This is a genomic window from Bacteroides congonensis (assembly GCF_900130125.1).
In the GTDB taxonomy this organism is placed as follows: domain Bacteria; phylum Bacteroidota; class Bacteroidia; order Bacteroidales; family Bacteroidaceae; genus Bacteroides; species Bacteroides congonensis.
Window position 1 is genome coordinate 634,385 of the sequence record NZ_FQXY01000011.1, and the last position, 461,373, is coordinate 1,095,757.

Below are 461,373 nucleotides of genomic sequence, written 5' to 3' on the forward strand. Positions count from 1 at the left end.
TGTTGCATTGCCTATTACACGAACTTATTCGTTCTCGGTAAGTCTTAATTTTTAATTCTTAAAAATCTTTTGTAGATTATGAATAGTAAATATATATTGATATTATTCTCTATATACATAATGTGTATATGTTCCTCTTGCAGTGATTTTCTGAAAGAAGTTTCGCAAGATGAGTTTGAACCGAAAACAGCTTCTGCTTTTCAAGAATTGTTGAATGGAGAGGGATATTCAACTACCATTTGTTTCGATCCTATTACAGATATATTGACTGATGATGTAGAAGGAGCCCAGGGACAATCTTATAATTACACAGATGAAAACCTGGCTCATCGCGCAGTCTATACGTGGCAATCTAATATGTATTTGTTGTTGAGTGATTACAATATGACTAATCTCTTACACACATATCAGAATCTCTATAAATGCATTATGGCTTGTAATCTGGTTATAGACGGGCTGACGACTGCGGACGGAACAGAAGATGAAAAAACGCAGACAAGAGGTGAGGCATTGTCACTACGCGCTTATTATTATTTCTTATTGGTGAATTTATATGCTATGCCCTATAATTGTGCAGGAACTACTCCGGAGAGTCTTTTGGGAGTACCTCTAGTTATTAAACCGGAAATTAGGGATGAGGGAATTGCACGTAATACAGTTGCAGAAGTGTATACTCAAATATGTAAGGATATTGAAGAAGCCTGTAGTTTGCTGGATGGAAAAACAGGTAACACGATCGGATTGTTCCGTATTAATAATGTAGCAGCTCATCTTTTAGCTTCACGAATTTATTTATATATGGAAAATTGGGATAAGGTGATAGAACATGCTGATGCAGCTTTGACTGGTGCTCCGGCATTAGTTGATCTGACTACATATCAACTGAGTAATGCAGCTTCACCGCAGTATGCCACTAATAATATTATTTCCAGGAATTTTCCGGAAGTTGTATTTATTGGAGGTATGGCCAGACATATAAAAACAGAAGGTACGTTGATCAGGGTGTCTGACAGCGGTTCGAATGCTTTATTGAGACTATATGATTCTTCGGATGCCCGTCGAAATATATTTTTTAGTGATATGAGTTTTTTGTATTATAAATATTGGATGGCTAAACGTGGAACTCAGGAACAGGGGTTTGTATGGCGTACTGCAGAACTTTATTTAAATCGTGCGGAAGCTTATGCAGCTAAATATATGGCAGGAGATAACTCTTGTGGACAAAAGGCTGTCGATGACCTGGATGCTCTTCGCAGTAAACGTTTGTCGAATTTTGTGGCTTATACGTTAACCACGCCTGCAGCTCTGATGGAATTTTGTCATGAAGAACGTCGCCGTGAACTTTGTTTTGAATCACATCGCTGGTTTGATCTCCGTCGTTATGGTATGCCTTCTATTGAACATACATGGTATGATGCATCAGGAAACCGTACCGTATATACATTGAAGGAGAAAGATTTGGGTTATGTATTACCTATTCCGCAAGATGCAATGGATACAAATTCAGCTTTAAAACAAAATGAATTGGCTCCGGAGCGTGTAGGCGAGGTAAATTAAATAGTAAATATGGAACAATAAAATAGAATAGTAATATGAAGAAGTTTATATATTTAATATCCTGTTTGCTCTTGGTTGGAGTATGCTCATGTGGGGAAGATGCTTTGACACCTTCCGAACCGATGAGTTTCGGAGAGTTTCCTCAAGGAAATGCTTCATATGACCGTGAAATAGTTGAATTCTATAATACATATGGGGTGCAGGTACTGTATAGGTTTGCCGAGGCTGATTTCCGTTGGAATATTACAGAATATATACCTTACCATGCAGTAGCAGCCGAAACCTCCTCTATAGGTAAAGGATGGAACTTCCTGAAAGAGAATTGTTTGTCTATCTGGAGTGACGATTTTCTGAGAAAATATATGCCATATAGAATCCTGTTAGCTTCCGAAATTTATAGTTTAAAGGATACGTATCAGTATGATGATGAGGGAAATAAAATCTATCAAAAGATTCCTAAAGAAGCGATGTATGGTCTTAACCATCTGACTTTTGGTGCAGTGAATAGTAGCTTGTCTTCCCTTTCTGTTGCGGAAAAAAAGGAACTGATTGGCGAGGTTGCTTTTGCTATTACCGGTTATGCTACTTCAAAAGGTAAGATGGAAGTTCCTGAAAAGTTTCAGACATACCATGACGAGTATATAGATCATAGTGGAGGTGATTATGAAGGTGAATGGGGATATAATGGCGGAGGTTGTCTGGAGTATCGTGATGGTGGAATGGATTATTATTATGATTTTGGATTATTCGTAAAATACTTGGTTATGATGAGTAAGGAAGAATTTGAGAATAAGTTTTTGACCGAAGAATTTGATTGCGGAATCCAGTATGATGCTTCTTGGAATCCTATAAAGGGTTATCCGATACGTAATAAATATGAAGCAGTGATAGAGTATTTTAAAAATACTTTAGGTATTGATCTTCATGAGATTGGCGCCAGGATTTCTCAATTACAATAATTGAAATGTAGAAGAATAAGATATAAAACTAAATGAAGAAATTATTTATATTGTTTGTTTTCTGTGCGTACTTTATAAGCACTTATGCACAGTCTCGTTTGTCCGGTATTGAAAAGCCACAGGCAGGTTCTTTGATCTCATTTAATTATCAGGCATCAGGAGGACCATTGGAAAACCGGGATACATTATCTTGTACGATCTATCTCTATGAGGATTATTTATGGAGGATGGACGATGTGATTTTAATCCGTAGTGAAAAGAATCAGTGGAAAGGAAATTATCAGTTGGCTGATAATTGTGCCTTGTTCGCTTTGTCATTTTTAGCTGGTGAAGCATGGAATCGTACGATAGATAATAATGACGAGAACGGAGGATATGTGTTTACGACATTAGATGCACAGGGGAAAATGTTACCCGGTGGTTATTTGGGATGGGGGACATTCCGCAAACCTTCTTGTTTCCATATTGGAAGTTACTTCCAAAAGTTTGATATTCAGGATGAGGCGGTAGAGATGTGGACAACTAAGGAGATGGAGCATTATGCTGCAAATTTGCCGAAGTTCGTAAATGTTTATATGAATATGGTAGCTTTACGTATGGGAGAAAAGAATCGGAAAGCTGTTGATTTCTTCTTTCAGAAAATCAATAAAGAGTTTGCTATGACCGAGTTCATCTACTCTACGTTTGAGAATATTTATCGTTTCAAGTTACAGGATCAGGCGAAGGCAGACTCGATAAAGAGTATTATGTTAAAACAATATCCTCACGGGTTCTCTGCTCGTGCACAAATGTTTCACCAGGTGGAGGCTATGCAGGTAGGCGAAGAACGGATAAGTAAGACTGAAGAATTTTTTAGAATGTATCCATATGACAAATGTATAGAAGATCCGTTCTCCCGTAAACAAGCTTATATGTATTATAATCTGACCCGCCCCTATGCTTCTTTTCTGTTTGACGGAAAACAGTATGACAAACTTATTGCTGCCTTGCCGTCAATGAACTTTGTGACTTTGAGTGAAGTGTTCCGGTGGAATATATTCCGTGCCTATAAATTGCGGTTGGCAAAGAATGACGCAGTCTATCCGGTGGCGAAAGCCTTGATGGAACAAATGGTGCAAAAACGGAATGACCTTTCTAATAATATGGAAGAATTAAGATACACTCCGAAAGAAGCACAGGAATTACTTGATATTCAGTTTTACGAACGTTTGGGAATTTATCTGCAATTATTAAAGGATTTGAATAAGAATGACGAGGCTTTGACATGGTTTTCTTATTATAAGGATGATGTATTGTCTTATGCGGATGCTACAGTCAACCAGGCACGTTATGAGATTTTGTCAGCTGCCGGAAAGAAAGAACAAGCATTGGAGCTTTTGAAAAAATCGGTGAAATATAATACGATTACCACTGATATGATGACTGCTCTGCGTGAGGAAGTGAAACCTGCATCTGATGCCGAGTTCAAAGTCTATCTTGATAAATTGAAAGGTGCGGCACTGAAAGAGGCGTTATATGAGGAAGTGAAATCTCATATGACAGATGTCGAAATCCCTACTTTCGAATTGCTGGATATGGACGGGAATGTTGTGAGCAGTGACAGTTTCAAAGATAAGATTGTAGTGATTGATTTTTGGGCAAACTGGTGCGCGCCTTGTAAACGTGCGTTTGAGGGAATGAAACTTGCCGTAGACGCATATGCGAACGATCCGGAGGTTATTTTCTATTTCGTAAATACCATGGATTTCGGAATTAAGGGAAAACCGGCAGTCGAGAAGTATTTGAATAATAATGGATACTCACATTTTAAAGTATTGTTCGATACTTTAAAGGAAGGAACCAAAGGGTATAACAAGGCTTTCAGTATTTTCTCCCGTCAATTCAATTCATCCGGTATTCCTCGTAAAGTAATTTTAAAGAACGGTAGGATGCTTTATACGGCTGAAGGATATTCCGGAAGTCCCTCACAATTGGCTGATGAGATTAGTTATGCAGTCGAATTAATTCGGAAGAAATAAATGAAGAAATATGTTTATTTGACATTGCTTCTCCTGCTGGGTGCAGAGGGAGCATTTTCTCAGAAACGTCCGATGAAACTGGACGACTGTAAGTTGTGGCGTTCGGTAGATCAGATACAATTATCGGCAGACGGGAAATGGGTTGTTTACAACTATCGTGCCTTGTACCGTCAGGACCTTGATACAACTTATATATATAATGTACAGACGGGAGAAACGACTTGTAAAGCCGGGCTTTCTAACTTTTCGTTTATGGCTAACGGCAAGTTGCTGAAATATGAAAAGAAGGAAGAAGGAGATAATTCGGGACGCCCATCTGTTTATACATTAAATTTGCTTACGCAGCAAGAGAAACAATGGGCTAAGAATATCTTTTTAGTTCCTATAGCAGGAACAGACATGGCTTATTATGTACAATATAAGCCAACCGGAAAGACAGACTTTACTTTTGTAAATTTGCTGACGGGAGAGGAACAGTACATTGCGGATATCAATAACTTCGGGCAGGTAGAGGCAGGCAGGTTGCTTTATAGTGTGGCGGACAGTTTGAAATCGACTTTGTATCTGTGGGAGAAAGGGAGAAAAACGCAAATAGGAGAAGTTCCCGGTTATATTGCAAGTATCGCTAATCCGGATGCCAAAGGACGTGGAACTTTATCATGTGCTTCTACTTATGATACTCGTTTTGATGTAACCTCTATCTATACATATGATTTGAATAAACGTATTTGTTCGAAACTGTTGTCCTATCGGGATATAACAGGTCTGCCTGAGGGGACGAAAGTTTCTTCTATGTCTCGATTGATAAATAATAAGACTCAGTTGTTGATTGATTTGGAACCGGTAGCTTATCCGCAGGTGAAAAGGGAAACAGATCAGGTAAACTTGGAACTATGGGTGTGGGACGAGAACATTTCTCCTCGCCGGTCTTTCAAACGCTCAGGTTTTGATGCGTCTCAGTATGACAAGTATGTCTATGATATTGCTGCCGGGAAGTGTTTTACTTTGCCTACAAAAGGTTTGTCTTCCTTGGCTTTTCCGCAGGGAGAAGAGGTCAAAGGATGTATTGCCTTCGACGCTACTCCCTGGTATAAGGAATCCGACTGGACGATGTCTCCCAATGACGATATTTATTATATCGGAATGAATGGCGAGAAGAAGAAGCTGGCAAGTCATGGAAAATATGGCTTAAGTTGGAGTCCCGATGGAACCAAAGCTTTGTTATACGATCCTGCCCTGAAAGCATGGCGGCTGATTGATATGGCTACGGGGAGTGACCGTGACTTGACTACGGGAAAAATGCCTTATCCGGTATATGAAGAAGATCATGACTATTCTTTTGATGCTGCACCTTATGGAGTGGCACATTGGAATCCGGACAATTACACTGTGGTCATATACGACCGATATGATTTGTGGAGTCTGGATTTGAAAGGCGGGAAAGCTCCTGTTTGTCTGACACAAGGAAAGGGTAGAGAAGAGCGGATAACATTCCGCAAGGCTGAGCATCCGGTTTCTTCAAGAGATAAATTGTATCTCGAAGGATTTGATGAGAAAAGTAAAACGAAAGGATTGTACCTGCTGGCGGGTAAGAACCTGCGTGACATGGCTGTTGATTCTCAATCGAATCTGGTTGTAAAAGCTAATACGGACAATGGTAAAGTAGTACTTTGGACAAAGGAAAATTACGGAGAAAGAGATTTTTGGGTTTCTGATCTGACTCTGCGAAATCCGAAGCGGGTGACGGACTCCAATCCTCAGGTGAAAGATATTAACTGGGGAACTACCCGGCTTTATACTTGGACGAATCTGGAAGGCAAGAAAAATGAAGGAATTCTGTTTTTGCCGGAGAATTACCGGGAAGGTCAAAGTTATCCTGTCATCGTACTATTCTATGAGAAGATGTCACAGGGGCTTAATAGTTATCGTTTACCGGAGTATAGTAGCGCGACGATTGATATTCCATGGTTCGTAAGTAATGGATATATCATTTTCTGTCCGGATATCAGCTATCGTATCGGTGCTCCTTACGAGAGTTGTTATAATGCGGTGATAAGTGGTGTGGAACAGCTAGTTAAAGATGGAATTGCCGATAAGGAACGCATCGGAATCAATGGTCATAGCTGGGGCGGTTCGCAGACTGCCTGGTTGGTGACGCGTACTGATATATTCAAATGTGCTTCTCCTTGTTCTGCGGTTACGGATCAGGTGGCAGATTATCTGATGCTTCGCGGAACCGGTCAGCCTAATATGTATTTTGAAGAGGATGCACAAGGCCGTTTGGGCAAAACACTTTGGGAAGACCGGGAACTTTATCTTGAGAATTCTCCGGTTATGCATGCTGATAAGATTCATACTCCTTTGTTGATATTCCATGGTGAGAAAGACACAAGTGTACGCATATATCAAGGCATGGCTCTCTATTTTGCAATGCGTCGGTTGGGACGTCCTGCCTGGTTGCTGAATTATCGGGATGTAGGACATCAGACGGGCGGAGATGTTGAGTGCCGTGATTTTATGCAGCGGTTAATCGGCTTTTTTGATTACTATCTGAAAGATGCGCCTATGCCGGAATGGATGAAAGGGGATAATAATAAGTAGGATAATAAAGTATGAGAGCAATATTGTTTGGAATACTGTTGGGGGGAGTTTGCTGTAACCTGAAGGCACAGTCTACCCCAGAGGAGAAGCTGATGCAGACATTGTATGCGATTACCAATCTTTATGTAGATTCTATTCCGAAAGAGGCGTATATCAACCATACCATTGCGGAAATGGTGGGAAAACTGGATCCCTTTTCTGAATATTTGCCTCCTGTGGAGTTAAAAGGTAATGAGCAGGCATTGGGTGGTATGGCAGCTTTTGCGGGAGTCGGAATGGAAGGGGCCTGGAAAGACGGGCATTTTTATGTGTCTTTTGTGGAAAAGAAGGGAAGTGCTTGGGGGCAAGGTATCCGTGCCGGAGATGAAATCCTGTCAGTAGATGGGAAAGCAGTGGAACAATTGCAGGACGGACAGATTTTCCGTTTATTGAATGGTGAAGAGGGGAGTGTGGTCAATTTGCAAATCAAGCGTGGAAAAAAGCCGCCTTTTGAACGGAAGATAGTTCGTACTTATATACCATCTTCCGGTGTGAAGTCTGCTTATATGATAGACAGTGCAACTGGCTATCTTTCAATCTCAGTCTTTTCGAAGAATGTAGCGGAAGATTTTCGTAAACAGCTTCAGAACTTACTTCGGCGGGGAATGAAAAATCTGATTCTGGATATCCGGAAGAACGAAGGTGGTCTTTTTGATGAGGCAGTAGCGATAGCAGACGAATTATTAGACGGTAACAAACCGATAGTTTATGCGGATGGCATCCATATGGAAAGGATGACGTTTCAGGCATCTGTCAAAGGACTGTTTGAACAAGGTCGTCTGGTGGTATTGGTAAACGGGCAGACAAAGTCGGCAGCGGAGATTTTGGCGGGTGCGTTGCAAGATTGGGACCGCGGTGTGCTGGTAGGAAGTTCTACTTTTGGAAAAGGAATGATTCAGGACACCTTTCCTTTTGAAGATGGCTCGGCACTTAGGTTGACGGTGGCGCGTTATTTCACACCAAGCGGACGGTCTATTCAAAAGCCTTATGGGAGTGGGCAGTTGTCTGCTCAATCCGGCAAGGCCTATGAGTCTTTGCGTACTCATCGTGTTTTGAAGAGTGAGGGAGGAATTGTGCCGGATATTTTTGTATCTGCCGATACAGTACATTTTACGAGATGGTATAATATGTTGGTGTATAGTGGTGTACAAAAGCAGGTAACACGCGACTATGTTGTAGGTTGCCGGTCGGAGTTGCTGAAAAAGTATAAAACATTCGAAGCTTTTCGGAAAAACTTTGATGGCGGTGCACTGTTGCAGGAAATATGTCGGGTAGCGGAAGAAGCGAATATTGTTTTTTCTGAAGAAGAATATGAAAGGTCTAAAAACTTTTTGCAGGTACAAGTGAAAGCCTTGGTTGCGCGCGAATTGTTCAATGAAAATGAATATTACTATCGCATATTGAACTTTGCGGACCCGTTTGTGCAAAAAGCGTGTGAAATAATGAATACTTCAGAAGATTATCGGATGATTTTAAAAGAGAATAATTGATATGAAATGTATAGTAATGAATATTCTTATGGTATGTGCTTGTCTGTCCTCATGCGGACAGTCTTCAATTTTTAAATTGGAGGCGGATGTGCATACGAATGAGTATGACGGGTTGTATATTTATCTCACTCATACAGATGTCGTTTCGAGAGAGGATGACCTGAAAGTGGATAGTGCGTTGATACGTGATGGTCATTTTAGCTTTGAATATCACGTTACCGGTGAACCATTTGTGGCAACATTGGCACTTCCACTCAAGGATGATCATTTTATGTATGGTTTGCCGGATTGTTATTGTATCGTGGAGGAAGGGAATGTGAAACTGGACTATACTCCTTTGGGGACACAATTGAAAGGGGGAGTCCTGAATCAGCAATATGATAACCGGATATTGGCCAAGACTCGGGAAATCAAGAAAAGGAATAATAACATTGTGGCCGAAAGAGATTCTTTGGGTAAACTACGTACTTTGAGTATAGAGGAAATGGATACCTATAATCAACGTATCGGTGCGTTGTATAAAGAGTTGCAACCGGCTCATATCTGTTTTGTTTCTGATTATATCGGGACTGAAGTGGGAGCTTTCTTTTTCTTTTATTATCCGGAGAATTATTACCCGGCGGAGATATATGCGAAACTATTAGCATCGGTAGATGAGGGTTATCGCCACAAATCGGAATTGAAGAAAGAAAAGGAAAAAGAGGCTGCTGCACATTGGAAGGAATCTGTGAAAATAACAGAGGTCGGCTATCCTTATCGCGACTTTGCCTGCATGGATATAGAGGGGAAGGATGTGAACCTTTCGGATTATATTCACCCGGGTCGTGTGACTTTGGTTGATTTTTGGGCATCCTGGTGTGTGCCATGTGTACAGGAACTTCCTTTCCTGAAATCTCTGTACCAAACTTATCATGAGGAGGGATTGGATATTGTGAGTGTTTCTTTGGATACCAAGAAAAGTGCATGGGAAGCTGCTGTGAAAAAACATCAGATCCCTTGGCCGCAAATCTCCGATTTAAAAGGCTGGAAGGGTACGATAACCAAAGATTATGCTATAAGTGCGATTCCTTTTATCCTTGTTATTGATCGGAAAGGTAAGATTGCGGTCCGTAATTTGCATGATTATAAGTTGGAGAATGCCATAAAAGAGATATTGTCCACAAAGAATTAGTCTGAATTTATGTATTTATAGATAGAAAACTATATTTTGCAGTCGATTATTCCGGTATGAGTGGAACAGGATTCCATTGATACCGGATTTATTTTAAGATATGGTTTGTTCTTCTTGTATAATTTCCTTTTCTTCTTTCAAGATTTCAGATTCTTCTTCTTTCTCGTCTTCTTCCTGTTCATCCGCAAAAGGTTCCGGTCGTTGCGGCCCGTGGTTTATGAAAGTAAAAGCACAGAGCGTACCCATGATTCCGCCGCTTAGATGCCCTTCCCATGACATATTCGCAGGCGAGAAGTAGGGAAACATATGCCATATAATTCCACCATATAAAAAGGTGACAAGTAGGGAAATGGCAATAAGCGGGACATATTTACGGAGAATACCACTGAAAAAGAGAAAAAAGGCAAGTCCGTAGACAAGTCCGCTGGCACCGATGTGCCATCCCGGTTTTCCGATAAGGAAAGTAAGCATGCCGCTGCCAAGCCATATCAGAATAAAAATCTTACCAGCTATTCCCCGGTAAAAGTAAAAAAGACACCAGGAAAGAAAGAATAAAGGAAGTGTATTTGCCAGTAAATGACTGAATCCGCTGTGTATCAACGGATGAGTTAAAATGCCGGTTAAACCTCGCTTCTCCATAGGGTATACCCCCGCGTGAGAGAAGTTCCAGCCCATCCCGACTTCCAGGAACTTGAGTATATATAAGATAAAAATTAGGAACAAGGGCTTTGCGGCAGCCACCATGATACGCTGAATATCTTGCTTCATGACATTCTTTTCTTTAGATATTTTACGCAATACTACGAATATTTGCACAAAAACTGAAAATAAAAAGCCTTTTTATTTTTGTTTTTATCTATAATTTGTACATTTGGGCGTTATACCTGTTATGTATGGTGCTACAGCTATTCGGTATACAATGTGGCGATAAATACAGGTGCGATATAATGACCAATAATTAACCTTTAAATAATGCACAACTATGAGTTATTTACGATTTGACAAGACCCTCATGACGAATCTGGAAGAATCTCTTCAGAGAGAAATTCTCCGGACGAACAAGGCAGGAGCTTATCATTGTACAACGATTGTTGATTGTAACACACGCAAATATCACGGACTGTTGGTAATTCCGGTTCCCAATCTCGACGATGAAAATCATGTGCTGCTATCTTCTCTTGATGAAACGGTAATTCAACACGGTGCAGAGTTTAACCTGGGATTGCATAAATATCAAGGAAACAACTTTAGTCCGAATGGGCACAAGTATATCCGTGAGTTTGATTGTGAGCATATCCCGGCGACAACTTACCGTGTTGGAGGTGTGGTTCTCCGCAAAGAAAAAATCTTTGTACATCATGAAAACAGAATCCTGATTCGTTATACTTTACTTGACGCGCATTCGGCAACGACTTTGCGCTTCCGTCCGTTCCTCGCTTTCAGAAGCGTACGCGAGTATACCCACGAGAATGCACAGGCAAGCCGTGAGTATCAACTTGTGGAAAATGGTATAAAGACTTGCATGTATCCCGGCTATCCGGAACTTTATATGCAGTTGAACAAAAAGTGTGAGTTCCACTTTCAGCCCGACTGGTATCGTGGCATTGAATACCCGAAGGAACAGGAACGCGGGTACGACTTCAATGAGGACCTGTACGTTCCGGGATATTTCGAGGTGGATATAAAGAAAGGGGAGAGTATTGTATTCTCTGCCGGAATTTCAGAAACAACTCCCCGCAGGCTGAAGCAGACCTTTGAAGCGGAAGTGGCTGACCGTACGCCGCGTGACAGTTTCTACCACTGTCTGAAGAACTCTGCCCATCAATTCCATAACAAACAGGAAGGTGAGCATTATATTCTTGCCGGTTATCCCTGGTTCAAATGTCGTGCACGCGATATGTTTATCGCTTTGCCGGGACTGACACTCGCTCTTGATGAGGTCGATGAGTTTGAAGACGTGATGAAAACGGCGGAAAAGGCAATCCGTAACTTCATTAACGAAGAGCCTGTCGGGTACAAGATTTATGAAATGGAGCATCCTGATGTGTTGCTTTGGGCAGTCTGGGCTTTGCAGCAATATGCCAAGGAGACTTCCCGCGAGCAATGCCGTCAGAAATACGGAGAACTCCTGAAAGATATCATGGAATTTATCCGTCAACGGAAACATGATAATCTTTTTTTGCATGAAAACGGATTGCTTTATGCAAATGGTACTGAGAAAGCAATTACATGGATGAACTCTACAGTGAATGGACATCCGGTGATTCCGCGTACAGGATATATTGTTGAATTTAATGCTTTGTGGTATAATGCACTGCGTTTTGTGGCCGATTTGGTACGTGAAGGTGGTGATGTATATCTGGCAGACGCGCTTGATGCGCAGGCAGAAGTGACAGGAAAGTCATTTGTCGATGTATTCCGTAACGAATACGGATATCTGCTCGACTATGTGGATGGTAATATGATGGATTGGAGTGTACGCCCCAATATGATATTTGCCGCAGCATTTGATTACTCTCCGTTAGACCGGGCGCAAAAGAAACAAGTGCTTGATATTGTGACTAAAGAATTGCTGACTCCTAAAGGAATCCGTTCTTTGAGTCCGAAGAGCGGGGGATATAATCCGAATTATGTAGGCCCGCAGGTACAGCGTGACTATGCATATCATCAGGGAACGGCATGGCCTTGGCTGATGGGATTCTATCTGGAAGCTTATCTTCGGATTTATAAGATGAGTGGACTGTCATTTGTCGAACGCCAGTTGATTGGTTATGATGATGAGATGACGAGCCATTGTATTGGTTCCATAGCCGAACTGTTTGACGGGAATCCACCTTTCAGGGGACGTGGCGCTGTGTCATTTGCGATGAATACGGCAGAAATCCTGCGTGTTTTGAAGCTGCTGTCTAAATATTATTAAAGAAAGGAGGAACGAAGATGAAAGTTTTAATGTTTGGTTGGGAATTCCCCCCAAAAATATATGGTGGTCTTGCAGTTGCTTCTTACGGAATAACTAAAGGATTGAGTTTGCAAGGTGATATGGAAACAATTTTCTGTATGCCCAAGCCTTGTGGAGAAGAAGAAAAGTTCTTGAAAATCATCGGTATGAATCAAGTGCCTATCGTGTGGCGTGATGTCAATTATGACTACTTGAAATCCCGTTTGCTGGAGATGTCGCCAGAAGAGTATTACTCTTTCCGTGATCATATCTATGCCGATTTTTCTTATATGCATGTCAATGATTTGGGATGTATGGAGTTTGCCGGTGGTTACCCCGGAAACTTGCATGAAGAAATCAACAACTTCTCCATAATAGCCGGAGTAGTTGCCCGCCAGCAGGAATTTGATATTATTCATGCACATGACTGGCTGACTTATCCTGCCGGTGTACATGCCAAGATGGTAAGCGGCAAACCGCTTTGTATCCATGTGCATGCAACAGATTTCGACCGTTCCCGCGGTAAAGTCAATCCTACTGTTTATTCGATAGAGAAGAATGGTATGGATCATGCCGATTGTATTATGTGTGTGTCCGAATTGACTCGCCGCACGGTTATTAACGAGTATCATCAAGACCCGAGAAAGGTATTTGCCATGCACAATGCCGTTTATCCATTGTCACAGGAACTTTTGGATATTCCGCGTCCCGATCATTCTAAAGAGAAAGTGGTTACTTTCCTCGGACGTATCACCATGCAGAAGGGGCCGGAGTACTTTGTGGAAGCTGCCGCACTTGTATTGAAACGCACCCGTAACATCCGTTTTGTGATGGCAGGTTCGGGCGATATGTTGAATGCCATGATTAATTTGGTGGCAGAGCGGGGTATTGCCGATCGTTTCCACTTCCCGGGCTTTATGAAAGGTAAGCAAGTATATGAGGTATATAAGAATAGTGATGTATTTGTCATGCCTTCTGTCTCGGAGCCTTTCGGTATCGCTCCGTTGGAAGCTATGCAATGTGGAACGCCTTCCATCATTTCAAAGCAATCGGGTTGTGGTGAAATTCTCGATAAGGTGATCAAGACCGATTACTGGGACATTCATGCGATGGCAGACGCTATCTATTCCATTTGTACCAATCCGTCTCTTTTCCAATATCTTCAGGAAGAAGGGAAGAGAGAGGTTGACGGAATTACGTGGGAAAAAGTCGGCTTGAGGATCCGTGCTCTTTACGAGGATGTGTTAAGAAACTATGGTAAATAACGAAACAATATACAAAAATGAGAACTATCTGTCTTTATTTTGAGATACATCAAATTATACATTTGAAACGCTATCGTTTCTTCGATATTGGTAATGATCATTATTATTATGATGATTATGCGAACGAAATGAGTATGAATGAAGTTGCCGAGCGTTCATATATTCCTGCCCTCAGTACACTGATTGAAATGGTGAAGAATTCGGGCGGTGCTTTCAAAGTTGCGCTTTCTATTTCAGGCGTAGCGTTGGAGCAACTGGAAATTCATGCTCCGGCAGTGATCGACTTGTTGCATCAACTGAATGATACCGGCTGTTGTGAATTCCTTTGCGAGCCTTATTCGCATGGTCTGTCTTCACTTGCTAATGAAGATTGCTTCCGTGAAGAAGTGATTCGTCAGCGTGATAAGATGAAGCAGATGTTTGGCAAGGAACCGAAAGTGTTCCGTAACTCCAGTTTGATTTATTCAGATGAAATCGGTGGTTTGGTAGCTTCTTTGGGATTCAAGGGAATGTTGACGGAAGGTGCCAAGCATGTATTGGGTTGGAAGAGCCCGCACTATGTATATCATTGCAATCAAGCTCCGAGCCTTAAACTTTTGTTGCGGGACTTCAAATTGTCGGATGATATAGGTTTGCGTTTCTCTAATTCGGATTGGGCGGAATATCCTTTGTTTGCAGACAAATATATCAGTTGGATTGATGCACTTCCACAGGAAGAACAAGTTATCAATATCTTTATGGAATTGAGTGCGCTTGGTATGGCTCAACCTTTGTCTTCCAATATTCTCGAATTCCTGAAAGCTCTGCCGGAATGTGCGAAAGCGAAAGGTATAACTTTCTCTACACCGACTGAAATCGTAACGAAGTTGAAATCCGTATCCCAACTTGATGTCGCTTATCCGATGTCATGGGTAGATGAGGAGAGAGATACTAGCTGCTGGTTGGGTAATGTTATGCAGCGTGAAGCTTTCAATAAGTTGTATAGTGTGGCAGAACGTGTTCACTTGAGTGACGACCGTCGTATCAAGCAGGACTGGGATTATTTGCAGGCTAGCAACAACTTCCGTTTCATGACTACGAAAAATACCGGTATTTGGCTGAACCGTGGTATTTATGATTCTCCTTATGATGCTTTCACTAACTATATGAATATTCTCGCTGACTTCATCAAACGGGTGGATTCATTATATCCTTCGGATGTGGATAGCGAAGAACTTAATTCTTTGTTGACTACGATTAAGAATCAGGGTGATGAAATAACCGAATTACAGAAAGAAGTTGAGAAATTGCAAGCAAAGGTTGCAAAGGAAGTTGCCGCAAAAAAGACTGTTGCAAAGAAGGCAACCGCGGTTGCTGCTGAACCTGTAGTAAAAGAGTCTGTTGCTAAAGCTGATAAACCTGCCGCCAAGAAAGCTACCGCTAAAAAGGCTGCTGAACCAAAGAAACCGGCTGCAAAAGCTAAGAAAACTACAGCAAAGAAAGAAGGATAAGATAAGTCGCTCTTAATATAAAAAGCCGTGAATCTGATGAAGGTCAAGTTCACGGCTTTTTCATTATATCATTGTCTTTTGAATATTTCTATAAAATAATAGCGCGAATTACATTCAAGTAATCCGCGCTGATATTTTATAGATGTGTCTCTATTTATTTCTTATTTCGATTTTGTTCCAAAGTTTGTAGAAACAACTTCAAGTTTTAATACATTATTTGGATCCGGCTTACCATCAGCACCTTTTTTACTACCGCCTTTCAAGCGTACATATCCCGGTTTTAGGTCATGTTGTATGCTTATTATATTGGAAGAAGTACCATAATAACTATTACTTGAAGAAGAATCTTTGGTAACAAGTACGGGGATAAGTACGAACTTATTCCACTCACTATATTCTTCCCATTTTTCGATAGTCGTTGCTGTTTTTGTTTCTTCAACATTAGTTTCCGGATTAATGACTTTAAATGTCATCGGCAATGCATTCTTCGCTGCTTCCCTATCTGCCAAACAATTATTTATCATTTGAGTGATATTGTTGAATGTATATTGGGTAAAGCTAAGTGAATTATCTGCATAGTTGAACAAAGATGAAGTTGTGCCATCACTAAGTTGATTCTTTTCAAAGAAAGTATCTTTATACTTTTTGCGTATCAATAAGACACTTCTCGGTTTGGTCATTCCAAATTTCTTCTCACTTGTTTCGTTATAAATAGGAATTCCCAGTTTTACAGCATTCAGAGTGTCTCCTTGTAGCTTTTCCGCTATTTCACTAACAGGAATAGTTACTTGAGTGAAAATACCTGCAGGGCTTTTTATATAAGTCAAATCCGGATTGCTGATGCAGTTCTCCATAGCAGTTTGGTCATTATCCAAACTGTTTGCTTGAATAACTTCGCGGGTGGAGTTAAACATGCGATATCCATAATATGTGGAGTCTTTGCTTTCCCCTTCTTCTACTGCTGCCTTTTTGGGTAATATTTTGCCACTGATAGAGTCTATAGCATAGCATTTATATACTACGTTCATTTGAACCTGATCTATATAGAGTATTGTACCGTCACCATAATCGCTTTTTACGTAGATCCCTTCAAAAGCCTCTTTAAGTGCTTTTCTATCAAAGTTGGCTCCTGATTCATAGGCTTTTCTTATAATCTTTGCACCTATTTCTTTTGCGGCTTCTTCTTTGAAAGATACATGTACACTAGGAACATACGAACTAAGATTGCGAATAGAATCTTTAACCGACAGGTCAACCGCTGTGTAAGCTTTAGTTCCTAACAGGTTTTTGGGATTGTAAAATTCTTCAGGCTTAATATTAGTATAATACGCATTACCCTCATCTAACTCTTTTGCCGCGTCACCTAATTTGTAAACACTTAAACGGGAAGCGGTCAATGAATCTCCGAAATAACTGTCGTACCATAAATAAAGTTCAATTGTGTGGATATTACCTATTATATTACCTTTTTTATCCGTAACAAAAGTAATATCCTTTTTATCCGCTTCATTTCCGCCCGGCCCTACCATCGTTAGAGTAGGTTTGTTTTTGTTGTCGAAAGATGTATTCTTTTCATAATTATATGCTCCGGGAAATGTCGTTCCTTCCACGCAATTCAACTCAGCTAAAAAACCGGCCTGATAAGTACCAAACAGCTCATCAGTAAACTTTCCTACATAGCCGATGTTACTTTTCGCATAAATCTGACCTGCAGGAACGGATTCCGTTGTAACATCATATGTCGTCAGTTGTCCATTAATGTTCTGGTCGCTTCCCGGAAACATTCCCAGTCCCAATCCTGCTGTGTTATCATCACAACCGAAAAAAGTGATTGCCAGTAAAGCGATTAAGGCGTATTTTGCTTTCATGATCGTCGTATCTTGATTTTTTATTCTTCTTCGTTGTTGTTGGAAGTGGCTTCCCATACCTGATCGTAGAACTCATTGCAGGCTTCTGCATAGTTTTCCGGATCTTGGTAGTCAAGCACCAATTTGCCTGATTGGCGGGCGTATTCAATGATGGATTCATCTACTTTTTCACTGTTCTGAATTATTCCGTCGGAATAATCAACAGCAAGTTTGCAAAGAGCAGCGTAATCTACCGGTTCTTTCAAGTCGCCCAAGTCTTTCTTTGAAATACCTTTCAGCATCAACTTTGTTGCAAAGTCGTCGCTAAGCGTATTCTTGAAGTCGTCTTCATAAACAGAGAAAACTACCTTGGCATCACGGAAAGAAGGTTCATCCTTGTAGGCCTTCTTAATATAAAGAGGAGCCAAAGCCGTCATCCAACCATGGCAATGGATAACATCCGGACACCAGCGAAGCTTCTTCACTGTTTCCAGTACGCCACGTGCATAGAAAATGGCACGACTGTCATTATCGTCGTATTCCACGCCATTTTCGTCCGCTGTCTGCATACGGTTTTGGAAATAATCATCGTTGTCGATGAAATATACCTGCATGCGTGCGGATTGGATAGAAGCGACTTTTATAATCAGTGGGTGGTCAGTATCGTCGATAATCAGGTTCATACCGGAGAGGCGAATCACTTCGTGCAGTTGGTTTCTGCGCTCGTTGATGTTTCCCCATTTGGGCATAAATGTTCTGATTTCACGGCCTTTTTCTTGTATCGCCTGTGGAAGGTTTCTACCTATATTGGCCATTTCGGATTCTGAAACGTAAGGTGTAATCTCTTGAGTAATAAATAAAACTTTATTCGCCTTTGTCATAATAACGATAGTTCACTATAATATTCTGCAAAGATACGAAAAAAAAGACACATTAAATAAGATATTCTTTCTTTATGTGGCAAATATTAGTTTATTTTGCAGAGTTTTTGCAAACGAGTAAAACATAAACCAATTGACGAAAATGAAAATAGTGCACACTATCAAGGACTTACAGGCGGAATTGACTGCTCTGAGAGCCCAAGGTGAAACGGTGGGACTGGTTCCTACAATGGGTGCTTTACATGCGGGACATGCATCTCTGGTAAAGCGCAGCGTAAGTGAGAATGGTGTAACTGTAGTGAGTGTTTTTGTAAATCCCACACAGTTTAACGATAAGAACGACTTAGAGAAATATCCGCGTACGTTGGATGCTGATTGCAGCTTATTGGAAGAATGTGGGGCTGCATTTGTATTTGCTCCTTCCGTAAGTGAAATGTATCCCGAACCGGATACCCGCCAATTCAGCTATGCTCCGTTGGATACGGTAATGGAAGGTGCGTTTCGTCCGGGACATTTCAACGGTGTTTGCCAGATTGTCAGCAAGTTGTTTGATGCTGTGCAGCCGGACAAGGCTTACTTCGGAGAAAAAGATTTCCAGCAACTGGCGATTATTCGTGAGATGGTGCGCCAACTGGGATATAAGTTGGAAATCGTAGGCTGTCCGATTGTACGCGAAGAGGACGGACTGGCATTGAGCAGCCGGAATAAGCGTTTATCTGCGCAAGAACGTGAAAATGCTTTAAATATTTCACGCACATTATTTAAAAGTCGTAACTTTGCAGCCACTCACACAGTGAGCGAAACGCTGAAGATGGTGGAAGATGCGATTGAAGCCGCTCCGGGTTTGCGTTTGGAGTATTTTGAAATCGTAGACGGAAATACATTGCAGAAAATAGATAGTTGGGAAGACACTTCTTATGCAGTAGGATGCATCACGGTATTCTGCGGCGAAGTCCGGCTGATTGATAACATTAAATATAAAGAATAACTAAAAAGACGAAACCTTATGATGATTGAAGTGTTGAAGTCGAAAATTCATTGCGCACGTGTCACGGAAGCGAATCTGAACTACATGGGTAGCATCACGATTGATGAAGACTTGCTGGATGCTGCGAACATGATTCCGGGAGAAAAAGTGTATATCGCTGATAATAATAATGGCGAACGCTTTGAAACCTACATTATCAAAGGTGAACGCGGTTCGGGCAAGATTTGCCTGAATGGTGCTGCTGCCCGCAAGGTGCAACCGGATGATATTGTCATCATCATGTCTTACGCATTGATGGATTTTGAGGAAGCCAAGTCGTTTAAGCCGGCTGTTATCTTTCCGGATCCTGCGACGAACAAAGTGGTGAAATAAGAAAGTATCTCTGATATTTTAATAATAAGAAAATCCCCGTTTACTCGATGTAGACGGGGATTTTCTTATTTGTTTTTGGACTGAATTTCAGCCCGTGTATTGCTTTACTTCGCTTGTAATTGCTCGTTCATGGCAGCAGCAGCCTTGCGGCCGTCTCCCATAGCAAGAATCACAGTAGCTCCACCGCGAACAATGTCGCCACCCGCGTAAATCATAGGAATGGAAGATTCCATATTTTCATTAACGGCAATCGTCCCTTTTCGTCCCAATTCCAGTCCCTTGATGGAACTTGGAACAATCGGGTTGGGAGATACGCCGACACTTACGATAGCCAAATCAATGTCAATCGTTTCCGTCGCGCCGGGAATAGCCACGGGGCTACGACGTCCGGAAGCATCCGGTTCGCCCAATTCCATCTTTTGCAGGACTACCTGCTTCACGCAACCCTGCTCGTCAGCAATATATTCGATAGGGTTGTGCAGTGTCAGGAATTCCACTCCTTCTTCCTTGGCATGTTTCACCTCTTCGATACGTGCGGGCATTTCTTCTTCCGAACGGCGATAAATAATCATGGCACGTTCAGCTCCCAGACGTTTCGCTGTACGGACGGAGTCCATAGCGGTATTACCGCCACCAATCACAGCTACGTTCTTACCGAAAGCTACCGGAGTGTCAGAGTCTTCGCTGGCAGCATCCATCAAGTTGACGCGGGTCAGATATTCATTGGAAGACATGATATTGATAGAGTTTTCTCCGGGGATATTCATAAAGTTGGGCAGACCGGCGCCGGAAGCCACGAATATACCTTTGAAACCTTCTTCTTTCAGGTCTTCTACACTGATAGTCTTTCCTACGATGCAGTCTTTAACGAAGTTGACCCCCATCTTGGAAAGGTTGTCAATCTCCACATCTACAATCTTGTTAGGCAAACGGAATTCAGGGATACCATATTTCAATACACCGCCAATTTCGTGCAGCGCTTCGAATACGGTTACGTCATATCCGAACTTTGCCATATCACCGGCAAATGCCAATCCGGCAGGCCCCGAACCGATAACAGCTATTTTGATGCCATTCTTATCTGCGATAACAGGAACGGAAATCTGTCCGCTTTCCCGTTCGTAATCGGCTGCAAAGCGTTCGAGGTAACCGATAGCTACCGGCTTTTCGTTCATCTTCAGATGGATACATTTGGATTCACACTGTTTTTCCTGCGGACAAACACGACCGCAAACAGCCGGAAGAGCGCTTGTCTCTTTCAGTGTCCTGGCAGCTTCGAGGAATTCTCCACGTTCAATGTTCTTGATGAAACGGGGGATGTCTATGCCTACCGGGCAACCTTCCATACATCCCGGATTGGCGCAGTCAAGGCAACGTTTAGCTTCTGTAACCGCTTGCTCTGCTGTCAAGCCTTGGTTTACTTCCTCTTTGCGGCTATGTGAGCGGTATTCCGCGTCAAGTTCGTTCATCTCGACACGGGGAATAGCCGTGCGTTCCTTTGCTTTCATTGATTTACGCAATTCCTGTCTCCAGGCAGCGTTGCGGCTCTTTTCGTCGATTTCTTTGGTAGCTTCACATTCGGGCTGTAACTTGTTCATTTCTTCGCGTTCGATTTTCTTGAACGCACCCATGCGTTTCAGCATTTCGTCGAAATCCACCTGGTGACCGTCAAATTCAGGGCCGTCTACACAAACGAATCTAGTCTTTCCGCCTACGGTGATACGGCAGGCACCGCACATACCTGTTCCGTCTACCATGATGGTATTTAACGAAACATCAGTCGGAATCTCATATTTTTTAGTTAGCAAACAAACGAATTTCATCATGATGGCAGGGCCGATGGCGAAACATTTATCAACCTTCTCGCGTTTGATAACTTCTTCCACGCCTTCCGTCACCAAGCCTTTGCGACCGTATGAACCGTCATCTGTCATAATGATAACTTCGTCAGAGCTTTCGCGCATTTCTTTCTCCAGGATGATAAGGTCTTTGTTGCGTCCTGCCAGTACGGTAATCACACGGTTGCCGGCAGCCTTCAAAGCCTGTACGATAGGGAGCATCGGAGCTACCCCTACACCACCACCGGCGCAGACTACTGTCCCGAACTTCTCAATGTGTGTAGCTTGTCCGAGCGGGCCTACTACGTCAGTAATATAGTCACCCTCGTTCAGTTCACAAAGACGGGTAGAGGACAGCCCGACTTCCTGTATAACCAAAGTGATAGTGCCCTTCTTTACATCGGAACCAGCGATAGTCAAAGGCATACGTTCTCCCTTTTCGCCTACACGTACGATGACGAAGTGTCCGGCCTTGCGGGATTTAGCAATTAGAGGAGCTTCAATTTCAAATTTGAATACTTTCTCCGAAAAACGTTCTTTGCTAATGATTTTGTTCATTATCTAATTAATTTGTTGGTTTTATTACGTAACTGCTAGCAGAATGTTATAAATTTCGGCAAAGATACGGCTTATTTACGAAAAACAAAAAGAAAAGCCACTCTTTTGATGAGTGGCTCTCCATATATGAGTAGATATTCTTGTTTATTTCGTTCTGATCTTGTATCCGGCTACTCCGTAATATAGGATAAACAGGAAGCAGGGGAGACACAGCCAGTATGCCTGTTGCGGAGTGGCTACGTCTTTCAGCCAACCGTAAAGGGTGGGGATAACAGCGCCACCGAACATGGCCATAATCAGTAATGACGAACCTGCTTTGGTAAACTTGCCAAGGTCTGCCATGGCTAGCGGCCACAAAGCCGGCCACATTAATGAGCATCCCAAAGCCATGAATGAAATGAAATAGATAGATATGTGGCTCGGGGTGAGTACTACTAGCAGTGAACCGATAATAGCCAGAATGGAGCAAATTTTCAGGGCTGCCGCCTGACTAAGATATTTCGGGATAAAGATAATACCGCAGATATAACCGATAACAATACCGATAGGAGCAATCCATGCATAATTGGCAGCACCTTCAAGACCGAGTTCTTTAGCGTAATCGACCAGTGTGCCGAGTGAAACTGTCTCAACGCCTACATAAAGGAACAAAGCAAGGCAACCCAACAGCAAGTGCGGGAACTGGAAAACGGAAGTTTTACTTGCAGCATATGGACAGGCTTCGGCTTCGTCCTCGCTTTCATCTTCTCCGGCAGCTTTTACTTCGGGCAGCGGTGCGAAGAATGCCATAACACCCAAAGCGACGAAAGCGCAAATGATGATGATAAACGGCTTGCTCAAGTCTTCAATGCCAATCAGGCTGACATCTTTGCCCAGTAACCATACAATGAAGATGGCAGGAATAGGCCACGCCAATTTGTTGCAAATACCCATAATACTGATACGTTTTGCGGCACTGTCCAATGGTCCCAGAATGGTGATATAAGGGTTTACGGATGCTTGCAGATACGCATTGGCGGCTCCGCTAATGAAAGACGCCAACAGGAATAAGGTGAAGCTTTCCTGTGATGCCGATAGGATAAACAGGTAAAATGCCACAGCAAAAATGAAGAAAGACAGTGACATGGTACGTTTGTAACCAATCGCCTTGATAGTAAGCCCGGCAGGATAACCGAATACCAGAAATGGGATAAAGGTTGCAGCGATAATAAGGTAAGATGCCGTGTTCGAGATTCCCAGAGATTTTTGGAGTACGGGAACTAACAATGAATTAATACCTAGTGCGAAACCAATCGCGAAGAACATGATGCCGATGAATGTCAAAGGCAATACAAAACTTTTTGTGTTTTTTGTCATGGGGGTAAATGTGTTAAAAGGTTATGTAAATAATGTTTTCACCACAGATTGCACTGGTTCTCACAAATTTTTCAATAAACACTTGCACGATGCCTTTTTAATTCATCTGTGAAAATCCGTGTAATCTGTGGTGAAAGTTTAGTCTATGATGTCGAAACCGCAGTACGGAACCAATGCTTTCGGAATTCTGATGCCTTCCGGAGTCTGGTTGTTTTCAAGTAAAGCGGCAACGATACGCGGCAATGCCAGTGCCGAACCGTTCAATGTGTGGCAGAGTTCGGTTTTCTTGTCCGCATTGCGGTAACGGCATTTCAAGCGGTTCGCCTGATAAGTATCGAAATTGGAAACGGAACTTACTTCCAGCCAACGTTTCTGTGCTTCGGAATATACTTCGAAGTCAAAGCAGAGCGCAGCGGTAAAGCTCATGTCACCACCACAAAGGCGAAGAATACGATATGGAAGTTCCAGTTTCTGCAACAGTCCTTCTACGTGATTCAGCATTTCCTGATGAGACTGCTTAGAATGTTCCGGCTTGTCGATACGAACTAATTCTACTTTAGAAAATTCGTGCAGACGATTCAGCCCACGTACATCCTTACCATAAGAACCGGCTTCGCGACGGAAACATTGCGTGTATGCACAGTTCATAATCGGCAATTGTTTTTCTTCCAGGATTACATCACGATAGATGTTGGTAACAGGAACTTCTGCCGTAGGAATCAGATATAAATCATCCACTTCGCAATGGTACATTTGTCCTTCCTTGTCGGGAAGCTGTCCTGTTCCATAACCGGAAGCGGCGTTGACCACTGTCGGTGGCATGATTTCAGTATATCCTGACTTGCGCGCTTCGTCCAGGAAGAAATTGATAAGTGCACGTTGAAGTTGCGCGCCTTTACCTTTATATACGGGGAAACCTGCACCTGTGATTTTAACTCCCAGATCAAAGTCGATTAAGTCATATTTCTTGGCCAGTTCCCAATGAGGGAGTGCGTCTTTGGGAAGTTCGGTTTCCATGCCACCCATTTTTTCTACAACGTTATCTTCAGCGCCTACACCTTCGGGCACTTCATCATAAGGAACGTTAGGGATGGTATAGAGTATATTCTGCATATCAGTTGCAGCCTGTGTCATGACGGCATCCAGTTCCTTGTTGCCTTCTTTCAGTTCGGCAACACGTGCGCGTGCAGATTCAGCCTCTTCTTTCTTGCCTTCTTTCATGAATTGACCGATAGTGCGCGAAAGCGAGTTAACCTCTGCTAGGTTTTTATCTAATAGGTTTTGTGTGCTACGTCTCTTGTCGTTTAGAGCGATCACTTGATCGATTGTTTCTTTTGCATTCTTGAAATGCTTCTTTTCCAGTCCGCGGAGTACCGCCTCTGTGTTTTCTGTAATTTGTTTAATGGTAAGCATATCTATACTTTTTATGAACTTTCTTATTTAAGGCTACAAAGATAAAGAAAAAACGAATAATCGAGCAAGTATATGTGTATTATCTGATACAATGAAGTGAATTTGGTATAAAAAGAAAAGAGATGCAATCCTTTGGATTACATCTCCTTCTCTTAAATATTTTCGGTTGTGCAATTATGCTTCAGTTGCAGGAATGATAGAAACAGATCTTTTGTCTCCTTTGCCTACTTTGAAGTTAACTGTACCATCTACTAAAGCGAAAAGAGTGTGGTCTTTGCCCATTCCCATGTTTTCACCCGGGTGGAATTCAGTACCTCTTTGACGAACGATGATGTTACCTGCTTTGCAAGTTTCGCCACCAAATATCTTAACGCCTAATCTCTTACTTTGTGATTCGCGGCCGTTCTTAGAACTACCGACACCTTTCTTATGTGCCATTTCTTCTTACTTTTTAAAATGATTAAGCTACTACTTCTGTAATTGTTAATTCAGTAAACTGTTGACGGTGACCGTTCAGTTTTCTGTAACCTTTTCTTCTTTTCTTGTGGAAAACAAGAACTTTGTCGCCTTTAACCAAGTTTGATACAACCTGGCAAACAACTTTTGCGCCTTCTACAGTAGGAGCACCTACAGTTACGTTTCCGTCTTTGTCTACCAAAAGAACTTTTTCAAATTCTACTGTTGAACCGTTTTCTGCACCTTCAATGTGGTGAACGAACAATTTCTGACCAGCTTCTGCTTTAAACTGCTGACCGTTAATTTCTACAATTGCGTACATCTTATATATAATGTATAAGTTAGCTCCGGCGGGTGGTCTTTAATCACTTAAAGAGCTCTTTATCGAACCCGTTGCGGAATAATCGGGCACAAAAGTACTGTTTTTATTCAATCCAAACAAATGTTTTCGCTCTTTTTTTAATTGTTTTGGGATACTTCTCCCTCTTTCCCATAGTAAAAAATGCATTTTCTCTTTCAACCTATCACCTGATGTTACAAATCATTCATTTATAATGCTTTGCCTGGTGATAGGTTGTGTTTATAACCTATCACCGCATCTATCACCTATCACCCGTTTTTTTGCCATCGCGGAGATGCTTATGCCATTCCCCATGTTTCTATTGGCCGATTTACTATGGCTTTCTACTTCTGTCTGGCTAGGTGTCGAATGTTTCAAACGTTGGAACAAAGTGTTTCATGCCTTGAAACTGTTAGTTCCAAGTAATGAAACTTTTAGTTTCAAGGCTTTGAAACTCTAGTTTCAAGCGTTAGAAACTAAAGTTTCCAGATGGAGAAACAAGAGTTTCAAGTGTATGAAACTAAAGTTTCAAGCTGATGAAACTGGAGTTTCAGGGTAGGAAACTATAACTCAACTGTAGCCTTACGACTTTTCTTAGTACACGGGAGATTGATTGTCCTATAGCTAAGTCAAGAAAAAGGCAAAGTTTTATTCTTATACAATGTGATTGTTTTAAAAAAGATAGTATATTTGCAATACCTAACATTCTACCTCGCAAGCGGTGAACCTGCTTCAGATTCGGTAGCGGGCATTTTTATGCCTGCTGCTGTTTGATGATATGCGGTTTCGTCCCCCGTGGGGAGCATTAATGTGCCCCCAGCTTGCGAGAGTGTTAGGTAACGGGTCAGGCGGAACCGCTCTTTTTTTCTGCCTATTTAATACCTTATTATTATGGATACAGAACACACTATGTGTCCCGAAGTCACTCCGGCAGATACTGTCGTCGACCAATCTGCAGAATCTCTTTTGACGGATTCTATTTCAGCAGAAGAAATGACCGCTCTAAAGGCCTATTTTGAACGTTTTGCTCAAGAAGTGCTTTCCTCTTCCCGATGTAAACTTAACCCGGGAGATGATTTACCCCACTATCTTTTCCGTAAACTGGAAAAATCAAAAGCATTATTTTCCAGTTTGGAGCTTCCGTGGGAACGTTATATTCCGATACTTTATCAGGCTTTTTCGCTCTATTTCATTCATATGAACGAACCGAATACCCGCCTGAAAGCACTGAAACTTACTTCAGAACTGATGTCTGCCGTGGTTCTTCTATCACAATCCGGTCGGTTGATAAGCCAATTAACTACTTTTTGCCATGAAGAGTCCGGAATGTTGAAGAAGTGGATGGATGAAAATAAAAAGTAATCCATCTAATCTACTTTTTGGGTATTGCTATATCATTTATTGGATGTAAATAGGTCATTTATCAGCTATTAATACTTGACTTCTCAGCTATTACTAGTTGGGATGTCAAGTATTAATAGCTGAGATGATAACTGTTAACATCCTGTGAATCAAGCATTATTGTTTGGAGTTGCAGTCGGGAAGAGTCGGTGATGTATGAGAGTAACTTTTACCCTCATAGTTACCCTCATAGTTGCTCTCATAGCTGAAATGTCGATGAATAAAGGGATTCAGACGAACTATGAGAGTATGAGGGCAAAATCGCTATTAAACTTTTTCTGGTAGAATATGCTGAAGTGTTCATATCCTAAAATCAACGATAGTGGCAACGTCAAAAGAATGGACTATCAACCGATAGAAAGTGAACCTAATTTTTTACCTATGTCCTGTATTGCAGAATTTAATATGTCAAGTTCTGATTCTTTAAGACAGTAGATTTTGCCTCTTACGGGGCTTCCATTAATGCGTTGACTGAGCCATGATGCACTTTTTCCGAAATAGTTTTTTGCAATATATTTCAATGAAACTATCTCACTGATTTCTTTGACCTGTGCTTTAATTGATAACATGCGCTCAAGTTTTGCATCAACTATTTTAATTTCGTTTTCAATGCAGTCTAATTCACCATTCATATATTTAATAATGAATTCTCTTTCTTCAGGGCTATTATACTTAGCTCTAATTTCTCTAGCTTTCTTCAAACTGGCATCGTCTTTCAATGCACTCATTTCTTGCAATTCTTTCAATAGTTCTTCCATATGATTCCTAATTTATCCCTTTCTATGAGGGAGAATTTATTTAATATTTCTGTAACTGATCTCTCTTTTTTATTAATTCTGTAAGCTGTTCGAGCAGCTCGTCTGTTCTTGGATTGGGGTTAATACCTAAAATCTCGCATCTTTCTCTATATTGTTTAATGGCATACTTAATTCTAAAAATCTGGAAATTGATTTCCTCAAGTTCGCCTTTTGGGTTTTCCATCTTTCATGTTTTTAATGATACTCTTGTTCCTTTTTGACCTTACAAATATATGCATAAACTTTTCTTTATGCAAGTCGATGCATGAATTATTATTAATGTAATAACTCTTTTTAAAAGTTCTTATGTTAGAAATAAGCTAAACTAACTCTCCAAGATTTTTCATTATCATCCGATGCGGATACGCTTGAAGTTCTTCTGCGGTAGTCATCCCGTTGAGCACCGCTGCAAAATCCACTCCTGCATTCCGGGCAGTTTCCGCGTCTACGGTGCTGTCTCCGATATACAATGTCTCTTTTGGGCTACTTCCCAAATGTTCCAATGCAAACAGAACTCCTTTGGGCGAAGGCTTTGCGGCTTTTACATCTTCTCCGCCTACTATAATATCAAGGAAATCTTTTGGCAGATATTCTTCGAGGAAGCTCAATATGCGGAAATGACATTGCTTCCTTTGTATCATGTAAAAAAATATAAATAAGAGTTGCTGTATTGTGAGATTGAAAAAAAAATAGTATATTGTGAAATAATTTTTAAAATATTAGTTATGAGAATCATTTATTTTCTGGCGTTAGCTACAGTTGTTTTATCTTGTACGAACAAACAGGATGAAATGCCTTCATTCGAACCGCCGGTTCAGAATGAATTAGTGATTACTCTTCAACACTTTAATGACAGCATTATTTCTACAAAGCCAGTTACTAGAAGTAGATGGCTTCGTTTTTTGGCTGTTGCTACTGCTGATATTAGCGGAGGTTTTGAAATGGGAAAAATAGGCGCTACTCTTGGATCTAGTTTTCCGGGATATGGAACAGTTGTTGGAGGTGCAATAGGGGCTGCTATTGGTGCTGCTGGAGCTTCATATATGGCTGATTTAGCAACAAGAATCTCAATATCGTCATCAGATATTACAAGTTCTAAAGCATCAATACAGCAAGCATATTGTTATGTAAAAGAAAATAATTTAATTGACGAGTATTCTACGGAGACAATTGATATAATTTTACCGCCTGAGTATGAGACTTCAATAGAGGTAGGCATTGCACATAATGCAATTCTAAAAACTATGGCATCTCCACCGGGTGATGACAATTGGGGAACAACTCAAACTTTCACATCCGTAGAAAATGCTGTTTTGAATTCGGAAGATTATATTGAAAATTATGAAGCTGTCTTATCTAAGGTAATAAATCGTGATGCTGATAAACCTTCTTATGTCTCTGGAACTGGGGTGGATTCAGAGATTATGAATCTTTTTATTGAAGTCTTTCATCAATATTCTGAAGATATTGATGATGTGAACTTTATAGTTAATAAATATATTGAGAAAATAGAGGCTAGCGGTATTCTGACTGAATTAGAAAAGAAGAATGTATACGATGCTCTTACTGTTGCAGTGTTCAGTTTTTATCATTGGAGCAGTCTGGAGGAAGAAACAGAAAGTCAATATGAACAAGGAATCAATTAATAATTTTATTTCTTATTTGAATAAGGATAAAATATCCAATGTTGTGGGTTGGGGTTGGATGGTTGGTATGGCTTTTGCCATACTAGATGTATTTTGTTTACAATCTAGATTTAAACTATTTACAACTTATTTCTTCTATTATATAACTCCGATAGTTGCGATAATAATAATTGCACGGATGATTATATTGCTCCGGAAGTTTAAGAACATGGTATGAGCGGGATATGTTAATTAGGGATAATCTATAAAAATGTAAGGCAACTAATTAATTTTTAGTTAGTTGCCTTTTTGATATTCAATCATTCGTGTTTGCTGCAAAAATATGATTTGACATTCCAAATGAAAGTAATTAACGGGCTTGAACCAACTCTCCAAGATTTTTCATTATCATCCGATGCGGATACGCTTGAAATTCTTCTTCGGTAGTCATCCCGTTGAGCACCGCTGCAAAATCCACTCCTGCATTCCGGGCAGTTTCTGCATCTACAGTGCTGTCTCCGATATACAATGTCTCTTGTGGCGTACTTCCCAAATGTTCCAAAGCGAACCGTACCCCTTCTGGTGAAGGTTTCGCAGCTTTTACATCTTCTCCGCCTACTATAATATCAAGGAAATCTTTCGGAAGATATTCTTCGAGGAAGCTCAATATCCGAAAGCGATATTTGGTAGAGATGATTCCAATGCGGGCACCCCGTTGCTTCAACTCTTTCAGGGTAGATAACGTGTCGGGGAAGAGACGTGTGTTTACATTCATATGAACATCGGCTTCCTTTCTGTATTCCTGTCGGAAAGCTTCAAGCTGTGCCGGGTCGGTAACTCCGGTCAGGATACTGAAAGATTCTTCCAGTGTTTTGCCAATAGTGCGTTTGATGGCTTCATCGGTGACGGTTAAATACTGGTGGCGGGTGAGCACAATTCTGAAACACTTGACGATACCACGTGACGAATCGGCTAGTGTGTAGTCGAAATCGAATAAATAGGTTTTGTAATTCATTGGGGAAAACTTTTCCGCAAAAGTACTAAATACTTTTCTTATTTCGCAGGTTCTACTCTTATTTCGCAGGTCTACTTTTATTTCACAGGTTCTATCGTATATCCTTGCTTTTTTAGTAGGTTTAGCAATCCTTTCTCACCGGGAAGGTGCAGGGCGCCAACAGCGACAAAAGTCGGAGCAGCTTTCATGATAGCCGGTAGCTTTTCCGCCCAGGCCTTGTTGCGGTTATAAATTAGGGCATCTTCTTCACCGGGAGTTGGGTCGCATTGGTTGCCTTTGCGTTCTTCGCTGAGTCGAAGCATTTCATTCAAATCCTGTTTCATGTAGGCGTTGGTGAGTTTCTTCAGGTTTTCCACTTCAGAGTCGATGTTGTTAAGCGTACACATCAACAGTTGTGCCTGACGTTGTAGTGAATAGCCGTTGAACAGTAAGTCGAATTGAAACTCCGCGGTCTCCAGACCGTCTACTTTCTTACCGTTCTGCGTGGCTTGAGACTGGAAGAAGGTGTCGAGTTGTTCCTGTGGGTTGAATTTGCCGATATGTTTCACGTAAGCTACCACTACTACATTATTCAACAGGAAGGCAGGTTTTAGTTTTGGGGCTGCACTTAAATCTATCATCAGGTTCTCTTTACAGAATTTGTTGGCAGTTGCGAAGTCTTCGGGCGACAGGAGTGAAGATAGCGTGCTGTCATTGGCAATCATCATGGCCTGCTGCATCTTCTGCATGGTAGCCGGCGATTGCATTTCGGACATTTTTATCTCTCCATATACCTGTTGGGTTTCATTCAGTGCTTTTTTGAGTCCGGCAATGCTGTCCATGATGCTGAACGGAGCCAGGTGATGTGTACCTATGATATAAGATGGTTGTTCCATCCCGTTGCCGGATACTTTCCACAGAAGTTGCGCATTTGCGCTGAATGCCACGCAGATAAATATGACTGCTCCGATAAATGACTTCATAATGATATATTATTTAGAGTTGATGATTAACGTATTCTGCCACCGCATATCCAATGCCTGCTATAATAATCTTCGCCCAACCTGCTGACGATTACTCCCCGGCTCGTACTGGAATGGATGAACTTCCCGTTCTTCAGATAGATGCCTACATGGGCTACTTTCTTTTTGGAACGGTTGCTGCTGAAGAATACCAAATCACCTTCTTTGAGGTTACGCTTGGCTATTTTATTGCTTTTGTCTTTCAGTTCTTCCGAGTTTCGCGGCACTTGGATACGGTACACTTTCCGGTATATTTGATAGACCATGCCTGAACAGTCAGTTCCTCTTTTCGAGTCTCCGCCACCGCGATAAGGAGTGCCTATCCAGTCGGCTGCTTCCAGATAGAGTTTGTGGTTGTCCTCAAGATTAATATCTACGCCTAACAGGATAGAAGCCCGTGCCAATGCCTGGTAATCCAAACGAGGGGCGGACGTGCGGCAGGAACTAAGAATGGCGGTCAGTCCTACCAGTAAGAATATTAGTTTGAATTTTACTTTCATCATCTGTACTTAACTTATAAACAGCAAAAGTAACTCATAAATAGTCAATCGTAACTTGTAAATAGTAAATCCCCTTACTCTTCCACGTTGAAATAAGCTTCGAGCTCTTTCTCTGCTGAATTGTCCTCATTGATAATGTCACGGATGATAATCCCGTATTCCAACAAAGCAATTCGCGGACATACATCTACTGTATGATTCAGGTTATGACTGGAAATGATAACCGTTGCCTGGTGTTCTTCATTATACTTTTTGAGCAGATGCTTGATGATGGATTGCGAACTTGGGTCGAGGAAATTGAAAGGTTCGTCCAATATCAATAATTGCGGATAATGAAGCATGGCGGAGATGATGCCGATTTTTTGCTTGTTGCCCGCAGAGTAGTTGCGGATTAACTTCTTGTTTCCTATTACTTCCCCGTTCATGAAACGTTCGAAAGGAACGAGCCGTTCGTCCACTTCTTCTTTCTTCAATCCGTACATCTTTCCGATGAAATAGAAATATTCTTCCGGAGTGAGATAGTCTATCAGAAAACCATCGTCGATAAAAGCACCGGTAAAGGCTTTCCAGTCTTCACTTTGGCTTACGTCGATGTCGTTTATAACCACTTTTCCATCGTCCGCTTTCAGCAAGTCCAGCATCAACCGGAAGAGAGTCGTTTTACCTGCACCGTTGTTTCCTACCAATCCGAGCATATCGCCTTGATTGATTTCGTAGTGTTCTATGTCTACGGCAACCTTCTCACCGAAATTCTTTTTAAGTTTGTCAATGGTAATCATGATTTTCTATGTTTATATAGTTAATGCCCATGCGCCTATTGGCGGCTGTCTCTGAAACCTTCCATGTTTTCATACCGGCGTTTCATAAAGCGGCGATATACATTCTTTATCCATAAAGGAGACGTCAGGGTAAATCCAAGGCCGATAGCCAACAGGATAATATAAGTAACCGTTTCACCTAAAAGTGCATTTAATATACTGTACAAGATAAGCGGCACGCCGAAGGCTCCAAAGTTAACCAACATTTGTATGGCGCTGTTGGTTTGGCGGCTGGTCACTTTCTCGTTCAGCGTTACTGTCTGTTTATTGTAAACCGCCAGTTGGAAGAAACAGAAATAGATGAAGCCGATGGTATAGAAAAACCAGGCGAAAGCGCCTAGTAGCGTCAGCTTATTCATGACAATAGCGGGAATCATTAATATAAAAGGAATGATTTCGGCGATACTGTATGTGTAATATTTAGCTTTCAGCAGGCTCATTATAGATTCTTTGCGGGACATCAAGCCGTCAATGTAGTTCCCTTCGAACGACATAATCTGCGAAAGGATAATCATGCCGAACACGGCGAAGTTATAAACGCAGATAAAAGAAGTCATGAAATTTCCGTCGTAGACGCTGGAGAAACTAAGTGCGACGGAGAAGGCTACGACTACAATACCGACGCTGCGTAGCGAACCTTTGCATCGGCGGTTACGTAAAAGCATTTTCAGTTCCAGTCTCATGTATTCGCCAACTTCTCCGTAGCGTTCGAAGAATTTGTATTCGGATACATGTTTGATTTGACTGTCATCTACTTTTGCTAACTCTGCATAGATAAGCCCGGACATAATCTTGCGGTTAATCAGCCATAAAATGACGATGACAAGTATAGTGCCGAGGAAATAAAGGATATTTCCCTGGATATATCCGTCGCCCAAGTCCATAAAGAAATAGAAGAGCGGGCTATCTTTGGGAATAAAAAGAAGGCAGCCTATTCCACCGTAGAAAGCGATGGGCAATAGAAGCCACCAAATACGTTCGTTGATAAGTGTGCGGCACAATAGGTACCAGTAATTGTTAGCAAGAATCAGCAGCAAGATACCGATAAGGTAGGTGATGACACCGAAGACACCAAAGTACTTGGTAATGGTAATGAAGGAAAAAGGGACAAAGAGAAACAACCAGAACAGGTTGAACAGGCTAAGTCCGGAGCGGATAAGAAGGAAGTCGATGACACGGTTTCGTTTAACCGGCAGCAAGAGGTAAGGTTTTACCTCTTGCGTCGGTGTTTTTTGAAACGGAACACGCATCAGGAAGTCGAGTGCCAGGATGAATATCAGGACGACAGCGTTCATTACATGATATGGTTCCCGGTTGGGAACCATATCTGAAAATCCGAACGCGAACGTCGTACCGAAGAATATCAGGTAACCGGCCCAGAACGCGCCCATGACATAACCGAGTATTTTAGCTACTTTGTTCTTTTCATACATCGGATGCCGTTTGGCGGCGAGCCTTCCATGTTTGCGTAGTTCGTTGAGTATCATCATTCTGTTGATATGCTAGAGAATATTATTTGCTTTCTTCCGGCATAGTCATAACGACTTGGATTTCGTTGTTCTGTTTCAGCAGCTTGGCAAGGAAATCCTGAACTTCTTTTGCTGTGATGCTGTTGACCAACTTTTCATAGTCTTTCGTATTGTCGATGCCGGTGTAGAAGAATTCGTCCAGATTATTGAGCCAGTAGCCGTTTTCTTTCTGAGCATCCTTGTACTTCTTCAACATATATTCCTTAATCTTCTGCATGTGTTCGGCAGACGGGCCTTCTTTAGCCATCTTGTTCAACTGTTCTACAACAACGGCAGACAGTTTTTCTGTCTTGGCAGGGTCAGTCTGGAATACAATCTGAAGAACTAGTTCCTCTTTCGGATATTTGCTGAGGCTTCCGCTACAGTTCACGCCGTATGTGCCGCCTTCTTTTTCACGGATTTCCGCAGTGTAAACCATATCCAAAGCCTGGTCGAGGAAGCTGAGCAGGATGTTGTTGCGCAAGTCATATTTGCAAGTGCCGCTGTAAAGGAACATGATGGTAGCCATCGGAGTTTCCTGTTTCTTGGCAAATTCATTCTTATATTGTCCCTTGCGGATATCCATCTTGTTATCCTTGAAAGTCTCTTTACGGTTGATGGAAGGCAGGCTTCCCAAGTACTTGGCGATTGCCGGTTTCATGGATTCCAAATCTACATTTCCTACCAGGTAGAAAGTGAAGTCGCTTGCATCCTTGAAACGGTCTTTGTACATTTCAATGATACGGTCATAGTCGATTTGGTCTACCATGCTTTCTCTCATCTTGATGGCACGCGGGTGGTTACCGTATAAAGCACGTGTCACTGTATCGCTGAATGCTGTCATCGGGTTGGCGTCCGCATTCTGGAGTTGCGCTTTCAGGCGGTTCTTGTAAGATTCGAATGCTTCGTTGTCTTTGCGTGGAGAAGTGAATGTGAGGTAAGTGAGCTGCATCATTGTCTCGAAATCCTTCGGAGAGCAGCTACCGGAAATAGTCTCGGTCGTATTGCCGATACCTGAACCTACAGACGCACGTTTGCCGGCAAGAGCCTTGCCAAGGTCTACTTTGCTGAAGTTACCGATTCCACCTACCAGGGCTACGCCGTTCAACTGTGAAATATTGATGATTTCTTCGTTCGGGAATACGCTTGTACCACCGAAACTTACACCTTTCATCATTATCTGGTCTGCCTTGAAATCAGTCGGTTTCACATATACCGTCACACCGTTGGAAAGTACGAGTTTCGTACTGCCGTATATATCTCCGGCTTTTTCAGATACGATTTTTCCGCCTTTGATATCTTCGGAGATTAGCGGTTCGTTGGAAACCTTGTCTTCGTAGGGCTTCAAGTCGAAAGACTTCATCTCTTTCAGCAGGGCTGCGATTTCTTCCTTGGCAGGATATTTCACGCCTTCTTTTTCGGGGCCGGCAAGCAGAACCACTTGATTGTTGTCCGTGATAAGCTGTTGCATAAGTTTGTTGATTGCATCTACCGGAATGTTCGGAGCCATCTGATTGACAAGCATATATTCAAATTCGATGCCCGGAATCGGTTCTTTATCGAGGAAGTTGCTCACGTATTCGTCAACGTATGCACCGCTCTTTGTCTTTTCACGTTCGTTGTAAGCGGATTCTACGGCTTGCATATAGTTGGCGCGTGCACGTTCATATTCTGTAGCCGTGAATCCGAAGCGGCGTGCGCGTTCGGCTTCTTCCAGTACAGTCTTCATTGCTAGGTCGATACCGTCTATTTTGCTGCTTGCGCTCAGGCTGAATGCTTCTTTCGTTTTGGCAAGGAAGAATTCACCGTATCCTGCTCCTGCACTGGTGAAAGGCGGGTTGGCTGTCTGGGCAAGTTCATTCAGGCGGTTGTTCAGCATATTCATCGCCATGCTAAGCATATATTGGGTAGCGTAATAGGCGATGGTATTCTTCATGGAATCAGGAGTAGCGTCCTGTTTGAAGAAGATATTTACAGAAGGATTCTTCACTTCCTTGTCAGTTCCGATGTAGATAAGCGGTTCCTGATTGTCCGCTACCGGATAGTAGATACGTTCGGCAGGATTTACAGGAGCTTTCACGTCGGCGAAAACCTTTTTCAGTTTCGCTTCGATCTCGTCTACGTTGATGTCGCCGACGATGATAATTCCCTGTAAGTCTGTGCGGTACCATTTCGCGTAGTAATCGCGGATATCCTGATAAGGGAAGTTGTTGATAACGTCTATGCTTCCGATAGGCATACAGTCAGCGTATTTGGAATCGGGGTACAAGGTGGGCTGCGCGTCTGTCATGATGCGGAGCATACCGCTGTTGCGGCTTCTCCATTCTTCACGGATGACACCACGTTCTTTGTCGATTTCCTTGTCGGCAAGGTTGATGGCATTAGACCAGTCGTGCAGGATAAGCAGGCAGGAGTCAATGACATTGACATTCTCTGTCGGCACATTGCTGATGTTATATACAGTCTGCTCGACACCGGTGTATGCGTTCAGGTTTGTTCCGAACTTGATACCTTTGGTTTCGCACCAGGGCACGATACCCAGTCCGGTTTCGTCACCCGGGAAATGTTTGGTTCCGTTGAAAGCCATGTGCTCCAGGAAGTGAGCCAGACCGCGTTGTTGCGGTTCTTCGAGAATAGAACCTACTTTCTGGGCGATGTAGAATTCTACCCGTTTCTCGGGGAGTGCGTTGTGCCGGATGTAATAAGTAAGTCCGTTGTCCAACTTGCCGATACGGACATTCTTGTCCACGGGCAGTTGTTGCATGGGTTGTGCAAGTACGGGCTGAAAATTGCAGCATATAATAAGGACTGCAATGAATAATCCACGTAATAAATGTTTCATGTTCTATTTAATTTAAATAAATGTTTCTGAGTAATTTGTCGTTGTATTAGGTTACAAATCACAAATAGACAGGAAAAAACGTTATTTTATAGCTTCACGTATGCGTACCAACTTGGTAAGCAGGTCTTCCAACAAGTCTAATTTGAGCATATTGGCACCATCGCTCTTGGCTACGGCAGGATTTTCATGTGTCTCGATGAAGATTCCGTCAACGCCTACGGCTACACCTGCCTTGGCGACGGTTTCTATTAGTTGAGGCATTCCGCCGGTCACTCCGCTGGTTTGGTTGGGCTGTTGCAATGAATGGGTGACATCCAGAATGACGGGGTAACCGAATGTCTGCATTTCGGGGATGCCGCGATAGTCGACTACTAAATCCTGATAACCGAAAGTTGTTCCGCGTTCGGTCAGCATGACGTTCTTATTTCCGGCTTCCACCACTTTATCGGCGGCAAACTGCATAGCCAACGGGGAGAGGAATTGTCCTTTCTTGATGTTAATCGTCTTTCCGGTCTTGGCGGCTGCAACCAGCAAATCTGTCTGGCGGCAAAGGAAAGCCGGAATCTGAAGGATATCCACATATTCGGCTGCCATTTCAGCTTCTTCCGCGCTGTGAATGTCTGTCACGGTAGGGACTCCGAAGGTATCGCGTACCTTTTGCAGTACTTTCAGCGCTTTCTCGTCACCGATACCTGTAAACGAATCCAGACGCGAACGGTTTGCTTTGCGGTAAGATCCTTTGAATACATAAGAAATCTGCAATGCTTCGGTGATTTTTACCACTCGTTCGGCAATACGCATTGCCATCTCTTCGCCTTCTATTACACATGGGCCGGCCAACAGAAAGAAGTTGCCGGCAGGATTGTTTTTAAGTTCTATCATTTTCTTACTATTATTATCAGTTTGGAATAATAAGTGTTGTCTTTTCAGGAAGTATGCCCACTTCCAAGGGGAAATGCTTCGGCAATATGCGTCCGTCCAAATCCACAGAAGCATTTTGTGCCCGAAGTACTTTCACTTTCTTCGTCCGGTAGCTTTTCACTACTTTATGGTTCAGGATTCTTCCCTGAATCAGCATCCACAGACCGGAGATGATTTGAAGAAATTCAGGACGGTAGATTACGGAAACATCCAGCCATCCGTTATAAGGAACGGCACTCGGAGTCTGTCCCCAGCCCCAAGCACTGCCCACGCATACCGTCATGATACGTCCGCGGATATGTTCGTCGTTGATTCGCAAGTGCATCCTGTATAGTTTCCGTTCAAATATCAGTGAGAACAGGGCGGCGACATACGACAGGAATTTCACTCCCCAGAAACGTTTCGTCTGGTCAGTGATTTTCACGATTCGCGCACCCAGTCCGATATTGACGGCATTGAGGAAGTAACGGCGCTGATGCTCTTTTCCATCATAGAAATTGCAGTATCCTACGTCTATTTTCTTCAACCGGTGATTGATAATGCAGTCTACCGCAGGTTTATATTCAGTACTGAGTCCCCAATACCTGGCGAAGTCGTTTCCGATACCGTTCGGGATAAAACCGAGAGCGATATCATTTTTGTCTTCGGCATCGGATAGCATAATACCGTTGATGGCATCGTTCAAAGCCCCATCACCGCCCACAACGACAATCGTTCGATAGCCATTGTTCGCTAAAATCTTGGCAAGACGTTCTACTGAACCGAAACCCTCGGATTGCACATAGTCATAGTCAACACCTTTGCTGTCCATGTACTCCTTGATTTCTTTCCAGCGCTTCTTTACCTTTCGGGTACCGGCTTTCGGGTTATAAATCACACCCCATTTCTTCGGTTCTACACTCATATCCGTATTTCTATCCTACTGTATTAAAAATCTCATTATAAACAACTGCCAAAGATACTAATTCCCTTCCAGTTTTTCTTTTACAAAGGCTATCTTTTCTTCCATCGGCAGTCCGGCACTCACCCAATGGATGGTAAATCCTCTTCTTTCCATACCGCGAAACCACGTCATCTGCCGTTTGGCAAACTGATGGATGGCTATTTCCAAACCGCTGAACATCTCTTCATAAGTCAGTTTGCCTATGACATAGAGAGTCAGGTATTTGTATTCCAGCCCATAGTATATCAAATCATCCGGCGCGATACCTTGTTCAATCAACCGCCGTACTTCATCCACCATGCCTTCATCCAGGCGTTGCTTCAGCCGTCGGGTTATCTTTTCACGACGCAGCTCCCGGTCGATATCTACACCGATAATAAGGCTGTTCAACTCTGGAAATTCCCGTTCGGGCACCGGATGGACGGCATAATATTCCTCAATCTCTATGGCACGGATAGCCCGTTTCACAGTATCTACGTCAGTAGAGTTGTGTAAGGCTTTATATTGACTTAATATTTCCGTCAATTCTTCAAGCGAATGATTCGCCAAACGAGCCCGTAATTCCGGATTCTCCGGTACAGGCATGAGCTTGTATCCTTTCAGTACGGATTCAATATACATGCCTGTCCCTCCACATAAAACGGGGAGACAACCTTTTTGTTTGATTGATTCGTAAGAAATCAGGAAATCGCGTTGATATTCAAATACATTGTATTTATATCCGGGCTCGGCAATATCAATCAGGTGATAGGGGATAGCACGTCCGTTTACCGTATAGTCGGCGAGGTCTTTTCCTGTGCCAAGGTCCATTCCCCTGTATATCTGACGGGAATCGGCACTGATAATTTCCGTGTTGAGTTCATAGGCCAAAGCAGCGGCAAAAGGTGTTTTACCCGAGGCTGTAGGTCCGAGTATGGCGATTAAATCATAGTCCGGCATAGCTTCATTCTTTTATATCCGCAAAAATACGAAATATTTTTTACCCGCTTGACATTCAAATGCTTTTTTATCAAGATTAGAGGGCTGGAAATTTGCAGAACTATGTTATATTTTAAACAGCTATTTGTTTATCGTCTGTACTATCCGGCATGCCTTGCCGTTCTTATCTACCCCCTCTATGGTTATATCTTCCGGTGCAGTGCTGTCCGGAGTATAATATTCGATGGTTGCTTTTCCTTCTGCGTTTAGTTGTAGTGACGGATTCCAATAGATAGTGCTTCGTAAGTCCGTGCGCTGTGCGTCCTTCTTTTCGGGAGTATCGTAAGCAGGTGCATAGAATTCAACCGAATCACTGTATCCCAGTGGCGTGCACGTAATGATACCTTGTGCGGGTTTTGCGGGAAGGTCTTTTCCATCTTTTAATGTAATGACGATGGCACCGGCCGAACCGCGCGAACCTAATATTGCCGCATCTGCCCCGCGAAGAAGGCTCAAACTTGACATATCGCTGGTTTGTATCATAGTCAATATATCGTTGTCGTCTTCATAGACAACATCGTCAATGACAATGACAGGTTGTTCGGGGTTATTGCGGATGTGAATCTCGTTTCCGTTGGTCACGCTGACTCCCGGCAGTCTGCTGACTGCATCGAAAGCTGTCTGTGCCCCGTAGTTTTCGAGTTTGTCTCCCTCGATAGTGTAGGTGTTGATTCCACCGGTATAAATACTTTCCGAACGGGGCTTGGCGCGATTTCCTGTGATAAGCACTTCTTTCAGATTATACACTCTCATTCCGCCTTCCATATAATACTGGTCGCGGGTGTTGAGTAAATAGTCTTCCATAAAGGTTGCCGTTCCGTCACGGAAAGGGGATTTATGCGAGGTCACAGGATATTGGGGAGTGTCGATTTCTATATCTACTCCGGCAAATCCTCTTTTCGTACGTGCCTGAACAAGGAAAGTTGTACTGTCTCTGAAAGATGTGTTCACGATGAATTCTCCTTTCTCGTCCGTAGTAGTGGTGGCAATGATATTCTGCTTGGGAGCTAACACGCAGATAGGCCCTTTCTTTACATTACTTCCGAAGAAACCTTTGATTCGTCCGCTGATGGTTTGTCCCTTTTCCATATAATTGGTGAGATTCAGTGAAGGGGCGGCCAGTACGTTATTGATGTGATGTCTGCGCCATCCGTGAGTCATCATCAGGAAGTCAAGTGTTCGTAGTGTTCTGGGGTCTTGATGAAGAAAATAATGTCCGGGGTCTTCTATATATCCTTTCAAATCGGAAGTCAGCAGCAGATTTGATATGATATTATCTGCGAGAGAATCCGGTTGGATGCTTCTCCTGTCGGTGATGCTGATGGAGAAATTGCCTTCTATGGGGTTACCGTTAGTATCTTTTGCTGAAATTTGCAGGGATACTTTTTCTCTTTTCCCGTATGTCGGTTTATCGGGTTGGATTTGCCATTGATGGGGATTCCGGTCGGGCACAAAGACCAAGCGTTCGCTGAGTGCGTTTCCTTGTTGGTCGATGAGCATAAAATGGGTAATGCCTGCGGTGAACAAGCTGTCATTCATTTTTCCGAAAGTCCTGCCGGTATTGATTGGTTGGAGAATTGCCAGTTTCCCACGGGTATGTGCGAGCAAAAATAATTTTTGCGGCCATTCGGTAGTCTCCGTTTTCTGAATTTCATAGCGTATTTCCTTCTTGTAATGTGACATGGAAAGCCCGATTCCTCTTTGTTCTACAGCAGGCAGGTCAAACCGCTTGCTGATGCCGTCATTGGTTTTGGCCATCACATAGTAGGAATTTCCGCTGATTGGATTTAAGGTGAAAACTCCCATACCGTCGTGTTCTGAACGGAAAGCGGTTAACGTGTCTCCTTTGGCGTCGAACAGGAATCCTTCTATTTCTTTCGAGAATCCGTCTGTCCCCTGAGCTTTGAAAGCTATGTTTTGATGGGCGACAGCCAATAAGGCACCACCTTCCGGGAAGAATTGGACGTTGAAGTCTTTGTTGAATGAAGGCAGATAAAAGGTTTTCTTATATATATACTGCGGATCGTCGAATTCGACCTCGATATGGCGCGTTGCTGTGGGCTTTAAGTCCGGTAAGGAGATGGAAATCAGTCCGTTTTCGTCTGTCTTTCTTTTGCCTTTGTCTTTTACTTTGCCATTCTCGATGTAACGGTAGCGGACGGTCGTATTTTTGAAGGCTTCTTGTGTATTGCTTGTGAATTTTACTTTTGAGGTATAATGCGTTTCGTCTTCCTGTTGGTATTCAATGTTTGAAATGATGGTATTATCAATGGAATTACCGATTTTCAGGTTATGTGAATAAAAGAATTCCGGTTCCTGGTTGAGCATCCAGTTGCTGTATGCCCGCAGATAATAATCACCGGCAGGAAGGGTGGGCGGGAGAGTAAAGGCATTGTGAAAGCCTAAGGAATCTCTGCGAATCTTTTTCCGTTCTACGATAGAGTCGGAACGGTTGATGAGTTCTGTAATGATGAAATTACTCTGTGTGTTATCCTGGTGCGTGACCGCATTTACCAAATATCCTTTGAACCATAGTTTTTCTCCGGCTCCATAGTATGGCTTGTCCAGGTGCAGGTACAACTTTTCCTGAGGTACATTTTTCAGGAGATTGAAATACGCGATGATGGTATCCTGCATATTTTGCGCGGATGCAGATAACGAAAACAGGCTTGAAAGTATTCCGGCAAAGAAAACCCTCAAACCTTTATCTATAAGGAACGTAGTTTTACTTTTCATATCATATATTGCCTTTGTGAAAACTGCGTAAAAGTACCACTTATTTCGAGAATGCAAAAAGGATTTATCGAAACAATACTGAATGTGTATGATATTACAAACTTTTGCAATATTATTACATCTATGCCTTGTGCATCCAGATGGAGAGAACCTTTCTCTTGACTGCCAATATGTTGATAACCGATACAACGATGAATAGCAGGATTCCCATGCTGATAGCAGCCCATAACGTTCCTGTTTCCAGTTGCGGGAAAAGTAATCGGATACTGTCTATGTAATAACCGCGTAGCCAGCAGACTAAGCCGATGGACAGGACGAGTACGATAACATTTAGTCCAACTGTGAGTATCTGATAAGGCAATGCTACTCTGTTGGGGCTGTATCCTATTAGTAGCAGGCTTTCCAACTTGGTCGTATTTTTTTGCAGCAGCAGGAAAATGCTGAGCATCAGGATATAGAATGAAAGGATACTGATAAATAGACCGACTCCCAATACGATGCCCACGATGAGGCGGAGAAAATAAGTCGTTTTTCCGGCATCCAGTTTTCCGTCTTCCGTTTCGTATCCTTTCTTTTGGAAATAGCTGGCGATGGAAGAATCGGCCGGATTACTGACTTCGATAATCAACCGGGCAGGCTGTGCTTCTGCGTTCGGAGCAAAGTTTTCATTGGCCCATTTCATAAAAGATTGAGGAACAAGAATCGTATTCAGACGATTGGAGAAACCGACAATGTTCCCTTTGTACTGTTCCACCCGTCCGTTACCGCGCATCATGATGTCCATTTGGATAAGTCCCATCAATCCTTCCGATAGCTTCGGCAGGCTGCGGCTTTGGGCAAAACCGAAATTATAAAGATTCAGATAGTTGCGCGGGATGATAATGGGGATGGTATGAGTTTCTTCGTCAAAGTGCCATTTGTCGAGTTTGATGTCAACGAATTCGTCGGGAACGGACTCGAAAAACATATCGGTGGAAAGATGAATGCCTGCCTCTCTCATTCCCAGCCCTGCTGATACTTTGAATTGGGAAGGGGTAAAAGCTCCGATGGTTTTGGTGAATGGTTGCTTTTTCAGATCGGCGATGTCTTCGGCGGTAAACGTGTTGTTCTTTCCTGCAAAAGAACCGAGTGTGCTAATTTTCTTCGTAGCTATGATGAAATCCTTTTTCATAAAGCTGTCCCCTTCGGTGAATACCGGAATGACATCTTTATAAAACTGCACACTAAGCAGTACAATCATCATGCCGAATAGATTGGCCAAAAAGAAACCGATCAGTTGACCGATACTGATATGTTGACGGAGAAGTTTCCAGACAAGGGTATTCATTGTTTTATACTTGATTATTTTGATATGGAAGATTTTGGCACGGATTACACGGATTACGCTGTTTTCCTATAAATCTTAAACCGTGAAATCCGTGTAATCCGTGCCTAGTCTCTTTATGATAATACATAGTCATTTCTGTTATAATTTGAAAATATAATGATAAGGCAGGTCTATATGCTTGCCGATGGAAGTCGCGATAACTCCGGCTCCCTGCTTTTCGGCTTCGGCAATGACGAGTTCTCCCATGATGTGGCTGTTATCATCGTCCAGATGGCTGACAGGCTCATCCAAGAAAAGGAAATCGAACGGTTGGCAAAGTGCGCGGATGAAGGCGACACGCTGTTGCTGTCCGAAAGAGAGTTTGCCGGCTTTGACGTTTATCTTATCCGCGATACCCAGTTGTTCGAAGAATGTCAGAATCTCCTTTTTCTTCTTGCAGCCGGTAAGGTTATTCTTCAGTTGCACATTCTCGAGAGCGGTAAGCTCGGTGAAGATGCGTAAATCTTGAAAAAGCATACTCAATGAATGTTTTCTCAGGTCGACCCACTGCTTCACGGAGTATGCTTTGATATTGGTTTCATCGAAATTGATAATCCCCTGATAGTCGTTGCGGTAGCCATAGATATAGCTGCACAAAGACGATTTTCCGGTGCCGGAAGCGGCTTTAATCAGATACATTTCTCCTTTCCGGAAGAAAAGGTCTTGATGCCATACATCTGAAGTCACCGAATTACGGTCAGCAAACACTTGGGGAAGTGTTTGCTGTAGGTGAATACTATTCATACCGTTTGTTTACAGATTATTACATGCCGGCAAATTGCCTGGCAAAGTCTACAATTTGTTTGAGGGCATTCACGTCTTTGTCTTTCAGGCAGAGGTCGAATTCACTGACTTCTCCTTCGGTACTCATAGACAGGTAGGATACTTTATTGGCCAGTTCAAGATAGGTCTTTACTTCCTGACCGCCGAAACCTGCCAGCATTTTGACAACAGGAAGTTCGAGAATTGCTTCTGCATTGATAGCATAGAATACCGTTTTACCCTTCATCGCTGATGCATAAGGAGCTTCCTTGATAGACTTGTCTGCTGCTTTACCTATGTTTTTATAAAGTAACTCGTCGTTGGTAGCATACATCTGTTTATCTTTGATGCCATAAAATATATTCATACCTCTGGTTTTGTAGACATATTCGTCTTTTCCAAGTTCCAGAATATCTTCCCCTCTTTTCAAGTCTAGTGATTGTTTGTTCTTGTAAAGAGCTTCGAGTGCGTTTCCGTTCTTTACGTCTGCGTATAGCATGAATGTCGGAGCGCTGTTCATGGTAACGTTAATCAATCCCGCAGAAATATCACCGTTGAACGAACTGAACAATTCTTTTACTTCATCAGCCTTGGCGATGGATATTGTGTTTCGGAATTCCTTGTTTTCACTTAGCAGGTTATAAAGTCCTTCTCCTTTTACGCCTACGTTAAGAAACATCAGTGTAGAAGCCGGGAAGTATTTGACAAAAGTACTGTTGGTTTTGCCAAACGATTCCATCTGTTTTTTCAGTAACGCCTTAACAGCTTCGTTTTCTGTGTAGTTTTCACTCTTGAGGACAATCTTTCCTTTTTCAAAATTCAGTCCACCTACGAAAGTGATATCTTCCGGCTTCACTTCGGCAGGTAAGCCCATACTTACCTGGTTGCGGTAGGTTGATGGAATAGCATCCATTGAAGCGAAGAAGTTAACATCACTTTTCTGTTTTTCCATTTTCTGGAAAGCGCCGGATTTCACGATACTGTTGTCGGCAGTCTGTTTCATCAGGGCGGTGATGCCTTCTTTAGCTTTATCCGTTTGTGAAGTACCGTTTACGGTGACAATTATCACAGTAGAGTTGTTGAAAGCAAGCAGGCTGCCGTTCATGGTTGTGAAGCTGTAACCGTCAGCTTCGCTGACCGGCTGGCAGATTTGTTCTTTAGCCATCACATCCAGTGAAGCATGCAGGTTATCCTCGTTGCTCACTTTACCTACGACGGCAGGATATGGGAAAGAAGATGAAGAGAAAGCATAGAACGGGGATTCTACATCAATACCCGATTCGCCGGGGTTATTCATGACCTTCTCCAATTGTTGGAAAGTGGCGGCATTCATTCCGCTTTTCAGCGCTTCCAATACCTTTTGTTTGGCAGCTTCATTCTCTTTATCGTTCAGCCCTGCTTTGGCGGCAAGAGATTTGAGGTTGATAGAAGCGACTACCGAGGCATCAGCCGGTATCACGTTAGTGTACTCTGATGTCTTGGAACATGCTGCCAGAAAAACAATCAGTACTGCCAGTACCGAAAGTCGTGAAATCATTTTCTTTGCCATACTTATGTTATTTAAAAGTTGTATAATCATTGATTCAGTCGGTTTCTACGGTTATTGGTTTTGCAGATTCAGCGTATGACAGGCTACCAGTGCCGCTGTTTCTGTGCGAAGCCGTGACTTGCCCAGGCTAATGGGAACGAATCCCTGCCCGATGGCTTTCTTCACTTCCTCTTCACTGAAGTCCCCTTCGGGGCCTATCAGTACGAGTGCGTCTTCTCCGGGTTTCAGGATATTCTTCAACATCGGTTTCTCGCCTTCATAACAATGGGCGATAAACTTCTGTCCCTTAAAATTCCGGGTGATAAACTTATCGAAATCTGTCATCTCATTCAGCTTGGGCAATCGGGCTTTGAGTGATTGCTTGATTGCTGAAATGAGAATTTTCTCTATCCGTTCGGTCTTGATGACTTTGCGTTCCGAGAAACGGCAGTTGAGGAAAGTCAATTCGTCAAACCCTATTTCGGTGGCTTTCTCTGCAAACCATTCGTTACGATCCATATTCTTGGTCGGTGCCATGGCGATATGGAGATGGCAGGGCCAAAGCGGTTCCTGAAATATCGTTTTCTTGATGGCCACCTGGCAACGTTTGTTGGTTGCAGCCGTAATTTCTGCTTTATAGAAATTGCCCTTACCGTCGGTGAGGGTGATTTCATCTCCGATACTTGACCGCAGGACACGGATGCAATGCTGCGCTTCCTCTTCGGGAAGTTCCTTGCTCTTTTGTATATCAGGAGTATAAAATACGTGCATAATACTAGTTACTGATTTTTATTTCTTGAATTGATTTGATCCCGTATCTGTGCGGCCAATTCGTAATTCTCATCTTTGATAGCCTGTTGCAATGCCTCTTCGAGAGAGAGGGAAGTAGGGGCGGAAGAACTATGCTCTTCTTCGGATTCTTCGTCATCCTCTGTTTCTTCGGAGCGGTTTCTTTTTTCGGCAGACATCCGCAGGCATTCCTGTTCAAGGAGGGATTCATAGATCAGAATCGGGCAGTCGGCACGTACTGCCAGTGCCACTGCATCTGAGGTGCGTGCGTCGATACGTATGATTTCCTCATCTTTTTTAAGGTAAATATAGGAATAGAAAATACCATCTTTAGCTTTGTAAATTAGCACACGTATCAAGCTCGCTCCCAATACTGTGAGGCTTGTGGTGAACAGGTCGTGTGTCAACGGACGGGGTGTCTTGACTCCTTTCAGATACAAAGCGGTAGCCTGGGCTTCCGCCGGCCCGATGATAATCGGCAATTGCCGTTCACCGTCCACTTCGCCTAATAGCATGGCAAATGCGCCTATCTGCGCCTGGCTGTTTGTGATATTTATAACTTGTAATTCTACCTTTTTGTCCATTGTTTTTCTTACTTAATTTGTTTGACTCTCCCGCTGGTGCTTGTACTTGAATACCAAGGCAAACAGAACACCGATGACGAGTGCATATGCTGCAAATATCAGCCATATTTCTGTCCATTCACGACTTACCAGTTTGCCGTCGGCATATACGGAGAATGCATCCACTACAGCACCACTGGCATATCCGCCGATGATTGCCCCCAATCCGTTGGTCATCATAAAGAATAACCCCTGCGCACTGGCGCGAATGGAAGAATTGGTTTCCTGTTCAACAAACAACGAACCGGAAATGTTGAAGAAATCAAAGGCCATGCCGTAAACGATCATGGAAAGGATAAGCATCCACAGTCCGGAACCCGGATCTCCGAAACCGAACAGGGCGAAGCGGAATACCCATGCGAACATACTGATTAACATGACTTGCTTGATACCGAAATGTCTCAGGAAGAATGGTATAGCGAGGATAAACAGTGTTTCGGACATTTGTGAAATGGACAAGAGTATCACCGAATGTTTCACCCCAAAAGATTCCGCAAATTCCGGAATGCTGGCAAAGCTACCCAAAAAGAGATCGCCGTACGTATTGGTAATCTGTAACGCTGCCCCCAAAAGCATGGAGAAAAGGAAGAAAATAGCCATTTTCTTTCTTTTGAACAGTACCAATGCATCCAACCCGAAAGCGGAAAGCAAGGATTTGTTTTCTGACTTGGCAGGCCGGCAAGCCGGAAGGGTGAAAGAATAAATCCCGAGTAGTAATGCAGATACGGCACCTACATAAAGCTGCGCGCTCGAATTCTTGAATCCGGTAAGGTCTACCGCCCACATGGCACAGATGAAACCGATTGTTCCCCATACACGGATAGGCGGGAAATCTTTGATAAGGTCGCACTTATATTGTTCAAGGGAGTTGTATGATACAGTGTTGGCCAGTGATAAGGTTGGCATATATACCAGCAGGTTGAGCAGCATAGCCCAATACATCTGATCGTAAGTGGTTGCCGTAGAAGCATAAAAGAGACAGGCTGCTCCCGCAATATGGCAAAGTCCGTATAGACGTTCCGCATTAAACCATTTATCGGCAATGATACCGATAATACCGGGCATCACCAATGAAGCGATACCCATAGTGGCAAAAATGGCTCCGATCTGCCCACCTTCAAAGTGGAGTTCTCTGCCCATATAACCACCTAGAGATATTAACCATGACCCCCATACGAAGAATTGCAGGAAGTTCATAATAATCAAACGAACTTTTATACTCATGACTTTTTTAATTTGTGTTTCTCTTTTATTGATAATAGATGCAAATATAATATTTTCATTGGATAGGTGGACTAGTTATTTGATAAAAAGGCGATAAAAAAGGGATAAATGCGAAGAATCCGGAAGACTTACAAGAGAAAAAGCTAAAGGAAGGGGTATAAAAAAAGAAGGCTATCTATCCCAGACAGCCAATCTTTGTTAACCTTAAATCTAATACCATGAAAAACACAGTGCAAAGATAAGAGGTTTTATGTTATACAACATAATGTTTTACTGTAAATCTTTTGTTTGTTAACTCTAATTAACTTTGATGCTTCTAAATTTCTGCTAATACGCTCCATCTGACCGCAACAAAGTGTTTTTATTGATCCATCCGAATGGAAACCCGGCTCCAGCGCCTCGCTGGTCGTTGGTTATTCTACGTAGAGTACCAAACCTTTCAGGTATTCTCCTTCAGGGTGGTAGATGTTTACCGGGTGATCGGCGGGTTGAGTTAACTGGTGCAGGATACGTACACTGCGCCCTGACATGGCGGCTGCGGTAAATACAGCAGTGCGGAAATTATCCTTGGTCACTACTTGCGAACAAGAGAAAGTGAACAGGATGCCGCCCGGCTTGATTTTCTCGAATGCCTTGGCATTCAGTTTCCGGTAACCTTGCAGTGCATTTCGCAACGCATCTTTATGTTTCGCGAACGCAGGCGGGTCAAGGATGATTAAGTCATACTGGTCTCCCATGCGGTCAAGGTATTTGAAAGCATCTTCGGCAAAAGCCTCGTGGCGAGGATCGCCGGGGAAGTTCAGTTCCACATTCTTGTTCGTTAAATCAATAGCTTTGGCGGAACTGTCAACAGAGTGAACGAGTTTTGCACCACCGCGCATGGCATAGAATGAGAATCCGCCGGTGTAGCAGAACATATTCAATACCGAACGGTCTTTTGCATAACGCTCCAGTAAAGAACGGTTTTCTCGCTGGTCTACAAAGAATCCCGTTTTCTGTCCTTTCAGCCAGTCCACATGAAACTTCAGGCCATACTCTTGTGCGATATTGTCATTACTTCCGCCTTTCAGAAAACCGTTTTCGGGGAAAAGGTCGGCTTTAAAGGGAAGCGTTGTTTCTGATTTATAATAGATATTTTCAATCTTGTCACCCATCACTTCGGACAAGGCTTCGGCGATTGCCATGCGGTCTACATGCATTCCTGCCGAATGTGCCTGCATGACAGCGGTCTTGGCATAAACGTCAATTACCAGTCCCGGGAGATTATCCCCTTCACCATGTACAAGGCGATACGTGTTGTTGATCGGGTTCGTGGCAATACCGATGCTTCGGCGCATGTCATACGCTATTTCCAGTTTACGTTTCCAGAAATCGTGGCCGATAGGTTCCTGACGGAAAGAAAGCACACGTATGGCAATACTTCCGATTTGGAAATGCCCTGCGGCGATAAATTCTTTTTTCGAGGTGTATACTTCTACTACTTCACCTTCTTCGGGTTCTCCGTCGAAACGGGAGATTGCACCGGAGAAAATCCAGGGGTGAAATCTTTTGAGAGACTCTTCTTTGCCGGGTTTGAGGTATACTTTATGCATGTTGGTAGTAATTGGTTTTTTAGTGATAAGTGATTAATCATTTGGTGGAAACCTGCTCAGGACATTCCTTTTTTTCTTCGGGAGCTATTTCATAATTACCCGTTTGTTTCAGTTCCTGCAACAGGTTGTAGATGTTGAGACAAGCCCAGGCGTCGGTAGCTGCATATTGCTTTTGTCCGTCGCTTAACACATCGGCTTCCCAGTTGGACAGGCGCTGTGATTTGGAAATCTTTTCCTTGAACAGGATTGCGTAAATCTTTTGCAGGCTTTTGTCCTGAATGCCGAACTGGCGTACATAATCTTGCAATTCGATGCAACTCTGCTGGTTGAAAGGCGCACGCTTGTGCAACATCATAAAGTCGTCTTTTAGTGAAAGCCCGACTTTAATCACACCCGGATTTTCCAACAAGTCAACTAGCGGCTGCGTTAATCCGGTCATGTTGAGGCGGAACAAAAAACAACATTCCTCGGACGAAACCTGAAGGAGCGCTACTTTATGCGATTGGCCTTTGGTGAAGGAAGGGCGTGTCTCGCTATCGATACCTATCACAGGTCTGGATTGCAGATAAGCTACCGCCTTTTCCGTTTCCGTCTCCGATTGGATAACATGGATTCGTCCCGGAAAAACAGTTTTCGGGAGTTCCTTTAATTCATCTTTATCTATGGTTCTTCTTACAATCATTTTTGTTTATTCATCGTGGTGACAATGGCAGCCGTCTTCGTGACAGTGGCAATCGTCATCGTGGCAATGACAACCGTCTTCTTCACAACAATTGTCGGCATTGCCTGGTTCGTAAAATCCTTCTTCATTGTCCTCTTCCTCTTCTTCCTGCTGCTGGTTATACTTCACATCGTGGAGTGCGCGTAGCGTATTTACCAGCTTCTGCCCCCATAACATTCCGAAGTTCTCCTGGCAAAGGGCCAATGAATCGTTCATCGTTTCGTTCAATCCCAGTTGGAAAACGAAGATAAAATCCTTGATATCCTGATAGATATCCGCCAAATCTTCCGAAATGGACTTCTTGATAGGCTGGTCGCTATAAACCATGTCCTGCACGAATACGTCCAGATAATCATCCTTGTCGCCCATCAGTTCCGCAAGGTTAATGCGCAGAATCTCGTAGATTTCCTCTGTTACATACGTTTCGAGTACTTCGTCCCCGATGGTCTCGCATTTCGGGAGCATGGATGCTTTGAGATAGAGTAGGGGAAGTATTTTCAGGGATGTATCAACGAAGTCGTTACGCTTCATGCGTTCGGCACGTTCGAGGAATGCGCAAAATTCGGCGGCTACCGTTACGAACTCAATTACATTCTTATCAAATATCGTTTGGCTTTCTTTTTCCATAATCAGCATTGATTTGAAACGCAAAGGTAAGAAAAAGGATTGAATGAGCGTAGCGCTCGTTATTTTTTTATTATTTTTGCAGCTTAGATTGTGATTCCAATTTTATAAATGAATAAAAGACTCATGGCAAAGAAGAAATTAGATAAGGAGACAGAACGCACTCCCGCTTCCCCAAGTAAATTTGTTGCAATATTCAAGAACGAAACCGTTCATTTTGTCATCGGACTGATGTTGGTCATCTTTTCCGTTTATTTATTGCTGGCCTTTTCCTCGTTCTTTTTCACGGGGGCAGCCGATCAAAGTATTATCGACAGTGGAAACCCGGCTGACCTGTCAGTCGTCGATAATCATGTGAAAAACTATGCAGGTTCACGCGGGGCGCAGTTGGCAAGTTATCTGATTAATGACTGTTTCGGTATCTCTTCTTTCTTTATCCTCGTCTTTTTGGCGGTGGCGGGATTGAAGCTGATGCGTGTGCGTATCGTTCGCCTGTGGAAATGGTTTATCGGATGTACCTTACTGCTGGTTTGGTTCTCCGTATTCTTCGGATTTGCTTTTATGGATCATTATCAGGATTCTTTCATCTATTTGGGTGGTATGCACGGATATAATGTCAGTCGTTGGTTGATTTCGCAGGTAGGTGTGCCCGGAGTATGGATGATTCTGCTGATAACGGCTGTCTGCTTCTTTATATATATCAGTGCGCGCACGGTTATCTGGTTGCGCAAACTCTTTGCGTTAAGTTTCCTGAAACGTAAGAAGAAAGAGGAAACGGAAACCGCTCCGGCCGGAGATGATAATCCGGAATTTACAACTTCTCAACCGCAGGAAGTCGAATTTAATCTGAAACGGACTTATAAACAGACACCACCGGTATCTGTGATGGATATACAAGCTGAAGAACCCGAAGAAGAAGATTATCCGGTGAGCCAATTGGAAACGGAAGAACCTTCTTCCCCATCTGATGAAAACGAAGGAGTAACCATGGTGTTTGAACCGACTGCTTCCAATTCAGCTCCATCAATGCCGAAAGAAGTTGCCGGGGAAGAAGAACCCGGCTTTCAAGTGGAACCGGCAGCTACGGAAGAAGAATATCAAGGGCCGGAAATGGAACCTTACAATCCGACCAAGGACTTGGAAAACTACCGTTTTCCTACCATCGACCTGATGAAACATTTCGAGAATGACGACCCGACGATTGATATGGATGAGCAGAATGCGAATAAAGACCGTATCATCAATACATTGCGTAGCTTCGGAATTGAAATCAGTACGATTAAAGCGACCGTCGGCCCTACGGTAACTCTGTATGAGATTACGCCGGAACAGGGGGTGCGTATCTCCAAGATTCGCGGATTGGAAGACGATATCGCATTAAGCCTTTCTGCCGATGGTATCCGTATCATCGCTCCAATACCGGGTAAGGGAACTATCGGTATTGAAGTACCGAACAAAAATCCGAAAATTGTTTCCGGCCAGAGTGTTATTGGAAGTAAGAAATTCCAGGAATCGAAATATGACTTGCCTATCGTATTGGGTAAGACGATTACAAATGAGGTCTTTATGTTCGACCTTTGCAAGATGCCGCATGTATTGGTGGCAGGTGCGACCGGTCAGGGTAAGTCTGTCGGGTTGAACGCGATTATTACCTCCTTATTATATAAGAAGCATCCGGCTGAACTGAAGTTCGTGTTGGTCGACCCGAAAAAAGTTGAATTCAGTATCTACTCGGTAATCGAGAATCATTTTCTCGCCAAGCTGCCCGACGGTGGCGAACCGATTATCACGGATGTAACCAAAGTGGTGCAAACCCTGAATTCGGTTTGTGTGGAGATGGATACCCGTTATGACCTCTTGAAGATGGCACATGTGCGTAATGTCAAGGAGTATAACGAGAAATTTGTCAACCGCCGCTTGAACCCCGAAAAAGGACATAAGTTTATGCCGTATATCGTAGTCGTTATCGACGAGTTCGGTGATTTGATTATGACGGCAGGTAAAGAAGTGGAACTTCCGATTGCCCGTATCGCCCAGTTGGCGCGTGCGGTCGGTATTCATATGATTATCGCTACGCAGCGTCCGACTACGAATATCATCACGGGTACGATTAAAGCTAACTTCCCGGCGCGTATCGCCTTCCGTGTATCTGCCATGATGGACTCCCGTACTATCCTCGACCGTCCGGGTGCGAACCGGTTGATTGGTAAGGGGGATATGCTTTTCTTGCAGGGAGCTGATCCGGTGCGTGTGCAGTGTGCCTTTATCGACACGCCGGAAGTGGAGGAGATTACGAAATTTATTGCCCGTCAACAGGGTTATCCTACTCCGTTCTTCTTGCCCGAATATGTGAGCGAAGATAGTAGCAGTGAGGTAGGGGATATTGATATGGGACGCCTTGATCCGCTGTTTGAAGATGCTGCGCGTTTGGTGGTTATTCATCAGCAAGGTTCCACTTCATTGATTCAACGTAAATTTGCTATCGGCTACAATCGTGCCGGTCGTATTATGGATCAATTGGAAAAGGCCGGTATCGTAGGCCCTACGCAGGGTAGCAAGGCACGTGACGTTTTGTGTATCGACGATAATGACCTTGAAATGCGTTTGAACAATTTGCAGTAACCGTACGTTTATTAATCAAATGAGAAAGTACATTTTTAGTGTTTTAATAGCTTTACTGTCATTGCCTGTGATTGCTCAACAACAGCAGTCGCAGGCTAAAGCTGTTCTTGATAGGACAGCGGATGCCTTTCGGAAAGCAGGCGGTGTGAAAGCGGATTTTGTTGTAAAGGCGGTGACGAACGGTCTTGCGGAAGGAGCAGAGAACGGAACTATCCAACTGAAAGGGGGGAAGTTCGTGTTGAAAACTTCCGATGTGGTCACATGGTTTGACGGGAAAACGCAGTGGAGCTATGTAGCAAAGAATGATGAGGTGAATGTCAGTAGCCCGACTCAGGAAGAATTGCAGCAGATTAATCCCTATACATTTCTTTATATGTATCAGAAAGGATTCTCTTACAAGCTGGGAACGACAAAAACATTTCGTGGAAAAGCAGTTTGGGAAGTGATTCTGACGGCTAAGGATAAGAAACAGGAATTGGAACGCATCACTCTTTTTGTGACGAAAGATACTTATGAACCTCTGTATATTCTGCTTCAACAACGTGGTCAGCAGGCACGTAATGAAATCACCGTTACGAGTTATCAGACCCGGCAGAATTATGCGGATAGTGTTTTCGCTTTTGACAGGAAGCAGTATCCGGGTGCGGAGATTATAGATTTGAGATAAGATGTTATTGAATAACAAAACAATAAAGGTATAATAAAATGGCAGAAATAGAAAAAGTTAAGTGCCTGATTATAGGATCAGGGCCTGCCGGATACACGGCAGCGATTTATGCAGGACGTGCCAACTTATGTCCGGTGCTTTATGAAGGGTTACAGCCCGGTGGTCAGTTGACAACGACTACGGATGTGGAGAATTTTCCCGGTTATCCGGAAGGTATCAGCGGCCCGCAGTTGATGGAAGATTTGCGTGCCCAGGCCAGTCGTTTCGGAACGGACGTCCGTTTCGGGATTGCGACGGCAGCGGATTTGAGCAAAGCTCCTTATAAAATTACGATTGACGGCGAAAAAGAAATTGAAACGGAAGCGCTGATTATTGCTACCGGAGCTACCGCCAAATACTTGGGTCTGGAAGACGAAAAGAAATATGCCGGTATGGGTGTAAGCGCTTGCGCTACTTGTGATGGTTTCTTTTATCGTAAGAAAGTCGTAGCTGTTGTCGGTGGTGGTGATACAGCTTGTGAGGAAGCGATTTATCTTGCCGGCCTGGCTTCAAAAGTGTATCTGATTGTCCGTAAGCCTTTCCTGCGTGCATCGAAGATTATGCAGGAGCGTGTGATGAAGCATGAGAAGATTGAAGTTCTTTTCGAACACAACGCTGTCGGTTTGTATGGTGATAATGGAGTGGAAGGTGTAAATCTGGTGAAACGTTGGGGTGAACCTGACGAAGAACGTTATAGCTTGCCTATCGACGGTTTCTTCCTCGCTATCGGTCATAAGCCGAATGCCGATATATTCAAAGATTATATTGATACGGACGAAGTGGGTTATATTATTACGGATGGCGATAGCCCGCGTACAAAAGTTCCCGGAGTCTTTGCGGCAGGTGATGTTGCTGATCCGCATTATCGTCAAGCTATTACTGCTGCGGGAAGTGGTTGTAAGGCTGCTATTGAAGCTGAACGTTACCTTTCCGCGAAAGGAATTATTTAAAAAGAAATCATCATCGGATAGTTTTTCCGGTTATTATCAAATAGGAGAAGAATTAATTCTGAGTGTCTTCTCCTTATAGAATCGCTTAAATCTTACCCTAAGGAATGTGCTAAGGCTCATAAACCTGGGGAGGATTTAGGCGATTTTATTGTTATGTCTTCGCTATACCGTTATCGTCTTATATGTGTTTTTTTGTTGACCGCAGGTTGTATATTGGGAAATATGGGGTTAGCATTCATGAATATTATTCTTATCCTACATCATTTTTACAAGTAGATAGAACTTTAATGAAAAGATTGGCGTGTCTAATCTGCTATTTATTAGTTTGTTTTGACTTATTTATGGTTCGTTTGTTATATATGTCTCATATTAATATTGTAATTTGTATTTATAAATTATCTGCTATTATCTTGGCGTCTTCTTTCAATTTTAACATATAATTTATTGCATATTTGCTTATAGTGTGTATATTTGTGGCGTTAAGCCTTGAATAATGGGTGTAAAACGAAAACTTTAATCAAATTTCGAATTTGTTGTTGATGCTGTTATTATTTACAGTGTTTTGATTTTTGCGCGATAATGAGTTCTTGTATGTAAATATAGTAGAATATTATTTGTTTATAACTTTTAATTTTAAATTTATTACTGAATGAAAACAAATCTGAATCGCAAAGGTTTCTGTCTGCTTTTTAGCTTTTTGTTACTTGCAAGTGGTGGGAGTGCATATGCATCCGACTCTCATACTGTCAGTCAAGTACAAGACAATGTAATCAGTGTTTCTGGTACTGTAAAAGATACCAAGGGAGAAGCTCTGATTGGTGTAAGTGTACTGGTGAAAGGTACTACTAATGGTACGGTAACTGACCTGGATGGAAAATTCTCTTTGAAAGTTTCCATGGGTGATGTTCTTGAATTCTCGTATATTGGCTATGCCAGTCAGTCTGTGACGGTAGCTAATGCTAATCCTTTAAACATTGTGTTGGATGAAGATACCGAAGTGCTGGAAGAAGTTGTGGTGACAGCTTTGGGTATCAAGCGTGCTGAAAAGGCGTTGACGTATAACGTTCAGCAGGTGAAAGGCGATGAACTGACTGCCGTAAAGAGCTCCAACTTCATGAGTTCATTGGCCGGTAAGGCTGCCGGTGTGCAGATTAACAACAGTTCATCCGGTCCCGGTAGTGGCGTAAAAGTTGTGATGCGTGGTGCTAAGTCTATCAGTCAGAATAACAATGCGTTGTATGTGATCGATGGTATTCCGATGTACAACGTCAATACATCAAGTAGTGGTGATTCAATGAACTCACGTGGTAGTACGGAGTCCATTGCCGACATTAATCCGGATGATATTGAAAGTATGTCATTGTTGACCGGACCTTCCGCAGCCGCCCTTTATGGCTACGAAGGTGCTAACGGAGTGGTGCTTATCACAACCAAAAAAGGACGTAGTGGTAAGACTAGCCTGAGCTACAGCTTGAGCGCTACATTCAGTAACCCTCTGATGATGCCCGAATTTCAGAACAGATATGGCAACATGACGGGTGAGTCGGATAGTTGGGGCAATCCTACGGATTATCGTTACGATCCTTCCGGCTTTTTCAACACAGGAACGAACATCACTAATTCTGTTGCTCTTTCTACCGGTACTGACAAGAGCCAGAGTTATTTCTCTGTAGCTGCCACCAACGCTACAGGTATTTTGCCTAATAACGATTACGACCGTTACAACTTTACGTTCCGCAATACGGTTAACTTCTTGAATGACAAGTTTACCCTGGATACCAGTGCCAACTATATCATTCAAAATGACAAGAATATGATTTCCCAAGGTTCTTATATGTCTCCATTCCCGGCTCTTTATCTGTTCCCGCGTGGTGAAAGTTTCGAAGACGTTGCCACTTACGAACATTTCGATCCGTTGACAGGTGCCACAACACAGTTCTGGCCTTACGGTCAAATGGGACTCGACCAGCAGAATCCTTACTGGACGATGAATCGCATGAACCGTGAGACGGAAAGAAGACGTTATAAACTGGCTGCCAGTCTGCAATATAACATTATGGAAGGACTGAACGTGCAGGGACGTGTCAGCATTGACAACACTGAAAACATCTTTACGGAAAAGTTCTATGCCGGAACATTGGCTACGTTTTCCGGCCCGAAGGGACACTATAAGGAAGACGTCCGCCTCGACCGTCAAACTTATGCCGATGTAATGGCAAACTTCAATAAGACATTCGGCGATTTCAATATAGTTGCCAACGTCGGTGCCTCTATCAAGGATACTCGTATGAAATCCAGCGTGATAACCGGAAACTTGGAATTGGTGACTAATCATTTCACGATTGAGAATCTGTCCCGTACCAATAACTATAAGGTAGAAGCTGACGGTTTGAAACGCCAGACACAGTCTGTTTTTGCTAATGCGGAAATCGGTTGGAGAAGTTTCCTTTACCTAAGTCTCACGGGACGTTCGGACTGGGATTCTGCGTTTGCGTTCTCCGACAGAGGAACAAAGGCTTTCTTCTATCCTTCTATAGGTCTTTCCGGTATCTTGAGTGAAGTCATCAAATTGCCTGACTGGTTCACATTCCTGAAAGCCCGTGTATCCTATACTTCCGTAGGTAACTCTTATGATCCGTATATGACCAAAGTGCGTTATGAATACGATCCGCAGAACCATGCTTACAAAGTTATGTCTCACTATCCGAACTCTGACTTGAAACCGGAAAAGACCAACTCTTTCGAAGCAGGTTTGAATATGCGTTTCTTCGACAACTCATTGAACCTTGATATCACTTATTATACCTCTGACACCAAGAACCAGACGTTCTACGCACCGCTTCCTGCAAGTTCAGGTTTCAAAGATGTAGCGATTCAGGCAGGTAGTGTACAGAACCAAGGTATTGAGATGGCATTGGGTTATAACAATGAGTGGAGAGATTTCGGTTGGAGCTCCAACCTGACATTTACTTATAACAAGAATAAAATCAAGTCACTGGCAAATGGCGTACAGAATCCTTATACGGGTGAGTTGATTCAAATGGACTTTGTTGAAAAGGCTCGTTTGGGTAGCGGAAATGCTCCGACACTGCGTCTGGTAGAAGGTGGCTCTATGGGTGATATCTACACTAACCGTGACTTCAAGCGTGACAATAACGGTTATATTAGTCAGGATCCCAAGACCGGACTACCTACTATGATTGAAACAGAACACAGAAAGATTGGTTCCGTGTTGCCTAAAGTCAATATGGGTTGGAGAAACTCGTTTACTTACAAGGGCTTCCGCCTGAATGTATTATTGAGCGGACGTTTCGGCGGTAACGTGGTTTCCGGCACACAGGCGTTCATGGATCGTTTCGGTGTATCAGAATATAGTGCGAAGTTGCGTGATGCCGGTGGTGTAGTGATTAACGGACGAACGATTACTGCCAAGGATTATCTGGGCATTGTGGCAGCCGGTTCCGGTGAAAGTGACTTCTATGTGTACGATGCTACCAACATTCGTTTGCAGGAAGTAAGTTTAGAATATACTATTTCCAGAAAGAAACTGCGCAACATTGCCGATGTAACATTGGGCTTGATTGGAAACAATCTTGCCATGATTTACTGCAAGGCTCCGTTCGACCCCGAACAGGTGGCGTCGTCTACCAGCACGTTCTACACAGGTGTGGATTATTTCATGCAGCCTAGCTTGAGAAACATGGGTTTCAGTGTAAAAGTACAATTCTAAAAAAATGGAACGAATTATGAGAAAAATCAATATGATTAAGACTGTAAGCGCAGTAACTTTTGCATCATCGTTGTTACTCGCTTCATGTACAGGAAACTTTGAAGATTTAAATACACATCCCACGGATGTTTATGATGACCAGATGACTGAGATTGAGAAGGTCGGCTCGGTATTTCCCGTGATGACTTATCTGCTCAATCCGCAACAGGAAAACAATAGCCAGATGACTGAACAAATGGTGGGATCACAGTATGGTGGTTATTTTACGTGTACTAACAAATGGAACGGTACCAATTTTAGCTCGTTCAATCCGCAACTTAACTGGGTGGATACTCCTTTCAAGGATCTGTTTACGGATTTCTATCCTAACTTTCTGAAGGTGAAAGACCAGACCGGAGGTGTCGGAACGATTTATGCCTGGGCTTCCATTATCCGCGTAGGCGTAATGCTTCGTGTAGCTGACACGTATGGTCCTATTCCTTATTCTCAGATGGGGCAGGGTGAATTTGCCGTAGCTTATGATGATGTTAAGGATCTGTATCACAACATGATTACTGATCTGACGAAGAGCATTGAAGTACTGTCAGGTGTTAGTGGAACTTCGACTGCGTATGCAGACTATGATGTGATGTATCAGGGTGATTTCAGTAAATGGGTGAAATATGCCAATTCGTTGAAGTTACGTATGGCTGTGCGTATTGCAGCTGTGGATACGGAATATGCCAAACAAGTGATGGCGGAAGCTATTCAGAGTGGTGTGATTGAGTCCAATAGTGATAATGCTTACCTGAAGACCTCTAATAATCCATTCCGTCTGGCTTCACAAGACTGGGGTGACTTGGCTGTTAATGCTACGATTTCTGCCTATATGAATGGTTATAATGACCCTCGTATTGGTAAATACATGACGGAGTCTAAACAGAATTATTGTGGAGCACGCATGGGTAACAACAGTGATAATTTTAAGAATAATTACGGACAACCGGGCGTTTATGGATCAAGCGCAAACTATTCGAAACCGGCATTTGAAAGAAACTCATCGATGCCTGTATTTTATGCCGCCGAAACTTATTTCCTGAAAGCGGAAGCTGCTCTTCAAGGCTGGATTGACGGTGGAGAGGTTGCTGCCAAAGGATATTATGAACAAGGTATCCAAACTTCTATGGAACAATATGGAGTGAGTGCTGGTAATTATTTGTCAAGCACAACAAAACCGGCAGGTTTTACGGATGCCATAAATGCTAGCGATAGTTATACGTTTGCAACTGCAGCAGCTTCTGTAGCTTGGGAAGATGGTGATAACAAGCTTCAGAAGATTATTACCCAAAAGTGGATTGCTAATTATCCGATCGGTTTTGAGGCTTGGAATGACTTCCGCCGTACAGGCTACCCAGAAATGGTTCCTCCCAAAAACAACTTAAGTTCAGCCGGATATATCGGAGATATTACTGATGGTCGCATGGTACGCCGTCTTCCTTATCCTTCTACGGAAAAGGACAGCAACTCTGCTAATTTGGAAGCTGCAATTTCTATGCTAGGCGGTCCGGATACAGGTAACACAGACTTGTGGTGGGCTAAAAAGAACTAATCTTTAAATTATTTCAAGAATATGAAAATGAAAAATATCAAGACTATAGGATTCTCGTTTGCGGTTGCGCTGTTTGCGGCAAGCTGTACGGATGTAGAATCTATCAATAACGTTGACTTGAACGGAACCGTCAAGACGGATGAATACTATGCCGCTTTGCGTGAGTGGAAACAGACACCGGGATTGCCACAGGTGTTCGTATGGTTTGACAGTTGGACCGGTATTACGCCTACGGGTGAAACTAGTCTGCGTGGTTTGCCGGATTCGGTAACGATTGCTTCCAACTGGGGAGGTCATCCGAAATTCGAATTGACTCCCGAAAGAAGAGCTGATATGGAATATGTACAGAAAGTGAAAGGGACGAAAGTAGTAGTAACACTGTTCTCGCAGAACATCGGGGATGACCTGCCGGACAAGGAAATTTATCATACAGCAGGAACCAGTCGGGATCCGGAAGTGGTACGTCCTGCCATCAAGGCTTATGCGGAAGACCTTTACAGAGCTTGCCTAGAATGTGGCTATGATGGCTATGACTGGGACTATGAACCCGGTGGTGGAATGGGAGCCGGTCAGCTTTGGGCTAATAAAGTACAAAGGACCATTTTCGTGGAAGAACTTTCTTATTGGTTCGGACATGGCGCAATGGATCCCGAACGTGATCGCGGTGACCGCCCCATGCCGGAAAAGCGTCTTCTTTTTCTGATTGACGGTGAGATTGGAGTCCGTACTGGTATGGATAAAGAATGGCTCTCTTACTATGTGGACTATTTTGTGCTGCAAGCTTATGGCGGAATGTCTGATTGGAGAATAGAAGGAGTGTTCCGTGATATGGATGACTGGATTCAGCAGGGAATCATAACGCCTGAAGAAATTGTCCGCAGAACTATTACAACCGAAAATTTTGAGTCTTATGCCAGCACCGGTGGAGGATTTTTGTCCACAATGGCCAACTATATTTATAAAGGAACATATAACGTGAAAGGAGAAACGGTTAATATTGACCAGCAGATTGGCGGTTGTGGCCTTTATCGTTGTGGTTTCGACTATAATCAGGGCAAGGGAGACTATGACGGTTCTCCGGAATATTATTTCTTGCGCCAAGGTATTACGACTCTTTACAGTATCTATTATGATCGTCTGAATGGCACATCCAATGGCGATGAATAAGAATAAATAACGGTTAAATGAATCTTATAAGCATAAAAGTTATGAAATATATCTATTTATCAAGTCTTGTAATTGCACTGTCGGCATTCCTGTTTATGGGATGCGATAATGCAGACTACAAAGCGCAGGGAAATAGTCTGTATATTGCAGACGCTGCCGGAACAGCCAAAGCTGCAACAATCACTATGGATGGTGGTGCGGATATCAATGTTACAGTGCGTCTGGCGCAGAAGCTCGCGGAAGATGTAGAAGTGGAAATCGGATTTGCTCCGGAAATAATTGCAGGTTATAATGAAAATAATGGTACAGAGTATGAAGCATTGCCGGCGGAACAACTGCCACAGGATGCTACGGTGACTATTCCTGCCGGTGAAATTAGTGCCAATTTCCAGTTGCACATTGACGACTTTGCTACGAATGGTATTACTTATGCCGTTCCCTTGGCATTGGGTAATGTCTTGAAAGGTAATGTGACAAAGTCTGCTGCACAAGGTCGGTTTATTTATGTATTGTCCAAGCCGTTGAATGTATCTGTTCCGGTGATGAAGCCTCGTGGTTCAGAAAATGTGCAGACAGATCCGGAAACAGACTGGGGTGTTTCTGTAGAAACTTACACGTTGGAAACATGGGTGCGCATGAGTAACTTGAATAAAAATAATCAGGCTATCTTCAATGTTCGTGCCAATAATGAGGTCTATGTTCGATTTGGTGATGCCAATCGTCCTTACAACTATTTGCAAGTTAAGGCTCATGGTGACGGTGGAACAGAGACTGCAAGAGACTGGAATACCAACCAATGGTATCATTTGGCTATTGTTTATAACGGAAGTGAACTTATTATTTATCGTGACGGAGTGCGTGTGGCAGGAAAGCAGGTTCCCGCTCCGAAAGGTGGAATGGTAATCAATGGCTTGCAGATGATTTCCAGTAGTTCCACATATTTCCCGGCTGAATGTGGAATGAGCCAGGTACGTTTCTGGAGCTACGCCCGTTCGGAAGCAGAAATTCAGAATAACATGTTCTTTGAAGTAAATCCGAAGAACCCGAATTTGATTGGTCTATGGCCATTGGATGAGGGTGAAGGCAACACATTCAGAGACGCTACCGGACAAAATCGTGATATGACTGCGGGTGACGGTCTTATCAGACGTTGGGAACATAATGTCCGCTTCGATAAAAAATAAAAGACTTTTTTACATAATAATGTGAAATAGGTATTGGTAATACACAAGGGAAGCCCCGGTTTATTCGAGTATCTGTGAGAATACGAGGTAATGCTGGGGCTATTTTTGTGTTCTTCAAAGTGATGGGTTTTACCTACGTCACCAAAATATTTATTACCATGATAGATAACAGTAACCAAGTAGAAGAAATATTTTCAGTGTTTTATTATGCGAACTTTTCGAAAATAAGAAAATACGCGTACAGATTGTTGAAATCAGAGTGTGATGCAGAAGATGTGGCACAGGAAGTGTTTATCAAACTTTGGGAACAACAGGAAATCTGGTTGAACAATGAGCGGAAATTAGACTCCTATCTTTTGGTTATGACTAAAAATATAGCTTTAAACATTCTCAAGCATCAACGGATAAAACTGGAATATAGAGAGCGTTTTATACAGGAGTTTCCATCCTATGAACAGGCAAATAGTGATAATTTCTGGGCGGACATATACCGTCGGGAAATACTGCAAAACATATTTATAATGTTGGAAACTGTTCCTGAACGTAGAAGAAGCATATTTAAACTCAGCCGTTTTAAAGGCAAAAGCCATAGAGAGATAGCCAACAAACTGAATATATCTGTCCATACGGTAGAACGGCAAATATATTTAACGCAGCTAAAGTTAAGGGAAGTGTTCTTGCTCATTTAGCGGCAAGGGCTCTGAATCCTATCATGGAGTATTTATTTTTTCTATACAAACAAAAAACGAGACTGTCTAAATTACGGTAAGACAGTCTCATTTTTATTTATCAATCAGCTATGCTTAATAAGCTTCAATTTCATCAATCCACAACTCGGCAGGAATAATCTCCGGCCCATTGTTCTTTTCAAAATCAATGCCGTTACGCAACTTGCCACCACTCTGTATTTTCACTTTCAGGAAGGTAGCCTGAGCCGGTTCGAATTCGATAGAATCAGTGAAAGCGATTCTTCCGGTTTGCGGATAATCATGCTTCAGCTCTTTCTGTGCTATCTGCGTATATTGTTTTCCGTCAGCCGAGACCTCTACGGCAACTCCGCCGGCAGGAAGCATCCTCATGGCAGGATTAAATAAAGAGCCAAAAACAACTTTGCTTACCTGGGTCGGTCGGTTCAAATTAACAATGAACTCCAAGTCTTTCCCCTCAGTGATAGCGAAACTGCTCCATGGATTATATGAAGCATTGTTTCCCCGTTTGCCATTCGTTAATCCGAAGGTAGTCTTGTCAGCTCCCATTACATCGTTCTCGTCGAAAATGTCGCCCGTCCATCCCATTTTGTAATTGACAGTAAACGGTTTTCCTGCCAGTAAATTGCCATATAATGGCTTGTGGGTAACCTTGTCCAGCATCTTACCGTCCTTGAAGGCAGCAGCCTTCAGGTCAATATTCCCTTCGAGTACGAAAGGCTGCTCATACAGAGTAGAAGTTGAGGTAGGTTCACTGCCGTCCGTTGTATATCGGATTTCCGCATTCGGATAGAAAGATTCCAAAAGTACCATTAAAGGGCCGTTTTCATCAGCATGCGTATTTACATTTACGTTGAAAAAATTGCGGCAAGGTTTCGTATTCATTATTTCCAGACGCTCGAACACCGTGACCATACGTTCGCAGAAATTTTTCCAGTCCTTGTTGGCATCCAGTGTCCAGCCTGTTTCTGCGATAGCCATCGCACGAGGGAAAGCCTGATAATCTGTACGGTCGGAAGTTTTCATATATTCTCTCCAGAGATTCCCCTGCATGCCAATCACGTGTTTCTTTACCAACTCGTCGGCATCGTCCGGGACAGGATTATAGCTATATGTCTTTTTCAGAGTCGTATATCCGCCGATGGTAGTCGGAGCAATAGCCGGATCTTCCTGATAAAAATCCAGATAAGCATATGGCATCGGAGTCATAATGGCATTATGCCCTGCTTTGGCAGCGTTCAGCCCGCCTTCTACACCACGCCATGACATGACGGTGGCATTCGGTGCCAGTCCGCCTTCCAAAATTTCATCCCAACCGATGATGTTACGTCCTTTGCCGTTCAGGTATTTCTCCATACGAGTCACGAAATAACTCTGCAATTTATCTTCTTTGCTATGCTTCACGCCATCCACTTTGCTCGGAGTCACATCGTCCTTCAAGCCTAGCTGACGGATTAACTGCTGACAGAAAGCACTGTTCTTCCAGGCAGTCTTGGGACATTCGTCACCGCCGATATGAATGTATTCGCTGGGGAAGAGTTCCACTACCTCATCCATTACCCCTTCAAAGAATTTGAAAGTCGTTTCGCTCGGGCAGAATACCTGTTCGAATACGCCCCATGTAGGAGATACCTTATACGTCTGCGTAGAATCACAAGACAGCTCCGGATAGGAAGCGAGGGCAGCCAACGCATGTCCCGGCATTTCTATTTCGGGGATAACATTGATATACTTGCTTGCGGCATAAGCTACTACATCTTTGATTTGTTCCTGCGTGTAATATCCGCCATGCTCTTCTCCGTCAAATACTTGCGGATAGTTTACATAATAATAATCTACCAACGTCTTTTCACGCTTGGAACCGATTTCCGTTAGTTTCGGATATTTCTTTATTTCGATTCTCCAACCCTGATCGTCTGTCAGATGCCAGTGGAAAGTGTTCATCTTATTCATGGCCAGTTGGTCGATGAACTTATAAATATAGTCTATCGGTACATAATGGCGGCAAACGTCCAGCATCAGTCCGCGATAAACAAAACGGGGAGCATCTTCTATTTCTACGGCAGGAACTGACCAGTCCGCTTTTTTATCCAGTTGTTTTCCGTAGATGGCAGTAGGGAGAAGTTGGAAAAGGGTTTGCACTCCATAGAAAAATCCATTCGGCTGAGAGGCAGTCACTGTGATGAGGTTGGAAGTGACGGAAAGTTTATACCCCTCTTTCGGCATACCTTTCTCCATGACGAAACAGATAGCCTGTTTGCCGTCTGCGCTATCAGCTTCTTTTAAAGTAATTCCTGCTGTCAGTTTCAACCGTCCGGCCAGACTGTCGGCAATGTCTTTCACTTCGGGAGCATCGGGCGGAACAACCAGCCTGACTTTGTTGCTTAACTCGAAACGCCCTTCCCTCGGGATAATTTGATTGGGTTTGGGAACGATGTTGTACTCGTTCGCCGCCTCTTTTGGCTTTTGACAACTGGGGGTAATCATCAGCAAAGACAAAAGAAGAAGAGAAATACTTTTCTTCATGGTCAATAATGTGTGTTAAGTTATAAATAAATTTGACAGGACAAATGTACTTGTTTAAATGATAAGTTCCAATTATATGGAAATAAAAAAAGCCGGGATTGATTCCGGCTTTTAGTTAAAGTTTTAGATTAACATAGTTATGTAATTTAAGAGAGATGTTTATTTCAAGAGTTGTTCTTCAATAATCTGTACATACTTTTCCGGAGTAGCTCCGACCTCGACGATAGGCTTGCCACCCACCGGAATAAAGAAAAGAGTCGGCAATGCCTGTATTCCGAAATGTTTGCACAAGTCTTTCTCTTTATCCGCATTCACTTTGTAGAACATGACTTTGCCCTTATACTTTTCAGCCAGTTCTTCCATTTTCGGAAGCAGTCTCATGCAAGGACCGCACCAAGTTGCCCAAAAGTCGATGACCACGGGCTTGTCTCCATTATAAACGAAATCATTGCCTGTCCGGTAATCAAAAATATGTTCCAGAAAGAATTGGCGGGTAATCGGGTTCATCTTGCCGTTTTCTATTTTGACTTCCGTTACTTTTGCTTCCGATTCGGGGATAGGAGTCAGGTCAAATGGTTGGAAATATATTTTCTGGTGAATATAGTCTATAGACAGAAGCCCATACTCCAGTAGCTTCTTTCCTAGAACAGAATGTTTCAGAGACGGATTTTTTACGGCAAAGGTGTTTTCTATTTTTGTTTTTACAAACGTCGTTTCAGGTAGATTCAGACTTTCCTCTTCCTGTGTTGCTTCCTTATATCCGATTGAAACTTTCTGTGGAGTTCCTTTCGGATAGAGTATACTCCACTCGTTGAAGTCTTTTTCAGCGAGGTTAATCAATCCGTCGCTCCATGTATCTAAAATAGTGGAAATTGTTTTATTTTGAATCGATATCGAACATACGATACCTAACCCCGTTACCAATTCAAAATTTTCTCTATAATTTAGTCTCATGTATGATGGTCGGTATGGCTGAGTTATAGTAATTGTTTTTCGTTGCATATCAATCGTCAATACGGAAGTTCGGAACACTGCAGAATTCAATATTCCCATTACTCCCAGTTTGCGTAGATAAGGTTCATCTTCTAATATGAATGTTGGCAGATTATTGCTGAATATGTTGTTCCCAATAGTTAGGGTTCCTATCTCATAGACTTTTTTTACAGGAACCTGTTTGAATTTGAAATCTTGATAACTTCCAAAACTGCTGGTATTCTCCGTGTTAATTCTCAGTTTATTGACGGCTTCCGGAAGTAATGCATTATGTCCTGCCAAATCGAGTACGAAATTTGCTGTTTCACCATTTACGTTGGCTTCTATGATAATCTTTCCATCGATTGTTTTAAATGGAATGATTTCCGTCATACTGTTCTGTGTTTGCGCTTTGATACCTGAAATTAAACAAAAAGCAATCAAACATATATATATTTTCATTATCATATTTCTTAAATTCATTTTGTTTTAAAGCCTATCTTTCCTTTTTGATTTCTATTTTTTTCTCCTGATTGTCCTTTTTGACAATAATATATCCTGTATTTCCGGGAATAGCGTTCATTATCTCTTCTACAGCAATCTGGCTCATCGGACAGTTTTTTAGTGAGGTTCCGTTAATGTTGACTATTTGGTCACCGAAAGATACCTGATTTTTCATACTATCCCATATCGTCGTGATTTCAAATCGCTCGTTGCGTGGTAATATACTCACATTCCAAAGGACAGGTCCTCCGTCCATATCGGTTTTTTCTTTATCAAACGGGAGAAAGAAGAAACGTTTACGCATATAGTCTATAATCACTTTCCCGTATTTTAGTAAATCTATTCCTAAAATTGTTTCGTTCATTACACTTGTCGTACAGCCTACGTTTGTGAATTCCTTATCCATAATACGGATAGAAGGTATATTCAGTTTTATGATTTCTACAGGACTTCCCAATCCGGTTAATCCGGCAGATACAATGCCATGTGCATGATTAATTTCTTTAATACCAGTTATACTGTTATAGTCTTTCATTGAATATAACAGAAAACCTTCGGCACCGGTATCAAACAAGACTTTAAGTGTCTGTTCTCCTTGATTGACTGTGATAAATGAATGATATTCCGTTTCGTCTAAGAGAGGGATTCCATCTGTAATTTTCAATCTCTCCGGACGATAGGGATAGTTGATGACTATGATACTATTACGTGAATCGAATGTTATTACAGATTGTGCGAATGCATCTCCGCCGAGAATCCCGGCAACTCCTAAATCGGTGAAAAAAGGGTCTTTAGGCAGTACCATTGTTTTTAATTGCTTGATGTGGTAGCTGTTGCCTATGGATACGTTGGGAACATAAGCTTCTTGATAGTTTTGTCCCTGTCCGTTCACGTCAGAAACACGCATATATCCTGCGGCTGTGGCCTGCATCTCAAGGGCTATATCGTAGGTAGTTCCTGTTCTTCCGCCGGTGTCGACAATATATTTCGTTTTAACGCCATTAACTGTGACAGGAATAATAATTTTATCATGTACCAATTCATAAGGAATAGTGTCGCAAACCTTATTTGGGATTTGCGACATACATTCCTTACTATAGGTTAGGAATAATAGCAGCCACAAACCGGTGAGTATCTCCGCTCTCTTCATATCATTTTTTTGTAATTTACATTTTTTCTGCTTCCAGAATAGCTTGATAGGCATTGACGATACCTCCCGAGATACATAAGTCATCAAAAAGAAATAAGTCTTGTGAGGGTCTGTCGTCTACTCGGATTCCTTTTTCAACTTCTATTCCTTTACGTGAAGTAACACTTTTTATCAGGATATCACGGATTTGCGAGCCGGTAAGCTTAGGGAAGTAAGACTTTATGAGGGCGGCTACTCCGGCTACGGTAACTGCTGCCAGCTCGTCTCCTGTTCCTTTCCTGTAGGTGTCTCCCGTGTATGTAGAATATATATCTGTTCCCGGAGCATAGATATCCAGTGCGTTTGCCCCATAATTTGTATTCATAACCGGATTTCCTTTCTTGTCGGAAGAAGCGACTACCATAAGGTTGGTGAGTTCTTTGTCTTTGCTCATTTTCCGATTCGGAAAAAATTCTACTTTGTCCATATCGACGGAAGTGTTCCATGCAGGAACTATCACTATGGCTCCTTTATTTTCCGCTTCTTTTAATTCACTCACTATCCATTGTTTCTGTTCTTCAGGATATAGTATATTCTGTTCAGGTAATACAATTACGTCTGCTCCGTGGCTGACAGCATAACGGATGGCCAATGCCATATCTTTCAGATAGGGTTCCCCTTCTCCAGTGCAGATACGCAGCGTCATGATTTCTGCATGATCGGCAATACCATTGCTCCCCTTTCCGTTGTCACGCTTGGCGGCGATAATTCCTGCTTTCATAACGTTGGTAGCAGCATCAGATGTAAGTAATATGTTGTTTCCGTAATGATTATCATTAATGTCCAAAGGATTATCACCTATAACTGCTTGTCGATTGTCTGTGCCATATTGTGCCAGTGCTTTTTCATAATTGGCTTTGGCTGTCTCTACACTTCTTTTGCCCATATTCTGGTATACAGGCTCCCATTTATCAGTATTATATAGGCTGAAGTAGTAAGCCGTACAAACAAAGGCGACTTCAGAAAGGCTGTCCCTTTCGGCTTTAGGGTCGTAGCAACTTTGAAACTCTTCCACTGTTAGTTCTTTTCCCGGAAAGCGCTGTTTCATGTCCCTGTTAAATTTTTCAACGTATTCTTCGATGACATAAGATAGTTGAAGTCCTCCGTAAGCACCCCCGATTCTGGATTCTGGTATTACTTTGTATCGATAGTAATTATATTCCTCCATATTTTCCGGTGCAGGAACTTCCTGACGTTTTCCATTGATGACTTTATAATACTTTTTTCCATCAAAGATATAGTCGCCATACGTATCTTTTAGGCGGAAGAATTCGCGTTCTCCTTCTCTAGTCAAGGATTCCACTACCTGTCCATCTTTGCCTCCAATAAAGTTCCAGCCATTGATGTCATCAGTCAATCCATTTTTATCATCATCTTTTTGATTTAATTTTTCTTTGGGGTTAACCCATATAGCTTGTTTCAGGTCTTCGTGCTCCACGTCCATTCCGGTGCCGATTAATGCGACGATGGGTCTTTTCTTGGGTTTCTTTTTGTTGGTGTTCAAGTATTCATAGGCTTTGTTAACTTCAGCGCCATATACACTGTCTCTGTCAAAAGAACAGTTGTACCAGTCCAGTTCGGATTGTTTCTTTTGTTTTTCAATTTTTTGTTTTACTAACTGAGCTGATACGGTACCACAAATAAGGCAGTATGAGATAAAAAATATAAGTTTCTTCATTGTAAGATAAGTTGATATTTATATACTTGGATTAATTTCTGGCTTTTAATATGGCTTTGCGTACTTGTTCCCCGCGGACGTTACGTGCTATTAGTTTTCCCTCTTTATCAATGACTACAAGGAAAGGAATGGCATAAAAACCATAGGCAGTCTGAATGGCACTTGGAGTTTTTTCACTTTTAGGAAACCCCGTTTTGTCCCACAGCATTACCCAGGGAAGTTTTTCTTCGTCCAGCATCTTTTTCCACTTAGTTTGGCTATCATCTAGTGATACACTGATGAACTCCAAATCGTCTGCTTTCAGCTCATTATATATTTTCAGCATACTCCGCATTTCCTTACGACAAGGACCACACCAGGATGCACAGAAATCCAAAACGACAATTTTGCCGCGAAAGTCTTTTAAACTGACCTTCTGGTCATTGATATTTGTGAAAGTAAAGTCTGGACATTCTGCACCAACAATTTGATGGGAGAGGATTTTAACTCTTTCTATTAGCCAACCGGCAGATAAAGAATTTCGTTCATCATTGGGAATCATATCCAATAATTTCTTATTGGAGTAATAGTCATTTACATTGGCCAGATAAGCGAGCGCGGCTATCATACCGGATGACAGTTGTGCGTTGACCGGAAGGGAGACGGTTGCTTTGTCTGGGTCTTTCTCTGTGGGCAAATATTCTTGCAGAGTGAGGAAGGCGTCAATGCCTTTAAATGACAGGGAGCTTTGCTCGGGATTTGTCTCATCATAGTAGCCGTTGATACACACTTCGTGGTTCTCGAAATATATTTTTTCTTCCGTTTTTCCAATCCGCAACGTGTAGACATCAGGTTGAATCAGCTTCTGTTCTGTGGCAAACTCTTTATTGGGTTGGAGAGAACAACTCAGAATAAGTGTTCCGTTCAGGTCTTCCACTTGCAAAGTAGTAGGTTTTAGTATTCTTAACTTACCTTTAATTTGTAGTCCATCTTTGCACCACGAATTTGCCGTGGTACATAAGATGGATGAGAAGAATAAAATGAAAAGTTTCTTGGTTGATATCATAGAAATATATTTAAATAATAATCGCACAGTAGAAGGGTTACCAATCGAATCCCGCCCAAGGATCGTCATCGTCTCCGCTATCGTTTCCCGGTATCTCAGGATGAGGCTGAATATCCCAGTCATCCGGACCTTTAGCCATGGCTTCCAAATCAATTCCGTAATTGTCTTTCATATAGTTGCGTACGAAGGCGAATTTTTCGATAATAAGTGGGAATTGACTGTATTTTTCGTTACTTTCGGACACTGTATAAAGCAAAGATAGTAAGGCATATCCGGCAAATGTCGCTTCCCGGGTCGGGTTACTGCCGTCATATTCTTCATTCAGCATGAATTTAGTTGTGTTTACAGTACCCGGAAATCCTCTGTTTAAGTGGAAATTAGGACTGTCTGTTTCCCAAAAATTGAATGATATGGGGGACACATAATCCAAGCCGCGGTTGAATTCATCGGGAATGGAAATAAGTCTTTTCTCTACAGCAGCCTTGATGATATTACCGAGAATCATTTTCCGACGTTGGCTGAACGTTGTTTGGGCGTCTGGTATAATATATTTGTCGGTCATTTCTGCCTGGGGTCCGAACAAACAAGTGCTCCAATAATCCAAACCATTAGTGATTTCGTGCATGGCGTTATTTTGTTTAATGACAATTGTTCCCCAAGGGATTTCCAGTGCTATATGCACATTATAAGCCATATACCAATATAACGGTAGTAGCTTATTTGTGACCTTTTTGCATTTTTTGTTATTGAGGTAAGCGAATACATGTTTCTTCATGAATTCCGTATAGAATTTCGCCATTTCATCGCTGATACACCCTTCTCCTTTATAGTTTGTGGATGCACCTCCCGTCCAGCTACGGTTGAAATCTTCGTCTTGCAAGTCTTTATAAATCAGATAAACACCGAAATCTTTTTGTATTTGTGCGATGTCGTTATCCCAGCTATTTGTTCCTTGGGGAACTTTAAAACGCAATTCGATGCCTCCTTCTGTGGGAGTAAGTGCATCTTCTTCATAGCATGAAGTGAATGCAATACAAGTGAGTAGTCCCCATAATAAATATATATTTCTCATATTTGTTTCTTTTTAAAATTACTGAATTTATTAGCGTTAGTTTTCCCGTTTGGGAGCCAAAGGATTTTGTTCCAGTCTTTTATTTTTAATCAATACTTCATCCGGAATCGGTAGGGTATAAGAAAGATCGTTGTCTCTTAACGTATATGTTTTACCTTCCCATTCGTGTGTGATTTGCGGCATTCCATAACGTCTCAGGTCAAACCAGCGTTGTCCTTCGAAACAGAGTTCTTTTCTTCTTTCTGCCTTAATGAAATCTTTCAATGTCTCACCGGTCAATCCGGCAGGGATAACCAACTTCTCGGGTTCGTAACGGTTTTCCAATAATGTTCTCATGGCTGAAAGTGCCTTGTTTTCTTCATTATTGTGGGCAGCAGCTTCTGCGAGATTAAGATATGCCTCACTTAATCTGAAAGAGAGTGCAAAATTCTCTGAACCATTAGGTTCTCCCATTGCAGATAGTTGGTATTTTCCGAAAGAACTGTAGTAGTTTGGATAAAAGCTGCTATTTGTTCTGTTATATTCTTTAGCAATGTATTTCTCTTTTCTTAAGTCTCCGTCTTTAAAGCTTTCCAACAGATTGTCGGAAGCTGTGAAGGCTTTCCGATAGTAGGTAATATTTATTCCCCAACCGGGAAAATCGGGATCTTCCTCTTCACGGGATACCGTTTCGTTGTTAAATTCAGTGAGGTCAGATACATTTCCATATAGCCAGATTACTTCTGACGACTTTAAAGAAGTGAAATTGTAGTAGGGCTCCGCTGTTGACGTAGAAGGCAGATTGTTCAAATTGATTAAAGAGAAAGACCATTCATTGATTACCTTGTCGGCATATATCGCTGCCTCCTTCCAATTTTCCATGTAAAGTAAAACACGGGATTTCAATAATTGTATCATGGGAAGGCTGATTAAATAGTTTGGCTCGTATTGCTTATCTTTCGGTAAAGTGAGAAACAACCGTTCTGCCTCGGTCAAATCTTCTATAATTTGGTTATAAACTTCTTCTACACTATTACGTGTCATTAATAACTCTTCTTCGGGCAACAGATTACTTGTTAATTTGAGTGGTACGCCTGCTGCTTGCTTGTTATAATTATAGGGTGCACCGAAATGATTGACCAACATGAAGTAATAGAATGCTCGCAAACCCAGGGCTTGGGCAATCACATAATTCTTTTCTACTTCCGTTCCGTTTACATCACCAATATAATCAAGTGCGGCATTTGCCCCTAAAATAAATTTATAGTAACCTTCCCAGATATTGTAGACAACGGAACTGTTTTTTTCCATAATGAAGAACATGTCCGGTTGCCATGTGAACACAGCCTTCTTGGATTCTACATATCCTAATGAGTTGGAGTCAAACTCATATCCGGTTTTGTGGAACTGGACGTCATCATCAAGGAAAGTCAAAAATCCCAGTAAATTGTTGCCTGACTTATGTTGGGGGTAAGCACTGCCGATTAGCATCTCTTGCAGGGCGTTAGCGTCTTTAGGAACATATTCGCTTTGGGATTTCGGTTCCAGAAAGTCGGAGCAGGAAGACAGTGTTAATAAAACGATTCCTATAATTGTATATATAAACTTTTTCATCTTTTATTTTTTTAGAAACCAATGTTGATACCTAGTGAATAATTGCGTGGAAGTACACTATTGCTGACTTCCGGGTCGAACCCGTTGAAACGCTTGCTGGCGATGACGAAAATATTATCCATGTTGAAATTGAGTGACAAGTTCTTCATATATATCTTTTCGCACCATTCGCGTTTCATTTGCCAGGATAAACCAATATTACGGCAGCGTAAGAATGAACCGCTTACAACCATAGCATCGGACTGTTCCCATACCGGGATTTTGAAAGTACTTTCTCCATTAGGCAATTGTACGAGAGTTATATTGCCCTTAGGCAGTGAAGGTATGATCGTGTGTGCTTCATCTCCCGGCTCTTTCCAACGGTTTAATAAATCGCGGTTTATATTCGTATATGGGTCCGGCATATAGTAAGAACTGCTAAACTGCGAATAGGGCGAAGGCAGACGTTTTTTGTTACCAAGTAAGAGTGAGAAACTGGTGTTCAGAGTCAGTGATTTATACCGGAAACTTAGACTTAACCCACCTGTAAAATAGGGGTCTCTTTGTCCTGAATAAACCAGATAGGTGGTAGGATCTATCAACCGGCTTCGTTGGTCTTCCGGAATATCCAGAAGGTTGAATTGAGGTTCACCGGTTTGTCCGTTCAGACCGGCAAATGAGTATGACCAGAAACTGCTAAGGGGATAACCCTGTTTGAGTATGATGTCCGAGCGTCCGTTCAGAAAATCACTTGCCTTAACTTCAATATCCGTATGTCCTCCTTCGTTCCAGTTTTTAGATGCATTCAGGCTGACGCTTAATGCATAATCACGTTTTTGTATCGGAGTAAAGGTCAATGTATATTCGATACCTCTGTTGTGGATAATACCTCCGTTACGTTTCATGGAAGAAACTCCATATTCATAAGGCAGGTCTAATTCGACAATTGCGTTAGAGCGTCTTGTGTAATATTCCAAATTCATGTTGAATAGATTGAATAATTCCAGATCGATACCGAAATTCCATGATTTGGTACGTTCCCAAGATAGTGTCGGATTCGGAATTTGGGAAATAGTAGATTGGTATCTGTTATAGAGATCCGCTACTGTTCCTTGATTCAAAATTAAATCCGGGCTGAGGCGTGTGAGTGCATTTCCCTGAATACCGTATGTGCCGCGGAAGTTTAAGTTAGTTATCCAACCCACATATTTTTTCATGAACCTTTCTTCGGAAGCTCTCCACGAAAAACCGAATGAGTAGGTCGGATCAATACGATGATTGGTATCTTGTCCGAAACGATTGGATGCATCATTACGTACATTGGCATTTATCACATAGCGATTCTTGAAAGAATAGGCTAGAGTTGCAAATACAGAGAAGAAATTATCCGTAGTATTAACTTTTCTCCAACCGCCATCATAAATCCTCTGCAGAATACCCCAACCGCTGCTTTGAGATCCGGTGATAGGTTCGAAAGCTTGTAAGGTGGTCGGGCTTGTGATGACTTCTCCTCTGTCGGGGACATATCCCCATACCGTATTATTGATTCCTTTGTTAGTAGTAGAGCGCAATTCCATACCTACTAGTGCGTTCAATCGGTTTTCATCATTGAAAGCCTTGCTGAATTGTAACTTGTTCTGTATGTTGTAAGAGTATTGATGTGCGTTGTTAGTGAATAATTCACCGCCAAAAGGTAGTAAGGCGGCTTTAAATTCTTTACTGGTTGGTGAAACCGAGTTGAAGTCATATCCTCGATAATTCTCGGCAATGTAAAATGTTCGTTCTGACTCCCATGCCTCGTTCGTACTGTTATTGTCCGAATATCCTCCGGTGAATTGATAAGTCAGCCAGTCCAGAATATTCCATTTTAAATCAAGCGAGGCTGACAGATAACTGGATGCTGATTTTGAACCGCTGTTCTCGCGTTCATTAATGAAATTGTATGATAATGATTTTACTCCTTCATTATACGGATAGGAGGCTTTCATCTGATAATAGGCATCAGGGGCTATTGAACGGTTAGTGGTAGTGGCGTATCCCAAAGGATTGACTCCACCTGCAAATCCTTTATTGGTACTTACACTTCCGTTGATAGTTGCATTTATGGTTAGTTTCTGTATCGGACGTAGAGTGATAGCGAGACGGCCGGTCATACGTTCACTGTCGTTTCCTATTTCCTGTCCTTCGCTTTTGGAGTATCCCATAGAAGCCGAATAACTATATTTGTTTGTTCCACCGGAAACACTTAGATTGTGGTTATGGCTGAAAGTACGGCGGGTTAATAGTTTGAACCAATCCGTATTCTGTGTTTCCAGAACATTTCTTTGGGCGATAAACTCTTCAGAAGTTATATCATGTGACAAATACATGTTCAATAATCCTTCATACGTGTATATTTGTTTGATGGGTTCAGCACTATAGGGAGTTCCCCAGTTGAAAGCTTCTTGTGAGAACAGCACCCTTTCTTTTGAATTCATGTAATTAAACTGATCGTAGTTAGGGCGTGTTCCTATAATGAAATTGGATGTGTAGTTGACGCTTAAACGATCGGTGGTATTCTTTTTGGTGGTAATTTCAATGACGCCGTTAGATGCCTTTGAACCGTAAATAGCAGTTGCAGAAGCGTCTTTTAGAATACTGATGCTTTCAATATCGGCAGGGTTCAGCCAGGATATCTGGTTGCCGATGATATTTTTTAAGTCATTGGTCATCAAAGAGGTTGCATCCAATTCTAATGGGTCCTCCTGAATAATACCATCCACTACCCATAACGGATCCTGATTACCTAACAGTGTGCTTGTACCACGAATCTGAATTTTGGGAGCAGTACCTACACGGCTGCTGGTATTGGTCACTACCATACCTGCCACACGTCCTTGCAGCATCTGATCAATAGTAGTATATGAAGGCATTATGATATCCTTGGCTTTGACGGTAGTGATCGAACCTACCAGGTCGCGCCGCTGGATGTTCTGATAACCGGTTACTACTACTTCATCTATTTCTGTATTTGAAGAATTGTTTAGAGTGACGTTGATTGTTCTCTTTCCTGTATATCTGACCGTTTTCTTTTCCATTCCGATGAACGAATAAGTCAATATTAGCCCTTCTTGCGCCGGAATGTTAAAGGTGTAACGCCCGTCCAATCCGGCAATAGCTCCATGCTTTGATCCCCGGATGTTAACAGTCGCTCCCGGAAGTGCTTCACCGCTTGCGTCGCGTATCCAACCGCTAATAGTGATTTTATCAGTTTTTCTTTTCTTGATAACAATAGCACTGCCTGAGATTTCGTATGTAAGATTTGTTCCTTCCAGACATTCGTCCAGAATTTCGGTAATCGTTTTGTTTTTTGCTCTTACACTTATATCGGTAACGTTGGCAATATCTTCTGTTGCATACATAAAGATAAACTTCGTTCTGTTTTGCAGATACCAGAGTGCTGATTCTAAAGTTTCTCCTCTAAGATCAACCGAGATTCTTTGGTTATCTTGTGCCTGGATCATAAGTGAAGATAGAGAGAATACGCATAAAAGACAGAACTTGATGATATTTCTGCTCGTACGCGATATTCCTCTGAGTAAGGAATGTGCTCGTCTTTTCATAAGCGTTAGTTATAATGTATTAGTAATTATTTGTAAGAGATATGCAGAACGCCTTCTCTTTGTTTTATATCTACTAGGTTAAGTTCTTTTATCATATCAATAATCGGATTCATATTTGCATATCGATTAAGATAAGCACCGATTTTTACTTGTTTGACAGCATCATCTTCAAATGTATATTTGAATCCATACCATTTGGAAAGATATGACATGACATTCTCGAGAGGAATATTTTTGAATATGAATGAACCGGATTCCCAGGATGTGTATAATTCCGTATTAACATTGGTAACAATACTTTTTCCGGAATCCTTGTTGAGGGAGAAATGCTGGTTGGGACTTAATTCAAAACTACTATTTTCATTTTGTATTTTTACTCCTCCATTGATGAGTGTAGTACTTTCGAACCTCTCGTCCGGATAAGCTCTGATATTAAAGGTTGTTCCAGTTACCCTGACAGAAGTATATGGGGTTTGTACGATGAATGGATGGTTGCTATCGGGAGCAACGTCGAAATAGGCTTCTCCTTCGATTTGGACAATGCGCTCTTTCTTGCTGAAACATACAGGATACGTTAGCTTGGATTCTGCGTTCAGGTGTACCTTTGTTCCGTCTGACAAGGTGATATGACATTCCATCCCATGCAATGTCTGGAGCGTGTTCTTTATTTCTTTTATCTGGGGTTTGTTAGCAGGCATTTGATAGTTGATTCCTTCCGGAGCGATGACAAACACTTCGGTTACCCCTTCCGGTAAAGCTCCTTCCGTGATTTTGAATGTATTGCCGTTACTTAACGTTATTTCTCCGCCGTGTGTGCCGGGAATAATTTCACTAATCGGTTCTTCCGACATTCGGTTATATATAAAATAAGAAGCGGGTATCACGAGTAGCAGGATAAGGGCTGCATATTTCATGATCCTTTTCCATGGAGAAAAGGCAGATATTTGTCCTCCTAGTTGCGGGTAAATCTTCTCCCATGCTTTTTGTGAGGAGAAACTTTTTATCAGCAGTGAGTGTTTTTCATACGTTTTCTGATTTAATATATGGTTGGCTATCTTTTGGTGTTCCGGCTTTTCGTTAATCCATTTCTGATAGCTTTCATCCTCATTTGGTGTTGCAGAATGAGTAAATATGGAAGCCAGTACTTTAGCGATCTTAAGTTTTTCTTTAAAGGAATTCATCGTTTTTTCAATTTGTTTTAATATAAAACAATCCAAATGAAAAAACGGGGTAATCAAAAAGTCACTTTATCTACTTAGAAAAAGAAATAAGATGTAATTTATGCCTTTTAAACTTTCCCTAAGTTTGCGATAGGCGATTTTCTTTAACGTATGGACAGTTCCTTCTGAAATTTGCAATTTGTCAGCAATTTCGTGGTTTTTTAAGCCTTTCATTGAGTATAAGATGATATTTCGCATTTGGGTAGGTAATTCTTCTACCGCTTTGCGGACTATACGGAATGTTTCTTGTTCGATAATCTCAGCTTCGAATCCATTATCAAATTCTTCTTGCCCGGTAAAATCAGGAATATCTATCAGTTCATGTTTGAGGTAGTTCAAACATTTATTGCGGGTGACTGTATAGAGGAAACTTTTTACTTTCAACAGATCATCGAAATTCTCTTTCCGCTCCCAATAAGATAAAAATGACTCCTGTACAATGTCTTTGCAAACTTCTTTGTCTTCAACATAGTGAAATGAAAATACACAAAGAATAGGAAAGTAGTCGTCAAATAGCTTTTTAAAAGCATTTTTGTTACCACGTTTAATATCTGCGATAATATTTCCTTTGTATATATTCACAATTTAAAGCTGGGTTGTACAAAAATGGTTTTATCCAATCTTGCTTATTTTCTTCAGCTTCTCTTCTTCGATAATTTTGATTTTTCTTCCGTCGATGGTAATCAGTCGTTCAGTAGCAAACTGGGACAGCGTGCGGATAGCGTTCGAAGTAGTCATATTCGAAAGATTTGCTAAATCTTCGCGTGATAGGTAAATACTCAGGGTTGAGCCATCTTCTTCCAACCCATAACTTTCTTTGAGGAAAATCAGGGATTCGGCGAGACGTCCGCGGATATGTTTTTGAGTCAGGTTGACAGTACGTTCATCAGAGATGCCGAGGTCGATGGACAGCTGGCGGATAAAGAACATTGCCAGGTCGTTGTTTTGAGCAACTAAAGTAGTAATGGCACTCATCGGTATGAGACAGACTACGGAAGGTTCGAAAGCAGCGGCGGCAGTCACAAAATCCTGTTTGGCAAAATAGGCGCGATAGGCAAAGTATTCGCGTGGTTTAATCATGCGGATAATCTGACTTCTACCTCCTACGCCATCTTTGAAGATTTTAACTTTACCACTGATAAGACACATCAAGTGGGATGGTGTTTCTCCTTCGCAATAGATGGTTTCATTCTTTTTGTAGGTCTGTATCGTATAATTGTTCATCAGAAACTCCTTTTGCTCATTATTCAAAGGAGCTATCATATCGGATAACGGTTCCGAAATATCGATGTCTGACATGTTCATTTTTACCATGGGTGCTACAAAACTGTGTTATACAGCACAAAAGTAGAAATAAAAAATGAAAAAATGCACGAATCTATAAAAAGATTGCACAAAAGTGGGAGCTTTCGTGCAATCTTGCAGACATTTTATTTGGTAAACAACAGTTCCCTGTATTTAGGCAACGGCCATATTTCGTCGTCCACTTCCATTTCCAGATGGTCGATATGGTCACGGATTTGGTCGAGATACGGGCGCACTTTTTCTTCATAGGCAAATGCCCTTTCCTTGTAGTTTTCCATGTGGTTCGCCACCTTCCGGGCTTCAGTCATTTCGCGAACCAGTACTTTGATGGAAGTCACCCGGTGCGAAATCTCACGGATCAGTTCCTTGCGGTCGGCACTCAATACTTCATATTCTTCGGCAGGGAATATTTCTTTCAATCCGCGGAGATTTTCGAGCAGCCGGTTCTGATAGGCAACGGCAGTAGGCACGATGTGGTTGATGGCGAGGTCGCCCAGTACGCGTCCTTCAATCTGGACTTTCATGGTGAATTTCTCCAGTTCCACTTCCAGGCGGCTGTTCAACTCCGTTTCGTTGAAAATACGTTCGCCGATAAGTACGGCTTTGGATTGGTTGTCAACGTAGTGCATCAGTGCTTCCGGGACATGGCAGATGTTAGTCAGTCCACGGCGTGCAGCTTCCTGTTTCCATTCTTCCGAATAACCGTCACCTTCGAAACGGATAGGTTCGGAAACGATGATTGTCTCTTTCAGCAACCGGAAGATAGCTTCGTCTTTTCCCACTCCTTCTTCCATCAGTTTTTCTATGGACGCACGGAACTCGTTCAACTGGTTTGCCATGGCAGCATTGATGGCTATCATTGCGGCGGCACAGTTGGAAGAAGAGCCTGCGGCACGGAACTCAAAACGGTTTCCGGTGAAAGCAAAAGGAGAGGTACGGTTACGGTCGGTCGTATCGAGCAGGATTTCGGGGATACGTCCGATACCCAGTTTTAATGTAGTCTTTTCTTCCGGTGTCATCTTCTCGTTTCCTACCTGGCGGACAATTTCGTCAAGAGTTGCCGAAAGTTGTGAACCCAGGAAGCAGGAAAGAATGGCCGGGGGAGCTTCGTTGGCTCCTAGGCGGTGGCTGTTGCTGGCACTCATAATGGAAGCGCGCAGCAGATTCTGATTTTTATAAACCATCATCAATACGTTGACCAGGAAAGTAAGGAATAGCATGTTTCCTTTCGGATTCTTTCCCGGGGCAAACAGATTGATACCCGTATCGGTACAAAGCGACCAGTTGTTGTGCTTGCCCGAACCGTTCACACCGCTATAAGGTTTTTCGTGCAGAAGCACGTTGAAGTGATGCTTGCGGGCAATACGTTTCATCAGATCCATGACAAGCTGGTTGTGGTCGTTTGCCAGGTTACAGTTTTCGAAGATAGGAGCCAGCTCGAACTGGTTGGGGGCTACTTCGTTGTGACGGGTCTTGGCAGGAATACCCAGCTTGTGGCATTCTATTTCCAGTTCCTTCATAAATGCGGTGACGCGTGGAGGGATAGAGCCGAAATAGTGGTCTTCCAACTGTTGGTCTTTGGCGGAAGAGTGTCCCATCAGTGTCCGTCCTGTCAGGCAGAGGTCGGGGCGTGCATTATATAAGGAAGAGTCGACAAGGAAATATTCCTGTTCCCATCCCAGGTTTGTATATACGCGTGTCACGTTCTTATCGAACAACTGGCAAACTTCCGTAGCCGCTTTATCCACGGCAGCGAGTGCTTTCAATAGCGGAGTTTTGTAGTCCAGTGCTTCGCCTGTATAAGAAATAAAGATAGTAGGGATACAAAGAGTCGTATCTACTACAAATGCCGGTGAAGAAACATCCCATGCCGTATAGCCGCGTGCTTCGAAAGTGTTGCGGATACCGCCGTTCGGGAAAGAAGAAGCATCCGGTTCCTGCTGGATAAGTAATTTCCCGGAGAAGCGTTCGATAACTCCACCATCTTCGCCGAACTCGATAAAGCCGTCATGTTTTTCGGCTGTTCCGTCTGTCAAGGGCTGAAACCAATGTGTGTAGTGAGTGACGTTGAGTGACTTTGCCCAGCTTTTCATGCCGTTGGCAATCAAGTCTGCCACTTCGCGGTTGATAGGCGTACCTTTTTCGATAGCATCGGTCACAGCCTTATAGGCTTCTTTGGGAAGATACTCCTGCATCTTCTTGCGGTCAAACACGTGGCTACCATAATAATCAGAGAGTTTGTTGGAAGGAGCAGTTACTTCCAAAGGTTTCCGGTTGGAAAGCTCTTGTAATGCAAAAAATCTCATTTTAGACATAAATGGTCTGTTTTTTATCGGTTGATGGCGCAAAATTATATGTTTTTTCTGAAAGTACCCCTATTTTTTAGGGGGTAATTTGAAAAATAAGATGTTTTTTTTGAATATGCCCCCTTCGGACTTAAGGGGGAAGGCTGAACTTTATGGTCTTGACGTAAAAAACACTGGTAAACATATAAGTTTTGTACAGGTCACATCAGTAAGGCATTTAGATAACTTGGAAAATTCTCTGTGACATTTTTGTTTGTATTCTAAGTATTATACGGGGAAAAACAAAAATGTCGCAGAGCTTATTATCAATGCCTTATCTTTAAAAATAGCCTGATTTTAAGATAAGTTTGCAAAAATCAATAGGGAGTTTTTATCTTTTTCGGAATAAAAACTGCATTTTTCTTTTAATTATTTGAATTTCAGTATTTTGATTGTTCTGGTTTCATGATTTCTATAATTTTCCACCTCTGCATATTGTTCCAGTTCTTTAGTCGTGATACCTCGTCCGGTGTTCAGTCCCATTTTCTTATATACTTGCTTGAGCATACTTTTTACTTCCTGAACCGACAATTCAGTCCCTATGGGGAAAGTTCGTTGGATACGGGTTTTCATCTGTCCCGACTTCTTGATGGATTGTTCGCTGCTGACATTTAATGCTGTACGCAACTTATTTTCATTATAGTCGGATTCACGGATAAATTCACCACCAAACCGGCAAAAGCAATCGTATATATATCTGTCAGCAGTAGAAGTTATGAGATTTCCCAACATGCGTTGATAGCGTTTTTGTAGTTTCTTATCGGTAGTTCTGCTCATCTTTTCCATCTCTTCCAGTTTGCGGACGATAAGCTCCGCTCGCTTTTTCTTAGCCAGACGATGTTGGATAGCCATGCGCTCATTATCTGAAACCGGCATAAGGCGTTCTTCGTGTGAGAATTCAAAATAGCTGGTTTGCTGATAGGCATTACACAATAAATCAGCAGAGGTATATAGCCGTTTCACTTGTTCCTTCTCATAGAAGTTGGCTATCAGAAACGGGTCGGGTTTTCCGTTCTCGTCCAGATAAGGAAGATAGGAATTTTCTCCGATAGCTTCCTGCAATAATGTCCGTTCTCCTATATTCGATGTCCGTGCCAGTTGCACCTTCCATCCGTTGAAGACGGTGGATGCTCCCTGAATCCAGTGGTCAATTTCCGGTGCAGACATACATTCCAGTTCCGGGCGGATAGAAGCAATATGTGTCACACTGTTTACTCCGCCGCGGAAACGTCCGATGATTTGGATAGCTTCGGTAGCCGGGTCGATGACGGATTGTGCGGCACCGTATAAATCGCTGATGAAAATCACGTGCGGGGGATTCTTGCACACGATATCTACTGCCGAATAGAAACGTGAAGTGAAGAAGTTGTAACGTTCCAGTTCGGTAATCATCATTGATTTCTTGCGTCGGTTGCCTTTCCATAGTTTGTACTGTCCGTCCTCGCTGCAAAAAGTACAGGCGTTACTCAATTCGGGTATCAACCTGTAAAAGCTGTCTATCGAGTCGATGCTGTTGCAGAAGATACAGACTGTTCCTCGCTTCGCATCAATCACTTCCTGCAATGTTTCCAGTACATTATTCGTAGTGATAAGTTTCAGTTTTTGACGGTAAGCATAGTCTGGCTGAATCAATACCCGCATAAAGCCATCGAAACGATTGTCCTTTTCGGGTATGATAGGAGTGGCGGAAATCAATGCCTTGTTTTGAAAACGGAAGAAATCGTTCATCGGTTCGCGGATGGAATCACGGTAATGCACGTCTTGCACTAACTTTTCACATTCATCAAACAAGATAAAGCATTCTGTGTACATATCTATCTCTACAGCTTGCATCGCTTCCTTGATTTTCGTGAAACCTTCGGGAGTGGTTAACAGCTTGTAATGTTTATCACGATTCTCTTCCAGAAAATCAGCCACTTTCCGGATAGTTACACCTTTATATACAGCCAACGCATTCTTGTGTTTCTTCGCTTTCGACTCGATAACAGGCACATTAGGCTCGATAATGATAGATTTCCGCGGTGCTGTCAGTTCACAATGCGTAGCCCCCAGTCCGGGCAGTAACTTGTTGATGATGCAATTGGTCGGGATAAAGTCTTTACCGGCGCGTTTCAGTGCATCCGCGAAGTATTCACCTTTTCGGATGGAGTAAGTTCTGTCGTATTCCATGTCGTTCTAGTACTTTCGTTTGTTATGTCTTTCAGGGTTATACTTCTCAAATCCTGCCGCGGCTATCCGTTTCTTCAAGTGCTTTTCAGCCTTGAACACAACGTTCTTCACCTCTATGGATTCCGCCCGATGGTTTTCACCGGGTTCCTTGTCTTCGCAGAAACTGCCGTTAAGGGAGAAACTGCCGAAATCATCCAAATTGAGAATATTGCCATTTTTCAGAATAGCCTCTATGCCTTCCAATACCATGCTGAGATTTTTGTATGCATCTCCTTTGGAAATGTTGTTCTTGAAAGCCAGATATTCTACAAAGGCTTTGGTATTCAGCGTATCCCATGATAATAGCTGCACCCGTACATTTGTTTCTTTGTCACCACTGAAAGTATCCGCAAAGCGGGTTGTCTTGTAAAGTATGCTCATAATAATTCCTTTTAGATTATCACTATTTGTTTGCAGTTGGGCATTCACCGGAATGGACAAGTGTAACTAGACTGTTACACAAGTGTATCCGAACGGTTGCCCAAGTGCAACAGATTAATTCAAGCGGATGAAATTGCTAAAGGATAAGGGGGAATTATTAATTGATGCAGTCGAAGTGATTAATTCTTCCTTATGAATTGGTAAAAACATCTTGTCGTTTATAATATTGCAAAGGTAGAAAAAAGATATTGTGCGGCAAAGGAAAGAGAGTTTTTCTGAAAAAAAATAGTAAAAAGTTTGATTATATGTAAAGAAGTACGTTACTTTGCAATATCATTCACAGATTAAAAACAGACAATATGAAGACAGTTTTATTTTTCTTACTAGTATTATCATTTTTATATGGATGCAATAGTATCAATGAAGATAACAGTAAACCATCTCTGAATGTCTCCACTATCATATTGAAAATAAATTTTTCTCATTGTTAACAATCTCTTTGTTTATTGTCTAATGTATATATAACAAAATGCGATAATCTTATTTCTTTTTGAGATTTTGCTACTAAAGCACAAACGATATAGTAAACTAAATATTTATATAAGATGAAAAAGAATTTATATTTTGTGTTAATTCTGTTATTTACAATCCTATTGGGTTTGGGTGGTTGCTCTTCTTCTGATGATGACTGGATTGATTTAAACTCTGAAGAAATAATAGGAACATGGTCTACAGGTACGGAAAGTGTTCATAAATACCTGAAATTCGAGAATGATGGAACTGGATATTACGCACTTCTCAACGGAGCTGATTTTGCAACCAATTATTTATTTACCTATAAAATATCAGCTAACAATATTAATATTGTAATCACTTATTCTGATGGTGGAAACAAACTTAACGGGCAGGAAAGGGTATGGGAATGTTTATTCTCAAAAGATGTCCTGAAAATAACCAATGGTCAGGAAAGTGGAACTTATAAGAGAATAGAATGATTTTTCTATATAAGTTAATTTATTATTTAATGAATTTCTAAATATTAAAGGTATGATTATGAATAAAATTTTTCTTTTTCTTTTGACTGTTTTGCCTATTAGTTTATGTGTGCAGAGTTCTTGAAGATAAAGATAATGGAGTAATACAAGTTAAAACGGAAAAAGAATTTTCCATTAGCGTGGGGATGGGACTGAAATGTATATATAAGTATGAGTATTTGACAAAGTTTAGGTTTAAAGATAACAAATATAAAATAGAAATATACGATATTAATTGTGTTTCAGCCGAACAAACTGGTGCTGGTAAGGTGTATAGCGTGCCTTTAATTCCATATTTTACAGGAGATAATGTTCCTGATACTAAAAAAATGGGGCGTGGAATTTCTAAGAAAAAGGCGATTGAAATGATGGATGAATTGCGGGCTGAGTTCAATACAATATTAACTCAATATAATAAGTTTATTTCAATAGAAGATGATTTTTGATTAAAGGGCTGGAAAAGTGCTATTTGAGGTATCTATAGACAATAATATCAATATATAGTTATGAAAAAGATATTTATTCTGTTTTTTGTTCTATTTATAGCGAATAATATTTATTCTCAGGATTCTCATATTGAATTTAAGGGAATAACTTTAGAAGGGAGTTTGTCTTCTTTTGTGGAGAAAATGGAGAAAAATGGTTTTTCTCTAAAAAAATATCCAAGAGATCATGTAGCTTTAATGAAAGGCTTGTTTACAGGCAAATGGGTAGAAGTATTAATCCTCTCTTCTCCTAAAACGAAGACTGTATGGAAGGTTAGTGTGTACTATTCAGAACAGGAATCATGGACGTCTTTGAAAAGTGATTATAATGAGATGGTGGAACTTTTTAAAAAGAAGTATGGAGAGCCTAAAGATCATTTTGAGTTTTTCTCTTCACCATATTATGAAGGTGATGGATATGAATTGCAAGCTTTACGTAAAGAAAAATGTAATTATATAAGCTTTTGGACACTTGACAAAGGAGGGATTATAGTACATATTAATCAGTATGGACAGATTCAGATTAGATATGAAGATAAAATAAATGTGAAGATAAAGGAGAAAGAAGATGATGAAAATTCTTTGAATGATATTTAATTTACTGTCTTTTATTTCCTGTAGTAGGTATGGTAATGTATGCGGGAGAGGGATTATCTGTAATGTCGGATACTCCCTTTTCTTTTTATAACAGGATTTCCTTAATAACTCTTTTTAGTACCCCAATCCCCTTGCTTTTCGATATTCTTTTTTATATTTGCCTACGTTAATGAAGGAGATACGACGATTGAGAGATAAAATACTGATAGGATGCATACTATGTCTGTTCTCTTTTTCTTTAAAGGGAGCAGCCAGTAACTATATAATGAATCCTTATACGCATAAAAGTATTTCTGCCGATTCCATCATTGAACGTGTCATGACCTTCGCGCCTTTATATGAAACGATAGTCAGTGATTATCGTGCCAACCTGTATATAAAGGGTAAAATGGATATTCAGAAAAAGAACTTTATCCTTCGTTATGTACCTTCCATGTTCCGTTTGCAAAAGGGGGTGCGCGAGTATCTGCTCGAAACTTACAGTGACCTTCATTATACCGCTCCCAATATCTATGACCAAAAAGTAAAAGCATCGCAAGGAACTGTAAGGGGAAACCGGGGACTGCCGGGTTTGCTCGAATACTTTAATGTGAACATTTACTCCTCTTCCCTGCTGAATGACGAACGGTTGCTGTCACCACTAGCCAAGAACGGGCAGAAATACTATAAATACCGGATAGACAGTGTGATGGGAGATCCGAATAATCTTGATTATCGGGTACGTTTTATTCCACGGACAAAGAGTGACCAACTTGTAGGCGGATATATGATTGTCAGCAGTAATGTCTGGAGTGTCCGTGAAATACGTTTTTCGGGACGGTCGGAACTGATAACTTTCACCTGCTGGATTAAGATGGGAGACGTAGGCAAGAAAAATGAATTTCTGCCTGTACGTTATGATGTGGAAGCTCTTTTTAAATTTCTCGGAAATAAGGTTGATGGCAACTATACTGCTTCTTTGGATTATAAATCCATTGAACTGAAAGAAAAGAAAGTGCGTAAGAAAGAGAAGACGAATTATAATCTCTCGGAATCTTTCTCTTTGCAATGCGACACGAATGCCTATAAAACAGATGCTTCAACCTTCGCCATCATGCGCCCTATCCCTTTGAATGAAAGTGAGAAGAAATTGTACCATGATTATCGGCTGAGACGTGATACGGCTACTATACAGAAGCCATCCAAGAGCCAGGCTTTTTGGGGAACAATGGGCGACCTGATGGTGGAAGATTATAAGTTCAATCTTTCTAATATCGGAAGTGTCCGTTTCTCTCCGTTCATCAATCCGCTTCTGTTCAGTTATAGTGGAAGCAACGGTTTGTCTTATCGGCAGGATTTTCGTTACAACCGTCTTTTTAGGGGGGACAAACTGCTTCGCGTTGTACCTAAACTCGGATATAATTTCACTCGTAAGGAATTCTACTGGTCATTGAATGCCGATTTTGAGTATTGGCCGCAGAAGCGTGGATTCTTCCGTCTGAATGTGGGTAACGGTAACCGCATTTATAGCAGTAAGGTGTTGGATGAGTTGAAAGCCATGCCGGACAGCATCTTCAATTTCGATTTGATTCATCTTGATTATTTCAAAGACTTGTATTTTAATTTTCGCCATACCGTAGAGGTAGTCAATGGTTTGGATATAAGTCTGGGTTTCTCCGCCCATAAGAGAACGGCCGTAGAGCCTTCCCGCTTCGTGATAACCGGTGACTATCCGATGCCACCCCCTGAATTTATGGAGAAATTCAAGAATACCTATATCAGTTTCGCTCCCCGTATCCGGGTGGAATGGACGCCGGGACTTTACTATTATATGAATGGAAAACGAAAAATAAATCTCCGTTCCTTATATCCTACTTTCTCGGTCGATTACGAGCGAGGCATCAAAGGAGTATTCAAAAGCACAGGCGAATATGAAAGGATAGAGTTCGACCTTCAACATCAAATCCGGTTGGGACTGATGCGCAATATCTATTATCGTTTTGGATTTGGCGCGTTCACCAATCAGGATGAATTGTATTTCGTGGATTTCGCCAACTTCTCCCGTCGCAATCTTCCTGTGGGGTGGAACGATGAAATCGGCGGAGTGTTTCAAGTGCTCGACGGACGTTGGTATAACTCTTCCCGCCGTTATGTACGCGGGCATTTCACTTATGAGGCGCCATTTCTGATATTAAAGCATCTGATGAAATATACACGTTATGTACAGAATGAACGTATTTACGTAAGCGCCCTCTGCATGCCCCATCTTCAACCTTACATGGAAGTAGGGTATGGCATCGGCACACATATTTTTGATGTCGGAGTTTTTGTGAGCAGTGAGAATTGGAATTTCGGCGGAATAGGCTGCAAATTTACATTTGAGTTGTTCAACCGATAGTTTTTGACATTCTTTTTGCATAAATCGAAAGAATTTTCTATCTTTGTATAGAAGAGGATGAGGGCAAAATTTAGCACAAAAGAGGTGTAGTCGCCTCATAAGCACAGGTATTTTCCTAGAAAATAAATTCTTAGGTATAAATACCTTAAATTTATTTTAGTAAATAACTCATCCTCTTCTCTCTTTCTTTATATACATGATACAAAATGGACGGTATTTTAATAACAATACTTATAATCACCGGTTTCCTGATTTATAAGATGATTTCTTCGAGCAGGAAACAGGAGGGGTATAAAAGGTGGAAAGCGACAGCTAGTGGTGGGAAGGAAGAAAGTGCTTCCAAGTCTGAATCCGGGCATGGCGCTTGGCTTCGACGAGCTTTAGGGGTTACCGCTCCGCAATCTCCGTATGTTCCTAAGTTTGATGATGAATCGGTCGTTTGGTGCGCCAGCCTGTTGGGTGTGGAAGCAAACAAACTGAAAGAAATACTTGAAAATATCCCTACCCATTACCATGAGTTTTGGGTGAGGAAAAGAAGGGGTGGATATCGTATGATTTCTGCTCCGCTCAAAGAACTCCAATCTATCCAAACAACTATTAACTCCCGAATCTTATCATCGGTGACTACCATCCATCCGGCAGCAGTCGGATTCCGATGCGGACGCTCGGTAGTTGACAATGCCAGTCCTCATTTGGGAAAGCGGTATGTGTTGAAAATGGATATTCATGATTTTTTCTTTTCTATACGAAGCCCGAGGGTGAAGGCGACATTCGAGAAGATGGGTTATCCGGCAAATGTGGCGAAAGTCTTTAGAACATTATGTTGCCTGCATAATAGTTTACCGCAGGGAGCTCCTACGAGTCCTGCATTGAGTAATATTGTCGGCTATGAGATGGATAAGAAATTGGCGGCGTTGGCAGCAGAGTACGGGTTGACATATACCCGCTATGCCGATGACCTGACTTTCTCGGGCGACGTGTTCCCGAAAGAACAGATAATCCCTCGGATTAAACAGATAATCCGTGACGAGAAGTTTGAACCGAATCATAAAAAGACCCGTTTCCTGCATGAGTATGACAGGAAGATTATCACAGGCGTATCTGTCAGCTCCGGTGTAAAGCTGACGATTCCTAAAACAAGAAAGCGGGAGATTCGGAAGAATGTCTATTTCATCCTGACAAAAGGATTGGTGGAACATCAACGTAGAATCGGTTCAAACGACCCTGCCTATCTGAAACGGCTGATCGGGGAACTTTGTTATTGGCGGTCGATAGAACCGGATAATACTTATGTATCCGATTCTATTATCGCCCTGAAGCGTCTGGAGAAACATTATTAATCAGTCTTGAACGGTATTAATTGGCAAACGGTATTAATTGGCAATCGTTACCCGTCCATTTTCCATTTTTGCATAATTTCTTTTCACTGCTTCGCGGATACCTCTCCGCATGGCGGCATCTATGGTCGAACCCATACGGGGGAAACCGAAAGTCTGTGCGCATGCTTTTATCAAATCTGCCATAGGCAGGCTGATGGAGTCGGTGAGTATCTGCTGGATGGCGTTGGCTATTTCTTCAGGAGATATATCAGTCACATCCCGGTCGGAATCCGGTCGGTAAGCTAGATATGAACTGCACTGTTCTTTGTCTTTCCAACAATAAACATATCCGTCGTGTTCTGTATTATATGTATTCAGTGCCTTAAACACAGTTTCTATATGTGCTTCTATCCGTGGCCCCAAACGGCTGATTCCCCATTCGGACAGAATCTTTTTGCAAAGCAGGGATTTGCTGACCGGAGCTTCGTTTTCTATTATTTTCTGTATTTGGGAAGTAAGGACTGGATAACTTTCCGGGAGAAAGAAATCTTCGGGCAGATATTTATCCGGAGTGACTTTGGTGGACTCATAATCCTGTAGTCTACTTGGGGCAACCAATGTGGAAACTGTTTGCTTTTCAGTAGCAGTCGGTGACGTTTTGAGAAGTAATGAGACTTCATTAGTACTCCTTTTGGGGGTTGAAGCAGGCTTCTCGTTTTGTTTTTCTTCCGTTATGGTTGCCGGAGTGGTATTTGTCTGCGCAGTATCAGTCTCCGCGTTTGCTTCGGATTCTTTCTTTCGAGAGATTGCCTGCTGTATGGATGCAATTACTTCATCCGGTTTTTCCCACCAGTCCATTGTCCATATACGACAGATAGTCCAGCCGAGTGCTTTCAGGACATTGTTTTGAACAATCTCCCGGTCGCGTGCAGTCTTGGTACGCTGATAATTCTTTCCGTCACAGATAATGCCAAGTTGATAATTAGACCCGTTTTGAGTATCTACTATTCCTATGTCTATCTTATAACCGGAGCATCCGATGTCGGTATGTACAGTATATCCCAGTGAACGCAATTTGTCAGCTATGATATTCTCGATAGAAGCTGATGTGTCCGATAGCGGATTAGCGGCACTGTTGACTATATTTCTTGTCCCTTTTTCCGCATACTCAAGGAAGCGTTTCAGTCCGGCTACACCAATGGAAGAAGTCCGGTTCAAGTCTATCATGTCCGACCTTAAGGTAGAATAAATAATCATTTCATACCGGGCGCGGGAAACAGCCACATTCAGCCTTCTTTCTCCACCTGTCCGGTTTAGCGGGCCGAAGTTCATGCTGACACGTCCTGTGGCGTCCGGGCCGTAACCCACGGAAAAGAGAATCACATCCCGTTCATCTCCCTGCACATTCTCCAGGTTCTTGATAAATAGCGGTTCTTCACATTCCAAAGCCAGAGTTTCCAGTTCGGGGTGGAAGATAAAGAGGTCGGATAATAAATCTTCTATTAAGGCTTGCTGAACAATACTGAAAGTAACAACGCCAATACTCTTCTTTCTTAATTCCTCGCTTCTCAACCTTCTTTCTATTTCATCGACCACCGCTTGCGCTTCGGCTTGATTCTGACGGGATTTACCTTTGTCATAATACCCGTTGATAGACACCAGCCTTACCTTGGATTCAATATTATCGGGCGACGGGAAAGTCATCAGTTTATTGTCGTAGTACTCGGAGTTACTGAAAGCGATAAGACTCTCGTGCTTGCTTCGATAATGCCACAATAAATACTTCGATGGAATAGACAAAGCAAGACAGTCATCAAGAATACTTTCCAAATCTTCCATCTCGATATTATCTTCGTCAACGGTATTGACAGAGAAAAAGTTGGTAGGCGGCATCTGTTTCGGGTCGCCTACAATAATCACATTGTTACCCCGGGCAATGGCGCCTACGGCTTCATAAGTCGGCATCTGCGATGCTTCGTCAAAGACTATCAGGTCAAATTTATCCGCGTCCGTATCAATGAACTGAGCTACGGAAAGCGGACTCATCAACATACACGGACACATACGCGACAGCAAAGTCGGAATTTGGTCGAACAACTTACGGATGGATATGCCACGGGCATTGTTCCGGATGTTCTTTCGGAGTATGCCGACTTCGGAGCTTTGAATGGCTTCGTGAGTAAAAGATGGAATGTTGGAAGCCAACCTGGCAAATAATTCCTTCTTGGTGGTTTCTTCGAATTGAGTCGATATTTGTTTGTACTTCGCTATTATATCATTGAATATCTTGCCGTTGAACAACTCCAGGGTTGGCTCCTTGGGAATGATATACTGAATAGCGCTCTGGTAAAAACTTCTATAAAAGCTGTCAGCAAGTTGGGAAGTAGGAATATTCTTCTCCTTATATTCCGTTGCGATAAATCCGATGTTAAGTTTATCCAGCGTCCGGTAGGTTTGCAGCCATTGATACCAGTCCTTGAGTTTATCCAGATTTTCTTTCCACGTTTGAGCTTTTGATATGCCTGTATGAATCCAGTCAGCCGAATTGATATAGAGTTCCGCTATGGATATGCCCAACGTTTCGGAAAGCCTGTGCTCTATATTCGCGAGTGTATCCGAATACTGATAGATTTCATTGAGAGACTGGGCATGAATATCTCTGAATGTCTGTATGCCTTCAGCCAGTTGTGTAGACAGATTCTGTTTGATTTGTGAAACTTTGGCTATGTCTTTCGAATAGTTCAGCAGATGCGAATGTAAGGAAATCATGTCATTGATAATCTGCTCAATGGTCTTCCAGTCTTCATTCTTTCCGAATCGTCCGAACAGGGACGGCAGTTGGCTTGCATATTTCTGAACGGCTTTGTTCTCTTCCTGATATTGAATAATCTGATGAAGTAAAGGTTGGATAGCATCCGGTTCAATGGCTTTCAGGGCATAGATATGGAGAGCCTTCTTTATTTTTCTCTGTCCGAAATATCTCGGAAGAAACCATTGGGCGGATATCCGGTTCCATTCGGCTAACATGTTCCCGGCATCCACTTGCAGGATTTCTTTTGTAAATCCAGTTTCGATAGCTTTTCTTGATTCGTCACGTTTACGACCATGATTCACTACTTCACGATATTCATCAAGAGTTTCATTCAACAATGGCAGAGTCAATAAACCGGGAGTAAGTTCGGGAATATCGAGTATTCTTCGGATAATATTCGCAATCGTCTGAAAGTCTGTACGTGTGGGATGCATCTCCGTATCTTTCAGAAGCGCGGATAATGTAACCAGTTTCTGTTGGATAGCCTTCAGCAAGTCGATAAATTCGGTGAGCGTTCGGGCGGCTTCGTCTTTTACGGCAGATGAATATTCTGTAATGAAGATACCCGTCAACGGGTGTTGATGCGGATGCCCGCACGCATTGGCCGTTCTTACCAAAGATTCAACGGCATCTTCCCATTGCGAAAACGTATCTTTATCCAATTTCTCCAGATAGCCTTGAGGAATATTGAAACAAGGCTCGGCATCCAACGATTGATAATGAATAATCGCATCGTATAATGAAACTCCGAACGGGTACTCTTTATGCAGAGCTTCGATATATTTATTCAATTCCGCCCGCAGGTTCAACAAGCGTTCCGCTTCCTTCTTGAATTCTTCGGGTGGCGTTTTCCTGATAATTTCAGTCGTCTCTTTCAGTTGTGAGATGACTGCGGATTTCTTTGTCTTATTGGAATGAATTTCCAGGCAGAACGGAGCAAGACCAATGGCAGCCAGTCTGTTTTGGACAACGGAAAGGGCAGCCATCTTTTCCGCTACAAACAATACCCGTTTTCCTTTATAAAGAGCATTGGCGATAATATTGGTAATCGTTTGCGACTTTCCTGTTCCCGGTGGGCCGTGCAGGATAAATGTCTTGTCGTGTACCGCTTCGTATATGGCTTCCAGTTGCGAAGAATCGGCGATGATAGGCAGTACAATATCGGCAGGAGACAGTTGCTTGTCCATGTAGGTAGCATCTATTTCTTCCGTGGTGGCTTCCCATTCAATCTTTCCGTTGATGAGGCTCGATACGATTTTATTCTGAACCAGTTTGTGGGCATTATTATGAATGTCATTCCACATGATAAACTTATTGAAAGAAAAGATGCCAAGGATAGCTTGTTCTTCAACGTCCCATTTGCGCTGGTTCTTGATGCTGTTTCGGATGATAGAGTAGATTAATTTCACGTTTACGCCACTTTCATCGGAAGGCAATGGGTCTAATCCGGGCACGCTGATTCCAAAGTTTTGGCGGAGCATCTCCAGTAAAGTAATATTCATCATTGTCTCCTCTTCACGGGAACGGATTACATATCCCTTAGCTGCTGATTTGCGGATGATTTCGACCGGTAGTAATAGTATTGGCGCATAGCGGGGACGTTCGCTGGAAGGAGTCTCATACCATTTCAGCAATCCAAGGGCAAGATACAGCGTATTAGCTCCATTCTCCTCGATAGATGTACGCGAAGAACGGTAGAGATGAGTCAATGCTTTGCCTAAATCATTCTCGGACAAGTAAAAACGTAACCTTTTCTGTGAAAGTTCCGAATTGACGAAATCGACTATCGGATTGGATTCGGGAACGGATGAATAGATACCGAACTCCATAGCCGGACTTTCCCAACCGACAGGGTGGTGAAGGATACGGAACTCTTCTCCTTCGGCCAAAGCATCTTCCAGACAGGCGAGATTTGCCGGAATAAGTTGGAGTGTATTTTTAGTAATACGGATGTTCAGCAGATTATTGCGCAGGCTTAAATCGAGCAAACGTCTTTCCCACAATAGCTGTTTGGTAATGACAGTCTGCGTTTCGGTGCCCGATAAATCATAAGGATTAATACTTTGCGGGGTGACATGTACTGTATTCTTTGGGACAACAGGTTCATTCTCTTCTATTTCCCATGTCTGTCCATGCAATATGCGTTGAGGGATGGGACGAATCCCCGAATGTCTTGCTCTCTTCACATCTATCGCAAGCATGAAATAACTTCCGTCCGTCAGCTTGCCGTTCGCTTTCTTCACGGCATTGTCGAAGTCGGACTGGTGTCCCATGTTCATGCAGGTCGTCTCCACCAAAGTGATGTCGTAGATTCCTTCGGCCGTTCTTTTGGTTAATAAAGAAACGTCGTCCACGGTGGGATCGGGAAACGTTTCCGGCACTAGCCACGCTCCTGCGAAAGCGTGCCCTTGAGTGATGATGATAAGCGGGTTCAGCCCGATAGCTTCCAGGCACGAAGCATAGAGCAGGGACATATCGAGACAAGTTCCCAATTTCTGAGCCATCACGGAGTCAGCCAGCCGGACACGTTGCCCGTATTCTTCGAAGCTAGCGGGAATGGTACTGTATATAATCTGCTGTTCGGAGATGGCGGTATAAATGGCAGCCATCTGCTTTCTCACCCTGTCCGGGTTGCGGCTCTGATATTCGTCGAGAGACGGGCTGTCTGTCCATTGCCCCAAAATAGCGGCTGCCCTTTTTATAATAGGTAAGATGGCGGTGTGATTGGGAGTGATAAAGGCAGCCAGCATTTCAGGAAGCACATTGAGGCCGCCCCATTGGTCATAAGCCAAAATGTCGATAGGGTAGGTCTGCGTAAATATCAGCGATGCTTCGGAAGTGATTTCTATCTTCAGGTTGCCGGACAAACGCTCGGTTAGTTGCGTGAAGTAATTGGCCGATAACGTGAGAGAAAGGGGCTGCAAAGATACCGTGCCATGTGCCGGAATCAGCTCGATAACTGTCGGGACAGCATTGCCGAAAGCGGGTTCAGCCGTGATTTGTACTTGTATGTCCTTTAGCGGGGCAGATGTTGCGTTCTCTATAGAAAGCTGATGAATGACCGGTGCACTGTTTTGTTGTATCGCAAAATTAATGAGCGGCAAATAGCTGAACTGTACCTTGACTTTGTCCAATCTCTCGTCCATGGCAAAAACTGTATATATTAAGACTTGCAATATTACAAAAAATACGGATACAAGCATCTTTTATTCAGCCATTCTTTTGTCAATCAAGAAAATATTTCTACCTTTGCGCCCGATTTAGAGATAATATAATGTCTTATTTAATTAAAGTATTAAACAATTTATTTATTAATGGAAAACTTAAAGAACGTAGCTCCTATTGAAGACTTCAACTGGGATGCTTATGAAAACGGCGAAGCGGTAACAAGCGCAAGCCACGAAGAATTAGAAAAAGCTTACGACGGTACGCTTAACAAAGTTAACGACCGTGAGGTTGTTGACGGAACCGTAATCGCAATGAACAAGCGTGAAGTAGTTGTGAACATCGGTTACAAATCAGACGGTATCATCCCTTTGAATGAATTCCGTTACAATCCTGACCTGAAAGTAGGTGATACAGTAGAAGTGTATATCGAAAATCAGGAAGACAAAAAAGGACAACTCGTTCTGTCACACAGAAAAGCCCGCGCTACTCGTTCTTGGGATCGCGTGAATGCTGCTCTGGAAAATGAAGAAATTATCAAGGGTTACATCAAGTGCCGCACTAAGGGTGGTATGATCGTTGACGTATTCGGAATCGAAGCATTCTTGCCGGGTTCTCAGATTGACGTTAAACCGATCCGCGACTATGATGTATTCGTTGGCAAAACTATGGAATTCAAAGTGGTTAAAATCAACCAGGAATTCAAAAACGTTGTTGTATCTCACAAAGCTCTTATCGAAGCTGAACTGGAACAACAGAAGAAAGAAATTATCGGTAAACTTGAAAAAGGACAAGTTCTCGAAGGAACTGTTAAAAATATCACATCTTACGGTGTATTCATCGACCTTGGTGGCGTAGACGGTTTGATTCACATCACTGACCTTTCTTGGGGACGCGTTAGCGATCCGAAAGAAGTTGTTGAGCTGGATCAGAAACTTAACGTTGTTATCCTTGACTTCGATGACGAAAAGAAACGTATCGCTCTTGGTCTGAAACAACTGACTCCGCACCCATGGGATGCTCTTGATACAGAGTTGAAGGTTGGTGACAAAGTAAACGGTAAAGTTGTCGTTATGGCTGACTACGGTGCATTCATCGAAATCGCTGCCGGCGTAGAAGGTTTGATCCACGTTTCAGAAATGTCTTGGAGCCAGCACCTGCGTTCTGCACAGGATTTCATGAAGGTAGGCGACGAAGTGGAAGCTGTTGTTCTTACACTTGACCGCGAAGAACGTAAAATGTCTTTGGGTATCAAGCAACTGAAACAAGACCCATGGGAAACTATCGAAGAGAAGTATCCTGTAGGTTCCAAGCATACTGCAAAAGTTCGTAACTTCACTAACTTCGGTGTATTCGTAGAAATCGAAGAAGGTGTAGACGGTTTGATCCACATCTCTGACCTTTCTTGGACTAAGAAGGTGAAACACCCGTCAGAATTTACTCAGATTGGTGCTGACATCGAAGTTCAGGTACTCGAAATCGACAAAGAAAACCGTCGTTTGAGCCTTGGTCACAAACAACTCGAAGAAAATCCTTGGGATGTATTCGAAACTGTATTTACAGTAGGTTCTGTACACGAAGGTACTATCATCGAAATGTTGGATAAGGGTGCTGTTGTAGCTCTTCCTTACGGTGTAGAAGGTTTCGCAACTCCGAAACACCTTGTAAAAGAAGACGGTTCACAAGCTCAGTTGGATGAAAAACTTGAATTCAAAGTGATCGAGTTCAACAAGGACGCTAAGAGAATCATCCTGTCTCACAGCCGTATTTTCGAAGATGTTGCTAAAGCTGAAGAAAGAGCTGAAAAGAAAGCTGCTTCCGGTGCTAAGAAGACATCTGGTAAGAGAGAAGATTCTCCGATGATTCAAAACCAGGCTGCTTCAACTACGCTGGGCGACATCGACGCTCTTGCTGCATTGAAAGAACAGTTGGAAGGAAAGAAATAATCTGAACAGAATATTTCCAGTAAAGGCGCTCCCGTTTGGGGGCGTCTTTTTTTGTGTTCGGTTACGGTTATAAATGGGAATTTAATTTAGACATAAGAACAAAAGAACATAAAGGCTGCGCTTGGAAAATTATTTCTGCTGGTCATTAAACTACTACTGTTTCATCTTTTGTTCTTATGTTCTTCTGTCTAAAAAGAAATTATCATTTTATTATGATATCATTTAGTTCTATTGTCAATCTGTATTAATCAGTGTAATCCGTGGTGAAATATTTCCTATTCTTTTGCCGGATTAAATTTGAAATGCTTTATCTTTGCATACCATGGAAAAATTCGAGTTACATATATTAGGGTGCGGCTCTGCTTTGCCTACTACACGACATTTTGCGACTTCACAAGTCGTCAACCTGCGTGAAAAACTATTTATGATTGATTGTGGGGAAGGCGCGCAGATGCAATTGCGTCGTTCCCGACTGAAGTTTTCCCGACTGAACCATATCTTTATCTCTCATTTGCATGGTGACCATTGTTTCGGCTTGACGGGCTTAATCTCTACATTCGGCTTGTTGGGCAGAACGGCTGATTTGCATATTCACTCCCCGAAAGGGTTGGAAGAACTGTTTGCTCCACTGCTTGCTTTCTTCTGCAAGACGCTGACCTATAAAGTATTCTTCCATGAATTTGAAACGAAGGAACCTGTTGTCATTTATGACGACCGTTCGGTGACTGTAACTACGATTCCTTTGAAGCACCGTATACCTTGCTGTGGTTTTCTTTTTGAAGAAAAACAGCGGCCTAATCATATTATCAGAGACATGGTAGATTTTTATAAAGTTCCGCTCTATGAACTGAACCGCATCAAGAACGGAGCGGATTTTATGACTCCCGAAGGAGAAGTAATCCCTAATTCCCGATTGACCCGCCCTTCGGCTCCGGCACGCAAATACGCTTATTGTTCCGATACGATTTATCGTCCGGCGATTGCGGAACAAATCAGGAATGTAGATTTGCTTTTCCATGAAGCGACCTTTGCGCAGGGAGAGCAGGCACGGGCTAAAGAAACTTATCATACAACGGCTGCACAAGCAGCGCAACTTGCGTTGGATGCCAATGTGAAACAGTTGGTGATCGGACATTTTTCCGCCCGCTATGAAGATGAATCTATTTTATTCAACGAAGCATCCGCCATCTTCCCGCAAACGATTTTGGCGAAAGAAAACTTATGTATCGACGTTGACGGAGGGACTGCATATGAAAAGTAAGCGGCTGCTTTGGGGAATGATAATCGTATGTATAGCTTGCCTGGCAGCTTGCAAAAAGGAGAAACCTTTGTCTCCGATACCGGATTCTTTGGCAAGTCTTCAGGAATTGTTTAATCCTACCTGGCAGATTAGTACGGATAGTATCCATCAGATGATTCATTCTTATTTGAATGAAAATAAGCAGGAGACTCCCTGGGATTCGGCATTGGCAGCCCACTATCGGGAGAAAGATGAATTTTTCTGGCTGAATGATTCGTTGATTTCAGATAAGCCTGCTGTACAAGTGGCAGACTCCATGCTGTATTGGCTGGAAAATATCTCGCGGCATGGCATTAATCCGCATCTTTATCCTACGGATAGCATTCGCAAGGAATTGCATCAGGTACGTACACTGCAATTGCAGGAAGGAAAGACTATGAACCGCCTGTTGGCGGATATTGAATATCAGTTGACGTCTGCCTATCTTTCATATGTATGTCAGTTGAAGTTCGGTTTTCTTCCTTCAAAAGACAGATGGAACGACTCCATCAGCCGGATACCTCTTAAAGATTATGATAAGGATTTCGCAATGGCTGCTTTGGATTCTCTCCGGACAAATGCCAATACAGCCTTTCATAAAGCGCAACCTTCTTCTCGGCTTTACTTGAAAATGCAGGAAGAACTGGAACGTGTGAATGCCTGGGGTGAGACGGATACTACGGATTATTACCGCGACCGTTTGTTGGTGAATATGGAACGCGCACGCTGGCAGTATGCCTTGGATAAAGGAAAGAAATATGTAGTAGCCAATGTAGCGGCATTTATGCTACAAGCTATCAATGAGGAGACAGACTCTATCCTGGAAATGCGTATCTGCGTGGGAAGCGTGAAGAATAAGACGCCTTTGTTGTCGAGCAGAATCTACTATATGGAACTGAATCCGTATTGGAACGTCCCTCAAAGTATTATCAGGAAAGAGATTATTCCTACCTATCGCAGGGATACGACTTATTTTACCCGCAACCGCATGAAGGTATATGATAATAAGACCGGCCTGCAAGTAGACCCGCACAGCATCAAATGGGCTAAGTATGCAGGAAAGGGCGTACCCTATACGGTGAAGCAGGACAATAAGACGGGAAACTCATTGGGACGCATCATCTTCCGTTTTCCCAATCCTCATTCCGTTTATCTGCACGATACTCCTTCCCGTTGGGCTTTCACACGAAAGAACCGGGCGGTAAGTCATGGCTGCGTACGCCTTCAGAAAGCGCTTGATTTCTCCTTCTTCCTGTTGAATAAGCAGGATTCATTGCTTGAAGACCGTATCCGTATCGCAATGGACATCAAACCGGTGACTGAAGAAGGAAAAAAGCTGCCTGTCAGCGCGTCTTACCGTGAACTGAAGCATTATAGTTTAGAGAAATATATACCTTTATTTATAGATTATCAGACAGTTTACTTGTCTGCCGACAATAATCTGAGATATTGTGAGGACATTTACAAATATGATCCGTCTATATTAAAGGTTATGAACGACCTGAATTTGAAACCATAAATAAACATACAGATAACAAGAGAGTATGACCCCTTATAACGAACGCGAAGTTCTGAAACTCCTTCAGGAGGAGAGTACCCAGCGGCAAGGATTTGAAATGATTGTGGCGCAGTATAGCGAACAATTGTATTGGCAGATCCGCCGGATGGTACTGTCGCATGAGGATGCGAACGATCTCCTGCAAAACACTTTTATCAAGGCATGGACGAATATCGACTATTTTCGTGCCGAGGCGAAGCTGTCTACCTGGCTCTATCGCATCGCGCTGAATGAATGTCTTACCTTTCTGAACAAACAGCGTGCCATGACTACCGTAGCCATTGACGACCCGGAAGCAATGGTTGTGCAGAAACTGGAAAGCGACTCCTATTTTTCGGGCGACCAAGTGCAGATGTGCTTACAGAAAGCATTGCTGACACTGCCGGAGAAACAACGCATGGTGTTCAACCTGAAGTATTATCAGGAAATGAAGTACGAAGAGATGTCGGAAGTGTTCGGTACGTCGGTCGGCGCATTGAAAGCATCTTATCATCATGCGGTGAAGAAAATAGAGAAGTTTTTAGAAGAAATTGATTAAACCTTTTAGACCGGACAACGTCTAAGGAAAAGAGAGGAGAAAAACGTATGAAAGAAGAAGATACCCTATTGAAGAAGCTTGGGATGGAAAATTCCTTCAAAGTTCCCGATGGTTACTTTGAAAACCTGACTTCAGAGGTGATGAATAAGCTTCCTGAAAAAGCGAAAGTCGCTTTCAAGGAAGAACCTGTCAGCACATGGACAAGACTCAAACCATTGCTTTATATGGCAGCTATGTTCGTAGGTGCCGCCTTGATTATCCGGGTAGCATCGACAGATCATAAACCTGTTACGGTAGATGAGGTGGCAGTGACAGAGGTGGATACGGAAGTAATATCCGATGAAATGATAGATGTGGCACTGGATCGTGCCATGTTGGATGATTATTCGTTATATGTTTATTTGAGTGACGCAAGTGTAGAATGATTTATTAAAACCGATTGAATACAGAAAATGAGAAAAGTAATCGCATTAGTCGTTTTGTTGTGTGGCTTTATGCCTGTTCTTTGGGCTGCTGACGGGTGTGACCAACATTTGTCCCGCGAAGAGTTCAGGGCAAAACAAAAGGCGTATATTATCGAACAGGCAGGATTGACAAAAGAAGAAGCTGCCAAGTTCTTCCCCGTTTATTTTGAACTTCAGGACAAAAAGAAAAAGCTGAATGATGAGTCATGGGATTTGATGCGCAAAGGCAAGGATGATAAGACTACGGAAGCCCAATATGAAGAAATCAACGAGAAAGTAGCCAATAACCGTATCGCTGCCGACCAACTGGATAAAACTTATTTGGGCAGGTTCAAAAAGATTCTTTCCAGCAAGAAGATATTTCTCGTTCAGCGGGCGGAAATGCGTTTCCACAGGGAGATGATAAAAGGAATGCATCGCAAGGGAGACAGTAAAGATTCAAAGAAAAAATAAGATAATAAATCAGACGCTCTGTTGAGTATAAACAGACGTTCTGTTTGGGTAAAATAAAGGCTCCGTTTCAGCGAAACGGAGCCTTTGTTTTTTCTCTTTGTTGTGGTCTGTAAGAATCGGGTATTATTGCAGTCTACAATCCTTTTTTCTTTGCTTCATTCCAAATGGCATCCATCTCTTCAAGAGTCATGTCTTTCAGGTTCTTTCCCTCTTTGATGGTATGTTCTTCCAGATAATTAAAGCGGCGGATAAATTTCTGATTAGTACGTTCCAGTGCATTATCGGGATTAATCTTATAGAGACGTGCCGCATTGATAAGGCTGAACATGACATCTCCGAATTCGGCTTCCGCCTTATCCTTATCCATGTTGGCTACCTCTTCCTGAAACTCTCCGATTTCTTCCTTCACCTTGTCCCAAACCTGTTCGCGCTCTTCCCAGTCGAAGCCTACGTTACGGGCTTTGTCCTGCATACGATACGCCTTGATAAGTGAGGGTAGGGCAGCGGGAACACCGCTTAACACGCTCTTATTACCATCTTTTTCTTTTAACTTCAACTGTTCCCAGTTTTCGGATACCTGTCCTGCTGTTTCCGCCTTTACTTCTCCGAATACGTGGGGATGACGGAAAATCAGTTTGTCACACAGCTTGTCGCAAACATCTTTGATATCGAAATCCCCTGTTTCCGAACCTATCTTGGCGTAGAAAGCAACGTGCAGCAATACGTCTCCCAATTCTTTGCAAATATCCTTTTTGTCATCTCTCATCAGAGCATCACAAAGTTCATAAGTCTCTTCTATGGTATTGGGACGTAGGCTTTCATTTGTCTGTTTACGATCCCAGGGACATTTGACACGCAGTTCGTCAAGGATATCCAGAAAGCGTCCGAAGGCTTCCATTTGTTCTTGTCTAGTATGTGACATAAATCTATCTTTTATTAAAGTTTTCGTATAATCTGTCCATGGTTAGCATCTATTTATATGCAAATATACGTCAATTGCACCATAAAAGTGCAGAAAACTATGATTTTCTGCACTTTTATGGTGCAATTGGTGAGGCTAATCAAATTGAGAATATCTTCCCTATGGATGATTTATTGAGATTAACCTTTAATCAATCATTTAGCCCTACTCCGAACTTGGATTGCTGTTCGCCTACTTCCTTGGCGCGATACTCATTTAGCAGTTGGCGCAGGCGTTCGTTCTCTTTTTCCAATTCTGATTTGGATGCTGCGTTACGAACCGCTACTTCCGTTTTACTGTTGCTGATGTTCAAAAGTTTGCTTTCGTTCTCTGAATACAGTTCTTGCTTGGAATTGGCGATTGTCTCAAATTCCAGTTCGCCGGACAACGGAAGAACCGTTCCTTTATATTTCATCGAAGCGATGACATGCACTTTCCCTGGTTTCAGCGTTGATTGCACTAGAATGGGAGCTGTTCCCCAACATAATGAGGCGGTGGTCTCGCCAATCAGTCGTCCTTCTCCATCAATGCTGAAATTCACCTCAAAATTGTTCAACCGTCTGACCACTCCGTTTTTGTCTATCAATTCGGCAATCACCGTCACCACGTCCGAGCCGTCGGCGACCGTAGCCGTGCCATTGTTGTCCAACCGTAATCGGAGTTTTTCCGGGCGTTGGGCAGGATAGCGTTTGTGTCTTGCCACCACTTTACCGTCTATCAATCCTTCTGCCAACATATAATATTCATCTTGCTTCTTGGCTCGTGCCAATCCTTTGGTATCCATAAAATCATACACATCCTTGAAGAAAAAGTGGGGTGAAGGCAATTCTGCTGTTTTCTGCTTCTTCTGCGTATATACCTTTCCGTTCTTATAGACTGTAAGGCGCACCTCATCACAATTGGAATAGACCGTCACATCACTGGGTGAGAACGGAGTCATCTCATGAGCAATGTAAATCATGGGACCACTTTCCGCATTGAAGTTATATTTGGTAGCGGGACGTTGCGACATATACATATAGTAGGAGGTTTTGGGTTGACGATACGCATCCATGATACCCCCATAGAAGGGTTCGGGGTGATATCCACGGTTATGGTCGAACGGATGCCACATACAACCGCCTACCACCTGCGATGATGAAGAGCAGACCCACCGGTACACATCTTCGTAATGGGCTGCCTGCACCAACATTGGGGTCTCTCCCCAAGAACGGGATACACGACTGTCCGAATTCTGTGCTATCCAGTCGTCTACATTATCGCCCCATTCACGAATCAGATAGGTCTTCTCCGGCTTCAGATTCTTGGTCGGACGCAATAGGACGGAAAAATACTCATCGCCCAAGGCGGCATCGTCGCAAGAGGCTTGAACCTCGGGACATTCTTCCTTGCAGATGGCTGCTGCATTCTTAGCAAAACTGGCAGGATAGTTAGTCTCATTCAGAATAGGTTCCCATAAAAATACACTGGGGCGGTTTCGGTTCTGGCGAATCATATTGCGGATATCAGAATAAATACGTTCGCCAAAACAAGGAGCCTCGTTCCAGAATTGCCAGCCGGGAGTCGCCACCATTACAAAAAGTCCCAACTCATCGCAAGCATCCATAAACGCAGGGTCGAGCACATAATGTGCACTACGTACAATCCTGGCACCGGCATCTTTTAGCTTACGGGCATCGCGCCATTGCAGGTTGTTGGGGACAGCATTCCCCAAAACGGCAAATTCCTGATGACGATTGACGCCTACCACTTTTCCGTATGGTTTGCCGTTAATCCGGAGTCCTTCCTGTTGCTTAAACTCAATACTACGGATTCCCACACGCTGGCGCATACCGTCTACCACCAGCCCTTTATCATCCTTCACATAAATGTCCAGATTATAGAGATAAGGAGTTTCGGGCGACCAAAGTTTGGGCGTTTCCACAACTAACCGACTGCCTGCGTACCCGGCTTTTCCCTTTTTGACATTGATTTTACACGCTGCCTGCGCCACAACCTTGCCATCGGTCTGTCGCAATTCATACACAACGGTGGCAGCAGAGTTGCGGTTGCCTTCATTGCGTACATGCGTTTGAATGTTTACTTCCGCCTTCGCTTCAGACACATTGTTGAAAGAGAGGTACACTCCGCCACCTGCCACCTCGTTTTCATAGTTGGGGTCGGTGATATGCAGCTCGTTGTGGGCAATCAGCCAACAGTCACGGTAGATGCCTCCAAAGTAGCAGAAGTCCAACATCTCTTGAGGTTTGCCTGCCGGATAGGTCGGGTCGTTCGAATTGTCTGCCATGACGGTGATGATATTATCCTTATTCCAGTCCAGTTCATTGCTGATGTCGGCAATCACCGGCAGAAATCCTCCGAAATGCTCTGTCATCAGTTTGCCGTTAACCCACACTTTACATTTACCCATGACAGCCTCGAAGTGAAGAAAGAGCTTTTTCCCTTTCAGACCCTCTTCCGGAGTGAAGTGTTTGCGATACCACACCACACCTTGATAATTGATGCAACCGCTCGCTTCCGCCGGCAGATACTCAATGCCGTGAGGCAAGGAGACACATTCCCATTGCGAGTCGTCGAATGAGACGCTGTAATCCCCTCCTTCGATGTCTCCTTTATGGAAACGCCAAGCTATATTCATGGAGTAGACATCCCGACCTGTGTCCGGTAGTCTGTAGAAACCGGCAGTTGAGAATTTCGGTTGTTCAAATCCTTGTACAAACGCTATGGGGAGTAGCAGCCCGATAAGGATGAAAATTAGTTTTCTGTTTTGCATATCAGTCAGTGCCTATTTTATTTATTTACAAGTATTTATTTTATTCATTTACAATTGTACGGCAAAGCGTTGAGTTGCTCCCTGCATACAGTTCGGTCCCACTAGCAATTCAAATTCTCCTGCTTCCACCTCCGGTTGCAGGCGTTCGTTTAGGAAGGAAAGTGCTGAGTAGGGTAGTGTAAACGAAACGGTTTTCGTTTGTCCGGCAGGAACATGCATCCGTTGGAAAGCTTTGAGCTGCTTCTCCGATTGGGTAATCCGACAATATAAATCAGTCAGGTAGACTTGCACTGTTTCATCGCCATCCATGTTCCCCGTATTGGTGATATCTATGGAGAAACGGATCTCCTCATCTTTCGTCAGCTTGTCTTTCGCCAAGCGCAGGTTTTTATATTCGTAAGTGGTGTATGACAAACCGTAGCCGAAGGGATACAGCGGAAAGTAGCGGCTTGCAGGCATAGCGTTCTGTCCGTATTCCACCACGTTGCCTTCACGACCGTAAGGACGGTGGAGCAGGCACATCGGCAAGTCGCCTACCGTGCGTGGATAAGAAACCGTTAATTTTCCCGAAGGATTGACCTTTCCGCTCAGGATTTCCGCTAAGGCATTTCCGCCTTCCTCGCCGGCAAAGAACATCATGACAATGGCATCAGCCTTATCCATCCAACGGGTCATTGTCACCGGGCGTCCTTCCACCAACACCACTATCAGCGGTTTGCCTGTCTTGCTGATTTCAAGAATCAGTTCCTCCTGCACTCCCATCAAGTCTAAGCTGTTGCGGTCTCTCGTCTCGCCTCCGGTAGTCCAGTTGGCACCACCCATCACCATGACGCAGGCATCGGCATCCTGCACGCACTTCACCGCATCCGCAAAGCCGGACGTATCATTGCCGGTCAGACCACAACCTTTAGCGTATGAAACCTCCACTTGCTTTCCAAAGATGTTTTTAATTCCTTCGAGCGGGCTGACACCTTTTACGCCCTTGGCAGAATAGCCGCCCAACTGTGCCACAGTGGCATTGGGACCTACCACTGCCAACTTGTGTACACCGTTCAGCGGAAGCTGGTTCTTTTCGTTTTTCAGCAATACGATGCTTTGTCGTGCGGCTTCGCGTGCCAAGTTGCGGAATTGCGGAGCGTCACACAACTTTTCCGCCAACTTCTCATCCACGTAGGGATGCTCGAATAGTCCCATCTGGAACTTCACGCGCAGGATGTGGCGTACGTTGGTGTTGATATCCTCTTCCGTGATTTTCCCTTCCTTTATCATGTCGGTCAGTTTGGCGTACCATTTCAGACGAGGCAACTCGACGTCCATGCCTGCCTTTGCACACAAGGCGGCAGTCTCCAAGGGTGTCGGGGCAATCCTTAAATGGGCATGGGCATGGTTGACGGCGCTCCAGTCGGATACCACAAAGCCGTCGAATCCCCATTCGCCCCGCAGCACGTCGGTCAGCAACCAGCGGTTGGCGGAGCAGGGCACACCATCCACCGAGTTGTAGGCAGCCATCAGCGATTTCACTCCCGCTTCCTCTACGGCTGCGCGGAAAGGCGGCATGTGTATCTCGCGCAACTCTCGCTCGCTCATTCCCGCATTGCCCGAGTCGCGTCCGCCGTCGTTCACGAAGTTGGCAAGGAAATGCTTGGGGCTACAGATGACTCCATGCTTCTGCACTCCCTTGATGAACTCCACACCCATGCGCGAAGCCAAAAAAGGATCTTCGCCATAACACTCCTCCATACGTCCGTGGCGCGGGTCGCGTGCTAAGTCCAGTGTGGGTGATAATACTTGGTTGATGCCGCGGCTGTAGGTCTCTTGTCCAATGGCGTCGGCTATCTGTGCCATCAGGTCTACGTTCCAGGTGCACGACAGCGCTATGGATTGGGGATAGGAGGTGGCACCTGTGGCACGGCAACCGTGCAAGGCCTCTGCGTCAATGATGACGGGTATTCCCAAGCGAGTCTCCTCTATGGCAATCTTCTGTATTTGGTTTCCTGTGACGACAGCGTTCCGGGCAGTCATGTCCGTAGTGGGGCAGCTCAGGTAGCCCACTACGTGTTTTCCGAATTTTCGACGTATGTCGTCCATGGAATAGTTGCCGCTTGTCTCGAATATCTCGTCGCCTTCTCCCAAACGCAGTGCTGACATCTGGTAGACTTTCTCTTCCAATGTCATTCGCTTGATTAAATCCTCCACCCGTTCATCAACCGATAATTTGGGATTTTGATAAGGCAATGGTTTCTTGCCTGTTGGATGGGCAAACAAACTTCCCGATGTGATGAATAGCGATGCTGCTAATAAATGTTTGTATTTCATGATAATCGTATTATTTATAACTGATTAAGTCTTTAAGAATTTTCTCCTTATACCACGGGTCGTCGATAGCCTTCAACTGGCGTCCCAACTCCTTGCCGAGTTCTTTCACAATCTTCTCGTTGCCTTTTAGTGGCAGGCAATTGAGCTGATAGGGGTCTTTTTCATCATCAAAAAAGAACATTTTGTTGATTTTATTCTCCTTTGTGACGGTAAAGGCCAAGGTGTATTTGGCAGTCTTTATCCCTCGTGCTACCACAGAATATCCTAAATTCTCACCCTTTTGGTTTTTCTTTCCAAATCCGTTTTTCATATACAGCGCTCCTGTCGGGCGTTTCATCAACGAGTTGGCATCGAAAAACAGTTCTGCGTAGTTCTTGCCCTGCACATCCGACGGAACGAATTTCTCCACTCCTGCCAGTCCGGACAGCGTAGGCATGATGTCGGGAGTGGAAAGCAGCAAGGGGTCTACCCGGTGGGCTATCTTTCCGGGATAGCGCACGATGAACGGGATATTCATCGCCTCGGCATACGGCATGTTTTTCGCCTCGCTGGGTAGCTCGTGGCTGCACATCAGCTCGCCGTGGTCAGAGGCAAACACAACGATGGTGTTCTCTTCCAATCCCAACTCTTTCAAGGCATCCAGAATCATGCCAAAGGCACGGTCCACTCCTGTCACGTTGGCAAAATAGTAGGGCGTGGATTTTACTTTGGGCAGATTTTTGTTTGTCACGTTCGGACGTATAAGGGCATCCATCGGCATGTCTTTGTACAAGTTATAGTCTTCTTCCATGCAGTCCTTGAATGAAGTGTACGGACTGTGGGGCGGATTCATGCCCACCATGATGAGGAATGGTTTTTTCGGGTCGCGCACGTTGTTCGTGTTCTTCATATACTCGATGGTCTTTTTCGCTTCATACACCGGCGAGTATTCGTGTGGTTCATGCTTGTGCCCTTCGTTATCCCAATAGTGCGGGTTCTTATGTTCATCGAAAGTCCCGTAAGAATACCAGTAGTTGAAGCCGTGCCGACGTTCTTTAGGGGTATAGGCGTCCCATACCGGCATCTTTGCATTGACATAGTGTCCCGGATTATTGGGGTCGTTGGGCGTGGGTGCATCCAGATGATACTTGCCGATATAGGCACAATCGTAACCTGCCTGGCTGAACACATCGCCTATGGTGATAGCCTCAGGGTTCAGACTGCTGTTGGGAGAGCCGGTGTTGCAATTGACGGGCACTCCGTTCTTTTCTGCCGAATACATGCCTGTCATCAACATGGCGCGGTGCGGGCTGCTTACCGGATTATTGCTTTGCGCGGAAGTCAGCACCAATGATTCTCTCGCAAATTTGTCTAAGTTGGGAGTAATGGTAGGATCGCCTTCTGCCTTTCTATACTTTTTAAAATCCTCTTGCTTCCAGAATCCGCATGCATCGTTGCGGAATTGGTCGGGAAATACATAGATTACATTGGGGTACGTTTGCTGTTGTTGGGATTGTGCATAAGCTCCTGTGGCAACTAATGACAATCCACCTAAAAACAGATTCAGATGTTTCATATTTGATGGGGTTATAATGAATTATAGAAACAAATGTAGCCGAAAAAAGCAAATACGACCCGACATTCTGTACAAAAAAGGGGATAAGAATATACGCAACAAGATTATTGCAAATATGTACAAAACAATACCATTTGTTGTACTTAAAAGTATGTTAATCATTAAATGCTTATGCCTACTCTTGCTTTTCACCGATTAATTTTGTATCTTTATAGTTTTTGTCTCTTCATACATAGATAGTCATCTTATGCGGTGACAAATATCATTTTATAAGGTGACATTTATCCTGTTACAAGGTGACCATTGTCACCTTGTAACAGGATAACTACCTGGGTACATAAACTATTATAGTTTACTGCACTCAAAATTCTTATTCGCTGCATTGAAAATTCTTATATATAGCACTTCTTCCTAATTTGTACATTTTGAGTTTTTTAGTAGTTAATTATAGCCATACTGTAACAGGTGCTCCTGTCCGTTCGCCTTGCGGCATGGGGCATTTCACGCTCTTGCCGTTCAACGTCACACGGATTTCCTTGCACTTCTTGTCCATGCAGGCGTCGGTTACGGTAATTTGCGTCTTTTCTCCTTGCTTTTCCACCAATACCGTGCAGGGGGCGGAAACCGACAGCGTGGTACGCGATGCCTTCAGCGTCTCACCGGTGGTGTAGAACACAGCCTCTGTTACCTTCTTGTCAGAGCTTTCCACAGCCTGTACGAGGGTGTCGTTGCGCAACACCTTGAAGGGGTAGCCCTCTTTCGGCTCGCCTTTGCCGGCATATACCACGTAGCCATAGCTGTCGTTCACCGGCTTTTGTCCGTGGTCTATCCAGATGCGGAAGATGTCTGCCGTTTGTGGCAGGTCCTTCTTGTTGCGGTTCGATACGTTCATCTTGAACCAGTCGGCTTTCTTCTGTTCGCACACATAGTGCATTCTATTCTGATATTCGGGCAACACAGAGTAGGCAAATTTCCCTTGCTGCACAATCCATTTCGTGCCTTTCACCTTGTGGGTATACACCTCGCCGGTGTGTGCCGTCTGGTCGATAGTGGTGAGGATGGTTCCCGGCTGGTTGGGGTCGAGATTGGTGATGCCTGCTCCGAGTGCCACCATGTAGTCGCCCAGCATGAAGTAGGACTTGTAGGCCTTCACCCCGTAGAGCACTGCGTTCATCCCTTCGCTGTCTCCCTTGTCGTTCACGCCCTCTCTTTCCGAGCCGTTCATCTTCTCGAAGATGTAGCCTGCCACGGCATTCTCTCCTCCCGCTGTCGCTGCGGCGGCGAAGTTGTGCTTACTGGTATATCCGCGCCAGTTGGTCACGGGCGTCAGCCGTTCCATTCCCTCGCGGGCGGTACATCCCGGCATGGCGGTCACGTCGAAACCTCCCAACACTGACTTATATTCGTTGCCCGTCTTTTCAAAGAAGGTGGTTCCGTCGGTGGTGTAGAAGTTGTAGGCATCGGCAAAGGTGTGCGCGCTCTCTATGCCGTCGCAACGCACGGACGCCATGTTCACCATGATATAATAGTCGTCGTTCTTCTTCACCAAGTCGTCGTTGTTGAAGAAATAGCGCGTTCCGTTGTAAGCGTCGTAGGCTTCCATTCGTATATCTTTGTTCTCCACCTCTTTTTGTAGCAGTTCCAGCTCTTTCACCTCCTCATCGGTGAAGGATTCTCTCCAGGTGGACAGCAGCATGCCCAGCAGTCCGCGGTAGGGGATGGTGCGCGATTCGGGGGCGTATGCCATCGAGTTGCGGTCTAAGCAGGGTGTGGTGTATCCTTTATAATAGTAGAAGTTTCCTCCACGGAAATAGTTCATCAGTGCTTCCACGTTTCCACGGGTCAATTTAGTCTTCCACGGAGAGTCTTTCAGCATCCCCAGCATCTCCAGTGCTCCGGACGTGCCATGGATGGGATATCCCCAGATGAGGCACTGCACTCCGTGTCCCCAGCCGGCACCGTCGGCGGTGAAGCCTTCGTTCCAGAACGAGGTGTGGTAGGTGGCTTGCGAAGTGGTGGCGATGCTTCGTTGGCACACTTCCGCCAGCAGGTCGAGCATCGGGATGGAGCGGTAGATGAAAGCTGCCTGATATACGGCACGATAGCCGCTCGTTCCCAATCCGTTGCCGCCTACCCACCACACGTGGTTGCGGAAACGCTCCACCTGCACCACGTTGAGGTCGGTGTCATCGTTGCGCACAGGCTGTGTCCACGATTGCAGGGAGATGATTTTCAGCATGTCGGCTGCTGCCACCAAGTCTTTGTCTTCCGCTCCCCCCGCTTCAGCGATATCCATCTGCTGCAAGAGGCAGAAGTAGATGCCCGAAGCCGATTTGGGAAGTGCGAAACAGGAAGCGTGGAAACGCGCCCAGTTGTTGGGACGGGAGATTTCGAGGTTGCCATAGTGTACGATGGATTTCAGCAGCGCTTTCCATGTACGGCTGTCTTTTTCTTGCGAAAGCTTGTTCTCCTTAAATGCGTTTGCTAGGAACCAAAGACGCTGGTAGGCTTCGGTGATGACGCCTCCGCTGTTTGCCTGGTTTCCGTCCTTGCCCGGACCGATTTGGTTGTCGTCCAAGTCGGAGAATTTACCGTCGGGTTGCATCAATTGGATTAGCTTGTTCAGTTCATGCTTGTCCATATTGCCTTTTCTGTTGAAATAAAGATTCTCTTGTTGCAGTTTCAACCGGAACTCTTTGATGAATTTTTCTTTCTCCGGTGAGCTTATTTTTCTTGCTTCTCCGTAATAGCGGTGATAGTTGTCTATTGACCACTGTGCCTCTTTGTTCTGTGCTCTCAATGCAGTGCATATACAGCAAAGAGAAAATACCCAAAAATAAATGCAACGATGTTTCATGATATACTTTTTAAAGAAATTATAGTTGTTTATCACCACAAAGATATAACGGACGAGAGAGACAAATAGGGCTGTTATGTACACAACTACCGCCCGAATGTGTCAGTTTTGTACATAAATGTATGGGAGGGTATGAAAATGAAAAATAAATATCTATTTTTGTCGCGTTGTTTAGCAATGACTGATGTTGATTTGTGGCTGTTAACTTTAAAATAAATCTTATTTATGAGAATATATTTATGTGTACTAATGTTGTGTGCGATTTGTTTCGTAGGTAAAGCCCAGGGAATCTCTTTTAGGCATTTGACTGTCGACCATGGACTTTCCAACAATTCCGTCACATCCATCTATCAGGATAAGAAGGGAATAATATGGTTGGGGACGAAGAATGGGCTGAACCTGTATGATGGCAATCGCGTTCGGACATATTATCAGCAAATGGACAATCTGAACAGTTTGTCCGGCAATACGGTTAGTCAGATTGTGGACGATATCGATTCCGATACCGTGTATGTTAAAACCCAAAACGGTGTTTCTGCCGTGCATATAGCGACAGAGACATTTACAACCCTATCGACACGTAAGTTTTCTTTTATCTTTTATAATAAAAAATTGTATGCAGCTTGTGGTAATGAACTTTTGGAATACGACGGACAGCGGTTTCACTCTCTCTACCGGCTTACCGATAAAGCAAGCATTGACTGTTTTTATGTGGATAATGATTCCATTTTAATGGGAACAGACTTCGGCTTGTATCTGCTTACAGATAGGCAAACGGTGAAAAAACTGATCCCCGGCACATATATTTCCGATATTTTCAAGGATAGCCGGGGCGACTATTGGTGTTGCAGCATGCGTGGTGGTAAAGGGCTTTATCGCATAAGCAAAGGGGAGATTGTGAATTACCGCAATACACCGGGCAACACTGTGCTGACTTCCAATTTCACCCATCATTGCGTTGAGGACAAGCAGGGCGATATCTGGATTGGCACGTTCGAAGGAATCACGCAGTACCGCCGGAGCGATAACTGCTTTATACAATATAAAAAGAAAGAGACTGCCAACAGCCTCACCCACTCTTCCGTTTGGGGGCTGTGTTGCGACAGACAGGGTAACATTTGGGCGGGGACCTATTATGGAGGTGTCAACTATTTCCATCCGCAGAAACAGATATATAGGGAATATCTGCCCTCTTTGATAGAAAAAGACGGACTTAGCTCCGGCATCATCAGCAGAATGGTGAAAGATGAGAATGGTAATCTGTGGATAGGGACCGAAGGCGGAGGACTGAACAAATATTCCCCCAAGCAACAGGACTTTAAGCGATATATGGCAGGCGGTACGGGAAAATCAATCTCTCACAACAATGTGAAGGCTGTATACTATGATGAAAAGGAAGAGGTACTGTGGATCGGGACGCACATGGGTGGACTCAACAAGCTGGATTTAAAGACGGAACAGTTTACCCATTACCGTCATCAGCAGTCGGATCCGAACTCTCTTCCTTCTGATATTATTCTGGATATTCTTTCCTATAAGGACAAGTTGGTGCTGGCCACTCACAATGGCATTGTGCTTTTCAATCCTGCTGATGCTCGATGTACCCGTCTTTTGCAAGATGAGAAGGAGCATAGTTTTTGCCAGTATGCCATCAATTTGTGGATAGACCGGCGGGGAACATTGTGGATTGTCAATCTGAATAATGGAGTGTGCTCCTATAAGTTTGCAACCGACCAATTTAAACTATATAAACGTAATCGTGTACTGCCGAATAGTATTAGCAGCAATAACATAAATGCCGTATATGAGGACAGCGAGGGCAAGTTGTGGTTCTGTACAAGCGACAATGGCATTGATAGCTATCATCCGGAAACGGACAGTTTTGAGAATTTCAATCAAAAGCAGAATGGGTTGATAAGCAATCGGGTGTACAATGTGTGTGAGATTCCTCAGAACCGTCTGCTACTCACTACGGATAAAGGCATTTCGGTGTTCGACTGTCGGACACATACGTGTGTAAACTACGACAATTTGCCGCAAGTTTCTCTTAAGGAGAATGCGCTCTATCAGTCGGCTGACGGTGAAGTTTTTGTCGGAGGACTAAACGGTCTCTTTGCATTCGATGCCGAGAGCATACGGCATTTGGCGCGTGACTATACCTTGACGCCCAGCAGCTTCATGGTGAATGGCGAAGAACTCCCCGACAGCGTTTTTTCTTGTCGGTTGCCGATGGTAGACCAACTGGTTCTGTATCCGGGACAGAATATGTTTAGTATTGGATATGCGCTTTCCGACTATCTGCCTTTCAATAGCGACCGGCTGTTCTATTATCTGGAAGGCTTCTCTACAGAATGGACGGAGATGAACGAACAGCATTTGGTCTCTTATACCAACTTAAGTCCCGGCAAATATGTCCTGAAAGCTAAAGCTGTCAGGCGGAATGGAGAGCTGGTGTCGGAGAGCAAGATAGACATTCAGGTGCTTCCGCCTTTCTACCGGACAACATGGGCTTATCTACTTTATTGGCTGTTGGGGCTTACGCTTTTGTATAGCATTGTGAAAAGCTATAAGCGGCGCATCAAGCTACAAGCGGCGCTCAAGTATGAAGAGAAGTATATCGAGGACCTTCAGGAGATGAATCAGGCGAAACTGCGTTTCTTTACGAACATCTCCCATGAGTTCCGCACTCCGTTGACGTTGATTATCGGGCAGGTAGAGATGCTGTTACGCCTCCATTCCTTTGCGACACCGATACACAGCCGTCTGTCGGGAATCTACAGGAACTGTATTCAGATGCGTGAGCTTATTAGTGAATTGCTCGATTTCCGTAAGCAAGAGCAAGGCTACATGACTATTAAGGTGGACAGATACAACATGGTTGATTTCCTGCACGAGATTTATTCGTCGTTTCAGGAGTATGCTGAGCAGCAGTATATCCGCCTCAGGTTCGAGAAGTCGGACGATGACATCCAAGTCTGGTATGACGCCCGGCAGATGCGGAAGGTGATGAACAATCTGATTTCAAACGCTTTCAAGTACACTCCGAAGGAGGGTACCATTTCTATCTCCATACGCAACCGCATCGAGGAGGTGGTGATAGAGGTGACTGATACTGGAAGAGGAATTTCCGCCGAGGATATAAGGAAGATATTCGAACGTTTTTATCAGACGAAACAGGGACTCTCCACAGGGACGGGGATAGGGCTTTCTTTTGCCAAAGGAATCATCGAACTGCATCACGGTAGCATCGAAGTGCTGAGTAAGGTGGACGAGGGAACAACTTTCTCCATTCATCTGAAGAAGGGCAACAGTCACTTTACGGAAGAAGAGCTTCAGGCAGGTGAAGAAAGGGTGATGGAACCGGCTGTAGGGGAAAAGCAATGTCCCATTCTGTCCGATTCGGCTTTTACGGAAGAGGCGAAAGAATCGGTTGCGCAACCGGAGCAGAAGTACAAATTACTGATTGTGGAGGACAATGAAGCATTGAGGAAAATGCTGACAGAGATTTTCAAGACATTCTATCAGATAGAGACGGCTTCCGACGGAAAAGAGGGATTGGACAAAGTACGCACCGTTCAGCCCGATCTTATCCTCAGCGATGTGCTGATGCCCGGGATGTCGGGTATAGAGCTATGTCAGGCAGTGAAGAAAGATATGGAGCTTTGTCATATACCTGTTATATTATTGACTGCGCGCACGGCACCGGAACATACCATCGAGGGATTGAAAACAGGAGCAGACGATTATGTTACGAAGCCGTTTAATATCGATATTCTTTTGTCGCGTTGTAACAATTTGATAAACAACCGCCTTCTGTTGCAGGAGAAATTCACGCGCCAGCCGCAGGCATCGCCGCAGATTCTGGCAACGAACGACATGGACAAAAAGTTTGTCGACAGCGTGATGAAGGTGATCGAAGAGCACATGGACGATGTAGAATTTAGCGTTGATGCATTGGCGTGCGAGTTGGGGATGGCGCGCACCAAGCTATTCTCCAAGATGAAGGCCGTCACCGGACAGACACCTTTGGAATTTATCCTGACTATCCGTCTGAAACGTGCTGCCGTGATGTTGCTGAACAACAAGGAATGTAGTATCTCGGAGATTGCCGACCGTCTTGGCTTCGGATCTCCTCGCCATTTCACCCGATGTTTTAAAGAGAAATATACCATTACGCCTCAGGAGTACCGTCGGCAGAAGAGAGGGGATAGGTAAATATCAACGTACTGTTTTGTATGCGTTGAGGTACTATTTCGTACATCTGCCGATTGAATACGTTTTTGTATAATAGGTCGGATTATTTGTATATAACACGCGGTTCTGTTTGTCATATCCATCCTACATTTGAGTAGTTTTTTAAAATAGGATATGATATGAATATGTGTTTCAACAAAAAAACAATCATTAGTTTCATCCTTTCCGGATTAGTGTTGTCCGGACTGTCGGGATGTGCGAGTTTTTCTAATGAACAGGAAGAACTGGTAGCCGATAATGTGGTCAACGCAGCTTCGCAATATACGTTGATGGTAAAAGCGGCAGATGAGAATGGAGGCAAGCTTCCCGGCTACACCAATGCCAAGGGAGAAGTGGTGTATATCAATCCCGCCGATTGGCGGAGCGGCTTCTTTCCCGGTTCTTTGTGGTATCTGTATAAATTGAGCAACGATGAAAAGTGGAAGTCTCTTGCTGAAAAGTACACAGGAAAGTTGGAGGAAATCCAATACCTCACCAATCATCATGATGTAGGTTTCATGATAGGTTGCAGCTACCTCAACGGATTGCGTTTTGCGGGAATCAAGGAGTATGCACCTGTCATTGTTCAGACAGCCAAGTCGCTTAGTACCCGTTTCCGCCCGAATGCCGGGGTCATTCAGTCGTGGGATGTGATCGGCGGATGGCAAAGCAAGCGCGGCTGGGAGTGTCCGGTCATCATCGACAATATGATGAACTTGGAGCTGCTTTTCGAGGCCACTGCACTTTCGGGCGACTCTACCTATTATAATATAGCGGTGAGCCATGCCGACCGGACGTTGGAGAACCACTTCCGCAACGACAACAGTTGCTATCATGTGGTGGACTATGATTTGGAAAACGGAACGGTGCGCAGTAGACAGACCGCCCAGGGCTATGCCGACGAATCGGCTTGGGCGCGCGGGCAGGCCTGGGCTATTTATGGATATACGATGTGTTACCGTTACACCCATAATTCCGAATACTTGAAACAAGCTTGCAACGTCTACGAGTTTATCTTCACACATAAGAATCTTCCGCAGGACTTGATTCCGTATTGGGATTTCGACGCACTCAACATCCCCAAGGAGCCTCGCGATGTGTCGGCGGCATCCGTTATCGCTTCTGCCCTGTACGAACTGTATACCTACGCACCTGAACAGAAATACAAGGAGACAGCCGACCGGATTGTGCAGACATTGAGTACACCCGCCTATCGTGCCGAAGTGGGGACAAACGGCAACTTCATCCTGATGCATTCGGTAGGAAGCATACCGCACAATGCCGAGATAGATGTGCCGCTCAATTATGCCGACTATTATTTCTTAGAAGCCTTGGCACGTAAAAGCGAAAAATAATAGTGCAGTTTGTATAAAACAGACACTTCATTTGTATAAAGTGTCGTGTCTGTTGTGTTTGCCGGATTTATTTTTGGGCAGTTTTCAAGAGGTAGTTTTTTTTAGGGTATCAAGATTGTTTTCAGTTTTTTTTATTAATCACACTGTTTTTATGTGTATAAATCTAATTAATTATGAACATGACTAAAAGGCAAAGCAAGTACAAGTCGAGAAAAATAAGTGTACTGTTGTTGATGCTGTTTTCTGCTGTTCTTTCATACGGACAGCAAATGTCTGTTACTGGTAAAGTAATAGATACGACCAACGAGCCGGTCATTGGAGCAACCATTCAAGTGAAAGGTGTTGCTACTGGAACCGTGACGGATGTGGATGGAAACTTTAGAATTACGGTGGCTGACGCCGCCAAAGTCCGTTTGGTGGTTTCGTACATCGGATATGAAACCCAGGAGGTGCCTTTGCAAGGTAAGAAAAGTGTTAAAATCGTCTTGCAAGAGACGTTTAACGAGTTGGAAGAAGTGACGGTGGTGGCCTACGGTGTGCAGAAGAAAGAGACGCTGACCGGTGCTATCTCCTCGGTGAAGACAGACGCCCTGTTACAGTCGCCCAACTCCAGTGTGGCCAACTCGTTGGCTGGTAAGATTACCGGTCTGTCGTCAGTGCAGAGTAGTGGACAACCGGGAGCCGAAGACCCGAAAATCTTTGTGCGCGGTGTGGGTTCGTTGACCGAAGATGGCGGTACCCCGCTGATCTTGGTGGACGGTGTGGAGCGCAGCTTCTTCCAGATGGATCCCAATGAAATTGAAAACATCACGGTGCTGAAGGATGCTTCCGCCACAGCCGTGTTCGGTGTGCGCGGTGCCAACGGTGTTATATTGGTCACCACCCGTCGCGGTGAAGAGGGCAAGACCAAAATCTCTGTAACTTCTTCCGTAGGTATCCAGACGCCTACCCGCACATTGGAGACAGCAGACAGCTACACCTACGCCATGATGTTCAACCAACAGGAACGGAACGACGGTCGTGATGAAGTGTTCGATGAGTATGCGCTTGAACGTTTCCGCTTGGGCGATTCTCCGATAATGTATCCGAATGTGAAGTGGCGTGAGTATATGACGAACAAGGTAGCAGTGCAGACCCAGCACAACCTGAATATGTCGGGCGGAACAAAGAAAGTGCGCTATTTCGTTTCTTTGGGCTATATGTTTCAGGACGGTTTGTTTAAAGACTTCAGACAAGATAATATGGGCTACAAATACAGCCGTTACAATTATCGTGCCAACTTGGATATGGACATTACCAATACCACTACCCTGAAGTTGGGCATCGGTGGCGTAGTGGGCGATAAAAACGAGCCTTCCAGTAGTGAGGTTTGGAAATCAATCAACTGGGCGCAGCCGTTCAGTAGCCCGGGATTTGTGGACGGGCATCACGTAATCAGCCAAGGCAACAGATACAGGGACATCAAGATAGGGGAACCGTTGAGCAAATATATGGAGGGATATAAGAAGAATGTGAAGAACACGATGAACCTCGACTTGCACCTTGTCCAGAAATTGGATTTCCTCACCAAAGGACTTTCTGCCGAGGTGAAAGCCGCCTACAACACAGACTATTCGTTCATTAAAATCAGAAAGAAAAAACATGAGACCTACATACCCTATTTCCAGTCGGAATTGGAAAATCCCGGTATGCTGGTCGATGAACCCGATTTTAACAATGACATCATCTATCTGATAGAAGGTACAAATAGCAAATATAGCTATGAAGAGAAAATAGAGCGTGCGCGCGACTGGTATATGGAGGCAAGCTTGCGCTACAACCGCAAGTTTGGCGACCACAATGTGACCGGATTGCTGCTCTACAACCAAAGCAAGAAATACTATCCCAAGCAATTCGGATTTATCCCTACAGCCTACGTAGGCTTGGTGGGACGTGCCACGTATGACTACAAATCGCGCTACATGGCGGAGTTCAACATCGGTTACAACGGTTCCGAAAACTTCTCGCCCGACAAGCGTTTCGGTACCTTCCCTGCTGTGTCGTTGGGTTACATCATCTCGGAAGAGAAGTTTATGAAGAACCAAAAGGTCTTCGACTTCTTGAAGCTGCGTGCCTCTGTCGGTTTGGTGGGTAACGACAACATGAACAACAGTCGCTTCCTTTACCTGCCGGACAGCTACAGCGTGGACAAGTTGGGCGATCCGATAAGCGACTGGAAAGGCTACAAATGGGGCTATAGTTTCGGTAAGGACATTTCAACCCCGTTGAAGGGTGCCGTGGAAAACCGTTTGGGTAATCCGGGCGTGACGTGGGAAACCTCATTGAAGCAGAACTATGGTGTGGATATGCACTTCTTGAAAAGCCGCTTGAAATTGAGCGTCAACGTGTTCCGCGAAGACCGTAAGGACATCTTGATTGCCCGTAAGACCATTCCGGGAATGACCTCGCTGACCAAGGATTTGCTGCCGGTGGTGAACATGGGTAAAGTGAAAAACAAGGGATACGAAATCGAAGTGAACTGGAATGACCACGTGGGCGAACATTTCAGCTATTATATAAATGGAAACATGTCCTATGCCAAAAATGAAATTATTTTCCAAGACGAGGTAGAGCCCAACGAACCTTACCTGTGGCGCACAGGCCAGCAGGTGGGCGCTGTATTCGGTTATGTGGCAGACGGATTCTATTCGGAAGACGACTTTATCGACCCCGACAAAGGTACGTTGAAGGAAGAACTTGCCAAGCCGCAAGCGGTTGTGCATCCGGGTGATGTGAAATATCTGGACTTGAACAAAGATGGAAAAATCAATGATGACGACCAGCAGAACATCGGTTACCCCACCCGTCCGAACTATGTGTTCGGTCTGAATATGGGCGCCAACTACAAAGGTTTCTTTTTCTCCATGAACTGGACAGGAGCGGCAGAACGTTCGTTGGTGTTGTCCGAAGAGTTCTGCAAACCGTTCAACATCGAGGGACGTGGATTGATGATGTATCAGGTAGATGGCTGTTGGACCAAAGAGACTGCTGCCAACGCCAAACTTCCGCGTTTGTCTGTGAATAGTGCGAGCCACAACTACAAACAGTCTACTATGACAGTGAAGAACGGTAATTATTTGAAACTGAAGAACCTGACGTTCGGTTACAACTTCACGGGTTATCCTGCATTGAAGAAACTCGGTATCCAGCAGCTTGGCTTGAAGTTCACGGCCTATAACCTGTTGACTTTCGACAAGTTTGACATTATGGATCCCGAATCGAACCCCAACCAATATCACGACACCTATCCGGTAGTGAAGATTTATAACCTTGGTGTAAACTTAACTTTCTAACCTAAAGACCATTATGTATAAACAAATCAAAAATATAGCAATCTTGTCATTACTCCTTGTTGGATGTGATGACTTGAAATTCGGAAACGACTTTTTGGAGAAACCGCTAAGCAATGAGATGAACATCGATAGCGTGTATGCCAAAAAGGTATATGCCGAACAAGCTCTGAATCAGGTGTACCACTCGTTACCGGACTATCAGCCACACAACAATCGGTTAGGCTGGTGTGCTTTGGAATCGATTACCGACTTGGCGGACGCGATTAAATCGGGTGGAACCCAATACCATAAAGGAAGCTTGACTGCAAGTGTCGCCAATGCTTCTGCCTACAGCTTGTCCTACAACGAGGAGCACGGCGAGTTCTCTGCCACCTACGGCATCCGTCAGGCATACATCTTCTTGGAAAACATTGACCGTGTGCCCGACATGACGGAGGCGGAGAAGAACGTGCGCAAAGGCGAGGCGATGATGATCATAGCCTATCATTATATGAACATGTTGCGTAACTTGGGTGGTATGCCTTGGATTGACCATGCCTACAAGCCTGTTGACGATATGCGGATGACCCGTATGACGGTGGAAGAAAGCGTACAGAAAATATGCAAACTGATAGACGATGCCGCTTTCCTGCTACCGTGGGAAGTCTCTTCGGCTGACGACGGACGCATGCACAAGGCAGGAGCCTATGCACTGAAATCTCGCCTGCTGACCTTCGTGGCAAGTCCGTTGTTCAACAGTGACAAACCTTACAAAGAGGGTGAAGCAGCCGACAAACACTATGTGTGGTATGGCAATTATGATCAGTCGCGTTGGCAGGATGCCTTGGATGCAGGCCTGGCGTTTATCCGCGAGAACAATAACCGCTATAAATTGGTGAACACCGGCAATCCGCGTCAAGACTTCTGTTCCGGATATTTCGACCGCTACAATGGCGAAGTGCTGATTTCCAGCCACCGCTGGATTAAGTGGGACCACAATTCAAAGGCTGTTGCACAGATTCGTTTTGGAGTATGCAATCCGATGTTGAACTATGCGGATATGTTCCAGATGAAAGACGGAGGCGAGTTCAGCTGGGACAACCCTGCTCACCGCGAGCATCCCTTCTTCGATGCCAATGGCAATGAAGTACGCGACCCCCGTCTCTATGAGACATTGATTGTGACCGGGGACAAGTTCAGAGGACGTAAGGCTGAAATTTATGAAGGCGGACGCGAAGTGGCACAAGACATGGGTGGCACCGGACCGGATGGTTGGGGCAACTTAGGATATTTCGGTGTGGCACAACGCAAGTTTATACAAGATATCAGAAGCGAATTGAGCGGCAAATTCTATCAATGTCCGTTGATGCGCTTGCCTGAAATCTATCTGAACATTGCTGAGGCGATGAACGAATTGGGCAAAGCAAAAGAGAAAGACGAATTTGGCAATAACGCTTATGACTATATCAACATGGTGCGTAAACGTGTGGACATGTGGGAACTGACTCCCGAAGCTGTTGCTCCCGGCGAGCCGTTGCGCGAAGCCATCTTGAAAGAACGTGCCTTGGAGTTTGGCTACGAAGAGGTACGCCACTACGACATTGCCCGTTGGAAACACAGTGACTACCTTACCAACCTGAAGCGCAAAAGATTGAAATCATGGCTGAAGGATGGCGAGAAAAAGGAGGATGTGAAAGACCCGAAAACGCATGTGTTCCGCTATGAAATCAAGGAAGAGGCCATCAACCAGCGTGTGTGGACAGCCCAATGGGACAATCGTTATTATCTCTGCCCCATAGACTTGAATGAGATTAATAAGAAATACGGTTTGATTCAGAATCCGGGTTGGGAATAATTGAATACTAATTTTTATTGCGAATAAAATGAAAAAGAAATATATTTCGATTTTAAGTATCGCCTGCATGTTCTCCCTCTCGGCTATGGGACAACACACCCTGACAGGTACGATCAAGAATCAGCAACAACAGCCGGTGCTGGGAGCATCGGTCTCTTTGGTGGGCGACCCTTCCAAGAAGACAATCACGGACGAGAACGGGTTGTTCTCCATTGAGGCAAAAAAAGGAGACTACATCGAGGTGGTCTATGCCGACGGCCAATCCAAAAGAGTATGGGTGACTGGAGAAACCATGGTGATTTCGTTAGGCGATTTTGATATCCGGAGTAACAGCCAGGGCATCCTGCGGACAGACGTGAGCCGCACACAGGCAATCTCCACCCTCTCGGGAGAGATGTTAGAGAAGAACTCGGTAAAGAACATCAGCGATGCGCTCTACGGCTTGATTCCGGGACTCATTGTGAAGCAGAACACCGGATGGCTTGATACAGCGGAACTGATGGTGCGTGGCGGAGGTTCGCTCACGAGCCGCAGCCCGCTAATTGTGGTGGACGGCATTCCTCGCACCATGAAATACATTAATCTAAACGATGTGGAGAGCATATCTGTGTTGAAGGATGGTGCCGCCACAGCCTTGTGGGGTACACGCGGAGCCAATGGTGTGATTGTTGTCACCACCAAGCGCGGCGTACACGAGAAAGTGGACATCGACATCAACTATACGCATGGCATCGGGTTTCCCGTCAACCAACCCGACTTTGTGGACGGCTACACTTACGCCATGATGAAGAACGAGGCGCTCCGTTACGACGGGCTGCCTTTGCAGTATGACCAGGCAGCGCTCGACGCTTTCAAATATGGAACCAACCGCGACCTCTTTGCCAACACCGACTGGCAGAAGGAGGCGCTACGCAACCACAGCGTCAACAACCAGCTGAACGTCGCCTTCCGTGGAGGCGGCAAGCGCATGCGCTATTATAGCTCCATCAACTATAAGAACGACTATGGAATCTTGGACAAGGGCCTGACCGACTATTCGGAACGCTACAACTCGCAGATGAAGAAGTATGACCTCAATGCCCGCATCAACTTGGATGTGGACGTCACTCCCTACACCAAGGCTGCTGTGTCGCTGTTCGGCTTGCTGCGTGAGGAGAACCGCCCGAATAAGTCGGAAGAGGACATCTTCTCTGCACTCTATCATGTGCCTTCGGCAGCGTTCCCCGTGCGCACCAGCACCGGTATGTGGGGAGGTGACTATCTGTTCAAGAAGAACCCCATCGCCCAGATTGCCGACGTGGGTTATTACCGGACCGACCGCCGTATGCTTCAGGCGGACATGCGTATCCTCCAAGACCTCTCGTTGCTGACGAAGGGACTGCGTGCCGAAGTGGGCGTGGCGTATGACAACGATGCGGTGTACAGAGATATAGGCAGCAAGAACTATGCGTATGAGGTGAACACTCCACTCTATCTTCCGGCCATGGGCGAATATGAGACACAAAGTGCCAAGTTTGGCGACGACAGCGCCCTCTCTATCGACAACGGTTGGCTCGACAGTCAGTTTATCCGTGCGGTGCTGGATGCCAAGGTGGGCTATGACCGTGCATTCGGTCTGCATGCCGTGAACGGCACGTTGCAGTACAGCCAGGAGTCGTACACACCGATGGGACGCAACAACACCCGCAAGCGCCAGTCGTTCATCTTCACCGGCGGCTACAACTACAACGATCGCTATATGGTGGACGTGGTGGTGAATCACAGCGGTACCAGCGTATTGAGCAACGGTGACAAGTTCCGTACCTATCCTGCGGTATCGGCAGCTTGGGTATTGTCGAATGAGAAATTCATGAAGAATGTTAAGTTCGTCGACTTCCTGAAGCTCCGCGCCTCTTGGGGACGTTCGGGCAATGACAACATCGATTACGACCTCGACGAGCGGTATTGGGAAAATTGCGGTGGATTCCAAGTGAAGAATCCGCCGATAAATCCGGGTGGTGGAGGCGGATTGCATCCCGGTGCGTTGCCCATCAACAACCTAACCATCGAGTTAGCGGACAAGTATAACGTAGGTTTGGATGCACAGTTCTTCAACCAACGCTTGGCGTTGACGTTCGACGGCTTCTATGACAAGCGCAAGGACATGCTGACCAACAGCGACAAACTGTTCTCTTCTGTCATCGGAACCGGCATCCCGCAGCAGAACATCGGCCGCATGAACTCCAAAGGGTTCGACATGTCAGCTATGTGGAAAGATAAGGCAGGGAAAGATTTCAACTACTATGTAGGAGGCAACTTCTCGTTCCTGAAAACAGAAATTGAGGAGAACGGTGAGGGGTATCAGCCTTACGACTATCTGTATAAAAAAGGCGATGCCTACAGCCAGTGCTACGGACTGGAGGCCATCGGCTATTTTCGCGACGAGAGAGACATCAAGAACAGTCCGAAGCAGATGTTCTCCGAGGTTCGCCCGGGCGACATCAAGTATAAGGACCAGAACGGCGACGGACGCATCGATGACTATGACGTGGTGAAAATCGGTTACTCCAGCGTGCTGCCCCGCATCTATTATGGTATTAACCTTGGATTCGAGTACAAGGGATTCGGTGTCGACGCCTTCTTCCAGGGAACAGGAAAAATCAGCAAGATGCTGAATGTGAAGAGCGTCTATTGGCCACTGCGCAACAACGAAAGCAACCTCTCCACCTGGTACCTGAAAGATAAGATCCGTTGGAGAGAGGGAACGGAAGACATTGCCAATGTGCCTCGCCTGACCACGCTTAGCAATGCCAACAACTTCCGCAACAGTACACAATGGTTGGAAAACGGCTCCTACTTCAAGCTGCGCAACCTGAATGTGTACTACAACCTGCCGAAGAAATGGGCAAACGCCATGAAGATGGACAACTTTCAGATCTATGCGCGTGCCAACAACCTGTTCTCTTTGGATCACATCAGTTACATGAACTGTGAGGATTTCTCTATCAACTATCCGGACATGACCTCAATCTATTTCGGAGTAAATATTAATTTCTAAAGAAGATGACAATGAAACTAAAGAAGATTTATACGATATTGTTTGCTTCCCTCGCATTGACAGGATGTGATTTCCTCGACTTCGATGAGTCGTCGGGCATGGACAAAGAGGAGGCATACGCCTATTTCGACAATGTCACCCGCATGGTGAGCGGTGTCTACCGCGCGGTGCCTTCCGATTGGGGAAAAATCAGCGACGCGCTGAGAGAGTCCGCCACGGACAATGCGGTATACACTTGGACCAACAATGCGGTGTGGGACATCTATTCCAACGCCTGGAGCCCCATTAACCTGGTGGACGACCGCTGGAGTGAGTTCTATCAGGTGATTCACGACGCCAACTCGCTGATGGAGAATTTCTCGGAAGAGAACCTCAAGCGCTATGAGTGGGACAAGAACTATGCCGATAACATAAAAAAGGTGCGTGCCTATATGAAAGAGGTGGAGGTGCTGCGTGCCTACTACCACTTTGAGTTGGCAAAGCGCTATGGAGATGTGCCTCTGATGACCCGCACGTATGCGCTGGATGAGATTAACCATGTGGAGAAGACTTCGTTCGACGACATCATCGCGTTTGTGAACAGTGAAATCGAGCGCCTGCTGCCCGACTTGGTGAAAGATCAGAACGAACTGTTCGGTGAGACCGGACACATCAACAAAGGCATCGCGCTCTCCATCCGCTCACGCGCGTTGCTCTATGCGGCAAGCCCCTTGTTTGCCGGTGAAGGCGATGCTGCCAAATGGGAAGCTGCCGCCAAAGCTGCTTACGACGTGATTGCCCTGAACAAATATTCGATGCCGAAAATCACTGAAGACCCGCTGTATAACAAAGATGGCGGAAACGGGGTGCTCAACTCCAAGCAGTTGATTTGGGAAGTGAGAGGTGGAGAGAACAATACTTTCGAGGCACGTAACTTGCCGATGGGATTTGAAGGTGCCAAGGGTGGAAATACCCCGACACAGAACTTGGTGGACGAGTTTGACTTCCTCACCGGTGAGTCGTTCGACTGGAACAACCCGCAGCATGTGGCGGAGATGTATTACGATAAAAAAGGGAAGCCGACCCGCGACCCGCGTCTCTATCTGAATGTCATCTGCGACGGCATGAGGTATATGGAACAGGTGGTGGAACCGCTGGAAGGCGGCAAGAACGGCTTGCCCATCGAGGGAGCCACTACCACAGGCTATTACTTGAAGAAGCTGATGAACGAGACCGTTTCGCTCGACCCGGTGAAACCGGTGAAGAAGTATCACCACTATCCTGTGTTCCGCTATGCGGAGATTCTGCTCAACTACGCGGAAGCGCTGAACGAATGGAAAGACCCGATGTACACCGACTACTATTGCAAGATGTCGGCGTTGGATGCCTTGAACGAGGTGCGCGTGGCGGCAGGTATGCCGAAATATACGGAAACGGACAAAGACAAGTTCAGAAAGTTGGTGAAGAAAGAGCGCCGTATCGAGTTAGCGTTTGAAGATCATCGTTTCTGGGACATCCGCCGCTGGAAGGAAGGCAATCTTGTGGAGAAGATCTATGGGGTGAAAAAGCAGAACGGCACTTATCAGAAAGAGCTTATCCAGAACCGCGTATGGGAGGACAAGATGTATCTCTATCCCATTCCTCAAAAGGAGAACTTTGTCAATGACAATTTGACTCAGAATCCGGGTTGGTAAGAGAATTTATAGAGTTATTTATATTAGTTATAGACTATGAAACTAAATACAATGATAATGGCATGCTCCCTGATATTGGGAGCATGCACCGATGAAATCACGGTGAACTGCCCTACGCATACGCTGGATCGCACTGTACAGTATGACGGTTACGAACTAGCATGGGCGGAAGAGTTTGAAAAAGACGGCCTGCCCGACGACAAGGTGTGGGGCTACGAAGAGGGCTATCGGCGTAACAATGAACTTCAGGACTACAAGAAGGCGGATCTGAACCACTCGTGGGTGGAAGATGGAAAGCTGATTCTACAGGCGTTCAAAGATCCGCACGAGGGTACAAACCACTGGACAGGCGAACCCTATCATTTTGAATTCTCTTCGGCTTCGGTGAAATCGCAGAAGAAAAAAGACTTCATGTACGGACGCATCGACATTGCCGCCAAAATCCCCACGGGACGCGGTGTATGGCCTGCCTTGTGGCTGATGCCTACGGAGAACATATACGAAGACGGATATGGCGAGATTGACATTATGGAGTATGTCTGGGGAAACGGAGACGGACACAACTCGGTGTATCAGACCATCCATACACAAAATACACAAGACAAAGTGGACGAACGTCCGGCTTCTTGGTGCAGCTCCAATACGCTGGACTCCAAATTTCACCTCTATTCTGTGGTGTGGGAGAAGAATAACATCGAAATTTTGTTCGACAACAAAGTCATCCTGACTTATCAGCGAGATAAGGATTTGAACTCCTACAAGCAGTGGCCTTTCGACCAGCCGTATTATCTGATTATGAACATCGCTGTAGGTGGCGGATGGGGAGGTACATGGGGCATTGACGAATCCATCTTTCCCACCCGTATGGAAGTGGAATACGTGCGCTATTATGCGAAGGTTAACAATGGAGATGACGAGGAAGACAAGGACGAGGATAAGGAAGAAGAGCCTGTCAATCTGATAGAGAACGGTGATTTTGAGACGGTTTATACAGATGATGAGAAACCGATGATTGCGGAAGATTATCAGATAGCAAACGATGGAATACTGAAGTATTTGAACCATTGGACAGTCAGAAAAGCAGTTGGAACGGAGTTTTTTGTGGATGACGCAAACGGAGCCAACGGTACTAAGCATTCGTTGAGCTTTAAGAGTCCGAAAATTCCTAACTGGTGGAGCACAGATTTAGGATTGGCATTTGAAGGCGTTGCAGCCGGCAAACATACATTGAGCTTCTATGGCAAGAGCGATAAGGCATCATCATTCGTGTTAAGTTTCACTTTGGTTGATACTTCGATTAAAGATTATAGAAGTTACAAGGCCTTGGCAATTGAGAATGGCAAAACGGTTATCAGACAGAACACTTCAAATTCTCTCTATCCAACCATGTTGGAATATGTGGGAGGTACATGGCAGAAGTATTCCATCACATTGGATATTCCTGAGAATGATTTAAAAGACGGATTGGTGAAACTGGTGATTAAACCTCACACTATAGGCGAATTTGGATCAACTAGTTGCAAATTGGTATCATCCGATCCGGTTCAATTTTGGTTTGACGAATTTGTATTGGAAAAAGCAAATTAAATCTTAAAAAACAACGTAGAATGAAAACTATATTCAAATATGTAGCGATGGCAGCTTTCTTGCTGCCATTCGCCTCGTGCGATGACGATGACAAGTCGGGCGAGACAATCAAGTTTGAGATAGAGGCAGAAGGTATGTACGAAGTGGCTGCCGAGCTCACCGAACAGTATCCCATCACCTTCACGGTGAAGAGTCCTATGAACAGCTCCGTGAAGAGCAACCGCGACTGGTGTAAAGTGGAGACGGAGAAAGAAGAAGGCGTCCTCCGTGTGAAAGTGTCGGTGGACGATAACCATACGGGCGAAAACCGTATGGCGAAGATTGGTGTGCATTCTCCTTCTATTCTGAACAACCACATCATCGAGGTGCATCAAAAGTCGTATGCGTTCAACGTGAAAGGCTTGACCGCTGACTTTGCGCCTGAAGGTGGAGAACATACGCTCCGGGTGGCAACAACCGAACCATGGGTGCTGACCACCGATGCGGATTGGATTACGTTCGACGAGGAGAGCGGAAACGCAAGCGAGGAAGAGATAGAGGTGAAAGCCACTATCCAGCCGAATGAAACGGGTATTGTCCGGATGGGCACCATCACGCTGAAAAGCACGTCGGAAAAAGAAAAAGTCAAGACCTATCATGTGTCACAGTGCGAACCGTGGGAGACGGAAGTGCGTGTGGGCGACCCGGGCGTGACGTTCGACATGAGTCGCGTGGATCCCGTCTATCAAGACAAGATAACGGAATGGATGAAGGCGGGAGTAACCGGTGGTATTCCTGCGTTGGAGACCATCATGAACGACGGACGCGAAATCAAAGAGTTTGAAGGTGGTACTTCCGTGGACGATATTATTGCATACACTAACGAAGGCAACAAGTATCGTAAACGGGTTATTTACTTGAAAAACGGAGAATATGTCTTCAACAAGAGTGTGCGTATATATTCAGGTTGCACCTTAGTGGGTGAAAGTCGCGACGGAGTGATTATCAAGATAAGGGACAACGGCAATCTTTCACTATATAATGCAAATGCCGGCGGTGTCCGCAATCTGACGCTGAGAGGAGACTGGATGGCCGAAGACCCCGACCCCACCTTGATGAAAGAGACCTTGGCAGGCAAGGGCGGACATAAGATGATTGATATGACCGGTAATGCTCAAGGAGGATATATACGCAACTCATACGTAGACAATGTGAAGATTATCAACAGTGCCTCCCATCCGATTTGGATGAGCGGATACAACAACACTGTCCGCGATGTCGAGATGGACGGTGCTTACAATAAAGATGGAGGTGCTCAGGGCTACTTCTTCATCGATGGCGACCATCAGCTAATCACCGGTTGCAAGGTGACCCATCTCCGCCACGTTACGATGCAGAATCCGGCATCCAAGCAGAATGTGTTCTATAAGAACGACATCCGTCAGGAGTTTTCGTTCCACGTCAACGACGGTGGCGACAACCTGATAGAACACAACCGCATCACAGTGCCGACAACGTTGAGTACCTCTTATACAGCTATCATGGGTCCGTGGTCTTCCCAGCACCAAGTGGGCGGCAAGAACTTCATCTACCGCAACCGTTGCGTGGAAGAAAACAGAGGTAACAACACGCCTTGGTCGGACAACGAACTCTATATCGGTCCGTGGGAAAACGGCTACAATGACGAGCAGAAATACAATAATTTTAGAATCGTGGAAGACTATCCGAACCCCACAGGCAGTACACTTTATCCCGTGGTGCTTAAAAAGTAAGATGGGCATGATTTAAATATTTCAGGGGAGTTAAGATTTTTTTGACTAAAGTGTTTTAGCTCCCCCTTTCTTTATTTCCTAATATAGAAATTTATAATTAAAAACAATTTCACTATGAATAAAAAATTGATATTCTTCTTTCTATTAGTATTGAATATCAACATAGTCGGTGCACAATCTACTAAAATCTATCCTCCCAAGAATAAAATCTACCACAAAGGTTGGATAGATTTCAATAAGAACGGAAAGAAAGATGTGTACGAAGACCCGACACAGCCGGTGGAGAAACGCATCGCCGACCTGTTGGGACAGATGACCATGGAAGAGAAGTCGAACCAACTGGCCACTTACTATGGTTACAAGAAGTGCCTGAAAGACAGCCTGCCCACAGCCGAGTGGATGAACATGGTGCTGAAAGACGGCATCTGCAATCTCGACGAGTTTATCTCCCACGAAAAGATTGAGGAGAACAAGACCCCATACGACATGGCTAAAACCATCCGCGAAACCCAACGCTTCTTTGTGGAATATACCCGCCTGGGCATTCCTGTCGATTTCACCAACGAAGGAATCAGAGGGCTGGCCGCCCGTCACGCCACCAGTTTCCCGTCGATGAACGCCTTGGGATGCACCTGGGACAAGGAGCTGGCTTATCAGCAAGGTACCGTGCAGGGGAAAGAGGCGCGCGCGTTGGGATATACCAATGTATATGCACCCATCTTGGACGTGGTGCGCGACCAACGCTGGGGACGCTTTGAGGGTAGCATCGGCGAAGACCCCTATCTGGTGGCACGTTTGGGCGTGGGTATGGCAAAGGGAATTCAAGAGCAGCGCGTGGTTTCCTCGCCCAAGCACTTTGTGGGCTATGGCGACTGCAAGGGAGCACGGCAGAACTTCTCCCGCACCGACCCGCACGTCACCCCCTCAGAGATGTATTACATCCATGAATATCCATTTCGTAAAGTCTTTGCGGAAGCCGGGGCGTTAGGAGTGATGTGTGCGTTGAACGACTACAACGGCGACCCCATGGCGGGAAGCTATGAGTTCCTCACCAACAAGCTGCGCAAGGAGATGGGCTTCAAGGGCTATGTGGTGTCCGACAGCTACGCCATCGAGCGTCTGTCCAACTTCTACTATGTAAGTGAAGACCTCGAAGAGGCTACCTTAAAGGCGTTGGAAGCCGGACTGAACGTGCGTACCCGCTTCGATGCTCCCGACATATACATCAACCATATCCGCACATTGGTGAGAGAGGGGCGTCTTCCGATGGAGAAACTGGATGAGTTGGTATCTCAGGTGCTGTATGTGAAGTTTTGGATCGGGCTTTTCGACAATCCCTATACCGGAGATGCGGAGAAGGCTCAGCAGATGTTGAAATGCGACGAACATCTCCAGACCGCATTGCGTGCTTCAAGAGAGTGCCTGGTGTTGCTGAAGAACAACGACAAAACTCTGCCGCTTACCGACAATGTACGGAAAATCGCACTGATTGGTCCGAACGCCAATACCTGCAATTATGTGCCCACCCACTATGGTCCTGCAGATTACAAGTTTGTCAGCGTATATGACGGATTGAAAGAGTTGGGAGCGCGCAAGGGCATCGAGGTGAACTACGCCTTAGGCGTGGATTTGGTCAATGAGGGATGGCCCAAGACGGAAATTTTTCCCGAACCCATTTCGGTATCTGAACAGAAAGGCATCGACGAGGCGGTGGCCTTGGTCAACCGGAACGATGTGGCGGTGCTGGTGTTGGGAGATGGAATCTCCACATCGGGGGAGAGCCGTACACGTAGCAGCTTGGATTTGCCGGGACGCCAGGAGGAGTTGCTGAAAGCAGTGATAGCCACCGGCAAACCGGTGGTTGTGGTCTTGATTTGGGGACGCCCCGCCACCATCAACTATGCCGACCGGTATGCTTCCGCCATCCTTGCAGCCCCCTATCCCGGAGCACAAGGCGGTATGGCGATTGCCGAAGCCTTGCTGGGTGAATACAATCCGGGCGGCAAGCTTAACAGCACTTGGCCGCGCTCCGTAGGACAATTGCCCATAAATATCCCCTGTAAGCCGGGAGCCAACGACGAGCCAGCCAACGGTGCGGGAGTCGCGGGATTGCTCTATTGCTTCGGTCACGGTCTCTCGTACACCACATTTGCATACAGTGACATGAAGATGGACAGTGTGTATACAAAGACCGGAAATGTGCATGTTTCTTGCCGTGTGACAAATACTGGAAACGTGGCAGGCGACGAGGTGGTGCAACTCTACATCAATGATGTCATCAGCTCCACCACAGCGTATGAGAAGGTGCTCCGTGGCTTCGAGCGTGTGCACCTGCAGCCGGGCGAATCTAAAATCGTCAATTTCAGTATTGTGCCGGACGACTTGATACTTGTCAACCAAAAGAACGAGAAAGTGGTGGAACCTGGGGAGTTCAGCGTGATGATAGGTGCGTCTATCGAGGATATCAAGCTGGTGGATAGCTTCTTTGTCACCGGTTCGGGGAACAAGACATACGTCAAAAAGGAGAAAACAGTGCCCCAAGACACGTATAAGCTGATGATGCACGACCCCGACAAACGGAAGAAATGGAAAAAATAAAGAGAAGGAAAAGCATGAAAACAATATTCAATATATTATTTATTGCGGTGATAAGTTTGGGATGCTCCACGCAGGCCCATATCCCATCCGACTTTGAATCCATTCACAAGAGGATGTTTGCCGCCTATTCGCACAATCCGACAGCGAAAAGTGTGGAAAATGTATTGAAGAAGCTCTCGGACGACGGGAGCTTTAACGACATTGATTACTATTCGACGGAAGGCGCTCCCAGACAGCACCTCAAAAACATGACTTGCCTGGCAGCCGCATATACGCATCCGGAGAATGAATACTATCATAGCGCAGTTCTGAAGTCGAAGTATTGGAAAGCCCTCTCGTTCTGGATAGAGAAAAATCATCGGGCTAAAAACTGGTGGTTCCGTTCCATTGCCTATCCCAAGGAGCTGTCGGCCAGCGTGGTGCTGATGGCGGACGAGATCAAGAAAGATTCGTCCATACAAAAGAAGGTGACGGATTACCTCTACGATGACTACAAGTTCGGAGAAAGAAAGCATTTGGGCAAAGAGGGAGCCAACGGAGCCGACATTGTGATGGGAGCGTTTACCGCTGCTGTCTTGAATGGAGACGAGAAGGAGATGCTTGAATTTAAGGACATCATGTCCGAACTGCTGACCATCCAGTCGCGAAACGGCATCTTGGCCGACTATCTGTTCGACCAGCATAGCGGCTCGGGAAGACAACTCTATTTTGCCAATTACGGGAAAGAGTTCGTCAACTCCGTGATGTATTATCTGGAGTTTTGCAATGGCACGAAATATCAGGCTTCCGGCGCCAAACTGATAGAAGAGTTGTTTATAAACGGGGTACAATGGATATTCTTCAGTCAGCATCACGACCCCAACCATACCGGTCGTTTCGTCTCTTCGACAAGAGGGGTAAAGGACGTGGAGAACCAGGCGGAACGGCTAACCCGATTGAGCAACGCCTCTCCCGAAACACGCCTTGTAGCCAAACGCATTCATGGCGAGAACAGCCTGGAAGGCAACCGGATGTTTTGGCGGTTTGACTATATGGTACATCGCAGAACGGGATATATGACCTCTTCGCGAATGACTTCCACCCGCACTGTAGGTAATGAGGCGGGAAACGGAGACGGTGAGTTGAACTATTGCAGTAGTAATGGAGTGAACTATCTCTTTGTCACAGGTAAGGAGTATGACGGAGACTTCTTCAAGAAGATGAACGTCCGCCAATTTCCGGGCATTACCGCTGAGCAGGACGACAAGCCCCTGCCCGTCCCTCTTTGGGGCGAGAATGGGGGAAACACGCACGCCTATGCCGGTGGTGCCAGCAACGGGACGTATGGCGCAAGCGGAATGATATTGGAACGTCGCGGAGTGAAGGCACACAAAGCATGGTTCTACTTTGATGACGAATACGTGTGCCTCGGAAGCGGCATCAACGCAGAAGAAAGGGAGGCTCCGATTTACACCACGCTAAGTCAGACCAACATGGACGGCAAGGTGATGTATGGAGCGGAAGGCAAAAGCCATGCTGTGGAAAAAGAGGTTCAGCCCGCCAACGTGGACTGGGTTATGCACGGAGGGGTGGCCTATTTCAACCTGAAGCCGCAAGCGAAGTTCCGGATAGGATGCAGGGACGGGCTGTTCAGCCTCAACATCGACCACGGAGCAAGACCCGTCAGTGAACAGTATGCCTACATTGTAAGACCGGGACTCACCTCCTCAAAAGAGGCGGACAGCTATGCTGGTCGGTGTCCCGTCGCGATTCTTTCGAACACGGAGAAGCTACAGGCTGTGCGCAACTGCAATTCGGGTATCACGGAAGCCGTGTTCTATCAGCCGGGAGTGTTGGTGATAGACACCGGCCGTTCGATAGCTGTCGATGCGCCCAGTGTGGTGGTATGGAACGAGGAGGAAGGTACGGTAGCTGTTGCCAATCCTCAATGTGAGTCGGTGGATCTGAAAGAGATTAACGTCACGCTGACACACAAGGGTGGCAGGACTGTGGCAAGCTTTGCCTTGCCGCAAGGTGAGATGGCAGGCGGTTCTGTCGTGAAGAATACCACCTTCTTCTCCTGTATTTCAAAATAGGTTACATTGAATCGTTTTTTTTAATATTTTCCTATATTGTGAAAAATGTCAAATAGATGTATTATAATATTTCTTTATACACAATTTGTTGTGTCAACTTTGCTTGCTGGTCAATGTAGTCATACTCCTGTAGAATATGTACGTCCGCAAGTAGATACGCATAAATCACGCTGGTTTTATTTTGCTTCAGCATCTCGTCCGTTTGGTATGGTGAGTCTTAGTCCGGATACACAAACGAAAGGAAGTTGGAACTCCCAATAAATTGTGGGGATATGATGAGGATATAATGTTGTTTTTATAAATATAAAGGTAATAAATGAAAGATTTTGTTTCTATTAGCAGGCGGGAATTCTTGAAAAGTCTGGGTATCACAAGTGTTGGTACTCTTCTTGCAGCGAGTCCTTGGCTATCTGCTTTTTCGGAGGTGGTGAACACCTCAAACGAGAAGTGTCGTCTGGCAATTATAGGATCCGGTTCCCGAGGACGGTTTTTAATGGGGTTTCTGACGAAAAATCCCAAAGTCGATATTGTTGCATTATGTGACATTTATAAACCGTCTATTGAAGAAGCACTGAAACTTGCTCGCAATGCCAAAGTGTATGGTGACTATCGGGAAATGTTGGAAAACGAGTCGATAGATGCTGTGCTTGTTGCTACTCCTCTTAACACACACTGTAAAATCGTAATGGACTCCTTGGATGCAGGCAAGCATGTGTTCTGTGAAAAGACTATAGGTTTCACGATGGAAGAGTGTTACCGTATGTATCAGAAGCATCGCAGTACGGGAAAGATTTTCTTTACAGGGCAACAGCGCCTGTTCGATCCCCGTTATATCAGAGCAATGGAGATGATCCATGCAGGTACCTTTGGCGAAATAAATGCCATTCGTACTTTCTGGAACCGGAACGGGGACTGGAGACGTCCCGTGCCTTCACCCAATCTGGAACGCCTCATCAACTGGCGCCTTTACAAGGAGTTCTCGAAGGGACTGATGACGGAACTCGCTTGCCACCAGCTTCAGATCGGAAGCTGGGCTTTGCGTAAGATACCCGAAAAGGTAATGGGACACGGAGCTATCACTTATTGGAAAGACGGCAGGGAGGTTTACGACAATGTGAGTTGTGTATATGTGTTTGATAACGGGGTGAAAATGACATTTGATTCCGTTATTTCCAATAAATTCTATGGACTGGAAGAACAGATCATGGGCAATCTCGGCACGGTAGAACCAGAAAAGGGAAAATATTACTTTGAGAATGTGGCCCCCGCACCAGCCTTCCTGCAAATGGTGAATGATTGGGAAAACAAGGTGTTCGATTCCCTGCCTTTTGCCGGAACAAGCTGGGCACCGGAAACCGCTAACGGAAACAAAGGAGAATTCATCATCGGAGAACGTCCCAGGAGCGACGGTACTTCCTTGTTGCTCGAGGCTTTCGTTGAAGCCGTCATCACACAGAGACAACCTGAAAACATAGCGGAAGAAGGATATTATGCAAGTATGCTCTGCTTGTTGGGGCATCAGGCATTGGAAGAAGAGCGGACGCTTTATTTCCCTGATGAGTATAAAATAGACTATCTGAATCATCAATCTGTAAAAACATCCGAAACGATATGAAAGACACGATTGTAACCGTACGACGTAAGAAAATAGAGTTAATAACTTTACTCGTTTGTTTCGTAGTATCCAATTTGCTGCATCTTTATGCAATTATTGCTTATCATGCACCGTTTACGGAGATGATAACGTCTATATTTTATATAATAATATTTACTTTTGTGCTTTATGCCTGCTGGGGGATTCTGCGTCTCTTGTTTTACGGGCTACGGGCACTGTTTACTCGTTCACGAACTTAATCAATATCAATGAAAATAAATAATTTATGGTAACACGAAGAGATTTTTTGAAAACAATGTCGATGGCCTCGGCCGGGTTGGCATTGGGAACCGGTGACTTGCTGCATGCACAGAACGCTGCACCTAAAAAAGGAACCGGTGACAAAGTGAAGATTGCCTATATCGGCATCGGTAACCGTGGAGAGCAGATCATTGGAGATTTTGAACGGACAGGCATGGTGGAAGTAACAGCTTTATGTGACGTGGACATGGGTGCCAAGCATACACAAAAGGTCATGGCCAAGTATCCGAAAGCAAAGCAGTTCAGGGATTTCCGCCAGATGTTTGATAAGGCGGGCAACGACTTTGACGCTGTAGCGATTGCTACCCCCGACCACTCCCACTTCCCGATCAGCATGCTGGCTTTGGCCTCCGGAAAGCACGTATATGTGGAGAAACCGCTGGCACGCACCTTCTACGAGGCGGAACTGTTGATGCAAGCCGCGCGTAAACGTCCGAACCTGGTGACGCAAGTAGGAAACCAAGGTCACTCCGAAGCCAACTATTTCCAGTTCAAGGCTTGGATGGATGCAGGTATCATCAAGGACGTTACTGCCATCACCGCCCACATGAACAACCCGCGCCGTTGGCATAAGTGGGATACGAATATCTATAAGCTTCCTTCGGGACAACAACTTCCGAAAGACCTGGACTGGGACACCTGGCTCGGAGCCGTCCCCTACCACGAGTACAACAAAGACTATCACTTGGGGCAATGGCGTTGCTGGTACGATTTTGGTATGGGTGCATTGGGCGATTGGGGAGCGCACATCCTTGATACCGCCCACGAATTCCTGGAACTGGGATTGCCCTACGAAATCACCATGCAATATGCCAAAGGGCATAACGACTATTTCTTCCCGTATTCTTCCACGATTCTTTTCCGCTTCCCGCAGCGCAAGGGGATGCCACCGGTAGATGTCACCTGGTATGACGGTCTGGACAATCTTCCTCCGATTCCTGCCGGTTATGGAGTCTCAGGACTGGATCCGAATATTCCGGCCACCAATCAGGGCAATACTCCGAAAGCCAAATTAAATCCGGGAAAGATTATCTATACGAAAGATTTGATATTCAAAGGTGGCAGCCACGGCAGCACGCTGTCCATCATCCCCGAAGAGAAAGCCACAGAGATGGCAGGCAAGTTGCCCGAAGTGCCGAAAAGCCCGTCCAACCACTTCAAGAACTTCCTGCTGGCATGTCAAGGCATTGAAAAGACGCGCTCGCCGTTTGAGATTAACGGTGTGCTGAGCCAAGTCTTCTCACTGGGTGTGATGGCTCAACGACTGAACACACAGTTGTTCTTCGATCCCCGCACGAAGCAGATCACGAACAACAGTTTCGCCAATGCCATGCTGACGGGAGTTCCGCCGCGCAAAGGCTGGGATGAATTCTATAAATTATAAATAGAAAACAGTCTTTTCATTCTCCTCCTTCAGGAAGGAGGAGAGGAAACTATGCAGGCGAAGTTATATCGAATTCACATTAAAAATAAAATGATTATGAAGAAAAATATAGTATTGACTTTACTTTTATGTTGTGCAGCCTCATTAGGCGCACAGAACTGGGAACCTCTTTTCAATGGCAAGAACCTGAAAGGATGGAAGAAACTGAACGGCAAAGCTGAGTATAAGATTGAAAATGGTGCCATTATAGGCATTTCCAGGACTAACACTCCCAATACTTTCCTGGCAACCACCAGGAACTACGGCGACTTTATCCTCGAATTTGAATTCAAGGTAGACGACAACCTGAATTCCGGCGTACAGTTCCGCAGCGAAAGCAAGAAAGAGTATCGCAAAGGACGCGTACACGGGTATCAGTTTGAAATCGATCCTTCCAAGCGTGCTTGGTCGGGCGGTATCTATGACGAAGCACGCCGGGGCTGGCTCTATCCCCTGACGCTGAACCCGTCGGCACAGACCGCTTTTAAGAACAACGCATGGAATAAAGCTCGTATCGAAGCAATCGGTAACTCTATCCGCACTTGGATAAACGGAATTCCTTGTGCCAATATCTGGGACGACTTGACTCCGGAAGGTTTCATTGCGCTGCAAGTGCATTCTATCGGCAATGATAAGAAGAAGGAAGGAAAAACAATCGGTTGGAAAAACATCCGTATCTGCACAAAGGACGTAGAACGTTATCAGACACCGGAAACGCCGGAGGTACCGGAGGTGAATCTGATTGCCAACACCCTCTCTCCGCGCGAAGCAAAAGAGGGTTGGGCGCTCCTGTGGGACGGTAAGACGACCGAAGGCTGGCGCGGCGCCAAGATTTCTTCATTCCCTGCCAACGGATGGAAGATAGAGAACGGACTATTAAAGGTAGTAAAGAGTGACGGTGCAGAATCTGCCAACGGCGGCGACATTGTGACGACCCGCAAATACAAGAACTTCATCCTGAAAGTAGACTTTAAGATTACTGAAGGTGCCAATAGCGGAATCAAATATTTCGTAAATCCGGATCTGAATAAAGGTGAAGGTTCTGCCGTCGGATGTGAGTTTCAAATACTTGATGACCAAAAGCATCCTGATGCCAAATTAGGTGTGAAAGGCAACAGAAAACTGGGTTCGTTGTACGATCTCATCCCGGCTCCGAAAGACAAACCTTTCAAGATGAAAGAGTTCAATACGGCTACCATCATCGTAAAAGGCAATCACGTGGAACACTGGCTGAACGGCGTGAAGCTGATTGAATACGACCGCAACAACGATATGTGGAATGCATTGGTGGCATACAGTAAGTATAAGGACTGGTCTGACTTCGGCAATGCAGAGGAAGGAAATATCCTTCTGCAAGACCATGGAGACGAGGTATGGTTCAAGAATGTGAAGATTAAAGAGCTGAAATAAGAGAATGCTATTATTGTGAGGGTGGACGAACTCCACCCTCTATTAATTATTTATAAATAAGTATTACCTTATTCTATGATGCAGACTGCTATTCAATATTTGTACAGATCGTCACATGATGGTGATGTATTGCTCTATGCTTGGTTTGTTTCCATGCATACACGGGTGGACATTGTCTTGTATAGTCGGAAAACCGAAAGAGAATTACTGTCTGTGATTAATTGTATTTATGATGCATTGTGCCGACTGGAAAAAACGGCAAACTTTTATGCATCAGATAGTGAACTGTCTTTGCTCAATCAGAGAGCTTCCGTTGCTCCGGTTGTTCTTAGTGAAGAACTTTATTCGATGATTGCTGTATGTTTGGAGTACAACCGTAAAACTTTGGGGTGTTTCGATGTCACAACTCATTCGGAGAATTATAATCAAACTACCATTCATTGCGTTCATTTGTCAGCCAAAGATCGTAGTGTCTATTTCTCACAACAAGGAGTTGTCATTAATTTGTCCGGTTTCCTCAAAGGATATGCTTTAGATATCATTAGAGGCATATTGAATGAAGCTATGATAAAAAATGCATTGATAAATATGGGTAACAGTTCTGTTCTTGCTTTAGGAAACCATCCGGCAGGGTTGGGATGGAAAATTAATGATATACTGCTTTATAATGAATGCCTTACTACTTCCGGTAATGACTCTCCCTGTCGTCGGCATATAGTTTCTCCTCAGGATGGAAAATTGGTGGAAGGTGTTGGACAGGTAGCTGTAGTGACAGATAATGGAGCAATTGGAGAAATTTTGTCTACTGCTTTATTCGCTGCAAACAATGGATTACGTAAGATTCTGCAAGGGGTATATTCGCAGTATCGTTTATATATATAGTAGTTCGTTAAGTTTTGAATTGTTTGCTTTGGAATGCAGTTTGGAACTTGGAGTTTTGATGCGATTGTCTTAATCTCCTATCTGAAATTTTATAATTAAAAATAATTTCACAATGAAGGGAAATGCCCTGATAACATGGGGCAAAATGAATTCTTATCTAGAACTTGCGTTAAAATCATCTTTTTCCGCTTGATTTTATCTGATTATTGCTACTTTTGTACATAACGCTTTGAAAGGCTATTAAGGCATTTCAAAGAGAGGTACATATATTGGTTATACGAAGGGCTGGATTGGCATTTCAAACTATAAAAAAGGAAAAAACATGGGAACGGAAGGAATACAGGATAAATATGTGAATCCATATACCGATTTCGGATTCAAGTTGCTTTTTGGTACAGTAATGAATAAGGAATTGTTGATTAGTTTTTTAAATGCACTCTTATTCAAAGAGGAGGTAATCAAGGATGTCACTTATCTTAATGCGGAACATCTTGGAACGCAGGAATATGACCGTCGGGCCGTATTTGATGTATATTGTGAAAATGAGAAGGGTGAGAAGTTCTTGGTTGAGATGCAGCGTGGCGAGCAGCAGTTCTTTAAGGACCGCAGTGTCTTTTATTCCACTTTCCCTATTCGTGAACAGGCTAAACGTGGGGAATGGGATTATGAGTTGAAAGCTGTCTATGTGGTAGGTATCCTGAATTTCTCCTTTGACAATTCTGATGAGGAGTATTTCCATCATGAGGTGAAGCTTGTAGACCTTTATACACACAAGGTTTTCTATGACAAACTTACCTTTGTTTATCTTGAGATGCCCAAATTCAATAAGACCGAGGATGAGTTGGAGAGCATGTTTGACAAGTGGTTGTTTGTTCTGCGTAATCTTGCCTCTTTGCTTGAACGTCCGAGAGCATTGCAGAACAGAGTTTTTGACCGCCTTTTTGAAACTGCAGAAATTGCAAAGTTTACCAAGACTGAACTGAGTGAGTACTGGGACAGTTTGAAAAATTTCCGTGACTGGTATAGTGTCATATCTACGGCGGAAAAGAAAGGTAGGGAAGAAGGAATGGAGAAAGGGCGGGAGAAAGGAAGAGAAGAAGGAGAGAAAAAGAAAGCCATAGAAGTAGCCCGTTACTTAAAGTCATCAGGAACTTCAATAGAGTTAATTATCGGAGCAACCGGCTTATCTAAAGAGGAAATAGAAATTCTATAGTGTAAATCTTGAATATGTTATTTTTGAAGGGAATATACGTATGATTGCTTTATCGGTGGTCTGACAATTCCGAACATCTTCTCCGCAATAAGGGTCTTTTTTCATAGTATCTTATTTTTTTGAAGTGAAGAAATTGTATATAAAACATTTTTTTCTCATTGACAAAGAATGCAACTTTCACGCTAAACGTTTCTTTTCCTTCATTATTATGGAATTGATAGGTGAAGTTGGTTCCATCTATTCTTTGAATGGTGTATTCCCCGATTAATGGATTGTTATCAGCACATAATTGTTCTAGATATCTTTTCCTTTGTTTCTTTCCGTTGCTCTTGGCTATAGACAATCTTTTCGGCGGACAGCGATGATATCCGTGTCTTTTCAAAGAATGCTTTGGCTTCAAAGGAGATGACCAAAAGATATTGCAAGGCTTTCACCTTGTTATAACTCTTTTCTGAAAATATACAAATAAACGGTATCCCGTTTGTTCCATTCGGAATTTTGCTTATTTTTGCAAAAGTAAGCAAGTGAAAGGATAACAATTATGGATAATCTGATCCCCAAAGATGCAACGACCGACCGTGCCAAAATGGCCACCATTCTGCGCAAAGAATCAAAGGCACCCCAAAAAAATGCTGAAGAACTTCTCGGCGAATTCTTGAAGAAAAAGGAAATCCGCTTGGAAGAAATCGTTATCGAAAAGCTTCGCAAGCTACACAACGCCAAGAATGAAGTAACTCAAGTTATTTCGAGACAACTCAATGTTAATATCCGTAAGCTGATTAATGAAATCGGTGACGGCAGTTTTGAAGGAATGATGCAATTGTGGGTATATGATGTGGGTAACGTAAAGACAATTTGTAACAATCTGAAAAAACAGAATATCAAGCAGGTAAGCCGGGTAGAAGAATAAGATGAGAAAACAAATGGAAAAAGACTACGAAACTTTATTCAAAACGTATTATAAGCAACTCTTCTACTACGCGCTTCGGTACATAAATGATACAGAATGTGCCGCCGACATTACTAATGATGTGTTTTGCTACCTTTGGGAGAAATACGACCAATTGACCTGGGACGATTCTCCCCTTCCCTTTTTGTATACTCTAACACGGAACTTTTGTGTAAACTATCTACGCAAAAAAGAAGCTGAGCAAAAAAAGTTCAATCTTCTCCTACCATCCGACATATATACTGATTCGATAGTGGAGACAATCAGGCAAGAACAGAAAATCGAACAGATTATGGAAAACATACAGCATCTTCCTCCGCAAACGCATCATATTTTCAACGAGTGCTTTATAAAAGGAAGGACTTACAAAGAAGTAGCTGATGAAAACCAAATAAGTATCAACACTGTAAAAACGCATATTAAAAGAGCCTTGGCGTTGTTACGTAAAAAAAACAACGAATAAGTATTAATAATATTCAAAAAAGAACTAACTATATCACCCTTTGAGTACTAAAAAAACGATTTATAATAAAAAAAGACAGCCAGCATATGAATCCAATAGAGAACATACCGGACTTTGTAGTCTACGCATTATCAACCCCCGAAGTTCAGCCATCGGAAGAGTTAAAGCAATGGCTGGCTCAAAGCCAGGCCAATAGAGACTTGTTTGATGAACTGCTCGCATATCGCGAAGCGGAACGCCGTCTTCTTCTTCCGGCAAACATTCCGGACATAGATCTTCAATGGGAACGGGTAAAACGGAAAAATAGGCAAAAACGAATCAGATACTATTGGACGTTCGTGGGAGTCGCAGCATCTTTACTGCTTGTTCTGTCCGTCGGCCTATATCAGATGAAAAAAAAATCTAAACTAGAATCGCAAGACATTGAAACCCAAATATCTTTGGCCGATGTCATCGACCAACCGAAAACAACCATAATCACCTACTCGGAAAACAAGTCACGTCCTATTATCCTGTCTACCCAAAAAGGGAAAACGACAGCTATCCATACTCATGTTCTTGACTATACACAGACTTCACACACACAGGCTACAGAATTACTCACTCTCACTACCCCACGCGGTAAAAGCATCCAAGTAATACTCGACGATAGCACAAAAGTATGGTTGAACGCCGAGAGCCGTTTAAGCTATCCCTCACAATTTACCGATTCTACGCGTACTGTACATTTGGAAGGTGAAGCTTATTTCAAAGTAGCTGCCAACGCCAAATGTCCCTTCATCGTAAAACATCATGCCAACACTACGCGCGCACTGGGAACCGAGTTTAACATCCGTTCTTACACCGACGAAAAAAAACATGTTACTTTAATCGAAGGGAAAGTACTTCTGACAGATACGCTGTCTCTTCAAAAAGAGATTCTTCTGCCCGGTCAGGACGCCGAATATGACTCTGACTCCAAAATGACTATTAAAAAAGTGAACCCTTATGAATTTACAGCCTGGAAAGAAGATTTGTTTTATTTCGAACAGACCGACTTGCTAAGTCTCATGAAAGTTTTAGGAAGATGGTACAACACTACAATCGTTTTCAAAGACGAAGACATCAAACAATATCGATTCACTTTCTGGGCCAAACGTTCGGACAACTTGAAAACAACCTTATCGATGCTCAACCAAATGGGGACTGTGCAGATCCGTATAAACTCACAGGAAAACACTGTCTTGGTGAGTAAACGATAAAATAGAACCTTCTTGAAGAAAATAAAACAGGTTCTTACATGGTTGTTTCACGTTGTCTGAAATGGCTCCTTATTATATTCTTTCCAAATGAGATTGCCTGGAATTAGTTAAAAATGCCAACATCCGCATCGGAATGTAGGCTCCTCTTTCGTCTTCCTATTTTGCATTAACAGTTTACATCTTACAAGAAATATATAAAGTTGCGGAATGAAGGTAAAAATGCGATTTTAAAACAAAAAGCACCTAAAAAGTAACTTTTCTTTTTCTAGTTGTCACCCATCGGTGTTGATTTTACGATATACATATAGAATATTAAAGATTTTCTATAATACGTTAAATCAATAAAAGTTATGAAAAAGATGAAGTTCGCTTTGATGTTCATGCTGCTATTATGTACGCTACAGCAGATATGGGCACAGGACAAGAAAATCTCCTTTGATTTTCAGAATGAACCCATGCCTTCTGCTCTAAAAAAGATAGCGCAGACCTACAATCAGAAGATCAGTTTTAGCCACGAAGACATATCGCCTTACAAAGCGAACGCTTCCGTGCGTGCAAAGGATGTACAAGATGCCTTGCGGCAGACTCTCGAAGGCACTCCTCTGCTTTTCAAAGAAAGAGGTGAATTCATAACCATATTTTTAGACCCTACGTCAACCGAAGCCCGTAAGAGGAAAAACCTCTGTGCCATCACCGGAAGTGTACACGATGAACTGGATGACCCTTTGCCCGGTGCAACGGTGACCGTCACTCACGAGTCACAGCAATGGGGAAGTTCGACTGATATAGATGGAAACTTCACTGTTTACGTTCCCCGTCCCATTATTGAAAAGGAGAAATGCTTCATCCAGGCAAGTTTTATCGGATTCAAGAAAGAACGTTTGGCGATAAATCCCCAGAAACTGAACATCAAGTTAGTGCTGCAAGCCTCATCCAACGAAATCAATGAAGTGGTAATCACCGGATACGGTAACATCGATGCACGCAAAAATACGAGTGCCATTACATCATTGAAGATGGATGATATCCTGATGCCTGGTATGACTTCGATCGAACAAGCACTTGAAGGACGAGTACCTGACATGATATTCATGGCAAACTCGGGTGAAGTAGGTGCTACAGCCCGTATGCGTATCCGCGGGACATCAACTTTGGTGGGTAACCGCGAACCGCTGTGGGTATTAGATGGAATTCCTCTTACGGATCCGGTAGACGTGACTACAGAACAACTCAACGATCCCGACTACATTAACTATATCGGTAATGCCATTTCGGGAATCAACCCGCAGGACATTGAACGTATTGATGTTCTGAAAGATGCCGCTGCCACCGCCCTGTATGGTACAAGAGCTGCCAATGGAGTCATTGTCATCACCACTAAAAAAGGACATATCGGAGCACCCAGCATCAATTATTCGGCAGAATTGAAGATCATTGCACGCCCCCGCTACACCGACCACAACATCAACCTGATGAACTCGCAAGAACGCATACAGTTCGGCAAGGATTTGTGCGACCTTCACTATGCATTCCCTTCCAACATGAGCATGGTGGGTTATGAAGGTGCCTACTATGACTACATCAAAGGAAATACCACCTTCGACGAATTTCAAAACCAGGTGCGCTGGTTTGAGAATGTCAATACCGACTGGTTCAAAATTCTGGCACATGATGCATTGACCCACAATCACACTTTAAGCGTATCAGGCGGTAACAAAAGTACACGATACTACGCCTCTTTGGGATACACTAGCGAAGATGCCGTGGTACGCACCCAATATAACGACCGCTACACAGGAACGTTGAATCTGCAAAGCACCATCAACAAGTCATTCCAAGTCAACTTCCGCATGAACGGAAACATCGCGAAGAAGAACTATCTGCCCAGCGAAATCGATGCCTTGGGATATGCCTACAACACCACTCGTGCACTACCTTGCTACAACCCCGACGGTTCACTCTACTATTACAAGCGTCATGCCTACAACATGGATCGTAAGGAAGACTCCTCCTATAAATACAATTACAACATCATCAACGAGATGAACAATATGTCGCAGACGTACGATTCCAACCAGCTCATTACAGCACTGGACTTGCAATACCGTTACGAACAGATTTTGGACGCAACCATGACCATGTCCTATCAACGCAGCGCAAGTACCACGGAGACATGGTATGGCGAAAAGACAAACTACGTGGCACATCTGAAGAACGGGGAATTGGAAGACACTCCGCTGAAAGGTGACGACGGTAAGTGTGCCTTGCCATACGGAGGAGTCTTGAATACAAGTAACAACATCACCGATAACATCACATTCCGCGCACAAGCTAATTATCACCAAGGAGTGGGAGCCAACCAAAAACATCTGTTGAGTGCCAGCTTGGGATACGAAGTCAGTACATACAAAAACAAAGGCTTCACCGATCAGACACGCGGATACTTTAAAGACAGAGGTATGAAATATCTTGAAGAAATGACGTTGGAAGAAATACTTCAATACCCCGATTATGCTCAATGGACTATACAACCCCATCGCACCGTACAATCAACGAAGACAAACAAGATAAGCGGATACCTTACAATGACATATAGCTACGACAACTATTTCACCGTCAACATGAACGGACGTTTCGACGCCTCCAACAAATTCGGAAGTCGCAGCAACGAAAAGTTCCTTCCGATTTGGTCTGTTTCAGGGATGTTCAATATTAAAGAGACTTTGTGCAAGGAGTTTGAAGCAGCCGATGAAATGCGTCTCCGCTTCTCATATGGTAAAACAGGTAATATGGTAGACGGACAAACACCGAACTTGCTTCTCCGACAAGGAAGTACGAACTACTATTTCGGTGAGAACTATGCAAAGGTTTACGCATATCCAAATCCCAACCTACGCTGGGAACAAACCGACGAGTACAACTTGGGATTCGACCTGTCATTCTTCCAAAACCGCTTGACAATAGGCTCTGACATCTATTACAAGAAGACTAAGGACGCATTTACTACTGTGCCGGTGTCTACCGTCAACGGTCTGTCCGCATATGTCATGAACGGTGGAAACATCACTAACAAGGGATTCAGTATTTACCTCTCCGGTTATCCCATCCGCAATGAGGATTGGCAGTGGTACCTGTCGACAAACTATTCTCTGCGTAAGAACACAGTAAACAACGACGTTATCAACAATTATAAAATAGACGACTATCTGAACGGAACGGCCATTGTGGGCGGTGAATCCATTGGCACATTTTATTCTTACGAGTTCCTCGGATTGAACCCTATTAATGGTGTGCCGGTGTTCGACGATTATAGTGACCGCCGCCACCTGTTGGAAAACAAGAGCTTGGAAGACATCGTAAAAACAGTACTTGTAAAGAGTGGAACACGTGAACCGAAATTCAACGGTTCACTATATAGCACGCTGACGTGGAAGCAACTTTCGCTCAGTACCAACTTTACCTACAACTTGGGAAACAAGATTCGCAAGTTCGCCCTTTATTCGGACATCATGAAGGGAGTCTCTTCTGAAAACAACGTACGCAAAGAGTTTATCAACAGATGGCGCGTCCCGGGCGACGAGTACAAAACAGTCTATCCGTCACTGATTAGTCCGTCCGATCCCCAATATTCCAATTATATCAACCATTACAGTGCGCAAGGAGGAAGTCTCTCGAACATCCCCAAGTATGCCAATAACCTTTGGAGTATGTACGACTACTCGAACATCCGGGTGGTATCAGGCAGCTATTTCAGACTTTCGTCACTGACATTACGCTACCGCTTTACACCGAAGATGTTACAGAAGACTCCGTTCAAGACGGCCAGCATCAATTTCTCTACCAACAACGTATTTACCATCTGTTCGAAAGAGCTGGACGGACAAGACCCGAGCCAGAGTGGATTCTCTGCCACAACCGCTCTTTCCATACGTCCGTCATACACCATGGGAGTACAGGTATCATTCTAATCATTAAAAAAGAAGAACAATCATGAAACTGAAACAAAAAGCAGCAAATATCATAAAGGCCTGTCTATTGACGGCTACTTTCTGCGGATGCAGCGATTTTCTCAGCGAGTATTCGCAAGACATGGTAATCCCTAAAAACGTGCAGCAACTGGACGAACTCCTGATTGGAGACGTCTATATGCAGAGCAACAAAATGGAATATGGTATGAACAACCAGTCATGCCAGTTTTTCAACCTGCTGGATGACGATATCAACACCGTAGGGACGAGCCTTACAGGCAGAATAGGTCACCCTTATTATAACTATGCAGTCAACTCAATGTATGGATACTATGCGTGGCAACAAGACGTACGATACAACTATCAGGCCAAAAACTATAGCAACGACAATGCTACATGGAACGACATGTATCGCCGAATCAGCATCGTCAACATCATTTTGGATGAAATAGAGTCGTTGCCTCACAAAACGGATCAAGACTATGCTGACTACCTACGGGTGAAAGGAGAGGCCTTCTTCCTTCGCGGACAATTCTATTTTGTCCTTGCCAATCTGTATGGAGATGCATACAGCCCGTCAACCTGCGCATCCAAGTTGTGCGTGCCCTTGAAGCTCAGTGCCCACGTGGAATACGACAAGGATGCCGATCGGCAATTTGAGCGCGAAAGCGTGAAACGCATTTATGAACAAATCGTTTCCGACTTGAAAGAGTCTACCCGCCTGTTGACGGAAAGTCCGCAGAAAAACCATCACCTACTGCATCGTGCCAGTTGGGAGGCTGCTTCGCTACTGCTGAGCCGTGTCTATCTTTTTATGCAAGACTGGCCGAATGCAGAAATTGAAGCCGAAAAGGTGATGAATAGTCGACTTTTCTCCTTAGCACCGACTTCCAACTTCAGTAATGAAACTCCCTTTTTGACCACTACTAATCCTGAGATCATCTTCTCGCAAGGTTCCAATCCGATCTGTTGCCGCTCCGATTGGTCGGTGACAGGACAATACGGTGACTATTGCGTGACAAACGAGCTCTATTCCATGTTCGACGACAACGACGTGCGTAAAACGACCTTCTTTGCGAAAAGACGAAATACTGTGGAGCCTCAAAACGACAGTATCGGGCTCTACAAGAAATATGAAAGGGGAATAGAGTACAGCCATATATCGGATGCCCTCATGTTGCGTATGGCCGAGGCGTATCTGAATTACGCGGAAGCCTGTGCCATGCAACCCACCAAGGCAGACAAAGCCAATTCAACACTGAACACATTACGTTCTCAGCGTATCACATCGTATGCACCCCAGACATACAGTGGTGAACAATTGGTACAGGAAATACGCAATGAACGTCGGAAAGAGCTCTGCTTTGAAGGAAAACGCTGGTTCGACCTGCGCAGGTATGCCGTATGCGAACAGTATCCTTATTCGCGCAACATCATTCATGCGTATGCAGTTTACAACGATAACTTCTCTTTCGCTACAACCGAATACTACCTGCTTCCGGCAGGAGACCCGGCGTACACCTTCAGCCTCCCACGGAAAGTGATAGAATTTGATAAGGTGCCCATGCCCGACAATCCGCGCAACAAACGGGAACCGCTCGAAAATGAAGATGAAGATAAAAAAACTGAGTAAGAATAAAGTATCATTATATTAAATGACAAAAGATATGAAACACGTTATTATTTTATTAATCGCCCTTGTTTGTGTGACATCTTGCTCGAAGGAAGATGCAATAGACAAACAGACCGTTTTGGAAAACGTGTACACTATTGAGGATGACCCCAATGACCCCGTACAGCATAAACGGTATCAGATATATCAAACATACCAAGTACCTGTATATTTCAATGACACCATCAGCGTCAAGGAAATCGGTACAGACTGGTACGGAAATCCGGTGAAACGATACGAAACGCTTGATCTGAATTGGGGGTTCGACTCGTATACCACTTCTATAAAGTATAAATATGATTACCTTCAAACTGAAGAAGACAAACTGAATGCATTGAATTTTGCTGAGCAGTATCTTCAACTGTGCAGCAGGTCGATGCGTCCCTTCAGTATCATACTTGCCGATAACCTGACATCCACATCAACCTCGCTGGTTATACCGGACAATTATTATGTGGGGTTACGTACACTTGTTTTGTTCGGTATTGCAGATATCACCGACCCCGATGAAATCATGAATACTTCACAAGCCGTCATAGGTAATATGCTTATACAGAAAATATCCGGAAACGAAACAATAGTAGATCAATTTGGAGCGGTATCCGGAAAGCTACAAGCGTATTATAAGATTTGGGGAACGGAGCTCGATTGTACAGATGTTATGAGTTGTACTAGAAAATACGGTATGAATGTAAACAACTTGTACGAGGAAGCTCCTTATGTACTATTTTATAACAAGTGGGATAAGAAGGAATACACATTCATGGAATACGTCGAGAAGTACAATCTGGCAACTAAGGAAGAAGTAGATGCCGATCGTAAACTATACTTGCAAGATATCGGACGCTATGGTTTCATCCGCGGATGGAGTGGCGGTGGGGTGATGTCTCCTCAGAATGCGAAGGAAGACTTGGGATATTTTGTTTTGGCCATTGTGGCTTTGGGTAAAGATAGATTCGCCGAACGATACGGAGCCTCTCCACTCGTCATGACGAAATTCAACATACTCTACGACTATATCACCATCGACCTGAATGTAGAACTTTAAAAAGAAGTAAAACGATGAAGAAATTACTATTTATATTGTTATCATGTACCCTGTTCGGCATAGCTATGTCATGTAGTGACGATGATGAACAACCCATCGTAAAGTTCGATAGTAGCTTAGTTACTCCTGTCGAAGATTTTACAGATCCGCGTGACCAAAAGGTGTATCCGTGTGTCCGGATTGGCAATCAAATATGGATGACTCGAAATCTGTGTTATCAAGTACCGTGCAACTCATTCAAAGGATGCTTTACTTGGGGCGAAGCACATCCGGATTTGGATAGAATTAAAGTCGAACCTGAAGTGACGCCTACCGACGAGCAGTTTATTACAATTGTTACGGAGGTCGCCAACGATCCGCAACACAACGGTTGGTCGGGTGCAGGTGGATTATTTGTCCAATATATCCCTATGTTTATAACATATTATGGTATGGGACAAAGCGATATTATCGGTATGTTGAAGGCCGGTGCTCTCGGAGTGAACCCGGAAGTAGAGCCTCTTTTTGCCCAGGCGGTCGAAAGAAAAGTAGGAGACTTCAAAGAAACCGAAGAGGAAAGAATAAAGAATACATTTGAATTCCAATTTGAGTATGGTCAACAACTCTTCCAAGAAACCGAAGAGGAAAACGACCGTTACTCGGAGAAATACGGAATGCTTTATTCCTACGATGCTGCCTTGGTGGCTGTGCCCGAAGGTTGGCGACTGCCCAGCGACGAAGACTGGCTGAAGCTGGAAATGACATTGGGCATGAATCCTGCCGAAGCAGAACAATTTGACGCATGGCGAGGAAAAGGAGTGGCAACACTGATGAACGAAAACGGAGAGAGCGGGCTCAACCTGCAAAGAGGAGGAGCCAATGTATACGTCGAATTCAACGAAGAGAAGTACCTCAACAAAGGAGAAAACGGATACTATTGGTCGTCAACCAAATATCAGGAGAACGACTCTACCGAGATAGCCGTATTCCGTATGTCGGCATTTTACTCCGACAAGATATGGAGAGGCAGCAGCCGGATTAGTACAGGAATGCGCGATGTGCTGTACAGTGTGCGTTGCGTGAAAGATGTTCAATAAGGAAGCATCTTTGTCTTTAATTATCAATAAATTAAATTTTAAATATCAATAGATTAAAAATAGTCACTTATGAAACTGAATTTCGGAAATATTTTTATGGCTGTCATCCTTCTGATGATATGCCCTTTTAACAACAGCCGTGCACAACAAGCCGAAAGCGTATATGGCGATGCTGTCAAGGCGGACGTTAAGATGAACTATGTATACACCATGGAGGAAGCTTTCAAAAAAGCGCGTGAATTGAATAAGCCTATATTCTTCAACTGTTTTGCCGACTGGGCGATGCCTTGTCATCTGATGAACAAAGCGGTGTTTTCTGACCGTGAGTTCTGCGATTATATGGACAAACACTTTGTCAACCTATTTATCGATGTCACGCAGGGAGAGAACACGGATATTGCCAAGAAATACGGTGTACAGTATTTTGCCCATTTTCTGGTTCTCGACTCCGAGGGCAACGTACTTCTCCGCATCGTGGGAGGAAGAGAGAAGGAGGAGATGAAAGCGGCTGTGTCGCTGGCTCTGAATCCGAAGACTACGCTGCCGGGAGCCGAAAAAATCTATCAAAGCGGAAAACGGGGAAAGAAAGAGATGCTTAATTACCTCACCGTGCTCGAATTGGCCAACGAGAACAAGAAATTCATGGAAATCAACAAGGAATACATCCTTATGCTGAAGCCGAGGGAGTATTCCCGCAAGGAGAACTGGGTGGCTTTCAGCTCTACTATCAGCAGTAGAGAGAGTGAGAACTTCGCCTATCTGATTGCTCATAAAGAAGAATTTGTTAAAGCCAACGGAGCGAAGAAAGTCAACTCACTTATCGAAGGCCTATACTATTGGGATGTCATGAACTATGCAATGGGAAAAACTCCTTATGATAAAATGAAGGTAATCGAACTGAATAATGACATTCAGAAAGCAGGTCTTTCGGATACCTGCAACGTTTGCCGGGTTTACCCTATCATCCATCTGCGTGGAGAACGGAAATATGATGAAATGCTGGATTACCTTACCAAAAATGCCAGCCAATTAGGAGTCAGCAAACTGTATATCGACACGTCGCTGGAATTACCCGATATGTCGGGCGAAACCAAAGGAAAGATAATCAACTATCTGAACGCCTGCATAGAAGCACAGAAAGATGACTCGGGAATCGTGAAGCAATTGAAAGCATTCATCTACAAATTGGAACATCCTAATGGAATCATTTTCGAGAAAGGTAGCTTCGCAGAAGCAATGGCGAAGGCCAAGAAAGAAGGTAAACTCCTGTTTGTCGACTGCTACACTATTTGGTGCGGCCCGTGCAAGAGAATGTCCAACCAGGTGTTTGTACAGGAAGCTGTAGGGGCTGTCTATAACAAGAACTTCATCAACGTGAAACTGGACATGGAACAAAAAGACGGCATAGAGTTTAATAAAAAGCATCCGGTGGCCTCTTATCCCACTTTGCTGTTCATGGATGGCGACGGAAACATTGTCAAGAAAATCGCAGGTGCACAAAATGCAGACAATTTATTGAAGATTGCTTCGGAAGTGATTAAACAGTAACCCGTATTGTATACGACAAAATATAGAAAACACTAAAGAACTTTAGTTATGAAGAGTTTCCTGATAGCATTTATAGGAGAGCTGGCATTATTTGCCCAGCTCTCTCTCTTTGCACAATATCGTGTGACGCTCCCTTATGTGATGGAAAATGGGAAAATAACAATCAACGCAGAGGTGAATGGGCATCAAGGTCGTTTCCTTGTTGATACGGGTGCCCCGTGTTCTCTTACTTATTCTTTTATGCAACGTGCCGGGATTGTTCCTTTCGACTCAGTACAGGTGCAAGATTCTAACGGCCATTTACTGACTACCCGTGTGGCAGAATTGGAATCGCTGAAGTTGAACGGATTTACTTTCAGTCGTCTGCAAGCTATCTGTCTCGAAAAAGGCAATATGGTAGAGAACTTTAAGATAGACGGAATTATAGGATATAATCTCATGAAGATGGGAATCGTCAAGCTGGACGGAAGCAATCACACCTTTACTTTGACTAGCTCGGAGAAGGGATTGGGAATAGATTCTCTTTACGCCATTCCATTGGTGAAAGACCCTTATCTTGTACGTATCCCCGTACGCTTTGCCGACAATGAGCAAGACACTGTCATGTTCGACAGCGGTGCGTCTTCCTTCTATGCCATGTCGGCCACAAGCCATCGGCGTCTGAGCGAAAAAAAAACGAATTCGTTCGAGCAACTGGGAAAAGGTGTGGGAATACTGTCGTTGGGAGTATCCGGAGTCGAGAAGGCTTCCGTCAAATATCGCCTGAAAATACCTCACTTTTCAATAGGAAATCATTCTTTTCGAAATGTCACTACCATTACTACCTATGCGATGGATTCCCGAATCGGTTCCGGATTGTTAAATCATGGCGACATCGTTATCAATTATCGCAAAGGGATGTTTTATTACATACCATCGGTTTCGGGTGAGATACCGGACATGTATCAGAAAGAATGGGATGCAGTCATCACTGTCATAGATAATTATCTGACTGTAGGAATGGTGTGGAATACCGAAGAGTCTCCTCTGAAAGGAGGTGAGCGGATTGTTGAGATTGAAGGCAAGAAATATGACAAAGTGGATTTATACAAGGCGACGACAACCAATCTGTTGCAATTGCCCGACAAAGAAGCACACATTAAATATATAGACAAAGAGACGGGTGAGATAAAATCCGCTGTCATCAGGCGAAAGTGAGAAAACAAGATCTTATCGACCAGTCTGTACCGTCAGGCAAGAGTGCTCGGAAAGGCACAATCTAAATTTATTTGTTTTTCCATTCTCGATAAGAAATCAGCAGCCCCACTACTTCCGAATAGTTCTGCCGACCGCTCTCTATCTTATTTCCTTTCAGATAAAGATCATATATCCAATCCTGTACAGCTCCCACCACCGGACTGTATTTGGCTGCCCAATACGCTTGATTCTCTTTTGCCAGTTCAATGATTTCCGGTCGGATACGGCTGAAAAGTTGTGTGTATTCTTCTTCTGAAAGCAGGCTTTGCGCATTCCGTAGTACATGGCCGAGCACCGAGAAATAACCGGAGAAACGAATCCTCATCGCTTTGGAACGGGTACAGACTTGATAAGCATAGAAATTGGCTTCCGCTTCACTTGTGATACCCAACAGATGCGCCAGTTCGTGAGCATAAGTAGCCGGATAATTGGGAGGAAGTAAATCCCCGTTTAAAGTAAACTCACAGAAGAAAGGCCCCATGCTACCGGTCACGCCCACCATTGAGATAAACGGGGTAAACAGCATGGTCTTAACTTTGGGGAATTCGTGTGGCGGGCGGTGCACACCGAGACTGTCGCTCAACTGATTATAGATTCGTACGGTTTCTTCACACACTAAATCCTGATTGATGCTGTTGACCGGAGTGTAGGAACGATTGAGTTGCGTGATATAATCATTCACGAACCCTTTGAAATTCTCCGGTGTATAGGCCGTATAAGGAATTTCAGTCCGCTGATAAAAGTTCTTTTGAGAATAATTGAGTCCCCAGGCAAGATAGAACCACACATAGACCCATAACAGGTATTCTCCGTCGTGTAATAAAACTCTCTTCCAAGGCAATATCTTACGGAAACGACCGTAAAAAGGATAAACAATAACCCCTGTGATACTAACGAAAATAAAAAGATCTCCTACCGCAAAAGGGAATAAATTGGAGATGCCCGATAATGCATAAGAAATAAGGGGATAGACCGTACGGGAATATACGGTTGCCAAAGCGGGAATCAACTGTGTCATCCACACTAAAAGCAGCAATACTCCCAATACTATATGTCTGTTTTTCAACCGCCGTTTCATCATTCATTCGGATTTTGGTCAACAAAAATATGCATTTAATAGACGTTACGCGAAAAAATACCTCTATATTTGCAAAAAATCTGTTAATACAGACTTTATAATCAATCTGATAGAGAAAATTATTCAGCATAAACCGGATAAAAGATGGCTACAACAGAAGAAATTGAAAAATATTGCCGGAATTGCCTGTCGCGCGATTTCGTGAATGAAAAGGGATTAGTTTGTAATCGGACTAGGGAACTTCCCGATTTTGAAGAAGAATGCGAGAACTTCGAAAACGACGAAGAACTGGAAAAGTGGGCTCCCCCAAAGCCGGAAGATTTTCCGGTATATATGACAAGAGAAGAGCTGCTTGCCGAAGAGAATCTGCCTAAAGGTTTGATGTGCGGAGTTGCTGCGGCTCTTATAGGGGCAGTGGCATGGGGATTGATATCGGTATCTACCGGTTATCAAATTGGATATATGGCCATCGCTATCGGATTCTTTGTGGGTTTTGCCATGCGCCAGGGAAAGGGGATACGTCCAATCTTTGGAATCTTGGGTGCTGCATTGGCTCTGATTAGTTGTGTGCTGGGAGATTTCTTCTCTATTATCGGGTATATTTCCAGGGATTATGAAGTGTCATTTTGGGAAGCCTTGACAGGAGTGGATTATGGCGAGATATTTACTATCATGCTGGAAAATGTGGCATCTATGACAGCATTATTCTACGGATTCGCCGTTTACGAAGGATATAAATTCTCTTTCCGCGCACAGAATCAGCCGGAGGGTGGCAAGATTTGAATTAAAATTATTAATTTTGCACCCGTTATTTTTGAATATACAATCTATCATATATAAAACAATATGGAATTAGCAAGTAAGTACAATCCCGCTGACGTGGAGGGAAAGTGGTACCAGTATTGGCTGGACAATCATTTATTCAGTTCGAAACCCGATGGTCGTGAACCTTACACCATCGTCATTCCGCCCCCGAACGTCACTGGTGTGTTGCACATGGGACACATGCTTAATAATACCATCCAGGATATTTTGGTTCGCCGTGCCCGTATGGAAGGCAAGAATGCCTGCTGGGTGCCGGGGACTGACCATGCTTCCATCGCCACTGAAGCGAAAGTCGTAAATAAACTTGCTGCCCAAGGCATCAAGAAGACCGACCTGACCCGCGACGAATTTCTGAAACATGCCTGGGACTGGACGGACGAGCACGGTGGCATCATTCTGAAGCAACTCCGCAAACTCGGTGCATCCTGCGACTGGGATCGTACAGCATTCACTATGGACGAGAAACGTAGTGAAAGTGTACTCAAAGTATTTGTAGACCTGTTCAATAAAGGATTGATCTATCGCGGTGTCCGCATGGTGAACTGGGATCCGAAAGCATTGACCGCTCTTTCTGACGAAGAAGTAATCTACAAGGAAGAGCACGGAAAACTGTATTATCTCCGTTACAAAGTGGAAGGTGATGCGGAAGGCCGATATGCAGTAGTGGCAACCACCCGTCCCGAAACAATCATGGGTGACACGGCAATGTGTATCAACCCGAACGACCCGAAGAATGCATGGCTGAAAGGAAAGAAAGTAATCGTTCCGTTGGTAAACCGCGCAATACCTGTGATTGAAGATGATTATGTAGATATTGAGTTTGGTACAGGTTGCCTGAAAGTGACTCCGGCTCATGATGTAAACGACTATATGTTGGGCGAAAAGTACAATCTGCCTAGTATCGACATCTTCAATGATAACGGTACATTGAGCGAAGCTGCCGGCATGTATATCGGAATGGATCGTTTCGATGTCCGCAAGCAAATCGAAAAAGATCTTGAAGCTGCTGGCTTGTTGGAAAAGACGGAAGCCTATACAAACAAGGTAGGATATTCGGAACGTACGAATGTAGTGATCGAACCGAAACTGTCCATGCAGTGGTTCCTCAAAATGGAGCATTTTGCAGATATGGCACTGCCGCCTGTAATGAACGACGAACTGAAGTTCTATCCGGCAAAATATAAGAATACTTACCGTCACTGGATGGAGAACATCAAAGACTGGTGTATCAGCCGCCAGTTGTGGTGGGGACATCGTATTCCCGCTTACTTCCTGCCCGAAGGCGGTTATGTAGTAGCTGTAACTCCCGAAGAGGCTTTGGAGAAAGCGAAAGAAAAGACAGGTAACGCAGCTTTGACAATGGACGATCTCCGTCAGGATGAAGACTGTCTGGATACCTGGTTCTCTTCCTGGCTGTGGCCTATCTCCCTGTTCGACGGAATAAACAACCCGGGCAACGAAGAAATAAAATACTATTATCCGACAAGCGACCTTGTGACAGGCCCGGATATTATCTTCTTCTGGGTAGCCCGCATGATTATGGCAGGTTATGAATACGAAGGACAGATGCCGTTTAAGAACGTTTACTTTACAGGTATCGTTCGCGACAAGCAGGGACGCAAGATGTCCAAGTCGCTCGGTAACTCTCCCGACCCGTTGGAACTGATTGAGAAATACGGTGCCGATGGTGTGCGTATGGGTATGATGCTTTCGGCTCCTGCCGGAAACGATATCCTTTTCGACGATGCGCTTTGCGAGCAGGGACGTAATTTCTGCAACAAGATATGGAATGCTTTCCGTCTGATTAAAGGATGGACGAATGCCGGCGGTACTATTGAGATTCCTGCCGATGCTCATTTGGCTGTCCAATGGTTCGACCAACGACTGGACGCGGCTTCGGTTGAAGTAGCCGACTTGTTCTCAAAATATCGTTTGAGTGAAGCGTTGATGTTGGTCTACAAACTGTTCTGGGACGAATTCTCTTCCTGGTTGCTGGAGATTGTGAAACCGGCATATGGTCAGCCTGTCAACGGATTTATTTATATGATGGTTCTTGATTGCTTTGAACGTCTGCTTGAATTGCTGCACCCTTTCATGCCGTTTATCACGGAAGAACTGTGGCAACAACTACGTGAGCGCGAACCGGGTGCAAGTCTGATGGTTACTCAGATGAGTGAGACGTGCGACGTAAATGAGAAATTCCTGCAGGAATTTGAAGTTGCCAAAGAAATTATCAGTAATGTCCGCAGCATCCGTTTGCAGAAAAATATCGCAATGAAGGAGCAGCTTGAGTTGCAGGTAGTAGGCAGTCATCCGGTAGAGAAGATGAATCCGGTTATCATCAAGATGTGTAACCTCTCTTCTGTTGAAGTGGTTGAAAACAAAGCAGAAGGAGCCGCTTCTTTCATGGTCGGCACCACTGAGTTTGCTGTGCCTCTGGGCAATATGATTGATGTAGAAGCAGAAATCGCCCGTATGGAAGCCGAGCTGAAACACAAGGAAGGTTTCCTGCAAGGCGTATTGAAGAAACTCAGCAATGAGAAGTTTGTAAACAATGCCCCGGCAGCCGTTCTTGAGATGGAGCGTAAGAAACAGGCGGACGCTGAAAGTATCATCAACTCTTTGAAGGAAAGCATTGCTGTTTTGAAGAAAGCATAATTCTCTGATACGTAATTTTATGTAATATAGGGCATCTCAATTAGATTTGGGATGCCTTTCTTTTTGAAAAAAGAAATTAATGTTATCTTTGCTTCCACTATTATATTATAGAGCATCACAAATGAAACAAGCGTTGCGGATTATCTCATTTCTCGGATTATTCCTTATTATCGAAGGAATCTTATCGCCCGTGTCGGCTCGGGGCGAAAGTTCAAATAAAGAAGTACTGGTACTGAACTCCATTAATTTTAATCTTCCCTGGGCTAAAAACTTTTATTGGTATGTGCACGATGCCCTTCAGAAAAAAGGCATCTCTGCCAAAGCTGAGTCACTTTGTGTACCTGCTTTAGCGAACGAGATGGAAGCAAAGGCCGTAGTCGACCATTTGCGCCGGAAATATCCTGTGCCGCCTACTGCCGTTGTACTGATTGGAGATCCGGGATGGATTGTATGCCGCGAACTGTTTGATGATGTTTGGAAAGATGTCCCGGTGATTGTGACAAATGCCCGCGACCATTTGCCTGCATCTCTGAATATTCTGTTGTCTCATGCCCCACTGACGGAAACGAACAGCGTCCCCGGTGAAGAATGGAGACGGGGATATAACATGACGATTTTAAAGCAGCATTATTATGCCAAGGAAACAATTGAACTGATTTACCAACTGATACCTGATATGGAACGGGTGGCATTTATCTCTGACGATAGATATATTAGTGAGGAAACCCGCAGAGACGTAAAAGAAGCGGTAGAGGAAAACTTCCCTGACGTGCAATTGGATCTTCTTTCCACCACCCACTTGTCGACAGAAATGTTACTGGATACTTTACGCAGTTATAAACCGAATACGGGAATCATCTATTATTCATGGTTTGAATCGCACAACGAAAACGATAACAACTACCTTTTCGACCATATCCAGGAGATTATCACCAATTTCACTCCGTCTCCCCTGTTCCTGCTTTCTCCCGAAGATCTGTCGAACAATACTTATGCCGGTGGCTATTATGTATCAACAGAATCTTTTTGTGATGCCTTGTTAGAAACCCTTGAGCGCATCTTGAATGGAGAACAGGCGCGGAATATCCCGGGTAGAGTGGGCGGGGAGGGAAGCGCATATCTCTGTTATCCGGTATTGAAGTCCTACAATATCCCTTCATCACGCTATCCGAACGATGCCGTCTACGTTAACGAACCTAAGACTTTTTTCCAGCAATACCGTGTGGAAATTCTTTCCGGTGCCATATTCCTTTTTATCCTGGTTGTCGCTATAGCCCATTATATCCGTCTTCTCCGGAAAGCATACAGCCGCCTGCATGAGGCAATGGAGAAGGCAGAGCAGGCCAATCAGCTGAAATCGGCTTTCCTTGCAAATATGAGTCACGAAATACGTACTCCGTTAAATGCGATTGTCGGCTTCTCAAATATGCTTCCTGAAATAGAAGACCGTACGGAAATGCGTGAATACGCAGATATTATCGAGACCAATACAGACCTGTTGCTTCAACTGATTAATGATATTCTGGACATGTCGAAGATTGAAGCCGGAACGTTTGATTTCTGCCCTTCATTAATTGACGTGAACCAGACGCTGACAGAAATCGAGCAGAGCATGCAGTTGCGTCTGAAAAGCGATACTGTAACTTTCACGTTTACCGAACGACTGCCGGAATGTGCCTTTTACATAGATAAGAACCGGCTTATGCAATTGCTTTCCAACTTTGCAATCAACGCGATAAAATTCACCGGGGAGGGAAGCATCTGTATGGGATATCGTATGATGGATAACGGAATGATTTATTTTTATGTGTCGGACACAGGCTGCGGAATGTCGCATGAACAGTGCGTTCATGTGTTCGAACGGTTTGTGAAATACAATCCTTTCATACAAGGCACGGGACTGGGACTTTCCATCTGCCATACGATTGTTGAGCGCTTGGGTGGGGAAATAGGAGTGGACTCCGAAGAAGGCAAAGGTTCTACTTTTTGGTTTACCCTGCCTTACCGGAAAGAATAAAATCAGCAAGTTTGTTTATCTCATAAGTGTCTGGCAAGTGAAATCATGGCATTCCACTTGCCAGATACCCTTTACTTTCCCATAAGCTATTAATAGATAAGTTATTGTCTCCCTGATGCAAACTTCTTTTCCTTTAATGGCAAAGTTGTTTTTGCTTTATCCCAAACTATAATTGCAAGCTTTGTTTTTATAAATGCAACTTGCGTTTATAAAAACAAAACTTGCAATTATATAATCAGAAGTTGCATTTATAGTTTGCGTTAGGTCAAGATGAAGTTTGGTATTAAGGGAAAGCAAGTTTACCCTTAATACAATGAAGGTTATTCATTAATACTTTTAGAGACAGGTAGTAGTAGACAAGACAATGTCCGGCAGAAACTTATATAATCAGCCTGCTTCAAGGAAATAAGAGTGGTAGTAGTAACGGAAGATAATCCTTTAAATCTGTACGCAGTTGTCTTAACGCCTGCTGGATACGGTAATCTATTGTTTTGGGAGATACCCCTAGTGTTGCCGCAATTTCCTTGTAACTCATATCCCGGAATCGGTGCATCACGAAAGCTTCCCGATAACTTTCGGGAAGTGCGGCGACAGCTTCCTCAATCCGTCTGGTGAGCTCTTCAACCTGATAGTAGTCTGTATCTTGCAGCATTTCCTGCATTTCTTCGTAGAAGCGTGTATCGGCTCGTTGGGTGGCGTCGATATGTGCAAGTTTGTTTAACGCCCTGCGGTACACCATCTTGAAGAGATAGGAATTAAGAGAAGACTCGATAACCAGTGTTTCCCGGTTTTCCCAAATCCATAAAAGAGAATCTTCCACGATTTCTTCTGCATCTTCCAACTCAACAAACCGATGGCCATAAGCGCACAGCATCGGATAATATCTCCGAAACAGTGTATCGAACGCTTTCTGATCTCCGCGTTGAACGGCTGATAATAGAAAATCATTGTCTGATTGATAGGTTTCTTTCATGTATTAGTCCTGTATTTCAACTGCAAATATAGCTTTTTTATGAGAAAACAAAGATTTTCTGAAAAAAAATGGTTTTTAGTTTAGGAGTCTTCCGCTTCTCCCTTGTCTTATAATAAAAGGCAATAAAAACAGCATATGGATAATATTGATAAAAATAAGATAGGAGAACTGCTTCCCCGTTATTGTGAAGGACAAGTGACGGAAGCAGAACGTCTGCTGGTCGAAACTTGGATAGATGAATCGGAAGAGAATCGACGGACGGCAAAACAGATTCATGCGCTTTATCTGGCTACGGACACCATTCATGTAATGAAGAAAGTTGATACGGAGAAGGCATTGTCAAGGGTAAAAAGCAGGATGACAGGTAAGAAGAAAACGATGTGGTGGGAATGGGCACAACGTGCGGCAGCAGTTCTGTTCATTCCACTCCTCGTTACTTTGATGGTGCAGCATTGGGGAGATGATGAGCAAGAGCTGGCACAAATGATGGAGATAAAGACCAATCCCGGAATGATGACCTCATTGACATTACCCGACGGCACACTCGTTTTCCTGAATTCAGAATCTACATTAAGTTATCCTTCACGCTTCGACGGAGATACGCGAAACGTAAATTTGCAGGGTGAAGCTTATTTTGAAGTAGCCAAGGATCCGGAGAAGAAATTCATTGTTTCCACTTCCCATCAGTCGCAAATAGAAGTACTGGGAACTCACTTCAATGTAGAAGCTTACGAAAAAGAAAATAGAGTTTCAGCTACATTGGTAGAAGGGAAAATCGGTTTTATCTACAAATGCGATAATGCTTCGAAGAAAGTACTAATGGATCCCGGCCAAAAACTGGTCTATGATTCGAAAGATAGTAAGGTACAACTTTATGCCACTTCCGGCGAATCGGAAATAGCCTGGAAAGAAGGGAAGATTATCTTCAGAAACACCCCTCTCGAAGAAGGACTGCGAATGTTGGAGAAACGGTATAACGTAGAATTTATCATTAAAAACAACAGGCTGAAAGGAGACTCCTTTACAGGTACATTCACCAACCAACGCCTGGAACGCATCCTTGAATACTTCCAGCTTTCTTCTCAAATCCGTTGGCGTTATCTTGATTCCCCGGATATAACAGATGAAAAGAGCAAGATAGAAATATATTGATTGAATAACCTTAATACAAAAATGCAATGAAAGACAGACCCCCTTAAACAAAAACATACGGGATGATATTGGCGTATCTTCCCGTATGGAAATCGGTAAATCATTTTGAGCTTGTTTGGCGACAAGCCTAGATAAACTTTTTATTAACTTTAAGTCATTACAAATTTATGCAAAATTATTTTAGCATCCAATTTTTATGGGTGGTAAAGTCGCTTTGGCTAACCTCAAAAAAAATCCCATTATCTATGAGACTATTAGTTTTGTTCTTAGTATGTTCTATCGGGCTGGGTTATGCGGCTGATAGTTACGCTCAGAAAGCTATGATTAGTATCGATGCCCGCAACCAGCGTGTAGAGGATATTCTGAAAGAGATTGAAGAACAGTCGGACTTTGACTTTTTCTTTAACAACAAACATGTGGATTTGAACCGCCGTGTATCAGTCTCGGCTGATAAAAGTAATATCTTCAGTGTACTGAAAGAAATCTTTGCCGGTACGGATGTGAAATATTCAGTATTGGACAAGAAGATTATATTGTCTGTTGAGGCACAGTCGCCACAACAAGAAAAGACGGTTACAGTATCGGGTACAGTGTTGGATCTTAAAGGAGAGCCGATCATTGGAGCCAGTGTATTGGAAAAAGGAGTGAAAGGTAACGGAACGATAACCGATGTTGACGGTCGTTTTAAACTTTCAGTTTCTTCTTCAAAAGCACAACTGGATATTACTTATATTGGTTATCAGCCACAAACGGTTATTGTGCAGGCAGGAAAAGAACTTAATATAACGTTGTTGGAAGATGCTAAGCAGTTGGATGAAGTTGTCGTTGTGGGATATGGTACGCAGAATAAGAAAACGTTGACTGGTGCTGTATCTGTCATGGATATGAAAGATATAGAAACTTCTACGGTATCTACTGTTGCACATGCGCTGGCTGGTAAGGCGGCAGGTTTGCGTGTCAATCAGGTGTCAGCCCAACCGGGCGGTGGTTCCAAGTTCCGTATTCGTGGTGAGGCTTCTACGGGAGCGGGCAATGAGCCGCTTTTCGTAATTGACGGATTTCCGGTGAGTTCATCCAATACGCTCGACTCAGGAAATATCTACGAAGCGGGCACTACGGATAATGTTTTGGAATCATTGAGTCCTGATGATATTGAATCGATCACAGTTTTGAAAGATGCGGCATCCACAGCCATTTATGGTTCCAGAGCCGGCCACGGTGTTATTCTTATCACTACTAAACGTGGTAAATCCGGTAAACCGAGAATTTCTTATTCAGGTTCGGGGTCTGTGCAGAAGATTCGCGCCCAATATCAAATGCTGGATGTGAAATCATTCATGCTTGAACGTAATGAACAAGACTATGAAAACTATCTGGCAAGTAACGGATTGGGCATTTACGAAGGATACGTCAGCAAACCGGAGAAAATCGGAACATTTACTCCTACCTACTCTTACGATAAAATTAACCAAGCGAAAGGTACTGACTGGTTGGACGAGGTGACACGTACGGGATATATGCAGCAACATAATCTTTCTATCAATGGTGGAACAGAAAGTACACGTTATTTGGTTTCTGTGAACTATATGCATCAGGACGGTGTGGTGAAGAATAATGCCGCCACCCGTCTGTCTGCCCGCGTTAATTTGGATCAGGATATAAATAAGATGTTGACTGTCGGATTAAGTGCTTCCTACGCGCAGAATAAATATGACAATGTTCCTTTGGGTGATAAAGTCGACCAAAATGCCGGAGTGTTGACAGCTGCTATTCAAGCCAATCCGTCTACGCCGGTCTACGATGAAAATGGTGATTATTATATTGATCCGGCTCGCTCTTCCATTCCTAACGCGGTATCATTGCTGGAAATAAAAGACAATACTGTAAAAGACAGAATTATGGCTTCTGCCTATGCATTGTTCAAACCTTTGGAAGGGTTGGAACTGAAAGCGCAGTTGGGAGCCGACCGCCGTAGTCAGAAGAGAAATAGTTACGTGCCGAAGAGTACACTGTTCGGAGCAAATGAAAACGGTATAGCCAATATAGCCCAAGAGTCTTCAACTGATTATTTGATGGACTTGACAGCGACTTACAGCAAGGCGCTGGGTGAACATAATTTAAAGGCGTTGGTGGGATATTCATATCAACGGTTTACGGGCAATTCGGTTAGAGCGGGCAATTCGGATTTTATTATTGACGGATTTGAATATAATAACCTGTCGGCCGGGGCTAATCCCAAACCGACGGTAGGTTCGGGCGCTTGGCTGAATTGTTTAGGTTCTTATTTTGCACGTGTGAACTATTCGTGGAAAGGTCGCTATCTGTTGGAAGGCTCATTACGTATAGATGGTGCTTCGAACTTTGAACCGGAACACCGTTGGGGATATTTTCCGTCGGTATCGGCCGGATGGTTGATTAGTGAAGAGAAGTTTATGAAAAAATTGTCATGGCTTCCTTATGCCAAGTTGAGAGCATCTTACGGTCAGACTGGTAATTCGAATGTCGGAAACCGGGTGAATACTTACTATTCGGTAGGACACGGATATGTGCTGGGTGATTTACTGAACACTGGTGTATATACTTCAGAGTTGGGTAATCCTGCTATAACTTGGGAGACAACCACAGAATATAATGTCGGTTTGGATCTTGGCTTCTTTAATAACCGCTTGCGTGTAACGGCTGAATATTTTAATCGTACTATTTCTGATTTGCTGGTCACTTCCAAACCTATTCCTTCTTATAATGAAGTGACTACGATCGCAGGAAATATCGGTTCTACGCAGAGTAAGGGGTACGAGTTGACTTTGAATACAGTAAACTTCGATCGGAAGGATTTCTCATGGACTACTACATTGACACTTTCTCATTATGAAGACCGTTGGAAAGAACGTGACCCGAACTGGAAGCCTGCTGCTTACCAAAGCAAGAATGACCCGATACGTGCCTGGTGGGATTACCATGCAATCGGTATTATGCAGGTAGGCGAAAAGGCTCCCGCTGCTCAGGCAGACTTGTTGCCGGGTATGGTAAAACTGGCTGATTTGGATGGAAACGGTGTTTTGGATGAACGCGACATGGTTTATCAAGGTAATGGAGATCCTAAAATCATTTATGGTATGAATAATGCTTTTACTTACAAGAATTTTGATTTCTCCATCTATTTTTATGGTGAAGCCGGCAGGAAAGTGGGAGCCAGCTATCTGAAAAAGTGGAATCGTATCAGTACCGGACAAAATGTTTCGGTAAAAGCCGTTGAGTCTTTTGATAGTCGCAATACCACTGCTACACACCCTACTTATATTTTGGGTAGTGGTAACAACTGGGGAGATTATTATAATAAGTCCATTTATTATGTGCGTTGTGGGAGTATCAGCCTGGGATATAAGATTCCCGTAAAAGAGAAATATGCCAAGAATCTTCGTGTTTTTGCCGAAGTGAGCAACCCGTTTGTGATAACCAATTGGGATGGATTGGATCCGGAAACAGATAACGGTAATTTCTCTTACCCTAATGTTACTTCTTATAGCTTTGGCCTTAATGTTACATTCTAAAAAAGTTATTATGAAAATGAAGAAAATATATTTATTGTCATTATTGATGCTCGGATTGGCCGGATGCGAGCTGGAGACGGAAGTTTATGATAAGATCAATCCTACTGTATTTCCTAAAAATGCGGCGGATGCGAAGGCTTTGGTAACAGCCAGTGCGTACAATGTATTTAATCCGCAGGATTATGATGCATTGGATAAGAACAAGAGCAATCCGGGCATTTTCAATGTAGCTTGGGGATATACATTGACTTCCGATATGTCTACCGACCATGTGGAATGTAGTTGGGAGTGGACTACTGTGTACAATTCTTATGAAGCGGACGACTGGCATATATCCGGTGATACGCGGGCTATTTATACATTTAACAATTATTTGTCATCCATGTGCCTTGCCAAGGATCGTATCAAAGATGTGAATATGAGCCAGGACTTGAAAGAACGTTATAATGCGGAACTGGATTGCGGTATGGGATTTTTGGCATTCTTGCTGTATGACCTTTATGGCCCGATTCCTGTAGCCGATTTGGAGACTTTGAAAGAGCCGGGAGCCGAAAAGATTCTTCCACGGCTGACTGAGGAACAGATGCGCGAGTATATTGAAAGTCATTTATTGGCTGCCCGGAATGTCTTGCCATATAAATATGATGAAAGTGAGTACGGGAGATTTACGAAAGGGCTGGCGAATACATTGCTGCTGAAGTTCTATATGAAGACAGGTGAGTGGGCAAAGGCTGAAGAAGTGGGACGCGAACTGCAAAAAGCGGAGTATGGATATAAGCTGGTAGATGATTATAACTCCATATTCACGCTTGCGGGAGAAAGAAATACGGAAACTATTTTTGCAGTAATAGCCAAGCGGGGATATATGGAGACACAGTGGTTTGCACACGTGCTACCTGCAGATTTTCCGACTTCGGAAGATATTCAGAAATGGGGCGGTTATAAAGTTTCCTGGCCTTTTTATCAGAGTTATGATAAGGATGATAAGCGCCTGCAACGTTTATATGGCGAATATACGGCGGCAGACGGAACGGTACATAATTACGAAAAAGACCGCGTAAACGGTAAATCCACTTCTATTCTATATTATGGTGCGGTTCCGATGAAGTACAAGGTAGAAGGTGTGGTAGGATATAACTGCGAAATAGATATGCCGATCTACCGATATGCCGATGTATTGACATTATTGGCGGAAGCTATCGTGCGTAATGGAAATAAGCTGACGCAGGAAGCTGTCAACCTGTTGAATGACGTACGTACAAGAAGCCTTCCGGGCAAAGGGTATCAATTGAGTGACTTTCCTGATGTAGAGACATTCCTGGATAAGTTGTTGGAAGAACGCGGGCATGAATTCTATATGGAGGGCGTGCGTCGTCAGGATTTGATCCGTCATGGCAAGTTTATCGAATATGCAATAAAGAAAGCTGAATTTGCAGGCAAACCGACAGGTAAGATTGCTACTCAGGTAAACGGGCATTATAAATACGAACGGTTCCCTCTTCCACCGAAGGTTATTAATGAGGGGATGGGACTGATCGAACAAAATCCGGGATATTAATCAGATGTTTTACTAATACATTAAAACATAGAAGATGAAAAATTTGAAAACTATTATAGGATTGGGGCTTTGCCTCATTTTGGGTGCTTGTGTTGAAAAGACAGAGGTGAAAGTCGATATACCGATGTCCGGGGTTAATCTATCGGTACCTTCCAATCAAGCCTCTTTTGATTTGAATGATGTGGCGGATACATATCGTTTTTCATGGAGTGATGCGGGGCATGACTCATACACAATACTTTTCAGCCCTAACAGTGTGTTTGAACCCTACTATGCGGTGGAGGCTGGTAGTACGACGCAAATAGAACTTTCACCGGATCAATTGGATATAGCCATGTCTGCCTTGAACATGAGTGGTGAAGATATGCATACCATTTACTGGAGTGTGAAACCGACAGGAAAACTTGAGGTGGCGGCATCTGATATCCGTACAATCTCAATGAAACGTATGCATAACTTCCTGACTAAGCCGGAAGATGCCGGACGTTATGTCTTGAATGCGGATGCGCAGGACACGAAAGTGCAGTTCGAATGGGAAGAAAGGGGGGCTGCCGGACAAGGTTACGAATTATTGTTCTCAACGGATATGAACTTTGAAGACCCGTTGGTCATTGCGGCAGGTACGGAAAATAAGACAGAAGTGACACATGCGCAATTGCAGGCAGTGATTGAGGATTTGCATTTGAAGCTTTTCACTGCTTCGAAAGTTTATTGGAATGTCCGTAATAAGGCGACCGGTGAAAATGTATCCCGTATGTGTAAAAGTCTTGATTTGACAGGTATGATGATATTCAATGACAAACGGGGAGATGAAGTCGAAAGCTATCCTGTAAGAAGGATTGAATTTAGGGACGGTTCATCTCAGATTTGGTTGTGTGAGAATCTAAGGACAAAGAAGTATCCCGATGGTACGGATATAGAAGGGGAGAATATTATACCTGCGTATAGGGGAGATAATGTTCCTCAGCCAACGGAAGAGATGGTGAGGTTATTTGGCGCTTATTATCCTCAGAATATAAAGAATAGTATTGTGCCCGAAGGATGGAGACTTCCGACACAAGCCGAATATGATGAACTTTTTGCGTTGGCAGGGATTAAATCGGCTAAATGCTATTGCATTATGTATTATGATCCGTTGTTTTGGGGGGAATTGGGGGTTACGGAAGCACAAATCCCGACTTTTAATACTTGGGAGATGAACTTTATACCTGCCGGCCAGGGATGGACAGGCGGTGGTACGATAACAAATGCGATGGCGAGATATTGTTACCTTCTGACTTCCGACCAAACTGTGTCTTACCTGTTTGATGGTTATCAGACATTCCCGACGGGGTCAACTTTTGCTTCTGTGAGATTGATTTATAATGAAGATTAAACTTGGAAATTATGAAAAGCTTGAGATATTTATTTTTGTTTGTATGTTCCGTGCTGGGTATGGCTTGCACGGATGAGGTAATGCTTTCTGCCGGTGAATATGTAGATTATAGCCGGGATTTGACGAAACTCGAAATTATTCCGATCAAGGCATTGGTTAATCCGGAAAGGGGGTATCATTTGGAGAGTAATTATTTTGTTGATAATTTGAAGAATCCCTGGCATGAGGGCAGTTGGGAGAGTTTTTGGATTCCCGAGATTGAGCGGAAAAATAGCGCGAAGAATGATGGTGTAACCTTATCCCAATTATATCTTTATCTGACGCAGTATGTAGGTAAGGATTTGGATCAGGCGGCATTTGATAATATGCAGATGTTGTTTGATGATACAAAGAGACTGGGATATAAGATACATTTGATATTCGCGTATGACCATAACGCCGGGGCGACGAATGTTCAGTTCACTGATATATTCAGACATCTTGAACAGTTGAAGCCTTTTATTCAAAAGAACATCGGTTTGATTGACCTTTGGCAAATGGGCTTTATAGGTGCGTGGGGAGAGGGTAACTCAACTCCGTTGAGAGATGATTGGACGAATAAGGGTAAGATGATAAAAGAAATCCTGAGTATGTATCCGGATCGTTTTATGACTTTGCGCTATCCTCGGCATATACATAATTTTCCAATGCTTACTGAGGCTGAGAAGGCACGTGTCGGCTATGCGAATGACTTCTTCACAGCTTCCGAACATCCGCTTGCACCGGACAATGACTATACTTTCGGTTCAGAAGATTATACAATTGTAGCCAATGCCAGCCCCTATGTGAAAGTACGTGCGGAGATTCCTTATAATGAAAATACCGAATGGGGATTGAGCAAGGAAATATCAGTTGTTAATACGATTAAGATATTGAAAGAGCATCATTACGATGCTTTGGATATTACGCAGAATAATGAATTGAATATTTATGCTTGGAAAAGTTATAAGATAAGTTCTGACTGGTGTCAGGATAATAAGATTCTTTTTGATGAAAGTTATTTCAAGGATGAAGAGGGTAATAAAGTGGCGCGTTCTGCCTATGAATTTATTCGTGATCACCTGGGCTATCGTCTTTATGTCAACTCTGAAGACGTATTGTTGCAAGCGGCAAATGGAAATTTGGACTTTGATATTCCCATACGTAATGTAGGTTTTGCTGCTATTAAAAATCCGCGGCCTGTATATATTGTATTGGCGGATGAAAGTAACCGTGTTGTTTTTAAAGAGAAACTTGATGTTAGTCCAAGAGATTGGCAACCCTATGATGTGGAGACGAAAGAGTACAAATCTTTGGTGCATCACATTAAGGGTAGTGTCGCACCGGGTATATCTGGCAAATATAAAGTCGGATTATGGTTGCCGGATCCTACTGAATTGTTGCAGTTGCTTCCTGAATACGCGGTTCGGTTCGCTAATACGGAAATAATTGAAGATACGCAGTACCGTATAAATGTGATAGGTGAAGTTACATTCTAAAACAATAGGATAATTTTATTTATAATGTCTATGAAGGAAGTTCTTCAAAATGTCGGGGGACTTTCTTCATAAGAAAAAGATTGTATAAGTTACTACAATTTCATACTGATGAATAAACAGCAAAAACGATATTGGATTATATACTTATTAGTGCCATTTCTGATTTTGGGCTGTTCTGCCCCCACAGAGCGTGTTAAAATAGAAAATGGCACTTTTAATATCAACGGGAAGAATGTGCAACTGATTTGCGGAGAAATGCACTATCCCCGTATTCCACGCGAGTATTGGCGTGACCGTCTGCATAGGGCACGTGCAATGGGGTTGAACACTGTCTCTGCCTATGTCTTCTGGAATTTCCACGAACGCCAGCCGGGTGAGTTTGACTTTAGCGGGCAGGCGGATATTGCAGAATTTATCCGTACGGCACAGGAAGAAGGACTGTATGTCATTCTTCGTCCCGGCCCGTATGTGTGTGCAGAATGGGATTTTGGCGGCTACCCTTCGTGGCTACTAAAAGAAAAGGAGTTGACATATCGCAGTAAAGACCCGCGTTTTCTGTCCTATTGTGAAAGATACATTAAGGAACTGGGTAAGCAACTGGCTCCCTTGACCATCAATAATGGTGGTAATATTATAATGGTGCAGGTGGAGAACGAATATGGTTCGTATGCGGCTGACAAAGAATACCTTACTGCAATTCGAGATATGATTAAAGATGCCGGATTTAATGTCCCGTTATTTACCTGTGACGGCGGCGGACAAGTAGAGGCAGGGCATATTGACGGTGCATTACCTACGCTGAACGGTGTGTTTGGTGAAGACATTTTTAAAGTAGTAGATAAATATCACAAAGGCGGCCCTTATTTTGTGGCGGAATTCTATCCGGCTTGGTTTGATGAATGGGGAAGACACCATTCGTCTGTTGCTTATGAGCGTCCTGCCGAACAATTGGACTGGATGCTGAGTCACGGAGTATCTGTCAGTATGTATATGTTTCATGGTGGAACAAATTTTTGGTACACGAATGGAGCCAATACCGGAGGCGGTTATCAACCTCAACCGACAAGCTATGATTATGACGCCCCTTTGGGTGAATGGGGGAATTGCTATCCCAAATACCATGCATTCAGGGAAGTGATTCAAAAATACTTGCCCGAGGGAACCGTATTGCCGGAAATCCCTGCCGATAATCCGACTACCACCTTCGCAACAGTCGAATTAAAGGAAAGTGCTCCCCTGACTACGGCTTTCCATCAAACTACACAGTCGGAAGAGGTTCTGTCAATGGAAGACTTAGGCATTGATTTCGGATACATTCATTATCAGACAACCATTCAAAAAGCAGGGAAGCATAAACTTATCATACAGGATTTACGTGACTATGCAGTTATCCTGATAGATGGCAAGCAAGTAGCCAGTTTGGATCGTCGTTACAATCAGAATAGCGTAACGCTGAATGTTCCGAAAGTGCCTGCAACTTTAGAAATACTTGTCGAGAATACCGGTCGTGTGAATTACGGCCCTGATATACTATTCAATCGTAAAGGTATCACCAGCCAAGTTTTGTGGGGCGATGAAAAACTGACCGGATGGTCTATTACTCCGTTACCTTTATATAAAGAAAAAGTGTCGGAAATAGAATTTGATAAAACAATCAAAGGTGTCCCGGCTTTCCACAAAGGAATATTCACCATTCAGAAGAAAGGCGACTGTTTTATAGATATGAGCCAGTGGGGGAAAGGGGCAGTTTGGGTTAATGGCAAATCACTTGGACGCTTTTGGAACATCGGCCCTCAACAAACGCTATATCTGCCTGCTCCCTGGTTGAAAGAAGGAGAAAATGAGATCGTAGTCTTTGAAATGGAAGATACAGGCAATCGTACCTTGCAAGGATTGGAGCAACCTATCCTGGATAGTTTGGGCATAGACAAGAACTATCAGAAAGGACAGCGTCGTACAAGACTAGGCACTCCGATTCTGGAAGACGGTGACATCGCATTGAAAACTACTTTGCAAGAAACCAATGAATGGCAGCCATTTGATTTCCCTGTTGCAACTACCCTTCGTCACTTCTGCATCGAGACACTATCTTCTTACACGGAAGATAACCAAGCCTGCATTTCAGAAATCGAACTGATAGACGATAAAGGACAACCGATTGATAAGAAAAAATGGGAAGTCATCTATGTGAGCAGCGAACAGGCGGATAAGAATTTAGGAATAGCAGAGAATCTGTTTGACGGAGATATATCTTCCTTTTGGCATACGGATGCAAGCGCAGAACCCGATCATCCTCACCGTATTATCGTTGATATGAAAGAAATATATAAAGTTTCAGCCATCCGCTTCAAAGTTCGTAAAGGTTCATTCCTATCAGGAAAAGTAAAAGACGTAACCATCTATGGTCGTCCGCAATTCTTCTTGTTCCATTGATTAAAATGTGACTGATTGAAAAGAATCCGATTCTTATTTACTATATTTGAAGCATTAAAAACAACAACACTATGCAAATGCGCTTTTTGTTAACTTTATTACTCGGAACTATAATGTTATGCAGCTGTCAGTCAGGACAACTGCCAGTCAATTCTTTAGCAGATCGTGTGACGGAAGGTACTTCGAAAGACCGGATTCTTTTCCAACTCATTGTTGACGAGAATAATCCCTCGAAAGATTACTTTGAAATATCTTCCAAAGACGATAAAGTCCTGATAACCGGAAACTCCGACATTTCTTTGTCCACCGGACTGAACTGGTATCTGAAATACGTAGCCGGTATCCATCTCTCCTGGAATAATCCGTCTCAAAAATTGCCGGAAGTATTACCGCTTCCACAAGAGAAAATTCGCAAGGAGACATCTATGCAAAGCAGATATTACCTGAACTATTGTACCTATTCCTACTCCATGGCCTTTTGGGATTGGGAGCGTTGGGAGAAGGAAATAGACTGGATGGCAATGCACGGAATCAATATGCCTTTGAGCATTACCGGAATGGAAGTCGTTTGGTACAACCTGCTGAAACGTTTGGGGTATACCACAGAAGAGGTCAATGAATTTATTTCCGGCCCGGCTTTTATGGCCTGGTGGCAGATGAATAATTTGGAAGGATGGGGTGGCCCGAATCCGGATAGTTGGTATCAGCAGCAGGAAGTACTTCAAAAGAAGATCATATCCCGTATGCGTGAACTGGGCATAGAACCTGTATTCCCCGGATATTCCGGGATGGTTCCCCGCAACATTGGTGAGAAACTGGGCTATCAGATTGCCGACCCCGGCAAATGGTGTGGCTTCCCCCGTCCGGCTTTCCTTTCTACGGAAGATGAACACTTTGATTCTTTCGCTGCCATGTATTACGAAGAACTGGAAAAACTGTATGGAAAAGCCAAATATTATAGCATGGATCCCTTCCATGAAGGAGGTAATACGGAAGGGGTGGACTTGGCGAAAGCCGGAACATCCATCATGGCAGCAATGAAGAAAGTGAATCCGGAAGCCGTTTGGGTGATTCAGGCATGGCAGGCGAATCCTCGGGAAGAAATGATTTCTTCCCTCAATCAGGGAGACTTGATGGTGTTGGATTTATATAGCGAGAAACGTCCGCAATGGGGTGACCCGAATTCTGAGTGGGTTCGCGAGAAAGGCTTCGGCAAACATGACTGGCTCTATTGTATGTTGTTGAACTTCGGTGGAAATGTAGGCTTGCACGGTCGGATGGATCAATTGATAAGCGGATACTATGACGCGTGTGTACATGCCAATGGGAAAACATTGCGTGGAGTAGGGGCAACTCCCGAAGGGATTGAGAACAATCCGGTGATGTTCGAACTGCTTTATGAACTTCCTTGGCGTGAAGAGCGGTTCTCTTCCGATGAATGGCTGCAAGGCTATTTGAAGGCGCGTTATGGCGGAGACATTCTGCCGGAAGTGGCAGAAGCCTGGCGTGCATTGGAACATACCGTTTACAATGCTCCTAAAAACCATCAGGGTGAAGGAACGATTGAGTCCTTGTTGTGTGCCCGTCCGGGATTCCATCTGGACAGGACATCTACATGGGGATATTCCAAGCTGTTCTATTCTCCGGACTCAACGGCAAAAGCGGCTGACCTGCTGCTTACTGTTGCCGATCGCTATAAAGGAAACAACAACTTTGAATATGACTTGGTGGATATTGTACGTCAGAGTAATGCTGACAAAGGGAATATGTTACTCGAAGAAATATCCCGAAGCTATGACCGGAAAGACAAAGAGAATTTCCGGAAACAGACACGGCAATTCCTTGAACTCATTCTCTCGCAAGACAGCTTATTGTCTACCCGGAAAGAGTTCTCCGTATCTTCTTGGCTGACTGCTGCACGTTCTTTAGGTACTACCGACGCAGAAAAGAAACTCTACGAATGGAACGCCTCTGCCTTAATCACAGTTTGGGGTGATAGTATCGCTGCCAATCAGGGTGGTTTGCATGATTATTCTCATCGTGAATGGAGTGGTCTTTTGAAAGATTTGTATTATCCGCGTTGGAAAGTTTTCTTTGAGCAGAAACAGCAGGAACTGGACGGTAAATCTGCCGGTGAAGCGATTAATTTCTATGGAATGGAGAAAGCCTGGGCGGAGAAATCTCATGGATATTGAGTAAAAGTATGGGATAGTGACAATTTATTCTTATACTCTTATTAAGGGTTCATCGGATTCATCTTGTCGCTAAAATGCCGATGAATAAGGAAATATAGGGTGAAAGGGAAGAGATAATTCCGGTTGGAACCATTCTTCACGCTTTCACCTTTGTTTTTGCTATATGCTATGAGCTAATTCAATTATGCTATAAGCAAAAAGAAATATGCTATAAGCTAAAAGAAATTAGGTAATAGCAAATCATCTATCAAATTAGGGCATTAACAGTTGGGTTGCCAAGCATTAACAGTTGAGTTGTCAAGTATTAATAGCTTAATTATCAGGTAGTACTACTTGATATATTGAGTATATATAGCTGGCGTGTTGGATCTATATGCCCACCATCTCAGCTATATATGTCCACCTTCTTGGATCTATATGTCCAATAGACACTGCAAGCGAAGCGATAATGAAGGTGAAAGCGGTGAAGGGTGATTCTTTCTTGGTTTTACCCTTTGCCTTCACCCGCTATGTCTTTATTCATCGGTCTTTCAGTAATAAGGTGAAGCGGTGAACCACCGGTTAAGAATGTAGGGGGATTTTTTTGATATGTATCGAAATTATCTTATTTCTCCAGCAACTCTTTCAGAAAATCATCCAACTCTTTATCCAGTCCTTTCAGCAACTCGTCATTCACCAATATCGTATCATCGTCCACCAGCAACAACTCTGCCACTGTCTCCTTATCCTCATCCACCAACACAAACGAGTAAGGTTTCAGAATCGTAACCTTGTCAAAGTCGCCCGCATCTTTCATCCTGCAAAGGATATTGCGCAGGGAAGGTTCCACGTTTTCCTGGAAATCATCGCCGTCATACGTAGCCCATTCTTCTATCATGATGTTTGCCAACTCTTCATCATCATCGTTGTAAACAGTCAGTTGTCCCGAAGTCTGATCCGGTTGGAGATGAATGTCCGTAACAGCGGTTTGTTCACAGTTACATATATATTTAGCGACAGCCTTTTGGATAGCCGCTTCGATAATCGATAGTGATTGTTGGCTCAATTTCATAGTTCCTTCTATTTGTTAGTTCAAAGGTATAAAAAAAATAAGATTTGATACACGATTTCTTTAAAAATCGTCATTAAATCGGCTCATTTGCATCTTTAGCTTGGGTAATTGGGCATTTCTCTCCTTCAATTCTGCCAAATACAAGCTGGTGAGATAATAATTCGGCACATCGTCGATGGTAGCATGAGTGTTTTCAGTTACATTTTTTTTCTCAATCTTTTTGGCTAGCTGCTGAGCTTTTTCAGCCCATTCCTGTGCTTGGGGCAGACTATCTTTCATCTCATAGTAAACTGCAATATTGAGGGCAGCCCGCATCTTTTTCTTTTCACTCTTCGTACCCTCGAAAGCCTGAAGCCAAAGTTCGTGCGCGTTGTCCCATGAATTTTCGCGTACGTAGACGGCGGCATCCCGCATCGGCACTGAACCGCCGGTATATAGATACCTTGTCCCTTTTTTCCACATCGGAACAATATACTTTACCGGAATTGTTCCTGCAAATTCAGCGGCTTCGTGCAACATCTCCCTGTCGGGAATCATATGCGTGGCAGCTTCTACTGCCGAAGCACCGAACTCTTCCCAAAAGATACTGTCGGTAGGGTGGAGTGTATTCATCGGTCTGCTTCGTTCGGGCAGGTAAATCCTGACGGTAGGGTACGCCTTGACATCCACCGCTCCCTGGAAACAATTGAACTCATCCAGATACCGGACAGTCTTTGTCGCTTTAAGTTGCAGGTTTTCTACGGCAATAATCAAATCTACACCCAAATCCGAAGCCAGTTGGCGGACTTCTTCCTGACTCAACGTACTTTCCCGAGCCAACTTGTCATTTGCCCGCAAAGCGGAATCGCAAATCACCACTTCATCAAAATAGTTCTGATGAGCGATTTCTTCAGCCAGTGCCTCTGTCGCTACTTTGACATTTCCATTCGCGTAAGCTGTCGCACGGCTTACTATCGGTGAGTTTTCCCTGATTTTTTCAGATTGCGTTATCAGTTTGTTATCCGGCGCATTGCCGGTGTTATTCACGACTGCCACTTTCCGAAGTTGCGGTGGGAAGCTAAGGTCTGCCGGTTGCAGGTAGTCAATGGAAATCTGCTCCAGGCTTTGGCAACTACTCAATGCCAACAGGAACAAAGAAACGAAAGCCAGTGAATAAGATTTTGCCATAGTTTTGTTCTCTTTAGTAATTTGAACAAAAGTACTATTTTGAAAGAATAAAAGAAAGTCTCAAACAGTTTTTAACCGTTTGAGACTTTCTTTTATAAATAGAGAATTAAGAAATAGAAACCTCTTGTTTCTCAATTTTTAATTTTCAATTCTCAATTTCTTTAAACGTTTTTACCGTGACAGTTTTTGTACTTCTTACCGCTTCCGCATGGACAGGGATCATTGCGTCCTACTGTCTTTTCCGCACGGATCGGTTCGCGCTTCTGCTGTTCGCGAGTATCCTGGTTGGCAGCAGCCTGCTGGTTAGGATCAGTCAAATCCTGCTTGTTTTCACGATACTTGCTCATGTCCTGACGTTGTTCGGGAGCGGCCTGACGTACTTCTACACGGCGTGCAGCTTGTTCGTCCGGAGCTTCTTGTACAGGAATTTGTCCGCGCATCAAGATAGATACAGTCTGGTTATTAATCTTGTTAACCATGGCGTCAAACAAAGTCACAGACTCCAGTTTGTAAATCAACAGCGGGTCTTTCTGTTCGTAGCTGGCATTCTGTACGGAATGTTTCAGTTCGTCCAGTTCACGCAAATTCTCTTTCCATGATTCGTCGATAACGTGAAGCAGGATTGACTTCTCGAATGCTTTCACCACTTCTTTGGATTCCGATTCGTAAGCCGCTTTCAGGTTACAGGAGATATTGTACATACGTTTGCCATCCGTGATAGGAATCAAGATGTTCTCGTACATATGTCCTTGGTTCTCATATACCTGCTTGATAACCGGATTGGCGATTTGAGCCAGACGTTCAGTCTTGCGCTTGAAGTTCTCCATCGCGATGTTGAAAGTCTTTTCAGCCAACTTATCCTTCTTCTCGTTGCGGAATTCCTCTTCGGTAAATGGAGTTTCCATAGCCAACGTCTGAAGCAGTTCCATCTGGCAGCCTTCGAAATCATTGTTTTCGATAGCGTTGGCGCAACGATCCCAAATCATGTTCACGATATCCATACCGATACGTTCACCCATCAAAGCGTGGCGACGTTTCGTGTAAACAACGGTACGTTGCTTATTCATAACGTCGTCATATTCCAACAGTCGTTTACGGATACCGAAGTTGTTTTCTTCCACCTTCTTCTGCGCACGTTCGATAGAGTTGGAAATCATCTTGTGCTCGATCATCTCGCCTTCCTGAAAACCGAGTTTGTCCATAACGCTCGCGATACGGTCGGAAGAGAACAGACGCATCAGGTCATCTTCCAGTGACACGAAGAACACGGAAGAACCCGGGTCACCCTGACGTCCTGCACGACCACGCAACTGGCGGTCTACACGGCGTGATTCGTGACGTTCCGTACCGATAATAGCCAAACCGCCCGCAGCTTTCACTTCCGGACTCAGCTTGATGTCGGTACCACGACCTGCCATATTGGTAGCAATCGTCACTGCGCAACTGAAACCGGCTTTCGCTACAATCTCGGCTTCTTTCTGGTGCAACTTCGCATTCAATACGCTATGCTCAATCTTACGCATGGTAAGCATCTTGCTCAGCATTTCGGAGATTTCCACCGAAGTAGTACCTACCAGTACCGGGCGTCCTGCCTGAACCAATCGCTCGATTTCTTCGATTACAGCTTTATATTTTTCACGTTTAGTTTTGTAAACGCGGTCATTCATATCCTTACGGGCAATCGGGCGGTTGGTCGGGATTACGACTACGTCCAATTTATAGATGTCCCAAAGTTCGCCTGCTTCCGTTTCGGCGGTACCGGTCATACCGGACAGCTTGTGATACATACGGAAGTAGTTCTGCAGAGTAATCGTGGCGAAAGTCTGCGTAGCAGCTTCCACTTTCACACGTTCCTTAGCTTCAATAGCCTGATGTAAACCGTCAGAGTAACGGCGACCTTCCATGATACGGCCGGTCTGTTCGTCTACAATTTTCACTTGTCCGTCGATAACTACATATTCGTCGTCTTTCTCGAACATCGTGTAAGCCTTCAGCAATTGGTTGATCGTGTGTACGCGTTCCGATTTAACTGCATAGTTAGTCAGCAACTCATCCTTCTTCTGAAGTTTCTCTTCATTAGTCAGGTTCGGCACATTTTCCAGTTCCGAGAGTTGTCCGGCGATATCGGGAAGAACGAACAAGGTCGGGTCTTCAGAATTACCGGTAATCAGGTCTACGCCCTTATCTGTCAGGTCTACACTGTTCAGCTTCTCGTCGATAACAAAATACAACGGGTCAGTAACTTCGTGCATACGCTTATTGTTCTGCTCCATGTAGATTTCTTCCGTCTTGAGCATACCGGCCTTGATGCCCTGTTCACTGAGGAACTTAATCAAAGCCTTGTTCTTCGGCAGACATTTATGGCTACGATATAAGGAAAGGAATCCTTCTTCCGCCTCTTTCTTGTCATTCGATGCGATCAGTTTCTTGGCTTCTGACAGGTATTTGGTTGCCAATACCTTCTGTGCTTCTACCAGGCGTTCTACCAACGGGCGAAGTTGCTCGAACAGTTGGTCGTCGCCCTTTGGCACAGGGCCGGAGATAATCAACGGAGTACGTGCGTCATCGATCAATACGGAGTCAACCTCATCGACGATAGCGTAGTTGTGCGGACGCTGTACCAGGTCTTTCGGGCTGATAGCCATATTATCACGCAGGTAGTCGAAACCAAATTCGTTGTTCGTTCCGAAAGTAATATCAGCCATATATGCCTGACGGCGTGCGTCGGAGTTCGGCTGATGACGGTCGATACAATCCACGCTCAAACCGTGGAACATATAAAGAGGCCCCATCCATTCGGAGTCACGTTTTGCCAGATAATCATTCACGGTTACCACGTGCACGCCGTTTCCGGTCAATGCGTTCAGGAATACCGGGAGAGTAGCTACCAACGTCTTACCTTCACCGGTTGCCATTTCCGCAATCTTACCTTTGTGCAGAACGACACCACCAAACAACTGTACGTCATAGTGAACCATGTTCCACACCGTGTCGTTGCCGCCGGCTAGCCAGTGATTCTGATAAATCGCCTTGTCACCTTCGATGCGGACAAAATCCTTTGTAGCAGCAAGCTGACGGTCGAAATCCGTAGCAGTCACTACGATTTCCTCATTTTCTGCGAAACGTTTGGCAGTTGACTTCACGATGGAGAAAGCGACGGGCAGAACTTCGTCCAGTGCTTTTTCATATTTTTCCAGAATTTCCTTTTCTGTCTTGTCTATTTGTGCAAAGACTTCTTCGCGGTCTTCCAGTTCGATACTTTCGATACCCGCTTTCAATTCTTCCACTTTCGCACGTTCGGCGGAAGCCGATTCATAGATGTATTTTTTGATTTCTTCCGTTTTGGCACGGAGTGCGTCGTTGTCCAGTTTTTCAATCTCCGGGTAAGCAGCTTTAATTTTCTCTACCCAGGGTTTGATTTCTTTCATGTCTCGCGTGGATTTGTTTCCGAAAATCGAGCTTAAAATTTCATTAAATCCCATGTTATATAAGTATGTTTATTATTTATCTATTTAAAAATTCTTGCGCAAAGTTACATTAAAATGCTGATTTATTAATGTTTTGCACCCTGTTTTTGTGAGTAAACTTTTACCGTAAGTCAGTAATGGGTGCAGCCGAACAGGCATTGGGAGCCCGAATGCGCATGAAATGTGCCAGTGTAGGCGCGATATGTTCAATAGTTACAGGAGTCTGTATGATAGCCGGTTTCACCGAGTGACCGATGAAAATCAGCGGTGAAGGTATAAATGAATGGCGTACTACTTTGCTTTCACTGGTGTTTTCGTCCACCATTGTCCATCCGGGAAGGACGTCAATCACCAGGTCGCCCGAACGTTTACGATGGTATCCGTTACGTATCTTGTAAATCTCCGGTGTCCATGAACCCAATAAAAGCCTGTTGGCGGAGTACGCTTCGTTCACTCCGCTGAATTGCATGAGGAATTCGGCGGACTTCTCTTGTACTTCCGTCAGGTTCAGTTGTTTTTGTTCCAGTAACTTATGGTTGAGGTAAATCTGCTGGTTATGATACGTTTCCACATATTTGCCTTCACCATATGTAGCCATCAGGTACATATTCAACAAAGCTGCGCAACGGTTCAGGTAAAACTCTCCGCCGGGAATCTTATACAGTCCCGAATCGGCTGATTCGCTGTCCGTATATCCGGTGGAAGTGACGAAAAGAAGTACATTTTGCAGACCTACTTTCTTGTCGAGCAATTCGAGCAGGTTGGCAATGCTGCGGTCGAGACGTACATACGTATCCTGCATTTCCATGGCACATTCCTGTACGGATTTATGTGCATAGTTACCGGCATAATAGGTCAGTGCCAATAAGTCAGTTATGTCATCCATGCCGATTGAACTTTTGTTCAGTGCTTCTTCGGCAAGAGCGTTTACTTCATCGTTCACAAAAGGGCTTGTGATGAAACGTCGGTACTTATTGTTACGGTCATCGTCAAATTTATATTTGAAAACCATGTCCCGCCAATCTGGCAGGAAAGTGTACATCCCACGTGGAAAAACAGGCTCCCAAGTTATGTTTGCAATACGAAAATCGACAGCTTGGCGGTCATTGTACTGGCTTGCCCACCAGGGAAATTCTCCATAATAAGTGGTTCCGCTCCATTTTCCCGTATTGGGATTCATCCAAAAAGCACCGTTTCCGGCATGTCCGGCAGCAAGAATAGCCGCGTCGCATTTAGGGGCGATGGCATATACAAGCCCTTTGCCCTGCGTCGCTATTTTAAGCTCGTCGGCAATGGTAGAAGTTAGTAATTTGCCGGGCGAACACGTTTGGTCGGTATAGTAACCCATGAATGCCGTATCGTCCGTGCTGTTGACAGGACGCAGGGTAGACGCGTCCATCCATCGTTTGGAGATGATTCCGTTCATGGAAGGAGTCGTACCGCTGTAAATGGCAGCTATGGCCGAGGCACGGTCTACACCGCTGAAAGTATATTGGGCATTATAGAACACTCTTCCCTCTTTCCAAAGGCGCTTGAAGCCTTTCTCGCCATAGAGTGACGAAAATGCTTCCAGGTAATCCGTACGCAGTTGGTCAATAGTCAGCCCTACCACAAGTTTAGGCGCGGTAGGCAACGACTGTGCTTGCAGTCCTGTGAAGGTGAGTACGGTGATGAGGGAAGTTAGTAGTCCTTTCATTATTTCTTTTTAGATGTCACTATTAAGTTGCTCGCTGAACGTATCAGCAAACAGAGTGCCAAAGGTACAACAGCAAAGTCAAATCTCTGCGGAATTAGTGGAAAAAGCACTATAAAAAGTGTTAAAACGACTAGATTCAGGGTTAAATACCAACATTTCTTCCCTTTTCGGTCACAATAAATGATATATGGCAGGAAAAGAAGTTGTCCCGGATGGAACACCAGCAATAAAAAATTGGAGCTGACAGCCGGATGTTCAGAGAAGAGGGCAAGAAAGGCAAGAACGCATCCCACGATACCTGCCGCACCGAAGAGAAGTAGATCGACACCCCATAATCCGGTTCTTCGCCGGATGCCGTATATGGTAGTACCGGCTGTTAATATAAATAGGAGTAACGCGCATTGCAGAGGAGTGGGTATCCATCCGCTTTCATCCTCTTCGGGAGTTGCGTCCACGATCAATTCACAGGCTTCTGTGAGCGGACGTTGTATGGAGTCATTCTTAATCTGCGCTCCGGCAAAGGCATCCATCAGATAAAAAGGCGCAAACATCATCTGTCGTTGCGTGATAGGTTGGTCTGCTTCGCTTCCGATACATAAGTCAATACCGAAACGTGCCCACGGATGTTCTTTGCAATATTGATGTACAATATCACGGAATGAACGGGAACCGTCCTGCGGTTCAGTGGGATAAATCACTTTGCCTGCAATGCTTTCCTCTATCTTGTCACGGGGACGGGTAGCACAATTGTCGTAAAAAAAATTATAACGGTACACCCTGTTTTCAGGGCGGTGATTCTCTTGTAATAACCGGATTAGGTCGATTTTTTCTTCATTAGTCAGGTTCAAGGTCTGTTGCCACACGCTACGTCCGAAGAAAGCATATTCCCCTGCAAAATGGGAGTAATTGGTGGCTCCCAGTTGATAATCTGTCTCTCCGAGAGAAAAACGGAAAATGAAGTTTGGAGTATCGAAGCTGAATAAGCCGTAGTTGAAAACAACGTCTACACCCTGTGAAGGATTTTCGTAACGGATAGCTGTGTGTCCGAACAAGGAATATATCTCTTCTCCGGGAGCGCAGGTCAGCAGGCTGAGACGGATGGAGTCATTGCTGTTGGCAGTTGTTTGTCCGCAGGGCAGAAGCAACAAAAAAAGAGAAAAGATTGAATATAAAAAAGACCGTTTCATTAGTAGGCTCGTTTTATTTTTGCGGCGAATATACGAAGAATTGTTGGATTCGGGAAACAGAGCGTCTGTTTTATCTGAATAGAGCGTCTGTTTGGGGTAAATAGACGCTTCGTTTGGATGCAACAGAGCCTCTGTTTGAGGGAATATTTGTAAACTGGTAGCGTAACGCTTTGCGTAACACTGAATTTGCATTGCAATGCATTGTGAATTAATGGTTTGTATGTGGCGAAAAATAACGTGCGTAACGCTTTGCGTAACACATTATAAACAATAAATAATAAAATATCTATTTAAAAATAGATAGTTCGATTTTCGCAATAACCGGATTTTCTAAAATGAAAAAACAAGATAATTCCCTCTATATGCTTCAATTTCTCTTTTTTTACTTTACCTTTGCGCCCGCTAAAGATGAAAATGCATTGAATTTAATTATCGACATAGGAAATACAATGGCGAAAGTCGCCCTCTTCAATAATGGGGAGATGGTGGAAGTGCTGACTGAATCCAATCAATCATTGGATTGTTTGAAAGCTCTTTGCTCCAAATACCCGATAGAGCAGGGAATTGTGGCTACTGTCATTGATTTAAGCGAACGGATACTTGCCGATTTGGCAGCTTTGCCGTTTCCTCTATTGTGGCTCAACTACAAAACGCCCTTACCGGTGGTCAATCTGTACGAAACTCCCGAAACGCTGGGGTACGACCGTATGGCTGCTGTGGTAGGTGCTAATGAGCAGTTTCCTCACAACGATATATTGGTCATTGACGCAGGAACTTGTATCACTTATGAATTTATTGACTCGAAAGGGCAGTATCATGGTGGTAATATTTCTCCCGGCATGCAGATGCGTTTCAAGGCACTTCACCAGTTCACCGGACGCTTGCCCCTGATTGACTCCAACGGGCGTAAACTCCCGATGGGACGGGACACCGAAACCGCTATACGCGCCGGAGTGTTGAAAGGCATGGAATACGAAATTTCAGGTTATATTGAGTCTATGAAGCATAAATATCCTGAACTTTTGGTTTTTTTAACGGGCGGAGATGATTTTTCTTTTGATAGCAGCGTAAAAAGTATCATCTTTGCAGATAGATTTTTAGTGTTGAAAGGATTAAATAGAATTTTAAACTATAATAATGGTAGGATTTAAACACACACTATGTGCGCTTTTGCTCACGATGGTTACCGGAATGGCAATTGCTCAAAATAATACAAACTCTCCTTATACACGATATGGCTATGGCGACTTGTCCGATCAAAGTTTCGGAAATAGCAAAGCGATGGGAGGAATTGCTTTTGGACTCCGGGATGGAGCACAGATCAATCCATTGAATCCTGCTTCGTATACAGCCATTGACTCGTTGACTTTCCTATTTGAAGGGGGTGTCAGTCTGCAAAATATGAATGTTAGTGGCGGCGGTGTGAAACTGAACGCCAAGAACTCTAGTTTCGACTACCTGGCTATGCAGTTTCGTCTGCATCCCAGGATAGCGATGAGTGTAGGTTTGTTGCCATTCTCGAATGTGGGATATTCTGTATCTGACAGTAAAGATGAAAACGGAGTCAGTCAGACCCGGAGTTTTACGGGAGATGGGGGATTGCATCAGCTTTATGGTGGTATCGGTGTAAAAGTACTGAAGAATCTTTCACTGGGAGTGAATGCTTCTTATTTTTGGGGAGATATAACCCGTGCACGTACCATTATTTATCCCGCGACATCGGAATCTTACTCTTATGTACAGCAGATAGGGGTTTCTGTTTCGGACTATAAACTGGATTTCGGTGCACAATATACGCAGGAATTAAGTAAAAAACATTCAGTGACTATTGGAGCAGTATTCTCTCCAAAGCATAAACTGAATAATGATTATACTATAACGACACAGGCTAGTACGACCAACAGTAATGATTTGGATGCTACGCTGGAACTTCCGAATATGTTCGGAGTCGGTTTTACATACAATTATGACAGGCGGTTGACAGTCGGCGTGGATTATAGTTTGCAACAATGGTCTAAGGCTAAATTCGGTGTAGCTGCCACAGATGATGCTACGCGTGCAGAGTTTGAGGAAACTTATGCTTATAATGACCGTCATAAAATATCAGTGGGTGCGGAATACATTCCTAATTTAATAGGACGTTCTTACTTATCCCATATCAAATACCGTTTGGGAGCTTATTATACGACTCCGTATTATAAGATTGACGGCAAAAAGGCTGCCCGCGAATATGGCGTAACTGCCGGTTTCGGTTTGCCTGTACCCCGTTCACGTTCTATCCTTAGCATCAGCGGACAGTTTGTCCGTGTGAGTGGACAGGAAACGAATTTTGTGAATGAAAATATCTTCCGTGTGAGTATCGGATTGACGTTCAACGAGCGTTGGTTCTTTAAACGCAGGGTAGAATAATTAAGTTGAAACAAAGTGAGAGAGAATAGACGACTTTATAATAACAACTAAAATTTAAATACAATGAAGATTAAAACGCTTGTGGCTATGTTGGTCCTTTCAGCAGGGGCAACCACTGCAATAGCACAGGATGCGTCAAACTGTAATTCAAACAGTAGTATTTCGCATGAAGCTGTGCGTGCAGGTAATTTTAAAGATGCGTATACTCCTTGGAAAGCTGTGTTGGAAAACTGTCCGACGCTTCGTTTCTATACCTTTACTGACGGATATAAAATTCTGAAGGGCTTGATGGCTCAAATCAAGGACAAGAATAATCCGGAATACCAAAAATATTTTGATGAACTGATGAATACGCATGATTTGCGTATCAAATACACGCCTGATTTTCTGGCTAAAGGAACCAAAGTATCTTCTCCTGAGGAAGCGTTGGGTATCAAAGCGGTAGACTATATTGCTTTGGCTCCGAAGATTGACGTAAATCAGGCTTATCAATGGCTGAGCCAGTCTGTAAATGCAGTGAAAGCTGAATCGGCTGCTGCCACTTTGTTCTATTTCCTGCAAATGTCATTGGATAAACTGAAAGCAGACCCTAACCATAAAGAACAATTCATCCAGGATTACTTGGCTGCTTCTGAATATGCTGATGGTGCTATCGCTGCTGAAACCAATGAAGCAAAGAAGAAAAACCTGCAAGGTATTAAAGATAACCTGGTTGCTCTGTTTGTAAACAGTGGAACTGCTGACTGCGAATCACTGCAAAGTATCTATGGCCCGAAAGTGGAAGCTAACCAAAAGGATTTGGAATACTTGAAGAAAGTAATCGACATCATGAAAATGATGAGATGTACTGAAAGTGACGCTTATCAACAGGCATCTTTCTATTCATACAAAATAGAGCCGACAGCAGAAGCAGCTACCGGTTGTGCTTATCAGGCGTTCAAGAAAGGTGACATTGACGGTGCCGTGAAGTTCTTTGACGAAGCAATAAACCTGGAAACTGATAATGTGAAGAAAGCCGAAAAGGCATATGCTGCGGCAGCAGTATTGGCTTCTGCCAAGAAGTTGTCTCAAGCCAGAGCTTACTGTCAGAAAGCTATCAGCTACAACGAAAACTATGGTGCTCCTTACATTCTGATTGCTAACCTTTATGCAATGAGTCCTAACTGGAGTGACGAAAACGCTTTGAACAAGTGTACATATTTTGCAGTAATCGACAAATTGCAACGTGCAAAACAAGTAGACCCAAGTGTAGCTGAAGAAGCTAACAGCTTAATCGGTAGATATTCAGGTCATACTCCGCAGGCTAAGGACCTCTTTATGTTAGGTTACAAGCAAGGCGACCGCATCACTATCGGCGGTTGGATCGGAGAGACTACAACGATTCGATAAATGTATGTTGCGAAAACGAAGTAAACGTTTGTTGCATAAAAGCATGAGCATAACAATTGTCCTTGGGACAATTGTTATGCTTCTTTTATTTCCCTCATGCGGCGGTAAGACGAAAGCAGTGGGTGAGGCTATCACCGAACGCGATTCTCTTCCCGTAATGCAGACATTAGGGGTCACTACCCTTATATCCGATTCAGGAGTGACACGTTACAGGGTGAATACGGAAGAGTGGCAGGTTTATGACCGTAAGAAACCTTCCTATTGGGCATTTGAAAAAGGAGTATATCTCGAACAGTTCGACTCTATCTTTCATGTAGAAGCCAGTATCAAAGCGGATACTGCCTATTACTATGACAAAGAAAGGCTTTGGAAGCTGATAGGGAACGTAGATATACAGAACCGGAAGGGTGAACGTTTTAACACGGAACTGCTCTATTGGAACGAAGCTACCCAGAAAGTATATTCCGACAAGTTTATACGTATCCAGCAACCCGACAGGATTATCACCGGACATGGTTTCGACTCCAATCAGCAAATGACCGTCTATACCATTCATAATATAGAAGGTATTTTCTATGTAGACGACGAAGCGGGTACTACTCAACCGGAAGTAAAAGCCTTGCCGGACTCCGTGAAAAAAGATTCTGTGAAATAAACTATGAATATTTATATATCTCTAATAATCACCATGGTCTTCTCTGCTTTCTTTTCGGGAATGGAGATTGCCTTTGTCTCGGTAGACAAACTGCGTTTTGAAATGGAGCGTAAGGGGGGGATCACCTCTCGTATCCTATCTATCTTTTTCAAGAATCCGAATGAATTTATCTCTACCATGTTGGTGGGGAATAACATAGCCTTGGTTATCTACGGTATCCTGATGGCGCAAATTATCGGTGACAACCTGTTGGCGGGATTCATTGACAACCACTTCCTTATGGTGCTGGCGCAGACCATTATTTCTACCTTGATTATATTGGTGACCGGAGAGTTCTTGCCGAAAACATTGTTCAAGATCAATCCAAATCTGGTTTTGAATGTCTTTGCCGTTCCGCTTATTGTTTGTTATGTCATTTTGTATCCTATATCCAAGTTCGCTTCCGGTGTATCCTGTTTGTTCCTTCGTCTTTTCGGAATGAAAGTGAACAAGGACGCGTCCGACATTGCTTTTGGAAAAGTCGATCTGGATTACTTCGTACAAAGTAGCATCGACAATGCTGAGAACGAAGAAGAATTGGATACGGAAGTGAAAATCTTTCAGAATGCGCTTGATTTCTCGAATATAAAAATCCGTGACTGTATCGTTCCGCGCACGGAAGTGGTGGCGGTTGACCTGACTACTTCGCTGGACGAACTGAAAAGTCGATTCATAGAGTCCGGTATATCCAAGATTATCGTATATGACGGCAATATCGACAATGTGGTCGGTTATATCCATTCGTCGGAAATGTTTCGTGCTCCGAAGAACTGGCATGATAATGTGAAACAGGTGCCGATTGTGCCTGAAACGATGTCTGCCCACAAACTGATGAAACTGTTCATGCAGCAGAAGAAAACGATTGCTGTGGTGGTGGATGAATTTGGTGGAACGTCCGGCATTGTATCGTTGGAAGATTTGGTGGAAGAGATTTTTGGCGATATAGAAGACGAACACGACAACACTTCCTATATCTGTAAGCAGATTGAGGAACACGAGTATGTGTTGTCAGCCCGTTTGGAAATAGAGAAAGTGAATGAAACATTCGGACTGGATTTGCCCGAATCAGACGAATATCTGACGGTGGGCGGGTTGATTCTCAACCAATATCAAAGTTTCCCGAAGTTGCATGAAATCATTCAGGTAGGGAACTATCAGTTCAAGATAATCAAGGTCACGGCGACAAAAATAGAACTTGTGCGCTTGAAAGTCTTGGAATAATAGCGATAATCAAGAAATTTTTGGCTAATAAATAGATGCATATTAGCATTTTTTGTATCTTCGTGCGCTAAAACGACAAAAGAAAGAAATAATAATAAACATAAATCGTATTAATCAAAATGGCAACGTTACAAAACATTAGGTCGAAAGGACCTCTATTGGTGATTGTTATCGGCTTGGCGCTGTTTGCTTTCATTGCGGGTGACGCATGGAAGGTGATGCAGCCGCATCAGGCACATGACGTAGGTGAGGTGAACGGAGACGCTCTTTCCGCTCAAGAGTATCAGAATTTGGTAGAAGAATATACCGAAGTGGTGAAACTCATGCGTGGAGTGACCGCCTTGAACGACGATCAGACCAACCAGGTGCGCGACGAAGTATGGCGTTCCTATGTAAACAATAAACTGATTGAAAAAGAAGCTAAAGCACTGGGACTGACTGTTTCTAATGCTGAAATTCAGGATATCCTGAAGGCTGGAGTCCATCCTTTGCTGCGTCAGACTCCTTTCCAGAATCCGCAAACAGGAAACTTTGACAAGGATATGTTGAACAAATTCCTCGTTGAATATGCGAAGATGAGCGAATCACAGATGCCGGCACAGTATGCAGAACAATACAACAACATGTATAAATACTGGTCATTCATCCAGAAGACATTGATTCAAAGCCGTTTGGCTGAAAAATACCAGGCGTTGGTTTCCAAGGCTCTTATTTCTAATCCGGTAGAAGCACAGGATGCTTTCGACGCGCGTGTGAACCAATACAATGTATTGCTGGCAGGCGTTCCTTACTCTTCAGTAGTAGACTCTACTATCGTAGTGAAAGAATCGGAATTGAAAGACCTGTACAACAAGAAGAAAGAACAGTTCAAGCAATATCAGGAAACTCGTGACATCAAATACATTGATGTTCAGGTGACTGCAAGCGCTGAAGACAGAGCTGCTATCCAGAAAGAAGTAGATGAAGCAACTGCACAGTTGGCTACTACAACAGATGATTATACATCGTTTGTTCGCTCGGTAGGTTCTGAAGCTCCTTATGTAGACCTGTTCTATAACAAGACGGCATTCCCGTCGGATGTAGTGGCTCGTTTGGACTCTGCTTCCGTAGGTACTGTTTACGGCCCTTACTACAATGGTGGTGATAATACTATCAACTCTTTCAAGATTGTAGCTAAAGCTGCTGCTGCCGACTCTGTGGAATTCCGTCAGATTCAGGTGTATGCTGAAGATGCATTGAAGACTAAGGCTTTGTCAGACAGTATCTACAATGCTCTTAAAGGTGGTGCAAACTTCGCAGACCTGGCTAAGAAATACGGTCAGACAGGTGACTCTAACTGGTTGACTGCCACACAATATGAAGGTGCGCAGATCGATGGTGATAACCTGAAATTCATCTCTGCTATCAATAGCACAGGTGTGAACGAACTGGTAAACTTGCCGATGGGACAAGCTAACGTAATTCTTCAGGTGACTAACAAGAAAGCCGTAAAAGACAAATATAAAGTAGCTGTTATCAAGCGTGAAGTAGAGTTCAGCAAAGAAACTTACAACCGTGCTTACAATGATTTCAGCCAGTTTATCGCTGCTAATCCTTCTGTTGAGAAGATGGTGGCTAATGCTGAAGAAGCCGGATACAGACTGTTGGATAGGGCTGACTTGAATAGCTCTGAACATGGTATCGGTGGTGTGAGAGGTACAAAAGAAGCTTTGAGATGGGCATTTGATAAAGCTAAACCGGGTGAAGTTTCCGGCTTATACGAATGCGGCGAAAGCGATCACATGATTGTGGTTGGCTTGGTAAACATCAAACCGGAAGGATACCGTCCGCTGAAAGCCGTACAGGATCAGTTGAGAGCTGAAATCGTAAAAGATAAGAAAGCTGAAAAAATCATGGCTGACATGAAGGCTGCCAACGCAACTTCATTCGACCAATATAAGTCTATGACTGACGCTGTAAGCGACTCTTTGAAGATGGTTACATTCGCAGCTCCTGCTTACGTATCTGCATTGCGCAGCAGCGAACCGCTGGTAGGCGCTTATGCTTCTGTTTCTGAAGTGAACAAGTTGAGCGCTCCTATCAAAGGTAACGCCGGAGTATTTGTTCTGCAAGTATATGGCAAAGACAAACTGAACGAAACATTCGATGCAAAAACAGAAGAAGCTACATTGGCTAATATGCACGCACGTTTCGCCAGCCGTCTGATGAACGACTTGTATCTGAAAGCAAATGTGAAAGATACACGCTTCCTGTTCTTCTAAGAATTAATCGTATAAACGATAACTGCAAAAGGTCGTTCCTCTTTCGGGAACGACCTTTTTTGTTAACTTTTACATTATCGCTATACGGAAATCGACTTTATTTCCTTACATTTGCAAATATAAACCATGAACGGAAAGAATGATGTCTAAATATCCTCTTTTAGGAATGAACCTTGTGGAGCTTCAATCGTTGGTGAAAAGACTGGGAATGCCCGGCTTTACCGCCAAGCAGATTGTGGAATGGCTTTACGGGAAGAAGGTAACCTCGATTGATGAAATGACTAATTTGTCATTGAAGAACCGGGAACTGCTCAAGCAGAACTATGAGGTAGGAGCGGAGACACCGGTCGATGAAATGCGCTCTGTGGACGGTACGGTGAAGTACTTGTACAGGGTTGGTGATAGTCATTTTGTAGAATCGGTTTATATTCCCGACGATGACCGGGCGACGCTCTGTGTTTCTTCACAGGTAGGCTGCAAGATGAACTGCAAATTCTGTATGACCGGAAAGCAGGGCTTTACAGCACACCTGACCGCCAATCAGATAATCAATCAAATCCATTCATTGCCCGAACGTGACAAACTGACCAATGTGGTGATGATGGGCATGGGCGAACCGCTCGACAACCTCGACGAAGTATTGAAGGCATTGGAGATACTGACTGCTTCCTACGGATATGCATGGAGTCCGAAGCGCATCACTCTTTCTACGGTCGGCCTACGGAAAGGATTGCAGCGTTTTATCGAAGAAAGCGACTGCCACCTGGCTATCAGCCTGCACTCTCCGGTGACTGCACAACGTTCCGAACTTATGCCGGCGGAAAAGGCGTTCTCCATCACTGAAATGGTGGAACTGTTAAAAAACTATGATTTTAGTAAACAGCGCCGACTTTCGTTTGAATATATTGTTTTTAAGGGGCTTAATGACTCGCAAGTCTATGCCAAAGAGTTGCTGAAACTTCTTCGCGGACTGGATTGCAGGGTGAATCTGATTCGTTTCCATGCCATACCGGGAGTCAATCTTGAAGGGGCGGATATGGATACGATGACCCGTTTTCGTGACTATCTGACGTCGCACGGGCTTTTCACTACGATCCGTTCTTCAAGGGGAGAAGATATTTTTGCGGCTTGCGGTATGCTTTCGACAGCGAAGCAAGAGGAAAATAATCAGAGTTAATATATAAAACCGAACATCATGAAAAAGTACTTTTTTTATTTGAGCATCGCTTTGGTAGCCTTTGTCGTTGCTTCTTGTGGTCTGAAAGGAAACCACACTTCTAGTGGACGTGCATACGAGCTTTTGGTAGTAGTAGATCACGGTGTTTGGGATCGTGCGGCCGGAAGGGCTTTGCATGATGCACTTGATTCTGACGTGCCCGGCTTGCCGCAATCGGAACCTTCTTTCCGTATCATGTACACTTCACCGAAAGATTATGATTCTACGCTGAAGCTGATACGTAACATTATTATTGTAGACATACAGGATATATATACGAAAGCTTCTTTCAAGTATGCGAAAGATGTATATGCCAATCCGCAGATGATTCTGACTATCCAGGCTCCGAATGAAGAAGAGTTCGGGAAGTTTGTGGAAGAAAATAAAAAGACGATTGTCGATTTCTTTACCCGTGCGGAAATGAACCGTCAGATCACTTTCCTCGAAAAGAAGCACAGCAACTTCATCTCACAGAAGGTGGACAGCCTGTTCGGATGCAACATCTGGCTGCCTGCCGAGTTGACCAACTCCAAGACCGGTGAAGATTTCTTCTGGGCTTCTACCAACACAGGTACTGCCGACCAGAATTTCGTAATGTACTCTTATCCTTATACCGATAAGGACACCTTCACCAAAGAATACTTCGTTCACAAACGTGACTCTGTGATGCAGGCCAATATCCCCGGATTCAAGGAAGGCGTTTATATGTCAACCGACAGTCTGTTGACGGATGTACGCCCAATCAATGTGCAAAACAGCTACACACTGGAAGCACGCGGACTATGGCGCATGAAGGGTGACTTCATGGGTGGCCCGTATGTATCACACACTCGCCTGGACGAGAAAAACCAACGGATTATTACAGCAGAGATATTTGTTTATTCACCTGATAAAATGAAACGCAACCTGGTTCGCCAGATGGAAGCATCTCTTTACACGCTGAAACTTCCGAATGAAGTTCAGCAGAATCAGATTCCATTGGGCGGTGTATCTAAGGAAGCGGAAAAAACTAATAAGTAAAGAAATGGAAGATAGCAAAATAAGAATCGGCATCACCCAGGGAGATATAAACGGGGTAGGCTATGAAGTGATTTTAAAGACATTTTCAGACCCTACCATGTTGGAACTTTGTACTCCGATAATTTACGGTTCGCCGAAAGTGGCTGCTTATCATCGGAAAGCATTGGATATTCAGACTAACTTCAGTATTGTCAATACGGCTTCCGAAGCGGGATACAATCGTTTGAGCGTAGTGAACTGTACGGACGATGAAGTGAAAGTGGAATTTTCCAAACCCGATCCCGAAGCGGGCAAAGCTGCCTTGGGAGCATTGGAACGTGCCATCGAAGAATATCGTGAAGGGCTGATTGACGTTATCGTGACAGCTCCTATCAATAAACATACTATCCATTCGGAAGAGTTTTCATTCCCCGGACATACGGAATATATCGAAGAACGTTTGGGTAATGGCGACAAGTCATTGATGATTCTGATGAAGAATGATTTCCGCGTGGCTTTGGTGACGACACATATCCCTGTCAGGGAGATTGCAACTACGATTACCAAGGAACTGATTCAGGAGAAGTTGATGATCTTCCATCATTGCCTGAAACAGGATTTCGGTATCGGTGCCCCGCGCATTGCAGTGTTGTCCCTCAATCCTCACGCCGGAGACGGTGGTTTGCTGGGAATGGAAGAACAGGAAATAATTATTCCTGCGATGAAGGAAATGGAAGAAAAAGGAATCCTTTGCTACGGTCCTTATGCGGCCGACGGCTTTATGGGTTCGGGCAATTATACTCATTTCGACGGTATCCTGGCTATGTATCACGACCAGGGACTGGCTCCGTTCAAGGCGTTGGCAATGGACGACGGGGTGAACTATACGGCAGGTCTGCCGGTAGTGCGCACTTCTCCGGCTCATGGCACTGCCTATGACATTGCAGGTCAGGGAGTGGCAAGTGAAGATTCTTTCCGTCAGGCAATCTACGTTGCCATTGATGTGTTCCGTAATCGCCAGCGGGAGAAAGTAGCCCGTGCGAATCCGTTGCGGAAACAGTATTACGAGAAACGGGACGATAGTGATAAACTAAAACTGGATACAGTAGACGAGGATTAAAAGAGTGATGACAAGAGCGGAGATACAACAAGTGAAACAGCGTTTCGGTATTATTGGCAATACCGAAGCATTGTCACGTGCCATCGATGTTGCCATTCAGGTAGCTCCTACCGATTTGTCCGTGTTGATTACCGGAGAGAGCGGTGTCGGAAAGGAGAGTTTTCCACAGATTATTCATCAATATAGCCGGAGAAAGCACGGACAGTATATTGCTGTCAACTGCGGGGCTATCCCGGAAGGTACGATTGATTCCGAACTGTTCGGGCATGAGAAAGGCGCGTTTACCGGTGCTATCGGCGAACGGAAAGGATATTTCGGTGAAGCCGACGGCGGTACTATTTTCCTCGATGAAGTAGGGGAGTTGCCGATGCCTACCCAGGCGCGTTTGCTTCGTGTGCTGGAGAGCGGTGAATTCTTGAAAGTAGGTTCGTCAAGGGTACAAAAGACCGATGTGCGTATTGTGGCAGCTACCAATGTCAATCTTGTGCAGGCTATTTCAGAGGGGCGTTTCCGTGAGGATTTATATTATCGGTTGAACACCGTGCCCATTCAGATACCGCCTTTGCGTGAGCGGGGAGAAGACGTGCTTCTGCTGTTCCGTAAGTTTGCGGCGGACTTTGCGGAGAAATACCGGATGCCGGCTATCCAGTTGACAGAGGATGCAAAGAAGGAGTTACTGGCTTATTCATGGCCGGGCAACGTGCGCCAGTTGAAGAATATCACGGAACAGATTTCGATTATCGAAACGAACAGGGAAATTAACGCTGCTATCTTGCAGACCTATCTTCCGACACAAAATATGCAACGCCTTCCGGCATTGATGGGAACGCGTGAAAGTAAAGGTTTTGAAAGCGAACGGGAAATCCTTTACTCCGTCCTGTTCGATATGCGTCAGGAAGTGGCCGAACTGAAGAAGATGGTACACAACCTGATGGCTGAACGTGCCGGACAGGTAAGTCAGGTAGGAGCGGTGGTTGCCACTCCGGTGGTGACGACACCCCATCAACCTTCCGTACCTGCCATCATTCATACCGTGCAACAACCTCAACCGGCTGTTCGCAGGGACGATGACGATATACAGGATACGGAAGAGTATGTAGAAGAAACTCCGCTGTCTTTGGATGAAGTAGAAAAAGAAATGATACGCAAGGCACTTGAGAGACATCACGGAAAACGGAAGAGTGCGGCAAAAGATTTGAATATATCAGAGCGTACGCTTTATAGAAAAATAAAAGAATATGATTTGGATTAAGAAGATAACACGCCCTCTGTTACTGGTCGTTTTGCCGGTAGTGGTCATCGCGTGCACTGTTTCCTATAAGTTTAACGGTTCATCTATCAACTATGATAAGGTGAAGACAATCTCCATTGCCGACTTCCCGATTAAGTCGGAGTACGTATATGCTCCGTTGGCGACGAAGTTCAATGAAGACCTGAAAGATATATTTATCCGTCAGACCCGCCTGCAATTGCTGAAACCGAATCAGAATGCGGACTTGCAGATTGACGGAGAAATCACGGGATACAATCAGTACAACCAGGCAGTATCCGCCGATGGTTATTCTTCGGAAACGAAGTTGACCATAACAGTCAATGTACGCTTTGTCAACAACACAAATCATGCCGAAGACTTCGAACAACAATTCTCCGCTTTCCGTACCTACGACTCCAGTCAGTTGCTGACAGCCGTGCAGGATGGGTTGATTGCCGAAATGTCTAAAGAGATAACCGACCAAATATTCAATGCAACCGTAGCAAACTGGTAATATAAATGATTTCCGCCAACTTTCAACAATGGATCCAGCATCCTGAAACGCTGAACAGGGATACTTTGTACGAACTGCGCAATCTTCTTGCGAGATATCCGTATTTCCAGTCGCTCCGCCTGCTGTATCTCAAAAACCTGTATATTCTCCATGATATTAATTTCGGCGGGGAACTGCGGAAAGCCGTCCTTTACATTGCCGACCGGCGGAAGTTGTTCCAACTGATCGAAGGCAGCCGTTTCGACCTTCAGTCCCGGAAAAAGGGAGTGGCGTTGACGGAAGTGCTGAAAGACGAACCATCCGTAGACCGCACATTAGCATTGATTGATGCTTTCCTATCCACAGCTCCCGAAGAGGTGACTGCGCAGACCGGATTTGACTACTCGATGGACTATACTTCTTATCTGCTCGAAGAGACTCCCGCTACGGACGAAGCGGGAGAGGAAACGCCCAAGTTGAAAGGCTTTGAACTGATCGACGACTTCATCGAAAAGAGCGAAAGCGACTCTCCTCTCTACATGAAACCTTTGCGAGAAGAAGTGGAAGCATCCGCTACTCCTTCGAACGAAGCAAGTACGGAAGAAGAGGATGATGACAGCTGTTTTACAGAAACTTTGGCAAAAATCTATGTTAAACAGCAACGATATTCAAAAGCTCTTGAAATAATTAAAAAATTAAGCTTGAAATATCCAAAAAAAAATGCTTACTTTGCAGACCAAATCAGATTTTTGGAGAAATTGATTATTAACGCTAATTCAAAATAACTAAAGATGTACTTATTATTCGTTATCTTAATGGTGATTGCAGCCTTGTTGATGTGCTTCATCGTGTTGATTCAGAACTCAAAAGGGGGCGGTCTTGCTTCCGGTTTTTCTTCATCCAACGCTATTATGGGCGTACGCAAAACTACAGATTTTCTGGAGAAAGCAACGTGGGGTCTGGCTATCTTCATGGTTGTAATGAGTATTGCTACCGCTTATGTTGTTCCCCGTTCGGCTGTTGCTACAGACGCAGTGTTGGAACAAGCACAGAAAGAACAACAAACTAACCCGTATAACTTACCCGCAGGTACGGCTGCGCCTCAATCTGAAGCTCCTGCTACTAACGCGCCTGCTACAGAAACTCCGGCACCGGCTGCTGAAACTCCTGCTCCTGCAGCAGAGTAAATCGCTCCGGATACTGTAAGACTATTTGGGTAAAACCATTTAAGGGAAGATGGGTTGATGCCTTACTTCTCTGATATTTAAGTGCGGATTGCGCAGATTACACGGATTTTCAATGTTCCGCGTACTCAGTGTAATCCGCATTTAACTTTTTCTTGTAAAAACAATCTCTTTGTGTTGAAAACAAACAAGATTTAACTACCTTTGTTGGCTGTATAAGATTATTAATTACTTTTTAAATATAACAATGACAGAACAATTGAAAAAGAAGTTGAATGACTCCGCTCTGCTACGCTGGAGTGTTCTAGCATTGGTCGCGTTTACTATGTTATGCGGCTATTTCCTCACCGACGTAATGTCTCCGCTAAAGCCCATGCTCGAGAAAGAATTATTATGGGACAGCCTTGATTACGGTTTCTTCACAAGTGCTTATGGTTGGTTTAATGTATTCCTGGTGATGCTTATTTTGGGTGGTATCATTTTGGATAAGATGGGTGTCCGTTTTACCGGAATGGGAGCTTGTCTGTTGATGGTACTGGGCTGCGGATTAAAATATTATGCGGTTTCGACTACATTCCCGGAAGGAGCTATGCTTTTCGGATTCAAGATGCAGGTTACTTTGGCGGCATTGGGATATGCTATTTTCGGAGTTGGTGTGGAGATTGCGGGTATCACTGTTTCCAAGATTATTGTGAAGTGGTTCAAAGGCAAGGAAATGGCGTTGGCCATGGGACTTGAAATGGCTACGGCACGTATCGGAACAACCCTGGCAATGGTGATGACAGTACCTTTGGCAGACTTCTTCGGATATACGGACGAGAGTGGGGCGTTCCATACTAATATTCCTGCTCCGATTCTGTTTTGTCTGATTATGTTGTGTGTAGGTACGATTGCTTTCTTCATTTATACTTTCTATGACAAGAAGTTGGATGCATCTTTGGACGCAGAGGGGCTGGAGCCTGAAGAGCCGTTCCGCATGAAAGATATTGTCTATATTATCACGAATAAGGGATTTTGGCTGATTGCGTTATTGTGCGTATTGTTCTATTCGGCAGTATTTCCGTTTATCAAGTATGCGGCGGATTTGATGGTGCAGAAATACAATGTAGATCCGAAACTGGCAGGAACAATCCCCGGACTGTTGCCGATTGGCGCTATTATATTGACTCCGTTGTTCGGTTCGCTCTATGACCGTATCGGTAAGGGAGCTACGTTGATGGTGATTGGCTCTGTCATGTTGATTTTCGTGCATACGATGTTTGCTTTGCCTATTTTGAATATATGGTGGTTTGCTACCATTATTATGATTATCCTGGGTTTTGCCTTCTCACTAGTGCCTTCGGCTATGTGGCCTTCTGTTCCGAAGATTATCCCGGAAAAACAGTTGGGTACGGCTTACGCTCTGATCTTTTGGGTACAGAACTGGGGATTGATGGGTGTACCTTTGTTGATCGGATGGGTGTTGAACTCTTACTGCAAAGGCCCGGTGATAGACGGCGCACAAACCTATGATTATACGCTGCCCATGAGTATTTTTGCTCTCTTTGGTGTATTGGCTTTGATTGTTGCTTTGATGCTGAAAGCAGAAAACAAGAAGAAAGGCTACGGTTTGGAAGAAGCAAATATTCAGAAGTAAAAAAACTATGGCTGCCAAAGAGAAAATAAACCTGCTTGAGGTTATTCCCTGTCGCAGTGAACATATTACAGCAGAACGGGAAGGGGAGACTATTGTGCTCTCCTTTCCCCGTTTCAAGTATCCGTGGATGCAACGTTTCCTTGTGCCGAAAGGAATGTCGAAAGATCATCATGTGCATTTGGAAGAACACGGTACGGCTGTATGGGAACTGATAGACGGGAAGCGTACGGTTCGTGAGATTATAGAAAAACTCGCAGACCATTTTCAGGATGAAGCGGGCTACGAGTCGCGTATATCTGCTTATCTTTTTCAGATGCAGAAAGATGGATTTGTAAAACTAATGACGCCGGTCTTATAAATGGAAATTTAATTTAGACATAAGAACAAAAGAACATAAAAACTGCGCTTGGAAAATTATTTCTGCCGGTCATTAAACTACTACTGTTTCATTTTTTGTTCTTATGTTCTTCTGTTTAAAAAGAAATTTATTATTCTGTCTGCAAAAAAAATATCATTTATTTGATGAATACAGCCCACAATATTACGGCAGTTGCAATCAGTGCACCCATGATGATAAGTGTTCCCCATACGAAATAGTTACTGTCCTTCTCCTTTTTCTTTTCGGAGTCTTTGATGATGCGTCCCATTTCTTCCGGGGTAGTGTCGGGCAGTGAGTAATGATCGTTGGCCTGGTTCATATGCTTCAACTTCTCACTGGTGCGTTCGCGCCGTAGGCGGGATGCTTCCCGCCCTTCGCTTAACCGGCGTATCATGTCGAGCATATGTCCTTCACCGCCCATATTCTTTGCTTTTTAAAGGTTCTTTATTTGCCTTCTTCTCTGTCCACTTTAAGCAATCCGCCTGTATTCGGGTCGAAATACACTTTGATGGTAGAGTTCTTGTTGAACAATACCGGAGCCAAATATTCAATTATACCGAATTGAGTGACAGGAAGTTCACCTTCGTATAGCTTTTTCTTCCCATCAGTCAGGGTAACCATTGCTTGTCCCGGTACGTTGTAAGCAATCCCGTCCAGATCTTTCTTTTTCTTTCCGTCCTCTTGTGGCATCTTGACAGTCTTCAAGTCTTTCAGGCTGATATAGAACGGAGTTCCCGCTAAGTCATTGTTGGCAACCACACCCAGCTTCTTGGAGAAGCGGAAAGCCACTTCATTATTAAACTCCTTGTCAGGAGTGAGACGAACGGTGAATGTCTTTTCTTCCTTGTCCTGTATGCCGGAAAACATTTTGGTCATGGCATCTTCCTGCACATTCAGATTGTCAAGCATGATTTTAAGCTGTGCGCCGTCCGACGGCATATTGTCTGCCTGTCCGCGTAATAAGGCATTTTTGCTTTCACGGATATTGTAGATTTCTTTGGCAACCAATTCCGCCATCTTGGCGGTAGAGCTTGCCATCAGTATTTCCTCGGTCAGAAAGTCGCGGGGATTCGCGCTCTTCTGGAGAGCGGGAGCGGTTGGGGAGCTTTTCTTCGTGGAGTTGTTTTGGCTGTAAGGCACGTTGATAGATTTCACTATGCCGTCTTCGGTCAGTTCCATAAGAGGAGCTACTGTTTTATCCTTCAACTTTACGAAGTAAGTAGCTTCGCTGTTCGGTACTCCTACCGATTTCACTTTTACACTGGTCAGTTCCCAGTACGTTTCGGGATCAGCGGATACATTGTTCAATCTCAAATAGCGGTCAGCATATTTGCTGAATTCACCCGGAGTATAGTTGACTTTATTGGCTTTTATCTCTAGTTCTATTTGAGTTTTGGGAAGGCTGTATACGACTCCATAGTCCTTTCCACGGGTGACGCCTGTCAGTACTTCGGTTTGTGCATAAGCGGAAGTTGCCATAAGTAGGCCCGCTGCTATAATCAACTTTTTCATATTCGGTTCTCTTTTAACTGGTTTTGAAAACAAAGTTAATGAAGTTATTGAAAAAACTGTAAGTTCTTAACTTTTATTCGCTTACAAGTCGCCAGGCTGTGGGCAGGCAGGTGATAATATCACTTGCTATCAGTCCGATCATTCCTTGCTTCTTTTGGGCAATATCTCCGGCTAGTCCGTGGATATAAGTGCCAATTTTAGCAGCTTCTTCGGTGGGATAGCCTTGTGCCAGTAAGGCAAGGATAACCCCGGTCAGAACATCGCCGCTGCCACCGGTTGCCATTCCCGGGTTTCCTGTCGGGTTGAAGTAACATTTGCCTTCAGGAGTGATTATGGCAGAGTAAGCACCTTTCAGTATAATGTGGACGTGTGCTGCACGAGCCAGTTCGCAGGCTTTCATCAGACGTTCGTAAGAATCCTGGCATTTGCCGGTCAGGCGTTCCAACTCCTTCGGATGAGGAGTGAGGATAGAACCTTTCGGCAGGTGTGTAAGTGTGTGGCGGTGGTTAGCAAGAATGTTCAGTGCGTCGGCATCCAGTACAACGGGAGTTTGGCAATGTTCCAATTGCTCGATAAGGGCAGCTTCCGTTTCTTCATTCCGTCCCAGTCCCGGGCCGATGCCGACCGCTTGATAATCGTCAGTGTCGGTAGGTACGGCAAAGTAGTTCTCACTAGCGTCTGTCTCTACCATTGCTTCGGGTGCGGAAGTTTGCAGAATGTCGTTGTTGCATATCGGAGCGTGCACGGTGAGCAATCCTACACCGGAGCGCAGACAAGCACGGGCAGCCAATACGGATGCACCCGCCATCCCTTTCGAACCGGCTATCAGCAACGCGTGACCGAAATTTCCTTTATGGGCGAATTGCTTGCGGGGCTTGATAAGCGAATGGATTTCTTCAATCTCCAACATTTCGTAGTTTGTTTCCGTCTCTTCGATTCCCTCTTCGCTCAACTGAATGTCCAATAATTCCCATTCGCCTACGAATTCAGTATTTTCTGCAAAAAGGAAAGCTAGTTTCGGCAGTTGCAGACTGAAAGTAACGTCTGCACAGATAATATTGCTTTTTACATTGAATGTATTTTCTTCTCCCATCAGCCCGGAAGGAATGTCGATGGCTACTACCATGGCAGGAGAAGCATTAATATATTTCACCACGGCTGCGAACCCGCCACTTAACGGCTTGTTCAGTCCCGAACCGAATAATCCGTCAATCACTAAATGGTCGGGTGTCAGAACGGGCGGTACAAACTGTGTACTGATTTCATGGAATGTAACTTCTTCCATCATTTCCACCAGTTCCTTATTTGTCTGGCAGTCAGGCGAAAGATTTCCTTTTGTATTAAAGAGATATACTTCCGTTTTATATCCTTTTTCAGCCATCATGCGGGCTACGGCAAGGGCATCTCCGCCATTATTCCCCGGCCCGGCAAAGATAGTGACGGGTGTTTCCGTCCCCCATCTGTCCGTGATAGCTTTGGTTAGTACTGTTGCCGCACGTTCCATCAGGTCGATTGATGCAATCGGTTCGTGCTCAATGGTATAAGCGTCCAATTTCTTGATACTGCTACTTGGAAATATTTTCATTACAATGTTCTTTTAGTTTTCGAACTACAAATGTACATGATTCTTCTGACTTTTCCCGTTTGTTGTGGGAAGAAAACTTGTTAATCATGGTTGGATAGGGCATGGGATATTGCTGATAAGTTATTATTTATCTATTGGTAGACTAGACAAATCAATACTTAGTTCATGTCCGTTATGCTTTTGAGCTAATTCTGCTATGTGAATTATCAACTCAAACAATGAGAAAAGTAGAATAGTGTTACTACGATAATAGGAAAAATAGGGGCAAGCTACTCTTGCAAACAAGAGTAGCTTGCCCCTATTTTTATATCGTTTGTATCTTTATCAGAGGAGAATAATATATTAATCGATGTATTGTTTGATTTGCTCCACTGGTATTGACAATTGTTTGGATATCTCTTCAACCGATGTCCCATTGTTGCAGAGCATCTTGACCATTGAACGAATCACCTGTTCTTTCTGCTCGATCACCTGCTTGCTCTGCTCAATCACCTGCTTGCTCTGCTCAATCACCTGTTCTTTCTGCTCGATCACCTGCTCTTTCTGCTCAATTTCCTGCTCTTTCTGCTCAATTTCCTTATTCTTCATCATAATTGTTGTATCCCTGTCCTCAATTTCAGAAAGAATCTCGTCTTCTATCTCCATGGCACGACGCACGTCGGGTGCGGCGGCAGCCTTCAGCAGGCGATGAACAACATACTTCACTTCATCATCAAGATGCTCATCGTTAATTTCCAGATAGTGTTCGCTATCAGCCTGCCGGTATTCCTGATCGAATACACTCAACAAACGTTCGAGGCGGTTACGGGTTCGACCGGTGAGAAAAGGAATCTGTACGATGATGCTGTCATGAGTCAGACTCTCTATGAAGGGATCGGGAGAAGGAAGAGGATTGTCGTCATAATCCAGATAGCGGCGACGTACGTAAACCACCGGCTCGGTAAGGTCACCCAAGGGATGTCCCAGAATGTAGATAGAGATGATGGGCAAACCGTAGGTTCGTCTTTGTCCATGCTCGTTCTTTTCTTCGATAATGTTCTCCTTGTTGAGATACTGTGTGCCCAGGTACTGGCGGAAGCGCAAGGTTTCAGTGATGAGCCAGGTCTTTTGCAGTTCGATGAGGACAAGGTGTTCCGAACCGTCGTTCTCACGAATCTTTGCTGAGAAGTCTATACGAAAGAGTGAGATGCGCGTATGTTCCATGGAAGTATACTCGTGGCGGCGCATTTCAAGGTCTATGATATCCTTTTTGAGCAATGCGGAAAGAAATATCTTGGCGACTTTCTTGTCTTCCATCAGGAATTTGAAGACGGCGTCGTAAATGGGATTGGCGATGATAGTCATATTGCTTACAGTTTAATAATTAAGCAAATATACTTCTTTTATTTGATTAATGAGAGGATGGAAAGGTTAAATTCTTCTATCGGGAAGGAACTATTTGAATAGTCATGCTATAATCCGGTTTCAGTCGTTTCAGTTTTTCAAGTTAGATGGTGTATCTATATATTCAGCGTAGTAGGTATATATACTCACCGCGTTGGTTCTATATGTTCAACAAGCGGGGGATATAGATTCATCACGCGGGTAAAAGTGGATGGCACGTGGACTCAGGGTTGTTTACCTGTCGGCTGAAACTTATCGGGACGTGGGCTGAACCGAACAGAGCCTCTATCTTGGTGAAACAGAGGCTCTGTTTTAATGAAATGCAAGCTCCGTTTCGCTAAAACAGAACCTTTGTTACAAGTAGATATAGTATCATAAGAGGAATTAAAATTGTACACTTTTGCATTCAGGTTTGCTTTCAGGAAAAACCTTCGATGAAAAGGAGCTTTTTTGAAGAACTGAAAGCTGAAAGCGTTTTGTTCTTTTACTATTTAGTAGTAGACTTGAGTGGAACAAGTACTAAACTCAATGAAAAGATGTAGGAGACTTGAGCAAGTCAAGTATATCATTCTATTTACTTCAGTACTGGTTTGAACAAGTTCATCTACACATCGTTTTATTTCTTACCCCTATAGAAATGGACAGACTTTTGCGACGTAAGCTTTTGATTATTTGTATTTTTCGAGAAAAATGTTATCTTTGTAAGTAGGTAATGCGAATAACATTATTTTCCTATGCTCACAATGATTAAATCATAAATAATAGATTGTTTAATCTTTAAAAGTTTGCATTATGGAAAAGACTAGGATTGGTTTGAATGCAGGAAAAGTATGGCGCATCTTAAATGAAAAGGGTGAACTTTCAATGTTCGATTTGTGCCGTGAGTTAGGTTTGACCTTTGAAGACGTAGCTCTTGCTATCGGTTGGCTAGCTAGAGAAAGCAAAGTTTTTCTGAGAAAAAGGGAAGGAATGCTCTTTGCCAGTATCGAAAATGTCGAATTTACTTTTGGCTAAAGTGACGACTAATTTACATTTAAGGTGGAACTCCACTTGATTATTTACGTTGTTGAAAATTTAATGAGGTGGATATGTAGGAGTATTTGCGCCTGAAATATTATTATTCCCTATCTTCTACTAGTCTTTTCGTAGTTCATTCTTTTCTCTTGATATTCATTCTGTGAATTATAAAACGAGCCGGTATTCACTACTGAACAAGGATAGAGAGTTATAACGCCTGCGTTTCTTGACGTGGGCTTAACTTTATTGTTTAGTAGGGCATTCCAGAGTCTCAAGTTGTGATAAAGTTCGGTTCCACGTCATTTTCTCGGTGAAAAAAATGGTTTAGGTTCTATCGATACGAATAAGATTGCAGAAAGTGGATGGGCAAATAAAGTAGCATGTAAACCAGGGTATGCATATATTATCAAATATATATATAACTATAATGGCGTACAAGAGGAACGTTATACAGGCATTTATGTAGTTAGAAATATTTCCAGTACATCCGGTGGCATTATGGGAGTCGAAATTCAATATTGTACCTTTATTCCAGGTAAAGGTTGGAATCAGTAAAGCCTCTATTGGGATACTGATTGTAATTAACTCTTTCATTATAATTAACGAAGATTTTTAAATCTACAAACCTGTCAAAAGTCATCACTACAGGCTTTTGACATGTTCTCTATTTTTCCTACCTTTGCGCCCCATAAACTACTAAAACACATAAATTCATGAGTGCATTGAAAGGGCATCCGAAAGGCCTTTATCTGATTTTCGCGACCAGCACGGCAGAACGTTTCAGTTATTACGGAATGCGTGCCATCTTTATTCTTTTCCTGACGCAGGCATTATTGTTTGACAAGGAAGCTGCGGCATCTATCTACGGTAGCTATACCGGATTAGTTTATCTGACCCCCTTGATTGGCGGATACATTGCCGATAAATACTGGGGTATCCGTCGTTCCGTTTTCTGGGGAGCGATGATGATGGCAGTGGGGCAGTTCCTTATGTTTATGAGTGCTTCCACGCTGAATAATACCGGACTGGCGCATTGGCTGATGTACGGCGGACTCGGATTTCTGATTTTGGGCAACGGCTGTTTCAAGCCTACCGTTTCCTCTTTGGTGGGACAACTCTATGAGCCGGGAGACAAGCGGTTGGATGCGGCATATACCATCTTCTATATGGGAGTGAATGTCGGTTCTTTCGCTGCTCCGTTGATTTGCGGTTATTTGGGAGATACGGGAGATCCTCACGATTTTAAATGGGGATTCCTTGCAGCCGGAATCATGACACTGTTTACCGTCGTACTTTTCGAAACTCAAAAGAACAAATACCTTTTCTCACCGTCCGGAGAACCTATCGGCATTATCCCCGACGCCAAGCGTGAAAAGAAAGAAGATAAAGCCGGGCACATCTCCCACCCGAAAATGGACACACGGACTAAAGTCCGCAATGCCGTCATAATAACGATATTAACTGCCGTCCTGCTGTCATTCTTCGGCTACATCTTTAGCGGTGACTGGATTAGTGTAGGTATCTTCACGGCTTGTATCGTATTCCCGGTACTCATCCTGTTGGACGGCTCGCTGACTAAGATAGAACGCAGCCGTATCTTCGTAATCTATATCGTAGCCTTTTTCGTCATATTCTTTTGGGCAGCCTACGAACAGGCAGGAGCATCCTTGACGCTTTTTGCGTCTGAGCAAACCAACCGCGATATTCTCGGCTGGGAAATGCCGGCTTCCTGGTTCCAGTCTTTCAATCCGCTATTCGTGGTTGTATTGGCTTATATCATGCCGGGCGTATGGAGCTTCCTGAACAAACGAAAGATGGAACCGGCTTCTCCGACCAAACAAGCCATCGGTCTTTTACTGCTCTCTTTGGGATACCTTTTCATTTGCTTTGGAGTGAAAGATGCCGTTCCCGGAGTAAAAGTAAGCATGATTTGGCTGACCGGACTTTACTTCATTCATACGATGGGTGAAATCGCCCTGTCACCTATCGGACTTTCTATGGTTAACAAATTGAGCCCGTTGCGTTTCGCATCCCTGATGATGGGAATTTGGTACCTCTCTACCGCCACAGCCAACAAGTTTGCAGGTATGTTGAGCGGGCTTTATCCCGAAGATGGAAAGGTGAAAACAATCCTGGGTTATCAGATTGCAACAATGTATGACTTCTTCATGGTATTCGTCGTAATGTCAGGTGTCGCTTCACTGATTCTGTTCCTTCTTTCGAAGAAATTACAGAAGATGATGCACGGGGTAGAATAAAAAATTGTATTTTTGCGACAACTTTTTTAAAATTACCGGTTATGGATACCATTCAGATAAAAGACAAACTATTTACCGTTTCTATTAAGGAACAAGATATTCAGAAAGAAGTGATTCGCGTAGCGAACGAAATTAACCGCGATTTGGCAGGTAAGAATCCGCTTTTCCTTAGTGTGTTGAACGGTTCATTCATGTTTACCGCCGATTTGTTGAAGCATATCACAATCCCCTGTGAAATCTCATTCGTCAAGCTGGCTTCTTATCAGGGAGTCACTTCCACCGGAGTGATTAAGGAAGTAATCGGCCTGAATGAGGACATTGCCGGACGTACGGTTGTCATTGTGGAAGATATTGTGGATACGGGACTGACTATGCAACGCCTGTTGGATACACTAGGTACACGCAATCCCGCCGAAATCCATATCGCTTCCCTGTTGGTGAAACCGGAAAAACTAAAAGTAGCCTTGAATATTGAATATGTAGCGATGGAGATTCCGAATGACTTTATCGTAGGTTACGGACTGGACTATGACGGCTTCGGACGTAATTATCCCGACATTTATACAGTAGTAGATTAAATTCAAATACAAATTAATTTTTAGGTAAAAAAGATGTTGAATATTGTAATTTTCGGTGCTCCGGGTTCAGGAAAAGGAACGCAGAGCGAACGTATTGTAGAAAAGTATGGAATCAACCACATCTCGACAGGAGATGTATTGCGTGCAGAAATCAAGAACGGCACAGAACTGGGTAAAACTGCTAAAGGATACATCGACCAAGGTCAATTGATTCCTGACGAACTGATGATTGATATTCTGGCAAGCGTATTCGATAGCTTCAAAGATAGCAAAGGTGTAATTTTCGACGGTTTCCCGAGAACAATTGCACAGGCGGAAGCATTAAAGAAAATGTTGGCTGAAAGAGGACAGGATGTTTCTGTTATGGTAGACCTCGATGTTCCTGAAGAAGAACTGATGGTGCGTCTTATCAAACGTGGCAAAGACTCCGGTCGTGCGGATGACAACGAAGAGACTATTAAAAAACGCCTGCATGTATATCATTCACAGACTGCCCCGCTGATTGACTGGTACAAGAACGAAGAGAAATACCAGCACATCAACGGTTTGGGTACTATGGAAGGTATCTTTGCAGAAATCTGCGAAGCAGTAGACAAATTGTAATAATAAACAGATAGGTCAGTGGCCGGAGTATCTCGCTTTGGTTACTGACCATTTTAACTTACTAAAAGAATATGGCTGAATCGAATTTTGTTGATTACGTAAAGATATACTGTCGCTCGGGTAAGGGCGGAAGAGGCTCTACGCACATGAGGCGCGAGAAATATTGTCCTAACGGAGGGCCCGACGGGGGCGATGGCGGAAGAGGAGGTCATATCATCCTGCGCGGTAACCGTAACTACTGGACATTGCTTCACCTGAAGTATGACCGTCACGCAATGGCAGGCCATGGCGAATCGGGAAGTAAAGGACGCAGCTTCGGAAAAGACGGCGCGGATAAAATAATAGAAGTACCCTGCGGAACGGTGGTCTATAATGCCGAAACCGGAGAGTATCTTTGTGATGTGACGGAAGACGGACAGGAAGTGATCTTGCTCAAAGGCGGTCGCGGCGGTCAGGGTAACAGCCATTTCAAAACGGCAACCCGTCAGGCTCCGCGTTTTGCACAGCCGGGAGAACCGATGCAGGAAATGACCGTTATCATGGAGTTGAAGCTGCTTGCCGATGTCGGCCTGGTAGGTTTCCCAAATGCGGGAAAGTCTACATTGCTTTCTTCCATTTCGGCGGCAAAACCGAAAATAGCCGATTATCCGTTTACTACTCTAGAACCGAATTTAGGTATCGTTTCCTATCACGGCGGAAAATCTTTCGTGATGGCGGATATACCGGGAATTATTGAGGGAGCCAGCCAGGGTAAAGGCTTGGGACTGCGTTTCCTGCGTCATATCGAACGTAACTCATTACTGCTGTTCATGGTTCCGGCAGACAGCGACGATATTCGTAAAGAATACGATATCCTGCTGAACGAACTGCGTACCTTCAATCCTGAAATGCTGGACAAACAACGTGTGTTGGCTATCACCAAGAGCGATATGCTCGACCAGGAATTGATGGACGAGATTGAACCTACATTGCCGGAAGGCATACCTCATATATTCATATCTTCTGTTTCCGGTTTGGGAATCTCCGAGTTGAAAGATATCCTGTGGGCGGAGCTGAACAAGGAAAGCAACAAGATAGAAGCAATCGTTCACCGTCCGAAAGACGTGACCCGTCTGCAACAGGAACTCAAGGACATGGGCGAAGATGAAGACATCGACTATGAATATGACGACGATGTTGACAGTGATGACGATGATTTCGACTATGAATACGAAGAAGAAGATTGGGAAGATAAATGATTTCACTCACTAAAGACAAGGTGCTGATGGGGTATGAGTTGCTGAAAGCGTACCCCGAAGTAGCTCATTTCGTCACTACACGTCATGGCGGTATCAGTGGAGGGACGTATGCCTCGTTCAATTGCTCGCCTTATACGAATGACTCGTGTATGAACGTCAATCACAATCAGTTTGTGCTATTCCAACATATGGAACATCAGATTAGGGAATTGTTTATTCCGGAACAGATACATGGTTGCGATAGTCTGATAATCGATGAATCTTTTCTAAGGAATAATTCGTTGGAAACGAGACGGGCTCTTTTGGCAGGAATGGACGCATTGATTACCGATGTGCCCGGATTCTGTATCTGTGTCACGACTGCGGATTGCGTGCCTGTACTGCTGTACGATAGAAAGCACCGGGTGGTAGCCGCTGTCCATGCCGGATGGAAAGGGACAGTGAAGCGTATTGTCAGCTATGTGATGCGGCTTATGAAACGGAATTTCGATACGCGGGGTGAAGATTTGGTAGCTTGCATCGGTCCGAGCATTTCGCTTGAATCCTTTGAAGTGGGCAATGAGGTTTATGAAATCTTTGAAGAAAACGGCTTCGATATGTCTGCCATCTCTATTAAAAAGAAGGAGACAGGCAAATATCATATCGACTTGTGGGAAGCAAACCGGATTGAACTGCTTGATGCGGGAGTTCCTGCCGGGCAGATTGAAGTGGCGGGTGTCTGCACCTATATTCATCATGATGAATTCTTTTCGGCACGCAGGCTGGGTATTAATTCCGGTCGCATATTGTCGGGAATCATGATTAGAAAGTAAGATTCGATGTCTGCAACCCTTGTTCTTTTGACGCCGGTAATTAGTTTATGACAAGTTATGTTTGAAATAAAAGTATCTCAGGAAATAAAGAATGCCTGCCCGGTTTTTGCCGGAGCAGCCGTATATGCGGCAGTGAAGAACACCGCTTACTGCGAAGGTCTTTGGAAGGAAATCAATGCTTTCACCGAACAACTGACTGCCGCTACGCAAATGGAAGATATTAAACGTCAGCCGGTGATTGTGGCCACCCGCGAAGCCTACAAGCGTTGCGGGAAAGACCCGGGACGTTACCGCCCGTCGGCAGAGGCTTTGCGCCGCCGCCTGATGCGTGGAATTCCTTTATATCAGATTGATACGTTGGTAGACCTTATCAATCTGGTGTCTCTCCGCACAGGACACTCTATCGGCGGTTTCGATGCCGATAAGATACAAGGCACGCATCTCGAACTTGGTATCGGCAAAGCGGAAGAACCTTTCGAAGGTATCGGACGCGGAATCTTGAATATCGAAGGACTGCCCGTCTATCGTGATTCTTTTGGCGGCATCGGAACGCCTACAAGCGACCATGAACGTACGAAGATGGATATCGGAACGACTCATATTCTTGCTATCGTCAACGGTTACAATGGAAAAGAAGGTTTGAAGGAAGCTGCTGAAATGATTCAGTCCTTGTTGAGGGACTATGCGGAATCGGATGGCGGTGAACTTTTATTCTTCGAATAATCAGCTCTGCCTGAGCTGCAAAAAGAAAAAATACATGAAGAACATACTTATTTCACTTACAGTTTTATTATTGTCTGTTATCATCAACGCGCAGAATAAATCTCCTTTTTCTGCCAGGGAGATAAAAGATGTCCGGGTGGCTACTCCCGGATTATTTGCTAAAAGCAATCATCTTTACTTGCATCTGGATTCTTTGCAGGAACATGAATATGCCTTTCCATTGCCCGGAGGTAAAGTAATCTCTGCCTACGGAACTCGTGGGGGACATTCGGGCGCAGATATCAAGACTTGCGCGAAAGATACGATTCGTGCTGCTTTCGACGGCATAGTGCGTATGTCCAAACCCTATTATGCGTATGGAAACCTGGTTGTCATACGCCACCCCAACGGACTGGAAACTCTTTACAGCCATAACTTCAAGAACCTCGTCCAAAGCGGCGATACCGTAAAAGCCGGACAGCCTGTCGGACTGACGGGACGTACCGGTCGTGCCACGACGGAGCATCTACACTTCGAAACCCGTATCAACGGACAGCACTTCAACCCGAACCTTATCTTCGATATGAAGGAAAAGACCTTGCGTAAAGGATGCGTCAAGTGTACGAAAAACGGGAATGGGATTGTAGTGAAAACACACATACCCGATAATCGCGTTGCACAGAATAAAAAGTAACATCTATATTCGATAAACTTGCAATTTTTGATTAATTTGCATTTCTTTGTGTGATTGTTCAAACACTAATAACTAACCCCCATATATGACTACTTATGAAGAACAACAAGATTTATTTTTTAGGAGCTTGTCTTCTGTGCGTTACAACCGTATTCTCACAAAATATTAATTTACAACCTGTTCCCCAACAATTTACTGTTCAGGATAAGAATATAGACTTACCTTCCACCTATCTGCTGACCGGTGAAGAAGAAGCTAATCCTCACGCGGTAAAAGCCCTGCAAGAATTACTTTCGGACAAACAGAGCGGCAAGAATGGGCTTCGTATTTATATCGGCGAAAAAGACGATAAGAGTGTGCGTAAATACAAACATCTGATTCCCAAACACGATGAAGGATACTATCTTGCCATCAATGATAAAGAAATTGTCCTGGCAGGAAATGACGAGCGGGGCACCTACTATGCCTTGCAGACTTTTGCCCGACTATTGAAAAATGGAAAACTGGCAGAAATAGAAATAAAGGATTATCCTTCCATCCGTTACCGTGGTGTAGTAGAAGGATTCTATGGAACTCCCTGGAGTCATCAGGCACGTCTTCGCCAATTGAAGTTTTATGGAGAGAATAAGATGAATACTTATATATACGGCCCGAAAGACGATCCGTATCATAGTGCCCCCAACTGGCGTCTGCCTTATCCTGAAAAGGAAGCTGTGCAGTTGCGGGAACTGGTAAAAGTAGCCGGCGAGAACGAAGTCGATTTTGTATGGGCCATCCATCCGGGACAGGACATCAAATGGAACCAGGAAGACCGGGATTTGCTGCTTGCCAAATTTGAGAAGATGTATCAGCTTGGTGTACGTTCGTTTGCCGTATTCTTTGATGACATTTCGGGCGAAGGAACGAATCCTCAGAAACAAGCGGAACTACTGAACTATATTGATGATAATTTCGTGAAAGTAAAGTCGGATGTGACTCCCCTTGTCATGTGTCCTACGGAATATAACAAAAGCTGGTCTAACCCGAAAGGCAATTATCTCACTACGCTTGGTGAGAAACTGAATCCTTCCATCCAAATAATGTGGACAGGCGACCGTGTCGTTTCGGATATTACCCGTGACGGCATCAACTGGATTAACGAACGTATCAAGCGCCCGGCCTATATTTGGTGGAACTTCCCTGTGTCCGATTATGTACGCGATCATTTGTTGCTCGGACAAGTTTACGGCAATGATACTTCAATAGCCAACGAGATGGCGGGATTTGTCACCAATCCGATGGAACATGCGGAAGCATCGAAGATTGCCATTTTCAGTGTAGCAAGTTACGCATGGAATCCGACTAAATACGATACGTGGAAAACATGGAAAGACGCTATCCGTAACATCCTGCCCGGAGCGGCTGCCGAACTGGAATGTTTTGCCATGCACAATTCCGACCTGGGCCCTAACGGACACGGTTACCGTCGGGAAGAATCTATGGATATCCAACCGGCTGTAGAACGTTTCCTCAAGGGTTATGTCAAAGACGGCAGTTATGAAAAGGCCGATTTTGAAACTTTGCAGAATACGTTTGAACGCATGGAAGAAGCGAGCGATATTCTGCTGACAAATACGGAGAACGAACCGCTTATTAAAGAAATTACTCCCTGGCTATATCAGTTCAAGCTGATGGGAGAACTAGGTGAAGAAGTCTTGAAGCTGGTGGTAGCCCAACAACAAGATTCACAACCTTATTTTTTACGTAAATATAATCATGTCAAGTCTTTGCAGCAGCAAATGTTCCATACCGATCAGAACTACAATCAGAATCCTTATCAGCCGGGAGTGAAGGTTGCTTCAAAGATTATCAAACCGTTGATTGATGAACTGTTTGTAACGGCTGTGAACCGCTATAATCAAAAGACTGGAAGCCAACTGGATGCTACCACAAATTACATGCCCCATAAGTTAGTTAGCAATGTGGAACAGATAAAGAATCTGCCATTGCAGGTTAAAGCTAGCCGGATACTTATCTCGCCGTCCAATGAAGTGGTGAGATGGGCAGCGGGAAATACTGTGGAAATAGAACTGGATAATGTTTATCCCGGAGAAAATATCGACATTAACTTTGGTAAAAAAGAACCCTGCACATGGGGACGTCTTGAAGTTTCCGCAAATGGCAAGGAATGGAAAGCAATAGAATTAGCACAGAAGGATGCCCGTCTATCTGCTAATCTGCAAAAAACTCCTGTCAAGTTTGTCCGGTTTACTAATATCAGCAATGAAGAGCAACAAGTCTATTTGCGCCAGTTCATTCTGACTGTTGAAAAGAAATAATCCTGTTATATAGAGAGCATTATTAAATAAAAAAGCTGTGTCCGGTTTTGAAAAGATTCCGTTGACACAGCTTTCTTTTTTCAATTCTTTCCGAAAAGTATATTACCCTTTCTTCGACTTGCGGTATTCCCGTGGCGACATTCCCATGATTTTGCTGAATAGGCGGGAGAAGTAATAAGTGTCTTCTATACCTATCTTATAGCATATCTGGTTAATTTTCATGTCTGTTGTGTCGAGCAGCAGACAGGCTTGTTGTATTTTTAATAGGTTGAAGTAAGTCAGTGGGCTATGCCCCGTTTTCTTTTTGAACAACATGGAGAAATGGGAAGGAGAATACCCGATTTGGTCGGCTAAATCCTGTAAGGTGAGATGTTTCTCCATGTTTTCTTTCATATAATGAATCGCCAGTTCGCTTACATTTTCGTCTTCCTGCGAATCATTGTTTGCGGCGTTGCGGTATTGCTGTATATATCGTAATGTTCCCAGGTAGAAGTGGAACATGGAGAATGCATAGCGCAAGTTTTCATTGCTATATCCATTCTTCAGTGTGTTAAATATTTCTTCGAACAGGTTAATCCGGGTACTGATGCGCGAATGTAGTTCGGGCTGGATGTCCATCGGTCTGCCGGCTTCCTGTGCATAAAACGGTGCAAGGATACCTTTGAAGTGTATCCAGTAAATAGTCCATGGACACGATTTGTCGGAAGCATAGGCATGAGGAACTCCCGCAGGGAGAATAAAATACTGGTTGGCGGATACCGTATATTCCTGTTCGCCGATGCGGTACCATCCGGCTCCGTCTATACAATAGATAAATACATATTGGTTAATGGGCTCTTTCCGTTCCCGAAAATGATGTTTGGCTTTCGGATAATATCCGATGTCGGTGATGTGTAGCATGGAAGTAAGAGGGTCTTCTTCCATTTTGTCAATGATAATGCGGGGAAGCACTAAAGCTCTTTCCCCGGTAAATCCATCTTTCAACTTTACCATAATCTCATAGTATTTGATTCGACTGTTCTGCGCAAATATATAACAATGTATGTTATCTGTCAAATAATACATTAAAAATAAGATTGTCCATCTTTATAAAATGAAATTCTATTTTTTGTCTACTCAACCACTCCTATCTTTGCAATATTAATTAATCAATCTTCTAATAGTATGAAAAGTTATAATATGAAATCTTTCTTGTTTATAGTATTATTAGGAATTTCCAGTATTTCTACTGCCCAAAGTTTGTTGGACTTGAGTGGAAACTGGGGATTGGCTTTAGATAGTATGAATGTGGGAGAAAAAGAGGAATGGTATCTGAAATCCTTCTCTGAGAGTATAAGCCTGCCCGGAACTACGGACTTGGCTCAAAAGGGGAATCCCAACCAGCTTGTCCCCAAGCTGGAAAAACCGCAGTTGCTTCGTCTGACTCGTAAGAACTCTTATGTAGGAGTTGCCTGGTATAACCGTGAGATTGATATTCCTAAAAGTATGGCGGGACAACCGTTGGAGTTCTCTTTCGAAAGGGTTCTGTGGCAGAGTCGCCTGTGGATTGACGGAGAAGAAGTGGCGGGTGCGCAGGAAAGCTTGATTGCTCCCCACCGGTTTGTCTTACCGAAAGGTCTGCCGGCAGGTAAACATATGATAACTTTGCGTATTGACAATCGAAAGCGATATGATATTTCTGCGAACGACTTGGCGCATGCCTATACCAATGACACTCAGATTATGTGGAATGGAGTGTTGGGTAAAATGAAACTGACCACCCGGCAGAAAATCAGTATTGAGCATGTGAATGTTTATCCTGATGTCAGGAACGGGAAGATACGCGTGGCTGTTGCCTTGGAGAATAGCGGACACAAACCGGAGAAAGTGAAACTTACTTTGCAGGTCGGGCAACCCGGTGTTGGACAGAAATTTGAAGAAAAAGAATTTCAGGTTACACTGAAAGGAGGCAGGCAGAAGCTTGAATATGACTGTCAGTTGGGTATGGATATAAAGAAATGGAATGAGTTTACTCCTGAGTTATATAACTTGTCTGTTGTTTGCCGTTTTGACAGGAAGAAAACCGAACGGAAAGATGTTTCTTTCGGGATGCGTGAGATAGATAACGGTCAAGGTATCCTGACAATCAACGGCAATCGAATTTTCCTGCGCGGAACATTGGAATGTTGCATTTTTCCTCTGACGGGCACTCCGCCGATGACTGAAGAAGGTTGGATGAAAGTCTTTACTACGGCTAAGGAGTGGGGACTGAACCATTTGAGATTTCACTCCTGGTGTCCGCCGGAAGCGGCATTTAGTGTTGCGGATAAGTTAGGTTTCTATTTGCAGGTGGAACTACCGAACTGGTCTTATACTATCGGTAAGGATGAGGCTATGACCAAGTTTCTTTATGACGAATTTGACCGGATTATCGAAACCTATGGAAATCATCCGTCATTTTGTATGATGAGTGTCGGTAATGAGCTTCAGTATGACTTTAAATTGCTGAATGACATGGTCAGATACATGAAAGGGCGAGATAGCAGGCGCTTATACACAACTTCTACTTTTACTTTTGAAAAAGGACATGGAGCGAAACCGGAGCCGGAAGATGACTTCTTTGTTACGCAATGGACGGATAAAGGCTGGGTGAGGGGACAAGGTATTTTCGACCAAGAGCCGCCTTGTTTCTATAAAGATTATAGTGCTGCCATGCAGGATATGAATGTGCCTCTTATCTCTCACGAGATTGGGCAGTATGCGGTGTTTCCGGATCTGAAAGAAATAGAAAAATACACGGGAGTATTGGAACCTCTGAATTTTAAGGCTGTTAAACAGGATTTGCAGAGGAAAGGATTATATTCGAAAGCGGGAGACTTTTTGGAAGCATCGGGAAAATTGGCGGTCTTGTTATACAAGGAAGAGATAGAAAGAGCGATGAAGACTAAAAAGTTCAGTGGTTTTCAGTTGTTGGATTTGCATGACTTCCCGGGGCAGGGAACTGCATTGGTCGGACTTTTAGATGCTTTCTGGGATTCAAAAGGGCTGATTGAACCATCTGTTTTCAGGCAGTTCTGTGCGCCGGTTGTTCCGCTGGCTCGTTTCGCCAAAGCCACTTATTCGGGAGATGAGACATTCGCTGCATCTATTGAAGTTGCCAATTATTCGGATACGGCTATCGACAATAAACGGATATTGTGGCAGTTGGTCGATGAAGCAGGGACGCAAATTTCAAACGGCAGACTGGATGTTGAAAGTATATCCAAAGGAAACGTGACACAATGCGGGGACATTCGTGCTGAACTTAAAAGTGTGCGTAAAGCTTCAAGGTTGTATTTCACAGTATCCATCGAAGGCACTCAATGGAAAAATACATGGTCGGTTTGGGTATATCCTCATATCGAGTCATTGAATGTCGGAGATGTCCTGCTGACGCAGAATGTAGAAGAAGCTCTGGCAGCATTAAATCAAGGAAGAAAAGTATTGCTTTCTCCCAAAGTAAATTATCTGAAAGGATTGGAAGGGAAATTTCTTCCCGTCTTCTGGAGTCCTGTTCATTTTCCAAAGCAGGCAGGAACAATGGGACTTCTGTGCAATCCTCGGCATGCAGCTTTGCGGCACTTCCCTACGGAAATGCATAGTAACTGGCAATGGTGGAATTTGGTGAAAAGGTCGAAGGTACTTGTTGCCGATTCGTTGCCACCGGTTGAGCCGATTGTGGAATCTGTTGATAATTTTACGAATAACAGAAAACTGGTGTCTGTCTTTGAAACCAGATGTGGAAAGGGCAAACTGATAGTGAGTGCTATGGATATTCTTTCCGAGGGAAGTGACAAGCCTGAAATACAACAGATGCTTTACAGTCTGGTTACATATATGAATTCAGAAAGTTTTGCTCCCCGGACGGTGCTTGGTGAGAATGATATCAGAAGCCTGATACTAAAGAATGAAGGTGAAATAATAGAAACAAAAGCGACATCCATTTATAGGGGATTGGACTAGAAACAAAGGAATGTCGGGTGTTAATTAATCTTCTTATGATATGAAAAGTTATAATAAAAAGTTTGTCTATTTTATCTGTTTAGTCTCTGCGATGGGCGGACTTCTCTTCGGCTACGACTGGGTGGTGATAGGGGGAGCGAAGCCTTTCTACGAACTCTATTTCGATATTGCCGATGTACCCGCCATGCAGGGACTTGCCATGAGCGTGGCTTTGCTCGGTTGTTTGATTGGCGCTATGGTGTCAGGCATGATGGCAGACCGTTATGGACGTAAGCCTCTCCTGATAATTTCTGCTTTCATATTCTTGTCTTCAGCTTATGCTACCGGAGCGTTTTCCGTATTTAGTTGGTTTTTGGCAGCCCGTTTCCTGGGCGGTATCGGAATCGGAATCGCTTCGGGACTTTCTCCCATGTATATTGCCGAAGTAGCTCCTACGTCAATCAGGGGAAAACTCGTTTCGCTGAATCAATTGACGATTGTACTCGGTATCCTTGGCGCTCAAGTCACTAACTGGCTGATTGCAGAACCTATTCCTACAGACTTTTCTCCTGTGGATATTTGTGCTTCATGGAACGGGCAGATGGGATGGCGATGGATGTTCTGGGCGGCTGCCTTCCCTGCTGCGATATTCTTGTTGTTGGCATGCTTCATCCCTGAAAGTCCCCGTTGGCTGGCGATGAAAGGAAAAGAAGAAAAAGCATGTAATGTGCTTAGTAAAATAGGCGGTGATGATTATGCCGACCGGGAACTTCGTTTGGTGGAAGAAACCGGTTCCTCGAAGTCGGAAGGAGGATTGCGGTTATTATTCAGTCGCCCGTTCCGCAAAGTACTTGTTCTTGGCATTATTGTGGCGGTGTTCCAGCAATGGTGCGGTACGAATGTTATCTTCAATTATGCGCAGGAGATATTCCAGTCTGCAGGATATTCGTTGGGAGATGTTCTCTTTAATATTGTGGTGACGGGTGTGGCAAATGTAATCTTTACTTTTGTGGCTATCTATACAGTTGAACGCTTGGGACGCCGCGTCTTGATGCTGTTGGGAGCCGGAGGGCTGGCAGGCATCTATCTCATTCTCGGCACTTGCTATTTCTTCGAAGTAAGCGGATTCTTTATGGTGGTACTCGTCGTTTTGGCTATCGCTTGCTACGCGATGTCTCTAGGGCCTATCACTTGGGTATTGCTTGCCGAAATCTTCCCTAACCGGGTGCGTGCCGTTGCGATGGCAACCTGTACGTTTGCTTTGTGGGTAGGTAGTTTCACGCTGACATATACTTTCCCGTTACTGAATAATTTCTTGGGAAGCAGCGGTACATTCTGGATTTATGCAGCCATTTGTGCTGTTGGCTACCTGTTCTTCTTTCGTGCGTTGCCCGAAACGAAAGGCAAATCACTGGAAGCATTGGAAAAGGATTTAATCAAATAAATAATAGCAGGTTGGCAAATTAACAAGTAAGTAAATAGGTATTGGATACCATCATCAATCAGGCAGGGAGAATGTAAAATCTCCCTGTCCCTGACCCTCTTTATCTCTTGATTTCTTTGTCAATGAATAAAAAAACAAATTTATAATCAATAATACGATGGTAAAAGCATGGAAAGAAAAGGTGGTTATCCCTACTTATGAAGTAGGCAAACCGGAGAAGAATCCAATTTTCTTGGAGAAGCGTGTGTATCAAGGCAGCAGCGGGGTAGTTTATCCTTATCCTGTGATTGAATCGATGTCCGATGAGAAAGTGGATAAGGAATACAATGCTATTTTTATCGAAAACGAATACATCAAAGTGATGATTCTACCTGAGCTAGGCGGACGTGTACAGATGGCATACGATAAAATCAGAGAACGTCATTTCATTTATTATAATCATGTGATAAAGCCTGCATTGGTAGGGCTTGCCGGACCGTGGATTTCAGGCGGCATTGAGTTTAACTGGCCTCAACATCACCGCCCCAGCACCTATATGCCCGTAGATACGACTATTGAGGAAAATGCTGACGGAAGTGTCACGGTATGGGTGAATGAAATGGAACGTATGTTCCATCAGAAAGGAATGGCAGGATTTACGCTTCGTCCCGGACATGCGTTTCTTGAAATCAAAGGGGTGCTTTACAACCGTACCGAAGTGCCGCAGACCTTCCTGTGGTGGGCAAACCCTGCCGTAGCGGTGAACGATTATTATCAGAGCGTATTCCCGCCCGATATCAATGCCGTGTTTGACCATGGAAAACGGGCCGTATCCAGTTTCCCCATCGCAACGGGTACTTACTACAAGATGGATTATTCTGCCGGAGTGGACATCTCGAACTATAAGAATATCAAGGTTCCTACTTCCTATATGGCCGTCAACTCCCGCTTTAACTTCGAGGGTGGATATGAGAATGATACCCATGCCGGCATGCTTCATGTAGCCAACCACCACATTTCTCCGGGCAAGAAACAGTGGACTTGGGGAAACGGTGATTTCGGCCGTGCATGGGATCGTAACCTGACCGATGAGGATGGGCCGTACATTGAACTAATGGCAGGTGTATATACCGAAAACCAACCGGACTTTACCTGGCTGCAACCTTACGAAGAAAAGAGTTTCGTCCAATATTTCCTGCCTTATCGGGAATTGGGAGTGGTGAAGAATGCCAGCAGGGACTTGCTGATGAACATTGAACCGGAAGGGGAGGACAGTGTTCGTTTCAAGATATTTGCTACTTCACGCCAGACGGTAAACGTCGTCTTGAAAGGTGAAGACGGGAAAATATATTATAGTGAGGAAGTGACTGTCACTCCGGAAGAACTGCTGGATGAAACAGTAAATGTGAAGGGTGAGAAACTCAACAAACTGATTCTTGAAATCACGGCAAACGGAAAGGAACTACTTTATTGGCATGCGGAACCGGAAGAAGTGAAACCTATTCCCGACGCTGCCGAAGCAGCCCTGCTACCGGAAGAAATAAAGACTACCGAACAGCTTTATCTGACCGGCTTGCATTTGGAACAGTACAGACACGCCACATACAATCCCGTAGAATACTACGAAGAAGCATTGCGCCGTGACCCGATTGATGTGCGTAATAATAACGCGCTTGGTCTGTGGTATATCCGTAAAGGCCGTTTCCATAAAGCGGAGCAATACTTGCTTACAGCCGTAAAGACCTTACAGAAACGTAATCCGAATCCATACGACGGAGAACCGATTTATAATCTCGGTCTTGCCCTGAAATATCAGGGACGTTACAATGACGCTTACGACCGTTTTTATAAATCTTGTTGGAATGCCGCCTGGCAGGATGCGGGATACTTTGCCTGCGCGCAGATTTCTATCCTACAGAATCGTTTGGAGGATGCACTGGACGAAATAGACCGTTCGCTTATCCGCAACTGGCATAATCATAAAGCCCGTGCTCTGAAAACTGCTATTCTCCGCCGGATGGACAAAACCGAAGAAGCCCTGCAACTAATTGAAGATTCATTGGTTATTGATAAATTCAACTTTGGCTGTCGTTATGAGAAGTATCTGATTACGAACGTAGCCGATGAACTGGCTGTTATGAAAGAGATGATGCGTGGCGAACCTCACAACTATGATGAAATAGCTCTCGACTATTGTGCCGCAGGTTGTTGGCAGGAAGCTGCTTCCTTATGGAATATAGCCATTGCCGAAGGTATCGTTACTCCGATGACTTACTATTATTTGGGTTGGTGTCTGCACCAGGGAGGGCTGTCCGGAGTGAAACAAGCATTTGACGACGCAGTCAAGGCATGTCCCGATTACTGTTTCCCCAACCGGTTGGAAGCAATTCTTGCCTTGCAATGTGCCATGGAACAAAACCCGGACGATGCAAGAGCTCCTTACTATTTGGGCAATCTTTACTACGACAAGCGCCAGTACGACTTGGCTATGAAGGCATGGGAAACTTCCGCAAGACTGGACGATAGCTTCCCGACTGTATGGCGTAACCTGGCTCTGGTATTCTTCAATAAGAAAAATGAGGAAGCAAAAGCCATCGAGTGTATGGAACGAGCTTTCTGTCTTGACCCAACCGACGCACGTATCTTGATGGAACTCGACCAACTTTACAAACGTGTCCGTCGTTCACACAAAGAGCGTCTTGCTTTCCTACAACTATATCCTGATTTGATTAAGCAGCGTGATGACCTGATACTGGAAGAAATCACCTTGTTGAATCAGACAGGAGAGTACGAAAAGGCGAAATCGGTATTGGATGCACATAACTTCCACCCCTGGGAGGGTGGTGAAGGAAAAGTGCCTGCCCAATATCAACTGGCTCGTGTGGAATTGGCAAAAAAAGCATTAGCTGTCGGTGATAATAAAGAAGCAATATCATTATTGGAAGAATGTCTGAAATATCCGCATCATCTTGGTGAAGGCAAATTGTATGGTGCACAGGAAAACGATTTTTACTACTTTCTGGGTTGTGCCTACGAAGGATTGGGACAACAGGACAAGGCTGCGGAATGTTGGGAACAGGCAATCATTGGACCTACCGAACCGGCTGCCGCCATGTACTACAACGATGCAAAACCCGATAAAATATTCTATCAGGGTCTGGCATTATTGAAGCTCGGGCGTATGGATGAGGCTAACGGTCGCTTTCATAAATTGACCTCTTACGGCGAAAAACACTTGTTTGACAAGATTAAAATGGATTATTTTGCAGTATCTCTACCCGATTTGTTGATTTGGGAGGATGACTTGACGATAAGGAACGTAATTCACTGCAAATATATGATGGCATTAGGATATTGGGGACTGAACCAGAAGGAGAAATCCGTCCGGTTATTAAGTGAGATAGAAAGATTGGATATTAATCATCAGGGGATTCAGGCTTTCCGGAACCTGATAGGATAGGAACATTATTAGGGAAGTACAAATTCTCGAGTATTCTCACTACTATGAGAAAAAATACTCATAGTAGTGAGAACTTTTTCTCATTGCAATGAGAATTTTTTCCCATCGTGGTGAGAATAATCCCTTGTCTGAGTAGGCTGTGGCTAGCTTTTTTCGTTAGTTATCCGTAAGTTACGGCACGAACTTTATGCACACAGGCTTGTCTACTTTAATATCCTTCTGTATATCGGTCAATAATCCCGTATCCGCATCCCTTTCATAAACCTGAATCGCATTACTATCCCTGCAAGCCACCAACAGATATTTTCCATTCGGTGTAATGATGAAGTTGCGCGGATGAACCCCTGTCAGTTGATAACCTGTTTTCGTTAACTTCCCGTTTTCGGAGTCGATACGGAAGATAGCGATACCGTCCGCCTTCAACCGGTTACTGGCATATAGAAACTTTCCGTCCGGGCTGATATGAATATCGCCGCTTCCTTTTGCTCCGACTGTGTCGGCGGCTATTGTCTGAATCTCTTTCAAGTTTCCATCCTTATATTCGAAAGTGATTACCGTGCCCGAAAGTTCGTTTATCAGATAAGCATAGTTACCATTCGGAGCAAATGTCAGATGCCGGGGGCCTGAACCTGCTTTCACTTCAAAGGCGGCAGGAGAGCCTTCTTTGAGGAAGCTTTCTTTGTTCTCTGCATCCGCTTCCGGGTGAATGATAAACTTATGTATCTGGTCTGTCCCTAAATTATCGGCAAATAGGTATTTACCATCCGGCGTGATACGGACACAATGCAAGTGTGACTTTTCCTGCCGTTCTTTGTCGGCTCCCGAACCTTCGAATTTTATAATATCGGAAGCGGGCAGGAGTGAACCGTCTTTGGCGATGGGAAAAACGGAGATGCTGCCGCCACTATAATTGGCGGTTATCACATTCTTTCCATTCGTAATCATATAGCAAGGGTCTTCACCGCCAGTCTTCTGTGAGTTCAGTAATTTGAAAGTCCCTTTTTCTTTATCGAAGGCAAATGCGTTGGCGGTAGCCTGTTCATTATTGAATTCACTGACTGCATACACAAATTTTCCGTCGGCAGAAGGTACGAGATAAGAGGGATTTTCTACTTCTGCTTCACTGAGTGCAGTGGCTGTTCCGGTTTCTTCGTCGAAACGAAAGCTGTAAATTCCTTTACTGTCTCCTGCGGTATATGTACCTACGAGCATTGTTAACTCTTGATTCACTGGTTCGGAACTTTCAGTCCGGGCAGCTTTTTTTGATGTGCAACTGATGGTGGTCATACTGATTATACAGATAGTGGCGATAAATTTTATCATATGGATGGTTCTTGTATTGATTTTTACTTCTTTAATTGAGGTAGTTTTACCTCTGCTATCCCTACCCGGTCACTACCTAATACAATGCGTAAATCGCTGGCGGTAGTACCTTGGAAACGGAAGTCCAACAGTTTGTTGTACTCTTTCACAGTGCCGGAATATACAGTGAGGAATTGCCCGCCGCCACCGGATAGTTGTATCTCGAAGTCTGTCTCCAGTCCGTTCTCGCGGGAGAAGGCAATGGATACCCCGTCTATTTTAGCTCCGTTCTGCAAGGCAAAGGTAATGTAATCTCCTTTATTGCCTTCCCAGGACGTAGTTAAATTATTATCAATTACCTTATCGGCTGTTTCTGCGTTGGTGCTGGCGCTGACAGGACTACTGTCTTTGCTCGTATCTGCGGCCGGTGTTTGCCCCGGTTCAACAACAGTCAGCGTTCCGTTCAGGCGAATATCCGTAGAAGAGGCTCCTAGCATGAATGTGAAATCACCCGGTTCTACTACCCAATGCATATCGGCATTCAATAACTCCAGTGCCTTGCGGTCGACGGGGAAAGTGATTTCTTTTGTCTCGCCCGGTTTCAGATGTACCCGTTCAAATCCGGCGAGGTTCTTCTCATAAGTAGTGACGCTGCTCAGTACATCACGCACATACAGTTGCACTACTTCGTCTCCTGCCCGTTTTCCGGTATTGGTCACTTTACAAGAGACATAAGTCTTTTGGTTGGGAGTGATAATGGCCGGAGAGATTTTCAAGTCGGAATATTCGAAAGTGGTATAACTTAGCCCGTATCCGAAAGGATATAATGCACTGTTGGCGCGAGACATATTGCCGTCCGCTCCTGGATTCTTGCCGCCGTCAATCTGGGAAGAGGGTTTGCAAGGGAAGTTGAAGGGTATTTGACCTACGGTTTTGGGGAAAGTGACAGTCAGTTTACCACCGGGATTATAATCTCCAAAGAGTATATCTGCTACTGCTATCCCACCTTTAGACCCCGGATACCATGCTTCAAGAATAGCCGGGACAAACTTGTCCGCCCAATTGATAGATAAGGGACGTCCGTTGATAAGAACCAGCACGACAGGCTTGCCGGTAGCCACTACCGCTTTTAGTAAATCGAGTTGGCGGCCGGGTAAGTCGAGACTGCTGCGGGATTTGTTTTCCCCGCACGTGCGTTGTCCACCACCTAACACTACGACAGTTACATCTGCCTGTTTTGCCTGACTGACAGCTTTATCTATTTCTTTTTGTTCTTCATCCGTCAGAGGATAGTCAATCAATTCGGATTCCGGCCAGTTGGCATCTACCAGGTCGCAGCCTTTCGTATAAAGTACATCCGCTTTGCCTTTCATCTTTTCCTGAATACCTTTTAGAACAGAAGTAACCTCTACTGCCAAAGGACCGTAATGAGTCAGCGCATACGAACGTTCATCCGCATTCGGCCCGCAGACTGCTATCTTTCGGATACTTGAAGCATCCAGTGGCAACACATTCTTATCGTTTTTCAAGAGTACGATAGATTCGCGGGAGGCTTGCAGAGCGACTTCCTCGTTTTCTTTCTTTTCTACTTCTTCATCCGCTCCTTTCAAATCAGTCTGATAAGGATTATCGAACAAGCCGACAAGGAACTTCACTCTCAGAATATCACGTACACGGTCATTGATGACTTCTTCGCTCAATCCGCCTTCTTTCACCAGCTCCCTCAACGGCAATACATACGAATCCGGCGAGCGGAACGTACAACGCACATTCAGTCCGGCTTCCACACTTTGGCGAACAGCTTCTTTCATATCTTTGGCAGTCCCGTGTTTGGTATAAAGATATTCTACAGCATCACTGTCCGAAACCACATACCCACGGAATCCCATTTCACCGCGCAAGCGGGTAGTCAGCCAGTAATAGCTGCTCTGAATCGGAAAGCCGTCATAGTCGTTATAAGAGCTCATCACACCGAGCAATCCCGCTTCGCGGATAACCCTTTTAAAAGGATAGGCATGAAGCATCTCCACTTCGCGCGGTGACATCTGCGGGTCTACACGAGCCATTCCTTCGCGTGCTCCTTTGTTGTTGCTATAAGCGATGAAATGCTTTCCGGTAGCTGCTACCTGGTGATTGTGCTGCATGCCTTTCACCATTTCTATTCCTAATTCCGCAACCAGATAAGGAGATTCCCCATATACTTCTTCATAGCGTCCCCACCGCTGGTCGCGTCCTACATCGAGTATCGGGGCATATACATTAGTATATCCCAGCATGCGGGCTTCACGTCCGGTAATCATTCCTACCTGGTGAATAAGTTGCCGGTTCCATGTATGTCCCAATCCCAGTTGGGTCGGAAAATTGGTAGCCTTATAACTCTCCACTCCGCGAATTCCCTCGTTCGTAAAGTCTGTAGGAATCCCGAGCCGTGTTTCTTCAACGAAGAAACGTTGTACTTCATTCAGCGCCCAGGCATGTTTGGAAGCCGGCCATACATATTCGTTGTCCGACGGTGGAAGCCCCCATTGTTGGAAGCCGTTCAGATGTTCGTCGATGGCACCGATGCCGTCTTTCCAGAGTAGGCTTTTCCATTCGGGAGTAGGCAAATCATCTTTCAACACCCGTTTATATCCGTATAGAGTCACCATCTGGCAGGTTTTCTCTTCCAATGTCATCCGGCTGAGCAAATCTTCTATACGTGCATCGATAGGTGCTGTCGGGTCTTCATAAGTATCTTTAACGCCATTCTTATTGAAATCTATCCATCCTTTCTTGTACATTTCCGTACGGACGGGTTTATAAACATCAGGTATTCTAGTCGTTTTCTGTGCCGGGAGGAGTGCACAACTTCCTAGAAATAAGCTGGTAAGTAAAAGTTTCTTCATAATATTTTTTTGTGTTAAGAATAAATTTACCCCGTAAAGATAGTGCTTTGATATAATATTTGCTAACGTCTTTTCGTAATTTCGAAAACATTTCCTATCTTTGTACCCTTGGAAAGCGTTCTGGACAATCGCTATTCTGTACGAATGATAATTTGGGGTTGACTGGATTTGACAGCGGGCAGAAATGGTAGGTAAGCATGCAGTGGGTCGGTAATTTCCACTTAAATCTCAGTTATCAAAATTTTATCTGGCGAAACTAATTACGCTCTTGCTGCTTAATCGAATCACAGTAGATTAGCTTAATCCAGGTACTAGGTGCCAGGACGAGACATCACTCGGAAGCTGTTGCTCCGAAGCATTCCGGTTCAGTGGTGCAGTCACATCGGGGATAGTCAAAGGCGGTCTCGCACTTTTGATGAAACTTTAGAGGATAAGGCAGGAATTGATGGCTTTGGTTCTGTTCCTGCACGAAAATTTAGGCAAAGATAAGCATGTAGAAAGCTTATGATTTCCTCGTTTGGACGAGGGTTCGATTCCCTCCAGCTCCACAAAGTCTAAATAATAGGTTTGATAAGTTCCTGAATTTTAATAATTCAGGAACTTTTCTTTTTTTAATGCCCCCTCTTTTACTCTCCCAACTATTTAAAGTACTGATGATTGTCGGAATTCTAAAGCTATCATGATTAATTATAATAAAAAAGTTTTTTGTTTTTGAATATTGGAATATATTTGCAACGCATTACAATTAAAAACAACGAAAGCATGACCGCCTCTAATAAAATGGATGATAAAGTTCTGTGGGATCTTTTGATAAAAGGTGATCAAAAGGCTTTGGAGATACTTTATCAAAGATATTATCTTCTTCTGTTGAATTATGGCTTGAGGTGTAGCACAGACAGGGAATTGGTAAAAGACTGTATTCAAGACCTTTTTATAAATTTATATCAGAATACTCGTATCAATGTTACTAGCGTAACAGTTCGTTCTTATTTGTTAAGGGCCTTAAGGAATAATCTTACTTATAAATTAATGTCAGATAAAGCGGCCGATTCATTGGATAATTCAGTTTTCCATATTCCGGTCAATGAAGACCTGTTTGACCAGCTATTTCCTAAAAATGATCGTGATGTATGGTTAGCTCACCGTCTATTAGAGGCTATTTCGCAGTTATCTCCAAATCAAAAGACAGTTCTTTATTTACGTTATGTGGAAGACCTTTCGTATAGAGAGATTGCCGATGTCATGAATATGAATATACAATCATCAATGAACTTATCCAGTCGGGCCTTGGCGAAATTACGTAGTTTAATGGTTCAAGATGCATGTGCGTTAGGTGTATGTCAATTGTTCCTTATAAAAATAGTATTATCTATAAAATAGCAGTGATTATATCAGCTTGATTATTAGATGAATATAAAAACGACTGCACTTCTCCTAAACTTTCTTTGAAAAAAATGCTCGAATAGTGAGTAGGTTTTTCTTTTAATGCCATTCTAATTATAAAAGAGGATAAAAATGAAATATAATAGAATGGATATCAGAAACACTATACGCAATCTTATAAATTATTTCAAAATGCAGAATGAAACTCCTTCTCAAGAGGAAATGGCTGAGATATGGGGCAAAATTAAAGAAGGCATTGAAAAGAAAAAACAAAGAAGGAAAAAGAAATATATACTTGTAACATTAGCTTCTGCTGCTGCATTTGTTGGCTGTATATGGGTGGGGGGTGAATGGTGTTCTTTAAATGATAAGCCGGATATTTCCATAATAGCAGCCCAAATGTCAAATGAAACTATAGAAGGAGAGGATATCCGTTTAATTGTCTCTCAGGAAGAAGTTCTTCATGTGAAGAAAGGAGCTACGGTAGCTTATTCACAAGATGGAATTGTGAGTGTGGATAAAGAAAAGGTTACTAAGAATACTACGGAAGACCTATACGACCAGATAATTGTTCCTAAAGGTAAATATACCCGTTTGATTCTTGCTGACGGTTCTAGTTTGCATATTAATGCAGGTACAAAAGTGATTTATCCCAAGCTTTTTGAGAAAAAAAAGCGTGAAATCTTTGTAGATGGGGAGATTTTTATTGATGTAAAACGGGATGAGTCTGCTCCTTTTATTGTGAAAACGGCACAATTTGAAGTACAGGTATTGGGAACTGCTTTTGATATAAAGGCTTATAGTAACACATTCGAAAATGCAGAAGTGGTCTTACTGCGTGGCAAAGTAAATGTGAAAAGCAAATCGGGTAAAGAGATGTCTCTTTCTCCTGATGACAAAGCCGTAATTTTATCTGACGGATTGATTGAAAAATCTTCGGTAGATGCAGAAGAATATACACTTTGGACTAAAGGTATATTGTCTTTGAATAATGATCCGTTGGATGTAATCCTGGCAAAATTGAGCAGATATTATGGAGTTGATATTCATTGTACGGATAAGATTTCGGATATAAAAATAGCGGGTAAAATAGACTTGGAATGTGGAATAGATGAAGCACTGAAAAGAATATCCGTTACAGGGAGATTCTCTTTTTCAAAACAGGAGAACGTTTATATGTTAAAGCCTCTAGAGACAATTGTACAATAAAATCTGAAACTGAATGTTTAATCTTAAAAAAGGAATACATATGATAACATGAAAACTTTGTTTAATTAAAAATCCGGGCAATACCGCAAATATTGCCCGGATCAAGTGAAAAACACCAGATTCTGGTATTATATCAATCTTACAAAATTATGGAAATAAAGTTGAAAAACACAATCATAATGAATCGATTAACGAAAATTATGTTTGTACTGGGATTCTTATTGACTTCTGTATGGAGCTATTCGAGTAATTCCCTATACGCACAAAATCAAAAATTCACTTTTGAATTTAAACAAACTTCTATTAAAGCGATTTTTCAGTATATTGAAAAACATAGTGAATTTATTTTTATGTATCGTACAGATCTACTTGATACATCTAAAAAAGTATCTGTAAAAGTAGAGAAGCAGAGTGTGGAGCAAATTCTTGGGCAGGTACTGAAAGGAACGGCTATCACTTATGAGATAAATGACCGTCAGATTATTCTGAAAAAAAGTGCAGGCGAACAAAAAGCAGTTCCGCAACAAGCCAAACAGAAACAACTGATCCAGGGGCTTGTCAGGGATGAGAAAGGAGAAGTGATTATTGGAGCGACGGTTCAAGTAAAGAATATGGGAATCGGTACGGCTACCAACATGGACGGGAAATTCACGATTGCCGCTGACGATCCGGGAATATTAGTTGTTTCATACGTTGGTATGACAACTAAGGAAATAAAGCTCCAAAAAGGAACTTCATATTATAGTATTACTTTGGAGCCTAATGCAATGTTGGATGAAGTTGTGATAAATGCCGGTATTATTTCAAGAAATAAACTGGGTTTTACGGGCTCATATACCACTGTCAGTCAAGAGGAATTAAAATCCGTAGGTGGTATAAACCTGGTTCAGGCATTAAAGTCCCTAGATCCATCCTTTGTAATAATGGATAACAATCTGGCAGGTTCAGACCCTAACAACATGGCTACAATCACCATGCGCGGCGGTACTACCGTTGACTTCAAAACGGACATCGACGATTACAGTGCCAACTCCAATCAGCCTTTGTATATCTTGGACGGGTTTGAAACTACACTTGAAACCATTAATGACTTGGACATTAACCGCATAGAATCCATTACTTTACTAAAAGACGCCGGTTCTACCGCTATCTACGGTGCGAAAGGTGCCAATGGTGTAGTGGTAGTAGAAACCTTAAAGCCTAAAGAAGGTGAATTGATGGCCAATTATAGCGCAAATTTCCAACTTGCAATAGCCGATCTCAGTGCATACAGTATGATGAATGCAGAGGAAAAACTAGAGTTTGAAGCATTGGCCGGACGTTATGGAGATTTGAATGATTTCCTGAATAACAGCAGCAATATCAAACTTTATAATGATAATCTGGTACGCTTGGCACAGGGCATAGACACTTATTGGCTTAAAGTACCCATACGGACTGCATTCACACATGACCACTCTTTAAATATCTCTGGTGGTTCCAAATCTATTTTATACCAGATAGGTGTTAATTACAGAAAAGTAGAAGGAGTCATGAAAGGCTCCGACCGTGAATCATTCGGTGGAAACGTACGGGTAAGCTATCGTACCGGTAGAGTAAATATCGCCAACAACTTGACCGTGGGCATTACCAATTCGGATAACGGTAACTGGGGCTCTTTCCAGTCCTTTGCCAATGCGAATCCGTATTTTAGAATGCAAAATGACGACGGAAGCATTCCAATGATGTTGGATGAGATTAAAATCATGAACGGTCAGACCGATACCCATTCAGCTTCTGCTGTCAACCCTTATTATAATGCGATGCTTTTTGGGTATAACAATAGCGGTTCTTTCAACTTAACTAATAATACCTCATTCGACTGGTTTATAAACGATCAATGGAGATGGCAGGCATCGTTAAGTCTTTTTACAACCAAAGCGGACTCGGAATCATTCAAAGATCCGCGTCACAGTGATTATAGAGATCAAACCGATTATACGAAAAAAGGAAATTATAATAGTTCGTACAATTCGGACTGGGGATATCGTGCCAATACTAGCATCAGCTACGGGCAATCGTTTCTGAAGTCACACAACCTGACTTTTATAGGAAGAGCTGCCATAGAAGAAATGAATAAAAACGGTAAGAACTTCTCAGCGACCGGTTTTCCCGAAGGAGTGATGGGTATTCCAAGTTATGCTACCGGTTATCCGGAAAACGGCAAACCCGGATATAACATAAGAAAGAACAGATCGGCTTCTTTCTTGTTGGCATTCAACTACAATTATAAGTATCGCTACCTCTTTGACTTCAACTACAATTTAGACGGGGCAAACTCTTTTGGGAAAAACAAGAAATTTCAGGATTTCTGGTCTGTAGGATTGGGATGGAATATACACAAGGAAGCTTTTGCGGAAAGTTGGAAATGGTTGCAGGAATTCAAACTTAGAACGACGTATGGAATCAACGGTAACCAGAATGTAAGTAATGTAAATGAAGATGTTTACCAATACTATCCCGGCAATGATGTTTTCGGCTTGGCTTCTTATTTGAGCCAATATGCTAATCCCGACCTGAAATGGCAGATTGCCAAGAAATTCTCGGCAGGCTTGAACTTTACAACGATCAACAACCGTTTGAATGTTACATTTGATGTGTATAAGACAAAAACAAATCCTTTGGTAGTTAGTCTGGCACAACGCCCGTCTACTGGTGTGGGAAGTCTTCCTATCAACGTAGGCTTTCTGGATACGAAAGGAATGGAGTTTAAAATCAATTATAACATCATCCGAAATACAAAAGAACGGATTTTCCTACGCGTTGGATTAACCGGTTCGACAACATCTTCCAAGTATGGCAATTTTGATAATAAACTGGCAGAACTGAACCGGGCATATCAAAGAGCTTCTGAAGAAGAAGGAACAAACGCCAGTCAGAACATCAATTCACTGCTCCAATATGAAGATGGACAAAGTCCTTCCACCCTATGGGCGGTACGTTCGTTAGGAATTGATCCCGCCACCGGAAATGAAATATTCTTAACTAAAGATGGTAAGCCTACATTCACTTATAATGCGGACGACCGTGTGCCTATTGCAAATAGTAATCCGGATATTCAGGGAGTCTTCAATACAAGCTTCACATATAAAAGATTGGAAGTTTCTATGTTCTTCCGTTACAAATTGGGTGCTTACAACTTCAACAGGGCTCTGTATCAAAAAGTGGAAAATATAGGAAAGACCTCTTTGGTATATAATCAAGACCGTCGTGCCTTGTATGACCGCTGGAAACAACCCGGAGACATTGCCCAATTTAAGAATATCGTGGCAGGTTCTACTCCCAATACGCCGGTTTCATCCCGTTTCATACAAAAAGACAATCAATTTCGGGGAGAAAGCTTTAAAATCTCCTACGATTTCACCAAAGACAAGTGGATCAAGAAACTGTATCTCAAAGATTTCAGAGTCCATTTTTCCATGCAGGAGTTATTCGTGATAAGTTCTATGAAGCAGGAACGTGGATTGGATTATCCTTTCCAACGATCATTTTCGGCAGGTATCAGTGCAAGATTTTAATTTAAACAAATGAAAGAAAAATGAAAGCAATCAAATATAATCTCATTCTATTGCTGGGTATGCTGTTTGCAAGTTGTAACGATTGGCTTGATATAGCACAATTGGGAAATGAGACAGAAAAGACCCAGTTTACTACGCTCGAAGGTACGGAGAGAGTACTGAATGGTTTTTACCGTGAAATGATGTCTTCCAATTTGTACGGTGCTTATTTAAGTCAGACCGCTATCGAAGCTATGGCCAATCGTTTTGTTTATAATGACAGGGGAATCAATACCTCTGAAAATGCGGCTACGATGATTGAAGAATTGAGCAACCACAGATACACAGAAGCCAATATCGAATCTGTTTTCAGCGCTATATGGAAAAGTGGATACACGTTGTCTTTCAGAATAAACAATTACTTTAAATCAATCGCAGAGATGAATCTTCCGATAGATACGGACAAAAAGAATATTCTTTTAGGAGAAGCTTATGCAATCCGCGCATATATTCATTTTGATTTATTCAGAATCTTCGGCAAAACTTATGAACCGAAAAACTTGCAGGAAGAGCGGTTGCCTTATAATGATTTGGATTTTACTGACAAATCAGAAGAAATAGTCAATAAATTGTATTCTTTACGGGAAGAAACCACAGAGAACTTCTTTAAGAAACTGCTGAAAGATATTCGGACAGCAGAAAGCCTGTTGGAAAAATCAGATCCTATATTAACCAATCCTGATGCTGTCACGGCGGATTTGGTAATCGATGATTTTTATATGAATAGAAACCGCAGGATGAACTACTATGCCGTATTTGCGCTTAAGGCCAGAGTATTGCAATATATGGGTAATACCGAAGAAGCGGCTGCGGCTGCCGAAGAAGTACTTAAGGCGGTAGGAGAAGGAAAACCATTCCAATGGCATACAGCTTTGCGTGAAGCTGACTATACATTCTTTTCAGAAGTGATATTTGGAATCCACTACTTAAATATGTACACAGACGGAAATAGCCGTTACTATGGGTCAAAAGTTTTAAGCGGGTATTTTGTTTCCCAACAGATGCTGAATAATTATATGTTTGCCAAACCTTCCGGGCATGATAATCCGGATGTGGCACTCGGTGATTTCAGAAGAGAGTGCTGGACGGAAAATAACGGAACTGACGTAGGGACAGGTACCAACATATTTGGCGAAGGGAGTGGAGTAACCAAGGTCTTTGTCCAAAAACGCTTTAAAGAGCCGGCAAACTCAACAACACAATCGAAAGCATATCAACAGCCCCTTATCCGTTTGGCAGAGATGTTTTATATTATTGCCGAAGCTAAAGTTGAAGCCGGGCTTTACGATGATGCCGTAGCAATGTTCAATGAACATATGGAACGCAGAATGGTCAATGAAATCTATCGTTTCGGTCATACCAACAACCCAATCGATACCAGTGATCCCGAAATTAAAAATGCTTTAATGGATTTTATCCGGAAAGAATATTACTGTGAATTTGCCGGGGAAGGACAATTGTTTTTCTTCAACAAAAGGCGACAACAGAATACATTCTGTGATTCGAATACCGCAAATTCAATGTTGCAAATTCAGGATAAAGAAAAAGCGTACATCATAGACATACCGATTATAGAAACTAACATTTAGATGCATGATTATGAAGAAATATATAGTATTAAGTTTATTGGCTGCCTTTTTGATTGCATGCGAACATGAACAGGTGGTAAGCTATTCTGTGCAGGATCGGGTCTACTTTAAACACGGAGATAATGGTAAAGTAGATTCTATGTATGTGAATTTAAAAGAGATGAATACCGTTGAATTTAAAGAAGACTCTATTGTTGATATTGAAATCTCATTATTGGGGGGGATTGCCGATATCGACCGTCCTATCAATGTGCAGCTTAAAGACACAGTCATTGCCGATGGAAAAAAATATATGGCAAAAAAAGGAGCCGATTTTATAATCAAGCAGGCATTTGTAGCAGCGGGAGCAAGTAAAGGTATCGTTCAAGTACAACTATTGAATTCCGGCAAATTGAAAAACAATGGGGATACACTGATTGCCTACCTTAAACTACTGGAAAATGATATGTTCCTTACAGATTATAACAGGCAAAAAGGAAATAGAGATAAAGAGATCAAAAATAGTACGGAATTCAGAGTCTTTTATTTTTCTTCAATAAATGTTCCGCCACGCATGTGGGAAGAATTCTATCATGAAAGTTCAAGAGTCGGAATGAAGGCTTATCTGGGAGAATATACCCCTCAGAAACTAGAAATATTTCTGGCAGCTACCGGACTGTCACTTGCTTCTTTAGAGTATACCCAAGAAGAACTGGATGCACAGCCCGATAAGGAGATTTACAAGAAAGCCGAAAGGATATTCAACAACAGATTTGGTGGAACAAAAATATTCGCCAGATGGAAAGCATTGGTGCAATTCTATTTACAAGATAATGAAGATAAATATCCGGAACCCATTCAATGGGGAGTTTGGTGGAATACACTTCATACACCGGCAGTAAATTAAAAGTTTAAGGTAGATAAATAAATAAGAAGTAATATGGAAAAGAAATTTAATCTATTCAATACGAGTGTACTTCTGTTGAGTGTGCTCCTGTGTCTCTTTTCATGCAATGAAGACAAAGGGAGTTATGATTATTCGGAAATTAATGATATTGACATAGCAGAGTTTAAGGTGAAAGATGCCATCGGTGATTATATCAGCATAGGAGAAAACGAGGAGTTTTACAATGTTACTGTAGAAGCGGGCGACAATCTGGTATTAATACCGGAATTAGCTTTCATATCAGACGATGAGGCGGATTATTCATTCAAATGGTATGGTTATCTGCGAGGTAAGACCAAACCAGAAGACGCTCAAGTTATTTCTGAAGAGAAAGATTTTATGCACCCTATGGCGGAAGAATGGGGTATGGAAACCACATCTCAATCGGGAGTCTATTCATTCACTTTTGAAGCAGTCAATAACCAAACCGGAGTCAAGAGAATATGGATGTTCAGGGTCAGCGTACATTCCCGTGCAAAATACGGATATGTGGCTCTATGTAAAAAAGAAAACGGATTTGATGTTGATGTAGTAGCTAAGAATGAATTGAAATATCATTTAGTGACTGATTTATTCAGCAGTATCAAGAATCTGGACCTTTCGGCCGAACCTTATGGTATCGAAGCGTTATGGGACATCACAGCACCCGAAGTAGGGCGGGATAATTACGCATTTTATGTATTGACGGACAAAATTACAACCCGGCTTGCTCCCGGTGATTATTCATATGATGACAAATATTCCATTTCATCCATAATAGAGCCATGGTCTCCGTTGGCCAATCAGAATGTAGTAGCCAAAAAAATAGTGGCGAGAGGTCCCAATACGGCAGGAATCCAGACGCGTGCTTATTTCCTGTATAACGACGACTGGTATTTTCAAAACACGAGTGGTTCCTGGTATTATATCGATCAACCGATCAACCGTATGCTTGTATATAATGATGAAGGACAAATAATCGAAACGAAGCATTACAAACCGGCTCCGTTCGTTGCTATGAATGCAAACAATACTAACGGTGTCAGCGTCTTGTACAATGAGACTGATAAGAAATTTGTCTTTCATAAGTTTAATAAGCCTGATAAACGTAACGATATCTTTTACACACAGGATATCAAAACTGAACTTAATGATAAAATGATGTTCACTGACGCGGAAGTGGCAGACCCTCACGAGAAATTGGTATATTTGGCTGATGACATCCGGAGCCGGACTTATAGTAGCACCTCTCACTCGGTAGTACAAGATAATTTTGCTATTTTCCAAGGTTCCCAAGGGGACTATCGGGGTGTGCTGTTCAGAACAGACAATAACGGGGTGACAACAGCCGGATTCAGCAGGTTTTATTTCCCCTCTGTGTTGACGAATAAGAATATTAAAATCTGGTTTAAGAGAGCATTGACCCTATACTGTGTAACAGATGACAATACCATTTACAAATTTAAATTGCAGGGATTGACAGTAAACAACCAGTTGCTGCCTCAAGGGAAAGGCGATGGCTTTTGGGATGCCGGGGGCAAGGGCAGCTATGAAGATGTAACCGGCAAATTCACAAAAGACGGATATACAGAGGTTACTTGCATGAAATCTGTAGATGACCATAATCTTGGAAGTATGAATTCCTCATACTGGTTGAAAATACAACAATCACGAGGATCAAAATATGGAACAGTAATTGTCGGCACAGTGAATCCTAACTTGCCCAAGGGTAAAAATGGCAAAATGGAGTTTTTCCAATTTAATTATACGGAAAACGATCTGGTGCCTCGCTTGCTTCCTTTAGCCGGAACGGAAAATGAGAAGACCAATGTTTTCACTGGAGTAGGCGAAGTGATAGATGTGGTATATAAGGGTGGATTAATCACTCCGACAGTTAATGATTCGCAACCCGATCCACTCATTTAAGGCTAAGGCACAGGATGCATACAGGTGCATCCGATTGAATGTGGATTCGATATATGATAATATAATAGATAAAATGTTTTGAATATGAAAAGAAGTCTTCTGTGTTTTGCACTTTTTGTGCTCACTTTTTCAGTGAGCGCACAAATATCTTCCACTGTGGAAGGAGTTTGGGAAAAAGGCAAATCTAAAAATATCAAATTATTTGCCATTGAAAACAGTAATTATAAAGAAGTGGCATCCTCTAGGGTGGATGAAAACGGTTGGTTTATTTTAGCCTTTTATCCCGCTAAGGAAGGATTTTATATACTTGATAATTACAACTTTTATTTTAAGCCGGGTGATAAGCTTTCTGTGAAGATAACCGATGGAAGTTATGAATTGACAGGCAAAAATACACCGGAGAATAAGGAACTTTCCAATTGGGAACAACTCACCACCCCTCTGAAAGAGATGCGGAAGCGTTCGCGTGCTACATACCTTGATTTCTTTCCTTTACTCGAAAAAACAGAAAAGGAGATGAATTATAAAATAAGCACTCCGAACAAGGTGTTTAACAATACATTCATCAAGTATAGGGAGTTGAATCTTCTTGATATTGCTATGAACTTTTTATTTGCTCCTCGCACGGCACATCCCCGAAAAGAGGATTTCCCGGATTATTTCAGGAAAATAGACTTAAAGAAGATGTTGGCTGATCCTTTTGTTTTGGATTACCCACATGGCTTGTCACTTGTGGGGCGAAGTAAAATTCTTCCGGTATGGACAGGAGAAAGCAAGAATATAAAAACAGGGAATGACCTTACAGCTTCTCCCGAAGCCGGCATTATTGATAATGAAGAACTGATGAATGCGGCAGACCCGATAGTCAGGGCCGAATTGGTCTTATTGTATGCCAAAAATAAGAAAGTGCTGGTCGTATTTGACCAATATGCCGATTTATATAGCAAATACCTTACGACAGACAAGCAAAGACAGAGACTCAAAGAGCAAAGATTCTCACTCATAAAAAATACCAAAGGAGATCCTGCGATAGATTTCACTTTTGCAGACGCGAACGGAAAACCTCATGCTCTGTCTGATTTCAAAGGGAAAGTAGTTTATGTGGATGTGTGGGCTACGTGGTGCGGTCCATGCCAAAAAGAAATGCCTCACTTAAAGAAGCTGGAAGCTGAATATAACAACAATGCCAATATTGTATTTATCGGTGTCAGTGTAGACAAAGGCAAAGACATGCAAAAATGGAAAGAGTTTCTCGTACGGGAAAAGCTACCGGGGATTCAGATATTTGCAGGCGACGAAGCTTCTGAAAAGTTGATGAAACCTTATAAAATCAGTGGTATTCCGCGCTTCATTTTAGTAGATAAGAATGGAAATCTGATTTCTGCCAATGCTCCCCGCCCATCTTCTCCGGACATTAGGGCAGTACTGAATGATGCACTTAAAAAGTAAGTTATGGCTATGATGAAGAAGTTCGTTTAATAAAAAGATAACTCCGAATGTACTTACATTGTATATTAATTGCTTTCTATTTTCACAGATAAAGCATAACTTTACAGGGTGATTTAATTCTGAAAAACATTCTATTATATGAAGAACAAATTTATATCATTTATTATTTTATTATTTTGTCTGACAGAATCAAAGAGTCAAGAGCTTTTCGTGCATGAACGCTCACATAACTATGAATGGCCTACAGACTCATTAGTATTGAAAAAGTTAGACCAATGGCAAGACCAGAAATTCGGAGTTATCTTCCATTGGGGGCTGTATAGTGTGCCCGGCATCGTTGAATCGTGGGCACTCTGTTCCGAAGATGTAGACTGGATCAGCCGCTATGGACATAACAACTACCAAGAATTCAAGAATTGGTATTGGAACGAACTGAGCCGGCAGTTCAATCCCACCCATTTTGATCCCACACAATGGGCTGATATCATGAAACAGGCGGGAATGAAATATATGGTGTTCACTACCAAACACCATGACGGTTTCTGTATGTTCGACAGCCGATATACAGATTTCTCCATCGCGAAAGGTCCTTTTAAGGAGAATCTCAAAGCCGATGTTGCCCGCCATGTATTTAACGCTTTTCATAAGGCGGGTTTCATGACGGGTGCTTACTTTTCCAAGCCGGATTGGCATAACCAGGATTATTGGTGGGATTATTTCGCAACTCCCAACAGAAACGTAAACTACAAGATTGAACGCCATCCCGAAAAATGGGAAGCTTTCAAAAACTTTACTTATAACCAGATCGAAGAACTTATGAGCGGTTATGGGCCGATAGATATCCTTTGGTTGGACGGCGGTTGGGTGTCCATTCGTAACAAACAGGATATTGATATTCCACGAATAGCCAACATGGCACGAGAAAAGCAGCCCGGGATATTGATAGTGGACCGTACCATAAGCGGTCGATATGAAAACTATCAAACTCCTGAGCGGTCGATACCCGAGACGCAGCTTCCTTTTCCGTGGGAAAGTTGTATTACCTTGACTACAGACTGGGGATGGGTAAAGAACGCCAAATACAAAACTCCCAATCAAGTTATTTCCATGCTGATGGAGGTAGTTGCCAAAGGTGGTAGCCTACTTCTCGGAGTAGGGCCTACCGCAGATGGTATTATCGAACAACCTGCTGTAGAACGTCTTGCCGAGGTGGGGCGCTGGATGCAGAAAAATGGAGAGGCTATATACAATACTCGCATCACTTCCAATTACCATTCCAATAATGTGTGGTTTACTGCAAACAAGAACGGGAAAACACTGTATGCGCTTTATGCTCTGCCGGAAGGTGAAAAAATACCTGCAAGTATAGAATGGGAAGGGAATATCCCTGCAAAAAATAGTCGGATTAAGTTGCTAGCCTCCGGTCAGAAAGTGAAATGGACGACAAAAGATAATGATAAAGTTATCCTTACTGTTCCTGATAAATATGTAGGCAGTACGGAACCACTTGCCTTTCAATTGGAAATTTCCGGTAAATAACGTGAGTTCGTTATGTTGAACTGACGTAATTGTAGAATCCAGTAGTTTTGAAGTTCGGATTGAAGCCTTTTCACAAAATGCTCGGTTCGAAGACAAAAAATGAAATAAAAAAATATTCGTAATTATGATAAAGGCAATACTTCTCTTCTTATGTGCTTCCTGCTTCGCTTTCTCCCTGCAGGCTCAGTGGATATGGGACAGGAATAAACTGGAAGAGATAAAAAGAGAGATTCAATCATTCACTTACGCCAACGCTTACCGTCAACTGAAAGACGATGCAGAGAAAGCAATGGAAGCGCCTGCTTACTCCGTCACTTTCAAGCAAAAACCGGCTCCTGGTAAAGAACCTCACGACTACGTAAGTCTGAGCCGTTACTTCTGGCCTAATCCTGCAAATGAAAATGGACTTCCTTACGTATATCGCGATGGTGAATCCAATCCGGAATTGGAGAACTATGACCGTATCCCCTTGGGGGAGATGGCAAAAAATGTCACAACATTGTCTTTGGCCTGGTATTATAGCGGTGAAGAGCGCTATGCCCGTAGGGCAGTAAAACTACTCCGTATCTGGTTTCTGGACAAAAAGACGCGAATGAATCCTAACCTGAACTATGCGCAGTTTATCCCCGGTACAAAGGGAAATAGCGGAAGACCGTCAGGGCTCATCGACAGCTATTCTTTTGTAACTATGCTGAATGCTGTCAAACAGCTTGAGGGTTCGAAAAGTTACACAGCCAAGGACCGTTCAGGACTGGAAAAATGGTTTTCCGACTTCGCCACATGGTGGCAAAACAGTGACTTGGGTAAGGTGGAACGGGCACAAAACAACAACCATGGCACCACGTATGACATGCAACTCACCGTATTTCTCCTTTTCTGTGGTGATACCATCTCTGCGCGACAAATTATCAATGAATTCCCTGCTCGCCGGCTCTACAAACAAATACAGCCTGACGGAAGCCAACCCCGCGAACTACACCGGACACTGGCCTTCCATTACTCTGTATATAATCTCCAATTCTTCGTGGACATGTGCGCCATAGCCCGTAGTCAGGGAATCGAGCTTTACAAGGCAATATCTCCTGATGGAAGAAATATCTGCAAGGCTGTTGATTTTCTAACTCCTTATTTAGGTAAAGACGTGTCTGTATGGCCTTATAAGCAGATAAACGGCTGGGAAGAAAGTCTACAATTTCTGTGCGAACAGCTTTATCGCATGGCTGACATAGTACCCTCACGGCAAGATTATATGAAACTATACAAGCAATACGGTAAGCAAGGCCTGAACAACCGTAAACGACTGCTTTATGGAGCATCGGATCCAATAAGGGATGCCTTTTCTTATGCTGACAAACAACTTAAATATACATCACTTTGTGCAGACAGCATCCTCTCCACTTCTCTGAAGAAGGAGCTTGTCATTCCTCGTTGTCTTAACAAAGACGGTAGTCTTCGTCTGGTTAATCCGGCAGACTGGTGTTCCGGTTTCTTTCCCGGTTCCTTATGGTTGGTTTATCATTATACGAAAGATGAAGCTCTACGGAAACTTGCTATTCGATATACCGAACCCGTGAAAAAGGCCAAAGATCATGTATTTTCTCATGATATTGGTTTCAAGGTATTCTGCTCTTCAGGTAATGCTTATAAAGAAATCCGAAGTGATGAATACCGTGAGGTAGTATTGAAAGCTGCCCATAGTCTTGCCACCCGTTATAACCCACATTTGAAAGTAATCCGGTCATGGGATTTCAGCCGGCATAAATGGCAGTACCCGGTCATTATAGACAATATGATGAATCTGGAGCTTCTCTTCGAGGCATCTCTGCTGACAGGTGACAATGCATTTTACGATATAGCCAATGCCCATGCCGCAACCACTCTGAAAAATCATTTCCGTGCGGATTATTCTTCTTGGCATGTAGTGGACTATGACACTATTTCAGGAAAGGCACGGCTTAAACAGACACATCAGGGGTATGCCGACTCATCAGCATGGGCTCGCGGACAAAGTTGGGCGCTATATGGCTTTGCTATGACATACCGGTACACAAAAAACAAAAAATATCTTCATCAGGCACAACACATAGCGGATTTTATCTTCACTCATCCTAACATGCCGTCAGACTTCGTCCCCTATTGGGATTTTAATGATCAGAAAATACCTGATACCTTCCGTGACGTATCCGCAGCATGTGTCTGTGCTTCAGCATTGTATGAATTGGCTACATACAATCCAAATCGGAAAGAACAGTATGTGGCATGGGCTGATCGAATTCTAGCAAGTCTCTTGCAAGACTATCTAGTAGAAGAAGGGAAGTGTAAAGGCTTTCTGCTGTTACACTCCGTAGGCAACATGCCGTCGAAAGACGAAATAGATGTACCTATCTCATATGCTGATTATTATTTCCTTGAGGCGTTGTTAAGGAGAGATAGTTTATCAAAGTAATTTAGACTATATGACCTTAAAATGTCTCAGCGCTTTATACAGTCCATCATTTTCTACAGTATCAGTGACAAAGTCTGCTGAAGTTTTAACGGCCTCTGACGCACCGCCCATAGCTACACCGATTCCTGCCGCTTTTAACATGGAAATATCATTGCCGCCATCGCCGCATGCCATGATTTCTGAAACATCAATTCCATAATATTCCGCAAATGCCGAAAGGCCGGAAGCTTTGCTAACCCCTGCTACATTGATGTCTGCAAATGAAGGATACCAACGTGAAGCACAAAGGTTCGGCAGGTGAGGCATCACTTTTTGCTCTGTTTCATAATCAAAATAAAAGCAAAGCTGGCAACATTCTTTCTTATCGAACATTTTCTCAATATCTACAACCGGAGGAATAGGATGTTCGACAATTCTGGCTAATTGCTCTACGGTCGGTGTCATCTGATTAACAAATACCCCCTCGTCCAATTCAAGAGCAATAGCAAAATCAAACTCTTTTGCTATTGCTATCGACTTCCTGAAATCTTCTTTCGGGATTGGAAACCTTTTTATAACGCTGCCATCACGCATGATACAATCCGCTCCATTCAATGCAGCTACTCCGTCATAGGGAACAGCATTGATTTCGTGGAGATCACCGGCAGCTCTGCCCGTAGCAATCACTATCTTTACTCCGTTGTCATGGGCTTTCTTAAGAGCCTCAATAGAAGAATGTGGTACCTTATGGGTTTCAAAACTTATCAAAGTTCCATCCACATCAAGCATTATAACCTTTATCATATTATTATATTCGTGAACCGTTTATTTTTATATCAGTACTGGGTAACAGGGCTTTAATACGCCCTATTTCTTCTTTGGTAACTTTTCCATATAGTACCAGGTTTCCAATCTTTATTTTTGATATTTCATCGGGAATATCTACTTTATCAATGAATCTTATTTCTAATCTTTTTATTTCTTTGAGTTCCAATAGGACAGAAGGAAATTCTTTTACTCTGATAACAATGCCATTGCCCCAACCATCTTTTAGGGAATCAGCACTTAGCTTGTTTTTTAATCTATCATTTCTGACATCTTTCTTTCTGACCATCCAGCCAATCTGTGGCCTAAGGGCAAAATTTTTCTTGTTTTGTTTCAATCCGATAAAACCTGCCCAAAGTTCTAATGGAGTGCTTTTGACGGTATCGCTATATACTTCCTGATACTTTAAATCCACTTTTACTATTTCATCCGGCAGGCAGTTTGTTCTTTCGAGTTGTTTCAGGTTATTTCTTTTTCCTTCTTTGTCATAAGGGAAGAATTTTACGATCCATCCGTCAATGATGTCGGGTGCTCCATATTTTTCTTGTGAATGACATTTGAACATATTACGCCAAAATTCCTTATTTACTTCACCTTTGGATGCTTTTACGAATTCGTTCAAAAGAGGTTCCAGTTCGGAAATCCACCATTCAAGTTCATAGCCTTTTAGTTTTTGGGCTTTATCCAGTACTTTTTCCCAATCTTCAGGAGTCCCTTCAAGGGTTATTTCAGGAATTCCACAAACCACACGCATAATTATAAATTCAAAATAAGGTTTGACGGTTTCCATGATTGTTATTTCAGAAGCAATTTTCTCTACGGGAGTTGTTGTAGAAAAATTGCAGGTAAGCAGTTCGGTCAGGTTATTACCGGCGTATTTTTGTATTTGTCCGGTGAATTTGGAGAAGATTCCTTCCCATGCAAGAGCAGGGTCGTCCGGTTTCTTATCTGCTGAGACGATTAGGGACAGTTTGCCGGAGAAATCAGCAAAATAATGTCTCATAGTTTCCTGATTGGCATTTATATGTTGTGCAAATCCCTGGCTGATAAGCAACCAAATTATATCCGGAGATAAAACAAATGGTCTGTGGTCTGCATAAGCCTGATACATACCGTTGAAAAAAGAATTATAACCGTAAGACACGAGACTGTCGGGAGCTTCACTTTTGGCGAGGATGTTATATGGTATTTTGAGATTATCCTGTTTTACCTTATAAGGCGCCAAGTCCATCTCCGATAAGATTAGCCTTTCGTAAATCTCATTATGGGAATGCAGTTCAAGCAGTTCTTCGGGCTTTGAGAGTTTTTCAATTTTAAAAGTAACTTTTTTCTGTGCAACTGCTGAAATACAGCAAAGCATTAATAAGGAAAATAGCACATTTCTCATGATACTAAATTTATAGTGTTGTAATATAATCTCCCAAATATAGTAGATAATATGCAAAAATAATATTATTACGGGTAGGTTTGACATGAGATTGAATGTTTTTTGACTTATATCTATAAAAATCATAACCATATTATTTCTTGAACCGATAAGCGGGAATTATTCGGGAATTTATAGTAAGTTTGCTCTGCTAATTCCCTAAAATGAGTCAGAGAAAAATTATACATATTGACATGGACGCCTTCTATGCCTCTGTAGAACAGCGTGATAACCCGGAACTTCGTGGTAAGCCTTTGGCGGTAGGTCATGCTGAAGAGAGGGGAGTCGTGGCTGCTGCCAGCTACGAGGCCCGGCGTTACGGAGTCCGTTCCGCTATGTCTTCACTAAAAGCGAAGCATCTTTGTCCCCAACTTATTTTTGTATCCGGCAGGATGGATGTCTATAAGTCTGTTTCCCGGCAGATACATGAGATTTTTCATGAATATACCGATATTATTGAACCTCTTTCTTTGGATGAGGCTTTTCTGGATGTAACGGAAAATAAAAAAGGTATCTCTTTGGCTGTGGATATAGCGAAAGAGATTAAACAGAAGATTCGCGAACAACTGAATCTGGTAGCGTCTGCCGGAATATCTTATAATAAATTCCTGGCTAAAATAGCTTCCGATTATCGCAAACCGGATGGATTATGCACCATCCATCCGGAACAGGCACTTGATTTTATAGCCCGTCTTCCCATCGAATCTTTTTGGGGAGTAGGTCCTGTAACTGCCAAAAAGATGCATTTGCTTGGTATCAGTAATGGATTCCAATTACGGAAATGTTCCCTTGAGATGTTGACAGCGCACTTTGGTAAAGTGGGAGCTCTTTACTATGAATGTGCACGCGGTATTGACGAACGTCCGGTGGAAGCAGTCCGTATCCGTAAATCCATCGGGTGTGAACGTACGTTGGAACGGGATATTTCGGCTCATTCTTCTGTTATTATCGAACTGTATCACGTGGCGGTAGAATTGATTGAACGCCTGAACCGTAAAGATTTTAAAGGGAATACACTGACACTGAAAATCAAGTTTCATGATTTTAGTCAGATAACCCGAAGCGTCACCCAGTCACAGGAACTGACAACTTTGGACAGGGTGCTTCCACTAGCCAAGGAATTACTTAAAAGCGTAGAATATGAACAGCACCCGATCCGGCTTATCGGACTTTCCGTATCCAATCCGAAAGAAGAAGCGGATGAGCAACATGGTGTCTGGGAGCAGTTGAGTTTTGAATTTAGTGACTGGGAATAGTACGATTTTTGAAGTATGTACTTTTTTGTCATCAGGTTCGTATGATTTGCTCACCTTACTTTTATAGAGATACGCTATCTTTGTCCTGCTTAAATGAACAAAATACCATGAATCGAATGAAACATTTGCTTTGTGTTCTCCTGGTAGCAGCTTTGGGAAGCTTCTCTTTCAAAGCTGACGCTTACACTGAACGCAACATGCTGCAAAAAGCGGCAGACGAAGCTACGTTGAAAAACGCGTTAGTAATGAAACAAGCCTGGGTACCATATCCTGCTTATACAGACCGCGCCGCCTGGGACTCACTGATGGGCCCCAACAAACAACGTCTCATCGAAGCCGGTGAGAAACTCCTCAACTACAAATGGCAATTGATTCCTGCCACCGCTTATTTGGAATACGAACGCAGTGGTAACCGGAAAGTGATGGAAGTTCCTTATGACGCCAACCGCCAGGCACTCAATGCGCTGATGCTTGCCGAATTGGCCGAAGGCAAAGGACGCTTTATCGACCAGTTGATGAATGGAGCCTATATGAGCTGCGAAATGAATTCATGGGTTTTATCCGCACACTTGCCCCGTCAGAGCAGTAAACGTTCACTTCCCGATTTCCGTGAACAGATTATCGACCTTGGTTCAGGCGGCTACGGAGCTTTGATGGCTTGGGTACACTATTTCTTCCGCAAGCCATTCGATAAAATCAATCCTGTCGTATCTTTGCAAATGCGCAAGGCAATCAAAGAACGCATCCTCGACCCGTATATGAATGATGATGATATGTGGTGGATGGCTTTCAACTGGCAGCCGGGGGAGATTATCAACAACTGGAATCCCTGGTGTAACTCCAACGCGCTGCAATGTTTCTTCCTGATGGAAAACAACAAGGAAAAGTTGGCTAAAGCCGTCTATCGCTCTATGAAATCCGTAGATAAGTTCATCAATTTCGTGAAATCCGATGGCGCTTGCGAAGAAGGAACATCCTATTGGGGACATGCTGCCGGAAAACTCTATGACTATCTTCAGATTCTCTCCGATGGTACAGACGGTAAAATTTCTCTTTTTAACGAACCGATGATTCGCCGGATGGGAGAATATATGTCCCGTTCTTATGTTGGCAATGGCTGGGTAGTGAACTTTGCCGATGCTTCAGCACAGGGTGGAGGTGATCCTCTGTTGATTTACCGTTTCGGAAAAGCTGTAAACAGCGATGAAATGATGCATTTTGCCGCTTACTTGCTGAATGGTAGAAAACCATATGCTTCTATGGGCAATGATGCTTTCCGCTCACTCCAATCCCTGCTTTACTGCAATGACCTGGCGAAAGCAACCCCGAAACATGATATGCCGGACGTGACTTGGTATCCTGAAACGGAATTTTGTTATATGAAGAATAAAAATGGATTGTTCGTTGCCGCCAAAGGCGGATTCAATAACGAAAGCCATAATCACAACGATGTAGGAACTTTCTCTTTATATGTGAATACCATTCCTGTATTTATCGACGCAGGGGTAGGAACTTATACCAAACAGACTTTTGGTAAAGACCGCTATACGATATGGACGATGCAGAGCAATTATCATAACCTGCCGATGATAAATGGTGTAGCACAGAGATACGGTCAGCAATACAAAGCTACGAATACTGTTTGCAATGAGAAGAAACGCACTTTCTCTACGGATATTGCTACTGCTTACCCTGCGGAAGCCAAAGTGAAAAACTGGAATCGCTCTTACACACTGGATGACCGCAAACTGACTATTGCGGACAACTATACATTGGACGAAGCAGTAGCCCCCAACCAACTGAATTTCCTGACTTGGGGAAATGTAACTTTCCCGTCACCGGGCAAAGTACGTGTCGAAGTGAAAGGACAGAAAGTCGAATTGGATTATCCCTCTCAATTCAAAGCCGAACTGGAAACCATCAAATTGGATGATCCGCGCCTTTCTAATGTGTGGGGTAAGGAGATTTATCGAATCACACTGAAGACAGAAGAAAAGAAAGTGTCCGGAAATTATAAATTTGTCATCCAACAAGTAAAGTAAAATAAGAAGATAGAAAAAAATAAAGGTATAAACATTTAAATCACAGTAAGATGAAAAAAGTATTATTTGCCGGCCTTTTGGCTATTGCAGGAGTCAGCGTAAGCGCTCAGAATCTGATTAAAAACGAGAAATTCGCCACAGAAGTAACGAACAAGGTGACCAATGCCAACAAGGCTACTGCCGGTGAATGGTTTATCATGAATAACGAAGCCGACGGAACAACTGCCATTACCTGGGAGCAAACTGGTGACGCGAAGTATCCTAATGCTATGAAAATAGACAATTCGGGTGCTGCAAAGAATATCTCCTGGTACAAAGCATTCCTGGGACAACGTATTACAGACGGATTGGATAAAGGTATCTACGTCCTTACTTTCTACGTAAAAGCAAAAGAAGCAGGTACTCCGGTAAGTGTGTACATCAAGCAGACTAACGAAGAAAAGAATGATAACGGTAAGTATAACACTACCTTCTTCATGCGTCGGGATTACGATGCCGATGCACAGCCAAACGCATCAGGCGCGCAATACAACTTCAAGATTAAAGATGCTGATAAGTGGACTAAAGTGGTGGTCTACTACGATATGGGACAAGTGGTAAATGCTATCAGCAGCAAGAAAGCAAATGCCAATCTGGAAGTGTCTGATACAGATGATGACGCTGCTATCCTGAAAGATTGCTATATAGCCATCCTTTCACTGAATAAAGGTGGTGTCGTAGAAATCAGCGATGTGACACTGAAAAAGAAATAAAAGAAAAGGGGGTTAAAATAATAAGTTAATAAAAAATATAGGGCGATCAAGTAGTGATACTTTGTCGCCCTATCCCTTTTATATAATGCTTCTTTTTTGTTAAATTCCGAGTTTCTTCTTCAGCTCTTTCGGCAGAGAGTCCTTATGTACCATGACGCTGATTGTTTTGGCACGTACATAGCTTTCAGACATATTCTGATAACCGCCGAATTTATTTCCTTCCGCTCCCCATGAGTTCTTGGTGATATAATATTTAGTACCGTTCTGGTCTTTTGCGATACCGGTGATGTGCATCAGATGGTCGTCGGTTGTCACAAATTTCTCATAACCTTCCTGGCGGATCTCAGGTGTCACTTCGATTTCCGGATAAGGATGTTCAAACTTGAATACTTCTTCCATACGCTGATATTTCGGCATTGCTTCGAAACGGGCACGGTCGGTAGTAGAGTAGTCTTTTACATCTTCCACCTGCGGGTTGATGGCAATTCCGTTCTTATAAGAGAAACCCTGTTCGCTGACATCACCGTCCCAACATACGGTATATCCACTGTTCAGTGCGTGGTCGATAGCACCAATCAACTCGTCCAAAGGGAGATTATACATCGGTTGGTTTTCCCAGTTGTCGGGAACTTCGGGTGAGAAAGTTTCGTAATAAGGCTTATGCGTGAAGCTGGTCAACTCGATGTAGTTATTCATATCCAGTCCCAGGCTTTCTGTGAAAGATTGGGGAGTATATTCCTTTCCTTTATAAGTAAACTTCTCGGGAAGCTTGCCCAAGTATGTATCAAACAGATTATTGATAAGGGCATCATATTCGGGAGTGCGTTTCTTAGAAGCGATATTGGCATCCACCAAAGCTTTGAAATAGCGTGTCAGTGCTCCGTGATTATGGTCTTTGCTGTCATTAAGCAAACCGGAATATGCTTCTTCGGGAACGATACCTACTTGCTTATAGGCATTTGTGAATGTATGCGCCAGGCTGCCTTCTCCGATATTTCCCTTTCCGCGACGGAGATAGTTGTCTTCCATCTGATTCATATACTTCTGACGGACGATGTACATTTCCGAGAGATTGTATTCTCCTTTGCCCATACGGAGCAGTTCGGACTCCATGAAAGAAGCGGTGGCAAAGCACCAGCAAGTACCTGTGGAACCTTGATCCTTGACGGGAGTCGCTTTGTGGGACACAACGGTTGTGAATTCATAACCGGGTGTTTGTGCAAAAGAAGTTGCAGCTAAAAGAAGCAACGCAACCGACATTAATAATTTCTTCATGATATATGTGTTTTATTATCTTTTGAGTACAAAAGTATAAAAAAAGCGAGGATACTCGAAAGTTCCTCGCCCAAATTCATATAATTAGTGTGTTTATTTACATGGCAACCTGCTGTGACAGCAGTTTTTGAAGTTTACCGTTCAAGGTTTGGCACATTGCACCATTTCCCATTGCTTGATAGCGTTTAATACGGTACTGTAACATCATAATTTTTTCATTTGCATTCTTTTTCATAATTTGTTTCCTCTTTTTTTGCCCCCCACGTTTTGAAGAGCGGTTTTACATCTTGTTTTCTTTATTAACACTGCAAAGGTACAAAATGTTTTTGAAATATATGCTGTAAAACATAGAAATCTTCTTTTTATTTTGATTTTTCTTTTTAAGGGAGGTTCGAACACGGTAGATGTTACAAACCTATTACATACATTTACAGCTACTTGTGCTGTCTTTCAGAAAAAAACTTGTAATTTTGTGGATGTGTACTTTGGTATGCATATTTATTTGACTATCGTTTATTTAATTAACACATAAATATGAAAACACTCGTCCGTCTTTTGCTTGTCCCGTATTTCTCTGTATTATTATTTTCATGCAGTGAATCCCATTTTTTGAAAGAAGAAGCTTATCGTAATCAGGTACTTCAGGATTTTGAGCAAAAACAACAGGCTCTTCCCGATGGGAATCTGTTTACCATCCTTTCGGATAGTACTTTGACTCTCTCCGAGCGTGAAGCGCTGATGTTTCTTTATGCCTATATGCCGATAGGGGATATAACAGACTATCCCGGGGTATATTATCTGAAAAATATTCGTCTTTCCAAACAGGCTCGCAGTGAAATGCCTTGGGGAAAGAGTGTAACCGATGAGTTATTCCGGCACTTTGTACTGCCTGTCCGTGTGAATAATGAGAATTTGGATGAATCCCGGGAAGTATTTTATGAAGAACTGAAGGAACGGGTGAAAGGTCTTTCGATGAAGGATGCGATTTTAGAGGTCAATCACTGGTGTCATGAGAAAGTGGTATATCGTCCGAGTGATGCCCGTACCAGTTCGCCGCTGGCTTCGGTGCAAACGGCCTATGGACGTTGCGGGGAAGAGTCTACTTTTACTGTTGCCGCATTGCGCTCGGTCGGAATTCCTGCCCGTCAGGTATATACTCCCCGTTGGGCGCATACGGATGATAATCATGCCTGGGTAGAAGCCTGGGCGGATGGCAAGTGGTATTTCTTTGGTGCTTGCGAGCCCGAACCGGTGCTGAACCTCGGTTGGTTCAATGCGCCCGCAAGTCGTGGAATGTTGATGCATACAAAGGTTTTCGGTCGTTATAACGGGCCGGAGGAGATTATGCTTGAGACTCCGAATTATACCGAGATTAATGTGATAGATAATTATGCTCCTACGGGAAAGGCAGTGGTCATGGTGACTGATGCTGACGGTCAGCCTGTCATTGGTGCGAAGGTGGATTTCAAAGTTTATAATTACGCCGAGTTTTATACGGTTGCCACTAAATATACCGGTGCGGACGGTCAGGCTTCGTTGACAGCCGGACAGGGAGATATGTTGGTATGGGTTTCCAAAGGCGGTAAATTCGGTTATGGTAAACTGTCTTTTGGCAAAGATGATAAGCTGGTTCTTGCTTTGGATAAGAAAGAGGGAGAAGCATATGCATTCGATTTGGACATTGTTCCACCCGCGGAAGGAGCGAATCTGCCGGAAGTAACTCCGGAACAACGTAAGGAAAATGATTTCCGGCTGGCTAAGGAAGATTCTATTCGCAATGCTTATGTAGCAACGATGATGACTGAAGAACGTGCTAGAGAAGCACTTGACCAGGAAGCTCTTGCCAGATTCAATATAAGCGATGAAGATAAAGAGAAAATGGTAAAGATATTGGTTGCTTCCCGGGGAAACTATAAGACGTTGCTTCATTTCATAAAAATAGCTTCAAATCTGACCGAAGAACGTTTTGACTTTGCTTTGGCACTATTGCAGCAACTTTCTGCCAAAGATTGGAGGGATGTATCTATTTATTGCCTGGTTGATTATCTACAGATTACCACTGAGCATGAAAGTGCCGAGATGGTCAACCCGCGTGTGGAAAACGAAATGTTGACGCCTTATTGCTATAATCTCAATGCTGCATTTTCGCGAAAAGAGAAAGACGCCTTTGTGGAAGAACCATCCCGTTTGGTTGAATGGTGTAAGAAAGAGATTAAGATTAACAATGAACTGAATTCCCAGCGTATCCCTATTTCTCCGGTAGGAGTGTGGAGAGCTCGTGTTGCGGATGAAAAGTCACGTGATATTTTCTTTGTGGCAATGGCTCGTGCTTTCGGCATACCTGCCCAAATAGATAAGGTGACGGGAAAAGTGCAGTATGTGAATAAAGAAGGACGTACTATAGATGTGGATTTTGCGGAAAGTACACCGGTGCAGGCTGCTACCGGACTGTTGCGTGCCACATACAAACCAATCCGCTCATTACCCGATCCGAAGTATTATTCCCATTTTACTCTTTCCAAATTCAAGGACGGTGTATTCCAACTGTTGAACTATGACGAAGGGGATGCCGATATGGGTGCAGGTACTACATGGTCAAATCTGTTGAAGAATGGCACTCCACTGGATGCCGGTTATTATATGCTGGTCACCGGAACGCGTATGGCAAGCGGAGCGGTACTTTCCAAAGTTACTTTCTTTACCATAGAACCGGACAAGACGACAACCATTGATTTGATTATGAGAGAAAGTGACGAACAAGTACAGGTAATTGGAAATTTCAACTCGGAATCATTGTATATTCCTGTATCGGGCGGTAACTCATCTGCAACGCAGAGCCTTCTTCAAACTTGTGGAAGAGGTTATTTTGTGGTTGGTGTGTTGGGAGTAGGGCAGGAGCCTACTAATCATGCATTGCGGGATATAGCCGCTTTAGGCAGCGAGTTCGAGAAATGGGGTCGGAAAATAGTCCTCCTTTTCCCGTCCGAAGAACAATATAAGAAGTTCCATCCTGTAGAGTTTCAGGGGTTGCCGTCTACCATTACTTATGGCGTAGATATGGATAATAGCATTCAGCAGCAAATTGCTAAATCCATGAATCTCTCCAATCAGAATGTTCTGCCCATGTTTGTCATTGCCGATACATTCAACCGTGTTGTCTTTGTTTCTCAAGGATATACCATCGGCCTGGGCGAGCAATTGATGAAAACCATTCACGGATTGTAGAAAGAACAGAGCGAAGAAGGAACAGAAAGTAGTAATGCAGTGTGACAGTATGCAATAATCGTTAATTCTCTATATAGAGCGCACTTTTATGCGAATTAATTGTTACGTTTGTAGAGAGTTATGATAAAGTATCTTTTGTGCATATTGTCACTTGCATTCTTACTTATTGGAGGTAGTCTGTCTACCCATAAAGAAGATGTCCGGGGATTTCGGGAAACAACCGTAATCTCTTTGGAGAATGACGCAGTCACTGCTACGACATTCACTTCAACTCCGGCAGAGAGCCATTCCTTAGGAATCCTGACTACTTTCTCACTTCCACGAAACATAACTCCCGTCAGGACATTGAAGTTTAATGATATTCCCGTCATTGTCCAGTTATTAAGTTCCCGCTCTTTCCGTTTGCCCGAGGACAAAAGGAAAATTCTTCTTTCCGACACTAATTATCTGAAATATTCTAATAGGTATTACATTTATACCTTGGCACATATCTTGATTTAGCCTTTCTTTTGCCATAACTATTCCTGGGAATTTGTGCAAATATGTTTTATAAGTCCGGATAATATTCATTTCCGGGCATGTCGTGTTTGTACATAAATGATTATACAACCTGTTTTTTTATACTACTATGATTCATTTATTACTATCTACGTTGGCTATGATGGGGTTGACCTTTCTCATAGGCTTTTTCGTTGCGGCAGTGATTAAGTTAATAGCTTATGCTGCCGATTCATTTGACTTTTACAGTTCCCACCGGTTGGAGTTACTTCGTCTGCATCGCTGGCGGCAACATCGTCAGAAAGTGGAAAAGCTCGTCAGGCAGATACCGCTTGAGACGGAAGAATCCATGGGAGATTACCGTGAAGACTTCAGCCGTGGCATCAACCGTAACTTTACCGGTTATACGGGTTATTATCATGGTGTGAGTCCGGGGGCTTCGGACGAAACCCTGATGGATTATTATTATCCACGGGATACCCGCGAATTCTTTCTTAAAGAGGAAGAACGGGCACATATCAACAAGAAAAACTCCAAGAAATCAGCTTCTGACAAACAATAAAAAAGAAATTCATTATGGAAAATATAGATTTTGCGACCTTATTTCAGGGCATTGGTACAATGATGGCAAGCGGTTGGTTCCTCGCTTCTGCCAGAATCTTTTTGGTACTTCTCGGTTTGTTACTTATTTATTTAGGCTGGAAAGGCGTGCTCGAACCTATGGTTATGATTCCAATGGGGCTGGGAATGGTAGCTATCAACTGCGGAACACTGATTATGCCCGATGGTACACTGGGTAACCTTTTTCTCGACCCGATGCTTTCGGATACGGATGCATTGATGAATACGATGCAGATAGACTTCCTGCAACCTGTCTACACGCTTACGTTCAGTAACGGACTGATAGCCTGTTTTGTCTTTATGGGTATTGGAACACTCTTGGATGTTGGTTTCCTGCTTCAGAAACCATTTGCGAGTATCTTCCTTGCATTGTGTGCAGAGCTGGGAACTTTCCTGACAGTGCCTATCGCCGCTGCTCTCGGACTGACTTTGAAAGAAAGTGCCTCTGTAGCTATGGTAGGTGGTGCCGACGGTCCGATGGTGTTGTTTACTTCACTGGCTTTGGCAAAACATCTGTTTGTCCCTATCACGGTAGTTGCCTATCTTTATTTAGGATTAACATACGGTGGCTATCCTTACCTGGTAAAACTCCTGGTTCCCAAACGTCTCCGTGCAATCAAGATGGTAACGAAGAAAGCTCCGAAAAACTATGATGCAAAAGTAAAGCTGGCTTTCTCCGCTATTCTTTGTGCCGTTCTTTGTTTTCTGTTCCCGGTTGCTTCGCCCTTATTCTTCTCCTTGTTCCTCGGAGTTGCCGTCCGTGAGTCCGGTATGAAACATATTTATGATTTTGTAAGCGGCCCATTGCTTTATGGCTCTACCTTTATGTTAGGGGTATTGTTGGGCGTACTCTGCGACGCACACTTATTGCTCGACCCGAAGATTCTTAAATTATTGGTTTTGGGTATCGTAGCTTTGTTACTTTCCGGTATCGGTGGAATCTTGGGCGGTTATATCATGTACTTTATCAAACGGGGAAACTATAATCCGGTGATTGGCATAGCCGCGGTAAGTTGTGTACCTACTACCGCAAAAGTAGCCCAGAAGATTGTCAGCAAGGACAATCCCGACTCATTCGTTTTAGGCGATGCCTTGGGAGCTAATATATCCGGCGTAATCACCTCGGCCATTATCACGGGTATTTATATCACAATCATACCTTATTTATAAGGATATGATCTGAATTATGAAGATATAGCCTGAACCGTATCCATGACTCTCCGGGCGGTCGTTACGTTTCGTTCATATTCGTCGATATGTACAGTACCGCCCATGGATACCGATTTGTTTTTGTACTCCATACCACTTTTTATGCTTTCACGGGCAGAGAAGTGAAACTCCCGTATCCCTGTTTCACAGGAGATTCGGGCAATATTCTTTTCATTCACACCGCATCCGGCAAGTAAGATAATTCTTCCCGCTGCCTGTTTTTGTAGTGCTTTGAGCAGAGGAATACCCTGTTCGGCAGTTGCCTGCTGACCGGAAGTAAGAATCCGGTTACAACCGAGTTCTATAATTTGTTCGAGTGCCTCTTCAGGTTTGCGACAAACGTCGAAAGCCCGGTGGAAAGTGACGGATAACCCTTGTGAGGCTTTCATCAACTCCTGCATGACGACGGAGTCAATCTCCCCATTAGCAGTCAGGCATCCGAAAACCACCCCGTTAACTCCGAGTTGCTTAGCCATCTCTATATCTTTCAGCATTGTCTTGACTTCTATAGGTGAGTAGAGAAAGTCTCCACCCCGGGGACGGATAATAACGTGCAGCCGGGTAGTGTCCAGCACTTCACGCGCCATGGATATTTCTCCGTAAGACGGTGTCGTTCCGCCTTCCGGTATACCGGCACATAATTCTACCCGATTGGCTCCGCCTGTCTGGGCGGCGAGACAACTCTCTACTGAGTTGGCACAAACTTCGAATTGAAACTTTTTCATAGGTTGATGAATAAGGGATAAAAAGTGATTTATGTATTTAAAAAGCAATGAGTATCTTTAAAAAGGAAACGGGCATTTATTAAAAAAGGGCGAATTGCTTCGCCCTTTTATCTTTGTTTTCTTTTTTGATTTGGTCTTATTTAGCGAAGCTAACCGCACGTGTCTCACGGATTACGGTAATCTTCACTTGTCCCGGATAAGTCATTTCATCCTGAATCTTCTTGGCGATTTCGCCCGACAGGTTTTCAGTCTGCTTATCATCAATCTTATCCGCACCAACGATAACGCGGAGTTCGCGTCCTGCCTGGATTGCATAAGTCTTTGTTACACCTGGATAAGCCATCGCCAATTGTTCGAGGTCATTCAAGCGCTTGATATAAGCCTCAACGATTTCGCGGCGTGCGCCCGGACGTGCACCTGAAATAGCGTCACATACCTGTACGATAGGAGCGAGCAAACTGGTCATTTCCGTTTCGTCATGGTGAGCACCGATAGCGTTGCAGATATCCGGTTTTTCCTTATATTTCTCTGCGAGCTTCATACCCAGCAATGCGTGTGGCAATTCCGGTTCTTCATCAGGCACTTTACCTATATCATGCAGCAAACCTGCGCGTTTTGCTTTCTTCGGATTCAGTCCCAGTTCCGATGCCATTACAGCACAAAGATTGGCTGTTTCACGAGCGTGTTGCAACAAGTTCTGACCGTAAGAAGAGCGATATTTCATCTTACCGATAATACGGATCAATTCAGGATGCAAACCGTGGATACCAAGGTCAATCGTAGTACGTTTACCAGTTTCGATGATTTCTTCCTCTACCTGTTTGCGTACCTTAGCTACCACTTCCTCAATACGTGCCGGATGAATACGTCCGTCAGTAACAAGCTGATGCAGTGCCAAACGTGCGATTTCACGGCGAACCGGGTCGAAAGCTGAAAGCACGATAGCTTCAGGAGTATCGTCTACAACGATTTCAACACCTGTGGCTGCTTCCAGTGCACGGATATTACGTCCTTCGCGTCCGATAATACGTCCTTTGATTTCGTCAGATTCGATATGGAATACCGTAACAGAGTTTTCAATGGCAGTTTCCGTAGCTACCCGTTGGATAGACTGAACGACAATACGTTTCGCTTCCTTGTTGGCAGTCAGCTTGGCATCATCCATGATGTCGTTGATGAATGACTGAGCCTGCGTTTTAGCTTCCTCTTTCAAGGATTCCACCAAACGTTCTTTTGCTTCATCGGCAGACAGTCCGGAGATTGCTTCCAACTTGTCAATTTCCTGCTGTTGCAGTCTGTCCAGTTCCTCTTTCTTCTTGTCGACAATCACCAGTTGCGCTTCCAGGTTCTCTTTGACAGCTTCGGCTTCCATCTTTTTGCGCTGGATTTCTTCCTGGCGCTGTCCGAGCACCATTTCACGTTGTTTCAGTTTGTTTTCCGCCTGTTGAATCTTCTGATTCCGCAGTGCTACTTCCTTTTCAAGGTCTGCTTTCTTATTCAGGAACTTCTCCTTCACTTCCAGCAGCTTGTTTTTCTTAATTACTTCCGCTTCTGTCTCTGCTTCTTTCAGGATATTCTCGTATCTGGACTTCAGTGCATACCGGAATAGTATGTATGAAAAGACTCCACCTACGATGAAGCAAGCAATTGCTGTTGCTATTATTGCTATCATTCTACATTTAATTTAATATATAAATAAAAACGCACCACCAAATATCTGGGCAGGTTCTTGCCCGGATATTGTGCAGTGCGTGGTTGTTTTTCTCTTATCAGCGAATAGCCGGTCAGGTTTATTCCTCTTTGAAATAATCTTCCAACAATTCATTTAGTTCTTTTACCTTCTCCGTATAGGGGCTGGTATCATTACGTTGCAATAATTGCAGTCTCTCTAACGAGAACTGATAGGCTACCATGGCAATAATCTTTTCCGGTTCGAGGTTTTTGTAAACTTCCCGGTACTTATTAAGCCTGATATTTACCTGCTTGGCGGCTTCCCGTACCATTTCTTCTTCCTCACGGTTGATGGTTAACGGGTAGTTTGAGTCTGCTATTTGCAGGTTTATCTTTATTTTATCGTTCATACATCTTCTTCTTATTCATTCAACAAAGCGATGCATTTATCGACTTCACGCACTAATTTGGACAATCGCAGCTTCGTCTCTTTTACGTCGCTGCCGTTAAGGCTGATTGCCGTAGCTGTTTTTAGGTTTGTGTAGTTGACTTCCAATTCGTCGTATTGCGCCTGTACCTTCTCATTTTTTAATTTTTCAATATCGAGAAGTTTCTTCAGCTCCGCATTTTCACGCTTTAACTCATCGTGCAAATAGATCAAATGCCGTAGCTGCGTCTCAAAGGTATTCAATAACTTTTTTTCTTCTTCTGTCATTACTACACCAAAATTGTACACAAAAATACGATTAACTCTGATATTACAAAAACTTTTCGGAAGAAAATGTGCATTTTAGCCCAAATTAGCGGGTTGACGGGGGAAAGAGATAGGTTTCGGGGGATAATAACCTTATTAAACTGCTAACATTTTGTAGAGAAGAAATTGGTTCTTTCCTCTTCATAGAATAACTTCTGCAAGTGCATGGATTAGTTCGTCTGCCTATAGCTTACTTTTCGTTTGCCTATAGACGAACGAAAGGTTGGCTATAGGCAATGTTTCGTCCGCCTATAGGCAGACAAATTAATTTATGTATCTGAAGTTATTATTTGTAGTATAGGTGCGGATTACTTTCTGCACATTTCATCTGGAATTTGTCTGCAGACGGGAGATGTTGGTGTCTGATTGTTTGAGAGAATGTTAGCTGTGAGATTCAGGAATATTAAGTGTTGCGGTTAAAATCGGCCAATAAGCCGCAAATTCTGCGGCTTATTGGCCGATTTTAACCGCAACTTTGTTGATAACTTCATTTAAATCCCTATATTTGTAGAAATAACCTATGATATGTTTATTCATGAAATAGAAAATTGGACTTCGTTCAGATGGAATGCTGATAGTTTATCGGATGCAATAGCTCGTACAAACAGGGCTATCGGATATCTCACGGGACGCTTAAGTACTATCGGATTTGATAGTCAAATGGTTGCTACCGTAGAGGCTGTGACACATGATGTTGTTTCATCTTCCGAAATCGAAGGGATAACTTTGAATACGGAAGAAGTGCGTTCTTCTGTCGCCCGAAAATTAGGTGTGACCGTGCCGGATACCAAAGAACCGACGCATTATGTTGACGGAGTTGTTGAGATGATGCTTGATGCTGTGATGAACTATGACACTCCATTGAATCATGATAGATTATTTGGATGGCATGCAGCGCTTTTTCCAACAGGTAAAAGTGGATTTTCGGATATTGTAGTGGGGAGATACCGGGATGAATCTATGGAAGTTGTATCTGGAACATTCGGGCGAGAAAGGGTACACTATCGCGCACCAGAACCGGAACGGGTACTAGATGAAATGAATAAATTCTTTTTATGGTTTAATGATAAAAAGATTGTTCCATCATTAGTGAAGTCTGCAATAGCTCATCTGTGGTTTGTATGCATTCATCCGTTTGATGATGGAAACGGACGAATAGCAAGAGCTATATCAGATATGGTATTATCGCAAATAGACCGTAGCAAATTACGTTTTTTCAGTATGTCTCTGCAAATTAGTAAGGAAAAAAAAGAATATTATCGTATGCTGGAGCGTACACAACGCGGAAATGGTGATATTACAGAATGGTTGGAATGGTATTTTACTTGTATTGAACGGGCTGTTAGTGAATCTAATATAATGTTGAGTGAAATACTTAATAAAGCTACCTTTTGGAAGAATCATTCAGAAGTGGTTATCACAGAAAGGCAACGGAGTATTCTCAATATATATTTGAATGGTTATGAAGGAAAGCTGACTGCAAAAAACTGGAGTAAACTAGCAGACATTTCTTTAGATACTGCGACTCGAGATGTGAAAGATTTAGTTTCAAAAGGTATTCTTTTTCCTGTACAAGGGCGTGTTAGAGATGTGTCATATACATTGAATTACGTAGTCCCTGATTTCAGGGTGTCTGATTTTACGGATTCTGCTGTTGTCAGTCGTGATGGAAGGGATTATATATCGACCGTGTACAAGGGACAAAAAACAATGGAAGAGAGAATTACATCATTGGATAAAATGCGTTTTGAACAAAATGAAATGTCAATTGATGACTTGGTGTATAAGTATTTTGCTTATCTTTCAGAATGAATTAGAGTGAATTAAATATGTGTGAATATGGTAAAATATGATCCGGAGATAATTGAATTACGAATTGCTGTTGAAAAACATATAGAAAGGAAGATGAGAACACCTGCAGATTTTGATTTTCTGGTAGAACTTATATGGGAACAGGTAAGAGAACCTATTAGTCCTACAACATTAAAACGTTTGTGGGGGTATATAAAGGGATCAGAACATACAAGACCTTCTACTTTAGATATTTTATCTCAATTTGTTGGGAAGAGAAATTGGGATGACTTTTTGTTGTATATATCTGAGAAGAAAGAAGAACAATCGACCTTTATTATAGGATATGAAATAAAAAGTGAAGATTTGTCTTTAGGTGATAAAGTGGTAGTCACTTGGTGTCCTAATCGTTGTTGTATGTTTGTGTATTTAGGGAATAGTCAATTTGAAGTGATTGAATCCCGAAATTCAAAACTGAATATTGGAGATACATTTTATTGTCTATGTTTTGCCGAAGGGCATCCTTTGTACATTAATAGTTTAGTTCAGGTGAATAGTGCATCATCTGTATCGTATGTGGCAGGTATGCGAAATGGTTTGGTAAGAGTGCAGGTGGTTAATATGTCATAATTTGAACATACATCTTATGCGGTATAGTGAAGATTACTATTCCTTTCTCTAATAATTTTTGGTGTAGAAGTTCCATTGAATCTTTTATATCTGTTGATGTAGAGGTTCGTTTTTGAGGCAGGTATTCTTTTTTTTCAGCTTCAGTTAATACTTTTGCATAAGGGGTATCGTAATAAGTATCCATTATAGTCAGATATATTTCATTAAAATATGATTGCACTGTTAAGTCTAAACCAAATTTATTGGATATTTTTTTTGGGTAATATGAGAATAAGTTGTAAAAACCATAATCAAGTATAGTTAGTTCTTCTCTTCTTGATATTCCTTTACGTAATGAATATTCTATCTCATATATGTCTTTCAAATATTTTTGGATAATTTTCACTTGCTGGGTTAGTGATTCTGCTTTAGTTGCCTCCATGTCTAATATTTTATGTGAATGTTCTATTTGTATAAAAAGTTTTTTTGCTATTTCTGTTTCCCATCCACTTGTTTCTATATCCATCATTTGAGATGAAGTAAATCGTGTGTCAGGTTCGGTTAGTGCAAGTATTTTATTTTCTATTATTCTTTTGCCCGTATTTGTCTCATAATATAGAGAATCATATTTCTGTTGATACGATTCTTCAAATTTCGCAAGAAGTGTTTTAGATACGTAATCAGAAAAATCTTTTAACTCAAATTTTAGGACTTTGCTATTTCCAGTTTCTGCTAATAGTTGGTCATATATTTGAAGTTCTCCTTCTATTATCTTGTTTTTTATATGATATTTATCTCTTTTAAGGGCGTCTGGAATAATTTTCTCGTTTTGCACTCCAACTATGGAAGTGTATGAATCTTTATATTCTTTTTCAAGCTTGCTCATCAGAAGTTCTTTAGGTGACTGTGATGGTAATTGTGTGCTTTGTTGTAATTCAGTGGGTAGAGTTAATTTTTCGATAGAGTCCTTTCTTATAATTATTTCCTTTTTAGAATCCTCTTTTGTTGTTATGTTTTCGATTGTGTTATTACTATTTGTTGGTGGAGTGATTATTGATGTGGAGGGCTGAATTGTTTGGGACGAATGAGCCGTTTCTAAAGAATTTATTTGAGGAGACAAGAATAATGTGGAGTCTGTTTTTGTTGAATTGTTTTTTAATGGTTCTTCCATTGTATCAGTTAGTTCTTTTATGGAAGTCGAATCTTTTAGTAAATGCGAAATGATGAATAGAAAAGCAATCAATATAATTATATAGCTTATTATCCTCAATGCAATTTTAGATAAGCGATGTTTATAAGTGAATGCTTCTTTAAGTTCTTTTGCCGAAGTATACCGTTTCTCTCTATTTTCTTGGATGCATTTTTGAGCTATTTTGCAGTAAAAATTGGGTAAAGTATACGCCATGCTTTTATCGGCTTTTCCAGTAAACATTTGGATTAGGAGCATACCAAAGGCATATATGTCTACGCGGTTATCAATATTACATTGTTTGGTGCGTTGTTCTGGAGCGCTGTATCGCAAAGTGCCTGCAGGTTGTTTTAGTATGTCATAATAATCGGTATCAGCTAATCCGAAATCTATTATTTTAACGTTAAATCCATTATGGGTTATTAATATATTGTCAGGTTTTATATCTCTATGAATGATTTGTTTGCTATGAATATATATCATTGCATCCAATAATTCAGATACAATCTTGGTAATCAATTTTCTATTCCCTTTATATCGCTGAATAAATTCAGACAGTGTCATTCCATCTATATATTCCATAACAATACATAACCCGAATTTTTCATCAATTTCTTTATCAATTGCCCGGACGATATTAGGGTGGTCTAATGAAAAAAGAATATCGAATTCCTTATTTAGTAATTCTATATATTCATTCAGATGGGAGCAGTCAGGCTTTATTCCTTTTAGTACATGCCATTTGCCATATCGTCGTGCTTTTATTAATAGGTTAGGGGAGTACTCAGAATTAGAAATAATTGTGTATTCACAAAAATGATTGTTTACATTTATGTGAGATTTCAGTAGTATTTCGGATTCGGATGTATTTTCTTTGTCTACGTTCATACTGCAAAAATAATTAATATACCGTAGTCGTACAATATTTTCCGGCCTTATTGATAATAAGGACTAAAAAGGACTAGAAATCGTATTGTGTATTCTTTAGGAAAACCTTTTCTTTGCATGACCTTTAATTAAGTCTTATATTTGTAAAAAGAAGACAGAAAAAAAGGAGACTTTCTGAAAGTTTGATTATATTTGCGCATCGAACAATGGTTCGATGACATATTAAGTTGAACATGTGAAAGTGTTTTGCTTTATTCTCGGTCATAAAATCTGGTAAATTTTAAGCAATTAGAGAATAAGTAGAGCTCCTCTCACATCTGGTTCGTTTATATAATCTCAATTATAAACGATAAAGATGTGGGTTCTGTCTTTATTCAATAATTGCGGGTTTACCAGAGCCTATTGACCTTGAATAATGCATGGAACCCACACTTTCTATCTTATAATCTTTCCATTCCGGGTTCCTGTGGAAACTAAAATATGTGACCGATGGAAGATTATTACAAGGAGATTATACACAATTACAATAATGAACACAGAGAAACTCCTTTTCGTACTATTTTAGAGCGTGGCATTTGCTATCCGGTAGACAATCCAATAGGAGAAATTTTATTAGTAGGAGCTAATCCTTCTTTTTCTGGTGGATATGGCGATTTTTCTTTTAAACTGAGTGATACCGATGACTCTATCCGGTATTGGGAACGTATAAAAGATATGATGGGAGATTTGTTACCTTGTACTGCTTATCTTGATTTATTTCCAATTAAATGTTCTAACCAAAAAGGATTTGAAGAACAATGTCCTATCGATTTGAAAGTTCGCTTGTTACAAGTTACTCAATTGGAGATAGAGCGTATTCATCCTAAATTGATTATTGTACTCAATAAGTTCTCTCGATACTATTGGGGGATAAATTCAGATTGTACTTGGATGGGGTATAAATTTGAACGTTTACCTTTTGAAGGTAAAGATATTGAATTATACCGTATTACCGGATTGCGGGAAGAGAGTGATCGTATATTGACATTTTCTCCATCTGTTTTGGTTGGAACAATTGTTATCTTTTATGGCTTATACGATGAGAGGCATATGGCAAAGTCTCCTCAAAAAATATTGTCTACAACTGATATAATAAAGGTTCTATTAAATAATTTACATAAATAATTTGCACTATGGGAATATTGAATTCATTTAAAAATCAACTGGGAAGAGATTCAGGGAAAGTTGTCTCTAATTTGGTTTTTGGCGACAAACATGCAACGCCTTTTAGAAGAGCGAAGTCAAGAGAAAAAGTAGCGGAGGCTATTCAACAGCAAGAAGAGAGAAAGAAAGAGGCTGAATTGAATTTATTGGATGCTGCCGTAATAAATGCAGTAGATCAAGTAATCGAATATGATATACCTGAAGACAAAGAAGGGATTATCAAATTGTTAGAGAAAATGGAAATGCAACTTGAAATTAATAAGTGGAAAGCCATAGGAGGGGCTGATGACGGTGAACAAAACACAATAAGAAATAAGTATCCGGATGCTTGTTTGAGTAAGTTTAAACAAGCTTTGAAGAAACTGAAACGTACGGATGCCGAACTCTATATAATAGAGGACTTTACTAAGTCTTTGAAAAAGTATAGACGTAGAAAGATTCTAAGTAAATATCTATATTTGATAATTATTCTTTCTTTTTTGGGAGCGTGTATACTTGCGCTTATTATAGGTTCTTTGTTTGAATAAAACATTCTATGTATTAATTAGAATTTATATATGAAAAACTTGATAATTTGTGTGTTTATGTTGTTCTCCTTTATAGGATTACAAGCACAGGAGAAGTCGGAATTGGAATTGGCAAAGTTGTATATGTCAGAACATGGCATGTCATTTGCAAACATGAATGATGATTTGACAAAAACTTTGTATCGCTTGATTAATGGTGATCATAAGTTGTCTAAAAAACAACAGAAGTGCTGGGAGGAGCATCGTGACCAATGGTATGCTGAGATGAGAAACTGCCTAAAACAACTAGATGATTACCAAATAGAAGAGGAGAAATTAAAGCCGTTTTTTGACATTTATCAGAAATTGGTTAATGCGTATCAACAAAATTATGTTTGCGATACAACTCTTTTACAATTTGTAGCACAGAATAACCTTGATTATTCTCGTTTGCTGAAATTGTATGTTAAGGATAAAAAAGCAGCGTTGCCAGCATTATTGTGTAGTAAAGAAATACAAGATTTTTTAATCAACTCAGCATCGATAAATAGCGGATTTGTTGATACAGGATTGGAATATAAAAGAAGTTTGATGAAACCAGAGGAAAGAGCGATAGAAGATATAGCAGCCACTATCAAAAGTGGCATTTCTAAACTGTTGATTCGTGGAACATCCCCATTTAGACGTCATAGTCTCATTCGGGATACGGCTATTATTATGATCAATAATAAAATGGAGAAATATTTGTCGAAAATGACACTGTTGGATTCTATAAATCTGTCATTTTTGAAAAAGCAACAGGAAGGTTTTAATAAATATATGTTATTGTCAAGTGAAGATTTTAAAACTAGAATAAAAGATATTTCTGAAGCGTTGGCATATGAACCGCAAAAAGTGTCAGGAGTTTTGCGTGATACAACAGGAATTATGGAATTAATTTGTATTGAAGTTCCATATAAAACAATAAATGGGGAAGTTGTTGTTGATGGTGTTTGTAAGGCTAAGCAGCGGCGTTTGCAGTTGGAAAATGCAACTGGTTCGAATTTTCATGATTGGACATATGATGTCACAGTTACTTTAGTTGTACAGAATGGCAAGGCTACAAAATTGTCAGTAACAGGTTCACAACAGTGGTGGAAAATGAATGCTAATGTAGCAAATAAAAAAACAGGATTATTAAGTCAGGCTGCTGCTATACGTAATGCCAAGCCGATTATATCAAAAAATCAACAGGTTACTTCATTGCAGGATTTTGGATATCAGGGAGATAATGGGATGGCGCTATTGTATAAATTAGAATTTGGTAATGTGTATATAACTAGCTATCAGAGTAAATTTAAAGAAGAAAATGATTGGGTGAAGAAATATATGTATGAGACTAGTGAAGTACAAAGACGGGAAATATTACAAAATATAGAAAAAAGTAAGAATATGCCACTGCAGATAGATATGACAGCTGTGAGGTAATATAAAATTCAGAAGTTATATGTTTTGTTACTCTTGAAAATTATGAATGGTTTTTGCGGATGGTTATGAATCAAATCGGTACAGAAATGAGTTTAATGATAATTTTTTTTTAGACAGAAGAACATAAGAACAAAAGATGAAACAGTAGTAGTTTAATGACCGGCGGCAGAAATAATTTTCCAAGCGCAGCCTTTATGTTCTTTTGTTCTTATGTCTGAATTAAATTCCCATTTAGCTCATAACCGTACGGATATGGATAAAAGAATATGGTATGCAGGAATCATTTGTTTTTTCCTTTGTCTTTTGATACGGGGCTGAACAAATATTAGTGTTTGCCGGAATCTTTGTAATCATGATGATTGTTTCGAGCCATCTACTGAATGTGGATATGAAGAAGTCGGAGAAAAAAATAAGTAGCCTATGTTTTTAAGAACTAAATCCATTGCTTCACTCAGAATTACGTCTCGTCGTCATGTTATAGTTGTTCTCTGTAGAAGAAGCAGATTTCGCCTACATCCGTCAGTAGATGGGGCTATGTCAGGAAATTTGAGTGTTCAGATTGCTGAATTGAGCAAGGTGGGATATGCGGAGGTCATCAAGACGTTCAATAGAAAAATGCCATGTACGATTTGTTAGATTACATCGCAAGGAGTAGAAGCTTTCGAAGAATATATAGAAGTACTGAAAAGCTATATAATGAAATAGATTTATGGCATTCCAGGGAAAAACTATATCTTTGCATGCAATATATTTAAAAGAAACTCATGTTGAAAATATTAGTAACCTATGCCGTTCAAGGCGAATTTGTAGAGATTAAGTGGCCGGATATAGAACCTTATTACATTCGTACAGGCATTGGTAAAGTGAAATCAGCCTTTCATTTAGCAGAGGCGATTCGTCAGGTACAACCGGACTTGGTACTCAATATCGGAAGTGCGGGGACTGTCAATCATCAGGTGGGAGACATCTTCGTCTGCCGTAAGTTTGTAGACCGTGATATGCAGAAGATGAAAGAGTTCGGGTTGGAATGCGAAGTTGACTCGTCGGCCTTGCTCGAAGAAAAAGGCTATTGCAAGCACTGGACGGAAGATGGAATCTGCAATACAGGAGATGGCTTCTTGACGGAGCTGACTCATGTCACCGGAGACGTGGTAGATATGGAAGCCTATGCGCAGGCATTTGTCTGCCGCTCGAAGGAGATACCGTTTATCTCCGTGAAATATGTGACTGACATTATCGGTCAGAATTCCGTGAAACATTGGGAGGATAAGCTGGCAGATGCCCGCCAAGGGCTTTCCAACTACCTCAATGTTTTGAAAGAAAGAATATGATAAGTGACTCCTGCGGCTATCAGTCCCAGGAGAATCTTTACCCATATAAAAGGAATCAGGAAGAAAATGCAATAAAGCATCGTTCCCCACATTAATACAAGAGAAATAATTTTGGCGCGGAGAGGGATCGCCTTGTTTTCGCGGAAATTGCGGATATAAGGGCCGAAGTGACGATGATTGAGCAGCCAGTTGTATAGTCGGGGCGACCCTTTGAAATAAAGGGCGGCGGTGAGTAGTAAAAAAGGGGTGGTAGGCAATAGCGGCAGAAAAATGCCGAGAATGCCGAGTGCCAGGGAAATGCTTCCTAAAACAATATACAGAGTTTTCATGCGACAAAGATAGTACGAAAATAGGAAAAAATAACTGTCTTTGCTGAATGAAAACTCTATTTTGTATTACCTTTGCCGTTGCATCGAGGTGACATTAGATGCATGTAACTATTAAAATACGTACAGCAATGTTTACAGTAATCAAACGCATGGAGATTTCGGCTTCCCATAAGCTGGTGCTCCCGTATCGCAGTAAATGCGCCAGTTTACACGGTCACAACTGGATTATCACCGTCTATTGTCGTTCCACACGGCTCAACTCCGAAGGAATGGTAGTTGATTTCACCCGCATCAAAGAAGTGGTCACGGAGAAACTCGACCACCAGAATCTGAATGAAGTACTTCCCTTTAATCCCACAGCCGAGAATATCGCCCGATGGGTTTGCAAGCAGATTCCGCAATGCTATAAAGTAGAGGTGCAGGAATCGGAAGGAAACATCGTTATCTACGAAAAAGACCACGCATCAGGAGGAGAAAAAGACCATACGGCAGGAGAAGAACAGGAGTAAAGAGTAGCAGACAGAATACATATGACGATGAGAAAGATTAATGAAATCTTCTACAGTTTGCAGGGCGAAGGATACCATACCGGAACCCCCGCCACTTTTATCCGTTTCTCCGGCTGCAACCTGAAATGTGACTTTTGCGACACCCGCCACGAGGAAGGAAGAATGATGACCGACGACGAAATTATCGCCGAAGTGGAAAAATATCCCGCCGTTACCGTTATCCTGACGGGTGGCGAACCTTCTTTATGGATTGATGACGAATTTATCGACCGCCTGCACCGGGCAGGTAAATATGTTTGTATCGAAACAAACGGTACACGCCCCCTGCCCGAAGCCATCGACTGGGTGACCTGCTCGCCCAAGCAGGGCGTGAAACTGGGTATTGACCGGATGGATGAAGTAAAAGTAGTCTATGAAGGACAAGATATAAGTATTTATGAACTACTTCCTGCCGAACATTTTTTCCTTCAGCCTTGTTCTTGTAATAACACTGCTTCAACAGTGGACTGTGTAATGCGACATCCCAAATGGAGACTAAGCCTGCAAACACACAAATTAATCGACATCCGATAGCCTGAAAGGCGGATGTAGCGGAAGAACTTAATTTATTACAAAATATAGTATGAAAGTAGGTTTGTTTATTCCTTGTTATATCAATGCTATCTATCCCAATGTGGGAGTGGCATCGTATAAACTATTGAAAAGTTTGGGAGTAGACGTCGATTATCCGTTGGATCAGACTTGTTGCGGACAACCGATGGCAAATGCCGGTTTTGAAGATGAATCGGTGAAGTTAGCACTCCGTTTTGGCGATTTGTTTCAAGAGTACGATTACATTGTCGGCCCATCTGCCAGTTGTGTGGCTTTCGTGAAGGAGAACCACCCCGGCATCTTGGAGAAAGAAGGTCATGTCTGCCAGAGTGCAGGGAAAATTTATGACCTTTGCGAGTTTATTCACGATGTGTTGAAGCCTTCGAAAATCCCGGCACGCTTTCCGCATAAAGTCAGTATTCACAATAGCTGTCATGGGGTACGCGAATTGTTTATTTCGGCTCCTACGGAGTTAAATATTCCTTATTATAATAAATTACGTGATTTGCTCGACATGGTCGAAGGCATCGAAGTTTTCGAACCTAGCCATATTGACGAATGCTGTGGCTTTGGCGGTATGTTTGCCGTAGAAGAACAGGCCGTGTCCGTCTGCATGGGACGTGATAAGGTGAAAGACCACATGGCTACCGGAGCCGAATATATCGTCGGAGCTGACAGTTCCTGCCTGATGCACATGCAAGGTGTAATCAAACGGGAGCATTTGCCGATTCAGATTATCCATATTGTAGAAATTCTAGCGTCGCAATCATGAGTACCAAACATTCAAAGGCTGCCGAAAAGTTCTTGCAGGACAGCAAGATGGCAGCATGGCATAACGAAACCCTTTGGATGGTTCGCGCCAAAAGGGATAAGATGAGTAAGGAAGTTCCCGAATGGGAAGAGTTGCGCAACAAGGCTTGCGAACTGAAACTGTATTCCAACAGCCATCTCGAAGAGCTGCTGCTGGAGTTCGAGAAGAACGCTACCGCCAACGGTGCCATCGTTCATTGGGCGAAGGATGCCGATGAATACTGCGCCATCGTCTATGAGATACTGAACGAACATAATGTGCACCATTTCATCAAAAGTAAGTCGATGCTTGCCGAAGAATGTGGCTTGAATCCTTTCCTGATGGAACGTGGCATTGATGTCGTAGAATCCGATTTGGGTGAACGTATCCTGCAACTGATGCATCTCGAACCAAGCCATATCGTACTGCCTGCCATCCACATCAAACGGGAACAGGTAGGAGAACTTTTTGAAAAAGAGATGGGAACGGAAAAAGGAAACTTCGACCCTACTTACCTAACTCATGCCGCCCGCAAGAATCTGCGGCATCTATTCCTGAATGCCGAAGCAGCCATGACAGGAGCCAATTTTGCCGTGGCTTCAACCGGAGACATCGTGGTCTGCACCAATGAAGGCAATGCCGACATGGGAACTTCTTACCCGAAACTGAATATCGCCGCTTTCGGTATGGAAAAGATTGTACCGGATTTGGATTCTCTGGGTGTATTTACACGGCTACTGGCGCGTTCGGCTACCGGACAACCAGTGACAACATACACCTCTCATTACCGTCGTCCGCGTGAAGGTGGCGAATATCATATCATTATTGTAGACAATGGGCGAAGTTCCCTGCTTTCCAAGCCCGACCATATCAAGACACTGAACTGTATCCGCTGTGGTGCCTGCATGAATACCTGTCCTGTATATCGCCGGAGTGGGGGATACTCTTATACATATTTCATTCCCGGCCCTATCGGAATCAATTTAGGGATGGCTCATGACCCGGAGAAATATTACGATAATCTTTCTGCCTGTTCATTGTGCATGTCCTGTTCCGATGTCTGTCCGGTGAAAGTCGATTTGGCCGAACAGATTTATAAATGGCGTCAGGATTTGGATGGTCTTGGAAAGGCAAATACGGGAAAGAAGATAATGTCCGGCGGTATGAAGTTCCTGATGGAACGTCCGGTGTTGTTCAACGCTGCTTTGTGGGCAGCCCCGGTGATAAACGGCCTGCCTCGTTTTATGAAATACAATGATTTGGATGAATGGGGCAAGGGACGTGAACTACCGGAATTTGCCAAGGAGTCGTTTAATGAAATGTGGAAGAAAAATAAAGTACAGGGAAAGGAGGAAGCCAAATGAGTAGCAGGGAAGAAATATTAGCCAGTATCCGCAGGAATACGCAAGTACGTTATGATAAGCCGGATATAGCGGATATGAAACGATTGTCATATCCCGACAAGATAGAGCAATTTTGTGCTATCAGCCGTGCGGTCGGCGGCACAGCAGTGGTATTGGGTAAAGGGGAAGATGTAAATGCCGTGATTCGCCGGACGTATCCCGACGCTATGCGCATTGCTTCCGTATTGCCGGATATTTCCTGTGCCACTTTCAATCCCGATAATCTGGACGACCCGCAAGAATTGGATGGTACGGATGTAGCAGTGGTGAAAGGAGAAATCGGCGTAGCCGAGAACGGAGCTATCTGGATTCCGCAGACAGTAAAGTATAAAGCTGTTTATTTTATCTCGGAGAAGTTAGTCATTCTGCTCGACCGGAATAAGATTGTGAATACGATGTACGATGCCTACCGTGAACTGGATGGACAGGAATATAAGTTCGGTACATTCATCTCCGGCCCTTCAAAGACTGCCGATATCGAGCAGGCATTGGTGATGGGCGCGCATGGTGCACGGGATGTGTTGGTCATATTAATGTAGTATCTGTTTATTAATATATATTGCAACGTGAATGACATAAAAGCGGTTACAGACCGTGCGAAATTTGTATGAAAGAGAAGAATATAATCAAGATTAAACGTTATGAATCACCGTGCGGTATATTGATGCTCGGTTCGTTCGGCGACAAGCTCTGTCTATGTGACTGGCAGGTAGAAAAACATCGGGAACATGTGGATAAACGATTGAAACGGCTCTTACGTGCCGAATTTGAGGAAGGAATGTCGGACGTGATTGGAGAGGCCGCAAGACAACTCGACGAATTCTTTGCAGGAAAACGCAAAGAATTCACTGTCCCGCTCCTTTTCGTCGGCACGGAATTTCAAAAGCTTGTATGGAACGAACTACTGAAGATTCCTTTCGGTCAGACGATTTCCTATGGTGAAATGGCACAGCGTATCGGTATGTCCAAGGCTGTCCGTGCGGTAGCCAATGCCAACGGGGCGAACTCCATGTCGATTTTCGCGCCTTGTCATCGGATAATCGGCAGTGACCGTTCGCTGACGGGCTATGCTGGGGGACTTCCAGCGAAAAAATACCTGTTGGAACTGGAAGCGAATAATGAATAAACAGAGCTTCTGTTTACCCGAAATAGAGGCTCCGTTTGGTGTAAATAGAGCGTTTGTTTCATCCCGTTGATTCAGAAGAATAATAAACTGTTTAAATATAAATAATATGTATGCCAATAAAGTAAAGAAAATAGCTGCCGTCCATGACCTTTCGGGGATGGGGCGCGTATCTCTGACTGTCGTTATTCCTATTCTTTCATCAATGGGCTTTCAGGTTTGTCCGCTTCCTACGGCGGTACTGTCCAACCATACGCAATATCCCGGCTTCTCCTTTTTAGACCTCACCGATGAAATGCCGAAGATTATAGCCGGATGGAAAAAACTGGAAGTACAATTCGACGCCATTTACACCGGATACCTTGGTTCGCCGAAGCAGATACAGATTGTTTCCGATTTTATCAAAGACTTCCGTCAACCGGACGGCCTGATAGTAGCCGACCCGGTGTTGGGAGATAACGGCCGCCTATATACCAACTTTGATATGGAGATGGTAAAAGAGATGCGTCACCTGATAACCAAAGCGGACGTGATTACTCCTAATCTGACGGAACTGTTCTATTTGCTGGACAGACCTTATAAGGCAGATAATACGGATGAAGAATTGAAAGAATATCTCCGTCTTTTATCCGATAAAGGCCCGGAAGTTGTTATCATTACCAGTGTCCCCGTACATGATGAACCACATAAAACGTCCGTTTATGCCTATAATCGTCAAGGAAACCGCTACTGGAAAGTGACCTGTCCTTATCTGCCCGCCCATTATCCAGGCACGGGAGATACTTTTACCAGTGTCATCACTGGTTCTTTAATGCAGGGAGACAGTCTTCCGATGGCATTAGACCGTGCCACGCAGTTTATTCTGCAAGGTATTCGTGCCACATTCGGTTATGAATATGACAACCGCGAAGGTATCCTGTTGGAAAAAGTTCTTCATAATCTGGATATGCCGATACAGATGGCAAGTTATGAACTTATATAAGGAATCAGAAATGTACCGTTACCCTTGTCGGAAGGTTTCCGAACGTCCATTTCGGGCCTTCTTTGACAAGACGGACTGCTTCCTTGTCGGCAGATTCGCATAATCCATGAACAACAGTGATGTTCTGTGGCTTTCCTGCTCTGTCAACAAAGAAAGCAAGAACTACCTCGCCTTTCACATCCTTGCATTTGTCATCATCCGGACGGATAAGGTTTTCTTCCAAATACTTCTTATACTTACGTTTACCTATTACCGGCTGCGGAGTCTGGTATTTATCTTTTGTTTTTGAAGAGACTTTTGCCGAAGCGCCGGTGACAGTGGATTTCTTACTACTGCCATATCCCACTACTACCACTTCATCAAGCGTTTGTTTATCTTCATTCATGGCAATCAACATTGTCCGACTGGTATCTACCGGTATTTCTACTGATTCGTAACCGATAAACTGCGCTGTCAGTTCTTGGTTGCCTTCTTCTTTTTTCAATGTAAACTCACCGTTGAGGTCTGTGATTGTACCTGTATTCGTTCCGGTATATGCTACACTGGCTCCAATGATAGGCTCACCCTTTTCATCCGTCACTTTGCCTTTAATCAGATTCCTGTTGGGAGCGGCTACTTTTGCCATTTTCATTTCAGGGACTTCGGAGTGAGAAGTATTTGTATCCGCTACTATTGTTTCTTCCAGCATTATCGCTTGTCCGGCAGTTTCCTCTCCGGTAGCTTCTTCTATAACCGGTGTTGCTGCTATCGGTACACTTTGCGGTTTAGGAGTCGTTTTGCTTTTGGCTACTATATTCTTTTTATCCGCTTGCTTTACGATAACTTCATGAGTAGAATCTTGTTTCATCTTTGCTTCAGCCAAAGAGGAAATCTCCTCTTTCGGGGTGACAGGCTCGAACACTGCCGAAGGAATATCTTCTTTAGCGATAAACACATTATCTGTCATACTCTTTTTAAGAAACAGGAAATAAGTGCTGATGCCGATTCCAATCACCAAGCACGCAGCAATGCTCCAAGTGATGGCATACGAATTCTTTCTTTTTGAAGAGTTCGTATGCTTTGCAGTATGGGCTGAAATCTGCATCCGCAGCTTCTCTATCCGTTCTTCGTGATTCCCTTCCACCTGGCTGTATCCATCCATAGCATCAGCCAGGAACGGGTCTTTCATCGACTCTTTTTCCAGTCGGTGTGCCTCTTTTCCTTTGCGGAGTCCTCGTATGTAGTCCAATAGTTTCATAGGGTCTGTTTCTTAATGCAATTTTTTAAGTTTCGCTTTCCGTTCTGGATATAGCTTTTCACATTGTTCAGAGTAAATCCGGTTTGTTCGGCAACGTCAGCATAGGACATCTCTTCCAGAAAGAAACGCGTAATGCTGAGACGTTGTTCTTCGGGCAACTTTTCGAGGCAGTGATGCAACGCCTTCAGTTGCTCTTCCGAACTTTCCTCTTCACTTAATAGATGCAGAAATTCGTCGGATTCCATAACATTAATGCTATAATCTAACGAAATCTCTTTGTTTTCTTTTCGTAAAAGCTGCAAGCAATGATTCTTGCCTACGCGGTAGAGCCACGGCTTGAAGACTTTTATCTCATAATTACCCATTTTCGGCAATAAGTCTTCAAACAACTGCATCACGGCTTCCTGCGCACGGTCTTCATCTTGCAGGTATTTCAGGCAAAGTCCATACAGTAACGGGATATAACGGTTATACAATTCACCGAAATATTCCGTATCCCCGGACTTTATATAGTGTGTAAGTAACTCTTCGTCCGATAGCTTCGATATGTTTCTTTTGAAAAACAGCATCTATTCTTCGTCTTCTTCTATAATAACCTGATATTTTTCTTTCATTTCTTCAAAATCCTCTGTTACTTGGTTCAGAATTTCGTGCGTATCCGTACTCTTGACCAATGCTGGCATACCGTAATGGATGGATGCCTTATAAGGTAACAGTATCAGTTTGCCTTTGGGTAGGGAACGCCCCATACCGGTCATAAATACAGGGACATATTTCAACTCAGGGCGCAGGGACAGGATACGGGCTATACCCGATTTAATCTTTCCCATTTGTTCCGGTTTCCCTCTTGTACCTTCGGGAAAAAGGATGAGTGAATATCCGGCATCAATGGCTTCAAGCATTTTACGGATAGGGTCGTGCTCCGAATCTTTTTCTCCTTTTCTTCTGATTAAAAGCGTATTGATAAAATAATTGCTCATGGAAGCCTGAAAGCGGGTTCTTCCGAAATAGTCCTCTGCGGCTACGGGCTTGACCTTCCACAGAAGGTCGCCGGGCAGGGAGGATAGCAGGCTCAGAGTATCCAGGTGACTGTTGTGGTTGGCAAGAATAATAAATTGCTTTTCCTTTCTGAGAAAGCGGCAGTCGGTGAACTGGACTCCTACGATTAACTTCAGGAACCAGTGGCAAATACCTTTATATATAATCTGCATAATGGCAGATTGCATGAATCTCTTTTTCATCATTTCTCCGTCTAATAAGCAATGTAATAGACTAAATGAAAAAATACAGGAGCAGTGTAGGACAAGGAGTCTATGCGGTCGAATACACCGCCGTGTCCGGGGATGCTGTTCCCCATGTCCTTGATTCCTTTATCCCGCTTGATGGCTGAGATAACGACATCTCCCGAGAATCCGGCAATGGCAATGAGTGCGCTTACCAGGATTACATTAGGGCCGGAAAGCGGAGTGAGGAATCCCAGGAAATAACCGATAATGGTAGTGCTGATTACACCGCCCAGGAAACCTTCCCATGTCTTGTTGGGACTTACTTTAGGCAGAATCTTATGTCGTCCGAAAAGTTTTCCCCATACGAACTGCATGATGTCATTGATTTCCGTAAGGAATACAAGGAATAGCAATAATCCGCGTCCGCCCGCATTGAAGCCCGGCAGTTCGGGAAGCGAGAGGAGATAGGCGAGGTGGCTGATACCGAATACGGAAAGCATCAGTATCCATTGCAGTAGTGCCATTGACTTGGTGATGCCGTGAGTTTCTCCTTTCAAGACGAGCCGGAAAGGAAGTACGAGAAACATGACTACCGGAATGAAGATGATATATGCTCCATACCACGCTATATAGGCAAGATAATATTGGATAGGAATAGCCAGTATCCCCCAAAATAGTGCCCCGCGGTCTGCTTCCCTGAATCCTAACACAGAATAAAGTTCTCTGAAGGCTATAAAAGAGAGGAAGGCGAGGAAGAAATAAGAAATATCATAGCTGATAAACACGGCGCCGATAAACATTGCAGCCATAATCCACCAGGAACGGGTGCGGGCGGTGAGTTCACTGATATTTGTTTTCGGAGACAGCTTCTTTACAAGAAAAAGAAGAATACTTGCCGTGACAAGTAATCCGATAATAAGAGAGATGACGATGATTAGTTCATCGCTTAGCGTAGGGAAGATTTTGTCGAGTAGTTCTTTCATTTTATTTCATGGTTTGTAGTGTGCGACATGAGGTACAGCCGATGGATAAGTGTGGCGATAAGACCGATATTCATAACTATAAGGGTAATAAGACATACCGTCTGTTCGTGTCCACAATGCAGGGTGCAGGTGGCGACAACAAAAGCGAAAGTCAGTAATGCCATGCGGTGTTGTTTCGCCATCGGCCCGTTAAAGAAATGTTGTTGTGTCTTATAAGCGCCTATCCAGCGGAAATAAGCGGTCATCACGGCAAGCAGGGCAGCCATCCATCCCAGTTCTATCCCGAACCCGCCTGCTACATAACCCACCGGAATGATGAACAGGGCATCGGCAAAGCGGTCGGGCATATCATTATAAAGGTCACCGTTAGCACTTTTCTTTCCCCCTTCGATGGCTACCATTCCATCAAACAGATTGCAAAGCAATCGTGACTGCATACAAACAATAAATAATATATAGGCTACATATTTACTGAAATCGGGATAGATAACTGTACTAATCAGTAGGAGACAACCAATCAGAGCAAAAAATACGCTCATCATGGAAATTTGATTGGGGGTAATACCCCAACGAGTGAGTTTACGGGCGATACTGTTAGCCCAAGCGGTGTTTCGTGAGGCTATTTCCCGCCTTCCATCTACTTCGTTTTCCATATTTGCAAGTGTTTATGATTCGCAAATATACACATCATATTAAGAGTTGCAAAGGAATGAGGAAGAATTTTGAAATACATCTGTTTTTCAATAAAATAAAAAAAAGTTTGAGTGGTTTTGTGGAATCTATGTGAAATCTGCATCTCTATAGTAAAAGCGAATTAATTGTCATATTTTTAAATAATGAAGTTATGAGAACAAGTCAATTCAGAGCGATGATGCTCGTACTGCTGATGGCAGTTGTTTCTTTGGGTACAGTGAGTGCACAAGCAATTACCGTGACGGGTACTGTGACGGATGCGGTAGATGGAACACCGATTGTCGGTTGTTCGGTCGTGGTAAAGGGAAACAAGAATGGTGTGATAACCAATATGAATGGTCAGTATTCTATTCTGGTTAAAAAGGGTGATACGTTGTTGTTCCAGTTTGTCGGGTATAAGCAGGAGCGAAGAGTAGTTAAATCAGCGCAATTGGATGTGAAGTTGAAAACGGATAATGTTGCATTGGAAGAGTGTGTGGTAACAGGCTACGGTACGATGAAAACAAAAGCAATGACCGGTTCTTATATGGCAATCTGTCCGGTACCGGCAGTCATGTACGATAGGGTGAACACGGAAGAATACGGCCAGATTCAAGAGAACGGCTTCAAGAATGTATCGGATGCTGCACTTTCAACTTTCTCCATTGATGTGGATGCTGCTTCTTACAGTAATATGCGCCGTTTTATCAATAAAGGAGAATTGCCGCCTGCTGACGCTGTCCGCACGGAAGAACTTGTAAATTACTTCTCATACGATTACCCGAAACCGGCAGGAAGTGACCCTGTGAAGATTACCATGGAATCCGGAGAATGTCCCTGGAATGCTTCTCACCGCTTGGTGCGTATCGGATTAAAGGCCAAAGAGATTCCTACGGATAATCTGCCTGCATCCAATTTAGTCTTTCTGATTGATGTCTCCGGTTCGATGTGGGGAGCCAATCGCTTGGAATTGGTGAAGTCGTCTCTCAAATTACTGGTCAATAACTTACGTGATAAAGATAAAGTAGCTATCGTGACTTATGCAGGCAGTGCAGGTGTGAAACTGGAAGCAACTCCGGGCAGCGACAAACAGAAGATTCGCGAAGCGATAGACGAACTGACGGCAGGCGGCTCTACCGCAGGTGGTGCCGGTATCCTACTGGCATACAAAATAGCAAAGAAGAATTTTATCTCTAATGGTAATAACCGTATCATTCTTTGCTCCGACGGTGATTTTAATGTGGGCGTTTCTTCGGCCGAAGGATTGGAGCAACTGATAGAGAAAGAACGGAAGAATGGAGTATTCCTTACCGTATTGGGCTATGGAATGGGAAATTATAAAGATAAAAAGATGCAGGTTTTGGCAGAAAAGGGAAATGGAAACTATGCTTATATAGATAATCTGCAAGAAGCCAACCGCGTACTGGTCGGTGAATTTGGCGCTACTCTCCATACTGTTGCGAAAGATGTAAAATTGCAGGTAGAGTTTAATCCTTCACAAGTACAGGCATACCGTTTGATAGGTTACGAAAGCCGTCTGCTGAAAGATGAAGATTTCAATAACGATGCGAAGGATGCCGGAGATATGGGGGCAGGACATACAGTGACCGCTTTCTACGAAATAATTCCCACAGGCGTGAAGAATGACTATGTAGGCAAGGTAGATGATTTGAAATATCAGAAGAAAGAAAAAGTGAGCGTGAAACCGACAGGTTCCAATGAACTCCTGACCGTGAAGCTGCGCTATAAAGCCCCGGATAAAGACGTCAGCAAGAAAATGGAGCTTCCTTTCGTTGACAGCAAAGGAAATAATGTATCTTCCGATTTCCGCTTTGCTTCTGCCGTAGCGATGTTCGGACAATTGCTTCGGAATTCTGATTTCAAAGGAAATGCCAGTTATGATAAAGTAATAAGCCTGGCAAAACAAGGGCTGAATAATGATGATAAAGGGTATAGGAGAGAATTTGTCCGTCTGGTTGAGGCTGCCAGGGGAATAGGAGAGTAAAACTGGACTGATTGTCTGTATGATGTCCATTTTCAAGTTTCCAACTTGATTAATAAAGGAACAGTGAATATCGTGGGAATATGCTCCGCTTGATGTTCACTGTTTCTTTTGGGAGAAAGGTTGAATTGCCAAAACTGATTTAGTTGGTAGCCTCTTTCATTAATTGTTCGAAATGCTTCACGATATCGGGGTGTTGTGCAGCTACATCATGTTCTTCCCTGATGTCATTCTCCAGATTATAGAGTTGCATCTGTGTATTGCCTTTCCGTATATTCGTAATGATTCCCTTCCATTTTCCCATACGGATTGCTTTGTTTCCGATTCTGGGATCGGGATATTCCCAATATAAGTATTCGTGTTGCTTTTGCTCTTCCTTTTTGCCGAGTAATGTAGGTAGGAAACTGATACCGTCTGTCGGCGGACAAGAAATACCTGCTATCTCAGCCAAGGTGGGCATTACATCCTGGAAAGCACAAATATGATCACTTTCCGTACCCGGTTTGATGTGTCCCGGCCATGTCATGATTGCCGGAACCCGGATTCCACCCTCATGCAGGAAACATTTGCCCCATCCATATTCCGACTTGAAAAGGCCGCCACTGTTGAACCAGGGCGAATCACTTCCACCGTTGAATGTGGCTCCGTTGTCGGAAGTGAAAACAATAAGTGTATTCTCATATAGGTTTTCTTTTTTCAATTTTTCTATCAATCCGCCTATTTGTTCATCAAAATAGCTGATCATTGCTGCATAAGTGGCGTGTGGATAACGACAGGGCAGATAACCTGCCTTGCCTGTATAGGGCTCTTCGTCACCGAACTTTTCTACATAATACTTCACCCAACGTTCTGGAGCCTGCAGGGATACATGCGGTAGGGGAGTGGTCCACATCAGGAAGAAAGGAGTGGATTGATTGGTACTGACGAATTTTAGAAGTTCATCAAAGATTAAGTCGTTGGCATATTCTTTTTGCGTATATTTGGCATAACTGGCCGGATCATTCGGGTCAGCATCTTTGTCCAAGGGACTTCGGTGCGGGTCGGTCACCTTGTTGGATAAATAGATACGTTCTTCATTCTTATATAAAAATGGTGGGTAATACGTATGTGCCTGGCGCTGGCAGTTATATCCATAAAACTGATCGAAGCCCTGCTTGCCGGGCGTCCCTTCGGATCCCGGATAACCAAGTCCCCATTTTCCGAAACATCCGGTAGCATACCCTGCCTGTTGCATCATTCGTCCGATAGTCATCGTGTTGGCTTGTAAGGGGAACTGTCCTTCCAGTTCTTTATGTGCATATACGGAATCATAGTTGTTGACGGCTCCGCGTTCGGTCATTTCATTATTGAAACGGATTTGTGCGTGTCCGGAGTGCATGCCCGTCATTAATACACAACGTGCCGGAGCTGATACAGGCGAACCGGAATAGTGTTGTGTCAGTTTGATACCTTCTTTGCATAAACGATCGATGTTGGGTGTTTCTATTTTTTGTTGTCCGAAACAACCGATATCCCCATATCCCAGATCGTCCATTAAAATATAAATAATGTTGGGTTGTGTATGTAAAGTCTGCCCTTGCAGATAACTGCCGCATAGGGCGGAAACACCGATAAATAAGTTCCTTTTATTCATGATATTCTTTTTTTAATCCCATTTATAATCTTCCTTCACTTCACTCTTTAAAGCCGGGCCGAATTCAAACCCCATTTGTTCGAACCATTCTTTTCTCTGAAGTATATTTTGGTGGAACCGGGTGAAGTCAAGCGCTTCCCCCTGATACCACATTTGTTCTGCCAGCGCAAGAATACGGGGAAATAGACGCCGGTCTATCATACGTTCAGTAACTCCGTCATCGGTCCACAATGCACAAGTCATACCGAGAATCAAAGAGTTCTTTTCTTTGAGGGCTTTGTTGGAAGGATTATCCAGATATACGTCTTTCAAATCGAAAGTACGTACTTCATTATATCCTCTCCAGGGAGTTAGCGGGAAGTTCAGATATGTATAGTAGTTGGAACTGCAAATGACCGGATAGTGGTGCTTGATTGCGTTCCGGAGTGCCAGGTCTTTGTGCCCGCGATAGTTCCACCACTGAATCACCGTGTTATCCGGCAATGGATAGCCGTCGTGATAAACTACGTCGCCCCAGAATATGGCTTTCCGCCCTTTTTGCTTCAAATAGCCTGCCATCTGTGCCGAGAACCATAACTGAAGGTCATGACTGTCCTTCAGTTTCAGTGTGGAAATTCTCTTCCGGCAATCCCGGCATTCGTCCCAGTTTCCTTTCGGCGCCTCATCTCCCCCTAAATGGATGTAGGGGGAAGGGAAGAGGGAACATACCTCGTCCAATACGTTTTTCAGAAAAAACAGCACTTCATCCTTTCCTGCACAAAATATATTTTGGGTAAATCCATGCTGCGGCACTTCAACGGGCAGCCCGAAACAACCGAGTTCGGGATAGGCGGAAAGAGCAGCTTCAGCATGCCCCGGCATGTCTATCTCAGGAACGACAGTGATATTCCGTTGACTGGCATATTTGATAACTTCCCGTATCTCTTCCTGTGTATAAAATCCCTGTTGTTCTTCTCCCTTGCCTACCGCTCCTCCTATTTGCGCAAGACGCGGATATTGCCTGATTTCTATCCGCCATCCCAGTCCTTCTGTCAAATGCCAATGGAAATAGTTCATTTTTAACAATGAAGCCATGTCAATATACTTCTTGATGGTGGATATTTTCTGGTATTGACGTCCGGAATCCAGCAGGAAGCAACGCCATTGCGTACGAGGATAGTCGGTAATATCTGCACAAGCAAAAGTAAGACTTCCCGTAGGACTGGTAACCCATTGACGCAAGGTTTGTACTGCATGGATAAATCCTCTTTGGTCGGAAGCGGTTATTATCATTTGGCGTGGATTGATATTAATCTGATACCCTTCAGGCGGTAGTGATGAATCACTAATCCAGCAGATTTCAGCACCAGGTTCTTTTTTTTGCCATTTGACGGGAGTGTCGCGGAGTACTTCGGTACGGAAAAGGCTTAAATAAAAAGCGGTGGTATCTTCAGCATATATAGAAATACTTTTTTTAAGAGTCAGATTGCCTTTTTGCATTTCCACTTGGTTGGGGGACGGGAATACAATCTGCCCGCAAGCAATAGTTGTATATGATACCAGCAGAATGATAGTTGGGAATAGATATTTCATGGGATGCATATTGTTTATTTCTATGAGAGGTTAAGAGTGAACTGTCCGTCGTGCTAAACACTTCGGACAGTTCTGATTGATTAAGGTCTATCTATTAATTTCCGTTTTCCCATCCCGGATTTTGTTCGAGTTGGGGGTTCAGCACTCGTTCATTACGTGGAATGGGGTTGAGGTAATAATAATCCGGCCATAAATGATTCTGTTTGGGATGGAACTCAAGATATCCTTCGGCAGCGCCGCCATCAATTGTCACATTGGTTCCTACCGGGAAGTCAGATGCCCGTACATATTGTCCAAGTTTCTTTTTCAATGCATAGTGGCATTTCTTCCATCTTCTCAAGTCATCAAAACGGAAGCCTTCAGAGAAAAGTTCAATGCGTCGTTCACGTCGTATTTCCCACAGTAATGGGTTTACTTCGTAGTCGCCGGGATAATCGGAATTTCCCATATCACGCTTCGGGTCGAAAGCTACATTGATTTCCGAAACTTTCATCAAGCCTACGTTAGCGCGCGGACGCAGCTTGTTGATAGTGGCATCTGCTATGGACTGGTCGAACTCGTCCAGTTCACACATCGCTTCCGCATAATTCAGCATTACTTCCTCAATGCGGAAAATGGGCATGTCTGTCTCTTCATTTCGCTGGCTGCCCATGCTCAAATAGCAACAGTAGTATTTCCAGTTATTATATCCGAAAGCTGATTTATACCACGGTTGGTTTTCCAAATAGAAATCAAAGTGGGGGGATGCTCCCAGAATACCACCGTCATACCCTTGACGGAACGGCAATAACTTCTGTCGCTCTTTGGTTGTGCCATATCCTATTCCCATACGGGTGCTGAGACTGTCGATAAAACTCCTGTCTTTTGGAGTATCTGTAAATTCCCATTTATTGTCCCATGCGGTGGTTGATTTTGAACGGTCTACCTTGTAAGGTGGGGTGATATGCAACCATAAACGGTGATCGCGATTACTGAACTCATTATATAAATCCTCATCACCTGAAAATAGTCCGCTAGTCCAGCGTGGCTTGCCGTCCGAGCAGAGATAGCTGTCCACCAAATCCCGGGTCGGATTATAGAAGGATGTGGCAGTAGTTCCACCGATACTGACGGCGTGTACTACGTTTACGGCATCCGAGTATTCTCTGTATAAAATCACGCCTGCAACGTCTTTCAGTTCCAGCGAGCAGAATAAATCATCGTAGCAGTCAGCTACGTTCGGATAAGTTTGCATTAATTCGGCAGACACCCTTTTACATTCCCGCAGATAGGTTTCCGCATCATTCAAACCATGATATTTGCGCCATGTACCTTCAAACAAACAGAAACGTGACAACAGGGCCTGTACACATGCTTTGTTGATGGTATTTTTACCTTCTCCATTTACGTTGATGTTCTTTTCTGCATATTGCAAGTCTTCCAGGATATGTTTTGCTATTTCGTCTCTGGAAGCCCTCGGCCCTTTGATTAGTTCTGTTTCGTCATCGCTTAATACATGGTCAATCCAAGGTACGCCGCCATAACTCGACAGGAGAGAAAAGTAGCGATAACTACGGAAGAAATATCCTACAGAACGCCAGTTCGCTTTCTCTGTATCTGTCATCTCACTGCCTTCGATGTGGTCGAGCATCAAGTTGGTACGGCGGATGAAACTATAATAATCCCAGGTAGTATCATCTTTTTTGTCGGGGATAGTCACCAGCTTCCTGATCCAGTTGCTTTCACTGGTTCCTCTTGTCTGGTTGTACGAGATGTCATCCGTGGCGTTTTCCGAACCATATCCCAATGAGGGCAAAGTTTCATATAGTCCCCAGGCATAAGCCTTGAAGTTATCGTATGTTTTAAAAGCAGTTTCGGCGGTCGGGTCTCCCAGAGGATATCTTTCCAGAAAATCATTATTAAGACAACCGGCTAATAAAACTGTACATATTAAATATAGATATTTTCTCATAATGCTTTGGTTATTAGAATGTAACATTGATTCCGAAGGAGAATTTTCTCATAAATGGATATTCCCATGCGCCTTTTGTCAACATATCGGTTTCCAATCCTTCCGGCAGGTGATCCCAGGTATATAGATTTTCTCCACTGAAGAATACTTTCATTTCGTCAAAATATATATGCTTCGACCATGTCTTGGGTAAAGTGTACGAGAGCGTGATATTCTGTAGTTTCAAGTAAGAGGCATTTGCCAGATACTTTGTCTGTTTCCAGCGATTGTAACTTGTGGTTACTCCGTCGTTGGAATATACGCGCGGATAATAAGCATTGGTATTTTCCGGAGTCCAGAAGTCAAGTGTTTCCTTGAACAAACTTCCCCAGTTTCCAGTAGGCCATGCAATCTGGTCGGTACGCCAGTAATCCCGCTTGCCTACTCCGCGTAAGAAGATGGATAAGTCGAGCCCTTTCCAACTCACTCCTGCCGTAATACCGTAATGGAAACGTGGAGTTGAGTTACCGATGATACGTTGGTCGCCCGGGTTGTCTGCCGTTCCTTCACCGCTCCAGATGGTTTCTGTATCGTCGTCGAAGTTTTTATATAGTACATCTCCCGGATTAACTTTTCCGGCTCCTTTCGGTATAGGGATTCCTGCTTTTAGTGTCCCGTCTGCGTTGAAGTCGTCTTCGGTGTAGAAACGGTCGGTAACGTATCCCCAAATTTCTCCCATTTTCATTCCTTTGCGATAGATTTTATCACCTAACAGGTTTGTATCGTTGTTATATTTCGTGATTTCACTTTGTGAGTCGTACAGGTTAAAGCCAATCCGGTAACTCCAGTCTTTATTAATCCGGTCTCTCCAGTTTAATTCCAGTTCCCATCCATAGGTCTTCAGGTCAGCGGCATTCTGTTTGGCGGCAGTAGCGCCCACTACCCATGGAAGATCCATGCCGGGCGCCAACATTCCTTTGGTGTCACGGCGATACCAGTCGAAAGTTCCGTTAAGGCGGTTATTGAAGAATCCGAAGTCAATGCCGAAGTCCAGCGTATAAACTTTCTCCCATGAGAAACTGCTGCTGACCATTGCGGGGGCATTCAGTGAGGTTGCCTTTTGTCCGTCTACCAACCATGTCGTAAGATAAGGTGACATGGACGGGATGTATGGATAGTTGTCAGGAGTGTCATCCGGCTTCATGATAATTTGGTTTCCGATGGAACCCCATGAAGCACGCAACTTCAGGTTTGAGAGGATAGTCCTGATATTGCTCATAAATGCTTCTTCCGAGATTCTCCATCCGGCGGAGAAAGAAGGAAAGAAACCGAAACGATTGTTCTTCGGGAACCGGGAAGTACCGTCATAACGCCCGTTTGCTTCAAACATATATTTGCCATCGTATGCATAATTGACACGGTAGAATAAACCTCTGATAGCATATTCATCGAAACTGTCGGTAACGGAAGTCGTGCCGGTTGAACCTGAAAGGGACGGCAGATTCTCCAACAGTACGTCCGTACGTTGTGACCATTGCGATTCTTTATGGCTTTCTTCCTGGTTATATCCTCCCATAACGGCAATGTCATGTTTGCCTATGGAAAAGTCGTAATTGGCAAATACATTGACAGCGTTATAATTGGTAAACCCTTGTGTCAGGGCATAACGTGAGTTTTCTACATTGTTCATGACCCCCGTAAAGTTGAATCCCATATATTTATACTTGTTGACGTACATGCGGTTATATTCGGTAGTCCGGTTATATGTATATTCACCTGTAATCTTCAATCCTTTCAGCGGGGATATGATAACACGGCCCAATGTGCGCAGGTTGGTTTTCTTGATAATCCTCGGTTCCCCATAACGTACATAAGTAGCCGAAGTTTCTGCCGGATATACGACACCATCTTCTTCATACGGTAATATATTATGGTAGGATGGCAGTGTCATGGCACTTCCCCACACGCCGTTGCGGCCACCTTGCTCTACTTTGTTTTGGGTTGAATTCGCATACCTGATATCCAATTGGGTGGTAAGCCATTTGTTGACGTCCACACTGATGAAGCTGGACATATTTATGCGGTCGAACTTGTCTTTGTCCGTTACCAGAATTCCGTCTTCACCGGTATATCCTAAACTTAAACGATAACTCGTACGTTCACTACCTCCTGATACGGAGAAACTATGGTTCTGCATGAACCCGAAGTTATCCATCATATCGGCAAACATGTCATTTTCCCGCATTAAGAACAAATTACCTTGTTCGTCAAATATATACCCGTTCGGATATTTGGAAGGATTACTTTGATAATCACGTATGTATCCTTCCCACTGGGTAATATTTTTCCCGTCCACATAAGTGTCATTGGCCCATCCCATTTCCTTATAGGCTAGCACCGACTCCAACGGGCTGGCTTTTTGCGGTAATTCCGAAGCTTTGGAGAAAGAGAAGTTATTGTTATAATTGAATCTGGGAGCCATGTCTTTCTTGCCTTGCTTTGTTGTAATCAGGATAACGCCGAAAGCGGCACGTGCCCCATAAATAGCTGCGGAGGCGGCATCTTTCAAAATGGATACAGATTCAATATCCTGCGGATCAATCATATTGATATCCATCGGTACATTATTGACTAATACCAGAGGTTCACCACCGTTGATAGACGTTGTTCCACGAATATTGTACGTCATGTCATCACCGGGAGTGCCGGTGGCTGATTCAATTTTTAATCCGGGAACTACCCCTTGCAAAGCTGCCGAAACGTTGGTTATCGGACGGTCGCCCAGTGACTCTTTGACATTGACGGCTGCTACCGCTCCGGTCATATTCACTTTTTTCTGTGTACCGAACCCTATGACTACCACTTCGTCCATCGTTTGTGTATCTTCCTGCAACTGTATATTGAAGGATGTTTTATTTTTGACGGAAACTTCTTGCGGCATATATCCGATGTAAGTAATCCGCAGTTTGCTGTTTGCCGGAACCTCCAATGAAAACTCTCCTTTCACATCGGTGATAGTAGCTTGTTTACTGCCCTCTACAAGGACATTAGCTCCTATCAAGGGCTCGCCCTGCATATCTGTGACGATTCCCCTTATTTTTATATTCTGTTGGGTTGTATTATTGGAAGGCATTTCTGTTTTTGGCGGAACAGGGACTATGATGATATGTTTCCCTTCCGGTCTGTAAGTGAATCCGGTTCCTTTTAATACCGAGTCCAGAACAGAAGAAACCGTTTCTTTGGTGAAATTGACGGTTACCTTTTGTTTGACGTCCAGTTTCGTCTGATTATAAGCAATGCTTAAATCAGTCTGGGCTTCAATACTTTCAAATACTTTTAATAGAGATTGGTTTTTCATAGATACCGTTATCTGCTGATTTTGCCCGAAGGCTGTGTTATAAAAACATAAAGCAAATAACAATATATAAAATTTATGAATTTTTACGGGGTAATTCTTACCCGATAACTTATAAAGTTTCATACTTTTGTGAGTTAATCATTAATACTAATTTAAGTGTATGCTACAAATTTGAATGAAGTAATTTTGATTGATTTAGGGGAGTTGGTATCCGCGAAGTACCGGCTCCCTTTTTTCTGCCTATCTGCCTCCTTTCTTGTTTTGAGGTGAATAAATTAAAAGCACGTTCTCGTCCTCTACTTTATAATCGATGCTTCCTATCGTTTTTGTTACAATATTCATGATATCTTTGATAGGAGCTTTATGTTTGAATTTGATCGTATATACATCCGTAGTGGCTAGATGTGGTGGAACGATGATATGTATATTATATATTCTTTCTATTGTAGTGAAAATGTCCTTGAGGGTCATTCCGGCAAAGTTTAATTCACCTTTGGTCCAACCGGAGTATAAGGAAGCGTCAATGATTTTTTTATTGAATTCTCCGGTTGGATTGTCATATTCAAGTTGCTCATCGGGTGTCAGGGTAATGATGTCCTCATCGTTCGATTTCTGAACAACAATTGAACCTGATTCAAGAGTGGCGATTGTTTTTTCATCTTCCGGATAGGCGTGTACGTTGAACTTGGTTCCCAAAACTTTAACTTTCAGATGGCTGGTCTTGACAATGAACGGATGTTGGCTATCTTTCTTTACATCGAAATTAGCTTCTCCCATCAGATATACGGAACGCATGTCATTGGCAAATTTCTGTGGATATATTAACAATGTCCCTGAATTGAGATGCGCTATGGAACCGTCGGGCAAAGTAATTTGCCTCTGTTCTCCCTTAGGCACAAAGTATTCTACCAATTCTACAGGTTTTTCATCGGGTTGCATATACAAGTAAGCTATCCATATGGACAGCAGAGGGATGAGTAATGCTGCCGCTACTTGTCCCCATTTGCGTAACGTATAAGAAATGGCTGTTTTTTGTGAATGCGGCAGCTTCTTGCGGAAATTCTGATAAGAGCGTATGGTGCTTGCATCGGTTTTGAATTCCTGTTCTTCCCATACCTGCATCATTGCTTCTTCCTTCTCGTCCTGCCCTGCGGAGTCAATGATCCATCTCCACATCTTTTCCTTAAGTTCGGGACTGAACTTGTCGGAAATAAAATTTTTAATTATTTTATAGGTATTCGACATATTAATGTTTTTATGGTGATGGTTTCTTATATAAGATACGTAGCTGGTCAACTACGCACGGTCTGAATTCATCTTTTTTTAGAAAAATAGAATAAAGGCAATAAATAGCACTTTCCGTATGTCTGTGAGGGCTTGTGAAAGATGGTTCTCGACAGTCCGTTTATTGATGCCTAACGCTTGGGCTATTTCGTCACTGCTCATTCCTGATTCCCGGCTCATCTTATATATTTTCTTCCGTTGCGGAGGCATTTTTTCCACAACCATTGCAACCAGTAGTTCGAGTTCCCTGAGTTGTATATTGTCGTCAGTTTCGTTGCTTTCCGGTGTGGAAACAATCTTCTCGGCTTGTTTTTGCTGGTAGTTTTTGAATAGTAACGCACGTTCGATATGCCGGTATACCGCATTTTTGCAGACACGGAAAAGATAAGATTTGAAATTGTTGATTGTATTGAGGGATGAGCGGTTGCCCCACAGCATTAGAAATATATCCTGCGATATATCTTCCGCTTCTTCCGGTGATTGCAATAATCCGGTGATAAATCCTTTGACTTGTGGATAATAGTGCAGGAAGAAGGTTTCAAAAGCCTTCTCGTCTCCTTTACTGATAGCCTCTAAAAGTTGTTTTTCATTAAAAGGTTGCATGCAGTTGAGGTTGGGTGAATACTATCAATCGTGCAAAAATAAGTAATTTTTATATCTATATCCGGTTATTAACAAAAAAACACTTTTTACAGTGAAATGAAAGTTCCGACGTGTATAGGAGTGAAGTGCTCCAAAAAGTACTCCCTATGTGAATAAATTGGATGGACTTGATTTTTATAGAAAGGAAAAGCCGCAGAAAATCAACGATTACCTGCGGCTTTTATTTTGCACGGGAGGAGAGGCTCGAACTTTTTTTCTTTTTTGGGGTTACTCCCTGGCATTGAGTATCAAACAACTACATTTATAAAAATGGGTTGATTGTATATTGATTTGTCCGAAATCTGTCCGAGGACTATTGGCGATTTTGCAACACGCTGACTAGTGTTTCAAGTGTTTTAATTCTCTTTTCTTTTTCTTCCAAAAGCCGCTCTAAATTTTCTATTTTCGTTTTGTATTCATTTTCCGCAACAGTTGTAATTGTGTTGCCGTTTCCAATAGCATTGCCATTTCCAACTATGTGTCCATGTACGGGAGTGAATGATACCTGTCTTTCAAAAAAGGTATCCATACTAACTTGAAAAAAATCCGCAACAGGTTCAAGTCGCTTAACGGTAGGATTACCTTCTATAATTTGTTTAAGCGCAGAATTTCCACTTTTTTCGCGTGATATATACTCTAAAAGTGTTTTGTTTGGTATTCTTCTTGAATCCAATAATTCTTTGATAATGTGTCCGTTATACATATAAATGTGTTATATAAACATTATTTAACTATATAAATGTGTTTTATAAAACACATTTACGGGTTATTTGTGATATATTTGCGCTATAAAAATAATGATAAATATTATCATAAACACATTATTAACCTCAAAAATTACAATTATGAGTATTTTTGACTACTACAAAAGTCTTTCTGGTTATAAAAGAAAGCAAGAGTTCCGCAAGAAAGTAATGGAAAAGTGTGATATCAGCTATCCCACATTTCAGTTGAAAGTTCACAATGATAGTTGGACTAAGTTAGAACGTGAGGCCGTCGAACGAATCATTCAAGAAGAAAATGCTGACAAAGCTTGAATTTTATAATGCACCTGATGGGCAGATTTGCGTTAAGCCGGATGGTGCTGGTATGTTTATTCTTGATGAAAGTCAAAGGGATATCATACCTGAAATGTTACTCGAAATTCAAAGTTTTTGGCCTGATGCTTTTAAAAGATTGAGTGAGATATACTCCACTTCTTCGCTTAATAGAATTTGTTTTGAGTTTAGAATGGTACGGCGATTCTGTCGGTGCAATTTTGGTGTCTATGATACAATGACTTGGGATATTGACGAGTATGGCGAGTGGCATTTTGAACAGGTTTCCTGTCCACTACGCGGGGAATGTCCTCATGAGGGAGTTATATGTTGTCCAAAACTCAAAACTAGATTGTCCGAACGTGAATTGGAAGTTACCAAATTATTAGCACATATGTCACCGGAAGAAATAGCAACAGAGCTTAATCTGTCGATACGGACTGTATATAATCATATACAAGCTATCAAAATAAGATTGAAGTTAAAGACAATAGCCCAAATTGCAGCATGGTATAAATCACATAATCAATAAGGATATGAAAAAACAAGTTGAAATTAACAATAAAGTATTGGAAGTATTATTAGATATAATACATGAAGAAAACCTTCCAATTAATGTAGATGTTGGAGAAAGATTTGTAGATGATAATGGAAGTATTTCTGTTAATGTACTCTTTGACTACGAATCCGAACATTCGTCACTATTGAATGAGACAATATGTAAGGCAATCAATTTAACTTTTGATTTAACAGATGATTAATGTATACATGAGCAAAAATTATAAAGAACGTGCCGCCTACGCATGGATACATGAAACAGGTCGGAATATTCCCCGAAAACTATTATACCGGATTAAACGCAAATGGTGGCGGCATAATTACGACATCGGAGCAATGAGAGCTAAAAGAAAAAATCATTTAGAGTAAATTTTAATATAGATATGAATGAAATTGCATACGGCGGATCACTTTATGAATATAGAGCTTCCGCAAACAATGGAGAAGTGAAGTTATATGTGACTATGGACAGTGCTAAGGCTATAATAACAGATAAAAACGATAAAGTATTATTTGATGTTTCTGTTAGTATTGTTAGTCAGCTATGTATTTATCAAATGTCGATTTAATCCAAAATAGAATAGAAAGGAGTAAATTATGATTGGAATTTTAAGAAATGGGCAAAAAATTGAAATAAAGAAGATTATACCTGCTTGGAACCAGGTAGAAGCTATTGATGACCAAATATTTGCTCTATGGGAATTTGATGTTATATATAATTCTTGATAAGAAGGATATGAATATTAAAAAACAAAAGAACTTTGCCAATGGTACTGTTTACTGTCTCCAGTTGGAAGATGGCAAATTAATCGAAACAACTGACACATTTCTGCCGTATTATACAAAAGATGCTATCGGTAGAAAACAGAATATGTTAGATAATGATAAACTTGGTGATAGGTCTGAAAGATGGATGATAGGTGTATCTGTTATGAGCGGTTGCCCGGTAGGTTGCAAGTTTTGTGCAACTGGCAACATGAAAGGCTATCGAAATCTGACGGCAACTGAAATTGTAGACCAAGTTTGGTTTGCCATCACAAAAGCGGGGTTTAATCCTTTGCAATCTAAAGAATTTAAGATAAACTATACCCGAATGGGAGAACCATTCTTGAATATCGAAGCGGTCAAAGAAGCTATTGAACGTATTTCTGAGATTTATCCTAATGCACATCATTATGTTTCAACGATTGGAATTAAGTATAGCGATTTTTCTTGGATAAAGGATAGTATCACTCTTCAAATTAGTTTGCATAGCTTAGATGAAGAACATCGCAACTGGCTTATTCCATATAGGAATAAAATGACGATTTCAGAGCTTGGTATGATAGCCACTAGAAGTAATCTGAAAACTACATTGAACCTCACTTTGGTTGATGAAACAGATTTCGATATAGAGAAACTAAAAGAGAATTTTTCACCGAAATACTTCTTTATCAAACTAAGTCCGATTAATCCGAACACAGTATCAGAGAAAAACAACCTCGGCAAAGGTGTTGTCGAGGGAGTCAATTTAGTATAAATCCTTTAAATTTTTCATTATGACAGAAACAATGAAACTTGAATTAGAAGCTGCGGGATATGAATATGCCGTTGCTGTTGCGACAAAAAGTGAAGTGGAAAACGGTGCTGCTTGCGGACAGCTTTCTATTATTGCAGAGTAACCAATCGGAGCCATCTTCTTTTTTGAGGATGGCTCATAACAGAATAAAAATGAGTAGAAAGAAAAAAATAGATGACCGTAAGCAGCTTCTATTGCGGTACAGAATCGATGATAAAGAGCGTGTATCTTTTATCGATCCCTGTTGCGATGAGATACCGGCCGAACTATTCGGTGAGATAATGAAAGCATTTTCTCATATTCAAGAAAAGTGGAATAACTCAATTTCAAAGAATGAGTTAACTTACTTTTTTGAGACAATGAATAAAACTATCATGTCTGGTGAGATTATAGCAGAAAAATATTCTTCAGTTGAGTTAAAGAGTGATATAAAAGCCGTACTTCCTGGCGACCGGGATATAAAGACTGTCTTTTTTGCGACTGAAAAGAATATTTTGTTTCTACGTATATATCCTCTCTATTACCAGTTATCTAAGTTAGGCTATATGCAAGACATTACAATAAATAAACTAGGATACTTGTTACGTAACCATCCATCCTTTATAGGACATGTTGGTTCCAAATGCTTCAGATATAGCGAACTTGAAACGGATAAAAGAATCTGTTCGAGCTGTATGGCACTTGATTATGATTTATTTTCAGCAGCATTCAAATAAAAGAAGAAATAATCAAAACAAGATAAATCAAAGAACAATGGAAACAAAGAAAAGTATGATTCTATCTGAAATAAAAAGGAATATTATGGAAAATGAAGAATATCTATGTATTAATTGCGCTAAAAAGATAGAATGTTATGGACCTGACATCAAATTAGAAGAACCTGATTTATGTATTCCTATAAGCTGCATAGATTATCAAGATATAGAAGAGAAATTTAATTAATAGAATAATTATGAGTAGAAAGAAAAAAGCAGATGACCGTAAGCAACTTTTGATACGGTATAAAATAGATGGAAATGGGCGTGTGTCTTTTATAGACCCTTGCTGCGATGAAATTCCAGCTCGGCTTTTTGGTAAGATAATGGAAGCCATATCCAATGTAGAGAAAGAATGGAATACTCGTAGGGAAAATAAACTTAGCGTATAATAGGATATGTATGAGCGAAAACACTCTTTTTCAATTAGAAGAAATGCAGGATAATACAGCTACTGCGATTCGGGAAAGCGATACACGTATTCAATATATGAGTAAGTTGTTCGCAAAAAAAACAAATTTTTCAAGTGATACGTGTCATTTGATGATAGCTTATCAGAAAGGTGCGATAGACATGAAAAAACTCGTTATTGAAGCATTGTGTAAAGATTGCCCATGTCGAGGTGATTGTAAGAAAAATGATGAGTATGTTGATTGTGAATCATACATCAATATTTGTGCGGTATTTGATAAATAACGAATAACAATTAAAGATATGAATAATTACCAATTATTTAAAATTGAAACATGGGAGAAATACAAACCTTCAGGAGTGGATTTCACCCATGTATTTTACACCGATAAATCTGGTGAAGTACGAAAAGTTAAAGGTACGATTACTGTGATGAAGAGTGCTCTGGTCAATGGCAAGCGAACTAGAGTACCAGGTAAAAGAAAAGTTTATTGGGATGGTTACGGGCGTTGTTATGTCGGTACTCACAATATGAGGAAAAGAAATTTTGATATTCCATTAAATAATAAGTAAAATGGTAAATCTGAGCCAATATATACCTGAAACAAATAGAAGCTGGATACAAGATATGTCGGAACGTTTGGGCGAAGATGTTTTGTTTGAGTATTATAATCGTGTTTTCATTAGGATGTTTAATATGAAGCACCGGGAATCACTGTATATATTGCACGAGGTTTTACCTGAAAATTATGAACTGTTCATTAAATGTGTTTACACTTGTATGAGTGAATTGGCGGCCTATGGAATGAATGATTATCATTTGGAAAATAATGCTACAGTGGTTTACCGCAGTTGATTTTTTCCTTCAGATAAAAAAGTGATAGGTTCGCAAAAAAATAAAGGCAATGATAGAGGATAAGTATATTGAGCAAATATTAGATAGGGCTGACATTGTGGATGTCATAGGACAATTTACAGAACTAAAGAAGAGAGGTTCTAATTATGAAGCCTGTTGTCCGTTACATAAAGAAAAAACGCCCTCATTCAAGGTTAATCCGGTCCGTGGAACCTTCCATTGTTATGGATGCCACAAAGGTGGTAATGCAATAACCTTTATGATGGAACATGAAGCAATGAGCTTTCCTGAAGCGGCAAAGTATTTGGCGCAAAAATATGGAATTGCTATTGAAGAGGAAAGGGCGACACCCGAACAGGAACAAAAACGGATGAAACGTGAATCTATGTTCGTCATCAACGCCAAGTGTGCGGAGTTATTTGTTCAAAACTTGCAACGCGAAGATGCAAAGGATGCTAAACTCTATATTGAAAAGCGATGGGGCAAAGATTATGCAGATGAAATGCAGATTGGTTTTGCCCCGAATGAGTGGAACGTACTGTGCAACTTTGCAAAAAAAGCATCTCTTTCGATAGATATATTATTGGAGTTGGGACTTATTAAAGAGAGCGAGAAAGGGAAACAATACGATTTTTACCGGGATCGTATCATTATTCCCATACGGGACCGCTATCGACACATTATAGGATTTACGGCACGTAGGCTATCGGATAATAAAGAGATACCTAAATATCTCAATTCTTCAGAATCGGAGATTTATTTAAAACACAATTCAATATTCGGAATTGATGTTGCCATCCGTCAGGCTGTTAAGGAAGATAAGTTTTATGGGGTAGAGGGTGCACCGGACGTAATGCAGATGCAACGCATATATGTGAACAATACGGTTGCTCCGCTTGGTACGGGATGGACAAAGAATCATTTTGAACTTCTGAAAAAATACGCAACTCGGATTTGTTTTCTTCCGGACGCAGACCCGCCAAAAGAAAATGAGAAGTTTGGCCCTGGAATTACCTCAGTCATGAAAAGTGGACTGATGGCTATGCAGTGCGGATTTTCGGTATCTGTCAAAGAGATACCGATGGGCGAGGGACAAACAAAAAATGACCCGGATTCATTTTGTACCAACAAACCGAAATTCGATTTGCTTGAGGAAGAAGATTTCATCACTTGGTATGCTAAAAATATATTTCAGGAAGCCATAACCACTGAAGAAAAAAGCACTGCTATCAACTCTATATGTCAGATGGTGGCTATGGTGAAAGATGATGTAAAAGAATCAATGTACTTAACGAAGTTGCAGGATTTATACAAAAATAAATCTTTGTGGACTACGGCAATGAATCAGGCTAAGAAGTTGATTCAGGCTAAGAAAGTATTGAATGATGGGAAAAAGATAGACCGGGATTTATATGGGCGCTATGGTTTCTATGAAGAATATAATTCTTACTATTCTATCACTAAAGATGGGCAGCCCTGGCAATGGTCAAATTTCGCCATGACACCTATGTTTCATATCAAGGATTCTCTGCTCCCCAAACGTCTTTATAAAATAAAGAATCAGAATAAACAGGAGGAATTGATTGAAATGAAACAAGAGGATCTGGTTTCATTATCAAAATTTAAACAGAAAGTGGAAGGGTTGGGGAATTATATTTGGTTAGCAACCGAAAAAGAATTGACCAAATTGAAAATGTTCCTGTATGAACAAACGGAGACTGCCGTCGAAATCACGCAACTCGGTTGGCAGCGCAAAGGATTTTTTGCTTTTGGTAACGGAGCGTTTGATACAGAATGGCATCCGGTGGATGAATATGGAATTGTTCGTTTGGAGTCTGGAAATTATTACCTTCCTGCTAGCAGTAAGATATACCGGGACGATGTGAAGCTCTTTCAGTTTGAACGGCGTTTTATTCACACCACATATAGCGGAGTTACGTTGAACGAATATGCGGAGAAGTTAATAAAAGTGTTTGGAGACAATGCAAAAGTAGGTATCTGCTTTTTATTGGCTACATTATTTCGTGATATAATAGTTGGCTATACAAAGAGTTTTCCTATTCTCAATCTTTTTGGTCCAAAGGGTTCTGGTAAGTCGGAATTGGGACATTCTCTAATGTCGTTCTTTATTATAAAGAATACTCCGCCTAATATTCAAAATGCTACTATTGCAGCTATGGGAGATTTGGTGGCACAATGCGCAAATGCCTTAGTGCATATTGATGAATATAAGAATACGATTGATATTGATAAGCGTGAATTTCTGAAAGGTCTGTGGGATGGCGCGGGGCGTAGCCGTATGAATATGGACCGGGATAAGAAGCGGGAGATAACCAGCGTCGATTGCGGTGTTATTTTATCCGGTCAGGAGATGACTACTATTGACATTGCCCTGTTTTCACGGTTGGTATATCTTACATTCAATAAAACAGAGTTTTCTAATGATGAAAAGAAAGCGTTCGACGAATGTAAAACGATTCGGGATATGGGGCTTTCTCATTTAACATTGCAGCTATTAAGATACCGGTCAAAAATGGAGACAGAGTTTTTAAGCAACTACAAACAGTGTATGAATGATCTTAATGAACGTCTGAAGAATGAAAAAATTGAAGACCGCATTCAAAGGAATTGGGTGATCCCATTGGCGGCATTTCACACATTGGAAGCTGTTGTTGATGTTCCTTTCTCCTATAAAGAGATGTTGGATATAATAGTAACAGGGGTTATCAGGCAAAATCAGGAATGTAAAAGTAATAACGAACTTGCTAATTTTTGGAATGTGGTTTCTTATCTTTTGCAGGATGGTGAAATATTTAATGAATCTGATTACCGGATTGAATATATGAAAAAGTTTAAATCTAATGTGATAAAGAATGGGATAGAGTATATACGACCTAGACCTATTCTTTTGATGAGAAGAACTCGTATCTTCATGCTTTATAAAAAGTTCGCTAAACAGGTAGGTGATTCTGCACTCCCAATTGAATCTTTAAAATATTATTTGGAAAACTCAAAAGAATATATGGGAATTAAAAACTCTGTACGGTTTAAAAACATTCAGAAGGGAATGGAAGTCACTGCCAGGATGGAAACAATTGATGGGAAAGAAAAGTTTGGAAAGACAACTATGGTTGAACAAGCCATGTGTTTTGATTATGAAATGATAATGAATGCCTATAATATCAATTTAGAAGTTGACACAGGCATAGAAGATAATTCATTAGATACAGAGCCAGAGCAAAGTCCTGAATCCGAATCGCAAAAGAAGTTTAATTTTTAATCCTATACTAAAATATCATTGTCGAGGGTGTAGACGCTGTGAAGCGGATGCACCCTTTTTCTTATATACCTTTCGCAAATGCAGATGAATTAGTTTGGGATGATAATAGCTTCTACATCTTCTACACTTTCTACAATGTTATAATAGAGATAGTTACATATATTATAATGCTTCTATATTGTTCTACAAATTTCTACAAATATAGAAAAATGCCATTCTTTTCTACAAATCATTTCATATTCTACAAATGTAGAATAATCATTTTTTGTGTAATTATCTGATTATTAGATTGTTCGCTGTGTGTATAAAGTGTAGTAGGTGTAGAATCGAAAATGGGTGTACTATATATAATATATAAAAGTGTTATGTATATTGATTTAGTATTATATATATTACTTTTGTAGGCAAATTAATTAAATATGAAAGACTTCGTTATATACATCAAATTAGAGAAATACCTGTCTCAGTGGCTAACCTCTGCTCTTGGAAATCCGGTTCGGTTTCCGGCGCAAAGTAATGAAAACTCTGTCATTCGTCGTTTTCTTCAAAAACTTCCCCAGGGCAAACAGCCGGAGATGATGTTTGAAGGAGCGACCGCGATTGTCATTCCTGATTCCAAAGCCAAAGACCCTGCTATTTACAACTACTTGGGACCACGTGCCAAAGAAGCAGTAATTGAAGCGATAGAAGATTTATTCCGTCGAAATATGTGGAATGAATTGGGGGATATGTCTGACGGTTCGGTAGGCTTAAATAAGATGATCGCCGCCTGGTGTGAACTTCATGGTATTGATGATGATTACGCAGAGACAGTACGGCAGAAATACTATCGTATTCGTAATGCATATAATAAAAAAGGCGTGTTTTTAGGTTCTTTAACAAGAAAACGCGAGGATAAGGGCGCCTATTTTGAACAACCCCGAACAACCCCGAACAGTCATGTATAGCATATTAAGACAAGTCAAAAAAGTAGAGATGATTGAAGCCAGGCATTTGACCAATTCTACGATAGTTAATAATTCCGGTATTCTTCTTGAAATTTACCGCCCGTTTGATGAACTTGATGCAATCGGATTATCGTCGGTTGAAAGTTCGGATAAAATAGATGATAAAGTGCGTATCTACACTTCAAAGCTTACAGCTCTTCTTCCGCAGCGGATAAATGTTGGTAACAGGAAATTATGTTTCCGGGTAACAACCGTGTCCGGAGAACAATTTTTGATAGGAACGGATAAATCACCATACCCTCTTGTTACTTTCAATGAAAACTATCCAAATTCTCCATCTGCACAATGCGGTTGTACTATGACTGTAACCTATTCTAATACCATTCCTATGCTTTTACAGCTAGATTGAGGTCTTTTTATTAAATAAGGTATAGGCGTAATATTGCAATAAAAAAGATTGCGATATGACGTATAATCTCAACATTGACGACTTTATCGGTCGTTGGGGATATTCTAAACAGTATATCCATAACCAGTTGGCAGGACTGAAAGGCAAACCTGTCAATGTACGTATCTCTTCTCTTGGTGGCTCTGTTGATGATGGGTTGGATATTCGTCAACAATTCATTGACCACGGTGATGTTACTGCTTATTTATATGGTTGTGTTGCTTCCAGTGCTACTATTGTGGCGTTGGGAGCAAACAAAGTCTGTGCTTCCAAATACTCCATGTTCATGGTGCATAAGGTCAGCAATTGGATTGACGCCTGGGGACAGTACAACGCGGATCAGATGGAAGCACTTATTCAAGAGCTGAAGGAAAATAAGCTGCAAAATGACAAGTACGATTTAGTACTGGCTAGTATGTACGCAGATAAATGCAAGAAACCTATAAATGAAATTCTTGATGTTTTGAAGGCTGGCTCCTGGTTGACCGCTCAAGAAGCATTAGACTATGGCTTTATTGATGAAATCATCGAGAAAGACGATGAAAAATTTGATTTTGCCAAGGTTGAGGAAAAATTGAATGTGCTCGGTTTTCCGGCGCTTCCTTCCCGTAAGCATGACGATAATGAAAATTCGCTAGGAAATGTTCTTCATAACATTTCTGTAAAACTGGATCGCCTCATTTCTCCATTAAAGGCGAATACGGTGTCACCCTCAGATATTACTAATCATAATGTTATAACAATGAAAAAAGACTATTCAAAGGTCAACACCATCCTGAACGTTGAAGGCTTGGAGTTTGACAAATCCGGAAAGGTTGCACTTTCCGAAGACCAGGTTAAAGCCCTCAACGATAAAGTGACTTCTCTGGAAGAGGAAGTGTCAAACCAAAAAGAATCGCTTGCCCAAAAAGATGAGCAGATTGAAAATTTGGGTAAGAAGCCAGGTGATGATACCGTTAAGATTGAGGGCGGTGAGGGAGACGATAAAGTGACGGCAACGTCTATGTACAACCAAGTAAAAGAATATATCTAAGATGGAAGGAATCGGAGTTAATATTAATAGCGAGGACCTTAGCAAGACCGCTCGCAAGTATAGAAAAGATTTTCTGATGATGCCTGTTTTGGCATTATCGGCTTCTTTGCCCTATATGAATTTAAGACCGGGTATTCGTTATTCGGAGACGGTCGGTGAATTGTCGGGAGACATCCAGTTTGGACCTTATAGTGAGACACGTGAGGATAATGACGAAGTAATCGTTAATCCAAGAACGTTGTACACGTATTTCGGTTCTGTTGTTCGCAACTTCTCACCCAATAAGATTTATCAGTCCATGTGGGGTTCGAACATTACGAAAGGTGAAGGGTTGAAAACAACTGAAATCACCCGTTTGGTCGTTGCTTATCTTTCCGCTCAGTTGGGTAAGAATTTGAATAAAGTGCTCTGGAACGCAGTAAGAAATGAAGCCGGGGAAAAATCCAAGGATTTGTTCAATGGCTTTGATACAATTACGAAAAAGGAACTGGATGCAAACAAGCTGACTAAAGACTTAGGCAACTATTTCACTATTGACAAGATAGACAAGACCAATGCTGTTGATGTGCTGAAGGAAATTTGCCGGGCTGCCGACGAACAATTGACTGATGAAGAAAATTTGCAGCTTATCGTTCCTAAACATGTGTTGCAGGATTACTGCGATGATTATCAATTGGCCGTAGGGGCTATTCCTTACAATAAGGAATATAAGCAATATACTGTTGAAGGCTTTGATAATGTTCACATTATCCCTATGTCAAACAAGCGTAACAGCCCGTTTATTCATTTGACAACTAAGCGTAACCTGTTGGTTGGCGTTAATCAAATGGGAGAAGAGGAAAATATTGAAATAGCCCGTTTTAAAGCTTTCACGCTTCAGTTTATCGCTACGATGTTTTTTGGCGTTGAGTTTGAAACAATTTCAAAAGAACGTTTGCTTGTTGCAGGAATTGATGGTGTAGCGGCTATCTAAGAAAGGAGGAAAATATGGCTAATAAATGCGAAAATTCAAGTCTATATGAATCTTTAGAGTGGTGTGACGGAAGAACCACTCTTCCTGGTATCAGACAACGGGTATATTTCATACCCAAATCCGAAATTGTAGAGTGGCCTAAGCTTCCTTCTATTAAGGAAGCTAAAGCCATGGGCGAACTGGCTACTTATCAGGGTAATTTTGTTTTGGCTGCTGATAAAAAGTGGCGGTCATTGGATGCACTGGATGCAAAGTCAAATGTCACGTCTGAATCTCAAGGCGAAAAGCCTTCCCGGACATCACTGAATAAATCAACGTTGAAACATGCCGGAACGGATGAAGAAGCGACAGGATTCGCACGCCAGGCTAATATTGATAACCTCGTGTACCTGGTTCAGCAGCGTAACAAAAAATTCCGTGTACTCGGTTCGGATGAATTTGATGTGGACACTAAGGCGTCACAGGCTTTAGGGGAAGGGTACAATGGAGAAGCGGGAACAACATTGGAAGTCGAAGCTACGGATGTATGCCCCGCGCCTTTCTATCCGGGTAAAATCGAAACAGAAGATGGAGATATTTCCGGTGCTGATGGTTCGGCATGGGAAGATGCCCCTGTGGAATAATATTTTTCTTTCAGTTTAATTGGTGTGTTTATGGTGGTGGCGTGGCTGGTCTGTGCCATCACCTTTTTAATTTGAAGTTATGGATAATGAATTAACAAAAAAAATGCAGGATTATTTGGGACAGGCTCCTGAAGACCGCAATGTAATTGATGGAGCAACGATGTTGCTGTCTCTCAACCGGAATCGTATCTTTTTTCAAAATGTGCTCCGGAAACCGGAAAAGTTTGCAGACAAGGTGGAGTATGAACTGAAGAAACATCTTCGTATAAGGCTCGATAGGCAGACAGTTTCCGATGTTGTCGCTCTGAATAAGGAAGTGCTTCCTCATGTACAGGAAACTTTGGCAAAGGGTGCTCCGGTCATCTCTTCCGATGATGATGTACCGCAATCGGGAACTGTTGCTATTGGTAAGCGGTCAGACCATGAGGCTTTGCCGGATGAAATCAAGGCTCTCTGGGATGAGTGTGCTGGGATTTGGTTCAAGATAAAGGAATTGTTTGAGCAACTGAAAGGCATGGAGAAAGCCGCCGCTTGTGACCGTTACGAATACTTGAAGCAATTGGATGGGGCGGATAAAAAGTACCGTGCCAATATGCAGGCTTATGATGAATATAAGCCTGGTGTTCCTGAAGCGAAAAAGGAAGAAAAGAAAGTGGAACCGGCAGAGGACCCGGCAACCGTTTCAAAGAAAGTGAATGCGGCTCGCAAATATCTTTCTGACAATAAAAAGAAACTGGCTGATTTGAGAGGGGCTGATGAAAGCAAATATGTTGCGTTGCTGGCTAAAGTTCAGGAACGTTATGATTATCTGATTTCAACGGGAAACACGGTGGATGCGGAGCAGGTTGCTGAGTTGGTAGCTTTAGGTTTGGTTGTGAAATGAAGCTTGTCAATCAGATAATAAAGCCTTTATCCGGTACGCCGCTCCAGGCGTACCTGGATAATCGCATACAGTTATTTGATGTCATCGAAAAGATTCTTTCTGAAACGGGACCTGCTGAAATCTATATATCCACTTTTTCAACCTCGGAAGAGTTTTTAAGACAAATTTTTCGTCTCCGGAAAAAGGGGATGATAACAAAGGCTACGATGTTGACAGACTTGAAGGCGTCCCGCAAGACGGTGAACTTATATACATTCATATCGAATGTGTTTGATAATGTCTACCTGGCGGAGAATCACTCAAAAGTAATTCTTATCCGGAACTCCAAATGGATGGTGTCTATTTGTACTTCTCAAAACCAAACACGGGGGAACAGGACGGAATCCGGGATGATAACGACTGATCCGCGTGTGTATCTTGACCTTCAGGAACAATTTTCTAAGATTGTAAACACTAATGCTATTTTGCTTGATGGATTATTCAACGGAACAGATTGAAAAAATAAGGGAGTTGGCGGAATGTTTGACTCCTGTTTCGGATATGGCGGTATTGCTTAATGTCGATGTTGATGAGCTGCGCCTGGATATCCGGGATAAGAAGACCCCGATATCACGTGCGTATTATCATTCCAAGGCTTCTACCGCGCTGAAATTACGGAAACAAGAGATTGAACTGGCTAATGTCGGAAGCCCGTTGGCGGTGCAGCTGACAAACAGCTATTTATTGAATATGGATTCAGATGAAGATTTATAATGCCTGTACCTGCTACTATTGACGTATGTGAGAAGTACCTTTTTTCCGACATCGAAGAAATGACGAAAGAAGGAATACCCGAACTGATTCAACAACGGTTGATTCGGTTACGGGATATGTATAATTATTGGCTTCAGTTCCCTCGTAAGAAGGATTTGGAAATAGTGGGGGAACTGGAACTGCGTTATAAGGTCAGCAAGTCCACTGCTTACGAAGATGTGCGCCTGATTAAACGTTTGTTGGGTGATTTGGCTAAAACAACCAAGGACTACCATCGCTATAAGTTCTGCCAGATGATTGATGAGACATACGAAATGGCAAAACGCATCAAGGATGCGCGTGCGATGGGCGCAGCTGCGAACTATTATGGTAAATACACTCAGCTTGACAAAGAAGATATTCTTGATAAGGGCTATGATAAGATTATAGTACAGCCTTTCGAGCCTACCGATGACCCGACGGTTCTTGGAATCAAGCCTATTCCTAATGTCAGGGAACGAATCAAGTCCAAAATACAACAGTATTGGTCTGACGACATAGAAGACGTTGAATTTGAAGAGGTGGAGTTTAACGAGGACGACATTTTCAATCCTAAATTGAATAATAATGAAACAGTACTTTAATGACCCGCAGCAGGAAGTAATGTACACAGCCGCTAAAGATAACGTGATAGTAGGTGGGCGTGGTATCGGGAAAGGATTGATTCATGCAGCCTGGAATCTTCGTAATATGCAGCGCATGCCCGGTTCTATCACGGGTATTGTGGGAGCCAACTGCAAGCGTGTTCTTACCAATACGCTTCCTTCCATGCTTATTCATTGGGAGAATTGGGGTTTTAAACGTGATCTTCATTGGTGTGTTGGTAAGAAGCCGCCTAAGTCATGGGGATGGGGAGAGCCTTTGTTTGAACCGGATAACTGGGAGAATATCATATCTTTGTATAACGGCTCGATAGGATACATCATCTCCCAGGATAGAAGTGGTACGTCAAATTCCCATTCTTATGACGCTCTTGATATTGATGAAGCGAAGTTCATAGACTTCGAGCAGTTGAAAGATGAGACGCTTCCGGCTAATCGTGGCAATAAACAATATTTCGGGCAACATTTCTTTCATCATGGAATGTTAATTTCTTCGGATATGCCCGTAACAAAGAAAGGTTCTTGGTTCCTGGATTATGAAAAGAAGTGTGACCCGGAACTAATCGAAGTTATCCAGGCGGCTATTTATGAGATATGGAAAACTAAGGAGAAGATAAAGGGACTCCAGGTGGAAGGTAAGACCGTGCCGGATTACCTGCGTTCTTATCTCCGTACATTGAGTCGTGACCTGTGCCGGATGCGTTCGGTTGCTGTCCTGTATAAAGAGTATTCCAGTATTTGGAATATGCAGGTTCTTGGTGAGAAATGGATAAATGACATGAAACGTGACCTTCCGCCATTAACCTTTCAGACATCTATTCTTTGCAAGCGGATAGGTATCACACGTGATGGTTTCTATTCGTCCATGAGGCAGCATCATAAGTATGCAGCTTCTAACTTCTCTTACCTGGATAGTCTTGAATATAAGTTCGACAAACTGAAGGAGCCGACCTCGCTGGCTGATGCTGATGTCGAACCAGGTATGCCCATCTGCATAGCGTTTGATTATAATGCTAATATTAACTGGTTGGTAGCCGGACAGCCTCAGGGCGGTAAACTGAAGGTTCTGAAGTCTTTCTTTGTGAAGTATGAACGTAAGCTCCCGGAACTGGTAGACGACTTCTGCAAATACTATCGGTTGCATAAGCGCAAGAAGGTTATATTCTATTATGATAGTACAGCCCTGGGGAGTAACTATGCGGTCAATAATCAGGATTTCCGATGGGTAATTGCTCATGAGTTCAAGAAGCGGGGGTGGGAAGTTCAGGAAGTGTACATAGGTAAGCCTATGTCTCACATAGAGAAACATCTTCTTATTAATCGTATGTTTGCAGGGCGGGCTAATTTGATGCCTATGTTCAATGAACAGAACAATGAGGACCTGCTTATCTCTATCCAGACGGCAGGCGTGTATAATGGTGGTAAGGATAAGCGTGGTGAGAAGTTGGCGGAGACTGAAGATGATAAGCTTGAAGGTAGAACGGATGGTTCGGACGCTTTCGATACGTTATGTATAGGTTGTGAGAAGTTTCCTAAGACTCATATTAATATGTTTGTTACTTCTTCCATGTAGTTTCTTTGGGGCTTCCCCTATGGGTCGGGCTATTCGTTGCAATCAGAAATAGGACGGGGAGCGACCCGACCGATTTCTAATTTCCTCTGCTATCCCTAAGCCGATTCAATAAGGTAATTACCTTTTCTATTGCCGTCATTCGTGAAAAGCGGATGGCGGTTTTCTTTTTTTCGCACGATTGCCGCGTACCGCCCGGTGTGTAAGGATTTATTACATATTCCGCTGAAAAAGAGGGTGGTAATGAGATTTTTTGCATAGGGCGGTGGGGGGTAGGCTTCGCCAGTTCCGCACTAAGGTGCGGGCTGCGCTGTGTTAGTGTGTTGTGTGTCAGGTTCTTAACTTTTTGAGGGCTGGAAAAATGAAATTTTGTGCTGCAATTTTAGGGCATTTTTATCGGTAATTGCTTGTTTTATAGTAATTTACGTTTATTATTATTAACGTCTGTTTATGGTATGAAAGGTTTTTGCTTTCTGCGCTTGCTTCTGTTGGACGTTATTTCTCAAAGGTACTTTTTTTCTACGAAAGTTTTTTTTCTTCCTGTTGGGTGATGCAAGAGTTATTTCTGTTTGTTTTTATTCTGTATGTACTTATATTGTATTGGTAATCAGGTATTTATGTTTTATTTTTCGATGAAAAATAGTTATATTTGTATATAGAAAATATGATAAATAAGATAATAAAAACAATCAAAATTAAACAGCTATGACAGTAGAAAGCAATGTCCCAAAATCATGGAAAAGCCAATGGGCAAAGTTTATGTTTTCATTCTTCGATTATTTACCCACTAAATACGAAGCAAACAAACGGGAATGGGCAATTAGAAAGATGATATGGGATTTTAAAGACGGCAAGCGTAGTGAATCGGTGGCGGAACTCATTGCAAAAAAGATGAGAGAGCAATTTGGTTCGCACTGTGAAGATGTGACATTGGCGTGTATTCCTGCCAGTTCCTCGGATAAAAATTCACTTCGCTACAAATCTTTCACGGAAGAGGTTGCACGCCTTACAGGATGTAAAAATGCGTATCCGGCTATTACGATAGAGGGGGGAAGATTGGCGATACATGAATCTAAAGGCAGTAAGACGGTGCAGGATGCGGAAATTATCATTTTTGATAAGCAATTTTTTAAAGGAAAGAGGATACTTATTTTTGATGACATTCTCACACAGGGTACAAGCTACGCACGTTTTGCGTGTGCTTTGGAAAATCTTGGTGCAATAGTTTTAGGAGGATATTTTTTAGGTAAAACAATTTTAAAATAAAATGATTATGGAAACTTTATTTGACAATGATTGCAGGTATATGAGTGATAGTGAATTGATGTATGAATTATCCAATAGCCGCCAGTTAGTGAGTAATTTTGAGAAAGACATTGATACTATGAATTTGGATGATTTGTTTGCATCTTTGACACCTGGACGAAAGAAAGTTGCTATTGCAGCGGTCGAAATGTATAAGAGGCAGCAATCTACGCAAGCAGAGCGTAGAACAATAAGTATGAGCAAAGATATTTTTGACCTTATGCAACCATTGATAGGGCAAATTCAGAACGAAGAATTTTGGGTGATAGCGATAAATAACGCATCGAGAGTGATAAAGAAAGTGCGTTTGTCTGTTGGCGGTCTTGATTTTGCCCCCGTGGATATTCGTTTGTTGATACGGGTATTGATTGAGTCGGGTGCTACTCGTTTTGCTGTAGTACATAATCATCCGAGTGGAAATAACCGTCCCAGTACACAGGATAAGAATTTAACGGAAGAAATAAGGAAAGCTGGAAATATTTTGAATCTCAATTTAATAGACCATGTAATTATAGCGAATAAAGCGTTTTATAGCTTTTCGGATGAAGGGCTTTTATAGGGGGGGGAGGGAGGGATGCGGGGCATCCCATCCCGTTTTGCTCGCACACTCGCAAAACGGGATGGGACCCAAAAATAGGTAGATTGATTTTTATTCCGTTCCTTCAACCACGGAGGGGACGCCTCAAATCGGCGGTTGTTTGACGCAATAGAATTGCGATTCTTAATTAAAGTTAATACCTAGTGTGAATGATGAAAAATAACGTTTTGTTTATTGCGCAATAAACAAAACGTTATTATATTTGCAGTGTGTTACGACACAGAGATGTTTGATAAGGTTGAAGGTCTAAATGACCGTGAGGAAATGCTTGATCATTTAAGATTCCTCATCCGATATGAAAAACAAATTCTAGATGATGGAACTATTTTTTCAGAATCGGAATTCTACGATGAGTTATTCAGTGTAATCGTTATGATTGCTGATGAACTTAGAGAAGAATGAAAGTTTGGGAACCTCATTTGAGGTTCCCTTTCATCAACCTTATCGACATTTCTTTGTTTAATTATAAAAGAAGGATATGGATAAACAGATAGAAGATAAAATCAGAGGCTTGGTTTCTAAATTTCACCTGTTACGGACGAAAGAAGGAAGCGAGGAATTTGATAAGATATGGCAGGAGCTGAATGCAGAAATCCCGCTTGAGGAACGGAGAGAAGCCGGACGTATATTACGTGAGGCAATGCGAGAGGCGCGGGAACGTAGGAAACGAACGGATGTTGATGTTCGTACCGGAATGGGAGACTTATGCGATGTTCTATCATTATCTTATATTGCTCAACACTATTTTCAAAAAGATCGTAGTTGGTTGGCGCAACGTATTAATGGAAATATAGTCAATGGTAAACCTTGTGCTTTTACGGAAAGTGAGTTGGAGATTTTAAAGTTTGCCTTGAATGATATAAAAAATAAATTATCGGAAACCATATTAAACATCAAGTAAAGTAACACATTTGGAGGAATCCCGATATTCCTTCTTTGGCTTCATTGACATGAGGCTATCACTTTGACAAGTAAAAGGGCTTCCACGGGTTGGAAGCCTTTTTTTTGTACCTAATAGAATACTATGTATTAAGATTTCTATATCTTTGTGATATTATTTATCATAAATTTTATGTATTATGTGGTGGATCGTAATAATTATATTATTAATACTGGTTGTTATTCTAATAAAAACAAACAATAGTATTGAAGATAATTGCAAATCTAAGAATAATGTAGATCGTGATTATATGGATATTCAGATAATGAATCAAACTTTGAAGCACAGTCATTCTTTAGATAGGCAACAAACTTTAAAAAGAGTAGAGAATACAATGGTTGATGTAACTATTGAAAAATTTCATTCTTCCAATGTAGTTGAAGGTCCCGTTCGGGGTGAGTATGTAAAACTATACCATGAATCGGAGGGACCTGTTTTATATATTGATCCATCGGAAATTGATGAGTATAGGCAGAGATTTACAGTCTTTGTTTGGAATTCAGAGTTAGGTATAAAAGAAAAAATTATTGGCTGCACGGTAGAAAGTGTTGTAGAGCAGTGCGAAAAACAGTTTAGAAAATGGGCTGACGAAGTTGAAAAGCAAAAGAAAACTAAAAAAACAACTGTAATAAATTCGTCTAACAAAAAGTCTGGAGTCAGTCAAAGACAAATTCCTGATATGATTTTTGAAGTCAAGGGATTAACATATCGTTCAGCACAAGCACAATTGGAAGCTGTATTATTAGAGGTCGGTGATCAATTGCTTTTAGAGGAAGAACCGGATAATGAAGTGGATGCCTCGGCTGTAAAAGTGTTAATTCCAGCATCCGGAGAATGTATAGGATATGTTGATAGTGAACATTGTGTGTCTGTGGGTGCTCTGATTAATCTTATAGACAATTGTACTGTGATTAAGAAATCACGCCATCAGATACCATATATCACAGCAAAAATTAGTTTTAAAGAATAAAATCTACTTTTCTTTTTGCACTTTCAAATATAATCCTCATATTTGCAGTGCTAAAACATCCATAGAGTGTTTTCTATGTCGCGGAGTGCGGTTAATGCTCACAAAGTTGATGGGCTTTTTTTATGCCCTACCAGTATATTGATATACGGCTGTCTTTCTCCCACATTATTTTCAATGCTCCGGCATAGAATACTAATGGATGTTTTAGCGAACGGGAAATGGCAGCCGTTCTTTTTTTAAGAAAAACGCCTATAACGCTAAAACATCCATTAGTATGAGTAACAAAAACAAACGCGCTGACAGACGCAATGTATCTGTTGAGAAACTGCAAAAAATAGTATCTGACTTCCTGTTGGATATTGCTGAAGGTGCTGAATCGCTTCCAGTCCGTAAAGGGCAAAAAGGTTTAGTAATCTACATTGAGAATCATGGCGTATTGAATTTCACTTTAAATGAGAAAGGAGGTCAGAAATGAGATTCTTTGTACAGCATTTAAGTACCTATGCTCCGAAAAACCGGGCATGGAAGAAATTCATTGATTACGTCGTGAAATTTGAAAGAGTGCTCATTCCTGATGAAATATCACGGGACGCGCTTGTGGAAGAACTCCGTTTAAAAACAGAAGAAATCAATGCGCAGCATCCGAAGCTGAAACCAATCCGTTTCAGTGCCGGAAGCTTGGATGGTACTAGCTTTCGTGTTAGTGCTTCAGTAGATAAATGTGGGTGTCCGGACACGGTTTTTTCTTTGGATATTGTGAGAGTACGTTCTATCTACCAATATAGTGAGAGTACGAAAGGAGTACTGCAATGAGAACCCCGGTATTTCGTGTTGAAAAGGTTGTCTGTTATACAGGTGACAAACGTGAATTTGAGGACTTTACTGTACTAAAAGTGGGACAAGGCTCTTTCTGTGCCTCACGTGAGGAACTGGAAGAGCTACAAAGACAGATAACGATTGCATTAAACGATAGAAAGGAGACTGGCCATGAAGACAGGCAATAAAGAACAGGTAAGCCCGGAAGAAATGGTATTGATTGAATACCTGATGGCTTTTCTTCCGGCAGAAAGAAATAGCGAAAACGCAATTCTTAAAACCTCGCAGAACATCCAGGATGATTTATCCGATATGTGCGAAATAAGCATCAATCAGATTACTTCAGTCATGCGTGATACGGGATATCACATTATTGTTGACGAAGATAACTGCCCTAAATGGGTGATGGCGAGACAGACAAGATAATTATTCTACATTTTTTTTTCAACATTGGGAAGGCGTGGTGTCGTGAGATACTGCGCCTTTGTCTTTTTATGCTTCAGGTGTGGGTGGTACTTTTGAAATAAAAAAAAATATGGCTATTGCATGGCGTAAAATAGAAATAACTCAGGATGTACCGGACAACTTTTACACGTACATGATGGTTGATTTTGCCTATTATGTAACTTTGTCGACGGACATAAGTGAATCAACAGCAGTAATTACCTGCCTGAATAAAGCAGGCAATGAAGAAGAAGTATATAGAAAAGTCTTTGTTGGAGATGCAAAGATTGAAGATGTTGGAGCTATCGTTGAAAGCTATGTAAGGCAGGGAATACATGAGTTTACTATAACTGTTACTGCGGATATAATAACAAAGACACGTTCTTTTAGGGCGGAATATGTAAAGCCTAAACTTGAAATCAAAGACAAATTCCCGGAGTTTGCCTTTTCTTCCGCTTTGGACTCTTTAGCTTTTGAGATGGTTGGAATGCGGCAAAATTATTCTGCTAAAGTTGAAATAGTTAAAGGTGTAGATACAATTTTAGCTGAAACGTATGTACCGGATGCGAATAATGAAATAATGATTCGTGATTTATCTTCTTTGATAAATCCTTATTTGCAAGAGAATCTGCTAGGTGATTTTCAGGTAACAATACTTATTTTGAAGCCAACGTCTAATGAACAGATGGATTATTTAAAAATCTTGTTTACTGCTTTGTATTGTAAGGCGGATGTGGATATGCTTGCCGAAGATTTTATCAGTAAATTCTTTCTGTCGACGCTGATGGGCGACAAGGTTACTGCTCCGGAACGGAAAGAATATCTGCATTTTGTAACAACTGAAAAAGATTTTATCACAGAAAACGAACGAAATCTGATTACTATGCAGATAAATATTGATTGGATAGATAGTGATTTGAAGAAATCATCAGAGGTCTTAACGTGGAATATTGAGTTGAGCACGACCGCCCGCCAAAAGGTTACTGTTGATATTTCCCCTGATAAGTTTAAAAGAAAAGGATACACGCTAGCCGGGTACACGGCTAGCGTGGGTGACCGGAAACAAAAGTATATTGTTGATAATGACTGCCTGGATGTTAATCCGGCTATTGCTTTTACCAACTCGTTTGGTTGCCTGGAAACGTTTTATTTTACTGGAACCAATGAACTGGAACCTTCTCTCAAAAGAAATGCTGCCTTCATTAACGGCATATACCGGAATTATTACATTGAAGAAGAACGGAAATTTAAGGCAGATACAGGAGTAATTCCAGAATCTATGTTATGCCTGGTTGACGAGCTAGCCCGGTCAACTTCAACGTATTTGATTGAAAAGGGAGAAATAGGCAAGGAAATTACAATCACAGATTCAGAAACTAAGCGGAATAACAACCTGGATACTCTCTTCAGGGCGTCGATTACCTACCGTGTTGCCAACCGCAATCAGAATGAATTATCTCCTTTGCGAACTGCTAAGACATTTGATAAAACCTTTGATAAAACATTTAGATAAGATGATTGAAGTAATTCATAGAAAAGACGCTATACGGCTCCTTGAGTCCGGGCAGCCGTGTAATATAACAGTATGGAAACTAAGTACGGGAGACATCATAGAATACAAGGGAGTACGCTGTGTCGGTTCCCATTGGCGGGGGGGGACACACAAGATTCTCTTGCCTATGTCAAAACTGTTACGTGAGTTTAGGGATATAACAATGTTTAAAATCAATGGAATGGAGGTGTATTTATGAAAAATGAAACAAGAGAGCTGGAGTATATGCCTAGCGAGATATTTTCAATTGGAGATTCCGGGATAATGGCTTCAATGGAGACAGTTACGGACAGTGCGGATATTTTCGACGAAGATGGCGACGAAATCAAAGCGATAGAAATTCCAGGCAACAAGAAGTATAAGTATATCCCTTTTGGTTCGGATAATCGCCTTCCTTTCGAGATGATCCGGTTGATAGGTCTGGATGAAGTAATGAGCCAAAACAAGTTCTTTAATGTGTTGACTTGTTACGGAGCTGGGCAGAAGTATATGGATATTAGAACCGGAAAGCCTACCCAGGATAAGGAGATTAAGAATTTTATAATACATAACAGTATCCCTTCCTTCATGCTTGAGCAAGCTACGGATGTTAAGTACTATTTTTATTGCATATCAGTTGTAATCCTTTCCAACGATGGCAATAAGATTGTAAAACTACGCCACAAAGAGGCTTGCTATTCTCGTTTTGAACCTGTTGGTAAGGATGGAAGGATTAGTCACGTTTTATACGCTAACTTCCGGAAGTCGTCTATAAGAGAAGAAGAGGTGGAGTGTTTGCGTTTATTGGATGAGAAAGACCCGTTGGGTGATTTGGAAGTGTTGATGGGACGTGCTCCCGGACTTGATGGCTTGACAAGAGTACGTACGAATGAACGGAAATTTGCAATCCTGGTACGTTTCCCGACTCCAGGATGCCAATATTATCCTACCCCTTACTATACTGCCATTTTCCGCGGGGATTGGTTCGATATAAAACGCCTGATAGGGAAAGGGAAGAAAGCAAAACTCAAGAATCACGCTCCTATAAAGTACCAGGTAGAAATTCACAGGGATTTTTGGGCTAACTTATTGGATGAAGAACAAATCACTGACCCGCTTCTTCAGCAGGAACGGATTAAAAAAGAAAAAGAGAATATCAAAAAGTTCGTCTCCGGAATAGAAAATTCCGGTAAGGTTTGGATTACCGGGTATTACATGGACCCTAACGGAAAGGAAAACCGTATGGTGCGTATAAATGTCATAGATACCGGAAAAGAGGGTGGGGATTGGTCTGAAGATATTGAAGAAGCAAGTAATATCACTTGTTATGGGGATAACATACATCCGAATCTCGTAGGGGCGACGCCTGGCAAATCACAATCCAATAACTCCGGTTCTGATAAACGGGAATTATTTACTCTGAAGCAATCACTGGAGATTGCATTTCACGACCTGATGTACACTCCTCATAACGTTGTAATTCATTATAATGGATGGGAAGATAAGGTCTATCCGGATGTCCCCATGATTCTTCTTACTACATTGGACAAAAATACGGATGCAAAAGAAAAGAGTGCTAATAATAACAAATCTAATAAGGATACAAATGATTAAAATAGACCAGGAAAAGTTTGAGAAATTTGTTCTGACAGCTACAAATTCAGAAGCTGATATTTTTGACTCTTTGCAGGATCGCATTGATATTTCAACGGGGAAGTTACAAAGCAAAGTGTTTGGGACTGTTTTGGATATGCAGAAATTACCGGAAAATATGACGGTAGAAGTGGAGCGTTTTATCTGTATGGATGCTTTTGCCGAAGCAATACCTTTACTGGACCTCATTTTAACAGAAAACGGGTTTGGGGTAGTGAGCAATCAGAATCAGTCTCCTGCATCACGTGAAAGAGTGGATACGTTACGGAAGCAGATAAGGCAGTCGGCTGATGATGCCCTGGATGATATTATTAATTCCCTGATAGGTCACAAAGAATGGTGCAAATCAGCCTATGCTACCCTGTTGATTAATTCGCTGTATTTTACAGCTGACCAGTTACGGGATTATGCGGGAAAACCGGATGCGCATCGCTCTGATTTACTCTCTCTTCGTTCGGTAATTAGTGAGGCGGAAGAATTGGTAATGCGGACAATATCCGCGCAATTCTTCAGTTATCTGCTGTCACGACTTCGGGAAAATGTTTTGGAAGATTACGAAGTATTATTGGTGTGGACGCTAAGAAATGCGGTCGGCTTTTTTATCAATAAACAGGAAGCGGCTTTCAAACGTGAGCTGGATACGGCGGTGAACCTCTTGGAGAATAATATAGAGAAGTTCCCGGTTTATAAGAATAGTGAGGCGTACAAGGTTAAACACTTTGAATACTATAAGAATGAGAAAGAAGATTCCTGCTACTTTTTCGGATAATGTGCTTAATTTCTCACTGCCGGACAGCTGGGAGAAATTGGAGCAATGGCAACTTAGGTATATTTGTTACGTGATGTCTAAATTTGACGAAGCTAAGGCAAAGACATACATATTCATCCGCTTCTTGGGGATTCGTGTACTTCGGAAAAAAGATGATGGGTGGGTATGCTCTGTCCGGTTGGATAAGAAGATATATTTCTTTCTTGAAAATTGGCAGATACAATCCTTTATTAAAGTGCTGGATTTCATAGGCACTCCGGGAACCCATCCGGTATGTTTGAAGAAGATAGGAAAGTTACAGGCTGTCGATGTCCTTTTGCGTGGCGTTCTTTTTAAAGATTATCTTAGTATAGAGAATCTTTATCAGGGGTATTTGCAGACTAATCGGCAGGACTTGCTAGTGAAGATTGCCAGGCTCTTATACTTGGATAAAGGTGGAAATCATTCACGAAGTATCTCTTTTTCTGATGCTGAATTATTATCAGTCTTTATTTGGTATGCGGCTCTCAAAAACCGTTTTGCGATGGCTTTTCCTTATTTCTTTAGGAAATCAGGGGATGAGAATGGAGATGCCGGCAATATGGCGGATGTGATGAACGCACAAATTAGGGCTTTGACTTCAGGTGATATAACAAAGGAACAAGAAGTATTGAACATGGATTGCTGGCGTGCGCTTACTGAATTGAACGAGAAAGCCCGTGAGACAGTCGAATTTAAGAAAAAGTATGGAAACAAATAATTTATTTGATGCAATCGGCTATTTCAAGAACATAGCAAGTAAGAATAGATTGGCAAAAGCTAACGGTTTTTATCCCTGCGCTTGCTCCGGTATGAACACGTTGGATGAAGTTCTGGCAAAATTAAAAAAGGAATCAGCGTTTATTTCGGTGGATGATACGAACGACGGCGTAACTGAGCGCCGTTCTTCTGGCGGATTTTTTAAGAAAAGGACATTCACTGTGTTCATTATGAAAAGATACAAATACGGAGATATGGCTAGTCGTCAGGCTTCGATGGATATTTGCAGGGAATTGTCACGTCAGATGCATAGTCGTATGTTGAAGGACCGTGAAAATATGGGGAGTAAGCTAATATATATGAATACGGATAACGTGTACAGCCGTGAATTTGGAGAATACTTCATCAACGGATGTACAGGAGTTTATTTCATGGTAGATGTTTCAGAACCTATAAACCTGATGTACGATGCGACAGAGTGGGACGAATAGTAACCGGGCAAGTGCAACGGCAGAGGACAGGAAGAGATACCAGGAAGAATGGGAGAAGATGATGATTACCATTTGGCGGGAAAAGATTATGCGGCTTCATGTCGTGGATACCACGCAGTTGCATAATGAGATTACCGGTAACACTCTCTCTTCCACAACGGATTTGACTACGATTCAACATAAGTTCCTGGAATATGGAATCTATCAGGACTGTGGAACGGGGCGTGGTTATTCAAAGGGTAACGGTGGTAACTTGGAGTTTCTCGACCCCTTGATGCGTAAAAAAGAGTATGCGCACAAACAGAAATCCGGAAAGATAACAATGGGAGAACCCAGGAAGCCGCGTGAATGGTTTTCACGGGCATACTTTGCGTCGGTCATGGTGCTTAAGGAGCAGATGGCGTATATGTACGGTGAAGAGTTTTGTGGCATGCTCGTAGAAAAGATAGAGGAAGCAAATCACCATCGTAGCACTTCCATGCGCTCCAGGCTATGGGGAAGCCGGAAGCGGTAGTGTCTTTTTATCTATAATTACATAGTAGTTCCTTCGCTAATAATTTAAAAAAAGATTATGGAGGAACTATTAAAACAAGCTGCTGTCATTCGTGACGAAACGGATGAATCTAAAAACACAGCGGAGCGTGTCGGTACGTTGTTTATTGACATAATTGAAAAGATGGGGTTGATAGTCCCGTCTGAATCAATAGACGGTGATTCGCTCCAATTTACGGCTGATGCTAAATCGGTAAAGCTGGCCTTCTCTGCTTTGGATGGGAATGGCAACCGGGTAAACAAAGAATTGTCTATCCCGGTCGCCACTCTTCAGAAAGCGGGTGTAATGTCACCGGAATTGCTTGCAAGCATGCAGAAATCTGTTAGCGATGCTTTGGGAGCAGTTACCACGGAGCAAAAAGACCGGGGGGACGCTGATACTAATTTGCGCAACAGTATAAATGAAATCAATCAAAAGGTAGGGAAGAATAGTGGTATTGCTCCACTGGATAAAGACGGTAAAGTTCCATCGGAAAACTTACCTGCCCCTCTGGGACTGGGTGATTTGGAAACTGAAGCCTTTCCTGGTAACAGGGGTGGTGCACTGGAAAAGGTTATGGATAATATTCCTTCGCCTCTCATCCTTCCAGGCTCTTTGTCTACAAATGTGTCGGCTTCCGATTTCCTGATAGAATACCAGGTTAAGGACAAAGATACGGGCAAGGAAGAAACCGGACGGCTTATCTTACCGATGGTCACTCAGGAGAAAGCCGGTATCATGTCGGCTGAAGATAAGGCAACACTGGACAAATTAAAGAATAGCGGTGGCGGTGGTTCCGGTAGCGGCTTCTATGACGTGACTAAACAACACCCTCTTGAAGATGGTTTCTATACTTTGGCAACGGCTGTTGCAGCTTTGGAAACCGCGGAAATTCCTGACGGCAAGAAACCGGGCCTTATCATCACTTTTGAGATTTCAGCCGGGACCTGGGAAGACTACCGCTTCTCCGGAACCGACATTTCTACTTTCCTCACCCCTGCAAGTTGGGAACGGCATGGCGGCGGTGACGCAATAAAGGAAGTGTCCGTCAATGGTGAAACCCTTGTGCCGGATGGAACGGGCAAGGTGAACCTCGAAATAGAACAACAGGAAACTGACGCTACCCTGGATGAAGAATCTACGAACGCCATTCAGAACGCCCCGGTTGCAGCCAAATTCAAGGAAATTGAGGGCAGTTCTCTGTTTACCAGTGATGTGACGGAGAACGAGGACAACACCGTCACTGTCGCGTTAAAAAACAAATCAGGGGAGAATGTGACGGAATTTACCATACCGGCCGGAAAAGGCGGTGGTGGAGAGGAAACGGGCACTACCACTAAAATCGCCCTGACCTCATCCGTTGACAATCCCATCATAAAAGAAGGCGGTTCTGCTGTTCTTTCTTATTCATACGACCATCAATACGCTTCCGGAGATGACAAAGGTATGTCTACCGGGCAAAAGGCTGACATCACGATCACAATGAACCGTGGTTCCCAAACAGTCTATTCCCAGACAATCAATGACGTCTCATCCGGTACATATTCCCTCGACTTGTCTAAGTACTTGATGTTGGGTACTACTGAAATTTATGTGCGTGCTGTCGTTACTGACCTTGAAGGGAAGAAACAAACCAAGCAATCCTTTACTTCCGTAAAGGTTATTACCTTGTCCCTTACTTCCAGTTATAACATAGCTTCCCCCATATCCGGTTATGAATCCGGTTCTACCGCATCTGTTCCTTTTACCGTGTCCGGAACAGGAAACAAGGTTGTTACCATGTACCTGGACGGAGTTGAGAAGGAGAGTAAAACTATAACTAAATCCGGTCAGACCAATGGCAGCTTCAGTATATCAATGACCGGGCTTCTTCCCGGTCGGCATACGGTGCAGATGATTGCTGAACTTCAGGCGTCCAGTGAACTGACAATCCAGTCGGAAAGCATCTACTTTGATATATTTAAGGCTGGTTCGGGTAAACCGCATGTGGGAGCCAGGTTCCGCTTCCCTGACGGACGTATCTTTGATGAAACGGAACACCTGACTCCGCATGTCGGGGTGGGACAGTATGAGAAACTGCAATTCGATTTCATTGCTTACGACGAGGAGCGGACGCCTGTTGACCTGACTGTATACCGGAATGGCAAGTTAAGCCAGACTGTCAGTGTCCCCCGTACTGTACAAGTGTACTCAAACCGTTTCACGGAGCAGGAACAGGTTGACATGAAATTCGTGTGTGGTGAAACGGAATACCCTTTCTGTATCGACGTCACCAAATCATCCATTGATATCGAAGAAATAACGGCTGACCTGAGCTTGAAATTAATAGCTTCGGGGCGTAGTAATACTGAAGGGAACCCGGCATCGTGGAGTTATGAGGATGTCGAAACGAGTTTCACGGGCTTTGACTGGAAATCGAACGGATGGACTGGGGATACGTTGAAGTTGACTAATGGCGCATCCATTGACATCAATTATAAACCGTTCTCCACCGATGCGACAACCAACGGGGCTACTTATGAATTTGAACTGAAGTGTTCAAACGTGACAGACCGTAATGGTGTCATCCTCTCCTGCATGGCGGGCGGCATCGGCTTCCAGGTTACAACCCAGGAAGCGAAAATGCTTGCTTCCGGCGGCTCCGAAGTGAGCACCCTGTTTGCTTCGGATTTGGATTTGAAAATAGCTTTCGTCATTAATCCCAAATCAAAGAACCGCCTTCTTGAATTGTATGTCAACGGGATAAGATGCGGTGGCAAACAGTATGCTGCTACCGAAAGTTTCCGTCAGGAAGAAGCCGCTACGATAACTGTCCATTCGGAAGCTGCTGACGTGGACTTGAAGAACCTGCGCGTTTACAAACGTGGTCTGACCGATGATGAAGAGCTGACCAACTATTTCGTAGACCGCCCGACTGCTGAAGAAATGGTCACATTGTTTCAGAAGAACGATGTGATGAATGATGAAGGTACGGATGTTGACATTGAAAAACTACGCGCCCAAGGTAAGAGCGTGATGCGTATCGTGGGTGACGTTGACCTGGTTAACGCTACGAACAACAAGAAATTTGAAGTCCCCGTCGATGTTTATTTCTACTCCAAGTACGGAAAGGAATATGACTTCATTCTTCGTAATGCAGGGCTTCGGATACAGGGTACATCGTCCACTACCTATCCCCGTAAGAATTATAGGCTTTACTTTGAGCGTTCCGAGAAATACGGCACTACCCTTGAAGTCAACGGTGTTGACGTTCCTGATTTGACGTATTCCTTCAAACCGGGTGCGCGTCCTGTCAGCATATTCTGTTTCAAGGCTGACTTTTCCGACAGTTCATCCACCCATAACACCGGAGCTGTGCGCCTGGTTTGCGACGTATGGCGCAAATGTGGGTTCCTTACACCGCCTCAGGCTGCATATACCGGACCGTATGACGTCCGTATCGGTGTGGATGGCGAACCGTTCGACTTGTTCTGCAATGATGCCTACTACGGGAAATATAACTTTAACAATGAGAAATCGGACTCTCATATAGTCTATGGGTTCGAGGGTATCGAGGGTTTCAACGACGCTGCCACTTTGGGAGAAAACCGTAACAAGTGTATTTGCCTTGAGTTCCTGAACAACTCCCATCCGTTGTGTCTTTTCGGCACTTCCAACATAACTGCCGAAAACTTCGCTGACGGTCTGGAATTTCGTTTCAAACCGGACAAGACATGGGATAATGCAGACGAGGAAGATAAGGCGGCTGTAAAACGTTTGTGGGAATGGGTGCAATCCTGCAAGGGTAATCCTGCAAAATTCGCGGCAGAGGTTGCCGATTACTTCGATGTGAAATTCTTGTGTGCATGGTATTTGATTACAGATTACTTTATGGGCGTCGACAGCCGGGCGAAGAACATGATGTTCTGTACCTGGGACGGTATTCATTGGTATATTTTGCCGTATGATATGGATACCTTGTTAGGTGTCCGGAATGATTCCGTATTGAAATACGGCTACACCATCACCCATGAAACGTTCGATGACTCTATCGGCTCGTATGCTTTTGCCGGACATGACAGTCTCCTTTGGGATTTGGTTCGTACCGGATTGAAAGAAAAACTGATAGAGGTTGCCGGAGTAATCCGTAGTAACATGAGCACTGAAGAAGTCCTGGATATGTTCAATGTCAAGATGATGGGCAACTGGTGCGAGCGAATCTATAATAAAGACGGGGAGTTCAAGTATATCAAACCCCTTATTGAAGGAGTTGAAACGCTTGAGGGAACGAAGTTCTATGATTATCTGTATGCCATGCAGGGAAGCCGTTACGCTCACAGAACCTTTATGATAAAGAATCGTTTTGCCCTGCTCGATGCGCAGTATGTCGCCGGAACATATCGCCAGGATTCTTTCGCGTGTTACTTCGGCTATAAATTCTCCACCGATAACCGGAAGCTCCGCATCACGGCTTTGGAGAGATATTATTTCGGTTATGGCTATACGTCTGGTACTCCGACACAATCGGCTGTATTGGCCGAGGATGAAGATTCAGTCGTTGAGCTTACGTTCAAACAGGATTTGATAGTGAATGACCCTCAGTATGTCTACGGCGCTAGCAAGATAAAGAAACTGGATTTGACGGATGTTTCCCATGCTATTTTGCAGACATTGAACCTTAATACTTGCCGTGGACTTCAGTGGTTGGATGTCAGTTGTTCCAAAACACAGACAACCTTGAACGCAATCTTGGTCAATAGTTGCAAGAACCTGCGCTACCTGGCTATGTCCGGTCTGAAATCACCTAATTTCACGAATTTGGACTTGTCGGAGAATGGACGCCTGGAGACATTCATAGCCAATAAAACTTCAATTGCGGGTGTGGCTTTCGCTTCGGGTGCTCCTCTTTCCCGCCTGGTGCTTCCTTCCTCTCTCCAGGCACTCGAATTACGCAACTTGAACAAGCTTTCCAATAGTGGAATAACTCTTGAAGGTGTCTCTAACCTTACGCGTCTGATAATAGAGGATTGTGCGTTAATCTCTTGGAATATCCTGGTTAAAAAGTGTACAGCCGTTAGATACCTTCGTGTAACCGGTATTGATATGGAAGGAGACTATTTATTCCTTTCCGGATTCCAAAAATATGGCGGTGTCGATGAAAATGGGGCGAATACCGCCCGTTGCTGCCTGTTGGGTGAATACCGCTTGGATATTGTAATAGAAAACGATGAACTGGAATCCTTGAAGGCTTATTTTGACGGCTTGAAAATCATCATGTCACTTTCTGCCTTCATTAATGAAATTGACAATTTCAATGCCGAATCCTACGGTGGAGAACCTTATTATCCTGAAGTCACATTGGATAATGTGGGTGAAATAATGGATTATTATAACGGCGAATCTTACGAAGAATACCTTGAACGCTTCGCCAAAGATAACATGGATATTAACGACCTAGTAAACAGTAATTAATTATGAGTACAAAAGAACAAAGCGCCACCCTGCTGCGCTTGAACAAGCAGGCGCAAGTATCAGCACTGAATGCTGTGGGATTCTCGGACATCACCGAGAACTCCCGCGCTTCCGAGTTTGGGCAACGCATCAAATGGGCTGGCGGCCTGTTGGACCTCTGCTTGGCTTGTAACCGCATCTCTGACAACTCCAAGGCGTACTTTACAGCCGCCGAATGGAACTCGCTCACCCCCGCCAATAAACAACTTTATATCAAACGTGGCTTACGTATCCGCGCCCGTGGTCTTTCATTTGTCATAGCCGCCCAGGAATGTTATAGCGATACGCTTACCAGCCTTTTCCCTTGGGGTGGACAAGGAAAAGCCATCGACGGTCTTTCTAATAAATCTTTAGGCGCTGCGTATAGTTGTCGAACCGGTGAAGAGGATACCAACCTTATCATCACCGCCTTGAAGGATCAAAATAATGGCGGTGTCATCAGCGCTCCTGCTGCCGAAGCCGCCAAAGCGTATAAGGCGTTCACTCTTGATGGTGACGGTATCGAGGACGACTCCAACTGGTATCTTCCTTCTTTGGCTCAACTAATCCTCTTTTATCGCTACCGTGACCGTATCGACGAAATGATGCGTACGTTTTGGAGCAGTGACTCATGCCTGTTGGCTGATAAATACTACTGGTCCAGTACTATCTATGACACAAGTAACGCTTGGGGAGTTGAGATAAATACCGGGCGTGTGTACATATATGCTAGGAATACTAGTCTATTTCACGTCAGAGCTGTCACCTCAGAATAGTCTTAACTTAATATTATATAATGAAATGGATAAAAATAACGCTAGCGCTATGCTTCTGCGCATCAATAAACAAGACCAAATCGAAGCTTTAAAGTCATTAGGCTTTACAAATGTAGATGAAAACACCTCTGCAAGCGACGTCGCTAGATATATGCGCTGGGCTGGCGGCCTGCTAGACCTGTCCCTTGCTACCCTTCGCATTGAGGACGGTGAGCAAGTTTTTTTCACCGCTTCTGAATGGAACTCCATGAGCGCGAATAACCGCTCCAAGTATATTCGTATCGGTATCCGGCTTCGTGCCGAGTGCCGTCAGTTTATCATCGCCAAAAGCGACTGTATCGACGATGGCGGAAATAAAACGTTCAAATGGGGCGGCTATGGGACAGACTTGCGCGGACTGAAAAACTATGGCAACGGTAACCAGGGACTCCATGACACGTTTGACGGCAAGGAGAATACTGATATAATCGTAGAAGCGCTCGCTGGCGTCAAGGATACTCAGGGGACTATCGGCGCCCCTGCTGCCGAAGCTGCACGGGCATATAAAGCTTGTACTCTTGAAACCGACGGAATTGAGGATACGACCGTGTGGAATCTGCCCGCACTGGGCGAATTAATGCTCATGGCTAAATATAAACTGGAGATAAACGAACTTGCAACCACTATGTTTGGTAGTCAAAATATATTTACAAACGATTGGTATTGGTCTAGTACTGAATGGGATGCTTCCAGCAGTTGTTACGTGGGCTTCCTCAGCGGCAGCGTCCTCACGACCTACCGCCAGAGCGCGACCCGGGTTCGTCCCCTCGCCGCAATAAACACTTTATCCCTTTAATTCTTTATCCCTTAGATAGTTAGCGCAGCAAAAGCCCCGGTAGGGGCTTTTCGTTTTCACTTTTTAGTCATAAAATTGTGTTAATTGGTTTGCAGTTGTTAACTTTGTGCCCTCTAATAGATACATTAAAATATTAAAAAATTAACATGGCACTTACGCAAGACCTTCCTATATCAAATTCGATGTATAAGCTTTTGAATCATATCATTGATGCCCGGCAGCAATTTCCGAAGGCTTTTCGTTATGAATTTGGTACGGAGTTGATGATGCTTGCCGTTCATTGTTGCGAATATATTCGCTATGCGAACACAGATATGAACCTTGAGCACCGTGCGGACTATCTGATGAAGTTTTTGTGTGAGTTCGATGCATTGAAATTACTGCTAAGGGTGTGTGAAGAACGACATTTGACTAGCCTGACTCAAACTGCTGAAATCTGTCTGCTGGCAGACAGTATCGGTAAGCAAAGTACTGGTTGGTACAAAAAAACGGTTGCAGATCTCCAACGGCAAAAAGCTAATGGAACGCAGCAAGTCGCAAAGCCGGAGCTGTAATCTTTACGGAGATTATGGGTGAGCAATTAGAATTATTTATTGGGCATCCCCCCGGTGATGAGTCGGGAAAGACTAAGATAGTGGATGCAACGGCTTCTTCCAGTTGGAACGTTAACTTCAACACAGGCAACGTCAACACGAACAACCGCCAGAACGCGAACCGGGTTCGTCCCCTCGCCGCAACAGGTAATATAATCTATGACATACTTCTTAGCAGTATTTTCGAAGCATCCGAAGATTGTGTAAGGCAAAAGAGAACGAGTACAGATTGTGTCGAGTTCTATAATGATTATCAGTCTGCATTGGTGCGGCTATGGTATTCTATTATTTACGGTGAATATGTACCGGACTTTTCAAAAGTATTCATACGGACTTACCCGGTATATCGGGAGGTTTTTGCCGCCGCTTTCATTGATCGCGTTGTCCATCACTGGATTGCTCTTCGTATCGAGCCAATCTTAGAGGAACGCTTCCGGGAACAAGGAAACGTCTCCAAGAACTGCCGGAAAGGTGAGGGATGTCTGTCTGCCGTGCACTATCTGAATAACATGATAGTCGAGGTCAGTGAGAATTATACTGCTGATGCATCTATTTTCAAAGATGACCTGTTCAGTTTCTTCATGTCTATCTCAAAATCGTTGGTATGGGAAATGGTGAACATATTCGTAAGGGACAATTATAAAGGCGATGATATTGAATGTTTGCTTTATCTTTTAGCCGTTACTATCTTTCATTGTCCACAAAATAAGTGTATCAGACGTTCTCCCGTCTCCATGTGGGACAAACTTCCCAGTAATAAAAGCCTGTTTCATAATGACCCTGACAGGGGAGTGGCTATCGGGAACTTGCCGTCGCAACTCATAGCTAACTTCTTGGCGTCTGTTTTCGATTATTATGTAATGGTGATATTAGGATTCAGGCATTATGTACGCTTTGTTGATGACTTTTGTATCGTGGTGAAATCTCCGGAAGAAATATTGTCCAAAGTCCATCTTCTTGATGGCTTCCTGAAAGAACAACTCCTTTTACAGTTGCATCCACGCAAACTGTATCTTCAGCATTATAAAAAAGGAGTCCTGTTTGTTGGGGCGTTCATTTTGCCGGGTAGAATTTATGTATCTAACAGGGTGGTTGGTAACACATATAATGCTGTCAGGAAATTTAATAAAATAGCTGAAAATGGATTTGCAGAAGCGTATGTTGAGAAGTTTGTGAGTACAATGAACTCTTATTATGGTCTGATGAAACACTTTGCAACGTACAATATCCGCCGTAAAATTGCAGCGATGTTACTTCCTGAATGGTGGGAGTATGTTTATATCGAAGGACATTTTGAAAAGTTTGTATTGAAGAATAAATATAACCATAGAAAACAACTAATTAAATATATAAAAAAACATGGATCAAAAAAATATCTTACCGCGTGGGATTGCTAAGCCGATAGAGCAGCAATCGAACGGAACCTGGATTGTTCGCCATCATTTCCGGGTGGTTGGTACAAGTGAGAATGGTGAAGAACTGGTAACTTTTGCCAGTTCGGAATATCCGGAGAAACCGACAATACAACAGATTCAAAGAAGTATTGACCGCTATCGGGTTTGTCTAACAATGTATGGAGATACAATTTCTGATGAGATTGAAAAGATTGACCTTTCCATCTATATGTTTACGGATTAATCTGTCTTTTTACCTCTCTATATAGCTTCATACCTTTGAATAAAAAACAAAGGTATGAAGAATCTTAAATTAGTGTGCATTATTGCACTTCCTCTCAATGGCATCCTGAATGTCGATTTTTTCCGGACATACGTCTTTGATGATTGGGAATTTGTAAAGTGGCTTGCCGTCCTGATGGCGGTCGACACAGCACTCGGCGTTCTCAAACATTGGTTCACTAGGGATATATCTAGCAAAGGTTATGGCATGGTTGGTAAAAAACTGATTGTGTATTCCGCTGTTATGGTCCTGGCTCATGTTCTTTCCTGTTTTACCGTGCATAACCAACCGGTAACTACATTACAGTGGTTTGGCTCATTTGGCTGTACTATCCTCATGGTACGTGAAGGATTGTCTATTGCCGAGAATATTGAAGCTATCCTACCGGGATTTCTTCCTAAATCAGTTGTAGAGCGTTTGAAAGATTTTGCTTCAGGGAAAGGGGGAAACGATGAAGATTAAACAATTCCTTCAAAGATACGAAGATAAGATTCTTCATGCTGGAGTAAACATTCTCATTATGCAAATGGGGCTGTGCCCTTGGTTTATCTGTCTGTTTATTGCCGTGTTCTTCTCTGTTGGCAAAGAATTTTCTGACAAGTATTTCAAACATACATTTTTCGATTGCAAAGACTTGCTAGCCGATGCAGTCGGAATTATCATAGGTTTAATCATTCGTTTAATTTTTTAGAGTATGGCAGACATTAAAGTTTTAGTACCCTTCATCCTATCATGGGAAGGGGGATTCGTCAATGATCCGGACGATAAAGGTGGAGCGACAAACAAAGGTGTTACTATCGCAACCTGGAAGAAGGTAGGATACGACAAGGACGGGGACGGAGACATCGACGTCGACGACCTGAGACTATTATCTCCGGCAGATATGGAGAAATGTGTCTTGAAACCACACTATTGGGATCGCTGTAAGGCTGATAACATTCAAAGCCAGGATATCGCCAATATCCTGGTAGATTGGGTTTGGGCTAGTGGAGCCTGGGGAATCAAATACACCCAGGAAATTTTGGGTATCAATGCGGACGGGATAGTAGGACCGAAAACAATTGCTGCTATTAATGCAGCTAATCCGGAAGAACTATTCCGTAAAATATGGAATCGTAGAGAACAACATTTTCGTGCTTGCGCATCCAAGCCGGGGCAAGCCAAGTTTCTGAAGGGATGGTTGCGGAGATTGGACGGTATTCGATACGGGAAACTAATTCTGAATGTATGAGAGCCTTATTAGTCACAGTTATATTAGTCTTGATGTCATCATGCCGGACATCAAGGCTAAGTTCATCAGTCTTGAATGAACGCGATAGTGTTTATATTGAGATTGAAAAATTGGTTCCGGTGGAAATTCCGGCAGACAGTGCGGCAATCCGCGCTTTACTTGAATGTGATAAGAATGGCAAAGTCGTATTGAAGTGGCTTGATGTGGCCAACTCAAAAAATGTGCAGCTTCAATTTCTGTTGGATAGCCTGGGAAATCTGAGGACTAATTTTAAAGTGCCGCCGGATACTGTGTATCTTCCATCGAAAGAGACGTCTCTGTCTACTAACAAAAAAAGAGTGGAAACTATAACAGTAGAAGTCGAAAGGAAATTAACTAAATGGCAACGGTTCTGTATCCGGTTTACTACCATCATACTAATCATTGCCGGAATATCATTGATTTTGTTCGTTCGTAGAAAATTCAAAATATAATGGAAATCAGACAGAGGGCAACCGTAGAAGTTCAGGTAAACGGTGAAGATGCTAAAAAAGAGTTGCAGTCCCTTGAGAGTTATGCAAACAATCTCAAAGGACGATTGGCTGAAGCATACAAATCAGGAGATACAAAAAAAATAAAACAGCTAGAAAAAGAGTTGCGTGAAACAAATGCGCAACTCAAAGTCATGCGTACCAATGCTAAAAACATTGATGTCGCCATGAATAATATTGGGTTGGCCACTCCAAAAGAATTGCGTAACCTGATAAAAGACATTAATGCTAAACTTTCTTCCGGTCATGTTAAACGCGGATCGGCCGAATGGAGGAAGTACCAGGAACAACTGAAATTGGTAAATGCTGAAATAAGGAAAGTCAACGGTGAAATAAAGGAGACACAAGGATGGCTCACACGGTTTAATAACGGATTTTCAAAGTGGGGTGGCTTGCTCGCTTCTACGGCTGCCGCGATTACAGGTGTTTCGATGGCTCTCTCTGTATTACGTAAGAATCGTGACGAAAAAGAATCTTCAGCCGCGAATTTGAAAGCGTTAACCGGTCTCGATGATAATTCTATTCAATGGCTGAAAAGGCAGGCTGAAATCCTGTCTACAGCTATGGATAAATCTAAGTTACGAGTAACTCAATCCAGTAAGGAGATTCTGGAAGCCTATATGTTAGTTGGTTCGGCAAAACCGGACTTACTAACCAATAAAGAAGCTTTGAACGCCGTAACGATTGAGGCGATGCGCCTTGCTTCTGCTGCAAAAATGGATTTGAAAGACGCAGTGGAAGCTATTACCGTATCTTTGAATCAATATAGTGCAGGAGCTGACCAGGCAGGTCGGTTCACGAATGTGTTGGCGGCAGGTTCTCAAAAAGGTTCCGCGGGTGTTGTTAGTCAGGCGGCTGCCATTGTTAAAGCAGGTGTTTCGGCATCCGGAGCAAAGGTTCAATTTGAAGAGCTGGTCGGAACCATTGAGATGTTAGGTGAAAAAGGTATAAAAGATGAAGTGGCCGGAACTGGACTCAAGAAATTCTTTTTGGTTCTTCAAACTGGGGCAAAAGAAACCAATCCGGCTATCGTAGGACTTGATAAGGCATTGGAGAACTTGCAGAAAAAGCGTATGAGTGCCAAGGCAATCAAAGATATATTTGGGGAAGAGGGGTACAATGTAGCCAAAATCTTAATTGATAATACCGCAAAAGTAAAAGAATATACAAAAGCGGTTACAGGAACGAATGTTGCAATGATACAAGCTGCCATCAATTCTGATACCAACGAGGCAAAAATGGCTCAATACAAAAATCAGATAAAGGAAGCTGGAATTCAGTTAATGGAAAAATTGAACCCGTCATTATCCGCATTAACAGGATGGACGACCAAGCTAATTAAGGCTGCTCCGGCGTTGATTGACTGGACACAGCAATATGGGCGTACTATCGTTTATGCGGGTACTGTTTTGACTGCTTATATTGTGGCAAAGAAACTCCATTGGTTTTGGCTTAATAAGGTCAAAACAGAAACCGGACAATATATCCTGGTACAGAAGTTAAAGCAATTTTGGGATAAAGCGGTTACAGCTTCCACCTGGTTATATATAGCGGCTACATCTGTTTTGACCGGTAGGGTGAAACAGGCACGATTGGCAATGCAGGCTTTCTTCTTAGTGACAAAATTCCATCCGTTAGGACTTCTTTTAACTGTAATAACAGCCGTAGCCGGAGGCATTTATTTACTTGCTACCAGGACAAAAAAAGCTAAAACACTAACAGAAGAATTTTTCTCTGCCATTAGTGAAGAAAGGAACGAATTGAATAAGATTTATAATCAGCTTTTAAAAACAAATGAGAAAACGGCGGAAAGGACTAGGCTAATTAATGAATTTAACTCCGGATTCGGTAAGTATCTTACAAATTTGCTTGATGAGAAAAGTACTGTTGACGATATAAAAAAGGCATATAAAGAGGCAACGGCAGCCATGAATGATCATTATGCCCGTGAGTTATTAGCGAGTAAACAAAGTGAAATAGTAAAAGAGAGTCTGGACGAACAATCGAAAGCTCTTAAAAAATCTGTTGATATTGCCATTAATGCAACAAAGGACCAAAAAGCTAGGTTGTCGGAATTGATTAATGACGTAACGAATCAGGTAATAACTGATAATCCGGACTATGGAGTCGGGAATGTGAAACAGAAAATATATGAGCAAATTAATCGGGAGTTTGGCTCAGGTGCAGCTTATGACCTATTTGGAGGTTCACAAGGATGGGAAGATTTCTCAAAAGAGATTTCTCCATTTATAAAAGCGGCTGATAAGACAATAAACAAGGTCGCCAAATTAAAAGATGAGTTGGCTCCGTTTATTAAAAACCTATCTAGTTCTCCAGTCGAAAATAGTAATGACGGGAATGATGATGGTACCCCCCCAAGTGATGATCTTACTGATAAGGAAAAACAGAAGATATTGAAAGAGAATCTCAAAAACGTGGAAGCGGCTGCCGCTAAGGAAGAAGCAATTATAAAAGCGAAGTATGCCAAAGGAGATATGGCGTACCGGGAGTACTGCAAGGCTATAAATGAAAATGATATAAAGGAGCTTGATAATAAGATGGCACTTTATGCCGAAGACAGTAATGAATATAATCAGTTGTTATCAAAGAAGCAGGATTTATTAAAGAAGGGGCTTGACCAGGAGACTAGATTCACCATTGATGAAATAGAAGCTCGTGCCAAAGAAGAAGAGATAGCCCTTGTTTCTGACTATCATAATCGTAAAATAACGAAATACGCACTAGAAGAAGGACTGTTTCAGGTAGATATTGAAGCATTACAGAAAAAGCAGTCTCTGTATGCAAAAGATTCAAAAGAATGGCAGGATTATGAAAAACAGATAATAGATCGTGAAAATAGGGAGAAGCTCCGAAAACAGGAAGAATTTCAGAGGCTTCTATCATCCATACGCGGTGAGTATTCCAAAAAGGACATAAACCAATTAATGCAAGAAGAATTGGATGGAATTGATTATCTTCATAAAAATGGTCTACTCAAGGAAGAAGAATACCAAAAGTTAATTAGGGCTATCAAAAGGAAGTATCTGAAAGAGAAAATAGATCAAACAAATAATCCAACACCGGGTGAAGACCCTACAAAGGAAGGTTTGGGCGGTGATTTCAAAAGGTTGAAAGAGGAACATGCTTTGATTAATGATGCAGAAAAACAAGGGGTGATAACTCATAAAGAGGCTCTACAACAGAAGGCGGAAGCAAATGCGGAATATCTTGAAAAATTAAAAGAAAAAGTAGAAGCTGTTTATTCATCCATTAGTACAATTGTTACAGCCTATTCTAATTATTCAAATGCCTGTCAAGATTTGGAAGTAGCCAAGATAGAGAAGAAGTATGATGATGAAATTAAGGCTGCCGGAAACAATACCAAAAAGACAAAGAAGCTGGAAGAGGAAAAGGAAAAGGAAATTGCCAAGGTCAAAACTAAATATAATAATAGAGCAATGAAGATTGAGATTGCTCAAGCTTTTGCAAGCATGGCAATGTCAGCAATCAACGCTTATTCTTCAGCGGTTAAAGTTCCTCTTATTGGTTATATTCTTGCACCAATTGCGGCTGCTTCCGCCATCGCTGCGGGTATGATGAATATTGCCGCAATTAAGAAACAACACCAGGCTCAGGAACTAGGGTATTACTCCGGCGGTTTTACTCCCCAAAATAGTGATTCAAAAAAAGAAGTGGGAATTGTACATGCCAATGAGTTTATAGCTAATCACAAGGCGGTTAACAATCCGGCACTAAGTCCTGTACTTCAGTTGATTGATTCCGCACAGAAAAATAATACTGTTGGTTCACTAACCGCAGAAGATGTTTCAACGGCTTTAGGCAAAGGCAAGGCTTATTCTGTTTCTTCATCGAATACATCTGTTACCGGGGATGAAAGGACAGAATTGGTCTTGGGATTAATTTCAAATTCAATGAATAGAGCATCTGAAGTCATAGAAGGACTAGCCGCCCGCTTAGATGAAGGAATTGAATCCTATGTGACCATTGATGGAGAACGGGGATTCGAGAGACAGTACAGTCATTATAAAAAACTAAAAGCTAATAAGTCTAGGTAATATGAATGAACTCTATATAAACAATAACAAAGTGCATATAAATGAGGCTACATCAATTAAGTTAGTAGACGAAAATACTTATTTTACGAAGAGTGGCAAATACACGTTTGATATTGAGGTCCCACTAAAGGGATGCAACGAGAACCTGAAAAAGATAGGTCATATTAATAGGCTTGATGTAACACAGTCTACCGTCAATATGAACGCCCGACTAATAGCCGATGGGCATAAAATCATTGATGGTACAGCAACCGTGACACAGGTGACAGAAGAGAAGATGAAGATACAGATTCTGTCCGGAAATGCAGAGTTTAATTTTCTATCTAAGTTTCAGAACTTGTACATAGATGAAATGGATTTGGGAGGTGTTACAGATGAAAATGGTAACCTGTACAATGAAGATGACTATGTTACATATTTATTTTATTCATCTAACAAATATAAAATAATGTACGGACTTTATGGTGAGACAGACTTTGTATTCTTCCCAGTACATGACACGCAGAATGATGTAGTTCATAATGATGTATGTGTCAGAATTGGTGGGACAGTGACATTCCCTCGTACTGTTTATAATTATGATTCGATATTTCATCCGGGTGATTATGGAGGATATGTAGCGACTCTAGCAGTACAACCCTATTGGTGCTTTATAATTAAGAAAATATTTAGTGTTTTGGGATATACAGTTGTTGAAAACCAGATAGAAAACACAGTACTGAAAAATGCTTTTATTGCGAACGCTAAACGTACTTTGACTTTTAATCAGGTATTACCGCATTGGACTATTGCGCAATTCATTGAGGAAATAGAGCATTTTTTTGGTGTAATAATAGAAGCTGATGATTCTAATAAAGAAATACGAATCATAAGAAGAGCAATGTATTTTGACCAGGAAAAAGTCTATTTGGATGATGTTTACGATGAGTTTGAAGTAGATGTAGATGAAGAGAGAGCAGAGGATATATCGGATGCAAATATAACGTATGCTTTTGAATCGGTAGATAAATATTTGCGTGTGGATGAGAGTATCACGGAAGTTATTGAAGTGAAAAAGTTTAATTCCTACTCGGACTTAAAGGGCTATTATGATAGTTTGGATGATGCCAATAAAAAGAAATATATCTATGAATCCGGTGGAAGTCAATACATAGATTACAGAGAAGGGGACAGTCGGTATCTGAGAAAAATAAATCAATTTAGGAATCTGACAAGAAATGAAGAAAAAGATACTATTGAGTTGAAGATTATTCCGGTTCAAATGGAAGTTGGAGAATCTTTTTTAGAAGATACTGGAACGTCTGGTACAATGTTGCAGTGTCATTGTAATATTGTGAGGATGAAAGCGGCGGCAGATGATTATAACGGGAAGCCTTCCGATGTGCAGGATTTGATTGAAGGTAATTCTCAAACAAAATCTGACCGTGATATTATAGAATTGGCAATGAATGACGGAGAAAGACAACGCCTGTCATGGGTGACATGGCCCCCTGGGAATTTCAAATATCCGTGGGGATTTGTTCTGACGGATGATTTGATGGCTGGGGATAAAAATAGAGGATTTTCCTTTGAATTGAACAAGGTAGACGGGGTTATGACAATGTATGACCTTATATATGGCAGTACCATGAAAGTAAATACAGAAGCCGAACTGCACGTTAAGTTTGTAACAAATAAGATGTATAGTCCAATGAGCCTTTTTATTATCCGGAACAAACCGTATATCTGCAAGCAGATAGAATATAAAGTGGATAATAAGGGGATTGACCCTCAAAAAACCGGATACTTCTACGAGGCTACTTAAAATAGCCCGTCGAAGTGTTTGGTTTCTTCATGTACGGGCAGATTTTCCCCTTGCAAATATTTGTTAGTGGTAGAAACGTCTGCATGGCGTGCTTGGTCACGAGCTATGACTATTCCTTCAGAATTAGCAAGGTCCCTGATGCCTGTATCTTTCAGCGAATAGAATTGGTACGAATCGGGGAATTTTAATGCAGCCCGTACTTTGTTAAAGTAAGTTCTGTATGCTCTTGGACTGGATTTTTCGAGTGAAGGCATGAAACCAGGCCCGAATAGATAGCAATCACTTTCGTGGGAGAAGGTATTAAGTTCAATCATAAACTTAATCAATGTATCATTCAGACCTACCATACCATCCTTCCGGTTCTTTGAAACGCTTGAGGGTACGAAAACTTTTTGTTCTTTCAGGTAAATGTCTTGTAGCTTTATGTTTGATAGTTCCTCAGGACGAATCAGAGTATAATACTCAAATTGGCATAGCAGAAGGAAGTAGGGATTTGTTGTCTGAAGATATGACCTTAATTTAACCAGGTCTTTAGGCGATATTGGATTTCTCTTCTTTGCTCCTTCCGTTATTGATTTTATATCTTCCATCGGATTTTTATCCATATAGTTCTTTTCTGTTAACCAGGTGCAGAATGAAGATAACCAGGTACGATAATTGTTTCGTGTACGCGCTGATGAATCACGGTCAATGAGTATATAGTCTAAGAAATCACTGGCAAAGACTTTATCAAATTGATATATGTAGAGGATTGGCTTTACTCTTTTTTCGTTGTACTCGGATAGAATTTTAATTCGCTTTTTGTAGTCCAAGTACGTAGTCTCTTTATAAGAGTGTGATTTATATAACTTAGTGATATATTTATAATATAATTCTGTAATATCTACGAATAAAGTGTATTGGCGAGAATTGGATGTGTCCGCCCAAGGATTCCAACCGGAACGGAGCTGGTAAGTTAGATTAGTGATAATTTCTGTTGCTCTTTTTTTCCGTTCAGTAACCTTATCAATTCCGTCAAGCATATACTTTTTCCGTTTCATCTTTTGTTCCAACGGATCATAAGAATTGAAGTCGATATACCAGTTCTTTCCTGTGTGAAGTTTGGGTAATGTGTACCCGATGATATTATCTATTGAAGCACCTTTTCTTTTAGTTAGAGACATTTTTTTCTACGTTTTTTCGATTTTTAAAACGTAGGATGGTTGATACTCTGAAAAAATAGTGTCCGACATTTGTCCGACCTGTAAACGATAAACAGCCGTAAGTTATTAACTTACAGCTGTTTGACCTTGCACGGGAGGAGAGGCTCGAACTCCCGACACCCGGTTTTGGAGACCGGTGCTCTACCAACTGAGCTACTCCCGTATTTGCGGCTGCAAAGGTAGTATAAACTTTTGAACTACCAAAAAAACGGGTAAATAACTTTTGAATTATTTTAATTTCTCCCACTCATCGGGCTTAAAACCGACCAGGACAAAGCTGTCCGTCACTACCAATGGGCGTTTCACCAATTTACCGTTCGTAGCTAATAGTGCTATTTGTTCTTCTTCACTCATGCCTGGTAGCTTCTCGCTCAGTTTCAGTTCTTTATAAACTAATCCGCTAGTGTTGAAGAATTTCTTTATAGGCAGACCGCTGCGGGGAATCCATGCTTTTAGCTCTTCCACCGTAGGATTTTCTTCTACAATTAACCGATTTGTATACTCAATGTTATTTTCTGTTAACCACTTCCTGGCTTTCTGGCAGGTACTGCATGCCGGGTACTGCAAAAATAAAGGTGTCATACTCTTTTTTTCTAATTTATCATTTAATACTTGTCACTTTATACTTATGATAGTAGCTGCAAATCCTGATACATAATCCGGTAAGCAGCCGCTTTCTTGTCCAATGCCAGCGGGTAGGCCCGCGAGGAAGAAGGCATACGGTATAACCTCATAGCCCGTCCTTCAAAAACGAATTCCGCGTAATCGCCTACTTTCGGTTCTTCCACATCGAACTGCTGCCGGAGCGTATCCGTAGCTTTTTGCCCCGTGGTGACGATTGCCTTACATTCGGGAAGCTGACGAAGCAATGCTGCTACGTCGGTGGCTTCCACCACTTCCAGAAACTTGTCCGAAGCATTATCCTGCAATCTGCGAATAGAAGAAGCCGTATCGAACAGCGCAATCCCTTTTTCGTTCAAAAAGTCTATAATCCGTTCGCGGACGAACGCTTTTCGTGTCTCGTTCAGGAAATAATCTTTGTTATTGAAGAATAAAACACCGAAAATGCGCCACATATCATTGTTCAGGTTCGGATAGTAGAAGTCCATCGACCATCGTTTCTTCTGTGGCGGAAAACTCCCCAGCATAAGTAGTTTTGTTTTCGCGGGGAGAAACGGTTCTAACGGATGTTTTTCGATTTCCATTTTTATGCGTTATTTAATTTCTTGCAAAAATAATGATTCTATTTATTTCCCTCAAAATCAATGCGGAAAAATGCTATATTTAAAATAATTAGTTATTTTTGCAGCATAATGAATGCATGGTCTAACGTAATATCATTGAGAGTAAGAGTAGTTGTTAGTTGCTGTTTAATAAGCCTGTTCTTTTTCCTGAGTGAAAAATGTTATGCTTCAGAGCAACAAGTGTTAAAACAAACAGTAGAAACCCCTGCTGATAAAACGACAGTAAGGGGGCGTGTTGTCGATACCAAAGGTGAACCGCTTATCGGTGCAACTGTACGTGAGAAAGGAGGAGCCAACGGAACTGTGACCGATATTGACGGGAATTTCTTCTTGTCCGTGCCGGACAGCGCTGTTTTACAAATATCCTTTATTGGCTATGAGACAACAGAAGTCAAGGTGGCAGGCAGAACCATGCTCGAAATCACCCTTCAGGAGAGTGCCATAGAGCTTGACCATGTTATTGTGACCGCCTTGGGACTTGAAAAGGATGAGGCTACACTGGCTTATTCCGCCCAGAAAATAAAAGGAGAAGAATTCAGCCGCGTAAAAGAAATCAATATGATTACCGCCCTTGCCGGAAAAGCTGCCGGGGTGCAAGTCAATAAGAACTCATCCGGTATGGGTGGCTCGGCAAAAATCAGTCTTCGTGGTATCCGTTCGGCTTTCGGAGATAACCAGCCGCTGTATGTAATAGACGGAGTACCGATGTCCAATACTTCTTCGGAACAATCTTATTCAGCTATCGGCGGAACAGCCAATGCCGGAAACAGGGATGGGGGAGACGGTATCTCGAATCTGAATCCGGAAGATGTGGAAAGTATCAGTATCCTGAAGGGTGCTCCCGCCGCTGCTCTATATGGAAGTATGGCAGCCAATGGCGTAATTCTTATTACTACCAAGAAAGGAAATTCTACCGGACAGAGAAATATTCATTTTTCCACCGGATTAACTTTTGATAAAGCGTTCAGCTTGCCTGAAATGCAAAATCATTATGGAGTAAGTGATGCGGTAGACAGTTGGGGGGAGAAGGGGTACTTGCCGACGAATAATACTCTGAAAGATTTCTTCCGTACGGGACTGACGTCCATCACTTCCGTATCCGTAAGCTACGGAAATGAAAGCCTGCAAACTTACTTCTCTTATGCCAATACAACCGGAAAAGGGATTATTGACAAGAATAAACTGAGAAAACACAATATCAATTTGCGTGAAACGGCTACCATGTTCAACAAACGTCTGAAACTGGACGGTAACGTTAATGTCATGAAGCAAACAGTGGAGAACAAGCCTGTTTCAGGTGGTTTCTATATGAATCCGTTGGTAGGACTTTACCGCTTTCCCCGGGGAGAGGATTTATCTTATTATAAAGATAACTTTGAAACCTATGATGCCGAAAGAAAACTGGGCGTACAAAACTGGCATACGTTTACCGAGGACTTCGAGCAGAATCCCTATTGGATTGTGAACCGCATACAAAGTAAGGAAACACGTACGCGCGTTATCCTTGCACTCTCGGCAAGTTTCAAGGTGAATAACTGGTTGACGATTCAGGCTCGTGGCAATATGGATTATTGGAGCGATAAGTTACGTCAGCAATTCTATGCTTCCACTGCTACCGCTTTGTGCGGAGCAAACGGGCGGTATATTGAAATGGATTATCAGGAGACGCAGATGTATGGTGACATCATGGCTATGTTCAAGAAAACCTGGGGCGATTTTACGCTGGATGCGGCTATCGGCGGCAGTATCAATGATAGAGTTACAAACTCTACCCGCTACGACTCGAAGAATGCTTCTTTGCATTTTGCCAATGTGTTTAATATCGCCAATATTGTGATGAATAGTTCTGCCAGTATCGACCAGAAAATAGATGCGCATCGTCAGTTGCAATCACTCTTTGGTACGGCGCAGATTGGCTATAAGGAAAAAATATTCCTTGACTTGACAGCCCGCAATGACTGGGCGTCCACCCTCTCTCATACAACGCATGAAAAATCGGGCTTTGCTTACCCTTCTGCCGGTATTTCCATATTGCTCGATAAATGGGTGAAGATGCCCGAATGGGTTTCTTTTGCAAAGCTGCGTGGTGCTTACAGTAAGGTAGGTAACGATATTCCACCGCATATAACCAATCCCTCTTCACATATCAATGCCGGCGGAGAGATGCAGGCGAATGATGCGGCTCCTTTTAGAGAAATGGAACCGGAAATGACTCATGCCATCGAATTTGGAACGGAATGGCGATTTTTTCAGCATCGCTTGGGAGTTAACCTGACTTATTATCGTACCAATACTTATAATCAGTTTTTCAAACTTCCCGCACTTGCAGGAGATGTATTTGCTTTCCGATATGTAAATGCCGGAAATATTCAGAACCGAGGATGGGAAGTGATACTGAACGCGACTCTGGTATTGAACTCTGATTTTAGTTGGAAAACCTCTCTGAACTTCTCTTCCAACAAGAATAAAATTGTGAAATTGCATGATGATCTGAAAGAGATGGTGTATGGGCCTACTAGTTTCTCTTCCAGCTATGCAATGAAACTTATAAAAGGCGGTTCTATCGGCGATATTTATGGTAAAGCCTTTGTGCGTGACGACAAAGGAAATATTGTCTACGAAACAGAAGGCGATAATAAAGGACTTCCGTCAGTGGAAGGAGACGGAAATACGATAAAAGTAGGAAATGCCAATCCTGTCTTTATGATGGGATGGAACCATACCTTCTCTTACAAAGGTTTCAGCCTTTACTTCTTGCTTGACTGGCGTTATGGCGGTGAAGTGCTGTCGCAGACACAAGCGGAAATGGATCTTTACGGAGTTTCGGAGGTAACAGCAGATGCACGGGATAGGGGATATGTCATACTCGAAGGGCAGAAGATAAACAATGTAAAAGGATTCTACAAGACAGTGGGCGGACGTGCCGGAGTGACGGAGTACTATATGTATGATGCCACCAACCTGCGATTGCGCGAGGTGTCGTTAAGCTATAATCTCCCCAAGCAATGGTTGCAGAAAACGAAAGTTCTGAAAGATGTGCAGCTTGCGTTTGTAGCCCGCAATCTTTGTTTCTTGTATAAGAAAGCTCCTTTTGACCCTGATTTAGTACTTTCTACAGGAAATGACAACCAGGGTATCGAAGTATTCGGAATGCCCACTACCCGGAGTCTGGGCTTCTCGGTGAAATGTGAATTTTAAAAGTAGGAGAGAGGAATGAAGAAGAAATATATACATCTATATCTGGTAGGTTTACTGCTGCTTTCCGTTGCATGTACCGGAAACTTCCGTGACTATAATACCGACTTGTCCGGCATCACGGACGATGACCTGATTATTGATGACAACGGCTATGGAATCCGCATAGGGATTATCCAACAAGGCATTTACTTTAATTACGACTTCGGAAAAGGAAAAAACTGGCCTTTCCAGTTGATACAGAACTTGAATGCGGATATGTTCAGTGGCTATATGCATGACGGCAAACCACTGAACGGTGGTTCGCACAACTCCGACTATAATATGCAGGACGGTTGGAACAGTGCCATGTGGACGCATATGTATTCGTATATCTTTCCTCAAATATATCAATCGGAGAATGCCACCCGTAACACGCAACCGGCTCTGTTCGCTATCACCAAAATACTAAAGGTAGAAGCCATGCATCGGGTGACGGATTATTACGGCCCTATCATCTACAAAAACTTCGCCAACGCAGCCGAACATTATCGTCCCGACACCCAAAAGGATGTCTATTATGAATTCTTCAACGAACTCGACTCTGCCGTGGTCGCCCTTACCGGCTATATAGAGGAAAATCCGGATGCCAACGGCTTCGCCCGTTTCGATATATTGCTGGATGGCAAATATTCCTCCTGGATGAAGTTCGCCAATTCCCTACGTCTGCGCCTTGCCATGCGCCTTGCATCTGTTGCTTCCGACAAGGCACAGACTGAAATTGCGAAAATAAAGGAAAACGACTACGGTTTCTTTGAAATGGCAGCTGAGGGAGCGTCAGTCTCCACCCAATCGGGATATACCAACCCGTTGGGAGAACTCAACCTCGTTTGGAAAGAAACCTATATGAGTGCCCCTATGGAATCCATCCTTACCGGCTATAATGACCCTCGTCTTAAGGCCTACTTCGCACCTTGTACGGACGCAGAACTCAATAAAGGATATCGTGGCATCCGTCAGGGAACCTGCTTTGCCCACAATCATTATGCCGGACTGTCAAAACTCTCTGTCACCCAATCTACCAATGCCCCTCTGATGACCGCTTCGGAAATCTGGTTCCTGCGTGCTGAAGCCGCTTTACGTGGTTGGACAGACGAAGATGAAGAAATCTGCTATCGGAACGGAGTGATTACCTCTTTCCAACAATGGGGAGTCTATGGTGTAGAAGACTACCTGCAAAGCGAACTGACCGCTTCGGACTTTATCGACACCTACGACGAAGAAAACAACATCGAAGCCCGCTGCAAAGTCTCACCCAAATGGAACCGGCAGGACGATAAGGAAACGAAACTCGAAAAGATAATCACTCAAAAATGGATTGCCATGTTTCCCGAAGGCTGTGAAGCCTGGGCTGAACAAAGGCGGACAGGCTATCCCCGCTTGTTCCCCGTGCGCTTCAATCACAGCAAAAACGGATGCATAGATACGGAAATCATGGTACGCCGTCTCAACTTCCCCGGCACCCTGCAAACGGAAGATCCGGAACAATATCTTGCCCTCGTTGAAGCTCTGGGTGGAGAAGACCATGGCGGCACACGTCTTTGGTGGGATACAGGAAATAACAACCTGGAATAAAAAAATTATGGACGTATTACAACAAGCCCCCGAAGCGATTCGAAGCATATTCTCTTCGGGAATCACCACCGGCGGGCTAACTACAATTATAGCAAATATAGTAATACGTGTAAAAGAAGAAAAGGATTAGTCCTCAATACTTAAATTACTCATTTTATCAGTAATATGGAAGGGGAAATCAGGATACTCGTAAAGACTGAAGCGAGGTTCGGTTTCCCCTTTCGTATAGCTCCATATGGAAGCATAATCTTCCGGGTCTTCCCCCATTCGCGCCAACTGGCGCAGATAAGCCGCCAACGACTTATTCTCCACAATATAAATCTGTCCCATCTGATTGATAATCGGACTATGATGGCGCGTACCATCATGCTCAAAACGCAGAATACGTTTCCCTTCTTCCGTCAGCCCCACCAACTGGAAAGTCATACTCTTACCGATAGCCGGTAAATTCAATACGCTACGATCCGTAGCCAGGAAAGGTAAATGATGCTTTCTCATAAAGCGTCTCAACTGTTTGGCAACATCCTCTTTGGTCTCCTCTTCCGTTCCCACCTTCGTCTCCAGAATCCGATACAACTCTTCCGCTTGCTCCGAAGTCATCCGTCCATATATCTTTTCTTCCTGCTGCTCCTGCATTGAACGGCTGTTCGGCGCAAATACCGCATAATTCTCATTGAATCCCTTCACGGAAAAAGTATAATAACACATCACCCCCAAAGAATTGAGCACCTGCCGAAGCCGTGTAGTATGTCCTCGTCGCGAAGCCGCCACCGTATATACCAACTGATTCGTAATAATCCATCCCGCAGAAAGAATCTTCCGGATCGCCTCTTTAGCTTCCGGTGTCACCTCCAGTGGCGTCTGAAAATGCGTCTGGATAATAAACTGCTTCACCCCGACAGCCGAAGCCTTTTCCTTAAACTCCCGCAAAAGTTCCACCAGTCCGTCATTGATGCGCATCGGTAAATAAGCCAACAACCGTGACCCTAACCGTACCCGTTGCAGCTCCGCATATTTCTCACCTTCCGGCCGTTCAAGATTCGCTTTCTGCTTCCGCGCAGCCATCCGGTACACCGCATCCAAAATATGCTGAAGCGTCTTATTCTGACTCATCAACGCATCCCCACCGGTAATAAGAATATCCCGCAACTGCGTATCCTCTTCAAAGTATGTCATCAACCGCCGCAACTTGCGTTCCCACGATTCCTTCGGCCGTAAAGACTCAAACTCAAAATTCAACCGTTCACTCTGAAAATCATACATTCGCTGACAAGAAGCACAAAGTCCGCCACAAGCCCTTCCCATCGTATCAGGAATAAGAATCGCCACTTCCGGATACCGCCGGTGAATATTATGCCCGTCCGGCAACAACCACCCCGCCGCATTCGGCTTTCCTGCCTCTACAATGTCTTCCTTCTCCCACGCATGAATATTCCCATACGTCTCCACCAACCGCGGCGAATAAAGAATATAACTCCGAATCGCCTCGTCATTATACCCATACCCCGTAACATTCAGCAACGACAAATAATAAGGAGTCGCAAAAAACGGCATCCCCTTCTTCCGCGCCCGATAAAGCAAATACATAGTCTCCGACGAAAGCGAATTCCCCAGGAACCGGTTCAACTCCCCCGGACTCTTCACCGCCATCGCCAAGTGAAAGCGGAAATCATTCCACCACTCACTCACCAACCGGTACTTCTCCTCATAACTCATCCCGTCCTCAAAGTGAAAACGCACCGAAGGCTTCGACTTCTTGTTCTCAATCTTCTGAATCAGCAAATGCAGCATCCGTTCCTTATTCTCGTCCCGCACCTCGCGTACCTCTTCGTCCAACCCCGTTTCCCACCGGTCATTCCGGCTCTTGATACGCTGAGCCGACGGCAAAGGCACTACATCTCCCTTTAACCGCCTGAACATCTGAAAAATCTCAATAAACAAATCCGTCGGCATCTCCATATTCTCCAACGTCCCCATCAGAAACTCATAAAGCAACCGAATCGTCCGTACCGGCATATCCTGTCCTGTAGACAGTTCGTGCACATCCACCCCATCATACTGAAGTAAAAGTCGAATTTGCTCCCTCGCCTCCTCCGCAGCCCCATCCTTCATACCACAAGACTCCAGAAATCTCAGCAACCCAGCCTTAAAGTCGTCAACAGTAACGCTCCCCTCAGCTATCTCCACCAATTCCGGTATCTCCTGATTATAAATTTGTTTCAACTGTGAAAAAGTAAGCGTAAGCATTTTCTTTTGTTTCATAAGCAATCTATCCTTTTTATTATTGTTGTTTATTATAAAGTATAAGTCTAAAAACATGAGTAGCCCCCACACCCCGCATGGTTCCCCCGGCCTCGTCTGAACGGCGTCAAGCGTAGGTCTTATTCCCGGCGTCAAAAAGGGCAGACTGTTTGAGCGAAGCGAGTTTCTGCCCTTTTTGACGCCGGGGATGAGACCGAAGGAGCCGGGCAGACGCAGCCTTGATTTTTTCTTTTTGGTACTTTTTCTTTTGTATCAAGACAAAAGAAAAAAGTACATAAAGATAACAAAAAAAGCGGAAGTACAAAACCCCCGCTTTTTCTATCATGTCAATCTTTACGATTTTCTAACATTTAAAGCAACTTATTTTTTCGTTTCCGTGTCATCGTTCTTCCGTTTCGGCTCTTTCTTGGCCAGCAGAACGATATTATACACATAATCCGTCATCCACTGTTCCGAATATCCCAAACGCTCCTTGTACTGACGTACGGCCGTCGCCGTCTTATGCACGTCGTCCGCTTTCCACACCGTCTTGGTGCAAACATCATGTACCGTCTTCTGCGTCATGCCGTAAAGAGCCTTCTTGAAGATAGACGGCATACGGAACTTCCATTGCATCAGATTCCCCATCAACATCATCAAGTCATTAGAGAATCCCTGATACATAAACAAATACGACTGAATATCATTCTGTGTACGGCAATTGCGTTTCACCGAAGTATCTATCTCTTTAAAGAAACTCTCCTTCAACCCATAATCCTGCATCAACATCTTGCGGGAAGCTGCCTTCTCCGCCAGCCCCAACTTGCCATTCTGCGTAGGCACTTTAAACAAACGTTTAAAATTAGCCACGTCCGGCAAGAAGCGGATATTTGTAATACCAAGATTAGTGGCGATAACTGACTGGAAATAAACCCGTGTCAGAGATATGAAATCTTCTACATTGCCGACTTTCGTTTCATCGGATTTCTTCTTGAATAAACCAAATAAGCCCATTGTTATATTTACAATTTTATTATTTACAATTTACTATTTGAACGTGTGGTAGTCATGCTGCATTCCAACCACTTGATACTTTGCGCGCAAAGGTACAAAAAACAGTTGGGTTTCACCAACATTCCAAGTCCTTTTCGATGTCCGGCATTGTCTCTTTTTTGAAAACAGGACTCTGAATCCCCGCTTTCTTCTGCACCCGGTAATCATTGAGCAACCGGATTGCATACTTCCCGAGGAAAAGAATAGCCACCAAGTTACAGATAGCCATCAACGCCATTGTGACATCTGCCAGACTCCATACCATATCCAGCGTAGCCAGTGAGCCGAAAAGCACCATCCCGCCGACTAAAATCCTGTACGCATGAAGCACCCACTTCCTTTGAGTAATAAAACGTATATTAGCCTCACCATAATAATAATTTCCCAAAATACTGCTGAAAGCAAAGAAGAAAAGAGCCACAGCTACAAAGATACTACCCGACGCCCCGATTTCATTTGTCAACGCCTGTTGAGTAAGCTGCACCCCGTTTGCCGAACCATCCAACGGCGCCCCGCTGAACAAAATAATAAAAGCCGTACATGTACAAATCAATAACGTATCCGTAAAAACAGCCAAAGTCTGTATCAACCCCTGCTTTACCGGATGGCTGACATGAGCCGTAGCCGCCGCATTCGGAGCCGAACCCATACCCGCCTCATTGCTGAACAGACCCCGCTTGATCCCCTGCATCAGCGCCATGCCGACTCCGCCCGCCAACGCCTGTTCCCATCCGAAAGCATGACTGACAATAAGCGCGATAACATCCGGTAAATGCCTGATATTAAGAACCACAATCACCAGCGCCAAACCAATATACCCCAACGCCATCACCGGCACAATCACACTACTGACACGGGCAATCCGACGAATACCGCCGAAAATGATAACCAACGTCAGGATCGTCAGCACCCCACCCAATATGGCATGATTGAAACCGAACGCATGTTCCGCGGCAGCACAAATCGTATTACTCTGCACAGAATTGAACGCAAACCCGAAAGTAACACTAATCAACACAGCGAAAAGCATCCCCATCCACGGCTGTTTCAACCCCTTCTTCATATAATAAGCAGGTCCTCCGATGAAAGAATCTTTCCCCCGTATCTTATACAACTGTCCGAGCGTAGATTCAATAAAAGCACTCGAAGCCCCCAGTAAGGCAATCACCCACATCCAAAAGATAGCCCCCGGACCACCGATAGCGATAGCCGTAGCCACTCCCGCAAGATTTCCCGTCCCTACACGACTGGCGATAGAGATGGCAAATGCCTGGAAAGACGACACATGTTTCTCCGCGTGTTTCCCTTTTCCGGCAGATTCGCTGAGCAACACAATCATTTCGCGAATCATGCGGAACTGCACGAAGCGTGTCCGTATGCTGAACCAAACGGCACATCCTAAAAGCATGATGATTAGGATATACGTCCAAAGAATATCATTTATTTCATTGATAAAAGTCATAGTTAAGTATTAAGTATCCAATATTGTTTGTGGTCATTCGCTTTTCATCCGGAAGTAAAATTTATGATTTTCGAATACAGGCTCCACAATATCATAACGAACAAATTTGGCAAGCAGATGTTCAGCAGCCCGGCGTGAAACTCCTGTCTGACGGCAATAGCGGTTGAGCGAAAGTAATGCTCCCCGTTCCAGTTGTTCCAGTAAAAGCTGTTCGCGCTCAGTGTAGCGGATAAGTTCTCCACGCGGGCTGTCGCTTTGTTGCCATACACGGAGATGTATAGGAGTTGCCAATATATTTTCATCCTTGATGCGGAGATAGGCGAGCGGTTTGCCCGTTTCGTCTTTGGCATATACCGGTTTGTGGGGAGTTTCTTCGATGGTAGCCACTAAGACCTGTCTTCCTTCCACTATATATGTTTTCAGGGTGTATTCCACTTTCGGCACACAATAAAGTTGTGCGGCAGCTTCAATCATATACTTCTCCTCTTCGGAGCGTACCCCTGCGATTTTCCCATTGTCTTTTACACCAATAAGTAACCGTCCTCCGTCGGTGTTGGCAAAAGCAGAGAGAGTCTTGGCTATTTTGCGTGCGTCGGAAATTTCGAACTTAAAATCCTGTTGTTGATGCTCACCTTCAGCAATCAGTGCATGTATATAATCGGTATCTGTAAGCGGTTTCATGACTGCAAAGGTAGATAAAAAAGGTGAAAACCCCTTTTTTTGCATAATTTTCGGGGAATAATTCAAAAAAAATATTGTTTTTATGCGTTTATTTCAGGAAACAGTGTATTTTTGCGGCACATTATTAACGAAAAAAATAAAAGGATTATGAAAGAATTGGTAGAAAAAGTAGCAGCTCTTTATGCTGACTTCTCAAAAGATGCTAACGCTCAGATTGAAAACGGTAACAAAGCAGCAGGAACTCGTGCTCGTAAGGCTTCTTTGGAAATCGAAAAAGCAATGAAAGAATTCCGTAAAGCATCTTTGGAAGCTTCTAAGAACTAATAGTTAGAAGACTACTAAGATATTAGAAAAAAGAGGAGGGTCTGTCGTAAGCGACAGACCCTCTTACTTTTTTCTATTTGGCTGAAAACTCATTTTGGTAGGTTTATGAGCTGAATGCTTATGCTCAATAGTGATTGAGTATATGATTAATAATAAAGCAGGAAATAACATACTGCAAGAATTAGTTGTACGACACCCGGGTCTCATACAACTTGTTTATATAGCACAAATATTTCTTGAATATATATCGTTTCATTCATTTCTGTTGCGGTTTCTAGTGAATAAAGAACTTTATGGAATCATTGAAAATGAATACTAGAATCAAATTTAATCGTATATTTGCGCAGGTAATCAGAACGGGAATTTATGAATGAAAATGTCTTGGCTAAACTGAAGATACTTGCGGAATCCGCGAAGTACGATGTTTCCTGCTCTTCCAGCGGCACAGTGCGCTCCAACAAACCGGGGACATTGGGCAATACTGTGGGAGGATGGGGGATATGCCATAGTTTTGCCGAAGACGGGCGGTGCATATCACTGCTGAAAATCATGCTTACCAATTACTGCATCTACGATTGCGCCTACTGCATCAACCGGCGTAGTAACGACCTTCCGCGTGCCACCTTCTCCGTATCCGAACTGGTGGAGCTGACGATGGAATTCTATCGTCGCAACTATATAGAAGGTCTGTTTCTCAGTTCCGGCGTTGTCCGCAACCCCGACTATACGATGGAACGCCTTGTGCGTGTTGCCAAAGACCTGCGACTGGTGCATCGCTTCAACGGATATATCCATCTGAAAAGCATCCCCGGCGCCAGCCGTGAACTGGTGAACGAGGCCGGACTGTATGCCGACCGTCTCAGCGTCAATGTCGAAATTCCCAAAGAAGAAAACTTGAAACTGCTTGCACCGGAAAAAGACCATAAAAGCGTCTTTGCCCCGATGAAATATATCCAGCAAGGCGTATTGGAGAGCAAGGAAGAACGGCAGAAATTCCGCCATGCCCCGCGCTTCGCACCTGCCGGACAGAGTACGCAAGTCATCGTCGGCGCCACTTCCGAGTCCGATAAAGATATTCTGTTCCTCTCGTCGGCACTCTACAACCGTCCCACGATGAAGCGTGTCTACTACTCCGGCTATGTCTCCGTAAATACTTACGACAAGCGCCTGCCCGCCTTGAAGCAACCACCGCTGGTACGCGAAAACCGGCTTTACCAAGCCGACTGGCTGCTGCGTTTCTACCAGTTCAAAGTAGACGAAATAGTGGACGACTCCTATCCGGATCTCGACCTCGAAATAGACCCGAAACTCTCGTGGGCCTTGCGCCATCCCGAACATTTCCCCGTCGACATCAATAAGGCGGATTACGAAATGCTTCTCCGTGTGCCGGGCATCGGCGTGAAATCGGCGAAGCTGATCGTCGCTTCCCGACGTTTCTCCCGACTGGGCTTTTACGAATTGAAAAAGATAGGAGTAGTGATGAAGAAAGCGCAATATTTCATCACCTGCAAAGAACTTCCCCTGCAAATGCAGACCGTGAACGAGCTTTCACCGCAACGGGTACGCACCCTGCTGCTGCCGAAACCTAAAAAGAAAGTGGACGAACGCCAGTTGATACTTGACTTCGGAGAATGAACATCTATATCTACGATAAAACCTTTGATGGTCTGCTGACTGCTGTTTTTGACGCCTATTTCCGCAAGACCTTTCCCGACGAACTCTTGTCGGAAGGAGATGCTTTGCCCTTATTCTATGACGAGTTGCATACGGTAGTCACCGACGAAGAGAAAGCCGCCCGTGTATGGCGTGGATTGCAGAAGAAAGTTTCGTCTTCGGCATTAGGGTGCCTTACTCAAAGTTGGTTGTCGGAACTGCCGGAAGTGGGAATGCTTATTTTCCGTTATATCCGCAAGGCGATTGATTCTCCCCGTTCCATTGAAACCAATTTTGCTGATCCGGATGTACTGAAACTAGCACAAATCTGGAAAAAGGTGGATGGCGAACGCGTACACCTGATGCAGTTCGTCCGTTTTCAGAAAGCGGCGGACGGGACGTTCTTCGCTGCTTTCGAACCGCAATTTAACGCATTACCGCTTACCATTCATCACTTTAAAGACCGCTTTGCCGACCAAAAGTGGATTATCTATGATATGAAACGTCGCTATGGCTTTTATTACGACTTGCAGGATGTGACAACGATTTCTTTTGATGATGACAGCCGCGAATCCCATCTGATTACGGGAATGCTTGACGAAAGTCTGATGGATAAAGACGAAAAACTCTTCCAGCAACTTTGGAAAACATATTTCAAGGCGATTTGTATAAAAGAACGCATGAACCCGAGGAAGCACAAGCAGGATATGCCTGTGCGCTATTGGAAATATTTGACGGAGAAGCAACGATAACCCGATAGTGGGGGAAGAGGAGGTAGTTACTCGATTCGCTGCACCGTTACGTCCGGAAATTCCTGTATCAGGGAAAGCAGATGCCCTTCATCATTGTTCCGCTTGGACTTGATAACCATTGTCACTTGATAAAACTCCGATTCGCCCGGATGCAATGTTTCCATATCGTAGGAGACTATCAGGTAGTCCTTGGAGTTGAATCTGTCCGCTATCAGTTTCAGCGTGTCTTTATTGGCGGTAGAGAAAGAAACCAGTGAACTTTTCATGCCGATACTTTTGAAAAGGTAACTAAGCAGTTCCAGTCCGACGAGAGTCAGCACCATGGCGGCAATACCGATAGTGTACATTCCTGCGCCGACTGCCAGTCCGATGCCTGCCGTAGCCCAAATGCCGGCGGCAGTGGTCAGTCCGCGGACGATTTGTTTCTGAAAGATAATGGTTCCTGCACCGATAAATCCGATGCCGCTGACAACTTGCGCCGCTACACGACTGGGGTCGAGCGTCACGCTGCTTTCTTTGATAATCTCTTGAAATCCGTATTGGGAAACAATCATAATGAGGGCACTGCCTAGCGAAACGAGGAAATGAGTACGGTATCCGGCTTCTTTGGCACGGTATTCACGGTCTAGTCCGATAATGGCTCCAAGTATTCCGGCAACTAGCAAGCGTAATATAAAATCCATATTCAACATCATACGTTCAGTCTCCTTTCTGTTTTTAATTGTTTGCGAAAAAAAATGCTTAGGCTTATAAATATACAATTATTTCTTCTTTTTGTGTCATTAATTTAATAATATTTGAACGTATCCGTTGCATTTTATCGTATATTCGCACACCAAAATGAATGTTTAACTCCGTGATTGAGCGAATGATGAAGAAAAGAATATTTTATATAATCAGTTTTTTGGTTATCTTTTGTATCGAGGTGCTGATAGCTTTGTATGTCCGTGATAATTTCGTGCGTCCTTATGTCGGTGATGTACTGGTTGTTGTACTGGTGTATAGTTTTGTGAGGATATTTCTTCCGACAGGGATTCCCCGGATGCCGTTTTATGTCTTCCTTTTTGCTTGTTTTGTGGAAGTGCTCCAGTACTTTCAGTTGGTGGAGACATTGGGAATTACGAATCGTGTAGCCCGAGTTGTTTTAGGCTCTACGTTCGATTGGGCGGATATTGCCTGCTATGCGGTGGGATGTGTGCTTATTATTTTATTTGAACGATTGTTTCAACGGAAATAACAAAAAGCATTTCAATGAACATAACAAAAAACGGTGTGAGAATCGTACATGCGACCATCACACCGTTTTTTTAATTTAATAAGATAATTGCTAGTCTTCTTACCGGCTTTCAATTTCCAATACACCTTTCGCCAATCCTTTTCCCATAGCTTCCAGTGTGATTTTCCCCGGCTTGTCCGTTGAAGAAACGATAGCAGTCATCATGCCGTTGAATACCTTCATCTTCGGAGTCTGGAACGATTCGAGCGAAGCAGGGTTGCCGTTGGCTCCTGCGCGGTACGTTCCTGCACCTTTCACTTTGAAGCTGATAAGATTGTCGGCCAGCGGACAGAGATTTCCGTCTTTATCCACTACTCTGACGGTGACAAACGACAAGTCTTTCCCGTCCGCTTTAATTTGTGCACGGTCGGGAGCCAGTTCGATATGATGAGGCTTTCCGGCTGTACGAATCTCCTTTTCGGCAACGGCTTTTCCGTCTTTATCATAAGCCACTACTTTCACCGTGCCCGGTTCGTACTTGGCATCCATCCACATCAGGCGATAACGCTGCTGACGCTTGAGGTTAGCCATTGAAATCGAATCGGCACTGTTGTCTATCGTCACGGAGAGGTCTTTCGTGCGTTTGCTCTGGCTCTTGCCGTTGATAAACAACTCGGCGGACGGATGGTTGGTGTAGACAAATACAGGTACTACTTCTCCTTCGTGTCCTTCCCAATTCCAGTGAGGCAGGATATGGAGCGTTTCTTCTTTCTTGTTCCAATGACTGCGATAGAGATAATAACGGTCTTTCGGCAATCCGGCAAGGTCGATGATGCCGAAAAGGGAAGAATGGCTTGGCCAATCCGTATAATAAGGAGTCGGTTCGCCCAGATAGTCGAATCCTGTCCATACGAATTCTCCGATGCAATAAGGCAGGTCTTCATGCTGGATGAAATCATCTTCGGGCAGATTAGACCATCCGCAGTGCTCTACGTCATAAGAAGAAGCCTGATGGTCGGGATATTTCTGCATGGAACGGCGGGCAACAGGCAGTTTGTACACACCGCGCGAGCTGACCGTCGAAGCCGTCTCGCTGCCCAGAATAATCTGCTGCGGGAGCTTCTTATAATTCTCCTGATACTTGTGCGGACGATAATTGAATCCGGCTACATCCATCACGGCAGCCATATTGTTATTAACCACGGCGTCGGGAGCATCCATGCCTTGAGTGACAGGGCGTGTAGGGTCTTCACGGTGGCAAATGTCTTGCAGGAAACGGGAGAGTTTAGGACCGCGGTCGCCGTTCCACTGGTCGGGAACCTCGTTTCCGATACACCACATCACCACACTGGGGTTGTTGCGGAACTGATGAAGCAGATTCACCAGATCCTTTTCCACCCATTCATCGAAAACCTTATGATAACCATTCTGCAATTTGGCACCTTTCCATTCGTCGAATGATTCCGCCATTACCATCATACCCATTTCGTCACAGGCACGAATCAATTCCGGCGCAGGCATATTATGGGAAGTACGGATGGCGTTGCAACCCATATCCTTCAAGATTCGTATCTGACGGCGGATACCGGCTTCGTTGGCAATGCCGCCCAGAGGGCCTAAGTCATGGTGATTGCAGACACCTTTGAACATAGTGCGTTCACCGTTCAGGTAAAACCCTTTGTTCGGGATAATTTCAATGGAACGAATGCCGAAAGGTGTGGTGTATTCGTCTTTCAGCGTGTTTCCTTCATACACTTTGGATACGGCGGAGTAGAGTGACGGTGAGTCAGGTGACCAAAGCAGGGGAGCGTCAACAACGAAGTTCTGTTCGAAAACTTTTCCGTCATACTTCGTTCCTTTTTCCTCGTTGGTGGCTACTACTTTGCCGTCAGGAGCTTTCAGTTCGGTCACGATGCGATAATCCGTGAAGGACTTGCCGGACGGAATTTCGAGACTGGTTTTCAAGTTTACCTTGGCAAACTCTTTTTTCACCACCGGAGTAGTCAGCTGCGTTCCCCAAGTAGGGATGCGGGCGTCTTCGTTAATCACCAGATGGACGTTCCGGTAAAGACCTGCACCCGGATACCAGCGTGAAGATTCTGTCTCGTTCTCCAGGCGGACGGCTAACGTGTTCTGCTCGTTGGCTTTGAGGTAAGGGGTGGCATCAATGCAGAAAGAGTTATAACCATAAGGCCAGTAACCGGCTTCCTGTCCGTTGATGTACACACGGGCATGGCTCATGGCACCGTCGAGAATAAGAGTTGCCTTCTTGCCGGAAGAGAAGTCCGGAGCTTCGAAATTCAGGCGATACCAGCCCACTCCGACAAAGGGAAGTCCGCCGGTACGCCCTGCGTGTTCCAACGCTTCTTTCTGTCCGTCTTGGGTGATGGCGACTTTCTGCTTGTCGTTGTCGATGCTGAAAGGGCCGTAGACAGCCCAGTCGTGCGGGACGGTGACAGATTGCCACTTGGTGTCGTCATACTGTTTCTGACTGAAATTCTTGTTGTCTTCACGAGTGAATTTCCATCCTTTCTCAAAGGTTTGTGAGGTACGTACTTGTGCGTTGACAAGTGTCGGTAAAGCTACCAGGAGAGCTGCTGCGATTTTAAGATGTTTATTCATATATATGGGGGTTAGAAAATGTTTTTCATTTTTTTGTTTTGGGTTATGTGTTGGCTTTCGCTTTGTCTTTCGTTTCGTCTTTCGGAATTTCTTTGGTATCGGACGGGTTCAGGCTACTTCCGCAGTATTTGCAGAATTCGGCGTTGTCCTCATGCCCGGAACGGTGGCAGTTGGGACATTCTTTGTCTCTTCTGCGCTTGTAATCTTTCATCATCGAAGCCGATACGATACCCGTCGGCACGGCGATGATGGTGTAACCGATAAGCATCACGCAGGCGGAAAGGAACTTTCCCAAACCGGTGGCGGGAGTAATGTCTCCGTAGCCTACGGTAGTCATGGTGACGATGGCCCAGTAAATGCTGTTCGGGATATTATTGAATTGGGAATTGGGTTGCGTACCTTCAATCATGTACATCAGTGTCCCGATGGACGTCACCAGAATGACGACAAATAGGAAGAATACCGCAATCTTTTTGCTACTCTCGCGAAGGGCGGTGAGCAGCCGTTCGCCTTCGTTCAGGAAGTTGAACAGCTTGAATACACGGAACACCCGTATCAACCGGAAAGCACGTATGATAAGCAGGTAGCGTGCACCGGGGAAAAGTAGCCCGATATAAAGTGGCAGGGTAGCCAACAGGTCGACGATGCCGAAAAAACTAAGAACGTATTTCCGGGGGCGGGGCGAGCAATAAATTCTCGTCAGATACTCGAACGTGAAGAAAGCGGTGAAAATATATTCCAGTATGACGAATGGAGTGGACAGGTATGTGGGAAGTCCTTTCAGGCTTTCGATAATGACGAGCAATACACTGGTCAGGATACAGCCGATAAGAATCACGTCGAACAGTTTTCCTGCGGGAGTGTCCGATTCGAAGATGATGACGTATAACTTTCGTTTCAGTTTATCGTCATGCAGAAAACGTTGGATTCTTTCTTTCAGTTTCATAATAAAAAATGTGTTCCGGATGAAATACTCTGTCAGTCAATCACCCAGTTTTTGTTGTAGGCAACTGTCTTTTGCGGGTCGTAGTACATTCCTTCTTGTGTGGGGATATGGAGAACGTATGTCTTTCCGGTTTTATTCTTCAGTGAAGTGTCACGCAGCCACGGGTTGGCATCACGGAGTTGTGCGTAGGTGATGCCCTGTTGCTTGGCGTAGTCGCTCAAGTTGTCGATGGGGGTGTTGACGGTCACTTTCCTGTACGGGATGGGCGGGTAGAGATGTTCTCTTTTCAGCAGGAAGCCGTAGCGTTGCGGGTTGCTGAATATCTCTTTGGCGGCCAACAGGCGGAACATATAGCGGGAGGTTTCTTCTACAAGCCATAAGTCCATGGCATGACTTGCCAGTTGCTTGTCGAGTTGGGAAGAGATGCGTGCCTGTCCGGCGTTGTAAGCGGCGGATACGGCCATCCAGTCGCCATATTTGTCATACGCTTGCTTGAAGTATTTGCAGGCGGCTACGGTCGCTTTTTCGATATTGTAGCGTTCGTCCACGTTGTCGTTTACTTCCAGTCCGAATTCCCGTCCGGTGGCGGGCATGAACTGCCATAGTCCGGCAGCTCCGGCAGGAGAGCGGGCGATGTTGTTCAGATTACTTTCAATCACCATAAGGTATTTGAAGTCGTCGGGAATACCGTTCGCTTTCAATATCGGTTCCACGATGGGGAAGTAACGGTTGGCACGCTTTATCAGAAGCATGGTGGTGGAGTGCATATAGGTGAACGCCATCATTTCACGATCCATCCGTTCGCGACGGTCGTAGCGGCGAAGGTCGATGGTAGTTCCATCGAAAGTGACTTGGGTAGGCACGGTGGGAGAGGTGACACAATAGGGCACTTCCGACTTTGCCGAGTGTTGTTCATTAACTTGGCTGCTGCCTATCAAAGTAGGGATGGTAACACCGATACAGAACACTAATATCAGAGTAAGGATATAGTTGATTTTAGTTTGTTTCTTCATTTCATTCATAATTTTAGTTTGATAAGCACTACGCTAGCGGTTGGCAACCTCGGCAGTAGTAGATGCTGCCGCCCAGGTAGTTTTCTTTCACGATGGTTTCTCCGCAACGGGGACAGGCTGTGCCGGCGGTGTCTTTCGACAGGCAGGCTACGTATTTGCCACTTTCTCCGAAGAGGTCGGTTTCCGTGCTTCGTCCGCCTTGGCGGTATAAGTCGTTCATTGTCTCCTTTACTTGATAGAACAAATTTTCTTTCTCTTTGTCAGTCAGTCCGGCGATTTTTTTCTTCGGATGGATGCGGGTATGGTAAAGAATATCCTGCAAAACGCCGTTTCCAAGTCCGGGAATGGTCTGTCCGGTAGCCAGAAAAGCTTTGGCGGATTTCTTTTGCGCGCTCTCGGCGTTGATGAGTCCGAGGAAGTATTCTTTGGTGAAGTCGTCGGACATCACCTGCGGTTTGCTTTTCGCTGTGAGATAATATTCGGAGAGAGTACCGGCGGTGGCATCCTTGTCATAACACATCATTCCGCCGTACATACGCACGGAAGCTATCAGGCAACTCTCATCCTCAAAAGCAATGAGCAACTGATGTTTGGCGGGTAACTTCGTCCCCGGAGACAGATAACGCAGGTTCACACCGTCCGTCAGTACGAGGACTTTGTCACCTATTGTTATCTCCACCATGCCGCCTTGCGGCTGTGCATGGTCTATTGTCTTGCCGGACAGCCACCCGGCATATTCATCCGCGCTGCCTGTGAACCAGGCAAACTTGTGCGGACTGAATTGTGTGTACACATCCGTTATTTTTTTTCCTCTGACCGTTTCGTTCAACTGTTCGCTAAGAATACGTGCTTCAGGGGCTTCTATCATATGGCTTTTCCTTTCAATGTTTAAGTCTACCTTGCAAAGATAACCTCATTTTGCTTTTTTCAAAGAACTTTTCCTGCATTTTATACGTTTTTCTAGTAGAGTTGAATATACAATAGAATCAAGATGAATATAGCAATGACCGGAGCCACCGGATATATAGGTAAACATCTCTCCAATTATCTGACCGAAAAGGGCGGACATCGTGTGATTCCTTTGGGGAGGTCGATGTTTCGCGAGGGTATGTCCGGACATTTGATTCAGACGCTGGCGCATTGCGATGTTATCATCAACCTGGCAGGAGCGCCGATAAACAAACGTTGGACGCCGGAACACAAGCAGGAACTTTTCGACAGCCGCATAGTCGTCACGCACCGCATTATCCGTGCGTTGAATGCTGTCAGGACAAAACCGAAACTGATGATTTCGGCTTCTGCCGTAGGATATTATCCTGCGATGGCGGAAGTGGACGAATATACCCGTACGCGGGGAGACGGGTTCCTGTCCGACCTTTGCTATGCCTGGGAAAAAGAGGCGAAACGTTGTCCGGAGCATACGCGGCTTGTCATTACCCGTTTCGGTGTTGTGCTTTCACCGGATGGGGGAGCGATGCAACAGATGCTCCGACCATTGCAGGCTACGAAGATTGCTGCTGCCATCGGGCCGGGTGACCAGCCTTTCCCATGGATAGATATACGCGACCTTTGCCGGGCAATGGAGTTCTTTATCACCCATGAGGAGACGCGTGGAGTATTCAACCTGGTTGCTCCGCAACAAATTTCCCAATATACTTTTGCCCGTGAGATGGGGAAAGCCTATCATGCATGGACGACAATTGTTGTTCCGCAAGCAGTGTTCCGGATATTGTATGGCGAAGCGGCTTCTTTCCTCACATCCGGTCAGCGGGTTCGCCCTACCCGCCTTCAGGAAGCGGGATTCCATTTTTCCGTCCCCGACGTGGAACGGTTGTTCAAAGGAACAGACCATAGCACTGTCCGCACTCTCGACCTGAACCGTTATATGGGACTTTGGTACGAAATAGCCCGTTACGAAAACCGCTTCGAACATGGACTTGTCGATGTGACCGCTACTTACACGCTCCGTCCCGACGGCTCTATCCGTGTCGAAAACCGGGGATGCAAACGCAACTCTCCTTATGACATCTGTAAGACCGCCAATGGGCATGCCAAGATACCCGACCCTGCACAACCGGGAAAGTTGAAAGTTTCTTTCTTCCTCAACTTCTATTCGGACTATTACGTATTGGAGTTGGACAGTGAGAACTATAACTATGCGCTCGTAGGCAGTAGCACCGACAAATATCTCTGGATACTGAGCCGGACACCCCAACTGCCGGAAGATATAAAGAAAAAACTCGTCACCGCTGCCGGTCGCCGCGGTTATGATACAAACCGATTGCAATGGATCGAACAATTCTAACGGTAACAAAACTGATTGTGTAGAACAAAGCAATTCTAAAAAACAAGATTATGAATTACGAAATTATTCATCAGCCCGAACAAAAACTGTTCAAGACAGAAGTAGACGGTCGCACCGCCTTTGTACAATATCGCCTTCTTGGTGATTCTCTCGACATCATCCACACGATTGTTCCCCGTCCGATAGAAGGTCGCGGAATAGCCGCCGCATTGGTAAAAGCTGCTTATGATTACGCCTCAGCCAACGGAATGAAACCGAAAGCTACTTGCTCGTATGCGGTGAGGTGGCTAGAGCGCCACCCGGAACTGGGATGATGGAATAAAAGGATATGAGTATGGTGTGTTCCGGGTGGGCTGGATTGAGAACTGGGTATATTACATTATCACCCTTTGATGTCGTTATTGTTTGAAAGAAAACAGTTCGAGCAATTCTTCTTTCTTCAGCGGTTTTGCCAGGAATGCGTTGCAACCCGCTTCCATAGCACTTACTCTGTCGGTGTCAAAAGCATTGGCAGTCAGTGCTATAATAGGAATAGCCGGGTTTAATTCCCTGATTTTCCGTGTCGCTTCCAGTCCGCCCATTATCGGCATCTTCATATCCATGAGAACGATGTCGAACTTTTCGTTGCGCACCTTTTCCACGGCTTCCACTCCGTTCACTACGCGGGTAATCTGATATTCTTTGAGGATATTTTTCACTAATGAATAATTGCTGTCGTTATCTTCGGCAATTAATATTTGCAACTCTTCTCCATTTATATTTTTGAAAGAGAAAGGATGTCTGAATATGTGCGTATTTCGTTCCCGGACAAGTTGTGGCTGTGGTGCTACTTTGGACTCAATGTCTTCCTGCATGCTTATCTCACACGGCACCCATGCCCAAAAAGTGGAACCTTCACCGGGCGTGGAAGTAAATCCGATTTCTCCTCCTGCACCTTCGATGATAGCTCTCGAAATGGCTAATCCGAGACCCGTTCCCTGTGCAAACTCATTGAGCTTTTGGAATCGTCCGAATACTCTGTTCTGTAATTCAAACGGGATACCGACCCCCGAATCTTCCACATAAACCTTGATACCCCCGTTTTCGATACTGTATCCCATCTTGATGTGTCCGGAATGAGTACATTTTATCGCGTTCGTGAGGAAATTCATCCACACCTGTTTGAGTCGGTTTCTATCCAGGAATATCCAGCAGTCCGGGCCGGCATTCCCCATGATAAATTCCACATTCGGATTGGTGATTTTCGGTTGAATCATGGTATAAAGTTCACTGGATACTTTGGATAGATTGAATTTTTCCCTCTTACGTTCAAGTATGCCTGATTCAATCTTGGAAAGGTCGAGAATGTCATTTATCAGTCGCAACAACAGTTCATTGTTTGATTCGATGATTTCCATATATTCTGCCTTTTCTTCGGGGTCGTCGCAATTCACCATCAGACCGGAGAAGCCGACAATGGCGTTCAGCGGTGTACGTATCTCATGGCTCATATTGGCAAGGAAAGCCGATTTGAGACGGTCGGAAAGTTCAGCTTTGTCTTTGAGTTCCTTTAGTTCCTGAGCCATTTTTTCCCACTTCGTATTGTTGAACCCTATACCGGTGTAACGGATTATTTTTCCTCTCTTGTCTCTTTCTACCTGAATACCGGTGATGATTAAAGTCTGCCATTCCTTGTCCCATTTTGTCTTGGAGCGATATTGGAAATTGAATTCCTGCTCATTGCCGTGAATCATACCTTCGAAATGTTCGCGCACAAGTTCTACGTCGTCCGGGTGGGAGACGCTTAAATATTGGTCGATATCAATCGGAGTTTCCGGGTGATAATCGTTGACGGGGTCATTGAATGCAGTGAATTTTCGGGTTATCACATCAAAGTCCCAGTATGACATACCGACGGTCTTGAAAGTAAGTTCCATTTTGTAGTTTCTCTCCTTGAGCTCCTCGTTCAGGCGGTGGAGCTTGGAGATATTTTGCCGGAAACCGGTGAAACGTATGGTGTTTCCGTTTTCGTCCTGCTCGAAAGGAACGCCGATGACATTGCAATATTGCCAGGACTCATCGTATTTTGTCTGTATACGGCAGGTGAAATTGACGGTTTCGTTCTCGCCCGACAGCATGGATTGCATGGCATCAAAATAAGTGGAACGGTCGTCGGGATGCACAACACTTTCAAATTCCTGGAGAGAGACAAGTCTGTTGGGGGCATAGTCGTTAATCGGGTCATTGTAGGACTCGAATTTCTGCGTTGTCACATCGAAGTCCCAATGCACGATATTGCTCACTTGCATGGCAAGTTCACGTTTGGAAGTCAGGTCTTGTGTTTTCTTCTGCATTTGTATTTTCTCCGTCACATCCAGTTGGGTGCCGACAATCAGCAGCTTTCCTCGATGTTCGGAAGACAAGCGCATACGGCTTTCGTAATGGCGGTACTGTCTTTCTTCCTTATTATAAAAGCGCAGGGTGGTGTGCACCTGTTTGGTTTCCTTGTTTATCAGTTGGGCGAAAAGCTGCATTAACTGTAGGCGGTCTTGCGGGTGTAGCAGGCTTTGCATCTGTTCCAGCGACATCTCCTCTTTTGCCAGTGCGTTTCCGTACAATGTGCTGAACGTTTTCTTGTGGACGTTATATACCCATGAAGCCATATTTGCGGCTTCCATAGCCATTTCCAGATTTTTCTTGCTTTCTTCCGTACGGAATTCCGCTTCTTTTTCGGCAGTCACGTCATTAGAGAGTAATATATGTCCGATAATATTTCTTTTATTATCCAACACCGGCACTACCTGTGCTTCATAAATAATAGAGTTCTTTTTTTGGCTGCTGAAATAGGCGTCACTATTTATACGGTCGAAGTCATATTCAAATTCTAATGTGACTTCTTCGCCCTTTTGAATTTTGGCTTTCAAATCTTTGTCCATATAGGGGCTATCGAAAAGATTGACTTTGTCTATGACTGTTGTCCGGTCGCTGACTCCGTACATTTTCAGGGCTTTATCGTTGATTTTACGTAAGATTCCATCAGTATCATAAACTTCGATACTCATCGGCAGGCTGGCATAAATGTTTTCTGCGAACAAAAGTAGGTCGTGTGTCAATCCGGCAGATTTGTTTTCTGAAAGCACATGGTCATCCTTGAGGATAGGTGAATCGCTTTGTTTCATTTGTTGTTTCTTTTTATCAGTAAATAAGAACTGAACTATTTGTCTTTTATTTATTCTATTGGTTTACAGTCCTGATGAAAGGACATTCGGTTACAAATGTATAATAAAAAAGTGAATGGGAAGAAATAATGAATGATAAAAAGGAAAAAATGAATAGGGACTGTTGTCTATTTGCGGATAATTTAATAGGTAGATACAATTTATTGTAGTTTGGAGTAATAACTGACGATGACTTCTTTGAAAAAATAGAAAGGGCTGTGTAAAAAAGGTAATCGGAATGGATTCTCCTGATTATGTCACCTTTTTTACACAGCCCTTTATGTTGTTCTTGCTTATTTTTTCCACCGCTTCAACTGCGGAAAGAACTCTTTCATTGTTTTACGTGCTTCCTCTACACTGTATTTCACTTCAGAGTCTTTATTGAATTCATCCAAATATTTCAGGTTATGTTCAATCATCTCATCCATAGTGCAGTCTTTAGTAAACTTTCCGTCCGCATAGCAGTAGTGGCAATATTCTTCATTCTTGCTACCGTCTGTTTCTGTTCCGAATGTAGATTCGTCTATCGGCATGGCGCAACACTGACAAATTTTCTGTTCCATCTTTATTTTTGTTTTAAGTTTCTGGTTACCGGACAAAGATAGGTAGATTTATCGGAACAATAGTTATCTGATCTTGCTAATTATCAATTCTTTTTTCTATAAATTCGTACCTTTACCCGTTCGTTTTTACAGGCAGGCGCTTCCACAACCAACGTGGAATCATTCTCCAAAAGAACACAAGAATCCGGTAACGCCAGTCGATGATTACCACCCGTCTTTTGTTTTTCAGCGCACGGGCAATGTGCCATCCCACTTTATCCGCTTTCATCAACATCGGATAATGCTTTCCGTCATTCAATAAATCCGTGGCTACAAATCCGGGACGAATATCCGTAAAATGAATGTCCAACTTCTGAAGATGGGCAAGCTGTTCGAGAGCATCAATATAAGTATTCTGAAAACGTTTGGTCGCAGAATAGGCAGGAGCTACGCCAAGTCCTTTCGTCCCTGCGATGGAACTGATAACCGCCAGATGTCCGCCGCCCTTCTTCTTGAAATACGCAAAAACGGTATCCACCATGCGGGTGAATCCCTCTACATTGGTGCGTGCCGTATTCAGTTCCACTTCCATATCCAGTTTCATGTTCTGGAAACCGATGCCGGAACTAAGAAGAAACAAGTCCATGCCACCCGTTTTGTCTATGAGCGCATTCAGCTTTTCTGCTGCATCTTCACGGGTGACGTCCAATGCCTGAATTTCAATTTGGTCAGGTGCAACCCGTTGCAAGGTTTCAAGGGCAGACTGCCGTCTGCCTGCTATTCCAATCTGCCAGCCTTCCAGTAACAGGCATTTCGCAACTTCTTGTCCGATGCCGGATGTAGCTCCAATAATAACAGCTCGTTTCATTACAAATATATATGTTTAGATTAATGTTGTTTCTTATAAATTCAGCAAATGGCGGATAGCTTCCCAAGGTGCATAGAGCAACATCCGCGGGCCGGAGAAACGCATTATTGCCCGCATCCGTTCACGCATTGCCGGTTTGTAACAATGCACCGTGCACTTCTTGCACGAACTCTTCTTCTCTCCGAACGGACAACGGTCGAGACGCGTATGTGCATAGTGAAGCAGTTCCTCGCAATCGGGACAAAAAACAGCGTTCTTCTCCTTCTTCCGGCAGTAGATACGAATCATCAATTCTACCACCTTCTTCTCATGTGCAATACGTTGTTTCTTCATTTTCTCTTTTTGAACTCCACAAAGATAAGGAAGATTACAGAAAATTTATCCAATTCTGTTTTGTATCTTTGCCGCATGAAAAAGTTATTGTGTCCGCAATGTAAAATTGCCGCCTTATATGTAAAGAATGACCGGAACGAGAGGTTGCTGGTCTATGTGATGGAAGATGGAGAAGTAGTACCCAAGAATCCGGCAGATTCTATGGAAGGGTTCGATTTGACAGAAGTCTATTGCTTGGGTTGTTCATGGCATGGCTCACCTAAAAGACTGGTGAAAAGATAAGGTAATATTAGAACATAGACGTATGGCAACCTCTAAAGAAATGACGGCAGGGCCGGCATTACCTCTGATTTTAAGGTTTACACTGCCGCTTTTGCTCGGCAATCTGCTGCAACAAACGTACTCGCTTGTCGATGCGGCAATCGTTGGAAAGTTTTTGGGAATTAATTCGTTGGCTTCGGTTGGAGCCAGCACATCGGTGGTATTCCTCATTCTGGGATTCTGCAACGGGTGTTGCGGCGGTTTCGGCATTCCCGTGGCGCAGAAGTTCGGGGCGAGGGATTATAGTACGATGCGCAGTTATGTTTCCGTCAGCCTGAAACTCTCTATGGTGATGTCTGTGGCTATCGCTGTTGTCACCAGTATTCTGTGCGCGGATATTCTTCGGATGATGCGTACGCCGGAGAATATTTTCGAGGGGGCATACGCTTATCTGCTTGTCACCTTTATCGGTGTGCCTTTCACGTTCTTCTACAATCTTCTTTCGAGTATTATCCGTGCGTTGGGAGATAGCAAGACTCCTTTTTGGTTCCTGCTCCTTTCTACGGTTCTGAATATAATTCTTGATTTGTTCTGCATCCTTGTGCTTGGTTGGGGAGTGGCGGGAGCTGCCATTGCCACGGTATTCTCACAGGGACTTTCAGCCGTTCTCTGCTATATCTATATGTACAGGAAGTTTGAAATATTGCGAAGTACGCCGAAAGAACGCCGGTTTCAGTCGAAACTGGCAAAGACGCTGCTTTATATCGGTGTGCCGATGGGGCTTCAGTTCTCCATCACCGCTATTGGCAGTATCATGCTGCAAAGTGCGAACAATGCGTTGGGAACAGCCTGTGTTGCCGCCTTTACCTCGGCAATGCGCATCAAGATGTTCTTTATCTGTACGTTCGAGAGTCTGGGGATTGCGATGGCTACCTTCAGCGGACAGAACTATGGCGCGGGCAAACCGGAACGTATTTGGCAGGGTATTAAGGCAAGTGCCTTGATGATGATTATCTATGCGGCATTTACTTTTGTACTCCTGATGTTGGGAGCCAAGTATTTTGCTCTCATCTTTGTAGACCCGTCGGAAACGGAGATTTTGATGGATACGGAGCTCTTCCTTCATATTTCCTGTATGTTCTTTCCTACGCTCGGACTCTTGTGCATCCTGCGTTATACCATCCAGGGAGTGGGCTTTACGAATCTTGCCATGTTCTCCGGAGTGGCAGAAATGGTTGCCCGTATTCTCGTCAGCCTTTATGCAGTTCCGGCTTTCGGCTTCCTTGCCGTCTGCTACGGTGACCCGATGGCTTGGATAGCTGCGGATTTATTCCTTGTCCCTGCTTTTATTTATGTTTACAGGCGATTGAGGAGACAGGTACTTACGAATAGCTTCTGATTTTTACATAACCGAAAGAAAATGAAATAAATATTCGCTGTCATCCCGTATTTTCTTCATTCAACTTTCCTTAATTGGCGAAAAAATGTATTTTTGCAATTATAACGGTCGGGAAATATGGATGAAACAACATATAAGTTTTTGATGGGTGGTTCCGCTTTCGTAATTGCGATATTGGGTGGCATGCTGTGGACTACAATAATATCGCCGGAAAGCGGACTGGATAAATTGCGCAAAGCACGCAACATCCTTGTATCTTCTTATTTCGTGTTGGCGTTTCTCAGTCTGATATGCTGTTTTACAGGATATGACCGCCATATCGAGCCTGCCAGTACTCTTTTTGTCGCATCATTCCAGGCACTGCTTTTCACCGTGTCCATGTTGGTTTTCATACGTCCGGACGCAGTCCGGTGGAGCGTGGTGTTTCGTCATGCGGTGGCTATTACCGTAGCGGGTATTACCCTGTTTGTCGTCCTGTTCTGTTTTACCGGTTCTTTTATGTGGTTCTTTTATGCGGGTATTATTGCCTACGTTGCCCAGTTGGCTTTCTATACATGGAAGTTTATGTTGGCTTACCATAAGACCGTGCAGGAGGTGGAAGATTATTATGACGATAATGAGGAAAGTCGTCTGTATTGGGTGAAAATCGGTTTTTATAGCGCTTTAGTTATTGGAATCATGGCACTGTCACTCCTGTTTTATCCGGGTATATACAAATTCTTTGTACCGTTGTATGTTCTTTTTTACAGTTTTATAGTGATGTGGTTTGTCAATTACTACCATAAGATGAAATTTGCTATTCCGGTCATTGTGGCGGAGTCACTGAACAGGCAGTTCATGGCAGATGAATCGGAACCGGGTAGCGGAAACATGGAAACAGAGGCAAGGGAAGATATTGAAGAAGGGAACGGAAAGGAGTTGATGACCGAAGACATCCTTACGGAAAAAGAACAAATACTGCATGAAAGGCTTCAACAATATATAGAGCGGAAAGAATATTGCCGGAAAGATATTCCTTCGGAGGAGGTGGCGGCTTCGTTGGGAACCACCAAGCCTTTTCTTCGTCGGTATATGAGCAAACGTCATGGTATATGGTTCAGTACTTGGCGCAATGATTTGCGCATACGTGAGGCATGTCTGCTTTATCAAAAAAATCCCGCGATTTCCATCACGGATATGACCCGGAAGATTGGTTACGCCAATAGCGGAAATTTTTGCAGGGACTTCAAAAAGGCGGTGGGAGTCACCCCAAGAGAATATGGTATGCGGATACGTTTGGAGGGAGAATAATATACCTTCTCGCATTCTTTCTTCTTTTCTTATAATTTTGTGTTGTCAGGGTCTGGTTTCCATTCTTTCCCTAAAGGCTTTTCGGTCTATCGGAAAATTGTTTTTTGTATATTGGAAAATTGTTTATTGTGCGTTTAAACAAAAGACAATTGATTTTATTTGGCAGAAACTTTGCAATCTAATACTTTAGCAGAGCGAAACAGCTCTTTACATCCCTCTTCTTCTTTGTTTCATTCCGAAAAAACGGCCGGAAGGCTTCCGATATAGAAAACCATTATATTAATAAGTTATGAAGAAATTATTTATCCCCTTTGCACTGGCATTACTAATGTTTGCCTCGTGCGGTAATGACGAGAATGAAAATGGAGAGGACAATCGCACTCCGGGTATTATCGACATGACTTCTATGACTGCTGATGAAGTAAAGGCCGCTATCAAAGCCGACCTCGATGCAGGTGTCAAGGAATTCAAACTGACGGGTGAGTTCTCCAAAATAGGGATACCCGTGGAGGTATCTATGCTTGGTATTCCGGATGGCAACCCTTTTTTTGATTCCAACGTGGAAGTGATAGACTTGACCGGCGTGACTGATTGGCCGTTAGTGAATGTAGATGGAAGGGTTGATGAAAAATTTAATTATCTTCCGGGTAGTGTACGTGGCTTGCCCGCAAGAGCTTTCTACGGGCGGGAATATTTGGACGATGTATTTCATTACTATTACCCTGCTTTGCGTGCAGTGAAGTTACCGGTTGAGGTGAAAGCGCTTGGCTCTTTCGCATTCTTCGCATGTCAGACATTGACCACTGTTTCTTGCAGCAGTGTGGAAGATGTCGGATTTCAGGCTCTATCTGGCTGTCCTCTATTGAAGACTGTAGAACTGCCGGAAGCCATCCGGATTCATGAAGGTGCTTTTGCATTTTCCGGACTCGTCTCCCTTTCGTTGCCCAAAGTGACTGAAATCAACGGTCAGGCATTCCAGCAATGTAACAACCTGACCACGCTCAAACTGACTGCACCGGGCAATCTGGCATTGAAGATAAATCCTAGTATGGGTATGCCACCTTTCGACGGCAGTAATTTCGCCAAAGCATGCCACCTCACATTGAATGTTGACAAACATTACGACTCCGGCACAGCCACTCCGAAAGCTGAATCTGCCACAACGTGGTATACACCTAATGAATACTCTGACGCTTATACATGGAAGAGTATCACTTTTTTCCAGTAGCGCATTATTAATGCGGATACGGCCAAATAACTTTAAGGAATTACTCCATCATGACTTGGAGTAGTTTCTTAAAACTCCGGTTCTTTATGTATACAGATAATATCTCCGTAGACAGGATGGCGGAACTCGATATACTCGGCATGGAGATAAAGCCTGTCCGCTTTCTTGCCATAGAGCTCGTCTCCCAGAATGGGGCAGTTCAGCCCTTTCAGGTGGGCGGCATGTACACGTAGCTGATGGGTACGTCCGGTCAACGGATAGAAAGCGATGCGGGTATATTTCTCTGAATTTGTGATTATCTGATATTCAGTGACAGCTTCCTTTCCGTACTCTTCATTCACCATTTGTCGGGGGCGGTCGAGAGGGTTCAGGCAGAGGGGGAGTGAGATTCTTCCTGTCTTTTCGGTTTCTGCTATGACACCGTCCAACAAAGCTATATATCGTTTTTTTATACTCCTGTTCTCGAACTGTGCCTGCAAATGTTGGTGTACTTCTTTCGTTTTGGCCACAAGCAGTAGTCCTGAAGTCGCCATATCGAGCCGGTGCACAATCATAGGCCCCGTAGCGTCAGGATACTTTTTCTTCAAGCGGTGATAAACGGAATCCATGTCTTCCGCCTTTCCCGGCACGGATAACATTCCTGCCGGTTTGTTGACCACCACCAACCATTCATCTTCAAACACGGTTTCCAATTCCGTATCTTTATGAACATTATCCAATAACGGATTCTCGTCTACTTCCAATCCCTGCAACATATGTTGCAGAATCGGTTCACATTTCCCTTTGCACGAAGGATAATAATATCCATGATGCCGGATTTCGTTTTTAGGAGAATCCCCCCACCAGAATTCAGCCATCGCCAACGGCTTTAATTGATGAAGATACGCATATTGCAGCAACTTGGGCAATGCGCATTCACCCGCACCGGCGGGTGGGACTTTCCGGACTGTCTGCTCGAAAATGGTACATAAGTCTTTCGCTTCTCCCTTCGCATTCAACATCCGGAATTGTCCGAACAGCTTTTGTTGTAAAGCTGCCGAACGTTCTTTCCGTTCTGCTTTCAGGCTTTCTATTTCACTCTTGAAACGGTTAACTTCCGCTTCGAGCTCTTCCAACCGCTTCTTCCATGCTTTTTCCTTCCGTTTATATTCAGCTTTCTGATATTGGCTTTCCCGAATCAAAGCGGCCTGTTCTTCTTCGGAAATTCCGGGTGATGACCGGCGTCGGGCTTCTCTGTCTTCTTTCGCAGCTTTTAGCTCCGCTTTGGCGTGATTCAACTCCGCTTGAGCCTGCTCCGTTTCTATTTTCCACTTCTCTTTTGACTCAAGACAGGAAGCACTATTCTCCAATTCATTGATGCGGATATTGATAGCGGAAATCTGTTCTTCCTCAATCTTGAAAAATCCTTGTGGTTGCAGTAAGTCATAAACAGGAGGAACAAAATAAGTATGCAGGTTCTTTCCCGCCAAATTGCCGGAAAAGGCAGCTAAATAGCCTATTCTTCCTCCTTCTTCCGTCCCTTTTTCTGTATCTTTATCCGTAGTTTTTTTCGTAGCTCCTTCCGTTTCCTGCGTTACAACCAGTACTCCGAACATTTTTCCAAGAGTTAATTCATCCTGCCATTCCTTCCGGCTTGTGATATACTCTTTCACTTCTTCCGCCGCTAATACGCACAACGGATGAGGCGTATACAGGAAAGGGTAAGTGAATTTCTCCGGTAACGCAATATGAGAAACGGACTTCTTGAAAAAATGTATCATCGGTTTATATTTGATTGTGATTATGGGTGCAAAAGTAAGGTAAATCCGCGAATTTTGTCCTATATTTGTTCCGGAGTTTGAATGAAATAAAGTGGATGCTTGACTAAGTATAAACTTGAGTGAATATAAAATGGACAGGATTGAGGAAAAACCGAAATTTGCTTTTGTCGGCAACAGCCATATGGCATTTTGGGCATTGGATATTTATTTCCCCCAATGGGAATGCTTGAACTACGGAGCACCCGGTGAAGGACTGGCTTATGTCGAGTCTTTTACTGTGGATACTTCCGATTGTCAGGTTATCATCCAATTCGGCAGCAACGACATCTATCGGTTGAACGATGAGAATGTGGACGATTACGTAGAACGTTATGTGAAAGCAGTCCTTTCCGTTCCTTCTCTGAAAACATATCTTTTCTGTATTTTTCCACGAAACGATTACGATGATTACAGTACGGCAGTAAACCAGTTCATCCGTATGCTCAACCGGAAAATATATGAAAAACTACAAGGAACGGACATTATCTATCTCGATGTATTCGACCGCTTGTTACTGGACGGCAGACTGAATCCCGACCTGACCATCGACGACCTGCATCTGAATGGCAAAGGCTACAGCATACTGGCGGAAACAGTGAAACAAGCTGTCGATTTATGAGTGATACCCGATTTCTTTTGTTACTGCTTTTATCGTAAAAATTGATGGCATATCAGTTTATTTTTCCTAATTTTGCCGTCAATTAATAGATTAATAACCCCCATAAAGCGATAAGACTATGGAAAAAGTAATTATCAATTCGTACGAAGAATTCGAGAAACTGGTAGGCAAACAAATAGGTGTTTCTGATTATGTGGAACTTTCGCAGGAACGTATCAACCTTTTTGCAGATGCGACACTGGATCATCAATGGATTCACGTAGATACGGAACGTGCCAAAGTGGACAGCCCTTATCATAGCACAATAGCTCATGGCTACCTGACATTGTCCATGCTCCCATATCTGTGGAACCAGATAATCCAGGTGAATAACCTGAAGATGATGATTAACTACGGTATGGACAAGATGAAATTCGGTCAGGCTGTATTGTCAGGACAGAGCATCCGCCTGGTGACTACACTTCATTCATTGACCAACTTGCGTGGTGTGGCAAAAGCTGAAATCAAGTTTGCCATTGAAATAAAAGACCAACCGAAGAAAGCTCTCGAAGGGATTGCCGTATTCTTATATTATTTCAATTGATTGAATTAGAATGACATCATAAAGAAGCTGTCTCCCGTTTGGGAGGCAGCTTCTTGTTTTTTCTTAGTTTTTCCCTGCGCTTCAAACTTTTAATTTTATAATGATTGGCGTAGGTACGTTGGTGATAGGTCATTTGTTTCTGCTAATTTTCGGGTTTGGCTATTCCTGTAATTCAATTGGGTGGTGGGACAGATTTCGGTGACGGGGATATCGCAGATATTTCATTTGAATATATTATGATAATTGACCGAAACCGGCAAGTGTGGAAATTAAGACGGAATTTGAAATCTTTTAGTTGCGATGGTTTGTTTATTCTATAGATGTGTGTCACATTTAATTTTAAGAGAGACAATTCTAAATAACTGAAGTATGAAAACTAAAATAATTTTCGCAGCCATATTGGTTCTGCTACTTGTCATTGTATTGGTGCTGGTGCTGAGAACCGTCACTTATAAATTTGGTAAAGTAGAGAAAAATGTGAGTGATAAAGAACTGGTGAACACGACCCCTTCCGAACAAGCTATACGCCGTTTTGTAGGTGGAATACGGATTCCGACAATCAGCAATGAAGTTTATGAAGAAACAAATTTCAAGCCGTTCGATGAATTTATGACGTATTTGGCTGGTTCATATCCTGAAGTATATAAGACGATGGAGGTAGATACCATTAACACTTATGGACTGGTCTTTCACTGGAAAGGAAAAAACAGTGATTTGAAACCTATATTATTCTTATCCCATTATGATGTCGTTCCCGTAATCGGATATGATCCGGCTACGGCGACTGCTCCCGATACTGTTTTCCAAATCAATGATAAGCCGTTGCCACCCATCGAGTCGTACTCGGAGAAATGGGATTATCCCCCGTTTTCAGGAGCTGTTGCAGGCGGACGTATATACGGTCGCGGCACGCTCGATATGAAATGTATGCTGTTCTCGCTGATGGAAGGTGCGGATAATCTGATAGCTGAAGGTTTTCAGCCGGAAAGGGATATTTGGTTTGCTTTCGGACAGGATGAAGAGGTGAGCGGGCGTCAGGGTGCGTTCAAAATAGCAGACTATATGAAAGAGAAAGGACTGCGTTTTGATGCGGTATATGATGAAGGCGGTATCATTGCAGCTCCCGGTTCGGCTATGGAATCCATAAAAGGACCGTTGGCTTTGGTGGGAGTGGGAGAGAAAGGTTTTCTTACTCTGCGTCTCACGGTCAGAGGAATGGGCGGTCACTCTTCAATGCCTCCCGCAAAAGGTTCTTTGGTATATGCTGCGGAAATCATTGAGAAGCTGAATAACAACCAATTCCCTGCACAGATTATTTCTCCTATCGCTGCATTCTTCGATAATGTAGGGGGAGAAATGGGATTCTTTTCACGAATGGCGATAGCCAACCAATGGCTGCTTGAACCGTTACTGTTGAAAACAATGGAGAAATCTCCCGCTTCCAACGCACTGGTGCGCACAACGACAGCCGTGACGATGGCAAAGGGAAGTGATGCGGCCAATGTACTGGCTTCGGAAGCGGAAGTTACTGTCAACTTCCGTATTTTACCCGGTGGCTCGGTTGCCGGAGTGATTGAACACGTGAAGAAGTTGTGCGAAGGCTATGATGTTACTATCAATGTAGTATCCGAACGTGAACCTTCGGGCATTTCTCCCGAAAACGTAAAAGGTTTCGAGATTATCAGGGAAGAACTGGCTAAGATATATCCTGCCGCCATCGTCACTTCTTATATCACGATTGGCGGTACTGATTCGTACAAGTACCAGATTGTGAGCGATGATATTTATCGCTTCCTGCCGATTTGCCTGAACCAGTACGAGCAACGTACGATTCATAATGAGAACGAGTATATTTCGTTGGAAAACTTCGGCAAGATTCAATGGTACTTTAAAGAAGTGATGAAAAACTATTAGTTCTTCTTCGCTTTCATCGCCTTTAGTGTATTTCTGCGCACGGCACGGATAGCGGGATTCAATAATTCGGGTTCCATGATTTCCAGCATTGTGCGCAGTTCTTGTTGTAACTCAGGGATGGAGCAGGTCAATTGGTGGGCAAGTTTTATACAGAGAGACTGCACTCCGCCCGGTTCCCGCCGGGATATGACACGCTCCATACAGAAATCAAGGAAGTCCATTCGTGGCGGGTTAGCCGGCTGTTGCTGACTAAGCAGATTCAGGAACATCCTTCTCTTTCCGGAGTGCTGACAAGTAAGTGCCGCGTCAATCAACTCGTCCTGTCTTTGGCTCAACCATTCTACATCTTCCTTTGAGAAATGAGTACAAGTCCACAAAGCCTGGTAAGAGACGGTATCGTCTTCGTCAAACATCAGTTGATAGATTTCTTCCCGAAGCCTTTCATCGTCTTGTATGAAATGAAGTACTTCCCTGATGTCTTCGATATGAAAACGAACGGATAATTTATCACGTAGGTTCATGTAGCTTTGTTTTTGAGGGTTAGCCCTTTGTTGTGGTATTTGCTTCTTTCAACTGTAAATGCAGAATCGGGTAAGGTTTCCCCATGCCGTCCGTTTCGTCCCTTCCGGTGATTTGGAACCCCATGTGAAGATAAAAGCTGAGTGCCTTCTCATTCTGTTCGTTTACATCCACTTTATCCATCTGCTTTTTCTGAATAGCATATTCCACCAACCGCTTGCCGTATCCTTTTCCCTGCTCGCCGGGATTCACGAATAACATCTCGATTAACTCGTCGCTCAATCCCATGAAAGCTACAATTTTTCTACTGGCATCCCGGATGATGTATAGTTCCACCGCCGGTAGATAGTGATTGCGCACCAATGGTTTGTAAAACTGGATATGTTCTTCTGTAAGGAAATCATGAGTGTGCCGTACCGATGCTTCCCAAACTTGCAGAATCTCATCGTAATCTTGCGGAGTAGGCTGACATACATTAGGAAGATAATAGCACAAATGGTCGAATATATTCCCATTGTATGTCAATTCCGCCTGATGCAGCACGCCTTCATAGATAAATCCGTTTCGTTCGAGCACTTGCTGCGACCGTTTGTTGTGCGGATAGCAATTGGCAGTGATAAGGCTGAGTTGCAGTTCGTTGAATCCGTAGTTGAGTACAGCCTGCACCGCTTCCGTCATATATCCTTTACCCCAATACGCTTCATCAAGCCAGTATCCCAGCATACGAACCTGCGGATTCTCCCGCTTCGGGTCGGGGATGATTCCGACGGAACCGATAAGCCGTTGCGTATCTTTCAGTGTTATTGCCCAGACATTCTCTTGTCCGATAAACACATTCTGAAGTATTTCACGCGATTCTTCTATTGTTTTATGGGGTGCCCATCCGGCATTATTCCCAAGATTAGGATTCTGACAACAAGCGAAAAATGCTTCTGCATCATTTTCCTGAAAAGGACGAATTACCAAGCGCCCCGTTTCAAGAGTATGGGTTATTGTTTCATTGGTTTCTGCTTTTTCTCCTGTCTCCGTCTCTTCTCCTGATTCTTTCTTGTACACACACTCTATACGGTTTCCATCAGGATCGAGAACTACACTTTCAAAATAACCATCTCCCGAAGTGCGTGGCTCACCTACGACGGAATACCCCTCGGAACGTATCTCTTCAGTGAAACGAAGAACTTCCGCCTGACTGGGAAAAGTGAAAGCAAGATGTGTCAGCCCGACTCTGTTTTCTTCCACCGCCGTATTCTGTACATCCGGCCGGCTCATTAACTCCAAAGAAGGCCCTTCATCGAAGGATATAAAATAAGACTCGAATCCCTTCTTGGGATTAACATATTTCTCATTGCTTTTCCCACCGAAAAAGCGGATATAGAACTCTCTCAATTCTTCCAGGCGAAAAGTCCAAATGGCGATATGATGCAGTTTCATTTTAAATCTGATTTTATTCTTTATCGTTATAACTCTTTATTTTACTGTCTTCATCACATATTCGTAAACGATGCGTGAAACATCTGCAATAATCTTACTGTTTTCCGGAGAACTCTCTTCGGAATCTTTCACGAAGACAGCTATACTGTAAGTATGTCCGTCAGGCAAAACAACAAAGCCGATATCATTGCAGCCAATCTGTTGTCCTTTGGCATTGCGATCTCCCGTTCCCGTTTTATGTCCGACTATCACCCCCTTATCCAACAAAGGAGCGACCAAACGATCCTGTCCGGTCTGACACTCTACCATTGTCTGATAGATAAAATCTCTATATTCCTTTGCAAACAATGGCTCCCGACGGAAAATCTCCAATAGCTTTGCAGCAGCCAACGGTGTACTCCAATTACTGTAACAGAGGTCTAAGTCCTCATGCATATCATTTTCCGTATGAGTGATTTCACAGTCCTGAATCCCCAATGACCGGATATACTTATTCGCAGAATCCGGCCCGCCCTGATAATGAAAAAGAATATCACAAGCGTTATTGTCACTCTGCTGAAGGGTGTACTTCAGTAACTCTGCGATACTCATCTCAATTCCCCCTTCCGGATACTTATCCCGTAGGGGACTATACGTATCCGACTTTAAATCAGATTTCTCTATCGTCAACAGAGTATCCAACGACTGATTGTGTTTTCCCATATAATCAGCCAGCGCCAAGGCCTGATGAAACTTGAAAACACTCATCAAAGGATAATGAGTATCATTATTGACAGTTACCGTATCTTTTCCATCTATGATGACGGCAATGCCAATTTCAGCTTTCTTATCTTTGATAGCCTTTTTCAATTGTGTCTCAAGAGAAACACTCTGGCAAGAAAATAGCAGGACGGGAATTAAACAAAGAAACACAATGAATGAACGCATAATTAATATTCTCTTTTAATAGGTTTCTATTTTTTCTATTGGGAGACACAAAGATATGAATACTAATTTTAGGAACAAATTCTTATTCGATAATTGTATTCCCAAATTTATTCTTGCACTTTTCAGAAAAGGAATGGTTGCGATAGAAGTAAATATACATATTTCATAATTATTGATTTAAAAATTAAGTCCGCTTTAAAAAGTCAGTTTGCTTTCGAAGCTGCTGCTAACCTTTTAAAACGGACTCAATGTCGTTAACTGTAAAAAACTACAATCTTAATACCTATTCCTGTTCATATCCCGGCGTTTGTTCTAACAATGGGTTGATATTCATCGTGTTAATATCCACCGGCCATAAAAGTTTATGCTTTTCATTCGTGTTAATCAAAGGAGAAGTAGCCGGATAATTGGCTGTCGCCGAGAATACTAACGAATTATGAGAAGCGTCCTGCATACGTACAACATCAAACCATCTTTTACCTTCCCATACAAATTCCTTATCACGTTCATGCAATATAGCCAATTCGTTTTCCTCAAAACTACCGTCAGTATATTCGTGTCCGGCATAGTCGTCACCATAAGCACGTTTGCGCACATCATTAATATATGTACTGCATGATTCTCCCAATCCGTTCGCAACCTCAGCCATCATAAGCAAAGCATCCGCATAACGGTACACAATGACATCCGTATCATAAATCCGGTTATTATTAGAGTTGATCGAACCGATACATTTTTTCAAAACACATCCGAAGCTTGATGGATTTTTATCCTCTTGAGTATAATACTCCAGGAATGTAGCGTCACGACGGGTATCTTTTTCATCATAAGCAGACCAGAAAGCATGAGTATATTCATGCCGGAATACACCGCCAGTCCCCTTTAAGTTCAATGTATCCGTCTCTATCCGCTTACTGTCACGTCCATATACCTGACCGATAAATACAGCATCCTGGTACAGGAATTGTCCTCCCCAGTTGGTCGCTTCACCATCAGCAAAATGTAAAGTGAAAATAACTTCTTTATTATTGCGATTGGCAGTACTGAATACCTTCTCAAAGTCAGACAACAACTCGAATTTACCTATAATCTGATTCAAAGCAGACTGGGCCACTTTCAAATCTGTTGTTCCGGTAGCGGTATGCCCGGTAATGGTCACTTTGGCAGACCACATATATATTTCGGTTTTCAGCATCAAAGTAGCCGCTTTAGACCATATCGTCTTATCATAATCATTCGCCACTGTCACATCAGCATAATTATCCTCTGACTTCCGGATATCCCCTTTTATAAATTCGAGTGTTGCCTCTGCTGTCGCACGTTCCACATAGAATTTATCAGCCGTGACCTTGCCGTTCAGCAATTCAACTTCGGTTACGACGGGTACCCCACCATACGTTTTATATAGCATAAAATAGTACAACGCCCTTAATCCATAAGCCTGAGCCAGATAATGTTTCCTGTTTGTGTCATCCAAAAAGCTGCATTCATTCTCTACTTTCTGAATAAAATGGTTGACTTGCATGATTGGAGAATAAAGACCGTACCAGTTACTAATGCCCGGCCTATCCTGGTCAATTACATTTGAACGCAAGTTGGCATAATTCAAACTCGTATTCTCGGATGAAGTTCCCACACGTTGTGTTCCGCCACGGACTTCTCCCAAAACATAGAACATATCATAATAACTCCTCAGTTGAGAATGCATACCTGTCATATATCCATCTACCTGTGCTTCATTATTCCAATAGTTCCCACTTCCGAAATAATCCTCGGGAGCCAGATCCAAAGCATCACACGATGTATAAAGGACAGTAGATATAAATAAAGAAATGATGTATATTATTTTTTTCATAATCTGTCTTTTTTATATGTTAGAAAGAAACGTTGATTCCAAAAATCACAGTACGCGGCAACGGATATCCCCCGTTGTTATCTGCCTTCTCAGGTGAAAACAGGTGCTTCGCTTCCGTCAGATAGCCTAAGTTTTGTCCTGTCACAGACAATTCCACGTTACTTAGTTTAGCCTTTTGCACCCAAATGGACGGTAAACGGTAGGTAAGTGACAACTCGCGAAGTGCCAGATAATTACCATTATATACAAACATGGAAGAACTACGGCAATAGTTTCTCTTCCCCAGTTGATCCGCCCAAACGTAAGTAGGATATTTTGCGTTCGGATTATCCGGTGTCCAGGTGTCCTTCGTTTCTTGGATAGTATTGTAGGTACCTTGTGCACAAGCCATAATCCACATTGATTTCCAGTCTACAGCCTTAAAGCCCAAAGCGTAATCAAAACGTGCTGATAATGTCAAGTCTTTCCAGCTCACAGTAGTATTGAAACCTCCTGTCCATTTCGGTACCGTATTACCGACTTTCACCATATCATAATTGTCAATCACTCCATCTCCGTTGACATCTTTCCATTTCACATCACCCGGCTGAATAGGCAATGCATTCTCCTTTTGACTATCCGACAATTTATTATAGCCTTCCGCTCCTCCATACAAAGGTCGGCCGGTCGAACCATTATTACCGGAAGTAATATCAATCAATCCTGCCGGTATCTCATCCTGCGATTTATAGATACCTTCGGCAACAAACATGTACAAGTCGCCCGGGCGTTGTCCCTCTTGATAGCCGCCTACCCACATCTTCTCGTCACCATTACCGGTATATACCTGATATGCATCCTGCCGGTTACGTTCCAAGCTGTTGTCCGGTAAAGCTACGACCTTGTTCCTGTTGAGTGCACCGTTCCAGTTCAAATTCCATTTCCAGTCTTTCCGGTCAATGATACGGAAAGCCAGTTCAAACTCGAAACCTTGATTCTGGAACTTTCCATTATTGGAAACCACAGAACCGACTCCCGATGTGGAAGGTACGGTGATATTGGCATATTTATCACTAGTCAGACGATTATAATAAGTCAAATTGGCATTAATACGATTCTCGAGGAATCCCAAGTCAAGTCCGACTTCAAAAGTTCTGGATTTCTCCCACATCAAGTATGGATTAGGAATGCTCCCCAACAGGAATCCTGTAACACCATTATATGTGTTACTGCCATATGAGCCTTGTACAGTATAATTGCCTACAAAGTTCTTGTTGACATTACCGTTCAGACCGAAACTTGCACGTAATTTACCAAATGAAAGTATATCGCTTGTGTTTGCCATAAATTTTTCCTTGCTGAAAACCCAACCGGCAGATACACCGGGAAATACTCCCCAACGGTTTTCTTTAGCTAATTTTGAATATCCGTCTTTTCTGAGAACTAATGACAGCAAATATTTTGATTGATAATCGTAGTTCACACGCCCGAAGAAAGACATGATACGCTGGCGGGAATGCCAGGAGTCAATGGAGCGTTTTCCTTCTTCTTTTGTAGTATATTGTAAATCCATAAAGTCGTCGGTCGGAGCGCCCGAACCGGATGCATTGAAACCTTTGTTGTAAGAATCATAATACTCAAAACCGGCCATTGCATCCAGATAATGATCTTTGTTAATCTGATAATTATAATTCAATACAGCGTTATAAGTCTGATCCAACGTGCGGTCATAAGAGGCGGAAGTGCCGCGTGATGTAACCTTGTTACCCGGAGAACTCAAATAGTCTTTATTAAAACTTTCAACTTTCTCTTCCTGATAATACCAGATTGCGCCTAACTTTAGTGACAGCCCTTTCATAAAATCAATAGTAAAGGACTGGTTCATTGTAAATTTGTCTGTGTTTTGGTCACGGACAAATTTATCAAAATTATATTGTTGGTTACCGTCTCCCGAGTTAGGGCCCAGCAACATTTCCCCATCCGCATTATAGCCACGGAAAGTAGGCGGCAAGGACAAACAACGCGAGAAGTAATTGGCCTCGGCTGTCTGGGTGGCAGGCAGACCATTCCACGTAGCGTCTGCAAAGTTAAAACTGGAACTGGAAGTCAACCATTCTTTCAACTTATAATCAGCATTGAAGGTGAAAGTGATACGCTTGTACCAGTTACCGTATGCAGTACCGTCACTCTTATTATAACCTAGTCCGGCATAATAGCTTCCCTTCTCATTACCACCGCTTACACTCAAATTGTAATCTTGTGAAAACGCAGGAGTCTGCACGTTGAAATCCGCAATATTGGTGTTCTTGTAAATAAGTTTATCGCCGTATATAGGGGCAATCATCGTTTGCCAACCCTGATCGAGCAAAAATGCCAGGTTATCCGCATACTTCATTGTGCTCCAAATAGCAGAGGTTGTTTTGTTTCCATCCAAAGGAGTCACTCCGTCACTTGCAAAATAAGCATTACCTGTACCGTAAGGAGTGGCGCTAGTCAATCCGCTGAGAGAAGACCATGCTTTGACAGCATTTCCGTCCGGATGTTTCATATCGCCTGTATAAGCGTTCTTATATCCCATGCGCATCCAATAAATATAGTCTCCGGCATCAAGGAACTCATAAGAATTCTTGAAATAGTTCAAGCCGAACTTCGCTTTCAGGTTGACTTCCGCCCTACCGCTCTTTCCGCGTTTGGTGGTGACAAGAATCACACCGTCATTGGCACGGGCACCGTAAATAGCTGTTGCTCCGGCATCTTTCAGGACTTCCATTGATTCGATATCATCAGGGTTGATATCACTCAAAGAAGAACGCACCTGCCCGTCAATCAGGATAAGAGGAGAACCCGAACCGTCAAAGTTCGTACCACCACGAAGCACCAAAGTCGGGGTACTGCCCGGATTACCGGAAGTCTGGCTCACGGACAAACCCGCAACCGCTCCTGACAATGCTTGTCCCGGATTACTGTATAGTCCTTGTTTCAATGTCTCTTCCTTTACTTTGGAAATGGAGTTGGTTACTTTGGTACGCAACTGCTTTCCGCCATAACCAGTCACCACTACTTCATCCAGCATCTCCGAATCCTCTTTCAATTGAACTCGAACCGAAGTTTTTCCTTTGAGTTCGATGGTCTGCATCTGATATCCGACGTACGAAATTTTAATTTTTCCGTTCGGATTCATGTTTAATGTAAATTTACCGTCAAGGTCGGTAATAGTACCATTTGTAGTACCTACTTCGATTACACTCGCACCAATGATCGGCTCACCAGTGGCATCCGTCACCAACCCGCTAATAGATTTTGTTTGTGCCACAACTCCTATAGAGCTGAATAAGCACAACATCAGCAAAAGGATGTTTTTCTTCATTAGTATTACTTTTTAGTTAATAAATAAGGGTTAATTAAATATTTGCATAAGTTCAATAAGAACTAATGCTTTTGTAATACCATGGATTGTCAGAGTGAATCAGGACTTGGGGTTTTGAAAATACCGAAATATGAATTTAAAACCCGACTCTTTTGCTACCCGACCGGAGACACCGGATGCTTTCTTGTACACGTTTTATATAAGGTGTATTTTTGTATATGTATTATTCATATAGAAAATATTTTTATTAAATATTTTGGTGTTAATAAATAATATACATATATTTGCCCCGGTTTAGAATAGGAACTATAAATGTATACAAGTTATAGCCTATGAAACGAAATAAATATAAAAGGAATAATAAACTAAGTTCTTATTGAACTCATCCATTCTATATAAATCACAATACATTTATTTGAAATATATCACTTGTGAAGAAGCATCTACACTTATCAAATCTTACATTAATTCAATATGATAAGTGAAGATAGTACAGATAAGGCCGATTATTGGTATGGTAACAGATATTGCTGCCGAAATAGCCGTTGATAGGGATGTTGTAGAAGTGGGTACCACAAAAGATACAACTACTCTGATGCTTTTTGGGTTCAAATATCTGTCATCCTAACTACTGATTCGCATAAACAATAAAAATCTTAACAGTTAAATTAGGTTTGTTATTTCATTTGTATTATTTTTGTAAGGCTTTGTTTTTTGCAAAGTTCTTAGCAATAGAGATCTATTGAAGAAGTAATCGTTATTAAAAGACAAAACTAATATGAGCACTTTTCGTTCCATAGAAGAACTCGTCAAAAGTCTCGACCGGGAGAAAGAACTCCTGAAGGAAATGTTTTCAAAGCGGAAGTCTCTTTCGTTCCGTTATGATTATGCGCTTGAAATGACCGAGTACAAAGAAGAACGTATCCGTTATTTGATAGACTACGGAGTGATCCGGGATACCGGCGATTTTCTCGAAATGGAAGATATTTATCTGAAGTTTTTTGAAGATGTGCTCGAAGTGAATGAAGAAATCAATGTCTCTTTCGTACAGGATTACCTGACACGGCTGAATGAAAACATTGATTATTACTTGAAGGAAAATAACGAACAGCGCAAGTACAACTATCAACGGGAAGTGAAACGCTGCCTGAAAAATATAGCTCTGACTACCGTCCGTAACGTGATGGACTTGAAGCGGAATATGGATAACACCTATAAGAACGAACCTAATTACAAGATAAAGAAAACCAAACTCGTCCGGCTTGACGAGAAACGGAACAATATAGCCCTGTTGATTCGTAAAAGCGAGGAATTGATAGACTATGGACAGCCTACTTTCTTTCGAGTGGCGATGGATGTGCAGATGCGTAATGTGGTGAGTGACGTAAAACTCCAGTTGAATGACTCATACCATAACCTGATTGAAATCCAGAAGCAAATCATCCATTATCTGAACCTGATAGATTATCAGAACCGTATCCTTGAAAAAGTAAAGAAACTGAAGTACCTGAAAGACCAGTTCCTGTTGGAAGAACATACAAGCATCCGTTCTGTTGCCGCGCAAAAGAACCCTGTTTGGATGGAGCCGCAGGTCGGCTATCGTATCAAACTTTCCATTGATAATCTACGGACTTCCGACGAGGCTTTTCAGATATTGAAGAGACTTGTCGCCCGACAGAAGAATTCTCCGAAAGGAATGAAACAACTGGCAGATGCCATTCCGGAAGGATATCTGGATGGGCAGTCGCAAATGATAGATACCGTAAACCTGCAGGAAGTGCATAATTCATTTATGGCATCCAGCACCCATCTGTTCTCTTTTGTGATGAACTATCGCTACCGGAAAGAGGTGACACGTGGAGAGAAATTAATCTTTTTCTGCCAACTGGCATCACAGTATGCCGACGAACTTCGCTTTACGGATACTTATGAAATCTCCGACGAAGTGGAATACCCTATCATATATGCCAAATGACGTATGCTGAATACTAAAAACAGATGACCATGAAATACACTGAAGAGATATTTAATATACTTAGCAAAGGGGGATTCATTTCTTCTAACAGTGTCTCTACCCAAGTAAAACGCTTGTATGATGCCATTGAGGAAGATTTACCTGATTATTATGATTATTACAAAGGTATCGGCTTCTATCTGGAAGGCGGTGACGGTTATTACTACTTTACCCGCAAGGAATCGAAAGTCGATTTGGAACGTAAACTGGAGGCGATTCAGAAGTGGATTGATTACCTGAGTTTCCTGAAAACCTATCATTCGGCATTCGGCCCGGGATTCCTGTTCCGTGCCGCCGATATTGAGATTCAGATAGGATGCGATATCGAACTGAAAGAAAAGGCAACCAAACTGTTTTCGGATAAGAAGAAATATGATGAAGTAGTCGGCAAACTGCTGAAAGAACTGGAGAGCATAGGACTGATAGAGAAAGAAAACGAACTCGACGGGACATATAAAGTTTTGTCGGCTTTCCATTATATGGAAGACTTGGTTGATTGTATCACAATTTCAGAGGAGGTGCAAGATGAGATACCTGAATAAGATTATTTTTCTGAACAGTGCCCATATTCCTTATGCGGAAGTGAAATTGGATGGCAACGTACATTTTATAGGTACGCAAGGTGTCGGTAAGAGTACGCTGCTTCGTGCCATCCTTTTCTTTTATAATGCTGACAAGCTAAGACTGGGCATTCCGAAGGAGAAGAAAAGTTTCGATGCTTTTTACTTCCCGTACGCCAATTCTTATATAGTCTATGAAGTGATGCGTGAGAATGCCGCTTACTGTGTGGTGGCTGCCAAATCCCAAGGACGCGTATTTTTCCGTTTTATTGATGCGCCATTCCAACAGGACTGGTTCATTGACGAACACAATGTGGTATATTCCGAATGGGGACGTATCCGCGAACACATCGGCGCGAAGATTCAGATTACTGCACAGGTGACTAGCTATGAAATGTATCGGGACATCATCTTCGGTAATAACCGTAAGCATGAAATGATACCCTACCGCAAGTTTGCCATTGTGGAAAGTGCAAAATATCAGAATATTCCCCGTACCATACAGAACGTCTTTTTAAATTCCAAATTGGATGCCGATTTTATAAAAGATACCATTATCCGTTCGATGAGTGATGAGGATATCTCTGTCGATTTAGACTTCTATCGTAGCCAGATAAAGGAATTCGAGCAGGAATACAGGGACGTGATGCTTTGGTTTACAAAGAATAAGAATGGAGAAGTGCCTGTCCGGAAGATGGCGGAGAAAGTAATGAATGCCTATCGTGACTTGATTTATACCCAAAAGCAGATTGCTGAAGGGCGTGCGGAACTTAACTTTGCGGAGAAACGGGCTTTGCATGAGATTCCGCTGGTGAAGGAAGAACTGGCTAAAGCGGAGACGGAACGTGAACGGTTGCTGCGGCTTATGGGTGAACTGCAACAAAAGTACACCAAAGAGCGTGATGGCTTGATTACGGAGATAGGTGTAATAAACGACTTACTCAAAAAGATACGTGAGAAACGTCTGCATTACGAGCAGATGCAGATTGAAGAAATCATCAAACGGGTATCTTGCGAAGAACTGTTGATTCAGGAACTGGAACAAGTCCGGAGTATGAAATCGGAACTGACAAGGGCTTATGAGGACGTATTGAGTAAGTACCGGTTGCTGTTTGAGAAACTGGAAACAGATTTCCATACTTTTGAGAATAGTCAGCAGGCACGGATAAATGTCCGGAATGCGGAGATTGGCGGCAAGCAGGAAGAGCTGATGCAACAACTTCGTGTGGAAGAGGAAAAAGTAAGGACGACACAAGAAGAGAAAGTACAGACGGTGGATAATCGTATCCGGCAGTTGCGCGATGAACAGGCACAGTGTAACCTGAAACTTCAAAAGGTGAAATACGAGCATCCCCACCAAAAGGAAATGTCCGATTGTGAAGACGGCATCAACGAACTGCGCAAAAAGGACAAGGAACTGGAACTTGGCATCCGTCAGCAGCAAGGAGAAATAAAGCAGTTGAGACAGGAGTGTGAATGGAAAGTGAAAGAATTGAAATGGGAATTTCAGGCAAAGATGGAGTCTGTCCGCAAAGAGCGGAGCGCGATTGAAGAACAGGTGCAAACATTGGATGCCCTGATTGAGAAACGAAAAGGTTCGTTGTGCGAGTGGCTGGAGAAGAACAAACCGGATTGGCAGGAGACGATAGGCAAGGTGGCGGATGAGGAACTGGTGTTGTACAACAATGAACTGCAACCTCAATTAGTGAATAAGGAGTCTACTATGTTCGGCGTTTCACTTAATCTGGCAGCTATCGAGCGTCCTGTCCGCACTCCCGAAGAAATGAAGCAGGAACGTGACAGACAACAAGCAGCCCGGCAACTTTGTACCGACCGTCTCACTCGACTGACGGAAGAAGAGTGGGAAGCAGTTTCTTCTTTGGAGAAGAAGTATTCGAAGCAAATACATGGTATTCTGGAAGAACAACATCTGATGGAAGCCGAGCGAATGCAGATTCCTGCAAAATTGAAGAATTTGCAGGCTGATTACGCCTCATGGAAGACAAAGGAAGAGGAGTGGAAAAGAGGATGTACTGAAGAATTGAAGGCACAACTGGATGAAATCGGACACCGTCTCTATGTGGCGGAAGGAGAGAAGCAGAAGTATTTGGATGAACGGGAAAAACTGTTGAAAGCCTGCCGGAAAGTGTATAATGACAGCAGGACGGAACTCCGAAAGGAACTGGAGGAGTTTGTTGCCGGCGTTCAGCAAGAGGTAGACCGGATGAAACAACAGACTGCGGAGCGGGAAAAGGAGCTGAAACAGGCACAGGAGAATGAACTGAATGGAAAGGGGGCTGATACGGTCACTATCCGCAAGTATGACGACAGGCTTGCCGAAATAAATAAAGAATTGGAATTTATCAGCAAATCCCGTCCGCAAGTTCTTTATTATGAAAGAGACAAGGCGGAACTGTTTGATAAGGAACCTGCTACACGAAGCCGGAAGAAAGAACTGGATGCGAAGCTGGTTGCATTGGACGAACGTTTCGCTCTGAAGAAGGAGAAGTTGCAGCTTCAGAAAAAAGGGGCAGACGAGCATCTCGACCGGATTGGCAAGGAATTGCATCTGCTGGAGGACGGATTGAAAAAAGTGGATATGTTCCGGAAAGATGAAACTTTCTGTCCGCCTTCTGTGACGGAAATAGGAGAGAAGCCTACCCGGAAAAGTTGCGATGTTATAGTGGAAGAATTGAAGTCTCTCATCGTATCCACCATCAAAAAAACAGACGAATTCAAGAAAGCGGTGACGCAGTTCAATGGAAACTTCTCGTCAAAAAACACGTTCCATTTCCGTACGGAACTGGTTGGAGAACAGGATTACTATGATTTCGCTTCCAATCTGTGCGAGTTTGTGGATAATGATAAGATTTCCGATTATCAGAAACATATCAGTGAACGGTATACGGATATAATCCGCCGGATTTCGCAGGAAGTGGGAGGACTGACCCGTAATGAAAGCGAGATACACAGAACCATAAAGGATATCAACGATGATTTTGTCAAGCGGAATTTTGCCGGAGTAATCAAGGAAATAGCACTTCGTCCGCTTCAGAGCAGCGATAAACTGATGCAGTTATTGCTGGAAATTAAGAGGTTTTGTGATGAGAACCAATATAATATGGGAAAGGTTGACTTGTTCTCGCAGGCTTCCCGTGAAGATGTCAATGCAACGGCTGTCCGGCATTTGCTGTCGTTTATGAAATTCCTGCTCGACGAGCCGGGACGCAGACGGTTAGCGCTTGCCGATACATTCAAACTGGAGTTCCGCGTGAAAGAGAATGATAACGACACGGGATGGGTAGAGAAGATTGCCAACGTAGGTTCTGACGGCACGGACATTCTGGTGAAAGCAATGGTCAATATCATGCTGATTAATGTGTTCAAGGAAAAGGCGTCGCGTAAGTTCGGTGACTTTAAAATCCATTGCATGATGGATGAAATAGGCAAGTTACATCCCAACAATGTGAAAGGCATTCTGGATTTTGCCAATTGCCGGAATATATTGTTGGTAAACAGTTCTCCCACTACTTATAATGTGGAGGACTATCGATATACCTATTTGCTGAGTAAGGACGGGCGGTCAAATACACAGGTTGTCCCATTGTTGACCTATAATAAGATAGAAAAATGAGTGGTAGTTTATTTACATTGGCAATGGCGAGACAGATCCTGAAAATGCTGGGCGGTGAGCTCGTACCTTACACAAAGTTTGCTGGACTGATAGCGAATAGATTAATGGATGAGGGAATCATCACTATTGTTCCCCGAGGGAGTATGCGTAGTTTTCGTATGATTGACCCGGAAGGTTGCCGTATTTATCTTGCTCAGCATTATACTTCCGGCATGGAGCTGGAAGATTGGATTGAGATGAGGAACTGTCCGGATGAAGTATCACGTTCGGAGCAAGTGGCGAAGGCGGGGGACTCTAAACTGAGATATACCCGTACGTTCAAAGGTTTTCTTCTCAATTGTTATGAGCCTATAGAAGCAACTCTTCATGATGAACCATGTGTGCTTTCTCCCTTGCAAGGCACTTCCATCTTCATGCAGGATTACGAAGATTTCCGTATTCCTGAAGATGTTGTAGTAGTGGGTATAGAGAATGGAGAGAATTTCCAGCATATCCGTGCCCAAAAGTATTTGTTTGAAGGAATGAAAGTTCTTTTCGTATCCCGTTACCCGCAATCGAAGGATTTGTGTAATTGGCTAAAGATAATCCCCAACCGCTATATTCATTTCGGAGACATCGATTTGGCTGGCATTTCTATCTTTTTAAATGAATTCTATGTAAATTTGGGCAATCGTTCGGAATTTTTCATTCCTGCGGATGTGGAGAAACGCCTAAAGGACGGAAATCGGCAGCTTTATGATAATCAGTATTTGCGCTATAGGGCTATGTTGGTTTCTGACGAACGTTTAAGACCATTGGTGGCGATGATTCATAAATATGGGAAGGCGTATGAACAAGAAGGATATATAAAGTATTTCAAAAATGAGGATAGTTAAAAAAGAAGAAGAGGTGGTACTACCTGATGTGGACATCAAGCAATTGCTGTCATTCATTAATCCCCAGGAACTTTCTACATTTATCAGTGAATATGCCTCAACGAATCTGGAATTTAAGGCAGCGCTTTTGAAGCGTTTTATATTCAAGGAATCGTCTTCGACATCAAAGGGAAAAGATTATAGAATGGAGATTCAAAAGCTTTTTAATAGCTCCGGTGACAGTAAAAAGTCTCGTTATCATAATCGTTATAATGATTACAGTCGTGATTGGGAAACTGTTTTCAATCGAATGGATATTTTTCTGAAGAAAGCAGACTTCTTTTGAAGGATACTCATTCGGAACAGCTGATTGCTATGTATACTTCTTCGTTGAATGACTATGTCGAACGGAAAATGGGACGGAGGAATTATGAATTTATCGCACAAGTGTTACCGTGCATACATAAACTAAAGGGAGGACAGACCGCGGTGAAAAACATAGTAGCGGAATTTCGGATAAAATATAAACGCCGTCCGGCAATGATGGAAGTGTTGGAGAAATTTTGAAAAGACTTTATTATAAGTTTTTTTGTATCTCTGTTGTTTAGGGATGGCAAAGTTCGTACCTTTGTGAGGTTATAAATAAGATGAAATTGGGGAATTATATTCCTATGAATTAAAACGCCGTTCATTATTTGCGCTTTAGATTAGATTATTTGCATGGAAATTGCGAATAATCAAATCTAATATATGATTTATGGGCTTTATTATTATCTTTGTGGAAAAATAGATAATATGATAGCGGAAATAAAGTTCAAGAACATGTTCTCATTCAGAGATGAGGCTATATTAAGTTTTGAAGCTGATAGTAATAAAGATATGGAATCATATCACGTAGTCGAATTGGCTGAGGATGTGAGACTGTTGAAAATTGCTGTGGTTTATGGAGCAAATGCTTCCGGTAAAAGTAATATTATTAAGGTCTGTGATTATATTAAATCATTTATTACTTACACTCCGCTAAATAAAGCTGAACAAATTCAGGTGATTCCATTTCTTTTGGATAAAACCAGGCAGGGGCAATTGTCTGAATTTTCTATTTCATTTTATTTGATGAATGGAGAGAAAGCGACTCGTTATGTATATTCCGTTGCTTTGGACAGATCACATGTTGCAAAGGAGACTTTGATTTATTATCCAAGCCAGCAGCCGGCTTCTATCTTTGAAAGGAATACTGAAAATAATGTATCTGTTATCAAATTCGGGCAGAAAATCAAGGTTGCTCAAGCTGTTAATGAAGAGATAAACTTAAAATGTCTACATAATATGTCTGTTTTTGCTGCTTACATGCAGGTTAATACACATATTGCAGAAGTGGAAACAGTTCTTCAGTACTTGACAAATCAGGTGATGCCTGCCATCGTACCTACATCATCATTGAGCCGTTATGCCGAAGAATCGATTAAGGAAGAATCTGCAAAAGATTATATTTTGAGGTATTTACAGGAAGCGGATTTCAATATCTCCAATATTACATCCAAAGAGCAGGAAACGAAGAAAGGGTTGGTTAATTATACCATGTATCAACATAGGGTTTCTTCAGAGTATGGAAACAATGATTATTACGAGTTTCCTGAGTTGTTTGAGTCAGACGGTACTGTTCGTACGTTTGGTTTGGCTGCTCAAGTACAAAAGATTCTTGAGAGAAATGCTTTTCTTGCAGTCGATGAGATAGAATCCTCACTTCACCCCAAGTTGATAGAATATATTATTGAACATTTCCTGAAAGAATCCCAACAGGCTCAACTGTTGTTAACCACGCATTATGACGGGTTGTTGGGCGAAGAAGATTTGCTTAGAAAAGATAATATCTGGTTTACGGAAAAGAATACAGATGGATCAAGTGTGCTTTACCCTCTGACAGATTTCAAAGGATTGAACAGAATTAGTTCTCTTCAGAAGGCATATAAGTTCGGTAAATTCGGTGCAGTCCCTAACCTATAATCATGTAACTTTATGAGAAAAGTTAGAAAGAATACACCAACCAGACAGGTTATTCATATTGTTGGTGAAGGATTGACTGAATTATTCTATTTCAGCCATTTGAAGAAGTTGCTTGGTTATAGATACTCTATTTCTCCACGTCTGTTTGAAAACAATAGCATTGAGAAGATTGAAAAGAGAATCAAGGAACTTTTGGATGAAGACGTTTTTGTGATATGTGTTTTTGATGCCGATGTTAGCAGACGCTCCGATGCGGAAAACAGGAAAATGACAGCGCTCAAAAAGAAATACGAGAATAATGCCAATGTGATTTTGTGTGACAGTTTGCAATCAATAGAGTACTGGTTCTTGCTTCACTTTGAGGACACTTGCCGACATTTTCAAGATTCAGCTGCAACTGAAAGAACATTAAAGCAATATCTGCCAACATACGATAAGGCACGCAAGTATCTTGAAAAAGACAAATGGGTAAGAGATATGCTTGCAGACTCAAAGATGGATAAGGCATGTGAGCTGGCTGAAAAATATAAAGGTCGTGATTCTTATAGTGAGATTTATAAGGCAATCAAAAAAGTTAGCGAATAGGAAATTGGTTTTCAATAAGATTCAGTTCTTTTGCATCCACAATTGAATAAAAACATCTAAAAATATGTAATGCAACACAATTGAATGAACATATCAGTATATACATTATGGCACTATAAAATATTTTGTGTAAATGAGAAAACAGGATTCAGATGTTTCTTTTATTGTTTGGATTCTGTTTTAAATATAAGAATCAAATTAAAAAATACTTTATTATAAGTTTTTTTGTATCTCTGTTGCTAGGGTATGGTAAAGTTTGTACCTTTGTAAAGTTACAAATAAGAATGATAATGAAAAAGTCAATAAAACGTTTACCCAAACGGACACAGGAAGAATTGACCGTCTTGCTGGATTTAGTGCGTAAAAGCATCGGGAATTGTCAGATGGTTATCCTGTTCGGAAGTTATGCAAGGGGAAATTATGTTTTATGGGACAGTAATATAGAATTTGGTGTTCATACTTCCTATCAGAGTGATTATGATATTCTTGTCGTCATAACCGGACCTACTAAACAAGTGGAAGAAAAACTCTATCGTATTACTAATAAATATCATGACTTATTTGCAAACCGCCGTCATGCATTCCCACAATTTATAGTAGAGCATATTAATACAGTAAACCGTAACTTGGAAGTCAGCCAGTATTTCTTTACGGATATAGTAAAGGAGGGCATTATGCTTTATAATAGTGGCAAACACGAATTGGCTAAACCACGGAAGTTGAGTTTTAAGGAAATTCGGGATATTGCGCAAAAAGAATTTGATGAATTATATCCATATGCTTGCGGGCTTTTGGAAGGAGTGAATGAATTTTATTTGCCTAAGAAACAAAATAAAATTTCTGCATTTCTGCTTCACCAGACATGTGAGAAACTTTATAATTGTATTCTGATGGTCTTTACGAACTATCGTCCGAAGAGTCATAAAATCAAAGAACTTGGTGGGATGGTAAAGCGTTTTTCTATGGACTTGACTACTGTCTTCCCTCAAAATACAGATACAGAGAAAGAATGCTTTGATTTATTGTGTCGTTCTTACATAGAAGCTCGCTATAACAAAGATTTCAGTATTTCACAAGAACAACTGGAATACCTTATTTCCCGTGTAGATATTCTGAAAGATATTACTGAACGCTTGTGCAAGGAGAAAATTGCGGAATATGATATGATGGCGGAATAATTGTTCTCTGTGAAATAAGTTGGTGTCACATTTATAACTTGAACTTAGGATTCAGCATCCTATGAAATAAAAAACAAAATATATCTGTCATCTGTCACAGATTATAATCTAACTTGCAGATTATAAGTACTTAACGCTGTGACAGCACAAGGTGACAGCAGTGTGATAGCAATAATGCTGTCACATAGAAAACAAAGACAAAATAAAGACGCTGTTCGAAAATGAATAGTATCAGCCATATATGGATAAGTCGTTCAATTTATTATCCCCGTACTAATGAGTTGTGTCCTGCCTTGAAACCAACAGTTTCAAGGTGCGAAACTTTAGTTTCTGCGGTTTGAAACTTTAGTTTCATACGCTTGAAACTCTAGTTCCAATTGCTTGAAACCATTGGTTTCTTGCCGATGAAACTATAGTTTCTCCTAGCTGAAACTTTAGTTTCAAGCAGAGAAAAACTAATTTCTTCGTAATAGAGTGGTGACAATCCCATTTCTATCAGTTAAAGACCCACTTGATATATCAATAATTTTTTATATTAAAAACTTGTTTTCCTTGCCGGTTTCGGATATTATGACTACTTTAGCAGTCTCAACGATCACAAAGACGCTGACAAAACAATTTATTATCAAATTAATGAAAATTACTCAATTTCGTAAGAACGAAGATACGACAGCGCTCAGCGTAATGGATCTTGATATACTTGTAAATAAGATAAAGACAGAAATAAAATCCCGTCCTGTTTCTACATTCAGAGAGCATCTGCGATATACCCTTTCTGACGAACGGTGTATGTTTGCCGATAAACTTCCTCAAATAATTCCCGCCGCCGAATTCCGAAAAGTAAACGGTCAGAAACAGATGAAAAGCTACAACGGTATTGTAGAACTGACCATCGGCCCCTTGTCCAATAAGTCGGAAATAGCATTAGTGAAACAAAAAGCCTGCGAGCAACCCCAAACCCGTTGTGCTTTCATGGGTTCAAGTGGCAAAACGGTGAAAATATGGACTACCTTCACCCGGCCGGACAACTCCCTTCCCAAAACACGGGAAGAAGCGGAACTATTCCACGCTCACGCCTATCGACTGGCTGTGAAATGTTATCAGCCCCAAATCCCGTTTGATATACTTCCCAAAGAACCGACTCTGGAACAATATTCGCGCTTATCCCACGACCCGGACATCATCTACCGTCCGGATTCAGTCCAGTTTTATCTCTCCCAACCGTCATCAATGCCCGAAGAAACCACTTTCCGGGAAGCGGTTCAAGCAGAGAAATCTCCATTGACCCGTGCCGTACCGGGATATGATGCGGAAAATGCCTTCCTGATGCTTTTCGAAGCCGCTTTACGGAAAGCATATGCCGATCTCAGGGAAGTGGGACTTGAATTGCGCGAAGACACATGGCATCCTTTAGTCGTCCAACTGGCTAAAAACTGTTTTGCTTCGGGACTTCTGCAAGAAGAAGTCGTGAAACGTACCGTTTTCCACTTCTATATGTATAAACAGGAAGCGCTTATCCGTCAAATGATTGGCAATATATATACCGAGTGCAAAGGTTTCGGCAAGAATATCAGCCTGAGTAAAGAGCAACAACTCGCCTTACAGACCGAAGAATTCATGAAACGCCGCTATGAATTCCGCCATAACACCCAAATCGGCGAGGTGGAATATCGTGAAAGGCTTTCTTTCCGTTTCCGCTTCAATCCTCTCGACAAACGTGCACTGAACAGCATTGCCCTGGATGCGCAAATGGAAGGTATTCCGTTGTGGGACAGGGATATAAGCCGTTATATCTACTCCAACCGCGTACCTGTATTCAACCCGTTGGAAGATTTTCTCTACCGGCTTCCGGTATGGGACGGCAAAGATCGTATCCGTGCATTGGCAGCCACCGTTCCCTGTAAGAATCCGTATTGGATGGATTTGTTCCACCGTTGGTTCCTCAATATGGTTTCTCATTGGAAAGGAAGTAATAAAAAGTATGCAAACAGTGTTTCGCCCTTACTCGTCGGACCGCAAGGGACACGCAAATCCACCTTTTGCCGGAGCATAATGCCACCTTCCGAACGTTCCTACTATACCGACAGCATTGATTTCTCCCGAAAGAAAGATGCCGAACTTTACCTCAATCGTTTTGCACTTATCAATATTGATGAATTTGACCAGGTGAGTTCGACGCAACAAGGCTTCCTGAAACATATTCTGCAAAAGCCTGTATTGAATGTGAAGAAACCTCATGGCAGTGCCGTGCTCGAAATGCGCCGTTATGCCTCATTCATAGCCACAAGTAATCAGAAAGACCTGTTGACCGACCCTTCCGGCAGCCGTCGTTTTATTTGCATCGAAGTGACCGGAGTGATTGATACCAACCGTCCGATAGACTATGAGCAGCTTTACGCACAAGCCATGTACGAATTGGAGCATGGCGAACGTTATTGGTTCGACCAGGAGGAAGAAAAGATTATGGTGGAAAACAACCGTGAATTTGAACTAGTTCCGCCGGAAGAACAACTTTTCTTCCGTTATTTCCGTGCTGCACAGTCTGAGGAAGGGGAGTGGCTGTCTCCGGCAGAGATTATGGAAGATATTCAAAAAGGCAGTTCAATCCCGATGTCTGTCAAAAGGGTCAATTCCTTCGGAAGAATATTGAAAAAGCAAGAAATCCCTTCCAAACATACGCGTAGCGGTACACTCTATCATGTTGTAAGATTAATAACAAGGTGACGGCAAGAATGCCATCACCCTGCCGTCACCTCTTGCTGTCACAGTCTTATCGGTTCATTACTAAACTATTAACCCCTAAACTGTGACAGATGACAGCAACTCACCAAATATATTCTTCTGTGTAACGTTGGTAAGTTGGTTCTTCTTTTATTCCTTTATTACGGAATAGTTGTCTGATGTAGGCTTGGTCTTTAGGCATAAGCCCCCGTTCTCCGCGATAAAACCTGTAATATCCTGTTTTCCCATAGTGCCCCACCAATTGTATTCTGATACTGACCGCATCCTCATAAGGGATTCTGTCGAGCAACCGTTTAAGTCCCCACGCCACATGAACTTTGACGGCAGTCTTGAAACATTCGCATTGGTTCCCATCCGCAGGATAACGTGCCGGATTAACGATGGAGATATAAAGATAGTCTGCTATTTTATCTTGCGTAACTACGTGGCGTAAGCATTTCGAGGCTTGCGGACATTGGTCGTTGAAACACCGGGAAAAATTGTAGGGGACAGACGGGCTGTCGGATTCTTCTTTCATCTTGTAGGGTTTATTTTATTTGTGAGATATTATTGTTAATACGTTAATTTACGGGAAAATATTCTTCACAAAAGTAGGGCTTTATTTTGGGAATGGAAAACGTTTGGACAAATATTACTGATATGCAAGAAGTCCTTTTCAAAATTTGTGTAAATAGAAACAGGATTCAGCTATAATTTTGTTTATATTTGAATCCTGTTTTTTTATATTCTAAAATCTTAATTTATTCCTCTTGCTCTTTTTGAACTTCTAGTTGAATGGTTAATTCGGATTCAGCTATATCGCACTTTTCAAATAAATATCGTAGACAACGAAGTTTGTTCTTGTTATCCATTGAGGTCCATAAGTATTTGCCATTAGAAATTTTTGTGCAATATTGTTCATTATCGCCTGGTGTTTTCCAAAAATAGCTTCCTGCATCATACAGTGATTCCACTATGTCTGGATACTTGTCAGATAAAATATTCACGATACGTAATAACATGCTTTTCCATGTTGTCTCAGTGTACGTCTGCCCAAATAGTGTGAATCCACGTAGTAATCTATTAGCTGGATTAAATGTTTCATCTTCAAGACTAATTTCATCAATAGGCTTAGGAATTGGCTTGAATTCTGTTTTTGGCTGAGGATATAAACTCATAAAAATGTCAACTATTTCTTGACCACGATTAATAAGTTCAGCCTCTGTCCACTGATTACATTCTGTTACTCCACGTGTAAGACGATATATGGAATCTTTATAGCCTGGATATTTTGTTCCGCTCTTCATTTTACCGTCACGTTTAGTAATAAATGAGTTATTACTAAGTTCACTATTGATTCCAGTCAAAGTCAGGTTTGCAAAGGTATGAAGGTATTTCTCTTTTAGAGTTTCATATTCGTTGCCAAGCATCTGGCGCCATTCGTCATTAAGTGTTTGTGGCATAATATGTTCAATGCTTGCATTTTTTTTATTCATTTGATTAGCAACGTCATTGTACTCACCAGAAATAGCATTTTCGAGGCGTTCAAATAAAAATACTTGGAAAGGCTTTGGCATGTGATAGGCGTCACGAGTCTTGATGGCTTCAATAAATTGTGTGTCACGAGGCAACTGATAGTTACCATCTCTTCTCATAATGTGGTATGTTAAAATTTCGGCGTATCTGTACGGACAAACTATACTGGCATCTTTATATTCTTCATAACTTTTCAATACATCTTTGTGTAGAGCGCAGAATACTTGTGTCAAAGCATTACCGGGAATATTGCATACAATACGTCTTGCCATAAAGTTTTCTATTAGGTCAATCACATTATAGATTTCCGACTCTGATAGTTCTTTATCTTCGGCATATTTTAAAAATGGAATGAAAAACACGTTAAAAACATCTGTTTGGATGTTACATATTTGTCGCATTTTCTTTGATAGTTTTTCGGTAGATAGTTGTGCATTAGTCGCTTGATAATAGAATTTTGCATAGTCCAACATCTTAGCTAGCTCAACCTTCCTATCACGCTCCTCCATGTACTTTTTCCATTCAAAGTATAATAGATTTATACGTGGCGGACGTTGGAGCTGTTGAATTATAGTTAGATAGTCTCTTAGGAACATTGTAGGCTCATTCCCTGTTGACAGTTCAATCTTTTGCCAGTATTTTTTGAAATATTCTTGTTGCTCCTCTCTCGATAGTGACATTAGGAGATAATTCCTAATTTTGTCTGCTTCTGTCAGAGCAAGGCCAGTTGAGTTCAAACTTTCGAAGATAAGTTGTGCATCATCGTTTGATTCCAACTCAATAGAAATTATTTGAAGTTTTTCGATTGCATTCAGCAATTCATCAAAAGTGAAAGGTCGATTTCCTTTTGTGAGTAATTCATAGAAATGAATGTAGTTATTGCTAATTTTAGAGTCCGTCACAAACTTTGTCGGGTCGCCAGCAAATACTTTATCGTAAGCCTCCATATCCCTTTCTATAGGGACAAGTTTATATTTCCTTTCAGATGCACAATATTTTGCCATTAGGAAAATTTCTGTGGCTTCATCTATTTTACAAATGTCACTTATCTCCATTTCTCCTTTTTCTGAAGCATGTATCGCTGCTAAAAGAAGAATAGAAATGGTTGTAATGCGTTGTTGGCCATCTATAACAAGCCTGTTATTCCCTATTGAATCAGCTACTCCTGTTACAATAGATCCGAAGAAATGGTTTCTTTCGGAATGGACTAGCTTTTTCAGATCGTTAAACAACTGATCGCAATTTTCTTTTTTCCAGTCATAGTTCCTTTGATATACAGGAATAATTAATTGCATTTTATTTCCTTCAATATATTTACTGAGAGGTATTTCATGTCCTTTCATCTGTTATTCAATTAAATTTTTAAAAGTCATTGATTTTTTTATTATATCCTTCTTGTATTTCATCAGCAGCTATTGAGTAGTAACTTGGTTGAAAGTTATACTTTTGTGTATCTTCATTGATAGGGTATTCCTCAGAATCATTATCACTCCATTGCTCACATTGATGGATAACTGTTTCCAGTGCATTTTCAGCTTCTTCTGGTGGATATTTGTATTTTTTCAGAAGTCTTTTTATCATACGACGCATCCCTGCTCTGGCGGATTCTTTCTTCTGCCAGTCGATTGTACGATTTTTGCGTAGGGCGTCTGTTAACTCCTTTGTCATCGCAACTAGTTGTTCGTTCGTATATATATCTTGTACTGCTCTCGGTTTGGTCAAAGCATCGTAAAATGATTTTTCTTCTGCAGTAAGTCCTAATTCATTGCCTTGATTTTCTGATTCCGAGATTTCTGCAGCAAGCTTTAATAACTCTTGAATGACTTCTTCATTAGTAAGTAATCCTTTCAAATAGTTAGATAATGCTCTGTTTAATAAATCAGAAAACTTTTCCGCTTGAACTAAATTAGTTTTTTGATATATGGTAACTCTTTCCGCCAAAAGTTTCTTTAATAGCTCTATTGCTATATTTTTCTCTTTCATTTTGGATATTTCTTCCAAGAATGCTGCGTCAAAAATGGAGAATTCGGCTTTTACATCCGAGAATAAATTGATTACACCTTCACTTTTTACACTTTGTTTGATAAGTTCGCCAATACGGGCGTTTATTTCTTTTTTGGAAACTTTACCTTTGCCTGTCATTCTGGATAGTAATATTCGTACTGTCTCAAAAAAAGCTGCTTCATAGCGTTGTTGCTCATTAAGCAGGCTACGGCATAATGTGATTGAACTATGTAATAGGGACGATTCCTTTTGGAATAGTTGCATTTTATCATTCTTATTACTGTCCATGAGGAAGTTGACTCCACCTTTGATAATTTGTGCACGATCGTTATCTGTGCCGGATTGGAAGTTGCTATAATCAAAACCGTGGAAGATATCTCGGCAAACTTCCAATTTCTCTTGAAACTTAATAAGAGCAGTTTTTTTGATATCGGGATTGCCGAATCTTTTTTGATCTCGTACTGTATAATCGTGCATTGCTTGTTTCAATGCTTTGGCTATCCCGATATAGTCGACAACAAGACCACCAGCTTTATCATTAAAGACGCGGTTCACACGAGCTATTGCTTGCATGAGATTGTGCCCACTCATTGGCTTATAGACATACATTGTCGCTAGAGATGGTACGTCAAAGCCTGTAAGCCACATATCTACGACTATGGCTATTTTCATAGGGTCATTGTTGTCTTTGAATTTCTTGGCAAGTTCTTTCTTGTATTGTTTGTTGCCAATAATGTCATGCCACTCTTCCGGATCTTTATTGCTGCCTGTCATTACCACCTTCACTTTATCAGTCCAGTCGGGGCGAAGTTCTAAGATTCTATGATAGATACTCATTGCGATAGGGCGGGAATAAGCGACGATCATTGCTTTTCCTGTTAATTCAAATTGCCTGTTTTCTTCGTAATGATTTATAATATCTTTGCACAGTGAATCTATGGTAGCAGGTGCGCCAAGTATCTCTTCAAGGTGCGACATTTGTTTTTTACTCTTTTCTATCTGTTCTTCAGTAGCACCTTCCGACGCAAGTATTTCATATTCGTCATCTATTGCTTTTAATGTATCTTTGTCAAGATTTAGGTTGATGACACGAGATTCATAGTACACAGGGCAAGTTGCACCATCGGATACTGCTTGTGTCATATCGTAGATGTCGATATAGTCGCCGAACACTTCTGTTGTATCTCGATCTTTAGTAGAAATGGGTGTTCCTGTGAAACCTATAAAGGACGCATTGGGTAATGAATTATGTATAATTCTTGCAGTACCGATTGATATTTTTCCAGTTTCTTCGTTTACTTTTTCTTCAAATCCATATTGTCCTCGATGTGCTTCATCGGTCATGACTACAATATTTCGTCTTAGAGAAAGAGGTTCGTCAGATTCTTCAAACTTCTGCATTGTAGTGAAGATTATTCCATTGGCTTCTCGTCCGGCTAATAGTGATTTTAAATCTTCCCGACTTTTAGCTTGTGCGGGTATTTGGCGCAAGAATTGTTGGCATTTGGAGAATTGAGTATAGAGTTGATCGTCCAAATCATTCCGGTCGGTAATGACTACAATAGTTGGTTGGCTTAATTCATCCTGAAGAAGATGAGCGTAAAATACCATTGATAGTGATTTTCCGCTTCCTTGCGTATGCCAGAAGACTCCGATTTTTCCGTCACCTTGTGTTGCCCTTTTAGTTCGTTCTACTGCTTTCTTCACAGCAAAATATTGGTGATAGGCGGCTAAAATCTTTGCAGCACCTGATTCTTCTTTAGAAAAACAAATGAAATTCTTGATAATGTCAATGAAACGTTCTTTTATGAATATTCCTTCAAAAAAGGTATCATAATCAATAAACTGGGAACTTTCATATTTCCCGTCTTTGGTTTTCCATTCCATATAACGGTCTTCATTGCTGGTGATTGTTCCCGCTTTTGAGCAAGCCATGTCACTCATAACGCAAAAGACATTATATACGAAAAGTGAGGGAATTTCTTTCATGTAATTACGTAACTGAAGATAGGCTTCAGATACATTTGTTTCTTCTCTTGATGGAGATTTTAACTCAATCACAACGAGTGGCAAACCATTGACAAATAGAATAATATCAGCACGTTTTTCTGAATTTTCAACGAACGTCCATTGATTAATAACTTTAAAGTCATTACGCTTGATGTTTTTGTCATTGTAATCTATCAGGTAGATGATGTCGTTACGTTGTTCTTTTCCGTCGAAAAAAGAGACCTCGATTCCATGTTGAAGATAGTCCATGAAAAGCTCATTCCTCTGTGGCAGGCTACCTATTTCGATATCTTTTAGTTTAGATATGGCTTCGTCAATTGCCGGGCGAGGTTTTCCATAATTGATAGTGGTTAAGCTTTCAATTAATTGTTCTTCATAAAAAGGTACATAATAGTCTCGTTCAATATTGGGACCATATTGATGCTGATAGCCTAAGTTCTCGAAGAGAGCTATCAATGCTTTTTCATAACTACCTTCTGTAAATGACATATTTTCGTTCTTTTTCTAAGTTATCTAAATATGAAAAATATATTTCTTTGTATGCTTGATAGTCTTGTTTATATAATGCTTCGGAAGCAGATAAAATAACTCCACCTAATTCCAGAGGATTTTCTTCGTCAAACAGTTCGTTGAATTCTTGGCAGTCTTCATAATGTATGCGTGAGTCTCTTTTACTTGCATGATTTATGTAATAATGTATAATAAACCCACCTAACACATCTGTTATTTTGTATGCCAGTAAGGACATTGTTGTACTCATTGAGACATGGTTAATGTCTTGACCGTGAGACGCAAATCCGGAAATATTTCTTATTTCCGCTAGTTTTTGGGAGACTGACGCTATTCTCCTGACGAGTTCACATAAATCATCTTTATAGCATTCATTTGTATCTATCAGACAATTTATTGTTTGCTTTACCAAAGCTTGAAATTGCCCATAGTTGTCGTGTTCGATATTTTGATTAGTAAGTATTGTTTTGCAAATGCTTTCAACTAAACTCTTACAGGTTTCTATACATAATGCAGGATTCGTTTCAACTGTCTTTTCGATGGTTGAAATGTGAGTCTCAAAGTAGTTGAAACTCGGTGTTTGGTTAATATATTTTCGAATCCAAAGCATAGTGAATATTAGGCGATTAATTTTAAATTATCATTTATCCGGCGGTTCAGCTCGATTTTATCGTCTATTGAAGATAAGATATCTATAACATCTTTTTGATATTTCAAGGGTGGTAAGGCAATTGATATATCCATTATATTTTTGATAGGTAGTTTAGGTTGAGCAGCACCTACAATGCCTTTTTTGATTTCATTTTGTCCAAAATCTGAATTTAAATAGTAATAAATATAGTTTTGTGTTACTAGGTTATCTGATACAATCTTGACACAATTTTCTGTTAAATTAGCACCGTCTAAACTCTTTCCGACTATTGACACTAATCCTAAAGTATTTCCGACAATAGCCAAAATAATATCGTTTTGTTTTACTATATATCTTTGAATGGATTTTTGTGTTACATCATCCACATATTCGAAATCACCATTCAATTCCATTATTTTATTAACATACATATCTCTTATCCGTATGTATGGATGACTATTGGGAATAGAAATTAATTCAATGCCTTTAGGTAATCTTTTACCTCCTTTTATGACTGCTATTTCCCCCAGTTTATATTTCTTCCACTCTTCCATAAATGAGAATTTAGCTGTTTAAATCGTTGGTTTCACTATCATCAGTATCTCTTAATTTAGCTTCTATCTCTTCAATGGTAGGCATAGTACCTTCCACTTTTTCGGGATAGAACTTTTCCAAATCATATTCGGATATACCCAAAGGTTGGCTGCTTGACTCCAAAGCATACTGAGCCTGTATGTGGTCTTTCTCTTTGCAAATTAGTAAGCCGATGGTTGGATTATCTCGTCCTTTCCTACGTAGTATATGATTACAAGCTACCACATAACCACCTAATTGCCCGATGTCAGCAAACGCAAATTTGCCAATCTTTACTTCCACTACCACATAGCAAGAGAGGGAAAGATTATAAAAGAGCAAGTCAATAAAGTTTTCAGTTTCACCTATCTCCAAACGATATTCTTTGCCCACATAAGCAAACCCTGTCCCTAATTCAATAAGGAAACGGGTGATGTTATTCAATAGTGCATCTTTGAGTAACCGTTCATTGTAACGTCCTGTTATTCCGGTAAAAGCAAAGTTGTAAGGATCTTTAGTCAGTTCCTGTGCAAGGTCGCTCATCACATCGGGCAATGTTTTTGTAAAGTTAGTCAGTGCCTTGCCCTGCCGTTCATAAAGATTTGTGCTTATAAAATTGAGCAACATACTACGGCTCCAGCCATTTTCCACCGTCTGGCGAACATAGAACAGTGCCTTGTCTATGTCGTCTTTTGCTTTATCCATTATCAAGCAATGATGCCTCCAAGGGACTTCAAATATTCCACCAAGTTGGTGGAATGATTCCGTTTCATTTTTTCCACCAACTTGGTGGAAAGTTTGAAGAGCATCTTTGTACAACAGATAAAATTTCCGACAATAGTAAATATTACTCTTCGACAATCCTGCCGCATTGGGTATAGCTTCACGCAGATCTTTACTCAATCGTGTGATAACACTTTCTCCCCAGCGTTCTTCAACGTGCAATTCTACAATATCACGACCTAAAAGCCAGTTGAACTTCAACTGTTCCACATTTACTTTCACCGCTGCCTTTATTTGGCTTTGGCGATAGCGTCCGCAAAGGTCTTTCACCCATTGCAGATATTCCTTATCAAGTATATTTATTGATTTGCTCATTGTAATCTGGATTTTGCATTTATATTAAATTCACCAGACATCAGCTTCGGGAGAAGTGTGTCACGAAGGTGAATAAGCCTATCATTCTCTTGTAGCACCTCTGCCATTCGCTGATAATAAGGAGCAAAAGCATCATTCATCGTTTTTGCTTCTGCCTTAGGTGGTATTTTTACCTCAAAATTTGGCAATGCCTTTTTGCTAAGGTGAAGTACGGTAGTTCCATTTACATATCCAAGACAATGACCCTTAAATATTTTATTTTTAAGCATTGCTGCAAGTAAGAATCTATATGGGAAATTATTTTTAGGCAACACTTTAACCAAATCCATAGAGAAAATTATGCTATCATATCTACCATAGGTGAGTAATAATTCTGCATTTCCTATCACGTCTGCATTTTGGGTTAAATCGGTATGTGCAACTAAAATATCGAACAGATTGGCATAATGGCATTCTTTAAGTTTTACAAACGGGGCAATACCCTTAAAGCCATCTGCCTTAAATCCGCCATTACGTCCAAAATTCTTTATGGTAACCATGGCAATATTAGAGCTATCAGTCAATTCTTCACCTTTGTAAGAATATCCTCCGATGAAATTTGCCACTTCTGAAAATGTCGTTTCGCTCCAATTTGGCTTAGGATTATCCACGAACCACGCCTTGAACAACGCCTGTGCCTGCTGCTCTAAATTATCATTTATCCGGCGGTTCAGCTCGATTTTATCGTCGATGGAGGAAAGAATGTCTGCAATTCTTTTCTGCTCATCAAGTTTTGGCAATAGAATAGGTATTTCAGCCATTAGCTTAGTGTTGATAGAAGGCATTGTTGCACCAACTGCTATACTCTTAATATATTGCTTAACAGACTCTTTGCAGAAATAGTAAAATAAAAATAATGGATGGCAATTATTGCCACATCTAACGCGCAAGCACCTACCTGAAAAAAGCCAATCATTTTCAGTTGAAGTTACATATGAACATCTATCTACAGAGCCAACACGACTAAATACAATGTCCCCCTCTTGTAGCAAATATTTAGAAAGTCTCTTTTTATCATCATCAGAGACCAATGGCAAATTTTGTTTTGAAAATCGTCTATTTCCTAAGTGCTCAACTGTTACTATCGGAGTTCCGGTTGCAACATAGTCTTCATTATGTAATTGGCTGCCAAAAGGACCTGTCTGTATTTCTGCAATATCTGATAATTTATATTCTTCCATAAATGAGAATTTAGCTGTTTAAATCGTTAATTTTTAGTTCGCCCGACATTAGCCTCGGGAGAAGCGAATCTCGCAAAGAAATGAATTTTTCATTTTGCGTTGTATTCTTTTTCGTAACCTCTTTCATTTTCAAATAGAGGTTATTAAACTCGACTATAACATCAGGTGTTGGGTATATTGTTTTTATCAGCGCCAAATCATTATAGCTGAGCGATTGTCTGACTCCACCAATAGCTCTTAAAGCTACTTCTTCTTTGAACGTTGCTGTTCTTTTGAAAAAGTCGAAGAAATACTGGTAATTAGGTTCACACTCAAAAACAACATAAACCGGACTAACACAGCCCACAAAGTCGAAAGTATTTAACCCAATTGAGCCAATGTTAATACGAGCAGGATTATAAGCAAATGATAAAGGGTTGACAATTAAGTATTTTGATAAATCTGTGCTAAATACTTGTTTGTTGAAGTATTCTTTCGACAATACCAATTCTCCTGAATTTATAGGAGACAGTACTGTTACGTCTTTACGATTGCCGACCTTTTCTGTTATTTGCTTTGTGACTTCGCCTAAGCTAACAATCCTCCAATCTTTTGGTATCATTCCAAGCTCGGAATTCACAAATTCACCGTCCTTAAAAGGCTCGAAGTCCACGAACCACGCCTTGAACAACGCCTGTGCCTGCTGCTCTAAATTATCATTTATCTGCCTGTTTTTGGAAAACAGATGATTCTTATTGTTATATGTATTGTATCTTATCCGCATTTTAATTAATGTATTTACGATGAGATAATTTTACGTTATTTTGATTAACCATAGCATAATGCATGGTAGTATCAATTTTTACATGACCGAGTAACTTTTGTACTTGTTCTACAGGCATTCCTTTATCTATAGCCATTGTAGCAAGTGTTCGTCGGAATTTGTGAGGATGGACACGAGCTATTTTTGAAGAATGTCCAATTTTACGTAACCGAACCTCTACGCCTGATATTTGTAGTCGATTATGTGGCTTGGCAAGAGAGACAAATAATGCTTTGTTTCTGTCTTTACGGGAGCTAAGATATTGTTGTAAATGTATTTTAGCTCTTGCATTGAAATATACTATTCGTTCTTTATTGCCTTTGCCAAAAACGATGCATTCTCGTTCATTAAAATTGATGTCTTCTCGGTTTAGTTTTACTAATTCACCGACACGCATCCCGGTTGAGCATAAGAGATCAATCATTGCAAGGTCACGAATTTCCGTACAGTTGTCGCGAAGGTGCTCGATGTTCTCATCAGTAAGCACTTCTTTGATTTGTGTGCCGGTTTTTACTTTATGGATTCTATGTATAGGACTCTTTATAATATAATCCTCTTCTTCAAGCCATGAAAAGAAGGAAGAAAAGATTCGTCGAATATTATCTATTGTCACTTTGCTGGACTTATGCTTGCGTTGGAATACAGCCAAATATGCTCGTATATCTTCTGTAGAATAGTTTACTACTTTTTTAGGCATAGTCTTGAAAAGTTGTTTGACTGTTGAACTATAATATTTGATAGTCGGAGTAGTACAGCCTTCAACTTGCTTTGCGGACAAAAAGATTTCAAGCAGACGGTCGTTTGTTGCAGCATTTTCATGCTCTTTCTCACCGTCTTTTGTAATGGTGTATTTACTTATAACTTGAAGTAATACTCCATTAAGTTGAGCCATTTGTTCTATACTTAAAACATCTGTCATCGCATTGCTAATTTCTTGAATCAAATTTTCTTTCATATTCTTCTATTATTGGGTTAATTAATAAATCGAAGAATATAGTAATATTTATTTGATTGTGAATCCTATACTAGATAATTGTTTGCGAATTTCTTCTTCGAGGTCATGGGATTGTGCAAATAAATCAGATAATTCAGAAGTTAAACGTTCCATTTTTTCTTGAAACGGTTCCCCGTCATCTTCTGTTTCTGCAATTCCTACATACCGCCCCGGGGTGAGGATATAATCTTGTTTGGCTACATCCTCTATTGATACAACAGCACAATAACCTTTTTCATTTTCTAAAGTTCCTGAATTGAAAGCATCAAAAGTACCCGCTATTTTCATTATATTTTCTTCGGATAATTCACGGAGTTTGCGAGTAACCATACTACCCATATTACGGGCATCAACGAACAGTATTTTATTCGTTTGTTTTTTAGCCCGGTTGAGGAACCATAAAGAGACTGGAATACCTGTTGTATAAAAAAGTTGGGAAGGTAATGCTACAATTCCTTCTATTAGATCTGCCTTTATAATATTTTCGCGGATAGTTCCTTCACCGCCTGTTTGCGAGGATAGAGAACCATTGGCAAGTACCATTCCTATACGTCCTTTGGGGGAAAGATGATGAATCATGTGTTGAAGCCAGGCAAAGTTGGCATTTCCAGCAGGAGGTATACCATATTTCCAGCGTACATCATCCTGAAGTTTGTTAGCTCCCCAATCACTTAGGTTAAACGGAGGGTTTGCCAGAATGTAATCAGCCTTTAGTGTAGGATGCTGGTCATCAAAAAATGTGTCAGCGTTGAATTTTCCAAGGTCAGGTTCAATGCCTCGAATCGCCAGATTCATTTGAGCCATTTTCCATGTAGTAGGATTGCTGTCTTGACCGAATACTGATATGTTATTGATATTTCCATGATGTCGTTCGATAAATTTGGCTGATTGTACAAACATACCACCAGAGCCGCAAGCCGGATCGTATACGCGTCCGCTATATGGCTGAAGCACTTCAACTAATGTACGGACAATACATGAAGGTGTAAAAAATTCACCGGCAAGTTTTCCTTCTGCTTCCGCAAACTTGGAGAGACAATATTCATAGGTACGCCCTAGTATGTCCTTACTGTCCCCATGTTCTTTCATTTGAACGTTTGTAAATAAATCCACAACATCCCCTAAACGGCGTTTATCTAATTCTGGTCGCGCGAAGTTTTTAGGAAGAATCCCTTTTAAACGAGGATTTTCTTTCTCTATCAGTCGCATGGCATTGTCGATGACAGTGCCAATCTCCGGAGTATGCGCTGCTTCTGCTATGACCGACCAACGAGCTTCTTTGGGTACAAAGAAAATATGCTCATAGGAATATTCATCTTTGTCTTCCTCAAAGCCTTCTCCTTCATTGATAAGAGCTTGATGTTTTGCTTCAAAACTGTCTGATATATATTTAAGGAAAATAAGTCCTAGAACGACTGATTTATATTCTGATGCATCCATGTTGCCACGTAATAAATCAGCTGCTTTCCATATTTGTTTTTCAAATCCTAATTCGGCTGTATTTGTCTTTGCCATACTTATAGCTATTTTTTTACTATTGCGATTTATATTTTATATGTATTCAATGTTTTTGGAAAACATTGATGTCATTAATGCAAAAATACGAATAATCAGTAATGTTTATCTTAACATTTGCTGTGTTTTTGTTATAATTTCCCAAGTTTTTTCAGTCTTGAACGGATAGCACCATTATTACGTTCAAAGATTTCTGTTAATTCTTTGATGCTTTTTCCTTCTTCATATAAGCGAATTAAATATTCGTCAGCTTCTTTTTCCCAAGGTAAATAAGCATTTCCGTATTCTTGTCTCTTTTCTTCTAAAGAATATTTCTTCTCTGGTTTATTTTCTTTTTTTGTTTCTAAAGACCAATATTCAATAGCTTTGTTGATAGCATCTCTGAATTGTAATAGCTCTGAACGATCTATGAATATTTGTTCTCTTCTGAAATTTCCGGAACCTATATTTTTACTTTGGGTTATTTTGAGATATTGTTCTTCATTATTTTCTTTCAGTTCAAAGAATAAATCTCCACTATGACTTGATAATCTATATTCCATAATGTTGTCGTACTTTAAATTGGGAGTAAATATAGGCATTATTACTGATGTTGTTATTATAAATGGAGTAAAATTTCTTCTTTCTATGGCGAGAGCATGCAAAAACTTTTATTTGAGCAAAAAATGTACGTTAAAAATATGGTTTGAGATGCTATTCCTATTATTTATAAATGTAATACTTCGCTTAACTTATCTACAACAACTTTCTTCTCATTACTACCAATAGTAGACAATCTCACCAACGGAATACCATACAACTCCAATATATGATCCTTTTTAACATCACGTTCCGCCTGCCTTGTCCCAGATTTATGATACATATAACCGTCTGTCTCAATAGCCAATACCGGTTGTTTACTCACACGATTATAAATCAGAAAGTCGATATGGGTATTAATATTTGCAGCATATTTGCTCTCTTCAGCATTTAGCAGAGAATAGTCTTGAATCAACATATAAAGAGGTAAATGGCAAATGATATTCAAATGGCACATATTGATGTTCTCTTGCAGAATGTCTTCTATCAAGGCAAAGGTCAGATTCTCGGAATCATATTCGGATATTTTCTTATGTTTCTTTAAATAGGCGATTCGGGCATCCGTATATTGTTCGTATAGATAATCGAATATGGAATGAATCTTACTGGCGATGACTGTACCGTTATTGTATTCGATGTAGGCAATCAGGTCGCTGATATTACAATCTTTGGGCTGTTCGTTTCCTGATACGACCAGATAGAACTGCTGTTTGGCTCGGGAAACAGCGACATTCAGCAGATTCGGATCATCGGAAAAGGCGGTGATAGTGTCATCGACCGTAGTCATGATGATGGCATCCTTCTCCCTTCCCTGAAACTTATGGACTGTTGCTACATCAATACTTTCTTCAAGTGCGGATTTAACGGCATTTACCTGCTTGTTATATGGGGCAATGACACCTATCTCATCCGTATCATAGGATAGGGCAGGCAACACTTCTTCTTTGATAACATCTATTTCCCGTTGATTCAGATGGCTGCGGGAATGGTTGCCTTTGGCGGTTCTTATGGCATGGATTACGTCCTTTTCTCCTTTATCACGTGTCATGATAACAAGGTTTCCGCCATAAAATTTCTGATTGCAGAAGTTAATGATTTTAGGATGGCACCGATAATGCTCCCGTAATAAAGTCTGCGGTACATTCGGAATCACTTTGCAGACAGATTGTAGGAAACTCATACGAGCACAATCATATTCAGCCTTAATCAGACATGCGTTAGCTATAAAGTCCAGCTTTTCCTTATCTTCTTCCGTGACTACATTGGGGAGCTGCATGGTGTCTCCGACAATGATTGCATTTTTAGCGCATGACAATGCCAAAGCTCCTGTTTCTACTGAAACCTGTGAAGCTTCATCCATAATCAGATAATCATATACGGCATCCCGATGCAGGCTACTTACTGATGAAAATGTAGTGCTTAGTATAATAGGATACTCTTTCTGTACTTCCCGCCAATTATCTTTCAGGTTTTCTAAAGTAAAGACCGATTTGTCATGATTATTACCATAAGTATGGAATAACTTGTTTTTCAGATACTTCATCGATGCATCAGCCATTTGCTTAGCCATTTCCGATGCATCTTTGTTGGCAAGTTCCTTTTCTAATGTATCTATCTCAACTTCCAGTTCAGAGTGTTTTGTCCGGTAGAATAAGATTTGGAAGTCTGCGATAATTGAGCTCATCTCCCGCTTGTAGAAATTCTTGTCGGGGATTTTGCAAACCGTTTTGCTTTTGAATCTGAAGAACAGCCATTTCAACCGTTGTATAAAAGCTACGATTCCCCGGAAATTTGACGTCTGCTCTTTTTCCGTAAATTGCTGACATTCGTTCCATAAGTTCAGAAGAGTAGCAGAGCCGGAGTTTCCACGTAGTTTTATAGTAGATTCTTTAGTACCGAATTCTTGCAGGTAATGCTGCCATTCTATTTTCAGGGATTGTATTTCCTGTCTTGCCATGGCAAGGCGTTCCTGTTTGGAAAATATGCTTTTGAGTTCTTCCGTCTGACGATGTATTTTATCGAGAAACAGGGGCTGGTCGGCTTCCACATCATGCCACGATTCGAAATTCTCCGGATATTGTTTCTCTTCTTCCTGAGTCTCTATGAATTTCTCTTTGTTGGCTGTGCTGCCGAGCAATGCGACGATAAATCCCATATCGTATTTGGATAACTTCTCAAGTACATTTACAATGGCGGAGTTATTATTAGATACAACCTGAACAGTTTTGCCGCGTACCAGAATATTGGCGATAATATTCAGGATAGTCTGTGTCTTTCCGGTTCCCGGCGGGCCTTGTACAACGCTTATCTGGTTCTCAAAAGCTGTCTGGACTGCCTTTTGTTGGCTGGCATTACAACCGAAAGGGAAAATCAGAGTCGATGTGCTTTGAGCCTGCAATTTATACTTTTGAGGATTCAAATATGCGGCAATAGCCCTGTTATCCGCTATAAAGTTAACCTTTTCATATTGTTTAGCCAATAACTTCGTTCCGTCATCAGCTTTTAATCCGTTCACATCGGCAACTTTCTTCAAATATTCGAATACACTTCTCGAACAAGGTTCTCCCAGACATGATTGGGTAATCTGCAAATCTTCTCCTTTATAATCATACTCTTTGCCGTTCTGAAAACGAATGTGCCAATAACAGTGTTTTCCGGCATAAAAAACGTATAGAGCTTCAATATTTGATAAAGTTCTTCCTTTACTGACTATTTGATAATCATTGGGAGCAGGTTTCTCGGGAGAGGTTAACCAAAGAACATTTTCTTCTTTGTAGGTATAAGCACTCGAAGAATTACGGAATAGTATCTTATAGTTGCCACCATAGTTTTGGCAACTCTCTATCTCGGCAGTCTTGATTTGTCCTTTTATTATAATCAGATTTTCGGAAGTATCTATCATAGGCTTGTGTGCAGATGTTATAAGGCGTGCTGATGTCTTTGTTGTTTATTGATTATTTAGGACATAAAAGTAAGAGTATTTTTCAAAATATCAAAGAGCTGAAGTAAAAAAACAGTAAACTACTTTATTGTGCTTTTTATTACTGTAAAATAGAGTGGGATTCTGTTTGAGATTATCGAACATGATAAAATATTTATGTTTTGCCAATGAAATCACTATCTTTGCAAGGTATATATTAATAGACAAGGAGAAGATTATGCTTGCATACACATATATTGAACACGGAAAATTTGAGTTGCTCGAGAAGCCGAAACCGGAAATAAAAGATTCACGGGATGCGATCGTACGCGTGACACTTGGCAGTATCTGCACTAGTGATCTTCATATCAAACATGGTAGCGTGCCGCGTGCAGTGCCCGGAACGACTGTTGGGCACGAAATGGTAGGTGTCGTGGAAGAGGTGGGGAGTGATGTAACTTCAGTGAAGCCGGGAGATAGAGTAACTGTGAATGTGGAAACTTTCTGTGGGGAATGCTTCTTCTGTAAACGAGGATATGTGAATAACTGTACTGATTCCAATGGTGGTTGGGCTTTGGGCTGTCGTATTGATGGGGGGCAGGCGGAATATGTCAGAGTTCCTTATGCTGACCAAGGGTTGAACCGCATTCCTGATACGGTTAGCGATGAACAGGCTTTATTTGTCGGTGATGTGCTTGCGACAGGCTTTTGGGCTGCTCGTATCTCGGAGATTTCCGAAGATGATGCTGTTCTTATTATCGGTGCCGGGCCTACCGGAATCTGTACTTTATTGTGTGTGATGCTGAAGAAACCACAACGTATTATTGTCTGTGAAAAGTCTCCTGAAAGAATACGGTTTGTTCGTGAACATTATCCTGATGTATGGGTGGTAGAACCTGAAAACTGCCAGGATTTTGTACTTCACAATAGTGAGCATGGTGGTGCTGATGTTGTGTTAGAAGTGGCTGGTAGTACGGATACTTTTCGTTTGGCGTGGGAGTGTGCCCGTCCAAATGCTATTGTCACTATCGTAGCCCTTTATGACGAACCACAATTTCTCCCTTTGCCTGATATGTATGGCAAGAATCTGATTTTTAAGACAGGTGGAGTGGATGGTTGTGACTGTGCGGAGATTCTAAATCTGATTGCAGAAGGCAAGATAGATACTACTCCTCTTATTACACATAGATTTCCACTTCATAAAATAGAGGAAGCCTATCGTATCTTTGAGAATAGACTGGACGGCGTCATTAAGGTAGCTATTTATAAATGACCTGTTCAGTGAATGAAATGCCCGTATGTTTAATTGAAAGTAATAAATAATAGTATGCCTATTATCGAAATATCATCTTTATCTCATCCCGGAGTTGAAGTATTCAGTACTCTTACTGAAATACAGTTGCGTAATCGCATCGAACCTGATAAGGGTATTTTTATCGTAGAAAGTCCAAAGGTTATCAGGAGAGCTTTGGATGCCGGTTATGAACCTTTGGCTATTTTGTGTGAACAGAGACATATTATCGGTGATGCCGCTGATATTATTGAACGTTGTGGTGAACTGCCTGTCTATACGGGTAGCAGAGAATTACTTGCCGAGCTAACCGGCTATGTTCTGACACGTGGTGTGCTTTGTGCCATGCGTCGTCCTGTGTCACGTAGCATGGAAGAAGTGTGTCAAGAAGCCCGGCGTGTTGTTGTAATCGACAGTGTTGTTGATGCAACCAATATCGGCGCAATTTTCCGTTCGGCTGCAGCCCTTGGAATTGATGCCGTATTACTGACACGCAATTCTTGTGAACCGTTGAACCGGCGTGCGGTCAGAGTATCTATGGGAAGTGTTTTCTTTGTTCCATGGACTTGGATGGATGGCTCTCTCTCTGAACTGAGGAATTTAGGGTTTCGCACGGCTGCTATGGCACTCACGGACAACTCTATTTCTATTGATAATCCTATCCTGGCTGTTGAACCTAAACTAGCTATCGTGATGGGGAACGAGGGGGATGGACTTCCCTGTGAAACGATTGCCGAGGCTGACTATGTAGTCCGTATCCCTATGTCGCACGGCGTCGATTCGCTCAATGTAGCTGCTGCGGCCGCTGTGGCCTTTTGGCAACTTCGTGCTCCACAATCTTGAGATTAGTGTGTACCAAAGTTATAATAACCATATAGTTATTCTCCACTGATAGTTGCTACAATTCTCCGATTACCACCGTAATCCCGAAATTCACAGAGATAGATGCCTTGCCAAGTTCCGAGATTCAGCTTTCCATTGGTAATGGGTACTGTGACGGTTGTTCCTATAATGGAACTTTTTGCATGAGCCGGCATGTCGTCATCTCCCTCTAAAGTATGTTGATAATACGGCTCACGTTCTTTTATCAAGTGGTTGAAGATACTTTCCATATCAACCCGAACATCAGGATCTGCATTTTCATTAATACTTAACCCGGCAGAAGTATGTTTGATAAATAAATGCAATAATCCTACTTTGGGCAATGGTGGCAAATTACGCAATACTTCTCCCGTTATAAGATGAAATCCACGTTTGCGTGACTGTAATTCAAATTCTACTTGTTTCCACATATTATTATAGTTTCATATTTCAGGCACTGTACTTGTAGTCATATATTGATAAGTAAAAGTACGATTGATGTAAGAATTCTACTTACCGATGCAAAAATGCTGAAAGATATTTTGAAGCACCATATCATTCGTAACTTCCCCTGCAATATCAGAAATGAAGAAAATGCACTCGCGTATGTCCTGCGAAAGAAAATCACCTGAAATATGTGAATCAAGCCCATCTTGCACTCTGTGAATAGCTTCTAAGGCTTTGCTTAATGCTTCGTAATGTCTTACATTAGTTACGATTATATCATTCTGTGTTACCGTAGGTAAATGCGCAGCACTAATAAGCATTTTTTGTAATTCACTCGTATTCTCTCTCTGTTTGGCTGAAATAAAAATATGCTCTGTTGACTCTTTTGGGAAATCTTTCAATAAAGCTGATAAATCTTCTTTTTGATTTTCTACAATTAAATCAGCCTTATTGAATACCACGATCAGATATTTACCTTCACAACGTGGAACTATCTTTTCTGATAACTGTTCAATTTGTGATGCGGCATTCACTGAATCCACCATCCAAAGAACAATTTCCGCCTGATCCAGCTTTTGGAAGGTGCGTTCGATGCCCAGGCTTTCAATCGTATCATTAGTCTCCCGGATTCCGGCGGTATCAATGAATCGGAAAGTGATTCCACCGATATTCATAGTATCTTCAATCACATCACGGGTCGTTCCGTGAATATCGCTGACGATTGCTTTATCTTCATTCAATAAAACATTCAATAAAGTCGATTTTCCTGCATTCGTTTCACCAATGATAGCCACGGGAACGCCATTCTTGATAGCATTTCCTACGCTGAACGAATGAACCAGGCGGAAGATGACCTGTTCTATTTCATCAGCCAATTTCCGCAATGCCGAACGGTCGGCAAATTCAACATCTTCCTCGCTGAAATCCAGTTCCAGTTCAATCATCGAGGTGAAGTTCAGTAGCTTGTTGCGTAAGTCGGTCAGTTCCTTGCTGAAGCCACCCCGCATTTGGCTCATAGCCAGTCGGTGAGTGGCGGCGGATGAAGAAGCAATCAGGTCTGCTACGGCTTCTGCCTGGCTTAAATCCATTTTGCCATTGAGGAATGCACGCTGCGTATACTCTCCCGGTTGAGCCATGCGGCAGCCATTCTTAATAAGCAATTGCATCACTTGCTGGAGAATATAAGAAGAACCATGACAGGTAATTTCCGTACTATCTTCTCCCGTGTATGAGTGAGGAGCACGGAAAAGGCTGACAAGCACTTCGTCGATAATCTCGTTACCGTCGTAGATACGTCCGAAAGTCAAAGTGTATGGTTTCTGCTCACTAAGTAACTTGCCGGCTTTGGCCGGTTTGAAGATGAGGCTGGTGATGGAAATAGCTTCCGGGCCGGAAACACGGATGCTTCCGATAGCGCCGCCCTGGGCGGTGGCAATGGCACAGATAGTATCTTGGTTCATTGTATTTCTTTTTGGATAGTGCAAAGATAGTTGTTTCTGAATAAAAAATAGAATGAAAGGAAGAATAGAATCTTATATTGGTTGATTAAATGTCCAAAAGGAAAACAACATTCCGACTGTTGTTGTGTTATTAAAGTAATAATAACACCCTAAAAAATGTTGGAATATGAAAAAAGTAAAGAAGGTTGTCCTTATAGGCGCGAGTGGTTTTGTAGGTTCGGCCATACTGAATGAGGCTCTGAACCGTGGCTTTGAAGTGACTGCCGTGGTTCGTCATCCTGAAAAGATAAAGATAGAAAATGAAAATCTGAAAGTAGTGAAGGCGGATGTGTCTTCGCTCGATGAGGTGGCTGAAGTGTGTAAAGGAGCAGATGCCGTCATCAGTGCATTCAATCCAGGATGGAACAATCCTAATATATATGATGAGACAATCAAAGTCTATCTGACTATTATTGATGGGGTAAAGAAGGCCGGGGTTGAGCGTTTCCTTATGGTTGGCGGTGCCGGTTCTTTATTCATTGCTCCGGGATTGCGGTTGATGGATTCCGGTGAAGTTCCTGAAAACCTTCTGCCGGGAGTGAAAGCGTTGGGAGAATTCTATCTGAATTTCCTGAAGAAAGAAAAAGAGGTAGACTGGGTGTTTTTCTCTCCGGCAGCAGATATGCGACCGGGGGTACGTACCGGACGCTACCGTCTTGGCAAAGATGACATGATTGTAGATATTGTAGGAAACAGCCATATCTCCGTAGAGGATTATGCTGCTGCAATGATTGACGAACTGGAGCACCCGAAGCATCATCAGGAGAGATTCACAATTGGATATTGATAAGAGAATAAATTAGAAAAAACGGCTTGAATCAACATGATATGCATGTAAGATTCAAGCCGTTTTTTTATTTGGACACTGTCGAATTCAGATAAGTCTGTTTTAGATTCTGTCAAGAACAGTCTTAATCAGCGTATCAATCGTATTCTTATATCCGGTATTGGCTTCCTTAATCAGCCGGTTGGCAATCACCATGCAGACAGTCATCGCCTTATGTCCCATCAACCGGCTAAGTCCTGCCAAAGCCGAACTTTCCATCTCGAAGTTAGTAATCTTGAAACCTTTGTATTCGAATGTTTCAATTTTGTCATTCTGTTTCGGGTCTGCCAACGGGACACGAAGCTCACGTCCTTGCGGGCCGAAGAAACCACCGGCAGCAATCGTAACACCACGCACCATATCATCTTTGGCAATCCGGTCAATCAGTTCTTCGCTGGCATCAATCACATAAGGAGCAGGGGCACACATATTTCCCGACCAACCCATATGATTAAGGAAAGCACGTTCGAAAGGCAAATCACATACCTCATTGCGTCCGGCATAGAAATTCAATAACCCGTCAAAGCCGATAGACTTCTGCGAACAAACGAATGTACCTACCGGAGTATTAGGCTGTAAACCACCACACGTGCCGATACGTACCAATTCCAATGGACGGAAATGATCCTTCTCTTCCCGAGTGTTAAAGTCGATATTGGCGAGAGCATCCAGTTCATTCATGACAATGTCGATATTATCGCAACCGATTCCGGTAGAAACCACCGTAATCCGCTTTCCTTTATACGTACCCGTGATAGTTTTGAACTCGCGGCTTTCCACTTCACATTCTTTGTTTTCGAAATGAGAAGCTACGAGAGCTACACGTCCGGGGTCGCCTACCAGGATTACTTTATCTGCCAGCCATTCGGGCTTTACGTGAAGATGGAATACAGAACCGTCTTCGTTGATAATCAATTCAGAGGATGGAAAGTACTTTTTCATGTTATTGAAAGGTTTTAGTTTTACAATATGATTGTATCTATAAATAGAAACGCCGGAACCGGATTTAAGTTCAGAAGAAGTATCTTTCTTTTTCCGTAGAAAAGGGAGAATACGTCTTGGAACTGAAATGAAACCGGGTTCCGGCGTTTGTAGTAACTTATTTACTTAGCGGCTGATTGCCTGTATTGCCTGCTGTCGGTTTGGCAATCGTTTCGCGCATCGAGGTATCCGCTTCGATATTCTTCATCCGGTAGTAATCCATGATACCCAGATTACCGCTGCGGAAGGCTTCTGCCATTGCTTTAGGAACTTCCGCTTCCGCTTCGATTACTTTCGCGCGGGCTTCCTGTGCTTTCGCTTTCATTTCCTGTTCGGAAGCGACAGCCATTGCGCGGCGTTCCTCGGCTTTTGCCTGGGCGATATTCTTGTCCGCGTTAGCTTGGTCAATCTGTAAGGCGGCACCGATGTTCTTACCTATGTCGATGTCCGCAATATCAATAGACAGAATCTCGAAAGCAGTTCCTGCATCCAACCCTTTACGAAGTACGAGCTTGGAGATAGAATCCGGATTTTCGAGTACCGACTTATGATTTTCGGAAGAACCGATGGACGAAACGATACCTTCACCTACACGGGCGAGAATCGTATCTTCACCTGCACCACCGACCAACTGGCGAATGTTGGCACGTACCGTAACACGGGCCTTGGCAATCAACTGGATACCGTCTTTGGCAACAGCCGTTACAGGCGGAGTGTCAATCACTTTCGGATTAACAGACATCTGTACGGCTTCGAATACGTCACGTCCCGCCAGGTCGATGGCCGTAGCCATTTGGAAAGGCAGTTCGATATTCGCTTTCGACGCGGATACCAATGCGTGGACAACTTTCTCAACGTGTCCGCCGGCCAGATAGTGGGCTTCCAGTTCATCACGGGTGATGTTTTTCAAACCGGCTTTGTGAGCTTCAATCATGCCCGGCACGATGATATACGGCGGAACATTACGGATACGCATTAGAAATAACTGTATCAGTGAGATATGCACTCCCGATACTTTGGCCGACAGCCAAAGGAAGAAAGGCACGTAATGGAAAAATATTATCAGGAAGATAATACCTCCGGCTATCAGAAAGATAGGCAAGTAAAAAGATGATTCCATTGATAGATTGTATTAGTGAATATTATTTTTTGTGTTTCTCAACCATGATTGTTCCGTCGCTGATGCGGTTGACGATGATCGGGGTCTTTTCATCCAGAAAACCGTCCATTGATTTGACTTCAACGATTTTGTTGTTGATTTCCGCATAACCGATTTGCGCGAGACGGGTAGTACTGATACCTGTGTCACCGACTTTCACACTTTGTTCAGCGCTACGGTCTACCTTCGAGTCAATGTCTTTTTTCAAAGCCAGTTTATCCAGCATCTTCGATCGCATAAACCAGACCAGTGACCCTATACAGGCGACGGCCGATATACCCAAAGTGGCAAATCCTCCTGCCATTCCTATATTGGCAAATGCGTAGTAGTTGGCATAAAGGATGCAAACCAATGCCGAAATTCCCGCCAGGCTGATGCCCGGGATGACAAACAGTTCTACAAGAAACAGTATGACTGCGGCAATAATGAGAACGGTGATAATGAGTATATCCATAGTTCAGTGTTATTAATTTATTTCGTTTTTTCTGCGTTACGTACATTGGTTTCCAGAGCATCCAGTTCGCCAGACATTTGCAATATGCGTTTTTCCAGGTCGAGGATGGCAGGAGCGATTCTTTCTTTTCCCTGCTTGTTACTTGTGGAATATTGCTGGCGCAGGCTGTTCAACTTTTCTTCTTGTTGCTGAAAGTCTTTCTCCATCTGCCGATAGCGTTGGAAAAGCTGTTTGGCCTTGGCGGACTTGAAGTCATTCATCAGATAATACGTTGTGTTATCATCAATGACAAATTCAAAATCAACGACACGGCGTTCTTTCGGCTTGTGGCTGATAGCAGCTTCCAAACGTTGCAATGCTTCGCTGACTGCCTGCTTGTCCTTCCAAGTTTCTTTCAATGAATGGATTTGTGCCAGGCGGATAATCTGCTTCTGATCCATCGCTTCGTAATTATACGTCTGCTTTGAATTATTCGGTATGAATACATAGATGCAGACTTTACCTTCCGGTTGGAAGCGGTCGGAAGCAAACCAGCCCAGATTATTATACTCGTCAATGACATACATATAATCATTGTACGGGGAATTGAATGGCATACCCACATTTTCCGGTACGAGATACGTGTCGTTATTCGTGTTGTAGCGGGTGACGAAAATATCATATCCGCCCAGCCCTTCACCGTCACTTGCATAATAAATGGTGATACCGTCTGACATTACATACGGATAATTGGCATTTCCGGAAGCGTTGATGCTGCCGGGTAGCGGTCGTCCGTTGCTCCATTCGTTCAGCAGTTTATTCTTTGAGAATATGTCCAAATTCCCTCTTTCACCCTTCTCGCTGTAATAGATTTTATTTCCGATTTCGGTTTCGTAGACAGTCCCTTCATGCTCCCCTTCTGTCTGGAAGAATTCGTTGAACGTGAACAGTTTGCCTGATTCTTCGCTGATTTTATAAGCATTCAGAAAAGTAGCTTTATCCACAACGAAGCTGTCGATAATGCAAACATCTTCCACACCTTTCAGCATACGAAGGTCTGCTTTGCTCTTTTCCAACAGGCCTTCGGCTTCTTCTGTCGGTCTTTTGCGCTTCTTCAAGTCGGCGATATATTCTTCAAAACATTCTACCGCTTCTTCAAAGCGATAAGTTTCATTATAAGCCTGTCCCAAGTAAAGTTGTCCGCTGGCTACACGCTTCTTTACTGCCATTTCGAGCGGTTTTACCGCTTCCCCGGCTTCTCCCGTTTTCAGGCAACATACGCCATACCAATAATTATAATTTCCGTTGGAAGGTTGGGATTTTGCATACTTTTTGAATACAGGCTTGGCTTTTTCGTAGTCACCTTTTGTAAATAAGGTGCGTGCCTGTTCGAGTGTTTGCGCGGAAACTTCACCAAGGAAGAGACTGCAAAATAAAAATAGAATATATTTCCCTTTCATCGTTATTTATCGTTTATGAGTGACGGATTGTTTGAAAGTACTGCTACTTTCGGGCATCTGTCAATTTTTCAATTGTTCAAAAGTACAAATTTATTAGAAATAAACCCTTTTTCAGAGATTCTATTATGTTAATTCTTCTTTAAATCATTCTTTTCGCTTACTTTTGCAGCCGATTTTTGAAGATATGGCACAATTTACGGAAGAAGAGAAAACCATTCGCCGCATTGACAAGCGGTTCAGCAAAGGAGTGGTGCAATATGGACTGATAGAAGAAGGTGATAAAATTCTCATCGGATTGTCGGGCGGGAAAGATTCGTTGGCGCTTGTAGAACTGTTGGGCAAACGCGCACGTATCTACAAACCTCGCTTTTCTGTTGTTGCCGTCCATGTAGTGATGCGAAATATACCTTACCAAAGTGATACAGATTATCTGAAAGCACATTGTGAAGCCTACGGAGTGCCTTTTGTCCAATATGAAACTTCATTTGACCCCTCTACGGATACACGCAAATCTCCCTGTTTTCTTTGTTCGTGGAATCGGCGTAAAGCCTTGTTTACGGTTGCCAAGGAACAAGGGTGCAACAAGATTGCTTTGGGACATCATATGGATGATATTCTGGAAACTTTGCTGATGAATATCACTTATCAGGGAGCATTCAGCACTATGCCGCCCCGGTTGGTGATGAAGAAATTTGATATGACGATTATCCGTCCGATGTGCCTGGTTCACGAATCGGATTTGACGGAGTTGGCTGCTTTGCGTGAATACCGGAAACAGGTGAAGAAATGCCCTTACGAATCGCAATCGAGCCGGAGTGATATGAAAGGAATTTTGCGGCAATTGGAAGCGATGAATCCGGAAGCCCGGTATAGCCTTTGGGGGAGCATGACGAATGTACAGGAAGAATTATTACCGGATAAAATAGACTAAAATAATCTGACGTTATGAAAGGAATCTATACAATTTTGCTACTTATCGTATCCAATGTCTTTATGACTTTTGCCTGGTACGGACATTTAAAAATGAAACAGGAATATAGCTGGTTCGCCGCTCTTCCGTTGATAGGTGTGATTGCTTTTAGCTGGGCAATTGCTTTTTTTGAATATTCATGTCAAATACCTGCGAACCGTATCGGATTTATCGGTAACGGTGGTCCTTTTTCATTGATGCAGTTGAAGGTGATTCAGGAAGTGATAACTCTTGTCATCTTTACGGTATTTACAACTGTTTTCTTTAAGGGTGAAACGTTGCATTGGAATCATTTGGCGGCGTTCGTTTGTTTGATTGCGGCGGTGTATTTTGTGTTTATGAAATAGATTATTTATCGCCCTTTCTTAGTGATAGAGGACAGAGAATTTTTCAGTTCATATTCGGTTTCATTGCTTGTTACCGATTGTTTTTCAATAGTAATGATTGTTTTATAGCTTCATACATTTTCGCTTGTTTTTGCAAATTCATCCATGTGCGGAACATATTGCATCGTTCTACTTTTATAGTTTCAGATACGTTATCGGTCATGTCGTATGCCTTGGTTCCACGTCGGGGGCTGAACTTATTGATGTTGATATGGTCAAAGTCACAACGGATAAGGCATTGTAGTGTAGCCAATACGTCAACCTCGGTCTCTCCGGGGAATCCCACGAGTATTTGGCTATGCTTGTTCACTTTATATCTGTTTATGTTAATGTCCTCCATACAATGAATAAATGGCTCTATATTGGGATTCCGGTTCATGGCTTTTAATATAGCCGGACTTGCGGATTGGATAGCGCAACAGAAATACTCAATAAAACCATTTGCAAAATATGGGCGCAAGCCTTCATAGTATTTCACAAAAATATCCGGATGGATATAGCGAATGGCTATTTTTATATCTGCCTGTAGGGTATAAACATCATGAAGTAAATTGATTATGTTTATTCCGAGGTCACTGCCGTAACATCCAATCTCATCACCAATGAGTAGAAATCGTTTATATCCGGCATTTATGCCTTCACTAAATTGTTTCATTACGAGAGTTTTAGGTACGCTACGGAAATCTCCGATTGCCAGTTTGGTAGCACAATAACTGCATTTTCCCGGACAACCATACGATACTTTGATCTGATATACATCATCACTTTGCCATACATAGCGGTGGAGAGTACAGAAATCGTATTGTTTTTTACATAGCGTATTACCACAATATTCATCCGTAATTAGCGCTACTTGCTCATCGTCATCGGGTGTGTAGTGTGATTTTATTTCTTCCATTTCTGATTTTGCGTTATAATATACGTTGGACATCACTACTTTTGCTTGTATGATTTTATCAAAATCTTCAAGTTGTTTGTAGGTCATCAGTCTTGCTTCAGGAGCAATAGCTTTGATGCATTCTCCGGCAAATGACGGAAGACAGCCGCTGACTACAAACAAAGAATCGGATTTACGGCAGTTCTCCAGTTTTTCAATTATACTAATAGCTTGGTTTTCTTCATTGTGTGTTACGCCGCAACAAGTCACCACGATGATATCTGCATCTGCCGGGGTTGATACTTTTTTCCATCCGTTTAATCGAAAATATTTAGCAATGCGTTCTGTTTCATTCCATAGTACGGCACAGCCGTTGGATGTAATATATACTTTATTCATATAGGATCATTTTATTTTTTTGTTTTCAGGTCAATTTGTTTCACAAGGCACGTTAATAAATTTATAGCTGCATCTATGTCACGCACATCGCACACTTCTACCGTAGTATGCATATATCTATTGGGGATACTGAGTAATAGAGTTTTCACTCCCGTATCGGAAACCTGAATAGAGGATGTGTCAGTTCCACCGGTAGGTACGTGATGGGCTGAACGCTGAAACGGGATACTGTTTTCTTTAGCTGTTTGTTCCGCCATCATTATCATGTCATGATTGCTGTCTGTATGGTAAGTGATAATGATGCCTTTTCCTAAAGCAATATCTCCATATTTTTTCTTTGACATATCAGGAACATCGGTTGCAAATCCTACGTCAACACATATTGCTATTTGAGGCTTCAGATTGGCTACTGCTGTTTTCGCTCCCTTACATCCAATTTCTTCTTGTACGATACCTGCTGCTGCCACGTTTATTGATATGTTTTCACTATTGATGCGTTTCAGGGTTTCTGCAATTACATATATGCCTACTTTGTTATCCAATCCACATGAAGTAAAACGGTGCTCTCCTAGTTTTAGGAAATTGGGGCTGAAAGCTACGAAATCTCCTATGGTAATGCTATTCGTCACTTGTTCGGGTGGCAAGCCTGTATCGATCCATAGTTCCTCTATTTCAGGCAATTTCCTCCGTTCCTCCGGTTTTTGAGTATGAATAGGCCGTTTGCCTAATACGCCATTGATTGTGTGGCCATTGCGCACCTGGATATTTACGTGTGCTCCTATTGCGGCGGCGATATCGATACCTCCGTTAGCACGTACATAAATATATCCCTCACTATCTATATAAGTCACCTGAAATCCAATTTGGTCTATGTGAGCCTCAAGCATGACAGTGACAGAATGCCCATTGTTCAATATGGCATAACTGTTTCCTATACTATCATGTTTTATTTGAAAGTGAGGCTCAAGATACCTTTCAAAAATCAGCTGTGAGCCAGTCTCATTGCCAGAAACTGATGGCGTAGAGAACAGGTCTTTTAGAAATGTCCAATTCATCCTTATAGTTTAAAATATTCTTGTAAATATAGCTCCATAAACAACCGCATGGAACGACAGTACGCTTCATGTGCCATGTCGTCCATACAGCAATTGTCCGTATAGCAGCCACCGGCACAATGCCATCTGGCGATACAATGGCGGCAATTTTTATTCATGTTTTGGTCATGTGCCAAAATATCCTTTAGTTTTTCTTCGTATATCTCTACCTGGCCAGTGTCGTTGATTTTGCCGAAAATAAATTGATTATAAAGCGTATCCCTGGATGATGAAACGCAGTGGCATATTGACACCATTCCTTCTGCTGTAACAACAAATTTGCCGGGGCAATATCTATCTGCCAGGCAGGCGGAATTGTTGAGATAAGGTGTAGTGAGATAAATTCCCTTCTCCCTAGCTAATGTCTTAGCCCTGAAAAAAGCGGTAACGAATTCGTGATAGTAGCTTTCACGTGTTTGGACATCAGTGAAATAACTGTCGGATATGATCGGTTTAAATGACACTTTCTTTACCATTGGCATAGTTTCGCTCATTGTTTTTATCATTGATTCCATCAACAATACATTGTCATGTGTGATAACAGTATTAAGTGCTACATCCAGTCCGTTGTCTGCAAAGCGGTTGATATTCCTGTATACTTTCTGGTATTCTCCTCGTTGCTTGTTTTGAATCTCTTCTAAGATGTCAAACGATACGGAAAGGCTGATGTTATGATGCATGCAATATGCTATAAATTCATCGGTTGCAATAGAACCGTTGGTTACTATTGATACAGGTAAGTCCTGGTCTCGTTTTTCATTTGCCCGATAGGCGTAATCCAATGCTTTTCTCACTACTTCCCATGATAGCAAAGGCTCTCCTCCACCCAATACAGAAATCGTAAGCCTTTTTCCTTTAGCTCTTTCCGGTGCGAAAAAGTAATCAATAGCTGCATAAAGTTTTTTGCTCTCGATTTCTTTGCCCGATCGTCCATGAGCTGAATAACAATATGAACAATGAAAGTTGCATTTGTTATTGGGTAGAATCATCATATTGAGTAAACCATCAACCGATTTTGGGGTGAAATATATTGTTTTCGGCTCATCGTTAATGTGCCCTAATATTTCATTGATACTGTCGTCATGTTCCGGGGCGTTGCCTGCCAAAACCGCTTCCAATTTTTGTAGCGTTGTAGCGGATATTAATCGCGCATACTGTACAAGAGGTAAATAAACAATCCATTGACCTGCATTATTGCCTGAACTTATGCAATGGATGTAGATTTCTTTATTACTTAATAAATTAATATTTTTGCTCATTGTCATGCTGCTGAGAATAAGTTACTGTTTTACAATTACCCCCTCCATATCTTTACCTAAGGTTTTGGTAAGGCGTACATTGTAGAAATTGCCTTGTACCAGAGGGTGGTCTGAATGAATAATGACTTTGGGATCGGCCATAGGCGTGCTATGCTCACCCCGTCCTATGGAGTAATTACCCTTTATTTCATCAATAATCATCCGCTCTGTTGTATTGACAAGCGAATCGTTCAGTTCTTGGTAAATTTGTTTTTGTAAAGCCATCAATTCAAGAGCTCTGCTCCGTTTTATCTCTTTGGAGATAGTATCTTCGTAGTGTGAGTCACAATAGGTGCCACGTTCATGTGAATAAGGGAATACTCCCATTCGCTCAAAACGTTGTTTTATCACAAATTCCCGCAATTCATCAAAGTCAGCATCTGTTTCACCGGGATGTCCGGTCATAATAGTCGTACGTAAATATACGTCTGGTACTTCACTGCGTATTTCGGTAATTAACTCGATAAGTGATTCTTTACTTGTGCCGCGCCGCATCAGGCGTAACATCTTTGTGCTGCAATGTTGAATCGCCATATCGATATATTTGCAAATATTGTCGCGTTGATGCATTACCTGCAACAGTTCTTTGGGAAATGCAGTTGGATAAGCATAATGCAATCGAATCCATTCGACACCCTTGATGTCGGAGATACGGCACATCAATTCGGCTATTCGATTGTCTCCATATAGGTCGATGCCATAAGCGGTGGTATTCTGTGCCACAATCTGCAGTTCTTTTACTCCTTTAGCGGCCAACTGCCGGCATTCGTCTAATACATCTTTCATATCTCGTGAGCGCAAAGGCCCATTGATGCGTGGTTTTATGCAGTAGGAGCAAGGCTGGTTACAGCCTTCTGATATTTTGATGTATGCGTAGTGGGGTGGTGTAGTTAAGATGCGGTTATTACATTCGATATATTCACCACCCAAATCATGCACAATATTATGCCAGTCGAAATTACCGTAGAACCGTTCTATCTCTGGCGCAATCTGTTTAATTCTAGCTCCGATTTTTTGGGAGTAGCATCCCATCACCCATATCTGTTTTATCAATCCCTCGTTTTTTTGAGTTACCAACTGGAGAATTGCTTTCCGCGAATCGTTTTCGGCATCACCGGTGAAACCACATGTGTTGATTATCACGATGTCGGTTTTTGATGTAGGAGTACCAAATTCTGTCTCCAAACCGCAACGGGCTAATTGTGCCATAAGTTTCTCACTGTCAACGAGATTTTTGAAACAACCGATATTTACTATATTTATTTTCATAACGGATTATTCTATAATTTCTCCCGACATGTTATCAGCGGTAGCAGTTTTTATTTTGATTTTTACGTTCTGATTAACTTTTGTATCGGCATTAGGGATGAAGGTTGTTATACGATGTTTGGCATCTCGACCATACCACCAACCGTCACGCCAAATTCCTTCAGCTATTACATTTATTGTGTTTTCGATTTCGTTTTCATATAGTTGCAGTCGGATTTGTTCCTTTTTGTGTCTTATGATATCGGCTCGTTCGAGTTTTACTGTTTCTGTTACATCATCAGTATAACATCCGGCAGCTTTGGTATGTGAGCGCATTGAGAACCGGAAAATATTAATATCGTCAAACTTCAATTCGTCAATGAGTTGGCATGTTGCATTGAAGTCTGCGTCACTCTCGGAACAAAAGCCTACCATGACATCTGTAATGATAGACATGTCAGGTATCTGTTTACGTATTGATGCAATACGTTTGCGAAAATCGTCTACATTATACCCCCGGTGCATCATCTCTAATATTCTGTCTGAACCGGATTGCAATGGAAGATGCACCACATGCATAATATTAGGATGTGAAGCAATTATCCGGATAATCGCATCATTGAATGAAATGGGATGAGATGATAGGAACTTTATCCGAAGTTGGGGACAGGATTCAGCGACACAGGCTAATAGTCCGGCGAAATCTGTAGTCTTGCCGTTTTTGGGGTCAGTCCACCTGTATTTATCAATAATATGTCCCACTAAGGTTAGTTCCCGATATCCGTTGTTCATTATATCGTGTGCTTCATGCAATATAGAATCAACGTCACGACAATGTTCACGCCCCCGTGTGAAAGGCTCGATACAGTAAGAGCAAAATTGGTTGCATCCTTTCATGACAGTAATTGCGGCTGTAGTTTGCCCTTCCATGTATCGAAGCGGCAGTACATCGCCATACATCTCATTATTGTCTATTACAATCTTACGGATTCTTCTTTCACCATTGGCGATTTGTTCTGCTATCTGTGGTAATAGCCTATAGCAATTAGGGTTGACAATGGCTTTTACAAAAGGATAAAGAGAGAATACTTCAGTATCTATGAGTGAAGCGAAACAACCAGCTATAATGACACTTCTTTTATCATCTTCTATTTCTTGTGCGAAAGCCCGAAGGCGTTCAAATATCTTGTTATGTCCATCTTCGCGTACAGAGCAGGAGTTGAGTATGATTATGTCGGCTTCTTTGGGAACCGGGACAAAACAATTGCCGCTATGTTGCAATAACGACATGATTATCTCGCTATCACAGATATTCATTCTGCAACCATATGTTTCAATGTGTATCTTATTCATCTTGTTTTGAGATTCGATTTCATATACATTTCATATCTCAGTTCCATTAACTCTTTCATATGGCTTTTTTCAGGACAGCAATAGTTGATAGTTGTACCTTCATATTTATTGCGCATACGGGTGAGCGGGCAACCTCCTCCACATAGAGTGATGAACTCACATTCCAAACAACGTTTATCCCGGGTATAGTCCGCTCCGGTCAAGTAGCGGGAGAACTTGACCATATCGATTTTTCCACTATGTACGTTGCCTGTCTCCTGTTCTTTTTGCCCTACCATGCGCCAGCACTTGTAAATCTCACCCTCCGGACCTATGACAAAAGCAAAATATTTGCTGGCTACACAACTATGGCGGCGAAATTTGGGAAGGAAAGATTTTATTTCAATGCCATATCTGTCGAAAAGGTCAAGCACGAATTTAGCTTTGTATCCCCCTTCACTGATATTGTGTTCGGGTGATACACACTCCGATGACAATAAATCGGATACAAATCCCGGATAAAGAGTGGCACGCTTGTCTGTTATCTCGGCATGGAAATTATCGTGGAAGTTGTGATAGTCGTCTTTGTTACGGAGATCTATATTCGTGCGGATATCAATTGTTACAGTTTTATTAACTTCAAGCAGATATTTCAGGTTATTCAAAATAGTGCGATATGTAGGTTGCCCTCCCAAAAGCGCTCTCCGGCTATTGTGTACTTCTTCTGTTCCATCAAGGGTGATTTGGATGTTTCGCATACATAATTCCGTCATCTTATCTGCTATGTTTTTATTTAGCAGATAGCCGTTTGTTACCATTTTGGCTGAGTATTCTACATCCAGTGCAAGAAATTTCTTTGTAAGCCTTTCCATAGATTGAAAATTCAGCAAGGGCTCTCCACCATACCATACTACATTCAGGCGCTTCATGTTAGGGTTGGAACGCAGAAAAGAAATGATGGCATCTTCAGTCTTTTCTGTCATTGAGATGACAGGCCGGTCTTGTTCGTAACAGTAGATGCATCCGAAATTGCAACCACGGGTAGGCAGAATAGTCAGTGCCACGTCAGATGAATTGTATTTGTTCTTCAGTACATCCGCAAGATATACATTCAAGTCGTCTTCTTGATTTGGCACAATGATACGGGCATGTACAAGCATTTCACTACCGGCGAGATCTTTATATTTGTCCGGATTGTCTTTAAGTTGAAGCCATTCATCAATCGATTGTTCACTGATATGGATAAAAACTTGTGACATCGTATTAAATAATAAGTACCCGTATTTTTTAGTTTTTGCCAGTATGTTGTATTTAGACCAATACATAGTTATAATTGTTACATATTAAAAATAGAAATCGGTGATGTCCTGATAATAGAGGAACCACCGATTTCTAATACAATGGTTAGAGGCTGAGGTCACCCCAGCACATGTCGCAAGGACCATTCTCGTTGAAATTGCTGAATGAGTTTACAGAGCTAAACTCTACATTTACAGCAATTAAGTCAAAAAGTAAATTCTGCATATATGTCGTTAATTGAATATTTTTCCTACTCTTTTTAAGGTTTTTCGGATTCCACCTGTATTTTTCTGTCTTATATTATTTGGTGCCTCAACGCTTTCTTAAATACTGGCTGCTTACATAAGCATTTTCTGTCCCATATTTAATTTTTGCAAAGCCGTTTGTTATGCTGAATACTTCTACAGTTTGATTAGGTCTTATTGTGCCTATTACCCTTGAATTTGTATTGGGGGCTGAACGAATATTTAGCGCGGAACGTGCGGTGCAATAATAAGTCGTTGTTTGAGATGCTACGTATTGATTGGTTGTGGGCGTTTGGTAACTGGGGGAATGGGATGTCTCAGCATTGGCTGCAATCAACAGAACGACTATGGCTATTGCTATCAGTAGCGTATAGATATTCCAAAATATATATCTGACACCAAGCAAGATGAGTCCTAATATATAACTGGCAATGCCAATGATAGCGAACGCAATGTATCCAATGAAACATGCGCCGAAAATAGAGAGTACCCCAAAAATGAAACCATCACTGCTGAAAACGCCCAATACCCATATTATCAATCCGACAATAGCTCCAATGCCGGCAATTCCCATAATTGCCGTTGTAGCGTTTTCTGCATTTTCATTCAACCAATTGCCAAAATTGGCTACTCCGTTATTAAGCCCTTCCCACCAGTTTGAAGACGTACTTGTATAAGTCGGGGTATAATGTGTATCCGGCAGATTCGGGCGTGCCCGCCTTATGATTCTTCCATATTGATCTGTAGCCATATTCTTACTTACTTTTCCGCATAGGGGACGATGATACTCGTAGTTACTTGTAGCGGATAAGAGAATATTTCCGCCTGCTCACCGCCAATTTTGGGATTATTGGTATTACAAACCAATGTGTATTGTGTGAGGTTGGGCAGAAGCCGCTGTGTGTACTCCGGATTATTACGATTTAGCAAATCGAGTGCCATTTTTATGGCTATGATAGTCACGAAATTTATATCTGCTGAAATGCCTGGTTCGAAACTGACTTTTTCTAGTTCCTCTTCGGTGGTGTAGAAACGGCGGTGCTGTGTTATGCGTCCCGAAGTATACCCTACAATAGATAAAAAATCTTCATAGGTAGGCATCCCTTCAGGCAAGCAATAGAATATTTCGCCTGCAAAAGCACGTTCCCAACATCCTATTGACATAAATGATGCACCGGTTTGGGTAGCAAATCGATTTGCGTAGAGGTCACCCTCACGATTATCCGCACCTCCTATGATAATGGAATCTGTGTTACAGAATTCTAGTATTTTATCACGATCTACATCCTGTATGGTAGAATTGAATTTTAAGACTTTCGCATAAGGATTGATTTGCAAAATCCTGTCTGCTACTGCGTCCGTTTTGTAGCGTCCCACGTCGTATATGCCACATTGATGCCGGCAAATGTTGTGATAGCTGAAAACATCATTGTCCACCAACATGAATGCTCCTACTCCGGCCTTAGCCAATTCTACGGCAACAAGACTGCCAACGGAACCGCATCCGATGAATAAAGCTCTTTTTTCCAGCATGGTGGAAGATTCTAAAATACCGGTATTGCGGGAAAATACATCTAATTTTAAAGTGTAAGGCTCAATTTTTACTTCTGTAAGTGTCGCGATTTGTATCAAGTGCAGTCCGTCCTGAGTTCTATACCCAACCAACGTTTCTTCGATGTTTTCTGCGTTTCCTCCGGCAGATAATACAAATTCCTTTAATGCCAATAGTTGTTTTTCGGGTAAATCCTTGCGATTATTTTTAGTTTCACTGGTACGGAAACGTTCAGCTTTTGTTAGCTCCTTGTCAAGAACCGCCTTTTGCGGCTTTATTTGCGCTCTTATATTTTCATCAAGTAATTCAAATATGTTTTCTTGAAAAATATATCCTAATTTTTTAATTCTTGTATTGTCAATCCGGGCGTTATCAGGCATTATATTATAGTAATACGTGTTACTTACATAATAACCATATAAAGGTCCATAATACGGATTGTCATCACACTCTATAATACTTGCCGGAACCATGGCTTTGGGTTCTATGCTGCGGGATAAAACTGCATTCATAATTTTAATAGTTTTCTGATGATTCCACAAAATTCGGTTGCAGCGTCAGACAATGTATAACGTTCTATACCTTCTACTGCTCCTTGCTCTATTGTCGTGTCATTGGATACAGGTTGGGGGGATTCCTCTGTCGCTGATTCGTTTGTAAGTGATCCTTTTGTTGCATTTTTGCGGATAATCCCTTGTTGATCGAAGGTTGGCAGGTTGTCTATATCAGTATAGCATAAAGCTAAGAAATCTTCAGGTATCGTTTCGCCGTCATCGACAAAGCATTCTATTTTCTCATATTCTCCTTTTTGTGTAACATGATACATTGTAAAGCGCATTTGAGGATCACAATTTACCAAAGCAGAAATAGAACCGCATTCTCTTTCTTTTGCGAACTTAAGGTTGGTTTCATCGTCCGTGCTTGAGAATACATCCATACTGCCTGGGTGGCGATGCCACAAACCAAGTACTTGCAGGTTGCCTTTATATTGTAGGGCTATGACGTTGGAAAGATAGTTGACAAATTCTGCGTCATATTCGAAATATGCCCTCTGATGTATGGTGTGATAACCTGGTGGTATTGTTTCTACAACTACCCATGCACCATTGTCTAAGATGTAACCAATAAAGATGCCTCCAGTTTCGATCGGATGCTTGTCTATGGTTTCCGTCACGATAGCGTTAAATGCACGTTGTGTGAATATAACGTAAGAATTATCAGTCATAATCAAATTCCCTCCGGCTTGTTAAACAATTTTTCATCAAGGTCTCCGGTGAGTACAAGTTCAAAAGCCGTAAGCCACTTAACAGCCCAGGTCAGAGTTTGAACGGCGGACGTGACGTATTGTCCGTTTGACATATCTTCCGCACGAGTTGTACAGAGATATTTTCCACCTTCCTGATCATTAATCAGATGGTGTGGATAATAACCTAATGTGTTGCGTACGTTTTCTACGGAAGGATTTAATAAGTATACGCATACAGATCCTCCCATAGCTGCTTCAGGGTGATTCGGACGATAGATAGCCATAACCTCCCATTCTGTATTGTCATAAATGCCGGGACATAGTGTACCTACCCAACATAAGCAGTTGTTCCATCGACTATCGGGATCGTTTATCTTTTGGAGTTGGAACTGAGGAAAATTGTTATACATCGCGTCTTTTTCGTCTTGGAACAGCTCCGGGTCATATTCATACCATTGAGAGGCTAATTTTCCTTGTTGGGTCACTAGTTTGGTTTGTTCTTGCCCCGTTACATTTCCATTGGAACTAAGTTGAAGAGGTCGTCCGGCTTTAAGGTCGTCTGCTAATTTCTGGCGTTTTAATTTTGTAGGATCCAAGGCTAGTTTCCCTTGTTGGGTCACTAGTTTGGTTTGTTCTTGCCCCGTTACATTTCCATTGGAACTAAGTTGAAGAGGTCGTCCGGCTTTAAGGTCGTCTGCCAATTTCTGGCGTTTTAATTTTGTAGGATCCAGGGCCAATTGTCCTACTGGAATAACAAGTCGATAATTATATTTGCTCATAATCTCAAAATTTGGGTTCTTTTTATTAATTGACAGTTGACAAAAACGGTAATTTCTATATTTCGACTTTCCAGATACTGCTGTGTTTTTCTTTAGCGGAAAAAACGTTTGGCAGTATTGTGTCTACCTTCTGTGCAAATATATGGAGTTTTGTATTTATGTATTGAAATAAAGTGTCTCTGATTGGTTGACATGTCAACCAATCAGAGACACTTCTTGCCGTGAAATGATTTGCAAAATATTTATGTCTGGATTTATTCTTGTGTTGTATTTCTTTTTATCTCCTCTGAATAGAGCGAAAAGAAATCAAACTTTAAAATGGTGGATATTCTTGTGAGTGTATCGGTGTCTATTGAATTCTTATCAAATATTTTGTAAATATTTGTTCTGCTGCATGGTAAATGTTTCGCTAACCAAACAACCGTTTTGTGGCGTTCTTCCATCTTTTGCCTGATTTGTTTACCTATGTGAATCATAAGAGTGTTCCGTTTTGTTGGTAGGTTTCTATGCCCGGCCGTATGTGCTTACTTTTAAATTTGTGTAATTATCATTATATTATTGCTCGAGAGTGCAAACTTAGTCAAACTTGTATGCATATATTGTAGACAAATGTCCCTGATTGGTTTACATGTAAACTAATCAGGGACATTTGTGCTGTTTTATTTAATAAATAACCAGTGTCTGATTATTCTTGATTTTTGTTTGTTTTTATGTAGTCTGAATAAAGTGAGAAGAAATCAAACTCCAAAATAGTGGATATTTTGGTGAGAGTCTCTGTATCTACGGAGTACTTTTCAAATATTTTATATACATTTGTTCTGCTGCATGACAGTTGTCTGGATAGCCAAATAACTGTTTTTTGACGTTCTTTCATTTTCAGTCTGATGAGTGAACCTATATGAATCATAAGAGTACTGTGGGTGAATTGCTGATAGATTCCCGTACTCAGCGATGTGTTTGTTCATGTATATACATACGAGAAGGCGCGGGGAATCTGTTCCTGCTTATCCCATCTTTTAGGCTCTCGCATTGCCTTCCTCGGAGGATAAGCAACGCCAGTTAGCCCACGCCTGTATGATATATACACCCCTTTCCACCAATTGTTCATTGATGGAAAAAGAGATATGACATAATCATACCACGTAGACGCCTTTGTTGCCATTCCCTTTCCGAGTTTTGGATTTGCGAGATTCAAAAGAAAAAAGGATAACGCATGAAAACGTCTTTCAATATGTATGCTCCCGGCCATTAACCCTTAATGGCTGACTGAAGCATTGCAAAAGTATGACTTTTCAGCTAATGGGGCAAATCTTTTTAGGCTTTTTCTTTTTTTAATACTTCCTCTTTATTGATATATTCGTTCTTCACTCTCATCACATAAAGCTTATCCGTTCATTCACAACTACTTCCTGTGAATGAACGGCATTATTTTCACTCTTCACCATCCTTCACCCTCTTCACCAAATACACATTCCCCAACCTTGTATGCTGTCGGCTGATACCTGCTGCGGTCAGAATTTGCGCCAGTTGGATAGGAGTGCAGCTACGAAGCACGGCCGGAAACCTTTTTTTTAATTCCTGATGGATAATAGCGGCGGAGAGCGACAGGCAGTCCGGCTCATCCAACGCAGCAGACGCGTATGTGTTGCGCACAATGTCTTCTATGGGGTTGACATGATAATAGGCGCTGTTATGACGTTGCAAGGCATGTTCTTCCTCTTTGCTGAACCAGTGGCGGGCGCCTGAAAGCAGTTCTTCTTTCAGTTGTGCATAGATTTGTGAATGTTCTATTCCGGTGCAGTCTATATCATGTTCCGCTTCAATACAGATGAATCTGCGGCTGCCCGTCGGGTCACGGAGCAAGTCGGTACGGTTGCTTGTTCCGATGAAAGAAGCGATGCGTGGGAGCGGCCGGAAGTTTTTCTGATAGGCTTTGCAAATGTTAAGGCTGGACATTTGCATTAGATTTTTCAGTAACGGCATCTTTTGCGCTCCATATTTGTCAAACTCATCCATATTGAGTAACCCCATCTCGGCCAGAAGACGTTCGGGATTGCCCTGCGCGGTTAGTTTCAGATTGTCAGAATAATAGCGGGCTAGTTGCGGCGGCATCAGCATACGGCAGAAGGTGGACTTATGACGTCCCTGTTCTTCGCTGATAAGTATCGGGGCTACGCTGTTTGCCTGTGTCTGATTTATTCCCGACCATTGGGCGGCAAGACCGAGCATCCAGGTATGGAAACTTTTAATCCATATTGTAGCGTCGGATACCCGCTTCGCCAAGGGTTTCAACCGATCCGTCCCGTCCCACGTTGGTAGCTCATTCATATAGAGCCGGAATGGGTGGTAACTTTCCACTTGGGTGGAGTAGATATATCTTTGAAGATCTTTGTCCCAGCAGTTGATACCTTCTTTATGAGCTTCCAGGCAGAAGGTGTTCAGTTCCCGCTTGTCTATGCGACAGAAAGGGATATCCCGCCCGCCGTATGGGCGGAATTCGGTTTCTTCGGTGAGCAGATTGTAGCGGAAGTCATATCGAGCTTCTAAAAAGTCAATCACTTGTTGCGTCAGGAGAACGGGTTGCTTATGTGCTTCATGCCTATGTGCTTCCTGTTCATGTTTATCTTGTTCATGTACTTCTTGTATTTGCGGTTCGTCTTTTGGGACGATCGCTGAAACGATGACGTTTGACGATTCTTTCATCAATACCCGTATTCTTTTTGCCAGGCGTTTTGAGTTATATTCTAATGTCTTCATATTTTTCTTCTTTTTAAATGAATAAATGTTGTTTTTTCGACCGGTTGATGCTGCTAAGGTATAACATGGAATATGGGGTTTGCAAGTATTTAACAAAGAAAATGTTTATTTTCTTCTGAAACGAAAAACATGCTTTCTTATGCTGATATGTCGTTACTTTGTCGTATCTTTAGTGCTTGTTTGAGGAAAGCCGACTGGAGTTGTCCGGTTGGCTGACTATAGTTGACCGAACAGCCGATTCCAGTTGTCTGAATAGCCGATTACAGTCGTCCTATGATGAAGTTACACATTTTAATTGATAAGAAGTAATGGCTATTGTATTTGATTGGTATGAAAATCCTAACGTATCTTCGGAAGAAGAAGAGGCGGCGTTGCATCCCCGTATCTTTATGAATGGTAAGGTGGATACGGATATGCTTTGTTACAAGATTCATGATTACAGTTCGTTGACTGTGGGTGATGTGAAGAATGTGCTTGACAACCTGTCGAAGATTCTCGGCGAATCGTTGCGTGAGGGAAAAGAAGTGCATATCGAGGGGATCGGTTATTTCTATCCCACTTTGGCGGCTACGGGGAAAGTGACCCGCAGCACTCCGCATAAAACGAATAAGGTGACTTTCAAAACCGTCCGTTTCCGTCCTGACAGTAATCTGAAAGGACATTTTGTCGGCGTCCGTGCCAGTCAGTCTAAGTACGTCCGTCATTCGGAAAAGGTTTCGGAAGTGGAGATTGATATGCTGTTGAAAGAATATTTTGCCGGACATCAGATGATGACCCGCCGGGATTTTCAGGAGATATGCGGCTTGGCTCGTACTACGGCAAAAACGCATTTAGTCCGTCTGCGTGGGGAAGGAAAACTTGTGAATATCGGCTTGCGTAATCAACCGATGTATGTGCCTGCTCCCGGTTATTATGGGGTGTCGAGAGATGCGGCACACCCTTCACGATAAGCGGCACATCCTTCACGATAAGTAGTCTTACCTGCGATGATACCGGTCGTGAAGGATGTGAAAGAGGCTTTTTATTCGGGTTATCACACGAAATAGTTGATAACTTGAGAGTTATCCTCATGTGAAGAGAATGAAAGAGAAGAAGCGGACTCTATTTCGCTATGTACTTTTTCATTCCTTCCGTGTAGTAAGTCTTGAACTCTCCGTTTTCTCCGCTGTATATAAAGTAAGCGTCAATTTCTGGGTTTGCCTTGCAGAAAGTTTCCGCTTTTTCCAGTCCCATTACCATGAATGCGGTAGCCAGGGCGTCGGCGGTCATGCAGTCCTTGGCGATTACGGTAGAGGACAAGATGCTGTGCTGTACCGGATAGCCCGTTCTCGGGTCGATGGTATGGGCATATTTCTTGCCATCTTTATAGTAATAGTTGCGATAGTTGCCGGAAGTTGCCAAGCCTAAGTCTGAAATTTCGAGTATTGTTTGTAGGTCTTGGTTTACGGCCAGTGAGTCGTCGACGGGTTTGTTGATTCCAATGCGCCATAAGTTATTGGAAGGGTTTTTGCCTTTTACTACTACCTCACCGCCAATGTCTACCATATAGTTTTTTATACCTTTCCGGTCGAGCAGACGTGCTACTACGTCTACCGAATACCCTTTGGCTACTGCACTACAACTCAACATGATACGCGGATCTTGCTTGATAACTTCACCGTTCTCCAATTTCACCTTTTCATATCCGGTGATTTGTAGCAAACTGTCTATCATTAATGAATCCGGGAAAGCTCCTTTCTTGAAACCGAATCCCCAAGCATTGGCAAGAGGGGCTACCGTGATGTCGAAAGCGCCTTTTGTTTCGCGTGATATTTCCATCGAACGGTTGAAGCAATTTTGAAAGAAGCTGTCGGTAACCAATTCTTCGTTACGGTTTACACGGCTAATGACAGAACTGTCGTTAAATGGCGATAGAGAATTGTCAAAGCGTTGCAGTTCCGCTTCGATTTCCGGCTTTAAGTCGCCTTCGTGCTGATAGGTGATTTTATATACGGTTCCGAATACCAGACCTTTGATGCTATTGTAGTTGGATTGCTGATTGCGTCTGGCTAATATCCAGATAGTTGCCAGAATCAGGAAAGCCAGCCAAAGGAAACTCTTCTTTGTTTTCATATGCTCTTTGATTTGATGGGAAAACTCTTTTTATTGGAAAAACAGATGCTCGATTAATATTTTCGTTCCGATGATGACCAGAATAATGCCGCCCCATAATTCCGCTTTCAACTTCCGGGCAAGTCCGCAACCGCATTGAATGCCGAAGATAAGCCCGAACATGGACATGACAAATGAGACGAAGCCTATGATAAGGATAGGGGAGAGGATTTCGCTGTAGTCCTGAACTCCTAAAAAGGCGAATGAAATGCCGACTGCCAATGCGTCGATACTTGTTGCTATTGCCATAGTGAATACCACTTTCAGGTTTGCCGGATTGAATAATTGACAGCACTCTTCTTCCTTGAAAGATTCCCAAATCATCCGACCACCGAGGAAAGCAAGAATCGCGAAAGCAATCCAATGGTCTACGCTTTCTATAAGATGGCTGAAACTTTTGGCAAACATCCATCCGATAAAAGGCATGATGGCCTGAAAGAGTCCGAAGGCAAAAGCCATGACCAGCATAGGTTTCCATCGGGTGCGTTTCAAAATAATGCCGCTTGCAATCGAAACAGCGAAACAATCCATCGCCAAACCTATGGCAAGCAACCAAATCTCTAGTCCTGTCATTATATTCTAAAGAGGCAGTTTGTAAATGAGGGAATAGGTGATTCCCATATTGTTCGATTTAAATTTTCCGTAGCCGGGCACATACCACGGGTCGCCGTACTCTCCGGTAGAAGCGCTTGTCTTGTACTTCATGCGTATCGACCAACCCATATTAAAGTTCTTGTAAATACGTACTTTAACGCCTAAGACGATTTCAAGCCATTGTACCGAGCCTTTCATTCCCAAGTGGCTGAAAGGGACGCTTCCGCCCCAGTAATCATCTTCCAGACTCGGATTGCCTATGACGTCTCCCCAAATCGGGTCACCTGCCGGCATGGTGGATACATCGTATTTGAAGGAACTGAATGCGTAACGAAGGCCTGCATACAGGTAGCTGTTCTTTTCTTTCTTCTTTGCCATGGTGTTGTAGTCCACACCGATCCGGAAGAACGGGGCAGCTTTGCTCTTATAGTGGATACCCGTTTCGCTCCAGGTGTCTGTTCCACCCATACCGAATTCTATGGTAGGGATGAATTTGTTTTTGAGGTTGACTGCCACGCTGATTTCGGAACTCATGAAGTCGCTACCAAGAAGTTTGCTTCCTGGGCCGTATAAGTCCACGCCAATGTATGTACCATTGTAAAAAGGAATGGTATCTACTTCGGCAACCTTATTTTTTTTCTGATCTCTTTTGGGTGTATGGGTCGGGCGTTGTTGCTGCGCTAACAACGGGAGTCCGATGCAAAAGAGCAGAAGCAGGCTAGTCAGTCGTAATCGGTGTGCGGTCACGATATTTAAAGAATATCTGTAGATTCTCAATTTCATTACTATTGGCTTCTTTATTTCTAAAATAGATAGAGTCTATTTTCTCTGAACTATTGGCTCTGTTTCCGAACTTGGTGCTGATGATATTTTGTTTCATCATATATCCGCATTCCATTGACTGGAAATAGGGCGTATTCTGCTGTACGATATATAGGGTATCTACATCGTCAGGATTGTCTACCGGATTGTATTGGAGAATAAACACGGTAGAATCGCTGGTATAACGTAACGGCAGCATTATCTTATGCACTTTTTTCTCGTTGTTGAGAATGATTGAGTCCGTCCCCAATGCTTTGATTGTCAGTGAGTCAAGTGTGTCGTTTAACACCTTGGTCGGGTCAAGGCTCTTGTCTATGGTCTTGAATGTGCAATACATCATCGGGCGTCCCGCCAACGAACAATCGTTCTCGTCCGAGCATGAACTATGGATGCTCACAGCGGCACCGACGATTATCAATAGGAGAAAGATACGAACTAAATTCTTCATAGTCAATTATTGAATGTGAATCAAATTTTCTTTTCTATCTGATAGTTATTCCGTTCCGGCGCATTACGCGAGATTAGTTCGCCAAGGAATCCGGCAAGGAATAATTGTGTACCTATAATCATTGCCGTGAGTGACAAATAAAAATAGGGAGAGTCGGTCACCAATCGGTAGGGCAGACCGTTGGACATGGCATATAGTTTGCTGGCGCCTACGATGATGACAGAAATCATTCCGACGAGAAACATCAAAGAACCCAGCAATCCGAAGAAATGCATCGGCTTGATTCCGAATTTGGAAAGGAACCAAAGGGAGAGCAAGTCTAGATAGCCGTTGACAAAGCGGTTGAGCCCGAATTTGGTAGTGCCGTACTTGCGTGCCTGGTGATGTACCACCTTTTCACCGATTTTTTTGAATCCGGCGTTCTTTGCCAAGTAGGGGATATAGCGGTGCATTTCACCGTACACTTCGATGTGTTTTACTACATCTTTGCGATATGCTTTCAGTCCGCAATTAAAGTCGTGCAGGTTTTTAACACCTGAGACTTTGCGTGCGGTGGCGTTGAATAACTTGGTTGGCAGTGTTTTCGATAATGGATCATATCTTTTTTGCTTCCAACCGGATACGAGGTCGTAACCATCTTCGGTTATCATCCGGTAGAGTTCGGGAATTTCGTCCGGGCTATCTTGCAGGTCTGCATCCATCGTGATAACCACGTCACCCTGGGCTTCGGCGAATCCGCAGTAGAGTGCGGGAGATTTGCCATAGTTGCGGCGGAATTTGATACCTTTTACGTGTTCTGATTGCGTCTTGAGCTTTTCTATCACTTCCCATGAGTGGTCGGTGCTTCCGTCGTTAACGAAAATCACTTCGAATGAGAATCCGTTGGCTTGCATTACCCGTTCTATCCAAGCGTAGAGTTCGGGTAGTGACTCTTCTTCATTGAATAATGGGACTACAACTGATATATCCATCTTTTTATTACTAAATTACGAATTACAAATTACGATTGCGAAGGTTTGTTGTTCTCAGGTTTTGCTCTTTTCATCACCATTAATGCGGTAGGGATGGCAAGGAGGCTTCCCCAGAATACATCCCATGATAATAGTTGCATGGTGATATTTATGGAATTGAGTGAACGGACACTGTCTATCGTCTCTTTTATAATCTCTTTGCTTTCAATCAGGGCGGGGGTGTTTGCCATCAGTTCGTCCCATAGTTGTGTATAAGAATTGATGATAAAGCCGTGGTCGATAAACTGGAAATAGATGTAATGGGCTACAGCTACCAGCAAGGAGGCAAACATATACATAAATATAGTAAAAAGGACAGCATGCGAAAACTGGATGCTTCCTCCGCATATCTTATCCCGATACATCTTCGTATAGTGGTAGCCGATGAACGGTACGGCCAATGTCAGGATTATAAATAAGAAAGAAAAGAAAGGGATACGAAACCCTAGTGGGAATAGTATGAATTTCAATATCCAATAGGCTCCCATATACGTGCCAAAGTGCATGGCATATTTCTGTAAATAGCTTCTGTTTTCTGTCATCTTCATTTATAAATTGCGCACAAAGGTACGAATAATATCGGTTGGTAGGGGAAATATGGTTGTTAAAGTTAATAAAGCAATAAAAGTTGCTACCCGGGATTTTTTTTGTACTTTTAATTGCTTGAAATGTAGTCTGTTAGTCTTTTTGTGTGAAAAAAGTTATCCATATCTATTGCAGGATTCATAAAAATGCCTACCTTTGCAACCGCAAAACGGGTAAGTCCTATACGGCCAGCTCCCTTCGAATCCTCCAGGGCTTGATCGCAGCAAAGGTAGTTGGTTGTAGCGGCGCGATATAGTTAGCTTACCCACCCGCCTCTTTAGCTCAGTTGGCCAGAGCACGTGATTTGTAATCTCGGGGTCGTTGGTTCGAATCCGACAAGAGGCTCAAAAATTGGATATACAGCCAGTTCACGAAGGAAAAAGCATTCAGGTATTTGCCTGAATGCTTTTCTTTTTTTATATATGTCTATCGGGTACGCCTGTGCAATTTTACAAAGACTCCTAAAATTATCAGAGCAATTAGTAATGTAACTCCGAATGCCCAATAATTGATAACCCGTGATTCTGCATTGAGGGTATAATTGCCTGCCAAGAGCCGGAAACCATCTACTTTCCAAATAGCTGAATTGTTATTTAGTGTTCTTGCGTTGGAGGAAAGTAGTTTGCCGGGCATTGTCAACTCGAATCGTATGGTGTTATAGAGCACCTCGGCTATTTCGATTTTTTGTTCACATATGCTGTCCATGGCTTCTTTATTCTTTAAATAAAGTTCTGAATAGAATTTGGTTTGGTAGATTTTATCTAAAATGTTACAGAGAGCATCCGTTTGGGCATCTCCCCAAGTGTCTTGGGCGGAGAAGTGTTTTTTATAAACTGCTTCTTTTGATTCGTCCAAACGGTGTATATTGGTTGTGTCGCCCTGCGCCAAAATGAAATCATGAATCACTTCCCAGTTGATTTCGTATTGGCTGCGGCTATACCATTGTCCGAATTTGGTTTCGATTCCGTCCAGTTTATCTTTCAATTCCATTCCGCTTAGTCCGTCGTAAGCTCTGTTGTCTCCGCAGAACCAAATGATTTGCTCTTCTTTATTCATGTAATTGCTGAGGGGTACAGGCCCTTTATCCATAAGCTCTTTGTAGGTGGCGGTGTATATATAATAGGTATAAAACCACCTGAATCTTTTCTTCACTCGTTCTGTGGGGATAGTTAAGGGGTGCATGTATTCTTTTCCTTTTGTGACGGAAAAGTATTCTCCATCTACAACCGGTAGTTTTCTGCAAACTTTTACGTTCAGTTTTTCTTCCTCTCCCCAAAAGTTGAACTTGACGGCAGAGTCCAGTTTTACTATTTGCCAGTCTGTGTCTATCTGAAACAGAAATGGATTGTGGGTCTTGTCTCCTGCGATGAAAGCGGAATCACCTCGGGCATAAACTTCCCTGTATATGCTTCCGTCACTTTCTATTCGTGAAGTCATCCGGTAGTTGGTGCTACAAGAAGCTGTACCGAGTAGCAACAATGCTGTTATGAATAAATGAGTAGTTTTCATATCTTGATTTATTTGGATCGGTTTTCTTTGATTAACTGGATAATACGTGTCTGCCGGAGTTGCCGCTGTCGCGTGAATCGAGAGGACAGATAATTGTTTTTCTCTTGAAGTCCCATCTCTTTCCAATTCTCCGGTAATGGGAATGAAGTGCTGTTTTGCCAGTCTCCATATCCATTCTGTTGAGGTGTGGGAGAAAGATAAGTATCGTTTATGAATAGTAGGAGTAACACTGCGGCAGCAAGTCCTGACAGCCAGGCACCAATCAGGAACTTTCTCCTTCCGGTTTTGGGATGCGACCGGGGAATGCTATTCAGAATAGACGTTGTCAACTCTTCCGGATTCTTTAATATTGGCTGTTTGTTTTTGAGTTCGGACAGCCATTCTTCATACAGTTTATCTTCTTGTTTCATAAATCGGGGTCTATTTGATTCATTTTATTACGTATATTCTTCCGTGCCAGATACAAGGTGCTCTTTATCTTTTCCGGAGTTAATCCTGTGATACTTTGAACTTCCGTCACTTCCAGTTCTTCGACATCCCGAAGCATGAACACTATTCTCTGTTGTGCGGGCAGTTCGTCGGTATAGCGCAATATCAATTCTTTCAACTGTTTGTTGGCGAGTGATATTTCAATATTATCGTCCGAAGGAATATCTGCTGAATCAGAAAATGAAGATTCTTTGTCTAAGGGTGAATGGCTCAATGAACGCAAACGGTCATAGCAGGCATTGCAGGTAATTTTGTAAAGCCATGTAGAAAAGCGCTTTTCCCTATCATATGATTTCAATGATAGCCAGACTTTGACAAATGTTTCCTGCGTCATGTCTCTTGCTTCATCCTCATCGCAAAGTAACCGGAAGGAAAGCCGGAATACCAATGACTGGAATTCGGAAACCAAACGACCAAATGCTTCCTTGTCATCCTGCCGACTCCGGTCTACCAACTTCTGTATTTCTTCCTGATTCATCATTTATTCTTGTTTATAATATGATACGTTATAAAATACTTCCGGTCGTTTACGAATTATCAAATATACGAAAAAAAATATGAGACTCTATGACTTTTCTCTTAGGGGGTCGTGTATGATTAGGCTATAATGCAGGAATGATGTTTCTTTAATTAGGAAATGCCGATTTTTATTTGTTACTTTGTATGAAACAAATTCATTTAAGTGAAGAATATGAGAAGGATAGAATTGATCGAAACGTTGAAGGATATATTAAAACGTGTAGTTCCGAATGCACAGGCTATTCTTTATGGCTCAGAAGCTAGAGGGGAAGCGCGCCCGGATAGTGATGTAGACTTGCTGATATTGCTTGATAAGAATGAGATAACCTTGGAAGAAGAGGAAGAAATAACTGCACCGATATATGATATGGAGTTTGAGAAGGGAATTGTTATTAGTCCAATCGTGATGACTCGTAAGCGTTGGGAAGAAGCTAAAAAGCAAACGTTGTTTTACTATAATGTTTTAAAAGATGGGATTCTTTTGCAATGAATGAAGACATACGACAGGATATAGTAATATATAGAATGGGTAAAGCCCATCAACTATTGCACGATGTAGATATTCTCGTAGAAAATGAGTTATGGAATTCTGCTATTCTGCTATTAATAGAATGATAAAAGCTTATATAAAAATTCCCGGGCGATATCGTCCGGGGATTTTATTTAACGTCAGTTCGATATAAACCTGACTATTCCGCTTCTCCTCCTTCTGGAAGGAGGAGTCCCCGTAGGGGGAGGTGGTAGGTGAAATTGCAAATCTATATATTTCTGAATAACAGACTACTATATTTACCTACCACCCCGTCCTTCGGACACCCCTCCTTCCAGAAGGAGGGGAAACCATGCGGACGAAATTATATCGAATTCACGTTATTTAGAAGTAAAATAGAGATTTACTTAATTCTCTTATATCCATACACAGCCAAATCACCAAGCTCTTCTTCAATGCGAAGTAACTGATTATACTTGGCCATACGGTCAGAACGGCTCAAAGAGCCGGTTTTGATTTGTCCGCTGTTGGTAGCTACTGCGATGTCGGCGATAGTAGCGTCTTCCGTTTCACCGGAACGGTGGGAAGTGACGGTAGTATAGCCGTGGCGGTGAGCCATTTCGATAGCGTTCAATGTCTCAGTCAAAGAACCAATTTGGTTTACTTTAATAAGGATAGAGTTGGCGCAACCTTTTTCGATACCCATTGCAAGGAAATCGACGTTTGTCACGAACAGGTCGTCACCTACCAACTGGCAGCGGTCACCGATACGTTCAGTGAGTTTCTTCCAGCCGTCCCAGTCATTTTCACTCATACCGTCTTCGATAGAGTCAATAGGATATTTGTTGATTAACTCTTCCAAATAGTCGATTTGTTCCTCGGCGGTACGTTTCTTGCCTTTTTCGCCTTCAAACTTAGTGTAATCGTAAATGCCGTCATGGTAGAATTCCGAAGAAGCGCAGTCCATACCGATCATTACGTCTTTGCCCGGTTCGTATCCTGCTGCTTTGATAGCGGCGAGAATAGAATTCAAAGCGTCTTCCGTACCTTCCAGGTTAGGAGCAAAACCACCTTCGTCACCTACGGCAGTGCTAAGCCCACGGTCTTTCAATACTTTCTTCAATGCATGGAATACTTCAGCACCCATGCGCAAACCTTCTCTGAAAGAGGGAGCACCTACCGGGCGAATCATAAATTCCTGGAATGCGATAGGAGCATCACTATGTGAACCACCATTGATGATATTCATCATCGGCACGGGCATTACATACGTATTTGTTCCACCGATATAGCGGTATAAAGGAAGGTCTAAATAGTTGGCGGCAGCTTTGGCTACGGCAAGAGAAACACCGAGGATAGCGTTAGCACCCAAGTTGGATTTGGTCTTAGTGCCATCTAGTGCCAACATTGCGTAGTCGATTCCTCTCTGGTTGAGTGAAGACATTCCGACCAATTTCGGAGCAATGACTTTATTTACATTGTCAACCGCTTTTTGTACACCTTTTCCACCATAGCGTTGCTTGTCACCATCGCGAAGCTCCAATGCTTCGTGTTCACCTGTGGAAGCACCCGACGGCACTGACGCGCGTCCCATAATTCCTGATTCCAATACTACGTCAACTTCTACTGTGGGGTTACCTCTTGAGTCGAGAATTTCTCGAGCTACAATTTTTTCAATTTTCATCGTTTCTATTGTTTTTGAATAAGATTTTTGCAAAAGTACGGACTTGACGGGGAGTGGGAAATCACTATAAATAGGTATTCTTTTTGTTCCTGTTCCCTATATGTCATTAGTTCACGTCCTTATACTATAACAACGGGACGATGCTTTTTGTTTGAACGTAATGGAGGAAATGTGAAGTGACAAGGGCTTCCTGTTTGAAATTTGTTCGGCATTATGGGGAATTCTTTTTGCGTATGTTTTCCGAAGGAGGTTTGGTGGCAGTGATTGGAGTAGAGTATATCGAAGAGGATTGTAATAGAATATGATTGAGGGATAAATTTCTGCAACTATGGCAGATTATTCATCGAACTTCGTTATATTTGCAATGTATACTCGTTGGTTAAATCGGAATATGGCAAACTTCAATTCATATATAGACAATTTGGATATGACTTTCTGGCATGGAATCTGTCTGCAAAACGGAATGGTAAAGCATTACCGGAAAGGAGAGGTCTTTGTTTGGCAGGGAGATGTCATCAAGTATTTTGGGATTATCAGGAAGGGATATTTCAAATATACGATAACGGACACTGAAGGCCACGAACATATTACAGGGTTTGTATTCAGCAATGGCCTGGTGGGTGATTTTCTAAGTACCGTAAATAAGGAATCTGTTAAGACCAATATCATTGCAGCGACAGATGCGGAGGTGATACAATGCCCCGCCAGCGTACTGAAACGCCAGCTTGAGCATTCGCCGGCACTGCGTCGGGCTCTGACAGAAGGCTTGTTTCGTCAAGCTTATATGCAGTACTTGGATTTGTATAGCTCGTCGCCCAAAGCGCGTTATCTTGCTCTGCTGAAGCGATGTCCGGATATATTGCAAAACATTACTCTCAAAGAAATGGCCTCTTATCTGCAAATAACGCCTACACATCTGAGCCGTATCCGGAAAGAGCTGACATTCACCGATAATACACCTGATATATCTGATACACCGGAATGAAGTTCTCCGCTCCTATCTTCTGCCAATATATTTTTTCCTTTTTCTGAATTTTATGTTATACCTGCAGTTCTCAACCTATGTTGAGAATCATTTGTCCGCTATGCCTTAATTTTGTGTTCATCATTTAAATTATAGACTCGTATGAAAACTTTAAGAACCACCCGCTTTCTACTGATTGCCATGGTCGCATTCAGTGTATGGACGTTCCATTCTTGCCAAGTTGCAGCATTGGTAATCAGCGGTACGACTTATTATGAAACGGAAATTACTACGAAAGACAATCAACTGATTGCCGGACAAATAGGCGGCCAGCGTTCTTCTAATCTGCCTTCCGGATCCAAGACCATCAGTATCAAGACAGAAGAAGGACGAAAAAAAGTCAAGAGTGAGGAAATCAAATACATGACGCTGGCGCGTAAGAATCATCCGGAGAAACGGCAGACATTGGTATATACGGAATATAAGATGCCATATACAAAAAAAGGTGAACAGAAATTCCGCACATTCAAGAATTGGCAGATATTGAACAGTGCGGGCGACCATCTTCTCATAACTGCGTACGGACATGCTTACAGCCTCGCCAAAGATGGGGCTTTGATTATCACTTACAGCAGAGACGAGGGAATACAATATTGTATTCAGCGTCAGGGTGATGATTGCCCGATACTCATCGGAAGAAGCATCTCCGGTCGGTCGTTTATGCGCAAGCAGTGGCAGGCGTACCTTGCCGATGATCCCGTACTGTGTGAAAAGATTGCGAAGAAGGAGATTGACGCATTTGATTTTACCGCCATCACCGAACAATATAATCCTGTAGGCAAATGACTCTCTTTCTGGATCGCAGACAGAATAGGGGACTTGCCGCACCGCTTTGTGTTAAACGCAAATGTCAGAGGCGATTTCATTTCGGGTGTTTCTTCTTGCTCGTTGCGACACTCTTCTTGCCATGCTTATGTCATAATCTATCGGCTCAAGAAAATGAATTCAAAGACGGGGAGGCACTTTACAGTATAGGATTAGGCTACGAATGGATGTCGGACGCCTATTCTTCCCATGGATTTGCGCTTGATGTACGCGCCCGTTTCTATATGTCAGGGCGGCTTTTTTGTGAACTAATGGGACATTGGGGCACGCACGAGGGAAGTAAGAACGTGCTGCAAAAAGGAAAACCATTCGATGTTGATGATGAGCGAAACACGTTGCTGGGAGCCGTAGGCCCCGGTTACGAGATATTTCAGAATGAGAATCAAACGTTTGACATCTATATCAAAGGGCTTGTAGGCTATGGCATCAGGTCTTCTCGTTTTGATGATTACCAAATAACCGGCAGTGAAGACGGGCACGTCACGCTGGGATGCGATAAAAAGAAAAAGGGGATAGCTGCCGTTGTCGGATTGGGAATGGACACGCGTTTCAAACGATGGACACTTACTCCTTCTATTGATGTGCTTTATATCGGGAATGAATGGAATGTGGCTACAATGATATCTTTTGGCTTTTTTCTTTGAGATGCACTTGTGAACCATTGCGGGGGCGGACACTCTTGAACGGCTTTTTAATCTTCGATAACAACGCCTAACAGAGGAAGTAAATCCATCGCTTGCAAGGAAGTGATGACAGCTCCTTTCAGGTCGCTGATATTAAGCGTGATTCCACAGATTCGGGAAGTGCGCAAGTCTATTCCGCGAAGCGGGGCATGCGAGAAGTCGGCTTCCACCAAATCGCAACTGTCAAAAGCGACGGAAGAGAACCGACAGTCGTTCAAACTTCCGTTACGAAGCAGGCTATGCGCGAAACGTACCTGATTCATCTTGCTCATGGCCAGATTGATATATCCGGCATTGCAATCATGCAGCAGGACATGATTCATGGTCGTTTCGGATAAATTAGTTCCCAACAGTTTGCAGGAGATGAATTCTACCCGGTAAAGTGAACTTTCGGCAAAAGAGATGTTAGATAAATCGCAATTCTCAAACCGGACATCGGTCAGTTGGGAAGAACGGAACTTGCACTCGCTAAAGGTCTGATGCCGGAAGGTGCAGTTCTTGAAGCTCTTATAAGACTTGTCGATGCCTTCCTCTCTTCCTTTGCAGAATAAGAGATGGGAAATGGTTTCTTCCCTGTCGAGCCATTCTTCTAAAGTGATTGTGCTGATTTCCTGTTCTTCCATTATGGGAGAAACTACGCGGACGGGTTTTGCTGAATTTCTTTTTATCATGCCTTTCCTACATATCCGCCGGCCAGTGCGGCAGCCAGTCCTATACCTATACTTAATAAGGTATAGAGGATGAATGTCCCGTAAAATTCTCCTTTCAGCAGACCTATGCCGTCACTGGAGAAAGTGGAGAAGGTGGTGAATCCGCCACATAATCCCGTTGTCAGAAATAGGCGGACTTCGAAAGGAAGGTGGAACCGTTCTGAAAGGGCATAAAACAGACCGATAAGAAAACTGCCGAGAAGATTGACGGTGAACGTTGCCCACGGGAAATGGTAGGGGACAATCCGTTCGTGCATAAATAACTGGACGCAGTAGCGTAATGCGCTGCCGGTACCACCACCGATAAAGATATAGATAATTTCCTTACTCATTTGATTTTAACATTTGCATTATTTGTAAGCAGCTTCGAAATCTTTCTCGAATTTCTGGAAACCGCCGGGATAGACACGGTCTATCCGTTCAGAAACGGTTGACGAGTCGTTTTTGTTTTGCAGGGAAGCGATGAGGCTTTTTAGTATGTCTCTGGGGACTGTTTCTATCCAGAATGTGACCAGCGCGTGTGCAAGAATATATGAATATTGCTCGTCAGTTGCTTGTCGTTTCATAAATTTGCCATGCCCGCTATTCATAAAAGCAGGTAGATCAATTTCTCCCAACATATACATTGTGCGGATTCGGCCTTGCTCGTATTCGGAAAAAGTGTGACGGAGTCCTTTTTTCGTTACCTTGCAATGTTCGAAGTACTCTGACAACCCCTCGTTGAGCCAGCTAGGCGGGAATTTGCCGAGGATTTGTCGGACGAAGTGGTGGCTGAGTTCATGATAAATTATGGCAAGGCTTCGTTCCCGTCCTTTCTCCCGTCCCAATATGATTGCCTTTTGTAGTTTCGACGAATATACGCCGCTCGCTTTGAATGGCGGGGGAAAGGATATATTTACGCTTTCCAGGTATGCTAGAGCTTCTTTTCTATTCTCGAATACCAGCAATTGAAGGGTAAGAGTATCAGGTAGCCCGAATTGCGTGTAGAAATTGACTTCATGACTGATAAATTCTTCGATATTCCGCCGGTCTTTATCAGGAAGCGGGTCGCCACTGTATTCTATTTTTACAGTCTGTGCATTGAGCAGACCGCAAAAGATAAAAAGTGAAAAAAGAAGATAGAATATACGCATGATAATATTACTATTTCAGGTTTTTCTGTTTCATATATTTCTTTTTGTCACGTTTGCTCATATCCTGCATGATAAGTTCATCATTGGTCAGCGCTTGGTAGATTGTTTTCTCTTTGGGTTTAATGTCTCCTTCTGTTGTGCGGAATACAGGTATGAAGTGGGAGTAAGGATATCCCGAAGATTCGCCACCTTTAAATTTATTTTCATCCAAAAAGAAGAATGAGATGGAAACTTTCAAAGCTCCTGCTTTTCCTACGGGTTGTCCGACTTGTACTTCCTCGCCGGGCTGAATGTATTTTTCGCTCATCATCAGGTAAGCCGCGAAAGTCTGGTCGGCGTGATAGACAAGCAGTTGCCGTGGATCGCTTGTCTTACAAGCTATTCCGCTACGGGTGGCATAAACCAAGTCACCTTCTTTTATGCGGAAGTTGAGCGTCTTTGCAAATTCTCGCGGGTCGGTTTGCCACTCAGTCTTTTCTCCATTTTTCACGGGTAAGGCATAAGGAGTATTGATTTGGAAGTCTTTGGGAAACTTACCGCGATAGTATCTGTAACTCGACGCGCTTTTGAACGGATTCTCGAACGATGCGTTTTTTTCTATTTTGAATATGGTATTTTTCCCGGGAGTCAGATTGTAGGAGCGGTCATTCATGCGGTATAGATAATAGTCGCAATAATCTTCGTTGTAGTAATTAAGCTCTCTGTCTCCCTGTGTGCTCGTTTCCCATTTTGATTCAATGATTCCGAACGGGCGTTCCATTAATTTCCGTAAGGACTGGGCGGAGATGTGGCAGGCGGATAGTGAGAATACGAATAAGATAATAAATTTAAGGTGTTGTGCCATAATTTACATAAATAGATTGTATAACCTTTAGAGAAATAAATAATTTGCTTGCAAATATAGAAAGAAACTGCGATATATGAAGGTTATCATGCTATTTTATTCGGCAAAGCCACTATATTTTTTCTTCTTTATGTGTTTTGTAATCTGCTTATAATTAATGTTTTATGTGGCATGGGATACCCTTTTTCTCTATATTCTGATTATAAAGAAAAACAGCCGTCATGTTTCTTGTCTATCTTTGCCATACGATTATTAACTAACGTATTTATATCATGAAGAACATGAAAACAGGAACTGCAATGTGGCTTTGCCTGCTGCTTGCTTTTTTAGTCGGCACGTCAGCGAAAGCCGAAAGTATTACATCTCCCGATGGGCAATTAAAACTTAATTTCTCCGTCAATGCGCAAGGAGAACCCGTGTATGAACTTTCTTATAAAGGAAAGGAAGTGATTAAACCTTCCCGACTGGGATTGGAACTGAAGAATGATCCGGGGTTAATGAATGGATTTACTTTGGCCGATACCCGGACTTCTACTTTTGATGAAACTTGGGAACCGGTGTGGGGAGAAGTGAAATCAATCCGCAATCATTATAATGAAATGGCTGTTACCTTGAATCAAAAGGCACAGGAGCGCAGTATTATTATCCGTTTCCGCCTTTATAATGATGGTTTGGGCTTTCGCTATGAGTTTCCGCTACAAAAGAATCTGAATTACTTTGTTATTAAGGAAGAACATTCGCAGTTTGCCATGGCAGGGGATCATACGGCCTTTTGGATTCCCGGTGACTATGATACGCAGGAATATGACTATACCGAGTCCAAACTTTCGGAAATCCGTGGGTTATTGCAGGGAGCAATTACCGGAAATGCTTCTCAAACTTCTTTTTCGCCAACAGGCGTACAGACTTCTCTGCAAATGAAAACAGCCGACGGCCTGTACATCAACTTGCACGAAGCAGCTTTGGTAGACTATTCTTGTATGCATTTGAATCTCGACGATAAGAATTTGATTTTTGAATCATGGCTGACACCTGACGCCAAAGGGGATAAAGGATATATGCAAGCTCCTTGCCGGTCGCCTTGGCGCACAGTGATTGTCAGCGATGATGCCCGCGATATTCTGGCTTCCAAATTGACGTTGAACCTGAACGAGCCTTGTGCTTACGAAGATGTTTCCTGGATTAAGCCGGTGAAGTATATCGGTGTGTGGTGGGAAATGATTAGCGGTAAAAGCTCATGGGCATATACGGACGATGTTTATTCTGTGAAACTCGGTGAGACGGATTATTCAAAGACAAAGCCGAACGGACGGCATGCTGCGAATAATGACAATGTGAAACGTTATATTGACTTTGCGTCCCTGCATGGATTCGACCAGGTACTGGTGGAAGGTTGGAATGAGGGTTGGGAGGACTGGTTCGGCCATTCCAAAGATTATGTTTTTGATTTTGTTACTCCTTATCCCGACTTCGATTTGAAAATGCTTAATGCTTATGCGAAGGAAAAAGGAGTGAAGCTGATGATGCATCACGAAACCTCTGCTTCCGCGCGCAACTATGAACGTCATTTGGATACTGCTTATCAATTTATGGTAGATAACGGATACGACGCTGTCAAGAGTGGTTATGTAGGTAATATCATTCCTCGCGGAGAACATCACTACGGACAATGGATGAACGATCATTATCTGTATGCAGTGAAGAAAGCGGCGGATTATAAGATTTGTGTAAATGCGCACGAAGCGGTTCGTCCGACGGGATTATGCCGTACTTACCCCAATCTGATTGGCAATGAATCGGCACGCGGTACGGAATATGAGGCCTTCGCAGGCAATAAGCCGTTCCATACGACACTGCTTCCTTTCACCCGTCTGATTGGCGGCCCGATGGATTATACTCCGGGCATCTTCGATACAAAACTTTCTTTCCTGCAAGGCGACCATAGTTTTGTGCGTACCACGCTGGCAAAACAACTGGCTCTTTATGTCACGATGTATAGCCCGTTGCAGATGGCAGCCGATTTTCCGGAGAATTATGAGCGCCACTTGGATGCTTTCCAATTTATTAAAGATGTAGCGCTCGATTGGGACGACAGTAAATACCTGGAAGCAGAACCGGGGGATTATATCACTGTAGCCCGTAAGGCGAAAGGCACTGATAACTGGTTTGTGGGCGGTATCACCGACGAAAATCCCCGCACTTCTACGTTCGCGCTCGATTTCCTTGAACCGGGAAAACAATATGTAGCTACGCTGTATGAGGATGGCAAAGACGCGGATTTTGAAAAGAATCCGACTTCTTATCAAATAAAGAAAGGTATCGTAACCGCTAAAACCCGTATTTCGGCGAAACTTGCCCGGAGCGGTGGATTTGCTTTGAGCCTGATCGAAGCAACCCCGGCAGACAGGAAGATAATTAAGAAATGGAAATAAGATTCAGGTAGAGGGATTGTGTTCGGATTTCCCGCTTTTAATAAATATTAGTTGTTGCCCCGCGAAGAAATATTAAACTTTGCGGGGCTCTTTTTTTATCAGACGGATTCTTTTTTGTACTTTTGCGCATCTTTTTTAAAACATCATCAATAAAGAGAACGACATGGGAGGTTTTTTCGGAACAGTCTCGAAAACTAGTTGCGTGACTGATTTATTCTACGGTACAGATTATAACTCACATCTGGGTACAAAGCGGGGAGGACTCGCGACATATAGTAAGGAAAAAGGGTTTATCCGTTCCATTCATAATTTGGAAAGTACCTATTTCCGAACCAAGTTCGAAGGAGAACTGGACAAGTTTAAAGGAAACGCCGGAATCGGCATCATCAGTGACACAGACGCACAACCTATCATTATCAACTCTCACCTCGGCCGCTTCGCCATTGTTACCGTCGCAAAAATAGCCAATATCCAACAATTGGAAGACGAACTTCTCAGCCAGAATATGCACTTCGCCGAACTTAGTTCGAGCAGTACCAATCAAACGGAACTTATCGCGCTGCTTATCATACAAGGCAGAAACTTTGTCGAAGGGGTCGAAAATGTGTTCAAGCATATCAAAGGTTCTTGTTCCATGCTTATCCTGACGGAAGATGGAAGTATCATCGCTGCCCGCGACCAGTGGGGACGTACTCCGGTGGTAATCGGCAAGAAAGACGGTGCTTATGCTGCGACAAGCGAATCGTCCAGTTTCCCGAACCTGGATTATGAGATTGAGAAATATCTGGGGCCGGGTGAAATTGTCCGTATGTATGACGACCACATTGAGCAGCTTCGCAAACCGAATGAGGATATGCAGATTTGTTCTTTCCTGTGGGTGTACTACGGTTTCCCGACTTCCTGCTACGAAGGCAAGAATGTGGAAGAAGTCCGTTTCACAAGCGGATTGAAGATGGGGCAGACAGATGAATCGGAAGTGGATTGTGCCTGTGGTATCCCTGATTCGGGAGTAGGCATGGCTTTGGGGTATGCGGAAGGAAAGGGAGTTCCCTATCATCGCGCCATCTCAAAATATACGCCGACATGGCCTCGCAGCTTTACCCCTAGCAATCAGGAAATGCGTTCGTTGGTTGCCAAGATGAAGTTGATTCCGAACCGTGCGATGCTTCAAGGAAAACGTCTGTTGTTCTGTGATGATTCAATAGTCCGCGGCACGCAGCTACGTGACAATGTGAAGATTCTATATGATTATGGAGCAAAAGAGGTACATATGCGTATCGCCTGTCCGCCGTTGATTTATGCTTGTCCGTTTGTGGGATTCTCTGCTTCCAAGAATGCGTTGGAATTGATAACCCGCCGTATTATCAAGGAACTGGAAGGTGACGAAAATAAGAATCTGGAAAAATATGCCACTACCGGTTCGCCTGAATATGAAAAGATGGTCAGCATCATAGCCGAGCGTTTCGGGCTGTCTTCCTTGAAGTTCAATACGCTCGAAACACTGATTGAAGCTATCGGATTACCCAAATGTAAAGTGTGCACACACTGCTTTGACGGCAGCAGCCACTTTTAAAAAAGATTATACAATAAAAAAGAGCCGTGAATTGCTTTGTAATTCACGGCTCTTTTTTTACCTTTACGGCATTGTAAACTATCAAATAGTAAGTAGTAAATCGTTAAATCGTAAATAAAATGACTTTAGTAGACAGATTTTTAAAGTACGTGAGCTTCGATACACAATCTGATGAATCGACAGGGCTTACTCCCAGTACTCCGAAACAGATGGTATTCGCCGAATATCTGAAAGCGGAACTGGAATCTTTGGGATTGGAGGATATTACTTTGGACGGACATGGCTATCTTTTTGCTACGCTTCCTGCCAATATAGATAAAGAAGTGCCGACTATCGGATTCATAGCCCATATGGATACAAGTCCTGATATGAGCGGCAAGGATGTGACTCCGCGCATCGTTGAAAAGTATGATGGTTCGGACATTGTGCTTTGTGCGGAAGAGAATGTAATCCTTTCTCCTGCGCAATTCCCCGAATTGCTGGATCATAAGGGCGAAGACCTGATTGTGACCAACGGAAAGACTTTGCTCGGTGCTGACGATAAGGCGGGGATTGCGGAAATCGTTTCGGCAATGGTTTATCTGAAAGAACATCCCGAAATCAAGCATGGAAAGATTCGTATCGGATTCAATCCCGATGAAGAAATCGGTGAAGGTGCTCATAAATTCGATGTAGAGAAGTTCGGTTGTGAGTGGGGATATACAATGGATGGCGGTGAAGTGGGAGAACTGGAGTTCGAGAACTTCAATGCTGCCGCCGCCAAGGTTATCTTTAAAGGGCGCAATGTGCATCCGGGTTATGCCAAGGACAAGATGATTAACTCTATCTATCTTGCCAATCAGTTTATCAATCTGCTTCCTGCACAGGAAAGACCGGAACATACTACGGGATATGAGGGTTTCTATCATCTGATAGGAATTCAGGGTGAAGTGGAGCAAAGTACTGTTTCTTATATCATCCGTGACCATGACCGTGCTAAATTTGAAGACCGCAAGAAGGAGATGGAACGTCTGGTGGCTCAAATGAACGAAGAATATGGCGAAGGTACGGTGACTCTTGAGTTGCGCGACCAATATTATAATATGCGTGAGAAGATAGAACCGGTAATGCATATCATCGATACTGCTTTTGCCGCAATGGAAGCCGTTGGCGTGAAGCCGAACGTGAAACCGATTCGTGGTGGTACGGATGGCGCGCAACTTTCTTTCAAAGGGTTGCCCTGTCCGAACATCTTTGCCGGCGGTTTGAATTTCCACGGACGCTACGAGTTTGTTCCTGTTCAGAACATGGAAAAGGCTATGAAAGTCATCGTGAAGATTGCCGAACTGGTCGCTTCCAAATAAAAAGCCTTGCTTGGACTGCTTCCTGATAGCACATAATACTTGATTCTTAATACTTGAAACTTAATACTTTAAAATAATGAAAACCACTCCGTTTACAGAGAAACATATAGCACTCGGTGCTAAGATGCATGAATTTGCAGGTTATAATATGCCTATTGAATACTCCGGTATCATTGACGAACATCTCACTGTTTGTCAGAATGCCGGTGTGTTCGATGTGTCCCATATGGGAGAATTTTGGGTGAAAGGGCCGAATGCGTTGGCTTTTCTTCAAAAAGTGACTTCCAATAATGTGGCGGCACTGACTCCGGGAAAGGTACAGTATACTTGTTTTCCTAATGAAGAAGGTGGTATCGTAGATGACTTGCTGGTATATCATTTTGAACCGGAAAAATATATGCTGGTAGTCAATGCTGCCAATATGGAGAAAGACTGGAACTGGTGCGTTTCCCATAATACGGAGGGTGCGGAACTGGAAAATTCTTCGGATAATATCGGGCAGCTTGCCGTGCAAGGTCCGAAAGCGATTCTTGCTTTGCAGAAGTTGACGGATATTGATTTGTCGGCTATTCCGTATTATACGTTTAAGGTAGGAAAGTTTGCGGGCAAAGAGAATGTGATAATCTCCAATACGGGTTATACCGGTGCGGGAGGTTTTGAACTGTATTTCTATCCGGATGCCGCCGATGTTATTTGGCAGGCTGTTTTTGAAGCAGGTGAAGAGTATGGTATCAAGCCTATCGGTTTGGGAGCCCGTGATACGCTTCGGCTGGAGATGGGAT

The 461,373-nt window shown here is 42.8% G+C and carries 362 protein-coding genes, 2 tRNA genes, 1 other RNA gene and 6 pseudogenes (2 of these 371 only partly in view); 219 read left to right on the forward strand and 152 right to left on the reverse strand.

The genetic code is table 11. The features are described 5' to 3' along the window. The 7 genes in view from BQ7997_RS19905 to BQ7997_RS19935 are tightly spaced (at most 35 nt apart) and all read left to right on the forward strand, a layout consistent with a single transcriptional unit that may run on beyond the window. Positions 1-55, forward strand: the 3' portion of a protein-coding gene (locus BQ7997_RS19905; RefSeq protein ID WP_073347773.1) for a SusC/RagA family TonB-linked outer membrane protein. 3,563 nt of this gene lie to the left of the window's left edge; the window shows 55 of its 3,618 coding nt (coding positions 3,564-3,618); its start codon lies off the left edge, out of view; the stop codon is at positions 53-55. A gap of 23 nt (positions 56-78) precedes the next feature. After that, a complete protein-coding gene (locus BQ7997_RS19910; protein ID WP_073347774.1) occupies positions 79-1,557 on the forward strand; it encodes a RagB/SusD family nutrient uptake outer membrane protein in 1,479 nt (492 codons plus the stop codon). A 35-nt stretch (positions 1,558-1,592) separates the two neighbouring features. Then, positions 1,593-2,516, forward strand: coding sequence for a hypothetical protein (locus BQ7997_RS19915; RefSeq protein ID WP_073347775.1), 924 nt, complete (start codon positions 1,593-1,595; stop codon positions 2,514-2,516). A gap of 32 nt (positions 2,517-2,548) precedes the next feature. Then, on the forward strand, positions 2,549-4,534 hold the full coding sequence (locus BQ7997_RS19920) for a TlpA disulfide reductase family protein (protein ID WP_073347776.1): 1,986 nt from the start codon (positions 2,549-2,551) through the stop codon (positions 4,532-4,534). Next, positions 4,535-7,135 carry a S9 family peptidase gene (locus BQ7997_RS19925; RefSeq protein WP_073347777.1) on the forward strand — a complete coding sequence of 867 codons (2,601 nt, stop codon included), beginning with the start codon at positions 4,535-4,537 and terminating at the stop codon, positions 7,133-7,135. It begins immediately after the preceding gene. 11 nt (positions 7,136-7,146) lie between these two features. After that, positions 7,147-8,664 (forward strand): S41 family peptidase, encoded by a 1,518-nt coding sequence (locus tag BQ7997_RS19930; RefSeq protein WP_073347778.1) that lies wholly within the window; start codon positions 7,147-7,149, stop codon positions 8,662-8,664. 1 nt (position 8,665) lies between these two features. Beyond that, positions 8,666-9,835 (forward strand): TlpA disulfide reductase family protein, encoded by a 1,170-nt coding sequence (locus tag BQ7997_RS19935; protein WP_073347779.1) that lies wholly within the window; start codon positions 8,666-8,668, stop codon positions 9,833-9,835. A 93-nt stretch (positions 9,836-9,928) separates the two neighbouring features. Here the strand turns inward: BQ7997_RS19935 and BQ7997_RS19940 are convergent, their stop codons facing one another. Beyond that, entirely contained in the window at positions 9,929-10,603 is a 675-nt protein-coding gene (locus BQ7997_RS19940) for a rhomboid family intramembrane serine protease (protein ID WP_073348473.1), read from the reverse strand. Between the two features lie 214 nt (positions 10,604-10,817). On the opposite strand from BQ7997_RS19940, the gene BQ7997_RS19945 reads away from it, so the two are divergent. From BQ7997_RS19945 to BQ7997_RS19955, 3 genes are read left to right on the forward strand one after another with little or no spacing between them, the layout of a single operon-like run. Continuing rightward, entirely contained in the window at positions 10,818-12,755 is a 1,938-nt protein-coding gene (locus tag BQ7997_RS19945; RefSeq protein ID WP_073347780.1) for a glycogen debranching enzyme N-terminal domain-containing protein, read from the forward strand. Between the two features lie 17 nt (positions 12,756-12,772). Next, positions 12,773-14,038: a glycosyltransferase family 4 protein gene (locus tag BQ7997_RS19950; protein ID WP_073347781.1), complete on the forward strand. Its 1,266-nt coding sequence runs from the start codon at positions 12,773-12,775 to the stop codon at positions 14,036-14,038. Positions 14,039-14,055: 17 nt separating this feature from the next. After that, positions 14,056-15,528 carry a glycoside hydrolase family 57 protein gene (locus BQ7997_RS19955; protein ID WP_073347782.1) on the forward strand — a complete coding sequence of 491 codons (1,473 nt, stop codon included), beginning with the start codon at positions 14,056-14,058 and terminating at the stop codon, positions 15,526-15,528. 161 nt (positions 15,529-15,689) lie between these two features. Here the strand turns inward: BQ7997_RS19955 and BQ7997_RS19960 are convergent, their stop codons facing one another. Next, entirely contained in the window at positions 15,690-17,396 is a 1,707-nt protein-coding gene (locus BQ7997_RS19960) for a BamH family beta-barrel-assembly machinery protein (protein WP_073347783.1), read from the reverse strand. Positions 17,397-17,416: 20 nt separating this feature from the next. Next, complete coding sequence (locus BQ7997_RS19965) at positions 17,417-18,256, reverse strand: glycogen/starch synthase (RefSeq protein WP_073347784.1); 840 nt, start codon at positions 18,254-18,256, stop codon at positions 17,417-17,419. Between the two features lie 142 nt (positions 18,257-18,398). Here BQ7997_RS19965 and panC point away from each other — a divergent pair, with 142 nt between their 5' ends. Beyond that, positions 18,399-19,244 carry a pantoate--beta-alanine ligase gene (gene panC, locus BQ7997_RS19970; RefSeq protein WP_022136458.1) on the forward strand — a complete coding sequence of 282 codons (846 nt, stop codon included), beginning with the start codon at positions 18,399-18,401 and terminating at the stop codon, positions 19,242-19,244. Positions 19,245-19,262: 18 nt separating this feature from the next. After that, positions 19,263-19,616: an aspartate 1-decarboxylase gene (gene panD, locus BQ7997_RS19975; protein WP_004301789.1), complete on the forward strand. Its 354-nt coding sequence runs from the start codon at positions 19,263-19,265 to the stop codon at positions 19,614-19,616. A gap of 104 nt (positions 19,617-19,720) precedes the next feature. Here panD and BQ7997_RS19980 read toward each other — a convergent pair whose 3' ends face one another. The 5 genes from BQ7997_RS19980 to rplU form a co-directional block, all read right to left on the reverse strand. Continuing rightward, positions 19,721-22,012 (reverse strand): bifunctional dihydroorotate dehydrogenase B NAD binding subunit/NADPH-dependent glutamate synthase, encoded by a 2,292-nt coding sequence (locus tag BQ7997_RS19980; RefSeq protein ID WP_044655047.1) that lies wholly within the window; start codon positions 22,010-22,012, stop codon positions 19,721-19,723. Positions 22,013-22,156: 144 nt separating this feature from the next. Next, positions 22,157-23,368, reverse strand: a complete 1,212-nt coding sequence (gluP, locus tag BQ7997_RS19985; protein WP_044655048.1) for a glucose/galactose MFS transporter — start codon at positions 23,366-23,368, stop codon at positions 22,157-22,159. A 138-nt stretch (positions 23,369-23,506) separates the two neighbouring features. Further along, positions 23,507-24,781 (reverse strand): serine--tRNA ligase, encoded by a 1,275-nt coding sequence (gene serS, locus BQ7997_RS19990; protein WP_073347785.1) that lies wholly within the window; start codon positions 24,779-24,781, stop codon positions 23,507-23,509. Positions 24,782-24,955: 174 nt separating this feature from the next. After that, the gene (gene rpmA, locus BQ7997_RS19995; protein WP_044657263.1) at positions 24,956-25,219 is read right to left on the reverse strand and encodes a 50S ribosomal protein L27; all 264 of its coding nucleotides are present in this window, start codon (positions 25,217-25,219) and stop codon (positions 24,956-24,958) included. Positions 25,220-25,241: 22 nt separating this feature from the next. Further along, positions 25,242-25,559 (reverse strand): 50S ribosomal protein L21, encoded by a 318-nt coding sequence (gene rplU, locus BQ7997_RS20000; RefSeq protein ID WP_044657262.1) that lies wholly within the window; start codon positions 25,557-25,559, stop codon positions 25,242-25,244. A gap of 909 nt (positions 25,560-26,468) precedes the next feature. On the opposite strand from rplU, the gene BQ7997_RS20010 reads away from it, so the two are divergent. Continuing rightward, positions 26,469-26,939 (forward strand): hypothetical protein, encoded by a 471-nt coding sequence (locus BQ7997_RS20010; RefSeq protein ID WP_073347787.1) that lies wholly within the window; start codon positions 26,469-26,471, stop codon positions 26,937-26,939. Positions 26,940-27,325: 386 nt separating this feature from the next. On the opposite strand, the gene BQ7997_RS20015 is transcribed toward BQ7997_RS20010, so the two are convergent. The 3 genes and pseudogenes from BQ7997_RS20015 to BQ7997_RS20025 form a co-directional block, all read right to left on the reverse strand. Beyond that, positions 27,326-27,736, reverse strand: coding sequence for a DUF5053 domain-containing protein (locus tag BQ7997_RS20015; RefSeq protein WP_022139901.1), 411 nt, complete (start codon positions 27,734-27,736; stop codon positions 27,326-27,328). A 40-nt stretch (positions 27,737-27,776) separates the two neighbouring features. Beyond that, entirely contained in the window at positions 27,777-27,959 is a 183-nt protein-coding gene (locus BQ7997_RS20020) for a hypothetical protein (RefSeq protein WP_022139900.1), read from the reverse strand. A gap of 136 nt (positions 27,960-28,095) precedes the next feature. After that, a pseudogene (locus BQ7997_RS20025) lies at positions 28,096-28,392 on the reverse strand (HAD family hydrolase); the annotation flags it as partial. Between the two features lie 108 nt (positions 28,393-28,500). Between BQ7997_RS20025 and BQ7997_RS20030 the strand changes: the two are divergent. Then, entirely contained in the window at positions 28,501-29,421 is a 921-nt protein-coding gene (locus tag BQ7997_RS20030) for a hypothetical protein (protein WP_139260936.1), read from the forward strand. 349 nt (positions 29,422-29,770) lie between these two features. Here BQ7997_RS20030 and BQ7997_RS20040 read toward each other — a convergent pair whose 3' ends face one another. From BQ7997_RS20040 to BQ7997_RS20130, 19 genes are all read right to left on the reverse strand, one after another. Beyond that, a complete protein-coding gene (locus BQ7997_RS20040; protein WP_073347789.1) occupies positions 29,771-30,415 on the reverse strand; it encodes an HAD-IA family hydrolase in 645 nt (214 codons plus the stop codon). 77 nt (positions 30,416-30,492) lie between these two features. Continuing rightward, a complete protein-coding gene (locus BQ7997_RS20045; RefSeq protein ID WP_073347790.1) occupies positions 30,493-31,377 on the reverse strand; it encodes a TraB/GumN family protein in 885 nt (294 codons plus the stop codon). Positions 31,378-31,403: 26 nt separating this feature from the next. Further along, positions 31,404-31,916, reverse strand: coding sequence for a C40 family peptidase (locus BQ7997_RS20050; protein ID WP_073348474.1), 513 nt, complete (start codon positions 31,914-31,916; stop codon positions 31,404-31,406). Positions 31,917-31,990: 74 nt separating this feature from the next. Then, a complete protein-coding gene (locus BQ7997_RS20055; RefSeq protein WP_022139893.1) occupies positions 31,991-32,695 on the reverse strand; it encodes an ABC transporter ATP-binding protein in 705 nt (234 codons plus the stop codon). A gap of 35 nt (positions 32,696-32,730) precedes the next feature. Next, entirely contained in the window at positions 32,731-34,224 is a 1,494-nt protein-coding gene (locus BQ7997_RS20060; RefSeq protein WP_073347791.1) for a DUF5687 family protein, read from the reverse strand. Between the two features lie 22 nt (positions 34,225-34,246). Beyond that, the gene (locus BQ7997_RS20065; protein ID WP_022139891.1) at positions 34,247-37,084 is read right to left on the reverse strand and encodes a M16 family metallopeptidase; all 2,838 of its coding nucleotides are present in this window, start codon (positions 37,082-37,084) and stop codon (positions 34,247-34,249) included. An 81-nt stretch (positions 37,085-37,165) separates the two neighbouring features. Further along, entirely contained in the window at positions 37,166-37,966 is an 801-nt protein-coding gene (gene kdsA, locus BQ7997_RS20070) for a 3-deoxy-8-phosphooctulonate synthase (RefSeq protein ID WP_073347792.1), read from the reverse strand. 16 nt (positions 37,967-37,982) lie between these two features. Further along, positions 37,983-38,909 (reverse strand): diacylglycerol/lipid kinase family protein, encoded by a 927-nt coding sequence (locus BQ7997_RS20075; RefSeq protein WP_022139889.1) that lies wholly within the window; start codon positions 38,907-38,909, stop codon positions 37,983-37,985. 57 nt (positions 38,910-38,966) lie between these two features. Further along, positions 38,967-39,887 (reverse strand): tRNA (adenosine(37)-N6)-dimethylallyltransferase MiaA, encoded by a 921-nt coding sequence (miaA, locus tag BQ7997_RS20080; RefSeq protein WP_073347793.1) that lies wholly within the window; start codon positions 39,885-39,887, stop codon positions 38,967-38,969. Positions 39,888-40,007: 120 nt separating this feature from the next. Then, entirely contained in the window at positions 40,008-42,662 is a 2,655-nt protein-coding gene (locus BQ7997_RS20085) for a TonB-dependent receptor plug domain-containing protein (protein WP_073347794.1), read from the reverse strand. Between the two features lie 121 nt (positions 42,663-42,783). Then, positions 42,784-43,989 (reverse strand): hypothetical protein, encoded by a 1,206-nt coding sequence (locus BQ7997_RS20090; RefSeq protein WP_073347795.1) that lies wholly within the window; start codon positions 43,987-43,989, stop codon positions 42,784-42,786. A gap of 138 nt (positions 43,990-44,127) precedes the next feature. Continuing rightward, positions 44,128-44,772: an ATP-binding cassette domain-containing protein gene (locus BQ7997_RS20095; protein WP_073347796.1), complete on the reverse strand. Its 645-nt coding sequence runs from the start codon at positions 44,770-44,772 to the stop codon at positions 44,128-44,130. 19 nt (positions 44,773-44,791) lie between these two features. Further along, positions 44,792-46,339, reverse strand: a complete 1,548-nt coding sequence (locus BQ7997_RS20100) for a DUF4836 family protein (protein WP_073348475.1) — start codon at positions 46,337-46,339, stop codon at positions 44,792-44,794. Between the two features lie 51 nt (positions 46,340-46,390). After that, positions 46,391-47,089, reverse strand: coding sequence for a 16S rRNA (uracil(1498)-N(3))-methyltransferase (locus BQ7997_RS20105; RefSeq protein ID WP_073347797.1), 699 nt, complete (start codon positions 47,087-47,089; stop codon positions 46,391-46,393). 8 nt (positions 47,090-47,097) lie between these two features. Further along, the gene (locus BQ7997_RS20110) at positions 47,098-47,691 is read right to left on the reverse strand and encodes a bifunctional nuclease family protein (RefSeq protein ID WP_073347798.1); all 594 of its coding nucleotides are present in this window, start codon (positions 47,689-47,691) and stop codon (positions 47,098-47,100) included. 12 nt (positions 47,692-47,703) lie between these two features. Then, positions 47,704-48,954 (reverse strand): nucleoside permease, encoded by a 1,251-nt coding sequence (locus BQ7997_RS20115; RefSeq protein WP_073347799.1) that lies wholly within the window; start codon positions 48,952-48,954, stop codon positions 47,704-47,706. Positions 48,955-49,367: 413 nt separating this feature from the next. Further along, positions 49,368-50,546: a class I SAM-dependent rRNA methyltransferase gene (locus BQ7997_RS20120; RefSeq protein WP_073347800.1), complete on the reverse strand. Its 1,179-nt coding sequence runs from the start codon at positions 50,544-50,546 to the stop codon at positions 49,368-49,370. Between the two features lie 37 nt (positions 50,547-50,583). Next, positions 50,584-51,228, reverse strand: coding sequence for a 3'-5' exonuclease (locus tag BQ7997_RS20125; protein WP_022139879.1), 645 nt, complete (start codon positions 51,226-51,228; stop codon positions 50,584-50,586). Between the two features lie 6 nt (positions 51,229-51,234). Further along, positions 51,235-51,894 carry a DUF5063 domain-containing protein gene (locus tag BQ7997_RS20130; RefSeq protein WP_044655196.1) on the reverse strand — a complete coding sequence of 220 codons (660 nt, stop codon included), beginning with the start codon at positions 51,892-51,894 and terminating at the stop codon, positions 51,235-51,237. A gap of 123 nt (positions 51,895-52,017) precedes the next feature. On the opposite strand from BQ7997_RS20130, the gene BQ7997_RS20135 reads away from it, so the two are divergent. From BQ7997_RS20135 to BQ7997_RS20170, 8 genes are all read left to right on the forward strand, one after another. Further along, the gene (locus BQ7997_RS20135) at positions 52,018-54,513 is read left to right on the forward strand and encodes a DNA translocase FtsK (RefSeq protein ID WP_073347801.1); all 2,496 of its coding nucleotides are present in this window, start codon (positions 52,018-52,020) and stop codon (positions 54,511-54,513) included. Positions 54,514-54,532: 19 nt separating this feature from the next. Beyond that, entirely contained in the window at positions 54,533-55,180 is a 648-nt protein-coding gene (locus tag BQ7997_RS20140) for an outer membrane lipoprotein periplasmic chaperone LolA1 (protein WP_073347802.1), read from the forward strand. A gap of 38 nt (positions 55,181-55,218) precedes the next feature. Continuing rightward, positions 55,219-56,169, forward strand: coding sequence for a thioredoxin-disulfide reductase (gene trxB / locus BQ7997_RS20145; RefSeq protein ID WP_022139875.1), 951 nt, complete (start codon positions 55,219-55,221; stop codon positions 56,167-56,169). Positions 56,170-56,818: 649 nt separating this feature from the next. Next, positions 56,819-59,899, forward strand: a complete 3,081-nt coding sequence (locus BQ7997_RS20150; RefSeq protein WP_083589310.1) for a SusC/RagA family TonB-linked outer membrane protein — start codon at positions 56,819-56,821, stop codon at positions 59,897-59,899. A 16-nt stretch (positions 59,900-59,915) separates the two neighbouring features. After that, positions 59,916-61,487 (forward strand): SusD/RagB family nutrient-binding outer membrane lipoprotein, encoded by a 1,572-nt coding sequence (locus tag BQ7997_RS20155; RefSeq protein ID WP_083589351.1) that lies wholly within the window; start codon positions 59,916-59,918, stop codon positions 61,485-61,487. A 21-nt stretch (positions 61,488-61,508) separates the two neighbouring features. Then, on the forward strand, positions 61,509-62,654 hold the full coding sequence (locus BQ7997_RS20160) for a glycoside hydrolase family 18 (protein ID WP_022139872.1): 1,146 nt from the start codon (positions 61,509-61,511) through the stop codon (positions 62,652-62,654). 41 nt (positions 62,655-62,695) lie between these two features. Beyond that, positions 62,696-63,838: a DUF1735 and LamG domain-containing protein gene (locus BQ7997_RS20165; protein ID WP_044654413.1), complete on the forward strand. Its 1,143-nt coding sequence runs from the start codon at positions 62,696-62,698 to the stop codon at positions 63,836-63,838. A gap of 158 nt (positions 63,839-63,996) precedes the next feature. Then, complete coding sequence (locus BQ7997_RS20170) at positions 63,997-64,527, forward strand: RNA polymerase sigma-70 factor (RefSeq protein ID WP_022139870.1); 531 nt, start codon at positions 63,997-63,999, stop codon at positions 64,525-64,527. A gap of 114 nt (positions 64,528-64,641) precedes the next feature. On the opposite strand, the gene BQ7997_RS20175 is transcribed toward BQ7997_RS20170, so the two are convergent. The 14 genes from BQ7997_RS20175 to BQ7997_RS20240 form a co-directional block, all read right to left on the reverse strand. Next, positions 64,642-67,071 (reverse strand): beta-N-acetylhexosaminidase, encoded by a 2,430-nt coding sequence (locus BQ7997_RS20175; RefSeq protein ID WP_073347803.1) that lies wholly within the window; start codon positions 67,069-67,071, stop codon positions 64,642-64,644. A 159-nt stretch (positions 67,072-67,230) separates the two neighbouring features. Then, positions 67,231-68,526 carry a thioredoxin domain-containing protein gene (locus BQ7997_RS20180; protein WP_073347804.1) on the reverse strand — a complete coding sequence of 432 codons (1,296 nt, stop codon included), beginning with the start codon at positions 68,524-68,526 and terminating at the stop codon, positions 67,231-67,233. A 13-nt stretch (positions 68,527-68,539) separates the two neighbouring features. Beyond that, positions 68,540-69,697, reverse strand: coding sequence for a pepsin/retropepsin-like aspartic protease family protein (locus tag BQ7997_RS20185; RefSeq protein WP_073347805.1), 1,158 nt, complete (start codon positions 69,695-69,697; stop codon positions 68,540-68,542). A gap of 16 nt (positions 69,698-69,713) precedes the next feature. Continuing rightward, on the reverse strand, positions 69,714-71,414 hold the full coding sequence (locus BQ7997_RS20190; RefSeq protein ID WP_022139866.1) for a S8 family serine peptidase: 1,701 nt from the start codon (positions 71,412-71,414) through the stop codon (positions 69,714-69,716). A 31-nt stretch (positions 71,415-71,445) separates the two neighbouring features. Continuing rightward, a complete protein-coding gene (locus tag BQ7997_RS20195; RefSeq protein ID WP_022139865.1) occupies positions 71,446-72,459 on the reverse strand; it encodes a TlpA family protein disulfide reductase in 1,014 nt (337 codons plus the stop codon). Positions 72,460-72,496: 37 nt separating this feature from the next. Beyond that, positions 72,497-73,531, reverse strand: a complete 1,035-nt coding sequence (locus BQ7997_RS20200; RefSeq protein WP_073347806.1) for a hypothetical protein — start codon at positions 73,529-73,531, stop codon at positions 72,497-72,499. A 36-nt stretch (positions 73,532-73,567) separates the two neighbouring features. Beyond that, positions 73,568-75,124, reverse strand: a complete 1,557-nt coding sequence (locus tag BQ7997_RS20205) for a RagB/SusD family nutrient uptake outer membrane protein (protein WP_022139863.1) — start codon at positions 75,122-75,124, stop codon at positions 73,568-73,570. Between the two features lie 11 nt (positions 75,125-75,135). Then, positions 75,136-78,606, reverse strand: coding sequence for a SusC/RagA family TonB-linked outer membrane protein (locus BQ7997_RS20210; protein WP_083589311.1), 3,471 nt, complete (start codon positions 78,604-78,606; stop codon positions 75,136-75,138). A 125-nt stretch (positions 78,607-78,731) separates the two neighbouring features. After that, positions 78,732-79,886 carry a FecR family protein gene (locus BQ7997_RS20215; protein WP_022139861.1) on the reverse strand — a complete coding sequence of 385 codons (1,155 nt, stop codon included), beginning with the start codon at positions 79,884-79,886 and terminating at the stop codon, positions 78,732-78,734. Positions 79,887-79,952: 66 nt separating this feature from the next. Then, complete coding sequence (locus tag BQ7997_RS20220) at positions 79,953-80,507, reverse strand: RNA polymerase sigma-70 factor (protein ID WP_022139860.1); 555 nt, start codon at positions 80,505-80,507, stop codon at positions 79,953-79,955. Positions 80,508-80,537: 30 nt separating this feature from the next. Next, complete coding sequence (locus BQ7997_RS20225) at positions 80,538-81,239, reverse strand: Crp/Fnr family transcriptional regulator (protein ID WP_073347808.1); 702 nt, start codon at positions 81,237-81,239, stop codon at positions 80,538-80,540. Between the two features lie 116 nt (positions 81,240-81,355). Beyond that, positions 81,356-83,545, reverse strand: coding sequence for a glutamine synthetase III family protein (locus BQ7997_RS20230; protein WP_073347809.1), 2,190 nt, complete (start codon positions 83,543-83,545; stop codon positions 81,356-81,358). A gap of 399 nt (positions 83,546-83,944) precedes the next feature. Next, on the reverse strand, positions 83,945-85,744 hold the full coding sequence (locus tag BQ7997_RS20235; protein ID WP_073347810.1) for a hypothetical protein: 1,800 nt from the start codon (positions 85,742-85,744) through the stop codon (positions 83,945-83,947). Between the two features lie 6 nt (positions 85,745-85,750). Further along, entirely contained in the window at positions 85,751-86,164 is a 414-nt protein-coding gene (locus BQ7997_RS20240) for an HU family DNA-binding protein (RefSeq protein WP_073347811.1), read from the reverse strand. A 605-nt stretch (positions 86,165-86,769) separates the two neighbouring features. On the opposite strand from BQ7997_RS20240, the gene BQ7997_RS20245 reads away from it, so the two are divergent. The 5 genes from BQ7997_RS20245 to BQ7997_RS20265 all read left to right on the forward strand — a co-directional run bounded on the left by BQ7997_RS20245 (position 86,770) and on the right by BQ7997_RS20265 (position 91,997). Further along, positions 86,770-87,159 (forward strand): DUF5640 domain-containing protein, encoded by a 390-nt coding sequence (locus BQ7997_RS20245; protein WP_022139853.1) that lies wholly within the window; start codon positions 86,770-86,772, stop codon positions 87,157-87,159. Between the two features lie 107 nt (positions 87,160-87,266). Beyond that, positions 87,267-87,644, forward strand: coding sequence for a DUF4468 domain-containing protein (locus BQ7997_RS20250; RefSeq protein ID WP_073347812.1), 378 nt, complete (start codon positions 87,267-87,269; stop codon positions 87,642-87,644). A 60-nt stretch (positions 87,645-87,704) separates the two neighbouring features. Beyond that, positions 87,705-88,280 (forward strand): hypothetical protein, encoded by a 576-nt coding sequence (locus BQ7997_RS20255; protein WP_022139851.1) that lies wholly within the window; start codon positions 87,705-87,707, stop codon positions 88,278-88,280. A 169-nt stretch (positions 88,281-88,449) separates the two neighbouring features. Further along, a complete protein-coding gene (locus tag BQ7997_RS20260) occupies positions 88,450-90,657 on the forward strand; it encodes a DUF5686 family protein (protein WP_073347813.1) in 2,208 nt (735 codons plus the stop codon). A gap of 206 nt (positions 90,658-90,863) precedes the next feature. Continuing rightward, the gene (locus BQ7997_RS20265; protein ID WP_073347814.1) at positions 90,864-91,997 is read left to right on the forward strand and encodes a retron St85 family RNA-directed DNA polymerase; all 1,134 of its coding nucleotides are present in this window, start codon (positions 90,864-90,866) and stop codon (positions 91,995-91,997) included. A 33-nt stretch (positions 91,998-92,030) separates the two neighbouring features. On the opposite strand, the gene BQ7997_RS20270 is transcribed toward BQ7997_RS20265, so the two are convergent. After that, entirely contained in the window at positions 92,031-97,934 is a 5,904-nt protein-coding gene (locus BQ7997_RS20270) for a DUF3320 domain-containing protein (protein ID WP_235817332.1), read from the reverse strand. A gap of 168 nt (positions 97,935-98,102) precedes the next feature. Here BQ7997_RS20270 and rpsA point away from each other — a divergent pair, with 168 nt between their 5' ends. The 6 genes from rpsA (at position 98,103) to BQ7997_RS20300 (ending at position 104,191) form a co-directional block, all read left to right on the forward strand. Beyond that, positions 98,103-99,899 (forward strand): 30S ribosomal protein S1, encoded by a 1,797-nt coding sequence (rpsA, locus tag BQ7997_RS20275; protein WP_044653620.1) that lies wholly within the window; start codon positions 98,103-98,105, stop codon positions 99,897-99,899. Between the two features lie 322 nt (positions 99,900-100,221). Beyond that, on the forward strand, positions 100,222-101,160 hold the full coding sequence (locus tag BQ7997_RS20280) for a ribonuclease Z (protein WP_073347816.1): 939 nt from the start codon (positions 100,222-100,224) through the stop codon (positions 101,158-101,160). Further along, a complete protein-coding gene (locus BQ7997_RS20285; RefSeq protein ID WP_073347817.1) occupies positions 101,150-102,697 on the forward strand; it encodes a L,D-transpeptidase family protein in 1,548 nt (515 codons plus the stop codon). Before BQ7997_RS20280 ends, BQ7997_RS20285 begins: the two co-directional genes overlap by 11 nt. Before the next feature lie 25 nt (positions 102,698-102,722). Next, on the forward strand, positions 102,723-103,274 hold the full coding sequence (locus BQ7997_RS20290; RefSeq protein ID WP_073347818.1) for an RNA polymerase sigma factor: 552 nt from the start codon (positions 102,723-102,725) through the stop codon (positions 103,272-103,274). Between the two features lie 47 nt (positions 103,275-103,321). Then, entirely contained in the window at positions 103,322-103,699 is a 378-nt protein-coding gene (locus tag BQ7997_RS20295; protein WP_044653618.1) for a hypothetical protein, read from the forward strand. 27 nt (positions 103,700-103,726) lie between these two features. Further along, positions 103,727-104,191 carry a hypothetical protein gene (locus tag BQ7997_RS20300; protein ID WP_044653617.1) on the forward strand — a complete coding sequence of 155 codons (465 nt, stop codon included), beginning with the start codon at positions 103,727-103,729 and terminating at the stop codon, positions 104,189-104,191. Between the two features lie 133 nt (positions 104,192-104,324). Here BQ7997_RS20300 and mazG read toward each other — a convergent pair whose 3' ends face one another. The 5 genes from mazG to BQ7997_RS20330 form a co-directional block, all read right to left on the reverse strand. Continuing rightward, positions 104,325-105,113, reverse strand: coding sequence for a nucleoside triphosphate pyrophosphohydrolase (gene mazG, locus BQ7997_RS20305; RefSeq protein ID WP_073347819.1), 789 nt, complete (start codon positions 105,111-105,113; stop codon positions 104,325-104,327). A 190-nt stretch (positions 105,114-105,303) separates the two neighbouring features. Continuing rightward, positions 105,304-107,925, reverse strand: coding sequence for a glycoside hydrolase family 2 TIM barrel-domain containing protein (locus tag BQ7997_RS20310; RefSeq protein WP_073347820.1), 2,622 nt, complete (start codon positions 107,923-107,925; stop codon positions 105,304-105,306). Between the two features lie 48 nt (positions 107,926-107,973). Continuing rightward, on the reverse strand, positions 107,974-110,241 hold the full coding sequence (locus BQ7997_RS20315) for a glycoside hydrolase family 3 N-terminal domain-containing protein (protein ID WP_083589313.1): 2,268 nt from the start codon (positions 110,239-110,241) through the stop codon (positions 107,974-107,976). A 10-nt stretch (positions 110,242-110,251) separates the two neighbouring features. After that, positions 110,252-111,796 carry a sulfatase family protein gene (locus BQ7997_RS20320; RefSeq protein ID WP_073347821.1) on the reverse strand — a complete coding sequence of 515 codons (1,545 nt, stop codon included), beginning with the start codon at positions 111,794-111,796 and terminating at the stop codon, positions 110,252-110,254. A gap of 445 nt (positions 111,797-112,241) precedes the next feature. After that, the gene (locus tag BQ7997_RS20330; protein ID WP_073347823.1) at positions 112,242-114,653 is read right to left on the reverse strand and encodes a polysaccharide lyase family 8 super-sandwich domain-containing protein; all 2,412 of its coding nucleotides are present in this window, start codon (positions 114,651-114,653) and stop codon (positions 112,242-112,244) included. Positions 114,654-114,878: 225 nt separating this feature from the next. Here BQ7997_RS20330 and BQ7997_RS20335 point away from each other — a divergent pair, with 225 nt between their 5' ends. From BQ7997_RS20335 to BQ7997_RS20465, 26 genes and pseudogenes are all read left to right on the forward strand, one after another. Then, a complete protein-coding gene (locus BQ7997_RS20335) occupies positions 114,879-118,868 on the forward strand; it encodes a hybrid sensor histidine kinase/response regulator transcription factor (protein WP_073347824.1) in 3,990 nt (1,329 codons plus the stop codon). Positions 118,869-119,032: 164 nt separating this feature from the next. Continuing rightward, on the forward strand, positions 119,033-120,241 hold the full coding sequence (locus tag BQ7997_RS20340; protein ID WP_073348479.1) for a glycoside hydrolase family 88 protein: 1,209 nt from the start codon (positions 119,033-119,035) through the stop codon (positions 120,239-120,241). 173 nt (positions 120,242-120,414) lie between these two features. Beyond that, positions 120,415-123,573 (forward strand): SusC/RagA family TonB-linked outer membrane protein, encoded by a 3,159-nt coding sequence (locus BQ7997_RS20345; protein ID WP_097677842.1) that lies wholly within the window; start codon positions 120,415-120,417, stop codon positions 123,571-123,573. 13 nt (positions 123,574-123,586) lie between these two features. Then, complete coding sequence (locus BQ7997_RS20350; RefSeq protein WP_073347826.1) at positions 123,587-125,407, forward strand: RagB/SusD family nutrient uptake outer membrane protein; 1,821 nt, start codon at positions 123,587-123,589, stop codon at positions 125,405-125,407. Between the two features lie 85 nt (positions 125,408-125,492). Continuing rightward, entirely contained in the window at positions 125,493-128,444 is a 2,952-nt protein-coding gene (locus tag BQ7997_RS20355) for a SusC/RagA family TonB-linked outer membrane protein (RefSeq protein WP_235817352.1), read from the forward strand. 11 nt (positions 128,445-128,455) lie between these two features. Continuing rightward, complete coding sequence (locus BQ7997_RS20360; protein ID WP_073348480.1) at positions 128,456-130,117, forward strand: RagB/SusD family nutrient uptake outer membrane protein; 1,662 nt, start codon at positions 128,456-128,458, stop codon at positions 130,115-130,117. 36 nt (positions 130,118-130,153) lie between these two features. Further along, positions 130,154-131,704, forward strand: a complete 1,551-nt coding sequence (locus BQ7997_RS20365; protein ID WP_083589315.1) for a glycoside hydrolase family 16 protein — start codon at positions 130,154-130,156, stop codon at positions 131,702-131,704. 20 nt (positions 131,705-131,724) lie between these two features. After that, entirely contained in the window at positions 131,725-133,455 is a 1,731-nt protein-coding gene (locus tag BQ7997_RS20370; RefSeq protein WP_073347829.1) for a BACON domain-containing protein, read from the forward strand. A 114-nt stretch (positions 133,456-133,569) separates the two neighbouring features. Further along, a complete protein-coding gene (locus tag BQ7997_RS20375; protein WP_073347830.1) occupies positions 133,570-136,053 on the forward strand; it encodes a glycoside hydrolase family 3 N-terminal domain-containing protein in 2,484 nt (827 codons plus the stop codon). Between the two features lie 14 nt (positions 136,054-136,067). Further along, positions 136,068-138,128 carry a polysaccharide lyase family 8 super-sandwich domain-containing protein gene (locus BQ7997_RS20380; RefSeq protein ID WP_159436783.1) on the forward strand — a complete coding sequence of 687 codons (2,061 nt, stop codon included), beginning with the start codon at positions 136,068-136,070 and terminating at the stop codon, positions 138,126-138,128. 45 nt (positions 138,129-138,173) lie between these two features. After that, positions 138,174-138,383, forward strand: a pseudogene (locus tag BQ7997_RS26180) (hypothetical protein); the annotation flags it as partial. A 61-nt stretch (positions 138,384-138,444) separates the two neighbouring features. After that, positions 138,445-139,743, forward strand: coding sequence for a Gfo/Idh/MocA family protein (locus BQ7997_RS20390; protein WP_073347833.1), 1,299 nt, complete (start codon positions 138,445-138,447; stop codon positions 139,741-139,743). Then, positions 139,740-139,982 (forward strand): hypothetical protein, encoded by a 243-nt coding sequence (locus BQ7997_RS25940; protein ID WP_073347834.1) that lies wholly within the window; start codon positions 139,740-139,742, stop codon positions 139,980-139,982. The genes BQ7997_RS20390 and BQ7997_RS25940 overlap by 4 nt, the downstream gene beginning before the upstream one ends. A 26-nt stretch (positions 139,983-140,008) precedes the next feature. Continuing rightward, entirely contained in the window at positions 140,009-141,427 is a 1,419-nt protein-coding gene (locus BQ7997_RS20400) for a Gfo/Idh/MocA family oxidoreductase (RefSeq protein ID WP_073347835.1), read from the forward strand. 96 nt (positions 141,428-141,523) lie between these two features. Continuing rightward, positions 141,524-142,876: a 3-keto-disaccharide hydrolase gene (locus tag BQ7997_RS20405; RefSeq protein WP_073348481.1), complete on the forward strand. Its 1,353-nt coding sequence runs from the start codon at positions 141,524-141,526 to the stop codon at positions 142,874-142,876. A 78-nt stretch (positions 142,877-142,954) separates the two neighbouring features. Then, positions 142,955-143,758, forward strand: a complete 804-nt coding sequence (locus BQ7997_RS20410; protein WP_073348482.1) for an FAD:protein FMN transferase — start codon at positions 142,955-142,957, stop codon at positions 143,756-143,758. Between the two features lie 322 nt (positions 143,759-144,080). Then, positions 144,081-144,971, forward strand: coding sequence for an Rpn family recombination-promoting nuclease/putative transposase (locus tag BQ7997_RS20415; protein ID WP_073347836.1), 891 nt, complete (start codon positions 144,081-144,083; stop codon positions 144,969-144,971). 724 nt (positions 144,972-145,695) lie between these two features. Beyond that, a pseudogene (locus tag BQ7997_RS26245) lies at positions 145,696-145,881 on the forward strand (hypothetical protein); the annotation flags it as partial. A gap of 13 nt (positions 145,882-145,894) precedes the next feature. Next, complete coding sequence (locus BQ7997_RS20430; RefSeq protein ID WP_159436784.1) at positions 145,895-146,383, forward strand: RNA polymerase sigma-70 factor; 489 nt, start codon at positions 145,895-145,897, stop codon at positions 146,381-146,383. A gap of 86 nt (positions 146,384-146,469) precedes the next feature. Next, positions 146,470-147,624 carry a FecR family protein gene (locus tag BQ7997_RS20435; protein WP_073347838.1) on the forward strand — a complete coding sequence of 385 codons (1,155 nt, stop codon included), beginning with the start codon at positions 146,470-146,472 and terminating at the stop codon, positions 147,622-147,624. Between the two features lie 350 nt (positions 147,625-147,974). Then, the gene (locus BQ7997_RS20440; protein WP_073347839.1) at positions 147,975-151,592 is read left to right on the forward strand and encodes a SusC/RagA family TonB-linked outer membrane protein; all 3,618 of its coding nucleotides are present in this window, start codon (positions 147,975-147,977) and stop codon (positions 151,590-151,592) included. A 22-nt stretch (positions 151,593-151,614) separates the two neighbouring features. Then, positions 151,615-153,225 (forward strand): RagB/SusD family nutrient uptake outer membrane protein, encoded by a 1,611-nt coding sequence (locus BQ7997_RS20445; protein WP_073347840.1) that lies wholly within the window; start codon positions 151,615-151,617, stop codon positions 153,223-153,225. Positions 153,226-153,259: 34 nt separating this feature from the next. After that, on the forward strand, positions 153,260-154,312 hold the full coding sequence (locus BQ7997_RS20450; RefSeq protein ID WP_139260938.1) for a hypothetical protein: 1,053 nt from the start codon (positions 153,260-153,262) through the stop codon (positions 154,310-154,312). A gap of 14 nt (positions 154,313-154,326) precedes the next feature. Further along, positions 154,327-155,388: a fibrobacter succinogenes major paralogous domain-containing protein gene (locus tag BQ7997_RS20455; protein ID WP_073347842.1), complete on the forward strand. Its 1,062-nt coding sequence runs from the start codon at positions 154,327-154,329 to the stop codon at positions 155,386-155,388. Between the two features lie 69 nt (positions 155,389-155,457). Beyond that, positions 155,458-156,936 (forward strand): thioredoxin family protein, encoded by a 1,479-nt coding sequence (locus BQ7997_RS20460; RefSeq protein WP_073347843.1) that lies wholly within the window; start codon positions 155,458-155,460, stop codon positions 156,934-156,936. Between the two features lie 48 nt (positions 156,937-156,984). Continuing rightward, positions 156,985-158,133, forward strand: coding sequence for a retropepsin-like aspartic protease (locus BQ7997_RS20465; RefSeq protein WP_073347844.1), 1,149 nt, complete (start codon positions 156,985-156,987; stop codon positions 158,131-158,133). A 67-nt stretch (positions 158,134-158,200) separates the two neighbouring features. Here BQ7997_RS20465 and BQ7997_RS20470 read toward each other — a convergent pair whose 3' ends face one another. Next, positions 158,201-159,253: a DUF3810 domain-containing protein gene (locus BQ7997_RS20470; protein WP_073347845.1), complete on the reverse strand. Its 1,053-nt coding sequence runs from the start codon at positions 159,251-159,253 to the stop codon at positions 158,201-158,203. Positions 159,254-159,394: 141 nt separating this feature from the next. Here BQ7997_RS20470 and BQ7997_RS20480 point away from each other — a divergent pair, with 141 nt between their 5' ends. The 3 genes from BQ7997_RS20480 (at position 159,395) to BQ7997_RS20490 (ending at position 164,750) form a co-directional block, all read left to right on the forward strand. After that, a complete protein-coding gene (locus BQ7997_RS20480) occupies positions 159,395-160,033 on the forward strand; it encodes a hypothetical protein (RefSeq protein WP_073347846.1) in 639 nt (212 codons plus the stop codon). Between the two features lie 63 nt (positions 160,034-160,096). Beyond that, complete coding sequence (locus BQ7997_RS20485) at positions 160,097-162,733, forward strand: valine--tRNA ligase (RefSeq protein ID WP_073347847.1); 2,637 nt, start codon at positions 160,097-160,099, stop codon at positions 162,731-162,733. Between the two features lie 121 nt (positions 162,734-162,854). Next, positions 162,855-164,750, forward strand: coding sequence for a sensor histidine kinase (locus tag BQ7997_RS20490; RefSeq protein ID WP_073348484.1), 1,896 nt, complete (start codon positions 162,855-162,857; stop codon positions 164,748-164,750). A gap of 397 nt (positions 164,751-165,147) precedes the next feature. Here BQ7997_RS20490 and BQ7997_RS20495 read toward each other — a convergent pair whose 3' ends face one another. Next, entirely contained in the window at positions 165,148-165,723 is a 576-nt protein-coding gene (locus BQ7997_RS20495) for an RNA polymerase sigma-70 factor (RefSeq protein ID WP_073347848.1), read from the reverse strand. Positions 165,724-165,858: 135 nt separating this feature from the next. Here BQ7997_RS20495 and BQ7997_RS20500 point away from each other — a divergent pair, with 135 nt between their 5' ends. From BQ7997_RS20500 to BQ7997_RS20530, 7 genes are all read left to right on the forward strand, one after another. Further along, positions 165,859-166,875 carry a FecR family protein gene (locus BQ7997_RS20500; protein WP_073347849.1) on the forward strand — a complete coding sequence of 339 codons (1,017 nt, stop codon included), beginning with the start codon at positions 165,859-165,861 and terminating at the stop codon, positions 166,873-166,875. Between the two features lie 167 nt (positions 166,876-167,042). After that, positions 167,043-170,426: a TonB-dependent receptor gene (locus BQ7997_RS20505; RefSeq protein WP_083589316.1), complete on the forward strand. Its 3,384-nt coding sequence runs from the start codon at positions 167,043-167,045 to the stop codon at positions 170,424-170,426. 16 nt (positions 170,427-170,442) lie between these two features. Next, positions 170,443-171,984 carry a RagB/SusD family nutrient uptake outer membrane protein gene (locus tag BQ7997_RS20510; RefSeq protein WP_073348485.1) on the forward strand — a complete coding sequence of 514 codons (1,542 nt, stop codon included), beginning with the start codon at positions 170,443-170,445 and terminating at the stop codon, positions 171,982-171,984. A gap of 34 nt (positions 171,985-172,018) precedes the next feature. Beyond that, positions 172,019-173,359, forward strand: a complete 1,341-nt coding sequence (locus tag BQ7997_RS20515; protein WP_073347851.1) for a SusE domain-containing protein — start codon at positions 172,019-172,021, stop codon at positions 173,357-173,359. 11 nt (positions 173,360-173,370) lie between these two features. Continuing rightward, the gene (locus BQ7997_RS20520; protein ID WP_073348486.1) at positions 173,371-174,876 is read left to right on the forward strand and encodes a DUF4874 domain-containing protein; all 1,506 of its coding nucleotides are present in this window, start codon (positions 173,371-173,373) and stop codon (positions 174,874-174,876) included. A gap of 108 nt (positions 174,877-174,984) precedes the next feature. After that, positions 174,985-177,309, forward strand: coding sequence for a beta-galactosidase (locus tag BQ7997_RS20525; protein WP_073347852.1), 2,325 nt, complete (start codon positions 174,985-174,987; stop codon positions 177,307-177,309). A 71-nt stretch (positions 177,310-177,380) separates the two neighbouring features. Then, positions 177,381-179,504 carry an alpha-N-acetylglucosaminidase gene (locus BQ7997_RS20530; RefSeq protein ID WP_073347853.1) on the forward strand — a complete coding sequence of 708 codons (2,124 nt, stop codon included), beginning with the start codon at positions 177,381-177,383 and terminating at the stop codon, positions 179,502-179,504. A gap of 604 nt (positions 179,505-180,108) precedes the next feature. Here the strand turns inward: BQ7997_RS20530 and BQ7997_RS20535 are convergent. From BQ7997_RS20535 to lnb, 5 genes are all read right to left on the reverse strand, one after another. Next, positions 180,109-180,555 carry a hypothetical protein gene (locus BQ7997_RS20535; protein WP_073347854.1) on the reverse strand — a complete coding sequence of 149 codons (447 nt, stop codon included), beginning with the start codon at positions 180,553-180,555 and terminating at the stop codon, positions 180,109-180,111. A 60-nt stretch (positions 180,556-180,615) separates the two neighbouring features. Then, complete coding sequence (locus tag BQ7997_RS20540) at positions 180,616-181,722, reverse strand: DUF6340 family protein (protein ID WP_022137667.1); 1,107 nt, start codon at positions 181,720-181,722, stop codon at positions 180,616-180,618. Between the two features lie 161 nt (positions 181,723-181,883). Continuing rightward, positions 181,884-185,204, reverse strand: a complete 3,321-nt coding sequence (gene secA / locus BQ7997_RS20545; protein WP_073347855.1) for a preprotein translocase subunit SecA — start codon at positions 185,202-185,204, stop codon at positions 181,884-181,886. A gap of 106 nt (positions 185,205-185,310) precedes the next feature. Next, a complete protein-coding gene (locus tag BQ7997_RS20550; RefSeq protein WP_022137665.1) occupies positions 185,311-186,885 on the reverse strand; it encodes an alkaline phosphatase family protein in 1,575 nt (524 codons plus the stop codon). Next, positions 186,885-188,072, reverse strand: a complete 1,188-nt coding sequence (gene lnb / locus BQ7997_RS20555; protein ID WP_073347856.1) for a lipoprotein N-acyltransferase Lnb — start codon at positions 188,070-188,072, stop codon at positions 186,885-186,887. Before lnb ends, BQ7997_RS20550 begins: the two co-directional genes overlap by 1 nt. Positions 188,073-188,434: 362 nt before the next feature. Here lnb and BQ7997_RS20560 point away from each other — a divergent pair, with 362 nt between their 5' ends. The 15 genes from BQ7997_RS20560 (at position 188,435) to BQ7997_RS20630 (ending at position 204,304) form a co-directional block, all read left to right on the forward strand. After that, positions 188,435-189,223 (forward strand): type III pantothenate kinase, encoded by a 789-nt coding sequence (locus BQ7997_RS20560; protein ID WP_073347857.1) that lies wholly within the window; start codon positions 188,435-188,437, stop codon positions 189,221-189,223. Beyond that, positions 189,210-190,481: a BamG family beta-barrel-assembly machinery protein gene (locus BQ7997_RS20565; RefSeq protein ID WP_073347858.1), complete on the forward strand. Its 1,272-nt coding sequence runs from the start codon at positions 189,210-189,212 to the stop codon at positions 190,479-190,481. Before BQ7997_RS20560 ends, BQ7997_RS20565 begins: the two co-directional genes overlap by 14 nt. A gap of 63 nt (positions 190,482-190,544) precedes the next feature. After that, on the forward strand, positions 190,545-191,870 hold the full coding sequence (locus tag BQ7997_RS20570) for a hypothetical protein (RefSeq protein ID WP_044653368.1): 1,326 nt from the start codon (positions 190,545-190,547) through the stop codon (positions 191,868-191,870). Between the two features lie 43 nt (positions 191,871-191,913). Next, positions 191,914-192,525: an LPS export ABC transporter periplasmic protein LptC gene (gene lptC / locus BQ7997_RS20575; RefSeq protein ID WP_044653369.1), complete on the forward strand. Its 612-nt coding sequence runs from the start codon at positions 191,914-191,916 to the stop codon at positions 192,523-192,525. A gap of 3 nt (positions 192,526-192,528) precedes the next feature. Continuing rightward, the gene (locus BQ7997_RS20580; protein ID WP_073347859.1) at positions 192,529-193,785 is read left to right on the forward strand and encodes a hemolysin family protein; all 1,257 of its coding nucleotides are present in this window, start codon (positions 192,529-192,531) and stop codon (positions 193,783-193,785) included. 119 nt (positions 193,786-193,904) lie between these two features. Further along, on the forward strand, positions 193,905-196,046 hold the full coding sequence (locus BQ7997_RS20585) for a peptidylprolyl isomerase (RefSeq protein WP_073347860.1): 2,142 nt from the start codon (positions 193,905-193,907) through the stop codon (positions 196,044-196,046). Between the two features lie 142 nt (positions 196,047-196,188). Beyond that, on the forward strand, positions 196,189-197,223 hold the full coding sequence (gene rlmN, locus BQ7997_RS20590) for a dual-specificity RNA methyltransferase RlmN (RefSeq protein ID WP_073347861.1): 1,035 nt from the start codon (positions 196,189-196,191) through the stop codon (positions 197,221-197,223). 18 nt (positions 197,224-197,241) lie between these two features. Continuing rightward, positions 197,242-198,282 carry a DUF4837 family protein gene (locus BQ7997_RS20595; protein WP_044656599.1) on the forward strand — a complete coding sequence of 347 codons (1,041 nt, stop codon included), beginning with the start codon at positions 197,242-197,244 and terminating at the stop codon, positions 198,280-198,282. Between the two features lie 4 nt (positions 198,283-198,286). Then, positions 198,287-199,381, forward strand: a complete 1,095-nt coding sequence (pdxA, locus tag BQ7997_RS20600) for a 4-hydroxythreonine-4-phosphate dehydrogenase PdxA (RefSeq protein WP_073347862.1) — start codon at positions 198,287-198,289, stop codon at positions 199,379-199,381. A 7-nt stretch (positions 199,382-199,388) separates the two neighbouring features. Further along, on the forward strand, positions 199,389-200,633 hold the full coding sequence (locus tag BQ7997_RS20605) for a sigma-54 interaction domain-containing protein (protein WP_073347863.1): 1,245 nt from the start codon (positions 199,389-199,391) through the stop codon (positions 200,631-200,633). Beyond that, positions 200,620-201,147, forward strand: coding sequence for an LPS assembly lipoprotein LptE (gene lptE, locus BQ7997_RS20610; RefSeq protein ID WP_044656267.1), 528 nt, complete (start codon positions 200,620-200,622; stop codon positions 201,145-201,147). Before BQ7997_RS20605 ends, lptE begins: the two co-directional genes overlap by 14 nt. A 5-nt stretch (positions 201,148-201,152) precedes the next feature. Beyond that, positions 201,153-201,911, forward strand: coding sequence for a hypothetical protein (locus tag BQ7997_RS20615; RefSeq protein ID WP_044656266.1), 759 nt, complete (start codon positions 201,153-201,155; stop codon positions 201,909-201,911). 6 nt (positions 201,912-201,917) lie between these two features. Then, on the forward strand, positions 201,918-202,313 hold the full coding sequence (secG, locus tag BQ7997_RS20620) for a preprotein translocase subunit SecG (protein WP_044656265.1): 396 nt from the start codon (positions 201,918-201,920) through the stop codon (positions 202,311-202,313). Positions 202,314-202,557: 244 nt separating this feature from the next. Continuing rightward, entirely contained in the window at positions 202,558-203,946 is a 1,389-nt protein-coding gene (locus BQ7997_RS20625; protein WP_044656264.1) for an MFS transporter, read from the forward strand. 7 nt (positions 203,947-203,953) lie between these two features. Then, positions 203,954-204,304, forward strand: coding sequence for a PqqD family protein (locus BQ7997_RS20630; RefSeq protein ID WP_044656263.1), 351 nt, complete (start codon positions 203,954-203,956; stop codon positions 204,302-204,304). A 157-nt stretch (positions 204,305-204,461) separates the two neighbouring features. Here the strand turns inward: BQ7997_RS20630 and BQ7997_RS20635 are convergent, their stop codons facing one another. The 4 genes from BQ7997_RS20635 to BQ7997_RS20650 all read right to left on the reverse strand — a co-directional run bounded on the left by BQ7997_RS20635 (position 204,462) and on the right by BQ7997_RS20650 (position 208,766). Next, positions 204,462-204,746 (reverse strand): hypothetical protein, encoded by a 285-nt coding sequence (locus BQ7997_RS20635; protein ID WP_073347864.1) that lies wholly within the window; start codon positions 204,744-204,746, stop codon positions 204,462-204,464. A gap of 23 nt (positions 204,747-204,769) precedes the next feature. Then, positions 204,770-205,837 (reverse strand): DUF4831 family protein, encoded by a 1,068-nt coding sequence (locus tag BQ7997_RS20640; protein ID WP_044654908.1) that lies wholly within the window; start codon positions 205,835-205,837, stop codon positions 204,770-204,772. A 73-nt stretch (positions 205,838-205,910) separates the two neighbouring features. After that, positions 205,911-207,422 (reverse strand): bifunctional ADP-dependent NAD(P)H-hydrate dehydratase/NAD(P)H-hydrate epimerase, encoded by a 1,512-nt coding sequence (locus BQ7997_RS20645; protein ID WP_073347865.1) that lies wholly within the window; start codon positions 207,420-207,422, stop codon positions 205,911-205,913. Positions 207,423-207,764: 342 nt separating this feature from the next. After that, on the reverse strand, positions 207,765-208,766 hold the full coding sequence (locus tag BQ7997_RS20650) for a hypothetical protein (protein WP_073347866.1): 1,002 nt from the start codon (positions 208,764-208,766) through the stop codon (positions 207,765-207,767). 828 nt (positions 208,767-209,594) lie between these two features. On the opposite strand from BQ7997_RS20650, the gene BQ7997_RS20655 reads away from it, so the two are divergent. The 9 genes from BQ7997_RS20655 (at position 209,595) to BQ7997_RS20695 (ending at position 219,025) form a co-directional block, all read left to right on the forward strand. After that, positions 209,595-209,819 (forward strand): winged helix-turn-helix domain-containing protein, encoded by a 225-nt coding sequence (locus BQ7997_RS20655; RefSeq protein ID WP_085959208.1) that lies wholly within the window; start codon positions 209,595-209,597, stop codon positions 209,817-209,819. Positions 209,820-210,535: 716 nt separating this feature from the next. Then, a complete protein-coding gene (locus BQ7997_RS20660; RefSeq protein ID WP_073347867.1) occupies positions 210,536-212,080 on the forward strand; it encodes a peptide MFS transporter in 1,545 nt (514 codons plus the stop codon). Between the two features lie 41 nt (positions 212,081-212,121). Then, positions 212,122-212,658 carry a hypoxanthine phosphoribosyltransferase gene (hpt, locus tag BQ7997_RS20665; RefSeq protein ID WP_044656189.1) on the forward strand — a complete coding sequence of 179 codons (537 nt, stop codon included), beginning with the start codon at positions 212,122-212,124 and terminating at the stop codon, positions 212,656-212,658. Between the two features lie 33 nt (positions 212,659-212,691). Next, positions 212,692-213,261 (forward strand): adenylate kinase, encoded by a 570-nt coding sequence (locus BQ7997_RS20670; RefSeq protein WP_044655680.1) that lies wholly within the window; start codon positions 212,692-212,694, stop codon positions 213,259-213,261. A gap of 71 nt (positions 213,262-213,332) precedes the next feature. Continuing rightward, positions 213,333-214,499, forward strand: coding sequence for a GTPase ObgE (obgE, locus tag BQ7997_RS20675; protein WP_022137252.1), 1,167 nt, complete (start codon positions 213,333-213,335; stop codon positions 214,497-214,499). Further along, on the forward strand, positions 214,496-215,311 hold the full coding sequence (pgeF, locus tag BQ7997_RS20680; RefSeq protein ID WP_044654795.1) for a peptidoglycan editing factor PgeF: 816 nt from the start codon (positions 214,496-214,498) through the stop codon (positions 215,309-215,311). Before obgE ends, pgeF begins: the two co-directional genes overlap by 4 nt. A gap of 57 nt (positions 215,312-215,368) precedes the next feature. Next, positions 215,369-216,034, forward strand: a complete 666-nt coding sequence (locus tag BQ7997_RS20685) for a B3/B4 domain-containing protein (RefSeq protein WP_073347868.1) — start codon at positions 215,369-215,371, stop codon at positions 216,032-216,034. Positions 216,035-216,068: 34 nt separating this feature from the next. Next, positions 216,069-216,707: a M23 family metallopeptidase gene (locus BQ7997_RS20690; RefSeq protein WP_073347869.1), complete on the forward strand. Its 639-nt coding sequence runs from the start codon at positions 216,069-216,071 to the stop codon at positions 216,705-216,707. A gap of 95 nt (positions 216,708-216,802) precedes the next feature. Then, positions 216,803-219,025 (forward strand): beta-N-acetylglucosaminidase, encoded by a 2,223-nt coding sequence (locus tag BQ7997_RS20695; RefSeq protein WP_073347870.1) that lies wholly within the window; start codon positions 216,803-216,805, stop codon positions 219,023-219,025. A 102-nt stretch (positions 219,026-219,127) separates the two neighbouring features. Here the strand turns inward: BQ7997_RS20695 and BQ7997_RS20700 are convergent, their stop codons facing one another. Beyond that, on the reverse strand, positions 219,128-220,018 hold the full coding sequence (locus BQ7997_RS20700; protein ID WP_073348487.1) for an AraC family transcriptional regulator: 891 nt from the start codon (positions 220,016-220,018) through the stop codon (positions 219,128-219,130). A gap of 171 nt (positions 220,019-220,189) precedes the next feature. Between BQ7997_RS20700 and BQ7997_RS20705 the strand changes: the two genes are divergently transcribed. From BQ7997_RS20705 to BQ7997_RS20715, 3 genes are all read left to right on the forward strand, one after another. Further along, complete coding sequence (locus BQ7997_RS20705; protein ID WP_083589318.1) at positions 220,190-223,006, forward strand: sugar-binding domain-containing protein; 2,817 nt, start codon at positions 220,190-220,192, stop codon at positions 223,004-223,006. Between the two features lie 40 nt (positions 223,007-223,046). Beyond that, a complete protein-coding gene (locus BQ7997_RS20710) occupies positions 223,047-224,429 on the forward strand; it encodes a sugar porter family MFS transporter (RefSeq protein ID WP_073347872.1) in 1,383 nt (460 codons plus the stop codon). A 157-nt stretch (positions 224,430-224,586) separates the two neighbouring features. Then, complete coding sequence (locus BQ7997_RS20715; protein WP_073347873.1) at positions 224,587-227,868, forward strand: DUF5107 domain-containing protein; 3,282 nt, start codon at positions 224,587-224,589, stop codon at positions 227,866-227,868. A 171-nt stretch (positions 227,869-228,039) separates the two neighbouring features. Here BQ7997_RS20715 and BQ7997_RS20720 read toward each other — a convergent pair whose 3' ends face one another. Together BQ7997_RS20720 and BQ7997_RS20725 are read right to left on the reverse strand one after the other, a co-directional pair. Then, positions 228,040-229,191, reverse strand: a complete 1,152-nt coding sequence (locus tag BQ7997_RS20720) for a lactonase family protein (RefSeq protein WP_073347874.1) — start codon at positions 229,189-229,191, stop codon at positions 228,040-228,042. A 23-nt stretch (positions 229,192-229,214) separates the two neighbouring features. Further along, a complete protein-coding gene (locus BQ7997_RS20725; protein WP_073347875.1) occupies positions 229,215-232,055 on the reverse strand; it encodes a beta-glucosidase in 2,841 nt (946 codons plus the stop codon). A 154-nt stretch (positions 232,056-232,209) separates the two neighbouring features. Here BQ7997_RS20725 and ssrA point away from each other — a divergent pair. From ssrA to BQ7997_RS20775, 10 genes are all read left to right on the forward strand, one after another. Continuing rightward, positions 232,210-232,606, forward strand: a transfer-messenger RNA (tmRNA) gene (gene ssrA / locus BQ7997_RS20730). Positions 232,607-232,766: 160 nt separating this feature from the next. Beyond that, positions 232,767-233,435, forward strand: a complete 669-nt coding sequence (locus BQ7997_RS20735) for an RNA polymerase sigma factor (protein WP_235817334.1) — start codon at positions 232,767-232,769, stop codon at positions 233,433-233,435. A 135-nt stretch (positions 233,436-233,570) separates the two neighbouring features. Beyond that, complete coding sequence (locus BQ7997_RS20740) at positions 233,571-234,647, forward strand: FecR family protein (RefSeq protein ID WP_083589319.1); 1,077 nt, start codon at positions 233,571-233,573, stop codon at positions 234,645-234,647. 350 nt (positions 234,648-234,997) lie between these two features. Beyond that, entirely contained in the window at positions 234,998-238,204 is a 3,207-nt protein-coding gene (locus BQ7997_RS20745; protein ID WP_159436785.1) for a SusC/RagA family TonB-linked outer membrane protein, read from the forward strand. 20 nt (positions 238,205-238,224) lie between these two features. Continuing rightward, entirely contained in the window at positions 238,225-239,832 is a 1,608-nt protein-coding gene (locus BQ7997_RS20750; protein ID WP_073347878.1) for a RagB/SusD family nutrient uptake outer membrane protein, read from the forward strand. 10 nt (positions 239,833-239,842) lie between these two features. After that, positions 239,843-240,718, forward strand: a complete 876-nt coding sequence (locus tag BQ7997_RS20755; RefSeq protein WP_139260940.1) for a hypothetical protein — start codon at positions 239,843-239,845, stop codon at positions 240,716-240,718. Between the two features lie 33 nt (positions 240,719-240,751). After that, positions 240,752-242,662: a PKD-like family lipoprotein gene (locus tag BQ7997_RS20760; protein WP_073347880.1), complete on the forward strand. Its 1,911-nt coding sequence runs from the start codon at positions 240,752-240,754 to the stop codon at positions 242,660-242,662. A gap of 84 nt (positions 242,663-242,746) precedes the next feature. Further along, positions 242,747-244,111, forward strand: coding sequence for a TlpA family protein disulfide reductase (locus BQ7997_RS20765; RefSeq protein WP_073347881.1), 1,365 nt, complete (start codon positions 242,747-242,749; stop codon positions 244,109-244,111). A gap of 138 nt (positions 244,112-244,249) precedes the next feature. Further along, positions 244,250-245,650, forward strand: a complete 1,401-nt coding sequence (locus BQ7997_RS20770; RefSeq protein WP_073347882.1) for an alpha-L-fucosidase — start codon at positions 244,250-244,252, stop codon at positions 245,648-245,650. Positions 245,651-245,774: 124 nt separating this feature from the next. Continuing rightward, positions 245,775-248,096 (forward strand): alginate lyase family protein, encoded by a 2,322-nt coding sequence (locus BQ7997_RS20775; RefSeq protein ID WP_073347883.1) that lies wholly within the window; start codon positions 245,775-245,777, stop codon positions 248,094-248,096. A 6-nt stretch (positions 248,097-248,102) separates the two neighbouring features. On the opposite strand, the gene BQ7997_RS20780 is transcribed toward BQ7997_RS20775, so the two are convergent. Next, a complete protein-coding gene (locus BQ7997_RS20780) occupies positions 248,103-248,879 on the reverse strand; it encodes a Cof-type HAD-IIB family hydrolase (protein ID WP_073347884.1) in 777 nt (258 codons plus the stop codon). Between the two features lie 4 nt (positions 248,880-248,883). Continuing rightward, on the reverse strand, positions 248,884-250,287 hold the full coding sequence (locus BQ7997_RS20785; protein WP_073348489.1) for a DUF4419 domain-containing protein: 1,404 nt from the start codon (positions 250,285-250,287) through the stop codon (positions 248,884-248,886). 203 nt (positions 250,288-250,490) lie between these two features. Here BQ7997_RS20785 and dinB point away from each other — a divergent pair, with 203 nt between their 5' ends. From dinB to BQ7997_RS20800, 3 genes are all read left to right on the forward strand, one after another. Further along, on the forward strand, positions 250,491-251,582 hold the full coding sequence (dinB, locus tag BQ7997_RS20790) for a DNA polymerase IV (protein WP_044654921.1): 1,092 nt from the start codon (positions 250,491-250,493) through the stop codon (positions 251,580-251,582). Positions 251,583-251,689: 107 nt separating this feature from the next. Further along, complete coding sequence (locus BQ7997_RS20795) at positions 251,690-253,624, forward strand: heparinase II/III domain-containing protein (protein ID WP_073347885.1); 1,935 nt, start codon at positions 251,690-251,692, stop codon at positions 253,622-253,624. 50 nt (positions 253,625-253,674) lie between these two features. Beyond that, complete coding sequence (locus BQ7997_RS20800) at positions 253,675-254,376, forward strand: DUF4627 domain-containing protein (RefSeq protein ID WP_073347886.1); 702 nt, start codon at positions 253,675-253,677, stop codon at positions 254,374-254,376. A gap of 99 nt (positions 254,377-254,475) precedes the next feature. Here the strand turns inward: BQ7997_RS20800 and BQ7997_RS20805 are convergent, their stop codons facing one another. Together BQ7997_RS20805 and BQ7997_RS25750 are read right to left on the reverse strand one after the other, a co-directional pair. Then, positions 254,476-255,651, reverse strand: coding sequence for a C1 family peptidase (locus tag BQ7997_RS20805; RefSeq protein WP_073347887.1), 1,176 nt, complete (start codon positions 255,649-255,651; stop codon positions 254,476-254,478). Positions 255,652-255,748: 97 nt separating this feature from the next. Beyond that, a complete protein-coding gene (locus BQ7997_RS25750; RefSeq protein ID WP_004301914.1) occupies positions 255,749-255,886 on the reverse strand; it encodes a hypothetical protein in 138 nt (45 codons plus the stop codon). Positions 255,887-256,185: 299 nt separating this feature from the next. Between BQ7997_RS25750 and BQ7997_RS20810 the strand changes: the two genes are divergently transcribed. From BQ7997_RS20810 to BQ7997_RS20825, 4 genes are all read left to right on the forward strand, one after another. After that, a complete protein-coding gene (locus BQ7997_RS20810) occupies positions 256,186-258,876 on the forward strand; it encodes a transglutaminase domain-containing protein (RefSeq protein WP_073347888.1) in 2,691 nt (896 codons plus the stop codon). A 120-nt stretch (positions 258,877-258,996) separates the two neighbouring features. Next, complete coding sequence (locus BQ7997_RS20815; RefSeq protein ID WP_073347889.1) at positions 258,997-259,377, forward strand: hypothetical protein; 381 nt, start codon at positions 258,997-258,999, stop codon at positions 259,375-259,377. A 127-nt stretch (positions 259,378-259,504) separates the two neighbouring features. Continuing rightward, positions 259,505-259,936, forward strand: a complete 432-nt coding sequence (locus tag BQ7997_RS20820; protein WP_073347890.1) for a hypothetical protein — start codon at positions 259,505-259,507, stop codon at positions 259,934-259,936. A gap of 14 nt (positions 259,937-259,950) precedes the next feature. Beyond that, entirely contained in the window at positions 259,951-261,165 is a 1,215-nt protein-coding gene (locus BQ7997_RS20825; RefSeq protein WP_022138750.1) for a sodium ion-translocating decarboxylase subunit beta, read from the forward strand. A gap of 14 nt (positions 261,166-261,179) precedes the next feature. On the opposite strand, the gene BQ7997_RS20830 is transcribed toward BQ7997_RS20825, so the two are convergent. From BQ7997_RS20830 to BQ7997_RS20845, 4 genes are all read right to left on the reverse strand, one after another. After that, positions 261,180-261,929, reverse strand: a complete 750-nt coding sequence (locus BQ7997_RS20830) for a copper homeostasis protein CutC (RefSeq protein ID WP_073347891.1) — start codon at positions 261,927-261,929, stop codon at positions 261,180-261,182. 136 nt (positions 261,930-262,065) lie between these two features. After that, positions 262,066-263,601, reverse strand: a complete 1,536-nt coding sequence (rny, locus tag BQ7997_RS20835; protein ID WP_022138752.1) for a ribonuclease Y — start codon at positions 263,599-263,601, stop codon at positions 262,066-262,068. 118 nt (positions 263,602-263,719) lie between these two features. Further along, positions 263,720-264,010, reverse strand: a complete 291-nt coding sequence (locus BQ7997_RS20840; RefSeq protein ID WP_022138753.1) for a cell division protein ZapA — start codon at positions 264,008-264,010, stop codon at positions 263,720-263,722. An 11-nt stretch (positions 264,011-264,021) separates the two neighbouring features. Next, positions 264,022-264,315, reverse strand: coding sequence for a hypothetical protein (locus BQ7997_RS20845; protein ID WP_044655118.1), 294 nt, complete (start codon positions 264,313-264,315; stop codon positions 264,022-264,024). Between the two features lie 564 nt (positions 264,316-264,879). On the opposite strand from BQ7997_RS20845, the gene BQ7997_RS20850 reads away from it, so the two are divergent. Beyond that, positions 264,880-266,166 carry a Fic family protein gene (locus tag BQ7997_RS20850; RefSeq protein WP_073347892.1) on the forward strand — a complete coding sequence of 429 codons (1,287 nt, stop codon included), beginning with the start codon at positions 264,880-264,882 and terminating at the stop codon, positions 266,164-266,166. A gap of 27 nt (positions 266,167-266,193) precedes the next feature. Then, positions 266,194-266,775, forward strand: a complete 582-nt coding sequence (locus tag BQ7997_RS20855) for a hypothetical protein (RefSeq protein WP_073347893.1) — start codon at positions 266,194-266,196, stop codon at positions 266,773-266,775. On the opposite strand, the gene BQ7997_RS20860 is transcribed toward BQ7997_RS20855, so the two are convergent. Then, positions 266,762-268,831, reverse strand: a complete 2,070-nt coding sequence (locus BQ7997_RS20860; protein ID WP_073347894.1) for a serine/threonine-protein kinase — start codon at positions 268,829-268,831, stop codon at positions 266,762-266,764. The two genes, BQ7997_RS20855 and BQ7997_RS20860, sit on opposite strands and share 14 nt — an antisense overlap. A 489-nt stretch (positions 268,832-269,320) precedes the next feature. On the opposite strand from BQ7997_RS20860, the gene BQ7997_RS20865 reads away from it, so the two are divergent. The 5 genes and pseudogenes from BQ7997_RS20865 to BQ7997_RS20885 all read left to right on the forward strand — a co-directional run bounded on the left by BQ7997_RS20865 (position 269,321) and on the right by BQ7997_RS20885 (position 273,338). Next, positions 269,321-269,995, forward strand: coding sequence for a hypothetical protein (locus BQ7997_RS20865; RefSeq protein WP_073347895.1), 675 nt, complete (start codon positions 269,321-269,323; stop codon positions 269,993-269,995). A gap of 8 nt (positions 269,996-270,003) precedes the next feature. Beyond that, positions 270,004-270,561 (forward strand): hypothetical protein, encoded by a 558-nt coding sequence (locus BQ7997_RS20870; protein ID WP_073347896.1) that lies wholly within the window; start codon positions 270,004-270,006, stop codon positions 270,559-270,561. Between the two features lie 30 nt (positions 270,562-270,591). Continuing rightward, positions 270,592-272,007 carry a hypothetical protein gene (locus BQ7997_RS20875; protein ID WP_139260942.1) on the forward strand — a complete coding sequence of 472 codons (1,416 nt, stop codon included), beginning with the start codon at positions 270,592-270,594 and terminating at the stop codon, positions 272,005-272,007. 481 nt (positions 272,008-272,488) lie between these two features. Beyond that, positions 272,489-272,712: pseudogene (locus BQ7997_RS20880) on the forward strand (transcriptional regulator). A gap of 59 nt (positions 272,713-272,771) precedes the next feature. Then, positions 272,772-273,338 carry a 5'-methylthioadenosine/S-adenosylhomocysteine nucleosidase family protein gene (locus BQ7997_RS20885; protein ID WP_073347898.1) on the forward strand — a complete coding sequence of 189 codons (567 nt, stop codon included), beginning with the start codon at positions 272,772-272,774 and terminating at the stop codon, positions 273,336-273,338. On the opposite strand, the gene BQ7997_RS20890 is transcribed toward BQ7997_RS20885, so the two are convergent. Further along, on the reverse strand, positions 273,308-273,667 hold the full coding sequence (locus tag BQ7997_RS20890; RefSeq protein ID WP_008651167.1) for a YbaN family protein: 360 nt from the start codon (positions 273,665-273,667) through the stop codon (positions 273,308-273,310). The genes BQ7997_RS20885 and BQ7997_RS20890 overlap by 31 nt on opposite strands. A 128-nt stretch (positions 273,668-273,795) precedes the next feature. On the opposite strand from BQ7997_RS20890, the gene BQ7997_RS20895 reads away from it, so the two are divergent. The 7 genes from BQ7997_RS20895 (at position 273,796) to BQ7997_RS20925 (ending at position 279,065) form a co-directional block, all read left to right on the forward strand. Next, positions 273,796-274,176, forward strand: a complete 381-nt coding sequence (locus BQ7997_RS20895; RefSeq protein WP_044655114.1) for a 6-pyruvoyl trahydropterin synthase family protein — start codon at positions 273,796-273,798, stop codon at positions 274,174-274,176. A 27-nt stretch (positions 274,177-274,203) separates the two neighbouring features. Further along, the gene (locus BQ7997_RS20900) at positions 274,204-274,749 is read left to right on the forward strand and encodes a 7-carboxy-7-deazaguanine synthase QueE (RefSeq protein ID WP_073348490.1); all 546 of its coding nucleotides are present in this window, start codon (positions 274,204-274,206) and stop codon (positions 274,747-274,749) included. Between the two features lie 49 nt (positions 274,750-274,798). Next, positions 274,799-275,539, forward strand: coding sequence for a (Fe-S)-binding protein (locus tag BQ7997_RS20905; protein ID WP_022138758.1), 741 nt, complete (start codon positions 274,799-274,801; stop codon positions 275,537-275,539). Continuing rightward, positions 275,536-276,921, forward strand: a complete 1,386-nt coding sequence (locus BQ7997_RS20910; RefSeq protein ID WP_073347899.1) for a lactate utilization protein B — start codon at positions 275,536-275,538, stop codon at positions 276,919-276,921. Before BQ7997_RS20905 ends, BQ7997_RS20910 begins: the two co-directional genes overlap by 4 nt. Beyond that, positions 276,918-277,499: a LutC/YkgG family protein gene (locus tag BQ7997_RS20915; RefSeq protein ID WP_022138760.1), complete on the forward strand. Its 582-nt coding sequence runs from the start codon at positions 276,918-276,920 to the stop codon at positions 277,497-277,499. Before BQ7997_RS20910 ends, BQ7997_RS20915 begins: the two co-directional genes overlap by 4 nt. Positions 277,500-277,567: 68 nt before the next feature. After that, positions 277,568-278,086 (forward strand): methylated-DNA--[protein]-cysteine S-methyltransferase, encoded by a 519-nt coding sequence (locus BQ7997_RS20920; protein WP_044656500.1) that lies wholly within the window; start codon positions 277,568-277,570, stop codon positions 278,084-278,086. Positions 278,087-278,192: 106 nt separating this feature from the next. Next, positions 278,193-279,065, forward strand: a complete 873-nt coding sequence (locus BQ7997_RS20925; protein ID WP_022138762.1) for a pyridoxamine kinase — start codon at positions 278,193-278,195, stop codon at positions 279,063-279,065. Positions 279,066-279,069: 4 nt separating this feature from the next. Here BQ7997_RS20925 and BQ7997_RS20930 read toward each other — a convergent pair whose 3' ends face one another. The 5 genes from BQ7997_RS20930 to BQ7997_RS20950 are packed head-to-tail and all read right to left on the reverse strand — an operon-like array spanning position 279,070 to position 283,164. Continuing rightward, entirely contained in the window at positions 279,070-280,302 is a 1,233-nt protein-coding gene (locus BQ7997_RS20930) for an energy transducer TonB (protein WP_073347900.1), read from the reverse strand. Further along, a complete protein-coding gene (locus tag BQ7997_RS20935) occupies positions 280,299-280,871 on the reverse strand; it encodes an RNA polymerase sigma factor (RefSeq protein WP_073347901.1) in 573 nt (190 codons plus the stop codon). The genes BQ7997_RS20930 and BQ7997_RS20935 overlap by 4 nt, the downstream gene beginning before the upstream one ends. Further along, positions 280,872-281,528: a lysophospholipid acyltransferase family protein gene (locus tag BQ7997_RS20940; RefSeq protein WP_022138764.1), complete on the reverse strand. Its 657-nt coding sequence runs from the start codon at positions 281,526-281,528 to the stop codon at positions 280,872-280,874. A gap of 26 nt (positions 281,529-281,554) precedes the next feature. Further along, complete coding sequence (locus tag BQ7997_RS20945) at positions 281,555-282,511, reverse strand: phosphatidate cytidylyltransferase (protein ID WP_022138765.1); 957 nt, start codon at positions 282,509-282,511, stop codon at positions 281,555-281,557. Next, positions 282,508-283,164, reverse strand: coding sequence for a CDP-alcohol phosphatidyltransferase family protein (locus tag BQ7997_RS20950; protein WP_073347902.1), 657 nt, complete (start codon positions 283,162-283,164; stop codon positions 282,508-282,510). The genes BQ7997_RS20945 and BQ7997_RS20950 overlap by 4 nt, the downstream gene beginning before the upstream one ends. Before the next feature lie 191 nt (positions 283,165-283,355). Here BQ7997_RS20950 and BQ7997_RS20955 point away from each other — a divergent pair, with 191 nt between their 5' ends. Continuing rightward, complete coding sequence (locus BQ7997_RS20955; protein WP_073347903.1) at positions 283,356-285,188, forward strand: vWA domain-containing protein; 1,833 nt, start codon at positions 283,356-283,358, stop codon at positions 285,186-285,188. Positions 285,189-285,327: 139 nt separating this feature from the next. On the opposite strand, the gene BQ7997_RS20960 is transcribed toward BQ7997_RS20955, so the two are convergent. The 7 genes from BQ7997_RS20960 to BQ7997_RS20990 form a co-directional block, all read right to left on the reverse strand. Then, positions 285,328-286,818 carry an arylsulfatase gene (locus tag BQ7997_RS20960; protein ID WP_022138768.1) on the reverse strand — a complete coding sequence of 497 codons (1,491 nt, stop codon included), beginning with the start codon at positions 286,816-286,818 and terminating at the stop codon, positions 285,328-285,330. Positions 286,819-286,830: 12 nt separating this feature from the next. Then, a complete protein-coding gene (locus BQ7997_RS20965) occupies positions 286,831-288,390 on the reverse strand; it encodes a beta-N-acetylhexosaminidase (protein WP_073348491.1) in 1,560 nt (519 codons plus the stop codon). A 94-nt stretch (positions 288,391-288,484) separates the two neighbouring features. Further along, positions 288,485-290,341, reverse strand: coding sequence for a RagB/SusD family nutrient uptake outer membrane protein (locus BQ7997_RS20970; RefSeq protein ID WP_073348492.1), 1,857 nt, complete (start codon positions 290,339-290,341; stop codon positions 288,485-288,487). A 13-nt stretch (positions 290,342-290,354) separates the two neighbouring features. Then, complete coding sequence (locus tag BQ7997_RS20975; RefSeq protein WP_073347904.1) at positions 290,355-293,801, reverse strand: TonB-dependent receptor; 3,447 nt, start codon at positions 293,799-293,801, stop codon at positions 290,355-290,357. 117 nt (positions 293,802-293,918) lie between these two features. Continuing rightward, the gene (locus BQ7997_RS20980) at positions 293,919-294,923 is read right to left on the reverse strand and encodes a FecR family protein (RefSeq protein WP_073347905.1); all 1,005 of its coding nucleotides are present in this window, start codon (positions 294,921-294,923) and stop codon (positions 293,919-293,921) included. Between the two features lie 78 nt (positions 294,924-295,001). Further along, on the reverse strand, positions 295,002-295,565 hold the full coding sequence (locus BQ7997_RS20985) for an RNA polymerase sigma-70 factor (protein WP_022138773.1): 564 nt from the start codon (positions 295,563-295,565) through the stop codon (positions 295,002-295,004). 352 nt (positions 295,566-295,917) lie between these two features. After that, entirely contained in the window at positions 295,918-296,307 is a 390-nt protein-coding gene (locus tag BQ7997_RS20990; protein WP_073347906.1) for a hypothetical protein, read from the reverse strand. Positions 296,308-296,449: 142 nt separating this feature from the next. Between BQ7997_RS20990 and BQ7997_RS20995 the strand changes: the two genes are divergently transcribed. The 49 genes from BQ7997_RS20995 (at position 296,450) to BQ7997_RS21240 (ending at position 339,708) form a co-directional block, all read left to right on the forward strand. After that, positions 296,450-296,641, forward strand: coding sequence for a hypothetical protein (locus BQ7997_RS20995; protein ID WP_073347907.1), 192 nt, complete (start codon positions 296,450-296,452; stop codon positions 296,639-296,641). Further along, on the forward strand, positions 296,625-297,173 hold the full coding sequence (locus BQ7997_RS21000) for a response regulator transcription factor (RefSeq protein ID WP_073347908.1): 549 nt from the start codon (positions 296,625-296,627) through the stop codon (positions 297,171-297,173). Before BQ7997_RS20995 ends, BQ7997_RS21000 begins: the two co-directional genes overlap by 17 nt. A 4-nt stretch (positions 297,174-297,177) precedes the next feature. After that, positions 297,178-297,402: a hypothetical protein gene (locus BQ7997_RS21005; RefSeq protein ID WP_139260944.1), complete on the forward strand. Its 225-nt coding sequence runs from the start codon at positions 297,178-297,180 to the stop codon at positions 297,400-297,402. 7 nt (positions 297,403-297,409) lie between these two features. Further along, positions 297,410-297,568: a hypothetical protein gene (locus tag BQ7997_RS25535; RefSeq protein ID WP_159436786.1), complete on the forward strand. Its 159-nt coding sequence runs from the start codon at positions 297,410-297,412 to the stop codon at positions 297,566-297,568. A gap of 14 nt (positions 297,569-297,582) precedes the next feature. Then, complete coding sequence (locus BQ7997_RS21010; protein ID WP_073347910.1) at positions 297,583-297,768, forward strand: hypothetical protein; 186 nt, start codon at positions 297,583-297,585, stop codon at positions 297,766-297,768. Positions 297,769-297,796: 28 nt separating this feature from the next. Beyond that, positions 297,797-297,925, forward strand: a complete 129-nt coding sequence (locus BQ7997_RS26025; protein WP_262481151.1) for a hypothetical protein — start codon at positions 297,797-297,799, stop codon at positions 297,923-297,925. A gap of 10 nt (positions 297,926-297,935) precedes the next feature. Next, positions 297,936-298,718: a radical SAM protein gene (locus BQ7997_RS21015; RefSeq protein WP_073348493.1), complete on the forward strand. Its 783-nt coding sequence runs from the start codon at positions 297,936-297,938 to the stop codon at positions 298,716-298,718. A 191-nt stretch (positions 298,719-298,909) separates the two neighbouring features. After that, positions 298,910-299,473, forward strand: a complete 564-nt coding sequence (locus BQ7997_RS25805; RefSeq protein ID WP_073347911.1) for a hypothetical protein — start codon at positions 298,910-298,912, stop codon at positions 299,471-299,473. A gap of 37 nt (positions 299,474-299,510) precedes the next feature. Then, a complete protein-coding gene (locus tag BQ7997_RS21025) occupies positions 299,511-299,699 on the forward strand; it encodes a demethylase (RefSeq protein ID WP_235817335.1) in 189 nt (62 codons plus the stop codon). 10 nt (positions 299,700-299,709) lie between these two features. Further along, positions 299,710-299,904, forward strand: coding sequence for a hypothetical protein (locus BQ7997_RS21030; RefSeq protein WP_073347912.1), 195 nt, complete (start codon positions 299,710-299,712; stop codon positions 299,902-299,904). Positions 299,905-299,914: 10 nt separating this feature from the next. Next, complete coding sequence (locus BQ7997_RS21035) at positions 299,915-300,208, forward strand: hypothetical protein (protein WP_073347913.1); 294 nt, start codon at positions 299,915-299,917, stop codon at positions 300,206-300,208. Positions 300,209-300,226: 18 nt separating this feature from the next. Then, positions 300,227-300,496 carry a hypothetical protein gene (locus tag BQ7997_RS21040; protein WP_083589321.1) on the forward strand — a complete coding sequence of 90 codons (270 nt, stop codon included), beginning with the start codon at positions 300,227-300,229 and terminating at the stop codon, positions 300,494-300,496. A 332-nt stretch (positions 300,497-300,828) separates the two neighbouring features. After that, positions 300,829-304,059 carry a DNA primase gene (dnaG, locus tag BQ7997_RS21050; RefSeq protein WP_073347915.1) on the forward strand — a complete coding sequence of 1,077 codons (3,231 nt, stop codon included), beginning with the start codon at positions 300,829-300,831 and terminating at the stop codon, positions 304,057-304,059. 419 nt (positions 304,060-304,478) lie between these two features. Continuing rightward, the gene (locus tag BQ7997_RS21055; protein ID WP_073347916.1) at positions 304,479-305,006 is read left to right on the forward strand and encodes a hypothetical protein; all 528 of its coding nucleotides are present in this window, start codon (positions 304,479-304,481) and stop codon (positions 305,004-305,006) included. Beyond that, complete coding sequence (locus tag BQ7997_RS21060) at positions 304,999-305,415, forward strand: hypothetical protein (RefSeq protein WP_073347917.1); 417 nt, start codon at positions 304,999-305,001, stop codon at positions 305,413-305,415. The genes BQ7997_RS21055 and BQ7997_RS21060 overlap by 8 nt, the downstream gene beginning before the upstream one ends. Positions 305,416-305,470: 55 nt before the next feature. After that, entirely contained in the window at positions 305,471-306,487 is a 1,017-nt protein-coding gene (locus BQ7997_RS21065; RefSeq protein ID WP_073347918.1) for a Clp protease ClpP, read from the forward strand. 1 nt (position 306,488) lies between these two features. Next, on the forward strand, positions 306,489-307,460 hold the full coding sequence (locus BQ7997_RS21070; protein ID WP_073347919.1) for a hypothetical protein: 972 nt from the start codon (positions 306,489-306,491) through the stop codon (positions 307,458-307,460). Between the two features lie 14 nt (positions 307,461-307,474). Beyond that, the gene (locus tag BQ7997_RS21075; RefSeq protein ID WP_073347920.1) at positions 307,475-308,083 is read left to right on the forward strand and encodes a hypothetical protein; all 609 of its coding nucleotides are present in this window, start codon (positions 307,475-307,477) and stop codon (positions 308,081-308,083) included. Positions 308,084-308,162: 79 nt separating this feature from the next. Continuing rightward, the gene (locus tag BQ7997_RS21080; protein WP_139260948.1) at positions 308,163-308,966 is read left to right on the forward strand and encodes a hypothetical protein; all 804 of its coding nucleotides are present in this window, start codon (positions 308,163-308,165) and stop codon (positions 308,964-308,966) included. A gap of 188 nt (positions 308,967-309,154) precedes the next feature. Next, positions 309,155-309,463: a hypothetical protein gene (locus BQ7997_RS25420; protein ID WP_139260950.1), complete on the forward strand. Its 309-nt coding sequence runs from the start codon at positions 309,155-309,157 to the stop codon at positions 309,461-309,463. Further along, on the forward strand, positions 309,438-309,719 hold the full coding sequence (locus BQ7997_RS21090) for a hypothetical protein (RefSeq protein ID WP_073347923.1): 282 nt from the start codon (positions 309,438-309,440) through the stop codon (positions 309,717-309,719). The genes BQ7997_RS25420 and BQ7997_RS21090 overlap by 26 nt, the downstream gene beginning before the upstream one ends. Next, the gene (locus tag BQ7997_RS21095) at positions 309,719-310,342 is read left to right on the forward strand and encodes a hypothetical protein (RefSeq protein ID WP_073347924.1); all 624 of its coding nucleotides are present in this window, start codon (positions 309,719-309,721) and stop codon (positions 310,340-310,342) included. The genes BQ7997_RS21090 and BQ7997_RS21095 overlap by 1 nt, the downstream gene beginning before the upstream one ends. Beyond that, positions 310,326-311,933 carry a hypothetical protein gene (locus BQ7997_RS21100; RefSeq protein ID WP_073347925.1) on the forward strand — a complete coding sequence of 536 codons (1,608 nt, stop codon included), beginning with the start codon at positions 310,326-310,328 and terminating at the stop codon, positions 311,931-311,933. Before BQ7997_RS21095 ends, BQ7997_RS21100 begins: the two co-directional genes overlap by 17 nt. A 702-nt stretch (positions 311,934-312,635) precedes the next feature. After that, a complete protein-coding gene (locus tag BQ7997_RS21105) occupies positions 312,636-313,196 on the forward strand; it encodes a phosphoribosyltransferase (RefSeq protein ID WP_073347926.1) in 561 nt (186 codons plus the stop codon). 7 nt (positions 313,197-313,203) lie between these two features. After that, positions 313,204-313,794 (forward strand): JAB domain-containing protein, encoded by a 591-nt coding sequence (locus tag BQ7997_RS21110; RefSeq protein ID WP_073348496.1) that lies wholly within the window; start codon positions 313,204-313,206, stop codon positions 313,792-313,794. A 517-nt stretch (positions 313,795-314,311) separates the two neighbouring features. Beyond that, positions 314,312-314,734: a DUF5053 domain-containing protein gene (locus BQ7997_RS21120; protein ID WP_073347928.1), complete on the forward strand. Its 423-nt coding sequence runs from the start codon at positions 314,312-314,314 to the stop codon at positions 314,732-314,734. 178 nt (positions 314,735-314,912) lie between these two features. Further along, the gene (locus BQ7997_RS21125) at positions 314,913-315,743 is read left to right on the forward strand and encodes an HIRAN domain-containing protein (RefSeq protein ID WP_073347929.1); all 831 of its coding nucleotides are present in this window, start codon (positions 314,913-314,915) and stop codon (positions 315,741-315,743) included. Positions 315,744-316,017: 274 nt separating this feature from the next. Beyond that, a complete protein-coding gene (locus tag BQ7997_RS21130; RefSeq protein ID WP_073347930.1) occupies positions 316,018-316,218 on the forward strand; it encodes a hypothetical protein in 201 nt (66 codons plus the stop codon). After that, positions 316,215-316,556: a hypothetical protein gene (locus BQ7997_RS21135; RefSeq protein ID WP_073347931.1), complete on the forward strand. Its 342-nt coding sequence runs from the start codon at positions 316,215-316,217 to the stop codon at positions 316,554-316,556. The genes BQ7997_RS21130 and BQ7997_RS21135 overlap by 4 nt, the downstream gene beginning before the upstream one ends. After that, entirely contained in the window at positions 316,553-316,747 is a 195-nt protein-coding gene (locus BQ7997_RS21140; protein WP_073347932.1) for a hypothetical protein, read from the forward strand. Before BQ7997_RS21135 ends, BQ7997_RS21140 begins: the two co-directional genes overlap by 4 nt. After that, positions 316,731-316,985, forward strand: coding sequence for a hypothetical protein (locus tag BQ7997_RS21145; RefSeq protein ID WP_073347933.1), 255 nt, complete (start codon positions 316,731-316,733; stop codon positions 316,983-316,985). The genes BQ7997_RS21140 and BQ7997_RS21145 overlap by 17 nt, the downstream gene beginning before the upstream one ends. Positions 316,986-317,094: 109 nt before the next feature. After that, positions 317,095-318,516: a hypothetical protein gene (locus BQ7997_RS21150; protein WP_139260952.1), complete on the forward strand. Its 1,422-nt coding sequence runs from the start codon at positions 317,095-317,097 to the stop codon at positions 318,514-318,516. 234 nt (positions 318,517-318,750) lie between these two features. Further along, entirely contained in the window at positions 318,751-320,148 is a 1,398-nt protein-coding gene (locus tag BQ7997_RS21160) for a hypothetical protein (RefSeq protein WP_083589323.1), read from the forward strand. Continuing rightward, complete coding sequence (locus tag BQ7997_RS21165) at positions 320,141-320,956, forward strand: DUF6712 family protein (RefSeq protein WP_073347936.1); 816 nt, start codon at positions 320,141-320,143, stop codon at positions 320,954-320,956. Before BQ7997_RS21160 ends, BQ7997_RS21165 begins: the two co-directional genes overlap by 8 nt. Further along, complete coding sequence (locus tag BQ7997_RS21170) at positions 320,922-321,695, forward strand: hypothetical protein (protein ID WP_073347937.1); 774 nt, start codon at positions 320,922-320,924, stop codon at positions 321,693-321,695. Before BQ7997_RS21165 ends, BQ7997_RS21170 begins: the two co-directional genes overlap by 35 nt. Beyond that, on the forward strand, positions 321,682-322,185 hold the full coding sequence (locus BQ7997_RS21175; protein ID WP_073347938.1) for a hypothetical protein: 504 nt from the start codon (positions 321,682-321,684) through the stop codon (positions 322,183-322,185). The genes BQ7997_RS21170 and BQ7997_RS21175 overlap by 14 nt, the downstream gene beginning before the upstream one ends. After that, positions 322,163-322,699 carry a hypothetical protein gene (locus BQ7997_RS21180; protein ID WP_139260954.1) on the forward strand — a complete coding sequence of 179 codons (537 nt, stop codon included), beginning with the start codon at positions 322,163-322,165 and terminating at the stop codon, positions 322,697-322,699. The genes BQ7997_RS21175 and BQ7997_RS21180 overlap by 23 nt, the downstream gene beginning before the upstream one ends. Before the next feature lie 57 nt (positions 322,700-322,756). After that, the gene (locus BQ7997_RS21185) at positions 322,757-328,168 is read left to right on the forward strand and encodes a CotH kinase family protein (protein ID WP_073347940.1); all 5,412 of its coding nucleotides are present in this window, start codon (positions 322,757-322,759) and stop codon (positions 328,166-328,168) included. A 2-nt stretch (positions 328,169-328,170) separates the two neighbouring features. Next, a complete protein-coding gene (locus BQ7997_RS21190) occupies positions 328,171-328,962 on the forward strand; it encodes an Lcl C-terminal domain-containing protein (RefSeq protein WP_073347941.1) in 792 nt (263 codons plus the stop codon). Between the two features lie 25 nt (positions 328,963-328,987). Then, positions 328,988-329,797 (forward strand): hypothetical protein, encoded by an 810-nt coding sequence (locus BQ7997_RS21195; protein ID WP_073347942.1) that lies wholly within the window; start codon positions 328,988-328,990, stop codon positions 329,795-329,797. Positions 329,798-329,943: 146 nt separating this feature from the next. Further along, positions 329,944-330,351, forward strand: coding sequence for a four helix bundle protein (locus tag BQ7997_RS21200; RefSeq protein WP_044655837.1), 408 nt, complete (start codon positions 329,944-329,946; stop codon positions 330,349-330,351). Positions 330,352-330,365: 14 nt separating this feature from the next. Then, complete coding sequence (locus BQ7997_RS21205) at positions 330,366-331,787, forward strand: RNA-directed DNA polymerase (protein ID WP_073347943.1); 1,422 nt, start codon at positions 330,366-330,368, stop codon at positions 331,785-331,787. After that, positions 331,750-332,028: a hypothetical protein gene (locus BQ7997_RS21210; protein ID WP_073347944.1), complete on the forward strand. Its 279-nt coding sequence runs from the start codon at positions 331,750-331,752 to the stop codon at positions 332,026-332,028. The genes BQ7997_RS21205 and BQ7997_RS21210 overlap by 38 nt, the downstream gene beginning before the upstream one ends. Before the next feature lie 54 nt (positions 332,029-332,082). Next, on the forward strand, positions 332,083-332,529 hold the full coding sequence (locus tag BQ7997_RS21215) for a bacteriophage holin (protein WP_073347945.1): 447 nt from the start codon (positions 332,083-332,085) through the stop codon (positions 332,527-332,529). Beyond that, on the forward strand, positions 332,519-332,758 hold the full coding sequence (locus BQ7997_RS21220; protein ID WP_073347946.1) for a hypothetical protein: 240 nt from the start codon (positions 332,519-332,521) through the stop codon (positions 332,756-332,758). Before BQ7997_RS21215 ends, BQ7997_RS21220 begins: the two co-directional genes overlap by 11 nt. Before the next feature lie 3 nt (positions 332,759-332,761). After that, complete coding sequence (locus BQ7997_RS21225; RefSeq protein WP_073347947.1) at positions 332,762-333,298, forward strand: glycoside hydrolase family 108 protein; 537 nt, start codon at positions 332,762-332,764, stop codon at positions 333,296-333,298. Next, complete coding sequence (locus BQ7997_RS21230) at positions 333,295-333,771, forward strand: hypothetical protein (RefSeq protein WP_073347948.1); 477 nt, start codon at positions 333,295-333,297, stop codon at positions 333,769-333,771. Before BQ7997_RS21225 ends, BQ7997_RS21230 begins: the two co-directional genes overlap by 4 nt. Continuing rightward, complete coding sequence (locus tag BQ7997_RS21235) at positions 333,771-337,904, forward strand: phage tail tape measure protein (protein ID WP_073347949.1); 4,134 nt, start codon at positions 333,771-333,773, stop codon at positions 337,902-337,904. The genes BQ7997_RS21230 and BQ7997_RS21235 overlap by 1 nt, the downstream gene beginning before the upstream one ends. A 1-nt stretch (position 337,905) precedes the next feature. After that, complete coding sequence (locus tag BQ7997_RS21240) at positions 337,906-339,708, forward strand: hypothetical protein (RefSeq protein ID WP_073347950.1); 1,803 nt, start codon at positions 337,906-337,908, stop codon at positions 339,706-339,708. Here BQ7997_RS21240 and BQ7997_RS21245 read toward each other — a convergent pair. The 4 genes from BQ7997_RS21245 to BQ7997_RS21260 form a co-directional block, all read right to left on the reverse strand. Continuing rightward, the gene (locus tag BQ7997_RS21245; RefSeq protein ID WP_073347951.1) at positions 339,705-340,871 is read right to left on the reverse strand and encodes a tyrosine-type recombinase/integrase; all 1,167 of its coding nucleotides are present in this window, start codon (positions 340,869-340,871) and stop codon (positions 339,705-339,707) included. The genes BQ7997_RS21240 and BQ7997_RS21245 overlap by 4 nt on opposite strands. A gap of 129 nt (positions 340,872-341,000) precedes the next feature. After that, positions 341,001-341,073: transfer RNA gene (locus BQ7997_RS21250), tRNA-Trp, on the reverse strand. Positions 341,074-341,138: 65 nt separating this feature from the next. Then, positions 341,139-341,492 (reverse strand): arsenate reductase family protein, encoded by a 354-nt coding sequence (locus BQ7997_RS21255; RefSeq protein ID WP_022138774.1) that lies wholly within the window; start codon positions 341,490-341,492, stop codon positions 341,139-341,141. A gap of 44 nt (positions 341,493-341,536) precedes the next feature. Then, positions 341,537-342,115 carry a uracil-DNA glycosylase family protein gene (locus tag BQ7997_RS21260; RefSeq protein ID WP_073347952.1) on the reverse strand — a complete coding sequence of 193 codons (579 nt, stop codon included), beginning with the start codon at positions 342,113-342,115 and terminating at the stop codon, positions 341,537-341,539. A gap of 108 nt (positions 342,116-342,223) precedes the next feature. On the opposite strand from BQ7997_RS21260, the gene BQ7997_RS21265 reads away from it, so the two are divergent. From BQ7997_RS21265 to BQ7997_RS26030, 3 genes are read left to right on the forward strand one after another with little or no spacing between them, the layout of a single operon-like run. Next, positions 342,224-345,352, forward strand: coding sequence for a SusC/RagA family TonB-linked outer membrane protein (locus BQ7997_RS21265; protein WP_073348498.1), 3,129 nt, complete (start codon positions 342,224-342,226; stop codon positions 345,350-345,352). Between the two features lie 15 nt (positions 345,353-345,367). After that, positions 345,368-346,963: a SusD/RagB family nutrient-binding outer membrane lipoprotein gene (locus tag BQ7997_RS21270; protein ID WP_073347953.1), complete on the forward strand. Its 1,596-nt coding sequence runs from the start codon at positions 345,368-345,370 to the stop codon at positions 346,961-346,963. Between the two features lie 7 nt (positions 346,964-346,970). Next, positions 346,971-347,093 (forward strand): hypothetical protein, encoded by a 123-nt coding sequence (locus tag BQ7997_RS26030; protein ID WP_262481160.1) that lies wholly within the window; start codon positions 346,971-346,973, stop codon positions 347,091-347,093. Here the strand turns inward: BQ7997_RS26030 and BQ7997_RS21280 are convergent. From BQ7997_RS21280 to BQ7997_RS21300, 4 genes are all read right to left on the reverse strand, one after another. Next, positions 347,090-349,225, reverse strand: a complete 2,136-nt coding sequence (locus BQ7997_RS21280; protein ID WP_073348499.1) for a KamA family radical SAM protein — start codon at positions 349,223-349,225, stop codon at positions 347,090-347,092. The two genes, BQ7997_RS26030 and BQ7997_RS21280, sit on opposite strands and share 4 nt — an antisense overlap. 360 nt (positions 349,226-349,585) lie before the next feature. Further along, entirely contained in the window at positions 349,586-350,218 is a 633-nt protein-coding gene (locus tag BQ7997_RS21290; protein WP_044653515.1) for a hypothetical protein, read from the reverse strand. A gap of 112 nt (positions 350,219-350,330) precedes the next feature. Then, positions 350,331-351,719: an alanine/glycine:cation symporter family protein gene (locus BQ7997_RS21295; protein ID WP_073347955.1), complete on the reverse strand. Its 1,389-nt coding sequence runs from the start codon at positions 351,717-351,719 to the stop codon at positions 350,331-350,333. A 33-nt stretch (positions 351,720-351,752) separates the two neighbouring features. After that, positions 351,753-352,400: an AlbA family DNA-binding domain-containing protein gene (locus BQ7997_RS21300; RefSeq protein ID WP_073347956.1), complete on the reverse strand. Its 648-nt coding sequence runs from the start codon at positions 352,398-352,400 to the stop codon at positions 351,753-351,755. A 147-nt stretch (positions 352,401-352,547) separates the two neighbouring features. Between BQ7997_RS21300 and BQ7997_RS21305 the strand changes: the two genes are divergently transcribed. The 3 genes from BQ7997_RS21305 (at position 352,548) to BQ7997_RS21315 (ending at position 355,129) form a co-directional block, all read left to right on the forward strand. Further along, on the forward strand, positions 352,548-352,724 hold the full coding sequence (locus tag BQ7997_RS21305; protein ID WP_008760134.1) for a histone H1: 177 nt from the start codon (positions 352,548-352,550) through the stop codon (positions 352,722-352,724). 366 nt (positions 352,725-353,090) lie between these two features. After that, positions 353,091-354,359 (forward strand): putative DNA modification/repair radical SAM protein, encoded by a 1,269-nt coding sequence (locus BQ7997_RS21310; protein WP_022138161.1) that lies wholly within the window; start codon positions 353,091-353,093, stop codon positions 354,357-354,359. Then, entirely contained in the window at positions 354,356-355,129 is a 774-nt protein-coding gene (locus BQ7997_RS21315; RefSeq protein WP_022138160.1) for a TIGR03915 family putative DNA repair protein, read from the forward strand. Before BQ7997_RS21310 ends, BQ7997_RS21315 begins: the two co-directional genes overlap by 4 nt. Positions 355,130-355,155: 26 nt before the next feature. Here the strand turns inward: BQ7997_RS21315 and BQ7997_RS21320 are convergent, their stop codons facing one another. Further along, positions 355,156-355,824 (reverse strand): MgtC/SapB family protein, encoded by a 669-nt coding sequence (locus BQ7997_RS21320; protein ID WP_073347957.1) that lies wholly within the window; start codon positions 355,822-355,824, stop codon positions 355,156-355,158. 176 nt (positions 355,825-356,000) lie between these two features. On the opposite strand from BQ7997_RS21320, the gene BQ7997_RS21325 reads away from it, so the two are divergent. Beyond that, positions 356,001-356,366 carry a ribosomal maturation YjgA family protein gene (locus BQ7997_RS21325; protein ID WP_044653478.1) on the forward strand — a complete coding sequence of 122 codons (366 nt, stop codon included), beginning with the start codon at positions 356,001-356,003 and terminating at the stop codon, positions 356,364-356,366. 99 nt (positions 356,367-356,465) lie between these two features. Here BQ7997_RS21325 and galB read toward each other — a convergent pair whose 3' ends face one another. The 4 genes from galB to BQ7997_RS21345 are packed head-to-tail and all read right to left on the reverse strand — an operon-like array spanning position 356,466 to position 361,794. Then, positions 356,466-358,967 carry a beta-galactosidase GalB gene (gene galB, locus BQ7997_RS21330; RefSeq protein ID WP_073347958.1) on the reverse strand — a complete coding sequence of 834 codons (2,502 nt, stop codon included), beginning with the start codon at positions 358,965-358,967 and terminating at the stop codon, positions 356,466-356,468. 43 nt (positions 358,968-359,010) lie between these two features. Next, the gene (locus BQ7997_RS21335; RefSeq protein ID WP_073347959.1) at positions 359,011-359,913 is read right to left on the reverse strand and encodes an ion transporter; all 903 of its coding nucleotides are present in this window, start codon (positions 359,911-359,913) and stop codon (positions 359,011-359,013) included. Positions 359,914-359,945: 32 nt separating this feature from the next. Next, positions 359,946-360,926: a lytic transglycosylase domain-containing protein gene (locus BQ7997_RS21340; protein WP_073348500.1), complete on the reverse strand. Its 981-nt coding sequence runs from the start codon at positions 360,924-360,926 to the stop codon at positions 359,946-359,948. 28 nt (positions 360,927-360,954) lie between these two features. Beyond that, a complete protein-coding gene (locus tag BQ7997_RS21345) occupies positions 360,955-361,794 on the reverse strand; it encodes an endonuclease VIII (protein WP_073347960.1) in 840 nt (279 codons plus the stop codon). Positions 361,795-361,917: 123 nt separating this feature from the next. Here BQ7997_RS21345 and BQ7997_RS21350 point away from each other — a divergent pair, with 123 nt between their 5' ends. Both BQ7997_RS21350 and BQ7997_RS21355 read left to right on the forward strand, forming a co-directional pair. Then, entirely contained in the window at positions 361,918-363,231 is a 1,314-nt protein-coding gene (locus tag BQ7997_RS21350) for a TIGR01777 family oxidoreductase (RefSeq protein WP_073347961.1), read from the forward strand. Between the two features lie 50 nt (positions 363,232-363,281). Further along, positions 363,282-363,545 carry a GNAT family N-acetyltransferase gene (locus tag BQ7997_RS21355; RefSeq protein WP_073347962.1) on the forward strand — a complete coding sequence of 88 codons (264 nt, stop codon included), beginning with the start codon at positions 363,282-363,284 and terminating at the stop codon, positions 363,543-363,545. 84 nt (positions 363,546-363,629) lie between these two features. Here BQ7997_RS21355 and BQ7997_RS21360 read toward each other — a convergent pair whose 3' ends face one another. From BQ7997_RS21360 to BQ7997_RS21375, 4 genes are all read right to left on the reverse strand, one after another. Then, the gene (locus BQ7997_RS21360) at positions 363,630-366,389 is read right to left on the reverse strand and encodes a hybrid sensor histidine kinase/response regulator (protein WP_073347963.1); all 2,760 of its coding nucleotides are present in this window, start codon (positions 366,387-366,389) and stop codon (positions 363,630-363,632) included. Positions 366,390-366,721: 332 nt separating this feature from the next. Continuing rightward, positions 366,722-366,991, reverse strand: coding sequence for a zinc ribbon domain-containing protein (locus tag BQ7997_RS21365; RefSeq protein ID WP_022138149.1), 270 nt, complete (start codon positions 366,989-366,991; stop codon positions 366,722-366,724). Between the two features lie 112 nt (positions 366,992-367,103). Continuing rightward, complete coding sequence (locus BQ7997_RS21370) at positions 367,104-367,838, reverse strand: SDR family NAD(P)-dependent oxidoreductase (RefSeq protein ID WP_022138148.1); 735 nt, start codon at positions 367,836-367,838, stop codon at positions 367,104-367,106. A 33-nt stretch (positions 367,839-367,871) separates the two neighbouring features. Then, positions 367,872-368,171, reverse strand: a complete 300-nt coding sequence (locus BQ7997_RS21375; protein ID WP_073347964.1) for a nitrous oxide-stimulated promoter family protein — start codon at positions 368,169-368,171, stop codon at positions 367,872-367,874. 75 nt (positions 368,172-368,246) lie between these two features. Between BQ7997_RS21375 and BQ7997_RS21380 the strand changes: the two genes are divergently transcribed. The 4 genes from BQ7997_RS21380 (at position 368,247) to BQ7997_RS21395 (ending at position 372,349) form a co-directional block, all read left to right on the forward strand. Further along, complete coding sequence (locus tag BQ7997_RS21380; protein ID WP_073347965.1) at positions 368,247-368,453, forward strand: hypothetical protein; 207 nt, start codon at positions 368,247-368,249, stop codon at positions 368,451-368,453. 22 nt (positions 368,454-368,475) lie between these two features. Beyond that, complete coding sequence (locus tag BQ7997_RS21385; RefSeq protein WP_073347966.1) at positions 368,476-369,831, forward strand: MATE family efflux transporter; 1,356 nt, start codon at positions 368,476-368,478, stop codon at positions 369,829-369,831. Between the two features lie 117 nt (positions 369,832-369,948). Then, positions 369,949-371,121: a helix-turn-helix transcriptional regulator gene (locus BQ7997_RS21390; protein ID WP_073347967.1), complete on the forward strand. Its 1,173-nt coding sequence runs from the start codon at positions 369,949-369,951 to the stop codon at positions 371,119-371,121. Positions 371,122-371,410: 289 nt separating this feature from the next. Continuing rightward, positions 371,411-372,349, forward strand: coding sequence for a leucine-rich repeat domain-containing protein (locus BQ7997_RS21395; protein WP_083589324.1), 939 nt, complete (start codon positions 371,411-371,413; stop codon positions 372,347-372,349). 68 nt (positions 372,350-372,417) lie between these two features. Here BQ7997_RS21395 and BQ7997_RS21400 read toward each other — a convergent pair whose 3' ends face one another. Further along, entirely contained in the window at positions 372,418-374,109 is a 1,692-nt protein-coding gene (locus tag BQ7997_RS21400; RefSeq protein ID WP_073347969.1) for an RluA family pseudouridine synthase, read from the reverse strand. A gap of 130 nt (positions 374,110-374,239) precedes the next feature. Here BQ7997_RS21400 and BQ7997_RS21405 point away from each other — a divergent pair, with 130 nt between their 5' ends. The 4 genes and pseudogenes from BQ7997_RS21405 to BQ7997_RS21415 all read left to right on the forward strand — a co-directional run bounded on the left by BQ7997_RS21405 (position 374,240) and on the right by BQ7997_RS21415 (position 377,264). Beyond that, a complete protein-coding gene (locus BQ7997_RS21405; protein WP_044655972.1) occupies positions 374,240-374,767 on the forward strand; it encodes an SGNH/GDSL hydrolase family protein in 528 nt (175 codons plus the stop codon). A gap of 118 nt (positions 374,768-374,885) precedes the next feature. Continuing rightward, complete coding sequence (locus tag BQ7997_RS21410; protein WP_022138141.1) at positions 374,886-375,350, forward strand: MaoC family dehydratase; 465 nt, start codon at positions 374,886-374,888, stop codon at positions 375,348-375,350. An 85-nt stretch (positions 375,351-375,435) separates the two neighbouring features. Further along, positions 375,436-375,538: pseudogene (locus BQ7997_RS25425) on the forward strand (MarC family protein); the annotation flags it as partial. Between the two features lie 181 nt (positions 375,539-375,719). Next, positions 375,720-377,264, forward strand: coding sequence for a M20/M25/M40 family metallo-hydrolase (locus BQ7997_RS21415; protein WP_073347970.1), 1,545 nt, complete (start codon positions 375,720-375,722; stop codon positions 377,262-377,264). Here the strand turns inward: BQ7997_RS21415 and BQ7997_RS21420 are convergent. The 5 genes from BQ7997_RS21420 to BQ7997_RS21440 all read right to left on the reverse strand — a co-directional run bounded on the left by BQ7997_RS21420 (position 377,261) and on the right by BQ7997_RS21440 (position 385,342). After that, complete coding sequence (locus tag BQ7997_RS21420; RefSeq protein ID WP_073347971.1) at positions 377,261-377,785, reverse strand: hypothetical protein; 525 nt, start codon at positions 377,783-377,785, stop codon at positions 377,261-377,263. The two genes, BQ7997_RS21415 and BQ7997_RS21420, sit on opposite strands and share 4 nt — an antisense overlap. 19 nt (positions 377,786-377,804) lie before the next feature. Then, complete coding sequence (locus tag BQ7997_RS21425) at positions 377,805-379,214, reverse strand: GNAT family N-acetyltransferase (RefSeq protein WP_073347972.1); 1,410 nt, start codon at positions 379,212-379,214, stop codon at positions 377,805-377,807. A 36-nt stretch (positions 379,215-379,250) separates the two neighbouring features. After that, entirely contained in the window at positions 379,251-380,141 is an 891-nt protein-coding gene (gene bla, locus BQ7997_RS21430) for a class A beta-lactamase, subclass A2 (RefSeq protein ID WP_073347973.1), read from the reverse strand. Between the two features lie 283 nt (positions 380,142-380,424). Then, positions 380,425-381,996: a RagB/SusD family nutrient uptake outer membrane protein gene (locus BQ7997_RS21435; protein ID WP_073347974.1), complete on the reverse strand. Its 1,572-nt coding sequence runs from the start codon at positions 381,994-381,996 to the stop codon at positions 380,425-380,427. A gap of 19 nt (positions 381,997-382,015) precedes the next feature. Beyond that, the gene (locus BQ7997_RS21440; RefSeq protein ID WP_073347975.1) at positions 382,016-385,342 is read right to left on the reverse strand and encodes a SusC/RagA family TonB-linked outer membrane protein; all 3,327 of its coding nucleotides are present in this window, start codon (positions 385,340-385,342) and stop codon (positions 382,016-382,018) included. Between the two features lie 778 nt (positions 385,343-386,120). Between BQ7997_RS21440 and BQ7997_RS21445 the strand changes: the two genes are divergently transcribed. The 10 genes and pseudogenes from BQ7997_RS21445 to BQ7997_RS21490 all read left to right on the forward strand — a co-directional run bounded on the left by BQ7997_RS21445 (position 386,121) and on the right by BQ7997_RS21490 (position 398,895). Continuing rightward, a complete protein-coding gene (locus tag BQ7997_RS21445; RefSeq protein WP_073347976.1) occupies positions 386,121-387,317 on the forward strand; it encodes a hypothetical protein in 1,197 nt (398 codons plus the stop codon). 29 nt (positions 387,318-387,346) lie between these two features. Further along, the gene (locus BQ7997_RS21450; RefSeq protein WP_004308256.1) at positions 387,347-387,898 is read left to right on the forward strand and encodes a condensin complex protein MksE; all 552 of its coding nucleotides are present in this window, start codon (positions 387,347-387,349) and stop codon (positions 387,896-387,898) included. Then, the gene (locus BQ7997_RS21455; RefSeq protein ID WP_073347977.1) at positions 387,882-391,550 is read left to right on the forward strand and encodes an ATP-binding protein; all 3,669 of its coding nucleotides are present in this window, start codon (positions 387,882-387,884) and stop codon (positions 391,548-391,550) included. The genes BQ7997_RS21450 and BQ7997_RS21455 overlap by 17 nt, the downstream gene beginning before the upstream one ends. Further along, complete coding sequence (locus BQ7997_RS21460) at positions 391,547-392,425, forward strand: DUF7281 domain-containing protein (protein WP_073347978.1); 879 nt, start codon at positions 391,547-391,549, stop codon at positions 392,423-392,425. The genes BQ7997_RS21455 and BQ7997_RS21460 overlap by 4 nt, the downstream gene beginning before the upstream one ends. Then, positions 392,406-392,747 (forward strand): annotated as a pseudogene (locus BQ7997_RS26185) (SWIM zinc finger family protein); the annotation flags it as partial. The gene BQ7997_RS21460 and the pseudogene BQ7997_RS26185, both read left to right, overlap by 20 nt. Then, a complete protein-coding gene (locus tag BQ7997_RS26190; protein WP_073347980.1) occupies positions 392,747-392,971 on the forward strand; it encodes a hypothetical protein in 225 nt (74 codons plus the stop codon). The pseudogene BQ7997_RS26185 and the gene BQ7997_RS26190, both read left to right, overlap by 1 nt. A 228-nt stretch (positions 392,972-393,199) precedes the next feature. Beyond that, on the forward strand, positions 393,200-394,408 hold the full coding sequence (locus BQ7997_RS21475; RefSeq protein WP_073347981.1) for an AAA family ATPase: 1,209 nt from the start codon (positions 393,200-393,202) through the stop codon (positions 394,406-394,408). Positions 394,409-394,420: 12 nt separating this feature from the next. Continuing rightward, positions 394,421-394,993, forward strand: a complete 573-nt coding sequence (locus BQ7997_RS21480; protein WP_073347982.1) for an RloB family protein — start codon at positions 394,421-394,423, stop codon at positions 394,991-394,993. 290 nt (positions 394,994-395,283) lie between these two features. Next, complete coding sequence (locus BQ7997_RS21485; protein ID WP_073347983.1) at positions 395,284-396,171, forward strand: HEPN domain-containing protein; 888 nt, start codon at positions 395,284-395,286, stop codon at positions 396,169-396,171. 633 nt (positions 396,172-396,804) lie between these two features. Further along, positions 396,805-398,895, forward strand: coding sequence for a BT4734/BF3469 family protein (locus BQ7997_RS21490; protein WP_073348501.1), 2,091 nt, complete (start codon positions 396,805-396,807; stop codon positions 398,893-398,895). A gap of 100 nt (positions 398,896-398,995) precedes the next feature. On the opposite strand, the gene BQ7997_RS21495 is transcribed toward BQ7997_RS21490, so the two are convergent. The 12 genes from BQ7997_RS21495 to BQ7997_RS21550 form a co-directional block, all read right to left on the reverse strand. Further along, positions 398,996-399,430, reverse strand: a complete 435-nt coding sequence (locus tag BQ7997_RS21495; protein WP_008021146.1) for a DUF6078 family protein — start codon at positions 399,428-399,430, stop codon at positions 398,996-398,998. A gap of 223 nt (positions 399,431-399,653) precedes the next feature. Beyond that, positions 399,654-401,771, reverse strand: coding sequence for a DUF262 domain-containing protein (locus tag BQ7997_RS21500; RefSeq protein WP_073347984.1), 2,118 nt, complete (start codon positions 401,769-401,771; stop codon positions 399,654-399,656). A gap of 19 nt (positions 401,772-401,790) precedes the next feature. Beyond that, positions 401,791-404,931, reverse strand: a complete 3,141-nt coding sequence (locus BQ7997_RS21505; protein WP_073347985.1) for a type I restriction endonuclease subunit R — start codon at positions 404,929-404,931, stop codon at positions 401,791-401,793. Then, entirely contained in the window at positions 404,912-405,562 is a 651-nt protein-coding gene (locus BQ7997_RS21510; RefSeq protein ID WP_073347986.1) for an abortive infection family protein, read from the reverse strand. The genes BQ7997_RS21505 and BQ7997_RS21510 overlap by 20 nt, the downstream gene beginning before the upstream one ends. A gap of 8 nt (positions 405,563-405,570) precedes the next feature. Further along, positions 405,571-406,137, reverse strand: a complete 567-nt coding sequence (locus BQ7997_RS21515; RefSeq protein ID WP_073347987.1) for a restriction endonuclease subunit S — start codon at positions 406,135-406,137, stop codon at positions 405,571-405,573. Positions 406,138-406,147: 10 nt separating this feature from the next. Further along, on the reverse strand, positions 406,148-407,254 hold the full coding sequence (locus tag BQ7997_RS21520; RefSeq protein ID WP_073347988.1) for a PDDEXK nuclease domain-containing protein: 1,107 nt from the start codon (positions 407,252-407,254) through the stop codon (positions 406,148-406,150). Beyond that, positions 407,251-408,474 carry a restriction endonuclease subunit S gene (locus BQ7997_RS21525; RefSeq protein ID WP_073347989.1) on the reverse strand — a complete coding sequence of 408 codons (1,224 nt, stop codon included), beginning with the start codon at positions 408,472-408,474 and terminating at the stop codon, positions 407,251-407,253. The genes BQ7997_RS21520 and BQ7997_RS21525 overlap by 4 nt, the downstream gene beginning before the upstream one ends. A 10-nt stretch (positions 408,475-408,484) precedes the next feature. Continuing rightward, the gene (locus BQ7997_RS21530; protein ID WP_073347990.1) at positions 408,485-409,237 is read right to left on the reverse strand and encodes a restriction endonuclease subunit S; all 753 of its coding nucleotides are present in this window, start codon (positions 409,235-409,237) and stop codon (positions 408,485-408,487) included. A 1-nt stretch (position 409,238) separates the two neighbouring features. Further along, positions 409,239-410,231 (reverse strand): site-specific tyrosine recombinase/integron integrase, encoded by a 993-nt coding sequence (xerA, locus tag BQ7997_RS21535; protein WP_004304867.1) that lies wholly within the window; start codon positions 410,229-410,231, stop codon positions 409,239-409,241. Between the two features lie 48 nt (positions 410,232-410,279). Further along, positions 410,280-411,785: a class I SAM-dependent DNA methyltransferase gene (locus BQ7997_RS21540; RefSeq protein WP_073347991.1), complete on the reverse strand. Its 1,506-nt coding sequence runs from the start codon at positions 411,783-411,785 to the stop codon at positions 410,280-410,282. Between the two features lie 131 nt (positions 411,786-411,916). After that, positions 411,917-412,327 (reverse strand): DUF3276 family protein, encoded by a 411-nt coding sequence (locus tag BQ7997_RS21545; RefSeq protein ID WP_235817337.1) that lies wholly within the window; start codon positions 412,325-412,327, stop codon positions 411,917-411,919. Positions 412,328-412,491: 164 nt separating this feature from the next. Further along, complete coding sequence (locus tag BQ7997_RS21550) at positions 412,492-415,266, reverse strand: AAA domain-containing protein (protein WP_073347993.1); 2,775 nt, start codon at positions 415,264-415,266, stop codon at positions 412,492-412,494. A gap of 256 nt (positions 415,267-415,522) precedes the next feature. Between BQ7997_RS21550 and BQ7997_RS21555 the strand changes: the two genes are divergently transcribed. Both BQ7997_RS21555 and BQ7997_RS21560 read left to right on the forward strand, forming a co-directional pair. Continuing rightward, positions 415,523-416,557 carry an alcohol dehydrogenase gene (locus tag BQ7997_RS21555; protein ID WP_073348502.1) on the forward strand — a complete coding sequence of 345 codons (1,035 nt, stop codon included), beginning with the start codon at positions 415,523-415,525 and terminating at the stop codon, positions 416,555-416,557. A gap of 54 nt (positions 416,558-416,611) precedes the next feature. Beyond that, positions 416,612-417,418, forward strand: coding sequence for a TrmH family RNA methyltransferase (locus BQ7997_RS21560; RefSeq protein ID WP_073347994.1), 807 nt, complete (start codon positions 416,612-416,614; stop codon positions 417,416-417,418). A gap of 35 nt (positions 417,419-417,453) precedes the next feature. On the opposite strand, the gene BQ7997_RS21565 is transcribed toward BQ7997_RS21560, so the two are convergent. Together BQ7997_RS21565 and mnmE are read right to left on the reverse strand one after the other, a co-directional pair. Next, positions 417,454-417,867, reverse strand: a complete 414-nt coding sequence (locus BQ7997_RS21565; RefSeq protein ID WP_022138118.1) for a secondary thiamine-phosphate synthase enzyme YjbQ — start codon at positions 417,865-417,867, stop codon at positions 417,454-417,456. Positions 417,868-417,945: 78 nt separating this feature from the next. Beyond that, on the reverse strand, positions 417,946-419,343 hold the full coding sequence (gene mnmE / locus BQ7997_RS21570; RefSeq protein ID WP_073347995.1) for a tRNA uridine-5-carboxymethylaminomethyl(34) synthesis GTPase MnmE: 1,398 nt from the start codon (positions 419,341-419,343) through the stop codon (positions 417,946-417,948). A gap of 166 nt (positions 419,344-419,509) precedes the next feature. On the opposite strand from mnmE, the gene BQ7997_RS21575 reads away from it, so the two are divergent. Continuing rightward, positions 419,510-420,169, forward strand: a complete 660-nt coding sequence (locus tag BQ7997_RS21575; protein ID WP_073347996.1) for an NAD(P)-dependent oxidoreductase — start codon at positions 419,510-419,512, stop codon at positions 420,167-420,169. A gap of 102 nt (positions 420,170-420,271) precedes the next feature. On the opposite strand, the gene BQ7997_RS21580 is transcribed toward BQ7997_RS21575, so the two are convergent. The 4 genes from BQ7997_RS21580 to BQ7997_RS21595 form a co-directional block, all read right to left on the reverse strand. Continuing rightward, positions 420,272-421,150 (reverse strand): nucleoside phosphorylase, encoded by an 879-nt coding sequence (locus BQ7997_RS21580; RefSeq protein WP_044655146.1) that lies wholly within the window; start codon positions 421,148-421,150, stop codon positions 420,272-420,274. Positions 421,151-421,307: 157 nt separating this feature from the next. Further along, positions 421,308-422,309: a flotillin-like protein FloA gene (gene floA, locus BQ7997_RS21585; protein WP_073347997.1), complete on the reverse strand. Its 1,002-nt coding sequence runs from the start codon at positions 422,307-422,309 to the stop codon at positions 421,308-421,310. 22 nt (positions 422,310-422,331) lie between these two features. Further along, positions 422,332-422,802, reverse strand: a complete 471-nt coding sequence (locus tag BQ7997_RS21590; RefSeq protein WP_073347998.1) for an NfeD family protein — start codon at positions 422,800-422,802, stop codon at positions 422,332-422,334. A gap of 17 nt (positions 422,803-422,819) precedes the next feature. Then, positions 422,820-424,241, reverse strand: coding sequence for a tetratricopeptide repeat protein (locus BQ7997_RS21595; protein ID WP_073347999.1), 1,422 nt, complete (start codon positions 424,239-424,241; stop codon positions 422,820-422,822). Positions 424,242-424,425: 184 nt separating this feature from the next. On the opposite strand from BQ7997_RS21595, the gene BQ7997_RS21600 reads away from it, so the two are divergent. Beyond that, a complete protein-coding gene (locus tag BQ7997_RS21600; protein WP_073348000.1) occupies positions 424,426-425,172 on the forward strand; it encodes a PP-loop family protein in 747 nt (248 codons plus the stop codon). A 14-nt stretch (positions 425,173-425,186) separates the two neighbouring features. Next, positions 425,187-425,558, forward strand: a complete 372-nt coding sequence (locus tag BQ7997_RS21605) for a DMT family protein (protein WP_044653118.1) — start codon at positions 425,187-425,189, stop codon at positions 425,556-425,558. Positions 425,559-425,628: 70 nt separating this feature from the next. Here BQ7997_RS21605 and BQ7997_RS21610 read toward each other — a convergent pair whose 3' ends face one another. From BQ7997_RS21610 to BQ7997_RS21675, 11 genes are all read right to left on the reverse strand, one after another. Further along, positions 425,629-426,873, reverse strand: coding sequence for a radical SAM protein (locus tag BQ7997_RS21610; RefSeq protein WP_073348001.1), 1,245 nt, complete (start codon positions 426,871-426,873; stop codon positions 425,629-425,631). A gap of 11 nt (positions 426,874-426,884) precedes the next feature. Further along, positions 426,885-427,928, reverse strand: coding sequence for a M20/M25/M40 family metallo-hydrolase (locus tag BQ7997_RS21615; protein ID WP_073348002.1), 1,044 nt, complete (start codon positions 427,926-427,928; stop codon positions 426,885-426,887). Positions 427,929-427,930: 2 nt separating this feature from the next. After that, positions 427,931-429,226, reverse strand: coding sequence for a radical SAM protein (locus BQ7997_RS26070; RefSeq protein ID WP_159436788.1), 1,296 nt, complete (start codon positions 429,224-429,226; stop codon positions 427,931-427,933). Between the two features lie 21 nt (positions 429,227-429,247). Continuing rightward, a complete protein-coding gene (rimO, locus tag BQ7997_RS21625) occupies positions 429,248-430,534 on the reverse strand; it encodes a 30S ribosomal protein S12 methylthiotransferase RimO (protein WP_073348004.1) in 1,287 nt (428 codons plus the stop codon). A 6-nt stretch (positions 430,535-430,540) separates the two neighbouring features. Then, complete coding sequence (locus BQ7997_RS21630; protein WP_073348005.1) at positions 430,541-431,866, reverse strand: MiaB/RimO family radical SAM methylthiotransferase; 1,326 nt, start codon at positions 431,864-431,866, stop codon at positions 430,541-430,543. Next, positions 431,863-433,104: a radical SAM/SPASM domain-containing protein gene (locus tag BQ7997_RS21635; protein ID WP_073348006.1), complete on the reverse strand. Its 1,242-nt coding sequence runs from the start codon at positions 433,102-433,104 to the stop codon at positions 431,863-431,865. Before BQ7997_RS21635 ends, BQ7997_RS21630 begins: the two co-directional genes overlap by 4 nt. Positions 433,105-433,456: 352 nt before the next feature. After that, the gene (locus BQ7997_RS21640) at positions 433,457-434,140 is read right to left on the reverse strand and encodes an SH3 domain-containing protein (RefSeq protein WP_073348007.1); all 684 of its coding nucleotides are present in this window, start codon (positions 434,138-434,140) and stop codon (positions 433,457-433,459) included. 8 nt (positions 434,141-434,148) lie between these two features. Then, positions 434,149-435,453 (reverse strand): HesA/MoeB/ThiF family protein, encoded by a 1,305-nt coding sequence (locus BQ7997_RS21645; RefSeq protein WP_073348008.1) that lies wholly within the window; start codon positions 435,451-435,453, stop codon positions 434,149-434,151. After that, positions 435,450-436,166 carry a Mov34/MPN/PAD-1 family protein gene (locus BQ7997_RS21650; RefSeq protein WP_073348009.1) on the reverse strand — a complete coding sequence of 239 codons (717 nt, stop codon included), beginning with the start codon at positions 436,164-436,166 and terminating at the stop codon, positions 435,450-435,452. The genes BQ7997_RS21645 and BQ7997_RS21650 overlap by 4 nt, the downstream gene beginning before the upstream one ends. Positions 436,167-436,168: 2 nt before the next feature. Next, positions 436,169-436,888 carry a hypothetical protein gene (locus BQ7997_RS21655; RefSeq protein WP_139260956.1) on the reverse strand — a complete coding sequence of 240 codons (720 nt, stop codon included), beginning with the start codon at positions 436,886-436,888 and terminating at the stop codon, positions 436,169-436,171. Positions 436,889-438,397: 1,509 nt separating this feature from the next. Then, the gene (locus BQ7997_RS21675; RefSeq protein WP_073348014.1) at positions 438,398-439,723 is read right to left on the reverse strand and encodes a VapE domain-containing protein; all 1,326 of its coding nucleotides are present in this window, start codon (positions 439,721-439,723) and stop codon (positions 438,398-438,400) included. A gap of 308 nt (positions 439,724-440,031) precedes the next feature. Here BQ7997_RS21675 and BQ7997_RS21680 point away from each other — a divergent pair, with 308 nt between their 5' ends. Further along, positions 440,032-440,673, forward strand: a complete 642-nt coding sequence (locus tag BQ7997_RS21680; protein ID WP_073348015.1) for an HU family DNA-binding protein — start codon at positions 440,032-440,034, stop codon at positions 440,671-440,673. A gap of 151 nt (positions 440,674-440,824) precedes the next feature. Here the strand turns inward: BQ7997_RS21680 and BQ7997_RS21685 are convergent, their stop codons facing one another. Genes BQ7997_RS21685 through BQ7997_RS21710 form a run of 6 tightly spaced genes read right to left on the reverse strand, consistent with a single transcriptional unit; the run spans position 440,825 to position 445,296 of the window. Continuing rightward, a complete protein-coding gene (locus BQ7997_RS21685) occupies positions 440,825-441,835 on the reverse strand; it encodes an FAD:protein FMN transferase (protein ID WP_073348016.1) in 1,011 nt (336 codons plus the stop codon). A gap of 30 nt (positions 441,836-441,865) precedes the next feature. Beyond that, positions 441,866-442,447: a manganese efflux pump MntP gene (locus BQ7997_RS21690; protein WP_073348017.1), complete on the reverse strand. Its 582-nt coding sequence runs from the start codon at positions 442,445-442,447 to the stop codon at positions 441,866-441,868. Between the two features lie 6 nt (positions 442,448-442,453). Next, a complete protein-coding gene (locus BQ7997_RS21695; RefSeq protein ID WP_083589326.1) occupies positions 442,454-443,251 on the reverse strand; it encodes a DUF6048 family protein in 798 nt (265 codons plus the stop codon). Further along, positions 443,187-443,738 (reverse strand): DUF6452 family protein, encoded by a 552-nt coding sequence (locus BQ7997_RS21700; RefSeq protein ID WP_073348019.1) that lies wholly within the window; start codon positions 443,736-443,738, stop codon positions 443,187-443,189. Before BQ7997_RS21700 ends, BQ7997_RS21695 begins: the two co-directional genes overlap by 65 nt. A 20-nt stretch (positions 443,739-443,758) precedes the next feature. Continuing rightward, positions 443,759-444,709 (reverse strand): glycosyltransferase family 2 protein, encoded by a 951-nt coding sequence (locus BQ7997_RS21705; RefSeq protein WP_073348020.1) that lies wholly within the window; start codon positions 444,707-444,709, stop codon positions 443,759-443,761. Positions 444,710-444,738: 29 nt separating this feature from the next. Continuing rightward, entirely contained in the window at positions 444,739-445,296 is a 558-nt protein-coding gene (locus BQ7997_RS21710; protein WP_073348021.1) for a DUF4199 domain-containing protein, read from the reverse strand. Between the two features lie 308 nt (positions 445,297-445,604). On the opposite strand from BQ7997_RS21710, the gene BQ7997_RS21720 reads away from it, so the two are divergent. Continuing rightward, positions 445,605-445,678, forward strand: a tRNA-Thr gene (locus BQ7997_RS21720). A gap of 81 nt (positions 445,679-445,759) precedes the next feature. Here the strand turns inward: BQ7997_RS21720 and BQ7997_RS21725 are convergent. From BQ7997_RS21725 to BQ7997_RS21735, 3 genes are read right to left on the reverse strand one after another with little or no spacing between them, the layout of a single operon-like run. Then, positions 445,760-446,842 carry a hypothetical protein gene (locus BQ7997_RS21725; RefSeq protein WP_073348023.1) on the reverse strand — a complete coding sequence of 361 codons (1,083 nt, stop codon included), beginning with the start codon at positions 446,840-446,842 and terminating at the stop codon, positions 445,760-445,762. Between the two features lie 8 nt (positions 446,843-446,850). After that, positions 446,851-447,252 carry a hypothetical protein gene (locus tag BQ7997_RS21730; protein WP_073348024.1) on the reverse strand — a complete coding sequence of 134 codons (402 nt, stop codon included), beginning with the start codon at positions 447,250-447,252 and terminating at the stop codon, positions 446,851-446,853. Then, positions 447,249-447,812: an RNA polymerase sigma factor gene (locus BQ7997_RS21735; protein WP_073348025.1), complete on the reverse strand. Its 564-nt coding sequence runs from the start codon at positions 447,810-447,812 to the stop codon at positions 447,249-447,251. The genes BQ7997_RS21730 and BQ7997_RS21735 overlap by 4 nt, the downstream gene beginning before the upstream one ends. 210 nt (positions 447,813-448,022) lie before the next feature. Here BQ7997_RS21735 and BQ7997_RS21740 point away from each other — a divergent pair, with 210 nt between their 5' ends. Next, the gene (locus BQ7997_RS21740) at positions 448,023-448,340 is read left to right on the forward strand and encodes a nucleotidyltransferase domain-containing protein (protein ID WP_022137344.1); all 318 of its coding nucleotides are present in this window, start codon (positions 448,023-448,025) and stop codon (positions 448,338-448,340) included. A 403-nt stretch (positions 448,341-448,743) separates the two neighbouring features. On the opposite strand, the gene eno is transcribed toward BQ7997_RS21740, so the two are convergent. Further along, positions 448,744-450,024, reverse strand: a complete 1,281-nt coding sequence (eno, locus tag BQ7997_RS21745) for a phosphopyruvate hydratase (RefSeq protein WP_073348026.1) — start codon at positions 450,022-450,024, stop codon at positions 448,744-448,746. Between the two features lie 391 nt (positions 450,025-450,415). Here eno and BQ7997_RS21750 point away from each other — a divergent pair, with 391 nt between their 5' ends. The 3 genes from BQ7997_RS21750 (at position 450,416) to BQ7997_RS21760 (ending at position 452,517) form a co-directional block, all read left to right on the forward strand. Next, a complete protein-coding gene (locus BQ7997_RS21750) occupies positions 450,416-451,009 on the forward strand; it encodes a Crp/Fnr family transcriptional regulator (protein WP_073348503.1) in 594 nt (197 codons plus the stop codon). A gap of 141 nt (positions 451,010-451,150) precedes the next feature. Then, the gene (locus tag BQ7997_RS21755) at positions 451,151-451,834 is read left to right on the forward strand and encodes a hypothetical protein (protein WP_022137348.1); all 684 of its coding nucleotides are present in this window, start codon (positions 451,151-451,153) and stop codon (positions 451,832-451,834) included. A 206-nt stretch (positions 451,835-452,040) separates the two neighbouring features. Further along, positions 452,041-452,517 carry a hypothetical protein gene (locus BQ7997_RS21760; protein ID WP_139260958.1) on the forward strand — a complete coding sequence of 159 codons (477 nt, stop codon included), beginning with the start codon at positions 452,041-452,043 and terminating at the stop codon, positions 452,515-452,517. Between the two features lie 47 nt (positions 452,518-452,564). Here the strand turns inward: BQ7997_RS21760 and BQ7997_RS21765 are convergent, their stop codons facing one another. Genes BQ7997_RS21765 through BQ7997_RS21780 form a run of 4 tightly spaced genes read right to left on the reverse strand, consistent with a single transcriptional unit; the run spans position 452,565 to position 455,243 of the window. After that, positions 452,565-453,227 carry a pentapeptide repeat-containing protein gene (locus BQ7997_RS21765; RefSeq protein ID WP_073348029.1) on the reverse strand — a complete coding sequence of 221 codons (663 nt, stop codon included), beginning with the start codon at positions 453,225-453,227 and terminating at the stop codon, positions 452,565-452,567. After that, positions 453,224-453,598: a fluoride efflux transporter CrcB gene (gene crcB, locus BQ7997_RS21770; RefSeq protein WP_022137351.1), complete on the reverse strand. Its 375-nt coding sequence runs from the start codon at positions 453,596-453,598 to the stop codon at positions 453,224-453,226. Before crcB ends, BQ7997_RS21765 begins: the two co-directional genes overlap by 4 nt. 18 nt (positions 453,599-453,616) lie before the next feature. After that, the gene (locus tag BQ7997_RS21775) at positions 453,617-454,399 is read right to left on the reverse strand and encodes a hypothetical protein (protein ID WP_044655244.1); all 783 of its coding nucleotides are present in this window, start codon (positions 454,397-454,399) and stop codon (positions 453,617-453,619) included. A gap of 10 nt (positions 454,400-454,409) precedes the next feature. Further along, complete coding sequence (locus BQ7997_RS21780) at positions 454,410-455,243, reverse strand: M23 family metallopeptidase (protein WP_073348030.1); 834 nt, start codon at positions 455,241-455,243, stop codon at positions 454,410-454,412. A gap of 272 nt (positions 455,244-455,515) precedes the next feature. On the opposite strand from BQ7997_RS21780, the gene BQ7997_RS21785 reads away from it, so the two are divergent. The 4 genes from BQ7997_RS21785 to gcvT form a co-directional block, all read left to right on the forward strand. Then, positions 455,516-457,675 (forward strand): glycoside hydrolase family 97 protein, encoded by a 2,160-nt coding sequence (locus BQ7997_RS21785; RefSeq protein ID WP_073348031.1) that lies wholly within the window; start codon positions 455,516-455,518, stop codon positions 457,673-457,675. 163 nt (positions 457,676-457,838) lie between these two features. Next, entirely contained in the window at positions 457,839-459,248 is a 1,410-nt protein-coding gene (locus tag BQ7997_RS21790) for an amidophosphoribosyltransferase (RefSeq protein ID WP_022137355.1), read from the forward strand. Between the two features lie 119 nt (positions 459,249-459,367). Further along, complete coding sequence (gene pepT / locus BQ7997_RS21795) at positions 459,368-460,591, forward strand: peptidase T (protein ID WP_073348032.1); 1,224 nt, start codon at positions 459,368-459,370, stop codon at positions 460,589-460,591. A 76-nt stretch (positions 460,592-460,667) separates the two neighbouring features. Continuing rightward, on the forward strand, positions 460,668-461,373 hold the 5' portion of the coding sequence (gene gcvT, locus BQ7997_RS21800; protein WP_022137357.1) for a glycine cleavage system aminomethyltransferase GcvT. It continues 380 nt past the right edge of the window; only the first 706 of its 1,086 coding nucleotides appear in the window; it begins with the start codon at positions 460,668-460,670; its stop codon lies beyond the right edge, outside the window.

Excerpts from the sequence above, each read along its gene's own strand:
- BQ7997_RS20120 (WP_073347800.1), bottom strand. The coding sequence starts at position 50,546 with ATGCATAAAGTATACCTCAAACCCGGCAAAGAAGAGTCTCTCAAAAGA.
- BQ7997_RS20205 (WP_022139863.1), bottom strand. The coding sequence starts at position 75,124 with ATGAAAAAGTTTATATATACAATTATAGGAATCGTTTTATTAACACTG.
- BQ7997_RS20755 (WP_139260940.1), top strand. The coding sequence starts at position 239,843 with ATGAAGAAATATATAGTATTAAGTTTATTGGCTGCCTTTTTGATTGCA.
- BQ7997_RS20725 (WP_073347875.1), bottom strand. The coding sequence starts at position 232,055 with ATGAAGAAACTTTTACTTACCAGCTTATTTCTAGGAAGTTGTGCACTC.
- BQ7997_RS20200 (WP_073347806.1), bottom strand. The coding sequence starts at position 73,531 with ATGAGAAATATATATTTATTATGGGGACTACTCACTTGTATTGCATTC.
- BQ7997_RS21015 (WP_073348493.1), top strand. The coding sequence starts at position 297,936 with ATGAATATTAAAAAACAAAAGAACTTTGCCAATGGTACTGTTTACTGT.
- BQ7997_RS20290 (WP_073347818.1), top strand. The coding sequence starts at position 102,723 with ATGACCCCTTATAACGAACGCGAAGTTCTGAAACTCCTTCAGGAGGAG.
- lptC (WP_044653369.1), top strand. The coding sequence starts at position 191,914 with ATGAGCATAACAATTGTCCTTGGGACAATTGTTATGCTTCTTTTATTT.
- BQ7997_RS20670 (WP_044655680.1), top strand. The coding sequence starts at position 212,692 with ATGTTGAATATTGTAATTTTCGGTGCTCCGGGTTCAGGAAAAGGAACG.
- BQ7997_RS21540 (WP_073347991.1), bottom strand. The coding sequence starts at position 411,785 with ATGGCAAAGACAAATACAGCCGAATTAGGATTTGAAAAACAAATATGG.
- BQ7997_RS21165 (WP_073347936.1), top strand. The coding sequence starts at position 320,141 with ATGATTAAAATAGACCAGGAAAAGTTTGAGAAATTTGTTCTGACAGCT.
- BQ7997_RS20930 (WP_073347900.1), bottom strand. The coding sequence starts at position 280,302 with ATGAAACTATTGGACTACATACGAGGACTCCGCAAAGGAAAAGAGGCA.
- BQ7997_RS21180 (WP_139260954.1), top strand. The coding sequence starts at position 322,163 with ATGCGACAGAGTGGGACGAATAGTAACCGGGCAAGTGCAACGGCAGAG.
- BQ7997_RS20570 (WP_044653368.1), top strand. The coding sequence starts at position 190,545 with ATGAAGATTAAAACGCTTGTGGCTATGTTGGTCCTTTCAGCAGGGGCA.
- BQ7997_RS20455 (WP_073347842.1), top strand. The coding sequence starts at position 154,327 with ATGAAGAAATTACTATTTATATTGTTATCATGTACCCTGTTCGGCATA.
- BQ7997_RS21025 (WP_235817335.1), top strand. The coding sequence starts at position 299,511 with ATGGAAACAAAGAAAAGTATGATTCTATCTGAAATAAAAAGGAATATT.
- BQ7997_RS21390 (WP_073347967.1), top strand. The coding sequence starts at position 369,949 with ATGGATGAAACAACATATAAGTTTTTGATGGGTGGTTCCGCTTTCGTA.
- lnb (WP_073347856.1), bottom strand. The coding sequence starts at position 188,072 with ATGAAACGGTCTTTTTTATATTCAATCTTTTCTCTTTTTTTGTTGCTT.
- BQ7997_RS20595 (WP_044656599.1), top strand. The coding sequence starts at position 197,242 with ATGAAAAAGTACTTTTTTTATTTGAGCATCGCTTTGGTAGCCTTTGTC.
- BQ7997_RS20865 (WP_073347895.1), top strand. The coding sequence starts at position 269,321 with ATGGAAGATTATTACAAGGAGATTATACACAATTACAATAATGAACAC.
- BQ7997_RS21675 (WP_073348014.1), bottom strand. The coding sequence starts at position 439,723 with ATGAAGACATTAGAATATAACTCAAAACGCCTGGCAAAAAGAATACGG.
- BQ7997_RS20480 (WP_073347846.1), top strand. The coding sequence starts at position 159,395 with ATGGCTACAACAGAAGAAATTGAAAAATATTGCCGGAATTGCCTGTCG.
- BQ7997_RS20740 (WP_083589319.1), top strand. The coding sequence starts at position 233,571 with ATGAAATATAATAGAATGGATATCAGAAACACTATACGCAATCTTATA.
- BQ7997_RS21355 (WP_073347962.1), top strand. The coding sequence starts at position 363,282 with ATGAATTACGAAATTATTCATCAGCCCGAACAAAAACTGTTCAAGACA.
- BQ7997_RS20565 (WP_073347858.1), top strand. The coding sequence starts at position 189,210 with ATGGTAGGATTTAAACACACACTATGTGCGCTTTTGCTCACGATGGTT.
- BQ7997_RS19960 (WP_073347783.1), bottom strand. The coding sequence starts at position 17,396 with ATGAAAGCAAAATACGCCTTAATCGCTTTACTGGCAATCACTTTTTTC.
- BQ7997_RS20830 (WP_073347891.1), bottom strand. The coding sequence starts at position 261,929 with ATGAAAAAGTTTCAATTCGAAGTTTGTGCCAACTCAGTAGAGAGTTGT.
- BQ7997_RS21100 (WP_073347925.1), top strand. The coding sequence starts at position 310,326 with ATGAAACAGTACTTTAATGACCCGCAGCAGGAAGTAATGTACACAGCC.
- BQ7997_RS21760 (WP_139260958.1), top strand. The coding sequence starts at position 452,041 with ATGTCGGACGCCTATTCTTCCCATGGATTTGCGCTTGATGTACGCGCC.
- BQ7997_RS21105 (WP_073347926.1), top strand. The coding sequence starts at position 312,636 with ATGACAGTAGAAAGCAATGTCCCAAAATCATGGAAAAGCCAATGGGCA.
- rpsA (WP_044653620.1), top strand. The coding sequence starts at position 98,103 with ATGGAAAACTTAAAGAACGTAGCTCCTATTGAAGACTTCAACTGGGAT.
- BQ7997_RS21405 (WP_044655972.1), top strand. The coding sequence starts at position 374,240 with ATGGACAGGATTGAGGAAAAACCGAAATTTGCTTTTGTCGGCAACAGC.
- BQ7997_RS20695 (WP_073347870.1), top strand. The coding sequence starts at position 216,803 with ATGAAGAACAACAAGATTTATTTTTTAGGAGCTTGTCTTCTGTGCGTT.
- BQ7997_RS20460 (WP_073347843.1), top strand. The coding sequence starts at position 155,458 with ATGAAACTGAATTTCGGAAATATTTTTATGGCTGTCATCCTTCTGATG.
- BQ7997_RS21560 (WP_073347994.1), top strand. The coding sequence starts at position 416,612 with ATGCCTATTATCGAAATATCATCTTTATCTCATCCCGGAGTTGAAGTA.
- BQ7997_RS20970 (WP_073348492.1), bottom strand. The coding sequence starts at position 290,341 with ATGAGAAAATATCTATATTTAATATGTACAGTTTTATTAGCCGGTTGT.
- BQ7997_RS20660 (WP_073347867.1), top strand. The coding sequence starts at position 210,536 with ATGAGTGCATTGAAAGGGCATCCGAAAGGCCTTTATCTGATTTTCGCG.
- BQ7997_RS20110 (WP_073347798.1), bottom strand. The coding sequence starts at position 47,691 with ATGGACAAAAAGGTAGAATTACAAGTTATAAATATCACAAACAGCCAG.
- BQ7997_RS20715 (WP_073347873.1), top strand. The coding sequence starts at position 224,587 with ATGGTAAAAGCATGGAAAGAAAAGGTGGTTATCCCTACTTATGAAGTA.
- BQ7997_RS19925 (WP_073347777.1), top strand. The coding sequence starts at position 4,535 with ATGAAGAAATATGTTTATTTGACATTGCTTCTCCTGCTGGGTGCAGAG.
- BQ7997_RS21450 (WP_004308256.1), top strand. The coding sequence starts at position 387,347 with ATGAAATACACTGAAGAGATATTTAATATACTTAGCAAAGGGGGATTC.
- BQ7997_RS21300 (WP_073347956.1), bottom strand. The coding sequence starts at position 352,400 with ATGAAACCGCTTACAGATACCGATTATATACATGCACTGATTGCTGAA.
- BQ7997_RS25535 (WP_159436786.1), top strand. The coding sequence starts at position 297,410 with ATGAGCAAAAATTATAAAGAACGTGCCGCCTACGCATGGATACATGAA.
- BQ7997_RS21135 (WP_073347931.1), top strand. The coding sequence starts at position 316,215 with ATGAGATTCTTTGTACAGCATTTAAGTACCTATGCTCCGAAAAACCGG.
- BQ7997_RS20090 (WP_073347795.1), bottom strand. The coding sequence starts at position 43,989 with ATGAATACCCTTGTCTGGAAACTTCTCCGTCAACATATCAGTATCGGT.
- BQ7997_RS21220 (WP_073347946.1), top strand. The coding sequence starts at position 332,519 with ATGAAGATTAAACAATTCCTTCAAAGATACGAAGATAAGATTCTTCAT.
- BQ7997_RS20370 (WP_073347829.1), top strand. The coding sequence starts at position 131,725 with ATGAAAACTATATTCAAATATGTAGCGATGGCAGCTTTCTTGCTGCCA.
- BQ7997_RS20020 (WP_022139900.1), bottom strand. The coding sequence starts at position 27,959 with ATGGAAAACCCAAAAGGCGAACTTGAGGAAATCAATTTCCAGATTTTT.
- BQ7997_RS21700 (WP_073348019.1), bottom strand. The coding sequence starts at position 443,738 with ATGAAGAATTTAGTTCGTATCTTTCTCCTATTGATAATCGTCGGTGCC.
- BQ7997_RS21290 (WP_044653515.1), bottom strand. The coding sequence starts at position 350,218 with ATGGGCTTATTTGGTTTATTCAAGAAGAAATCCGATGAAACGAAAGTC.
- BQ7997_RS20335 (WP_073347824.1), top strand. The coding sequence starts at position 114,879 with ATGAGAATATATTTATGTGTACTAATGTTGTGTGCGATTTGTTTCGTA.
- BQ7997_RS21680 (WP_073348015.1), top strand. The coding sequence starts at position 440,032 with ATGGCTATTGTATTTGATTGGTATGAAAATCCTAACGTATCTTCGGAA.
- BQ7997_RS21475 (WP_073347981.1), top strand. The coding sequence starts at position 393,200 with ATGATAGCGGAAATAAAGTTCAAGAACATGTTCTCATTCAGAGATGAG.
- BQ7997_RS20765 (WP_073347881.1), top strand. The coding sequence starts at position 242,747 with ATGAAAAGAAGTCTTCTGTGTTTTGCACTTTTTGTGCTCACTTTTTCA.
- BQ7997_RS21455 (WP_073347977.1), top strand. The coding sequence starts at position 387,882 with ATGAGATACCTGAATAAGATTATTTTTCTGAACAGTGCCCATATTCCT.
- BQ7997_RS20315 (WP_083589313.1), bottom strand. The coding sequence starts at position 110,241 with ATGAAATACAAACATTTATTAGCAGCATCGCTATTCATCACATCGGGA.
- BQ7997_RS21185 (WP_073347940.1), top strand. The coding sequence starts at position 322,757 with ATGGAGGAACTATTAAAACAAGCTGCTGTCATTCGTGACGAAACGGAT.
- BQ7997_RS21790 (WP_022137355.1), top strand. The coding sequence starts at position 457,839 with ATGGGAGGTTTTTTCGGAACAGTCTCGAAAACTAGTTGCGTGACTGAT.
- BQ7997_RS20065 (WP_022139891.1), bottom strand. The coding sequence starts at position 37,084 with ATGAAACATTTATTACGTGGATTATTCATTGCAGTCCTTATTATATGC.
- BQ7997_RS20795 (WP_073347885.1), top strand. The coding sequence starts at position 251,690 with ATGAATCGAATGAAACATTTGCTTTGTGTTCTCCTGGTAGCAGCTTTG.
- BQ7997_RS21235 (WP_073347949.1), top strand. The coding sequence starts at position 333,771 with ATGGAAATCAGACAGAGGGCAACCGTAGAAGTTCAGGTAAACGGTGAA.
- BQ7997_RS20010 (WP_073347787.1), top strand. The coding sequence starts at position 26,469 with ATGGATACAGAACACACTATGTGTCCCGAAGTCACTCCGGCAGATACT.
- BQ7997_RS21030 (WP_073347912.1), top strand. The coding sequence starts at position 299,710 with ATGAGTAGAAAGAAAAAAGCAGATGACCGTAAGCAACTTTTGATACGG.
- BQ7997_RS21780 (WP_073348030.1), bottom strand. The coding sequence starts at position 455,243 with ATGGCACAACACCTTAAATTTATTATCTTATTCGTATTCTCACTATCC.
- BQ7997_RS20210 (WP_083589311.1), bottom strand. The coding sequence starts at position 78,606 with ATGATCCAGGCACAAGATAACCAAAGAATCTCGGTTGATCTTAGAGGA.
- BQ7997_RS20130 (WP_044655196.1), bottom strand. The coding sequence starts at position 51,894 with ATGGAAAAAGAAAGCCAAACGATATTTGATAAGAATGTAATTGAGTTC.
- BQ7997_RS21255 (WP_022138774.1), bottom strand. The coding sequence starts at position 341,492 with ATGACACCTTTATTTTTGCAGTACCCGGCATGCAGTACCTGCCAGAAA.
- BQ7997_RS20895 (WP_044655114.1), top strand. The coding sequence starts at position 273,796 with ATGTTTACAGTAATCAAACGCATGGAGATTTCGGCTTCCCATAAGCTG.
- BQ7997_RS21435 (WP_073347974.1), bottom strand. The coding sequence starts at position 381,996 with ATGAAAAAAATAATATACATCATTTCTTTATTTATATCTACTGTCCTT.
- rlmN (WP_073347861.1), top strand. The coding sequence starts at position 196,189 with ATGTCTAAATATCCTCTTTTAGGAATGAACCTTGTGGAGCTTCAATCG.
- BQ7997_RS20050 (WP_073348474.1), bottom strand. The coding sequence starts at position 31,916 with ATGAAAGTAAAATTCAAACTAATATTCTTACTGGTAGGACTGACCGCC.
- BQ7997_RS21310 (WP_022138161.1), top strand. The coding sequence starts at position 353,091 with ATGAATGAAAATGTCTTGGCTAAACTGAAGATACTTGCGGAATCCGCG.
- BQ7997_RS20820 (WP_073347890.1), top strand. The coding sequence starts at position 259,505 with ATGATTCATTTATTACTATCTACGTTGGCTATGATGGGGTTGACCTTT.
- BQ7997_RS20405 (WP_073348481.1), top strand. The coding sequence starts at position 141,524 with ATGAAGAAAAATATAGTATTGACTTTACTTTTATGTTGTGCAGCCTCA.
- BQ7997_RS20280 (WP_073347816.1), top strand. The coding sequence starts at position 100,222 with ATGGAAAAATTCGAGTTACATATATTAGGGTGCGGCTCTGCTTTGCCT.
- BQ7997_RS20535 (WP_073347854.1), bottom strand. The coding sequence starts at position 180,555 with ATGAAATTGAGCCAACAATCACTATCGATTATCGAAGCGGCTATCCAA.
- BQ7997_RS20430 (WP_159436784.1), top strand. The coding sequence starts at position 145,895 with ATGGAAAAAGACTACGAAACTTTATTCAAAACGTATTATAAGCAACTC.
- BQ7997_RS21650 (WP_073348009.1), bottom strand. The coding sequence starts at position 436,166 with ATGACTGATAATTCTTACGTTATATTCACACAACGTGCATTTAACGCT.
- BQ7997_RS19955 (WP_073347782.1), top strand. The coding sequence starts at position 14,056 with ATGAGAACTATCTGTCTTTATTTTGAGATACATCAAATTATACATTTG.
- BQ7997_RS21695 (WP_083589326.1), bottom strand. The coding sequence starts at position 443,251 with ATGAAATTGAGAATCTACAGATATTCTTTAAATATCGTGACCGCACAC.
- BQ7997_RS20960 (WP_022138768.1), bottom strand. The coding sequence starts at position 286,818 with ATGAATAAAAGGAACTTATTTATCGGTGTTTCCGCCCTATGCGGCAGT.
- BQ7997_RS21635 (WP_073348006.1), bottom strand. The coding sequence starts at position 433,104 with ATGTCACAAGTTTTTATCCATATCAGTGAACAATCGATTGATGAATGG.
- mnmE (WP_073347995.1), bottom strand. The coding sequence starts at position 419,343 with ATGAACCAAGATACTATCTGTGCCATTGCCACCGCCCAGGGCGGCGCT.
- BQ7997_RS20945 (WP_022138765.1), bottom strand. The coding sequence starts at position 282,511 with ATGAAAGAACTACTCGACAAAATCTTCCCTACGCTAAGCGATGAACTA.
- BQ7997_RS21215 (WP_073347945.1), top strand. The coding sequence starts at position 332,083 with ATGAAGAATCTTAAATTAGTGTGCATTATTGCACTTCCTCTCAATGGC.
- BQ7997_RS21205 (WP_073347943.1), top strand. The coding sequence starts at position 330,366 with ATGGGTGAGCAATTAGAATTATTTATTGGGCATCCCCCCGGTGATGAG.
- BQ7997_RS19910 (WP_073347774.1), top strand. The coding sequence starts at position 79 with ATGAATAGTAAATATATATTGATATTATTCTCTATATACATAATGTGT.
- BQ7997_RS21640 (WP_073348007.1), bottom strand. The coding sequence starts at position 434,140 with ATGGCTACAGATCAATATGGAAGAATCATAAGGCGGGCACGCCCGAAT.
- lptE (WP_044656267.1), top strand. The coding sequence starts at position 200,620 with ATGATTTGGATTAAGAAGATAACACGCCCTCTGTTACTGGTCGTTTTG.
- BQ7997_RS21730 (WP_073348024.1), bottom strand. The coding sequence starts at position 447,252 with ATGAAACAAGAAGATAAACTGTATGAAGAATGGCTGTCCGAACTCAAA.
- hpt (WP_044656189.1), top strand. The coding sequence starts at position 212,122 with ATGGATACCATTCAGATAAAAGACAAACTATTTACCGTTTCTATTAAG.
- BQ7997_RS21690 (WP_073348017.1), bottom strand. The coding sequence starts at position 442,447 with ATGACAGGACTAGAGATTTGGTTGCTTGCCATAGGTTTGGCGATGGAT.
- BQ7997_RS21500 (WP_073347984.1), bottom strand. The coding sequence starts at position 401,771 with ATGAAAGGACATGAAATACCTCTCAGTAAATATATTGAAGGAAATAAA.
- BQ7997_RS21210 (WP_073347944.1), top strand. The coding sequence starts at position 331,750 with ATGGATCAAAAAAATATCTTACCGCGTGGGATTGCTAAGCCGATAGAG.
- BQ7997_RS20800 (WP_073347886.1), top strand. The coding sequence starts at position 253,675 with ATGAAAAAAGTATTATTTGCCGGCCTTTTGGCTATTGCAGGAGTCAGC.
- BQ7997_RS20510 (WP_073348485.1), top strand. The coding sequence starts at position 170,443 with ATGAAGAAAATATATTTATTGTCATTATTGATGCTCGGATTGGCCGGA.
- BQ7997_RS21595 (WP_073347999.1), bottom strand. The coding sequence starts at position 424,241 with ATGAAAGGGAAATATATTCTATTTTTATTTTGCAGTCTCTTCCTTGGT.
- BQ7997_RS21490 (WP_073348501.1), top strand. The coding sequence starts at position 396,805 with ATGAAAATTACTCAATTTCGTAAGAACGAAGATACGACAGCGCTCAGC.
- BQ7997_RS20240 (WP_073347811.1), bottom strand. The coding sequence starts at position 86,164 with ATGAGCATACTTTACAAGACAACCCGCTTTGCGGATACTTTCAGTGGT.
- BQ7997_RS21305 (WP_008760134.1), top strand. The coding sequence starts at position 352,548 with ATGAAAGAATTGGTAGAAAAAGTAGCAGCTCTTTATGCTGACTTCTCA.
- BQ7997_RS20560 (WP_073347857.1), top strand. The coding sequence starts at position 188,435 with ATGCTTCAATTTCTCTTTTTTTACTTTACCTTTGCGCCCGCTAAAGAT.
- BQ7997_RS21725 (WP_073348023.1), bottom strand. The coding sequence starts at position 446,842 with ATGAAAACTACTCATTTATTCATAACAGCATTGTTGCTACTCGGTACA.
- BQ7997_RS21580 (WP_044655146.1), bottom strand. The coding sequence starts at position 421,150 with ATGAAAAAGTACTTTCCATCCTCTGAATTGATTATCAACGAAGACGGT.
- BQ7997_RS21750 (WP_073348503.1), top strand. The coding sequence starts at position 450,416 with ATGGCAAACTTCAATTCATATATAGACAATTTGGATATGACTTTCTGG.
- rimO (WP_073348004.1), bottom strand. The coding sequence starts at position 430,534 with ATGAAAATAAATATAGTAAATATCGGTTGTTTCAAAAATCTCGTTGAC.
- BQ7997_RS20015 (WP_022139901.1), bottom strand. The coding sequence starts at position 27,736 with ATGGAAGAACTATTGAAAGAATTGCAAGAAATGAGTGCATTGAAAGAC.
- BQ7997_RS21445 (WP_073347976.1), top strand. The coding sequence starts at position 386,121 with ATGAGCACTTTTCGTTCCATAGAAGAACTCGTCAAAAGTCTCGACCGG.
- BQ7997_RS21765 (WP_073348029.1), bottom strand. The coding sequence starts at position 453,227 with ATGATAAAAAGAAATTCAGCAAAACCCGTCCGCGTAGTTTCTCCCATA.
- BQ7997_RS26070 (WP_159436788.1), bottom strand. The coding sequence starts at position 429,226 with ATGAGCAAAAATATTAATTTATTAAGTAATAAAGAAATCTACATCCAT.
- BQ7997_RS21005 (WP_139260944.1), top strand. The coding sequence starts at position 297,178 with ATGAAAAAACAAGTTGAAATTAACAATAAAGTATTGGAAGTATTATTA.
- BQ7997_RS20345 (WP_097677842.1), top strand. The coding sequence starts at position 120,415 with ATGAACATGACTAAAAGGCAAAGCAAGTACAAGTCGAGAAAAATAAGT.
- BQ7997_RS20505 (WP_083589316.1), top strand. The coding sequence starts at position 167,043 with ATGCAAAATTATTTTAGCATCCAATTTTTATGGGTGGTAAAGTCGCTT.
- BQ7997_RS20180 (WP_073347804.1), bottom strand. The coding sequence starts at position 68,526 with ATGAATTTAAGAAATATGATAATGAAAATATATATATGTTTGATTGCT.
- BQ7997_RS21410 (WP_022138141.1), top strand. The coding sequence starts at position 374,886 with ATGGAAAAAGTAATTATCAATTCGTACGAAGAATTCGAGAAACTGGTA.
- BQ7997_RS21170 (WP_073347937.1), top strand. The coding sequence starts at position 320,922 with ATGAGAAAGAAGATTCCTGCTACTTTTTCGGATAATGTGCTTAATTTC.
- BQ7997_RS20985 (WP_022138773.1), bottom strand. The coding sequence starts at position 295,565 with ATGCAACCTTTTAATGAAAAACAACTTTTAGAGGCTATCAGTAAAGGA.
- BQ7997_RS19930 (WP_073347778.1), top strand. The coding sequence starts at position 7,147 with ATGAGAGCAATATTGTTTGGAATACTGTTGGGGGGAGTTTGCTGTAAC.
- xerA (WP_004304867.1), bottom strand. The coding sequence starts at position 410,231 with ATGAAAGAAAATTTGATTCAAGAAATTAGCAATGCGATGACAGATGTT.
- BQ7997_RS20615 (WP_044656266.1), top strand. The coding sequence starts at position 201,153 with ATGATTTCCGCCAACTTTCAACAATGGATCCAGCATCCTGAAACGCTG.
- BQ7997_RS20175 (WP_073347803.1), bottom strand. The coding sequence starts at position 67,071 with ATGAAGAAAAGTATTTCTCTTCTTCTTTTGTCTTTGCTGATGATTACC.
- BQ7997_RS20485 (WP_073347847.1), top strand. The coding sequence starts at position 160,097 with ATGGAATTAGCAAGTAAGTACAATCCCGCTGACGTGGAGGGAAAGTGG.
- BQ7997_RS20975 (WP_073347904.1), bottom strand. The coding sequence starts at position 293,801 with ATGAAACTTTATAAGTTATCGGGTAAGAATTACCCCGTAAAAATTCAT.
- BQ7997_RS20825 (WP_022138750.1), top strand. The coding sequence starts at position 259,951 with ATGGAAAATATAGATTTTGCGACCTTATTTCAGGGCATTGGTACAATG.
- BQ7997_RS21245 (WP_073347951.1), bottom strand. The coding sequence starts at position 340,871 with ATGTCTCTAACTAAAAGAAAAGGTGCTTCAATAGATAATATCATCGGG.
- BQ7997_RS20710 (WP_073347872.1), top strand. The coding sequence starts at position 223,047 with ATGAAAAGTTATAATAAAAAGTTTGTCTATTTTATCTGTTTAGTCTCT.
- BQ7997_RS20170 (WP_022139870.1), top strand. The coding sequence starts at position 63,997 with ATGATAGATAACAGTAACCAAGTAGAAGAAATATTTTCAGTGTTTTAT.
- BQ7997_RS20380 (WP_159436783.1), top strand. The coding sequence starts at position 136,068 with ATGAAAACAATATTCAATATATTATTTATTGCGGTGATAAGTTTGGGA.
- BQ7997_RS20950 (WP_073347902.1), bottom strand. The coding sequence starts at position 283,164 with ATGGAAAACGAAGTAGATGGAAGGCGGGAAATAGCCTCACGAAACACC.
- BQ7997_RS21705 (WP_073348020.1), bottom strand. The coding sequence starts at position 444,709 with ATGGATATATCAGTTGTAGTCCCATTATTCAATGAAGAAGAGTCACTA.
- BQ7997_RS21420 (WP_073347971.1), bottom strand. The coding sequence starts at position 377,785 with ATGAACCTACGTGATAAATTATCCGTTCGTTTTCATATCGAAGACATC.
- gluP (WP_044655048.1), bottom strand. The coding sequence starts at position 23,368 with ATGACAAAAAACACAAAAAGTTTTGTATTGCCTTTGACATTCATCGGC.
- BQ7997_RS20585 (WP_073347860.1), top strand. The coding sequence starts at position 193,905 with ATGGCAACGTTACAAAACATTAGGTCGAAAGGACCTCTATTGGTGATT.
- rplU (WP_044657262.1), bottom strand. The coding sequence starts at position 25,559 with ATGTACGCAATTGTAGAAATTAACGGTCAGCAGTTTAAAGCAGAAGCT.
- BQ7997_RS20095 (WP_073347796.1), bottom strand. The coding sequence starts at position 44,772 with ATGAATAGTATTCACCTACAGCAAACACTTCCCCAAGTGTTTGCTGAC.
- BQ7997_RS21070 (WP_073347919.1), top strand. The coding sequence starts at position 306,489 with ATGGAAGGAATCGGAGTTAATATTAATAGCGAGGACCTTAGCAAGACC.
- BQ7997_RS20955 (WP_073347903.1), top strand. The coding sequence starts at position 283,356 with ATGAGAACAAGTCAATTCAGAGCGATGATGCTCGTACTGCTGATGGCA.
- BQ7997_RS21360 (WP_073347963.1), bottom strand. The coding sequence starts at position 366,389 with ATGAAACAAAGCGATTCACCTATCCTCAAGGATGACCATGTGCTTTCA.
- BQ7997_RS21325 (WP_044653478.1), top strand. The coding sequence starts at position 356,001 with ATGAAGAAAAGAATATTTTATATAATCAGTTTTTTGGTTATCTTTTGT.
- BQ7997_RS20635 (WP_073347864.1), bottom strand. The coding sequence starts at position 204,746 with ATGGGCGGTGAAGGACATATGCTCGACATGATACGCCGGTTAAGCGAA.
- BQ7997_RS20940 (WP_022138764.1), bottom strand. The coding sequence starts at position 281,528 with ATGCAATCTGCCATTATGCAGATTATATATAAAGGTATTTGCCACTGG.
- BQ7997_RS20445 (WP_073347840.1), top strand. The coding sequence starts at position 151,615 with ATGAAACTGAAACAAAAAGCAGCAAATATCATAAAGGCCTGTCTATTG.
- BQ7997_RS19940 (WP_073348473.1), bottom strand. The coding sequence starts at position 10,603 with ATGAAGCAAGATATTCAGCGTATCATGGTGGCTGCCGCAAAGCCCTTG.
- BQ7997_RS21000 (WP_073347908.1), top strand. The coding sequence starts at position 296,625 with ATGCTGACAAAGCTTGAATTTTATAATGCACCTGATGGGCAGATTTGC.
- BQ7997_RS20450 (WP_139260938.1), top strand. The coding sequence starts at position 153,260 with ATGAAACACGTTATTATTTTATTAATCGCCCTTGTTTGTGTGACATCT.
- BQ7997_RS20300 (WP_044653617.1), top strand. The coding sequence starts at position 103,727 with ATGAGAAAAGTAATCGCATTAGTCGTTTTGTTGTGTGGCTTTATGCCT.
- BQ7997_RS21065 (WP_073347918.1), top strand. The coding sequence starts at position 305,471 with ATGACGTATAATCTCAACATTGACGACTTTATCGGTCGTTGGGGATAT.
- BQ7997_RS20925 (WP_022138762.1), top strand. The coding sequence starts at position 278,193 with ATGTATGCCAATAAAGTAAAGAAAATAGCTGCCGTCCATGACCTTTCG.
- BQ7997_RS20030 (WP_139260936.1), top strand. The coding sequence starts at position 28,501 with ATGAGAATCATTTATTTTCTGGCGTTAGCTACAGTTGTTTTATCTTGT.
- BQ7997_RS20140 (WP_073347802.1), top strand. The coding sequence starts at position 54,533 with ATGAGAAAGTACATTTTTAGTGTTTTAATAGCTTTACTGTCATTGCCT.
- BQ7997_RS21315 (WP_022138160.1), top strand. The coding sequence starts at position 354,356 with ATGAACATCTATATCTACGATAAAACCTTTGATGGTCTGCTGACTGCT.
- BQ7997_RS20905 (WP_022138758.1), top strand. The coding sequence starts at position 274,799 with ATGAAAGTAGGTTTGTTTATTCCTTGTTATATCAATGCTATCTATCCC.
- BQ7997_RS20990 (WP_073347906.1), bottom strand. The coding sequence starts at position 296,307 with ATGTATAACGGACACATTATCAAAGAATTATTGGATTCAAGAAGAATA.
- BQ7997_RS20650 (WP_073347866.1), bottom strand. The coding sequence starts at position 208,766 with ATGACTATCATCGCCAATCCCATTTACGACGCCGTCTTCAAATTCCTG.
- BQ7997_RS21075 (WP_073347920.1), top strand. The coding sequence starts at position 307,475 with ATGGCTAATAAATGCGAAAATTCAAGTCTATATGAATCTTTAGAGTGG.
- bla (WP_073347973.1), bottom strand. The coding sequence starts at position 380,141 with ATGCGTTCATTCATTGTGTTTCTTTGTTTAATTCCCGTCCTGCTATTT.
- pepT (WP_073348032.1), top strand. The coding sequence starts at position 459,368 with ATGACTTTAGTAGACAGATTTTTAAAGTACGTGAGCTTCGATACACAA.
- BQ7997_RS20365 (WP_083589315.1), top strand. The coding sequence starts at position 130,154 with ATGAAACTAAATACAATGATAATGGCATGCTCCCTGATATTGGGAGCA.
- serS (WP_073347785.1), bottom strand. The coding sequence starts at position 24,781 with ATGCTTACCATTAAACAAATTACAGAAAACACAGAGGCGGTACTCCGC.
- BQ7997_RS20160 (WP_022139872.1), top strand. The coding sequence starts at position 61,509 with ATGAAAATGAAAAATATCAAGACTATAGGATTCTCGTTTGCGGTTGCG.
- BQ7997_RS21130 (WP_073347930.1), top strand. The coding sequence starts at position 316,018 with ATGAGTAACAAAAACAAACGCGCTGACAGACGCAATGTATCTGTTGAG.
- BQ7997_RS21280 (WP_073348499.1), bottom strand. The coding sequence starts at position 349,225 with ATGAAACAAAAGAAAATGCTTACGCTTACTTTTTCACAGTTGAAACAA.
- BQ7997_RS21055 (WP_073347916.1), top strand. The coding sequence starts at position 304,479 with ATGAAAGACTTCGTTATATACATCAAATTAGAGAAATACCTGTCTCAG.
- BQ7997_RS21600 (WP_073348000.1), top strand. The coding sequence starts at position 424,426 with ATGGCACAATTTACGGAAGAAGAGAAAACCATTCGCCGCATTGACAAG.
- BQ7997_RS20085 (WP_073347794.1), bottom strand. The coding sequence starts at position 42,662 with ATGAAAAGTAAAACTACGTTCCTTATAGATAAAGGTTTGAGGGTTTTC.
- BQ7997_RS20910 (WP_073347899.1), top strand. The coding sequence starts at position 275,536 with ATGAGTACCAAACATTCAAAGGCTGCCGAAAAGTTCTTGCAGGACAGC.
- BQ7997_RS20375 (WP_073347830.1), top strand. The coding sequence starts at position 133,570 with ATGAATAAAAAATTGATATTCTTCTTTCTATTAGTATTGAATATCAAC.
- dinB (WP_044654921.1), top strand. The coding sequence starts at position 250,491 with ATGAGTCAGAGAAAAATTATACATATTGACATGGACGCCTTCTATGCC.
- BQ7997_RS20875 (WP_139260942.1), top strand. The coding sequence starts at position 270,592 with ATGAAAAACTTGATAATTTGTGTGTTTATGTTGTTCTCCTTTATAGGA.
- BQ7997_RS21740 (WP_022137344.1), top strand. The coding sequence starts at position 448,023 with ATGAGAAGGATAGAATTGATCGAAACGTTGAAGGATATATTAAAACGT.
- BQ7997_RS21060 (WP_073347917.1), top strand. The coding sequence starts at position 304,999 with ATGTATAGCATATTAAGACAAGTCAAAAAAGTAGAGATGATTGAAGCC.
- BQ7997_RS21160 (WP_083589323.1), top strand. The coding sequence starts at position 318,751 with ATGAAAAATGAAACAAGAGAGCTGGAGTATATGCCTAGCGAGATATTT.
- BQ7997_RS21440 (WP_073347975.1), bottom strand. The coding sequence starts at position 385,342 with ATGAAGAAAAACATCCTTTTGCTGATGTTGTGCTTATTCAGCTCTATA.
- kdsA (WP_073347792.1), bottom strand. The coding sequence starts at position 37,966 with ATGATAGAACTTAAAAACAATCCTGCCGGCAACTTCTTTCTGTTGGCC.
- BQ7997_RS21090 (WP_073347923.1), top strand. The coding sequence starts at position 309,438 with ATGGATTATTCAACGGAACAGATTGAAAAAATAAGGGAGTTGGCGGAA.
- BQ7997_RS19915 (WP_073347775.1), top strand. The coding sequence starts at position 1,593 with ATGAAGAAGTTTATATATTTAATATCCTGTTTGCTCTTGGTTGGAGTA.
- obgE (WP_022137252.1), top strand. The coding sequence starts at position 213,333 with ATGGCTGAATCGAATTTTGTTGATTACGTAAAGATATACTGTCGCTCG.
- BQ7997_RS20400 (WP_073347835.1), top strand. The coding sequence starts at position 140,009 with ATGGTAACACGAAGAGATTTTTTGAAAACAATGTCGATGGCCTCGGCC.
- BQ7997_RS21510 (WP_073347986.1), bottom strand. The coding sequence starts at position 405,562 with ATGCTTTGGATTCGAAAATATATTAACCAAACACCGAGTTTCAACTAC.
- BQ7997_RS20745 (WP_159436785.1), top strand. The coding sequence starts at position 234,998 with ATGTATCGTACAGATCTACTTGATACATCTAAAAAAGTATCTGTAAAA.
- BQ7997_RS21505 (WP_073347985.1), bottom strand. The coding sequence starts at position 404,931 with ATGTCATTTACAGAAGGTAGTTATGAAAAAGCATTGATAGCTCTCTTC.
- BQ7997_RS20500 (WP_073347849.1), top strand. The coding sequence starts at position 165,859 with ATGGATAATATTGATAAAAATAAGATAGGAGAACTGCTTCCCCGTTAT.
- BQ7997_RS20245 (WP_022139853.1), top strand. The coding sequence starts at position 86,770 with ATGAAAAAGAATTTATATTTTGTGTTAATTCTGTTATTTACAATCCTA.
- BQ7997_RS20115 (WP_073347799.1), bottom strand. The coding sequence starts at position 48,954 with ATGAGTATAAAAGTTCGTTTGATTATTATGAACTTCCTGCAATTCTTC.
- BQ7997_RS20520 (WP_073348486.1), top strand. The coding sequence starts at position 173,371 with ATGAAAAGCTTGAGATATTTATTTTTGTTTGTATGTTCCGTGCTGGGT.
- BQ7997_RS20540 (WP_022137667.1), bottom strand. The coding sequence starts at position 181,722 with ATGGCAAAATCTTATTCACTGGCTTTCGTTTCTTTGTTCCTGTTGGCA.
- BQ7997_RS20625 (WP_044656264.1), top strand. The coding sequence starts at position 202,558 with ATGACAGAACAATTGAAAAAGAAGTTGAATGACTCCGCTCTGCTACGC.
- BQ7997_RS21615 (WP_073348002.1), bottom strand. The coding sequence starts at position 427,928 with ATGAATTGGACATTTCTAAAAGACCTGTTCTCTACGCCATCAGTTTCT.
- pgeF (WP_044654795.1), top strand. The coding sequence starts at position 214,496 with ATGATTTCACTCACTAAAGACAAGGTGCTGATGGGGTATGAGTTGCTG.
- BQ7997_RS20705 (WP_083589318.1), top strand. The coding sequence starts at position 220,190 with ATGAAAAGTTATAATATGAAATCTTTCTTGTTTATAGTATTATTAGGA.
- BQ7997_RS21345 (WP_073347960.1), bottom strand. The coding sequence starts at position 361,794 with ATGATAGAAGCCCCTGAAGCACGTATTCTTAGCGAACAGTTGAACGAA.
- dnaG (WP_073347915.1), top strand. The coding sequence starts at position 300,829 with ATGATAGAGGATAAGTATATTGAGCAAATATTAGATAGGGCTGACATT.
- BQ7997_RS20580 (WP_073347859.1), top strand. The coding sequence starts at position 192,529 with ATGAATATTTATATATCTCTAATAATCACCATGGTCTTCTCTGCTTTC.
- BQ7997_RS21550 (WP_073347993.1), bottom strand. The coding sequence starts at position 415,266 with ATGATAGATACTTCCGAAAATCTGATTATAATAAAAGGACAAATCAAG.
- BQ7997_RS21365 (WP_022138149.1), bottom strand. The coding sequence starts at position 366,991 with ATGGAACAGAAAATTTGTCAGTGTTGCGCCATGCCGATAGACGAATCT.
- panD (WP_004301789.1), top strand. The coding sequence starts at position 19,263 with ATGATGATTGAAGTGTTGAAGTCGAAAATTCATTGCGCACGTGTCACG.
- BQ7997_RS21555 (WP_073348502.1), top strand. The coding sequence starts at position 415,523 with ATGCTTGCATACACATATATTGAACACGGAAAATTTGAGTTGCTCGAG.
- BQ7997_RS20190 (WP_022139866.1), bottom strand. The coding sequence starts at position 71,414 with ATGAAGAAACTTATATTTTTTATCTCATACTGCCTTATTTGTGGTACC.
- BQ7997_RS21735 (WP_073348025.1), bottom strand. The coding sequence starts at position 447,812 with ATGATGAATCAGGAAGAAATACAGAAGTTGGTAGACCGGAGTCGGCAG.
- trxB (WP_022139875.1), top strand. The coding sequence starts at position 55,219 with ATGGCAGAAATAGAAAAAGTTAAGTGCCTGATTATAGGATCAGGGCCT.
- BQ7997_RS19950 (WP_073347781.1), top strand. The coding sequence starts at position 12,773 with ATGAAAGTTTTAATGTTTGGTTGGGAATTCCCCCCAAAAATATATGGT.
- BQ7997_RS20260 (WP_073347813.1), top strand. The coding sequence starts at position 88,450 with ATGAAGGAGATACGACGATTGAGAGATAAAATACTGATAGGATGCATA.
- BQ7997_RS21530 (WP_073347990.1), bottom strand. The coding sequence starts at position 409,237 with ATGCGGATAAGATACAATACATATAACAATAAGAATCATCTGTTTTCC.
- BQ7997_RS20530 (WP_073347853.1), top strand. The coding sequence starts at position 177,381 with ATGCAAATGCGCTTTTTGTTAACTTTATTACTCGGAACTATAATGTTA.
- BQ7997_RS21320 (WP_073347957.1), bottom strand. The coding sequence starts at position 355,824 with ATGATGTTGAATATGGATTTTATATTACGCTTGCTAGTTGCCGGAATA.
- BQ7997_RS20870 (WP_073347896.1), top strand. The coding sequence starts at position 270,004 with ATGGGAATATTGAATTCATTTAAAAATCAACTGGGAAGAGATTCAGGG.
- BQ7997_RS20320 (WP_073347821.1), bottom strand. The coding sequence starts at position 111,796 with ATGAAACATCTGAATCTGTTTTTAGGTGGATTGTCATTAGTTGCCACA.
- BQ7997_RS21350 (WP_073347961.1), top strand. The coding sequence starts at position 361,918 with ATGAATATAGCAATGACCGGAGCCACCGGATATATAGGTAAACATCTC.
- BQ7997_RS21040 (WP_083589321.1), top strand. The coding sequence starts at position 300,227 with ATGAATAATTACCAATTATTTAAAATTGAAACATGGGAGAAATACAAA.
- BQ7997_RS20890 (WP_008651167.1), bottom strand. The coding sequence starts at position 273,667 with ATGAAAACTCTGTATATTGTTTTAGGAAGCATTTCCCTGGCACTCGGC.
- BQ7997_RS21125 (WP_073347929.1), top strand. The coding sequence starts at position 314,913 with ATGTGGTGGATCGTAATAATTATATTATTAATACTGGTTGTTATTCTA.
- pdxA (WP_073347862.1), top strand. The coding sequence starts at position 198,287 with ATGGAAGATAGCAAAATAAGAATCGGCATCACCCAGGGAGATATAAAC.
- BQ7997_RS21565 (WP_022138118.1), bottom strand. The coding sequence starts at position 417,867 with ATGTGGAAACAAGTAGAATTTGAATTACAGTCACGCAAACGTGGATTT.
- BQ7997_RS21380 (WP_073347965.1), top strand. The coding sequence starts at position 368,247 with ATGAAAAAGTTATTGTGTCCGCAATGTAAAATTGCCGCCTTATATGTA.
- BQ7997_RS21755 (WP_022137348.1), top strand. The coding sequence starts at position 451,151 with ATGAAAACTTTAAGAACCACCCGCTTTCTACTGATTGCCATGGTCGCA.
- galB (WP_073347958.1), bottom strand. The coding sequence starts at position 358,967 with ATGAATAAACATCTTAAAATCGCAGCAGCTCTCCTGGTAGCTTTACCG.
- BQ7997_RS20075 (WP_022139889.1), bottom strand. The coding sequence starts at position 38,909 with ATGAGTGTAGAACCGAAGAAATGGGGTGTGATTTATAACCCGAAAGCC.
- BQ7997_RS20330 (WP_073347823.1), bottom strand. The coding sequence starts at position 114,653 with ATGAAACATCGTTGCATTTATTTTTGGGTATTTTCTCTTTGCTGTATA.
- BQ7997_RS21520 (WP_073347988.1), bottom strand. The coding sequence starts at position 407,254 with ATGAGCAAATCAATAAATATACTTGATAAGGAATATCTGCAATGGGTG.
- BQ7997_RS25750 (WP_004301914.1), bottom strand. The coding sequence starts at position 255,886 with ATGAAAAAGAATGCAAATGAAAAAATTATGATGTTACAGTACCGTATT.
- BQ7997_RS21265 (WP_073348498.1), top strand. The coding sequence starts at position 342,224 with ATGAATGCATGGTCTAACGTAATATCATTGAGAGTAAGAGTAGTTGTT.
- BQ7997_RS21645 (WP_073348008.1), bottom strand. The coding sequence starts at position 435,453 with ATGAATGCAGTTTTATCCCGCAGCATAGAACCCAAAGCCATGGTTCCG.
- BQ7997_RS20845 (WP_044655118.1), bottom strand. The coding sequence starts at position 264,315 with ATGACAGAAGAAGAAAAAAAGTTATTGAATACCTTTGAGACGCAGCTA.
- BQ7997_RS20760 (WP_073347880.1), top strand. The coding sequence starts at position 240,752 with ATGGAAAAGAAATTTAATCTATTCAATACGAGTGTACTTCTGTTGAGT.
- BQ7997_RS21150 (WP_139260952.1), top strand. The coding sequence starts at position 317,095 with ATGGCTATTGCATGGCGTAAAATAGAAATAACTCAGGATGTACCGGAC.
- BQ7997_RS21260 (WP_073347952.1), bottom strand. The coding sequence starts at position 342,115 with ATGGAAATCGAAAAACATCCGTTAGAACCGTTTCTCCCCGCGAAAACA.
- BQ7997_RS20410 (WP_073348482.1), top strand. The coding sequence starts at position 142,955 with ATGCAGACTGCTATTCAATATTTGTACAGATCGTCACATGATGGTGAT.
- BQ7997_RS20105 (WP_073347797.1), bottom strand. The coding sequence starts at position 47,089 with ATGCACGTATTTTATACTCCTGATATACAAAAGAGCAAGGAACTTCCC.
- BQ7997_RS21575 (WP_073347996.1), top strand. The coding sequence starts at position 419,510 with ATGAAAAAAGTAAAGAAGGTTGTCCTTATAGGCGCGAGTGGTTTTGTA.
- BQ7997_RS20285 (WP_073347817.1), top strand. The coding sequence starts at position 101,150 with ATGAAAAGTAAGCGGCTGCTTTGGGGAATGATAATCGTATGTATAGCT.
- BQ7997_RS20550 (WP_022137665.1), bottom strand. The coding sequence starts at position 186,885 with ATGAAAGGACTACTAACTTCCCTCATCACCGTACTCACCTTCACAGGA.
- BQ7997_RS20495 (WP_073347848.1), bottom strand. The coding sequence starts at position 165,723 with ATGAAAGAAACCTATCAATCAGACAATGATTTTCTATTATCAGCCGTT.
- crcB (WP_022137351.1), bottom strand. The coding sequence starts at position 453,598 with ATGAGTAAGGAAATTATCTATATCTTTATCGGTGGTGGTACCGGCAGC.
- BQ7997_RS21495 (WP_008021146.1), bottom strand. The coding sequence starts at position 399,430 with ATGAAAGAAGAATCCGACAGCCCGTCTGTCCCCTACAATTTTTCCCGG.
- BQ7997_RS20840 (WP_022138753.1), bottom strand. The coding sequence starts at position 264,010 with ATGAACGATAAAATAAAGATAAACCTGCAAATAGCAGACTCAAACTAC.
- BQ7997_RS20055 (WP_022139893.1), bottom strand. The coding sequence starts at position 32,695 with ATGATTACCATTGACAAACTTAAAAAGAATTTCGGTGAGAAGGTTGCC.
- BQ7997_RS21590 (WP_073347998.1), bottom strand. The coding sequence starts at position 422,802 with ATGGATATACTCATTATCACCGTTCTCATTATTGCCGCAGTCATACTG.
- BQ7997_RS20855 (WP_073347893.1), top strand. The coding sequence starts at position 266,194 with ATGGTAAAATATGATCCGGAGATAATTGAATTACGAATTGCTGTTGAA.
- BQ7997_RS21230 (WP_073347948.1), top strand. The coding sequence starts at position 333,295 with ATGAGAGCCTTATTAGTCACAGTTATATTAGTCTTGATGTCATCATGC.
- BQ7997_RS20165 (WP_044654413.1), top strand. The coding sequence starts at position 62,696 with ATGAAATATATCTATTTATCAAGTCTTGTAATTGCACTGTCGGCATTC.
- BQ7997_RS21175 (WP_073347938.1), top strand. The coding sequence starts at position 321,682 with ATGGAAACAAATAATTTATTTGATGCAATCGGCTATTTCAAGAACATA.
- BQ7997_RS21415 (WP_073347970.1), top strand. The coding sequence starts at position 375,720 with ATGAAAACTAAAATAATTTTCGCAGCCATATTGGTTCTGCTACTTGTC.
- BQ7997_RS20810 (WP_073347888.1), top strand. The coding sequence starts at position 256,186 with ATGAAAACACTCGTCCGTCTTTTGCTTGTCCCGTATTTCTCTGTATTA.
- BQ7997_RS20860 (WP_073347894.1), bottom strand. The coding sequence starts at position 268,831 with ATGAACGTAGACAAAGAAAATACATCCGAATCCGAAATACTACTGAAA.
- BQ7997_RS20525 (WP_073347852.1), top strand. The coding sequence starts at position 174,985 with ATGAATAAACAGCAAAAACGATATTGGATTATATACTTATTAGTGCCA.
- secA (WP_073347855.1), bottom strand. The coding sequence starts at position 185,204 with ATGGGATTTAATGAAATTTTAAGCTCGATTTTCGGAAACAAATCCACG.
- BQ7997_RS25940 (WP_073347834.1), top strand. The coding sequence starts at position 139,740 with ATGAAAGACACGATTGTAACCGTACGACGTAAGAAAATAGAGTTAATA.
- BQ7997_RS20470 (WP_073347845.1), bottom strand. The coding sequence starts at position 159,253 with ATGATGAAACGGCGGTTGAAAAACAGACATATAGTATTGGGAGTATTG.
- BQ7997_RS20230 (WP_073347809.1), bottom strand. The coding sequence starts at position 83,545 with ATGTCTAAAATGAGATTTTTTGCATTACAAGAGCTTTCCAACCGGAAA.
- BQ7997_RS26025 (WP_262481151.1), top strand. The coding sequence starts at position 297,797 with ATGATTGGAATTTTAAGAAATGGGCAAAAAATTGAAATAAAGAAGATT.
- BQ7997_RS21605 (WP_044653118.1), top strand. The coding sequence starts at position 425,187 with ATGAAAGGAATCTATACAATTTTGCTACTTATCGTATCCAATGTCTTT.
- BQ7997_RS20780 (WP_073347884.1), bottom strand. The coding sequence starts at position 248,879 with ATGATAAAGGTTATAATGCTTGATGTGGATGGAACTTTGATAAGTTTT.
- BQ7997_RS20040 (WP_073347789.1), bottom strand. The coding sequence starts at position 30,415 with ATGAATTACAAAACCTATTTATTCGATTTCGACTACACACTAGCCGAT.
- BQ7997_RS21145 (WP_073347933.1), top strand. The coding sequence starts at position 316,731 with ATGAAGACAGGCAATAAAGAACAGGTAAGCCCGGAAGAAATGGTATTG.
- secG (WP_044656265.1), top strand. The coding sequence starts at position 201,918 with ATGTACTTATTATTCGTTATCTTAATGGTGATTGCAGCCTTGTTGATG.
- BQ7997_RS20685 (WP_073347868.1), top strand. The coding sequence starts at position 215,369 with ATGTTTGAAATAAAAGTATCTCAGGAAATAAAGAATGCCTGCCCGGTT.
- BQ7997_RS20640 (WP_044654908.1), bottom strand. The coding sequence starts at position 205,837 with ATGAAAAAGTTGATTATAGCAGCGGGCCTACTTATGGCAACTTCCGCT.
- BQ7997_RS21710 (WP_073348021.1), bottom strand. The coding sequence starts at position 445,296 with ATGAAGATGACAGAAAACAGAAGCTATTTACAGAAATATGCCATGCAC.
- BQ7997_RS20605 (WP_073347863.1), top strand. The coding sequence starts at position 199,389 with ATGACAAGAGCGGAGATACAACAAGTGAAACAGCGTTTCGGTATTATT.
- BQ7997_RS21270 (WP_073347953.1), top strand. The coding sequence starts at position 345,368 with ATGAAGAAGAAATATATACATCTATATCTGGTAGGTTTACTGCTGCTT.
- BQ7997_RS20515 (WP_073347851.1), top strand. The coding sequence starts at position 172,019 with ATGAAAAATTTGAAAACTATTATAGGATTGGGGCTTTGCCTCATTTTG.
- BQ7997_RS20965 (WP_073348491.1), bottom strand. The coding sequence starts at position 288,390 with ATGAAATATCTATTCCCAACTATCATTCTGCTGGTATCATATACAACT.
- BQ7997_RS21385 (WP_073347966.1), top strand. The coding sequence starts at position 368,476 with ATGGCAACCTCTAAAGAAATGACGGCAGGGCCGGCATTACCTCTGATT.
- BQ7997_RS20235 (WP_073347810.1), bottom strand. The coding sequence starts at position 85,744 with ATGGAATACGACAGAACTTACTCCATCCGAAAAGGTGAATACTTCGCG.
- BQ7997_RS21335 (WP_073347959.1), bottom strand. The coding sequence starts at position 359,913 with ATGAAACTGAAAGAAAGAATCCAACGTTTTCTGCATGACGATAAACTG.
- BQ7997_RS20785 (WP_073348489.1), bottom strand. The coding sequence starts at position 250,287 with ATGAGAAATGTGCTATTTTCCTTATTAATGCTTTGCTGTATTTCAGCA.
- BQ7997_RS20155 (WP_083589351.1), top strand. The coding sequence starts at position 59,916 with ATGAGAAAAATCAATATGATTAAGACTGTAAGCGCAGTAACTTTTGCA.
- BQ7997_RS21685 (WP_073348016.1), bottom strand. The coding sequence starts at position 441,835 with ATGAAAACAAAGAAGAGTTTCCTTTGGCTGGCTTTCCTGATTCTGGCA.
- BQ7997_RS19920 (WP_073347776.1), top strand. The coding sequence starts at position 2,549 with ATGAAGAAATTATTTATATTGTTTGTTTTCTGTGCGTACTTTATAAGC.
- BQ7997_RS20435 (WP_073347838.1), top strand. The coding sequence starts at position 146,470 with ATGAATCCAATAGAGAACATACCGGACTTTGTAGTCTACGCATTATCA.
- BQ7997_RS21295 (WP_073347955.1), bottom strand. The coding sequence starts at position 351,719 with ATGACTTTTATCAATGAAATAAATGATATTCTTTGGACGTATATCCTA.
- BQ7997_RS21240 (WP_073347950.1), top strand. The coding sequence starts at position 337,906 with ATGAATGAACTCTATATAAACAATAACAAAGTGCATATAAATGAGGCT.
- BQ7997_RS20775 (WP_073347883.1), top strand. The coding sequence starts at position 245,775 with ATGATAAAGGCAATACTTCTCTTCTTATGTGCTTCCTGCTTCGCTTTC.
- floA (WP_073347997.1), bottom strand. The coding sequence starts at position 422,309 with ATGGAATCATCTTTTTACTTGCCTATCTTTCTGATAGCCGGAGGTATT.
- BQ7997_RS20920 (WP_044656500.1), top strand. The coding sequence starts at position 277,568 with ATGAAAGAGAAGAATATAATCAAGATTAAACGTTATGAATCACCGTGC.
- BQ7997_RS20350 (WP_073347826.1), top strand. The coding sequence starts at position 123,587 with ATGTATAAACAAATCAAAAATATAGCAATCTTGTCATTACTCCTTGTT.
- BQ7997_RS20690 (WP_073347869.1), top strand. The coding sequence starts at position 216,069 with ATGAAGAACATACTTATTTCACTTACAGTTTTATTATTGTCTGTTATC.
- BQ7997_RS21460 (WP_073347978.1), top strand. The coding sequence starts at position 391,547 with ATGAGTGGTAGTTTATTTACATTGGCAATGGCGAGACAGATCCTGAAA.
- BQ7997_RS21480 (WP_073347982.1), top strand. The coding sequence starts at position 394,421 with ATGAGAAAAGTTAGAAAGAATACACCAACCAGACAGGTTATTCATATT.
- BQ7997_RS20935 (WP_073347901.1), bottom strand. The coding sequence starts at position 280,871 with ATGCTGTTTTTCAAAAGAAACATATCGAAGCTATCGGACGAAGAGTTA.
- BQ7997_RS21485 (WP_073347983.1), top strand. The coding sequence starts at position 395,284 with ATGAAAAAGTCAATAAAACGTTTACCCAAACGGACACAGGAAGAATTG.
- miaA (WP_073347793.1), bottom strand. The coding sequence starts at position 39,887 with ATGCCGGACTATGATTTAATCGCCATACTCGGACCTACAGCCTCGGGT.
- BQ7997_RS20310 (WP_073347820.1), bottom strand. The coding sequence starts at position 107,925 with ATGCAAAACAGAAAACTAATTTTCATCCTTATCGGGCTGCTACTCCCC.
- mazG (WP_073347819.1), bottom strand. The coding sequence starts at position 105,113 with ATGTCACATACTAGACAAGAACAAATGGAAGCCTTCGGACGCTTTCTG.
- BQ7997_RS20135 (WP_073347801.1), top strand. The coding sequence starts at position 52,018 with ATGGCAAAGAAGAAATTAGATAAGGAGACAGAACGCACTCCCGCTTCC.
- BQ7997_RS21195 (WP_073347942.1), top strand. The coding sequence starts at position 328,988 with ATGGATAAAAATAACGCTAGCGCTATGCTTCTGCGCATCAATAAACAA.
- BQ7997_RS20195 (WP_022139865.1), bottom strand. The coding sequence starts at position 72,459 with ATGATATCAACCAAGAAACTTTTCATTTTATTCTTCTCATCCATCTTA.
- BQ7997_RS20915 (WP_022138760.1), top strand. The coding sequence starts at position 276,918 with ATGAGTAGCAGGGAAGAAATATTAGCCAGTATCCGCAGGAATACGCAA.
- BQ7997_RS21400 (WP_073347969.1), bottom strand. The coding sequence starts at position 374,109 with ATGATACATTTTTTCAAGAAGTCCGTTTCTCATATTGCGTTACCGGAG.
- panC (WP_022136458.1), top strand. The coding sequence starts at position 18,399 with ATGAAAATAGTGCACACTATCAAGGACTTACAGGCGGAATTGACTGCT.
- eno (WP_073348026.1), bottom strand. The coding sequence starts at position 450,024 with ATGAAAATTGAAAAAATTGTAGCTCGAGAAATTCTCGACTCAAGAGGT.
- BQ7997_RS21035 (WP_073347913.1), top strand. The coding sequence starts at position 299,915 with ATGAGCGAAAACACTCTTTTTCAATTAGAAGAAATGCAGGATAATACA.
- BQ7997_RS20355 (WP_235817352.1), top strand. The coding sequence starts at position 125,493 with ATGGGACAACACACCCTGACAGGTACGATCAAGAATCAGCAACAACAG.
- BQ7997_RS21340 (WP_073348500.1), bottom strand. The coding sequence starts at position 360,926 with ATGAAGAAACAAACTAAAATCAACTATATCCTTACTCTGATATTAGTG.
- BQ7997_RS20815 (WP_073347889.1), top strand. The coding sequence starts at position 258,997 with ATGATAAAGTATCTTTTGTGCATATTGTCACTTGCATTCTTACTTATT.
- BQ7997_RS25420 (WP_139260950.1), top strand. The coding sequence starts at position 309,155 with ATGATAACAAAGGCTACGATGTTGACAGACTTGAAGGCGTCCCGCAAG.
- BQ7997_RS20270 (WP_235817332.1), bottom strand. The coding sequence starts at position 97,934 with ATGGACGAGAGATTGGACAAAGTCAAGGTACAGTTCAGCTATTTGCCG.
- rpmA (WP_044657263.1), bottom strand. The coding sequence starts at position 25,219 with ATGGCACATAAGAAAGGTGTCGGTAGTTCTAAGAACGGCCGCGAATCA.
- BQ7997_RS21095 (WP_073347924.1), top strand. The coding sequence starts at position 309,719 with ATGCCTGTACCTGCTACTATTGACGTATGTGAGAAGTACCTTTTTTCC.
- BQ7997_RS21630 (WP_073348005.1), bottom strand. The coding sequence starts at position 431,866 with ATGAATAAGATACACATTGAAACATATGGTTGCAGAATGAATATCTGT.
- BQ7997_RS20265 (WP_073347814.1), top strand. The coding sequence starts at position 90,864 with ATGGACGGTATTTTAATAACAATACTTATAATCACCGGTTTCCTGATT.
- BQ7997_RS20045 (WP_073347790.1), bottom strand. The coding sequence starts at position 31,377 with ATGAAGTCATTTATCGGAGCAGTCATATTTATCTGCGTGGCATTCAGC.
- BQ7997_RS20215 (WP_022139861.1), bottom strand. The coding sequence starts at position 79,886 with ATGAATTCCTTTAAAGAAAAACTTAAGATCGCTAAAGTACTGGCTTCC.
- BQ7997_RS19945 (WP_073347780.1), top strand. The coding sequence starts at position 10,818 with ATGAGTTATTTACGATTTGACAAGACCCTCATGACGAATCTGGAAGAA.
- BQ7997_RS21225 (WP_073347947.1), top strand. The coding sequence starts at position 332,762 with ATGGCAGACATTAAAGTTTTAGTACCCTTCATCCTATCATGGGAAGGG.
- BQ7997_RS20360 (WP_073348480.1), top strand. The coding sequence starts at position 128,456 with ATGAAACTAAAGAAGATTTATACGATATTGTTTGCTTCCCTCGCATTG.
- rny (WP_022138752.1), bottom strand. The coding sequence starts at position 263,601 with ATGATAGCAATAATAGCAACAGCAATTGCTTGCTTCATCGTAGGTGGA.
- BQ7997_RS20645 (WP_073347865.1), bottom strand. The coding sequence starts at position 207,422 with ATGAAAATATTTCCAAGTAGCAGTATCAAGAAATTGGACGCTTATACC.
- BQ7997_RS21375 (WP_073347964.1), bottom strand. The coding sequence starts at position 368,171 with ATGAAGAAACAACGTATTGCACATGAGAAGAAGGTGGTAGAATTGATG.
- BQ7997_RS20125 (WP_022139879.1), bottom strand. The coding sequence starts at position 51,228 with ATGATTGTAAGAAGAACCATAGATAAAGATGAATTAAAGGAACTCCCG.
- BQ7997_RS26030 (WP_262481160.1), top strand. The coding sequence starts at position 346,971 with ATGGACGTATTACAACAAGCCCCCGAAGCGATTCGAAGCATATTCTCT.
- BQ7997_RS20295 (WP_044653618.1), top strand. The coding sequence starts at position 103,322 with ATGAAAGAAGAAGATACCCTATTGAAGAAGCTTGGGATGGAAAATTCC.
- BQ7997_RS20750 (WP_073347878.1), top strand. The coding sequence starts at position 238,225 with ATGAAAGCAATCAAATATAATCTCATTCTATTGCTGGGTATGCTGTTT.
- BQ7997_RS19935 (WP_073347779.1), top strand. The coding sequence starts at position 8,666 with ATGAAATGTATAGTAATGAATATTCTTATGGTATGTGCTTGTCTGTCC.
- BQ7997_RS21190 (WP_073347941.1), top strand. The coding sequence starts at position 328,171 with ATGAGTACAAAAGAACAAAGCGCCACCCTGCTGCGCTTGAACAAGCAG.
- BQ7997_RS20390 (WP_073347833.1), top strand. The coding sequence starts at position 138,445 with ATGAAAGATTTTGTTTCTATTAGCAGGCGGGAATTCTTGAAAAGTCTG.
- BQ7997_RS21775 (WP_044655244.1), bottom strand. The coding sequence starts at position 454,399 with ATGCGTATATTCTATCTTCTTTTTTCACTTTTTATCTTTTGCGGTCTG.
- BQ7997_RS20885 (WP_073347898.1), top strand. The coding sequence starts at position 272,772 with ATGTTGAAAATATTAGTAACCTATGCCGTTCAAGGCGAATTTGTAGAG.
- BQ7997_RS20805 (WP_073347887.1), bottom strand. The coding sequence starts at position 255,651 with ATGAAGAAATTATTAATGTCGGTTGCGTTGCTTCTTTTAGCTGCAACT.
- BQ7997_RS25805 (WP_073347911.1), top strand. The coding sequence starts at position 298,910 with ATGAGTAGAAAGAAAAAAATAGATGACCGTAAGCAGCTTCTATTGCGG.
- BQ7997_RS21425 (WP_073347972.1), bottom strand. The coding sequence starts at position 379,214 with ATGAAACTGCATCATATCGCCATTTGGACTTTTCGCCTGGAAGAATTG.
- BQ7997_RS20440 (WP_073347839.1), top strand. The coding sequence starts at position 147,975 with ATGAAAAAGATGAAGTTCGCTTTGATGTTCATGCTGCTATTATGTACG.
- BQ7997_RS20995 (WP_073347907.1), top strand. The coding sequence starts at position 296,450 with ATGAGTATTTTTGACTACTACAAAAGTCTTTCTGGTTATAAAAGAAAG.
- BQ7997_RS20770 (WP_073347882.1), top strand. The coding sequence starts at position 244,250 with ATGAAGAACAAATTTATATCATTTATTATTTTATTATTTTGTCTGACA.
- BQ7997_RS20465 (WP_073347844.1), top strand. The coding sequence starts at position 156,985 with ATGAAGAGTTTCCTGATAGCATTTATAGGAGAGCTGGCATTATTTGCC.
- BQ7997_RS21395 (WP_083589324.1), top strand. The coding sequence starts at position 371,411 with ATGAAGAAATTATTTATCCCCTTTGCACTGGCATTACTAATGTTTGCC.
- BQ7997_RS21545 (WP_235817337.1), bottom strand. The coding sequence starts at position 412,327 with ATGGAATATAGATTATCAAGTCATAGTGGAGATTTATTCTTTGAACTG.
- BQ7997_RS20490 (WP_073348484.1), top strand. The coding sequence starts at position 162,855 with ATGAAACAAGCGTTGCGGATTATCTCATTTCTCGGATTATTCCTTATT.
- BQ7997_RS20720 (WP_073347874.1), bottom strand. The coding sequence starts at position 229,191 with ATGATAAAATTTATCGCCACTATCTGTATAATCAGTATGACCACCATC.
- BQ7997_RS21120 (WP_073347928.1), top strand. The coding sequence starts at position 314,312 with ATGGATAAACAGATAGAAGATAAAATCAGAGGCTTGGTTTCTAAATTT.
- BQ7997_RS20150 (WP_083589310.1), top strand. The coding sequence starts at position 56,819 with ATGAAAACAAATCTGAATCGCAAAGGTTTCTGTCTGCTTTTTAGCTTT.
- BQ7997_RS21785 (WP_073348031.1), top strand. The coding sequence starts at position 455,516 with ATGAAGAACATGAAAACAGGAACTGCAATGTGGCTTTGCCTGCTGCTT.
- BQ7997_RS20185 (WP_073347805.1), bottom strand. The coding sequence starts at position 69,697 with ATGAAGAGAGCGGAGATACTCACCGGTTTGTGGCTGCTATTATTCCTA.
- BQ7997_RS21370 (WP_022138148.1), bottom strand. The coding sequence starts at position 367,838 with ATGAAACGAGCTGTTATTATTGGAGCTACATCCGGCATCGGACAAGAA.
- BQ7997_RS21110 (WP_073348496.1), top strand. The coding sequence starts at position 313,204 with ATGGAAACTTTATTTGACAATGATTGCAGGTATATGAGTGATAGTGAA.
- BQ7997_RS21010 (WP_073347910.1), top strand. The coding sequence starts at position 297,583 with ATGAATGAAATTGCATACGGCGGATCACTTTATGAATATAGAGCTTCC.
- BQ7997_RS19965 (WP_073347784.1), bottom strand. The coding sequence starts at position 18,256 with ATGACAAAGGCGAATAAAGTTTTATTTATTACTCAAGAGATTACACCT.
- BQ7997_RS20100 (WP_073348475.1), bottom strand. The coding sequence starts at position 46,339 with ATGGCAAAGAAAATGATTTCACGACTTTCGGTACTGGCAGTACTGATT.
- BQ7997_RS21200 (WP_044655837.1), top strand. The coding sequence starts at position 329,944 with ATGGCACTTACGCAAGACCTTCCTATATCAAATTCGATGTATAAGCTT.
- BQ7997_RS21080 (WP_139260948.1), top strand. The coding sequence starts at position 308,163 with ATGGATAATGAATTAACAAAAAAAATGCAGGATTATTTGGGACAGGCT.
- BQ7997_RS20225 (WP_073347808.1), bottom strand. The coding sequence starts at position 81,239 with ATGGTAAAAATGAACATGTCAGACATCGATATTTCGGAACCGTTATCC.
- BQ7997_RS20415 (WP_073347836.1), top strand. The coding sequence starts at position 144,081 with ATGGGAACGGAAGGAATACAGGATAAATATGTGAATCCATATACCGAT.
- BQ7997_RS19980 (WP_044655047.1), bottom strand. The coding sequence starts at position 22,012 with ATGAACAAAATCATTAGCAAAGAACGTTTTTCGGAGAAAGTATTCAAA.
- BQ7997_RS20630 (WP_044656263.1), top strand. The coding sequence starts at position 203,954 with ATGGCTGCCAAAGAGAAAATAAACCTGCTTGAGGTTATTCCCTGTCGC.
- BQ7997_RS21610 (WP_073348001.1), bottom strand. The coding sequence starts at position 426,873 with ATGAATAAAGTATATATTACATCCAACGGCTGTGCCGTACTATGGAAT.
- BQ7997_RS21140 (WP_073347932.1), top strand. The coding sequence starts at position 316,553 with ATGAGAACCCCGGTATTTCGTGTTGAAAAGGTTGTCTGTTATACAGGT.
- BQ7997_RS20980 (WP_073347905.1), bottom strand. The coding sequence starts at position 294,923 with ATGTCGAATACCTATAAAATAATTAAAAATTTTATTTCCGACAAGTTC.
- BQ7997_RS20255 (WP_022139851.1), top strand. The coding sequence starts at position 87,705 with ATGAAAAAGATATTTATTCTGTTTTTTGTTCTATTTATAGCGAATAAT.
- BQ7997_RS21525 (WP_073347989.1), bottom strand. The coding sequence starts at position 408,474 with ATGGAAGAATATAAATTATCAGATATTGCAGAAATACAGACAGGTCCT.
- BQ7997_RS20850 (WP_073347892.1), top strand. The coding sequence starts at position 264,880 with ATGTTTATTCATGAAATAGAAAATTGGACTTCGTTCAGATGGAATGCT.
- BQ7997_RS21515 (WP_073347987.1), bottom strand. The coding sequence starts at position 406,137 with ATGGAAGAGTGGAAGAAATATAAACTGGGGGAAATAGCAGTCATAAAA.
- BQ7997_RS20340 (WP_073348479.1), top strand. The coding sequence starts at position 119,033 with ATGTGTTTCAACAAAAAAACAATCATTAGTTTCATCCTTTCCGGATTA.
- BQ7997_RS20700 (WP_073348487.1), bottom strand. The coding sequence starts at position 220,018 with ATGGTAAAGTTGAAAGATGGATTTACCGGGGAAAGAGCTTTAGTGCTT.
- BQ7997_RS20060 (WP_073347791.1), bottom strand. The coding sequence starts at position 34,224 with ATGATGATACTCAACGAACTACGCAAACATGGAAGGCTCGCCGCCAAA.
- BQ7997_RS20900 (WP_073348490.1), top strand. The coding sequence starts at position 274,204 with ATGAGAAAGATTAATGAAATCTTCTACAGTTTGCAGGGCGAAGGATAC.